The organism is Colwellia psychrerythraea 34H (assembly GCF_000012325.1).
Taxonomy (GTDB): domain Bacteria; phylum Pseudomonadota; class Gammaproteobacteria; order Enterobacterales; family Alteromonadaceae; genus Colwellia; species Colwellia psychrerythraea_A.
Genome location: NC_003910.7, coordinates 2710559 through 3171931, shown reverse-complemented (window position 1 = coordinate 3171931; position 461373 = coordinate 2710559). Strand labels below are relative to the sequence as shown.

383 protein-coding genes, 14 tRNA genes and 1 pseudogene (2 of these 398 only partly in view) are annotated in these 461373 nt (G+C 37.4%); 249 read left to right on the top strand and 149 right to left on the bottom strand.

Translation table 11 applies throughout. The features are described 5' to 3' along the window. Window positions 1-50: the 5' portion of a LysR family transcriptional regulator gene (locus CPS_RS13590; RefSeq protein ID WP_011043821.1), read on the bottom strand. 889 nt of this gene lie to the left of the window's left edge; only the first 50 of its 939 coding nucleotides appear in the window; the start codon lies at window positions 48-50; its stop codon lies beyond the left edge, outside the window. 169 nt (window positions 51-219) lie between these two features. Between CPS_RS13590 and CPS_RS13585 the strand changes: the two genes are divergently transcribed. The 4 genes from CPS_RS13585 (at window position 220) to CPS_RS13570 (ending at window position 4412) form a co-directional block, all read left to right on the top strand. Next, window positions 220-1788 carry an arylsulfatase gene (locus tag CPS_RS13585; RefSeq protein WP_011043820.1) on the top strand — a complete coding sequence of 523 codons (1569 nt, stop codon included), beginning with the start codon at window positions 220-222 and terminating at the stop codon, window positions 1786-1788. A 267-nt stretch (window positions 1789-2055) separates the two neighbouring features. Further along, window positions 2056-2811, top strand: a complete 756-nt coding sequence (locus CPS_RS13580) for a hypothetical protein (protein ID WP_011043819.1) — start codon at window positions 2056-2058, stop codon at window positions 2809-2811. A 102-nt stretch (window positions 2812-2913) separates the two neighbouring features. After that, on the top strand, window positions 2914-3261 hold the full coding sequence (locus tag CPS_RS13575; RefSeq protein WP_011043818.1) for a DUF3302 domain-containing protein: 348 nt from the start codon (window positions 2914-2916) through the stop codon (window positions 3259-3261). A 2-nt stretch (window positions 3262-3263) separates the two neighbouring features. Then, window positions 3264-4412, top strand: coding sequence for an HlyD family secretion protein (locus CPS_RS13570; RefSeq protein ID WP_011043817.1), 1149 nt, complete (start codon window positions 3264-3266; stop codon window positions 4410-4412). Between the two features lie 204 nt (window positions 4413-4616). On the opposite strand, the gene CPS_RS13565 is transcribed toward CPS_RS13570, so the two are convergent. From CPS_RS13565 to CPS_RS13555, 3 genes are all read right to left on the bottom strand, one after another. After that, window positions 4617-4991 carry a hypothetical protein gene (locus CPS_RS13565; protein WP_011043816.1) on the bottom strand — a complete coding sequence of 125 codons (375 nt, stop codon included), beginning with the start codon at window positions 4989-4991 and terminating at the stop codon, window positions 4617-4619. Between the two features lie 283 nt (window positions 4992-5274). After that, a complete protein-coding gene (locus CPS_RS13560) occupies window positions 5275-5502 on the bottom strand; it encodes a hypothetical protein (protein ID WP_011043815.1) in 228 nt (75 codons plus the stop codon). Window positions 5503-5630: 128 nt separating this feature from the next. Continuing rightward, window positions 5631-7745 (bottom strand): S9 family peptidase, encoded by a 2115-nt coding sequence (locus CPS_RS13555; protein WP_011043814.1) that lies wholly within the window; start codon window positions 7743-7745, stop codon window positions 5631-5633. Window positions 7746-7978: 233 nt separating this feature from the next. Here CPS_RS13555 and CPS_RS23915 point away from each other — a divergent pair, with 233 nt between their 5' ends. Beyond that, entirely contained in the window at window positions 7979-8128 is a 150-nt protein-coding gene (locus tag CPS_RS23915; protein WP_011043813.1) for a hypothetical protein, read from the top strand. 30 nt (window positions 8129-8158) lie between these two features. Here the strand turns inward: CPS_RS23915 and CPS_RS13550 are convergent, their stop codons facing one another. After that, entirely contained in the window at window positions 8159-8521 is a 363-nt protein-coding gene (locus CPS_RS13550; protein WP_011043812.1) for an SDR family NAD(P)-dependent oxidoreductase, read from the bottom strand. Window positions 8522-8695: 174 nt separating this feature from the next. Here CPS_RS13550 and CPS_RS13545 point away from each other — a divergent pair, with 174 nt between their 5' ends. From CPS_RS13545 to CPS_RS13515, 7 genes are all read left to right on the top strand, one after another. Continuing rightward, on the top strand, window positions 8696-9376 hold the full coding sequence (locus CPS_RS13545; protein ID WP_011043811.1) for a hypothetical protein: 681 nt from the start codon (window positions 8696-8698) through the stop codon (window positions 9374-9376). A gap of 66 nt (window positions 9377-9442) precedes the next feature. Then, entirely contained in the window at window positions 9443-9955 is a 513-nt protein-coding gene (locus tag CPS_RS13540) for an outer membrane beta-barrel protein (RefSeq protein ID WP_011043810.1), read from the top strand. 145 nt (window positions 9956-10100) lie between these two features. Beyond that, window positions 10101-10583 carry a DUF1993 family protein gene (locus CPS_RS13535; RefSeq protein WP_187148272.1) on the top strand — a complete coding sequence of 161 codons (483 nt, stop codon included), beginning with the start codon at window positions 10101-10103 and terminating at the stop codon, window positions 10581-10583. 230 nt (window positions 10584-10813) lie between these two features. Next, complete coding sequence (locus CPS_RS13530; protein ID WP_011043808.1) at window positions 10814-11464, top strand: YidC/Oxa1 family membrane protein insertase; 651 nt, start codon at window positions 10814-10816, stop codon at window positions 11462-11464. 93 nt (window positions 11465-11557) lie between these two features. Continuing rightward, window positions 11558-12133 carry a hypothetical protein gene (locus tag CPS_RS13525; protein ID WP_011043807.1) on the top strand — a complete coding sequence of 192 codons (576 nt, stop codon included), beginning with the start codon at window positions 11558-11560 and terminating at the stop codon, window positions 12131-12133. A gap of 125 nt (window positions 12134-12258) precedes the next feature. Then, window positions 12259-12780, top strand: coding sequence for a DUF2867 domain-containing protein (locus CPS_RS13520; RefSeq protein ID WP_011043806.1), 522 nt, complete (start codon window positions 12259-12261; stop codon window positions 12778-12780). Further along, window positions 12773-13348, top strand: coding sequence for a YdeI/OmpD-associated family protein (locus tag CPS_RS13515; protein WP_011043805.1), 576 nt, complete (start codon window positions 12773-12775; stop codon window positions 13346-13348). The genes CPS_RS13520 and CPS_RS13515 overlap by 8 nt, the downstream gene beginning before the upstream one ends. Window positions 13349-13416: 68 nt before the next feature. Here the strand turns inward: CPS_RS13515 and CPS_RS13510 are convergent, their stop codons facing one another. Next, complete coding sequence (locus CPS_RS13510) at window positions 13417-13770, bottom strand: acyl-CoA dehydrogenase N-terminal domain-containing protein (RefSeq protein ID WP_041737022.1); 354 nt, start codon at window positions 13768-13770, stop codon at window positions 13417-13419. 348 nt (window positions 13771-14118) lie between these two features. Between CPS_RS13510 and CPS_RS13505 the strand changes: the two genes are divergently transcribed. Then, window positions 14119-14586 (top strand): low molecular weight protein-tyrosine-phosphatase, encoded by a 468-nt coding sequence (locus CPS_RS13505; RefSeq protein WP_011043803.1) that lies wholly within the window; start codon window positions 14119-14121, stop codon window positions 14584-14586. 166 nt (window positions 14587-14752) lie between these two features. Here CPS_RS13505 and CPS_RS13500 read toward each other — a convergent pair whose 3' ends face one another. Together CPS_RS13500 and ppsR are read right to left on the bottom strand one after the other, a co-directional pair. Beyond that, entirely contained in the window at window positions 14753-15805 is a 1053-nt protein-coding gene (locus CPS_RS13500) for a 3-deoxy-7-phosphoheptulonate synthase (protein WP_011043802.1), read from the bottom strand. 213 nt (window positions 15806-16018) lie between these two features. After that, window positions 16019-16828, bottom strand: coding sequence for a posphoenolpyruvate synthetase regulatory kinase/phosphorylase PpsR (gene ppsR / locus CPS_RS13495; protein ID WP_011043801.1), 810 nt, complete (start codon window positions 16826-16828; stop codon window positions 16019-16021). Window positions 16829-17419: 591 nt separating this feature from the next. On the opposite strand from ppsR, the gene ppsA reads away from it, so the two are divergent. After that, on the top strand, window positions 17420-19807 hold the full coding sequence (ppsA, locus tag CPS_RS13490) for a phosphoenolpyruvate synthase (protein WP_011043799.1): 2388 nt from the start codon (window positions 17420-17422) through the stop codon (window positions 19805-19807). Between the two features lie 202 nt (window positions 19808-20009). On the opposite strand, the gene CPS_RS13485 is transcribed toward ppsA, so the two are convergent. The 7 genes from CPS_RS13485 to CPS_RS13455 are packed head-to-tail and all read right to left on the bottom strand — an operon-like array spanning window position 20010 to window position 25187. Beyond that, window positions 20010-20717, bottom strand: coding sequence for an NRDE family protein (locus CPS_RS13485; RefSeq protein WP_011043798.1), 708 nt, complete (start codon window positions 20715-20717; stop codon window positions 20010-20012). Then, window positions 20705-21241 (bottom strand): DinB family protein, encoded by a 537-nt coding sequence (locus CPS_RS13480; RefSeq protein ID WP_011043797.1) that lies wholly within the window; start codon window positions 21239-21241, stop codon window positions 20705-20707. Before CPS_RS13480 ends, CPS_RS13485 begins: the two co-directional genes overlap by 13 nt. Next, complete coding sequence (locus CPS_RS13475; protein WP_011043796.1) at window positions 21234-22433, bottom strand: hypothetical protein; 1200 nt, start codon at window positions 22431-22433, stop codon at window positions 21234-21236. Before CPS_RS13475 ends, CPS_RS13480 begins: the two co-directional genes overlap by 8 nt. Beyond that, a complete protein-coding gene (locus tag CPS_RS13470) occupies window positions 22433-23341 on the bottom strand; it encodes a cyanophycin synthetase (RefSeq protein WP_011043795.1) in 909 nt (302 codons plus the stop codon). Before CPS_RS13470 ends, CPS_RS13475 begins: the two co-directional genes overlap by 1 nt. Further along, window positions 23328-24173, bottom strand: a complete 846-nt coding sequence (locus CPS_RS13465) for a hypothetical protein (protein WP_011043794.1) — start codon at window positions 24171-24173, stop codon at window positions 23328-23330. Before CPS_RS13465 ends, CPS_RS13470 begins: the two co-directional genes overlap by 14 nt. A gap of 25 nt (window positions 24174-24198) precedes the next feature. Continuing rightward, entirely contained in the window at window positions 24199-24702 is a 504-nt protein-coding gene (locus tag CPS_RS13460; protein WP_011043793.1) for a hypothetical protein, read from the bottom strand. Between the two features lie 26 nt (window positions 24703-24728). Next, window positions 24729-25187 carry a YHS domain-containing (seleno)protein gene (locus CPS_RS13455; protein WP_011043792.1) on the bottom strand — a complete coding sequence of 153 codons (459 nt, stop codon included), beginning with the start codon at window positions 25185-25187 and terminating at the stop codon, window positions 24729-24731. Between the two features lie 835 nt (window positions 25188-26022). On the opposite strand from CPS_RS13455, the gene CPS_RS13450 reads away from it, so the two are divergent. The 5 genes from CPS_RS13450 to CPS_RS13430 all read left to right on the top strand — a co-directional run bounded on the left by CPS_RS13450 (window position 26023) and on the right by CPS_RS13430 (window position 33663). After that, complete coding sequence (locus CPS_RS13450) at window positions 26023-29232, top strand: D-2-hydroxyglutarate dehydrogenase YdiJ (RefSeq protein ID WP_011043786.1); 3210 nt, start codon at window positions 26023-26025, stop codon at window positions 29230-29232. Window positions 29233-29346: 114 nt separating this feature from the next. Then, a complete protein-coding gene (locus CPS_RS13445; protein WP_011043785.1) occupies window positions 29347-29580 on the top strand; it encodes a hypothetical protein in 234 nt (77 codons plus the stop codon). A 355-nt stretch (window positions 29581-29935) separates the two neighbouring features. After that, window positions 29936-30931 (top strand): phenylalanine--tRNA ligase subunit alpha, encoded by a 996-nt coding sequence (pheS, locus tag CPS_RS13440; RefSeq protein ID WP_011043784.1) that lies wholly within the window; start codon window positions 29936-29938, stop codon window positions 30929-30931. 11 nt (window positions 30932-30942) lie between these two features. After that, window positions 30943-33366, top strand: coding sequence for a phenylalanine--tRNA ligase subunit beta (gene pheT / locus CPS_RS13435; RefSeq protein WP_011043783.1), 2424 nt, complete (start codon window positions 30943-30945; stop codon window positions 33364-33366). Window positions 33367-33369: 3 nt separating this feature from the next. Beyond that, entirely contained in the window at window positions 33370-33663 is a 294-nt protein-coding gene (locus CPS_RS13430) for an integration host factor subunit alpha (RefSeq protein WP_011043782.1), read from the top strand. Between the two features lie 222 nt (window positions 33664-33885). Here CPS_RS13430 and CPS_RS13425 read toward each other — a convergent pair whose 3' ends face one another. The 12 genes from CPS_RS13425 to CPS_RS13370 all read right to left on the bottom strand — a co-directional run bounded on the left by CPS_RS13425 (window position 33886) and on the right by CPS_RS13370 (window position 49525). Next, window positions 33886-35286 carry a BatD family protein gene (locus CPS_RS13425; RefSeq protein WP_238383538.1) on the bottom strand — a complete coding sequence of 467 codons (1401 nt, stop codon included), beginning with the start codon at window positions 35284-35286 and terminating at the stop codon, window positions 33886-33888. Next, a complete protein-coding gene (locus CPS_RS13420; protein WP_049757877.1) occupies window positions 35276-36055 on the bottom strand; it encodes a hypothetical protein in 780 nt (259 codons plus the stop codon). The genes CPS_RS13425 and CPS_RS13420 overlap by 11 nt, the downstream gene beginning before the upstream one ends. Next, complete coding sequence (locus tag CPS_RS13415) at window positions 36049-37038, bottom strand: vWA domain-containing protein (protein ID WP_041737017.1); 990 nt, start codon at window positions 37036-37038, stop codon at window positions 36049-36051. The genes CPS_RS13420 and CPS_RS13415 overlap by 7 nt, the downstream gene beginning before the upstream one ends. Then, complete coding sequence (locus CPS_RS13410; protein WP_011043780.1) at window positions 37035-38129, bottom strand: VWA domain-containing protein; 1095 nt, start codon at window positions 38127-38129, stop codon at window positions 37035-37037. Before CPS_RS13410 ends, CPS_RS13415 begins: the two co-directional genes overlap by 4 nt. After that, the gene (locus tag CPS_RS13405; protein WP_011043779.1) at window positions 38126-38812 is read right to left on the bottom strand and encodes a DUF4381 domain-containing protein; all 687 of its coding nucleotides are present in this window, start codon (window positions 38810-38812) and stop codon (window positions 38126-38128) included. Before CPS_RS13405 ends, CPS_RS13410 begins: the two co-directional genes overlap by 4 nt. After that, window positions 38809-39846 (bottom strand): DUF58 domain-containing protein, encoded by a 1038-nt coding sequence (locus CPS_RS13400; RefSeq protein ID WP_011043778.1) that lies wholly within the window; start codon window positions 39844-39846, stop codon window positions 38809-38811. Before CPS_RS13400 ends, CPS_RS13405 begins: the two co-directional genes overlap by 4 nt. Window positions 39847-39855: 9 nt before the next feature. Continuing rightward, on the bottom strand, window positions 39856-40842 hold the full coding sequence (locus CPS_RS13395; RefSeq protein WP_041737786.1) for an AAA family ATPase: 987 nt from the start codon (window positions 40840-40842) through the stop codon (window positions 39856-39858). Between the two features lie 99 nt (window positions 40843-40941). After that, the gene (locus CPS_RS13390; protein WP_041737016.1) at window positions 40942-43245 is read right to left on the bottom strand and encodes an ammonia-forming cytochrome c nitrite reductase subunit c552; all 2304 of its coding nucleotides are present in this window, start codon (window positions 43243-43245) and stop codon (window positions 40942-40944) included. A gap of 33 nt (window positions 43246-43278) precedes the next feature. Further along, window positions 43279-44163, bottom strand: coding sequence for a formylglycine-generating enzyme family protein (locus CPS_RS13385; RefSeq protein ID WP_011043775.1), 885 nt, complete (start codon window positions 44161-44163; stop codon window positions 43279-43281). 202 nt (window positions 44164-44365) lie between these two features. Further along, complete coding sequence (locus CPS_RS13380) at window positions 44366-45874, bottom strand: arylsulfatase (protein WP_011043774.1); 1509 nt, start codon at window positions 45872-45874, stop codon at window positions 44366-44368. Window positions 45875-46118: 244 nt separating this feature from the next. Next, complete coding sequence (locus CPS_RS13375; RefSeq protein ID WP_011043773.1) at window positions 46119-47657, bottom strand: arylsulfatase; 1539 nt, start codon at window positions 47655-47657, stop codon at window positions 46119-46121. A 299-nt stretch (window positions 47658-47956) separates the two neighbouring features. After that, entirely contained in the window at window positions 47957-49525 is a 1569-nt protein-coding gene (locus CPS_RS13370; protein ID WP_011043772.1) for an arylsulfatase, read from the bottom strand. Window positions 49526-49887: 362 nt separating this feature from the next. Between CPS_RS13370 and CPS_RS13365 the strand changes: the two genes are divergently transcribed. The 7 genes from CPS_RS13365 to CPS_RS13335 all read left to right on the top strand — a co-directional run bounded on the left by CPS_RS13365 (window position 49888) and on the right by CPS_RS13335 (window position 58507). Next, window positions 49888-50871 (top strand): helix-turn-helix domain-containing protein, encoded by a 984-nt coding sequence (locus CPS_RS13365; RefSeq protein ID WP_011043771.1) that lies wholly within the window; start codon window positions 49888-49890, stop codon window positions 50869-50871. A gap of 289 nt (window positions 50872-51160) precedes the next feature. Continuing rightward, the gene (locus CPS_RS13360) at window positions 51161-52876 is read left to right on the top strand and encodes an alkaline phosphatase family protein (protein ID WP_011043770.1); all 1716 of its coding nucleotides are present in this window, start codon (window positions 51161-51163) and stop codon (window positions 52874-52876) included. 250 nt (window positions 52877-53126) lie between these two features. After that, window positions 53127-54935, top strand: coding sequence for an ABCB family ABC transporter ATP-binding protein/permease (locus CPS_RS13355; protein WP_011043769.1), 1809 nt, complete (start codon window positions 53127-53129; stop codon window positions 54933-54935). Between the two features lie 57 nt (window positions 54936-54992). Continuing rightward, entirely contained in the window at window positions 54993-55580 is a 588-nt protein-coding gene (locus tag CPS_RS13350) for a DUF1415 domain-containing protein (RefSeq protein WP_011043768.1), read from the top strand. A 374-nt stretch (window positions 55581-55954) separates the two neighbouring features. Next, the gene (locus CPS_RS13345) at window positions 55955-56641 is read left to right on the top strand and encodes a LysE family translocator (protein WP_011043766.1); all 687 of its coding nucleotides are present in this window, start codon (window positions 55955-55957) and stop codon (window positions 56639-56641) included. Between the two features lie 132 nt (window positions 56642-56773). Then, window positions 56774-57601: a hypothetical protein gene (locus CPS_RS13340; RefSeq protein ID WP_011043765.1), complete on the top strand. Its 828-nt coding sequence runs from the start codon at window positions 56774-56776 to the stop codon at window positions 57599-57601. A 24-nt stretch (window positions 57602-57625) separates the two neighbouring features. Next, complete coding sequence (locus CPS_RS13335) at window positions 57626-58507, top strand: glucosaminidase domain-containing protein (protein WP_011043764.1); 882 nt, start codon at window positions 57626-57628, stop codon at window positions 58505-58507. A 152-nt stretch (window positions 58508-58659) separates the two neighbouring features. Here the strand turns inward: CPS_RS13335 and ttcA are convergent, their stop codons facing one another. Further along, window positions 58660-59604 carry a tRNA 2-thiocytidine(32) synthetase TtcA gene (gene ttcA / locus CPS_RS13330; RefSeq protein ID WP_011043763.1) on the bottom strand — a complete coding sequence of 315 codons (945 nt, stop codon included), beginning with the start codon at window positions 59602-59604 and terminating at the stop codon, window positions 58660-58662. A gap of 370 nt (window positions 59605-59974) precedes the next feature. On the opposite strand from ttcA, the gene CPS_RS13325 reads away from it, so the two are divergent. Next, complete coding sequence (locus CPS_RS13325) at window positions 59975-60349, top strand: RNA-binding S4 domain-containing protein (protein ID WP_011043762.1); 375 nt, start codon at window positions 59975-59977, stop codon at window positions 60347-60349. Window positions 60350-60856: 507 nt separating this feature from the next. Here the strand turns inward: CPS_RS13325 and CPS_RS13320 are convergent. Further along, window positions 60857-61516 (bottom strand): FMN-dependent NADH-azoreductase, encoded by a 660-nt coding sequence (locus CPS_RS13320; RefSeq protein WP_011043761.1) that lies wholly within the window; start codon window positions 61514-61516, stop codon window positions 60857-60859. A gap of 102 nt (window positions 61517-61618) precedes the next feature. Between CPS_RS13320 and CPS_RS13315 the strand changes: the two genes are divergently transcribed. Then, complete coding sequence (locus tag CPS_RS13315) at window positions 61619-62515, top strand: LysR substrate-binding domain-containing protein (RefSeq protein WP_202944293.1); 897 nt, start codon at window positions 61619-61621, stop codon at window positions 62513-62515. 358 nt (window positions 62516-62873) lie between these two features. Then, window positions 62874-63392, top strand: a complete 519-nt coding sequence (locus tag CPS_RS13310) for a CBS domain-containing protein (protein WP_238383537.1) — start codon at window positions 62874-62876, stop codon at window positions 63390-63392. A gap of 162 nt (window positions 63393-63554) precedes the next feature. Here the strand turns inward: CPS_RS13310 and CPS_RS13305 are convergent, their stop codons facing one another. Next, a complete protein-coding gene (locus CPS_RS13305; RefSeq protein WP_011043758.1) occupies window positions 63555-64877 on the bottom strand; it encodes an MFS transporter in 1323 nt (440 codons plus the stop codon). A 341-nt stretch (window positions 64878-65218) separates the two neighbouring features. Between CPS_RS13305 and CPS_RS13300 the strand changes: the two genes are divergently transcribed. From CPS_RS13300 to CPS_RS13260, 7 genes are all read left to right on the top strand, one after another. Beyond that, window positions 65219-65884: a hypothetical protein gene (locus tag CPS_RS13300; RefSeq protein WP_041737012.1), complete on the top strand. Its 666-nt coding sequence runs from the start codon at window positions 65219-65221 to the stop codon at window positions 65882-65884. A gap of 391 nt (window positions 65885-66275) precedes the next feature. Then, window positions 66276-66797 carry a CHRD domain-containing protein gene (locus tag CPS_RS13295; protein ID WP_011043755.1) on the top strand — a complete coding sequence of 174 codons (522 nt, stop codon included), beginning with the start codon at window positions 66276-66278 and terminating at the stop codon, window positions 66795-66797. A gap of 605 nt (window positions 66798-67402) precedes the next feature. Next, window positions 67403-68002, top strand: a complete 600-nt coding sequence (locus CPS_RS13290; RefSeq protein ID WP_011043753.1) for an RDD family protein — start codon at window positions 67403-67405, stop codon at window positions 68000-68002. A 72-nt stretch (window positions 68003-68074) separates the two neighbouring features. Beyond that, a protein-coding gene (locus CPS_RS23430) for an IS3-like element ISCps9 family transposase (RefSeq protein ID WP_076611770.1) occupies window positions 68075-69267 on the top strand; the annotation gives its coding sequence in 2 pieces (ribosomal slippage) (window positions 68075-68380 and window positions 68383-69267; 1191 coding nt in all). Window positions 69268-69384: 117 nt separating this feature from the next. Further along, window positions 69385-69663, top strand: a complete 279-nt coding sequence (locus CPS_RS13275; protein ID WP_011043752.1) for a hypothetical protein — start codon at window positions 69385-69387, stop codon at window positions 69661-69663. Between the two features lie 129 nt (window positions 69664-69792). After that, a complete protein-coding gene (locus CPS_RS13270; protein ID WP_011043751.1) occupies window positions 69793-70200 on the top strand; it encodes a hypothetical protein in 408 nt (135 codons plus the stop codon). Between the two features lie 86 nt (window positions 70201-70286). Next, window positions 70287-71467, top strand: a protein-coding gene (locus CPS_RS13260) for an IS3-like element ISCps3 family transposase (RefSeq protein ID WP_085961195.1) whose coding sequence is annotated in 2 segments (ribosomal slippage) — window positions 70287-70572 and window positions 70572-71467 — 1182 coding nt in all. Because the reading frame shifts where the segments join, the coding sequence is not laid out codon by codon here. Window positions 71468-72169: 702 nt separating this feature from the next. Here the strand turns inward: CPS_RS13260 and CPS_RS13255 are convergent. Further along, window positions 72170-72841, bottom strand: coding sequence for a hypothetical protein (locus CPS_RS13255; protein WP_011043749.1), 672 nt, complete (start codon window positions 72839-72841; stop codon window positions 72170-72172). 255 nt (window positions 72842-73096) lie between these two features. On the opposite strand from CPS_RS13255, the gene CPS_RS13250 reads away from it, so the two are divergent. From CPS_RS13250 to CPS_RS23745, 4 genes are all read left to right on the top strand, one after another. Next, entirely contained in the window at window positions 73097-74278 is a 1182-nt protein-coding gene (locus tag CPS_RS13250; RefSeq protein WP_138140289.1) for a hypothetical protein, read from the top strand. Between the two features lie 83 nt (window positions 74279-74361). Then, a complete protein-coding gene (locus tag CPS_RS13245; protein WP_011043747.1) occupies window positions 74362-75828 on the top strand; it encodes an ATP-dependent DNA helicase in 1467 nt (488 codons plus the stop codon). A 254-nt stretch (window positions 75829-76082) separates the two neighbouring features. Continuing rightward, window positions 76083-76760, top strand: a complete 678-nt coding sequence (locus CPS_RS13240) for an inovirus Gp2 family protein (RefSeq protein ID WP_011043746.1) — start codon at window positions 76083-76085, stop codon at window positions 76758-76760. Between the two features lie 487 nt (window positions 76761-77247). Then, window positions 77248-77481, top strand: coding sequence for a hypothetical protein (locus CPS_RS23745; protein ID WP_138140288.1), 234 nt, complete (start codon window positions 77248-77250; stop codon window positions 77479-77481). 178 nt (window positions 77482-77659) lie between these two features. Here the strand turns inward: CPS_RS23745 and CPS_RS13235 are convergent, their stop codons facing one another. The 4 genes from CPS_RS13235 to radC form a co-directional block, all read right to left on the bottom strand. Next, window positions 77660-77899 (bottom strand): hypothetical protein, encoded by a 240-nt coding sequence (locus CPS_RS13235; protein ID WP_041737007.1) that lies wholly within the window; start codon window positions 77897-77899, stop codon window positions 77660-77662. A gap of 79 nt (window positions 77900-77978) precedes the next feature. Further along, window positions 77979-78539, bottom strand: coding sequence for a tyrosine-type recombinase/integrase (locus tag CPS_RS13230; RefSeq protein WP_011043745.1), 561 nt, complete (start codon window positions 78537-78539; stop codon window positions 77979-77981). A gap of 50 nt (window positions 78540-78589) precedes the next feature. Continuing rightward, window positions 78590-79024, bottom strand: a complete 435-nt coding sequence (locus CPS_RS13225) for a DUF2787 domain-containing protein (protein ID WP_011043744.1) — start codon at window positions 79022-79024, stop codon at window positions 78590-78592. 182 nt (window positions 79025-79206) lie between these two features. Then, complete coding sequence (gene radC, locus CPS_RS13220) at window positions 79207-79683, bottom strand: RadC family protein (protein ID WP_011043743.1); 477 nt, start codon at window positions 79681-79683, stop codon at window positions 79207-79209. A 166-nt stretch (window positions 79684-79849) separates the two neighbouring features. Here radC and CPS_RS24320 point away from each other — a divergent pair, with 166 nt between their 5' ends. Further along, entirely contained in the window at window positions 79850-80161 is a 312-nt protein-coding gene (locus CPS_RS24320; protein ID WP_011043742.1) for an AlpA family transcriptional regulator, read from the top strand. A gap of 207 nt (window positions 80162-80368) precedes the next feature. Here CPS_RS24320 and CPS_RS13210 read toward each other — a convergent pair whose 3' ends face one another. Beyond that, window positions 80369-80818 carry a DUF2787 domain-containing protein gene (locus CPS_RS13210; protein ID WP_011043741.1) on the bottom strand — a complete coding sequence of 150 codons (450 nt, stop codon included), beginning with the start codon at window positions 80816-80818 and terminating at the stop codon, window positions 80369-80371. Window positions 80819-81044: 226 nt separating this feature from the next. Here CPS_RS13210 and CPS_RS24370 point away from each other — a divergent pair, with 226 nt between their 5' ends. The 11 genes from CPS_RS24370 to CPS_RS13160 all read left to right on the top strand — a co-directional run bounded on the left by CPS_RS24370 (window position 81045) and on the right by CPS_RS13160 (window position 101121). Beyond that, a complete protein-coding gene (locus CPS_RS24370) occupies window positions 81045-81230 on the top strand; it encodes an AlpA family phage regulatory protein (protein ID WP_011043740.1) in 186 nt (61 codons plus the stop codon). A gap of 276 nt (window positions 81231-81506) precedes the next feature. Then, window positions 81507-82187, top strand: coding sequence for a 7-carboxy-7-deazaguanine synthase QueE (gene queE / locus CPS_RS13205; protein WP_011043739.1), 681 nt, complete (start codon window positions 81507-81509; stop codon window positions 82185-82187). A gap of 221 nt (window positions 82188-82408) precedes the next feature. After that, window positions 82409-85483 carry a protein DpdE gene (gene dpdE, locus CPS_RS13200; protein WP_011043738.1) on the top strand — a complete coding sequence of 1025 codons (3075 nt, stop codon included), beginning with the start codon at window positions 82409-82411 and terminating at the stop codon, window positions 85481-85483. Continuing rightward, on the top strand, window positions 85483-88014 hold the full coding sequence (gene dpdF, locus CPS_RS13195) for a protein DpdF (protein ID WP_011043737.1): 2532 nt from the start codon (window positions 85483-85485) through the stop codon (window positions 88012-88014). Before dpdE ends, dpdF begins: the two co-directional genes overlap by 1 nt. After that, complete coding sequence (gene dpdG, locus CPS_RS13190; RefSeq protein ID WP_011043736.1) at window positions 88005-88955, top strand: protein DpdG; 951 nt, start codon at window positions 88005-88007, stop codon at window positions 88953-88955. The genes dpdF and dpdG overlap by 10 nt, the downstream gene beginning before the upstream one ends. Beyond that, window positions 88955-92026 carry a protein DpdH gene (gene dpdH, locus CPS_RS13185; RefSeq protein ID WP_011043735.1) on the top strand — a complete coding sequence of 1024 codons (3072 nt, stop codon included), beginning with the start codon at window positions 88955-88957 and terminating at the stop codon, window positions 92024-92026. Before dpdG ends, dpdH begins: the two co-directional genes overlap by 1 nt. Then, complete coding sequence (locus tag CPS_RS13180) at window positions 92023-92817, top strand: hypothetical protein (RefSeq protein WP_011043734.1); 795 nt, start codon at window positions 92023-92025, stop codon at window positions 92815-92817. Before dpdH ends, CPS_RS13180 begins: the two co-directional genes overlap by 4 nt. Window positions 92818-92843: 26 nt before the next feature. Next, the gene (dpdJ, locus tag CPS_RS13175) at window positions 92844-97271 is read left to right on the top strand and encodes a protein DpdJ (protein ID WP_011043733.1); all 4428 of its coding nucleotides are present in this window, start codon (window positions 92844-92846) and stop codon (window positions 97269-97271) included. Continuing rightward, the gene (gene dpdK / locus CPS_RS13170) at window positions 97268-97870 is read left to right on the top strand and encodes a phospholipase D-like domain-containing protein DpdK (protein WP_011043732.1); all 603 of its coding nucleotides are present in this window, start codon (window positions 97268-97270) and stop codon (window positions 97868-97870) included. The genes dpdJ and dpdK overlap by 4 nt, the downstream gene beginning before the upstream one ends. Beyond that, complete coding sequence (dpdD, locus tag CPS_RS22920) at window positions 97857-100049, top strand: protein DpdD (RefSeq protein WP_049757875.1); 2193 nt, start codon at window positions 97857-97859, stop codon at window positions 100047-100049. Before dpdK ends, dpdD begins: the two co-directional genes overlap by 14 nt. Before the next feature lie 34 nt (window positions 100050-100083). Then, on the top strand, window positions 100084-101121 hold the full coding sequence (locus CPS_RS13160; protein ID WP_011043730.1) for a DUF2971 domain-containing protein: 1038 nt from the start codon (window positions 100084-100086) through the stop codon (window positions 101119-101121). Window positions 101122-101230: 109 nt separating this feature from the next. On the opposite strand, the gene queC (CPS_RS13155) is transcribed toward CPS_RS13160, so the two are convergent. From queC (CPS_RS13155) to queD, 5 genes are read right to left on the bottom strand one after another with little or no spacing between them, the layout of a single operon-like run. After that, window positions 101231-101890 (bottom strand): 7-cyano-7-deazaguanine synthase QueC, encoded by a 660-nt coding sequence (gene queC, locus CPS_RS13155; protein WP_011043729.1) that lies wholly within the window; start codon window positions 101888-101890, stop codon window positions 101231-101233. Between the two features lie 20 nt (window positions 101891-101910). Then, entirely contained in the window at window positions 101911-103110 is a 1200-nt protein-coding gene (locus tag CPS_RS13150) for a DGQHR domain-containing protein (RefSeq protein ID WP_011043728.1), read from the bottom strand. After that, window positions 103110-104522, bottom strand: coding sequence for a tRNA-guanine transglycosylase DpdA (gene dpdA / locus CPS_RS13145; protein WP_011043727.1), 1413 nt, complete (start codon window positions 104520-104522; stop codon window positions 103110-103112). Before dpdA ends, CPS_RS13150 begins: the two co-directional genes overlap by 1 nt. A gap of 34 nt (window positions 104523-104556) precedes the next feature. Continuing rightward, window positions 104557-105477 (bottom strand): hypothetical protein, encoded by a 921-nt coding sequence (locus CPS_RS13140; RefSeq protein ID WP_011043726.1) that lies wholly within the window; start codon window positions 105475-105477, stop codon window positions 104557-104559. A gap of 2 nt (window positions 105478-105479) precedes the next feature. After that, complete coding sequence (queD, locus tag CPS_RS13135) at window positions 105480-105842, bottom strand: 6-carboxytetrahydropterin synthase QueD (protein ID WP_011043725.1); 363 nt, start codon at window positions 105840-105842, stop codon at window positions 105480-105482. Window positions 105843-105985: 143 nt separating this feature from the next. Between queD and CPS_RS13130 the strand changes: the two genes are divergently transcribed. From CPS_RS13130 to CPS_RS13110, 5 genes are all read left to right on the top strand, one after another. Continuing rightward, window positions 105986-106177 (top strand): hypothetical protein, encoded by a 192-nt coding sequence (locus tag CPS_RS13130; protein WP_011043724.1) that lies wholly within the window; start codon window positions 105986-105988, stop codon window positions 106175-106177. Window positions 106178-106191: 14 nt separating this feature from the next. Beyond that, entirely contained in the window at window positions 106192-107166 is a 975-nt protein-coding gene (locus tag CPS_RS13125; RefSeq protein ID WP_011043723.1) for a hypothetical protein, read from the top strand. A 20-nt stretch (window positions 107167-107186) separates the two neighbouring features. Next, the gene (gene folE, locus CPS_RS13120) at window positions 107187-107735 is read left to right on the top strand and encodes a GTP cyclohydrolase I FolE (RefSeq protein ID WP_011043722.1); all 549 of its coding nucleotides are present in this window, start codon (window positions 107187-107189) and stop codon (window positions 107733-107735) included. A 46-nt stretch (window positions 107736-107781) separates the two neighbouring features. Continuing rightward, a complete protein-coding gene (locus CPS_RS13115; protein ID WP_011043721.1) occupies window positions 107782-108183 on the top strand; it encodes a GNAT family N-acetyltransferase in 402 nt (133 codons plus the stop codon). 356 nt (window positions 108184-108539) lie between these two features. After that, the gene (locus CPS_RS13110) at window positions 108540-109214 is read left to right on the top strand and encodes a class I SAM-dependent methyltransferase (RefSeq protein WP_011043720.1); all 675 of its coding nucleotides are present in this window, start codon (window positions 108540-108542) and stop codon (window positions 109212-109214) included. A gap of 164 nt (window positions 109215-109378) precedes the next feature. Here CPS_RS13110 and CPS_RS22915 read toward each other — a convergent pair whose 3' ends face one another. Together CPS_RS22915 and CPS_RS13100 are read right to left on the bottom strand one after the other, a co-directional pair. Further along, on the bottom strand, window positions 109379-110125 hold the full coding sequence (locus CPS_RS22915; protein WP_011043719.1) for a formylglycine-generating enzyme family protein: 747 nt from the start codon (window positions 110123-110125) through the stop codon (window positions 109379-109381). Between the two features lie 3 nt (window positions 110126-110128). Then, a complete protein-coding gene (locus CPS_RS13100; protein WP_011043718.1) occupies window positions 110129-110851 on the bottom strand; it encodes an SAM-dependent methyltransferase in 723 nt (240 codons plus the stop codon). 146 nt (window positions 110852-110997) lie between these two features. Between CPS_RS13100 and CPS_RS13095 the strand changes: the two genes are divergently transcribed. From CPS_RS13095 to CPS_RS13060, 8 genes are all read left to right on the top strand, one after another. After that, window positions 110998-111546, top strand: coding sequence for an LOG family protein (locus CPS_RS13095; protein WP_011043717.1), 549 nt, complete (start codon window positions 110998-111000; stop codon window positions 111544-111546). Further along, on the top strand, window positions 111543-112520 hold the full coding sequence (locus CPS_RS13090) for a hypothetical protein (protein ID WP_011043716.1): 978 nt from the start codon (window positions 111543-111545) through the stop codon (window positions 112518-112520). Before CPS_RS13095 ends, CPS_RS13090 begins: the two co-directional genes overlap by 4 nt. Beyond that, window positions 112501-113301, top strand: coding sequence for a polysaccharide deacetylase family protein (locus tag CPS_RS13085; RefSeq protein ID WP_011043715.1), 801 nt, complete (start codon window positions 112501-112503; stop codon window positions 113299-113301). The genes CPS_RS13090 and CPS_RS13085 overlap by 20 nt, the downstream gene beginning before the upstream one ends. Beyond that, window positions 113294-113974 (top strand): arylamine N-acetyltransferase, encoded by a 681-nt coding sequence (locus CPS_RS13080; protein ID WP_011043714.1) that lies wholly within the window; start codon window positions 113294-113296, stop codon window positions 113972-113974. The genes CPS_RS13085 and CPS_RS13080 overlap by 8 nt, the downstream gene beginning before the upstream one ends. Further along, window positions 113974-115473, top strand: a complete 1500-nt coding sequence (locus CPS_RS13075; protein ID WP_011043713.1) for an asparagine synthase-related protein — start codon at window positions 113974-113976, stop codon at window positions 115471-115473. Before CPS_RS13080 ends, CPS_RS13075 begins: the two co-directional genes overlap by 1 nt. Window positions 115474-115551: 78 nt before the next feature. Beyond that, a complete protein-coding gene (locus tag CPS_RS13070) occupies window positions 115552-116394 on the top strand; it encodes a M20/M25/M40 family metallo-hydrolase (protein WP_041737003.1) in 843 nt (280 codons plus the stop codon). Beyond that, entirely contained in the window at window positions 116384-117616 is a 1233-nt protein-coding gene (locus CPS_RS13065; protein WP_202944292.1) for a hypothetical protein, read from the top strand. The genes CPS_RS13070 and CPS_RS13065 overlap by 11 nt, the downstream gene beginning before the upstream one ends. A gap of 5 nt (window positions 117617-117621) precedes the next feature. Continuing rightward, the gene (locus CPS_RS13060) at window positions 117622-119817 is read left to right on the top strand and encodes a hypothetical protein (RefSeq protein WP_011043710.1); all 2196 of its coding nucleotides are present in this window, start codon (window positions 117622-117624) and stop codon (window positions 119815-119817) included. Between the two features lie 163 nt (window positions 119818-119980). On the opposite strand, the gene CPS_RS13055 is transcribed toward CPS_RS13060, so the two are convergent. The 6 genes from CPS_RS13055 to fdxA all read right to left on the bottom strand — a co-directional run bounded on the left by CPS_RS13055 (window position 119981) and on the right by fdxA (window position 124874). Beyond that, window positions 119981-121228, bottom strand: coding sequence for an integrase domain-containing protein (locus CPS_RS13055; protein WP_011043709.1), 1248 nt, complete (start codon window positions 121226-121228; stop codon window positions 119981-119983). 165 nt (window positions 121229-121393) lie between these two features. Next, window positions 121394-121470 (bottom strand) — tRNA-Val (locus CPS_RS13050). Between the two features lie 126 nt (window positions 121471-121596). Next, entirely contained in the window at window positions 121597-123015 is a 1419-nt protein-coding gene (locus CPS_RS13045) for an MATE family efflux transporter (protein WP_011043708.1), read from the bottom strand. 165 nt (window positions 123016-123180) lie between these two features. Beyond that, the gene (locus tag CPS_RS13040; RefSeq protein WP_011043707.1) at window positions 123181-123387 is read right to left on the bottom strand and encodes a CPXCG motif-containing cysteine-rich protein; all 207 of its coding nucleotides are present in this window, start codon (window positions 123385-123387) and stop codon (window positions 123181-123183) included. 141 nt (window positions 123388-123528) lie between these two features. Further along, a complete protein-coding gene (locus CPS_RS13035; RefSeq protein WP_011043706.1) occupies window positions 123529-124449 on the bottom strand; it encodes a fructosamine kinase family protein in 921 nt (306 codons plus the stop codon). An 89-nt stretch (window positions 124450-124538) separates the two neighbouring features. Continuing rightward, entirely contained in the window at window positions 124539-124874 is a 336-nt protein-coding gene (gene fdxA, locus CPS_RS13030) for a ferredoxin FdxA (RefSeq protein ID WP_011043705.1), read from the bottom strand. 148 nt (window positions 124875-125022) lie between these two features. Here fdxA and CPS_RS13025 point away from each other — a divergent pair, with 148 nt between their 5' ends. Next, the gene (locus CPS_RS13025) at window positions 125023-126708 is read left to right on the top strand and encodes an NAD(P)/FAD-dependent oxidoreductase (protein ID WP_011043704.1); all 1686 of its coding nucleotides are present in this window, start codon (window positions 125023-125025) and stop codon (window positions 126706-126708) included. A gap of 22 nt (window positions 126709-126730) precedes the next feature. Here CPS_RS13025 and CPS_RS13020 read toward each other — a convergent pair whose 3' ends face one another. Beyond that, on the bottom strand, window positions 126731-127456 hold the full coding sequence (locus CPS_RS13020; RefSeq protein ID WP_011043703.1) for a hypothetical protein: 726 nt from the start codon (window positions 127454-127456) through the stop codon (window positions 126731-126733). 386 nt (window positions 127457-127842) lie between these two features. Between CPS_RS13020 and thrS the strand changes: the two genes are divergently transcribed. From thrS to CPS_RS12995, 5 genes are all read left to right on the top strand, one after another. Continuing rightward, window positions 127843-129753, top strand: a complete 1911-nt coding sequence (gene thrS, locus CPS_RS13015) for a threonine--tRNA ligase (RefSeq protein ID WP_011043702.1) — start codon at window positions 127843-127845, stop codon at window positions 129751-129753. Between the two features lie 121 nt (window positions 129754-129874). Beyond that, window positions 129875-130432, top strand: a complete 558-nt coding sequence (gene infC / locus CPS_RS13010; RefSeq protein ID WP_011043701.1) for a translation initiation factor IF-3 — start codon at window positions 129875-129877, stop codon at window positions 130430-130432. A gap of 210 nt (window positions 130433-130642) precedes the next feature. Next, window positions 130643-130837: a 50S ribosomal protein L35 gene (rpmI, locus tag CPS_RS13005; RefSeq protein ID WP_033094689.1), complete on the top strand. Its 195-nt coding sequence runs from the start codon at window positions 130643-130645 to the stop codon at window positions 130835-130837. Between the two features lie 16 nt (window positions 130838-130853). Next, entirely contained in the window at window positions 130854-131213 is a 360-nt protein-coding gene (gene rplT / locus CPS_RS13000; RefSeq protein WP_011043699.1) for a 50S ribosomal protein L20, read from the top strand. Window positions 131214-131452: 239 nt separating this feature from the next. Further along, a complete protein-coding gene (locus tag CPS_RS12995) occupies window positions 131453-132556 on the top strand; it encodes a phosphoribosylaminoimidazolesuccinocarboxamide synthase (RefSeq protein ID WP_011043698.1) in 1104 nt (367 codons plus the stop codon). A gap of 94 nt (window positions 132557-132650) precedes the next feature. Here CPS_RS12995 and CPS_RS12990 read toward each other — a convergent pair whose 3' ends face one another. Beyond that, window positions 132651-133688: a Leu/Phe/Val dehydrogenase gene (locus CPS_RS12990; protein WP_011043697.1), complete on the bottom strand. Its 1038-nt coding sequence runs from the start codon at window positions 133686-133688 to the stop codon at window positions 132651-132653. 229 nt (window positions 133689-133917) lie between these two features. On the opposite strand from CPS_RS12990, the gene CPS_RS12985 reads away from it, so the two are divergent. Then, window positions 133918-134325 (top strand): DUF4826 family protein, encoded by a 408-nt coding sequence (locus CPS_RS12985; protein ID WP_041736999.1) that lies wholly within the window; start codon window positions 133918-133920, stop codon window positions 134323-134325. A gap of 174 nt (window positions 134326-134499) precedes the next feature. On the opposite strand, the gene purB is transcribed toward CPS_RS12985, so the two are convergent. From purB to CPS_RS12960, 5 genes are all read right to left on the bottom strand, one after another. Next, window positions 134500-135870 (bottom strand): adenylosuccinate lyase, encoded by a 1371-nt coding sequence (gene purB / locus CPS_RS12980; RefSeq protein WP_011043695.1) that lies wholly within the window; start codon window positions 135868-135870, stop codon window positions 134500-134502. Window positions 135871-135943: 73 nt separating this feature from the next. After that, window positions 135944-136579, bottom strand: a complete 636-nt coding sequence (gene hflD / locus CPS_RS12975; protein WP_011043694.1) for a high frequency lysogenization protein HflD — start codon at window positions 136577-136579, stop codon at window positions 135944-135946. Between the two features lie 63 nt (window positions 136580-136642). Beyond that, on the bottom strand, window positions 136643-137770 hold the full coding sequence (gene mnmA / locus CPS_RS12970; protein ID WP_011043693.1) for a tRNA 2-thiouridine(34) synthase MnmA: 1128 nt from the start codon (window positions 137768-137770) through the stop codon (window positions 136643-136645). Window positions 137771-137856: 86 nt separating this feature from the next. Continuing rightward, complete coding sequence (locus CPS_RS12965; protein ID WP_011043692.1) at window positions 137857-138369, bottom strand: NUDIX hydrolase; 513 nt, start codon at window positions 138367-138369, stop codon at window positions 137857-137859. Next, the gene (locus CPS_RS12960; protein ID WP_011043691.1) at window positions 138359-138964 is read right to left on the bottom strand and encodes a pseudouridine synthase; all 606 of its coding nucleotides are present in this window, start codon (window positions 138962-138964) and stop codon (window positions 138359-138361) included. Before CPS_RS12960 ends, CPS_RS12965 begins: the two co-directional genes overlap by 11 nt. A gap of 182 nt (window positions 138965-139146) precedes the next feature. Between CPS_RS12960 and CPS_RS12955 the strand changes: the two genes are divergently transcribed. Beyond that, complete coding sequence (locus CPS_RS12955; protein WP_011043690.1) at window positions 139147-141378, top strand: NADP-dependent isocitrate dehydrogenase; 2232 nt, start codon at window positions 139147-139149, stop codon at window positions 141376-141378. A 241-nt stretch (window positions 141379-141619) separates the two neighbouring features. Further along, window positions 141620-142870: an NADP-dependent isocitrate dehydrogenase gene (icd, locus tag CPS_RS12950; protein WP_011043689.1), complete on the top strand. Its 1251-nt coding sequence runs from the start codon at window positions 141620-141622 to the stop codon at window positions 142868-142870. Between the two features lie 91 nt (window positions 142871-142961). Here the strand turns inward: icd and cspD are convergent, their stop codons facing one another. Further along, window positions 142962-143180, bottom strand: a complete 219-nt coding sequence (cspD, locus tag CPS_RS12945; RefSeq protein ID WP_011043688.1) for a cold shock domain-containing protein CspD — start codon at window positions 143178-143180, stop codon at window positions 142962-142964. A gap of 253 nt (window positions 143181-143433) precedes the next feature. On the opposite strand from cspD, the gene clpS reads away from it, so the two are divergent. Next, window positions 143434-143754: an ATP-dependent Clp protease adapter ClpS gene (gene clpS, locus CPS_RS12940; protein ID WP_011043687.1), complete on the top strand. Its 321-nt coding sequence runs from the start codon at window positions 143434-143436 to the stop codon at window positions 143752-143754. Between the two features lie 20 nt (window positions 143755-143774). After that, window positions 143775-146033, top strand: coding sequence for an ATP-dependent Clp protease ATP-binding subunit ClpA (gene clpA / locus CPS_RS12935; RefSeq protein WP_011043686.1), 2259 nt, complete (start codon window positions 143775-143777; stop codon window positions 146031-146033). A 483-nt stretch (window positions 146034-146516) separates the two neighbouring features. On the opposite strand, the gene CPS_RS12930 is transcribed toward clpA, so the two are convergent. From CPS_RS12930 to CPS_RS12915, 4 genes are all read right to left on the bottom strand, one after another. After that, window positions 146517-146592, bottom strand: a tRNA-Asn gene (locus tag CPS_RS12930). A 40-nt stretch (window positions 146593-146632) separates the two neighbouring features. Further along, a tRNA-Asn gene (locus CPS_RS12925) sits at window positions 146633-146708 on the bottom strand. Window positions 146709-146748: 40 nt separating this feature from the next. Further along, window positions 146749-146824, bottom strand: a tRNA-Asn gene (locus tag CPS_RS12920). 40 nt (window positions 146825-146864) lie between these two features. After that, window positions 146865-146940 (bottom strand) — tRNA-Asn (locus tag CPS_RS12915). A gap of 639 nt (window positions 146941-147579) precedes the next feature. Between CPS_RS12915 and CPS_RS12910 the strand changes: the two genes are divergently transcribed. Beyond that, window positions 147580-148968 carry an MATE family efflux transporter gene (locus CPS_RS12910; protein ID WP_011043685.1) on the top strand — a complete coding sequence of 463 codons (1389 nt, stop codon included), beginning with the start codon at window positions 147580-147582 and terminating at the stop codon, window positions 148966-148968. Further along, the gene (gene uvrB, locus CPS_RS12905) at window positions 148965-150986 is read left to right on the top strand and encodes an excinuclease ABC subunit UvrB (protein ID WP_011043684.1); all 2022 of its coding nucleotides are present in this window, start codon (window positions 148965-148967) and stop codon (window positions 150984-150986) included. The genes CPS_RS12910 and uvrB overlap by 4 nt, the downstream gene beginning before the upstream one ends. A 170-nt stretch (window positions 150987-151156) precedes the next feature. Here the strand turns inward: uvrB and CPS_RS12900 are convergent, their stop codons facing one another. Together CPS_RS12900 and queC (CPS_RS12895) are read right to left on the bottom strand one after the other, a co-directional pair. After that, entirely contained in the window at window positions 151157-151369 is a 213-nt protein-coding gene (locus tag CPS_RS12900) for a hypothetical protein (RefSeq protein WP_011043683.1), read from the bottom strand. A gap of 418 nt (window positions 151370-151787) precedes the next feature. Further along, window positions 151788-152444 carry a 7-cyano-7-deazaguanine synthase QueC gene (gene queC, locus CPS_RS12895; RefSeq protein ID WP_011043682.1) on the bottom strand — a complete coding sequence of 219 codons (657 nt, stop codon included), beginning with the start codon at window positions 152442-152444 and terminating at the stop codon, window positions 151788-151790. 135 nt (window positions 152445-152579) lie between these two features. Between queC (CPS_RS12895) and queE (CPS_RS12890) the strand changes: the two genes are divergently transcribed. Continuing rightward, window positions 152580-153248: a 7-carboxy-7-deazaguanine synthase QueE gene (gene queE, locus CPS_RS12890; protein ID WP_011043680.1), complete on the top strand. Its 669-nt coding sequence runs from the start codon at window positions 152580-152582 to the stop codon at window positions 153246-153248. A 19-nt stretch (window positions 153249-153267) separates the two neighbouring features. Here queE (CPS_RS12890) and alr read toward each other — a convergent pair whose 3' ends face one another. Next, a complete protein-coding gene (gene alr, locus CPS_RS12885) occupies window positions 153268-154350 on the bottom strand; it encodes an alanine racemase (RefSeq protein WP_011043679.1) in 1083 nt (360 codons plus the stop codon). A 200-nt stretch (window positions 154351-154550) separates the two neighbouring features. On the opposite strand from alr, the gene murQ reads away from it, so the two are divergent. Further along, on the top strand, window positions 154551-155477 hold the full coding sequence (murQ, locus tag CPS_RS12880; RefSeq protein WP_011043678.1) for an N-acetylmuramic acid 6-phosphate etherase: 927 nt from the start codon (window positions 154551-154553) through the stop codon (window positions 155475-155477). 10 nt (window positions 155478-155487) lie between these two features. Then, window positions 155488-156684 (top strand): exo-beta-N-acetylmuramidase NamZ family protein, encoded by a 1197-nt coding sequence (locus CPS_RS12875; protein WP_011043677.1) that lies wholly within the window; start codon window positions 155488-155490, stop codon window positions 156682-156684. A 45-nt stretch (window positions 156685-156729) separates the two neighbouring features. Here CPS_RS12875 and CPS_RS12870 read toward each other — a convergent pair whose 3' ends face one another. Further along, window positions 156730-157995, bottom strand: a complete 1266-nt coding sequence (locus tag CPS_RS12870; protein ID WP_011043676.1) for a GGDEF domain-containing protein — start codon at window positions 157993-157995, stop codon at window positions 156730-156732. A 1115-nt stretch (window positions 157996-159110) separates the two neighbouring features. Here CPS_RS12870 and CPS_RS12865 point away from each other — a divergent pair. From CPS_RS12865 to CPS_RS12845, 5 genes are read left to right on the top strand one after another with little or no spacing between them, the layout of a single operon-like run. Next, window positions 159111-159419, top strand: a complete 309-nt coding sequence (locus CPS_RS12865; RefSeq protein ID WP_011043674.1) for a PqqD family protein — start codon at window positions 159111-159113, stop codon at window positions 159417-159419. Continuing rightward, window positions 159406-161610 (top strand): ATP-grasp domain-containing protein, encoded by a 2205-nt coding sequence (locus CPS_RS12860; protein ID WP_011043673.1) that lies wholly within the window; start codon window positions 159406-159408, stop codon window positions 161608-161610. Before CPS_RS12865 ends, CPS_RS12860 begins: the two co-directional genes overlap by 14 nt. A 4-nt stretch (window positions 161611-161614) precedes the next feature. Then, the gene (locus tag CPS_RS12855) at window positions 161615-163000 is read left to right on the top strand and encodes an alanine racemase (RefSeq protein WP_011043672.1); all 1386 of its coding nucleotides are present in this window, start codon (window positions 161615-161617) and stop codon (window positions 162998-163000) included. Next, complete coding sequence (locus CPS_RS12850) at window positions 162981-164630, top strand: urea transporter (protein ID WP_041736996.1); 1650 nt, start codon at window positions 162981-162983, stop codon at window positions 164628-164630. The genes CPS_RS12855 and CPS_RS12850 overlap by 20 nt, the downstream gene beginning before the upstream one ends. Then, window positions 164618-165517 (top strand): dienelactone hydrolase family protein, encoded by a 900-nt coding sequence (locus CPS_RS12845; protein ID WP_011043670.1) that lies wholly within the window; start codon window positions 164618-164620, stop codon window positions 165515-165517. Before CPS_RS12850 ends, CPS_RS12845 begins: the two co-directional genes overlap by 13 nt. A gap of 167 nt (window positions 165518-165684) precedes the next feature. Here CPS_RS12845 and CPS_RS12840 read toward each other — a convergent pair whose 3' ends face one another. Beyond that, entirely contained in the window at window positions 165685-166380 is a 696-nt protein-coding gene (locus CPS_RS12840; RefSeq protein ID WP_011043669.1) for a 2OG-Fe(II) oxygenase, read from the bottom strand. A 209-nt stretch (window positions 166381-166589) separates the two neighbouring features. Here CPS_RS12840 and CPS_RS12835 point away from each other — a divergent pair, with 209 nt between their 5' ends. From CPS_RS12835 to CPS_RS12800, 8 genes are all read left to right on the top strand, one after another. Further along, window positions 166590-168959: a S8 family serine peptidase gene (locus CPS_RS12835; RefSeq protein WP_011043668.1), complete on the top strand. Its 2370-nt coding sequence runs from the start codon at window positions 166590-166592 to the stop codon at window positions 168957-168959. A 238-nt stretch (window positions 168960-169197) separates the two neighbouring features. Further along, entirely contained in the window at window positions 169198-169545 is a 348-nt protein-coding gene (locus tag CPS_RS12830) for a DUF2946 domain-containing protein (RefSeq protein ID WP_011043667.1), read from the top strand. A 286-nt stretch (window positions 169546-169831) separates the two neighbouring features. Next, window positions 169832-171070, top strand: a complete 1239-nt coding sequence (locus tag CPS_RS12825) for a TolC family protein (RefSeq protein ID WP_011043666.1) — start codon at window positions 169832-169834, stop codon at window positions 171068-171070. 63 nt (window positions 171071-171133) lie between these two features. Beyond that, complete coding sequence (locus CPS_RS12820) at window positions 171134-172480, top strand: efflux RND transporter periplasmic adaptor subunit (RefSeq protein ID WP_011043665.1); 1347 nt, start codon at window positions 171134-171136, stop codon at window positions 172478-172480. Between the two features lie 14 nt (window positions 172481-172494). Then, a complete protein-coding gene (locus CPS_RS12815) occupies window positions 172495-175695 on the top strand; it encodes an efflux RND transporter permease subunit (protein ID WP_011043664.1) in 3201 nt (1066 codons plus the stop codon). A 393-nt stretch (window positions 175696-176088) separates the two neighbouring features. After that, window positions 176089-176931: a TIR domain-containing protein gene (locus tag CPS_RS12810; protein ID WP_011043663.1), complete on the top strand. Its 843-nt coding sequence runs from the start codon at window positions 176089-176091 to the stop codon at window positions 176929-176931. Window positions 176932-177084: 153 nt separating this feature from the next. Continuing rightward, a complete protein-coding gene (locus CPS_RS12805) occupies window positions 177085-179736 on the top strand; it encodes a TrlF family AAA-like ATPase (protein ID WP_011043662.1) in 2652 nt (883 codons plus the stop codon). A gap of 121 nt (window positions 179737-179857) precedes the next feature. After that, window positions 179858-180145 (top strand): hypothetical protein, encoded by a 288-nt coding sequence (locus CPS_RS12800; RefSeq protein ID WP_011043661.1) that lies wholly within the window; start codon window positions 179858-179860, stop codon window positions 180143-180145. A gap of 240 nt (window positions 180146-180385) precedes the next feature. On the opposite strand, the gene CPS_RS12795 is transcribed toward CPS_RS12800, so the two are convergent. Continuing rightward, the gene (locus tag CPS_RS12795) at window positions 180386-181054 is read right to left on the bottom strand and encodes a glutathione S-transferase family protein (RefSeq protein WP_011043660.1); all 669 of its coding nucleotides are present in this window, start codon (window positions 181052-181054) and stop codon (window positions 180386-180388) included. Between the two features lie 470 nt (window positions 181055-181524). Here CPS_RS12795 and CPS_RS12790 point away from each other — a divergent pair, with 470 nt between their 5' ends. The 3 genes from CPS_RS12790 to CPS_RS12780 all read left to right on the top strand — a co-directional run bounded on the left by CPS_RS12790 (window position 181525) and on the right by CPS_RS12780 (window position 183568). Then, the gene (locus CPS_RS12790) at window positions 181525-181827 is read left to right on the top strand and encodes a hypothetical protein (protein WP_041736995.1); all 303 of its coding nucleotides are present in this window, start codon (window positions 181525-181527) and stop codon (window positions 181825-181827) included. 192 nt (window positions 181828-182019) lie between these two features. Then, entirely contained in the window at window positions 182020-182646 is a 627-nt protein-coding gene (locus tag CPS_RS12785; protein WP_011043658.1) for a methyltransferase family protein, read from the top strand. Window positions 182647-182776: 130 nt separating this feature from the next. Beyond that, window positions 182777-183568, top strand: coding sequence for an EcsC family protein (locus CPS_RS12780; protein ID WP_011043657.1), 792 nt, complete (start codon window positions 182777-182779; stop codon window positions 183566-183568). A gap of 99 nt (window positions 183569-183667) precedes the next feature. Here CPS_RS12780 and CPS_RS12775 read toward each other — a convergent pair whose 3' ends face one another. Then, entirely contained in the window at window positions 183668-184429 is a 762-nt protein-coding gene (locus CPS_RS12775; protein WP_011043656.1) for a spermidine synthase, read from the bottom strand. Between the two features lie 161 nt (window positions 184430-184590). Between CPS_RS12775 and CPS_RS23425 the strand changes: the two genes are divergently transcribed. The 6 genes from CPS_RS23425 to CPS_RS12740 all read left to right on the top strand — a co-directional run bounded on the left by CPS_RS23425 (window position 184591) and on the right by CPS_RS12740 (window position 188960). Further along, a protein-coding gene (locus CPS_RS23425; protein ID WP_076611770.1) for an IS3-like element ISCps9 family transposase occupies window positions 184591-185783 on the top strand; the annotation gives its coding sequence in 2 pieces (ribosomal slippage) (window positions 184591-184896 and window positions 184899-185783; 1191 coding nt in all). A 44-nt stretch (window positions 185784-185827) separates the two neighbouring features. Beyond that, complete coding sequence (locus CPS_RS12760) at window positions 185828-186145, top strand: hypothetical protein (protein ID WP_011043655.1); 318 nt, start codon at window positions 185828-185830, stop codon at window positions 186143-186145. A 185-nt stretch (window positions 186146-186330) separates the two neighbouring features. Next, entirely contained in the window at window positions 186331-187173 is an 843-nt protein-coding gene (locus CPS_RS12755; RefSeq protein WP_011043654.1) for an AraC family transcriptional regulator, read from the top strand. 47 nt (window positions 187174-187220) lie between these two features. Then, entirely contained in the window at window positions 187221-187949 is a 729-nt protein-coding gene (locus tag CPS_RS12750; RefSeq protein ID WP_011043653.1) for an AzlC family ABC transporter permease, read from the top strand. Further along, on the top strand, window positions 187942-188262 hold the full coding sequence (locus tag CPS_RS12745; protein ID WP_011043652.1) for an AzlD domain-containing protein: 321 nt from the start codon (window positions 187942-187944) through the stop codon (window positions 188260-188262). Before CPS_RS12750 ends, CPS_RS12745 begins: the two co-directional genes overlap by 8 nt. A gap of 131 nt (window positions 188263-188393) precedes the next feature. Next, on the top strand, window positions 188394-188960 hold the full coding sequence (locus CPS_RS12740; RefSeq protein ID WP_011043651.1) for a hypothetical protein: 567 nt from the start codon (window positions 188394-188396) through the stop codon (window positions 188958-188960). Window positions 188961-189062: 102 nt separating this feature from the next. Here CPS_RS12740 and CPS_RS12735 read toward each other — a convergent pair whose 3' ends face one another. Beyond that, window positions 189063-190292 (bottom strand): MFS transporter, encoded by a 1230-nt coding sequence (locus CPS_RS12735; protein ID WP_011043650.1) that lies wholly within the window; start codon window positions 190290-190292, stop codon window positions 189063-189065. Window positions 190293-190419: 127 nt separating this feature from the next. Between CPS_RS12735 and CPS_RS12730 the strand changes: the two genes are divergently transcribed. The 8 genes from CPS_RS12730 (at window position 190420) to CPS_RS12695 (ending at window position 199914) form a co-directional block, all read left to right on the top strand. Continuing rightward, window positions 190420-191292, top strand: coding sequence for a LysR family transcriptional regulator (locus CPS_RS12730; protein WP_011043649.1), 873 nt, complete (start codon window positions 190420-190422; stop codon window positions 191290-191292). A 145-nt stretch (window positions 191293-191437) separates the two neighbouring features. After that, entirely contained in the window at window positions 191438-192958 is a 1521-nt protein-coding gene (gene sbcD / locus CPS_RS12725; RefSeq protein ID WP_011043648.1) for an exonuclease subunit SbcD, read from the top strand. Then, window positions 192955-196881, top strand: coding sequence for an AAA family ATPase (locus CPS_RS12720; RefSeq protein WP_011043647.1), 3927 nt, complete (start codon window positions 192955-192957; stop codon window positions 196879-196881). Before sbcD ends, CPS_RS12720 begins: the two co-directional genes overlap by 4 nt. A gap of 48 nt (window positions 196882-196929) precedes the next feature. Next, window positions 196930-197829 (top strand): DMT family transporter, encoded by a 900-nt coding sequence (locus tag CPS_RS12715; protein WP_011043646.1) that lies wholly within the window; start codon window positions 196930-196932, stop codon window positions 197827-197829. Between the two features lie 156 nt (window positions 197830-197985). Continuing rightward, window positions 197986-198489 carry an FKBP-type peptidyl-prolyl cis-trans isomerase gene (locus CPS_RS12710; protein WP_011043645.1) on the top strand — a complete coding sequence of 168 codons (504 nt, stop codon included), beginning with the start codon at window positions 197986-197988 and terminating at the stop codon, window positions 198487-198489. Window positions 198490-198668: 179 nt separating this feature from the next. After that, complete coding sequence (locus CPS_RS23910; protein ID WP_011043644.1) at window positions 198669-198878, top strand: hypothetical protein; 210 nt, start codon at window positions 198669-198671, stop codon at window positions 198876-198878. A 268-nt stretch (window positions 198879-199146) separates the two neighbouring features. After that, window positions 199147-199323: a hypothetical protein gene (locus tag CPS_RS23905; RefSeq protein ID WP_011043643.1), complete on the top strand. Its 177-nt coding sequence runs from the start codon at window positions 199147-199149 to the stop codon at window positions 199321-199323. A gap of 6 nt (window positions 199324-199329) precedes the next feature. Beyond that, on the top strand, window positions 199330-199914 hold the full coding sequence (locus CPS_RS12695; protein ID WP_011043642.1) for a class I SAM-dependent methyltransferase: 585 nt from the start codon (window positions 199330-199332) through the stop codon (window positions 199912-199914). Between the two features lie 66 nt (window positions 199915-199980). On the opposite strand, the gene CPS_RS12690 is transcribed toward CPS_RS12695, so the two are convergent. From CPS_RS12690 to metG, 4 genes are all read right to left on the bottom strand, one after another. Further along, window positions 199981-200628 carry a carbohydrate-binding family 9-like protein gene (locus tag CPS_RS12690; protein ID WP_011043641.1) on the bottom strand — a complete coding sequence of 216 codons (648 nt, stop codon included), beginning with the start codon at window positions 200626-200628 and terminating at the stop codon, window positions 199981-199983. 59 nt (window positions 200629-200687) lie between these two features. Beyond that, the gene (tsaA, locus tag CPS_RS12685) at window positions 200688-201434 is read right to left on the bottom strand and encodes a tRNA (N6-threonylcarbamoyladenosine(37)-N6)-methyltransferase TrmO (RefSeq protein ID WP_011043640.1); all 747 of its coding nucleotides are present in this window, start codon (window positions 201432-201434) and stop codon (window positions 200688-200690) included. Between the two features lies 1 nt (window position 201435). Then, window positions 201436-201858: an Rcs stress response system protein RcsF gene (gene rcsF, locus CPS_RS12680; RefSeq protein WP_011043639.1), complete on the bottom strand. Its 423-nt coding sequence runs from the start codon at window positions 201856-201858 to the stop codon at window positions 201436-201438. Window positions 201859-202021: 163 nt separating this feature from the next. Beyond that, window positions 202022-204163 (bottom strand): methionine--tRNA ligase, encoded by a 2142-nt coding sequence (metG, locus tag CPS_RS12675; protein WP_011043638.1) that lies wholly within the window; start codon window positions 204161-204163, stop codon window positions 202022-202024. 112 nt (window positions 204164-204275) lie between these two features. On the opposite strand from metG, the gene apbC reads away from it, so the two are divergent. Both apbC and dcd read left to right on the top strand, forming a co-directional pair. Next, the gene (gene apbC, locus CPS_RS12670; protein WP_011043637.1) at window positions 204276-205451 is read left to right on the top strand and encodes an iron-sulfur cluster carrier protein ApbC; all 1176 of its coding nucleotides are present in this window, start codon (window positions 204276-204278) and stop codon (window positions 205449-205451) included. Window positions 205452-205478: 27 nt separating this feature from the next. Next, the gene (gene dcd, locus CPS_RS12665; protein ID WP_011043636.1) at window positions 205479-206075 is read left to right on the top strand and encodes a dCTP deaminase; all 597 of its coding nucleotides are present in this window, start codon (window positions 205479-205481) and stop codon (window positions 206073-206075) included. Window positions 206076-206108: 33 nt separating this feature from the next. On the opposite strand, the gene CPS_RS12660 is transcribed toward dcd, so the two are convergent. Continuing rightward, window positions 206109-207041, bottom strand: a complete 933-nt coding sequence (locus CPS_RS12660; protein WP_238383535.1) for a gluconeogenesis factor YvcK family protein — start codon at window positions 207039-207041, stop codon at window positions 206109-206111. 706 nt (window positions 207042-207747) lie between these two features. Here CPS_RS12660 and CPS_RS12655 point away from each other — a divergent pair. The 16 genes from CPS_RS12655 to prpF all read left to right on the top strand — a co-directional run bounded on the left by CPS_RS12655 (window position 207748) and on the right by prpF (window position 219658). Further along, window positions 207748-207823: transfer RNA gene (locus tag CPS_RS12655), tRNA-Ala, on the top strand. A 103-nt stretch (window positions 207824-207926) separates the two neighbouring features. Next, window positions 207927-208002, top strand: a tRNA-Glu gene (locus CPS_RS12650). A 212-nt stretch (window positions 208003-208214) separates the two neighbouring features. Next, window positions 208215-208290: transfer RNA gene (locus CPS_RS12645), tRNA-Glu, on the top strand. 90 nt (window positions 208291-208380) lie between these two features. Beyond that, window positions 208381-208456 (top strand) — tRNA-Glu (locus CPS_RS12640). Between the two features lie 90 nt (window positions 208457-208546). Next, a tRNA-Glu gene (locus CPS_RS12635) sits at window positions 208547-208622 on the top strand. Between the two features lie 91 nt (window positions 208623-208713). After that, window positions 208714-208789, top strand: a tRNA-Glu gene (locus CPS_RS12630). Between the two features lie 212 nt (window positions 208790-209001). After that, window positions 209002-209077, top strand: a tRNA-Glu gene (locus CPS_RS12625). Window positions 209078-209572: 495 nt separating this feature from the next. Then, window positions 209573-209992 carry a GFA family protein gene (locus CPS_RS12620; RefSeq protein ID WP_011043633.1) on the top strand — a complete coding sequence of 140 codons (420 nt, stop codon included), beginning with the start codon at window positions 209573-209575 and terminating at the stop codon, window positions 209990-209992. Between the two features lie 58 nt (window positions 209993-210050). Next, window positions 210051-210938 carry a patatin-like phospholipase family protein gene (locus CPS_RS12615; protein ID WP_011043632.1) on the top strand — a complete coding sequence of 296 codons (888 nt, stop codon included), beginning with the start codon at window positions 210051-210053 and terminating at the stop codon, window positions 210936-210938. Window positions 210939-211021: 83 nt separating this feature from the next. After that, window positions 211022-211408 carry an SMU1112c/YaeR family gloxylase I-like metalloprotein gene (locus CPS_RS12610; RefSeq protein WP_011043631.1) on the top strand — a complete coding sequence of 129 codons (387 nt, stop codon included), beginning with the start codon at window positions 211022-211024 and terminating at the stop codon, window positions 211406-211408. An 85-nt stretch (window positions 211409-211493) separates the two neighbouring features. Beyond that, complete coding sequence (locus tag CPS_RS12605) at window positions 211494-212033, top strand: DUF924 family protein (RefSeq protein ID WP_011043630.1); 540 nt, start codon at window positions 211494-211496, stop codon at window positions 212031-212033. A 485-nt stretch (window positions 212034-212518) separates the two neighbouring features. Beyond that, window positions 212519-213238, top strand: a complete 720-nt coding sequence (locus tag CPS_RS12600; RefSeq protein WP_011043629.1) for a GntR family transcriptional regulator — start codon at window positions 212519-212521, stop codon at window positions 213236-213238. Between the two features lie 13 nt (window positions 213239-213251). Then, complete coding sequence (gene prpB / locus CPS_RS12595) at window positions 213252-214142, top strand: methylisocitrate lyase (RefSeq protein ID WP_011043628.1); 891 nt, start codon at window positions 213252-213254, stop codon at window positions 214140-214142. Between the two features lie 37 nt (window positions 214143-214179). Continuing rightward, the gene (gene prpC, locus CPS_RS12590) at window positions 214180-215304 is read left to right on the top strand and encodes a bifunctional 2-methylcitrate synthase/citrate synthase (protein WP_011043627.1); all 1125 of its coding nucleotides are present in this window, start codon (window positions 214180-214182) and stop codon (window positions 215302-215304) included. Between the two features lie 470 nt (window positions 215305-215774). Next, the gene (acnD, locus tag CPS_RS12585; RefSeq protein WP_011043626.1) at window positions 215775-218381 is read left to right on the top strand and encodes a Fe/S-dependent 2-methylisocitrate dehydratase AcnD; all 2607 of its coding nucleotides are present in this window, start codon (window positions 215775-215777) and stop codon (window positions 218379-218381) included. Between the two features lie 83 nt (window positions 218382-218464). Further along, a complete protein-coding gene (gene prpF / locus CPS_RS12580; RefSeq protein WP_011043625.1) occupies window positions 218465-219658 on the top strand; it encodes a 2-methylaconitate cis-trans isomerase PrpF in 1194 nt (397 codons plus the stop codon). A gap of 167 nt (window positions 219659-219825) precedes the next feature. Here the strand turns inward: prpF and CPS_RS12575 are convergent, their stop codons facing one another. From CPS_RS12575 to CPS_RS12565, 3 genes are all read right to left on the bottom strand, one after another. Next, window positions 219826-222675, bottom strand: coding sequence for a TonB-dependent receptor plug domain-containing protein (locus CPS_RS12575; RefSeq protein ID WP_138140373.1), 2850 nt, complete (start codon window positions 222673-222675; stop codon window positions 219826-219828). A 220-nt stretch (window positions 222676-222895) separates the two neighbouring features. Continuing rightward, window positions 222896-224017, bottom strand: coding sequence for a FecR family protein (locus tag CPS_RS12570; RefSeq protein ID WP_011043623.1), 1122 nt, complete (start codon window positions 224015-224017; stop codon window positions 222896-222898). Window positions 224018-224027: 10 nt separating this feature from the next. Next, a complete protein-coding gene (locus CPS_RS12565) occupies window positions 224028-224555 on the bottom strand; it encodes an RNA polymerase sigma factor (protein WP_232769161.1) in 528 nt (175 codons plus the stop codon). A gap of 209 nt (window positions 224556-224764) precedes the next feature. Here CPS_RS12565 and CPS_RS12560 point away from each other — a divergent pair, with 209 nt between their 5' ends. From CPS_RS12560 to CPS_RS12480, 18 genes are all read left to right on the top strand, one after another. Beyond that, window positions 224765-225430: a YccT family protein gene (locus CPS_RS12560; protein WP_011043621.1), complete on the top strand. Its 666-nt coding sequence runs from the start codon at window positions 224765-224767 to the stop codon at window positions 225428-225430. A gap of 184 nt (window positions 225431-225614) precedes the next feature. Continuing rightward, a complete protein-coding gene (locus CPS_RS12555) occupies window positions 225615-226442 on the top strand; it encodes an SIMPL domain-containing protein (protein WP_011043620.1) in 828 nt (275 codons plus the stop codon). A gap of 116 nt (window positions 226443-226558) precedes the next feature. After that, window positions 226559-227035: a GAF domain-containing protein gene (locus CPS_RS12550; RefSeq protein ID WP_011043619.1), complete on the top strand. Its 477-nt coding sequence runs from the start codon at window positions 226559-226561 to the stop codon at window positions 227033-227035. A 43-nt stretch (window positions 227036-227078) separates the two neighbouring features. Next, complete coding sequence (locus CPS_RS12545) at window positions 227079-227366, top strand: hypothetical protein (protein ID WP_011043618.1); 288 nt, start codon at window positions 227079-227081, stop codon at window positions 227364-227366. Between the two features lie 111 nt (window positions 227367-227477). Further along, on the top strand, window positions 227478-228140 hold the full coding sequence (proQ, locus tag CPS_RS12540; protein ID WP_011043617.1) for an RNA chaperone ProQ: 663 nt from the start codon (window positions 227478-227480) through the stop codon (window positions 228138-228140). An 87-nt stretch (window positions 228141-228227) separates the two neighbouring features. Then, complete coding sequence (gene prc, locus CPS_RS12535; protein WP_011043616.1) at window positions 228228-230279, top strand: carboxy terminal-processing peptidase; 2052 nt, start codon at window positions 228228-228230, stop codon at window positions 230277-230279. Window positions 230280-230374: 95 nt separating this feature from the next. After that, complete coding sequence (nhaC, locus tag CPS_RS12530) at window positions 230375-231853, top strand: Na+/H+ antiporter NhaC (protein ID WP_011043615.1); 1479 nt, start codon at window positions 230375-230377, stop codon at window positions 231851-231853. Window positions 231854-231880: 27 nt separating this feature from the next. Next, a complete protein-coding gene (gene pepN / locus CPS_RS12525) occupies window positions 231881-234499 on the top strand; it encodes an aminopeptidase N (protein ID WP_011043614.1) in 2619 nt (872 codons plus the stop codon). Window positions 234500-234588: 89 nt separating this feature from the next. Continuing rightward, window positions 234589-234804, top strand: a complete 216-nt coding sequence (locus CPS_RS23415) for a DUF2835 family protein (RefSeq protein ID WP_011043613.1) — start codon at window positions 234589-234591, stop codon at window positions 234802-234804. A gap of 377 nt (window positions 234805-235181) precedes the next feature. Next, complete coding sequence (locus CPS_RS12520) at window positions 235182-237272, top strand: DUF1302 domain-containing protein (protein WP_011043612.1); 2091 nt, start codon at window positions 235182-235184, stop codon at window positions 237270-237272. Window positions 237273-237299: 27 nt separating this feature from the next. After that, window positions 237300-238661, top strand: coding sequence for a DUF1329 domain-containing protein (locus tag CPS_RS12515; protein ID WP_011043611.1), 1362 nt, complete (start codon window positions 237300-237302; stop codon window positions 238659-238661). A gap of 129 nt (window positions 238662-238790) precedes the next feature. Continuing rightward, on the top strand, window positions 238791-239825 hold the full coding sequence (locus tag CPS_RS12510; RefSeq protein WP_011043610.1) for a WD40/YVTN/BNR-like repeat-containing protein: 1035 nt from the start codon (window positions 238791-238793) through the stop codon (window positions 239823-239825). A gap of 60 nt (window positions 239826-239885) precedes the next feature. Further along, window positions 239886-242204 (top strand): efflux RND transporter permease subunit, encoded by a 2319-nt coding sequence (locus tag CPS_RS12505; RefSeq protein ID WP_011043609.1) that lies wholly within the window; start codon window positions 239886-239888, stop codon window positions 242202-242204. Between the two features lie 497 nt (window positions 242205-242701). After that, window positions 242702-247567 carry an NAD-glutamate dehydrogenase gene (locus CPS_RS12500; protein ID WP_011043608.1) on the top strand — a complete coding sequence of 1622 codons (4866 nt, stop codon included), beginning with the start codon at window positions 242702-242704 and terminating at the stop codon, window positions 247565-247567. A gap of 134 nt (window positions 247568-247701) precedes the next feature. Next, a complete protein-coding gene (pyrD, locus tag CPS_RS12495) occupies window positions 247702-248712 on the top strand; it encodes a quinone-dependent dihydroorotate dehydrogenase (protein ID WP_011043606.1) in 1011 nt (336 codons plus the stop codon). Window positions 248713-248851: 139 nt separating this feature from the next. Further along, complete coding sequence (locus tag CPS_RS12490) at window positions 248852-249331, top strand: c-type cytochrome (protein WP_011043605.1); 480 nt, start codon at window positions 248852-248854, stop codon at window positions 249329-249331. 251 nt (window positions 249332-249582) lie between these two features. Next, window positions 249583-250062, top strand: coding sequence for a DUF3015 family protein (locus CPS_RS12485; RefSeq protein ID WP_011043604.1), 480 nt, complete (start codon window positions 249583-249585; stop codon window positions 250060-250062). Window positions 250063-250168: 106 nt separating this feature from the next. Next, the gene (locus CPS_RS12480) at window positions 250169-252028 is read left to right on the top strand and encodes an Lnb N-terminal periplasmic domain-containing protein (protein ID WP_011043603.1); all 1860 of its coding nucleotides are present in this window, start codon (window positions 250169-250171) and stop codon (window positions 252026-252028) included. A gap of 165 nt (window positions 252029-252193) precedes the next feature. On the opposite strand, the gene CPS_RS12475 is transcribed toward CPS_RS12480, so the two are convergent. Beyond that, entirely contained in the window at window positions 252194-252880 is a 687-nt protein-coding gene (locus CPS_RS12475; RefSeq protein ID WP_011043602.1) for a cytochrome b/b6 domain-containing protein, read from the bottom strand. A gap of 252 nt (window positions 252881-253132) precedes the next feature. Between CPS_RS12475 and CPS_RS12470 the strand changes: the two genes are divergently transcribed. Further along, window positions 253133-254806 carry an amidohydrolase gene (locus CPS_RS12470; RefSeq protein WP_011043601.1) on the top strand — a complete coding sequence of 558 codons (1674 nt, stop codon included), beginning with the start codon at window positions 253133-253135 and terminating at the stop codon, window positions 254804-254806. 104 nt (window positions 254807-254910) lie between these two features. On the opposite strand, the gene asnB is transcribed toward CPS_RS12470, so the two are convergent. Continuing rightward, window positions 254911-256575, bottom strand: a complete 1665-nt coding sequence (asnB, locus tag CPS_RS12465; RefSeq protein WP_011043600.1) for an asparagine synthase B — start codon at window positions 256573-256575, stop codon at window positions 254911-254913. Between the two features lie 430 nt (window positions 256576-257005). On the opposite strand from asnB, the gene CPS_RS12460 reads away from it, so the two are divergent. Further along, a complete protein-coding gene (locus CPS_RS12460) occupies window positions 257006-257668 on the top strand; it encodes a substrate-binding periplasmic protein (RefSeq protein ID WP_101156306.1) in 663 nt (220 codons plus the stop codon). Between the two features lie 263 nt (window positions 257669-257931). Here CPS_RS12460 and nhaD read toward each other — a convergent pair whose 3' ends face one another. After that, window positions 257932-259176 (bottom strand): sodium:proton antiporter NhaD, encoded by a 1245-nt coding sequence (gene nhaD / locus CPS_RS12455; protein ID WP_011043598.1) that lies wholly within the window; start codon window positions 259174-259176, stop codon window positions 257932-257934. 1015 nt (window positions 259177-260191) lie between these two features. On the opposite strand from nhaD, the gene CPS_RS12445 reads away from it, so the two are divergent. From CPS_RS12445 to CPS_RS12405, 9 genes are all read left to right on the top strand, one after another. Next, complete coding sequence (locus CPS_RS12445; protein WP_011043596.1) at window positions 260192-260746, top strand: TlpA disulfide reductase family protein; 555 nt, start codon at window positions 260192-260194, stop codon at window positions 260744-260746. Then, window positions 260730-261014: a DUF4266 domain-containing protein gene (locus CPS_RS12440; RefSeq protein ID WP_420794795.1), complete on the top strand. Its 285-nt coding sequence runs from the start codon at window positions 260730-260732 to the stop codon at window positions 261012-261014. The genes CPS_RS12445 and CPS_RS12440 overlap by 17 nt, the downstream gene beginning before the upstream one ends. After that, complete coding sequence (locus tag CPS_RS12435; protein ID WP_011043594.1) at window positions 261014-262348, top strand: DUF3570 domain-containing protein; 1335 nt, start codon at window positions 261014-261016, stop codon at window positions 262346-262348. Before CPS_RS12440 ends, CPS_RS12435 begins: the two co-directional genes overlap by 1 nt. Before the next feature lie 39 nt (window positions 262349-262387). After that, on the top strand, window positions 262388-263305 hold the full coding sequence (locus CPS_RS12430; protein WP_011043593.1) for an FAD:protein FMN transferase: 918 nt from the start codon (window positions 262388-262390) through the stop codon (window positions 263303-263305). Between the two features lie 8 nt (window positions 263306-263313). Then, the gene (locus tag CPS_RS12425) at window positions 263314-264045 is read left to right on the top strand and encodes a response regulator (RefSeq protein WP_011043592.1); all 732 of its coding nucleotides are present in this window, start codon (window positions 263314-263316) and stop codon (window positions 264043-264045) included. A 66-nt stretch (window positions 264046-264111) separates the two neighbouring features. Further along, window positions 264112-265650, top strand: a complete 1539-nt coding sequence (locus CPS_RS12420) for a sensor histidine kinase (protein ID WP_011043591.1) — start codon at window positions 264112-264114, stop codon at window positions 265648-265650. A gap of 52 nt (window positions 265651-265702) precedes the next feature. Next, window positions 265703-266053: a cupredoxin domain-containing protein gene (locus tag CPS_RS12415; RefSeq protein WP_085961203.1), complete on the top strand. Its 351-nt coding sequence runs from the start codon at window positions 265703-265705 to the stop codon at window positions 266051-266053. Then, window positions 266043-266960, top strand: coding sequence for a hypothetical protein (locus tag CPS_RS12410; RefSeq protein ID WP_011043589.1), 918 nt, complete (start codon window positions 266043-266045; stop codon window positions 266958-266960). Before CPS_RS12415 ends, CPS_RS12410 begins: the two co-directional genes overlap by 11 nt. Next, window positions 266960-267682: a hypothetical protein gene (locus CPS_RS12405; RefSeq protein ID WP_011043588.1), complete on the top strand. Its 723-nt coding sequence runs from the start codon at window positions 266960-266962 to the stop codon at window positions 267680-267682. The genes CPS_RS12410 and CPS_RS12405 overlap by 1 nt, the downstream gene beginning before the upstream one ends. Window positions 267683-267756: 74 nt before the next feature. On the opposite strand, the gene CPS_RS12400 is transcribed toward CPS_RS12405, so the two are convergent. Next, the gene (locus CPS_RS12400; RefSeq protein WP_011043587.1) at window positions 267757-268872 is read right to left on the bottom strand and encodes a DUF3083 family protein; all 1116 of its coding nucleotides are present in this window, start codon (window positions 268870-268872) and stop codon (window positions 267757-267759) included. 238 nt (window positions 268873-269110) lie between these two features. Between CPS_RS12400 and CPS_RS12395 the strand changes: the two genes are divergently transcribed. The 6 genes from CPS_RS12395 (at window position 269111) to CPS_RS12370 (ending at window position 275984) form a co-directional block, all read left to right on the top strand. After that, window positions 269111-269371, top strand: coding sequence for a DUF5062 family protein (locus CPS_RS12395; RefSeq protein WP_041736989.1), 261 nt, complete (start codon window positions 269111-269113; stop codon window positions 269369-269371). Window positions 269372-269923: 552 nt separating this feature from the next. Further along, window positions 269924-270985 carry a 3-deoxy-7-phosphoheptulonate synthase AroG gene (aroG, locus tag CPS_RS12390; protein WP_041736987.1) on the top strand — a complete coding sequence of 354 codons (1062 nt, stop codon included), beginning with the start codon at window positions 269924-269926 and terminating at the stop codon, window positions 270983-270985. Window positions 270986-271096: 111 nt separating this feature from the next. Continuing rightward, on the top strand, window positions 271097-272149 hold the full coding sequence (locus CPS_RS12385) for an AAA family ATPase (protein WP_011043584.1): 1053 nt from the start codon (window positions 271097-271099) through the stop codon (window positions 272147-272149). An 18-nt stretch (window positions 272150-272167) separates the two neighbouring features. Beyond that, complete coding sequence (locus tag CPS_RS12380; protein ID WP_011043583.1) at window positions 272168-273181, top strand: DUF58 domain-containing protein; 1014 nt, start codon at window positions 272168-272170, stop codon at window positions 273179-273181. Window positions 273182-273192: 11 nt separating this feature from the next. After that, a complete protein-coding gene (locus tag CPS_RS12375) occupies window positions 273193-275415 on the top strand; it encodes a transglutaminase TgpA family protein (RefSeq protein WP_138140372.1) in 2223 nt (740 codons plus the stop codon). Window positions 275416-275624: 209 nt separating this feature from the next. Beyond that, window positions 275625-275984 carry a DUF4870 domain-containing protein gene (locus tag CPS_RS12370; protein ID WP_011043581.1) on the top strand — a complete coding sequence of 120 codons (360 nt, stop codon included), beginning with the start codon at window positions 275625-275627 and terminating at the stop codon, window positions 275982-275984. Between the two features lie 7 nt (window positions 275985-275991). On the opposite strand, the gene msbA is transcribed toward CPS_RS12370, so the two are convergent. From msbA to CPS_RS24130, 5 genes are all read right to left on the bottom strand, one after another. After that, window positions 275992-277746 carry a lipid A export permease/ATP-binding protein MsbA gene (gene msbA / locus CPS_RS12365; protein WP_041737726.1) on the bottom strand — a complete coding sequence of 585 codons (1755 nt, stop codon included), beginning with the start codon at window positions 277744-277746 and terminating at the stop codon, window positions 275992-275994. Between the two features lie 5 nt (window positions 277747-277751). Next, window positions 277752-278672, bottom strand: coding sequence for a lysophospholipid acyltransferase family protein (locus CPS_RS12360; RefSeq protein ID WP_049757869.1), 921 nt, complete (start codon window positions 278670-278672; stop codon window positions 277752-277754). Further along, window positions 278662-278892: a hypothetical protein gene (locus CPS_RS12355; RefSeq protein WP_011043578.1), complete on the bottom strand. Its 231-nt coding sequence runs from the start codon at window positions 278890-278892 to the stop codon at window positions 278662-278664. The genes CPS_RS12360 and CPS_RS12355 overlap by 11 nt, the downstream gene beginning before the upstream one ends. Next, window positions 278886-280679 carry an AMP-binding protein gene (locus CPS_RS12350; RefSeq protein WP_011043577.1) on the bottom strand — a complete coding sequence of 598 codons (1794 nt, stop codon included), beginning with the start codon at window positions 280677-280679 and terminating at the stop codon, window positions 278886-278888. The genes CPS_RS12355 and CPS_RS12350 overlap by 7 nt, the downstream gene beginning before the upstream one ends. A 179-nt stretch (window positions 280680-280858) precedes the next feature. Continuing rightward, window positions 280859-281086, bottom strand: coding sequence for a hypothetical protein (locus tag CPS_RS24130; RefSeq protein ID WP_011043576.1), 228 nt, complete (start codon window positions 281084-281086; stop codon window positions 280859-280861). Window positions 281087-281235: 149 nt separating this feature from the next. Here CPS_RS24130 and recC point away from each other — a divergent pair, with 149 nt between their 5' ends. From recC to CPS_RS12330, 4 genes are all read left to right on the top strand, one after another. Continuing rightward, on the top strand, window positions 281236-284832 hold the full coding sequence (gene recC, locus CPS_RS12345; RefSeq protein WP_011043575.1) for an exodeoxyribonuclease V subunit gamma: 3597 nt from the start codon (window positions 281236-281238) through the stop codon (window positions 284830-284832). Next, entirely contained in the window at window positions 284832-288692 is a 3861-nt protein-coding gene (gene recB, locus CPS_RS12340; protein ID WP_011043574.1) for an exodeoxyribonuclease V subunit beta, read from the top strand. The genes recC and recB overlap by 1 nt, the downstream gene beginning before the upstream one ends. Before the next feature lies 1 nt (window position 288693). Beyond that, entirely contained in the window at window positions 288694-291003 is a 2310-nt protein-coding gene (gene recD / locus CPS_RS12335; RefSeq protein WP_011043573.1) for an exodeoxyribonuclease V subunit alpha, read from the top strand. 103 nt (window positions 291004-291106) lie between these two features. Next, a complete protein-coding gene (locus CPS_RS12330; protein ID WP_011043572.1) occupies window positions 291107-291667 on the top strand; it encodes a DUF3087 family protein in 561 nt (186 codons plus the stop codon). A gap of 180 nt (window positions 291668-291847) precedes the next feature. On the opposite strand, the gene infA is transcribed toward CPS_RS12330, so the two are convergent. From infA to ald, 5 genes are all read right to left on the bottom strand, one after another. Continuing rightward, window positions 291848-292066: a translation initiation factor IF-1 gene (gene infA / locus CPS_RS12325; RefSeq protein WP_011043571.1), complete on the bottom strand. Its 219-nt coding sequence runs from the start codon at window positions 292064-292066 to the stop codon at window positions 291848-291850. A gap of 130 nt (window positions 292067-292196) precedes the next feature. Then, the gene (locus CPS_RS12320) at window positions 292197-292958 is read right to left on the bottom strand and encodes an arginyltransferase (RefSeq protein WP_011043570.1); all 762 of its coding nucleotides are present in this window, start codon (window positions 292956-292958) and stop codon (window positions 292197-292199) included. Window positions 292959-293027: 69 nt separating this feature from the next. Continuing rightward, window positions 293028-293744, bottom strand: a complete 717-nt coding sequence (gene aat, locus CPS_RS12315) for a leucyl/phenylalanyl-tRNA--protein transferase (RefSeq protein WP_187148312.1) — start codon at window positions 293742-293744, stop codon at window positions 293028-293030. Between the two features lie 89 nt (window positions 293745-293833). Then, a complete protein-coding gene (gene trxB / locus CPS_RS12310; RefSeq protein ID WP_011043568.1) occupies window positions 293834-294781 on the bottom strand; it encodes a thioredoxin-disulfide reductase in 948 nt (315 codons plus the stop codon). A 460-nt stretch (window positions 294782-295241) separates the two neighbouring features. Further along, the gene (gene ald, locus CPS_RS12305; protein ID WP_011043567.1) at window positions 295242-296360 is read right to left on the bottom strand and encodes an alanine dehydrogenase; all 1119 of its coding nucleotides are present in this window, start codon (window positions 296358-296360) and stop codon (window positions 295242-295244) included. A 176-nt stretch (window positions 296361-296536) separates the two neighbouring features. Between ald and lrp the strand changes: the two genes are divergently transcribed. The 12 genes from lrp (at window position 296537) to CPS_RS12250 (ending at window position 307853) form a co-directional block, all read left to right on the top strand. Then, the gene (gene lrp, locus CPS_RS12300) at window positions 296537-297013 is read left to right on the top strand and encodes a leucine-responsive transcriptional regulator Lrp (protein WP_011043566.1); all 477 of its coding nucleotides are present in this window, start codon (window positions 296537-296539) and stop codon (window positions 297011-297013) included. A gap of 261 nt (window positions 297014-297274) precedes the next feature. Further along, entirely contained in the window at window positions 297275-299914 is a 2640-nt protein-coding gene (locus CPS_RS12295; RefSeq protein ID WP_011043565.1) for a DNA translocase FtsK, read from the top strand. A gap of 139 nt (window positions 299915-300053) precedes the next feature. Then, window positions 300054-300788, top strand: coding sequence for an outer membrane lipoprotein chaperone LolA (gene lolA, locus CPS_RS12290; protein WP_011043564.1), 735 nt, complete (start codon window positions 300054-300056; stop codon window positions 300786-300788). Between the two features lie 151 nt (window positions 300789-300939). Further along, window positions 300940-302307, top strand: coding sequence for a replication-associated recombination protein A (locus CPS_RS12285; protein ID WP_049758040.1), 1368 nt, complete (start codon window positions 300940-300942; stop codon window positions 302305-302307). Further along, the gene (gene crcB / locus CPS_RS12280) at window positions 302291-302692 is read left to right on the top strand and encodes a fluoride efflux transporter CrcB (RefSeq protein ID WP_011043562.1); all 402 of its coding nucleotides are present in this window, start codon (window positions 302291-302293) and stop codon (window positions 302690-302692) included. The genes CPS_RS12285 and crcB overlap by 17 nt, the downstream gene beginning before the upstream one ends. 77 nt (window positions 302693-302769) lie before the next feature. Continuing rightward, on the top strand, window positions 302770-304050 hold the full coding sequence (serS, locus tag CPS_RS12275; RefSeq protein ID WP_011043561.1) for a serine--tRNA ligase: 1281 nt from the start codon (window positions 302770-302772) through the stop codon (window positions 304048-304050). Window positions 304051-304162: 112 nt separating this feature from the next. Then, window positions 304163-304291, top strand: a complete 129-nt coding sequence (locus CPS_RS24270) for a hypothetical protein (protein WP_011043560.1) — start codon at window positions 304163-304165, stop codon at window positions 304289-304291. A 410-nt stretch (window positions 304292-304701) separates the two neighbouring features. Then, window positions 304702-305103: a DUF4267 domain-containing protein gene (locus CPS_RS12270; protein WP_232769163.1), complete on the top strand. Its 402-nt coding sequence runs from the start codon at window positions 304702-304704 to the stop codon at window positions 305101-305103. Between the two features lie 98 nt (window positions 305104-305201). Beyond that, window positions 305202-305729, top strand: coding sequence for a GNAT family N-acetyltransferase (locus CPS_RS12265; protein WP_011043558.1), 528 nt, complete (start codon window positions 305202-305204; stop codon window positions 305727-305729). Between the two features lie 107 nt (window positions 305730-305836). Beyond that, window positions 305837-306559: a sterol desaturase family protein gene (locus CPS_RS12260; protein ID WP_011043557.1), complete on the top strand. Its 723-nt coding sequence runs from the start codon at window positions 305837-305839 to the stop codon at window positions 306557-306559. A 107-nt stretch (window positions 306560-306666) separates the two neighbouring features. Beyond that, entirely contained in the window at window positions 306667-307107 is a 441-nt protein-coding gene (locus tag CPS_RS12255; protein WP_011043556.1) for a hypothetical protein, read from the top strand. A 107-nt stretch (window positions 307108-307214) separates the two neighbouring features. Further along, complete coding sequence (locus tag CPS_RS12250; protein WP_041736977.1) at window positions 307215-307853, top strand: glutathione S-transferase family protein; 639 nt, start codon at window positions 307215-307217, stop codon at window positions 307851-307853. Between the two features lie 427 nt (window positions 307854-308280). Here the strand turns inward: CPS_RS12250 and CPS_RS12245 are convergent, their stop codons facing one another. Beyond that, window positions 308281-309108 carry an AraC family transcriptional regulator gene (locus tag CPS_RS12245; RefSeq protein ID WP_011043554.1) on the bottom strand — a complete coding sequence of 276 codons (828 nt, stop codon included), beginning with the start codon at window positions 309106-309108 and terminating at the stop codon, window positions 308281-308283. 367 nt (window positions 309109-309475) lie between these two features. On the opposite strand from CPS_RS12245, the gene CPS_RS12240 reads away from it, so the two are divergent. From CPS_RS12240 to CPS_RS12230, 3 genes are all read left to right on the top strand, one after another. After that, a complete protein-coding gene (locus tag CPS_RS12240; RefSeq protein WP_011043553.1) occupies window positions 309476-310435 on the top strand; it encodes an ornithine cyclodeaminase family protein in 960 nt (319 codons plus the stop codon). Between the two features lie 88 nt (window positions 310436-310523). Then, window positions 310524-311801, top strand: a complete 1278-nt coding sequence (locus tag CPS_RS12235) for an NAD(P)/FAD-dependent oxidoreductase (protein WP_138140280.1) — start codon at window positions 310524-310526, stop codon at window positions 311799-311801. Window positions 311802-312546: 745 nt separating this feature from the next. Beyond that, complete coding sequence (locus tag CPS_RS12230; RefSeq protein WP_041736975.1) at window positions 312547-313134, top strand: hypothetical protein; 588 nt, start codon at window positions 312547-312549, stop codon at window positions 313132-313134. Between the two features lie 37 nt (window positions 313135-313171). Here CPS_RS12230 and CPS_RS12225 read toward each other — a convergent pair whose 3' ends face one another. Then, window positions 313172-314125: an IS110-like element ISCps7 family transposase gene (locus tag CPS_RS12225; RefSeq protein ID WP_011043548.1), complete on the bottom strand. Its 954-nt coding sequence runs from the start codon at window positions 314123-314125 to the stop codon at window positions 313172-313174. A gap of 356 nt (window positions 314126-314481) precedes the next feature. Here CPS_RS12225 and CPS_RS12220 point away from each other — a divergent pair, with 356 nt between their 5' ends. The 9 genes from CPS_RS12220 (at window position 314482) to CPS_RS12180 (ending at window position 321718) form a co-directional block, all read left to right on the top strand. After that, entirely contained in the window at window positions 314482-314877 is a 396-nt protein-coding gene (locus tag CPS_RS12220) for a DUF4019 domain-containing protein (protein ID WP_011043547.1), read from the top strand. Between the two features lie 159 nt (window positions 314878-315036). Further along, complete coding sequence (locus CPS_RS12215) at window positions 315037-316380, top strand: S41 family peptidase (protein WP_011043546.1); 1344 nt, start codon at window positions 315037-315039, stop codon at window positions 316378-316380. A gap of 142 nt (window positions 316381-316522) precedes the next feature. Further along, on the top strand, window positions 316523-317125 hold the full coding sequence (locus CPS_RS12210; RefSeq protein WP_011043545.1) for a porin family protein: 603 nt from the start codon (window positions 316523-316525) through the stop codon (window positions 317123-317125). A 116-nt stretch (window positions 317126-317241) separates the two neighbouring features. Then, window positions 317242-317760: a GrpB family protein gene (locus tag CPS_RS12205; protein WP_041737713.1), complete on the top strand. Its 519-nt coding sequence runs from the start codon at window positions 317242-317244 to the stop codon at window positions 317758-317760. A gap of 127 nt (window positions 317761-317887) precedes the next feature. Next, window positions 317888-318082 (top strand): hypothetical protein, encoded by a 195-nt coding sequence (locus CPS_RS12200; protein WP_011043543.1) that lies wholly within the window; start codon window positions 317888-317890, stop codon window positions 318080-318082. A gap of 90 nt (window positions 318083-318172) precedes the next feature. Beyond that, entirely contained in the window at window positions 318173-318607 is a 435-nt protein-coding gene (locus tag CPS_RS12195) for a hypothetical protein (protein ID WP_011043542.1), read from the top strand. 117 nt (window positions 318608-318724) lie between these two features. Further along, entirely contained in the window at window positions 318725-319120 is a 396-nt protein-coding gene (locus tag CPS_RS12190; protein WP_011043541.1) for a DUF302 domain-containing protein, read from the top strand. Window positions 319121-319725: 605 nt separating this feature from the next. Further along, the gene (locus tag CPS_RS12185; protein WP_187148271.1) at window positions 319726-321159 is read left to right on the top strand and encodes a methyl-accepting chemotaxis protein; all 1434 of its coding nucleotides are present in this window, start codon (window positions 319726-319728) and stop codon (window positions 321157-321159) included. Window positions 321160-321328: 169 nt separating this feature from the next. After that, a complete protein-coding gene (locus CPS_RS12180) occupies window positions 321329-321718 on the top strand; it encodes a hypothetical protein (protein ID WP_101155581.1) in 390 nt (129 codons plus the stop codon). 140 nt (window positions 321719-321858) lie between these two features. On the opposite strand, the gene CPS_RS12175 is transcribed toward CPS_RS12180, so the two are convergent. Genes CPS_RS12175 through CPS_RS12165 form a run of 3 tightly spaced genes read right to left on the bottom strand, consistent with a single transcriptional unit; the run spans window position 321859 to window position 324193 of the window. Then, window positions 321859-322449: a Crp/Fnr family transcriptional regulator gene (locus tag CPS_RS12175; RefSeq protein ID WP_138140278.1), complete on the bottom strand. Its 591-nt coding sequence runs from the start codon at window positions 322447-322449 to the stop codon at window positions 321859-321861. 37 nt (window positions 322450-322486) lie between these two features. Continuing rightward, window positions 322487-323362, bottom strand: a complete 876-nt coding sequence (locus CPS_RS12170) for a DMT family transporter (RefSeq protein ID WP_011043536.1) — start codon at window positions 323360-323362, stop codon at window positions 322487-322489. Between the two features lie 9 nt (window positions 323363-323371). Further along, window positions 323372-324193 (bottom strand): arylamine N-acetyltransferase family protein, encoded by an 822-nt coding sequence (locus CPS_RS12165; RefSeq protein WP_011043535.1) that lies wholly within the window; start codon window positions 324191-324193, stop codon window positions 323372-323374. A gap of 234 nt (window positions 324194-324427) precedes the next feature. Between CPS_RS12165 and CPS_RS12160 the strand changes: the two genes are divergently transcribed. After that, the gene (locus CPS_RS12160; protein ID WP_011043534.1) at window positions 324428-325069 is read left to right on the top strand and encodes an NAD(P)-dependent oxidoreductase; all 642 of its coding nucleotides are present in this window, start codon (window positions 324428-324430) and stop codon (window positions 325067-325069) included. A gap of 134 nt (window positions 325070-325203) precedes the next feature. Here the strand turns inward: CPS_RS12160 and CPS_RS12155 are convergent, their stop codons facing one another. Beyond that, entirely contained in the window at window positions 325204-326229 is a 1026-nt protein-coding gene (locus CPS_RS12155) for a hypothetical protein (RefSeq protein WP_011043532.1), read from the bottom strand. Next, window positions 326222-327277 carry a lipase family protein gene (locus tag CPS_RS12150; RefSeq protein WP_041736973.1) on the bottom strand — a complete coding sequence of 352 codons (1056 nt, stop codon included), beginning with the start codon at window positions 327275-327277 and terminating at the stop codon, window positions 326222-326224. The genes CPS_RS12155 and CPS_RS12150 overlap by 8 nt, the downstream gene beginning before the upstream one ends. A gap of 292 nt (window positions 327278-327569) precedes the next feature. On the opposite strand from CPS_RS12150, the gene CPS_RS12145 reads away from it, so the two are divergent. Together CPS_RS12145 and CPS_RS12140 are read left to right on the top strand one after the other, a co-directional pair. Next, window positions 327570-329693 carry a TonB-dependent siderophore receptor gene (locus CPS_RS12145; RefSeq protein WP_011043530.1) on the top strand — a complete coding sequence of 708 codons (2124 nt, stop codon included), beginning with the start codon at window positions 327570-327572 and terminating at the stop codon, window positions 329691-329693. A 54-nt stretch (window positions 329694-329747) separates the two neighbouring features. Continuing rightward, window positions 329748-330866, top strand: coding sequence for a PepSY-associated TM helix domain-containing protein (locus tag CPS_RS12140; protein WP_011043529.1), 1119 nt, complete (start codon window positions 329748-329750; stop codon window positions 330864-330866). Window positions 330867-330971: 105 nt separating this feature from the next. Here CPS_RS12140 and CPS_RS12135 read toward each other — a convergent pair whose 3' ends face one another. The 3 genes from CPS_RS12135 to CPS_RS12125 form a co-directional block, all read right to left on the bottom strand. Next, window positions 330972-332141, bottom strand: coding sequence for a CaiB/BaiF CoA transferase family protein (locus CPS_RS12135; protein ID WP_011043528.1), 1170 nt, complete (start codon window positions 332139-332141; stop codon window positions 330972-330974). Between the two features lie 342 nt (window positions 332142-332483). Then, window positions 332484-333251 carry a 3-hydroxyacyl-CoA dehydrogenase gene (locus CPS_RS12130; protein WP_011043526.1) on the bottom strand — a complete coding sequence of 256 codons (768 nt, stop codon included), beginning with the start codon at window positions 333249-333251 and terminating at the stop codon, window positions 332484-332486. A gap of 14 nt (window positions 333252-333265) precedes the next feature. After that, window positions 333266-334423 (bottom strand): acyl-CoA dehydrogenase family protein, encoded by a 1158-nt coding sequence (locus CPS_RS12125; protein WP_011043525.1) that lies wholly within the window; start codon window positions 334421-334423, stop codon window positions 333266-333268. A 292-nt stretch (window positions 334424-334715) separates the two neighbouring features. Between CPS_RS12125 and CPS_RS12120 the strand changes: the two genes are divergently transcribed. Continuing rightward, complete coding sequence (locus tag CPS_RS12120; RefSeq protein WP_011043524.1) at window positions 334716-335711, top strand: AraC family transcriptional regulator; 996 nt, start codon at window positions 334716-334718, stop codon at window positions 335709-335711. Between the two features lie 38 nt (window positions 335712-335749). Here the strand turns inward: CPS_RS12120 and CPS_RS12115 are convergent, their stop codons facing one another. From CPS_RS12115 to CPS_RS12105, 3 genes are all read right to left on the bottom strand, one after another. Next, entirely contained in the window at window positions 335750-337417 is a 1668-nt protein-coding gene (locus CPS_RS12115; protein ID WP_011043523.1) for a phosphoethanolamine transferase, read from the bottom strand. A 189-nt stretch (window positions 337418-337606) separates the two neighbouring features. Beyond that, window positions 337607-339481 carry an LTA synthase family protein gene (locus CPS_RS12110; protein ID WP_049758038.1) on the bottom strand — a complete coding sequence of 625 codons (1875 nt, stop codon included), beginning with the start codon at window positions 339479-339481 and terminating at the stop codon, window positions 337607-337609. Between the two features lie 95 nt (window positions 339482-339576). Next, window positions 339577-339942 (bottom strand): diacylglycerol kinase, encoded by a 366-nt coding sequence (locus CPS_RS12105; protein ID WP_011043521.1) that lies wholly within the window; start codon window positions 339940-339942, stop codon window positions 339577-339579. Window positions 339943-340179: 237 nt separating this feature from the next. On the opposite strand from CPS_RS12105, the gene CPS_RS12100 reads away from it, so the two are divergent. From CPS_RS12100 to CPS_RS12085, 4 genes are all read left to right on the top strand, one after another. Next, complete coding sequence (locus CPS_RS12100; protein WP_011043520.1) at window positions 340180-340866, top strand: response regulator transcription factor; 687 nt, start codon at window positions 340180-340182, stop codon at window positions 340864-340866. Next, window positions 340854-342293 (top strand): sensor histidine kinase, encoded by a 1440-nt coding sequence (locus CPS_RS12095; RefSeq protein ID WP_011043519.1) that lies wholly within the window; start codon window positions 340854-340856, stop codon window positions 342291-342293. The genes CPS_RS12100 and CPS_RS12095 overlap by 13 nt, the downstream gene beginning before the upstream one ends. Window positions 342294-342643: 350 nt before the next feature. Then, window positions 342644-343078 carry a hypothetical protein gene (locus CPS_RS12090; RefSeq protein ID WP_011043517.1) on the top strand — a complete coding sequence of 145 codons (435 nt, stop codon included), beginning with the start codon at window positions 342644-342646 and terminating at the stop codon, window positions 343076-343078. 143 nt (window positions 343079-343221) lie between these two features. Continuing rightward, on the top strand, window positions 343222-344421 hold the full coding sequence (locus CPS_RS12085) for a putative manganese transporter (RefSeq protein ID WP_011043515.1): 1200 nt from the start codon (window positions 343222-343224) through the stop codon (window positions 344419-344421). Between the two features lie 151 nt (window positions 344422-344572). Here the strand turns inward: CPS_RS12085 and CPS_RS12080 are convergent, their stop codons facing one another. From CPS_RS12080 to CPS_RS12070, 3 genes are all read right to left on the bottom strand, one after another. Beyond that, window positions 344573-346399: a nitrilase-related carbon-nitrogen hydrolase gene (locus CPS_RS12080; RefSeq protein WP_011043514.1), complete on the bottom strand. Its 1827-nt coding sequence runs from the start codon at window positions 346397-346399 to the stop codon at window positions 344573-344575. A 223-nt stretch (window positions 346400-346622) separates the two neighbouring features. Next, window positions 346623-348137, bottom strand: coding sequence for a hypothetical protein (locus tag CPS_RS12075; RefSeq protein ID WP_011043513.1), 1515 nt, complete (start codon window positions 348135-348137; stop codon window positions 346623-346625). Window positions 348138-348604: 467 nt separating this feature from the next. Further along, complete coding sequence (locus CPS_RS12070) at window positions 348605-349183, bottom strand: hypothetical protein (protein ID WP_011043512.1); 579 nt, start codon at window positions 349181-349183, stop codon at window positions 348605-348607. Window positions 349184-349667: 484 nt separating this feature from the next. Here CPS_RS12070 and CPS_RS12065 point away from each other — a divergent pair. The 6 genes from CPS_RS12065 to CPS_RS12040 all read left to right on the top strand — a co-directional run bounded on the left by CPS_RS12065 (window position 349668) and on the right by CPS_RS12040 (window position 355217). Then, window positions 349668-349758: transfer RNA gene (locus CPS_RS12065), tRNA-Ser, on the top strand. Window positions 349759-349891: 133 nt separating this feature from the next. Further along, window positions 349892-351355 carry an acyloxyacyl hydrolase gene (locus CPS_RS12060; protein ID WP_011043511.1) on the top strand — a complete coding sequence of 488 codons (1464 nt, stop codon included), beginning with the start codon at window positions 349892-349894 and terminating at the stop codon, window positions 351353-351355. 136 nt (window positions 351356-351491) lie between these two features. Further along, window positions 351492-352676, top strand: coding sequence for a tetratricopeptide repeat protein (locus CPS_RS12055; protein ID WP_011043510.1), 1185 nt, complete (start codon window positions 351492-351494; stop codon window positions 352674-352676). After that, window positions 352673-353671, top strand: coding sequence for a M20/M25/M40 family metallo-hydrolase (locus CPS_RS12050; RefSeq protein ID WP_238383534.1), 999 nt, complete (start codon window positions 352673-352675; stop codon window positions 353669-353671). Before CPS_RS12055 ends, CPS_RS12050 begins: the two co-directional genes overlap by 4 nt. 128 nt (window positions 353672-353799) lie before the next feature. Next, window positions 353800-354264 (top strand): disulfide bond formation protein B, encoded by a 465-nt coding sequence (locus CPS_RS12045; protein WP_011043508.1) that lies wholly within the window; start codon window positions 353800-353802, stop codon window positions 354262-354264. 311 nt (window positions 354265-354575) lie between these two features. Then, window positions 354576-355217 carry a thioredoxin domain-containing protein gene (locus CPS_RS12040; RefSeq protein ID WP_011043507.1) on the top strand — a complete coding sequence of 214 codons (642 nt, stop codon included), beginning with the start codon at window positions 354576-354578 and terminating at the stop codon, window positions 355215-355217. A 106-nt stretch (window positions 355218-355323) separates the two neighbouring features. Here the strand turns inward: CPS_RS12040 and CPS_RS12035 are convergent, their stop codons facing one another. From CPS_RS12035 to CPS_RS12020, 5 genes are all read right to left on the bottom strand, one after another. Further along, window positions 355324-356214 (bottom strand): LysR family transcriptional regulator, encoded by an 891-nt coding sequence (locus CPS_RS12035; RefSeq protein WP_011043506.1) that lies wholly within the window; start codon window positions 356212-356214, stop codon window positions 355324-355326. A 78-nt stretch (window positions 356215-356292) separates the two neighbouring features. Further along, window positions 356293-356433: a Na+/H+ antiporter NhaC family protein gene (locus CPS_RS24265; protein WP_274377091.1), complete on the bottom strand. Its 141-nt coding sequence runs from the start codon at window positions 356431-356433 to the stop codon at window positions 356293-356295. Then, window positions 356412-358013 (bottom strand): Na+/H+ antiporter NhaC family protein, encoded by a 1602-nt coding sequence (locus tag CPS_RS24260; RefSeq protein ID WP_274377077.1) that lies wholly within the window; start codon window positions 358011-358013, stop codon window positions 356412-356414. The genes CPS_RS24265 and CPS_RS24260 overlap by 22 nt, the downstream gene beginning before the upstream one ends. Window positions 358014-358299: 286 nt before the next feature. Then, on the bottom strand, window positions 358300-359511 hold the full coding sequence (gltS, locus tag CPS_RS12025; RefSeq protein WP_041736970.1) for a sodium/glutamate symporter: 1212 nt from the start codon (window positions 359509-359511) through the stop codon (window positions 358300-358302). A gap of 129 nt (window positions 359512-359640) precedes the next feature. Continuing rightward, a complete protein-coding gene (locus tag CPS_RS12020) occupies window positions 359641-360918 on the bottom strand; it encodes an Orn/DAP/Arg decarboxylase (RefSeq protein WP_011043504.1) in 1278 nt (425 codons plus the stop codon). Between the two features lie 357 nt (window positions 360919-361275). Here CPS_RS12020 and CPS_RS12010 point away from each other — a divergent pair, with 357 nt between their 5' ends. The 4 genes from CPS_RS12010 (at window position 361276) to CPS_RS11995 (ending at window position 372399) form a co-directional block, all read left to right on the top strand. Further along, the gene (locus CPS_RS12010) at window positions 361276-366021 is read left to right on the top strand and encodes an NAD-glutamate dehydrogenase (protein ID WP_041736968.1); all 4746 of its coding nucleotides are present in this window, start codon (window positions 361276-361278) and stop codon (window positions 366019-366021) included. Between the two features lie 382 nt (window positions 366022-366403). Further along, window positions 366404-369439 carry a TonB-dependent receptor domain-containing protein gene (locus tag CPS_RS12005; protein ID WP_238383533.1) on the top strand — a complete coding sequence of 1012 codons (3036 nt, stop codon included), beginning with the start codon at window positions 366404-366406 and terminating at the stop codon, window positions 369437-369439. Window positions 369440-369529: 90 nt separating this feature from the next. Continuing rightward, a complete protein-coding gene (locus tag CPS_RS12000; protein ID WP_011043500.1) occupies window positions 369530-370819 on the top strand; it encodes a M14 family metallopeptidase in 1290 nt (429 codons plus the stop codon). Between the two features lie 8 nt (window positions 370820-370827). Then, entirely contained in the window at window positions 370828-372399 is a 1572-nt protein-coding gene (locus CPS_RS11995; RefSeq protein ID WP_011043499.1) for an N-acyl-D-amino-acid deacylase family protein, read from the top strand. 292 nt (window positions 372400-372691) lie between these two features. On the opposite strand, the gene CPS_RS11990 is transcribed toward CPS_RS11995, so the two are convergent. Next, a complete protein-coding gene (locus CPS_RS11990) occupies window positions 372692-372895 on the bottom strand; it encodes a hypothetical protein (protein ID WP_011043498.1) in 204 nt (67 codons plus the stop codon). A 346-nt stretch (window positions 372896-373241) separates the two neighbouring features. Between CPS_RS11990 and CPS_RS11985 the strand changes: the two genes are divergently transcribed. The 3 genes from CPS_RS11985 (at window position 373242) to CPS_RS11975 (ending at window position 376931) form a co-directional block, all read left to right on the top strand. Beyond that, window positions 373242-375380, top strand: coding sequence for a CapA family protein (locus CPS_RS11985; protein WP_011043496.1), 2139 nt, complete (start codon window positions 373242-373244; stop codon window positions 375378-375380). 175 nt (window positions 375381-375555) lie between these two features. After that, window positions 375556-376377: a zinc-dependent peptidase gene (locus CPS_RS11980; RefSeq protein WP_041736966.1), complete on the top strand. Its 822-nt coding sequence runs from the start codon at window positions 375556-375558 to the stop codon at window positions 376375-376377. A 155-nt stretch (window positions 376378-376532) separates the two neighbouring features. Continuing rightward, complete coding sequence (locus tag CPS_RS11975) at window positions 376533-376931, top strand: STAS/SEC14 domain-containing protein (protein ID WP_011043494.1); 399 nt, start codon at window positions 376533-376535, stop codon at window positions 376929-376931. Window positions 376932-377289: 358 nt separating this feature from the next. On the opposite strand, the gene CPS_RS11970 is transcribed toward CPS_RS11975, so the two are convergent. Then, window positions 377290-378075 carry a slipin family protein gene (locus tag CPS_RS11970; protein WP_011043493.1) on the bottom strand — a complete coding sequence of 262 codons (786 nt, stop codon included), beginning with the start codon at window positions 378073-378075 and terminating at the stop codon, window positions 377290-377292. After that, a complete protein-coding gene (locus CPS_RS11965; RefSeq protein ID WP_011043492.1) occupies window positions 378059-379423 on the bottom strand; it encodes an NfeD family protein in 1365 nt (454 codons plus the stop codon). Before CPS_RS11965 ends, CPS_RS11970 begins: the two co-directional genes overlap by 17 nt. Window positions 379424-379707: 284 nt before the next feature. Between CPS_RS11965 and CPS_RS11960 the strand changes: the two genes are divergently transcribed. The 9 genes from CPS_RS11960 (at window position 379708) to folK (ending at window position 384740) form a co-directional block, all read left to right on the top strand. Further along, on the top strand, window positions 379708-380121 hold the full coding sequence (locus CPS_RS11960; RefSeq protein WP_011043491.1) for a LexA family protein: 414 nt from the start codon (window positions 379708-379710) through the stop codon (window positions 380119-380121). Then, a complete protein-coding gene (locus tag CPS_RS11955) occupies window positions 380109-381365 on the top strand; it encodes a Y-family DNA polymerase (protein ID WP_011043490.1) in 1257 nt (418 codons plus the stop codon). Before CPS_RS11960 ends, CPS_RS11955 begins: the two co-directional genes overlap by 13 nt. A gap of 194 nt (window positions 381366-381559) precedes the next feature. Beyond that, window positions 381560-381931, top strand: a complete 372-nt coding sequence (locus CPS_RS11950) for a hypothetical protein (RefSeq protein WP_041736963.1) — start codon at window positions 381560-381562, stop codon at window positions 381929-381931. 77 nt (window positions 381932-382008) lie between these two features. Next, the gene (locus tag CPS_RS11945; RefSeq protein ID WP_011043488.1) at window positions 382009-382215 is read left to right on the top strand and encodes a hypothetical protein; all 207 of its coding nucleotides are present in this window, start codon (window positions 382009-382011) and stop codon (window positions 382213-382215) included. Window positions 382216-382272: 57 nt separating this feature from the next. Further along, complete coding sequence (locus CPS_RS11940; RefSeq protein WP_011043487.1) at window positions 382273-382644, top strand: VOC family protein; 372 nt, start codon at window positions 382273-382275, stop codon at window positions 382642-382644. A gap of 62 nt (window positions 382645-382706) precedes the next feature. Next, window positions 382707-383249, top strand: coding sequence for a GTP cyclohydrolase I FolE (gene folE, locus CPS_RS11935; RefSeq protein ID WP_011043486.1), 543 nt, complete (start codon window positions 382707-382709; stop codon window positions 383247-383249). Next, window positions 383249-384025, top strand: a complete 777-nt coding sequence (locus CPS_RS11930) for an SDR family NAD(P)-dependent oxidoreductase (RefSeq protein WP_011043485.1) — start codon at window positions 383249-383251, stop codon at window positions 384023-384025. The genes folE (CPS_RS11935) and CPS_RS11930 overlap by 1 nt, the downstream gene beginning before the upstream one ends. Then, complete coding sequence (locus tag CPS_RS11925) at window positions 383998-384348, top strand: dihydroneopterin aldolase (RefSeq protein ID WP_011043484.1); 351 nt, start codon at window positions 383998-384000, stop codon at window positions 384346-384348. Before CPS_RS11930 ends, CPS_RS11925 begins: the two co-directional genes overlap by 28 nt. Continuing rightward, window positions 384348-384740, top strand: a complete 393-nt coding sequence (folK, locus tag CPS_RS11920) for a 2-amino-4-hydroxy-6-hydroxymethyldihydropteridine diphosphokinase (RefSeq protein ID WP_011043483.1) — start codon at window positions 384348-384350, stop codon at window positions 384738-384740. The genes CPS_RS11925 and folK overlap by 1 nt, the downstream gene beginning before the upstream one ends. Before the next feature lie 85 nt (window positions 384741-384825). Here the strand turns inward: folK and CPS_RS11915 are convergent, their stop codons facing one another. Next, window positions 384826-385710, bottom strand: coding sequence for a LysR family transcriptional regulator (locus CPS_RS11915; protein ID WP_011043482.1), 885 nt, complete (start codon window positions 385708-385710; stop codon window positions 384826-384828). A gap of 222 nt (window positions 385711-385932) precedes the next feature. Between CPS_RS11915 and CPS_RS11910 the strand changes: the two genes are divergently transcribed. The 5 genes from CPS_RS11910 to CPS_RS11890 all read left to right on the top strand — a co-directional run bounded on the left by CPS_RS11910 (window position 385933) and on the right by CPS_RS11890 (window position 388415). Next, window positions 385933-386544: a glutathione S-transferase family protein gene (locus CPS_RS11910; RefSeq protein ID WP_011043481.1), complete on the top strand. Its 612-nt coding sequence runs from the start codon at window positions 385933-385935 to the stop codon at window positions 386542-386544. Between the two features lie 78 nt (window positions 386545-386622). Beyond that, window positions 386623-387012, top strand: a complete 390-nt coding sequence (locus CPS_RS11905; RefSeq protein WP_011043480.1) for a nuclear transport factor 2 family protein — start codon at window positions 386623-386625, stop codon at window positions 387010-387012. A gap of 50 nt (window positions 387013-387062) precedes the next feature. Beyond that, window positions 387063-387269, top strand: a complete 207-nt coding sequence (locus CPS_RS11900) for a 2-hydroxymuconate tautomerase family protein (RefSeq protein WP_011043479.1) — start codon at window positions 387063-387065, stop codon at window positions 387267-387269. A gap of 306 nt (window positions 387270-387575) precedes the next feature. Beyond that, window positions 387576-387866, top strand: coding sequence for a DUF3817 domain-containing protein (locus tag CPS_RS11895; protein WP_041736960.1), 291 nt, complete (start codon window positions 387576-387578; stop codon window positions 387864-387866). 42 nt (window positions 387867-387908) lie between these two features. After that, entirely contained in the window at window positions 387909-388415 is a 507-nt protein-coding gene (locus CPS_RS11890) for a regulatory protein RecX (protein WP_011043477.1), read from the top strand. A 45-nt stretch (window positions 388416-388460) separates the two neighbouring features. On the opposite strand, the gene CPS_RS11885 is transcribed toward CPS_RS11890, so the two are convergent. After that, window positions 388461-389165, bottom strand: coding sequence for a tRNA (adenine(22)-N(1))-methyltransferase (locus CPS_RS11885; protein WP_041737687.1), 705 nt, complete (start codon window positions 389163-389165; stop codon window positions 388461-388463). Window positions 389166-389438: 273 nt separating this feature from the next. On the opposite strand from CPS_RS11885, the gene CPS_RS11880 reads away from it, so the two are divergent. The 4 genes from CPS_RS11880 (at window position 389439) to CPS_RS11865 (ending at window position 395737) form a co-directional block, all read left to right on the top strand. Beyond that, a complete protein-coding gene (locus CPS_RS11880) occupies window positions 389439-392546 on the top strand; it encodes an efflux RND transporter permease subunit (RefSeq protein ID WP_011043475.1) in 3108 nt (1035 codons plus the stop codon). Between the two features lie 9 nt (window positions 392547-392555). Continuing rightward, on the top strand, window positions 392556-393719 hold the full coding sequence (locus CPS_RS11875) for an efflux RND transporter periplasmic adaptor subunit (RefSeq protein ID WP_011043474.1): 1164 nt from the start codon (window positions 392556-392558) through the stop codon (window positions 393717-393719). A gap of 342 nt (window positions 393720-394061) precedes the next feature. Further along, the gene (locus tag CPS_RS11870) at window positions 394062-394424 is read left to right on the top strand and encodes a helix-turn-helix domain-containing protein (protein WP_011043473.1); all 363 of its coding nucleotides are present in this window, start codon (window positions 394062-394064) and stop codon (window positions 394422-394424) included. Beyond that, window positions 394418-395737: a type II toxin-antitoxin system HipA family toxin gene (locus CPS_RS11865; protein ID WP_011043472.1), complete on the top strand. Its 1320-nt coding sequence runs from the start codon at window positions 394418-394420 to the stop codon at window positions 395735-395737. The genes CPS_RS11870 and CPS_RS11865 overlap by 7 nt, the downstream gene beginning before the upstream one ends. Before the next feature lie 100 nt (window positions 395738-395837). On the opposite strand, the gene CPS_RS11860 is transcribed toward CPS_RS11865, so the two are convergent. The 5 genes from CPS_RS11860 to CPS_RS11840 all read right to left on the bottom strand — a co-directional run bounded on the left by CPS_RS11860 (window position 395838) and on the right by CPS_RS11840 (window position 401822). Beyond that, window positions 395838-396170, bottom strand: coding sequence for a DUF3135 domain-containing protein (locus CPS_RS11860; RefSeq protein ID WP_011043471.1), 333 nt, complete (start codon window positions 396168-396170; stop codon window positions 395838-395840). A gap of 411 nt (window positions 396171-396581) precedes the next feature. Beyond that, window positions 396582-397868, bottom strand: a complete 1287-nt coding sequence (locus tag CPS_RS11855; RefSeq protein ID WP_011043470.1) for an EAL domain-containing protein — start codon at window positions 397866-397868, stop codon at window positions 396582-396584. A gap of 86 nt (window positions 397869-397954) precedes the next feature. Next, a complete protein-coding gene (locus tag CPS_RS11850; protein WP_011043469.1) occupies window positions 397955-398803 on the bottom strand; it encodes a nitrate- and nitrite sensing domain-containing protein in 849 nt (282 codons plus the stop codon). 41 nt (window positions 398804-398844) lie between these two features. Beyond that, window positions 398845-399975: a methyl-accepting chemotaxis protein gene (locus CPS_RS11845; RefSeq protein ID WP_011043468.1), complete on the bottom strand. Its 1131-nt coding sequence runs from the start codon at window positions 399973-399975 to the stop codon at window positions 398845-398847. Window positions 399976-400622: 647 nt separating this feature from the next. After that, window positions 400623-401822, bottom strand: coding sequence for a DEAD/DEAH box helicase (locus CPS_RS11840; protein ID WP_011043466.1), 1200 nt, complete (start codon window positions 401820-401822; stop codon window positions 400623-400625). Window positions 401823-402555: 733 nt separating this feature from the next. On the opposite strand from CPS_RS11840, the gene CPS_RS11830 reads away from it, so the two are divergent. Further along, the gene (locus tag CPS_RS11830; RefSeq protein WP_138140274.1) at window positions 402556-402924 is read left to right on the top strand and encodes a hypothetical protein; all 369 of its coding nucleotides are present in this window, start codon (window positions 402556-402558) and stop codon (window positions 402922-402924) included. Window positions 402925-403320: 396 nt separating this feature from the next. Here the strand turns inward: CPS_RS11830 and CPS_RS22910 are convergent, their stop codons facing one another. The 5 genes from CPS_RS22910 to CPS_RS11805 form a co-directional block, all read right to left on the bottom strand. Continuing rightward, entirely contained in the window at window positions 403321-404118 is a 798-nt protein-coding gene (locus CPS_RS22910) for a CHAP domain-containing protein (RefSeq protein WP_011043464.1), read from the bottom strand. A 517-nt stretch (window positions 404119-404635) separates the two neighbouring features. Beyond that, complete coding sequence (locus CPS_RS11820; protein WP_011043463.1) at window positions 404636-405538, bottom strand: hypothetical protein; 903 nt, start codon at window positions 405536-405538, stop codon at window positions 404636-404638. A 423-nt stretch (window positions 405539-405961) separates the two neighbouring features. Then, window positions 405962-408034, bottom strand: coding sequence for a basic secretory protein-like protein (locus tag CPS_RS11815; RefSeq protein WP_011043462.1), 2073 nt, complete (start codon window positions 408032-408034; stop codon window positions 405962-405964). An 84-nt stretch (window positions 408035-408118) separates the two neighbouring features. Continuing rightward, window positions 408119-410941: a TonB-dependent receptor domain-containing protein gene (locus CPS_RS11810; RefSeq protein ID WP_011043461.1), complete on the bottom strand. Its 2823-nt coding sequence runs from the start codon at window positions 410939-410941 to the stop codon at window positions 408119-408121. A gap of 363 nt (window positions 410942-411304) precedes the next feature. Further along, window positions 411305-412312, bottom strand: coding sequence for a LacI family DNA-binding transcriptional regulator (locus CPS_RS11805; RefSeq protein WP_011043460.1), 1008 nt, complete (start codon window positions 412310-412312; stop codon window positions 411305-411307). A 122-nt stretch (window positions 412313-412434) separates the two neighbouring features. Here CPS_RS11805 and CPS_RS11800 point away from each other — a divergent pair, with 122 nt between their 5' ends. The 8 genes from CPS_RS11800 to CPS_RS11765 all read left to right on the top strand — a co-directional run bounded on the left by CPS_RS11800 (window position 412435) and on the right by CPS_RS11765 (window position 424385). After that, window positions 412435-414858 carry a GH92 family glycosyl hydrolase gene (locus CPS_RS11800; RefSeq protein WP_011043459.1) on the top strand — a complete coding sequence of 808 codons (2424 nt, stop codon included), beginning with the start codon at window positions 412435-412437 and terminating at the stop codon, window positions 414856-414858. A gap of 63 nt (window positions 414859-414921) precedes the next feature. Beyond that, the gene (locus CPS_RS11795; RefSeq protein WP_011043458.1) at window positions 414922-417462 is read left to right on the top strand and encodes a GH92 family glycosyl hydrolase; all 2541 of its coding nucleotides are present in this window, start codon (window positions 414922-414924) and stop codon (window positions 417460-417462) included. Continuing rightward, window positions 417462-418748 carry a sugar MFS transporter gene (locus tag CPS_RS11790; RefSeq protein WP_011043457.1) on the top strand — a complete coding sequence of 429 codons (1287 nt, stop codon included), beginning with the start codon at window positions 417462-417464 and terminating at the stop codon, window positions 418746-418748. The genes CPS_RS11795 and CPS_RS11790 overlap by 1 nt, the downstream gene beginning before the upstream one ends. Then, window positions 418745-419755, top strand: coding sequence for a carbohydrate kinase family protein (locus CPS_RS11785; RefSeq protein ID WP_011043456.1), 1011 nt, complete (start codon window positions 418745-418747; stop codon window positions 419753-419755). Before CPS_RS11790 ends, CPS_RS11785 begins: the two co-directional genes overlap by 4 nt. Beyond that, window positions 419755-420930: an AGE family epimerase/isomerase gene (locus tag CPS_RS11780; protein ID WP_011043455.1), complete on the top strand. Its 1176-nt coding sequence runs from the start codon at window positions 419755-419757 to the stop codon at window positions 420928-420930. Before CPS_RS11785 ends, CPS_RS11780 begins: the two co-directional genes overlap by 1 nt. A 198-nt stretch (window positions 420931-421128) precedes the next feature. Continuing rightward, complete coding sequence (locus tag CPS_RS11775) at window positions 421129-422751, top strand: basic secretory protein-like protein (RefSeq protein WP_011043454.1); 1623 nt, start codon at window positions 421129-421131, stop codon at window positions 422749-422751. A gap of 225 nt (window positions 422752-422976) precedes the next feature. Beyond that, window positions 422977-423450, top strand: a complete 474-nt coding sequence (locus CPS_RS11770; RefSeq protein ID WP_011043453.1) for a TonB family protein — start codon at window positions 422977-422979, stop codon at window positions 423448-423450. Window positions 423451-423977: 527 nt separating this feature from the next. Next, window positions 423978-424385, top strand: a complete 408-nt coding sequence (locus CPS_RS11765) for a GNAT family N-acetyltransferase (RefSeq protein ID WP_011043451.1) — start codon at window positions 423978-423980, stop codon at window positions 424383-424385. Window positions 424386-424521: 136 nt separating this feature from the next. Here CPS_RS11765 and CPS_RS11760 read toward each other — a convergent pair whose 3' ends face one another. The 4 genes from CPS_RS11760 to CPS_RS11745 all read right to left on the bottom strand — a co-directional run bounded on the left by CPS_RS11760 (window position 424522) and on the right by CPS_RS11745 (window position 429424). After that, entirely contained in the window at window positions 424522-425676 is a 1155-nt protein-coding gene (locus CPS_RS11760) for a lipocalin-like domain-containing protein (RefSeq protein WP_011043450.1), read from the bottom strand. A 7-nt stretch (window positions 425677-425683) separates the two neighbouring features. Continuing rightward, window positions 425684-428095 carry an ABC transporter permease gene (locus CPS_RS11755; protein ID WP_011043449.1) on the bottom strand — a complete coding sequence of 804 codons (2412 nt, stop codon included), beginning with the start codon at window positions 428093-428095 and terminating at the stop codon, window positions 425684-425686. Then, a complete protein-coding gene (locus CPS_RS11750) occupies window positions 428079-428732 on the bottom strand; it encodes an ABC transporter ATP-binding protein (protein WP_011043448.1) in 654 nt (217 codons plus the stop codon). Before CPS_RS11750 ends, CPS_RS11755 begins: the two co-directional genes overlap by 17 nt. 185 nt (window positions 428733-428917) lie before the next feature. After that, the gene (locus CPS_RS11745) at window positions 428918-429424 is read right to left on the bottom strand and encodes a peptide-methionine (S)-S-oxide reductase (RefSeq protein WP_041736954.1); all 507 of its coding nucleotides are present in this window, start codon (window positions 429422-429424) and stop codon (window positions 428918-428920) included. Between the two features lie 357 nt (window positions 429425-429781). Here CPS_RS11745 and CPS_RS11740 point away from each other — a divergent pair, with 357 nt between their 5' ends. The 4 genes from CPS_RS11740 to CPS_RS11725 all read left to right on the top strand — a co-directional run bounded on the left by CPS_RS11740 (window position 429782) and on the right by CPS_RS11725 (window position 437726). Beyond that, window positions 429782-431677: a TonB-dependent receptor plug domain-containing protein gene (locus CPS_RS11740; RefSeq protein WP_011043445.1), complete on the top strand. Its 1896-nt coding sequence runs from the start codon at window positions 429782-429784 to the stop codon at window positions 431675-431677. Between the two features lie 227 nt (window positions 431678-431904). After that, entirely contained in the window at window positions 431905-432765 is an 861-nt protein-coding gene (locus CPS_RS11735; protein WP_011043444.1) for an EamA family transporter, read from the top strand. Between the two features lie 398 nt (window positions 432766-433163). Then, window positions 433164-437096: an ExeM/NucH family extracellular endonuclease gene (locus tag CPS_RS11730; RefSeq protein WP_011043442.1), complete on the top strand. Its 3933-nt coding sequence runs from the start codon at window positions 433164-433166 to the stop codon at window positions 437094-437096. A gap of 30 nt (window positions 437097-437126) precedes the next feature. Beyond that, entirely contained in the window at window positions 437127-437726 is a 600-nt protein-coding gene (locus CPS_RS11725) for a PEP-CTERM sorting domain-containing protein (protein ID WP_011043441.1), read from the top strand. Between the two features lie 477 nt (window positions 437727-438203). Here the strand turns inward: CPS_RS11725 and CPS_RS11720 are convergent, their stop codons facing one another. Next, window positions 438204-439445 (bottom strand): tyrosine-type recombinase/integrase, encoded by a 1242-nt coding sequence (locus CPS_RS11720; protein WP_041736950.1) that lies wholly within the window; start codon window positions 439443-439445, stop codon window positions 438204-438206. A gap of 435 nt (window positions 439446-439880) precedes the next feature. Next, window positions 439881-440093: a hypothetical protein gene (locus tag CPS_RS11715; RefSeq protein ID WP_011043436.1), complete on the bottom strand. Its 213-nt coding sequence runs from the start codon at window positions 440091-440093 to the stop codon at window positions 439881-439883. Window positions 440094-440637: 544 nt separating this feature from the next. Here CPS_RS11715 and CPS_RS23900 point away from each other — a divergent pair. Then, on the top strand, window positions 440638-440775 hold the full coding sequence (locus tag CPS_RS23900) for a hypothetical protein (RefSeq protein ID WP_011043435.1): 138 nt from the start codon (window positions 440638-440640) through the stop codon (window positions 440773-440775). A 61-nt stretch (window positions 440776-440836) separates the two neighbouring features. Here the strand turns inward: CPS_RS23900 and CPS_RS11710 are convergent, their stop codons facing one another. From CPS_RS11710 to yejK, 15 genes and pseudogenes are all read right to left on the bottom strand, one after another. Then, the gene (locus tag CPS_RS11710) at window positions 440837-442045 is read right to left on the bottom strand and encodes an acetyl-CoA C-acetyltransferase (protein WP_011043434.1); all 1209 of its coding nucleotides are present in this window, start codon (window positions 442043-442045) and stop codon (window positions 440837-440839) included. Between the two features lie 44 nt (window positions 442046-442089). Continuing rightward, window positions 442090-442836, bottom strand: a complete 747-nt coding sequence (locus CPS_RS11705; protein ID WP_011043433.1) for an SDR family oxidoreductase — start codon at window positions 442834-442836, stop codon at window positions 442090-442092. A 731-nt stretch (window positions 442837-443567) separates the two neighbouring features. Further along, window positions 443568-443711, bottom strand: a pseudogene (locus CPS_RS24315) (excalibur calcium-binding domain-containing protein); the annotation flags it as partial. A gap of 55 nt (window positions 443712-443766) precedes the next feature. Beyond that, the gene (locus CPS_RS11700) at window positions 443767-445122 is read right to left on the bottom strand and encodes an MBL fold metallo-hydrolase RNA specificity domain-containing protein (protein ID WP_011043431.1); all 1356 of its coding nucleotides are present in this window, start codon (window positions 445120-445122) and stop codon (window positions 443767-443769) included. A gap of 66 nt (window positions 445123-445188) precedes the next feature. Continuing rightward, on the bottom strand, window positions 445189-445626 hold the full coding sequence (locus CPS_RS11695; RefSeq protein ID WP_011043430.1) for a universal stress protein: 438 nt from the start codon (window positions 445624-445626) through the stop codon (window positions 445189-445191). Window positions 445627-445660: 34 nt separating this feature from the next. Next, window positions 445661-446134 (bottom strand): hypothetical protein, encoded by a 474-nt coding sequence (locus CPS_RS11690; protein WP_011043429.1) that lies wholly within the window; start codon window positions 446132-446134, stop codon window positions 445661-445663. A gap of 348 nt (window positions 446135-446482) precedes the next feature. Then, the gene (locus CPS_RS11685) at window positions 446483-446701 is read right to left on the bottom strand and encodes a hypothetical protein (RefSeq protein ID WP_101155439.1); all 219 of its coding nucleotides are present in this window, start codon (window positions 446699-446701) and stop codon (window positions 446483-446485) included. A gap of 236 nt (window positions 446702-446937) precedes the next feature. Next, window positions 446938-447504, bottom strand: coding sequence for a tellurite resistance methyltransferase TehB (tehB, locus tag CPS_RS11680; protein ID WP_011043427.1), 567 nt, complete (start codon window positions 447502-447504; stop codon window positions 446938-446940). 244 nt (window positions 447505-447748) lie between these two features. Then, window positions 447749-449014 carry a hypothetical protein gene (locus CPS_RS11675; protein WP_011043426.1) on the bottom strand — a complete coding sequence of 422 codons (1266 nt, stop codon included), beginning with the start codon at window positions 449012-449014 and terminating at the stop codon, window positions 447749-447751. After that, window positions 449014-449637: a hypothetical protein gene (locus tag CPS_RS11670; RefSeq protein ID WP_011043425.1), complete on the bottom strand. Its 624-nt coding sequence runs from the start codon at window positions 449635-449637 to the stop codon at window positions 449014-449016. Before CPS_RS11670 ends, CPS_RS11675 begins: the two co-directional genes overlap by 1 nt. Next, on the bottom strand, window positions 449630-453361 hold the full coding sequence (locus CPS_RS11665; RefSeq protein WP_011043424.1) for an ATP-binding protein: 3732 nt from the start codon (window positions 453359-453361) through the stop codon (window positions 449630-449632). The genes CPS_RS11670 and CPS_RS11665 overlap by 8 nt, the downstream gene beginning before the upstream one ends. Before the next feature lie 37 nt (window positions 453362-453398). Further along, window positions 453399-454265, bottom strand: a complete 867-nt coding sequence (locus CPS_RS11660) for a M23 family metallopeptidase (protein ID WP_011043423.1) — start codon at window positions 454263-454265, stop codon at window positions 453399-453401. After that, a complete protein-coding gene (locus CPS_RS11655; protein ID WP_011043422.1) occupies window positions 454258-455148 on the bottom strand; it encodes a 6-carboxytetrahydropterin synthase in 891 nt (296 codons plus the stop codon). The genes CPS_RS11660 and CPS_RS11655 overlap by 8 nt, the downstream gene beginning before the upstream one ends. Before the next feature lie 131 nt (window positions 455149-455279). Next, window positions 455280-456347: a dihydroorotase gene (gene pyrC, locus CPS_RS11650; RefSeq protein WP_011043421.1), complete on the bottom strand. Its 1068-nt coding sequence runs from the start codon at window positions 456345-456347 to the stop codon at window positions 455280-455282. 176 nt (window positions 456348-456523) lie between these two features. Beyond that, window positions 456524-457579, bottom strand: coding sequence for a nucleoid-associated protein YejK (yejK, locus tag CPS_RS11645; RefSeq protein WP_011043420.1), 1056 nt, complete (start codon window positions 457577-457579; stop codon window positions 456524-456526). A 134-nt stretch (window positions 457580-457713) separates the two neighbouring features. On the opposite strand from yejK, the gene CPS_RS11640 reads away from it, so the two are divergent. The 4 genes from CPS_RS11640 (at window position 457714) to CPS_RS11625 (ending at window position 460566) form a co-directional block, all read left to right on the top strand. Beyond that, window positions 457714-457920, top strand: coding sequence for a DUF1414 domain-containing protein (locus tag CPS_RS11640; protein ID WP_011043419.1), 207 nt, complete (start codon window positions 457714-457716; stop codon window positions 457918-457920). A gap of 44 nt (window positions 457921-457964) precedes the next feature. Next, the gene (locus CPS_RS11635) at window positions 457965-459725 is read left to right on the top strand and encodes a DUF3413 domain-containing protein (protein ID WP_011043418.1); all 1761 of its coding nucleotides are present in this window, start codon (window positions 457965-457967) and stop codon (window positions 459723-459725) included. 142 nt (window positions 459726-459867) lie between these two features. Then, window positions 459868-459944, top strand: a tRNA-Pro gene (locus tag CPS_RS11630). A gap of 421 nt (window positions 459945-460365) precedes the next feature. Next, window positions 460366-460566 carry a hypothetical protein gene (locus CPS_RS11625; protein ID WP_011043417.1) on the top strand — a complete coding sequence of 67 codons (201 nt, stop codon included), beginning with the start codon at window positions 460366-460368 and terminating at the stop codon, window positions 460564-460566. A gap of 367 nt (window positions 460567-460933) precedes the next feature. Here CPS_RS11625 and CPS_RS11620 read toward each other — a convergent pair whose 3' ends face one another. Then, a protein-coding gene (locus CPS_RS11620) for a two-component regulator propeller domain-containing protein (protein WP_081428727.1) crosses the window boundary here: on the bottom strand, window positions 460934-461373 show its end. It continues 2806 nt past the right edge of the window; the window shows 440 of its 3246 coding nt (coding positions 2807-3246); the start codon falls outside the window, past its right edge; its stop codon occupies window positions 460934-460936.

Sequence of the window (461373 nt, the reverse complement as noted above, 5' to 3'; positions counted from 1 at the left end):
GTAAATATTGACAGTAGATTTAAATCTACGTTCCTTAAATACCTAGCCATCGCAGTTATTCCTTTCTTTTAGGTCAATGTTACCTCTCAATTACAAACTACTATAAGTGATACTTATAGTTCTGTCATTTTGTTTTATTTCTAAATATAAGCATCTTTATTTAAGCTCGCCTCATATTCATTCTTTATCAGATTTGAAGGTTTAACCAAAGGAATACTTATGACAATTAATACTAAATTTACGCAGTTTGCCATTGCATTAGGGATGTTGACTGCATCTGCAACGGCACTAGCAACAACTGATACAAGCAAACCTAATATTTTGGCAATTTGGGGCGATGATATTGGTATATATAATATTAGTGCTTATAACCATGGCATGATGGGTTATCAAACACCTAATATCGACAGGATTGCAAATGAAGGTGCATTATTCACCGATCAATACGCGCAACAAAGCTGTACGGCAGGTCGCTCAGCGTTCATTTTAGGGCAAGAACCTTTTCGTACCGGTTTGTTAACTATCGGTATGCCAGGTTCTACTCATGGCATTCCTGATTGGGCCCCTACGATAGGTGATGTTGCTAAAGATAACGGCTACATGACCGCACAATTTGGTAAGAACCATTTAGGTGACCAAGACAAACATTTACCGACTAAACATGGTTTTGATGAGTTTTTCGGTAACCTTTATCACTTAAATGCTGAAGAAGAGCCGGAAACCTATTACTACCCGAAAGATCCAAGATTTAAGAAAAAGTTTGGTCCTCGCGGTGTTTTACATACCTTTGCTGATGGTCGTATGGAAGATACTGGCGCATTAACAAGAAAGCGCATGGAAACGGCTGATGAAGAGTTTTTAGGTGCCACGTTAAAGTTTATCGACAAAGCTCATAAGGCGGATAAACCTTTCTTTATTTGGTACAACAGTACACGAATGCATGTTCACACACGCTTACAAGAAAAATGGCAAGGTAAGTCAGGCATCAGCATTTATGCAGATGGTATGTTAGAGCACGATGAGCACGTAGGGGTTTTATTAGACAAACTTGATGATTTGAAAATTGCTGACAATACCATTGTTATTTACACCACAGATAATGGTGCAGAAACATTTACTTGGCCTGACGGTGGTAATACTCCATTCCATGGCGAAAAGGGTACAACTTATGAAGGTGGCATGCGTGTACCTCAGTTAGTTAGATGGCCCGGTACTATCAAACCCGGTAGCAAAATGAACTCAATGATGTCTCATATCGATTGGATGCCAACATTAGCTGCAGCGATGGGTAACGATACGTTAGTTGCTGATCTTAAAAAAGGTGGTGAAATAAATAACAAAAAATGGCGAGTACATTTAGATGGTTTTAATTTCAAACCTTACTTTGCTGGTGAAGTTGACAAAGGGCCACGTGAAACGATTATGTACTTTAGCCAATCAGGTCAATTAAATGCGATACGTTGGAATGATTGGAAAGCAAGTTTTGCACTGGTTAAAGGGGATATGGCAAGTGGCACACGTGAAGTACCAGCGTGGCCACAACTAGTAAACTTACGTGCAGACCCTTTTGAAAAAGGACCGATTGAATCGTCTATGTATGTTCGTTGGATGGTTGATAACATGTGGGCATTTGTACCTGTAAGCGGCAAGGTAAAAGAGTTCCTAGGCTCATTAGAAGGTTACCCAATGCAAGTTGGTCAGAGTTTTGGTGCTGCCGATATAAACTACACAACATTGCAAATGAAAGCATTTGTTAAAAAAGTATCAACAGAGATTAAAGCGAAATAACAAATTTTTATGTTGAAACACTAAAAGTCCACTTTGAATCAATTTTAAAGTGGACTTTTTTATTCCTAATTTTGGATAGTCAGTACTAACAAAGTTGTCATCTCTAGTTAGGGTTTTTGTTTAATAGCTTCAAACACTAAATAATGCAATGTGGATTATCAATGGTACTTATAGTGCCATTGCTTTTATTCATTTCTAACCGTGAATAAACACGACTATCATGCACCAGTAAAGTGATTAGCAAACATATTTTTGAAGGGTTTTACAATGAATATCATCGTAAATAATGTATTAACAGTTTGTCTTATCGCCTGTCTTCCCATTGACAGCGTCGCCGATGAATGGAGCTTTCAATTAGAGCCCTATGTCATGGTAACCAGTATCGATGGAGATGCAAGTCTTGGTCGTGTGGATGGGGTAGGAGTTGATGTCGATTTTGACACTATTCTAAATAATTTAGACAGTGCAGCTATGGCTCACTTTGAAGCTCACCATGATTCCGGTTGGGGTATGTCTTTAGATTACGGCTATATGGACTTGAGTGGCAAAAAAACAAATAAAAATGGCAGTGTAGTCACTGCTGGAGTACGCCAAGGAGTTCTTGAAGGATTAGGTATGTATAGAACTCAATTATCGACGGGCACTTTAGATTATTTTGCCGGTGTTCGGTGGTGGGATAATGATATTAGCACGGGTATTGCTTTGTCTCAGTTACCTGGAAATGATCTCAATCGGGATGTTAAAGCTGGTTGGATTGATGCCGTTGTTGGTGTTAGGTGGTTAGCTGATATTAATGAGCAGTGGACGTTTCTTGCACAAGCCGATATTGGTGGTTATGAAGCTAATTTTACTTCATCAATACAAACGGGCGTGCAATACGAAATTAGTGAGCTGATGACCTTAGATATGAAATATAAAGCCACTTGGGTGGATTATGACGAAGGGCATCAAGGGCAAGTGGATTACTTTCAATATGACACCGTCACCCACGGTCTTATTATAGGGCTAATTTTCAAGTTCTAATTTGACTGTGAATGTAAGTATTGAAGTGAATTTTAGCGAAAGTTTTAAATAACGTTGTGAGTTCTTTTTATCAAATTTAAAGGCTTCAATAAGGAGTATAAAATGTTAGATTATTTTGCATTATTTTTAGTGTTTTTTGTTATTTTAGTGCTGTTTTACGGAATCATCGTAGTACACGATATCCCTTATGAAATTGCAGTTCACCGTCAACATCCCCATCAAGATGCAATTCATGTTGCCGGTTGGATCAGTTTATTTACTTTAGGTGCTATTTGGCCGTTTTTATGGATTTGGGCGACCTTGTACAAGCCAGGAATCGGTTGGGGTATGGTTCACCATACCTCTGATAGCGATATCAAAACAAGCAAATTAGAACTAGATATTCTTGAACTACAAAAGCAGGTCGAATTACTAGCTAATAGCCAAATTAAAGAAACCAAAGGGATATAATCATGGATATGCTCATTATTTTAACCTACACCGCTCTATGTGTGGCTATTTTCAAAACGTTTAAGATCCCATTAAACAAATGGTCAGTACCAACCGCTGTTTTAGGCGGCGTAGTTCTACTGTCTTCTATTATGATTATTATGAACTATTTACATCCCTATGCTAAATACGGCAAAGAAGTGTTTGCAACCATCCCCATTACACCATTAGTTGCGGGTAATATTAAGTCTGTAGATGTTATTCCAAATATTGAAGTTAAAAAAGGTGACGTGCTGTTTACCTTGTATAACGAGGAACAAACAATAGCATTAGAAAAAGCTGACGCTGCGGTAGAACAAGCAAAAAATCAAGTACTGCAAAATGACCAAGCATTACTTGCTGCTACAGGACAAGTTGCAAAAGCTGATGCAAATAAAGACAGAACCAAAGCAAGCTATTATCGTTATATGGAAGGGCACTTAAAAGGTGGAGAAAGCTCTCCTTTTACTCAACAAGAACTGGATAACAGAAGAGAGTTTTATGAAGCCGCGCTGGCAAGTCTCGATTCAGCTCAAGCGACTGAAAGAAAAGTCCGCTTATTAACAGAGTCGAATATTTTGGGTGAAAATACTCAAGTTGCTCAGTTAAAGGCTGCTAGAAACAGAGCTCAGTTAGATCTTGAACGTACTTTTGTTCGTGCTCCAGTTGATGGCATGCCGACCCAAGTAGCACTTAGACCCGGAATGCGAGCCGGTATATTAGCTCTTCGTCCGGTGATGAGCTTTATTCCCACCGAGAAACGCCGATTTGCCGCCCGTATATGGCAGAATTCATTACTACGGCTAGAGAAGGGCTTGGACGCGGAAGTTATTTTAGATGCAGTACCTGGACACGTTTTTAAAGGTAAGGTTGTTGAAATTTTACCGGCAATGGCTGAAGGTGAATACCAAGGTAATGGCGTACTAAGAGGTGCAGGCAGCCTAGCAACTCACGGTTTTACTATTGCAATAATAGAACTAGAAGAAAACTTGGATGATTACAATTTACCACGCGGGGTTCAAGGTCAAGCCGTCGCTTTTAACCCTAAAGGAGATTTTTTACATACTTCTATGGTGCGAAAAATATTATTTCGTATGATGAGCTGGATAAAGTACGTTTATCCAATAAAGTAAACCTTCTTGCTCGCAATGATTGAGAACTCTGTTCGTTGGTAATTATTATTACTGACTGTGTCCAAGATATGATAACAGTCGTGCTATTGCACCAATAAACTCCAAAAATTGTAGGCTTTTAATGTAGGGGCTATTGAGATGATATTAGCCCCAATCATTATGCTACAGTTGTCACTGACTTGAGTACTTAACGAGTACGTTTAACTACCTTAACTTTAATCCAGACCAAGCACGCGTCAGCGCCCAAACGGCTAAGATAATAAAGGTGGTATGTACAAAGGTAAAGTAAGTAATAACATAAACCCAAGTCCAAGCGGATTCAAAGCCACCTAAGATTACCATCAACACTGAAACAACACCGAGGGCAATAAAGGCAATAATATTAAGCTTGATACCTAATTTTGCGTGATAATGACTTATGCTGTTTGGTGGCATATTCTTGATTGCTAGTATTAACCAAATAAAGGCAATGCCTGGCAAAAAAGTGAGGTTTAAAATTGAAGCAAGTGCGGCATTAGAGGCCTGTTTAATTTGTTGTTTATCAACCGCAGTTATTGTATCCGTTTGTGGCAATACCATAAGTAATTCCTTTACGTTAATTCGTTTACTTAGCAATAGCAAAAACTAAGAATAAAACCAAGGATAAAATTATTACTTTGGTTGAAAGTTGTTTAAGAACAATAAACATTCTAGTTTTTAGCTAGGTTTACTCAAAGTGTATTCAACTCATTAATTAGCGACACGTTGGAGACAGAGGTCATACAAAGGCAAATATTATCGGCCTTTGTGTACTTGCTGCATTTATCGTGAAAACTCAATATGAGACATTATAACTCCACCACAAAGACTATCGAAGTAAAGACTAAGCTGTTGTGGCAACCCTATTAAAGAAAATATCAAAAAAATCAATGGAGCCTTGCTCTAAATAAATTTCATTTAGCGCTATCGCCATATCAGGAATTGATTCTATAGCACCAGCAATAATATTTTCTGCGACCAATAAATTAACGTTTCTAATGGTCTTGTCGGTAATGCCAGAGCGGATCATCTCACTAAACAAGTTCCTTATTTTACTGGCATTAGTTTCCATTTCTTTTCTTTTGTCAAAAGGTAACGACCATATTGTTTAACACAAAAGGTGCGCTAAAGTATTCTTGTTATCCGCAAGTACACAAAGCACTTTTACGTATAACAAGATCAAACGTTAATACTTCTTCTCTACTTTGGTAATAATGAGATAAAAAAGCTCATCTCCAAGGCTTTTTCTTTTAAACTTTTAAAACGTCCCGAGGCGCCACCATGGCCGGCCTCCATATCTGTTTTAAATAACAACAAGTTGTCATCTGTTTTAAACTCACGCATTTTTGCTACCCATTTCATTGGTTCAAAGTATTGCACTTGTGAGTCGTGCAACCCCGTGGTGACAAGTATATGAGGGTAGTGTTGAGCACTAATATTATCAATGGGCGAATAAGCTAAAATACTTTGATAAGCCTGTGCTTCGTTCGGGTTACCCCATTCGTTATATTCATTGGTGGTTAGCGGTATGCTTTCATCGAGCATAGTCGTTAATACATCTAAAAAGGGCACATGTGCGCCAATACCTAAATATAGTTCAGGTGCTTGATTGACCACAGCTCCCATTAATAAACCGCCGGCACTGCCGCCAGAAGCAAATATTTTATCTTTAGCCCCATAACCTTGTTCAACTAGGGCTTTAGTAACATCAATGAAATCATTAAAGGTATTTTGTTTATGCGCCATTTTACCGGTTTCATACCATTCTCTTCCTAACATTTCTGAGCCACGAACATGGGCGATAACGTAAACAAAACCTCGGTCGAGTAAGCTTAACGTTTGACTGGAAAAGTCAGGGTCTATGGTAATGCCATACGCACCATAACCGTATTGCAATAGTGGGTTAGAGCCATCCTTTTGAAAAGTATCACTGCGATAAACAATGGATACAGGTACTTCTGTGCCATCACGGGCAGTAATAAACAAACGCTCGGATTGATAATCTTCTTTGGTAAAGTCACCTAAGACTTTTTGCTGTTTAAGCAGCTTTCGCTCACCGGTAGCTAAGTCAAACTCAAATAAAGATCCAGGTGTTGTTAAACTTGAATAATATAATCTTGCGGTGGTACTTTTGGGCTCAGGGTTATCACCAAGGCAAGCAAAATAACACGGGTCATCAAAAGACAAAGGGTATTGATGGCCTGCATTTTCACCCTGTGTAGTGTGAACAATAAAACGAATTTGGCCATGTTCACGTTCGGTCACCACAGTAAAGTTTTGGAATAATTCAATACCCTCTAGCAATACATCTTTTCTGTGAGGGATCACTTCTTGCCAGTTATTTATATCATGAACCTGACTGATAGCAGCTTTCATTAACTTAAAGTTTTTAGCTTGAAAATTGGTCACAATATAAAAGTGTTCACCCATTTTATCCGCATGGTATTCGTGTTGTTCTTGATACGGAAAGAGCTCATCAAACTCACCATCAGGCTCATCAGCACTGAGTGCTAAATAATGTGTTGATTCAGTGGCATGTAAACAAATATAAATTTGAGAGTCATCTCTGCTCTTATCTAAACTCATGTAAAAACTGTAATCGTCTTCTTCATAAACAAGAACATCATCAGATTGTGGCGAGCCTAATTTATGACGGTAAACTTGCGTACCTAATAAGGTCTCTAAGTCTTTCTTTACATAAAATACGGTTTTATTGTCATTAGCCCAAACAATTTGTCCTTCAGTTTCAATGAGCGTATCGGGTAAATAAGGGTCGTCAGAGTCAGATGATTTGTTCAGGTCTTTAAAGTAAATGGTGTAAATACGACGACTGTCAATGTCTTCTGATATTGTCATTAATTGATCATTAGGGCTGATGGATAAATCCCCTAAATCATAAAACTCATGGTCTTTGGCTCGGTCATTAACATCTAATAACAGAGTTTTGTTTTCACCAGTAAAGCTGGTTGAACGGTAATAATTTGAATACTCTTGTTCACCATTAATTTCGCTGTGATACCAATATTTACCATCTTTTTCAGGCACGGTATTATCGTCTTTTACGATACGGGCTTTAAGCTCTTCAAATAATGACTCTTGTAACGATTTTTGCTCGGCTAACATAGCATCAGCATAGTTATTTTCATCATTTAGGTGTTTCAATACTGCTTCATCGCTACGCTGGTCATCACGCATCCAATAATAATTATCCACACGATGATGATTATGAATTTCCATTTTATGAGGGATTTTTTTAGCTATTGGTGCGGTAATGTTTTTGTTTGACGTATCTGATGTAACTGAAGATGTTGGCACTAAGTGCTCCTAGGTAAATGATGTGATATCAATGTTGTTAATTAATTGTCTGGTTGTTAATGATCTTAATCAAAGTTTCACCAAAACAGTCTTTTAACGGCAGATAATTATCTTTATAGTATGCCAAAAATATTTAGTAACTATTATATGTATGAAAAACTGGGAAAAAACAGCACTCTAATTGATGCTGATTATAACAGTATTATGTACTCTTATATTAAAGGATTATCTCGATGCAAGTAACCGCTAAAGTGACCGAAACAACAACTATTTCAGCGGCCGAGCTAGCCACTATTGGTAGTTTTTTCTCAGGACTAGGCGCTGTAGTCTTAGCTATTGTCACTATTTACGCAGTATATAGATGGAAAGCACTTAAAAAGTAATTAATCAATTGAGCGTTTAGAACATAGCGTCTAAAACTCACCATAACCACTGTTTGCAATAACACCGCCATCTAGTACTAATGTGTGTCCCGTCATCCAACTTGATGCTTGTGAGGATAAATATATGGCAGCGTCAGCAATATCTTCTGTTTGACCTAAACGCTCTTTTGGCACCATTTTTTTATCAAATTGTGCTTCTTGTTCGTTAACAATATATTTAGTTAACTTACTTAGGAAGAACCCCGGAGCTATCGCATTAATGTTTATATTGTCTTTCACTAAATCAGCAGTAAGGTGATGTGTCATTTGAATAATTGCCGCTTTACTCGCTGCGTATAAATAGTTGTTTGCTTTGGGGGTGTTGATAATATGGATAATTGTATTGGGTTGCATGTTTTATATTACTGAGACTTCTCAGTAATATCCAAGTTTTAACAAAATAAAAATTTTCAGTTTCTAAACTATTGAAATTATGTGATATTAATGTAATGTAAATCAAATATAAACAACGGGCGTTATTACTGAGACGTCTACATAATAAACTGTTATGTACTAAAAGGAGTTAGTATGTTGAATCTACGAGAAGTGGTTTTATTATCGCTATTATTATCGTTTAATGTTTTCTCTGAAGAAATAACAAGTGTTTTTGTTCAGGGAAATGAAATTCATTATGATGGTGGAATACGTAAAGAAGCCAATATTGAATTGTTTTCATTATATAAAGAAAACCACCAAACTACTGATACTGTAGTGATTAAAAGCAAAGGCGGTGACGTTAATAACGGCATGGATTTGGCCGAGTTTATTTTTGAAAACCAATTAAACGTTAAGGTTTTAGATTATTGTCTTTCATCATGCGCTAACTACGTATTTCCCGCAGGTAAAAATAAAATCTTGAGTAACACAGGAATAGTTGGGTTTCATGGTGGTTTAGCTAATATTGCTTCTCAAATATCAACTTTACCTGAAAATCAGCAAAAACAAGTAAAAAAATATATTGAAAAATCAAGTCAAAGAGAAATCCAATTTTATAAAAAAATAAATGTTAACCGTGAAATATCTTCTTTAGGGCAATCAGAATATTATCAAAACCTATATGGCAATAAAGGATATGTAGGTTGGTATTATTCCTTGGATAGTCTCATAGAATTGGGAGTAACTAATATTTCAGTTATTACTCCTCCATGGGTGTTAAAGCAAATCTCTGAGAAAGTGAAGTTTTTTGAAGTTGGTGCTCATCGAACATAACAAGTCATTCAGAGGCGTTAACTTTAAAATCAAACTGTAGTATTTAATTAACTAAAGGAATAATAAATGCAAATAAGGATTATATCTGCCATTTTAGGTACTCTATTCACAACAAGTGTCTTAGCTGATACATCAGGATATTATGCAGGTGCATCAGTTTTAAGTGCTGAAACTGACTTAGCTGGAGAGTCTGAATATAATTCAGGCTATGAGGTTCACTTGGGGTACAAAATAAACTCATCGTTTGCTGTTGAAGCAAGCTATCTAGATCTAGGTGGTTATGACACGACCAAGTCTAATGTGAAATACTCAATCGATAGTGATGCAATTTCACTCTCAGCACTTTATACATATCCTATCGGGAATTTTAATCTTATAGGAAAACTAGGCTATTTTTCCCAAAGTAGTGATGTAACGGCAGTTCCAATTACAAATAACTTTTCAGACGACTCAAGTGGAGGAGTATTATTTGGAGCAGGCCTTTCATATAAGTTCAATAAAATGATTGAGATAAAATCAGAATTTAATGTGGCGTCAGATACAAATTACGGTGCAATAGGATTAAATTTTTATTTCTAATCAAAGCTAAAAGTTGTTAAAGCAGGACAAATAACAGTTGGTTTTTGCTCCTGCGTAGCTTATTTTAACCAACTATTTTTTTCCTGTTAATCAAGCGTTAGTGCTATCGAGAATTGATTTGTATATTAAACATCGAGATATATTTTTGAAGCATTTAGAGCTTCTTCATAAGCTTATCGAAAAAGTTGAAGATAGCTCTTTAAATGAATCAGAGTTGCTTAATGCAAGACTTGTTGATGATATGTTTCCATTCAACGTACAAGCAAAAATCGCAACAAATTTTGCTTTAAGAGCTTGTTGTCCTCTATCTGGTAAAGAATATAAAGAGTTAGAGGGTGATATTGATAGTTTTTGCGGACTTAAAACGTATGTTGTAACCGCAATTGATTATATTAATAAATTATCTGAACCAACATTAGAACAGCTAAACCTCAACGTTCAAGACACTGCTGGGTTTAAAGAAATATCTATGCCAGCTTCAGAATATATGTCTTCATTTGTGCTCCCCAATTTCTTTTTTCATATCAGCATGGTATATGCTATTGCAAAGAACAATGGTGTTTCAGTTACAAAAGGTGATTTCGATGGAATACACCAGTATCCAAAGGGATTTAGCTGGGAGGCATGACAGCACTAAGAGGGTGTCTAAAGTAACAAATAACAGCTGGCTGTTGTTCGTGATTCAAATATTTTAGTAAACAATTTTTAGCCGTTTATTGGGGTGCGTTACATGCTTTTAAAACTGTCGGTTTTATAATTTCAACATGTTTCAGTATCAAAAAGTACCAATAAAAATCACTTGACATAATATGTCTTACTGGTTATTTTTGACATAATATGTCAAAAAAGGAAGTTGAAATGGATATTTGGAATTTTTTTACAAGTTTTATTGTGCAGTCTATAGCGTTTTTGACCCACGAAGTGGGTGTTGGTGAGGCTGTGGCAATCATTTTGTTCACTCTGATAGGTCGCTTGGTTTTAATGCCAATTAATCTTTTAGCTATGGCGAATATGTATAGAAATAAAAAGGCAATATCAGCATTAAAACCAGAATTGGATAAAATAAAAGTTATACATAAAGATAAACCTAATGAAATAGCCAAATCTACAATGGCGTTATATAAAAAGAACAACATTAAAATTCTAGATAAAAAGAGTGTTATTAATATCGCCAGTCAGGGCGTTTTTGGTTTTGGCATGTTCCAAGCTCTTCAACAGATAGTGTTTAATAGTAAGTTTGCTTGGATTGCTAATATTGCAAAGCCAGATGTTGCACTCGCATTATTGGTCGGAGTTATTACCTATTTTTCTATGATCATGATGCCTGGTAGTGCTGAGCAAACAAGCACCTTATTATTTATTATTCCCGCTATTATTTGTATTATTACCTTAATCAGTTTCCCATCAGCTATCGGCTTATATTGGGCAACATCTAGCGTTACAAGTTTACTGCAATCATTGGTGCTTAATAACTATTTTCAAAAACAAGAAATCAATAAAGCGATTTAATCTACAGTTGGCTGTTTTTCGTTCCTCAAACATTATAGCCAACTATATTTCCTGCTTAAGCAAGTGTTAGCAATACATCAGCAAGGAGTAGCAATGCAAGCAAGTAACGAAAGTTCTGAAGCTGAATCTCAAGTTAAATCAAATGAAATGGAATTTTATGTAGTATCCCCAAAAAAATTCTTAATTTTATTCATCGGCACATTTAGTCTATATACCGTTTATTGGTTCTTTAAACATTGGAGCCAATACAAAAAAAGTGCGAATGAAGATATGTGGCCAATTATGAGGGGAATATTTTCTATCTTCTTTACTCATTCTTTGTTTGCTTTATTCGAAATGAAATACACAAACAAAACTGGAGAAAAGCCTAAAAGCATTAATTATTTGGCAACCATATATGTGGTATTTACTATTGGTTGCCAAATTTTTGGTCAATTTTCAGATAATGGCTACGGCAACCCAATAACCTTTTACTTTAGCTTATTAATTCTACCTGTATCGTGTTGGGTTTTGTATCAAGCGCAATCTTTGGCAAACTTTGCTGGTGAAGATGTACATGGCGAATCAAATAGCAATCTAACGGGCTTAAATTATTTTTGGTTAGCATTAGGAGTTGTATTTTGGTTCTTGGCTGTTTTCGGTTTGTATGCAACCCTTGTTGGCATGTAACCGTATTGCTAACCAGCCAATTAAGCGGGACTGCTCACCGTTTGCTCGGTTCCGTTCAGCTTCACTTTTAACATACAATTCTTAGCCCCTTATTGGGCCGTTAGGCATCAACAGAGTATCTGACTATGGCGTTTCCTGTTAAGAAAGTATGTGTCCCAATTAACAGTGAGGTATTTAAAATTCTTAACGGTTCCTATTACTCAGACTCATACTCTTTTTGTTCAAGCAAACCAGGCAGAGTTGCACTTCAAATTTGGATAGACCACGCATCTAAAGTACCTAGTTGGGTTAATTTTTTAATGGCCAGTCGAAATAAAATTGTATCAGTGTTTGGGTTGAATAATATTGGTCATTTAGGTGACTTAGACGCAAATAAACTACTTTGTGAATATCAAGTAGGTGATAGGGTTGGGATCTTTACCTTACTTTTTTTAAGTGATAATGAAATTATTTTAGGTGATTCGGATAAACATTTGGATGTAAATGTTTCCGTGCATACCGAAGTGGGTAAACCCCATGTAGTTTCAATGTCGACTGTGGTGCATGTTCATAATTTTCTTGGTAAATTATATATGTTGTTCGTGAAGCCTATGCATAAATTAATAGTACCTTCATCCATTAAGCGAGCGGAGGGCTCAGATGCCTGAACCAGATCCATTGAGAATCAAGACGTTTACCACACCGAAAGATCTCGGTGAGTGGCTAAAGGTGAATCATGGCTCTGAAAGAGAACTATGGGTGAAGATATACAAAAAAAATACTGGGATTGAGAGTGTGACTTGGAATGATGTCGTGATCGAGGTTCTATGTTGGGGTTGGATTGATGGTATCAAGAAGTCAATCGATGACCAAGCCTATCTTCAGCGCATTACTCCCAGAAAAATGCGAAGCAATTGGTCTAAAAGGAACACAGAGCATGCTGAACGATTGATAAGTGAAGAGCGGATGATGGAATCAGGACTCGTGCATATTCGTGCTGCAAAATCGGACGGTCGTTGGGAAAACGCCTATGTAGTAAGTGAAATGGAAGTACCTGCAGATTTCCTGGCGGCACTGGAGAATAAGTCGAATGCTAAAGCGTTTTTTGAAACGCTCAATAAATCCAGTCGTTATGTTATCGCTTACGGATTGATAAGTGCAAAGAAGCCCGAAACTAGACTAAGGCGGTTTGAAAAATTCATGAATATGCTTGTTCACGAAGAAAAGCCCAAATAAGTATGACTCGGCATAACTAGTGACTAAAGCTGGGCGTTATCGATACAAACTCTAATCCGGATTTAGTCTTAGCCCTTTAGTACTAATGTCTCGAATGTGATATAAGGTAGCATTCTCAGAGCAGATAGACATGTTAGTTTTGGTGTTTTTGCCGCTTGTGCTAATAATTGAGCTTGGGAACATCGTTCCATTGCAATAAACCACCACACGGCTGACTCGACCGTTTCACCGACTGTTAATAGGCCATGATTTTGTAATATTGCCGCTTTATTGTCAGTTATCGATTGAGCGGTGTCTATTGCACCATTGATAGTCGTTCGGTCATGATCTTGGTATTTCTCACGATTAGTTAACGATTCCACGTCAAACATCTCGTCAAGGAAAAACTCAATATCGCAGCGGTTAAGAATAGGTGCTGACATAATATAGTCCAATCAAAAAATCATAATTGGACTGTATAATAATGACGAGTAAAAGGTGTCACCTAGGTGACAGTGCAGGTAACTTTATAATAAGCCAGTCAGACTATGCCAATCTAAAACTAGTCTAATTTCATTTTAATGACTAATAATTTTGTTCGTTGGTTTTAATTAATTACTTTAGTTTGATGTAAAGTAACTATCTACAGAAAATTATCCTTTACCTTTTTATTAAAACAGCTCAAAATAGTTTCATAAAAAATACAAAATAAAACATAAGTCATTGATTTTGTTAGCGTGTAAACACTAAAGAATCACATGTTAAATACATGGAAATTGGTATATAAGTTTATGAATTATAAAGATATAAGTAGTATTTTGTTTGTGTGTATGGGCAATATCTGTCGTTCACCCAGTGCTGAAGCTGTTTTTAGACATAAAATGCAAGCAAAAGGTTTGGCATTAAAAGTTGATTCTGCGGGTACTGTGGGTGCACATGCGAAACAAAAACCTGATCATCGCGCTCAAAAAGCGGGCGTTGCGCGCGGTTATTCTTTTGATGGCATTAAAGCACGTAAAGTGACGGTGCAAGATTTTACCGACTTTGACCTTATTCTAGCAATGGACTATGACAACGTTGAAGAGCTAAAAAAAGTAGCGCCACCAGCGATGCATGACAAAATACAGCTAATGCTAAATTTTGCTAGCGAACATGAAGAAGATCAGGTGCCAGATCCGTATTATGGCGGCGCTAAAGGTTTTGATTATGTGCTAGATCTAGTGGAAGCAGCAAGTGATGGTTTATTAGAAAAAATATAAATCTGTCCGCCTAGCTTTAGCTATTAGTTAATCTTTTCTGTTAACAGCAATAGATGAGTGCGATCTTTTATCACCGCATATCACCATAATAAAGAAACACCACAATAAAAAAACCTTAGCTTTTGGCTAAGGTTTTTTATTTGAATAAAGGTAAACTGATTTACATTTATTCGAAACGTGTTTTCACCGAATCAGCCAATAACGCTAATATAGTGTCACTGACAGTTAAATCAATACAAGCATCAGTAATACTTTTTCCGTAGGTTAACGGCGTACCAGCCTTTACTGCTTGATTACCTTCTTCAATAAAGCTTTCAATCATGACACCAAAAAGGCTGTCTTCACCTTGGCTTATCTGATCAGCAATAGAGCGCGCAACATCAATTTGTTTATTGTGATCTTTATAGCTATTACCATGGCTACAATCAACCATAATACTTTGCGGTAATGATGCTTTTTCAAGTCTCTGGCGAGTATCTTTAATATCAGCAGCATGATAATTAGGTACTTTGCCACCACGTAAAATTACATGAGCAAATGGATTACCATGGGTTTGGTAAATACACATTTGACCACTTTTATCCGGAGAATATAATACGTGTGGAACGCTTGAAGCTTGAATAGCGTCAAGGGCAATTTTAACATTACCGTCAGTACCATTTTTAAAGCCAACTGGGCAAGACAGCGCAGAAGCTAATTCTCGGTGAACTTGGCTTTCAGTTGTACGCGCACCAATAGCGCCCCAGCTGATTAAATCAGAAATATACTGACCGGTAACCATATCTAAAAATTCAGTACCTGCAGGTAGTCCTAAGTCATTAATTTCGACTAATAAGTTACGGGCAAGTTTTAACCCTTTGGCAACATGAAATGACTTGTCTAAATCAGGATCGCTAATTAAACCTTTCCAACCAACGGTAGTACGTGGTTTTTCAAAGTAAACGCGCATAACAATGAGTAATTCATTTTTATACTTGTCACGTAATACGGTGAGTTTTTTAGCGTAATCAATTGCAGCTGTGGTGTCGTGAATAGAGCAAGGGCCGATAATGACTAATAAACGCTTGTCTTCACCACTAATGACCGCTTCAATTTCTTTGCGGCTTTGCATAATAAAATCTGCAGTTGCCGTACTTAAAGGAATTTCTTCAGCAAGCTGTGCAGGGGAGACTAAATTTTCAATTAGCGTGGTGCGTAATTCATCAGTTTTAATGGTCATGAAATTCTAATATATCGTTAGATTAAGTTTGGTTTACTTTGGCTTCTTTAAAGGTTAACAGAAGGCCGCGTATATCGCGCATACATAAAGTAATTTATGCGCGATAACATAGCTAAATTAGTCGCTAATGTGAACTGTTATTACTCATTAGAAGTAATAAAAGCTGAATAACTCATCGATAAATTGATATAAGACTGTTATTCGTTATTTAATTTAATATTTGTAACGCTGTAAGCCTGTTTCAGTCAGTATCTTAGCGGTTATTTCTTCTACGGAAAGCTTGGTGGTATTGATGAAAGGTATCTGCTCATTTTTATAGAGTTTTTCTACTTCTCTCACTTCCATACGACATTGCCTTGCTGAGGAATATTTACTGTTAGCCATTCGGCCATCTCTAATATCAATTAAGCGCTGTGCATCTATGGTTAACCCGAATAACTTTTTATGAAAAGGCTTTAAAAAGGAAGGGATTTTAAGTTCTTCCATATCATCGTCGGTAAACGGATAGTTTGCTGCTTTGATGCCATATTGCAGTGCTAAATAGAGTGAACTTGGTGTTTTACCTGAGCGTGAAACCCCTACCAATATAACATCTGCTTCCTCATAGTTGGTGACGTTTGAACCGTCATCATTAGTTAACGCATAGTTCACCGCTTCAATTCGGTAATCGTAGCTCTTTTCGTGAATGCTGTGGGTTCTATGGGTTGTAGGTTTAGCTTTTATCGCTAACTCTTTTTCAAGTGGGGCAACAAACGGTTCTAAAAAATTATACAGGACGGCATCACAGCTCTCAATAATTTCACGGTTCTCATTATTTACAAAGGTATGAAACACTAACGCAGGTTTACCACCGCGGCTGGTTGCTTTGTTAATCCGCTCTTTTGCAGCGAGCGCTTTCTCAGTGGTTTCGATAAACGAAATGGTATGGTGCTCAAATTCAGTAGGGAAAAGTGATAGTAGTGCGTGACCAAAAACTTCTGAAGTTATGGCGGTACCATCCGAAATGTAAAAAGCTGATCGCATAATTAATTCTTCTTATTGAATCGTTATTTATAAGTATTGGTGTTGTTTTGAACGTTTTAAACCCATCGACGAAACATTTGAGCAACATCACTTCATTGTTGCTGTGATATATACCCGTTCCACTTGAAGATGCAGGATTCAGCTGGAATTATAAACGCCTTTAGGCAAGGCATTGATTGAAGAGAATGGTTGTTCCCTTCTCAAAATCAATAACGTAGCATAAAGCGTTTCTAAACCAGCCCTTTGGGGATGTCTGAGCAAATCATGCGCTTCGTTGCATCTATTTTTAAGGGAACAACCCTTAATAAAAAGATGCGTCTTGATCATGAATCGCTCAGTCACCCTCAAACTCGCATCTTCAAGTGGAGCGGGTATACAATGCAATAACCATTATTTCATCACAGCGCCATAAATTGAAATAGCTCAAGCACTCTGGAACCTACATCTTGATTGGTGAAGGGTATAATGAAAACTTTTAAGTTATATTTTATTTTGTCTTTTAGTTTGTACAACTGGCAGTGTAGAATGTATTCAGCGACAAATAAATAGATAAACAAATAATCAAATTTATTTTTTAATTGGAGAAGTGACGTGCAAGAAAATGTTCTTTGGTATCAAAGCTTAGGCATGAACGATGTAGACCGCGTAGGTGGTAAAAATGCATCGCTTGGTGAAATGATTTCGAACTTAGCTAATGTTGGCGTGCAAGTCCCTACTGGGTTTGCGACTACGTCATTTGCATTTAATGAATTTTTAGAACAAAGCGGTATTAATGAAAAAATTTACCAACTCCTTGATGATTTAGATGTAGACGATATTAGTGCGCTTGGCAAATGTGGTGCTATTATTCGTCAATGGATTATTGATACGCCATTTCTTCCTCAAATGCAGACTGATATTGAAGCGGCTTACGCACAACTTGCCGGTGACTTCTCAGACGATGCTTCTTTTGCGGTACGTTCTTCTGCCACAGCAGAAGATATGCCAGATGCTTCTTTTGCCGGCCAACAAGAAACCTTTTTAAATGTTCGTGGTTTTGATTCAGTGATGGTTGCTATTAAGCATGTATTTGCTTCATTGTTTAATGACCGTGCTATTTCATACCGTGTTCATCAAGGCTATGACCATCGCGGTGTTGCGTTATCTGCTGGTATTCAGCAAATGGTGCGTAGTGATATTTCGGCTTCAGGTGTTATGTTCTCTATTGATACTGAATCTGGTTTTGACCAAGTTGTTTTCATCACCTCAAGTTTTGGCTTAGGTGAAATGGTGGTGCAGGGCGCGGTAAACCCTGATGAGTTTTATGTTCATAAACCAACATTGGCTAAAGGAAAACCTGCAGTAGTACGTCGTAATATTGGTAGCAAAGCTATTAAAATGGTGTACTCAGATAGCCAAGAACATTCTAAGCAAGTTGAAATTGTTGATATTGATGAAGCTGACTCTAACCGTTTTTCATTAACCGATGCTGAAGTTGAAGAACTAGCTAAACAAGCAGTAATTATTGAAAACCATTACGGCCATCCAATGGATATTGAATGGGCCAAAGATGGCTTAGATGGCAAGCTATATATTGTTCAAGCACGTCCTGAAACGGTGAGAAGTCGTGAAAATGCCAATGTAATGGAACAGTTCCAATTAAAAGCTGATAACAACTTAGAAGTGGTTTGTGAAGGACGTTCAATTGGTCATAAAATTGGTAGCGGTGAAGCGAAAGTTTTATCGTCACTGGCTGAAATGGACAAAATCCTACCGGGTGATGTATTAGTTACTGATATGACTGACCCTGATTGGGAGCCTATCATGAAACGCGCCTCAGCGATTGTGACTAATCGCGGCGGAAGAACTTGTCATGCTGCTATCATTGCACGTGAAATGGGTATTCCTGCGGTTGTTGGTTGTGGTAATGCGACTGAGCTTATTAAAGCCGGCGATAACATAACAGTTTCGTGTGCTGAAGGTGATACCGGTTTTATTTACCGTGGCAAACTAGATTACGATGTGAAAACGTCTGAAATTAATGATATGCCAGAGTTACCACTTAAAATCATGATGAATGTTGGTAACCCAGACAGAGCTTTTGCTTTTGCCCGTTTACCTCATGCTGGTATTGGTTTAGCGCGCTTAGAATTTATTATCAATAAAATGATTGGTATTCACCCTAAAGCACTGCTTAATTTCGATACTCAGCCTGCTGAATTACAAGATGAAATTAATGATATTATCGTGGGTTACGAAAGCCCTGTTGAGTTTTATATTGCTAAGCTAACTGAAGGTATTTCTACGTTAGCAGCAGCATACTCACCAGAGAAAGTGATTGTGCGTATGTCTGATTTCAAATCAAATGAGTACGCTAACCTTGTTGGCGGCGAAGCGTTTGAACCACATGAAGAAAATCCTATGATTGGTTATCGTGGTGCTGCGCGTTATATCTCTAAAGATTTTAGAGATTGTTTTGCCCTTGAATGTGAAGCGATAAAACGTGTTCGTAACGACATGGATTTAACGAATGTTGAAGTAATGATCCCGTTTGTTCGTACGTTAGGTGAAGCCGCAGCCGTTATTGATATTTTAGCTGAGCATGGTTTAAAACGTGGCGAGAATGGTTTACGCATTATTATGATGTGTGAATTACCATCAAACGCGCTATTAGCTGATCAGTTCCTTGATTATTTTGATGGATTCTCTATTGGTTCAAACGATTTAACTCAGCTAACGCTTGGTTTAGATAGAGACTCAGGTTTAATCGCGCATTTATTTGATGAGCGTGACCCAGCGATAAAAATATTACTAGCGATGGCGATAAAAGCCTGTAAAGCACGTGGTAAATACGTTGGTATTTGTGGTCAAGGACCTTCAGATCATGAAGACTTTGCTGCTTGGTTAGTAGAGCAGGGCATTGATAGTGTCTCGTTAAACCCAGATACCGTATTACCAACATGGTTATACCTTGCAGAGCAGTTAGCGAAAAAAAGCTAATAAGCCGTAAGTTATCATTTAGTAATAAAAGTCAGAAAAGTATTATGGCTAATACTTTTCTGATGACCTAAAAAGCACGTTAACTTCTTTGGAGTAACGTGTTTTTTTATGTCTATAGATCATGAGTTATGGGATATGAGTTAAGAGATTTGGATTTGGCAGGCAAGTCATGAACACAAACTAATCTTGTACTTTAGCGTTGTTAACGAGCTAGTTCAGAGGTTTCAAATGGTTGGCTAGAGCAGGGTGATGCGTTTTTATAATGAAAAAAACTTTGCTGTTGGCTGACATGAATATGACTAAAACTAACGCTTTTTGCATCGGTGCGGTGCATACAAGCAGACAAATGACTTTTGTCAGGTTGATGGCTTTGATGATAAATTGCTAAGTCAGCAACACTCCTCATGGGCATTCGGTTTGCGAGGGCTAGTCGAGACGTACTGACATGTTCAAATTCAACCGATGAGGAAGTAAAAGGACTGTTTAGTTCTATTTTAGTTAACTGCTCGCCATTCCATTGCCACGTTTGTTGCACAAATTGGCCACTAGCATCGAAACCAAAGGCTAATAAGCTAAATGATGCATAATCATTAAGTGTTGACTGCGACAGTGCTTGATGCGCCTCTTGTAGCGTTTTTTTCGCTGACAAGGTTTTCACTAATAGTCCACGGCTGATCAAAGCGCCTTGAGGTTTAATACCTTGATAATAATTTAACAGGCATAAACTTAAGCCAAACTCATTAGTGCTTATCCAAGTGCCATTTCCATCGGGATCAATCGGCATTAAGGTTGAGGTATTATTTATGCTTAATGGCTTAGGTGCTATGGCCAAGCTGCGACTTCGTTGTTCGTCGCGGTTAAAAAATACATGATAATCATTGTTATCAACCAGCCAACTTACGGTGCACATGTATCACTCTTTTGCTGTTGGCTACGCAAAAAAGTGGCAGTGGTTGGTGCCACGCCAAATTCATTGTTAACGTCATGCCCTAAAAACTTTGCAATAGCTGCCATCAGCGCTAAATGGTGCGTTAAATGACTTGAGGCAAAGCATAATTCACGTCCCATGGATGATGCCATTTGTGCTGATTGCTCACTACACACTGATACTTCACTTTGAACGGTAGTTGGCAAGGTCAGCAAGTCTGCATCGAATGTCATAAGCCACTGGTGTATCACGTTTAATTCAATAAGGCCTTCACTTCGAACAGTCTCAAGCGCTAAGCCTCTGCGGCGGATATCGTAATTAATTTTTTCTAAATTGTCACTGCTCATTAATGCCATATAAACGTCGAGAATATGACGTAAATGTTGGCCAATTGAGCTATTAAATAAAGGCTTAGGCGCCATCATATAGGTTTCATCGCTAAGGCCCGTGATAAAGTCTATCATTTGGTCTAATGATTCGATGCTACCGTTAATTATTTTATTCATTATTCAATTCCGACTGCAAATGTGTTTGATGTCGTAAGGGATACATCCCATACAACACTGCTATTGGCGCTAAACACCAATAAAATAAAGCTAAGGTATTATCCGATTCACCCATTATCATTAAAACCAATGACAACAGCGTAAAAAACACCACAAGCCCTCTTTGAGACAAATAACTTTTCTTTATGATAAATGCTAAGGGTTGCTGTGCATTAGCATCATCAAAAAACTGTTTGTTAAAACTCAACCTAAAAAAAGTGGTTAAAAAGGCAATAACAATAATGCTCGCCAACAAAACATAGTGTTCGGTGAGGCTGGTAACACTGCCTCTAATAACCCAGGATACGGCATATAACACGATGGCTGAGTAGAACACGTAGCGTTGATTTAACTTATCTATGGTATTTTTAATTCCCCAAAAAATGATACTTAATACAACCGTCAATCCAACCACCAACAAACCCAGATCCATTACATTGTTGTCCGTGATGAAAAATAGCGTTAATACCCAGAAATAACTCTCACAAAATAGAAAAACACCATCGATGGTAAAGACTACTTTTTGTCGCCAATCGATTATGGCAGCGTTATCAATTGGCGTTAGTTGACTCTCGTTATATTTAGCCTGTTTACATAAGCCATAATATGCCGCTACTGAGAGTAAGGTACTAATAACCAATAACCACAGTGTTTGTTGCTGTGCGAGAAAATACCCGCCCATTAATATGCCTATTTTTAAAAATATAACGATAACAATCTGAAAGTTACCGAATTGTTTTCCTGTTTTATTTTCTGCTTGGCTGCCGGTTTTAGATTGGGTCATAGCACTAAATAAAGTACGTTGGGTGATCCAATAAAAACAATTGTAAATACCGTTAACCAAAGCTGCTAATACAAATACTGTAACGCTGGATTCTATTAAAAAGATTATTAGGATTAAACTAGCAACTAAAGCTAATTCAGCCACAAAAGAAGCAATTAAAATAGTGCGCCAATGGCGGCGATCATATAGTGCTTTCCAGCCCATAAGGGCTATCATAAAACCAACACCCGTCAGTGCTATAAATGCACTAACTTCAGTTAATCGATAACCTTGTTGCCATAACAAAACGGGAATGAAAAACGGTAACAAACCTATTAATAGTGAATGAATACCAGCAAAGCGATAAAATAACCGAGCAACTCCCGTCATTAGAAAATATCTGCCTGACTAATATCAAGCTGTTCAAGCTGCTTAAAATAGGGTGTTAAATCTTCTTTCTTACCAAAACGAGGGTAATCATGCATTTTTAAATAAGGTCGTGAGTTCACTTCTAAAAATATGCATTTTTGATCGCTATAATCTTTGGTAATGTCGTGTTCAAAAATAACATCAATGCCTAATATATTGGCGTCAAACAAGTCTAGTACTTTTAAAAATAACGCTGTGTTTTTCATCGATATAGTTGTTTTATCAATCGTTTTAACAACACCACCTGGTGCTAATGAAATACGATAAAACAAAGTGATCACTTCACCTTCAGCAGGAATGTCGTCTAACGTTAAGTTTTGTTTCTTCAAAAACTTAACTGTGATGGCATTTTTCTTAAGGTGTGAAATACACGGAAACAGCTTCATTGATTCACGCACTACATTTTCTTGATCAATAAGTTGATGAATTGTCGTTTTTCCGTCGCCCATAACAAAGGGAGCAAAACGTTCAATCACCGACATTACTTGGCCTTTAATGACTACCACACGGTAGTTTTTCCCTTGTAAATACTGCTCAACCACTGTTGTTGGCCACCACAGTTTAGCCAAAAAAATGGCCTTGTATAATTGTCCATAGCTAGTAATAGGAAAATGACTGCCACGAGAGAAACCACTTACATTGGGTTTAATAACTAATGGAAATCCATGTTCTTTAGCAAATTGATGAGCAACCCAAGGGTTAAAGAATATTTTACCCTGGGCATGAGGAATACTGCCTTTTGAAAAGACATCGCGCGCCTGTTCTTTAGAGCGGCAGCCCTTGCGAGTTTCTAATGAATTGTAACTGCTGCATCCACCCATGAATTTTTGACTGATCCACGCGTAAATAAATTTCTTAATGGCTTTCATTGCCAACCTCATTTTCTTTTATGGTATGTTGACGCATCAACCCTAGTTTTCTGAAAAATATTGCCTTATGAGGCTGATTTTTATGGATTTGTTTAGTGACATTTGCCAGTGCGTACATGGCGTTAAAAACAAAACGTATGTTGTCAATCGTTCGGCGCTGCTGACACAATAAAACGAGCGGCATTGGCACGAATAAGTTAATTTCTATTACCTCAAAATCCCCAGCCACTAACGCTGCTATTGAGTTTGCACGAACACCCAGTCGAGAAATTTTAAATTTACCAATGGCGCTCGCGTGTTGAGATATTTTTTCAAGCTGCTCGCGAGACAATTTTGGCGTTATGTCATGGTATTGCGTTGTTTTGTTATAAATCCCATTGATAGGGAATTTATCTGAACTTGTATTATTCACCTGTGTAACCGATAACACCGCGTGTTTGGCTAAATCTTGATGGTTGGCAATGGTGAATATTTCAAATTCAATCGCACCACGCGCTGCCTCTTGAACCAAATAACGCATGTTGCTTGCCTTGCGTTGCAGGCGTAATTGCTGAATTTGCATTAAGTTGTCAGCACGAGATATCCCTCGTGAATTTTGACCCCATTCGGGTTTAACAAATACAGGAAATTCCGTTGGCTCGCGCGTGCCGTCATCCACCCATTGCTCCACGCGCCACTGATTAGGGATCAAACGATCGATATCTAATTTAGAAAATAGTCCCTTACTTTCATTGAAGTAAGGGGCGTTTAATCGAAAGTAATACCAAGGTTTAACGCACAATCGAATGCATGATACGACGTAGCTTAAAATAAGTAATATTCGAATAATCATCTACCTACACAGCCTTAGTTGTTGGTTAATTATATTGACTACGTACAATGGCGCCATTTAGGGCTGCTGAAATAAGCCCTACAATAAATATAGATACTGCCGCATAAAACAGTGAACCACCGTCGCTTACGCCGTTGTGCAATACTTCAATACCTAATGGTGTTACTAAGTGAAAAAACATTGCACCCGCCATGACACCAGCGGACAACAAGCCGCCAAGGGTATGAATCAATGCGCGTGATGGTACATTTTTTACTAAATTGAGTTTTTTTACTGCCCAAAAGGCAATCGGAGATAACAATAATAACGATGCAGTCAGTTCGAATATGCCAACAGCGACAGCGCCATGGCCGACAAACCATTGGCCAAGGCCAGGATTTATTGTTTCTTGCATCCATACACCTATGGTACCGAATATATGTTGGGTATCGGGATGACCAGAAAATTTATATGGCAATGAAGATAAAAATACCTTACAAGTCCATGCGACAACGACCCAACTAAAAATGGGGATAATACGATTTTTCATAATTATTCTCTTTCTCTATTAGGCGGTTATTTTAAAAGTTCAGGCCAGTTATTATCGGCTTCAATAATGAATTTTTCAGCGTCTTTTAACCAATCTTCTTTAACTGCAGCGTTATAGTTTAAGTAAAGTTTATTATCAATTATTGTCCACTGTAGAGGATCACCACTGGCTGTACGGCCATCTGCAGCAGCCCAAGCGCAATAACCACCGTATTGTGGCGCATATTTTTCTGGATTCGCTTTAAAAAGTGCCAAATGGGCTTGAGAGCTAAACTGCCAAGTTGCTTTTTTGTATTCAAAGCTATAGTCGCTATCTCCTTTTACTGGCTTACCTTGTTCGAAATAAGCGACTGAGTCGTAACCCGAAACGGCAAGATCACTGAAATACTCTGTATATATTTCTGATTCAGCATGGGCACTTGCGGTAAATAACAACAAACAACTCATAAAGGTGAATGCGGTAAAATTTTTAATGATCATGTTCATGTTCAATTCTCTTAAATTTTTAATAGTACGATTGGGCATATAGATAGCCTTTCAAGCCTTTTTCTTTCAATGTTTTTATTTTTTTGTGATATTAATTCAATTAATTGAATAGTACTTCAATCAAAATTACTTACCTTTGAGGGGGAAAAACACAGACATTGGTAAAAATAGCGATCGTGTTAACTTAGGCATTTCATCCAAAAATTTATTATTACTCATTAAATTTTACTGAAAACACCTACTTTAAGATCAATTTTTTACAGGAAATGGTGGCTGATATTCAAGATGCGTCAAAAGACTTAGGTAGAGAATTATCTATCTCTTCTACTTATTGCTCAAAGGTTGGTGTAATAATTTTTTGAATCATGATCATTGCTGAATTAACAGAAGTGTTCATTTAGTCTTATATACCCGTCACCATTCAAAGTGTAGGATTTCAGTGGGAATTAAAATCACTTTAGGCAAGGAAGATAATTTAAGCATAGTCATTCTATGGTTTGATTATTTAACGCCGTATAAAATGATTTTAAACCCATCGAAGAGGCGCTTGAGCAACATCACTTAATCGCTACTGTGATTTATAATGGCGCTACATGGATGGTGTTATTAGAGAATGCAGGAGCATATTCTCCTGAACAACCATTATTTCATCACAGCGCCTTGAATTGAAATTGTTCAAGCACTCTGAAACCTGCATCTTGATTGGTAACGGGTATAAATAAATATTCATTTTTCAGTGATATTATTGAATATTTGCCTTTTAATGCAGTAAAAATTCATTTTCAACATGATATACTCGAAGCATTGTCCTGTTTAAAAGAAAAGTTAAGTCGTTATGCTTCCCCATATTAGTCATCAAAATCATCTTCCTCCTTTATATAATGATTTTATTAGTTCATTAAAAAATAAAAACTTTACTGGTGATATTAATGCCAGTTACAGCGCGAGACTATCAGTCGCAACCGACAACAGCATTTACCAGCAGTTGCCACAATTGGTTATTCAACCACGTACTCAATCCGATATTGTTTTACTGGCTACAACAGCAAGTAATGAGCAATATCTGAGTATTAAATTCAGTGCACGTGGTGGCGGTACCGGTACCAACGGGCAAAGTTTAACACCAGGTGTTGTGGTTGATTTATCTAAATACATGAATAAAGTATTAGAGATTAATGTTGAGGAAAAGTGGGTACGTGTCGAAGCGGGTGTGGTTAAAGATCAGCTTAATGATTTTCTACGTCCCCATGGCTTTTTCTTTGCTCCTGATTTATCCACCTCGAATCGAGCCACTGTTGGCGGTATGATCAATACCGATGCTTCTGGGCAAGGCTCGTTAGTTTATGGAAAAACGTCTAATCATGTTTTAGCACTAACGTCGGTACTTGCTAATGGTGAGGTCTTAAATACTGAGCCAATGACATTAGCGCAAGCTCAAAACTTAGCTCAGAAAAGTACTGTTGAGGGCGAAAGTCAAACCCAAACTCATACGATCTCTCATTCAACATCACACGCGACTTCTCATGCAAGGATAATGGCGCAAGTGCTTGACTCATGTATTGAAAATCGCGAATTAGTGTTAAAGACATTTCCACGATTAAATCGTTTTTTAACGGGGTATGATTTAGAGAACGTATTAAAAACAAATGATGATGGTGACATTATTGGCGTTGATTTATCACGCTTGATCACTGGCTCAGAAGGTTCATTGGCATTTGTTTGCGAAGCAAAGCTAAACATTAATCCTATTCGTGTTGCTAAAACACTCATTAATATCAAATACGATAGTTTTGATTCCGCACTTCGTCACTCTCCTTCGCTCGTTGAAGCCAAGGCAACGTCAGTAGAAACGATAGATTCAAGGGTATTAAATCTCGCGAAACAAGATATTGTTTGGCACAGTGTCAGTGACTTAATCACTGATGTGCCAGGAAAAGTGATGGATGGCATTAATGTTGTTGAATATAACGGCGATAGCATTGAAGGCTTAGCCGCTCAGGTTGCACAGCTCACCTCAGGCCTTGATGTTTTAATTAGCAAAGATGGTTCATTAGATAAGTCATCAGAAAGTCGTGGCGTCATTGGTTATCAAGTGACTTCAGACCTTGCCAGTATTAACAAAATTTATGCCATGCGTAAAAAAGCGGTTGGTTTGTTGGGTAAAACTGAAGGCAGTCAAAAACCGTTAGCCTTTGCTGAAGATACCGCCGTACCACCAGAAAATCTTGCTGATTTTATTGGTGAGTTTCGTGCACTACTTGATGGTTACGAGTTAAATTATGGCATGTTTGGCCATGTCGATGCGGGGGTATTACATGTACGCCCAGCCCTTGATATGTGCGATCCTGAGCAAGAAAAGTTATTACGTACCATCTCTGATAAAGTCGTTAAACTAACCGCTAAATATGGTGGTCTAATGTGGGGTGAACACGGTAAGGGCTATCGCAGTGAATATGGCCCTGAATTTTTTGGTGAACACCTGTTTAACGAGCTAAGAAAAATCAAAGCAGCGTTTGACCCGCTTAATAGAATGAACCCAGGTAAAATTTGCACACCATTTGACTCAAGCGAGCAATTGGTGAGCGTTGATGATACCAAGCGCGGTTTTTATGATAGACAAATCCCTGTGACGGTTAAAGAGTCATTTACTGCCGCTATGGATTGTAACGGCAATGGTTTGTGTTTTAACTATGATGCCGATAGCCCAATGTGTCCGTCGAGTAAAATTACTCGAGATAGACGTCACTCTCCTAAAGGACGCGCTGGTTTAATGCGTGAATGGTTGCGTTTATTAGAGAAGCAGGGCGTTGATATTCTAAAACTTGAAGACAACATTAATACATCGAAAAGCATCTGGTCGGTTAAAGAGATACTAACGAATGCTGCTGATAAACTTCGACTTAATTTTATTAGTAAACCACAACAAGATGAAAATGGTAATGGTGACTTCTCTCATGAAGTAATGGAGGCAATGCAAGGTTGTTTAGCGTGTAAAGCGTGTGCAAGCCAATGTCCTATTAAAGTCGATGTACCCGATTTTAGGTCACGGTTTATTAATATATATTACTCTCGTTATGCCAGACCATTAAAAGATCACCTTGTCGCTAACGTGGAGATACTTGCGCCGTTAATGGCTAAAGCACCTAAAATCGTTAATGCGGTACTTAACACTAAGCTCTATGACAAGTTATCAGCCAAAACTATTGGTTATGTTAATACGCCATTATTATCAGTGCCTACCTTAAAAAAACAAGTGAAAAAAGCAGGCTTCTCTGGTTTTGATTTAACTAAATTACAGCGGTTAACCACGCAGCAACGCAAAGGTTATGTACTGATAGTACAAGATCCTTTTACCTCATTTTATGATGCTACTACGGTAGAAAGTATGATGAGCTTGATTAAAAAATTGGGTTTAGAGCCGATTTTATTACCTTTTAAACCAAATGGTAAAGCGCAACATGTTAAAGGGTTTTTAGCGCGATTTGCTAAAACAGCAAAATCAAGCAGTGACTTTTTAAATCAACTAGCGGCACTCGATATTCCAATGTTGGGAATGGATGCTTCGATGGTCTTGTGTTATCGCGATGAATACGCGAAAACCTTGCAAGAAAAACGTGGTGATTTTTCGGTATTACTGGCTCATGAATGGTTATTAACTTTTATTAAAGAAGATACGGCTTTTAAAGGGGCATTTAGCTCAACAGAGCACTCAAAAGCTCAGGCATTTAAACTCTTCTCTCATTGCACCGAGAAAACAGCTTTAGTGAACAGTGAAAATGAATGGCAATCAATTTTTGAACACTTCGGTTTAGCCTTAGAAAAAGTCAGTGTTGGTTGTTGTGGCATGGCAGGCACTTACGGGCATGAAAAAACTAACTTAGATAATTCGAAAGGTTTATTTGAATTAAGCTGGCAGGCGAAGTTAGAAACGCTAGCGAGTGAACAAGTATTAGCAACTGGGTTTTCTTGTCGATCACAAGTGAAACGTTTTAGTGATTTAAAAGCCAGACATCCTGTAGCGGCCATCTTGGATTCTTTAAGCTAAAAGTCAGAAAATTAATGCACTTATTGGACAAGACAATGATCTTGCTCAATAAGTGCTGATGTTTAATGTTGATATATTATATTTATATTATTTTAACGTTTTGCAGAGTGATTTATGTCAGAGCAACGCTTAGTTCTACTATTAAAAATTTCTATTTGCATTGGAATATCTCTGATTCTGCTAGGGATTTATTTACACTCATTTAGTGATTATATGGAGTCACTCGGCGTAACAGGCATTATTATTAGTGCTATGTGTATTGCCTTTGGTTTGGTATTTTCTTTACCGACAAAAATGTATCTAACCTTTCTTTTAGTTAAACGTGAAAGCGAAGCAAAAGAGCAATAAGAGGTAGTAATAGGAAGTAAGCGTTAATTTCACTTCATTTATTCGGTATAAATATATTTATTGTTAAAGCCATACTAAAAGAGCTATGGGTTTGTGTGCCAGTTTTGACCATATCTTCAATCAACTCCTATCTAAAAACGTTTATAATTCCCGTTAAAACCTCCATGCTTATGTAGTTTGACTATATATCATTAAAAAAGCCGTTATTACTGCTACCTAAAGCCAAGTTTTCGTGTAAAATCAATCGCATTTTTATTATTTAAATTAGTCTATTGGTAAATGGCTTAACTAGCTGGCCTTTTTTCATAAGAAAAGCTAATTAAAGTCGTTTATTTACCCCGTTTTAGAGGAAATCATGAACTTAGACACCACCACCATAGATAGCATTGTAGCGCAGGCTGAAGTTGCCATTGCACAAGCATCAGACCCAACAGCACTTGATCAAGTGCGTGTTAACTTTTTAGGGAAAAAAGGTTTATTCACCGAGCAAATGAAAGGTTTAGGTAAATTACCGAAAGAAGAAAAACCTAAAATGGGACAAGTAATCAATATTGCTAAACAAGCAGTACAAAAATTACTAACCGAACGTGGTGAATTATTACGTGCCCAAGAGATTAAAGAAAAATTAGCGGCGGAGTCTATTGATGTCACTCTACCAGGACGCGGCACTCAAATTGGTGGTTTACATCCAGTAACCCGCACTATCGCACGCATTGAAAGTTTCTTCGGTGATTTAGGCTTTGAAGTAAAAGATGGTCCAGAAGTTGAAGATGATTATCATAACTTTGATGCCTTGAATATTCCTGAACATCATCCTGCACGTCAAGACCATGATACTTTCTACTTTAACCCTAAATTAGTATTACGTACGCAAACATCTGGTGTACAAATTCGTACTATGGAAGTTGAACAACCACCATTGCGTATTATCTCTCCAGGTAAAGTATATCGTAACGATTATGATCAAACGCATACGCCGATGTTTCATCAAGTTGAAGGTTTGATGGTAGATAAAGACGTTAGTTTTACTCACCTTAAGGGAATTTTGCATGATTTCTTGCATCATTTCTTTGAAGAAGAAGTAGAAATTCGCTTCCGTCCTTCTTACTTCCCATTCACTGAACCTTCTGCGGAAGTCGATATCATGGGTAAAAATGGTAAGTGGTTAGAAGTATTAGGCTGTGGCATGGTTCACCCAAATGTTTTACGTAGTGTTGGTATAGACCCAGAAGTTTACACTGGTTTTGCTTTTGGTATGGGCGTTGAACGCTTAACTATGCTGCGTTATGGCGTAAATGATTTACGTGCATTCTTTGAAAATGATCTTCGCTTCTTAAAACAGTTCAAGTAGGAAAACTCATAATGAAATTTAGTGAATCTTGGTTACGTGAATGGGTTAATCCTGCACTTTCTTCGGATGATTTAGCGCATCAAATAACAATGGCTGGCTTAGAGGTTGACGGTGTTGATCCGGTAGCAGGCGAATTTAGTGGTGTTGTTATTGGTGAAGTGGTTGAATGTGGCCCACACCCTGATGCAGATAAGTTGCAAGTAACAAAAATTAGTTTAGGCGATTACAGTTCTACTACGGTAGAAAAAGGCGAGTTAGTTACTATCGTTTGTGGTGCTAAAAACTGTCGTCTAGGTTTAAAAGTTGCAGTGGCAACGGTCGGCGCAGTATTACCAGGCGACTTTAAAATTAAGAAAGCAAAATTACGTGGTGTACCTTCTTTTGGTATGTTGTGTAGTGAATCTGAAATTGGTTTAGCTGATGACTCAGATGGCATTATGGAATTAGCAAGTGATGCGCCATTAGGTCAATGTGTCCGTGAATATTTAGACTTGAATGACGTTACTATTGATGTCGATTTAACAGCTAACCGTGGTGACTGTCTAGGCCTTAAAGGTTTAGCTCGTGAAGTAGGTGTGTTGAACTCTTTAGAAGTTAGTGAACCAACAATTACTGCTGTAGCGCCAACAATTGATGATGTTATTACCATTAATATTGAGGCTAATGAAGCATGTCCTCGTTATTTAGGTCGTGTTATTAAGGGTATTAACCCTAACGCAACCACGCCACTTTGGATGGTAGAAAAACTTCGTCGTTGTGGAACACGTTCAATAGACCCTGTTGTTGATGTTACTAATTACATCTTACTTGAATTGGGTCATCCAATGCATGCCTTTGATTTAGCCAAACTAGACGGCGGTATCAATGTACGTTTCGCAAATAAAGACGAAAAATTAACATTATTAGATGAAAACGAAGTCACGTTAAAAGAAGGTACTTTAGTTATTGCTGATGAGAACAAAGCATTAGCCATGGCAGGTATCTTTGGTGGACTTGAATCAGGTGTTACCAATAACACCACTGATCTATTTTTAGAAAGTGCATTTTTTGCACCGTTAGCTATCTTAGGTAAAGCGCGTCAATACGGCTTACATACAGACTCTTCACATCGTTATGAGCGTGGTATAGACCCAACGTTACAGCATGACGCAATAGAACGAGCGACTGAATTATTGCTAAGCATTGTTGGTGGTCAAGCAGGCCCAGTTGTTGAAGCTAAATCTGATGCAGATATTCCACAAACAAAAGACGTAAACTTACGTCGTAAAATGTTAGATAGTCGCATTGGCCATCATATTGAAGATGCACAAGTGAGTGAAATTCTTACGCGTCTTGGTTTTACTGTAACCACTACAGGTGAAGGCGAAGCTAAAGTATGGCAAGTGATTGTGCCAGCATATCGTTTTGATATTAAAATCGAAGTTGATTTAATTGAAGAAGTGGCACGTATTTTTGGCTATAACAATATTCCAAATATTGCGCCAAAAGCTACTTTGAAAATGTGTGAGCAAAAAGAAGCTAACCTTTCTTTATCAAATCTGAAACAAACATTAGTAAATCGTGATTACCAAGAAGCGATCACCTACAGTTTTGTTGATCCGAAAGTACAAGCCTTATTGCACCCAGGACAAGAGGTGATGACGCTACCACATCCAATTTCTTCTGAAATGTCGGTAATGCGTCTAAGTTTATGGACCGGTTTGTTACAGTCGATGGTTTACAATCAAAATCGTCAGCAAGGCCGCATTCGTTTATTTGAAACTGGCTTACGTTTTGTTCCAGATGAAAGTGCAGAAAACGGTGTTCGTCAACAAAACATGATTGCAGGTGTTATTAGTGGTCTTCGTGTTGATGAACATTGGAGCATGGAAAAAGCGGCAACCGACTTTTATGATATTAAAGGTGATGTTGAAGCTTTATTAGCACTGACTTGTGATGCACAAGGTTATGAGTTTTCAAAAGCTGAGGTTGATGCTTTACATCCAGGGCAAACGGCGCAAATTACTAAAAATGGCGTTTTTGTCGGTTGTGTTGGAACCTTACACCCTGAATTAGAAAGAAAATTAGGCTTAAACGGTAGAACATTAATTTTCGAACTATTATTGTCTGAAGTTTTAGTGCAAAAAATCCCTGAAGCCACCGATATATCTCGCTTTCCTGCCAATCGCCGTGACCTAGCAATAGTAGTAAAAGAGGATGTTGATGCAAAAAATGTGTTACAACTTATTGAAAAGGTTGGCGGAAATTATTTAATTGATCTAAACTTATTTGATGTATACAAAGGTCAAGGCATTGATGACGGTTTTAAAAGTCTAGCCATAGCCCTAGTATTACAAGATACCAGTAAAACTCTTGAAGAAAAAGACATCACTGATGTCATTGATAGAGTTGTTGCAACATTAAAAACAGAACTAAATGCATCACTGAGGGACTAAGCAATGGCGCTTACCAAAGCAGAAGTAGCAGAACATTTATTTGAAAAAGTTGGGCTGAGCAAGCGCGACGCAAAAGACATGGTTGAAATCTTCTTTGAAGAAATTCGCGAAACTTTAGAAAGCGGTGATCAAGTAAAGCTTTCAGGTTTTGGCAATTTCGACCTACGTCTTAAAAGCGAACGCCCTGGTCGTAATCCAAAAACGGGTGAAGATATTCCAATTTCTGCCCGTAAAGTGGTTACCTTTAGACCAGGCCAAAAACTGAAAAGCCGTGTAGAAGACGGAAATAGTGACTAATAAATATAGCGACTAAGATAAGGAATGTTAATTTCGCTAATTTAAGCTGAATAATTTAATTATTCATTTTTACTTCCTTATTCTGTAGGTGAACCAGTACTTGCTGAAATAAAATAATAAAACCCGTATTAGTGAAAGCTAATACGGGTTTTTTATGGATAAAATAACACTAAAAGGTGAAGGAGCACTGGTTAATTAATTTAGTATTAGTGATTAATGGTATTAATCACTGTTAAGGTTGATTCGCTCTTTAGGAATAAAATTAGCTACATCCTCTTTTTTAGAGGTACTAGCATCAATTTTACTAATTAATACCTTAGCATCGCTTACAGAAAAGCTTAACGGTATGTTTTCTGCGTTACTTTCTTTGAAAGCCAATTGATTTAATGTAGAAGATTGCACGCAACCAGCTGCGTAAGTTTGCTTATTTTTTAATAAAGCATATTGATAGAGGTATTGCGTTGCTATTAAGTAATTTTTGTCAGCTACTGCATTTAAATATTTACTACGAAGTAATCTTTGCTCGCGTTTAGTGAGCTTGTTATATAAAGCGGATAAATAATGACGCTTTGTGACCCCTAGCGAAATAAGTATTAGTAACACTATTATGACGATTGAATTTATGACTGTTTTAATAGTGAAATTAAATGACTTTAAAGGATTACCGGTACTAACTTTGCTTAAGGCCCCGTCAGAAACTGTCCATTTGGATGATGGAATCAACAAACGCTCCAGTGTGTTGCTTTGGCTATTCCACCAGTAGATAACTTGTTCATCGATTAAATAATGTCCCGGCTTTTCAAAAATATAAGTAAAAGACTCTACCCGAGTACCTAATAACGTACCTCGATTAGACTTATCAAAAACTTGCGCAGGTTTGTGATAAATGCTGATTCCATCTAACGTGGTTTTATTACTCGCCACCTTATTATCCGTCGATTTATCATGCGGTGTTAGATCAGTAGCTCCTAAATTATTCGCTACCAAGTTAATTGGCTTTATCATCATTGCTGGTGTGTCATCGGCGGTAATTGTTATCGTCTGCGTGATGGCTTCTCCTACCGCATAGTTCTTTTCTTCATCGAACTGCCCGTCAACAATTAGCGTTACCTGTGGCGAAACGATGAAATTTTCAATACCCTCAAGCGCTTTCGGCAAATCAATAGTAAAACTACTTTCTTGGGTACTAAGTTCGCCGCTGACTATGCCATCGTGTTCAGTATTAATGGAGATGTCTACATTAATCGGCTCAATTCGATAAGTACCAGATACCGAAGGATATAGGGTGATTTCATGGGTTTGTGTTGCCCACGTTTGACCATTGATGCGTTTGCTACCATTTATTGTTGTCGTATTGTTTGCCTGCATCACGACATTTTTCATGGTGAAATGTTGAATTTGGCTACCTGTTGCAAACCATCGAACTGTCGATACTTCGATCGCAAGTATGAGAGCTTGTCCGACTATTTGTTGTTCTTTTCGATTAACCTTCAAGTTAATCGTTAACTTACCTTGATTAACTAAATCTTCTATATCTTGTGCTGCTGTCGCGACTGGTATTATCGTTAGCTGACAAATCAGAACAAGGAAGGTGAGTAGGGAAATCAATTTTTTATTCATCATTAACTCCTTTATTCTCATCTTTATTATTATCTTTATCAGTGGTTATCTTTTTATGATTAACAGCTTCTTGCTGCATATAAAATTTTTGAGATAAAAAATATGCTGGGTTTTTTTGTACTTGTCTCAACCACATTTCATTTAGATTCGGATCAAGAAGAAGTTGCTCTGCACTGAGCTGTTCTATTTCTTGCTCTTCGGGGGCTACTTCACGTTCAGCCCCATCGCCAGTTTGTGGTTCGTCACCTAACTCTTTTATTGACTCTCCGTCTTCTTGTGCCTGACTAGCAGATAAACGGTTTACTTCATCAATGATGGCCTGAACGATTTTAATGTTAGTGTTTGCGGCACTATTTTGGGGAACAATTGTCAATATTTGTTGATATAAGTTACGAGCACTTAAGTATTCACGTGCATGGGCAAGGGCATTTGCCTTGGCTAATTGACTTTCGATATCCGTAAACTGCCCATATAGAGTTGCTGCATTTTTATATTGCTCAGCGCCATAACTACTATAGGCTTGCCATTGAGTACTTTTAAATGTGTTACTTGCCTGCTGGTAATGTCCCAAGTTAAACAGTAGTTGTCCTTGTTGATCACGGGTAAGCCAAAAATCAGCAAATTGCTGTGGTTTTACATAGGCGAAAAGGCAAGTTGCGATAACTACTATGCTAATTAATGTACTTTTATTAACGTAACGTTTATTAAGGTAGCTTCGCTGATTGGTTCGTACTGAAAAGTTAAACCACAGTGTTGATATTAATTTTACCATTGCAGAGTCCATCCTTTTCTAAACCAGAACAAGAAAATACCCGCCACAACAAATACCATAGGGTAACCCGAGTCATGCCATGGCCTGCTATTGTCATCAACAATAACAAGATTGTGCTTAATGTAGTTATTAACCCGGTTAACATCACTGTTATCATTACTCATTAATATCAGACGACCATTACTCTCACTCGTTAATGCCTTCAATTGCTCAAGTTGTAAAGGAATAATATCAGCAGTTAATGTTGCTGATTTCTCTTCCGATTGTGCTGATTTACCTATGCCCCAAACAAGTAGTTGTGCTCCTTGTTTGTTAAAAAACGTTTTAAAGCTATTTACCGTATTACTGGTTGCTCCATCACCTATTAATAAAACGGTGCCAGGCACGTTAGAAGTTGCTAATAAATTATCGACTAAAGGGATAACCGTTTCTGGTAATTTACCGGCAACAGGCATGACTTTTTCATCTAATGCATCAAGAAAGTGGCGGATCATTTCTCTGTCATTAGTTATTGGCATGACCACATGAGCACTACCAGCAAAGGCAATGAGCGCTGTTTTACTATCGCCCCTGAGTTCAAGTAATTCGATGATTTTTTGTTTTGCGCGTAATAATCTTGATGGTTGCACGTCGCCTTGTTCCATGGTTTTAGATACATCAAGTGCTATGATAAGTGGTGCATTATTCTCACTAAAAGGTGAGGGTTGTTGTTGCCAAGTAGGTCCCATTAGCACGATGCAAAGTGGGACTGCTAAGATTAAGGACATTTTCTGTGGAGACAACCAGTTGTTATTATTACCGCTCACCGTTAAGTGCGACAATACTTGAGCCGACATTAAAGACCGCCACTGCGCTAAACTATCATCGCGTAGTGAAAAGGCGCGAATGATGTAAACAATAATGATGAATGCTAACAACCAATAAGGGCGCAGAAAGTGAAAATGCTGCATGTTATCAAAAAATAGCGATAGGTCATCAATCATGATTTACCTCTCAGCACGTTACGTTGTTGTTTGGCTAATTGTAGGCGGATTCGAATATTAACAATAAATAAAGCCAGCAGATAAATACTGACAAATAATACGATAGGGTAATGATGAATACTGACTCTTGGCCTAAAGGATAGTGAGTCAAATTGCTGTGGCTCAAGTCTATCAATCTCAGCATAAACTTTTAATAATTCTTCACTGTTTAGTGCTTGAAAACTTTTACCTTGGGTAATTTCTGCCATTGCTTGCAGAACCTCAAGATCTACTTTCTCTTCACCAACAGCGCTTGGATCGCCAATGGCGATGGTATATATCTTAATATCTCGTGCAGCAGCAACTTTAGCGGCTTCTACTGGCGGAACTTTTGAAGCAGTATCATTGCCATCAGTTAATACAATTAACACACGATTTTGGGTGTCAGATTGTTGAAAAACGCTGATGGCTAAGCCAATGGCATCACCAAAAGCGGTACTTTGACCTGCCATGCCAATATCGCTTTCGTTCAGTAAAGCTTGCCATGTAGCTATGTCATCAGTAAAAGGGGCCTGCAGATATGGCGCATCACCAAACAGGATAAGACCTAATCTGTCATGTTCGCGACTTTTAACAAAGGCATTGAGCACATGCTTAACAGCGACCAATCGATTAACTTTCTCACCTTTACCTGTGTCGTTTGTACTGCTTTTTGTTGCACTAGAATCAGTGTCATTTTTTGCTCTATTCGTTAGCTCATTGGTGGCGATAGGTAAGGTGAAATCTTCGACTGCCATAGAGCCGGATAAATCGACTGCTATCATTAAGTCACGCGCGGACTTTTCTTGATTAATCGGTGCACCAATCATTTCAGGTTTAGCGATAGCAGTGACAATACACAGCCATGAGAAAGCAACAATTAATCTTTGCAGGTTATTGCGATTAAGTAATACCGCGCCACTTTGTGGTTTTTCACCGGTTACATCAACAAGTCGAGCAAAGTAGGGCACCTTAATGGATGATTTTCGTTCTTTATAAGCAGGTGCAAACAGCGTTACAGCAAAAGGGACTATGAGCAATACAAACGCCCAGGGATAAACGAACTCGATCATGTTGCCACTCCATCATCTGTATCACTACAAGCTGGTGTTACTTCAGTTGCAACGGGCAATTCATGATGCCTAATCCATAGTTCTATTTGTTGGCGCAGTTCTATTAGCCCTGTATTAAACGAAGCATTGTTAAGATCTATTTTGGCCATATAAGGAAGTTGAGTTAATAATTTTTCACAAGAGTAATAATCTGATGAAGACAGTGCTTCTTTTTCATGAAAATGACTTTGACTACACTGTTGGTCAAGCCATTTTACCCAAGGTAATCCCCTTAACTCAGTAATTTCTTGTTTGCATTTTATCGCAAAAGAAGTATTAGGGTTTTCGCCAGTATCATCGTTACTTTTATCTCCACCATTATTCTTGTTAGTAAAAGAGTTACCCTCTTTCAATTGGTGATTATTAGAGAGCATCGCCGTTTTCCTAAGTAATGCGGGTAATTGCCTAATATCTTCTTCATTAGAAAGAGAGCATTGAGCAAGCCAAACAAGGGCTTCGCGTCGGTAAGCGTTAGCCTGATAATTCTTCCATGATAGATAAACTTTTTTGATAATAAGCATTATCAATAAAATAAAAAGTAGTTGCCAAGCAATCGTTTGAGGCCAAAAGCTAATCATGTCTGGTGCTTTTGTTTCGACAATGGCCTCGAGTAAATAATTACCCCAAGGTTTTTCAAAACTCATGATTTAATTCCTGTGGTATGTCCTGTTTTAGCGCCAGTTTGACTTCCTGCTTTGTGACCAAGGGCTTTACGTAGTTGTTGCTCAACAGGAGCAATGGTATCTATTTCGATTAACGGGATACGGTACTTTTTCGCCGCTTTGACATAACTCTCTAACTGACGAGCTATTTCAGCTTCATAATTTTTTTGAACGTGCTTTTTCTCTGAAGAAAACTGGATCTGTTGCACACCATCACTGACAATCATTTGTGACATTTTGGGTAAGGTCTGCTCTAAGGGATCAAAAATGTGACAGGCAATAACTTCATTATGCTGCCTTAATTGCTTAACAAAATCGGTGCTTTTATCGTTAAAACCATGGCCATCACCAATTAAAATGATTAAACCATTATGACTTGAGACTTTATTTAAGGTTGCCAACATTTTGTTATAGGACTCGCTATCGTCAACTTGTTGGTGAGCATTATCTTTGCTCGACAGGTCGATGGATAACTCGTGATTTTTCTTCAATACTTCAGCGAGTAAATTGACAACATGTTGTCTGCCACGCTTAGCGGGTATAACTTTGGTTTGTTGATCATTATAAATAACTGCGCCAATGCGATCACCACTATCACTTATTTGCCAAGCAATTAAAGCGGAAAGCTCAGCGGCAATCACTGATTTCATTTTATTTGAACTACCAAAGAACATCGTCATACGTTGATCTATGGCTAAAAATACATTGCGCTCACGCTCTTCGGTGAACACCTTGATATGGGGTTTTCCGGTTCTTTGCGTGACCTTCCAATCCATAGAGCGAATATCGTCGCCTGGACGATAATGGCGCAGCTCTTCAAAATTGAGTCCGCGACCACGAAGTTTAGAGACGTTCTTACCACTTAAGGCACTGTTTGCTGGCTGATTGGGTGTAAACGAAAAGCCTTTAGCTAAATACTTGAGACGACGTAATTCATTTAAGTCAACGTAAATTGCTGACTTATCTTTAGAGTCATCTGCAGACTTTTTTTTATTAGGAGGTGTGTTGGTGTTCATTTGAACCCCTTAGGCAACAGCCACCTGTTTAAGTATTTCATCTATTACCGCATCAGCAGTAATACCGTCAGCTAAAGCGTCGTAACTGAGTACTAAGCGATGGCGTAGAACAGAATGAGCCACAGATCGAACATCGTCAGGGTCAACGAAGTCTTTTCCGTTTAGCCAGGCTTGCGCGCGGGCACATTTATCAATGGCGATACTCGCTCTTGGACTTGAGCCAACAGTTAACCATTGCTGCAACGGAGAGTCAGGATATCGTTCGGGTTTTCTCGTTGCCATAACGATGGCTACAATGTAATCGATGATGGCTTGACTGGCATGGATGGTATGGATTTCATCTCGGGCAGTGAAAATATGTTCAGGACTAATATTCTCAACAGTTTGTACGCTCTTTTCTTCGCTGCGTACTAATTTTATGATCTCACCTTCAGCAGCATCATCGGGGTAATCAAGATTGATTTTCATGATGAATCGATCCATTTGCGCTTCTGGTAACGGGTAAGTACCTTCTTGCTCAATTGGGTTCTGGGTTGCTAATACCATAAAAAGTTCAGGTAATTTGTAGGTTTTACCGGCAACGGTGATTTGTCTTTCTTCCATCGCTTCTAATAGTGCGGCTTGTACTTTAGCAGGCGATCTATTGATTTCATCGGCAAGTAACAGATTATTAAAAATAGGACCTTGTTGAAAAGTTAGTACGGGTTTGCCGTTAACTTCTTGGTAAACTTCTGTGCCAGTGACATCAGAGGGTAATAAATCGGGCGTGAATTGTACTCGACCAAGATCTACGGCAAGAGAGCGTGCTAAGGTTTTAATTGAACGGGTTTTTGCTGTGCCGGGCAAACCTTCTAATAAAATATTACCATTAGTTAACAGGGCAATAAGTAGCGAGTCTACAACATGTGACTGACCAATAACTGATTGCTCAATTTGTGTTTTTAATAATTGTAACTGCGCTAGCGCATTAGACTTATTACTCTCTTGGTCATTCATTTTGCTACTCATAAAACAATCCTTTTTTATTCCACTTTAATTAGCTCATTTCCTAACAGTTAGCTAACAAGTAGCTAATTGTTTTACATAACGGAAACCTTATTGATTTAACTGTTGCCTAAGCGTTTGCATCACATTACTGGGCACTAACGGGGCAAGTTGTGCTAAACATTGTTTTGCTAAACCGCTTTTATGGCGGACTTGCATGTCACATAGCGCATATAAATGTTGCGGGTTATTACTCAGTTGAAATGCTTGATACAAAGCGCCATAAGCGGCACTAGGTTTCTGCTGCTCTAAACTTAAGCCATAAACATAAAAATAATGACTATTTTGGGGGGCAAGTTGTGTAGCAATGGCTAATGCTTGTGCTGCTTTTACTTTATCTTGAACCCTAATATACGCGAGTCCTAAATTATAGGGCAGGCTGGCATCATCAGGGTTTGCGGATTTTCCTTGCTGCAATATTTCAATACTTTTTTGGTTTTCGCCTCGTTGATAATAAACTTGGCTCAAATTAAGGTAAGTTCGTGCAAAATGTTTCTCTATTGCGATGCCTTGTTTGAAAGCTTTAATGGCTTGATCGTATTGTCCTTGATAGGCGGCAATAATTCCTCGATTAGAATGAGAAAAACTACGATCATTATTAAAATGCTGACTTTCGATATATTCATTCAGGGCGGGTGTTAATTGTTCTTTTTGTGGTACGGATAAGTTTTGCCACAAACTGGTTAAGGTAAAAGCAGCATTGATTCTTACCGATAACACTTTGTCGTTTAATAAAGGTGATAATATGCGCCACTTTTCAGCAGCAGCCATATTTTGAGCCCCTTCGATTGCACCTAATCGTATATTTTCATCAGGGTTTTTAACGGCTCTAGCAATAGCGATAATAGTATTGGTATTAGATACGCTAGCCATTTTAGTTAATGCAGAGGCGCGGATAATGCCAGCATAACTGATAGTCTGAGCAATGCGAGATAACTCTGAGGAAACGCCTTGAAGTTGTTGCTCATTTAACGCTAAGTTAATAGCAGAGAAAACCGCGACAAAGTCTTTTTCAGTTTCAACCGTTGATTTAGGATACCAAGCATTAACCTTGCTAGCACTCCATTGGCTATCTTTATTCTCATGACAACTTAAACAGGTATCAGGTGTGCCTAATTTCTGGGCTAAATTAGGCGTTGGTATATGAAAGCCATGATCACGTCTGGCATCAATTTCCATATATGTCGTCTCAGGCATATGACAATTAACACATTGTGCGCCAGTAGAGCTTTCAGGATGTTTATGATGCTGTGTTGATGCGTAGTTATCACTTTGATGACACTGCAAGCAAAGTGTTTCGATTGGAAGTTTTAATTGTGCAGTGTGCGGGTTATGACAGTCGCTACATACCACGCCATTTTTGTACATTTTTGACTGTAAAAAAGAACCATAAACAAAATCTTCGTTGTAGACTTGTCCGTCAGGGTGATAATTGGTGCTTGAAACTAAATCAAGTAAATAACGCTCACCAAAGGCATTACTTTTTACATGGTCGTTAGTACTTACTTGAGTTCGTCTGCTATGGCATTGCGCGCACACTAATACTTGTTGGCTATGTTCAATACTTTTTGGTGTTAAGGTTTTTTTATTGCCTTTTGCTTGCCAGTTTTGTACTGATTTTGATAAAACACGGCTAAAGCCTTTGCCATCTAATGGCATGTTATTTATTGTGTTTTCAGATTTATCTTTAGATTGCTTAGCCCAAGTTAAATGTTCACTGGCGGCCCCATGGCAGCTCTCACAAGCGACATTAATTTCACTAAAAGTAGTATTGTAGGAATCTGTTTTGATATCAAAGTTCTTATCTACATTGGTTGAATGGCAGTCAGCACACATGTAGTTCCAGTTTTGACCAGTATTGGTCCAAAAGAATTCTTGATGTTTTTCAGTCATATCGGGGTAAAGGTTGAACCATCGTTGTCCCCCTTCTTCTTTGACTCGAGAGTCCCAAGCGAAAGGTATCAGCTGAACTCGGCCATCATCGAACTCAACCATATATTGTTGTAGTGGCTCATAACCAAAAGTATATTTAATTTGATAGTCATGAAACTTACCATCTTCACCTTTGATATTGACCCAGAACTGAGGGCCTTTTTTAAAAAAGGTATTCAGCTTGTCAGACTTTTTATCTTGGGTAGCCAATGTGGCGTTATTAAAGTCACCTAAAACACTTTTGCTATCGGCATGTTTCATTGACATATCATGATGTGACCCTTGCCAGTCTTGATAGGCTTTTTCATGACAACCAATACAGGCTTTTGAACCAACAAAAGTTTGAGCAAAACTTTGACCTATAAAAGTATTAAGTACTAAAAAAAGCAGTCCAAAATAGGCGTTTGTTGGTGATTTTATCATGTGGAAATAATGCTCCAGGAAATTATTTAACATTTAATTTTTGCTCATGACTAATCTGAATCCGATGTCTGCCATACGTACATTATTAGTAGCGCCATCACGCATGAATACTAAGTTTTCTGTTGCGGAAAACTCATAACCGCCACCGCGAATAACTTTCATTGCTTTTTGTTTAAGGTTTTCTTTATCACCCATAAAAGGGTTATGACTCTCTGTGAAGGTATAAGCTTGTCGGCTCATGTCATCAAGACAAAATTCCCATAAATTCCCCGTCATATCGTATAAACCAAGTTCGTTAGGCTTTTTGAGGCCAACAGGGTGGCTTTTATTTTTTGCGTTATCAGCAAACCAAGCAACGTCGTTAATATTGTTTGAACCACTGTATCGATAGTTTTGAGACTTATTGCCACCTTTTGCAGCATATGCCCACTGAGCTTCGGTAGGTAAACTAAATTCTTTACCAGTAGCACTATTTAATCGCTCAATAAATAAAAGCATATTAAACCAACTTATGTTATTTACCGGACACTTATCACAGGCGAAGAAACTATTGTTCCACCCCATAATTTGCTCGAACAGGTCTTGAGTTAATTCATATTTCCCAATGTAAAAAGCATCAAGACTGACTTGCCTGACAGGTTTTTCACGGTTTCTCGCTAAAGGTGAGTCAGAGCCCATCGCAAAGCTACCTGCTTCAACTAGTACCATGTTTTTCATTAACTCATCGAGCATTGGTTTAGGTAACGAAAATACCCGTTGTTTTTTATTTTTATTTTCAACTTTATCAGCAGATGATTCTATTAACGCTTCTACGGATTTTACATGACCTACTAGGCTTACAAATAATAAGCTAGTAATGATGGAGAACTGTAAAATAGCGCGTAGTGAAGGCGATGAAAATATATAAAATTTGTTCATAACAACAGTCGATTCTTACTAAAGTAAAGTGGATATAAGTTGATGGAAATTAAATATTCTAATGAAAAAATTCTTACTTTATAACAGTCAACGAACAGCTATAAAGTAAGAAAGTTAAAGCCATCAAAACAGTTGATGGCTTTGCTTTCTGCAACATTAATATTATTAAGTGGTTATAAAATCACTTAGTTATTAATGAAGTTTATGGCACGAAGCTTCCTGGTTTTTGACGCTGAGGAAACTCTTTAAACGTTGCTTTAAATTGAGCAACTTTCATCATAGCAGGGGCCATTAAAAACATGTGTTCAGCCCACCATTGACCATAACCTTCAGACTCATGATCCATACGTTCATAAGGGTCCATTCTTAAGTTGAATATTTTAGGTGCACGTAATGTTGTCCATGGGTTTTGCCATACTTCTAAACCATGTGCTCGTTGTTCTTTAAAAACGAATTTATAATCTTCGTATCGTAATCCAACAATGTCACCCGTATCTGAAGAATAGATAAACTCTTTACGAGGACCTTCTTTGGTTGTATCTAAGAAGTGCGGTAAAAAGTTATAGCCATCAAGATGCACTTTGAATTTAGTGCCACCAACGTTCGTGCCTTTCTTAAGTTTACTTTTGATGTTTGTATCACCAGCAACAGCTAATATAGTTGGCATCCAATCGATTAATGAAATCATTTCATTAGAGACTTGGTTAGGCTTAATTTTACCCGCCCATTTAACCATCATAGGAACACGGTAGCCGCCTTCCCAGTTGGTGTTTTTCTCACCTCTAAATGGCGTGTAACCACCGTCAGGCCATAAGGCTAATTCAGCGCCATTATCTGTGGTGTACATAATAATAGTGTTTTCAGCTATACCTAGTTTATCAATTTTATCCAGTAATTGACCTACATGACCGTCATGTTCAACCATGCCGTCAGCATATAAACCTTGGCCAGTAACGCCATCAGACTCAGGCTTTAAGCGTGTCCAAACATGCATACGGGTAGAGTTGAACCAGACAAAAAATGGTTTTTTAGCGGCGTGAGCTTTATCGATAAACTTAAGTGCGGCGCCTAAAAACTCTTCATCGATAGTTTCCATACGTTTTTTAGTCACAGGGCCGGTATCGGTAATTTTACCATCGGCAAAGGAATGGATAGCACCACGAGGACCGAAACGCTTTTTAAAGGCTGGGTCTTTAGGGTAATCAGGATGCTCTGGTTCATCTTCTGCATTTAAGTGATAAAGGTTACCAAAAAACTCATCAAAACCATGGTTAGTCGGTAAATGCTCATCTTGGTCACCTAAATGGTTCTTACCAAATTGGCCAGTCATGTAACCATGGGGCTTAAGCAATTCGGCAATGGTAGGATCTTTTTTGTTAAGCCCTTCTTTTGCACCAGGTAAACCTACTTTAGTTAAACCTGTACGCATAGGGTGTTGTCCGGTAATAAAACCAGCGCGACCCGCTGTACAACTTTGATCACCATAGGAATCAGTAAAAATAATGCCTTCATTAGCAATACGGTCAATATTAGGGGTTTTATAACCCATAATGCCGCGGTTATATGCACTGATGTTAAATGGGCCGATATCATCGCCCCAGATGGCGAGAATATTAGGTTTCGCGGTATCGGTTGTTGCCATTGCTGCACTAGAAGCAGCAATTAAACTTAAACCTAAAACCAGTTTCTTTAACTTATTTTGAGTTACCATTTCTTTTCCTTTTCACAATGGATAAGTATATTGTTCAACGGTTAATGAGCAATATGCGAATTAGTATCATTTCTAATATTACACAAATTTTTTGATAAATCTATTGTTAATGAGAGGTCAATTTGTAGCCGTAGTAGTTGTTTTTACTATTGTTTATTACATTTTTTATAAAATTAAACAGTAATGTAAAGTAAACTTAAAAGCCCAATAAACATTGGGCTTTTAAGTATAGGTAAATAGCGTATTATTTACCTTCAGATTTTTTCAAAAAAGTATCATATACCGCTTCAACTGACCAAGAGCCAGTAGGTTGGCTAGGTGGATAGTCTTTAAAGGTTGATAAAAACTTAGCTGTTTCTGATAAACCTAAATAGATATACGGCGCTTTATCAATCATCCAATCGTAGTAAGAATTAGAGTTTTCTTCAGCTTTACTCCACGGGTCACGACGTAAGTTTAAGATTTTAGGCATTCTTAGCATAGTGAAAGGTTCTGTCCAAAGGGCCAAGGTTTTACCACGATTTTCTGCATAAACCATTTTCCAATCACCAATACGAATGGCAACAGGGAAACCTTCATCATTTAAATAATGATAAATGTTGCGTGGGCTTTTCTCTGTTTTACCCGTAAGGTGGGGTAGCATATTATAGCCATCAAGATGAATTTTTGATTGCTTATTACCAAAGCGACGTTTGCCTTTAAGCATGTCTTCTTTGAGTTTAGTATCACCTGCAGCGGCAGCTAAAGTTGGCATCCAATCTAAATGAGCCATCATTTCGTTTGAAACTTCACCGGCTTTAATTTTACCAGGCCAGCGCACCATCATTGGAACACGATAAGCACCTTCTTTTTCACTGTTTTTTTCACCATCAAACGGTGTTATACCGGCATCTGGCCAAGTATTGTAGTGCACGCCATTATCGGTAGAGTACATGACAATTGTACTGTCAGTAACTTTTAACTTATCAAGTTGATCTAACATCATGCCAACATGATTATCGTGAGCGACCATCACATCGTTATAGAACCCTTGACCTGAAAGACCCACATGTTTTGGATTGATGTGTGTTCTAAAGTGCATGCCTGCAGTATTAACCCAAACAAAGAAAGGTTTTTTAGCTTTCACTGCTTTATCAACGAATTTCATGGCTGCAGCGACAAATTCATCATCAGCTGTTTCCATGCGTTTTTTAGTTAAAGGGCCGGTATCTTCAATTTTACCATCGGCATAAGAGTGAATAACACCGCGTGGTCCAAATTTTTTCTTAAAAGCAGGATCTTTAGGGTAATCAGGGTCTTCTGGCTCTTCCTCTGCATTTAAATGGTAAAGGTTACCAAAAAATTCATCAAAACCATGATTAGAGGGTAAATGTTCATCTTTATCACCTAAGTGGTTTTTACCAAATTGACCTGTGGTATAGCCCTTAGCTTTTAACATTTCTGCAATAGTAATATCTCTATCTTGAATGCCTTCTTTAGCGCCAGGTAAGCCAACTTTTGTCATGCCGGTACGTAAACCTGATTGTCCAGTGATAAACGTTGAACGACCAGCGGTACAGCTTTGATCTGCATAATAATCGGTGAACATCATACCTTCTTTAGCTATGCGATCGATGTTAGGTGTTTTAAAACCCATTATACCGTGGCTGTAGGCACTGATATTTGTACGTCCTATATCATCGCCCCAGAAAAATAAAATATTTGGCTTTTCCGCTGCTGTTGCGGATGCAGTCGCTATCAAGCTTGCACCCATCATCAACATTTTTAGTTTATTTTTAATCATTTTTTCTTCCTTCCTTATGCTCACCAAAGAAACAGGTTACTTTTGATCTGCAAAAATAACAATGTCCGTATAAATTACCAAAAATACGTTATTAATATGATGTTATTTAATAATAAATGCAATAATTTAACAGTAACTTATACGTAGTATTTAGTTATTTAGTTCACTTGATTTAATAATAGGTGTAATGTGAATATTTGTTGTTTTTTGATTAATTATCACAAAAGTTAATGAAAATAAAAAAGCCCAATAATTATTGGGCTTTAGCCATTACTGACAGAACGTTAAGAAATCAGCAATTATCGGTTAGGACTTAGTTGTTGTATTTTTTTTAGTGCAGCCTGTGTTCTAATGCTTTTATAACCAATATTACTCGCACTTAAACTACTACCTTCTTGGAAAGGATATTTGTCAATAGTTGACATGAACTGTGCAACTTGTTGTTGTGCCGGGACAAATAACCACATGTTATCCGCATACCAACGTAAGTACATTCCTGACTCTTTTGCAGCCGTTTCAAAGGGATCTGCATGTAAGTTGGTAATGGTAGGCCATGCAGGGACTTTACGGTATGCAGTGCTAATTCCGCCTTCTTCTTCTGCAAAGGCAATTTTCCATTCATTCCAACGTACAGCATTCAAATCACCGGCAGCATTGAAATATAATTTACTCGTGCGCGGAGATGCTTTTTCTTGGCCTTTAAAGAAAGGTAAGAAGTTATGACCATCAGGATGAATTTTCCATTTTTTACCGTTAGCTTTGTAACCTTTTTTAAGCTTGTTAACTATGTTTGGCTCACCCGCTGCCGCTAATAGTGTTGGCATCCAATCTTCATGTGACATCATGTTATTAAATTTACTGCCTGCCTTGATTGTACCAGGCCAGCGAACGAGTTGAGGAACACGCATACCGCCTTCTGTTGTCGTTCCTTTTTCGCCTCTAAATGGTGATGTACCACCATCAGGCCAAGTAAATTTTTCTGCACCATTGTCGGTTGAATAAATAACAATGGTATTATCTGCAATTTTTAAATCGTCTAATTTATCAAGTAATATACCCACTTGATCATCATGTTCTAACATACCATCAGCCGTTAAACTTACGCCTGACTTACCGCGATACTTTTCTTGCAAACGTGTCCATACATGCATACGAGTTGAGCTATGCCAGATAAAGAAAGGCTTTTTGGCTTTATGCGCTTTATCAATAAACTTCAAGGTACCCGCTAAAAACTCTCCATCAGCTGTTTCCATGCGTTTACGCGTCATAGAACCTGTATTTTCTATTTTTCCATCAGCGAATGAATGGATAACACCGCGAGGACCATATTTTTTATGAAATTCTTTATCTTTAGGATAATAATAAGTTTCAGGCTCTTCTTCGGCATTCAAATGATATAAATTACCAAAAAACTCATCAAAACCATGATTAGTCGGTAAGTGTTTATCTTGATCACCTAAATGGTTTTTACCAAATTGCGCAGTCATGTAACCTTTTTCTTTTAGAAGATCAGCAATGGTAGGTGTCCAATCGGGAATACCGTGTGTTGAACCTGGCATACCAATAGTTAATAAACCGGTTCTGAAGGGTTCTTGACCTAAAATGAAAGAAGCACGGCCAGCAGTACAACTTTGTTGTGCATAATGATGGGTAAACAAAGCGCCTTCATCAGCAATACGGTCGATATTTGGTGTTTGATAACCCATCATGCCTTGGTTATAAGCACTGATATTGTAATAACCAATATCATCACCCCAAATAGCTAGTACATTAGGCTTAGCTTTGTTGGTTGTTGCTGCTGCACTGGTGGCGATGGCAAGTACACCTATGCCTAGTGCTAACTTCTTAAGCCGATTATTCATTTCCATAGTATTCCCTTTAGTTACAGTCAAAATTCTAATTATTATGGTGAAAAACTCAGTAACGCATCTTACGTATCCAGTGAAAACGTCGGTTATAGTCTCAAATTTAGCGTCAGCGTAAAAACTTACTTAGGCTAATTATTACTCAGAATGTAGCGTTTATATAATCGACTGAGATTATCTTCAGCTGTGGATTTATCTACGTTGATTGCGTTGTAGCGAGGTTCAAGTAATGCAGTGTCGCTTTGTTATTGCTACATTATATTAACTCGGTTAACATTTAAGTATGCAAATTCCGAAAGGATTTAGTTATAGTTAGTGCGATAAATAAACTAGATGGTTTATAGAAAAAGGACTTTTGATAAGCAATGGATCTTCAAAAAACAATTCACAGCGATAAAAAAATAAGAGGCATGTCGACCTCTGATATTGATGAGCTGGCCCTATTTCAAGAGAATAAGAACCGTCGTTATACCCAGTTATATACTGGGCAATTACAAGGGGATTACCTGGAGATCAATTTAGGGAAATTACAGGTCTTTCGTGAAAATCTTAATGTAGGCGCATTGATAGAGGCGACGCCCGCGAAAAACTTTGTGCCTTTCGCTGCATTGCTTTCAAACAGAAACGATACAACTTTTTGTGGTAAACATATTGAACAAAACGCTATTCTCCAAGCCACCGGTGGTGATTGGGATGTCAACTTTAAAAATCATTTAAATGTGATCGCCGCTGTTTTTGATAGAGATACATTTTCCCATGATATTCACATGCTCACGGGCCAAGAAATTCCAAATGATTGGCTAATTAGTAAAGCCTGCCTGACAGATCCCCTTGCATTAACTCAATATGCGACAGGGGTAAATAATATTATTAATGTAATAAAAGCAAAGCCTGAGGTTATAAAAACCGAAAATTCATTACGTATGATAAATGATACTATTTTAAGACTGGCATATAATGTTCTTAAAGTCACAACACCCTGTACTGAAAAACGAGTAAACCAGTCAAAGCGTTGTGAAGGTGTTCGTCATGTCATGGATTACTTGCACCATTATGGGCAGAACATACCAACAATTCCTGAACTGTGTAAAGTAGCCAAATTAAGTGAACGAAATCTTCAATACGGTTTTAAAGAATACTTAGGGGTAACGCCTATACGTTATTTGAGGTTATTACGATTAAATGGTGTCAGGCGTGATTTATTAGTTAATCGCGGTAAAAAAGATAAAATTGTCGATGTGGCACTTGATTGGGGATTTATAGAATTAGGTCGTTTCGCAAGTGAATACCGTCAACTTTTTCAAGAGTTACCCTCTGCGACACTAAAAAGACTTAAGCTAGAAAATTAAAAGATAAGCTGTTATCTGTTACTCATTAGTAGAGAACGACATACTTTTATTTTGTTCACCATACACACTCTTGCGATTTAATAAGTGCTCGTGAGTCGAAACCTAGTAATGTGAGATATCCTCTTTGTGGTGATTCATTGTAAGTGACTTAAAATATGGAATTTTGTGTGTTACGGAAATTGCATATTATTCAATAGGGTAACATGCTAACTTAGGTTTTCATCTACTCATAATGTTTAGACTAAAATTTTGTAATTGTTAACTGATAGGCGATAAAGGATTATTAAAAATGATAACAGTAAAGACAAAAAATAAAACTCATCTTGGACTTTTATTGTCCACAGCAGCACTTTTAGGCAGTAATGTTGCATTAGCTCAAGCGGATAAACCAAAACTCATTTTACAAATTACCGTTGATCAGCTCCGCGGGGATATGCCAACCGCCTATCTAGATAAAATGGGAAAAGGCGGCTTTAGATATCTGCTCGATGAAGGCATAGTTTATAAAGATGCTCATCACAATCATGCTAATACAGAAACTATCGTTGGTCATGCAACGCTTGCTACCGGAGCACTGCCAGCAGTACATGGCATGATAGGTAATGTCTGGTTTGATGATAAATTACAACGTTTAGTCTATAACGTTGAAGATGCTAATTACCCATTGTTATCAGCAGATGCAGGGGTTAATCAAAAAACAGAAATTGATCCCACACAGCGCACAGCAAAATCGTCAGGTCGTTCCCCAAATAATATTCAAGTTTCTACCTTTAGCGATGAGCTAAAGATTGCCTCAAATGGTAAAGCTAAAGTTTTTGGCGTATCAGTAAAAGACCGAGGGGCTATCTCCATGGCAGGACATATGGGTAAAGCCTTTTGGTTCTCTAAAAAATCAGGAGAATTTGTTACCAGTGAATATTATTATGACAAATATCCTGAGTGGGTAACAAATTGGAATGAAGCAAAACCCACTAAGAAATATCATCAGAAGCCGTGGCAGTTAAGCCAACCTCAAGCTAAATATGTATTTGCAAAACAAGATGATCAAGCATGGGAAACTAAATTCCCCGGTTTTGGCCGAACTTTTCCGCATCAATACGGCGATATGAGTAATGCTTATTTCAATACTTTTCTAACCTTAAGCCCTGCAGGGGACGAGTTGACGTTAGATTTTGCTAAAGCAGTGGTTAATAACGAACAGCTAGGACAGGACGAAGTTACTGACTATTTATCGGTAAGTTTCTCATCAACAGATTATGTTAGTCATATCTTTGGACCTTCAAGTTTAGAAGCTGAAGATAATATGCTGAGATTAGACCGCACGTTAGCCAATTTACTCACCTTTATTGATAAAAAAGTGGGTTTAGAAAATACCCTTATCGTATTATCTGCCGATCATGGCGCTGCTGAAGTACCGGCATATTTATCGTCATTAGGCATGAAAACTGATGTGGTTGCTCCTAAAGAATGGGATAAAGCACCAAGTATGAAAGCCCTTAAGAAACAGTTTGGCTTTGATACTGCGTTAATTAAAAGCTACTTTCATCCTTACATATACCTTGACCGAGATTTAATTGCTGAACGTAAGCTGTCGTTAAAGCAAGTTCAAAAAGCTGTTGCTATGGAAGTTTCAAAATTTGATGGTGTTGCGCTTGCTGTAACGAGCAGCGATATTGAAACTGGTAATACTCCCCAAGATTATCTGCACACTTTAGTAGTTAATAACCACAGTAAAAACCGTTCTGGCGATGTTTATGTTGTACTTGAAGCCCATCGTTTTGTTGCCGATATGGAAGGCTTAACTGTTGCGGCGACCCATGGCTCTCCTTGGGGGTACGATACTTTTGTGCCACTAATTTTTGCAGGGTTTAATATTGATGATGATAAGGTCTATAGACGAGTGAGTACAACCGATATCGCAGTAACGTTATCAGCAGTACTCGGCATTAAAGCACCATCAGGAGCCCAAGGGCAGATTCTTGAAAAAGTACTTGATAAGGATTAGTACCCAATATTATAGTCAGAAATAAGTACCTCAAGTAAGTCTTAATAAAGTATATACCCAATGAATAAGCAGAATAACTTGGCCGTTATTCTGCTTATTTTTATTATAAAAAATAATTTACTTATTATAATTACGAGGTCGTATTGAATTTTAAGGAAAATTAACGCTTTAAAGTAAACTAATTATCTTAATGATTAGGCTAAATTCACTTTCTAATTTAAAATTAAGTTTTTACCGCTAAAGAAATGCCATGCGCCGCTCTAGTTATCCCGACCAAGAAGTCAGTTCCATCAACTGGCAAGCATTCAAACTTATTTTACCTTACCTATTCGAATATAAAAAACGTATTGCGTTTGCTATGTCATGTTTAGTTTTTACTAAAATAGCCAGTGTTTACCTACCTTTCATATTAAAAGATATCGTTGATACATTAGACGCTAATAGTACAGGTACTGATTCCGCTTTAATTATTGTTCCTTTAGGTTTAGTGGCCGCTTATGGTTTAGTGCGGTTATCCATCGTAGTTTTTGCTGAAATCAGAGATACGCTATTTGGCCGAGTTACTGAAAGAGCTATAAGGCGCATTGGTTTAAAAGTTTTTCGTCATTTGCATTCCCTTGATTTAGATTTTCACCTGAATAGACAAACGGGAGGATTATCTCGTGATATAGACCGAGGCACTTCGGGCATCAATTTTTTAATGCGCTTTATGGTCTTTAACATTGTACCCACCTTGCTTGAAATAGTGATGGTGGTGACTATTTTATTTGTGAAATACGGCATATGGTATGCGGTTATAACGCTTTCCTCAATTATTGCCTATATTGCTTATTCAGTTTTTGCCACTGAGTTACGAACTCGCTATGTCCGTGCAGCCAACATAGCAGACTCATCAAGTAATACTCGTGCTATTGATAGTTTACTAAATTACGAAACGGTGAAGTATTTCACCAATGAAGAATTTGAAGCGCAAGCTTATGATCAACAGTTGTCAACGTGGGAACAGGCAAAAATTAAAAACCGTTTATCTTTATTTGCTCTAAACGGTGGCCAAGCACTCATTATAGCCGCAGCTATGACTGCCATGCTGGCGCTTGCAGCTAGTGATGTTGCTGCAGATGTTATGACCCTTGGAGACTTTGTTCTGATAAATGCCTTTATGATGCAGTTATTTATGCCACTTAATTTTTTAGGCTTTGTTTATCGCGAGATAAAGGGCTCGCTGGCAAATATTGAAAACTTATTTGGTTTATTAGCTAAAGCACCTAAGGTACAAGATGTTCCTGACGCTGCAATGTTAAATTTGGCAGAGCAGGGTGATAGTTCGGTTACTGAAGCGAGTATAGTTTTCAATAACATTGCCTTTGCCTATAATGCCAAGCGACCTATCATTAAAGGGATTTCTTTTAAAGTTAATGCAGGTGAAAAAGTTGCTGTTGTTGGTCAAAGTGGCTCAGGTAAGTCAACCTTAGTAAAATTGTTATTTCGTTTTTACGATGTTGACTCTGGCAACATTCAGATTAACGGGCAAGATATCAGTCAAGTGAGTCAACAATCACTACGTAGCCATATTGGTATTGTACCGCAAGATACTGTGCTTTTTAACGACACTTTATTTAATAATGTACAGTACGGTTGTCCAACAGCCAGCGAAGATGAAGTATTAAAAGCCATTGAACTAGCACATTTATCTGAATTTATTAGCAGTTTGCCTGATGGGTTAGAAACAGTAGTGGGAGAGCGAGGATTAAAACTATCAGGTGGTGAAAAACAACGAGTTGCCATTGCCCGTACAATCTTAAAGAATCCACAAGTCTTGGTGTTTGATGAGGCAACCTCCTCACTTGATAGTCATTCAGAACAAGCTATCTTAACCGCAATAAATGAAGTGACTAAAAGTAGAACCAGCCTTGTCATCGCACATCGCCTATCAACCATCATTGATAGTGACAATATTATTGTCATGAATCATGGTGAAATAGTTGAGCAGGGTAATCATCAACAATTACTCGAACTTGAAGGTCAATACAGTAAAATGTGGCAGCTACAGCAATCTTAGCGCTAGCGAGTCATTAAAATGAACTACAACAAATAACAATGTTAGAGTAAGAACGTTATGAATAAAGACGAAGAGCAATTAACAGACCAACAATCATCAGTGGAAGTTGATGCAACCAAACAATGGTTAGATGAAATTATAATAGGATTGAATTTTTGTCCTTTTGCGAAAAAAGAATTTGTTAATAACACTATTTGTTATTTTAAATCGGAAGCTGAGCAAGTTAAACCTGCTTTACAAACAGTGATAGAACAATGCCATTATCTACAAAAACATGAAGAGATTGAGACGACTTTGATCATCTTTGCAGAAGGATTTCGTCGTTTCGACCGCTACCTCGATTTAGTAGATTATGCCAATGACTCGCTGATTGATTCAGGTTTTGAAGGTATATTCCAGTTAGCAACTATGCATCCTGAATACTGTTTTGCGGATGATGATTTTGATGATGCGAGTAACTTTACCAATCGTTCTCCTTATCCAATGCTGCATATTATCCGCGAAGCAAGTATGGCCAGAGTATTAGCTGTGTATAAAGATCCTGAAAAAATACCTGAACAAAATATGGCCTTAGCGGAGCAAAAAGGTAGTAATTATTTTCAAGACGTTTTAAAACGCATACATCAAAATCACCCACAAAAATAGTTTGTATTTCAAAGCTAAACTATAAGCTTTGAAAACAGCTTTGCGGAAAACTATTTAAAGATAACCAATCAATACGCTAAATTACGTTTGGTTAACGCTATTTTTTGGTTGAAACTTATACACTGTTTGTTCGTTATATAACATGTATAGGTTAGCGTATGAAAACTAGTTACCACGGTAAAGAATATCGCTTTAATTGCTTTGAAGATCTTTGGGCGTTTTACCGCGTCATTCTAGTACAGCAATCTATCCAACGTATAACTATCAGTAGCTAATTGCTTACACTGCAGGCATAGCGTATTAGTTGACTAAGGTCGCTTTATTCAAATTCTGAGGTAAAATGAAGCACTTTTCATAAATACTCCTGTTGAAATATGCCCGTTTTAGAACAATTCTTACTTATCGCTATGGTCCACTTTCTAGCTGTGGCAAGCCCAGGTCCTGACTTTGCGCTTATTTTAAAACAAAGTATTCGCTATAACAGACGCATTGCCATTTATACTAGTTTCGGTATTGCCGCGGGCATTATTGTTCATGTTACTTATTCTTTGGTCGGCATAGGCCTTTTAATTGCCAGTGATGAGCGTTTATTTACCGCATTAAAATATATTGCTGCGAGCTATTTTTGTTATATAGCGTGGCACTGTTTTAAGTCTAAAAAACCTGATAGTGAGTCATCAACTTTTGCCAGCGAAGATCCTGATAATAATGCGTTAACGCAGAACGAGATAACAAAAACCGAGACGACAATCGATAACCCATCGGCTAAAAAAGCATTTTTTAGTGGTTTTTTAATCAACGCCTTAAATGTTAAAGCAACATTATTCTTCGTGAGTTTATTCTCCGTAGTAATAGCACCCGAAACACTATTGAGTATCAAAATTGCTTATGGTGCTTATTTAGTTGTAGCTACAGCGGCATGGTTCTGTTTCCTCTCTTATATGTTAACTCAAGAGAGAGTACGTTACGTTTTACAGCGTAAAGGCTATATTTTAGACCGTATTATGGGGTTAATCTTATTGCTATTAGCGATTCAACTTGTGTTAAGTGATCTTAATTAACCGCTATTTATTTTTCAGTTTACCTTTGCTTGTCTCTTCAAATTGCCGTTAAATTGAGCTGTGAGCAATCTGTTATCATTTCCAGTATAATAGGTGACAAATGTAGTATTAATGAATTAAAAAGGGTTAGCTTTGCCAGAAGAAAATATAATTGTGTCCATTGGTGGTAGTGTTGAGCGTGCTGTAAAAGGCGAGTACTCAATTAATGTTAAAGCTATTTTAACCGAAGCGTGGCAGCACACATTACAGTCGAGAATGTCTATCAATATAGGTCTGCTTTTAGTCACTGTGTTCGGTATGATAGTGTCGTTTATTGCGAGTAGTTTTTTTGGTGGTATTGAGCGTGTTATCGAAGACCCTCAGTCGCTGCAACTGATCAATGTCATTGTGACTATTGCTGTATGGCCTTTTATGGCTGGCATAGAAATGATGGGTGTATTCCACGCAGTGAGCAAACCAACAAAAATCAACATGGTACTATCATTCTTACATCGTGGAAGTTGGGTTGCACTTTGTGCGCTATTAACCTCTTTATTGATTAGTCTCGGTTTTCAATTGTTAATTATACCCGGAGTGTTATTAGCCGTACTACTGTCACTAACGATACCTTTAGTGGTAGAAAAGAATCTAACCCCAGTACAAGCTATTGCTTTATCTGTTAAAGCATTACGCTTTAAGATAATGCCACTATTAGCTATTTATTCGGTACTGTTTTTGGCTTTAATTTCGTTAGCTTTTCCTATCGCATTATTGATCGAGTCGAGTTTGGCACCACTTGCCGTTATGGTGTTTTTATTTGGTCTGTCTTATTTAGCACCTTGGTATTACAACATTAAAGGTGTCTTGTATCGTGAAATATTTGGTGTTTATTCCGAGCAGAAGACTACTGATACGGCATTAAGTCATTCCGCCAATAAAGACTCTGATCACAATGGTTCAGATGATACTTTTTCTGCCTAATTTAATCATAAATAAGGAGTTTTTATGAAAATAATGTTATTCGTTCGTTTTATCGCATGTTTTTCGTTAGTCATTGCGGTAGTCGCGCCTTTTACTTTTTTAGTGCCTAAACCTTTAATTACTATCGTAGAGGTCGCTGTTGAACCTGTTACTGATAAGGTTGTTGTTCAAGTTGTTGAAAAAGTAAAAGTAATAGAGAAACCATTACATCAGGTAAATTTACCTGATTTTGCTGCTATTTATGATATTCCAACAAAAAAACGTCAATTCTTTGGTTTTGTTCGTCCAGCAATAGAAGCAAAAAATAATGAATTAGCTGAAGATAGATCGAAACTTGAGCATTGGCATGAGCAGATCTCACTTGGTTTAGGGCTTACTGTAGAAGAACAGACGTCACTGCAAACCCTTATCAAGGCTTATCGTATTAATAAAGAAGCTTCAACTTTACAGCAGATTAATGATTTGTTGATACGTGTTGATATTATCCCTACTTCATTGGTATTGGTTCAGGCTGCTAATGAGTCTGCTTGGGGAACATCACGTTTTGCCCGTATAGGTTTAAACTTCTTCGGTATTTGGTGTTATAGAACGGGCTGTGGCATGGTTCCAGGAGGGCGTAATACTGGAGCCAAACATGAAGTAGCTGCATTTCAAAGTGTTGATGCTGCTGTTTCGGGCTATTTTAATAATATAAATAAGCATAATGCTTATCATGTGTTTAGAACGATTCGTGCTGAATTAAGAGCGCAAGACCAGGCGCTTGATGCTGAAATTTTAGCAACAGGCTTGTTACCTTATTCTGAGCGTGGTGTGCAGTACGTGTTAGATATAACTGACATGTTAAGACATAACCAACGTTACTTTGTTAAGCCTGCTAGTCAGCAACAGACTGCGTCAGCAGATTAATAATTTAAGTTTATTAGCTAAATAATCTTTCAAACGTTTAGTTCAGTTATTTAAAAATTAATAAACAAAAAACGGCCAATGTGATAAACATTGGCCGTTTTTATTTGTGCTGCTTTAGCGAATCAGTTAAAACTTAATCCAACTGCTATTAACTATTTTACTTCAACTACATTGAGCAGCTGATCAGCATTAGGTTGATTTTTCATAGACAAGTCTTGTGGTGCTTCAATCGCTACTTCATCAAAGGCAGTATCACCACCGTTAATAATACCCGAAGTACTGTTAATGCTTTTAAAATCAAACAAGTTACTGTCGCATAAATGTGAAGGAACTACGTTTTGCATTGCAGTAAACATAGATTCAATACGCCCCGGAAATTGATCATGCCAATCGTTTAACATGCGTTTTATATTTTGTCTTTGCATATTGGGCTGAGAGCCACACAAGTTACACGGGATAATAGGGAAATGTTTTAATTCACTGTATTGAATAAGCTCACTTTCTTTACAAAAGGCTAAAGGGCGTATAACCACATGTTCACCATTATCAGAGACAAGCTTTGCTGGCATTGCTTTCATCTTACCGCCATAAAACATGTTCAACATTAGGGTTTCAATCATGTCATCACGATGATGGCCTAGTGCTATCTTAGTGGCACCAATCTTTTTAGCTGCTTTGTATAAAACAGCACGGCGTAATCGAGAGCATAAACTACAAGTCGTTTTACCTTCAGGTACTTTTTCTTTGACAATACCGTAAGTATCTTCTTCAACAATATGATACTCAATACCGAGTTTATCGAGATACTCGGGTAAAATATGCTCAGGAAAACCAGGTTGCTTTTGATCTAAATTAACCGCAATGATGTCGAAATGAATGGGAGCTGATTCTTTTAATAGCATTAAAATGCTTAACATGGCATAGCTGTCCTTACCACCAGACAAGCAAACCATCACTTTATCGCCATCTTCAATCATGTTGTATTGCGCAATGGCTTGACCAACATTACGCCTAAGTTTCTTTTCTAATTTTATAAATTGTGTTTTTTGAGTTGGCGATAGTTTCGTTGTGGGTAAGGTTAGCTGTGCTTCTGTCATGTTTTTTACTTTATTGATGTGAATTAACGGCGGGAATTATAGCAGTTTGATAATACCAATTGCACTAATGAAGTGATCATTTTTCGATGCTCTATATCCAATAATATCGTTTCTTTCAAGCCCAGTAGTCAGCGATTACCCCGCCAAAGATCTTATGTAAGTACATTAATTGACTACTACAGAAATAGCCATAGGAAAGATGCTGCCTTCAATAGAAACCAGTAGCCAGTTTTACTTTAACACTACACACATATTTAGCGCTTATTTTAGCTCAGTATTTTAAAATATCCTTAATATAAGCTTTATTCAATAACCGTTATATATGTTAGAATTTAACAATATTACTATTTAAAATTATTAGGCGTATTTCATGTCTGAACACTCAATTATCGACATTTGTGTTGAACCTATAGAACTTTATAAATTACTCAAAATTTCCAATATAGTTGGCGATGGCGAAGCTAAAACCCTGATCAGCGAAGGTAAAATTTTAGTAAATAAGAAAGTAGAAGTGCAAAAGCGTAAAAAAATTCGCCGTGGCGATGTTATCGATTTTGACGGTAAAACGATTGAAGTTGCTTATACTCCGGATAAAAAAACAGCAGAGTTTATTAGTACCGTTGTTTCAGCGAATAATAAATCAAAAATTAAAAAAAGAGCTAAAAGTAAGGCGCGTGCTATTGCAGCAGTCACTGCCAGTGACTCATCGAAAGAACGCCCGAAAAGAAAGCCTACTTCAGTTTAATTATTTGTTAAAAGTTTAGAGTCATTTAAAATACATAGCAGTTTTTTAATTGGGGTCAACTCAATTCCCGTGAATTTAAAAATAGCATGAGATAGCTTTAGACATAAAAAACCGAAAAGCTTATTTATAAAGGTTTTTCGGTTTTTTTTTGAGGTTATTAACCCCTAATTTGGTGCTGCGACGGGACTCGGTTTCCGCTATGTACACGTTTGTATATGGTTCTTTGTTGTTGTGGGTGCTCGTTGTTACCTCTGGTGTTACATTTGACGAAAGTCATTACTGAACTGACCATAAACTAACTAAGCCTATTCATTAGAAAAAATCATATGAAATCAATGATCATTTTGTGCTCAAAGTGGAAGCTAGAAGTAAGTTAGGTTCCAACTTCCGCTATTGGCTCATGAGTAGTCATTATAGGTTGGATTTACAGAGCTAATTTTTACCTCTTTCTGACCTATTATTAGAGTTAAAAAACAATCTGATAATGGCGAGTTTGTACTTAAAACCTTAAACAAGCTGTTTTACCAACTCTTCAACACCTCTATATGCATTGCTAAGAGACTCCTCATGTCTTGCATCAGCAAATTCTTGGTACTCAGATTTAATCTCGTAAAACTCTTCCACTCCTAAATACTTACTTGCTGTTTCAACATGTGGTGCTAAGTAATTCATCTTTTCTCTAATGCCACCAATTTCAAAGCCAAACTCGCCGCTAGAAGATATAAGAATAAGCTTTTTACCAGACATTATTGGCTCAATAGGAAAGTCACCTCTGGCTAAATCAAAAGTAAATGTTTTATTTATGCGTACCACTTGGTCAAACCAAGCTTTAAGTACAGCTGGCATGCCGTAATTATACATGGGAGAAGAAATGACAATTATGTCAGCTTGATCCACTTCATCAATTAACGTATCAGATAAAGTCAAAAGTGATTTTTGTTCTTCACTTTGTTTTTCATCAGGTGTAAATACAGCAGCAATCCAATCTTGGCTAATAAAATCAGGTGGGTTTAGCCCTAAATCCCTATAGATAACTTTATCTTTACTATTTAAAGTAATCCACTTATCCATAAAATGAGCTGCAAGTGATTTTGAAATCGAATTGTACTCTTTAACATCGTTATCTGTTCTTCTCGCACTTGTATCTATATGTAGTAGTGTAATCATGTTTTCATTAATCTGTTTGAATAATTTGTGGACCTATTTTGGTTGGATTACTTCTTGTTGACAAACGATGAATACTACCTTATAGATGAGTAAAACTTATCTATGAGATTTAAAATGCATTCCCAACTTCCCCCCTTAAATAGCATAAGAGTGTTTGACGCTGCGGCTAGATTAGGAAGCTTTAAAAAAGCTGCTGAAGAACTTCACGTAACACCAACAGCAATTTCACATCAAATTAAAACACTAGAAGAAGCGCTTGGTACTTTATTATTCGTACGAAAAACACGAGTTATCCAGTTAACCCCAGAGGGTAAACTATTAGCCGAAACTGCATATAACATTTTACAACAATTGACTAATACCATTAGTGAGATATCAAATACTAAAAATATAATTACAGTGAGTACGACGTCATCTTTTGCAGCAATGTGGTTGGTGCCAAATTTAAGCAAATTTAATCAATTGTATCCAGACATTGACGTTGCAGTAAAAACAGGTGAACAAGTTGAAGACTTAGAAAAAGATAGAAGGATAGATCTCGCTATTAGATATGGTACTTATGATAATTCATTGAAAAACTCAATATTATTAACTACTGAGGAAATAGGTGTATATGCCACGCCTTACTATATTAAAAGCATAAATTTATTAGGAAGTGCGAATCTATTAGAAACTAAATGGGACAATAAAAATCTTACCGAGATTTCTTGGCATACACTATTTAAAGACAATAATAACCATGAACTAGTGTACAAAACTCGTCAATTCACTCAAGAACACCATATTATTCAAGCAGCATTAGCTGGGCAAGGTATTGCTTTGGTGAGTTCCCTTCTTGTTCAAAATGCAATAGAACAAGGCTGGTTAGTTAAATATCACTTTACTGAGAATAGAAAAAAAATAGACGGGTTTAGTTACTATCTAGTGATTCCTGAGCACAACCTGCGCAGCAAAAGTATCATGGCATTTAAAAACTGGCTCGTAGATGAATTAATGTAGTTTAAAGAGAATTTTTTCCACTATATGGACCTCCCTGATACCTTTTAGATATTAATGTCCGCTTACATATCGTTTAAGTGCCTAATTCTGGGGTATTTCAGCTCCCGCACATGTTTCACCGCATTTTCACAATATGAATGATTTTCTCCCACATGATTCAACAGCCATCAATAGACTGATACGGATTGCTTTACCCTCGCGCATGCACGCCTCGACGGACAGCACCATTTTGGTGCAAAGAAGAACCCTTCAACCCGGTAACCGCTATAGATTACCAGACAATGGTTACTTTTTTTTGTCGTATAAATAATTAACTGTTTGTAATAAAACAGTTAATTATTAAATGGAAATAGATGGCATGGCTGTTGCTATCTATAATTCGACAACAATCAACAATACCCAAACGAGCGACTTACCGCTTCAGGAGCACAACATGCAGACCATCACCGCTGAAACCATCATGGACCGTTCACCGTTATCATTTCGCCCTGATAGCGGGGTGATCGTCGCCCTGCGCCAGCTGCTAACCGCCAGTCTGTCCGGTGCACCAGTGGTTGATGGCGATAACAATCTAATCGGCTTTCTGTCCGAAGCTGACTGTATGCGCGGCGCGCTGATGGGAGGCTACTTCTCGACCATCGGCGAGTTAGTGCGTGACCGGATGACAACCGAAGTTGAATCGATCGGTACCAATACTAACTTGGTCGATGTCGCAGAGAAATTCTTGCACAACAATCGCAGGGTACTGCCAGTGGTTGAGGGAGGCAAAGTGGTGGGGCTAGTGCAGCGCCGCGGCGTACTCGAGCAGCTTCTGGAGCAAATCGACAGCAAGGGCGAGCAGGTTGAGTATAGGAAGAAAAAACGTCATTTCTCCTAAAATCTAAAGTATGAATCTGAGATTATTTAATTAATTTATAATTACTTTGTCTGCTGGTGTTACGGCCATAGATTTCGCATATCTGCCGTCAAAACTTAAATTATCTTTATTGCTTTATATGGTCCAGCAGCGCTAATGTATTCTATGTGGCATTACCCGTCCTTAAATATCTAATCGTTTTGCCGCTTTATATTCTGAGTGCATAAATGCCCAAACGGATATGATCCCAACGGCAGAAATCAAGATTAGCATATTCATAAAGCTAGACCAGCCACCCGAACTATCTGCCAGTCTTCCCCCAATAAAAGCAAATGTTGCACTGGCCGCAAAGCCGAATGCATCAATTAAACACACCAATGTCGCACTATGGGGGCCGCCGAATTCAATAGAAAATATCGACATGGGTAGGTAATAGGCTGGTGAAATTGAAAAAGCGAATAAAAAAATGGCTCCCAGCGCCACTAAATAGTTAATTTCAGCGCTTAAATTAAATAAAGGTAAATACTGTAAGGTAAGCACGCTCAATAAACTTAGTATGAGCGATAGGGTTAATACTGTCCTGATCCCCCGCTTTGAAAAGCGGTCGTAAAATGCAATAGAGGCTAAAAGCCCGGTCAGAGACCCAACTGGAAATACTGTAGATGCCATTGCTGCCTGTGAGGGCGTCAGTCGGTAGCTTTCCATAAGATAAACCGCAACAAAGTCCAAAAAGGCCATCATGCACGTAAGCACCATTAACATTATCACCACTAGCAAAACTCTGGGGCTTTTTGCAAATGCCACTAGTCCATCAATCGTGCCAGTGCCTTGGAGAGGGTGATTATATTTGTTATTCATGGCCTGTTTTGATGCAATGGTCAGCTCAAAATTATCGGCATTGGTTTCGTTCTCTTTGAAGAAATTAGGGTTATCTGGTTTTTCTTTCAGGTAAAAATAGCAGCCGACTAAAATGACGAGTGAAAAAACCGATGCGATAAACGCTACCGTTCGCCAATGCATGAAGCTCAACAGCCAACCGAAAAATAGAGTAGCTAACACTACACTAAGTCGCGAGCTAGTTGATAGGATGCTCCAAGCTCGTCCATAATGTTGAGGGTGATACCACTCTCCGACCAATTTAGCTAAACCGGGCCAACCCGAAGATTTAGTGCAATAAAGCAGAAATGAAAATCCAGTAAAAGCCATGACATTGGGTGACAGCCCAAATGCAATGACAAACACCGCAGTAAGAAAAATGCCGATTAAAAAAGTAAAGCGTCCACCAATCTTATCGGCAAGAGGTCCCCAGATTAGTTTGCCAACCAATGCACCTATGGTGCCATAAGCCGCAAAATCACCAAGGTTTGTTTTTGTTAACCCCAAGGACTCATCGGCAAGCAAGGCAGGGCTGAGAATTGTGACCATTTGACGACAAATCATCATGGCGGCATAACCCAGATACATGGATACTAGAATATTTAATTGCTGTGGCGGTCGGTTAGACATAATTTCTCTTCGACTGTCGTCATTATAGCCGATGGCTATTTCTACAAAACGATGGCTCTGTTAGGGTTAATTGTTAAGCTTTATCTGACACTAAGTTATTCAATTGCTTACGTCAACTTTGCGAATATAGCGTGCATAACCTTTCAAATATTTATGTCCGATTACCTATCGATAACACACCTGATTTTGAGTAACATCGGCTAATAGATTTTGTCTTCAAAGTGGCAAATGAAGTCGTAAAACCCCTAATTTTGCCACTACGTTAAAAGCTTTAATTGGTAGTATTAGTACTTAACTACATTATTAACAGGATTTTATATTATGCCGCAGACTCTAAGCATATGAACATCAGAACCAGAGCTGCTCAAATTCGATCTAGATGGCTAAGAACTGGCTTTCAATGTGAGTTGACACTAGATGAGTTAGAACCACTATTTTCAGTTTATTCTGAAAACCCAAGAGGTAAGCTTGTGATTATTGATAAAGAGCAGGCAATCACCTTAAAAAACCTCCTAAGCTTATTTGCTGATGAATATAAAACTTATAAGTTAGATGCCAAAGCTAGAGAGCAAGCCACAGTGCTTCATGCAACATTAAGCCGTTTTAACCAACCAGTCCTTGTTAATATTGGTGATATTTATCAAATGATTCGAGATAAACTTGATATTAAGAGAAAATATTTCACACTCAAAAATGCCAACTCACCAGTAACCATCGAAAACCTTATTTTATCCCCCATTAAAAGATCTGAATATTATTTAAAACTGAAAAAGAACGCAGAACAAAAAATGATTTATTGGCGAAAAAAAACGCTTGAACCTAAATTTACTCTCACTCAATTAACCGAACAAATGGAATCCGTGGGATATAAAATGATTAGTTCCAAAAAAGGGGTTCCGATACGTGAGCGGATTAGGATTATCGACAACGAAGATGCTTTGACATTAAATAATATAGAAATATTAGTTAGTATTGATGATGAATCTAGAGTCAGGTTAAACGTTTAAGTAGCCATAAAGCAACTATCCCAAGCCGTTTAAATTTTTGGTGTTAACCGTTCCCTTAGTGAACCTTCGATAATAACTTTAACGACCATGATGATGTTCTGCTGCCACGGCCTTCTTGGTGCGCATTATTGACGTTAACTATTAGCTTTTCTTTAAGCAACTAGTCGCTAAAAGAAGATAAAGCTTGATGGTAATTGTCGAGTTTTTTTACAGTTATGCAAGTAAGGCCGTTGCTCTTTTGTTAACTTATTAATATGTATACATTAATAAGTTCGGCATAAAACATGCTTGTTTTTTCACCAGTAATGTTTAACGCCAATTTGGAGGCCCACGGGCTATTTTCCTAATGAAGTAACAATTTTCCCCTAACTTTTATTAAAAGAGAATTATTATGAAAATTACACATCCTCTGCGCCTATTAGTTTGTACATTTATCTTTATGCTAGTCACAATTTCACCGCCTAGCCAAGCTGGTCTTATTACATTCACTGCCAACATTGACGGGTCTCAAGCCAATGCGGGAACGGGAACGGGAAGTCTGGGAATGGGGGTGGCAAACATACTGTTTGATGATCTGAGTAATGAATTTTCCTGGGATATAAGCTGGTCGGGCTTAACTGGTAATGTCACAGCGGCACACTTTCATGGGCCCGCTTTGCTAAACCAGAATGCTGGAGTGCAAGTAGCTATATCAACGTTGTCTAATCCAACGTCAGGCAGTGACACTATCAATACTGCTCAGGCAGCAGATTTGTTAGCTGGATTGTGGTACATCAATATCCATACAGACACTTCGCCTAGTGGTGAAATTCGAGGTCAAGTACAAGTCGCTAGCGTACCTGAACCTGGTACGTTGTCTCTATTATTGCTGTCGATGATTGGCGTATTTTATTCTCGCAGTAAAATTCTATAATCTCTAATAGCAATAATGTTTGAAGGTGGATTTCCTATAGCAGAAATCTAACCTTAATTTTCAGTACATGCTAAACGCTTATTGTCAGTAAACATCCGAAGCAGATTTTAACCTAAAACCTTATGTTGCATAATCCCAGTCAAGATACAGTGCCCCCGTTTCTGGTTTTATAGACAAGTCTCTACCAACGACCGTTTTTAGCCTGAAAGGTAAGCTTTCGTATCAACAGTGAATATAAAACGCGTTCAAAATTTACCGTTGCTAAAGACTCCTCAGTGCGCAGAGCGGAAGTTAGCTTCAAAATATTTGCGATATATTTTCTAATGGATTGACTGTGTCATATTACTGAGAAGTCTCAGTAATAAACCCAAATCAATCTTTCTAAACCCTAACTAATTGATATTGTTTGAAATAGCCTTTAATTCTATGTTGGATATTACTGAGAAGTCTCAGTAATATCCAAAACCTAACAAAAATAAAATATCTTTAGTTTATAAGACACTGAAAATATGGGATATTAATGCACATAAAATTAAATTTATGGGACGGACATTACTGAGAAGTCTCCATAATAAGCGGTTATGTGACAAGGAGTAGTCGTAAGCATGGATTCAAAAATAGATTTTTCATCATATTCTCTAAATGATCTTTATTCTTCCGCAGAATCAATAGATCGAGATGTTTATCCTGAAAGAGCAAAAGAAATAGATGGCTTGATTCGTCAAAAAGAAGCTGAATTTCCTGAAGAAATTGATACAACCAAAGATATCGGAGAAAAAGCTACAAAATCTGATAGGTTAATGGCAGCAATTATAGATGGTGTTATCGGAATCATATCACTAGTGCCAGTTATATTTTATGTAGGCTTTGATTCATTCAAAGAACCATCTTTATCTCTGCTGGGGATTTTGTTTATATATGGTGTTTTCGTTACGATGGTATTACACGGCTATCTTTTATATTACTACGGACAAACAATTGGCAAAAATTATATGTCTATTCGTATTGAAAACTTAGATGGTACAAAAGCAAGTTTAGCTACTATTTATTTTAAACGGATGTTACCAATGCAATTGATCGGTTTAATACCATCTTTTGGACAGTTTATATCAGGCATTGTAAATCCACTGTTTATTTTTGGTAAGCAAAGACGTTGCTTACATGACTACTTGGCTAAAACAAAAGTCAGCTACACAGGCACATAACAAGTCACTTAAAAGGACAATGAAGTTCCCCCGTTTTAGTGGACACCTCCTCATAACATTGAGGAGGCTAAAATGCCTAGATATACCCAACCTAAAAAGACGTGGTTTTACCCTGTTAATTTCAAAATTAAAGCTGTCGAGCTAAGCTTACGAAACGACATGTTATCTAAGGATGTTGCTCAAGCGTTGGATATTCACCCGTTAATGCTAAGCCGTTGGCGTAAAGAATACCGAGAAGGGAAGTTTAAAAAAAACCAACACTATCAGAGCAATAGTGAACTCATGAGTAAAATCCCCACAAAGAAAGAACTAAATAAAATTAAACAGCTGCAAAAAGAAAACGACCGTTTAAAAATGGAAAATGATTTACTAAAAAAGTGGCAACGGTATCTGGCGGAAGTCCATCAGAGCGATTTGGATTCATCGAAAAACACAAAGAAGCCTTAGGTGTTAAATACCTTTGCTCATGGCTTGATGTCTCTCGTAGTGGCTTTTATGCATGGCGACGACGTCCACGTTCAATGCGTGCTATTAATGATGCGGATTTACTTTTAAATATCAAACAAGTCTTTAATAACAATCATCAAACCTACGGCAGCCCACGCGTATTTCATGCATTAAAGCGTGAAGGTATTACAACGAGTGAGAAGCGTGTTGCACGGTTGATGCGAGAAAATGGCTTACGCGCTAGAGCGCTCAAGACTTATAGCAGGCCAGCTAAGGTGAAGTTCTTTTATAAAGCGATCAAAAACAATCGTAAAAACATAAGTAAGCCTGATGCTATCAATCAGCAATGGTCGGGAGATATTACGTACCTGAAAGTAGGATCGCGCTGGTATTACTTAGCCGTTGTATTAGATTTATTTTCACGTCGTATCATTGGTTGGGCTTTTGGTCAGAACAAATCAACAGCGCTGACACTGAAAGCGCTGCAGCTAGCAATAAAGAAGCGTAAACCGACACAACCCTTGTTATTTCATACTGACAGAGGCGCTGAATATCGAGCACATGTAGTGCAGCAGTTCTTAGTTAAACATAACATTACGGCGAGTATGAACCGTCCAGGTTGTTGTACTGATAATGCTGAAGTTGAATCATTTTTTCATTCATTAAAAGCTGATTTAATCAGAGGGAATGTCTTCGCGACTACTGATAAATTACATTCAAAATTAAAAGGTTACATGAACTATTTTTACAATAGACAACGATTGCATTCAAGTTTAGGATATAAAACACCTGCTGAGTTTGAATTGGCGGTGAATTAAAGTGGATGGTGTCCACTTTATCGGGGGAAGATCACAAAAAAAGTTGGCTTTTGCTCCTTCGTCGCTTATTTTAGCCAACAATTTTTTGCCTCTTAGTGAGGCGTTAGGTGAATATCATTGAAATCCTCTTTTGGATCTATCTCAATTAAAGCTACTTTATTATGTGCTGTATTCTTAGTTACTTCTTGTGCAAGTGTTGGTAATGAATCAGCTGATATAAATGAATGCAGAAAAATAGCTTATGGTAATCAGAATGACTCTTTAAGTAATGATGCAGATGCAATATTTTCTCAATGTCAGGCTAAAAAAGATGCTTTGAGAGCCGATGCTAATAAAAAGGAAACTACATTTATTTGGGTTGAATTTCTTTTGGATCTGTTTGTACCTAGTAATTAACCTAACAAGTAAATAAACAAGGACACGTAATGGTTGGCTACGTTTCGCTTCGCTACACAATTTTAGTCAACCATTACTTAGCCTGTTATTTAGGCGTTAGCTGCTTAGTGAAATCAATCAGAGGTCGGCATGAATATTAAATTTAACGATGTTTTAGAGCTATTTGAGTTAGTTAATTTTGGTTCTCCGTTCGATCATGAGGGGTATATTTGTAAAGAGTCAGGAAGAACGTATTTTTATTCTGAATTTGGTGACAATGAAGAGGAACTACCAGACGATATTAATGATGAAAAATATTTGACCATTCCTCATAAAAATGAATTGAATCTTGGCAATAATCTCGCTTTCGATTTTACTCTAGAATACTTACCGACAGAATATGAAAAAGTACGTTCAATGTTCAATCGTAAAGGTGCCTATGCAAGGTTTAAATCTTTACTAGAGAGCGCTGGTAAAATTGAAGAGTGGTATAAATTTGATGCAAAGCACACTGAAGATGCATTACGAGAATGGTGTACAGAGCAAGGTATTATATAATCAGCAGCTAACAAGCGCATTAACAAGGACAATGAAGTTCCCCCGCTTTAACGGACACCAAAATCTAACTAAAGATGAGGTGTCTTATGCCAAAGTACAACAATCCAAGACGAACTTGGAAGTATTCAAACGACTTTAAAGTCAATGCTGTTCAACTGAGTTTTGTTGTCGGCGTCACAATCAAATCTGTCGCTGAAAAACTCGACATACACCCATTTATGCTGTCACGATGGCGAAAAGAATATCGTGAAGGGATCATTGTGGTGGATAAACGAAAAAAAGTGGCAGGGCAATCAAAAGCCAAAAAAGTACTGACCAAAGAACAGCAACTTGAACGTGAAAATAAAGCACTCAAGGAGGAGCTGTATATCCTAAAAAAGTGGCAACGGTTTCTTGCAGAGGAACATCAAGTCGATATCGATTCATCGAAAAACTCAGAGCCGACATAAAAGTTACGCGATTACTGACGTTTTTTGATGTATCTAAAAGTGGTTATTATGACTGGCGTGAGCGCCAACCGAGTGCTATAGCCATAGAAGATGTTGAGCTTAAACATAAAATACAGCAAATTTTCAAAGAGAATATAGGACGATATGGGAGCCCTCGAATATTTAAGGCCTTACAAAAGCAAGGGTACAACATAGGTAAAAAACGTGTCGAACGTTTGTATCGTGCGCTTGGTTTGGTTGCCAGAGTGATGCGCGTGACGACACGTTCAGCCTTTTATAAACGCTTCCTAACGACAGGTAAAAACTTACGACCTGATGGCGAAGTCCCATTGGCTAAAGATAAGGTCTGGGTAGCTGATGTCACATATTTGAAAGTTAAAGGCGTATGGCGTTATTTGTCGGTCATCATGGATTTATATTCACGGCGCATTATTAGCTGGAGTTTGGATAAAAGTAGGACGATGGAAGTGACCAAGCGTACATTGCAAAATGCAGTTAAGAAACGCAAACCATCCGGTGACTTAATGCTCCACACTGATAGAGGCGTAGAATATCGTGGGCACATTTACCAGAAAGCATTGAAACGACATGGGATCACTCATAGTTTGAGTAGAGCTGGAAAATGTACTGATAATGCGCATATGGAGTCATTTTTCCATTCAATGAAGACGGAAGTTATTCGTGGTAATGTGTTTAAAAGTGATAAAGAACTGCGCGGAACACTTGGCAACTACATTAACAAATACTACAATGTTTCGAGGATGCATTCAGGGATAAACTATTGTTCTCCAATAGAATATGAAGCCCTGGCAGCGTAAAATAAAATGTGTCCGTTTTATCGGGGGAAGATCAAAATTTACAGTTGGCTGTTTTCGTGCCTCAAACATTTTAGCCAACAGTAATTTTCCGCTTATTACGGCGTTATCGATACAAAACCTAATCCGAAGTATTGATTGTCTTTAAAAGCTAATGTCTCGAATGTGGCAACTCATGACATTTACTAAGGTGTTTTACTTTGTTTGTATTTGTTAAAGTTTAGCCTCAAATATATTTCGTGTATTTCATTTGAAGGCTAATAAAAACGTCCGTAGTGACAATTACGGACGTCCGTAGTAAATTGGAGATCCTTTGAGAGAATTTTCTTAAGTATTCAGTGATAGGGTATTAGTTATTTAGCTATTTGGGAACAAGGGTTAGTGACTAACATCTTGATATGACAGGCAATAAAAAAGCCGCTTTACAATAAAGTAAAACGGCTTCTTCATATTATATGGTGCCGCTACGGGACTCTGTTATGCATGTTATCTTGTTGTTAAATATGATTTAAATTTATTTGTGTTTTTTGTGTACTACTCGCTGTACTACTAAAGGTTAATTGTCACTGTTAATTTTATGATATTACTCTGGATACTTAATTGAAGGGGTATAGTTTTTTATAACAATGCTTAACGAAATGCTTGTTAGTTATATAGGGTTATCCTCAAACTGAATTGTCATCTGTAAATTAAGTTTTGATTTAATTATTCATCGTATACACAAGTTACACCATATTCATTACAATCAATGGAATACCTTTTAATTTCTTTTGTTTTGTAATCTTCAATTTTAGAGCTGTTATTGTTAGAAGAAAGCTCAATTATATCCATTTCTAACTGGTGCCGTTCAAGCATTTCCAAACTTAATTTATCACATAACTCACTTTTCGAAATGTCCTTTGATTTTATTTGCTTTAAATTTACTGATTGCTGGTATCTTCTTCGCTGTATGGACTGTTGACTCAAACTTAATCTTTTGATTTGTTTATCTTTTAGAGTATTTGATTCTTCGAAATCACAACTATTAATAAGTAATTCTTCGATAGCAAAGCTTATAGGGATATTGTATTTTTTTGCTACTTTAACTACGTTTTTATATACATCCTTTTTGAGCTCTACTGTCGCAGTAACATGGGATGACTTCATTCTATGTCTTCTCTGGTATTGATTCCAAGCGCTTCTTGTTTTTTTAAGAAATAGCTCTAGCCCCTCACCAGATTTAGCTGCTCGAATATCCGCCTCTATCTGCTTCACTGAGAAATCATTAAAGGGAACAGCAAGTGAGTTTAATTGGATTTTGTTTTTTAGATATCCAGTAAGCCATTCTAGTTGAAATGTGTTGTTTTTTATCCAGGTAAAGTTGTATTTACTATTCATCTGTAATTCACTCGTATATAAATCTAAGAAAACCATAAAGTGGAATGACACTCTTTTATGATGAGATATGAAGTTATATCTTACTTTATAAATTTATTCTATATAGTTGTAGTAATTACGAAGTAATACATGTATTAATTAGGATGTAGTACTTGTATTAAGTTTGTAGTTGTTCATGTATTCATACATGTATTACATGCAAGTTTAAGCGGTATATTAATTCACTTATAAAGGACTCTGCTAGCTATGGTGTATATGGGTAATGAAAAACTTATTAAAGATATTTCGTCAGGTGCACGATATTTATTAATGCTTATGTCTCGTCCTCTTGGTCTTGTTGAAAATAAGATTAAGGATAAAAATATTAGAGATTTTGTAAATATTTCATCCCTATCTGAAAGATCAGTAATCAAGTATTTATCTGAATTGAAAGAATCAGGTATTCTGAGTAGTGAAAGGCATGTTATTTTTAAAAAAGGAAGGGGGGAGAACTCCTATACCCTACATGAAAAATTTAACTTAAGTATGAAACACACAGAAATAGTTGACATGGTGCTATTTCTTAATGACCTGAAGCCTATGCAAAAATTCATCTTTATCACACTTTTAAGTTCGTCAGATGATTTTGGGGTAGTAGATGGCCTAGGTTTGGTTGGACTTACCAAATTGACAGGGATGGGACCACAGACTATAAAAGATCACTTGATGAAAATGATTGAATTAGGTTTTGTGTTTGGGTATTCACCAGGAGGTAATATCGAAATATTTCCTAGTAAAGTGAAAGGGATGTTTTACTTAAACCTCGTTAAATATGAATCTTCACAACTCAAAATTGTATTGCTTGAAAAGTCACTACCCTACAATGACATTATTAAATATCACTCTCAAAATAACGAGGTAAACTCAAAGGTTGGACGATATATTAAAAACCTATCGCCAAAAAGTAAGGCGATTTTTTTTAACTCACTTACTTGCAAAGTTGACAAGTTCTCAGGGGGGATGTTAACCAAAATAGTTAAATTAAAGACTGAAATAAACCTGGTTCAAAGCTTTATTGATTCTTTGCAGCAGAATGTGTTTAAGATTGATGGAGGGAGAGTAAAAACTGTTAACTATGCTCAATTTAGAAAGCACCTAAGTAACTTTAATTTCTTTAATTACATTAAAGAGGACATACGAAAAGAGTTTTTACACGAATGGCTTGATAACCCGTCTTTAGAGAAAGAACCAGCTCATAAAATGTTTCCTATAGCCAAAGAGTTATCTGAGGAGGTTATCTATTTAGTTCATTTGTATGCTTTTTGGATGTATTTTGATGTGCTTTTGCCTGATGGAATGAAGTTTGCCGTGATAAGAAAATGTAAAAATGGTTCACCGAATGAAGAGTTGAAAAGCCCGCCTTGTATTTTAGTTGGAAAACCTATTTCTCAAATTTGATGATGCTCTTCATATAAACTACTTAACAGTTAAATTTAATATCAGTTAACTATCTTGTGCATTAATAACACAAGGTAAATAAAATGAATATCTTAGACTGCTTCTCAGGCAAGCAACTTACTCAAGGACAACATGATTTAGTAGAAGAATTAGACCAGTTTTTATTTGATGATACTCGTTCAGTTTTTTTATTAAAAGGCTGGGCAGGTGTGGGCAAAACATTTATTACTGCCGGAATCACTAAGTACTTGAATACAGAGGGGCGGCAATTTGTTCTAATGGCTCCAACAGGTAAAGCAGCAAAAGTTATTGCTAATAAAACAAAGCAAAAAGCACTAACTATTCATCGAGTTATTTACAGTTATTTTGATGTTAACAACAGCAACGAAAATAAAGACAAGTTAGAACCTCCAATAGTAGCCTCAAAAATAAAAGAAAATAAAGATGCGCCTGATACTGTTTATATTATTGATGAATCATCAATGATATCAGACAAGTTTAACAAATCAGAAGCATGCTCGTATGGCTCGGGTTATCTTCTTATTGATTTACTTGAATATATCAACCTAGATAAAAGGCATAAAAAGAAAGTTATCTTTATTGGTGATAATGCTCAGTTGCCACCTGTGCGTGATAATTTCTCTCCAGCTTTGGATAACCAGTACCTTAGAGATAAATATCAATTAAATTGCCAAGCATTTGAGTTAAAAGAGGTAGTGCGGCAAAAAGCGGGTAGCGGCGTTATAGCGATTGCAAAACAGTTAAGGCATACCATAGGCAGTAACACCTTCAGCGAACTGTCTTTTGATGTGAGTGCTGGTGATACTCATGTATTAACAATAAATGAAATGCTAGAAGAATACTTTCGGGTTTGCGAGGAGAGAGTTGAAAAAACGAAAGAAGTTATCATCATTGCTTATTCTAATATACAGGTAAGAAATTACAATAATACTATTAGAGCAAAACTTTTTAGCCCTGATGCTCCATTACAAATTGGAGAAAAAATCATGTGCGTTTCAAACTTTATCCATGATGATAGTTTTATTTCAAATGGTGAGTTTGGCAAAGTAATTAATATTTCGTCGAATATAGAAATTAGGACGGCTGAAGTCTACACCGAAAGGCATGGTAGGCGTGTGCTGAAGTATGTTGATTTAGTCTTTTTAGATGTTGAAATCGAATTTCTAGATGACCACGGTAAACCTTTCATCTTAGCCAGTAAAATACTATCAAATTTATTATATGGGGCCATGCCTCGCTTAAGCCAGCTAGAATATAAAGCGTTATATGCAGATTTTTTTCAAAGAAACCCCAATATCAACTATAACACCTCTCCTGCAGAGTGTAAGGAGCTTATGAATAAAGACCCTTATCTTAATATTATTCAAATAAAATTTGGCTATTCAATCACTTGCCATAAAGCGCAAGGGAGTGAGTGGGCTCATGTGTTTGTTGATAGATACCATAGGCTCCCTAAATCAAATGAATGCCTTAGATGGTTGTATACGGCCGTTACCCGAACATCAAAAAACTTGTATGTGAGCAAGTAATTAATCTTTTAGTTTTACCTTCGTAGATGGATGGGTATTGAGGCCACTTTGCTAGTGGCTTTTTACTTTTAACTCCAGAGTAACACTATAAAAAAACACCTCGGAGGATGGTCCATAAAAATAAAAAGGCCAACTACTAAAGGGAAGTTATCAATTGGTTACAGTTATATTAATAGGACCCTTCATGTGCTTAAGTTTAGTAATAAATAATTGAAATCATAACCTTATGTAAATAATCAACATAAGAGCAAAACATGAAACACAACAACAAATTACTGAAAGATAATAAACCAACACACTCAACGTTACATACAGAGCCTTACTTTAATGGATATCCTATTCAGGATAAATACCAACCTCTCATAGTAAATAACCTGTTAGTCCATGAGAAGGTTTTAATGAAAGCTTTATCTCACCATAAACGTACAAGCGCTTTTAGGTTTGAATTGAAATTCCCTCGAAATAAGCAATATATCGTTAACCATGCTATTTCTAAATTTTTTGATTCGTTAAGAGTAAGAATCAAATCTGACATAGCAAACAAAAATAAACGTTTAGATAAGAAGTATGAGTGTAAGCTTTCATATGTGTGGGTTTGTGAGTATTCAACATCTATTAATTGGCATTTTCACGTGGTTATTTTTCTTAATCGAGATGTATATAATTGTTTTGGGCGATTAAAGGCTAATGAGGGTAATATGTATTCTAGAATTAGAGCTGCATGGGCTAGTGCTATTGGTGTAAGCTTTGATGCTGCATTAGGTCTTGTGCACCTTCCTGATAATGATGTGTATGATGTCAACACCAATGCTGATAATTACGAGCAGCAGCTAGAAGACATTCTTTATCGCTTAAGCTATTTTGCAAAAGTTCAAACGAAGCCTTATGGACAAGGGGGGGATAATCGGTTTTTTGGATATAGTTCCCTTTAAGTGCCAATGGGGTTTTTTACCTAATGCGCTCTTGTAAAGTTAATTGTAGATTAACTTTATCAATGACTTTAACTGTTTAGGGCTGTAATGCCCTCAAAGGCCTTTTTTTTCTGTGAGAAGTACTTTCAGGAATCTAAGTTAAGGTGATGTTGTTAAGTGTTTGTTTTACTGTGTTTTAATTGCGTTTTCAAAGTCACGTTCTACCAAGTTGAGTAGTAGGATATAAGCCATCAACTTAATTGATACGAATCGGTCAAGCTAATCGTCGCCTCTAATTAGATTATACCCCAAGAGTAACCCCGCATCGGTAACATTAAACTAAAAATCAAACCTATGCATAAACGAACAAGCCTGCCTACTATTTTTACTATACATTTGAAATCATCTTGAATTTGATATTGAACGAATAAATTTTTATTGAAGTAAGTAATCCTTTGAATACAACCAATCTAATTAAAATTAACGATTTACATCGAAGGTAAGCTTAATGAATAAATTTTATATGAGAAAAGCACACTTAAAGAGCAACTTAAATAGTACCAGGAAAGCATGGGGAATTAATGAGGATTTGAATTTAACAGGGCTATTTGAAAAAGGATATTGTGTTGATGTCATTTCGAGGTTACACGGAAGAACAAACTCATCTATCGCAGCTCGCCTGGTGAGATTATCCCTAATAGAAAAACGCTCAGATTTCTATAAAAGAAGGCGCGTAAGCTAATAAAGACCATTAATTTAGGTGTCTACAAAGCCGCGGTCCAGCTCAGCACGAGAATTAATATTTTGAATTAGTGGTTGAAAACTATCTTTATAGGAGGGTAGTTATCGGATGTTTTGATTAAAGTAGAATTACACAAAAAAAAGAAGGCTGGCGCTAAGGCTAGCACTTCTTTTAGTGGTTAATCAAACAAACTTGCTACTCCTGCTATTAAGCCACTTGCTACAGCTAAAGGGACAGTTACTGGAGCCGAAACGGCACCAAGGGTTACGGTTGCCGCCCCTGAAGCACAAACGCCTAATATAGCTCCTGAGGTAGTTGCAATAGCCGTTCTGCTTGGGCTTACCTCCGAAGACCCTGTTACTGTTTTTGATATTTCATTACCCGCTAGCCCTAAGGTTGCTGCATTCTTAATATTCATACTTTCTCCTGTGGTTAAATGAAAGGTACGTTAATAGCACCTAGTTAGTGATGTTGTATTAATCCGTAGTTGATAATTATCAAAGCTCTAGTTCTGTAAAGTCCCTATCGACATCCTCCTGGGTTATACCGATATACCTAAGTGTTGTACTCTCGGAACTATGTCTTAGCATTACCATCACACGGGCAATGTCATTAGTTTTCTTATATAGGTGATATCCGCGTGTCTTACGCATACTGTGACTGTTGATATGAATATTTAACTCTTCACTGACTAATTCAAAAGCTTTGGATACAGATCTTCTTGTTAATGGTCTTGCAGGACCATTGATTGCTCTTTGGTTACGATAAGATTGGAATAAATACACATGGTGTGGATGTTGTAATTGAATATCGTTAATTAACATCTGTGTTTTGGGATTAACTTTAATCTCAGCTCGCTTTCCGGTTTTTCCTTCTTTAATAATCAGTCGTCCATCTGTGAAATCAGTAAACTTAATCGATAGCAAGTCAGATACGCGTAATGCTAAATTTATACCCACCTCCCAAACAAACCTCATTTGCTTTGAATATCGCCTTTCTAGTAAGTGACTTATAAGCCTTACTGTGTCTAAATCTTTTACTGCTTGTACTTCAGCCATAATAAATCCTCTTATATTGGGTAGAGTTTTGTTGATGATGTTGCTTACGATTAGTCGAAACTAATGGATACCTCATAAGTGTCCATGGTGTGATATTCAATGAAGTTAGATATGAATAGGCTTAAGAGTGCTTGACCCTGATAATTGCTTAGATTGCCACCGTACAAGCTATACACTCGCTGGTTTACGAAGCAAACGTCAACCTCTTTTACTAGCTCTGGGTAGGGTGCTCCTTGATAGGAAAAGTCGGTTATGTAAACCAGTTGCCAGTAATCGGGTTTGTGATTATTACCTATTCTTTCTACTCTGATTTCCACGGGGTGATAGCCGCCAGAGATGGCGCTGTAATCCGTATCCCTAAAATTAAATGTAAGGGCGTTGTGTGATGCTATAGCTATTGCGGATTTAACTATTTCAGCATTCAGTAACTTAAATAGTTTTACCGGCAGGGTTAAGCCCTGAGGCTTTTTAAAGTTCAGTTTCATGGTATTAAGCTTATTGTTGATGGTGGTTATAAAGTTAATTGAGGCAGTCTAGTTACCTGCCTCAATATGCGGGTTGTTTTATAAGTACTAAAATTTAAATACCCACTAGCCATGGGGATATGACCCTATTTATGGGGCGTGACGCTCTCTAGCTGAACGCCTCGATTTCGTGAGTTTTAAAATTAAAGTAGACCATTTTCAGCAAATGAATAAGTGCCTTCACCAATGATTATATGGTCCAGTACTCTTACATCAATTAACGCTAATGCCTCTTGCAATCTCTTGGTTATATCCTTGTCAGCTATAGAAGGGGAGTTGAGCCCGCTTGGGTGGTTATGCGTTAAAATAACAGCAGCGGCGTTCTCAAGTAATACCGTTTTAACTACTTCTCGTGGGTATACCGCGCTTGCATCTATAGTCCCCCTGAACAATTCAACAAAATCTATCATCTGATGTTGGTTATCTAATAGCATTACAGCAAAAATTTCATGTTCTTTATTGGCTAGTTTAAATCGAAGGAAGTCCTTAGTCGCTTGGCTGCTGGTAAAAGCATCCTTACGTACGTATTTACACGCTAGTATTTCTGCTGCAGCGTCCAGTATCTGATTTTCTGTCATTGGCTTATCACTAATATAAACCTTGTCATTGTTGTCATTCATATTCAGCCCCTTGAATGTATTTATGTAGTAATGCAAAGAGATGATATAGGTCTGTAATATTTTGGAATGACGTTGCTGTGCGAGGTAACAAAGCTAGGTTTTTAATCGGATAATTAATTTTTATTGGCTTTACCCATGTTGTGAATCAATACTGAGGAACAACAAAATGAGATTAATTAGATTAAAAGAAGTCATGAGTATCAGTGGCTTAGGTCGTTCATCTATTTACAAATTTATGGAAGAAGGACGCTTTCCTATGTCTATTTCTTTAGGTGAAAGGGCAATTGCATGGGAAGTAAGTGAGGTTGAAGAATGGGTATTAGATAAAATAGAAGGGCGTAATAAACTTGTTGAGCCAAAACAGCAGGGGAAAGTTTCTGAAATAGATGTAACCAAATACATTAATGATAAGTTTAGCCTGTTAAGTATAAATGAGGCTATTACCTGGTTAATGCAGGTTTATAAGCAAGCTAAGTAAAAAGCATAAGATTTATTGCTAGTTTAAATCATCTAGTAAAATGGTTTTAGTATTAAGCACTATACTCGATAGCGTTTTCCTTTTTGATTCCTTGATGAGTAAACGAGCATCCTGAATATCATCAAACTTAACGGAAAGTAAACATGATATACGAAGAACAAATCGATGTTGTAAGTGGCCAAATTAACTATACCACTACAACATGCACTAATCAGTTGAGATACATGCTTTGTACACACCCATATCAAAGCAATGAATGAAGTTATCGATAAATAGTTTTAACAACGACTTAGCCTCCCGATCATTCAACCACCCACCGTACAGGCTATAAACTTGTATCTTAGCAAAGCAGACGTCAACTTCTTTGACTAACTCAGGGTAGGTATTACCCTGATAAGAAAAATCAGTGATGTAGTTAAAGTGCCATTGTTCAGAGCCATTAGTATCGACTTCTTTTTCAATGCGTATTTCTACGGGGTGATAACCTCCATTACTCGCTGAATAATTTTCATTTCTAAAGTTGAAGGTGATTGCATTGGCGTTAGCTATATGGACTAGGTCTTTATCACTAACAAGTGTGGTTAATGTTATATTCAGCAATGAATAGAGTGTTACGGGTAGGGTAAATCCCTGTGACTTGTTAAAGTTCAGTTTCATAAGTTTCTCGATTTTATTGTGTGAAAGTTAAGCAGAACGATAAACCTAAAATCCCCTTGTATTAGGCGATTCATCTCATTTTAAATTACTCTGAATAGAGCATCTTTGTATTATTTAACGTACATGCAGAGGGGTAATATATATGTGAAATTATTTTCAATGCTGTTTGATGGGTTATTTATAAATACAATTAATACGTTACAAAGTACGCGCGATAATTAATTTATTGGTTTTTAATGAGTCACCTCATATTTTGATTAATTTACAGGAATTCAAAATAAGATTAATTAGACACGTAGAAGTTAAACAATTAACAGGATTATACCGCTCAAAAATTATGGCAGAAGGACGCTTTCCTATTTATATCTTTTTAAGGGAACTGGCAATTGCATATGAAGTACGTGAGGTTTAATAGTGAATGGTAGATAAAATTGAAAAAACATCAAAGATAAATTTAACCGTTTAAGTATGATGGTTGTTATTACCTGGTTAATTAACACTTTGTCGTTTATTTTTTTTGGGGGGATAATAGGTTATTTAGAAGGGCGGTGGATTATATTATAATATTTCTATATGACTACTTAAATTCCTTTAGCCATTTACAGATGATTTTATCGATCTGTAAATGGCTAAATATTTTTAAAAAATAACATCTCAAGCAGGAGTGGTTATCCACTTAGAAGAACTTATGAATTTAGAAACCACTTATAAAATAAACGAAATATTTGAAACCCTCCAAGGTGAAGGCTCTTTTACTGGTCAACCATCGATCTTTATAAGATTACAAGGTTGCCCTGTAGGGTGTTCCTGGTGTGATACTAAACACACTTGGGAAGTATCACTAGAGCAGGAAGTAGCACAAAATAATATAGTTTCCAAAAAATCAGAAAATGATAGTTGGGGCATATTTACAATCGTTCAACTAAAAGAACTATTTCTTTCTGAAGGTTATCAAGCTAAACACATAGTGATAACAGGCGGTGAACCATGTATGTATGACTTGAAACCACTCTGTCAAAATTTTGAAGCTCTAGGTTATAGTTGCCAAGTTGAAACATCGGGTACTTTTGAAATCCAAGTCTCAAAAAAATGTTGGGTAACCGTATCTCCCAAGGTAAACATGAAAGGGGGCTTTAAGGTATTGAAGTCAGCCCTTTTAAGGGCTGATGAAATAAAGCATCCTGTTGCAACGGAGCAACATATAGATGACTTAAAAGCTTTACTAAATGAACATGAAATTGAGAATAAACAGATTTATATCCAACCAATAAGTCAAAAGAAGAGAGCGACAGAACTAGCTATTAGATCATGTATTGAAAACAATTGGAGGTTATCTGTTCAAGTACATAAATATATAGGTATTGAATAGCTTCAATTATTTGATATAGAACAACTTGTTTACAACATGAATATAATATAGTCTGCTTGTACAAATAAAGTGTAATTGTTTGTTATGGAATGGTTTTTTTAGAGCATGGATGTGTCAATAGTACATTTATTTACAATATCTTTGCTTAGTTTTAATTAAAATAATTTCATATATAGGGTATTAGAACCCAGGTCATTTTTGATTATCACAAGGAGTAAATAGTGAAGATAGGTGTAGGTTCTTTAGTTGAAAGTGAGAGCGCTTTCAAAGGCGTCGGTAAAGTAGTCTCTATTTCCAGTGAGAAAAAAAGTGCAATAGTGGGGTTCTTTACTTCTCCGCTATCTCCAATTTCAAATCCAATTGAAGTTGCAGGTTCCGAGCTTATTGGTAAATCAAAATTGTTCGAGCAAACGGTGGTTTATTGTAAAGTTGGGAAGTCAGAGAACTGGCGAGCAGGCTTTTATGATGGGCAAAGGCCTAATGATGAACACTTAATTAAATATAACTATAACGACTCCGATGTAGTTCCTTTGGAGGAAGTTTTTGTACCCAACCTATTAGAAGGCTCTCAATTCTGCCCAGCCAACTTCTTAGCTGGAAGAGCTACAACTTCTCCTATGTACATCAATGATCGTACATCCTTTTTTAACTCCTACTTAAATCAAAGAGCTTCATGTTCCTCAATATCCTCAATCCCTAGTAGTGCTGTTAATTTAGAAATACATCAACTATCCGTAGTTCTACAAGTCTTGAATGATAATGTACAGAAGTACCTTCTTGGTGATGAAGTAGGGTTAGGTAAAACTATTGAAGCTGGATTTCTTGTTCGTGAACATATATTAGAATACACAGACAAGGCTTGTGTTCTCATTTTAACCCCTCCTTCTCTTGTTCAGCAATGGCGAGGTGAAATGAGTCAGAAATTTCATTTAGAAGATGTTATGGATGAGGATCTTGATGAAGAAGATCAAAAAGTCTTTATAGGAAGTTTTCAAGATATTTTGACAAGTAAGTTTATTACTAAAAAACCTACAATGGTTGTTATAGATGAAGGTCACCAGTTGGGTTCGTTTGCTTGGGGTGACGACAATAAAGGTGTATTTTCCCAAATAGCATCAGCTTGCCATAATTCTATTTCGACAATCGTTCTGTCAGGTACACCTATAACAGGGAATACCAAAAACTTCTTGGCTATGCTTCATTGCTTGAATCCCGATTCTTATCAATTAAATGATGATGGAATATCATCATTTAATAACAAGATTGAAGAAAGAGAAAAATATTCAGGAATATATGGTGCACTAGTGCCGGAAAGTGATGATTTCACTCTGGAGGGTATAGTAGAACAGGTTGAGAGTTTTGATTTTAAAGATGATGAATTAAATTTTTTAATCGCTAATCTTAAACCTCATATTGATTACTTTTCTGAAGAAAAAGATGAAAATCAACGTAAGTTGGCTGTAAAGGCATTACAAGATTACTTTGGGGATAAGTATAGATTATTCCAGCGTTTTATAAGAAACAGAAGAGGAAGTAAAAATAGCTATATCGAGCAAATATTCCCAGGGTTAGGGGATTGTAATACATCATCATGGCAGATAGGCGATGAATTTGTTTCTTTAGATGAGCAATTAGATGATTACCGAAATTCTTTAATACACGGAGATCAAAATTTTGCCGGAATTACACGTGAAAACTATTTCCAATGGTTAGATGCTTTACTTATATCTCCCTCTTCACTTGTAGCAAAGGCAGAGGCTGTATTGGCATCTAATAACACTATTACAAATGAAGAAAAACTGATTTTGACAACAATGATTGAAATGGGTCATGTTGAGCAATCCAATAAAGATGAATTATTACTGGAAGAGATTACATCATGGTTGGAAAAAAACACGGATGGTAAAATTGTCGTTTTTTGTGGGGATAAAACTGTAGCAGATAATGTCTATAAGTTTATTGAACAAAACTTGCCTTCAGTTGAAAGACACATTGATGGCAAACTTCCAGGTTTCAATATTTCACCTCAATATAATGTTCTGATATGTGACCAGTCAGGAGAGGATGGTCTAAACCTACAAGGAAAATGCCGTCTAGCTATCCATTATAGTTTACCTAGAACGGTAATGAGAATTGAACAAAGAATCGGTCGTTTAAATAGATACAGTGCAAGTAGTATAGGAGTTCTTCCTGTTGAGAACCTAGTACTTACTCCTTGTCGTGAGGGATTTTATGGTTCTTGGGCTCAGTTACTAAAAACTGATATAGGTGTTTTTAATCAAAATTGCTCAAGTATTCAATTGGTATTGGATGAGAAAATAGAGTCTTATTGTGAAAGTATTATTCATCAGGGGTATACACAATTAGACAAACTCTCAGAAGAAATAGAAGGAGAGTCTGGTTTAGTTGCAAAAGAAAGAAAGAAAGTTGCAGATCAGGAAGTATGGAATGGAATGCAAGTAGATCTTTCTGAAATAAAAACATTCTCAGAAAGATTAAGAATTGTTGATGAAAATGCAGATGATTTAAGTAAAGAGATGCAAGGGTGGATTAACAAGAGTCTTAGATTTGATTATAGGAAGACTGAGGATGACAACTTTGTCTTTCAATACCAATTAGGACGAACCCGCCTAAATGTCGATGACTTCGTGAGTCATTGTATCTTAGGAATGGACTTTGATAGCGGTTTAAAAAACCCTTCAACTAAACCCATGAGCGCATCTAGAGACCAAAGTGCGAAAACTGGTTCATACCCATTTAGGTATGGACAACCTTTTGTTGATACAGTTTATTCATTTTCTCAACAAACCACTTTAGGTATATCAAATGCGATAATCAGAGAGATTAATGTAGCTCTTAAAGAGCCTAAAACGTTCTTTAAATTAAACTGGATTTGTACATTAGAGAGTGGTTGCCATACAAGAGTTAGTCAGAGGAACAACGATCGAAAACTTGCCCCTAAAATTTTAGAACGTTGGGTAGACGAGTTGGGAAATGAAGTAACAAAAGAGGCTTTAGTAAATATACTGAATAAACCCTATGAGAAGTCACGTGATTTAACTAAAGGCCTATACAGGGATTACAATATTAGTGTTGGTTTTGAACAAGATATGTGGGATGCAGTTGATTCATTTTTAAGTAAAGATGAATGGCGAGATTTAGTGTTGAGTATAGCATCAGACTCTACAGAAAAAATAAAATCTGAACTTAATCAACAATATGATTTATCTTCAAGGGAAGAGTTTGGCGTCAATCTATCTACTATGAGGTCTGTTACTTTGATAGGTAAATCGTAATGAATAATCTAATTATTTCTTCATTGTTTTCAGGTACTGAGTTAAGGGATTTACATCATACGGTTGATAGTGTTATTAGCCATTATCCTGATAACCATTTTGCACAGAGATTAAAAAAAGTAGTTGATGGGGATAACACGAGTTTATTGGACTTGCTTTTATCAATTAAAGATTACTTATATTCATCTCAAAAAGAGCTGGATAACCAGCACAATAACTTTCCAATACCTAGACGTTTATCTAGTGAAGAGGGAGTACTCTGCGCCAAAGCTATGCTGAATTATCAAGTTGGTTCAAACTTCCTTACTTTATCAACTCCAGTAGTTAGTCAAAAGCTGATGGATGTTTACGAACAGAAACAAAAACGTAAAGTGAAAAAGGTAGAAATGGATTTAGCCTTAATTTCAAGGTTATCAGACCAAAACTATAGTCAGTATTCTAGTGCTGGGCAAAGGATGGCTGTGAGGGTTGCTTTAACATGCCCTCAAGACTCTACTCTTTTTATTAACTTACCTACTGGGTGCGGTAAAACATTAGTTGCTCATGCCTGTATGTTATTTAGTAAAAGTAAAGCGCTTACAATAGTTATTGTTCCTACTGTCGGTTTGGCTATAGAGCAAGGTAAAAGAGCGAAAGAATTACTTGAAAAAGCGGATAGTGATTCTGTTCAAAATTATGCTTGGCATGGACAGTTGTCGGATGGCGAAAAATCTGAAATTAGGGATAATATTGACAATGATAAGCAAAAAGTAATTTTTACCTCTCCAGAATCAGTTACTGGAAGCCTACTACCTTTATTATTCCGATTAGCTAAGCAAAACTCTATTGCGAATATCATAATTGATGAAGCGCATTTAATTGACACATGGGGGAGCAATTTTCGCTCTGAATTTCAACGTTTTGGCGCTTTGGTTGCGTCTTTAAGGCAAGTAAGCAATTCACCTTTCAAAACGATACTTATGTCGGCAACTTTCACTCAAAGCAATATAGGTTCTTTAACAACTTTGTACTGTGAATCCGATAACAAACCAATTGTTGTTAATGGTAATTTTTTACGTCCAGAAATTAGTTCATCTTATAAGAATGAAGGTGAGAACAACCACCTTCAATCAGTTGTAGGGAGAGTGATTGCTTTACCCAAACCACTGATTTTATATACAACACTTGTTCAGGATTCTATTGACTTAAGTTGTCATTTGAAAGCTATAGGACTGAATCGAATTGCCCTGTTTAACGGTAAAACTGATATACGCTCAAGAGAGAAGATAATTGAGCAGTGGCAAAAAGATGACTTAGATATAATTATTGCCACCTCGGCCTTTGGTGTTGGTATGGATAAGTCGAATGTGAAAAGTGTTATTCATGCTTGTATTCCTGATAATATCGATCGTTATTATCAAGAGATTGGCCGAGCAGGTCGAGACGGTGAAGCAGCAACATCCGAAGTTATTTATTATAATAAACAATTAGCTAAAGCCAAAAAAATTAATAGTGAAAGAATCATATCTACAGAGTTAGGTTTCAAAAAGTGGAAAGGTATGTGGGATAGGCGAGTTGAAGTGTCTTCTCATTCCGTTTTAAAAGGAGATTTATATCTGTTAGATACTTCATATTATCATGAGGGACTCAGCAACCAGAGTGATAGAAATGAAGACTGGAATTGGTTAACACTTTTGTTTATGCAGCGTGCAGGTTTAATCCGAATTTTTTATGATGTGCCAGAAATTGAAGATGACAGTGAATTAAATGATTTTGAAAGGAATAGCCAACGAAAAGAGTATTGGAAGGGCTATAACAGCAAGATTTTAGTTCTAATCCTTAATGAGCAATGTCTCTCTAATTTATATTGGGAAACCAATATTCAAAAACACCGTAATAAAGAAAAGAAGACTCAAGATAATGGCTTTCTAACTTTATCTGAGAATATAACGTCTCTTGAACAACCTATTTGTAAAGAGTTAGTGAAGTATTACACTGTAAATGGTAATAGTCCTCAAAGAGCATGCGGAGGTTGTGTAGCATGCGAAGGGTTTCTGCCGACAGTAGGAGATGATGTCTCTGTTGATAATTATAGTTCGTCACACTTACTGCCGAACACTTTAAATGATTACATCTCTTTTGATAATGTTTGCAGTGTTTATTACGACAAATCTCAGGATCTTACATCTGAGTTAAAATGGTCTGTATTCATTAAATTAATGCTTGATAGAAAGTACATTTTTGCTGTCAAGGGAGATATCGAATTCTTAAAAAGGCTAGCGGGAAAACAGAAAGGACTCAAGTCTTTTAAACCATTTTGGATTTCTCAGAGTTATCTTGATAATAGTAATATTTGGCCATCTTTACATATAAATTCATCTATTGGTTCCGAGGTGTTAATTCCATCATTTGAGGATCAGGCGACATTCTTTTTAGCTGAATATAACCAAAAAACAAAATCAAATAAATACCGATTGTGGTGGCAAGATAATAATAAATCTATTCCATTAACAAACTTCATTAAAATAGTTGAGAAAAACACGTGTCTGTAATTAATAATGCCCATTCCGGTAGTCACATTCCATCTTTAATCTTTGTAGATCGCCTTTTAAACCGCAATATCATTAAATCTTCAGAATTTATTTCTATTAAGTCGATAATTAGTCAAAACTCTCCTGATAGTTTGTTTATAGATGAGATGAAAGATAATGAAGGTAATTTCAAAATAAAAGACAACCCAAAAAAGAAGTTACCAGAAACATTGCAATTTTGGATAAAGCAAGGTCTTTGGGATAGTTCTACTGAAGGGATTAAAGCTTTTTCGGCACTGTCTAATGATTTTAATATACATGCTAGGATTGTACGGTCTGTTTTCAATAAAACATATGATCTTCATACTGGTTCTTCTATAGAACCGCTAATTAGAGGGATGTGCTTATTCTTGGCTATAGAAGAAATTACATTCTCTGGAGGCGTTTTTTTTAAACATACAGAAATTCCCACCATAAGTGCTCGATACATGCCGGAGCGTTCAAAAGATGGAACTCGTTTAAGCATGAACCCTGATGATCGCCGAAGGTTTGCAGAGTTTGGTTTACTTTTGGGCTTTATGGAGAAAATAAATAAGGATAAATACGTAGTCGATCCGACACGGTTAATAAAAATATTTTTATACGATATTTTTTCTGAAACTAGTGGGGACAGTATTAGTATCCATGATTTTATTAAGCGATTGAATAGCCAAGTTCCTATTTTCGATGGAGGCAAGTATAGAGTAGAAATTGAAGCTTTAATGCAATCTAAAAAAATTGATTGGCTTCCTAGTCCCTCTCATACACTCTCTAAGAGTTTAAGTCATGCCTTATATCGCCTGAATTTAGAAAACCACATATATTTAGATAGACTCTCAGATTCTCTAGACGCTGTTTCACTTCCATTGCCTAATGGCGAAACCCGAACCGTAAGCCATATTCGAATTGTTGGAGGTAAGTAATGAATTTACAGAGTTATTGGCCGACTAAAGAAAATATCTTCGATTGCATTAAAACTGAAGCTGAAGAGTTGTATGATCATACATTACTAGCAGTGCATGAACCTATGCACTTGAAAAAATATGATGAAAAGGGAACGAAGGATAATGCAACAGAAAATGATCTACTAAAACACTTTTTAAAAATAGAAAGACCTATTCCAATAGTTGCATCGGCAGGCATGGGAAAGTCTCACCTAATTAGATGGTTACATGCAAAGTTAAGTGTTAACAAAACAGTAATCGATGAGAAGTGGCAAATAGTTCGATTACCTAAAAATGCAAGTTTAAGACAAACTTTAAATAAACTGTTGGACGGGTTAGAAGGTGAGGTGTTTGACCAAGCAAGAAAGAGAATCGATCAAGTTGGTAGCGCATTAAACGAACAGCAAGTGGCTGATTTATTTGTTACTTTTATCTCTCATAGAGTAAAAGATATAGGGCTTGAAACAGCCAAACACCTAAAAATTCTTAATGAACGTCCTGATAATTACGCTGAATTAAGACAGATAATGAGTATGTCTGATTTACTCCCAACCTTGATTACAGATGTACTTTTTAAATCTCAATTATTGAGTGGTGAAAGCTGCGTCTATAGTATCGCCACAAGGTGGATTAAAGGGGCTTCTGACGAAGAAATCAATAATACAGAATATGAACTAACATTAAATGATTTTGAGACAATGCTTGAATCAATAGAAATTGATAATTTAGCATTACCAGCAAGAAAAGCTATAAAACTACTTAGGCTAGATTCTGATAAAGAGCAAAAAATAAAAGCTGTAGCCATGTTAAATGAAGCGATAGGTAAGGCAACCCAAACAGCTTTTCAACAGTTATTTCAGTTTAATAATGGTAATTTTCAAGACTTATTTAAAGAAATTAGAAGGCACTTAAAAAGCTTAGGTAGAACTTTAGTTATTTTAGTGGAAGATTTAGCTGCTATATCTGCAATAGAAGATGTATTGATTGATTGTTTACTAGAGGAACGTCAAGAAGACCTTTGCGTATTAAGGTCTGTCCTAGCGGTGACAACGGGTTACCATGGATATATGCGTAGACAGGCTACCATTAGGTCACGAGCTCTTTTTGAGTGGCATATAGAGCAAGACAGCGATAATCAAGAGAATATTCCCAAACGAATTGTGGACTTTTGTAGTCGTTATATAAATGCAGCAAGGTATGGACAAAAATCACTAGAAAAAAAGGTAAACTTAAACAACCAAAATGACGTATTACCGGTATGGGAATGTGACCTTTCTAAAACAGAATCAGAACAGTTAAATGCCTTTGGAACATCATCTGTTGGAATTCCACTATTTCCCTATAACCAAGAAGCAATTAATACGTTAACTAAATGGTACTGTATAGATCAGGACAAAAATATTGTTTTTAACCCTAGAGATGTAATAAATGGCATTCTTTTAAACTTACTTAGAGATAACAGGGAAGATTATTTAGATAAAACTTTTCCACAAAACTTATCTATTAAAGAATCAGTAACAACGTTAAATAGTGAAATACAAAATTTAGGACTAGTTTCTCCTAGAAGAGCACAGGTTCTTTCTACAATTTGGGGGAATGGTTTGAACCTTAAATCCGTTCAAGAATCCTTGAATGGTAATGTGGCTTTAGCTTTCTCTCTTGAAGATTTTGCACAGAAATTATCATCAGATACTAAAATACATATCCCGGATACACCTGAAGGGCCAACTTCGCCTGTAAAAGAAATATTGCCTCCTAGACAAACTAAAGATGACGGTATTCAGGATGAAATTCAACGTTGGTTTAATGGTGAACAGCCTATATCTTATAGTTCTGCAAATAAAATAAGAATTCAACTTTTTGATATGATTAAAGATTTTCAACTGCCTGAATGGAGTGGGTTTGAAAATATTAGTGTTTTTGCTAATACCAACAATAAAAATGTATATGAAAGTATATTTAAACAAGGGCAGAGATATTTAATTAATTTGCCGCTTGCCGGAAATAATCCTCCTGGTTGCGTATATGACTTTTTTACTGAAGATGATTTAAAAGATACTGAAAGATCAATATTCCTTCAGCGTTCGGCGCTAGCAATTCTTCGATATAATCTCTTTAATAACAAGGAAGAAACTAAAGATTGGAATTACCCTGAAGGTTATGATGATTTTATTTACTATACTCAATTTTCTCAACTTTGGGCCCCTAAAGCGATTGAGTTTATGCTTAAAGAAATTAGAGGCAAGTACTTAGTCGACTCATTAGCAAAGCATATCCTACTAATTAACGGACTTGGTATCAAAATTGAAAGTAATTTACAAAATATACTATTAAAAAAATCTATCCACATTCAAGATACTTTAAAGCCCGCTATAAATGAAAAATATCAAGAGTTTAGAGAAAAATTATTATACCAATGGGATGAAACACAGCAGGTATGGATGAGTTTAATTCAAATTAGTAATGTTGCTTTTGATAATGATATTTTTAACTTTGCTCATAAAAAAGCAAAAAAGCTAAATCAAGAACTCTTAACCTCACCACAGAAGAAACTTAAAAATGAAGCTATTCAAGAGTTAAAACCCAACATTGAATTGATAAATAATTACCTCCATGATTGTGTCAATAAAGAAGAGTTTATTAGATTATTAGATGAGATAAAGACTATTTATAAAAGCATATTAGACATGGGGTTATATCCAAATAGTTTTGTTTCAAGAGAAACGTTAAATAAAGATATTAACGAATTAATCAAAAACTGCAAATGGAACGACGTTCAGAATAGCATCAAATTATTATCTGTTTTGGATGAGAGTAAGCAATTGGAAATTCTTTCATCATTAGATGGTAGCGTTATTAAAAGCGTATGCAAAGTTTTAAAAAACTGGCAGCAATTTAATAGTAACGTACTTTCTAAAATAGAGAAAATTAATGATACAACCAGCACACAGCAGGTAGATAAAATAAATAAAGAAATAAATGAATCGTTTATCTCAATTGAAGCGGTTCTGGAAGAGTTCAGTGAGCACGTAATTGAGGTGGTTTTATGAGCACTTTAAAAGTTCAGGTTGAAAAAATCCAAAGCCAAATAAAGCTATCTTCTAATGCTCAGGAAAATGAAACGATCATAAAAGCAAATTCCAATATATTAAATCGCTTAAATAAATCTTTAGATGAGCTTACCGGTAATAAGACTAAATTCAATGTTATGCCCATTATTAGTGAACTTGATGCGCAGTTAATTCCGCGTCTCGAAAATGATGAAAGTGACGGATTTTTAATTAATGAATCATCAGAATTAATTCTAGGTGATGATGTTAAGGCTTTATTAGAAAATGCTATAGAGTCTACCTCTCTTTTTATTGAAAAATGGAGAGAATTAGAACATAAAGCACAACAGGATGATTCGTTAAATAATTCAATTGTTGCATTGAGACATTTTACAAAAGCAATTAACGATATAAATGACAAGTATTGGGACCAATGGTTAATTCATTTAGAGAATGACTTTGTTGTGGAAGAAGTCGTTTTAGAGCAGCAAAGCAGTCTTGGTAAAAAAGAGACTTATCAAAAATATAACCGTCTGAAAGCCAATTTTGATACAGATAAAACTTCGAAAAATGTTAACTCTGGTTTAGTTTCCTCTCTAAATTCTTTAAAAGAACAGTTGGTTACATTACGAGGGGAAATGGATACCTCTGATCTACCTGAAGGTGTTGCCAAATTTCTAAAAGAACTTGATTCACCTTATACTACTCCAACATTAAAGCTTTTGACGCCTAAGGTTTTTGAGTGGTTAACCAAACAAGATCTACTTTCTAAATTAAAAATTTCACGTTAGTAAACTAATGAGCGGTATAGATAGTTATGATTGAACAAAGCCTAATTTTATCTTGTCTTGATTTAATTGAAGAGAAAGAAATTAAATTATTAACATGGGGTGATACGAGTTTTTATTTTAATAAGAGTGAGATTATAGAACTCATAAAGTTACGAACACCATCTGATTGGGAAGAGATTTTTGAAGAGTTATGTGAGCAAAGCCTAATTGTAGAAGTAAAATCTTCTTATATAGTTGATTGTTATCGATCTAGAATGGCTGAGGCAATTTATCTCTATAGTAATTTGAGACAATGGTTTCATGGACAAGACCTTAGAAGCGCTAAAACATTAGTCTCCGACTTTCGTTTTATTCGTCGACCACGCCAATATCCTAACAGAAACATGCCATCTTCAATGGCTATTAGTCAACTAAAAGAAAAATTGAAACTGTCTAATGAGCACAGTAAGGTATTGCTCTCATTATTAGGTGGAGGTAGTAAATCATTTAACCTTTCTGGTTTTCAAGTAAGAGCTACAGAAAGAGTATTAGATAAGTACTCAAAGCACATGTCTAGTTCAAGGCCTAATCAACCTTCGGGAACCATCGTGTGTTCTGGAACCGGTAGTGGAAAAACCCTCTCCTTTTATTTACCTGCTTTGACACAACTATCACAAAACATTTGCAGTGATCATAGTAATCGAGTTCAAATATTAGCAATCTATCCTCGAAAAGAACTACTTAAAGACCAGTATAATGAAACGTTTAAACAAGCAAGGTTATTGGATGATTACTTGTTAACCAATAATAAACGAAAAATTAAAATAGGTACTTTTTTTGGAGACACATTAGATGGTGATTATTTAAATGATAAGCTTAAGTTTAATGCCATTGATTTTGATTTATTAAAGTGCAAATGCTCTGGAAATTTAAAGTGGTTAGAAGAAGATGTAAAATTAAAGAAAGAAATACTGACTTGTAGTCGCTGTGGGCATAAAATTAATGATGATGAGGTTGCACTAACTCGACAATCTTCAGAACCAGATATTCTTTTTACAACAACTGAGATGTTAAACCAACATCTAGCAAACAGTAAATATAATCATCTTTTCGGCGTTGATACTAACAAGCCAATCCCACTAGTTCTACTTGATGAAGTTCATACATATGAAGGCACAACAGGTGCCCAAACGTCCTATTTACTTAAACGGTGGATGAAGCGTTCAGACAATAAACCCCACTTTGTTGGACTATCAGCAACCCTTAGTGACGCAGCTGGTTTTTTTGGCAGTTTAACCGGAACAGCAAAGCATAATGTTGAGTTAATTGAGCCTCTACCCTCAGAAATAATAGAAGAAGGTGCTGAATATCTATTGGCTTTGCGAGGCGATCCTGTATCTCAATCAGCACTTCTTTCAACAACAATTCAAACAACTATGCTAACTCGACGTATGTTAGATAGTAATAGTAATAAAGAGCCTGCATCAAAAGGCACTTTTGGAACCAAAACATTTGTTTTTACAGATGACTTAGATGTTAACAATCGACTCTTTGAGATGATTGCAGATGCAGAGGGGTGGAGTCACGCATTTAAAAAACTTACTCCTGAAGCTGAGCCGTTAGCATTTCTCAGAAGCGAAAAGCATCCTAACTATCAGACAAATAAAGAACAAATTCAACTACTTGGTCAAGATTGGTCGAATTGTGAATATATCGGACATAGTACAGACGAAGAAGATCGTGCGGAAGTAGGTCGAACTTCAAGCCAAGATTCAGGGGTAAGTGAAACGGCTGAAATTATTGTCGCAACAGCCTCCTTAGAAGTTGGTTACAACGATGCAAAAGTTGGAGCTGTTATTCAACACAAAGCACCAAGGGGCGTAGCATCATATCTTCAACGTAAAGGGCGTGCAGGGCGATCTCGAGGTATGAGACCTTGGATGATTACAGTCCTTTCTGATTATGGGCGTGACAGAGTAGCTTTTCATAGATATGAAAATTTGGTAGATCCAGAAATTAAAGTGAACAAACTACCTGTCGGAAATAACCATATACAAAAGATGCAAGCAAGTTTGGCCACTTTGGAGTGGTTAGGTAGAGAGGTTGGTAAAGGAAGTATTTGGTATTACCTAAGGAATCCCAACCAATATTCAAATAATAAAAAATACCTTTATAAATTAGAGAAAGCTATCAATGCCTTGTTAGATGGTTCAAGTAAGAAGAATTCATTAACAGCCTATTTGACTTCATCTCTTGGGATTAATAGTCAGGAAGTTGAAAAGCTTTGTTGGCAACCTCCGCGCTCTTTATTAATGGACTTCTTACCCAGCTTATTACAAAAGCTACGAACTAATTGGTCTGTAAATGGGCAAGAGTGGTTAGGTGTTCAAAGTAAAGGTTCACCTATGCCTGAGTTTATACCTGCTACATTATTTAGTGAACTAATTCTCCCATCACTTGATATCTCCTTACTTAGGGGGAGTAAAGAGGAGAGAACTCAGGAATGGCAAAGTATGGGGTTCTTTCAGGGATTAAAAGAATATGCTCCGGGAAGAATTTCGAAACGATTTACATTAAATAACCGTTATGAAACTGATTGGCTAGTCCCTGAAGGTTTTGAGCCAGAGGTAGGAGTTGATGGTGAAATAGGCTTCGAAGTTGAAGATGCTTTTGGACTAAATAGAGACTTTATTAAAGAAATAATTTATAAGCCTGGTACTCAGATGAAAATCTATCAACCAAGGCAAATACTAACGAAACGACTTGAACTAAAGAATGTTACAGAAACAAGTAATGCTTTTTTGAACTGGGAGAGCATATTTGAAATTGATGAAGACAAGCATCAACTGTCACTTCCTGCTAATTGTGACTGGAAACGTCATTTAAGTAATGTTTGTTTTTTTGAGCACAAACATATGCAACCAGTTGAGGTTACAAGGTATACAACGGGATCTAATGCTCAGATTAAATTTAAGACTAAAGAAGCATCTAATATTAAATTAAATTGGCAAGAACAAGGTGAATCAGTTGGTATTGGGACTATTCTCTTTGTCGATGGAATGAGGTGGAACTTTACATTCTCAGATGAGCAGTTACTTAGTTTAGGGACAAATGAAAACGTTGAGTCTTCTTTACGCTTTTCTTTTGTTCAAGATTGCTTTGTAAATTCTTCTATTTTTAACAATACATTTCAAGCAAATTGGGTATTTGAGTGTGTTACTACCACAGTGATATTCATTTCAACGCAAAAAAACTTATCTATTCAAGACTCTATTACGTTTTTGAGTTCAAAAGAAGGACGAGAGTTACTAAATACTATCCCTCTAGAATTATTTCAATTGAATGTATTAAGTGAGGACGAAGATGAAGAGCAGGCGTTACAAAGTGAGTTGATTTCCCTTTTATCGAACGATTTAATTATTGGTGAAATTAGTAACTTATTAACCCCTTTATATACTGAATTGTCAGGTGATTCGTATATTTCATGGTTGAGAATATTAATGTCAAATACCCTCTCTGGAGGCATTAATCAATTGGTAAGTACGGTATTACCAGATGTTGGTGATAATGATTTAAATGTAGATCCGGTATGGATGGGTGATGACTTAACTATTTGGTTAACTGAGAATGAATCAGGTGGGGTAGGTATAATTAATAGGTTTGAGAGGGTATACAGTAGTGATCCTCTTAATATTCTAAATCATTTCTCTAGATGTTTTCAGGCAGGTGATTATGAGCAGGTTGATTTTGATATTCATCAATTATTATCAAAATTAGAGTGTGACGAAAATTTAGAATCATCTTTTAAGTCTCATAGAGACTCACAAAAATTTAGTGCACGAGTTAAAGCAAATGTGGCTATTAATGAAAACTTAAGAAAGATGGGAGTCATTTTATCTCATAGCTTCAATAGCATTCTTCATACTCGAGTATTAAAAGCCGGCAGTTCTAAAGAAACAGATAGAGATTTAAAGAGCTGGATGGACAGATGGCGAGAAATTGAAAAAGAGTTAAAAGTAGAGATACCTTTAAACATAGCATCTTTTCTAATAGCTAAAGAAATTACATCGGATACGAATGTAACTATAAACAAGCTTAAAGATAAGGTCATTGGGCAGTTATGGCCTAGAGGCAATGTTATACGTCAGTCCAGTACACAGTTTTATAATCGCTTCATAAGTGGAAATAATAGAACAGAAAGGCTAATTGTCGAACAAATGATATCTGGCAATAGTGAAACAATGAATTATGGAAATAACTGGGAGGGAGAATTACAACAAAGAATTAGTCGTAAAGGGATAGTTAAGCTTGTAATTTCATCTGAACACTTATCTAAATTAAATCAAATTATATTAAAAATAAATACAATTCAGATAGATCAACTAGGTATGTTTTTCCACATTAGGGTTAATAGAATTGATAGACAATTAGGTGAAATAATATTATTTGTCGAGCTGGCGGAGGCTATTCAATGATTAATTCCAATTCTCGTAAAATATTAACAAACACGCCATTAGGTAAGCGACATTTAAAAGAGGTTTTAGGAAGTACTTTTGCAGGGCTAATACTATCACCGCAAGAAATATGGTTAGTAACAGCCTGGTTTACTGATTTTGAGATACTCGATAATCGCTCTGGAAATTGGAGTTACCTTAATGCGAGTTGGGGTAATAGAATGGTTACCTTTATAGAGTTATTAGAAACAGCTGTGCTGAATGGTTGTAAACTCAACCTTGTAGTTAATGAGACTAAAACAAATGATTCTGCACTTAGCCTATTGAAAAACAAGCTTGTCAATGAAGACGGATTTAGGTTTGAAATATCAGATAAAGTGCATATTAAAGGGTTAGTTACAGAGTCGTGTTTTTTTGATGGTTCAATGAACTTTACTTTCTCAGGGGCAAATAGAAATGATGAGTTAGTCACTATTTCAGGTGATACTCATCAGATTTCAACCACTAGGATTGATTTCAGTAATCTTTATTTTAAAAACTATCAACAAAAAACAAAAGCGATAGAAAATCCAGTTGTTGAAATTGAAGAAGATGAGGATGATGAACATGACTTTTTCTAACTATCCATCTTGGTTTGTAGACTTTTTTACTGCCGAGAATGCAATTGAATTAGAGAAACCAGTGGAAGAAATCTCTGACTCTATAAATTTATTATTGTTAAAGTCTATACGCAATTTGGAATCTAAAACTCCATTCTTTTTACCGGCTTATGTAAATGGTCAATTGTACTTCTATGGTATGTGCCCAGACACAAAATCATTAAACGAGTTGAAGAACTGCTTATATTACGGATTAGGATCTTCACATACATCATCTTATGAAATAATAAAGTCACCCGACCTTAAGTTTGAACAGCCATTATTATTTAATCAATCGCACGGCGTAATCAGGTTCACTCAAGTTAATACCGACAACTTTAAGGAAGATACTAGTTATATAGTTAAAACGTTAAATGAAGTCTCTGCCCGATTTGAAGAAAAGCCTAACTTTGCCAGTGTAAGGTTACGTCCAATAGGACGTATTCTACGTGATTTCTTTTTAGCAAGTCGAGAAGGCGATGGAGAAAGTGCGCTAGCTTTTTATAATGAAGCTAAAGGCTCAGGTAAGTTAAGTCATAGAAACTTAGTGGGTCTTGAACTTCAATCCTTGGCTATTAACGCTTCATGGCATGAAATACTTGAACATAAGAGTTTACCTGATTATTTAGCGGGTATAATCCCCACGAGAATATACCATTTATTAATTCGTGCATTGATGCATGTAAACAATTTAGATTTAACTGATTTGTCTAATGTAGATTGGGTTGGTTTAAAGCCTAATTTAGCTGATTATGAATCGTTTTTACTTTCAAAACCTAGACTGAAGGAAGAAGATAAATATAAAGAGGACTGGGAAGCTTGGTCTGCTTTAGCTGTTAGTATAGGGATTGATAAAAGCGATATCGTTTCATTTTCACCTGGCTTTATCACAGAAGAGTGGGTGAGTGAGTTATTTGAAAAAATTGAATCCTTCATTGAAACTCGTAATGCTTTATCAATTGAGTCTTCAAGGCTTCAAGCTTTATTTGATTCCCCTATGAGTCTTGATGTGGTTACTCAAGTTCTGGATTACTCAAAAGCATGTATGCCCTCTGAGGTTAGTGAAATATTCAGTTGGCTAGAAGAGCTTCCTTTTGAAATTCGTCAAAAAACAAAAGCCTCAGCTCCCTTTAGGAAATTATGGAGTTCATTAGAAGATTATATATATGGTAGTAATAATGAACCGGTAATTATTGAAGAAAGTGAGGTTGTTGAACCAACAGCAGAAAACCCCAAGAGTTCAGTTATTAACTCTTGGAATGACTGGTTTAAACACTATGCAAATGGAGAGCTTATTAATTTTGATTTAATAAGTGAATGGCAACCTTGCGAGTTCGATATTAAATCTATTACCGAGGCGATATCAACTTCAGCAGATGCCGAAAGTATTCGAAATATAGCTCCTCATTTACTTAGTTGGTTAGATGATAACAAAGTAGTAACCACTAGCGCTTTTTGGTTAGGGCTGATTGAGTTAATTGCAATGGATGATGAAACGTCATACATAACGCTTGGCCTGATGAGAGACTTAATTCAAGGCTTACTCAATACTCCTCATTCTATAGAACAGTACTCGTCTGCAATAGAGGCTTTTGAGGTTGTAGTTAAGGTAGAAATAAGTCGAAAATCACTACCTATCATTATTGAATTTAGCGAAATGTTATTTGATTATGCAATAAAGTCACCGGAAGTAGTGAGATATCCACTGTGGAATGGCATCTGCCAATATTCAATAACACATTGGTCTGATATTGATTTCGAACTACAAACAGTTCTTACATGGCTAGATAAACACATAGCACCAGAAGATAAGTCTTTTGATCATTTAATGAGTGAGGATGATTCCTCTAATGAAGATACAAAAGTTTCATTAAAAGACAAGTTAATCGGTATATCAACACTTACCGAGAAAGCAGGACAACGGGCTGCTGAAATGTTACAGAGCTTGTTCCCTGGAGTCGTTATTAAACTGAACCATGATAAAGTCGCCACAGACAAATTGAAGAACCTTGCTTCAAGTGCTGATTACTTTATTTTCTGTAATAAAAGTGCTGCTCACCAATCCTATTATGCCGTTAAAGCAATAAATAAAGATATTATCTATTGTGATGGCAAAGGTAGTTCTTCGATTATTAGAGCATTAACAGACTTCATTAACTAATTTATTTGTAAGACTAGAAACGAGAAGTAAAGTTGTGATAGAGAATATATATAAATACTCTCCTTTAAGGGAAGATTTTTTTGATAATCTTTTAGTACGGGGGAGTCAAAAATTTTCACTTAATGACCCTTTTGAACTTACGCCAGCTGGCTCAATGAGAAACAGTGGTGATGAAGATAAATGCATTAATTCTTATTTTGACTATTCAGTTTTTTCCGTTTCTGAAACTCATAATAATTTGTTAATGTGGTCTCATTATGCAGACGAGCATAAAGGTATAGTTATTGAGTTTGACCCAAGCAAACCGATCTTTGAAAGGTACTTCCATAAAGATGTTAAGGCTTATAATTTTCTTAGTCAGATAAAGGATGGAGGCACAGAAACAATAGATGAGGGTGTGATCAGTTGTTTTGATCACGAAATAGCTATTGATGTGAAAGAGTCTAAGAAAAGACGAGACATAAACACAGGGTTTCTCCATAGAGTTAGATACAATCGAAATAGGCCGGTTATTGATCAATATGAAAACATTCTTGAACACTTTTTAATTAAAAGTGATGAATGGATCTATGAAAAGGAGCACAGGGTAATTCTTCCTCTATTTGATGCGGATACTATAGTTGTACATGAATGCCATTTAGATAGACTTTATGATGCCACGATGCAAGGTATGAATATCAAGTTTCAGGAAATGGAAGATGATATGTATTTACTGCATATAGATGATATTTTAATGGAAGATATGCTTCACTTTTTCCCGGAAGCTATGCCTTACAAAGAAAACAAATCGAAAAATGAATTCAAAAGCTTGTCTGATTTTTGGAAAGACTCGACCTATTCTCAAAACTTACGTGAAATATCTAAAGATCCTAGAACAGTTTTTTTATATAAGGTCTCACCAAAAGCGATAAAGTCAGTTTATATTGGTTGCCGGACAGAAAAACAAGATGTAGAAAATTTTATTAAAAAAATAGAAGGTAATGCCAGCCTACAGCATGTGGATATTTATAAGGCTAGTGCTAGTTCAGAACGATTTGAGCTTTCTTTCGAACCTATTTTTAGACTGTCGTGATCTTTCCAATTAGTAGAAAATATTCTTAGCTATTCTCTACTAATCCCCAACCAATATTTTACTTAGTCATTACTATTGATATTAAGGAACTTTGCATAGTATCAATTTTTTAAATGCTGTATTGAACAGGGTCATCAATATTGTTGGCTTGAAAAGCCTCAAGTCTTTCAACACAAGAACCACATGTGCCACATGCTTTTTCTTTTCCTTGATAACACGTCCATGTTTTTGAATAGTCTAGGCCCATTTTGATACCATCTTTAAGAATACCAATTTTATCGGTATTTAAATATGGAGCATGAACATAAACCGGTTCAAAGTTAGCTACTTTTGAAGCCTGGTCCATAACTTTTACAAACTCTGGTCGACAGTCGGGATAAATTAAATGGTCACCCGAATGAGCACCATACCAAACACCTTCAGCTTCAATGTCTACAGCATAACCAATGGCCAATGAAATGAGAATCATATTACGGTTGGGCACTACAGTCGATTTCATGTTATCAGCTTCATAATGGCCATCAGGTACATTAATATCGTCTGAAACAAGTGATGAACTAGTAAACAATGTTGAGATAGATTTTATATCTAAAATTTTGTGTGGAACATTAAGTTCATTACACACATTTTGTGCGTAAATGAGTTCTTTATTATGCTTTTGACCATAATCGAAAGACAGAGCATATACATCAAAACCTTCTTTTACTGCTTTGTTTAAAGCCGTAAAAGAGTCCATTCCACCTGAATATATAACAACAAGTTTTTTCATTTCTTAAATTCCCTTCCTAATTAGCTAAAGTAAACATCGTAATCTGTCTTAAACTCTTTAGCCACTTCATAAATTTTTAATAAGTTTCCGGCAAATAGTTGCTTCTCTGAGGTCGTATTCTGAAAATCATGCCACCTTCGAGAAAACTTTATATCATCACCACCTTCTTCATCACTTCTTATAAGACCCAAATTCCATGATGTTTTACTGAAATGGCATTTATTAGATATAAGTTTTAACTCTTGAGTAAAAAATTCAATAGTGGGGATATTTACTGTGTTCAACGATTTGTCTTCGAGAAATACTCTTATCATATGGCGACATAAAAATGAGAAACCAAATATGCTAGTACCATGAATGATATAAGTATCTTTCATGCTTTTAGAGGTGTTTTTCCATTCACTTTCGAATACAATCGTAACTGCTATCCAAAAGTTATTAATTATTTGAGCAAACAACTGTTTTGACTCTTTTGTTAAGTCTTGATGCACTCTTACGTTAATAGATTTCAAGATCATTCTTTCGACGTTAGAAACAAACTCAGTAATTGATGATTCAGCAATTTTTCCTAAAGGGTTGCCATTCGATTTGATAAGTCCCTTTAAAGGAGGCGTTCCATTTTTATTATCCCCAAACCCTAGTTCCTCTGAAATAGATAGAGGAAAGGCCTTTATAGCTAATGCTGGAGGCTTATAAATGTCATCATTGAGTGCTAAAGCATTTAATTGCACTGATGTTAATGGCTTGCCGAGATTAAGAATCAAAAATTGCTGAATATAGTCATTTTCATCTTCAGAAATGAAAATAGAAACAGGCAAAGGATAACTTTCATGACAACTATTTTTAACTCCCCCTGAACGTTGTTGACCATCTACAATTGATCCCGGTAACTCTTGTGATGGAGATTCAGGAAAGTATGGAACTTCCAAATGTCCAAACTCAGTTTGACCTTCTAAAGGAGTAAAGGTAACTGATTTATTAAAGCCAATAACGAGATTTGCCAAAATAGTAGACTTAGGGGATTCAACGTAATCTTTTATAGACTCAATATGTTTTGGTAGTTCGCTTCTTTGATATCCATGGATGTATTTACCTTCCCTTGTTATATGGACGATTTTAGCGATATCTCTTACTTTTTTTCCTTCTACCCAGCCAGAAAATACAGTGACGTTATTAACAACTTTTTTAATTACTTGGATTTTTAAAATGACTGGTTTCATTATTTATTAGCCTTAATCATCGTGCTTTTCATGTCATCAATAACTTTATCTTTATGTTTTGTCACCATAGCTAAGTTATGTATACCTCTGCGACGGTTGGTTTGGTTAGAGCGAAAAATGATGTTCATTATTCCACTTTCACAAACTCCACATGTACAAGTTTTCCAGGGCCTTTCTAACAAAAACTTTTTAACTCTTAACTTATCTTTGTTTAAGATAGCTTGTTTAACTGGCGTTATTTCAGCTAAATGATCGGCCGTAGTTACTTTTTCATAAGCCATTAGAGCCTTAAATGTAGCGTCAAAGTGTTCGCCGGTTGCATCATATTGTTTTAATTTTTTGATACAATCAGTTTCAAGCCTTTTTACACATTCATTTGTGGATAGTGCATTGTTGGAAAGGTCTATATCCATTTCATTATTGTTTAGCATTTTAACTACTAGGCTTCGAATTTCATGGCGATGTTTATCAATTAATTTCTGAACATTATCATGATCACATTGACGGATTCTTATTGATAAGGATTGAATAAGCTCATGAGCATCATCATTAAATTCAAAGTATTTTCCAGCTTTAATGCCTTGCATTAGTGGAGACGTACTATCTGCACTAGTTACACCATATTTTGCGTATGCAGGAATATTTTCAAATCTACAGATTCCCAGTAAGTGAAATTGTGTTTCTTTCTTTTTAATAGAAGAGAGGGTTTCTAATAAATCTAATAAGTCAGGCGTTTTTGATTTGATCATACCGCCGATTGTAATATGAGTGTATCCGATCTCTTCTAGCTTTTTCACCGAACTAATAAAAGACTCTTTGCTAAAACCATGAGCTACACCATAAGGAATGAAAGACTTACCTTTAGAAGTATTAAGAACCTTAGAACGTTCTAAGAATAGAACGGCATTATCTAGAGTTATTTTTATTCTGCGTTCAGCTTCTCTTATGTCAGCATAATCCATAGCTTTTAATGCTTCATCATCTTTGGCATATGGGAATACGATGTGATCGAGTGATATTCCACAGTCGAATCCTCCCCGGTCATAGAATTCAATTAACTCATCAATTGTGAATGGTGGCTCAGGTTCATTTACATAATCAAATGCGCCACAATCCCCCATCAGTAATACACTCGAATATTTATCTTGGTTTAATCTTAGAAACTTCTTAGCACCGTAATAATAGAAATCTTCAGTGAGTTCTTGGGTGTAGTACTTTCCTTTCTTCTGCATCGTTCCAACACCAGCTAATGAAACAAGCATGCCGTTGTAAGGCAATTCCTTTAATATTTCATGAGGGTAGGCGTCATCGTCATATTTACGATGATGCTTGGTTTTTTCGTTGGTAATACCATTAAATTTAGGGTCGACAAAATCTAAGTTGTCTGGAAAATAATAATTAAAAGTTGTCACGTTAAACCTATGTATTATGGATAGTTATAAAAAATTATTGGAGTTGTATTTTATTCAATAGCTTTGTAAATCGCTTTTGTTCACACGCTAAGTTTATACTTCTTAGTTTTTTCAGTAACATTGTTGCTGAGACTTTAAATCCTTGATTAACTTCTAACTCTTTTATAATAAAGTTGTTAATCTCATCATCAGAAAGCTTTTTACGATTCTTAACTGGTAATTTTACAGATGTTTTTTGAAGGTGATTGTATTTATCAATAATATGGTTAGGGCTAAATTTTTTAACACTATCTTGCTCTAATAAATATCTTGCTAACCTTATATTTAATGATACTCGCCCGCCTTTTAGGGTACTACAAAAATCAGCGCTGGATTCTAAGAAATAGGGCATGAGTATTTTATCTATATTATGCTTACTTGAAATAATAAAAAGGTTCTTATTTGTAAGCTTTTTATCTAAAAGTAATTGTTTTAGTTCCTTCTGTATTACTCTTAAATAATCAGGAGAAGCAGCTATAAAAAATACATCATCTACGTTAATTGAGACCAATGAATGAAGCGATTGACACTTAAAATTCTCGCTATTCCTTACTTGATGTAAACTCTCCCACCATTCATTATTCGATAACCCTGTTTTATTGATTGAATTTTCACTTCCACTTGAAAACGTAGCATCATAAGAGCCAATGTGTGATGAACTATGAATTAATCCATAACCTGCGGATAGTACCCATAAGTCTAAATTTGGAACTACGATGCTTGTAGCAACTTTCCAATGATCACCCGCATAAACTTCATTTGCTGGAACCTTTTGAACAGCATTTTCAAGGTGCTCAAACCAAGCACTAACTATACTTTGAGAGTTATGTTCTCTTATTAAGCTCTCTAATGTCACTTTACCCTGAATATTAGATTTTTTAAGGTTTGTGCAGTTAGTGATTAAGTGGATTTTCAAAGTTACTTACCTTTATAAATAACACCGCAAGTACAAGTTTCCATCAACTCAATAGCTGAAAGTTCTGGAAGATCAGGCTTTAATTTATCCCAGATCCATTTCGAGATAACTTCAGCAGTAGGATTCTCTAGGCCTTCAATATCGTTTAAATAATAATGATCTAATTGGTTATAAATTGGTTTGAAAATTGTTTTTACGTCTGAAAAATCTATAAACCAACCTGAATCTTTGTCTACAGTGCCTTCAAGGTGGATTCTTACTTTATATGAATGCCCATGAAGCCTTGCACATTTATGTCCTGCGGGAACATTGGGTAATTTGTGTGCTGCTTCGAACATAAAGTCCTTATATATGGCTGTATTCATCGTTTTCTAGGTAATCCACTGTCAATAAAAACAGCATTGTACACTAGAATTATGTCTCCAGCCACTACTATCGATTGTTAAATTCCGATGGATTGTTATAGTGTCCGTAGCATTAAGGTTGAAATTTATTTAGTGGTGAAATAATGAATAGTGAACAAAAGAAAGTGCTTGTAAAAGTTATTTTGACTTTACAAAGTGATCATCACGGTTGTAAAGAAGAAGCTATAAATATGGCAAAAGAAGCATTAGGTATTGAAGTTGAACATAACTCAATTCGTGAAATGATTAATGTAGTTTCTGAAGAACAAATCGATAAGTATATGGCATTAATATAAAGGAATAATAAAGCATGGATCTGCTAGATATAGATATACCGTTTGATTGTCGTTTCAAGTGTTGGTTTTGTGGTGAAAACTCTCACACAAATATAGAAGTCAGAGACCAAGAGGTAAAGGGCGGACTAGATATGATATCTATACCTACTTGTGATGAATGCCAGTCATATGGATGTCACCCCTTAGCGAGTTCTTTAGAAGAACTCAAGCAAACTATTAAAGATAAAATTATTATTCGCAGCAGCAAAGAGTTGTCGATAGGTTCAAATTGGACAGAAAAAGAGTTAAATGAATCAGATTTTACTGGTAATGCGTTTGAAGGTTTCAAGAAAAGCGGTTGGGAAATGTTTCTTATCGCAAAAGAAAGAGTCAACTTCAAAGCGTGGGATCTATGTATTGACGGTATACCGGTTAGAGAGATATTGCCTGAAGAAACATTTGAATTTGATGGTCTTGCATTTAGCAACTTTACTGGGATGTTAAATTATTTAAGTAAAACCTTCTTTTTGAATAAAAACTTTTTAAATCGAGTACTCACCTTATATGGCAACGATAGAGCAATTGAAGCTGTAAAATTTTGCAGATTAGTTCCTAATGAGTCTGAAAGTCAAAGAGAACAAGCATTTGATGATTTAGTTGAGTCTTTTAGAGAAAAAGAAGCGCTTGTATTAAGGAACAAGAAACGTGATGCATTAGAATTAAATATAAGTATTGATTCAATAATGCCTGTTAGCATTAGAAAGAACACTATCCCTGTTTTATCTATCCATTGGGCAATGAACAATGGGGTTATTGATTTTGAAACTCTAGATATGTTGGAAGATAAATTTTTTGAAACTTTCTCTTTTGAGGGAGATAAAAAAGTTTTTCAAATGTTTAATGCTTTAGAAATCTATATGGATAAACGGTTGTCTTCCCCTGTATGGAGAGAAACAAAAGATCCAAATGTTACTCTTTGGAAGTATGTTGAATCTCAATTTAACAATTAATTTGAATTAGGAATAAATAAGTGACTATAGAAAATAACTATCGAGAGATTCTTGCAACAATTGGTGAAGATATTAATAGAGGTGGCTTATTAGATACGCCAAAACGTGCTGCAAAGGCAATGGAATTCTTGACTCAAGGATATAAGCAAAATATTGACGATGTGGTAAATGGGGCTTTATTTGAATCTGATGCAGATGAAATGGTAGTAGTGAAAAACATCGAGTTATATTCGATGTGTGAACATCACATGCTTCCTTTTATTGGAAAGTGCCATATTGCTTATATCCCAAACGGTAAAGTTTTAGGATTATCAAAGTTTGCACGGATCGTTGATATGTATGCAAGGCGTTTGCAAATTCAGGAAAATTTGGCTAGAGAAATAGCTTTATCAATACAAGAAATAACTGGATCTATTGGCGTAGGTGTAATTATTGAAGCACAGCATTTATGCATGATGATGCGTGGCGTTGAAAAGCAAAACTCGTCAATGACAACGTCAGTAATGTTAGGGCAGATGAGAGATAATTCTTCTGCGAGACAAGAGATGTTAGCACTCGTTAGGCCATAATCATGATTTATTTAAAGTAGTTTAACCAACTTATTCGAGGCTATAAATGTACTCTAAAGGTAATTATTATATTTATGATGACCGAAATAAAGTTCAATTTGATGAAGTTAAATCACTACTAAAACAATCTTATTGGGCAAGTGATAGAGATGTTGAAACTATTCAAATATCTATTAAAAACAGTATTTGCTTTTCTTTATTTCATAATAAAATACAAGTTGGTTTTGGTCGAGTTGTTACTGACTTTGCTTCAGTAGCTTATATTTCAGACGTAATTATTGATTCGGAACACCGCAGTGAAGGACTTGGGAAGTGGTTGGTGGATACGATAGTTAATGATCCAAGGTGGAAAAGCAAATTCCAGTTGCTTGTAACTGATGATGCGCATTCTTTATATGAGAAGTTTGGTTTTTCTAGTAGTCATAAATTAATGAGTACAAAAGTATAAAATAGGAATTTAGCTAACTTTTAACATTATATTTATTTTAATAAAAGCAATAACTTTATAAGATTTGATAGTAATGTATATATAAAAATTTCTTTTTAAGTGCCTTATTTTTTCTGGATGCCCGGACTTTTACATAAAAATACTTCACCATATTTTGATTAGCATATCGAAATGGCTAAGAGCAGGTTTCATTTGATGGTATTTTATAAAGTTAACAGAAATTAATTGGGGCTACAGTCATAGTTAAACCAAAAGTTCATGTGCAATAGTATAGATACTTAACCAACAAATTAGGTGTGTTATCATGTTTAGATAATATTTATTCATAACAAAACAATATTGGAAGTAGTAACAATATGGATGAATCCTGCGAACGAGTAAAGGCTATTTACAACGAACATGAATACCTAGAGGCATACAGTCGGCATACAGATCTACGTGTGGATGTTGATCCTAAGTTAGCAATTGGAGGTATGTGGGAAGAGATTGGCAAGCTTCAGTTTGAGTACTTAACTAAAAAAGGTCTCCAATGCCATCATGAATTGCTTGATATTGGCTGCGGTACCCTAAGGGGAGGGCGACATTTTATAAAGTATTTAAATAGCTCAAACTATTACGGTGTAGATATTTCATTTAAGGCTATTGAATCGGCTAAGGAATTAGTTGTTGAAGAAAAGCTATCGGATAAAAAGCCTCAGCTACTTTTGGATAAAAATAAGAGCCTTAATTTTAATTGTTATTTAGGTAAAACATTTGACTTTATATTTGCTCAATCAGTATTTACCCATTTGAAACCTGAGCATATATCTGAATGCTTTGAGAATATTGGTCAGATCATGAACGAGGATTCGGCTTTTTATTTTACTTATAATAATAGCGTTGAGTATCGAGAGGTTGGCTTTAAAAATTTCTATTATCCGTTTGATTTTTTTGAAAATTTAGTTGAAAGGAATGGATTTAAGCTAAAAGAATGTAAAAGTGAATACGCTCACCCCAGAGGTCAAATTATGGTTGAGATTGTAAAACGTTAATATCCACTAATTGTAATTAATTTTTGTGATACAAGCTCTGAATAACCTTTGACAGGCCGTTCAATTACAATTCTGAAGCCCAAAAATTCATTTCTTATATTCGGCGGTAAACCAAAACGATGGGTAACTCTGGTTGTTTCCGCTTTATTTAATGCACTGCCACCTCAGATAACATATCTTTTACAGTTGCCATGTGTCGATTTGGGATCTTTTTTATTGGAGTAATCGTAAAATTTTTGGCTATATTTGTCGGCACACCACTCCCATACGTTACCTGTCATATCATATAAGCCCCAATTGTTCGGCGCTAGTTGCTTAACCATTTTTATATTTAACTTTGCGTTATCAAAGAACCATGCATGTTTTGCTACAGGCGATATCTCATTTCCCCAAGAAAAAATGGTATCTGTACCAGCTCTTGCACAATACTCCCATTCAGCCTCAGTAAGCAGTCTCACTTTACAATTGAGCTTACTTGATAGCCAGTGACAGTAATTAATACACGTGAAGTAATCAACACCGACAACAGGTAGGTTACTATTTTCAGCCTTATTAATGTAATTTAGTAGATTTTTTGATTGCCACTCTATTTTATCTTTTAACGATTTTTCTGACTTGTTTTTGAAATAATAGTCAGAGAAGTATGCTTTGTTAGCGATAAAGCTAAATTCCATTTCATTCAAAGATTCTGGCTGAGCTTTTAGGTAATGTTGAAACATTGAATTCGTAACAGGTGTTTCTAACACTGCAATTTCTTGAGTTACCGCAACGGTATGGACTTTTCTTGCTTGAGGTCGTTCAATTAATTTTTTTCCAAATAACGACGTGTATGCACTAGAGTTACCCATCGAAAACTGACCTTTAGGAACTTTAACAAAATGCCCAAGCCATGAGGTATTTAAATAATTCATGTGTTATTTGATAGTCAGAATAGTTGACGGGTATACCAGTATTAATGTTTGATCATTAAATTGGCTGGTTGTTGATTCGGTTTCATTGAGCGTCTTAAGATCAGTCTCAAAAATGCATTCATTACTCCATGATAAAGACTGAGCAAAAATTACTTTTGTGGTAGGAGGATAAAACTCCATCAATAGACTCTTAATATTATCGAATTCTTTCAATGATTGATAAAGAGCAAGTACAGGCTTTGTAGAGAGAATAGACTTTAACTCAGTGTAATTAAAGCATTTCAAATCTCGTAACCGTTCAATACTTGTAATAAATACATTTTGAGTTTTTGAGAAGGGTGTAAGGTCGATACTTTTTTTTGCACATAAAATACTGAGACTACTTAGCCCTGGGATCATCTCATAATTATAATTGTGTTCATTAAACCATTTTATGTGTTCATCTAGACATAAATTCGTATTGAATTGCCCAGAATATAGTGCTGGATCTCCGGATACCATGAGGCAAATGTTTTTATCTCTATTGTTGTGGAAAATGTTTTTTATTTTTTCGGATGTGATATCTCGTCCGGTAAACATCGTTTTATCTTCGAATAGCTCTTTGAGTTCTTCACCAATAAAATTTCCAGGATAAATGCCTATATCTGAATTTTTAAGGGTGTTATAAGCTTTGATGGTTAATTCTTCCACACGGTTTCCTGAGCCTATACCAACAATACTTATCATATTAGACAAACTAGTCCCTCCTTCTGTAATTATATTTTTTGTTCAGTGATAATCTAGAGTTTATATAATATATTGATTAACAATCAATATATTATATATAATCATTTCTTTTAAAAATAAAAATTCTTTTTACATGGAGCCGTAGATTGTCATTTCCTCAAGTTGCTGTAATTGGTAACGCCAGAATTAAATTATCTATTTTGCAGCATATGGCTGAATCAGTTGGCCTAATTATTAATGAGTTAGGGTTTCATTTAGTTTGTGGTGGGCTAGGTGGTGTGATGGAAGCAAGTTGCATCGGACATAAATCGGGTGACATGCCATGTCAGACTATCGGGATTTTACCCTCAATAAAGGCTGATACAGCCAATGAATTCATTGATATTGTCATTCCATCAGGGTTAGATGTTGGGCGAAATCAATTAGTTGTAGCTAGTGGATTTGCTGTTGTCGTTTTAGGTGGTGGTGCAGGAACGTTGAGTGAAGTTGCCTTAGCATCCCAATTTAATAAACCGATACTTTTGATGAAAGGTTCTGGAGGCTGGGCTGATAAGCTAACCGATGAATACCTTGACCAACGATGTAACTCAAGACTTTACCATATACATAGCCTCGATGAGCTACGAAAAACACTGAAAAGTCTATCTACGATTGTTCCTAATAGTGGCTGTATTAATAGTGGCCATAACAGGTGAAGTTATTCATTCCTATCAGTTACTTTTTTGGTGAACCCAAAAGTGAATTATGGCAACTTGATACAGAAACCAAGCACAAACGATTATTAGCTACATTGCCTAGTTCAGGCCGAGATGTTGTTGGTAAAGGTATTACAAGTATTGCTTGGATTAACGATCAACAACTTGTTGGATGTGACTTTAATCGGGTTTTTATCTTCGACCTTGCTCTATGTGAGTTAACACAGATAAGACAAGATGAACAATATAATGATTTGCATCATATAAGTGTAGAAGGACAGGGAGTTTACCTCGCAAATACCGGCCGTGATTGCATTGATATATTAGATCATCAATTTCATCCTGTTAGCCGATTAGATTTTCTGTCAGATGCGGAAGTAGCTGTGCGTGTTAAAGGGCAATATAGTACTAAAGGTGACTATTACGATAATGAAACTTCAGCAATTGAATTTCACCTTCGAAAAGTACCTGATACTTGGCACATCAATCATGTCATTAAGGCTGGAGAACGCTTAGATAACAGGATTATAGCAACCAGTTTCAAGAAGAAGCATTTACTCGATGCCAGAACAATGCAGCCACTAAGTAATGACTTACCTACCCAACCACATGATGGCTATGTAGATCAAAGCTATATCTGGATAACCACCGTTTCAGGGCAAATATATCGTTCTTCATTATCATTACCTCTACAGTTCGAATTGTTTTTTGATTTATTTCAAACGACTAAATCTGAGGGATGGTGCCGGGGCTTATTAGTAACAGATGATTCAATTTATGTTGGCATTACTGCGATTCATAAGGAGTGTAGTCGTACAAATTGGTTGAAAAGACCGATAGAAGATACGCGCACTGGGGTTTATCGTATTGATTTAGCTTCATTAGCTATTGCCGATTTTTACGATTTTAGCCACTCAAATGGTTCTCGTATATTCTCGATTATTGGAGACCATAATGATGAAACAACAGCCTAGAATTTATATGCTTCATCGGGTTATTGAGCATTATGATGAAGATGATTATTACTTTCAGCGAAAAACCGCTATTAGCTGGAATAAGTTCATAGAGCTGCTCGACCTAATTGAAATGAATAGTTGGAAAACTAAACCTATTTCTAACATAACGATGGGGTTTACAGACCAAGATGTATTTATTACTTTTGATGATGGTTATGAAGATAACTGTAATGCGTTAGATGAATTGATTAGACGTGGTATGACAGCAACGGTATTCCCAGTAAAAGATTTTTCTTTAACGGGTTTTTCACCTATTGATGATATGGCTCAACATGTAATGGCAAGCAATGATATTACCCCAAGCCTCCTTCAATCATTGCTAGGGGGGCGAATAAAAAAACTACTACGAGGCATGTCAGCATTAAGGTACCGGTATTATAGAAAGCATTGGTTTAGCATAACTATTGATGCCGATAATAGTGATTTGTTTATGTCGGAACAACAGCTAAAGCGCTATTGTGCGCAAGGTATTGAGCTTGGTATTCATGGGCGTAGTCATAGAGCATTCATTAACCTTACTTCATCTGAACTTTATTCTGAATTAATAGGTAGTTTGAATTGGCTAAAATCACTTGGGAGTATGTCTGCTGTTTCTATTTGTTTTCCTCATGGCAAACATAATGAGCAAGTCATAAAACTGAGTCAATCAGTTGGTCAAATTCTACTTGGAGTGGATTGTGATACCTTAGATTCAGCTGTATTAAGAAGGGTACATGTGACGGAAGATTATAATGTTTGAGTTAAACCACGAACTTTTAACCTTACTAAGGAACCAATTACAAAGCTTTCCATTTCATAATTTAGCGCAATTACTAAATAAAGAAACTCTTAATGGTGGTACATGTTTTGACCATGCACTAAAGCTTCGATCTGAGCTGGTAGGAAGAGGTTTTGAAGCTACATTACATGAAGCAGAGGTTTGCCTAACAGGTGATAAATCGCACCGTTTAGTAAGGGTAGTGCTTCCAAATGAAGTGGCTTTTCTAGATACAGGGTCTGGGTGGCCAACGTTATACCAGGCTAACCTGAAAGACGTTGAGTATGAAAATACAACGGCTGGAATACACTTCAGAATTATTAGAGAGCAAGATTATTTACTAATTAAGAGGTATGAGGGATTGAAGTGGCGTGACATGAACCGTATTTCAGTCGCAAAGCAAAATGAAGAGTCAATATTAGCTAAATTTCCCAACCGATATCTCAAACCGTTGCCTTACAGTAATGAACTTAGGCTTAGTTGGTTGCAAAACGAACAATTTCATAGGATTTCAGGCTTCAATTTAGCTTTGTACGAATCAGGTAAACCCTGTCAGGAATGTAGTTTAACACCATCTGAGTTAATCAGTTATGTTCATGCTCACTTTCCGGAGTTAACGCCTGATCTAACTATGTATTTGAAGAGTATTAATTAATGTGTGGCTTTGTTGTTAGCGTTACTAAAAATCTAGTTGATTTTAATGAAAAAGTTGGACCTGACACGTTGTTGCGTGGTTTAGACTCTTACAATTCAGACGTTTTTTATTCAAATGGTTCATGTTTATATTTTGAGTTTTCGCATCTCTATATAACTGAACCAGAGGTAAACCAACCGTTACAAAGTAATTCTCAGGTTTTGGTATTGAATGGTGAGATATATAACTACCAAGAGCTAGCAGCACGGTTGAATATTGATCCGACTAAATTTAACGATGTAAGTACTTTTTTTAAACATATCGAATGCTACGGATTACTTGATACCTTGATGCGGTCAAATGGAATGTACTCAGGTTTCCTATTTAATAAAATAACGGGCCAATGTGAAATTTTTACAGATCATGTTGGTAAAAAACCACTGTTAGTATGGAATAGTAGAATTGGTTGGCATGTAGGTACAGGAATAGATTTTAACTATGTTGATGAAAAAACAACTGAAATAAAGGTAGTGCCACCAGGGATTTCGGCGTTTGATATAAAAACGGGCAATACCTTTAAAGAATATAGTCACTTGCCAATAAAAGGTAATGAATCAAACCTTATTGATACTCTAGAGGACGCGATATCGCTTCGTGTTCCAAAAAACAGGCCTTTTGCTGTTGCACTTAGTGGCGGTTTAGATAGCTCTATTATTGCCTATATCTTAGAGGCTAGGTTAAGTGAAAATGCACATTATTATGTCGTTGGCGAAAGATACCCTGATTCAGTATTAGCATTATTAGAACATTTGAATATTTGCCTCAGCCGTGTTCATTTAATTAAGCCGCCTCCAGCAGATGAATTACTTAAGTTAATTACAAAAACGTGCCATATCACTAAGAGTTATAACCCATCAATTATATCTAATGGATTAGCTACACTACTTTTATGCAAAGCGGTTCATCAAGATGGTATTCGAGTCATGCTATCTGGTGAAGGTGCAGACGAGTTTTTCTGTGGTTATCAGGGCATGTACAATGGGCGCAATGATCCGACTGAGATGAGAGCCAATTTAATTAAAGACTTGCACTTCACTGAGTTAAGGCGTTTAGATTTAATAAGTGCAAGTTTTAGTGTTGAGGCTCGTTGCCCATTTCTAGACCAACGAGTTACTCAAATCGCAATGATGCTGGATGTAAAAAACCTTTGCGATATACCGATGAATATTGGTAAGACACTACTAAGAGACACTTTCAAACACTTACTGCCACATTCAATAATTAATGCGCCAAAAGAGTCCTTTGATATAACTTCTGGTTTGCAAAAATTGGTAATAGATGAATTACAGAAAGAGTTTAAGTCAGAAAGAGTTGCTTTAAGGACTATTTTTGAAAAAACATTGGCTAACTATCCCATAGTTAATCATCATTATTTTTCTCATTACCCAGCCTTTGATAAGATGATCGATCGGCGCGACTTAAAATATCGAAAGATCGAATTTTCAATAAATACCCAATAGTTGAAATAGGTGGGCAGACGAATAATACATGAACACACCATTTTTCCTTACTTCCATACAAAACAGTGATTTACCGAGATGAGTTTAGAATTACCAATTTATAAAGAGTTTATTGCGATGCCTTCAGTTGTAGGACATCCTCAAGGCAATATTGAAGCAATAGCGTTTGTAATAAAATTTCTAGAGGGTTTAGGTTTTGATATTCGTATTACCGATATAGAGAAAACCGAACAGCCGACAATTATTGCACATTACCCTGGGCGACTAAGTGACAATAAAATTGTGATTTATGGGCATTATGATGTTGCTCCAGTCAAAGAATTGAATAGTTGGGTCAGTGAAGAAGCATTTACCTTAGAAAATATTAACGGCCGCCTTTACGGAAGAGGTATTGCTGATAACAAAGGGCCTTTAATGGCCCGTATGATCGCATTAAAATCCCTAATATTATCAGATAAAGCAATCCCTGAAATTCTGTGGTTAATTCAAGGTGAAGAGGAGATTACACAGGGGGATAGGGTTGCTCATGATATTTTTAAGGATGAAATACCCGCATTTGGTGCCCCGGTGTATATTGAAGAAACAGGATTTAATGATTTAGACAGTAATACGCAAATTGCGTTTTTATGGTCTCCGGATAAGTCTGATTCGGAGTTAATACCATGGCATAGTTTACTTGAAAGCAGCCTAGACAGCCCCCGAATAGAATATAGACATTTAAATAAATTGAATGGTATAAAAGCTTGTCCATTGCTATATAACTTACCGAAAAACGCTGTTTACATGGGATTTGGACCTAATGACCGTTTACACTTTATTCATCGGGATAATGAATCGTTGAATGAGAATAAATTGTTAAAACATCAGCAACAGTTTGAAAAATTCTTAGCTAATTATGCGTTATATAACGATGAATCTTAGTAAAAATATACATGTGGTATTAGCTACAGCTCATCCAGAGGTAGCCAATCGCTTATTAATAAGCATGCAACAGGCATTACCAAGTTTTGATGTTCAAGCGTCTGTGCTCCTATTTGGTATGGCACAACCAATAAAACCGTGTAAGTTCTCTATACCTGTAGATTTGATTGAATGCTTCGTTAATTACCCACCGATTGTTGATAACCGCAACATTTGCCAATTGCACCTTAAGCAAAAAATGAATGAAAGAGGAGGAATTGGTTTTATACTTGATGACGATTTATTGTGGAGCCTTCCTGAGCTGAGTTTTATTAATATTATTAACCAATTAAACGAATTGGGTTGTGATATGGCTTTCAGCACATTATCAGGGGATTCACCAATTCCAAAAGAATATACTAGAACGAGTCCTTTACTTGATGTTTTGCTGGCAATTCGTGATGACGGGGTGGGGGGAGATATATTTCAGATAAATGAGTACCTTAGTCCTGTAGAATCGGTAGTTACAAGCACTGATTCAATCAATGCACATCATGACTTCTATTCTTTCAACCCTCGTGATTTTAACCGTTATAACGTGAATGTCGCTACCTTAAAATGGGATGATTTTATTGACTGTCTTGTAAAGGGTAAGGCTACAACTCGGAACATAAAACTACCGTCAAAGATAACGCCTGCAAACGGACGAGAGCGTGGTGGAGCAACAATTGTACTGAATTCTGAGGTTTTACTGTGTAAAAATGATTCTTTACGCTATTCAAATTTTATTAGTCGTCGTAGTGATATGGTCATGGCTTCAGATGCTTTCACTTGTAACTTTAAACTCTTCAACACACCTCCACTACTGGAGCATCGAAGAGATGAAACGTTTGATACTCATGATAGTAAAAAGTTAATTGGCGACATTCTTGGTTATGCACTTGTAGAATCAAGAGATGTAACAACTTTTTGTCAAAAAAAGTTTGCATTAAATTTGTCTAAAAGAATCGAACAAACTACTTTATTGCTAATAGAGTCATCAAAAATGATGAGACTATTAGGGAAATGGTTAATTAAGAACAATCATATAGGAGCCGAACAAATTAGCTCTCTAAACTCAATGGCCTCAGAAAATGAACAAGTAGTATTAGATATTAAGTTGATAGATTTGGATGAAGTAATCAAGGCTTTTAAAATATTTGCTACAAATCGAAATAATACAGAAAGCTTAATGGCAGGGTAAAGACTATGAATTACTTTGAGCAGAAATATTCATCCTTACTAGAAAGAGGTTGCAGTTGTGACGAAGCATCATTGGAAATCATAGATGCATACCTTGCAGGTAAACCAATTAGATTAAAAAAACAGAAAAAAGTTAATAAAGACAATCTGTTTTGGTCTTCCAAAGTCATTTGGGACTTCAGTACAGAAGTTTTAAGTTCTAATGCTTTTGTTCTAGCTTTGTCTCGTTATTTCGCCCAAGGAAATACAACTAATTTTGACTTGTTAAAGTACATAGCAAAAAACTCTCCATCGTCAGTTGGCAAGGGGGTCCGGCATTCTGAAGTTGTATTAAGGCCAGAAAGTGACAAATGGGCTGAGATAAAGAAATTAGGTGAAACTGTGCCTGGTTCGTTGACTAAGTTAATTAAAGTCTGTGAATGTTTCCAACTGGCACATAAACAAAGACTAGATTTACTTGCTCAATGTCAAAAGCCTTTTGAAAAATTATCTATTTTTGAGGTGTTAAGTTATTCAAGCTTATATGCATTTCAAGGTTTTGTAGAGCCGGAGTTATCTTTGGATAGAGAAGTAATATCTACAACGGCTAAGTTTATTGCATTAACGAAAATAGTAGAGTGGAAAATCAGTACTTCTGAACCAGTATCATTTAAATTAACTGAAATGAAGATCGCCGAATCACTGAAAGTTCACCTATCACCAATTATCTTCCCATCTAATGAAGATTCTGTTATTCCAGAAACGCTTCTCTTTCAATTTTCTGAATTAATCCAGGCTCAAGTTGAACTCAATGAATTTTTATCACGGAGTGTTGTGCCCTTTTGTTTTGATGATGAAGAAAGTTACTTTTTAAACGGAAATCAATTAGAGCGTACCATTTTAGATAATGTGGTAAATCAAGCATGGGACCTAAACGGGAGAAAGCTTAATCTACTCGATGGTTATTGGTTTTATCGTGGGCTAAATGAGTTTATAAACTCAGGAATGGCAGAGCAACAAATTGGCTCAAAATATTATCACCAGTGGAACCAAACAGCTTATATCAAAGCTCTTGGATCAGCTTTACTGCTGAGTGAAATATACGGTGTCGATAAAACTGTATCAACTGATAATGGTATGAACGTTGAAGTTTTCCAAGCTTTGTTATCACTTGAGTTGATGCTTGCTTTTTACAATAAAGATTATATCGAAGTGTTTTTTAGAGAGTACGAAAATACAGGGCAATGGCAAGGAGCTTTGAGTATGTTGGCAATGGGTGGATTGCTTGATACTACTAATAATGAATTTCAAAACCGATTCCCAATTACCTGGCTCAATTGGAAACAAAAAGCTAAAAACATAGTTGGCTGGACAGTGTCTGATGTTTTTCCAAAGGGTAACTTAAAGGCGGCAGAGGCTATATTAGATTTTTGGTCACTTGATTTTAAAAAATGGGGCAGCGAACTACAAAATAGTAACAGACAAAAACTTCCAGTATTGACCGAACGTCCAATTTTTAAATTGGGTAACTATAGCGTGCAGCTTCCATGGATGATGGCATGTCAATTAACGAACGTTAATGCTATTAATAATCTTCGACGTTTTGCAAATAGCAGACCTGAATTAAAGGATGAAACCTCCAGAATTGAAGAGCGGCTTGGTGAGTCCTTCAGAAAACGAGGTTTTACAGTTCTTGATAGTTATATGCCTTCTAGTTGTGATTCTATAAACCCCGGTGAAATCGACTTGATATGTAAGTTAGATGACTTTGTATTGGTGATTGAAGTGAAATCTACTTATAGAAGAAGTAGTCAAAGGGAGGCTATAGGTTATAAAAACCATGCATTAAGGAAAGCAGGGTTACAAATAAAGCGCAAAACTGATGCGGTTAAGCATCTTTTATTAACTGACAATCAGTTTAAATCATCACTTGGAATTGGTGAAAGTTCACATTGCACGGCTATTGGTTGGATTGCTGATACGTGTATGGAGTTTGATCATGAATATTTTAATGATTTTTTAAAAGTTTCTGTTGAAGAGCTACATATAGCATTAAACGATGATGCTAACCTTTTAATGGATATGACTGAGTTATATGGTGATGACGAAAATGACAGAGAGGCTGATTCGTTGTATCAAAATGGCTTTAGTTCAGAGTCGTTTGTTGATGTTATTGAAAACTCGAAAATCTGGGAGTCTTTATTAGAAAATGGTACGGAATAATCTTTTGTGTACCCCAAAGCGTACACAAATCAATAACGCTTGACTCTAGCCCTTTAGATAAAGAAGGGTTTCATAATCGTGCCATTGTTTAGGTTAAATGAGGCCGAGTAGGTAAGTCTTAAATCAAATACGAATGAGATGTGTTACGTACGCAGCTTTTATATCATTCGTTGCAGATTATCTTTTGCTCTTTTAACGTTGAGACAGGTAAGTTGCCACTTACTGCCTGCTCTATATGCTCACTCCACCAGCACATTAGTTCACGCCTGCTATCAAGGTATTCTGCACGATTGTAGGCACGTCTAACTTCATTTTTATCGACATGAGATAGTGCAGACTCGATAACATCAGCATTAAACTCTTGTTCGTTTAAAGTAGTGCTAGCTAAAGCACGTAAGCCATGAGCGACTAATCTGTTTTTATAGCCCATACGTATTAATGCTTTGTTTGCTGTTTCAACGTTGCAGTGTTTATGGTGATTAATGTGGGAAGGGAATAGGTGTGTTCGATGGCCTGTAATTGGCTTTAATCGTTCAAGTATTTCAATGGATTGTTTGGTCAGTGGTACTTTATGCTCTAATCTCATTTTCATACGTTCAGCAGGAATAACCCATAATCTATTCTCTAAATCTATTTCTGACCACTCAGCTTTAGCGCTTTCGCTGGGCCTGGTCATTGTGTGAAGTTGCCACTCAATTAAACATCTGGTGACTAGCTTAATGCTGGCGTAACTGATGACCTTCATTAGCTTACCTAATTCATTAGGCTTAATGGTGGGCATATTAGTTACTTTAGGGGCTGAGAATGCGCTACGAATCCCTGATAACGGATTGTGATGTAATATCCCCGTATTTACGGCATGGGTCATTATGTTGTTTAAATGGCCAATGATTTTACCTGTTGTTTCTAGGTTACCTTTAGCAGCTAAAGGCTTAAGTGCTTCAATAGCCTCTGGTGCTAATATTTTGTCTATTGGCCTGTGGCCTAGCTTTGGAAAAACGTGGTTTTCAAACTTACGCCATAGGCTTTTAGCAGTAACTTCTGTAATCGTGGTCTTTTTGATGGCAAACCAATCTTCAGCAACACTCTTTAAAGTGTGGCTAGCGATAAGCAATTGTTCACGGTGGTGGTCTTCTTTATGTTCTTTGGGGTCGATGTCTTGAGCTAAAAGTTCTCTTGAAGATGCACGCTTGGCTCTTGCATTGGCTAATGTAACATCAGGGTATGATCCTAAGCTGAATGAGGTACGTTTTTTTGTGTAAGGTTTGAAGTAGTCTAACAGCCATTGTTTAGAGCCATTTGGCATTATGCGCAATTGTAAGCCATCGCCGTCAGATAACTTGTAAATCTTATCTTTAGGCTTTGCCTGCTTAACTTCAGTATTGGTAAGAGGTTTTACTTTTCTAGCCATTTTAGTAGTACAACTTTTGTTAGATAAATGCTGTACTACTAAATGTACTACTAAAAAGTGCAGATGTCACGGGACAGGAATGGAAGGTAATGGACATAAAAAAACCCGTAAAGCTTGTTTTATAAGGCTTTACGGGTCTTTAATGGTTCTTAATGAACCTGTATTTGGTGCTCGCTACGGGACTCGAACCTGTGACACCTTGCATGTCATGCAAGTACTCTAACCAACTGAGCTAAGCGAGCACATGTTGATAACTCAACGAGCGCTATGTTAGCTTTTGGTTAATCGCCTTGCAAGTAGTTTTGTTTAATTCATTTGAAAAAAAGATTCGTTTGCTGGTTTTACCAGCAATATGTCCGAAAGTTGTGCTAGTCATCTATTTTACCTGAAGAAATATGTATCAAGGTGTCAGTTTCTTCCGGCACAAAAGTATTATTTTTAATTCGCTCTTGAATTATTCGTAAGCGCCAAGCGAGCAATATTGCTGCTGTGGTCAAACCAACAATAAAACCAATCCAAAAGCCATAAGGTCCTATTCTTGGAACAATCCAATCGGTGACACCTAAAATTAAGCCTACAGATAAACCCACAAGCCAATATGATACAAAGGTTATATATAATATAGATTTAGTGTCTTTATAGCCGCGTAATGCGCCTGCAGAGACAACTTGAATAGTATCTGAAAATTGATAAATGGTAGCAAGTAACATTAAACTGGCTGCTAATTCAATAACGGGAGCTTCTGTACTGTAAATACCAGCAATTTGTGTTCTAAAAAGTACGGTTATTAGCGCCGTGATACAAGCGAGGGCTAAGCCCAGAACAATAGAGTACATGGTGTAATCTCTTGCTTGTTTGAAGTCTTTATTACCAATAGCAAAGCCGACTTTAATGGTGGTAGCCATGGCTATGCTTAACGGCACCATGAATACTAGACCAGTAAAGTTTAATGCTACTTGATGACTTGCGACCACTTGCGCGCCAAAGGGCACTAAAATAATAGCAACAATAGCAAAAAGACTCACTTCAAAAAGAAGTGATAAAGCGATTGGAATACCTAAGCCTAATATTGCTTTGATTTCTGCTAATACGGGCCAATAAAACGCACTAAATAAGTTTGCTTGTTTTAGTACCTTTGAATAAAAGCAATAAATAAGCATACTGATAAACATAGACCAGTAAACGAGTGCTGTGGCTACTCCACACCCAGCACCGCCTAGAGCAGGCATGCCAAATTTGCCATAGATGAAAATATAATTAGCAGGGATGTTGACCAGTAAACCGATGATACTAATAATCATCGTTGGCTTAGTGTATGAAAGGCCTTCGGAATAATTTCTTAGTACAAGGTATAAACAAAAGCCAGGAGCACCCCAAACAATAAAACCTAAGTAATCGAACATCAACTCTTCAAGGTTGCTCTCTAAAGTGACGAGTGGTGACACTATAGGAATGAGTAGGTAGTAGAGAAGTATCAGTGATAAGCCTAACACTAAAGATATCCAAGCGGTTTGATAGGTTTGTTCTACTATTTTGCTATAGTTTTTGGCACCGGCCAGCTGAGAAACAATAGCAGAAAGTGCCATTATTAAGCCATAAATGGTCAATATAAGTGGTAACCAAATACTATTCGCTACGGCAACCGCGGCCAAATCAGTAGCGCTGACGCGTCCGGCCATAACAATATCGACAAAGCCCATTAAGTTTTGAATTAATTGCGCGATTAAAATGGGATAAGTGAGTTTTAATAAGCTTTTACTATGGGTGAAGAAATCAGCTAAATTCATGTCATTGGTTACTTTAGTAAAGAAGAAGGGGAGCGATTATCGGTATTGCCAAATTTCAAGCATCATAGATGAGATAGCCTGAGCAAACAAGGCAAACAGTCTCTTTAAAAGTAAAGTAATCCAGGTTTTTATTAGTACAATTTACAGAGTCTTGAATGAGGATGTCTAGAAGACTTGCTCATCATCACTATCTACGGTTAATTGAATCTTTTTTCTGTATTCATCAACATGCAAATTGTAGTGAATCTCCATACAACAAGAAGGGCACTCATCGTAATAATCTTGATCACCAGCAGAGGCATCTAGGGTCGCGTGCAAATGATGACCACAGTGAGGACAAGTAATGCGTTTTTCACTTAGTTTAATGGTCATATAGCCTCCGTAAGTAAGGGGTATTCGATTTCATATAATCGAGTTTATTCAGTATAACTATTTTTAATTAAATGACTAAAAAACAGTCGAAATTTTTTCTGGAAAACGAGTATTTGTATATCTACTTATTATCTTAAATTATTAGTGTAATGGTAATGACATAATTCTAGATAAGGTTGCTTTGGCTTGATCAATATAAATGCCGCCGAAAATATTAGCGTGATTTAAAATATGGTAAAAATTATAGACTAGTTTTCTTTGTTCGTAACCATCATCTAAGGGATATTCTGCTTGGTAGCCATGATAAAAATCATCAGGAAAGTGACCAAATAGTTCGGTCATGGCAATATCCACTTCTCGGTCGCCATAATAGCAAGCAGGGTCAAATATCATAGCTTTTTCACCAGAAAAACCAGTATTACCTTGCCACAAGTCACCATGAACCAGACAAGGAGACACTTGATGGTGCAGTAATGCGTCGTGACAAACTTGGGTAATATGCTCAATATTACCTAGCATAATGGAACGCTCAGACAGCAATTGTAATTGCCAAGCAATTCGTTGATCAGAAAAAAAGGTTGTCCAGTTACTGCTCCAATGATTGGGCTGAATTGTACTGCCAATGAAATTATCATGTTGCCAACCGAATTGACCGTGGCGATTTTCGTAATGCATTTGAGCGAGCTGTTGACCAAGTTGATACCAAAGCATAGGTTTTGCTTTACTAAAGTCAATATAATCGAGTACTAAGAAGCTCTTGTCTAAACTAGTGCCTATAGCTGTTACGTTAGGACTGGCAATATTCGCTAAGCTATTAAGTTGTTTTAATGAGTATGCTTCCGCTTGGAAGTTTTCTAGATAGTCTTTGTTGTTGATTTTTAGAAAATAACTGCGGTGTCCGTCAGTTATTTTGAATGATAAATTTGGAGGTGGCTCTTTATTATCATATGAACAAGTGAATGAGGAACTGCTGGCCGGTCTTGTCGATATTTCTTTTTTTTCTGAAATATAAAATGACTTCCCAGTTTCAACGCTAATGGCTTGTTCAATGCTATGCCACATAGTTATCTCCAAGAGTAATTATATGTTCTTTAGTATAGCTGCTTTCCTACAGAGTGTTGTCTTGGAAAAAAATATTTATTTAATACGTTTTAGTCATCTGACTGAGTCTCTAAATATTGGATTTTATCTGCAACGCCATCCCATTTTTCAGCCTGTTCTAATGGCGGTTTTACTTCGGTAATTCTGGGCCAGTGTTTTGCAAGTTCGGCATTCAGTTCAATGAATTCTTGCTGGTCTGCGGGTACTTCATCTTCTTGGTAAATAGCACCTGCAGGGCATTCAACAGGACATAAGTCACAATCAATACAATCATCAGGGCTAATCACGAGAAAATTAGGTCCTTCATAAAACGCATCAGCAGGGCAGACTGCCACACAGTCAGTGTATTTACATAATATACAGTTATCGGTTACTACAAATGCCATGGCTTTATCTAAATTTGTTAATTTTTATCTTAATAATGGTGTGGATCATACCTTTGTTGGGAGCAAATTCAATCTCTTGTTTATAAAATGATGGCGTACAGGTAAAATAGTGAAAAATATTACTCTTCCTATGCTGGATCTCAACAGAATGATTCGTTTAACCAATATTAAACTTCCGCTTGATCATCAAGAGCACGAACTTGAACAAGCAATTTTAACTAAATTATCAATAAAAGCCGTTCAGTTAATAAAATTCACCGTGTTTAAACGTGGTTATGATGCACGTAAGAAAAATAGTATTTTCTTGATTTATACCCTTGATGTTGAAACGAATGTTGACGAAGCGCTTCTTGCAACATTTATTGCTGATACCCAAGTAAAAGAAACGCCAGATATGGCTTACAAATTTGTTAGCCAAGCACCCAAGAACCTTAAAAATCGCCCAGTTGTTATTGGTATGGGACCTTGTGGTTTATTTGTAGGTTTAGTGTTGGCACAAATGGGCTTTAATCCTATTGTGTTAGAGCGTGGTCAAGAAGTTAGACAACGCACCAAAGACACTTTCGGTTTTTGGCGTAAAAAAATATTAAATACTGAATCCAATGTGCAATTTGGTGAAGGGGGAGCAGGTACATTCTCAGACGGTAAGCTTTATAGTCAAGTTAAAGACCCTAAGCATTATAGTCGTAAAGTGCTTCATGAATTTGTGGCAGCGGGTGCACCTGAAGAGATACTTTACGTAAGCAAACCCCATATTGGTACGTTCAAATTAGTAACTATGGTTGAAAAAATGCGCGCCAAAATTTTTGAACTTGGCGGTGAAGTTCGATTTAACCAGCGAGTAGATAAAATTCACTTTACTGATGTTGAAGGTAATGAATGTACCGCGCAGGGCATTGAAGGTTACCAAAACAAAAAAGTGACAGGGTTAACTCTCTCTAATGGTGATCATATAGAGACTAACTATATTGCTTTAGCTATCGGACATAGTGCTCGTGATACCTTTAGTATGTTATTTGATGAAGATGTTTACATGAAAGCAAAACCCTTCTCTGTTGGCTTTCGTATTGAACATGAACAAGCGGTCATAGATGAAGCACGCTTTGGCAATAATGCCGGTAATGAAATTTTAGGCTCGGCAGATTACAAGTTAGTTCACCATTGTAGTAATGGCCGTTCAGTTTACAGCTTTTGTATGTGTCCAGGGGGAACTGTTGTTGCCGCTGCCTCGGAAGAGGGCCGTTTAGTGACTAATGGTATGAGCCAATACTCTCGTCTTGAGCGTAATGCGAATAGTGCTATTGTTGTGGGTATTGAACCGGAAGATTTCATCACCAGTGAGTTTGCTTCAGATAGAGATTATGTACTTGCGGGTATGGAATTTCAACGTAACTTAGAAGCAAAAGCGTTTAAACTTGGCGGCGAAAGTTATGATGCGCCAGTACAGCTTGTAGGTGATTTTCTTGCAGGACGTAAAAGTGGCGAACACGGCTCAGTAGCCCCGTCTTATAAACCAGGTGTAACTTATTGCGATTTAAGTGAAACCTTACCCGATTATGCGATAGCTGCAATTAGAGAAGCACTGCCTGCTTTTGATAAAAAAATTAAGGGTTTTTCAATGGCAGAAGCAACATTAACCGCAGTAGAAACTCGAACTTCATCACCTATTCAAATTACGAGAGATAAAGAGACCTTACAAAGCCTTAACGCGCAAGGTCTTTACCCTGCTGGTGAAGGTGCGGGTTATGCGGGTGGAATTTTGTCTGCCGGTATTGATGGTATTAAAATTGCCGAAGCAATGGCATTAGCCATTACAGCAGAGCAAGAGCATTAATTTGATGTTCTTGATCAATTAATTAAGGTTTTTTAGTTAAAGGTATTACTGATAATTCAGTAATACCTTTTATTGTTTGTTGTTGCCATTTTTCTTTTGGTAATTGTCGCCTAATATTTCGCATACTTTTCCAAATAGATTTAAGCGCTAGATGATCAGCCAACCACTTTGGTGTCTCTCCCCGACCATCAGCAATAAAAATATATTCAATAGCAATTTCACTACCTTCCTCTTCTGACTGCTTAGGCATTATTTTCCAATGAGCACTGTGGGTTTTAACTTGTAAGTAATCCTTTAAATTGCTCACAGCCAAAAGCATATAGTCTTCAACGTTTACGGCATCTGTTAATTTTATCTCAACACTTAAGTCATCGTTTTGCCAATAAAGAGAATTGAGTATTAAAATTCTTGCCTGTAATGGCCAGATTTTAGTCAGTTTTATATAGAAGCTATTTTCTGTCGCTGAATATTGCTTAATTATTTTGCTTTCACTGGCATTAACTAACCAATGTTGGGTGTTATCGACATTTTGTAAAAAAAATAAAAACCCAGAGATACTTGATTTGACTGTCGCCGTAGCCTTAATTTCAATTAGCTTGTCGTCAGTTTGATCATTTATTATAGCGGGACGGTAACTAACGCTTTGTGCGCTGGTTTTTTTCCATAACTTCCATGGTATTTCTGAGGCATTGGCGAAGGATAGACAGATATAAAAAAGTAGCGTTGTACAAAGGGTAAATATTTTCACTAAATTCAGCTAGTTATTAAGTACTTTATCAATAGTATTACTGATTTTTCGGTAAAGTGCTATGTAGATTCGGCGCTGATAGTTTTGTCATTTATTCCACAAACATAACTTTGTTATAGGATAGTTTTGACAGCAGTCGAATTTAAAGCAGGTATAAACAGTATTAATTGTTCAAACCTTGTTGAAAACCCTTGTTTAAAAAGGGTAAGGCTTTTACAATAATCGGGTAAAAAACCTAATTTAAAAAAAGAGCTATAGGCTCTTTTTTATGTTCAGGATGAACATAAAAAAGCTATTGCAGGACGCAGCGGCTAATACCATTTATTTTTTAACTATTAAAACTCAAGCGACGCTTAGTATGCGCCGCCACTGAATAAGGAAAAAACATGCCTGTAATTACTCTCCCTGATGGTTCCCAACGTTCTTTTGAACAAGCTGTATCTGTAATGGATGTTGCTCTAGATATTGGCCCTGGACTTGCTAAAGCAACCATTGCTGGTCGTATCGACGGAAACCTTGTTGATGCTTGTGAATTAATTACTCAAGATGCCTCTTTACAACTTATCACCAGTAAAGATAGCGAAGGTCTTGAGATCATTCGTCACTCATGTGCACATTTATTAGGGCATGCAATAAAGCAGTTATATCCAAATGTTAAAATGGCTATCGGTCCAACGATCGAAAATGGCTTTTATTATGACATTGATCTTGATGAATCAATTAGTGAAGATGATTTAGTTAAGCTTGAAAAACGCATGACTGAACTAGCACGTACCGGTTATGAAGTTGTTAAAAAGACAGGTTCTTGGCAAGATGCTTACGACGCCTTTACTGAACGTGGCGAAACATACAAATTAGCCATTCTTGATGAGAACATTGAGAAAACAGATACACCGGCTTTATATCATCACCAAGAATACATTGATATGTGTCGTGGTCCTCATGTACCAAGCATGCGTCATTGTCATCACTTTAAATTAATGAAAGTTGCTGGTGCCTACTGGCGTGGCGATTCAGACAACAAAATGTTGCAACGTATCTATGGCACAGCATGGGCTGATAAAAAGCAACTTAAAGCTTATATAGTACGTTTAGCGGAAGCTGAAAAACGCGACCATCGTAAAATTGGTAAAACATTAGATTTATTCCATTGGCAAGAAGAAGCACCAGGCATGGTGTTTTGGCATAACGATGGTTGGACTATTTATACTGAGTTAGAGAAATTTATTCGTGAAAAGTTACACGAATATGATTACGACGAAGTTAAAGCACCAATGATGATGGATAGAAGTCTTTGGGAAAAATCAGGTCACTGGGACAAATATGCTGATGGCATGTTTACTACTACCTCAGAAAAGCGTGAATACGCAATTAAACCAATGAACTGTCCTGGTCATGTTCAAATTTTTAATCAAGGTTTGAAATCTTACCGTGATTTACCATTGCGTATTGCTGAATTTGGCTGTTGTCATCGTAATGAGCCTTCGGGGTCTTTACATGGTTTAATGCGGGTTCGTGGTTTTACTCAAGATGATGCTCATATTTTCTGTATGGAATCACAAGTTCAAGCTGAAGTTAAAAAATGTATTGAAATGGTATATGACGTCTACGGCTCGTTTGGCTTTGAAGATGTTGTTGTGAAGCTTTCTACACGTCCAGACAACCGTATTGGTAGTGATGAAATCTGGGATAAAGCAGAAGCAGGTTTAGCACAAGCATTAACAGACAGTAATATTGCCTTTGAATACTTACCGGGTGAAGGTGCTTTTTACGGCCCTAAAATAGAATTCACCTTAATGGATTGTTTAGGTCGTGCTTGGCAATGTGGCACAGTACAACTTGATTTTGCATTACCAGAGCGTTTAGGTGCAACTTATGTTGGTGAAGATAACGAAAGATATACTCCGGTAATGATTCACCGAGCAATTTTAGGTTCATTAGAACGTTTTATTGGTATTTTAATCGAAGAGTTCACCGGCAAGTTTCCAACATGGTTATCGCCTATTCAGACAACAATTATGAATATTACCGATAAACAAGCACCATATTGTGAGAAAGTTGTTAAAAAACTAAAAGAAAATGGCTTTAGAGCAAAAATAGACTTGAGAAATGAGAAGATAGGCTTTAAAATCCGCGAGCACACTTTGAAGCGAGTTCCTTATTTATTAGTTGTTGGTGATAAAGAAATGGAATCCGGTGAAATATCCGTTCGAACTCGAAGTGGTGAAGATTTAGGAAAAATGTCGGTTGATGACTTTATTGCTAAGTTATCTGATGAAGTTAAATCTCGTCAGTAAAACTATAATAACGATAAAGTTATAAACGGATAACATAATAAAAGCAAAATAGTCTGTCTTTTCTATAATTCTATAGAATAAAGGCAGAGATTAAATAAATTAAAGAGTTCTTTGGAGGAACATGGCTATTAAAGGTGGACAACGAGGCGGGCGTAAAGAGCCAGCTCATCGTTTGAATGAGTTAATTACAGATATCCTAGACAACGAAATTCGTTTGATTAAGTTTGACGGAGAACCTGGTGGCATCGTTACATTAGATGAAGCAATGGACCAAGCGGATGACGCTGGTGTTGATCTTGTTGAAATTAGCCCTACTGCTAAACCACCCGTTTGTCGTGTGATGGATTACGGCAAGTTTATCTATGAAAAAGCTAAAGAACAGAAAGAACAACGTAAAAACCAGAAACAAATACAGGTTAAGGAAATTAAATTCCGTCCTGGTACAGATGAAGGCGATTATCAGGTGAAATTACGTAACCTGAAACGCTTTTTAGAAGGCGGCGACAAGGTCAAGGTAACATTACGTTTCCGTGGCCGTGAAATGGCCCACCAAGAGTTAGGTTTACAACTTTTAACGCGTGTTAAAAACGATTTAGAAGAGTTAACCGTACTTGAGTTCTTCCCGCGTCGTGCGGAAGGACGTCAAATGGTGATGGTCTTAGCCCCTAAAAATAGATAATCCTTGGTTTGACAAGTAATTAAACTTTTACTTTTTATTAAATAGAAGTTTAATTCACCAATTTTATCTTTACGCTGGTAGTACAGGCTTGCAAGTAAATTGATTGTTTTCACGTTATATTGTGATAAACGTCAGTTTCGCCCTCGCTACTTAATATTTGGCATATACCTTTTTTTTATTAGAAACGGTATAAATTTGAGAATTATTCACATGCCTAAAATGAAAACCAATAAAGGTGCTGCAAAGCGCTTTAAAAAAACAGCCTCTGGCTACAAGTTCAAACAAGCTGGCCTTCGTCATATCTTGACTAAGCGTCGTACTAAAGTTAAGCGTCATCTTCGTGCTAAATGCATGATCGCCGCATCTGACATTAAGTCAGTTAAAAAACTTTTACGTCACGGTTAATTAGGAGAGATAGAAAATGGCTAGAGTAAAACGTGGTGTACAAGCTCGTGCACGTCACAAAAAGGTTCTAAAGCAAGCTAAAGGTTATTACGGAGCACGTAGTCGTGTTTACCGTGTTGCTTATCAAGCAGTAACTAAAGCAGGTCAATACGCTTACCGCGATCGTCGTCAACGTAAACGTCAATTCCGTCAGCTTTGGATCGCTCGTATTAACGCAGCAGCTCGTCAAAATGGTTTATCTTACAGCAAATTCATTAATGGTCTTAAAAAGGCTTCTATTGAAATTGATCGTAAGATCCTAGCTGACATCGCAGTATACGACAAAGCAGCATTCACTTTCTTAGTTGAAAAAGCGCAAGCTTCTTTAGCTGCTTAAGTAAAGTAATGTAAGCTTAGCTAAAATTTAGTTAAGCTTAAAAAAAAGGACGCTTTATAGCGTCCTTTTTATTTTTAAAAGATAGTGTTTAACTAAAATTACTTCATTACAGTCCGTTTCTACATAATAATTTTTACCATTGTAAAAGAAACCTTAAGTAACGTTAGTTAAGCAGCAATTTTTATACGTGCTGAAAATATTTAATCTTTAACCAAAATAAATAATCAAGAGAACTAATTATGAACTTAGCTGATAAAGTTTTAGCCGTTAATAACGATCTTCCTATCCGTACGGATTCGCCTGTACACAGCGGTAAAGTACGTTCTGTTTATTGGTTAACAGCAACAGATAGCAAACGTCTTATCGAAGAAAAAGGCTATGATGTTCCCAGTGATACTTCGTTAGCTATTATGGTGATAAGTGACCGTATTTCTGCTTTTGATTGTATTTGGTCAGGTGAGAATGATATGCGCGGTGTTCCTGGTAAGGGCGCAGCACTTAATGCAATATCAAACCATTGGTTTAAAATGTTCAAAGAACAAGGTCTTGCCGATAGCCATATTCTAGACATTCCACACCCGTTTGTATGGATTGTACAAAAAGCTAAGCCGGTAATGATTGAAGCCATTTGTCGTCAATACATTACAGGTTCAATGTGGCGTTCATATACTAAGGGTGAAAGAGACTTTTGTGGTATTGAATTACCTGAAGGACTAGCGAAAGATAGTAAGTTAACTTCACTATTACAAACACCTTCTACTAAAGGTATATTAGAAGGTATTCCCGGTGTACCAGCGGTTGATGATGTAAATATTACCCGTAAAAACATTGAAGATAATTTTGAAGCGTTTAACTTTAAATCAGTCGATGATATTGCACGGTATGAAAAACTGCTTACTGAAGGTTTTGATGTTATCTCTACCGCTTTATCAAAAATAGACCAAGTGTTTGTTGATACAAAGTTTGAGTTTGGCTATGTCAAAGATGTTAATGGCGATGACAAACTGATTTATATGGATGAAGTAGGTACGCCTGATTCTTCACGAATATGGGATGGCGAGCAATACCGAGCAGGTAAGGTTGTTGAAAACTCCAAAGAAGGTTTCCGACAGTTACTATTAAACCATTTTCCGGATGCTGATATTTTATTAAACAAAGATCGTATGAGTGAGCGTGAAGCATTAGCACGTGACAATAAACTTCCGCTATCAGTGCTGATGGATGTATCAAAAACTTATACCGATATAGCAGAAAAAATTACCGGTAATAAAATTGTTTTATCTGATAATCCTAAAGCTGAAATTATTGCCATTTTGCGTGAGCAGTATCAGTTAATTGATTAGTTTTTAGCTAATTTAATTAATAAAAAAACCAGCTTAGTGCTGGTTTTTTTATATCCATTTTTACATCAAAGATAATAAGCCTTAATAATGCGACCTAATCCTTGCCACCTTTTTCAATTATTTCTCGCGCCATTTCATCAGCAATGATACCAGTAGGTCTTGCTTGAGCGTCAGCTTTAGCGTAAATATCTAATAAAGTGTGATAAATATCGCCAACCTTTTCGGTCGCTTTTTCATGATCATAATTATTTTCAAACGAAATATTAATGATACCTCCGGCATTAATCACATAATCGGGTGCGTATAATATACCGCGCTCTAACAAAGCTTGATCATGGCGAGGCTCGGCTAATTGGTTATTCGCACAACCTGCGATAATTACTGCCTTTAAACGGCTAAGCGTATCATCATTAATAGTGGCACCAAGAGCGCATGGGGCATAGATATCGACGTCTTGATCGTATATTTCATCTAAGCCAACTATGGTGGCATTAAATTCAGTAGCAGCCATATCTAAAGCTGTTTGATTGATGTCAGTGATAACAAGTTCTGCCCCAGCTTTGTGCAGGTGCTCACATAATTGATAACCTACGCTACCTAAGCCTTGAATGGCGACTTTGAGACCGGTTAGATCATCACGATTAAGTTTATGTTTTACTGACGCTTTGATACCGAGGAAAGTTCCAAGCGCGGTAAAAGGTGCGGGGTTACCACTTTTGCCTTCTGTGCCTGTTACAAACGGGGTAACACTGTTTGTGATGTCAATATCACTGGTAGTAATATTGACATCTTCTGCACTTAAATAACGTCCATTTAGTCTATTTAATGCTTCACCAAAGGCTTTGAATAACGCTTTAGATTTTAGTTTTTTAGCATCACCAATAATGACAGACTTTCCTCCACCCATGCTAAGACCAGCCATAGCATTTTTATACGTCATACCTTTAGATAATCGTAAAACATCAACCAGGGCTTCATCATCGTCAGCGTAATCCCACATTCTACAGCCACCTACAGCTGCTCCAAGCTTGGTACTATGTACGGCAATTATAGCCTTAAGACCACTTGCTTCATCGCTGCAATAAACCACTTGCTCGTGGTCGTCAAAATCGGGTAAATCAAATAAAGCCATTGTTTTTCTCCATTCTTTCTTGCTAGAAAAGGCAATTTAAATGTGTTGTAATGTTGTTAAGGAACGATAGCACCTAGAAAATACTCAAGCTAGTTACTGATAAAATTAACAATTTACACTTAGGACGCAAGCTGTAAGCGAAAAGCTACAACATGCAAATTTATCGTGACAAACAGCGTTATGCTATAAATAACTAATCTAAGATAAATTCGAATAACTGAGAATTAAAATGACCGAAGCAGTACAAATGACAGAAGCGCAGCAACAGCAATGGATAAAAACGCAATATCAAGTTGCTACTAAATACCTAGCCGAGAAAGGTGTTGTTACACAGAGTGTTCAGGTTGATGAGAGTCGTTATTTAGTACCGATATTAGCATTGTGGAAGTTAACATCAATAGACGGTAATAAGTTTTGGGTTTTATGTGGAGACTTACCTAGCGATCACAGCGGTGTTGATGTTGCTCCTAATGCTCGTGAAGCATTAAGACATTTTTCCTTAAAGTGGCAAATGCAAGCTGAAAACTTATTACAAGCGAAGAATGAAGAACAAAATAAATTTGCTCATTTATTAATTGGTCGTGCTGATGGTTTGTATAAGTTATTTAATGATGAGTCATTGTGGCAATCAAAATAAATCACATTAAGTGGTTTTAGATAGACTTATCTTTATTCGTATAGCATATGTTGCTTTAGCATGAATTTTTTACATCTATGCATAGAAACAACTCTATAACTTTATAAGGAAGTCTAGAAATAAAAAAAGAAGGCAGAGCCTTCTTTTTTTATAGTCAAAACATGAAAGAAAAGATTATTTTAGTTCATCAATGAAAGCAACTGCACGGCCAATGTAGCTAGCAGGTGTCATTTCACATAACTGAGCTTTAGCATGTTCAGGTAATTCAAGCGTCATGATAAAAGCACGCATAGAGTCGCCATTAACACGTTTGCCACGAGTTAATTCTTTTAGTTTTTCATAAGGTTTTTCAATACCGTAACGACGCATAACCGTTTGTACTGGCTCTGCTAATACTTCCCAATTACTGTCTAATTCAGCTGCTAAGTTAGCTTCATTTACTTCTAACTTACTAATGCCTTTTAATGTAGCACCATAAGCAATCATTGTATGAGCAAAACCAACACCTAAGTTACGTAGCACTGTTGAGTCAGTTAAGTCACGCTGCCAGCGAGAGATAGGCAATTTCTGCGATAAGTGAGTGAATAATGCGTTTGCAATGCCTAAGTTACCTTCTGAGTTTTCGAAATCAATAGGGTTAACTTTATGTGGCATAGTTGATGAACCAATTTCACCAGCGATAGTTTTCTGCTTGAAATGACCCATAGCAATATAACCCCAAATATCACGATCAAAATCGATTAAAATGGTATTAAAACGTGCGATTGCGTCAAATAACTCAGCAATATAGTCATGCGGTTCAATTTGTGTGGTAAATGCGTTGAATGATAAACCTAATGAAGTAACAAACTCATTAGCGTATTCATGCCAATCAACTTCAGGATAAGCGCTAAGGTGAGCATTATAGTTACCTACAGCGCCGTTAATTTTACCTAACATTTCAACGTTAGCAATTTGCTCACGTTGACGTTGTAGACGCACATAAACGTTAGCCATCTCTTTTCCTAACGTGCTAGGTGAGGCTGGCTGGCCATGAGTACGACACATCATTGGAATCGTTTTGTATTCAATCGCTAAGGCTTTCATCGCCGCTAAAATGTTATCCATTTCTGGTAATAATACATTTTCACGACAATCAGTTAACATTAATGCGTGTGATAAGTTGTTGATGTCTTCTGAAGTACAGGCAAAGTGAATGAATTCAGTCACAGCGTTTAATTCAGCGTTATCAGCAATTTTATCTTTTAAGAAGTATTCAACTGCTTTTACATCATGGTTAGTTGTCGCTTCAATTTTTTTGATCGTTAAAGCATCTTCTTCACTAAAGTTAGCAACAATATTATTTAATACATCATTTGCTTGTTCAGAAAATGCAGGAACCTCTGCTATTGCGCTAGTAGCTGCAAGTTTTTGTAACCAACGTACTTCAACAGTAACACGGTATTTAATTAGGCCAAATTCACTAAAAATAGAGCGTAATGATTTTACCTTGCTACCATAACGACCATCTACAGGTGATATTGCACTTAATGCTGAAAGTTCCATAATTTTTCCTAGGTTATATTAATATTCTCTTTAATTAATCGGCTTAATTTAAGAGTTAAATAGTGTTTAAATTTTATCGAATAGATTTAAGTAATTCTTTTGCGGAGTCGACTATTTTCTTACGACTGAGTAATATGTGGCGTCTTTTACCGCCGACTTGTCGCCATAATACGGCTGCACGTATACCCGCTAATAGTAAGGCTCTAATTTTATATTGGTTTACATTTTGCTTTAAAATGCTTGGCTCGCCAGTGACCTGGATTTTATGACCTAGCGGGCTAATAATATCGCTATAAATACTAGCAAAGCTCGCCGTTAAAGTGTCACTGGTCAGTGTGTAGTGCTCAAGTTGCCGCTCGATTGCGTTGATACGCTCACCGAGAGCATTAAGCTGTTTAGGCTGTTTAGCAAGACGTCTTTCTAGATTTATTAAGCTAATGATATAGCGAGTTAATTCGGGATCTTTGTGCTTTTTTGCACTACTTGTACCATTATCATTGCCTAAGTGGTTGATTAAGAGCTCAAGTCCTGTCTTGATATTATCGATCTCACCACCATAAACCGCTAAGGTATTTACTGGCGAAGTTTCAATGATACTTTGTAATAAAACACTGAATTCTTCATCAGTGATTTGACCTGTACGGGATACTTGTTGTACTTGATAAGCTACTTGGCAAATAGCGGCAAAGGTAATTGTTTGATCTTTCATTTTTTCTCTAGTATTTAGTTTATCTAGTCATTAGATGGGCTTGGCTTAGGCAATGCCTATAAGTTAGCGAATAAGGGTATCAATAATACCACCGCCTAAACAGACATCATCTTTATAAAATACAACGGACTGTCCAGGAGTCACTGAACTTTGTTGCTCAGTAAAGTCTATTTGATATTCTTCGGTAGCAGAGTCGGTTATAGGAGTAACAGTGCAGGAAACATCTTCTTGACGATAACGAGTTTTCACTGTGCATTGAATGCTAGATGTTAGTGCTTTTCTATCAACCCAATGTAATTGATTGGCAATTAGGCCTTTAGAAAATAGGCGAGGGTGGTTATGCCCTTGTCCAACAATCAGTACGTTGCGTAATAAATCCTTTTCAACAACATACCAAGGCTCTTCACCTGCATCAGCTAAACCGCCAATGCGTAGACCCTTGCGTTGCCCTAAAGTATGATACATAAGCCCATCATGATGACCGACAGCAACACCTTCTGCTGATTCAATAATACCGGGCTGAGCAGGTAAATATTGACCTAAAAAGTCTTTAAACTTACGTTCACCGATAAAGCAAATGCCAGTACTGTCTTTTTTGTTATGGGTGATTAATCCAGCTTTTTCTGCAATAGCACGTACTTCAGGCTTTTCAATATGGCCGACAGGAAATAAAGTGTGCGCTAACTGTGCTTCGTCGAGTGTGTAGAGAAAATAACTTTGGTCTTTGTTATTATCAAGACCTCGTATCATTTTCCATGAATTATCGCGTAGCTCACGCTGAACATAATGTCCTGTGGCTATGTAATCTGCACCTAAATCTTCACAAGCAAACTCTAAAAATGCTTTGAACTTTATTTCTTTATTACACATGATGTCAGGGTTGGGTGTACGTCCAGCTTTATACTCAGCAAGGAAGTATTCGAAAACATTGTCCCAATATTCAGTAGCAAAGTTGATAGTATGTAATTTGATATCTAATTTGTCACAAATAGCCTGCGCATCTTCTAAATCTTGGGATGCAGCACAATACTCATCAGTATCATCCTCTTCCCAATTTTTCATAAACAAACCCTCTACTTGATAACCTTGCTCTTTAAGCAAATAAGCAGAGACAGAAGAGTCGACACCTCCAGACATACCAACAATGACTTTGGTTTGTTCTGGGGCTTTAGTATTTGAGGCTGTTAACATGTGTTTTGACCAATAGATTTATTAAAAGTAAGTGTACTGAAATAAGAGGCGAAAAATTATAACATGCACAACTAGTAGGATATAGATTAAAGATTAGATTTTAGCTGCGATAACGGAATTTTATTGCCAGCTAAGTAATCTTCGACGCACTCTAACACCATAGGACTACGTAATTGAGCACTCTTTTCTTTTATTTGTTCAAGAGTAAGCCAATGAGTGTCAATGATTTCATCGTCTTGTGGTTGGCCTTTTAGCCATTGCTCTAACTCAACAACAAAACAAAAACGTAAAAAATATAGCTTAAGATCAGGTCGGTGAAAATAATAAATACCGCATAAAAAATCGGGTTCTACTCGTAATCCTGTTTCTTCTAGTACTTCTCGCTTTATGGCTGCAGTAAGACTTTCATTTTCTTCTAAATGCCCAGCAGGTTGATTAAAAACGACTCGACACTTTTCATGTTCTTCAACAAACAAAAATTTACCACCGTAATGGATAACGGCAGCAACAGTTGTATTGGGTTTAAATTGATTTATACCATGGTCGTTTTCATTAGATATATTAGGATCAGATGTGAGGGCGCTGTTGTTACTGCTCAACTTTATATTCCCCATTATTAATATTGTCTAATGTCCAGTTACCAATACGATATCTAATGAGTCGCAGGGTAGGGAAGCCTATATTTGCTGTCATCCGTCTAACTTGTCTATTACGACCTTCTGTTATGGTAATTTCTAGCCAAGTCGTTGGGATACTGGCACGCTCTCTTATAGGAGGGTTACGTGGCCAAACGTTAGGTTCGAGCATAATGGCAACTTTAGCCGGTTTAGTCATACCATCCTTTAATTCGACACCTTGACGTAATTTTGCTAAATCTTGTTCTGAAGGCGCCCCTTCAATTTGTACCCAGTACGTTTTTTCTGTTTTCTTAACTGGATTGGCAATCTGATGTTGTAATTTTCCATCATTGGTAAGTAACAATAAGCCTTCACTATCTCTATCTAATCTTCCTGCGGCATATATACCTGGTATGGTAATGAAATCTTTTAATGTACGACGGTTGTTCTCATCGGTAAATTGACAAAGCACGTCAAACGGTTTGTTAAAAAGCACGACTATCTGCTTTTCATCAAGTGGTCGTACCTTTCGCTGCTTTTTAGCGGTATGTCTTGTATAGCCTTTGCTTTGATTCATTTGTAGACTAATTTTCCTTTAAAATATGTGATGCCTTTCTGCCTGGCTATATTAATACGCTTTGAATTACTATACTATGTGCGCGCAAAAAATAAATTTTAGCTTGGGTGAATATGCATTAAATTCTAATAGATATTTATGTGTTCACCGGAGCTTTTTGGCTAATTAAAGTAGGAATCTCAATGAGCACTGATAACTCAAAAATCATTTATACTATTACCGATGAAGCGCCTGCCTTAGCGACGTATTCTTTATTACCAATTATTCAAGCTTATACTGCTTCTTCAGGCATTAACGTTGAAACACGTGATATTTCTTTAGCCGCTCGTATCTTAGCGAATTTTCCAAAATACTTAACTAAAGAGCAGCGCGTTGATGATGCATTATCTGAGTTAGGTAAGTTAGCTAAAACTCCAGAAGCTAATATTATCAAGTTACCAAATATTTCAGCGTCTATTCCACAATTAGAATTGGCTATTAAAGAATTACAAGCAAAGGGTTATGACTTACCTCATTATCCTGCAGAACCACAAAATGAAGCGGAAGAATCAATTAAACTAACTTACGCTAAAGTTTTAGGTTCAGCGGTTAACCCGGTATTGCGTGAAGGTAACTCTGATCGCCGTGCACCTGGTTCTGTTAAGCAATACGCACGTAACAACCCACATTCAATGGGAGCATGGTCTCCTGAATCGAAATCACATGTTGCTCACATGGAGTCTGGTGATTTTTACGGTAGTGAAAAATCAGTAACTATTGATGGCGCAACGAGTATAAATATTGAGTTTGTTGCTCAAAATGGTGACGTGACATTATTAAAATCAAAATTACCATTACTTGATAAAGAAATTATCGATGCTTCAGTAATGAGCAAGTCAGCATTAATCGAATTCTATGAAACTGAGATTAATAAAGCTAAAGAAGAAGATGTTTTACTTTCGTTGCACTTAAAAGCAACCATGATGAAAGTTTCAGATCCAATTATGTTTGGCCATGCAGTTAAAGTATTTTATAAAGATGTATTTACTAAACATGAGGCTACCTTTGATCAGTTAGGTGTCGACGCTGATAACGGTATCGGTGATGTTTACGCTAAAATCGCACGTTTACCTGCTGCTCAAAAAGCAGAAATAGAAGCCGATTTACAAGCTGTTTATGCAACTCGTCCTGAAATGGCTATGGTTGATTCTGATAAGGGTATTACTAATTTACACGTGCCTAGTGATGTCATCATTGATGCATCAATGCCTGCTGCTCTTCGTGCCTCTGGTATGATGTGGGCACCGGATGGAAGTCAAAAAGATACTAAGTTTATGATCCCAGATCGTAACTATGCTGGTGTTTTCTCGGCTGTAGTAGATTTTTGTCGTGAAAATGGTGCTTTCAATCCAACGACAATGGGTACAGTTCCTAATGTTGGCTTAATGGCGCAAAAAGCTGAAGAATATGGTTCACATGATAAAACTTTTACCATGTCAGCTACCGGTGTTGTTCGTGTTGTGAATGATAACGGTGATATCTTGATTGAGCAGAATGTTGCACAAGGTGATATTTTCAGAATGTGTCAGGTTAAAGACGCACCAATTCAAGATTGGGTTAAATTAGCGGTAACTCGTGCTAAAGCAACGGGTACTCCAACTGTATTTTGGTTAGATGAAAATCGTGGCCATGATGCAGAAATGATCAAGAAAGTTAATACTTATTTAGCTGACCATGATACTAACGGTTTAGACATTCAAATTCTTGAACCTGTTAAGGCTTGCGAATATACGCTTGCACGTGTTGCTAAAGGTGAAGATGCAATCTCAGTTACGGGTAATGTATTACGTGATTACTTAACTGATTTATTTCCAATTTTAGAACTTGGAACAAGTGCTAAAATGCTTTCTATTGTGCCATTAATGAATGGTGGTGGTTTATTCGAAACTGGTGCTGGTGGCTCTGCGCCTAAGCACGTTCAACAATTCGAAAAAGAAAATCACTTACGTTGGGATTCTTTAGGTGAGTTTTTAGCACTTGCAGCATCACTTGAACATGTTGCAATATCGACAGGCAATGCGAAAGCACAAGTATTAGCTGATACATTAGATTCGGCAACGGGTAAATTCTTAGATACCAATAAATCACCATCTCGTCGAGTTGGAGAGTTAGATAACCGTGGTAGCCATTTCTATCTTGCTATGTATTGGGCACAAGCCATTGCAGAGCAAACTACAGATACTGATCTTAAAGAAAGCTTCACAGGTGTTGCTCAAGCACTGACTAAGCAAGAAGAGAAAATTGTAGCTGAATTAAATGCAGCTCAAGGTCCAGCTATCGATGTTAATGGCTATTATTTTGCGGATACGCAACTTACAGAAAAAGCAATGCGCCCAAGTGAAACATTGAATACAATTTTATCTGCATTGCTCTAAGTCAATTTATTGCTTTAAAATAAATATGTAGTTAAGGTGCTAGTAAATAGCACTATATTAATCAAAAGCTAAAATATAATGTTTAGTTTTTGATTATCTTTATTATTATATTTAAGTCTAATTTATGTTTATTCATTGTAATGATAATAGGTATCACTAAATAGTGATTAGTGCCTTATCCTTTTTTGAATTATTTTAGTAAAATAACCTTTTTATACTTGTTTAATGTGGAGCTCGCCCTATGACTAATCAAATCATCATCCCCACTACCGGAGATAAAATTACCTTTGTTGATGGTAAGTTATCAGTACCAAATAATCCGATAATCCCTTTTATTGAAGGTGATGGCATTGGTGTTGATGTAACACCCCCAATGCTAAAAGTTGTGAATGCAGCAGTTGCTAAAGCGTATGCCGGCGAAAGAGAAATTGCGTGGATGGAAGTCTATGCGGGTGAAAAAGCGACTAAAATGTATGATAGTGAAACGTGGCTTCCTGAAGAAACACTTGCCATATTACAAGAATATAAAGTTTCTATTAAAGGACCTCTAACTACACCCGTAGGTGGTGGCATGAGTTCTTTAAATGTTGCAATAAGACAAATGCTTGATCTTTACGTCTGTCAACGTCCTGTTCAATGGTTTACTGGTGTTCCAAGTCCAGTAAAAAGACCTTCTGAAGTTGATATGGTCATCTTTCGTGAAAATACCGAAGATATCTATGCTGGCATAGAATATAAAGCGGGTAGTGATAAAGCGAAAGCGGTGATTGAATTCTTAACTGAAGAAATGGGTGCTAGTAATATCCGTTTTACTGATAACTGTGGTATCGGTATAAAGCCAGTATCAAAAGAAGGAAGTCAACGTTTAGTAAGACAAGCGATTCAATACGCAATTGATAATGATAAAGACTCGGTAACTCTGGTTCATAAAGGTAATATTATGAAATTCACAGAGGGCGCTTTTAAAGATTGGGGTTATGAGCTTGCTCGTGATGAATTTGGCGCAAGTTTGATTGATGGCGGACCTTGGAGTACGCTTACAAACCCAAATACAGGTAATGAGATTATCATCAAGGATGTTATTGCTGATGCCATGTTACAGCAAATCTTGTTACGTCCTGCTGAATATAGTGTTATCGCCACTTTAAACTTAAATGGTGATTACCTATCTGATGCTCTTGCTGCTCAAGTTGGTGGTATTGGTATTGCTCCTGGAGCTAATTTAGGCGACGAAGTTGCTGTATTTGAAGCAACTCATGGAACAGCTCCTAAATATGCCGGTAAAAATAAAGTAAATCCTGGTTCTGTAATTCTTTCTGCAGAAATGATGTTAAGACATATGGGCTGGCTTGAAGCGGCTGATTTATTGCTTAAAGGGATGTCAGGAGCAATCAAAGCGAAAACAGTAACCTATGATTTTGAGCGCCTTATGGATGATGCGACGTTAGTCTCTTGTTCAGCGTTTGGAGATTGTATTATTGATCATATGTAAATATTGATCACATATACTATCGAAAATCATCCAATAAAAAACACAGCTTAATAGCTGTGTTTTTTTATCTTATTAGCGTAACATTTTATATTTATTCTAGTTCGCCATCAGCTAATTTGATACTTGCTGCATGATGACCTTTAGGGCCATCATTTAGTTCGTAATCGACATCCTGTCCTGCTTTTAATGTTCGATATCCATCCATCTCAATAGTTGAATAGTGTGCGAAAATATCTTCTCCGCCACTATCCGGGCGAATAAAGCCAAAACCTTTCGCATTATTAAACCATTTAACTGTACCGTGTGCCATACTTCAACTTCCTTCTATATCCTTTAGTATTCAATTATGTTTTACTTATATTTTGGTACCATGCTTTAAAAGAGTAGGTAAATATAAGTAAGTGCATAGACAACAGACTAAGCGACTAAAAATTAGCCACCTATAGAATCGTAGATAAATTAATAAATTTGTCAAGTTTAAAAGCTGTTTTTTTTTAATTATTTTAAGCTTAATTGCACGAAAAGTTACAGCAAAAGTAAAAAGTAGAGACTAAGATAAATATATGAGCAACTGGAAAGAGTTATTTGACACCGAAGGCATTGTAGAAGAGTCAGTTAAAGAGCAAATAGAAGAGCCGGCTAAATACTATGTTTTTTTACTTAATGATGACTACACCCCAATGGATTTTGTTGTAGACGTCTTGTGTAACTTTTTTAATAAAAGTGAAGAGCAAGCAACAGATATAATGTTAACCATTCATTATAAAGGAAAAGCCCTTTGTGGCACATATACTGCTGAAATAGCAGAAACAAAAGTAGAACAGGTTGTCCAGTACGCTTTTGAAAATCAGCACCCTCTTAAGTGTGTGATGACAAAAGCCTAAAGTTATAAATTGGAGTAGTTATGCTAAACAAAGACTTAGAAGTATCACTTAATTTAGCCTTTCGCCAAGCTAAAGAATCTCGCCATGAATTTATGACTGTTGAACATTTATTGTTGGCCCTATTAGATAATCCCTCAGCGATCGAAGCACTTGGTGCTTGCGGAGCGGATTTAACAAAACTTCGCAAAAGTTTATTAGACTTTATCAGCGAAACAACACCTACGATTCCTGTAAGTGAACATGAGCGTGAAACTCAACCTACGTTAGGCTTTCAACGGGTATTACAACGCGCTGTATTTCATGTGCAATCATCAGGTAAAAATGAAGTCAGCGGCTCAAATGTATTAGTGGCAATTTTTAGCGAACAAGAATCACAAGCCGCTTATATCTTGAAAAAATCTGATATTAGTCGTTTAGATATTGTTAATTATATTTCTCACGGTATTGCAAAAATTGATGATGAACATTCCCCACATACTTTGGATGGGGAACAGCAAAGCGAAGAAGAACCGCGTACCATTGATAACTTTTCGGTAAACCTTAATGAAGAAGCGATAAAAGGTAATATTGATCCTTTAATTGGTCGTGACGATGAACTTGAACGTACTTTACAGGTGTTGAGTCGACGTAGAAAAAACAATCCGCTGTTTGTTGGTGAGGCTGGTGTGGGTAAAACGGCTATTGCTGAAGGTTTAGCTAATTTAATTGTCAATAAAGAAGTGCCTGAGTTTTTAGCTGATGCGACCATTTATTCTCTAGATATGGGGGCATTACTCGCAGGTACTAAATATAGAGGCGATTTTGAAAAACGTTTTAAATCATTATTAAAAGAGCTAGAAGCAGATAAGAATGCTGTGTTATTTATTGATGAAATTCATACTATTATAGGTGCCGGTGCGGCTTCTGGCGGTATGATGGATGCTTCTAACCTGCTTAAACCGTTATTGTCAGCTGGGAAAATTCGCTGCTTAGGTTCGACGACATACCAAGAGTATCAAAGTGTTTTTGAAAAAGACCGAGCCTTAGCCCGTCGTTTTCAAAAAATTGATATTGCGGAGCCGAGTGTTGCTGATACCACTAAAATACTGCAAGGTTTAAAAGAGAAATATGAAAGCCATCATGGCATTCGTTATACTAATAAAGCCTTACATGCAGCAGCTCAGTTGTCAGCTAAATATATTAATGAAAGATTTCTTCCTGATAAAGCCATTGATGTCATTGATGAAGCGGGTGCTAAGCAACAACTTGTTGCACCTAATAAACGTAAGAAAGTTATTAATAATACCGATATCGAAAGCATTGTTGCAAAAATGGCGAGGATTCCTGAAAAGTCAGTATCACTTACTGAAAAAGATGGACTTAAAAATCTAGACCGAAACTTGAAACTTGTTGTGTTTGGTCAAGATCAAGCTGTTGATGAGCTTTCGTCTGTTATTCGGTTATCTCGAGCAGGGCTAGGTAGTGAAGAAAAACCAGTAGGCTCTTTCTTATTTGCCGGTCCTACAGGTGTTGGTAAAACAGAGATAACACAACAGTTAGCTAAAATATTGGGCATAGAGTTGTTACGTTTTGATATGTCAGAATATATGGAGAAACATGCTGTTAGTCGTCTTATTGGTGCTCCCCCTGGATATGTAGGTTATGAGCAGGGTGGTTTACTAACTGATGGGGTTATAAAGCATCCTCATGCGGTCGTCTTATTAGATGAAATAGAAAAAGCTCATGAAGATGTTTATAACATTCTATTGCAAGTGATGGATCACGGTACACTAACCGATAATAATGGTCGAAAAGCCGACTTTAGAAACATTATTCTGGTGTTAACAACTAATGCAGGGGTACAAGAAACGGTACGCCAATCTATCGGCTTTAAACAGCAAGATCATAGCCTCGATGCATTAAGTGAAATAAATAAAGTCTTTTCACCTGAGTTTAGAAACCGTTTAGACAACATTGTTTGGTTTAATCATTTAGACAACATTGTTATTCATCAAGTAGTAGATAAATTTATTGTCGAATTGCAGGCTCAGCTTGATGATAAAGGCGTTTCACTTGAATTAACCAAGCAAGCTAAACAATGGTTAGCTGAAAATGGTTATGATAAAGCCATGGGAGCAAGACCGATGGCTCGCTTAATACAAGAGCACTTGAAGAAAACACTAGCAAATGAGTTGCTCTTTGGTGAATTGACCCATGGCGGTACTGCTAAGGTCGATGTTAAAAAAGATAAATTAGTCTTTAATTTTGAAAATAAGCAAGAATTGATTACTGCGAAATAATAATTCAAAGGTAACCGATTAAAAACCTAACGAGTTCGTTAGGTTTTTTTATGTCTGTCATTTAGTCTGTTATCGATAGGGGAGTGGCTATTGATTGATGAATGGTGTCATTACACTTTAATGTGGCTCCCAGCTCATTATATAGAATGACTCGAACCAGTGACACATGCCGAGTTAAAGAGAGTACAGTCCATCGCTTTGCCGATAATACTACTAAAGAATCAAGTAGCTCTACTATAGAGATAACTTTTCTTCAGACGAAAAAAAACCTGCATATAGCAGGTTTCGTTTCACATTTTAATGTGGCTCCCAGCTCATTATATAGAATGACTCGAACCAGTGACACATGCCGAGTTAAAGAGAGTACAGTCCATCGCTTTGCCGATAATACTACTAAAGAATCAAGTAGCTCTACTATAGAGATAACTTTTCTTCAGACGAAAAAAAACCTGCATATAGCAGGTTTCGTTTCACATTTTAATGTGGCTCCCCAAACTGGGCTCGAACCAGTGACACATGGATTAACAGTCCATCGCTCTACCAACTGAGCTATTGGGGAATAAACTTTTTTAACTTCTGTTTATTAATGAAGTTGAATGTGGCTCCCCAAACTGGGCTCGAACCAGTGACACATGGATTAACAGTCCATCGCTCTACCAACTGAGCTATTGGGGAATAAACTTTTTTAACTTCTGTTTATTAATGAAGTTGAATGTGGCTCCCCAAACTGGGCTCGAACCAGTGACACATGGATTAACAGTCCATCGCTCTACCAACTGAGCTATTGGGGAATAAACTTTTTTAACTTCTGTTTATTAATGAAGTTGAATGTGGCTCCCCAAACTGGGCTCGAACCAGTGACACATGGATTAACAGTCCATCGCTCTACCAACTGAGCTATTGGGGAATCGCGTTAACCTCAGTGGCTAACGGGGCAGAATAATAAAGACCTGTGGCCTATGTGTCAACACAAAAATAATAAATTATTGAAATAAATATTGTTTGTTGAAGATGTGTTCAGAATAGGTTCTTTTACACCACTATTAGACGGTTTTTTGTACTCCTTGATAACTTGGTAATTTTTTAGCCTGATAATAGTGTAAATACTTAGTTATCCACGATTCCTGTGGATAACTATGTGGACTAAAGTGTAAGTTTACGTTGCTAAGACGGTTTGATTGGCTTGGCTACAAGTCAATAAAAAACTACAATGTTTTTAATCTATTTAATTTCAATAACTTATGGTGGTTGTGTACTTTATTTAATAATTAGATTGATTTTTAACCACCTCATTTTTTAACTATATTACTTGTGTTTTATTATTCCTTGATATCCCAATTGTATAAGTTTGAGGTTCTTTTAGTTATGACACCTCAATACAGGAATATGTTACGTATTTATTATTATGGCATTAAGCAAACAACGTTTTTGATAAAGGGGGGGGGATAGGATAAATCTACACTAGGTAAAAGTTAGTTAATCTTTTACAATGTACTGCTACATATTATTTACCCTGACAGACTCATAGAATCACTGAAAATATTAAATGACCAAAACTAATACTGTTACACCTAATAAAAAACGAGTTAATCTACTCGAAGATCCTGTTGCTAATACTTTAAAGCGTATGACCATTCCAATGATATATGGCATGGTGCTTTTGATGACATTCAACTTAATAGATACATTTTTTGTTGGACTTCTCGGGACACAACCCCTCGCAGCTATCAGTTTCACATTCCCTGTTACCTTCACTGTAATTAGTTTAACTATTGGTTTAGGTATAGGAACCTCTGCAGTTATCGCTAAGTATTTAGGGAAAAAAGATACAAAGTCTGCAAAAAATGCGGCAACAGCTGCATTGTATTTAGCCGCAATTATAGTTGCGTGTTTATCCACAGTGGGTTATTTCATTACCGATCCATTATTTACTTTACTTGGTGCCCAGCCATCTTTATTGCCTTTAATTCATGAATATATGGATATTTGGTATATCGGAAGTGTGTGTCTAATTGGTCCTATGATAGGCAATGCAGTATTACGTGCATCAGGAGATACTAAAACACCCAGTATGATAATGGGGAGTGCCGGACTGATTAACGCCATACTTGACCCTATTTTTATTTTTGGATTCGGGCCAATCCCAGCGATGGGTATACAAGGTGCAGCAATTGCCACATTAATTTCGTGGATTTTTGGTTTAGGTTTCGTATTGTACATTTTAACTAAAAAGCACGATCTTATTCATACAACTATGCTGCCTATAAAAGAGCTGATTGTTGCCTGTAAAGATATCTTAAAAATAGGTCTGCCTGCTGCAAGCGCAAATATGTTAACCCCCTTAGCTGCCGCAATTATGACTGCAATAGTGGCTTCTTATGGTGAAGCAGCTGTAGCAGCCTTTGGTGTTGGCTCAAGACTTGAATCAATAGCTTGTTTGATAGTACTAGCCTTATCGATGACTTTACCTCCATTTATTAGCCAAAATTTTGGAGCGGGTCAATTACATCGCGTCGAAACGGCTTACAAAGTTGCAATAAAGTTTATCCTAGTCTGGCAAATAGTCATTTATATTATATTAGCTCTATGCGCAAATTGGATCGCAAGTGTTTTTACCAAAGAGACTGAAGTTGCCGATTTAATTAAACTCTTTATTTGGATACTCCCACTAGGGTATGGTTTACAAGGCATTATCATATTAACTAACTCATCATTTAATGCTTTGCATAAGCCAATGATTGCTTTGGGGTTAAGTGTCATACGATTATTTGTTTGTTATTTACCATTAGCCTATGTAGGTAGTTTGTTTTACGGCTTAGCGGGTTTATTTGCCGGTGCTTTGCTTGGCAATGTATTAATGGCCATGATTTCTTACCGATTATTTAGCAAAGAGTTTATTCATAATGAGTCAGCTTCACCGGAGCAAGTGGTATGAAAAAATTAACTATTTGCTCTGAATATACTCCTAGTGGTGATCAACCAACAGCGATAAAGCAACTGTTAGAAGGTATTGAGTCGGGTTTAGCCCATCAAACGCTTTTAGGTGTAACCGGCTCAGGTAAAACTTATACCATTGCCAATGTGATTGAAAAGCTTAATCGACCTACCATGATGTTAGCGCCCAACAAAACGTTGGCGGCGCAATTGTATGGTGAAATGAAGGAATTTTTCCCAGATAATGCCGTTGAATACTTTGTTTCATATTATGATTATTATCAGCCTGAAGCTTACGTGCCAACGACAGATACTTTCATAGAGAAAGATGCTTCAGTTAATGAACATATCGAGCAAATGCGGCTATCGGCTACTAAGGCACTTTTAGAGCGCCGAGACGTGATTATTATTGCTTCTGTGTCGGCTATTTATGGTTTAGGTGATCCTGACTCCTATTTAAAAATGATGTTACATATCAGTCGAGGTGACATTATAAATCAACGCGATATTTTACGTCGTCTCGCTGAACTACAATATACTCGTAATGATGTTGCTTTTGCGCGTGCCACTTATCGAGTGCGCGGTGATGTTATTGATATTTTTCCTGCTGAATCTGACCGCCTGGCTTTACGTGTAGAGCTATTTGATGAAGAAATAGAGCGGATAAGTCAATTTGATCCGCTAACAGGACAAGTTGAAAGAACACTGGATCGGGTAACAGTATACCCAAAGACACACTACGCTACGCCTAAAGAGAAAATCATAGCAGCAGTAGATAAAATTAAAATAGAGCTGAAGCATAGGTCACAACAACTCAAAGATAATAATAAATTAGTCGAGGAACAGCGCCTTACTCAACGAACCCAGTTTGATATTGAAATGATGACTGAACTTGGTTATTGCTCTGGTATCGAGAACTATTCTCGCTATTTATCAGGGAGAGAAGAGGGAGGAGCACCACCAACCTTATTCGATTATTTACCTGATGATGGTTTACTTATTATTGATGAATCTCATGTTACCGTGCCACAAATTGGCGCTATGTATAAAGGAGATAGATCGCGTAAAGAAAACTTGGTGGAATATGGCTTTAGACTACCGTCCGCTTTAGATAATAGGCCAATGAAGTTTGAAGAGTTTGAAGCGATCTCTCCACAAACAATTTATGTCTCGGCCACACCAAGCAAATTTGAATTAGAGAAATGTGGTAGCGATATTGCGGAACAAGTGGTTAGACCGACAGGTTTACTTGACCCAGAAATCGAAGTTAGACCGGTTGAAACACAAGTTGATGATTTATTATCAGAGATAAATAAACGACTACCGCTTGACGAAAGGGTCTTAGCCACAACATTAACTAAACGTATGGCCGAAGATTTAACGGATTACTTGTATGACCATGGCATTAAAGCGCGCTATTTGCATTCAGATGTTGATACGGTTGAACGGGTAGAAATTATAAGAGACTTTAGACTAGGTAAATTTGATGTTTTAGTGGGTATAAATTTACTTCGTGAAGGTTTAGATATGCCAGAAGTATCTTTAGTGGCAATTTTAGATGCGGATAAAGAGGGCTTTTTACGTTCCGATCGTTCTTTGATTCAAACGATTGGCCGAGCTGCGCGTAATCTCAATGGTCGAGCAATACTGTATGGAGATAGAATTACGGGCTCTATGCGACGTGCTATTGATGAAACAGAACGACGTAGAGTGAAGCAACACCAGTACAATTTAGACAACAATATTACCCCCCAAGGCGTTGTTAGAAGAATTACCGATGTTATGGGCGTGGGAAGTTATAGTGATGCTAAGTCACTTGATAAAGTTGCAGAAGCTAATACAAATTATCATATTAACCAGCAGGCGGAAGAACCTCTATTAACCACGTCACAAATTGACACTAAAATAGTTGAGCTTGAAAAGCTAATGCAGGGGCATGCGCAGAATTTAGAATTTGAACAAGCTGCTGCTATGCGCGATAAGATAGCAAAATTACGAATACAGCAACTATCTACTTAACTTGAACTAGCTAAATATCCAATCAAGGTTTCATTTTATTTGATTCTCAAGGCAAAGCGTTAATGAATAGCTGGCTATTTATCGATGTTTTAACGATGAGAATCGCATAAAGAGGAATGTTGAGTAAGTACCGTTTCTCCAAAGTTCAGGTTATTTAAATAGAATTCAGATTATTTCAGCTCTTGTATTGAATAATGACCGAGAATATTAGCAATCGCGTCACTACTACAGTGTGGAAGGTGGCTTATCTCTTCTATTATTTGATCTTGAATATCGACAGGAAACAATAATAGCCGTTCCATATAAAGGTGGGCCTGAGTTTCATTATTTGAGTCAATCATCTGCTTTAAAAGTCGTGCTTGATACTTCCAAGTCGCACTCATAAGACATCCTCAATTATTCATTGAACACCTTCTAAGTTTAGAGCTAAAGCGACCTAACGGTTATAAAATTTTTGTCTTAAAAGTAAATAATGGAAAGATAATAATCTATAGTTAGATATGCTATTTAAAACATTATGTTAAATGGTTCACAAAATAGAATAAAAGAGGATTTTGTCCGAATTGCCGCTGTGGAGGAACCTCTCGTGATGATTTCCTCGTCTGAATCGTGTAAAACTTCGATGACACGTCTCTTCATCAATTGCTAACTTATCAGCAAAGTTCTACTAAATATAGCTGATAAAATAGCTGATGTAGTTTGACTCTGATTCAAAGATAGTCGCAATATGTGCACCTAACTTTGTTTCAGGCAGAGTTTCATTTTTGTAATTTACTCTACCTGAAATTAGTTCAACGTTCTTTATTCGTATGGGATTGGGTCAGTGGCATTGTTTTCTTCAAAAGCTTCTAAGCGCTCTTGGCACGAACCGCATTTCCCACATGCTTTCTCTCGACCGTTATAACAGGTCCAAGTATTACTATAATCTAGCCCCATTTTTATACCATCAGCAAGGATCGCTGTTTTATCGACGCTTAAATAAGGACTAAATATTTCAACACTTTCATAATTTGCAATTTTACAAACATCATTCATTTTTTCAACGAATTCAGGACGACAGTCTGGGTAAATAGCATGATCGCCCGAATGAGCACCATAATAAACCTGCTCTGCTCCAACCGATACAGCATAAGCTACGGCTAACGAAAGTAAAATCATGTTACGGTTAGGCACCACAGTTGACTTCATACTTTCTGCTTCGTAATGACCTTCAGGAATATCAATGTCATCTGTTAATGAAGAGCCAGCAAGTAATTGATTGATTGCTGAAATGTCGATTACCTTATGGTTAACCGCTAACTCTTTACAAACAATGCTAGCGCACTCCAACTCTTTTACGTGGCGTTGGCCATAATCAAAGGACAAAGCAAAGACTTCTTTTCCGTCTTTTTTAGCACGGTTTAATACAGTAAAGGAATCCATGCCACCAGAATAAATAACAACAACTTTTTCAGCCATTTGAAAGCTCTCTTAATTGATCTAAGGTATAATAATAAACAACTGTTATTTTACTTGAAATAAGTAACAGGCTAAAGCAGAAAGTGAATACCACATAAAATAAACCACATTGCAGAAGAGAAAACCATAACACCCATGAACTATAAAATTAATGAGCTTTTTGAAACCATTCAAGGGGAGGGCTCCTTCACGGGCCAGCCGTCAATTTTCATTCGACTACAAGGTTGTCCTGTCGGATGTTCGTGGTGTGATACTAAACATACTTGGGATATAGAACTAGACGACCAAGTCAGCCCTGACATTATGTTAGCTAAAAAAGCTGAGACTTCTCAGTGGGCTAATTTTTCGGCTGAAGATATTCTAGCGTTAGTGAAGGAAAAGCATTTTAAAGCAAAGCATATTGTTATCACTGGCGGTGAACCTTGTATGGTTGACCTAACGCCACTTTGTGAAACCTTTGAAGACCTAGGTTATAGCACGCAAATTGAAACATCTGGTACCTTTGAAATTATTACCACAGAAAAATGCTGGGTAACCGTATCTCCTAAAATCAAGATGCGCGGTGGTTATGATATTTTAGCAAGCGCTATGTCACGTGCTAATGAAATAAAGCACCCCGTTGCTACAGAGCAAAATGTAGATGATTTAAAAGAGCTATTGGCAATGCATCAGGTTGAAAATACCCCGGTATATCTACAACCAATTAGCCAAAAGAAGCGCGCAACCGAGTTAGCAATAGCAACATGTATAGCTAACAATTGGCGCTTATCGGTGCAAGTTCACAAATATATTGGTATCGAATAAAGGAAACTGGGTCGCTTAGTTAACCGGTAAAAACTCTGGGTACGCGTTTAGACACTCGAGTTAATAATTCATAATTAATGGTATCGCTGTTTTGTGCAACGATATCAATACTTAAATTTTTGCCCCATAACTCAACAGTATCTCCGATTGCAGTATGCTTTAAATCTGTAATATCTACAGTGATCATATCCATTGAAACACGGCCAACGAGAGGTGCCTGAGCGCCATTAATAAATACAGGTGTACCTGATTTAGCGTTGCGAGGATAACCATCAGCATAACCAATAGCTACTGTTGCTAGTTTCGTTTCTCGTTCAGCTTGCCAATTGTTGCCATAACCTACTGATTCACCAACGTTCACTGTATGTATTGCAATAATATTAGCTTGTAATGTCATAGCGGGGATGAGTGGTTGGCTTTTGGGACTATCACCTATAGGGGATGCACCATAAAGTGCTAAGCCTAATCGATTGTAATGACCATGACTTTCGGGCCAGTTCAAAATACCTGCAGAGTTGGCCATACTATATTTACAACCATGTTTTGCAACTAATGCCTTTAATTTAGCGAGTTGCTTGGCAGGTCTAGCACAATCAATTTGGTCAGCTGTGGCAAAATGTGAACATAATACCAAGTTATTTATTTGTTGAGCTGATAATTGCGACATAACGTTGTCAATTTGCTCAACTTGGAATCCTAAACGGTTCATTCCCGTATCGACTTTTAGCCAAAGTTCACCAGAAAATTCAGGGGTTATTGATTTTAGCCACTCTAGTTGATAATTACTGTGCAGCATTAAAGCAAAATTATTTTCTAACGCTATCTCAAAGTCACTTTCGTTAAAAGGACCTTCAAGAATGAGTACCGTGTTTTTAATGCCAGCATCACGAAGCGCTAGCGCTTCATCAATAAAAGCAACCGCAAATACTTTAACTTCTGAACTTAAAGCGTGAGCTACTTTACTGGCATCATGGCCATAAGCATCAGCTTTGAGAACGGCAATGGTATTGCTGTTACTTGCAAGATTATCAAGATATTGATAATTTTTAACGAGAGCGTCTAAGTTGATAATGGCTTGTGTCAGTCTGGAAGTATAACTCATGTGATAATTCTAATGTTTTACTGATGAATAGTGGAGGAAAGTAAAATTAAGGCAACGAAATAAATGTCGTTAATTTTTCTATTTATTATAAGTTATCCGTGTACCATGATCAATATTGCGGGCCTTAGCTTAATCCTTGATTTTATGGTCAAGCGATTATATTTAAAACAAGATCCTAGTAACCATAACGAGAGAATTTCATGAACACGCAAGCAAAGTTAGTTAATGAGCTTAAAAATATAACAACAGAAGGACAAAACCCTAACACGCTAGATATAGACTTGCTTGATTCACTTGGCGTACTTAAAAAAATAAACACAGAAGATCAAAAGGTTGCTTCAATTGTTGGGCTGTTACTACCTGAAATATCCCAAGGGGTTGATCTTATTGTTGACGCTTTTGCTTGTGGTGGTCGATTAATTTATATCGGTGCGGGGACTAGTGGACGGTTAGGCGTACTTGATGCGGTTGAGTGCCCACCTACATTCAGTGTATCGAGTGAGCAAGTTATAGGTATTCTTGCGGGCGGTGCTGGCGCTATGTATAAGGCAGTTGAAGGTGCTGAAGACAATAGACAACTGGCAATTGATGATTTGAAAGCGATTAACTTATCGAGTAAAGATATTGTAGTGGGTATAGCTGCCAGTGGTCGAACGCCGTATGTGATATCAGGAATGGCTTTTGCCAGAGAACAAGGCGCTAAAGTGATAGGTGTTAGTTGTAGCGCTAATAGCAGTTATGCACAAAACTGTGATATTAATATTTGTGCTGTCGTTGGCGCAGAAGTATTAACTGGATCCACCCGAATGAAGTCAGGCACGGCACAAAAACTCATTTTGAATATGCTTAGTACTGCCAGCATGATCCGCAGTGGCAAAAGTTATCAAAATCTTATGATTGATGTGAATGCCAGTAATAAGAAGCTTTATGCACGTGCTGTCCGTATTGTGATGCAGGCGACAGAATGTGATTTTGATACAGCAGAAATGGCACTAGCCCAAGCAAATAATCAAACAAAATTAGCCAGCTTAATGGTCTTAACGGGCTTAGATAGCACTCAAGCAAAAGCTGCGTTAGCTTCTAATAAAGGCTTTTTACGTAAAGCGGTAGAGCAACAAGGCTGTTAATGTAACGTCTATGAAATTAGTTAATCCTATCAAAGTAATTATCTTATTCCTTAGCTTTTATGCATGTTCTTTTATCTTGCCTGTTAGTGCTAATACTAGCAAACCGGTAGAACACAATATAATTGTTGGCGCGGAGCAAGTTGAGCAGTATCTTCCCCAGCTAAAGGGAAAAAATGTCGCGTTAGTAGTCAATCAAACATCTAAAGTCTTTGACGAACATTTAGTGGATGTATTGTTGAAGAACGATATAGATATTAAGATGATCTTTGCACCCGAACATGGCTTTCGTGGAAATCGTGATGCGGGTGAAAAATTTGATTCAAGTATTGATACTAAAACGGGCATACCGCTTGTTTCTCTCTATGGTAAAAACCGTAAGCCATCGTTAAGTACGATGAAAAATCTTGATGTTATCATTTTTGATATTCAAGACGTTGGAGTCCGTTTTTACACTTACATCAGTACTATGCATTATATGATGGAAGCCGCGGCTGATGCGGGAGTTGAATTCATGGTGTTAGATAGGCCTAACCCTAATGGCGCCTTTGTTGATGGCCCGATACTTGAAGAAGAGTTTCGTTCATTCGTAGGCATGCATCCAATCCCTTTATTACACGGAATGACTGTGGCTGAGCTTGCGCTTATGATTAAAGGAGAAGGGTGGTTAACAAGTGAAAAAGAGCTTTCTCTTACCGTTCATAAAGTACAATATTATCAAAGAAATTACCCTTATAGTTTACCAATAAAACCAAGTCCTAACTTGCCAAATGCGCATTCAATTGCTTTATACCCCTCATTAGCCTTTTTTGAAGCAACACCTGTTAGCATTGGCCGAGGAACGCCTTTTCCATTTCAGGTGATCGGTCATGAAAATATACATATTGGCGGCTTTAATTTTACCCCCGTTTCAATGCCAGGAACGGCGAGTAAACCTAAATTCATGAATATAAGGGTACAAGGAGAGGACCTTCGCCAGGTTGTTAGTCATGGTTTAAATTTGCGTTATATTTTGAGCTGGTATAAAGCCTTTGCAGAGAGAGAGGTTACTTTCTTTAATAGTCCAAAATTTATGGATAAATTGGCGGGTACGGATAAATTAAGGAAAGCCATTATGGCAGGAAAAAGTGCAGAGCAGATTAGATTAAGTTGGCGAGCGGGAATTATCGATTTTAAGCAAAAACGCAAACCTTACCTGTTGTACCACTAATACTTACAACGGTAGGTATTAGTGGTTACTCCCATAAGAAATGATTTAAGCTGCTGTTTTGTTACTGCCGGTATTTTTTGCCTTATACAGCGCTTTATTTGCACGGGTAATTAAATCATTAAGATCTTCATCATACATTTGTGCGACAGCGGAACTACAGGTTATTTTAATATCATTTGGCCAGGTGGCTTTCTGTATTCTTGCTCTTATTTTATCCGCAACATCAATCGCTTGAGATAATTCAGTGTCTGGGCATACTAATAAAAACTCTTCTGAATTCCATCGAGCTACCGTATCACTAGAGCGACAGGTATTATCAACTTCATTGACAAACTGCTGTAGAATTTTATCTGCTGTTTTATGACCATAATTTGGATAAAGGTCCTCAAAATAATCGATATTGAGGAAGATAATGCTTAATTTTTGTAGATCAGTAGGCGCCAATTGATCAAAACATTTTCGTAATCCAATGCGATTTAGTGCACCTGTTAGCGGGCAACTCATGGCACCAAATTCAATGGTATGACTCGCTTGTTCAGGTATTTCAACCTCTAGTTTTTTAGCTGGCACTAAGCGTCGAATAACATAGCCCAACGCTATGCTCCATAACATAATTAGAACGGCAACAAGTGTTGTTGTGCCAATATACTTGCCTTTTAATTCAATGCGTTCAACGGTTAACTCATATTTCCCTGGCTGAACTTGCAAGGTGGGTGTTATGGCAATGGAATAAATATTTGAAAAATCAGTACCACCATTATTTAGCGTTAAATTATGGCTGTTATTCCACCATCGGGGGATAGAAAAATCAGATGATTTTAACCAAATAGGGTTAGTAACGTATGCTTCTAAATACTCTACGCTATTGGGTTTTAATATTGTTTCGTTTCCTTTTACAGAATAATTAGTATTAAAGTTACGTAACTCAATACGAGTACCCGGTTGTGTAGGGTGATTATGTTTAATCCATAAGCCGATTTGCTCATAATTAGATAAGTCTAAACCAGTAAAGGGGGATTGTTTGCTTAAATCTTGTAGATTTATGATTAATTCACAATAAGGCTGAGCTAGATGAGATTTTGTTATTTGGCAGGTAAATTCAAGACCATGATTGGTTTTTACTACTTTTGCAACCGATGCACCCAGCACTTCACGGTCATCCACAACCTTAATATCTGCAGCATTTAAATTGATTACCTTATGCTTATCAATGTTGAGAAATAGTAGTACTAAGATGAGTAAAGATAAAAATATCAGTGAAATAGCGGCATAAAGTTCTTTGCTTTTCTGAGGATTTTTTGCTGTTTGCATAGAAAAACTATTCCTTAAACTAGGTGAGTGTGTTCAATAGTTTTTATCTCAAAAAGGTAAAATTAAAATAAATTTTATTTGAGGATAATTGAACATAAAAGCGTTACTACTTTAAAAGTAATACAGCATTAGTAATATTACCAATATCATTCGCTTATAGCTAATTTAGTAATGATCAATTGATTTACATCAAAAGGGTTAAAGTATTTAAAGTCATAACATGTTTATAGCTATTACCATTATTTTATTGGAATCCTTTGAATTGAAATAATTCAAAGGATTCTGCACCATGTATCTCAATTGGTAAGGGATATAAAACCACAGAAAAAGGCATTGAATAAAGGCTGTTCCGGTAACCTGTTTTCACTAAAAAGAGGTATACCACTCAATAGATAGTTAAATTATCTAAATAATTCTTGGCTTGAATTATGCGTTTAATTGTACGATTTACAGCTAATGAAAATTAAAAAAGCTTTTGTTTATATTGAATATATTAAAAATAATATTAATCAGAACATTGTGAATATCCTTTAAAATATACCCTTAACTGACTAATTCAATCAATTGCAAAAATGCTCTTATAGGCTAAACTTTTTGTAAATTAGTAAAAAATATTTACTTTGCCAATGTATATCGCTGTTTGAGGGGTAAATATGGATTAATTTTCATACTTCGGGGGTATCATTATGAGTCAATATTTTCTCACCACCTGTTATCAATCAGCATTATCAGTGGCGCAATTTATGCCACAGAGAAAAACCAACCTTTTAATCGTTTTTTATCATTTCCTATGCCTTCAATTCAATATGCCGTCGCCAATTGGTTTATATCTTCATAAATCAGGCAATTCTTCATTAGCAAATTTTAAAATGTACTTATCCTTTTTAGATTGTTATCGATCCTTTTGCCTCTGGTTTGTTATCTCACTTTCATCGTTTAAATGTGTAAGTGCCCTCATAAAGCTATCAATACCTCGAGATATTTACCCAGAGATAGACCATTATCTCGTTGATTATGGCTAATCCTTAGTGGGTGACTAAACAAGGACAAAACAACAGTTACATTTTGAATAAAAATAAATAGTTATACATTTCAGGTACAAAAGGGAAAGTATTATGAATAGTTTTACCAATAGAGAGCAGATTACCATTCCTCAACAATTTGCGCTTCGTTCTTGGGTTTCTCTAGAACCCGGTCTAGAGGAAAATGAGTGGGTATTGATAGACAACCGCAGCGGAGCTATTTGTACCTGTAATGACAGTGCAGGGGTATTGTTGGTCGCTTTACAAAATGGCACCACTTGCGACCAACTAGCTGATGCATTGACCAGTCGATTCGATGTGTCGGTTATAGAAGCCAGACAAGATGCACTACTTTTCATTCAACAACTCAGTGGCACAGGATTTGTTTATGAAAACTTCTAATACTCGAGTCGCCATTTCTGGTTTTGGTGGTCTTGATATTCCACATGCAGGAGCCAGTGTTGCTCGTGCATTACGTGCAGGTTGGCAGGGACCACTTATTATTGATGCTCTGGTTGATGATTCCGCTATGACCGGAGCTTGGCAACCCGGAATAGTTGATACAGTGACACGAATCCAAAGCCCTCTTAAAGGAGATGAAGCGTTTTATTTAAGCTTAATCAATGCACAAAACAAACTAGGATTTAATGCTTTTATCCCGTGTTTAGAACAAGATATTGCTGCCACGGCAAGACTAGCAGATCGACTACATAAAAATGGCATAAACACACTGGTACCCAATGCCGATAAAATGGCTCAGTTGAGTCCACTTACCTTAGCTTCTTATCTACACCAAAATCATATCGCATACCCTCACAGTTTAATTGCCCACCATTTGCATGAAGTCGCACATTATGCCGATCATCTTGGTTATCCTGTGCTAGTCAAAGGGGCAGAGTTGGAATTAATTGCCCATAACGCCGAACAGGTATTACGTTTTTCATCTGCGGTGCTTGAGCGAGATAGACGCTCAGGAGTACTACTACAGGCGCGTATTGCCGGTGAAGCTTATTCGCTGGTTTGCCTCATTAATCAAGATGGTGAGCGCATTGAAAACCTCTCATGTAGAAAACTGGCTATAAATAGTAATGGTCATTCGGTTTGCAGCAGCATCATAGATAGCCCAGATTTAGAGGCGCAAGGACTGGAAATCATCAAAAAGCTAGGTGCTCAGGGACCTATAACTTTAGATTTAATCCACCCAACTGGTGGTTCAATTTACTTTTTAGAAGGCGTCAAATCCTGTCTCCCTGATTGGTGTATGCTGGCTCATTGGGCCAATAAAAACTTAGCCGTAGAACTACTGAAACTATTAACTGAACCTGAGGTTGATGAAACGATAGTCCCATTAAATCGTTCAAATGAGGCCCCGTTGTTAGTTCGTAGTATCACAGAAGACGTAGTGCGACTCGATGACATGCAACATCTGGATCGTCATGGCCACATAAATATGACAGAAATGAATAACTGTCAATTACCAAGTAATAACAACAATAAACCAATAACTAATGGAGGCGGACTGCGTGTCGCGGTTACCGGAACCAGTAGTTTTGATCTTGTTAATTCGGGTATTGGCGTTGCCAGAGCGTTGCGCAGTGCTTCTGACGACTTGCATTTAATTGGTCTATGTTATGGCACCTTTGATTCTGGGGCTTATAACAAAGAGTTGTTTGATGTTTGTTTTCAGTTACCTATAACAGAAAATGAAAATACCTTATTCGAGCGTTTTAAAAAAATTATTCAAATGCAGCCCATCGATGTGTTGATTCCTTGTTTAGATGGCGAAATACCCTTTTTTATTAAATTTGCCGATGAGCTAAAAAGAATGGGCGTTCATACTTTATTACCCAACCTCGATAGTTTTGAAAAACGCAGTAAAACACAACTATTTAGTGGCATTTATGAGGCGGATCAACAGGGCTTTATAATACCTGAAACTATTAGTGCCCGTAATGAAGATGAAGTATTAGCAGCCGTTAAAAAAGTCGGCTTACCTGCCGTGGTAAAAGGACCTATCTCATTTTGTGTGTCAGTCATTGATGAAAGTCAGGCAAAAGCTGCATGGCACACACTCTATTATGATGGAATGAAAGAAGTCTTGATTCAGCCAATGATCAGCGGGCCAAGTTTTGCAGTGGCTACCGTATGTAACCATCGGCACGAACCGCTAACGATGCTAACGGTAAAAAAATTGAGTTTATGCCCCAAGGGCAGCACCTGGCGAGCCATGCGTTTGCCACAAGTAGAATTAGAAGCAGCCTTTGCCCGCTTCTTAAAAGAGATCAAATGGGTTGGGCCGGTAGAGGGCGAATTCATTAGAGACGAGATCCTAGACCGTTTTTATCTTATCGAGATCAATCCACGTTTTACTGGCTGGATCTATTACTCAGCAACACTAGGATCGAACCATCCCCAACAGGCTGTCCATACCGCACTAGGTGAAGAAATCATCCCTGAACCAGACAAAACAAATCTGGTATTTGTAAGAAGTTCTACTGAACTACGTTTACAGCCTTATCAGTTAGCCTCTTTTTCGACCAAGGGATATCTACATCATAATCGAATTGCTTCAGACCAAATTAAGGAAAATTGATATCATGACAATTGCACTTAAACCCTATCATCGGCCAATTATAGAGGTTTTGCCATTTTTGGCTTTGGAGAAACACCAACTCCATAATATAACGGTAGCAGCAGATGAACCCTTAACTCTGGATACTGTTGGGTTATTGCAAAAGTTTGGCTCTCCACTTTATGTAGTTTCAGAACAAAGATTACGTCAAGATTTTAAAAACTTCAAACGCAGTTTTAGTGATGAACACGTTAAAACCAAAGTGGCATATTCCATAAAAACTAATTACTTACCAGCAGTTTGCGCCATTCTTCGTCAAGAAGGTGCCCAAGCTGAAGTAGTTTCTGGCATGGAATATGAGTTAGCACGCACCTTGGGTATCCCGGGCAAAGATATTATATTTAACGGGCCCCATAAAACTCAGTCAGAACTGAAATTGGCACTTAGCGAGGGGGCGTTAGTAAACATTGATAATTTCAATGAACTAGAACACATAGACAGAATTTCTGAGGAGCTCATTACCCCTGCTAGAGTGGCTATTCGAGTGAATTTTCGTTATGGCACCAACCCATGGACCAAGTTTGGCTTTAACAATGAAAATGGAGAAAGTTTAAATGCGCTGAAAAAAATCGCTCGCAATAAAAAACTACAATTTGAAGGCTTCCACTGTCATGTGGGTACCTTTGTTTTGGTCCATGAACTTTATGCCAATGCCGTCGAAAAGCTCATAGAATTAGCAAAACAAGCACGAGAAATAGGGCTCAACCCGACGAGTATAGATATTGGTGGGGGCTTTCCTTCGGCCAATACGCTTAGACCTGAGTATGACTTACCCGGAGGCAGTCAACGTGCAAATAATGATTACTTGCTACCTTATGCGGAACATATTTTCGGGCAATTACGTAAACATAGTGAGTTGTTTGGAAATAACCCAACATTGATACTAGAGCCTGGACGAGCGATAGTCGATGCCTCGACACAACTCTTAAGCACCGTCATTGCAAAGAAAGAAATAGTTGGAGGTCGAAACGCGGTTATTATTGATGCAGGGGTTAATCTGGTTCCTACCGTTTGTTACTACAATCATCAAATAAAGACAGTTGCCGCAACGAAAAGCGAAGAAAGAGGGTTATTAAAGCCAGTCGATATCTTTGGTCCTTTGTGTATGCAAAGTGATAGATTGCGTGAGCAAATATTGATGCCTGCATTAAATGTCGGCGATCATCTCAGTATCGGTAATGTTGGTGCATATTGCCATACTCAGTCGAATCAGTTTATTCAACCCAGACCCGCGACCATATTATTAGGTGAGCATGGGCCAGAACTTATAAGACGTGCCGAGACTTACAAAGATATATTTGCGCTTGATCTATTACCAGGCCGACTGCGTGATGATAAATGTCAATTTTAACAATCATTTTACCGTTCAATGCAGGTCATTCGCCCAACTTGCCTTTTTAGACCGAAAAACGTCTGGTCTATTAATTTTTTTAGCCATTGCCATGGTTGCTGTATGGTCGGCTGTTGCGGCTCTGCTAGGTGTATTAATTAACAATAGCTTAAGCCTCGTCATTAAAGATTACACTGTGCAAGAATGGAGGCTTGGCATCGCAGGTTATAACGGCGCAATAGTCGGTATGTATTGGGGCGACTCTATATTTAGCATCATGGGATTGTGCTTGTTTCTTGTTACATTGCTAATTTGCCTGTTGATTGAATTTCGATTACGCGCTTTGCTCATTCCAAAGCAACTGCCAATATTGTCTCTTCCCGCTATGGTTAGTATTTTGGTCATGGTATTCACCATTTCATTGTTTTCCTTCGATACAAACCATCTTTTATTTACAGGGGCGGCTGAGCCTGTCTTGCAAACATATAGCAGAGAAGTTGCGATAATTCTCGTGGTGTCTGCTATGGCGTATCAATATCCGCTAGCCACGTTACAAACCCTTGGGATCAGCTTAACAGGTGGCCTCGTAGCTCAATGGTTAACGGGATTAAATTTATATGCTTTGGTCGACTTATGGGCAATTAACTTAGTGCTGGCTTACTTCTCGATAAAAACGCTATTTTTAAAACATGCTAGGTTAGCTAGCTTAGCGGCAACATTTAATGCGCTGTTAGCATGGATTATTTGGTATTTCTGGTTTATCACTGGATTAGAGCAGTTAAGTGCGCCTCTGTTAATCCCCTTTATCATGAGCAGCTTGATAACACTAAGTTTGTACAGACAATATATAAATCATAACTTACTACAAAGCGAGCTTTGGAGAACATTTAAGCTAATGCTAATCAATCGCTTAAGGGCTAAACAATGTGTGGCTATTACGGGCTCAGGAATACGTAAAGGAACACTACCAGATTATCCCTCCGGGCAATGGTTAGATCCCAAAGTCCCAATCACTAGTTATACTTTGGCTGAATTTAAAGCATCGAAACGTTGCCGTTATCTCTACTGGAAAGCATCCTATGACTATTATCAGCAAGCGTTGACAATTAACAAAAATAACATTGATGAACAACTCGATTATTTGTTGAACCATTATTTATCGGGGTTATTTACTGAAACAGTTGATAGCCTTTTTAATACCGAACAGCATCCGGTTTACGAATGTTATGGTTCAATAAAAAGGTTATATTGCCTTGATTGCGCGAAGCAGCAAGCGTGGCCTCCTATACCTCTGTGGTCACAACGCGATCTTCATTGTCAACATTGTTCGGGGTTATTAAAGCCACAAATTCTGGCTGCAGATGAAAATATTGACTCAGAATGTTACCAAGCCTTGCAAAAAAATATGATGGAATGTGGCTGTTTGTTGGTGATTGGTGTACCTACAATAACCCCCGTAGTGTCGATGATTATCGAAAACGCCAACGCTAATAAAATACCCATTATTTTTATCGGTACAATACCCTTTGGTTATTTCGTAGAAGAAAAAGATGTACAGCTCACAGGTGACATCGCGCACTGGCTAGCAGAGATTAATGGGTTCATAAATCTACTCCATCCGTTGAAGTGGGGCTGTAAATGGAAAAAATGACAACTATCCTGACCAAGTTAAAACTAATCGTGTTTCTCGCTATCTGTATGGCGGTTATAGCGCTGATATTATTGCAGTTGCCTGAAAATCAGCAGGGAAAAGTTATCTTGTTGTCGAACACTGACTCGGAAGATAAATATTCGATGTCAGCTACCTTAATGCACGCTAAAGGAGTTGGACCCCATCCTGCTGCTGTTTTACTACATGGCTGTTATGGAGTTTCAAATAAACACCATCAGTGGAGCAAAACCCTGAATGAATGGGGTTATACAACATTGATTGTAGATAGCTTTAGTTACTTAGGTATCAAAGATATTTGTACAGCCGATGACAAAATATGGCAACAGTTTAACCAACGAAGACCTAAAGATGCTTTGGTAGCACTAAATTATTTACAATCACTTAGTGAAGTAAATCCAGACAACATTGTTTTATTCGGCTGGTCTTATGGCGGTGCCATAACATTAAAAGTATTAGAGCAGAATTTTGCTACAAAAAAGCAAGGTTACAGTGCTGGCATCGCATTTTATCCGAGCTGTTGGCAGTACCAACAGTACCTAATGTCGGGTAAACAATATAAAGCTAATGTACCTGTACGCATTTTGATGGGTCAAGACGATGAATGGACTCAACCAATTCATTGTCAGCAACTATTAAATAACAGTAAAGCTGATTCACAACAGCAATTATGGACGTTTACTGGGGCGTATCATAATTTTGATGATCAACAACAGCGCTACCAGTTATTAAATAATGTTCGGCGAGAATCAAAGCAACAGCCCTGGGGAAGTGTCCGTGTTGGTTATAACAAACAAGCACACCTTGATGCACAAGCAGCTGTACGAGAGTTTTTAAATAACAACTTAAGTGAGCAAAACAAAGATTGAATATTTTATTGAGAATATTTAATCTGATGATTGAAACTCTACTGGAGTGTAGACCCGCTCTATGGTTAGCTTTCCTCTGACAAAGCAAATAACCGACTAATAGTTAAGTTAAGCGAATTATTGCTTTTAGGTAACCTAAGCGGAGCAACTATACGCGCTAGACAATATTACTTCTTACCGTAGAGCTGTTCAGCTTTGTTATACATTAACCATGAAGTGACTACATATTTCTCGTCAGAAAGTGGAATATGACCTTTATGTGTATGAGTAAAACCCGCAGGAAAAATAACTAAAGAACCTTTTTTAGGTTTAACTTTTATTCCTTGATAATGAAATTCAGTTTCGCCACCTTCTTCGACATCATTTAAGTAATACAAAAAGGCTAAGACTCTGTGTAGTGGTTTATTGTGCGGCAGTTGCGGAAAAATTTCTGAATGCCAGTAATGATAACCACCAACCCCTTGCTCATATTGTTGAACAGTAAAGTTGTCGTAGCAAAAAACGTACTGGATCAGTTGGTCTAGATAAGCGGTGCCTAAACGGTCAAAGTTCTCTTTAGTCACTGAAGCAGGCATGCCTGTTTCTGGATCTGTCACCGTTGGATTCAGTGCTGAAATTAATGCCATATAATGCTCAGTTAAATAAGCTTTTACATGGGGATAGCTGGCATTTACAAGTTCAAGTTGCAGTGCTTGCCACTCTTTATCAACCATAGTGACATCATGACTATCTTTTAGGTCTGTATTCACACCGCTACCAACTCGACCACTAACGACTTTATTACTTTTTTGATGGCCTTGCATGAGTTTGTCGCAGAGTTCATCGGATAGGGCATTGTTAAACACACCAATAAATTGGCTCATAAGAGATCCTTTAAAATATTATCCAGAGGGATAATGACATGTTGCTTTCACTTTTTCATTAATTATTTAACATCAAAATAAAGATCTGTTAACACTATTGCAACAATTGTAGGGTTGGTGTTATATTTTTATGGCTTTGATGAAAATCATTGTGTACTGAATTTGTATAAAAAAATCAATAATCATAATTAACGTACTAGGAAACAAACATGTCAAATAATAAAAAATGGCTTAAATTAGCAACAAATAAAACGGTAGTACTCACTACAATAAGTGTTCTGTCACTATCAATATCGTCGGCGCTTCATGCAGCACAACCCGTCGGAGTACAAACCACAGATAATTTATTATCTGCAGTCGCTAGCTCACCTTTACCAAAGCGTTTTATTATCAAATATAAGCAATCGGGTGATTCTCAATCAGGTAACCAAAGTGTTATGAATAACGCTGCAGGTGTTAGCGATATGGCAAGCCCTACAGCTTTTGCTCGTCTAGCGGCAGTTAAGACAAAATTAAATAAAATGGGCGCTAAAGTTAAAGGCGAATACCCAGACATCAATATGATCAGCGCTGAACTAACTACATCAGATGTAATGAGCTTAGCGGTCGATGATAATGTTGAATACATAGAAGAAGATTTACAACGTCGTTTTATGGCTCAAACCGTACCTTATGGTATTGGTATGGTTCAAGCTGACCAAGTAGATGATACTGTTGCATCAGCTAACTCTGGTGGTAAAAAAATCTGCGTTATTGACTCAGGTTTAAACTTACCTCATGAAGATATGGGCGCACAAGGCGGCACCATTACCGGTACTAGTGATAGCGGAACAGGCAATTGGTTTGATCACGGTGGGCCGCACGGCACTCACGTAGCAGGAACTATTGCAGCACTGAATAATGGTATTGGTGTTCGAGGTGTTATCGGAACCGATCCTAATTTACATATTATCAAAGTCTTTAATGAAGCAGGTTGGGGTTATTCTTCTGACTTAGTTAGCGCGATTAATAAATGTGTAACTGCTGGCTCAGATGTTATTAACATGAGTTTAGGTGGAACGGGTTCAAGTGTTAGTGAGAAAAATGGCATTCAGGCCGCTTATGATGCAGGTGTATTGCTTATCGCAGCAGCGGGTAATGATGGTGTTGCAACTAGTCCTACCGATGTAGAAAGCTATCCAGCATCGTACGACTCAGTAATGTCAGTAGCCGCTATAGATAGCGCTAAAGTATTAGCTGATTTTTCTCAGAAAAACAGCCAAGTTGAAATATCAGGTCCAGGTGTTGATGTTTATTCAACTTACCCAGAAGGATTAGGATCAGTGGTTGAAGTGTCAGTTTCAGGCTCGGCTTATTCGGCCAATGCCATGGAAAACCAAGGCAATGCTACAGGCTCTTTATATGACTTTGCTACGGGTGAAGCAATTGATTCAGGCGCTAGCGGTAGTGTTTGTTTAATTCAACGAGGTAATATTTCTTTTCACGATAAAGTTAAAGCCTGTCAAGACAGCGGTGGTGTAGGTGCAATTTTATATAACAATGCAGCTGGCAGCTTCGGTGGCACTTTAGGCGATACAAACGCAACGAGTATTCCTAGTGTTACCGTATCTGATACCGATGGCGCAGCAATGTTAGCGAACATTGGTTTAAGCACTACAGTAAATATTGGCGCTGGTAACTACGGTAAAATGAGTGGTACTTCAATGGCGTCTCCACATGTTGCAGGTGTTGCTGCGCTAGTTTGGAGTCATCATCCAACCTGTACTAACGTTGAAATACGTAGTGTACTTAACGCTACTGCACAAGATCTTGGCGCGACAGGACGTGATGTTAAATTTGGTTACGGTTTAGCCCAAACTAAAGATGCTATTGACTATATTGCTGCTAATGGTTGTGATGGAAGTGGATCAGGTGGTGGCGGTACAACACCAGATGATACTGTCCTTGAAAATGGTGTTGTTAAAAACGGTTTAGCTGCTTCTACAGGTAACGAATTAGTCTTCACTATGCAAGTACCTGCTGGCGCAACTGATATCAACTTTGCTACTTCTGGTGGTACAGGTGATTCAGATTTATATGTGAAGTTTGGTGCAGAGCCAACAGACAGTGTTTACGACTGTCGTCCATACAAATCAGGTAATGTTGAATCATGTGCAAGCACGCAAGAAGGTGGCACATATTATGTGAAACTTAAAGCATATAGTGACTTTGCCGATGTTACTTTAACAGGTAGTTTTACTGAGCCTAGCACTGGTGGCGGTGACACTGTTAATCCAATTGATAGCACAGTGAACGATGTTACTGTTGCTAGAAGATCATGGACGCGTTACACCCTAGACTTAGCAGAAGGTTATGCTGATTTAGCGGTAACACTGTCAGGTGGTTCAGGTGATGCAGATTTATATGTAACGCAAGGTAAGCAATCAACAACGTCTACTTACGATTGTCGTCCTTATAAAAATGGCAATGATGAAAGTTGTAACTTTACCGCACCTGCGAGTGGCACTTGGTACATTGATATCTACGGCTATTCAGCAGCATCGGGTTTAACGCTTAACTTACAAGCGACACCAGAATAATTTGATAAGATAATTTCAGTTAATAGAATGATTTAATAACTGATCTAATAAATGATTTAAAACTGTTGATTTAAATCATTGGTAATCAAAATATTAAAAAAGGGTAACGCAAGTTACCCTTTTTTTGCTTGTTATAAAGTGTAACGATAGCGATCAACTTTATTGACGGGCTTAACTTTATTGATTAGCATAAGCGTCGAATATTCTTACATTTTTAATAGTAGAGCATACGTTACAGATGAAAAACACTTGGATTGGCTTAGTACTAGTATTATTGATTGCATTGCAATCATATGCTGCTGTGGCTGATTCAAATGAAAGTCATGTAGTCGATTCTCAACATATTCAAACAGAACATTCCCATGATAGTGATGATGTCGAACTTCTCGATGAATCATCTGACACCGAGCATAATATTAAAGATTGCCATCATTGTGGTCACTGTCAAGGCGCTCACACTCAGTGGGTTGCCACTAATAAATCGACACTACCCACTCCTGAATTTATCATCACCAATCAATATTTTTATACTGATCATTTAGATAAAGTCTTCACAGAAGAACCTGTACGCCCCCCAATCGTTTAATTTAATTTTAAAACTAACTCCGTAACAAATTTATTCTTAACTAGCACTTAGCTTAATTTAATTTAAGTCAGCCTAGTGGGTTTATCTTGGTTTAGTTACGGCATTTTATTATTAAATTACATGCCTATGTAGATCAATCAGGAAAGAGACAATACCGTCATTCCCGAGATGTCTTGTCGGGAATCCAAAACGCCAGACAATGGATCTTCGACTAGACACTTCGAAGATGACGAAATTAATGAACTCCTGAGCCAACTACATATGCATGTTAAATTAAGAGATTATTATGAAATATTTCTCAGCAAAATCTGCTGGAGTCGCATTAATTATAGGCTTCTCAGCAAGTTTATCTGTTAGTTGCTTTGCTTTTGCCAAGTCAACGTTATCAAGTGAATGGCTTGATCAACAAATCAATAAACACCCTGATATTGTCTCAGCACGTGAGCTCATGAATGCTGAATTTTCCAAAGCACAGGGCAGTAAGTTACCACTTTACAACCCCGAACTATCTACAGGTTATGAGCGCGAAGGTGACGGCAATAATTACAATATTGGTATTAGCCAAACAATTGATTTGTGGGATAAGCAGGCTGTTAATGCTGCCATTGGCGATAAAATATTAACGGCGGCCAGTAAACAATTCACTTATGCGATAGCGCAAAAAAAAGCACAAGCCTTAACAGCACTTATTAATTGGCAACTTGCCATGGATAAGTCATCACTTGCGTTTGAACAAGAACAACAATTAGAGATCTTACTTAAAATTGTGACTAAGAGGCAGAAAGCGGGTGATCTTGGTCAAGTTGAAGCTGAGTTAACCTTCTTAAATTTGTCGCAATTACTCAATAAAACGGCCCAAATACAAGCACAATTAACCCAAGCGCAAGCTCAAGTTAATGAGTTATTGCCTGATTGGCGTCCTGATACGCAAGTATATCCAGAGCAGGGCTTGGGCGTTACAAACTTTCAAGTAGCTGAGCAGTGGTTAACGCAGCACCCGCAAGTATTAGCTTCTCAAGCACTATGGCAGATGCAAAAAAGTAAAGCTCAATACGCCATGCTTGAAACCAAAGCCGACCCTACCATTGGAATAAGTGCCGGAAAAAATGATGTCGATAATGTCATCGGAGTCACTTTTTCCATGCCACTCAATATTCGTAATGATTACCAAGCCAATGCCAAAGCTGAAAACCAACAAGCTAACGCTGCCGAGGCAAGTTTTCGTTCAGTAATGCGCAAACAAAAGTATTTAATACAGGCAAGTACCGCCTCTCTAATCTCTAATAAAAAATACCTTGGCCGTTGGCAGCAGTTAATGAAAGGGCGCGGCGAACACAGCGCACAGTTATTGCAAAAACAATGGCAAGTAGGTGATTTAAATACCTCGGATTATTTATTGGCATTGCAACAAAGAGCGGAAGGTTTATACGCGGGTATTGAATTACAAGCCCAGTTCAAAATAAGCGAAGTGCAATGGCTACTCGATGTAGGTCAATTAAGTGTGGCAACCAAGCTATTAAACTAAACCTATTATCTCACTTTACGCTGCTCGATAAGCGTAAGTTGTTACAGAATTTGGAATTAAAAAATGAAAAATATAATGACGAATATTACCAGCAATAAAGTTTCTAAAAAAATGAAACTCATTACTTTAAGCAGTTTATTTATCGGCTTAGCTATCGCTTCAACCACTGCATTATCATACAAGGATGCCGCGCTAGTAAATGCGGCGTCGGTAGAGCAATCAATCGAAATAAAAACTGACCATGATCATGACGCTGAAAGTGAAAACGTACTTGATAAAAGTGGTCATGAACACGGTAGTGATGACAGCAAAGACGATCATGCGACTGAGGAAAAATCTGATCACGGTCATGACCATGGTAGTGAAACAGCAACTAAAGCAACGACTGAAGCAGAGCATGAAGAAGGCATAAGTTTTAGTCCTGAAAAAATGGCACTCGCCAATATCAAAGTGACTAGCTTAAAGCCGGCAATATTCGCTAAAAGTGTCTATGCACCAGGAGAAATAAAAGCGAACGGTTATACCAGCTATATTGTCTCCCCACGTACTGAATCGGTAGTGATCAGTCGTCATGCCATTTTGGGTGAACATGTTACTAAGGGTCAGGCTTTGGTTACATTATTTAGTGAATCAATGGCTGAAGCACAAGCACAATATCGTGTTGCATACAGTGATTGGCAGCGCACTAAAAAGTTGGGTCTTGGCACGGTTAGCGAAAGCCGTCTGTTAGCCAGTGAAACAGATTATATCTCTGCTTATGGTCGATTAACTGCCTTTGGTTTAACCAAAGCAGCCATTAAAGATATTGTAAAAAACAACTCTTCAAACCTCGGCGAATATACCTTAGTGGCTCAGCGTTCTGGTGTGGTCTTAAGTGATGATTTTTCTCAAGGGCAGCGCGTTCCTGCAGGTGAAAAAATCATGGTATTGGCAGATGAAAAAGACTTGTGGGTTGAAGCGCGTGTTTCGCCAAATAAAAAGTTAAGTCTTCCTATTGGCACCATAGCAAAAGTTGAGTTTGCCGGGCAAATACACGTGGCTAAGGTCATTCAAGAAGCCCATACCATTGACCCAAGTACCCGTACCCGAATTGTAAGATTGTCTGTTGAAAATACTGACGACAGTTTGCATTCAGGCATGTTTGTTAATGTTAATTTTCAGTTTGATACCAAAAGTCCGGTAATAGCAGTGCCAGAAACGGCATTAATGCGCGGTGCAGATGGTGATTGGACAGTATTTGTTGAAGACCACCCAGGTGAATTTAAAGCGGTTGAAGTTGAATTAGGCCAGCCATTAGGTAATTACCGTCAAATTATCGGTATCGCGCCTAATACCCGCGTGGTGACAAAAGGTGCATTTTTTGTTGCGTCAGAAATAGCAAAAGGCGGATTTGATCCGCATGGCCATTAGGGAGGAATAAGATTATGTTTAATAAAATGATTGATTGGTCGATCAATAATCGACTCTTAGTAATTATCGCCCTGATTGCCACGATGGCAGCTTCTATTATGGTGATCCCAAAACTAAATTTAGATGCTTTTCCTGATGTAACAAATGTTCAAGTAGCGGTAAACACAGAAGCACCGGGCTTGGCAGCAGAAGAAGTAGAGCAGTTAATAACCTATCCCATTGAAGCGGTAATGTATGCGTTGCCTGATGTAGAGCAAGTACGCTCTATTTCAAAAACGGGTTTATCGGGTGTTACTGTTGTCTTTAAAGAAGGTACAGATATCTACTTTGCTCGCCAGTTAGTATTTGAGCGTTTACAAGCGGCAAAAGAGTTAATTCCTCAAGGCGTGGGCACACCAGCAATGGGACCAAACACCTCAGGTTTGGGTCAAGTTTTTCAGTATTTGTTAATTGCAGATAAAGATTCTGGTTATGATTCTATGACCTTAAGAAGTTTGAACGATTGGATAGTAAAGTTATTGGTTATGCCAGTAGATGGTGTTACCGACGTCTTATCTTTTGGCGGCAATGTCAGACAGTATCAGGTCAACATTGAACCCAGTAAATTATTGTCATATGAATTAACGCAAGACGATATTGTTACCGCACTCGATAACAATAATGCCAATGTTGGCGGTTGGTACATGAACCGTGGGCAAGAGCAGTTAGTTATTCGTGGCACAGGTTGGTTTAATAGTGGCGAAGCAGGTTTAGCTGATATCAGACAAGTACCGGTTAAAACGGTTGATGGTACTGTGGTGACTATCGATGATGTGGCTAACGTTGCATTAGGTAGTGAAATACGCCAAGGCGCGGTTACTATGACGCGCAGAGATGCACAAGGTAACATTGAAAACTTAGGTGAAGTGGTTTCAGGCATAGTATTGAAACGAATGGGCGCAAATACTAAAGCAACAATTGACGGTATCAATGCACGTATTCCTATGATCAACCAAGCACTACCTGAAGGGGTACGTTTTGAACCTTTCTACGACCAAGCAGATTTAATTACTAAAGCGGTTGATACCGTAGTAGAAGCATTAGCGCTCGCATTTATATTTATCGCTATCGTACTTGCACTGTTTTTAATGAACTTGCGCGCAACCTTTTTAGTGTTAATTTCAATTCCTATTTCAATCGCTATTGCCTTAATGGTGATGTCTTGGATGGGTTTATCGGCAAACTTAATGTCATTAGGTGGTATCGCCGTTGCTATTGGTATGTTGGTTGATGGCTCTGTTGTGATGGTTGAAAACATGTTCAAACATCTAAATAGACCAGATTCAACACATTATAAAAATGCTCAAGCGAGAACGTTAGGCACAGATGCTGATCCCCATGATGTTGAACACGATGAAGAGGGTATTCCTCTACGATTAAAAGAAGCAGGGAAAGAAGTCGCACGTCCGGTATTTTTTGCTGCCTCTATTATTTTAGTGGTCTTTACCCCGTTATTTAGCTTTGAAGGGGTGGAAGCTAAACTGTTCCAGCCGATGGCTATCAGTATTATTTTAGCGGTTATTTCAGCTATTTTAGTGGCACTGTTCGTGGTACCAGCCTTAGCAACTTTTATGTTCAAAAAAGGTGTTAAAGAAAAAGAAAGTTTTGTCTTAAAACCATTAGATAAGCTGTATCGCAAAGGCCTCAAAGCCGCGATGAAACACACGAAAGTAGTCATTATTGCTTCATTGTTGTTACTCGTAGGAGCAGCATCTTTAATACCACAAATAGGGACTGAATTTGTACCAGAATTAGAAGAGGGCACTATTAACTTAAGAGCAACATTAGCGCCATCAGCAAGTTTAGAAACAGCTTTATCGGTTGCACCTATCCTTGAACAAAAGTTAATGGAGTTCCCAGAAGTAGAATATACCCTAAGTCGAATTGGTCGTGCTGAAATTGGCGGTGATCCTGAGCCAGTCAATAACATCGAAATATACATTGGTTTAAAACCTGTTTCACAATGGTCTAGTGCCGAAAACCGTGTTGAGTTACAAGGTTTAATGGAAGAGGAACTTGAACAATTCCCAGGGTTATTACTTAACTTTTCACAACCCATAGCGACACGCGTTGATGAATTACTGTCAGGTGTTAAAGCGCAACTTGCCATTAAATTGTTTGGACCAGAATTGGATATGCTGGCGAGCAAAGGTCAAGAAATTGAAGCGGCAATCAAACAAATTGATGGCGCGCGAGATGTGGCTTTAGAGCAAATCGCTGGTGAAGCACAGTTAGTGATTAAACCGAAAAGACAGCAATTGTCACGTTTTGGTTTGTCGGTTGGTGATGTCATGGAAGTGGTTAAAAATGGTATTGGTGGCGTTAGCGCTGGCCAAATAATCAATGGTAATGAACGTTACGATATTTATGTTCGCATTGAAGAAAAATACCGTGATAACCAAGAAGCTATTGCAGACCTTAGAATACAATCACCTACAGGTGCTTGGGTACGTTTAGGCGATATTGCTACCGTCAGTTTTGAATCCGGCCCACCACAAGTGCGCCGTGATGATGTACAGCGACGCGTGGTAATTCAAGCCAATGTTCAAGGTCGAGACATGGGGAGTGTTGTTAGCGATATTCGCGCAGTTATTGATAGCAAAGTAGACTTACCTGCAGGTTATTCTGTAGTGATCGGAGGTCAGTTTGAAAACCAACAACGCGCCCAGCAGCGACTAGCAGTAGTGGTGCCTCTATCATTAGCGTTAATTGCCTTACTACTTTACTTTGCCTTTGGCTCTGTTGGTCAAGCGATGCTTATTTTAGTGAATGTACCGTTAGCTGTTATTGGTGGTATTTTCTCACTGTATATTTCAGGTCAATACTTGTCAGTACCAAGTTCAGTCGGCTTTATCACCCTATTTGGTGTCGCCGTGCTTAATGGTGTAGTAATGGTAGAAAGCATTAACCAGCTGGTAAAAGATGGTTTAGATACCTCAAAAGCTGTTTTTGACGGGGCAGTATCTCGTTTACGTCCAGTATTAATGACCGCCATTACTTCTGCGTTAGGTTTGATCCCAATGCTGATGTCCAATGGTGTTGGCGCTGAAATTCAACGACCTCTGGCGAGTGTGATTGTTGGCGGTTTGGTTACCGCGACATTACTTACCTTATTTGTATTACCGGTTTTATATGCTTGGTTCTCAAAAGCCAAAATCAAAGATCTTAGAGGATAATTTATTAAGCTAAAGGGTAACGCAAGTTACCCTTTTTTATAATGATAAAAAATTAAATAACAAGAGTGAGGTAGAGTACAAAATAGAGTTGGTTTAGGTAAATTAATTAGTCTATTTCGTTTTAAAAAAATAATTTTTAATATCAAAACAGTCTTATTTCTAGTTTAAATTAAACCGTTTATTGATACAGTTTCTTCTTTCTACAAAAAAGCAGGGAAATCACCTTTTTTCATACATCAACCACTTAGCCCATGATTTTTAACTCGTTGATCTATCTATAACAATCAAGTAACCTCTTGCTAATATAAATTATGGACGATTTATCCCATCTTCTAGAAAGAAGGTAGTTTCCTCATAATAAACTGTTAGCTGTACATGGAGATTTGGTCACAAATGAGTAAACCGAGAATATTCATAGGCTCCTCAGTAGAGAGTTTACCTATAGCTGACGCAATAGCTGAAAATTTAGAGTTTGATGCTGAAGTTACTATATGGCGTAGTGGTACATTTAACTTATCAAGTAATACGTTAGATGATCTTATTTTAAAGTCTAAATCAGTAGATTTTTCAGCTTTTATATTTTCTCCTGATGACTTGGCTATTATGCGGTCAAGGGAACAGTATGTTGTACGAGATAATGTACTCTTTGAGCTTGGTTTGTTTATTGGTTCTATCGGTAAAGAAAGATGCTTTATTATAAAGCCTCGTGATGTAGAGCTACATTTCCCAAGTGATTTACTCGGTATAACGCCAACAGATTATGATCCCAATCGTTCCGATGATAACTTAACATCATCATTAACCTATGCTTCAACGCAAATAAAAAGGGAAATGAATAATAAAGGTGTGTTCAAAGAGATTAGTACACCTAAAGTTCAAAAGCTTGATGTTAATAATGTATTAAGTGACGTATCAGAAAATGATCTTATAATCTTGGGTTCATTGCTAGAAAGTTACAATAACGATGTCGAAGGCTGTATAAGCTGGGACTTACCTAATAAAATTCAACAGCATATTCCGACACCAACCCTAAATCTTGCTGTAGTTAAACTGCAAAGAATTGGCTTAATTCAGAAAGAGAATGGAAGCGACTTTAATGGCAATGAATATTTTACTTATCGTTTAACTGATTATGGCGTCGATATTTGCTTAAAATATGAAGACACCATTGCTAAATTGTTTGCTCCAATACCTCAACAAAGCTATGGGTATGTACAACAAGCACCAAAAAAATAGCTCGGTGTAAAGTACAGCTAACAAGGCAATCAAACGGAAAATTTACAGTTGGCTGTTTTTCGTGCCTCAAACATTGTAGCCAACAGTAATATTCCGCTTATCGCGGCGTTATTAAGCCCTGCTAGCTTCGGTGTTAAATTTAAGGATGAATATATGAATATTGCTGTTGAGCATACTAGGGCAAAATTCTGGAAGTGCGCATTACAAGTAAACCCTGCAAGTTATATACAGTACCGAGGGAAAAATCAGGATATTTCAGAAGATGACTACAATCAGAGACTATTAGAAGTCTGCCTTGAGGAATCAATAAAAGTTGTAGGAATAGCCGATCATGGTAATGTTGATTCTGTTGTGAAAATCAAAGAAACCTTTAATGCTCAAGGAGTCATCGTCTTTCCAGGGTTTGAAATTGCATCTAGCGAGAAAATACATTTAGTTTGTTTATACCCAGAAGATACAAGTCTTCAAACTTTAAATAATTATTTATATGAGTTTGACATAGATACTTCTAACGGCACAAATCCATCAACTAAAAGTGCAGACTTTATTCTGTCAACCGTTATAGATAAAGGTGGCTTTGTGTACGCTGCACATTGCACAGATGACAGCGGGGTTTTAAAACAAAAATTAAACAACATTTGGAAAAACCCGAATTTACATGCTGCACAAATACCTACTTCATTAGAAGCCCTTAAAGAGCAAGGTGATCAAGCAAATCACCAGATCCTTCTAAATAAAAATCCTGATTATATGCGTGAAAAAAATATTGCGATTATAAATGCTAAAGATATCGAAGATCCTGAAACATTAAGAAAAGAAAATGCGACTTGCTTGGTGAAAATGACAAAACCTTGTTTTTCCTCATTTAAACTAGCGTTTTCAGATTCTGAATCTCGTGTTCGCCTCAACTCTGATATTAAAGAGAAATATTACTCTAGAATAGAGGCTGTTAGGTTTGTTGGTGGGTTTCTCGATGGAATTCATATCAACTATTCCGAGCATTTAAATGCTTTAATAGGCGGTAGAGGAACAGGTAAATCGACTTTAATAGAGTCAATTCGTTATGTGTTAAATATTGAACCTATTAGTAAAGAAACAAAAGCACAGCACCTTAAAGTTATAAAGCAGAATCTTGGTTCAGGGTTCGCTGAATTGACTGTCAAATCAGCAGTAAAACATGGAAAATTATATAAAATATCAAGACGCTATGGTGAATCCCCGATAGTAAAAGATGAAAGCGGATCTGTTTCTACTTTTTCTCCTAGAGACTTATTACCTGATATTGAAATCTTTGGTCAAAATGAAATTCATGAAATCGCCAAAGAATCAAGTGAACAACTAAAAGTAGTAGAGCGATTTCTAAATACAGATAAAATTGAGCAAGAGTCAGGTATTTCAACAGTTAAAGAGTCGTTAGTTACAACAAGAAATAATATATCTGATTTAACATCTAGTGTCTCTAGCATGGAATCTGATGTGGAAGACTTGAAGGCTCACGAGGAAGATGAAAATAGGTATAAAGAGCTTGGAATAGACCAGCAATTGAAACTATTACCAATCGTTGAGTCGGAAAGAAGTACCTTCAAAACTGTTTCAGGAAAGATGGAAACGTTAAAGGAAGCACTAAAAGAGTTTTCTGAATCTATCCCATGCGCTGACTTTATTACCGAAGAGTCGATTAAGGAATTTCCCGATAAAACAATATTTGAAAATGCTAAATTAGCCTTAGTTGAATTAAAAGATAACATCAATCTATCTATTGAAAAAATGGAACTTGATTCAGACAGTTCTCAGCAGAAGATAGAACTACTTGATAAAGAACTTCAAGAAAGCATAGAGAAACAAGAAGACTCTATCACTAAAGAGTTTAAAAAATTGGCTCCTGTTGAAGGTTTAACTGGAAAACAAATTGGTGAACAATATCGGGATCTAATTAAAAATATCGAGAGATTAAAACCCAAACGTGCGGAACTTGTAAATGAACAAGGTAAACTGGACAAAGAAATAGCTACAAGAAAGGCACTGCTGGCTGAGTTGTCCGAGAAAAAAACCAACCGAGCTACCGCCTTTGAAAAGGGCGTAAAAAGGCTGAATAGAAAATTAAAGGGCAATATAAAGGTAAATTACTCAGCAGAAAAAAACAGACTTGGATTAATAAAACTCATCGTAAGCTATCGTTTATCTGATGTCGCTGAGGGAAGACTTTCTTGGATGAAAGGAGTAGAGGAGTTCTCGGCCCCTCTATTAGCAGAGACTATCAAGAAAGGACAGGCTGCTTTATTAGAGAAAGATTGGGGGATGACTTCCACTACCGCTGATAGATTATCAAAAATCAGCAATAAACAAATAATGGAAATTGAAGAGTTTAAGATCGATGATTTGGTTAGCATTGAGTTGAATGTTTCGAGTAATGATGAGCCTTTATATAAAAAACTTGATTCATTATCAACAGGTCAACAGTGTACAGCATTATTGCACATGCTCTTACTTGATAACCAAGATCCTCTACTTTTAGATCAACCTGAAGATAATCTCGACAACGCATTTATAGCAGAGCGAATTGTTACTCAGGTGCGAGATGCCAAACTAACTAGACAGTTTATTTTTGCTACTCATAACGCAAACATACCTGTTTTTGGTGACGCTGAGTGGATTGGAGTTTTGGAGTCAACGAATGAAAATGCAACTTTGCCTATTCAGAATCAAGGCTCAATAGATCAGCCAAATATTCAAAATCTTGCTGCCAAAATTCTTGAGGGTGGCGAGGACGCATTTAATAGAAGAAAAGAAAAATATGGCTTTTAGTAAGGGCTAAATAAGGCATTCAAACGGACAAACAACAGTTGGCTACGTTTCGCTATACAATTTTAGACAACCATTACTTAGCCTGTTATTTAGGCGTTATAACCCAAAATGGAGATTGAGCGTGAAGTTCAAACAGAAAGTATTCATAGCAAGTATTCTAGCTTTAACTATTTCAATGCCTGTCCTATCGGATATGTTTACTCCAAGCCATTCATGCTCCAAGCCTATTAAACCTTATCAGTTTAATTCTCAATGGGAATTAGATAACTTTAATAATGATGTAGATATGTTTAAAAGTTGTATTCAAGATTTCATAGATGAACAAAATAGAGCGGCTAAAAAACATGCTCAAGCAGCAGATGATGCTATAGAAGAATGGAATAACTTTGTTAATTATGAGCTCAATTGAGGTATAAGCTAATTAATAAGGACAAATAACAGTTGGCTGATTCCGCTTCGTTTCAAATATTAGCCAACAATCATTTGCCCGTTAATTAGTGCCATTTTTCTAATCTAGCAAATTGAGTTCATGTCGAATGACATAAATCCTATCACTTAAACCATTAACATTTTGTTCACCATTATCATGGAGTTTATAATCAACGGTTATTTAGAGGCAGTTTCTTGCGGCATGTAAACAATGAATATGTTATGTCTCACCGCAATACATTTGATTGATTTTTAGAAACCATTTTTCAACATGCTCACTGAAATGTGACACTTGGAATACTTGGCTAGTTTCAATAAGCCATTTTAACGTTCCGAAAACTATAAAATCAGCATATAAGGGAGTAGAGCCACTGATAAACTCTGACTTAGTTAAGTAAGTATCTAAAATACTGAGCTTGCTTAGTAGATTTACTTTAGCCGTTTCATGATTTTCCGACTGTATTGATTCCAAGTTGTTACCGAAAAACTTCTCACGTGATGTTTTAAAGTAACCTTTATCTTTTTCCTGCAAACAATCATGAATATCTGCAATGGCCATTTTCGCTATATCGCCATGTAAGGTGTTTGCCCAAGTTTCAATAAACTTAGCTAAGGCTTTACCTTCATTGGAATTAAATAATGAGGGTTTTAATGGATATTTTTCTTCTAAATATTCAACAATGTCAAAAGATTCATTAAGCGCGAAGTTTCCATCATGTAACACCGGCACAGCTTTAAATTCACCATTAGAGATGTTTTGTATCTCTGTAAACGCAGTATCAACGCCGGAGAACTCTACTTGCTTGTGCAATAATGCTAGGCGTACACGCCAACAATAAGGGCTAAATACTAGATTGTTTTTGCCTGCTAATTCATAAAGCTTGATCATTTTTAAGTCTCATTGATTAATGTCGTTAAGGTTACGTGATTACATAGCAAATTAGATGACTGCTCATGTGTTACATGGCTATGCTTTATAGTTTTAAGCCATGTTAGGTTATTCAAGCTACAGTAAAAGTTGATAATTTTCAATTTGCTTTAGAGAACTTTGCTAGTGTTCCTTTATTTTCTCCGGTGTACTTTAATTGCCGTTTTACTGATACATCTCAGTAATATCCAAGTTAAGAGATAAATTAATCTTTTTCAGTTTATAAAGCTTTGAAATTGTGTGATATTAATGCCTATTGAATTATTTTTATGAGATAGACATTACTGAGAAATCTCTATAATAAGCTGTTTTGTTTTTCTCAGGGTAGGTGGTTAATTAAACTATGGATAGTAACGAGTTAATCATTCAATTGGATGTAACTATAATTTGCCCATCATTAGGGAGTTACACGTACAAAAAAGGGTTCGAACATGAATTTAAAATTTAAGTTAATATTCTCAGCAGCTATTCTTATTTTGATAAATGGGTGTAGCACTTATAGCGCAGAAGATTATGGGGATTCTGATGTCAGTAATAAAGAATCTTTATGTATAAATATGGAGCCGTCTCAAGAGATGAAATGTAAGGAAAGAGAAAATAGCTTACTAATCGGATTAGGTGCGGACAAAAATTGTAATCACCCATATGAGTATGAAAAAAACAGATGTAAAAGAGAACAAGAAAATCAACAAAAGGCACTTGACGAATCGCTTAAAAAACACATAAATAAATAGTACGTATAACCAGCGCTTGAAACGGAAAAAAAACAATTGGCTTTGTTTCCCTTCACAATATATAGCCAACCATTTCGCGCCACTTATTACTGCGCTTATTACTGCGCTTATTACGGTGTTATGTACAAATACGTCATACGCAGAATGTATTACTGAATATATTGGTACTCAGGTATTACGAAGAAGAGAATTATGGTTTTAGGTTTTAATGCGTCAGAAATTATCGAGTTTACTAAGATATACTTAGCTGTTTTCTATTCAATCGTCGCAACATTTTATACTTTTAGATTGATTAACAAGAAACGACAGAATGGTAAATCATTGGTGTTTTCAGGAAAACCGTTTTGCAAGACTTGGTGGAACCATATTGCCTTTCGTTTTTTCCGTATCTCTATATGGATGGTATGTTTATTTAGACTGTTTTACCCTAATATTGATAATTATTTGGGTATGATCAATATCCTGGAGTTACCATCAGTTATAACACTAGGGTTAATATTATTAACGGTTGGCTTCCTCTCAACTGCATTAATTCATTATAGTTTAGGAAAAGAATGGCGTTCTGGTATTGATCCTTCTGGACCAGCCAGAGTTATTACAAGTGGGGCTTATCAATTTTCACGTAACCCAATGTTTGTTTGTATAGCAGTTGCGCAACTAGGTTTTTTCTTCGCTATGCCTTCTATTTTTTCATTGGTATGTTTAACTATTGGTTTATACACGCTAAACAGTCAGACCTTAGAAGAAGAGATACATTTATCTAAAAAATTTCCTATAGAGTATGCTGCTTATGCATCAAAGGTGCGACGTTGGGTATAAGTTGATAAATAGCACACAACAGGGCGCTCAAGAGGGTAAATTTACAGTTGGCTTTGTTGTTCACTCCGTTCACCTATTATAGCCAACTCTATTTTGCCCCTTAAATGGGCGTAACCATTAAGGGGGTTACTTGAAAATTTCTGAGTTACATGAAAAAGAGCTTTTAGTTGCAAAATCTTTATTAGAGAACCCAGGACTTGCTGCAAAAATAACTAACCTTATAGGTACTCCTATTGAAAAAGGTTTAGATTTACTTCCTGATGATTGGAGTAAAAATATAGCTAAAGTGACAGAGAAATCTCTAATTAAGGCATCTGATGCTGCGATATTTACGATGAAAGATATTCCTGGAGAAGGATCGTCTAATATTTGGCATAAGTTGGGAGTTGCAGTTAGTGGTGGTGTCGGTGGTTTCTTTGGCTTGGCGGCAATAGCTGTTGAACTACCGATTTCAACATCAATAATGTTGCGTTCTATAGCTGATATTGCTCGTAGCGAAGGTGAATCGATTACAACACCTGAAACTCAAATGGCTTGTTTAGAGGTGTTTGCATTGGGAGGGCCAAGTGATCTAGATGATGGGAGTGAGTCAGGGTATTTTGCGATAAGAGCAGCACTAGCAAAGTCAGTTGCTGAAGCAGCAGAATTTATTCTAAAAAAAGGTATTACCGATGAAGCAGCTCCTATTTTAATTAAATTAATTGCTAAAATCGCTGAAAAGTTTGGTGTTCAAGTTACTCAAAAAGCAGCTGCACAAGCCGTTCCTGCTATTGGTGCAGCTGGCGGCGCAATCATAAATACTTTATTTATTGATCACTTTCAAGACATGGCTAGAGGTCATTTTATTGTTAGAAAATTAGAACGTGTATATGGATATGAAGTAGTCAAAGACGCATATGATGCATTACCTAAAAATGGCTAACAAGTCTTAAAGCAGGACTAAAAACAACTGCCTGTTTCACTCCTCTCCATTTTAGCCCAGAATTTTAGCCTCTTAATGAGGCCTTAACTATGAACATCCTCATGAACTTTGTGTATCCCACAGTAATTCGGCATAACGTTCTATCGGAATGTTCATTTGCTCTTGCAAGCATTGACCTCTAGTAAGTAGTTCTTCTCTATTTATCGAAGGGATGTCGTTTTTGAATGCGAGTACGATCGTGTTTCCACTGTCTACTTCGAAACAGAGTAGTTGATTTTCAAATTCGAACGCGAGTAATTCATCTAACTCTTCTCGTAAGTTAAGTGTCGTATGGCAGATATTGAGCACGAGGACACCGTGTTTGTTGAGTGCATTTTTACAATCACGCAAATAGGATAATTGTATTTGTTTCGGTTCCATGCCTTGTGAGTTGTATAGATCTGAAAATATAATGTCGCTTTTAATAACGGTATTTTTCATGTAGTTCACAGCATTGTCTATATGAATAAAGAGGCGGTCAGTGTCGGGCAAGTAAAAATATTCTTTTGCGGTTTTAGCGACTGCTTCACGGTACTCAATCGCGTGTACGTTCAGTTTTGAGAAACTACTGAGCAGGTTCTTTGCCATAGAGCCTGCACCTAATCCTATGACGGTGGCTGTTTTTACTGTGGGGATAAATAATAAACCCGCCATCATTGCTTGGGTGTAGCCGAGATGTAATCCATTAATGTTATTGAGTTTCATGCAACTTTGATATATTTTCCCATCAAAGCTGAGAATTCGGCTGGTCTTTGTTTGGTACACATAAATCGGGCCGTGCTCATCTGCTGTTGATAAGATACATTTTCCATTGATATCCATGGTATTTTTAAGACCTTTTAAATCCGTGTATTTAGCTGGTAGGGTATTATAATGAAAAATAGCAATGTCGAGTGAGTCTGCTCTATAACAAGCGTTTTAACAAGGACAATGAAGTTCCCCCGTTTTAGTGGACACCTCCTCATAACATTGAGGAGGCTAAAATGCCTAGATATACCCAACCTAAAAAGACGTGGTTTTACCCTGTTAATTTCAAAATTAAAGCTGTCGAGCTAAGCTTACGAAACGACATGTTATCTAAGGATGTTGCTCAAGCGTTGGATATTCACCCGTTAATGCTAAGCCGTTGGCGTAAAGAATACCGAGAAGGGAAGTTTAAAAAAAACCAACACTATCAGAGCAATAGTGAACTCATGAGTAAAATCCCCACAAAGAAAGAACTAAATAAAATTAAACAGCTGCAAAAAGAAAACGACCGTTTAAAAATGGAAAATGATTTACTAAAAAAGTGGCAACGGTATCTGGCGGAAGTCCATCAGAGCGATTTGGATTCATCGAAAAACACAAAGAAGCCTTAGGTGTTAAATACCTTTGCTCATGGCTTGATGTCTCTCGTAGTGGCTTTTATGCATGGCGACGACGTCCACGTTCAATGCGTGCTATTAATGATGCGGATTTACTTTTAAATATCAAACAAGTCTTTAATAACAATCATCAAACCTACGGCAGCCCACGCGTATTTCATGCATTAAAGCGTGAAGGTATTACAACGAGTGAGAAGCGTGTTGCACGGTTGATGCGAGAAAATGGCTTACGCGCTAGAGCGCTCAAGACTTATAGCAGGCCAGCTAAGGTGAAGTTCTTTTATAAAGCGATCAAAAACAATCGTAAAAACATAAGTAAGCCTGATGCTATCAATCAGCAATGGTCGGGAGATATTACGTACCTGAAAGTAGGATCGCGCTGGTATTACTTAGCCGTTGTATTAGATTTATTTTCACGTCGTATCATTGGTTGGGCTTTTGGTCAGAACAAATCAACAGCGCTGACACTGAAAGCGCTGCAGCTAGCAATAAAGAAGCGTAAACCGACACAACCCTTGTTATTTCATACTGACAGAGGCGCTGAATATCGAGCACATGTAGTGCAGCAGTTCTTAGTTAAACATAACATTACGGCGAGTATGAACCGTCCAGGTTGTTGTACTGATAATGCTGAAGTTGAATCATTTTTTCATTCATTAAAAGCTGATTTAATCAGAGGGAATGTCTTCGCGACTACTGATAAATTACATTCAAAATTAAAAGGTTACATGAACTATTTTTACAATAGACAACGATTGCATTCAAGTTTAGGATATAAAACACCTGCTGAGTTTGAATTGGCGGTGAATTAAAGTGGATGGTGTCCACTTTATCGGGGGAAGATCACAAAAAATAGATGGCATTAAAAGTAGATTTTAAACAGTTTCTTGACGAAAAGGGCGAGGTACTAGCGCTTACGGAACAGGCAAAAACGGTATTCAACTTTCTGACTAAGATAGTGTTATCGGTTTCTGAGAATATCGAACAGCCACTCATTGACGTTGATTTAAATTGTAATACCCGAGGGACTGAACTGTCATGTGAGGGAAGTATTGAAGCATCATGTAGCTCAATAAATATAATTGAATGGCATTGCGACACCTGTGAAGCGTCTGGCACTATTTCTAATTGGAAAGGAAGTATATGGGATATTCAAAAAAGGACAATTCATTAGTCCGTGAGTTAGCTTCGTAAATCAGTTTCGTAAGTCAGCTTCGTCGTTCAAGTTTTAAATTCAGCTTCGACTCTCAGCTTCAAGGAAATTAGAGGGTTCATTAAACTTGATAAAAGGTGCAAATAGCTGTGATCAACAACAGCAATATTGTACTATTTTTTTAGAATGAAATTTAATTGCTAGCTATGGATAATAAAACACAGGAAAAAGCCGACTTTACCCTTGCCAATGCCTATGGTGGCGTTGAAATGGTTCGCGCCGATTATAAAGGTCAAGCGTTCTCTAAACATGTGCACGAAGGTTACACGATTGGTGTGATTGAAAAGGGCGCACAACGCTTTTACCGTAGTGGTGAAATTCATACCGCTGATACAAACTCTATTATTTTGGTTAATGCCGACGATGTACACACGGGTGAATCTGCTTCATCGGGTGGCTGGCAATATCGTGCCATGTATCCTTTGCCTGAACATTTTGAAAATATCAGTAACGACCTCTATGACAAGGGAAAATTTGCGCCATATTTTGGTTCTTCTGTGATTAACGATCCGCTATTAACAGATCAATTAAGACTGTTATTTAATCAAGTAGATAACAATGCTTCGCAGCTACTAACAGAAACTATCATGTATAGCTTGATGTTAAGGTTAACCTTAAGGCATTCATCACTTCGCCATGTGCCAAAAGATATTTCAGGCAGCAAAGCAAAACTGCTACGGGTAAAAGAGTATTTAGATAGTTATCCCGCTGAAGATATATCGTTGAAACAATTGGCGATAATTGCGGGTTTAAGTCAATACCACTTTATTAGACAATTCAAAAAAATGTTCGATCTTGCCCCGCATAGCTACCAGATACAGGCCAGATTAAAGAAAGCAAAAACGTTACTAAAAGCGGGGGTTAAACCCGTTATGGTGGCGAGTGATTGTGGCTTTCATGATCAAAGCCATTTCAATAGACACTTTAAAAAAGCCTTAGGTACTTCCCCTAGTAAGTTTCAAAAACAAGCAGTTTTGTACAAGAACTAAAAACGATTCCCCTGTAAACTCTTTCAAAATATTGAAGGAGAGCGTTAATGCCAAGTAGAACAGCTATTGCTGAGGGATCTACCCCTAGTGATTTTAAAATTATGTATCAAGCCATCGTTGATATATTCCCGCTTTCACTCGCTGTGGTGCCTTGGGGAATTCTGTGTGGCTCATTAGCAATCACTGTCGGTTTAACCCCGTTACAAGCGCAACTTATGTCATTGTTAATTTTTGCGGGCGCAGCTCAACTTGCCGCATTAACTATGATGGGCGCAGTTGGTTCTTTATCTTCGATGTTTTCCTCAACCTTTGTTATAAGTTCCAGACATTTGCTTTATTCCGCTGTTTTTCGAGAGCATGTCAGAAAAAGCTCATTAGGTCTTCGTTGCAGTATTGCCTTTTTTCTTACCGATGAAATGTTTGCGGTAACCTGTGCTTATATGGCGAAGCATAAAAAATTTAGTGCTGTTTACGCACTCAGCTCTGGTATTACTTTTTATGTATTTTGGAACGTTGCAACTTTTACAGGCATTGTTGCTGGCCAACATATCCCAAACCTTGAACATTTAGGGTTGGAATTTGCGATAGCGGCAACCTTCATTGCGATAGTTATTCCGACAATCAAGAATAGATCGACCTTGATATCCGTTATCAGTAGTGGTGTAAGTGCGATTGTACTTTCAATATTTATGAAGGAATATGCGCTCATCGCAGCCACCTTTATAGGTATGTTTTGTGGCTATTTAACAAAAGAAAAGAGTGTTATTAATGAATGATTTTTGGTTAGCCTTACTCGGCATGACATGTATTACTTTTACCTGTCGATACTTCTTTTTCTCAACCTCAGTACCGTTTGAACTTGGACCAAAAGTAAAACGCTTACTTAGTTATACCGCGCCTTCTGTATTAACAGCGATGTGGGTCCCGATTGTTTTTCTTGGACATCAAGAATCTAATGGTGATTTTATTACCAGCCCTTTTTTAATCGCCGGAGTTACCACGGTAATCTTTAGCCTGAAAATAAAAAATACGCTGGCCATCGTAATTTTTGGTATGGGAATTTTTGGCGCATTAAAGCTGTTTTTCTAACTTAGTTAGGGAGATGAAGCGGGATAGGAAATCTCTTACAGTGAGCAAAAACCCTACTTAAGTGTCATGGACTTAATTTCTCTAATAGGTAAGCTTAGTTAAGCAATATAATGCCAACTAGGAGTATTTAGATGTTCACAATAATTAGAACTTTTGTCACGAGTGTATTGATACTGGCTACGTTCGTTTCACCCGTCAGTTATAGTGCCTCGACCTTAAGTGGCACCAAAACAATAAATTTAATCGCTAAAGATGGTCAGCGTATAGCTATTGGCAATATCGAGTTTTTACCTTCATCAGATAAAATTAAGTATCAATTACATATTGATCATACTCGTTTTAAAGATTATTTTTTATCGATGAAAGAGATGAAATGTTTAGAAGGACCTGAACTCTGGTGTCATATCCGATATCCCTATGCGCAGCCTCGTACTGTAACACGGGACGATTTACGTTGGTTAGAGCACGACTTACTCTTTATGTTCAAGAAAAACAATGAGTTTGGGGCTAACTTCTGGAATGGTGTTTATTATTCGATGACGATAAAAGAAGGCGTTATTTTGGGTGAAGCACAAGCGATAGACCTTAACTTACTTTCAGCACCGCCTGAAGATTTAGAGACGCCTTTTTATTCTGAAGACTTACGAGATGAAATAGAACGGGTACAACGTTGGTTACCTGATTTAGAAATTCGTTAATTAATTGCTGTGTCATGAAGTGAACTAAAAAAGAGAATAACAGTTTAATGTTATTCTCTTTTTTTATGATGAAATTAGTTAAGCAACTAGTTAAACCATGAGTTAAACGACAGGATTTGTTTCTTTTAACGCTAATATTTCATCTTCTTTACGTTGAGACACTGTACAGCGCTGTAAAAGCCAACAAAGCAGATAAATCAAACCATAAATCACCATGCCACCAGCGAGAACGCCATTCCATGTGCCATATTGCCAACAGGCAATTAAGTAAAAGCCACCCAGACTACCGCCAACGTAATAGTGCACAAGATATAACGCAGTTGCTGTTGCTTTAGCGGTTTCTGCTTTTTGACTCACCCATGCATACGCAAGTGAGTGGGTGAAAAAAGAGCCAGAGCTAATAAGTAATAGACCGATCAGCATAGTGTATAGTGAATCATATGCGGCAACCCACATACCTAACGCACTGACGGTTGTCCCTAAAAGCATGCCTTTGATCGGACTGTATACTTGGCTCCAACGACCACTGATCTTTGCTGTAATAGTACCGCTGAGATAACACAAAAATATCATCGACGTTAAGCTGATTGACAATGAATAGGGTGCTGCGACAAGACGAAATCCCATGACTGTGTAGAGGTTAACGAATATTGCAAAATTCAATCCACCTATCAGCATAGCCAACCATAATTTTTTTTGTTTTAAGTGACAGACCACTTGTCTGTTATGGCTACGGAATTGTCCTTTCTTTTGCGTAAAATATAGTTGCTCAGGCAACAGTCTGTTCACTAAAACTGCACCCAATAAGCTGGCAACAGCCATACCAATCACCGCAATTTCCCATCCCCAATATTCAGTGATAAAACCGCCGTACAACCGACCCGTGATCCCGCCTAAAGAGTTGGCACTAATATAACTGCCAACGGCAAGCATTAGTGCTTTCGGGGTAAACTCTTCAGCCATGTAGGCCACAGCAACCGCTGCAAAGCCAGCAATAGAGATGCCCATTACCCCGCGAACTAGGGTTAACATCAACAATGAATCTGTTAGCAACATTGCCAAGCCAGCAAAGGGCAATAAGAAAAGGCTTAGCATCATCACGTTACGACGACCAAATATTTCTGAGCCGATAGCCCATGGCACCAACGTCAGCGCTAAGGTGAAGGTACATGACGCTAGTAGCCAGTTTATTTCAATGGCACTGGCGTTAAATTTTTCAGCCATCAGGGGCAACATAGGCTGGAACATGTATAAATTACAAAATACGAGGAAAGATCCTAACGCTAACGCAAAACTTGCACGGCGGTAGGCGGAGGTTTTTATTTCAATCATGGTGACGAGCTCGGAAAGTACTGTTTAATAACATGCACTATTAGATGAATTAATAAAACAGTAGCAATATTAATTTAATAATTAAAGTATATAATAACTATGACTACGATAACTAAAGGTTATAGCTATGAATACACGGTTACTGACGTACTTTGTCAAACTTGTAGAAACAAAAAACTTTACTCGCGCTGCTGAACAGTTACATATTGCGCAGCCGGCATTGAGTGTTGCTATCAAAAAATTAGAACAGCAACTAGACCTGCCGTTATTTCATCGCAATGAACGCAAAGTAACACTGACTCATGAAGGTGAAGTATTACTTGTGCATGCTCGTCTAATTCTTCAGCAAATAAGTGATGCTAATATCGCGATGGCTGAATTAAAGGGTTTTGAAAAAGGCGAAGTAAAACTCGGCGTTCCTAGCATGTTAGGGTCATACTTTTTCCCTGAAATATTAATGGCATTCAAACGAAAGTACCCCAATCTTAAGCTCACCATCATTGAAGCAGGAACACAATCCATTCGCCAAATGCTGTTAGATGGTGAATTAGACTTAGGTGTTATACATAACGAAGATGTGCCTCAGCGACTTGAAACCGAGCATTTGGTTACCTCGCAAATGGTCGCAGTAGTGAGTGAACGGCACCCTCTGGCTTCACAACCCTACATAAAATTTGAAGACTTCTTTAAAGAAGATTTGGTGATGTTTAAAGCGGGATATTTCCATCGGGAATTTATTGACGAAATTTGTGAAAAATATCATTTCAAGCCGAAGATATCCTTCGAAACAAATTTGTTGCCAATGATGTTAAACATAGTGCGACATGATTTTTCGATATCAGCCTTGCTTGAACTAGTTACTGAGCATGAAAACGGCGTCGTTGCTATTCCATTCGAAGAGCCTGTACATCTAAATATTGCTATGGCTTGGCGGAAAAATGGCTATTTGTCGTTAGCAGATAGAGCATTTCTAGAGTTCGTTAACGCATACAGCAAATAATGATGCTTAAAACTATTTAACCTAATTACTTGTGCGTTGAAATTAATCTAACAAAAAACAGATAACATATCCGTTACTACACTTAGTTTACCTGTTCAGGTAAACTAACGGATAATTCTCCATTGCACAGTCTCTTACCGTTTTTATGCGCATTATTCATACCTCAGATTGGCATCTTGGCCAATATTTTTACGGCAAAAGCCGCGCCAATGAACATCAACAATTTCTTACCTGGTTATTAGCTCAAGTTACTCTGCATAACATTGATGCGATTATTGTAGCGGGTGATATTTTTGATACCTCAACACCGCCAAGTTATGCCCGTGAAATGTACTTTGATTTTATTGCCAAGCTCCATGTGACCCAATGCCAGCTCATTATTTTGGCCGGAAATCATGATTCTGTCGCTATGTTGTCTGAGTCACAAGCCGTATTGGCAAGCTTGTCTACCCGTGTTATTACGCAGGTAATACCTGCGTCATTGAGTGAAGATGAGCTTGAAGAGAAGGCACTTTCAAAACAGGTTTTTCCATTACATGATGCTGATGGGAAAACCACAGCCATTATTTGCGCCATTCCTTTTGTTCGTCCGCGTGATGTGATCAGAAGTCGAGCAGGGCAGTCGGCAAGTGATAAGCAGCAAAGTTTACAACAAGCGATTAGCGATCATTATCAGTATTTATATCAACAGGCACGCAAGCAAGCTGACGCGTTTGAAAAAACGGAGGGCATTGCCTTACCCATTATAGCAACCGGGCATTTAACGGCGCTTGGCGTATCAATAAATGACAGTAAAAGTGATTCCGTAAGAGATATTTATATTGGCTCGTTAGAAGCTTTTCCAGCCAGTGCCTTTCCCCCAGCCGACTATATTGCTCTTGGCCATATTCACAGAGCACAACAGGTGGCGAAATCAGAACATATTCGTTATTGCGGCTCGCCTATTGCGTTAAGTTTTGATGAAGCCAAGCAAGATAAACGAGTGCTGATGGTTGAGTTTACGTCAGGGAAACTTAATCAAGTTGAAGCGCTTATTGTGCCGTGTTTCCAACCACTATACATGGTGAAAACATCGGTAGATGAGCTTGAAACTTCACTTCAAGAAACACTGGTCGCATTTGAAGAACGCCAAGTAGCGGAAAAGTTTCCTGCGAGTGTTAAGGCTTGGCTTGATATTGAAATTGATAATGGTGATCACTTAAGTGATTTATCGCAGCGAGTCACTGAACTAGCCGTTGATATGCCTTTTGAAGTGTTATTGGTTCGTCGATGTAAAAAGGCGCGTCAACGACGACAAGCGCAATTATCGCAGCAAGATAACAGCACCTTGAGTGAGTTATCGTTAACAGAAGTCTTCGATTCACGCTTATCTCAACTTGAATGGCAAACGGATGAAGAAGTCGCACGTAAAACACGGTTAACACAATTATTTACAGAACTGTCGGTGGAAATGAAACAAGCCGCTTCTATTGCGAATCAAAAAAGTGATGCGGATAAAGCGCTAATTACTAGTTCATCAGCCCAGGCAGAGTCGACATCGCAAAGTGCTTTATCAGAAGAAGAGAGCACAGAAGCTGAAAAAGACAGTGTTATCACCGAAAAAGACAGTGCTATCGCTGAAAAAGACAGTATGACGCCTGAATCACTAGAGCAACACAATTCATGAGAATATTAAGTTTACGCTTTGAGAACATCAATTCACTCAAAGGCAGTTGGAAAATAGATTTTAGTGAAGCTCCTTTTGATAACAATGGTTTATTTGCTATTACCGGTCCTACTGGCGCAGGTAAAACCACTATACTCGATGCCATTTGTTTAGCGCTTTATCATCAAACACCGCGTTTAACTGTGTCTAAAAAACAGAATCAGTTAATGACTCGCCACACCAGCCATTGTATGGCTGAAGTTGAGTTTGAAGTGAGAGGTCAAGGTTATAGAGCTTTTTGGAGTCAAAAACGCGCCCGTAATAAACTTGATGGTAACTTATTAGAGCCTGTTGCAGAGTTAGCTAAACTCGATGGCACCATAGTGTCTGATAAGCTTAAAATGGTGCGTAGTGATATTAGTGAGTTAACAGGGCTTAACTTCTCACGTTTTACCAAATCTATGATGCTATCTCAGGGAGAGTTTGCTGCCTTTTTAACATCACAACCGAATGACCGTGCGCAATTATTAGAGCAGCTTACCGGTACTGAAATATATGGCGACATATCTAAGCAAGTTTTTGATAATCATCGCAGTGCCAGTGAAGCGCTAAAACTTTTACAAGCGCAAAGCCAAGGTGTTTCTTTGCTTGATGATGAGCAAGTAAAGGCGCTTGAGCAACAATTAACAGAAATTACCGAACAAGAGAAAACGGTAAACGCGCAATTACAACAAGCGCAACAAGTTAAAGCCTGGTGCACTAATTTTTCGGTCAATGAACAAAACCAGCATGCAGCGAAAACACAACTACTTGAAATAGAAAAGAAAGAGTTAGCCGCAAAACAAGATCTTGATTTACTGACGCTGTCGTCTTTAGCTGAGCCGATTAAAGCACCGTACGAAAAGATGGTACATTATCGTGAGCAATACCAGCAAACCTTACAACAAGTAACTAGTCAAACAGAACAATTGGCGATACTTGACCAAGATATTGTTGTGAGTGATGAAGCGTTAACGCTACTAAAAAATCGTCATGTTGAGGCTGAAGCACAACGCAAAGTAATTGAGCAAGTATTGCATGATAAAATTCAACCACTTGACCATAACATTACCCACCAACAAAATGCATTAACCGAAACAAAAAACACCATAGCCGAACAAAGCGAAACACTTGGTGTGAATGCTAATGCGTTGACTGCCTTAGAAGCAGAGCATCAAAAAGCACAAGAGACTGTTCAACAGCAACAAGCGTATTTATCGCAAGGGCAGGCGTTAGCAAAATTGCCAGAAAAATTGCCTTTATGGCAAAACCAATATCAGCAGTTAAGTCAACTACAAGCTAATGTTGTGGCGTTAGTTAACGAGCAAGACAATACCGAAAAAGCGTTATTAACCTTGCAAACTCGACAACAAGAGCAACAACTTCAGATCACGCAAAGTGAAGATGAGTTAAAGCAACTGAATAGCCGTAAACAGCTGATGGGTGAAAAAACACAGCAGCTAATTCAGCATAGCCAAGCAGCTCAGGCGATCCTATCAAGTAGGGTTACTAGTACTTCCACTAGTACTGGAAATAATGATAAAGGTGAAGGTGTCGTTAACGAGTTAACCGGTGGCATGCTCAATCAAGCGATTCTAGACCGTCAAAATCAGCAACTTGCTTTAAAACAAGCACAACAGTTGGCGCAGCGTTTTCATGTCCTTACACAAGAGCAACAGGGGTTATCTGCGCAGCAGAGTCAAGACAAGCAACAGCTGGTTATCACTGAGCAAGCGCTGGTAAAACTTCGTCAACGTTATAGCGCTACTCAACAGCAGAAAAAAGATGTAGAAACCTTACTTGCTCAGCAGCAAACTATTATGGCGCTGAGTGAACATAGAGCAAAACTTCAGCCTGAAGAGTCTTGCCCATTGTGTGGTTCAACAGATCACCCTGCGATTAATGAATATCGATCCCTTGACAGTGACGAACATCAACAGCGTTTAAGCCAATTAACACTTGAGCGAGCGCAACTTGAAAAGCAAGGTAAAGAGCTAAATGGCGTTCAAGCAAATTTAACTGCGCAACTTGAAATGCAGACAAATCGTTTGCAAGGCATAACAAGCGAACAAAGCAATTTAGCGCAAAACTGGCAATCGCTAAATATTAATCAGTACGTTTTATTAAGCCAAAATGAACAGTCATTTTCATTACAAAATGTTGATGTTGAACAGTCAATTAATCATCAGCTAACGATGGTGTTTGGGCAGCTTGAAGAGTTACTTTTATTGCAAACGTCACTGCAAGAAAATAGCCAGAACCAGCAACAAAACAGTGAGCAAATTAGCCATTGTGAAAAGCAGTTGTCGACGCTATTTAATCAGCTACAACTATTGGAAGAACAAGGTAAGAATCAACAAGGTTCAAAACAAAAGTTTACTGAAGAATTACGCTTGAAACAACAGGCGTTTTTGGAGCTGAATGCTCAGTTGTTAGCTGACATTAAAACGACTGAAATAACACTGCCTCTTGGTGGCGTAAATGAGAAAATAAAGGAGCAAGACCAGGAACAAAATCTGGAACAAGAACAAGCGCGGAAGCTAGTCATTTGTATTGATGAAAAGTGGCTTGAATCATTGAGTAAGCAGGGCGCTGATTATCAGCAAACCGTGACGACTCACCAAGCGGCTAAAACTCAGCTTGATAGTCTTGTAAATGACCTCGGGTTGTTAAAGCAGCAAGTTGTTCATCAACAAAATCAAGTTACCCAGATAAAAAGCCAATTAACGCAACAAGAGAACGATTTAATACAAGATTATTCGTTACGCGTTACTCACTTTGTTGAACTGGGTATTACAGGTGAAGATATGCAAGACTCTGTTTTATTAAGAGAAAGTATTAATAGTCAACGAGAGTTGAGTGAAGCTGAGTTTACTGTAGCTGATCAACGCCATAATGAGAAAAAAGCAGCTCAACAGCTTAACAGAGGACAGTTAACCACCTCGAAATCTTTATTGGATAATCTATTTCCTAAAAATGACAATGCAAAAAAGGACTGGTTAGCATTACTTACTGACAGTAAGTTTACTGATGAGGAAGAGTTCTTATTAGCGCTACTTAGCGCCGAGAGAAAGCATGATTTAACTAAGCTCGCAAACGACATTGACGATAGTAAAAAACAAGCAAAAATCTTGCTGTCACAAAGTGAAAAAATAACCCTTGAATTGAATGTTCAAAAAGATACGTTGAGTGAAAAAGGGGCTGTTGATTTTGTTGAAAGTTCAGTATCAGAATCATTGGTAAATTTGTCAGATTTGTTGAAACAATGTCAGCAAAATATCGGGCAGTTTAGCCAACAAATAGAACAAGACAATAGTAACAAAATTCAACAGAAAACCTTGCTAGAACAAATTAAATTAGCACAAGATGCTTTGGATGATCTTAGTCACCTTAATGCACTTATTGGTTCAGCTGATGGTGCTAAATTTAGAAAGTTTGCACAAGGCTTAACACTCGCTAATTTAGTCCATCTTGCCAACGCACAATTAGAACGTCTCTTTGGTCGCTATCAACTTCAATGCCAACAAAATGATACCTTAGAATTAGAGGTACTCGATACCTGGCAAGGGGATACTGCGCGTGATATTAAAACTTTATCTGGCGGTGAAAGCTTCTTAATAAGTTTAGCGCTCGCTTTAGCACTATCTGATTTAGTCAGTAATAAAACCAGTATCGACTCTCTCTTCCTCGATGAAGGTTTTGGCACCTTAGATAATAACACCCTTGAAGTAGCACTTGATGCGCTCGATAACTTAAATGCTAGTGGCAAAATGATTGGTGTGATCAGCCATGTTGATGCCTTAAAAGAACGCATTGGCGTGCAGATTAAAGTTAAAAAACTCAGTGGCCTGGGAGTCAGCAGTTTGGATAAACAGTATGAGTTTCATGCTGAAACTGTTAGCTAACGATTATTGATTAATTATTATTGATCATAAATAGGAAAGGGTACATTTTTGGAAATTTGGATTTATTTCACTTTATTAGCCGCAACAATGCAGGCTGTAAGGACCGCAGGACAAAAGCAATTATCGGGTAAGCTCAATTCCATGGCCACCACAGGTGTACGCTATGTATTTGCCTTACCTTTTGCATGGGCCTACCTATGGTGGATGCTTGATTTTAGACAAGTAGCAGTACCAGCACTCAATAACGATTTTTTACAATACGCATTAATTGCTTGTGTGATGCAAATAGTGGGCACCGTGTGTTTAGTCGCCGCCTTTCGTTACCGTAACTTTGCTGTGGCAACGAGTTTAGCTAAAACTGAAGCAATACAAGTGGCGATTGTCGGCGCTTTAGTATTCGGGGCTACACTGTCTGGCTTAGGTTGGTTTAGTGTCATTGTCGGTGTGGTTGGCGTGTTTTTAGTGTCTAAAGTGCGGTTTAACTTAAGAGATATCTTGGCTGATTCGCAAGGTCTGATTGGTATGGGATATGGTTTAGCGGCCGGTCTTGGTTTAGCTATCACCACGTTGCTTATTCGTGAATCAAGTTTGGCACTTAATACTGATTTGATGGTAAGCGCTGCGGTTACCTTGGTGTTTATGATCACGGTGCAATCGGTTATTTCACTTATCTACGTATACATTCAAGATAAATCACAATTACCGCTGATGATGAAGCACTGGCGGTTATGCTTATTTGTTGGCGTTACCAGTGTATTAGGCTCAATAGGCTGGTTTACTGGCGCGAGTTATCAAAACGCTGCCTATGTAAAAGCATTGGGACAAGTTGAGTTTTTTATTACCTTGGCATTAACTTATCGGGTATTTAAAGAAACGGTCACCCTAAAAGAATATCTAGGCATGTTCCTTATTGTTTTAAGTGTAGTTATCTTACTACTGTGGTCGTAGAGTCTAGTCATCAAATTAGGTCATAAGCAAAGGGTATCAAATTGACTTGATTACTCAGTAAAGCAAGGTACACTGCTCACCATAACATTGAAGATTATTTTTACTCACACGAGTATTTACATAAATATTAACAAAAGCATTAAAGAAGAGATTACTATGAAAATTGCTGAAAAAACCGTTGCTCACTTTCACTACACCCTTAAAAATGAAGCGGGTGAAGAAATAGAATCATCAGACGGTCATGAGCCTTTAACCTATTTACATGGCGCTAACAATACTTTACCAGGCTTAGAGAAAGCATTAACAGGTAAAGAAAGAGGTGAAAAGTTTTCGGTAACTTTACAACCAGAAGACGCTTACGGTCCGTATCAAGAAGGATTAGAGCAACGTGTACCAGTTAAACATTTACACGGTTTAGTCAGCAAAAATGCTAAATGGAAAAAAGGCATGACTGCTGCTGTACAAACTGATGCAGGTCAACGCCAAGTTACCGTACTAAAAGTGGGTAAATTTATGGTTACTGTTGATATCAATCCACCATTAGCGGGCAAAGTACTGACTTTTGATATTGATATCGTTGACGTACGTGAAGCGACTGAAGAAGAAATTCAACATGGACATGTTCACAGTGCTGATAGCAGTTGTGGTCATGATCATTAGAGTCCATTAGATATTAATTAGCCGTTGTTACGGCTGAATAAAGACTAAATAAAAAGCGCTAAGTAGTTAAACTACCTAGTGCTTTTTTTATTTGAAAATTTAACACAACTTGACCTTTAATCAATTTATAATGAGTTATTGTTCAATTTGAAATCTTTTATTTAAAGTGTGAAGTTCTTTTGTCTATTATTCCTAACTTTATCGGTAAACGTTGGTTAAAAATATCATTACGCACAACTCACCTAGTTGGTTTTGCTGGTGTTTTTGCTTCGATTTTGACCGGAACAGAACAAGATGTTTACTGGGGCATTACTATTGTAAGTGGCTTAGGTTTAATATACCCGCTCCACTTGAAGATGCTCGTTTCAGGAAATCTGAGCGATTCATAATCAAGGCGAATTTTTTTATTAAGGGTTATTCCCTTAAAAAGAAATGTAACGCAGAGTATGATTTGCTCAGTCTTCCCCAAGGGGCTGGTTTATAAACGCTTTATGCTGCGTTATTGATTTCGATAAGGGAACAACCATTCTCTTCAATCAATGCCTTGCCTAAAGGCGTTTCTAATTCCAGCTGAATCCTGCATCTTCAAGTGGAACGGGTATAAGCCTCGAAGCGTTATCTAACTTTGTCTGGTTTGTACAAATCAGGGCGCTTGCTATGTACGTTAAATTGACCCTGCTTACCTGTGTTTTCTTTTTTGATGAATATGCTTGGCATTGTTTAGTTGCGATAATTATTATCTCAGGCATGATCTCCCATGCACCCAGTTCGGTGCGTTATTATTCATTTGTTCATGGTAAAAAAATCACCTCATTAAACGACACCAAAGGATAGTTTCAATTGAGTCACTCCCCGTTATTAGAAAAAACTGTTAAGTTATTACATGAAGCAAATATGCAAGCGCCAGTGCTTGATCTTGCCTGTGGTAGTGGCAGAAATGGGCTTTACCTTCTAAATCAAAACATCCCTGTAGTCTTTGCCGATATAAAAGAGTCGGCTCTAGAGCAGGTTGAGAGTACAGTAAATTGTCATAATGGCGAGGAAAAATCAACGGCGAGCTTTTGGCAAGTTGATTTTGAGCAAGACAGTTTTGAACAAGAGGAGTTAAAGCCTTTAGCGGGTAAGTCGTTTTCAGCGATTATTGTTTTTCGTTATTTGCATCGACCTCTATTTGAACAAATCAAACAAGCTGTTATCCCTGGTGGTTATGTTGTGTATGAAACCTTTACCGTAGAGCAGCCACAATTTGGCCGACCTAAAAACCCTAATTTTTTATTAAACCATGGTGAGTTGGCTAAACTCTTTTCTGATTGGGATATTATCTATAGCTTTGAAGGCGTCATTGATGCAAAAAACGCTGATGCTAATAATGAATCAGGAAAACAAGCTATTGCTCAGATTATTGCAAGGAAGCCATTGTTGTAACAAAGCTATTGCGTAAGGAACCCATATCAATTTTTGCTTTTTTACATATAATTTGTAGCAGAGGCGTTAGATAAACACTAACTCGCCGAAGTATTCAGGTCTATGATAATCAGGCTCAGATACATCAATATTGTTCCATACCGCGTACTGTGGCTCTGTTCTACCGCCACAGCGATAGAAGTTGGCAAACCACTTAGCTTTATTCACGCTTTCGCCAGTTAGTTGCTCAATTGCTGCAAAGGGTAGAGCTATTTCAACACACCACTCATGATCATGTTCACTTTCTATTTTAACCGGTGAGCTAATACTACTTTTACGTTGGATTAAACTCGCGGCTTCAAGGCTGATAAATTGACGATTATCGCGTCCTTCACCATAAGCGAGGTGAAGTGTGCCACAACAATTCACTTCTAAGTTAACGTAGCTACTGCCAAGAATTCCGGAAGGACTAAAGAAGAACTCCACACAAGAATCTTCACAGACAAGCATATTATTTAATTCGGTTTGTTTGGCGAAGCTGTATTTGTCTTGTGCAATTATCTGGATGAACAAAGTTTCGTTATTTGCAGTCAGCTTTACTTGTGTGTTTTGCTTTCTGCCAGCTTGATACCATGGGAAATGATTAATTTCTATGGCATCTATTGTTTGCCAATCAGGGCTGAAGCTGGCCGATTGGTTAGTCGATACTGTTTTGTTAATAATATACTGGCTCATTGTTTATCTCTACTTATCGAGTGTTTAGCAGAATATGGCTCAGCCACTTGTTTGCTTTATCACTTGGTGACTTGAGTAATGTTTAGCACTAATACGGTATCTAAGGTGATCAATTGCCATTGGATATTTAAGTCATATAAACTCATGCCATAAACTTTATCATCAGTTTTACCGCGTTTATAGGCTGGTCGAGGATCTTGTTTTAATACTTGCTCTATTAATAATCCTAATTCACTATCACGTTGTTGATATTTTATCAGGTCAGCTTGCATTTGCTCACTAAATACAACGGATAAAGCGGCATCAGGTTGCTCTTGTGCAAAACCTGCATCGGCATCAATAATCGCGTCAGAATAGGGCACATAAGGCTTTATATCGATAATAGGTGTGCCATTTAATAAATCTAAACCAGAGATATGTAAAATAGTTTGCTTTTTTTCTGTCGTAACCTTATCGAGTTTCACTACGGACATGCCAATTGGGTTTGGCCGAAAAGTTGAACGGGTTGCCAGTACACCTGTTTTTACATTACCGCCAAGTCGAGGCGGGCGTACCAAAGGCTTCCATCCTTGTTCTTGCGTGCCATGAAAGACAAAGAGTAACCATAGGTGACTAAATTGTTCAATATCACGAACTAACTCATGATTGTTAGCGTCACCAAGTAGCACTACCTTACCTTTTGCCGCACTGACTAAATTTGGCTGACGAGGTATGGCAAACTTCTCTTGATAGGGCGACTCAATGACGCCAATGGCATCAAATTTAAAGCTTTGTGCATCATGAGTGGTTTCGCATGTGTTTGACATTTTATTGTTCTACTTGCTCGTCAGGGACAGCTAATCGATAAGCTTTACCGTAACAAACAACTTGTGCGACACAATGTTTGGTTTCTATATCAATACAGCTAGTAAAAATAATGGCGTTGGCTTTTTTCAAATAAGCAGCTTGTCTCGCTTGTGTACGCGCATTAATTGCATCGGGTGCGGCAAGATGTGGCTCTTTTTGGCAATCTTCACCTTCAACCAAACCTACATATTGATAATTTACGTTAAAATCTTGTTCGTCATTAAATATTTTAACTTTACTAGCGCTAAAATATTCCTCGGCATTATCAGCCTTAACGTTGCTTTCAAAGGTATAGTTACCAGTACATCCCCCAAGCATAGTTGTTAAGAGAACGACCGTTAGTGCTAATTTTAAAGGTCTTTTTGGGATAGAAATAAAGCTCATACAATTTCCTGAATTAAAAAGCATTAGATATTAAAAAAGGTATAGTGAAACTCGTATCTTGAAGTATCATGGGTATATATATTAAAAAAGGTATAGTGAAACACCATACCTTTTTTGTTAAATATTTTTACTTAAAATATTACTTCAAGCATTACTTGAGGTATTACTTAACACGCATACCGGCTTTAGCGCCATCATCTGGATTTAATATCCATAAGTCTTTATCACCAGGACCAGCAGCAAGTACCATTCCTTCTGACATACCAAAACGCATTTTACGTGGCGCTAAGTTAGCAACCATGACCGTATGCTTGCCGATTAAATCTTCAGGGTTGTAAGCTGACTTAATACCCGCGAAAACTTGACGAGTTTCTGTGCCTTCTTCATTAAGCGCTAAAGTTAGCTGTATTAATTTATCAGCCTTTTCAACATGTTCAGCATTAATGATTTTAACGATTCGTAAATCAATTTTGGCAAAATCATCAAACTCAATTTCTTCAGAAATTGGGTCTGCAGCTAAAGGATCAGCAAGAGCAGCTGAATTATCAACTACTTTAGCGGCTTTCTTTTTCTTAGCTGGCTTTTTCTCTTCTTCTACTGGTGCGCCTAAGCTATCTTTTGAAGCATCAGTCATCGCATTAACTTTATCCATATCAACACGTTGTAATAACGCTTTGAACTTATTGATTTTATGGTCAGTTAATAAGGTTTTGTGTCCTTCCCAAACAAGCTCGTCATTTAAGAAAGCAGCGGTGCTATCTGCAAGTACAGGTAGTACAGGTTTCAAATAAATCATTAGCGTGCGGAACATGTTGATACCTAATGAACAAATGTCTTGCACTTCTTGTTGCTTAGTTTCGTCTTTAACAAGCTGCCATGGTTCTTTTATAGCAATATATTCATTTACTTTATCAGCAAGCGCCATTATTTCGCGCATACCACGGCCGAAATCACGTGATTCATAATGAGCAGCAATACTATCACCCGCAGCCATTACTTCATCCGCTAGTGCTTGATCATCAATGTTCGTTGATAACATGCCATCAAAACGTTTGGTGATAAAACTGGCACAGCGAGAAGCGATATTAACCACTTTACCCACTAAATCAGAATTAACACGTTGTACGAAGTCTTCAAGATTTAAATCTAAGTCATCAATTTTGTGTGTTAATTTAGTCGCGTAGTAATAACGTAAATATTCTGGGTTTAAATGATCTAAGTAAGTACGACCTTTGATGAAAGTCCCTTTAGATTTAGACATTTTTTCTCCGTTCACGGTAACAAAACCATGAGCGAAAACAGCCGTAGGCTTGCGGAAATCAGCGCCTTCTAACATGGCTGGCCAAAAAAGGCTGTGAAAGTTAATAATGTCTTTACCGATAAAGTGATATAGCTCGGCGTCTGAATTTTTATTCCAAAAGCTGTCAAAATCGATAGTAGAGTCTTTATCACATAGGTTTTTAAAACTGCCCATATAACCAATAGGCGCATCTAACCAAACATAGAAAAATTTACCTGGAGCATTAGGTATTTCAAAACCAAAGTAAGGCGCGTCACGGCTAATATCCCACTGCTTTAAACCTTGTTCGAACCATTCAGTCAGTTTATTCGCTACTTCTTCTTGCAATGCACCACTGCGTATCCAGTCTGATAACATGGTTTCAAAAGCAGGCAAGTCAAAGAAGTAATGTTCAGAATCTTTTAATATCGGTGTAGCACCTGAAATAGCTGAACGTGGGTTAAGCACTTCTGTTGGTGAATAAGTCGCACCACAGTTGTCACAGCTATCGCCATTTTCATCTTCACTTTTACATTTCGGACAAGTACCTTTAACAAATCGATCAGCTAAGAACATGCCTTTTTCAGGATCATATAACTGAGAAATAATGCGGGTTTTAATATGACCTTTCGCATGTAAAGCGTTGTAAATTTTTTCAGAGTATTCTTTGTTTTCATCGCTATGCGTTGTGTGGTAATTATCAAAGCTAATATGGAAGTCACTAAATTCTTTAATACGCTCTTCACGTACACCATTGATCATTTCTTCTGGTGTTATGCCAAGCTCTTGCGCTTTAAGCATAATTGGCGTGCCATGAGCATCATCAGCACAGACAAAATACGTTTCATGTCCACGCATTCGTTGAAAACGTACCCAAATATCGGTTTGAATATGCTCTAGCATATGGCCTAAATGGATAGAACCATTGGCATAAGGAAGGGCACAAGTAACTAGAATTTTGCGCTTTTCTGCTAAAGAATGCGATGCAGTGTTTGATGTAGCTTCAGATAAAGTAGTGTCAGACATGAAAAATAGTTGTTTTTGATGGTAATAATGTCGGCAATAGTACAGAATTTAGCGATGATTTTCATTAGTTGAATGCAACTAATTTCGCTATTTCTCTTATAAAGGTCTCCAAATGACTATGTTTGGTAAAATTTTTTCAAAAAAAACGCCTAAAACTGACATTAAATCAAACGGTGAAGCACTTAACGCATCCGAAATTGAACAGTTTATTAAAGACACATTATCGCATTATATTTCAGACAATTTTCCACAAGGTGTTCTAGCCGTTTGTCAGCAATTGAGCATCACCCAAAAGAAAAAAATCACTATCAAGCTACTTATGCCATTTGTCTGTCAAGGTGAATTAGATTTGTTGGCACAAACGTTAAGTGAAAATTTAGCGCGCACTGTTAATTTTGAAATCGACTTAGCAATAAAACCAGTGCGCCAATTCTCGCTGGGTAATGATAAAAATAAAGCAGGGCAAGAGGGGATGCTACAAGGTAAAGTAGCTAATATTATAGCCATCGCCTCAGGTAAAGGTGGCGTAGGTAAGTCAACCACTACGGTTAATTTAGCGTATGCCTTAATGTGCGAAGGTGCCCGGGTAGGGATTTTGGATGCGGATATATACGGCCCATCAATTCCTTCCATGCTTGGTCTTAAAAATGAGAAACCAAGCTCTAGTGATGGCAAACTTATGACGCCTGTAGATGCCAAAGGTTTGAGTGCCATGTCGATTGGCTTTTTAGTTGATGAAGCAGATGCGACTGTTTGGCGAGGTCCTATGGCCAGCTCTGCATTCAATCAATTATTAAATGAAACCGATTGGCCAGAGCTTGATTATTTACTCATTGATATGCCACCTGGTACGGGAGACATTCAATTAACCTTAGCGCAGAAGGTACCTGTTGCAGCTGCTGTGATCGTAACCACACCACAAGATATCGCTTTAATAGATGCTGTTAAAGGTATTGCTATGTTCGATAAGGTTAAAGTGCCAGTATTAGGTATTGTCGAGAATATGAGTTATCACCTTTGCGAAAACTGTGGCCATAAAAGTCATATTTTTGGTGAAGCAGGCGGTGAGCATATGGCAGAAGATCATGAAACAAAACTGTTGGGACAATTGCCGTTAGATATTACTATTCGCCAAGATGCTGATTTTGGTGAATCTGACATAATTGAAAATAGCGCTGGTGAAATAGCCAATCATTACCGTAAAATAGCCCGAAATGTTTCGGCACAATTATTTTTACAGTGTGACACTGCCAGCCCATTAACCGCGACTGTAGCCCATAAGGCTTAAGCGCAACTAAGGTAAAGACAAGCCATTATGAGATTATGTGATAAAGATATAGAACAATACCTTGATGATGAGAAGATAATTATCGAGCCAAAACCTGACAGTTCAATGATCTCAGGCGTCAGTGTTGATATTCGTTTGGGCAATGAATTTAGAGTTTTTCAAGATCATACCGCTCCGTATATTGATTTAAGTGCTCCTAAAGGTGAAGTCCAAGAAGCGATGAACTCAATTATGAGTGATGAAATATTCATTGCTGATGGCGACGCCTTCTTTTTACACCCTGGAGAGCTAGCATTGGCTGTGACTTATGAATCAGTGACATTGCCAGATAATATTGTCGGTTGGTTAGACGGGCGCTCTTCACTTGCCCGTTTAGGCTTAATGGTTCATGTAACCGCGCATCGTATTGACCCCGGCTGGTCTGGTCAAATAGTCTTAGAATTTTATAACAGCGGTAAATTACCCTTAGCGCTACGTCCAAAAATGAAGATAGCCGCGTTAAACTTTGAAACTATGTCATCAAGCGCCGCACGCCCTTACAATAAACGCGAAGACGCAAAATATAGAGATCAAAAAGGCGCTGTTGCTAGTCGTATCAGTCAAGACGAGAAAGTTAACAAGTAAAGAATCATAGAGTTAGTCTGTCAAATAGCGAGCTTAGCTCGCTATTTCTATTTTAGCAGGACTAGAAATTTGATTTACGCAGGTTTCCAGGGCATGAATAAGTTTTTCATTATCATGATGGTGTGGCACTTTGTTATGAGTTAAATCTTGGCAAATGACATTAACTTTATCTGAGCTAATTCTCTCATCTTGGCAAATAACGCTGTCAACTGGCATGCAACCGATATTTCTTTCAATCCAGTTAAGCTTCTCATCTAATGTTAATTTAGCGGCAGGGCTCTGCTCAGCAACAATATTGTCGATAAAAACACAATGTCCTTTACGTTTATCTATTGCTTTGGCGATATCTCTCACTAAAAGTGGTGGTACAACACTGGTTAAAAAGCTGCCTGGACCTAGAATGATAAGGTCAGCATTCTCAATCGCATCAAGACAGGGCTTAACCGACTTAACTAATGGCGCCAACATTAAATCGGTTGGCATTATTGGCATTTCATCTACAGAGAGTTCACCGAGGCGACAACGTCCTTCAGGATAAAAAGCCATTAAGTCTGTTGGCGTTTCAGACATAGGTAATACTTGTGTTTTAACACGTAATATACGGCGCACGAGTTTAATTGAATCCATAGGGCTAGATTGCACTTTGCCCAGACCATATAGAATCAAGTTACCCAGGTTATGTCCACCAAGCTCATCATTACCTTCAAAGCGAAAATTGAATAGCTGACTACCAATGGAATTTTGATCCACTAACTGAGTTAAGCAATTACGTAAATCACCCCATGCAATAGTACTACTTCTTTTTCTTAGTCTGCCTGTTGAACCACCGTTGTCGGTAGTCGTTACAATCCCGGTGAGTTTGTTACCCATAAAAGATAGGGTACAAAGCACACGGCCTAAACCGTGTCCGCCGCCAATGGCGACAATGTTAAGTTTTTTGAGCTGCATACGGTTTGCTGCTTTCATTATGTATGGCTAAGTAAGACAAACCATACCGTTAAATAGCAAAAAGATAAAGTAACTAAGCGTAAGGAAAGCAATATACCTATACCCGTCACCAATCAATATGCAGGTTTCGGAGTGTTTAAGCAATTTCAATTCAAGGCGCTATGATGAAATAACCTTGGTTTAAAATGAATGCCTTGGCTAAAGCACTTTTAACTCCCACTAAAATCTTTCACTTTGAATGGTAACGGGTATGTACTCGTTACCATTCAAAACTGATGGTATAAGGTTGTGAGGCATCCAATTTTGATGTTGCAGTAAAGAAATAGGGGATTACCCCTATTTCTTTACTGCGCTAAAACTGTAATGACTCACAAACGCTGCGAAATAAATCTTGAAGTAATTTGGTGACCTACATTTCGGATGTTGAAATAGAGTGAACAATGATTTGTATGTTGAGGACAGATAACGAGCTATTTTTAGCTGTTCAATAATTACACTATCATTACAGGAAGTTAGTTAAAATTAGATAAGAAATAACCACCTTGGTTATTATGCGATCAGTTAATGCAATTCTTTATAAATAAATGCCTTTTTTTATAAATAAGTGTTGACAGTTTCTTAGCTGCTGCTTAGAATGCGCCTCGTTTTCAGCAAGTGTTAGGTCCACTGGTTGAGAGCATGTTTGATAGCTATTAGGCCAGTTATTGAACGACTCGAATATTTCGGGGCTATAGCTCAGCTGGGAGAGCGCTTCGCTGGCAGCGAAGAGGTCTGCGGTTCGATCCCGCATAGCTCCACCATATTAGGTTTTTTGTTAACGTTAAACTCTTGAGTTTTCATTAACAAAAAATAGATAGTTTAATTGGTTTGTTAATATTATTTATAATGTAAACGCTAATTTGTGTCCCTATCGTCTAGAGGCCTAGGACACCGCCCTTTCACGGCGGTAACAGGGGTTCGAATCCCCTTAGGGATGCCACTATTTTCTTTATCTCTTCTATTTATAGGTGAGGTAAAGGCAATTAAGTTTGCTTAAACTTATAAAAAACTAAGCAATGTTTTGAAATAGTATTGATCAAAGTTTACTTTGAAAAATCTAGTTCTGTATTGGGTAAAGTCGTTCGGTCTCACAGACTCAACACTCACCTAACACAAAACTAACGAAGTATACTTCGAAAAAGCTAGTTCTGTGTCCCTATCGTCTAGAGGCCTAGGACACCGCCCTTTCACGGCGGTAACAGGGGTTCGAATCCCCTTAGGGATGCCAATTCTCTTTTGAGAATGAGCATTAAGTAAAAAAGTTGCTTAAACTTTTAAAAAATTAAGCTGTTCTGAAATAGCATTATGCTAGTTCTGTGTCCCTATCGTCTAGAGGCCTAGGACACCGCCCTTTCACGGCGGTAACAGGGGTTCGAATCCCCTTAGGGATGCCAATTCTCTTTTGAGAATGAGCATTAAGTAAAAAAGTTGCTTAAACTTTTAAAAAATTAAGCTGTTCTGAAATAGCATTACGCTAGTTCTGTGTCCCTATCGTCTAGAGGCCTAGGACACCGCCCTTTCACGGCGGTAACAGGGGTTCGAATCCCCTTAGGGATGCCAATTCTCTTTTGAGAATGAGCATTAAGTAAAAAAAGTTGTTTAAACTTTTAAAAAATTAAGCGGTTCTGAAATAGCACTATGCTAGTTCTGTGTCCCTATCGTCTAGAGGCCTAGGACACCGCCCTTTCACGGCGGTAACAGGGGTTCGAATCCCCTTAGGGATGCCACTTTTATCTATACCTGTAAAGGAATGATGAAAGAGAGCATGCAGTTATCTTATTACTGTTAAGTCCTGTATTTTAAATACAGTATTTAAAATAAGAAATTAGAGTTTTAGTTTTTCAATGTCTTTAATTATTGACCTTGATGAAATTAAATCAGCAGAGTGATCTGCTAGATAGTTTGAAATGATTTAGTGTTACTAGTTAAATCAATCAGTGTCCCTATCGTCTAGAGGCCTAGGACACCGCCCTTTCACGGCGGTAACAGGGGTTCGAATCCCCTTAGGGATGCCACTTTCTTTCTTGAATGAATGAGTAAGCGAGTAACTACACAAGAAAACCCACGTAATATGTAAATATTACGTGGGTTTTTTTTTGCCAAATTTTTAGTGCTTATTATTTTATACCAAGTCCATTAAGTTATTTCCCACTCAGCGAGAATTAAAAGGCTTAAAGGCAAGGCATTGATTGAAGAGAATGGTTATTCAGGAGAATAAGCTGCATCCATGCAGCGTCCTTGTCAAAATCAATAACACAGCATGTAAGCCTTTTAAATTCGCCCTAGGGAGCTTGTCAGAAAAGCAATAACTGCACAAATTTGTGAGATATAGAATGACTATACCAGCAAAAATTATGTTTGTTATAACTCTTCTGACATAGCTCTGAGGTGGGAATAAATTTAATGGAATTGGTATTATTGTGAGTTTATCGTTGGCAGCGTTTTATTTTCACTTTATAGTATTATTAAATATGAATTTTCATCTGATTGAATTGTAATGAGGAAGTAATATGCTCAAAATTAACTATCCTATAAAAGGCGCGTGTCAATGTGGACAGGTGACCTATCAATTATTAGCTGCACCACTTATGGTCGCTGCGTGTCATTGCCGTGAATGTCAAAAGCTATCAACAAGTGCTTTTAGTATTACAGCCGTAGTTAATGCTACCGATGTTGTTTTTTCTGGAGAAATGTCAGATTGGAGTCGCTTGGCTGATAATGGCAATACTAACGGGGCAAAATTTTGTCCATGTTGTGGTAATCGTATCTACCATTTTAATCCAAATTTTCCTGATAAAATAAAATTAAAACCGAGTACGTTAGAAGATACTAGAGTCATACAGCCCACTATGCATATTTGGACCAGTGAAAAACAAGCATGGTTTAAATTGCCATTAGACTTACCCTCTCATGAAAAGCAACCGTTCTAATTTTCTTAATTGAATATTCGTCATAAGTATTACTAGAGCGTAATGAAAAGGATAATGGATGTCAGAAAATAAGAAAACCTCTATCTCTCTTGTGTTAGGTAGTGGTGGCGCAAGAGGGTTAGCGCATATCGGTGTTATACATTGGCTAGAAGAGCAGGGGTTTGAAATTGCTTCTATTTCTGGTTGCTCAATGGGCGCACTCATTGGTGGTATTTATGCAGCGGGTAAACTTGATGTATTTGAGCACTGGGTAAGAGACATAAGCAAAGTTGATATATTTACCTTACTGGATTTATCGTGGCAAAAAAATGGCTTGGTTAAAGGTGACAAAATAATTGCGACTCTTACCGAGTTAGTAGGAGACATCAACATTGAAGAACTTCCCATTAAATATACAGCGGTTGCCGCTGATATCGCTAATGAAAAAGAAGTCTGGTTAAGCTCGGGTAGTTTATTTAGTGCTATTAGGGCTTCTATTTCATTACCACTATTTTTTACGCCCTTTCATTACAATGGTGTGGACCTAATTGATGGGGGTGTACTTAACCCGGTGCCAATTGCCCCAACGTTTAGTGATAACACTGATTTCTCAGTCGCGGTGAATCTAGGTGGAAGTATTAAAACACTAAACGATGCAGAGACTCAGGTAAGCCTTATCGAAAATAAGCCTTCGAGTAAATTGGATAGTTTCTTAGCGCGATTTAAGAGTAAAGCTGTGTTACACAATGCGAATGAGTGGGGCGCTTATGACGTTGTCAATCAGGCGTTCGATGCTATGCAGAGTACTATTGCTCGACAAAAGTTAGCGACATATCCAGCGGATTATTTTGTTGAAATAGCGCGTAATGCGTGTGGTACGTTAGAGTTTCATCGTGCAGATGAAATGATAAAGCTGGGTTATGATACCGCACAAGCTTCGTTAACTACGCTAAAAAATAATGAGTGAACAGTTTAACTTTCTAAGAATTAACGGTTTAAGAAGTACTGTTCATCTTTTTCATTAAGTGCCTACACTATAAGGAATATAACGTGCTAAATGGTATTCATCATGTGGCAATTATCTGTTCTGATTATGAAAAATCTAAAGATTTTTATACTCGAATTTTAGGATTTAAAATCATTGCAGAAAACTATAGAGCAGATCGAGATTCTTTTAAATTAGATTTAGCATTAGCTGATGGTACTCAAATCGAGCTGTTTTCATTTCCTGATGCACCTAAAAGACCGAGCTTCCCAGAAGCTCAAGGACTTAGACATTTGGCTTTTAATGTCGAAAACGTTGAAGCGGTTAGTCAGTATTTGACGAACCTGGGTGTTGATGTTGAATCAATTCGAGTGGATGAGTATACGGGTAAACAGTTTACATTTTTCAGTGATCCTGATGGCTTGCCTTTAGAGTTATATCAGCAATCTTAATTCAAAAATATAAATATAAATATAAATGTGAATACGTCGTTTTATAATAAAACGTATGCATTATGCATGATACAAGGGAAATGAAATGAACTATCAAGACGTTATCGATTTTTGGTTTAAAGAAATAGAGCCGGCTCGCTGGTGGGTTAAAGAGTTAAGCTTTGATCAGGAGATATTAGCAAGATTTTCTGACCTTCATCAGTCGGCAATACAATGTGAATTAGTGCATTGGCGTAAAACAGCCTCTGGTCGCCTTGCCGAGATTATTGTCTTGGATCAATTTTCACGGAATATGTATCGAGATACCCCACAAGCCTTTGCTTACGATGGAATGGCCTTAGCTCTAGCACAAGAAGCAATTGCTTTTGGCGCAGATAAAACACTGGAGCCGATAGAGAATAGTTTTTTATACATGCCTTTTATGCACAGTGAATCATTAGTTATTCATGAAAAAGCCATAGCGCTTTATCAGGCTAATGGCATAGCGAGCAATGTTGAATTTGAAGGCAAACATAAAGATATTATTGAGCGTTTTGGTCGTTATCCACATCGAAATATTATCTTAAATAGAGAATCTACCGACGAAGAAGTTGAATTTTTATCGCAACCTAACTCCTCGTTCTAATTTATATTGTTAACCCGATGACTAAAAGCAGGGCGCTCGGGTAACATATTTTGGTACCTCATGTTAAAAGTCATTTGGTTAAGCTTAATAAATAAACTAACTAATGAACAAATCAAGAACAATAATCTTCAGAGAGTTTAGAGATTAACTTTGTTTGCTGGTTAAGGCGAAGGTTATACAACCCATAAGCGACTCCCGTGACTACTTCTAGTAGCTGGGGAGTGCGTTATCATACTTCAATAATTAATAGTCCTACTATCTACGGGCTTTACTTAACCATCAATGTTTCCTGATCAAATTATTTTATTGTTAAAATTTTAACTAAATTTTACTGTAACTTTAAAATTGTCGACAATTATACTTAAGTCTACTTGATTAATTCAAGATTTCAGATATTATTGATTCATATTATTTTGTTTGTCGACAATGTTATGTGATTCGACAACATTACCTTAAAGTTAATATTTAGGTTCATAAGGCACATTATGCTCTTACAAAATCCAACCAAACAAGCCGCAGTGACTACTGCTGATAAAGTTTTTGAGCAGCTTCAATTTGCCATTGTTGAAGGTGAGATGGCTGCGGGTAGTAAAATAAGTGAGCCTGAGCTTGCTAAGCGTTACCAAATAAGTCGTTCCACATTGCGTGAAGCGTTAAATCGTCTTGAAAAATGTCATTTAATAGAGCGCAAAGCAAATGTTGGCTCACGTGTAGTTGATTGCACCATAGAAGGTTTACTTGAGTTATATATAACGAGAGAAGCACTTGAAGGTATGGCATGTCGCCAAGCGGCATTAAATATGACCGATGAAGAGATAGAACATATGCAAGATATGCTCACTCAACATGCAGGTGATAAAGCGTTGCAAGATGGCGTAGCTTACTACCAAGAAAAAGGTGATCTTGATTTTCATTATAAGGTTATTTTAGGTAGCCATAATAAACAATTAATCGAATTGATTTGTGGCCAGCTATATCACTTAATTCGTATGTATCGTTGTCAATTTGGTATGAATAGCCCTAGAGCGAGTCGTGCTTTTGATGAACATTCACGCATAATCCAAGCAATTGCAGATCGAGATGGAGAATTGGCAGAAATGCTAATGCGACGTCACATTGCTGCATCACGTAAAAATATCGAAAACAAAATATCAAAAGAAATCGCTCAAAAAGAGCAAAACAAAATACAACTCATCAAGTCTTAAGAGGAAATATATCATGACTAGTCAATTATCTGCAGGCGCAAAATTTCGCCAAGCGTTAGTAAATAACAAACCACTACAAGTTGTAGGCACAATCAATGCTTACAGCGCTATGATGGCTGAGCAAATAGGTCATCAAGCCATATATTTATCAGGTGGCGGTGTAGCCAATGCCTCTTATGGTTTACCAGATCTTGGTATGACGTCATTGAATGATGTTGTTGCTGACGTACAAAGAATTACCGGTGCTTCAAGTTTACCTTTACTTGTTGATATCGATACGGGTTGGGGCGGTGCGTTTAATATAGCTAAAACTATTCGTGATATGGAAAAAGCAGGCGCAGCAGCTGTTCATATTGAAGATCAAGTAGCGCAAAAGCGTTGTGGTCATCGTCCAAATAAAGAAATTGTTTCAACAGAAGAAATGGCTGACCGTATTCGCGCCGCTGTAGATGCACGTATTGACCCTGATTTTTTCATTATGGCCCGTACAGACGCTTTTGCTCAAGAAGGTCTAGAAGCGGCTATTGAACGTGCTAAAGCATACGTTGCAGCAGGTGCTGACGGTATTTTTGCAGAAGCGATTCAAACAGAAGAGCATTATCGTGCTTTCACTGAAGCTTTAGATGTTCCTGTTCTTGCCAATATCACTGAATTTGGTCAAACAGAACTTTGGAATAAAGAACAATTAGGTGAGTGGGGTTGTGCGATGGTGCTTTATCCATTATCAGCATTTCGTGCCATGAACAAAGCCGCTGAGTCTGTTTACAGAACATTATTAAATGATGGTGATCAAAAAGCTGAAATTGACAACATGCAAACACGCATGGATTTATATGACTACCTTGGTTACCACGATTATGAGCAAAAACTAGATTCGTTATTTGCTGATGGAAAAAATAAGTAATTTACCTATAAAAATATTAAAGAATGAGGAAAGAATTATGTCAGATAAAAAAATTAGTGGTGCAGGTTTACGTGGTCAAAGCGCAGGTGATACGGCTCTTTGTACTGTTGGTCAATCAGGCAGTGGTTTAACCTATTGTGGTTATGATATTTCTGATTTAGCTGATAATGCTACCTTTGAAGAAGTAGCTTATTTATTATTCAACGGTGAATTACCTACCAGTGGTGAATTAGCTGAGTACAAAGCTGAATTACTAGCGATGCGTGATATTCCGCAAGCATTAAAAGAAGTATTAAAACTAATCCCTAAAGAAACACATCCTATGGATGTTATGCGTACCGGTTGTTCTTTTTTAGGTAATGTTGAACCAGAAGTTGATTTTTCTGAGCAAAATAAAGCAGCTAACCGTTTATTAGCGGCATTCCCTGCAATCATGTGTTACTGGTATAAATTTTCTCATGACGGTGTTGAAATTGATTGTACTACTGAAGAAGCGTCACTTGGTGGTCACTTCTTACGTCTGCTTAATGGTGAAAGCCCATCTGCACAGCATGAACGTGTTATGGATGTTTCGTTAATTTTATATGCTGAGCATGAATTTAACGCGTCAACATTTACTGCCCGTGTTTGTGCATCAACCTTATCTGATATGTTCTCTTGTATTACTGGTGCAATCGGTACTTTACGTGGACCACTTCACGGTGGCGCTAACGAAGCGGCTATGGATATGATCCAAAAGTTCACTTCTCCTGCGGATGCTAAAGTTCAGATGGCTGGAATGCTAGAGCGTAAAGAAAAAATTATGGGCTTTGGTCATGCAATCTACCGCACGTCAGATCCACGTAATGTCATTATCAAAGCATGGTCTGAAAAACTAGCAGCAGAAAATGGAGATACATCACTTTATGATATCTCAGTTGCTTGTGAAGAGTTCATGTGGGACACGAAAAAATTATTCTGTAACGCTGATTTTTTCCATGCTTCGACTTATAACTATATGGGTATTCCAACTAAACTGTTTACTCCTATTTTTGTTTGTTCACGTCTAACTGGCTGGGCTGCACACGTAATGGAGCAACGCTCTAATAACCGTATAATCCGTCCAAGTGCTGATTATACTGGTGCTGAACCACGTACAGTTAAGCCTATCTCTGAGAGATAGTAGAGACTTGTTATTTGCCACAACTTCATCGTTATTGAATGAGTGGCAAATACCATTACTTATACCAATTGCACTAATAAATTGATCAACTTAGAGTTATATTAGCGAGCTTAAAACAATCAAAATTACTTAAACATAGTCGTTCTATATTTCTTTAATTTTGAGCGGTTATTAGTTTGCTAATGAACTCCCAAAGGGCGAGTTTAAAAGGCCTACACGCGGCGTTATTGATTTTGAGAAGGGAATAACCATTCGCTTCAATCAATGCCTTGCCTCTAAGCCTTTTAATTCTCGCTAAGTGGTCAATTAATTAATGTACTTGGTTTTAATTGAGCTTTTAAAGATTTAAGCAATGTATACCCGTTACCATTCAAAGGGCAGGTTAAGGCCCTTGTAGTTAAACACCTTGATTGGTAACGGGTATATGTTATTTGACAATTCTTTTATTTGATATTTTCCTGGATTAACTTATGAATTATGATTACCGCAAACCGCTTCCTGGTGCGAATATAGATTTTTTTGATACGCGTGAAGCAGTTGAAGCCATTACTCCTGGTAGCTACGCCAAACTACCTTATACCTCTCGTGTTTTAGCTGAGCAATTAGTCCGTAAATGTGATCCAGCGGCACTTACCGATTCTTTAAAACAACTTATTGACGTTAAGCAAGAGCTTGATTTTCCATGGTATCCTGCACGTGTTGTTTGTCACGATATCTTAGGTCAAACAGCTTTAGTTGATCTTGCCGGTCTTCGTGATGCAATCGCTGATCAAGGTGGTGATCCGTCTAAAGTTAACCCTGTTGTGCCAACACAGTTAATTGTTGATCACTCTCTTGCAGTGGAAGCGCCGGGTTTTGACCCTGACGCGTTTGAGAAAAACCGTTCGATTGAAGATCGTCGTAACAAAGACCGCTTTAAATTTATTGAGTGGAGCAAAACAGCGTTTAAAAATGTTGATGTAATTCCTGCTGGTAACGGCATTATGCACCAAATCAACTTAGAGAAAATGTCGCCTGTTATTCAAGCACGTGATGGTGTTGCTTTCCCTGATACTTGTGTCGGTACCGATTCACATACACCACACGTTGACGCTTTAGGTGTTATCGCGATTGGTGTTGGTGGTTTAGAAGCTGAAACAGTAATGCTAGGTCGCCCATCAATGATGCGCTTACCTGATATTATTGGTGTTAAGTTAACGGGTAAACGTGCGCCAGGTATCACAGCAACCGATATGGTGCTTGCGATCACTGAATTTTTACGTAACCAAAAAGTTGTTTCAAGCTACTTAGAGTTTTTCGGTGAAGGGACTAAAGATTTAACCATTGGTGACCGTGCAACTATCTCAAATATGACACCAGAATACGGTGCATCTGCAGGTATGTTCTACATCGATCAACAAACGATTGATTACTTGAAGCTTACTGGCCGCGAGCCAGAGCAAGTTAAATTAGTTGAAACATACGCAAAACACACTGGTTTATGGGCTGACGATTTAGTTGATGCACAATATCCACGTGTTATTGAATTTGATTTATCAACGGTATGTCGTAACTTAGCGGGTCCATCTAACCCACATCGTCGTTTAGCGACAGCTGATCTTGTATCAAAAGATATCGCTAAAAATCTAGATGCTTGTAAAGCACAAGAAGCTGAAGGGTTAATGCCTGACGGTGCAGTAATTATTGCAGCAATCACTTCTTGTACTAATACTTCTAACCCACGTAACGTTGTTGCTGCTGGTTTAGTTGCAAAACGTGCGAACGAGTTAGGTTTAGTACGTAAACCTTGGGTTAAATCATCATTCGCACCGGGTTCAAAAGTAGCAAAACTTTACCTAGAAGAAGCTGGTTTATTATCTGAAATGGAAAAACTAGGTTTTGGTATTGTTGGTTACGCATGTACTACTTGTAACGGTATGTCAGGTGCCTTAGATCCGAAAATCCAAGAAGAAATAATCGACCGTGATTTATACTCAACAGCAGTATTATCAGGTAACCGTAACTTTGATGGTCGTATTCATCCTCACGCCAAACAAGCTTTCTTAGCGTCGCCACCATTAGTTGTTGCTTATGCGCTTGCTGGTACCATGCGTTTTGATATTGAAAAAGATGTACTTGGTCAAGACCAAAATGGTAATGACATTACTTTGAAAGATATCTGGCCATCAGATGAAGAGATTGATTCAATTGTTGCATCATGTGTTAAACCTGAGCAATTCAAAAAAATCTACACGCCAATGTTTGATTTAGGCGCTTTTGAGCCTGCTGAAAGTCCATTATACGACTGGGATCTTACCAGTACTTATATTCGTCGTCCTCCTTATTGGGAAGGTGCCTTAGCGGGTGAACGTACAATGAAGGGTATGCGACCTTTAGCGGTACTTGGTGACAACATCACAACGGATCATTTATCACCGTCTAATGCTATTCAGTTAAACAGTGCTTCAGGTGCTTACCTTGATAAAATGGGCGTTCCACACGAAGACTTTAACTCATACGCAACGCATCGTGGTGATCATGAAACAACACAACGTGCAACATTCGCTAACCCGAAATTGTTCAATGAAATGTGTCGTGATGATAAAGGCGAAGTTAAGCAAGGTTCACTTGCACGTATTGAGCCTGAAGGTACTGAATCTCGCATGTGGGAAGCGATCGAAACTTACATGGAACGCAAACAGCCATTAATCATTATCGCTGGTGCTGATTACGGTCAAGGTTCATCACGTGACTGGGCAGCAAAAGGTGTTCGTTTAGCGGGTGTTGAAGTTATCGTTTCAGAAGGCTTTGAGCGTATTCACCGTACTAACTTGATTGGTATGGGCGTGTTACCACTCGAATTTACCAAGGGTGACACACGTAATACTTATAGCATTGATGGTACTGAAACTTATGATGTTGAAGGTACTACCGCTCCAGGTGGTGCTATGACTGTGATTATGACGCGTACAAATGGCGAAATAATTAAAATTCCAGTGAAATGTCGTTTAGATACAGCCGAAGAAGTTACCGTGTACAACGGCGGCGGGGTGTTACAAAAGTTCGCCACCGATTTTCTTCAATCAAATGCTAGCTAAGTCTCGCTAAAATAATCATTTAAGCGGCACTTAACAGTTATGTTAGTGCCGCTTTTTTATTAATTAAATAAAAGGAAAACGTGATGTCTCACGATTCTCAAGTGCATAAACCTCAAGTGAAAATTCCTGCTACATACATTCGTGGAGGTACCTCTAAGGGCGTATTTTTTAATTTAACCGATTTGCCAGCAAGCTGTCAGGTTCCAGGTAAACCTCGCGATAACATGTTATTGCGCGTCATTGGTAGCCCAGATCCATACGGTAAACAAACCGATGGTATGGGCGGAGCAACGTCTAGTACTAGTAAAACGGTAATCTTAGCTAAATCAGAACAAGTGGATCACGATGTCGACTATCTCTTTGGCCAAGTGGCCATTGATAAAGCGTTTGTTGATTGGAGTGGCAATTGCGGCAACCTTACTGCAGCTGTTGGTTCTTTTGCTATTAGTTCAGGATTAGTGAGTGCAGACAGAATACCTGCGAACGGTATTTGTGAAGTGCGAATTTGGCAAAAGAATATCAGCAAAACGATTATTGCCCATGTACCAATCACTAACGGTGAGGTACAAGAAACTGGTGACTTTGAACTCGATGGCGTAACTTTCCCTGCAGCTGAAGTGAAAGTTGATTTTGTTGCACCGGTAGACCCGAGTGAGGCAATGTTCCCTACAGGTAATTTGGTTGATGATCTTGTTGTACCTGATATTGGCACATTTAAAGCGACTATGATCATGGCAGGTATTCCAACCATTTTCTTAAATGCAGACGAAATAGGTTATACAGGTACCGAGCTTCAAGACGCTATAAATAATGATGATGAAGCCCTTGCACGTTTTGAAACCATTCGTGCGTATGGTGCGATAAAAATGGGTTTAATTAGCGATATCGAAGAAGCGAAAGCCCGTCAACATACCCCAAAAGTTGCTTTTGTTTCACATGCACAGGATTATACAACGTCTAGTGGTAAAAATATTACTGCCGGTGAGATTGATTTACACGTACGTGCACTCTCTATGGGTAAGTTACACCATGCCATGATGGGAACTGCTGCCGTAGCTATTGGTACTGCAGCAGCCATTCCTGGTACTTTGGTCAATATTGCTGCTGGCTCGGGAGAAAGAAGCGAGGTAACTTTTGGTCACCCATCAGGCACGCTAAAGGTTGGCGCACAAGCTGAATGTGTTAATGATAACTGGACGGTGAAAAAAGTAAGTATGAGCCGAAGTGCTCGCGTACTTATGGAAGGTCAGGTAAGAGTACCTGCATTGTTTGAATAGATTCGAAACGGTTTAATGATTAACGTAAAGATTTTTTTCGTAGGGTTTGACCATCTTTTTATTGATAACGCTTATATGAATATCTTTTAGCATTGATGAACCGTTATAAAATAAAAAGCGCAGATTACTCTGCGCTTTTTTTTATCTAGTATTCGCTAGAATTAGTATTAGAATTTAAATTCAGCACCTGCATAGTAAAATGCGCCATTAAATCCAAAAGGAGCCGAACGACGTGAATAAGTAAATACGCCAGGGCTACTTACTACAACATCGCCACTTGCATCCACTATTGTTCCTGAACGTGAGTTACCTATAGTGTTTTCATCAGGGTAAACATCAAACAAGTTATTACCACCAATGTTAAATGATAAGCTCTCAGTTACTTGATAGTTAACACGTAAGTCAGTTAATACTTCAGCACCGTAAGTTTGTGTGCCTCCGTCAGTAACTGTATATTCACCATAGCGGTTAAAGGCTAAATTAATACTTACATCACCAATAGTATACAAACCACTTAAGCTAATACGATCTTGTGGTTGCCATTCTTCAATAATAGAAACGGCTTGCTCTGAAAATACATCACTTGGATCGATACCACCCAATGCACTGTCTGGTGGTGTATAGATATTTACCACATCAGTTTCAGTAAAGTTTGCGGCAGCAGTTAAATTAAAGTCACCACCGAGTAGTTCAGTATTCCATGTAGCAATGATATCAATGCCTGTCGTTTCAGTATCAGCACCATTTAGGAAAAACTGACCTGCACCAGCGCCGGATGCAATAAGTGCCGCATCTAAAGCAGGTGATAAACCTTGACCTAGGGAGTTACTTAATACGATTCGATCATCAATATCAATTGAGTACCAGTCGATGGTTAAGTTAATATCATCGGTAATATTAATGACGGTCCCTAAACTAAAGTTAGTGGCTTCTTCTTCTTTTAATTCAGGTATACCTATCGCTTTAGCTAGGTTTGAGTCATTACGAAAAGTACCCACTTGTACGGCAATTTGATCGCCGCCAGGATTAGCAGGATCTGTTTGGAACTGAGTACTTATGTTGTCAGTGTAAAGTTGTTGCATTGATGGTGCTCTAAAACCTGTACTCATCGCACCACGTATAGCAATATCCTCAGTGATAGACCAGTTAGCGGCTAATTTGAAGTTGGTACTGTCGCCAAAGCCTTCATAATCATCGTAACGTACAGCGCCGCTGACGATTAAGTCTTCAGTAACTTCAGTTTCAGCATCAATATAAAATGAGATGACATCACGGGTTTCATCTACAGCTTGCATTGGCGCTGTACCACCAAATCCTTGAGTGCCGGCAGAGCGGTCATCAGGGAATAAACTATTACCTAATTCATCGGTATCATAGTCACGATAAGAATATTCATCACCGGCAGTTACTTTAAATTCATCCGTTCTAATTTCTGCGCCCATGGCTAATGAAAAGTATTCATAGTCTTGGGTATAATCAAGGTTTAATGTTTGCAGTGATAACTCTAATCCGTATGCTGACGCTTGGCGCGGAATCGAGGCTCTAATTTCATCTGCGCTTAAACTTGAGCTGTAACGTAATGAGTTAGCAAAAGAAGAGTTAATGGTGTTACTGGTAACATAATCAATATTGTTCTGCCCATAGGTATAAGAAAAATCTAAAGACGAGCCATCTGAAAATTCTGTTTGATAACCAAAATTATAAGAAATGTCTTTTATTTCAGTATTAATTTTAGGTAAAAATCCGGCTGGAATAGTCGCATCGCCATCTTGTAGTGGGGCATTACCGCCATTATTATTGTTGTGGCGGAAAAATGCGGCTGATTCATTATCGCGATTTGAATAAGTAAGGAAACCATACAATTCACCATCACCTAATTCATAACCGCTATTAATGGTTAAACCAAACTGACTGGCATCCGCATCACCAATTCTAAAGGTGGAACGAGTTGCTGTTGCTTCTCTAGGGTCGCCTAATAATAAATCACCATTAGCCTGCTCAATACATCCTGAGAATTGACATGAGCCATGCAAGCCTGCACGATTAGTAAAGCCACGATCTCTAAAGTTAAGGGTTGTATTAAGGTAACCATTATCTCCTAAGCTAAAGCCCTTAGAGATGTCTACATTGGTTGTTTCACCATCACCCTCTGAATATTCACCATAAGATACCGCTACTTTACCGCCTTCATCGGCATCGTTAAGTACGATATTGATAACACCTGCTATGGCATCAGAGCCATATTGTGCAGCAGCACCATCACGTAATACTTCAATACGTTTGATTGAAGCTGCAGGGATAGCATTCATATCAGTACCCGCTGTGCCTCGGCCAACAGAAGTGTTGATATGAATTAAACTGGCTTGGTGACGACGACGACCATTAATCAGTACTAGGGTTTGATCCGGACCTAGGCCTCGTAATGTTGCTGGGCGTAAAGCATCGGTACCATCACTAATAGATGAGCTAGAGAAGTTAAATGATGGGGCAATGGCTTGGAGCATTCGGCCAACTTCTGTCTGACCAGTATTTGCTAACGCTTCCGCTGATAAAATATCAACAGGCACAGGTAAGTCTTCGACAGATCGGCCAGCCACTCGGCTACCGACTATGGATATTTTCTCTACTTCTTCTTCTTGTGCTTGTGCTGGTTCTTGAGCTAATGCTGTTTGGCTGGCTGCACCGAGTAAAATCGGTATTAGCGCGGCATGTATGTTTTTATTTCTCATTGTTATATCTCTCTTGTTATGTGAATCAACTTGAATGCTCAGTTGACCAGAGTTATTAACAACAGCGATTAGACCAGAGCCATTTAATAATTTTTTTAGGCCCGGGTTAACAGGATAATAACCTTTCAAAGTATTTGCTTGATATTGCTTGGCTAGATCAAAGGAAAAAATTATCGTTTGATTGGCCTTTTGGGCAAATGCAATTAAAGCTTTATCAGCTCGTTGTTTATTAATATCAAAGCGAATTAGTTCCTCTGCCTGGACATGACTTATTGTTGATAACATCATCACTAAGGAGATATTAAGCAACAAGGCATGCCTAAACGAGGCTTGATTCAGACGAAGTTTATTTCGCCAACTGTGCAATAGTAATAAACAGTTAAGCAGGGGGAATCCTCTAATTTATTTTTTGTTTTTTTTTATATTGTTCTATCTGTAGTTAAATAGCCAGTAAAAAATACCAGCTATTAATCAAGTAAATAAGAGAGGATTTTCGAGATGATGGTGATTATTCTGCGGAGGACAGTAAAATAGTGCCGCTGGAGTTTTTGCGATAAATAATGCCAAAGTTACTTTGTAATGAGGTTAATAGACCATCAATATCCCCGGCTTTGAAGTAACCCGCGACAGTTAACTCAGATAGTTTACTGTCAACAATCTCAAAGTTACTGGAGGTATAGCGGCTAATCTCAGCCAGTGCCATTGATAAAGGCTCTCCTTCAAAAATAAGCATACCTTGCTGCCAAGCTAGGTCACGGTTAATTTGATCTAAAGAGACTTTCTCGACTGGTGTTTTAGTAATCGGTGCTGAATTTTCTGCTATCACCGCTTTTTCACCAGAGATGACTAATGTGGCTTCAAGTATATCGGGCATAAATGCCGTACTCACTGAAAGTAAGGTGTCTTTAATATCAGTGATTGAAGTTGTTGCTTTGGTAATTAATACTTTTCCTTCGGTAACAACTAATTCCATTGCTTGATTATTGTTTCTTTGGACATTAAATATTGTACCCAGTGCAGTAAAAGACTTTTCACCAACGGTCACGGTAAAAGGACGATTTTTATCTTTAGCGACATCAAAACGGGCTTCGCCTTGCACGAGTGTGAGTAGGCGTTGTGTGGGGCTATAGTCTACTATGATAAGACTGTTAGTATTTAACTGAATTTGAGAACCATCTTGCAAAGTAAAACTTGTCTGTTCACCCACTTGAGTTTTCAAGGTTTGAGTTTGGGTTAATGTCTGTTCATGATAAGACGGTAAATAAGGTAAAAATGATTCATTGACGAAGGTATTGAGACCTATGATAGAAATAATGGCGACACTTGCCGCTAGGGCGATAGCAGAGAATTTGTTTCGTTGATTGCCAACTTTGGGTTGTATTAACGGAAATAAATCACTTAATTCATTCAAAACACTTAAATCATCCCAGTAAGAAGCCATCTCAAGTAGCGCATTATGATGTTGAGTCTTTTGCTTACACCACTCAACGAGCTCTTGTTGTTCAGATGCACTTAATCCACGATCCATACGACTAATCCAAAGACAAGCAAGGTCTTGGATACTATCTTCTTGAATACTGTAATCTTGTTGTTTGTTATCTTTACCGAATAGTTGGCTTACATTACCCATTCTTATTACTCTATTTCAAAACTGTTTTTTTTACTTGGAGGCTATGAACTTGGTGGTTTTGTTTAGCACCTTTAACACTATGACCGTGATTCATTCGTTTTATATACTTTGTACTTTTAAGGAGACCCTGTGCTATGTGTTTTTCGACTGTGCTCTCACTCAAATTTAAATAGCTAGCAATTTCTTTTTGGCTTAATCCGTAAACTTTTTTTAAAATAAAACATTTACGCACTGAACCTGATAGTTGATCCGTTGCTCGACAAAAAAATAAGAACTGTTCTTTGCTTTCATAATCGTCTTCAACTTTTCCGCTAGTTAATTGAACAGGTGGCTGAGAAAAATCCTCTAGAGAATCATTATATTTATTATCCCATCGAGCTACATGGTTCAACGCAAGGTTTTTTGCCGTTTTGAGCATATAGCTGCGAACGTACTTAATTTCTTGCTTTAAGTCGGCTTCATAAGTCTTAATAAAGGTTTCTTGGACGATATCATCGATATCGTCAGCTTTGACGATATGACTAATCAAACGGCCCATATTTCTTTTAGTACTTAGAAAAAGGTTTGTTAATGTCGAGTTTCTTGCCATCCATGTTTGCTCACTACATTTTAACTTGCATGGATAATACGCATGGGGTTGAATGAATGTCTAACCTTTATCACATCTTTTTTCTTTTATTTATTCGCTAGGCAGTTTATAAAGAGTAATTACATATCACCCCTATAAAGGATTCAAGCTTGACTACAATGACCACTCGCGCAAAATTTTTGAACAATTCACTACTAAGTTATCTTTGTGCCAGCCTCCTGCTAGGCAGTTTTATTGCTGTTAAGGCTAACGCTGCGACATTAACGGTTTCTGATAATCTAATATTACGTGACGTTGATGACAAAGCCGTTGAACATGGTTTTTTATCAAAAAAACGAACGATTGATTTAACTCAAGGGAAACATACTTTAGTCATTAAATATAAAGATGTTTTTGAAGATTTAGATATGGGTGAGGATAGACTGGTAAAGTCTGATTATTTCGTCGTTAAACTGGTAGTAGAAAATCAGCAGGAATTATTTTTATCGACAAGTAAAATTAGTGATTTAGCTTCGGCCGAGCGCTTTGTTCAATCACCAGAAGTTATCTTGCTCGATGAAAACAAACAAGAATTGGTGTTAGAATTAGAGACACTTAGTGATTATAAATTGGGTAAACAGGTAACTAAAGTAGTTACCACATTATCAGCCCCAGTAGTTATCTCTCAAAGCAATAGTCCAACCATAACTACTGCTGTAGATAGCCAGGCCTTTAATAACAAAGTTATCAACAAGGTAGACACGGTTCCTATGCTCAAATACTGGTGGCAGAAAGCTAGCAAAGATGAGAAAGAAGACTTTCTTAAGTTTATCAATAAAAAATAAAGCAGTTAAGTGGGAAACGTCCTCCTTTTTACAACGATTCACCCGTTATCATTTAATATACATTTTCAGAATTTGCTGGTCTACTTGGTTTTAGGCGCAGCAATGAATGGATTACAACCTCCAAAGGCTAGTATTTTTTAGGTAACGGGTTCAGTACATTCACCACTTAATTTAAGGCGCTAACATGAATTTGTTATCTTTTCGTTCACCTATAAATACGTTGTTAAACTTAAAGCGCATAACATCGTACTCGACACTTTTGATTTGCTCATTGTTACCAAGCTACGCTTTTTCTTTTGATGATACAGGGATTGAAGTTTCAGGTCAGGGCAGTGTGGTGGTTATACCTGATCAATTTTCATTAACGTTAACAATTACTGAACGTGGTCGCGTACCGAATAAGTTAAAAGCATTAGTAGATAAAAAGAGTAATTCAGTCGTTAATGCAGCTAAAAGCCTTGCAGTAAAGGACAGAAATATAACTTCTGCACGGGTTAATTTACGTATAGTGGAAGAAAAACCCTCAATTCAAGTGCAGGGCCTTGAACTTAATAACGCTAGGCAAGGCAGTGTTTATATTGATGGCCAAAGTATTAATCAACAAACAAATACTGTTAATGGACAAAAAAGACCATTATTTGAATTAAGTCGTCAAATTACTGTTAATTTTAATAAAATTGATGACTACGATAGTTTTTTAACGAAAATTATTAAAATAAATGTCAGTCATATTTCCTCACTATCTATGAGTGTCGAGGGAAGAGACGAGTATTACCAACAAGCTTTATTAAAAGCTATTAGCCATGCAAGGAAAAAAGCTCAGCGTATGGCTGAACAGGCAGGGCGAAAAATAGAAAAATTACAATTAATTAGAGAGCAGTCAAGTAATCATTATCGTCCTATGTATGCAGAGGCAATGATGAAAGACTCAAGTCCAAGAGCGCATTCATCATTAATCGGTAGTCAAAGCATTACCGCCCGTGTTTTAGTGAAATTTAGCCTTCAAGATTGATAAATGAACTAATAACTCGGAATAGTTGGCCATTTGTTCGAGAAAAGCTTTAATTATCGTGTGTTTTTAGGTATGTTAGCGCTTTTTATCATAGCTTTCTTCAATGGTGCCTTTAAATGAGTAATCAAGCTGAATTTTATCATGAACTATTAGGGCAAACTAAAGCGCTAATAAACGATGAATCTGATATTATTGCAAACATGGCAAATATCAGTGCTTTGCTGTTTGAGCGATTAGCTGATGTAAATTGGGTTGGCTTTTATCGTCTTATTGATGGTGAATTGGTGCTTGGCCCTTTTCAAGGTAAAGTCGCTTGTATTCGAATTCCTGTCGGTAAAGGCGTTTGTGGTACTTGTTCTTTTACAGGAGAAGTTCAGCGTATTTCAGATGTTCATCAGTTTGATGGTCATATTGCTTGTGATGCAAGTAGTAATGCTGAACTAGTTGTTCCTGTTAAAATCGCTGGTAAAGTGATTGCTATTTTAGACATTGATAGCACAGTGTTTGATCGATTCAACCTAGAAGACGAACAAGGCATTGTGTCGATAGTACAGGCTTTCGAGCAAAATATTACTGCTATGGACAATGCGTAAGTTTACCCTGTAGTCTAAAATTTATAGAGAAAGTGAAAGTTTAATGAAAGAATTTGTAGTCATTCATGACTATCTAGTAACCCAAGAAATTGTTGGGGACTGGGATGGTCAGGAAGAAGAAGTTGCTGAGCGTATGAATGAAATTTATCATACTATGTACGACTTAGCGGATGAAAATATCGATACGGAAGTGTTAGAGCAGTTGTTGGCACTCATTTGGGATACCTGGATAGGCCAAGAAGCGATTGCTGAGATAGAAACAGATGATATATATGATTGGTGTAAGCATGTGCTCGATAATCCTGAGCAACATCTTCAATCTGAAGAATAAAGAAAGATAAACATTGGCGCTATTTTCTTGCTAGAGTCGTTCTTGATAGAGTGATTCTTGTTTAAAAATAAAATCAGCTTAATTTAATTAAAATTGTAAAAAAGTGTAGCTATGGAAACTGAAATTAAACGTACAAGTACGAAAGACATCATTGCTTATTTAACTGAAAAATTCCCAGAGTGTTTTTCAATTAAAGGTCCTGTTAAACCCCTTAAAATTGGTATATTCCAAGATCTAGCTGAAAAGCTTGATGATGATGAAACGGTGAGCAAAACACGTTTACGTCAAGCATTAAGACATTATACAAGCAGCTGGCGTTATCTAAAAGTTATCAAGGTTGGTAATTCACGTGTAGACGTTGATGGCAAAGACGTTGCTGAAATTGATGAAGATCAAGCAGCTTATGCCAGCAAAACGCTTAAAGAAAGCCAAGAAAAATTTGGTAACAAAAAAGCGACAGACAACGATGCTAAAAAGCCTTATAAAGGTAAACAAGGCTCAACAGAAGCAGCTAATAATAAGCCAGCTGATAAAAAACGTGAATCAACTAAATTTAAAACAGTTAAGTCAACACCGAAAAAAACTGTGAAAAAAGAAGTAGAGCCACTTAAATCTGTTGAATCAACTACAATTAACGTAGGTAGTAAAGTTAGAGTGCAATTGGGTAATTCACCAATGAAAGCGACTATCACTGAAATTTCAGGTAAAGATATCAGTGTACAACTTGATTCTGGCATGGTTATCAAAACTCAACTACAAAACATCTACTTGTAAGCAGTCAAAAGTCGCCATAATTAGGTTTGGCGGCTAGGCCTAGCAGAAACCGTTAGGTCACTTAGAAATTGAATAGGAAGTTAATGCATGCAAAAATTTTGTCGTATCGCTCTCGCCGTATCTTTATCGTTAGGTTTATCTGTAAGCGCTATTGCGTTTGAAAAACCAATCACTCCAGAAGAACTCCCTGTACTCATGCCTGAATCTCAGCATGCTACAGCAAGCAAGCGCATTACGGCACGATTCACTCGTGCGCATTATAAGAAAGTCATCATTGATGATGCTCTATCAGGTGAAGTTTTTGATCGTTTTATTAAACAACTCGATTATGCGAGAAATATTTTCTTAGCAACTGATATTGATGATTTTCAGAAATATCGTCTTGAATTCGACACTGTATTGACACGTGGTAAGTTGGCAACCGCTTACGATATTTATAACCTAAATATGCAAAGACGTTTAGAACGTTATGAATATGCAGTCAGTTTATTAAATAGTAAAGGCGATAAAAACCCTTTCAATTTCACCAAAGAAGAAATTTATTCTTTTGATCGTGAAGAAGCACCTTGGCCTGTTAGTGAAGCTGAGTTGAATGAATTATGGCGGTTAAAGGTTAAATCAGATGTTTTAAACCTGACATTAACCAAGAAAGAATGGCCAAAAATTAAAGAAGTATTAACTAAACGCTATGAGTACGCGATTAAACGTTTAAAGCAAAGTGAAAGTGAAGATGCTTTCCAACTTGTAATGAATAGCTTTGCTCGTGTTGTTGAGCCACATACTTCATATTTATCGCCGCGAAATGCAGAACGATTCCAAGTTGATATGAACTTGTCACTTGAGGGTATTGGTGCAGAGTTACGTTCAATTGAAGATTATACTGTTATTCACCGTGTTGTTACGGGTGGACCGGCAGATAAGTCTAAACAATTAAAATCAAAAGACCGTATTGTGGGCGTTGCCCAAGGCGATAAAGATTTTGAAGATGTTATCGGTTGGCGCTTAGATGATGTGGTCGAATTAATTAAAGGTGCTAAAGGCACTACAGTTCGCTTACAAATATTATCAGGTGATAGTGACGATGAAGCCAATATTAAAGTGGTTTCTATCGTTAGAGATATTATCAAATTAGAAGATAGAGCCGCAAAGTCAGAGGTTTATCTTGAAAATCCAGATGTGGCAGACAGTAAAAAATTAGGTGTTATTACTATACCTAGCTTTTACAACAACCTATCTAAAGATGTAAAAAAAGAAATAGCCAAACTTAAAGAGCAGGAAGTTGAGGGCATCATTGTTGACCTTCGCGGTAACGGCGGCGGCTCATTGAGCGAAGCGACTTTATTAACAGGTTTGTTTATCGATAAAGGTCCTGTTGTTCAAATTAGAGATGGCGCAAATCGTATTCAAGTAAATAGTGATCGCGATGGTGTTAGCTTTTTTGATGGTCCCCTAACTGTAATGGTTGATCGCTACAGTGCTTCAGCCTCTGAAATATTCTCTGCTGCCATTCAAGATTATGGTCGTGGTGTCATTATTGGTGAACATACTTTTGGTAAAGGTACAGTGCAACAACACCGAGGTTTAGGTCGCGTATATGACTTATATGAAAAGCCTTTAGGAAGCATTCAATATACTATTGCTAAATTTTATCGTATAAATGGCGGTAGTACACAGCATAGAGGTGTACTACCTGACATCTCTTTCCCTGCTGCGGTAAACCCAGAAGATTGGGGCGAAAGTAAAGAAGAAAACGCACTACCTTGGGATCAAATTCAAAAAGCCAAATATTCGCCGTTGAATGAACTCAATACAGATATTGAATACCTGAGTTCTCTTTATCAGCAACGTATTAAAGAAAATCCAGAGTTTAATTACTTATTGGAAGATATTAGTATTTATCAAGCGGAAAAAGATGATAAAACTATTTCATTAAACCTTGCAACACGTAAATCTGAGCGTGAAGAACGTAAAAGTAAACGTTTAGTACGTGTTAATGAACAACTTGTGCTTTTAGGTAAAGAGAAAGTAACCGATTTAGATGATTTATCTGATGAACTTGATGATTTAGACCCATTTTTAGATGAGGCAGCTCGGATAACATTTGATTTTGTATCTTTAGGTAAAATCGCAAAAAAATAATCAGTATTTGCATAATTAAGCCGCCCATCGAGGCGGCTTTATTTTTATATAAAGCCTACCGTTAAATAACTACAATAATAAAAGGTTTACATTACATGTCTGAGTTAAATCTCCCAAAACAACCAAGTATGCTCGATGCAAGCATTCCAGTGATCACTTTAATTTGTTTACTTACCCTCGCCGTATTTTATTTTGGTGACAACTCGTCTTATGGCCCGAATCAAATAGCACTACTTATATCCATGGGCGTTGCTATTATTGTCGGCGTAAAAAATGGGCACAACTGGCACTCTATTGAAAAAGCCATTGTAAATGGCATTTCTCTTTCCCTTGGTGCGGTTTTAATCTTATTAGCCGTAGGCTCGCTGATTGGTACTTGGTTATTATCGGGTACCGTACCAACAATGATTTATTATGGATTACAGTTATTAAATCCATCATGGTTTTATGCTGCGGCCTGTGTAATGTGTGCGATCGTCTCTATGAGTATTGGTAGTTCATGGACTACTGCAGCTACAATCGGTGTTGCTTTAATTGGTATAGCTCAGGGATTAGATTTATCTCCGGCTGTTACTGCAGGTGCTGTTATTTCTGGTGCTTACTTTGGTGATAAAATTTCTCCACTTTCAGAGACAACAAATTTAGCTCCGGCTATCGCAGGTAGTGAACTTTTTGCTCATATCCGTTATATGTTTTGGACAACCGCGCCTTCTATTGTTACGGCGCTAGTCTTGTTCATCATTATTGGGCTTAATGAAACTATCACAGTAAATAATGACAGTATTGATTTGTTAAGCCAGCAGTTAGCAGAACAATTTAATATTTCGGTCTTTAATTTAGTGCCACTCTTGGTTTTATTAACGCTGGCCATTAAAAAAGTACCTGCCTTTCCCGCAGTTGCAATTGGTGCTTTGATTGGTGGCGTTTGGGCATTGGTATTTCAACAAGAGTTAATCGTACGTTTAGGCGGAAATACCGATTTGATTACAGCAAATGTAAAAGTGATCTGGACGGCGTTTTTTGACGGGGTAGTGATTGAAACAGGCAACAGCCAGCTAGACTCATTACTCAGTGGAGGTGGTATGTCTTCTATGTTAAATACTGTTTGGCTTATCATGTGTGCGTTAAGTTTTGGTGCGGTATTAGAGCACTTAGGTATGTTGAAAAAGTTTGTTGAGGTTATTTTAGCTTCAGCTAAATCAACCGGTAGTCTTATCGCGAGTACTGTGGCTACGTGTATCGGCACTAACATTTTAACCGCGGATCAATATATGGCTATTGTAATGCCTGGTCGTATGTATAAAGAAGAATACGAGCGAAGAGGTTTAGATCCCTTGGTGTTAAGCCGTACTCTGGAAGATGCAGGTACCATTACTTCACCACTAATCCCATGGAATACTTGTGCCGTTTATATGTCAGGGGTGTTATTAGTTAACCCACTTGATTATATGTTTTATTGTTTCTTTAACTGGATTAATCCCATCCTTGCTGTTATTTATGGCTTTATTGGTTTTAATATTAAGACATTAACTAATAAAACGACTAAAGAAACAACTCATAAAGCAACAGCTTAATTTTCATCTCCAAAGTAAGGCTCTATTATGTCATCTATTTTATCAGACACAGCACCACGGTTTTTAGCGGACTACCGCCCAGCTGACTTTACTATTAATACAGTAAATTTAACTATCCATTTAGATGATACTTGTAGTCAAGTGGTCAGTGAATTGACCATAGAGCGAAAAGGTGACGTTCAACAAGCATTACAACTAAATGGTGAGCACTTAACATTAGTTTCATTAGTGCTTGATAATCAGGCGCTCAGTAAAGATCAATATCAAATTAATGAGACGTTATTAATTATCCCAGCAAGTAGCTTGCCAGATAGAAGCCATTTTACGCTCATTATTACTACCGAGATAAACCCACAAGAAAACACGGCGCTAGAAGGGTTATTTAAATCAGGTGATGCTTTTTGTACTCAATGTGAAGCTGAAGGCTTTCGACGCATCAGCTATTATCTAGATAGACCTGATGTGATGGCAACATTTACCACTAAGGTTATCGCTGATAAAAACCTATATCCCTACTTATTATCTAATGGTAATAAAGTGGCGAGTGGTGAGTTGTCGGACAATAAACACTTTGTTACTTGGCATGACCCCTTTCCAAAACCTTGTTACCTTTTTGCCTTAGTCGCAGGTAATTTTGACTTACTTGAGGATAACTTTACGACGGCGTCGGGCCGGGAAGTTGCCCTTGAGATATTTGTTGATGAAGGCAACTTGGCGAAAGCTGAACATGCCATGACGTCACTGCAAAAATCAATGGCATGGGATGAAGAGACATTTGGTCTTGAATATGACTTAGATATCTACATGATTGTCGCGGTAGACTTTTTTAATATGGGTGCGATGGAAAACAAAGGCTTAAATGTTTTTAATTCTAAATACGTACTTGCAGATAGTCATTGCGCAACAGATAGTGACTATTTTAATATTGAAGCGGTTATTGCCCATGAGTATTTTCATAACTGGACCGGAAATCGCGTCACCTGTCGTGATTGGTTTCAACTAAGCTTAAAAGAAGGCTTAACCGTGTTTCGAGATCAGCAATTTAGTGCCCAAATGCATTCAAGTGCGGTGACTCGTATTCAAAACGTACGCGTATTACGTTCTCAGCAGTTTGCTGAGGATGCAGGTCCAATGGCGCATCCAATACGACCTGAAAAAGTACTTGAAATGAATAACTTTTACACGCTAACAGTCTATGAAAAAGGCTCTGAAGTTATTCGTATGTTGCATACATTGATTGGTGTAGATAAATTTAGACAAGGCATGGACTTATATTTCTCTCGTTTTGATGGGATGGCTGTCACTTGTGATGATTTTATCAATGCTATGAGTGATGCCAGCGGTAAAGATTTAGCTCAATTTAAGTTATGGTATAGCCAGTCCGGAACACCTGTGATTAAAGCACAAGAAATGTTTGACTCACAAACTAACATTTATACATTAACTTTATTACAGCAATCACCAATAACTAAAAATCAACAGAATCCACAAGCTTTACATATTCCAATCAAAGTTGAATTAATCAGTGACAATAATAACGAGGCTTCGCAAAGTGAGTTATTAGAATTGACCCAAACCGAGCAAAGTTGGCAGTTTAGTGGTTTTACCAGCAAACCAACGTTAGCAATGCTTGCTGATTTTAGTGCGCCAGTTAAGTTGATTTTTGATCAAAATAATACCAGCCTATTAACCATTATGCAGCAAGCTGATAATAGCTTCTGTCGCTGGGATGCAGGTCAGAAATTGTTAATGTCATACTTACATCAATTAACGTTTGATATTGATTACACTATCCCTAATGAATTAATCAATGCAATCAATGATATGTTAAATAGTGGTGGCGATCGCGCCTTCATTGCGGAGCAATTATCATTACCGAGTTTCGATGAAGCTGCTAGTTTGATGGTTGATATTGACCCAATAGCATTGACTAATGCGATAACCACACTTGCTACTTTTATTGCGCGAGGTACTCAGCAACAATTACTTGTTAGCTATAAAGCTTGTCAGCACGAAGATTTAAAAGATAATGCTGTGGCGAATAGAGCATTGAAAAATGTTTGTTTGTCCTATTTAAGCCTTTTACCTGAATACCAGTACTTGGTTACGCAACAATACCAGCAAGCGACGAATAATGATGACATATTAAAAGAGAACATGACTGATAGTTTGGCTGCTTTAACCTGTAGCTCTAAAAATAATTTAGACGATTTAAATGAACAATTAGAACATTTCGAAAATAAGTGGCAACAAACTACATTAGTTATGGATAAATGGTTTGCCCTGAATGCTAGCGTGGTCAGTGAAGATGTTTTTACACAACTTGCCAACCTTTTAGAACATCCACAATTTAGCTTAAAAAATCCGAATAGAGCACGCTCGTTAATTGGTGCTTTTGCAATGAATAATCCTAAGTATTTTCATTGTCCGACAGGGCGAGGTTATCAATTCTTAGCTGATCAAATTGCTAAATTAAATGAAATTAATCCACAAGTGGCCTCAAGACTAATAACACCGTTAATTCAATTTAAAAGCTTTGCCCCTGCACATCAAAAGTTAATGAAAGCAGAATTAGTTAAATTACAGGCATTAACCAACTTGTCTAATGACTTAAAAGAAAAGCTTGATGCTGCACTCAATGACTAATTCAACTTATAATATCATTTGGTAGTAACGTGCTTTGATTTCAAATTAGCACGTTACTAGTATTTATATCCGTAAATGTATTTAATAACATGAAATATTACTTCTCTCTTAAAATAACGACTAATGAATTTCTCCCTTACTACCAAGGCACAGTTCAAAATGTTGTCGTCACAACGACCCAAGGTGTTAAAGTGCAATTTCCTGCTATGCACCTACGAAAGTACCTTACCGTTAATGGTATTCAAGGAGATTTTTGTTTACAAACTCAACAAAATAAATTTTTATCCTTATCTAAACTGAATTAATTTCGCTTCAGTGTTATTAAATAGAGTAATCACTTGAAACAGTGGTCCGACCATTCGCCTTGTGTATTTACAATCCTAAGTTAAACAAATAATCGTTATTTCATGAGCTTATAAAACAAACCTAGTATTGTAATATTTAAATTTCAAACGCACGTTTAAAACAATGCATTAAAGCGGGCATTTAGTTGAATGCAAGTCATTAAAATATAGCGCTTTAACTCCAATGTTTACGCTTGCTACCTAAGTCAAATGATGTAATTATTGCTGTCGTTAGATAAATAATATAACAAGAACTAACTTTTGATTACATTAATGTAGATGAACTTTCGGTGATATTTTATCTTTTAGCATCATGTTCTGAACAGGGGAGAGAATAGATGAAAAACAAGCCTCAACATGGCTTTGCCAAAAAACCTTTAGCTGTAGGTATTGCTGCCGCGCTTTCAATGTCGTTGTTAACTTCAATGGTTAATACTGCTCAAGCAGCAAGATGGGAGCTCGGTGATGTAGAGATCAGTTTTGATTCTACTTTTAGTCTCGGCTCAAGCTGGCGAACAGAAGATAGAAACTGGAATGACAATATAGGTAAGTCTAACAATGCCAATAGCGCCTTAGGCTTTGATAATACTTACAGACCTTACTCTCCACTCAATGTGCCTGTTAAAGAAGATGTTTGGAAAGGTGCTGGTGGTTATTCTACCAATGGTGATAACGGCAATTTAAATTATAATGCCGGTGAAAGTTTCTCCAAAATATTTAAAGGTGTTCATGAATTAGATATTCACTATCAAAATGTTGGTGTTTTTGTTCGTGGTATGTATTTTTATGATTATGCCATGATGGATGATGATAGAGCATCCTCTAATGCGCTTACCGGTAATGTTTTCGATCCCTGTCGTGATAGCGAAGCGAAAAAACAAGTCTGTCAAGATATCCGCCTACTCGATGCTTATGTTTATGGTGATTTTGAAATCGGTGAAATGCCATTCTCAGTTCGTCTTGGTGATCAAGTCATTAGCTGGGGTGAAAGTACGTTAATTTCACATGGTATCAGTGAGATCAATGCTGTTGATATTGCACGTTTACGTGCACCGGGTGCTGAATTAAAAGAAGCATTTATTCCGGTTGGTTCCTTATGGGGCTCATTGGGCGTTACAGATAACTTCAACATTGAAGCCTTTTATCAATACGCTTGGGAGAAAACTATTTTACCACCACCAGGTAGTTATTTTTCGACCAACGACTTTGCCGGTGACGGTGGTCAATACAATAATGTTCAACTTGGTTTTGGTGGCAATCCTGACATGAACTTAGATTACCTAATGGCTGGTCTAAATGAAATTGGTGAAGGAGTTCGAACAGGGAAAATATCACCCACGCAAGCTGCTGGAATGTATGGTGCTTATGCTACTAATCTTACCTTAAGAGCACCAGGCTCTAAAGCTGAAAATGATCCTGATGATGGCGGCCAATATGGTTTGCGTTTATCTTGGTTCTTACCTGAATTAAATGATACTGAAATAAGTTTGTATCATGTCAATTATCATAGTCGTCGACCAATATTCTCAGGCGTTACCGCAGATTATAGTGCTGCATCAATAGGCGGAGATATTGGATATCTTGTAGAAAATGAAATTAACGAAGGTAACTATACTGATTTAAATAGTTTCTCTCGTGTTGAGTTAGATTATGTAGAAGACATTAAAATGTACGCAATGAGTTTTAACACAACCTTGGGTACAACAGCCTTTGCCGGTGAAGTAAGTTATCGTCAAGATGAGCCGCTGCAAATTGATGATGTTGAACTACTATTTGCTGCAGTTCCTCAGCAAGTTTATAATTCAGGAAACCCTGCCGGCGCTGCGCTAAATGGTGTTTCGCAAATGGTTAATGCTGATGGTAATCCTTTCGGTCCGGGCGAAACAGCTAACGGTTATATTTTATCTGATACTATGCAAGCGCAGATGACATTAACACATCTATTCGGGCCAACGTTTGGCGCGAGTCAATTAGTAGGACTCATTGAGGTCGGTGGTATCAATATTAATGATATGCCCGAGCAAAGTGAATTACGTTTAAATGGCCCAGGCACCGCACGCAGTGGTGGTGTTAGTAATGGTGCTCCAGGTTTAAACAAAGCGTTACAAGATGGTGTTGAGACTAACCCATTCCCAACAGAATTTGCTTGGGGTTATCGTGCAATAGCTAAATTTGAATATACTAACGTTATCGCTGGTATCAATATAGCGCCACGTGTTGTATTTTCCCACGATGTTAAAGGTATTACACCTGATCCATTGTTTATGTTTATTGAAGGCAGAAAGTCAATGGCGCTGGGAGTAACCTTTGATTATCAAAGTCGTTGGTCAGCAGATTTGAACTATAACAGCTTCTTCGGTGGTGTTGGCACCACTAATAAGATGGAAGATCACGACTATGTTTCTTTCAGCGTAAAATATTCAATCTAATTTAAGGCAGAAATCATGAGAAATAACATGAATAGAGTCAAACTATTATCATTGACCATCTCAATGGTCTTATCGGCAGGTGCTTTAGCAAAAATACCAGCCGATCAAGCGGCAATGCTGTCGTCAGAATTAACCCCTTTAGGTGCTACACGTGCTGCTAATGAAGATGGTTCGATTCCAGAGTGGACAGGTGGTATTACTAAACCACCTGCAGGATATACTGCTGGTGATCATCATATTGATCCTTATCCAACAGACAAAATTGAATATACTATTACAGCGAGTAATCTTGCAGATTACAAATCGTTGTTAACACCAGGACAAATAAAGTTATTTGAGACTTATCCTGAAACCTATAAAATGAATGTTTATCAAACACGTCGTAGTGCTTCATATCCAGAACATGTTTATCAGGCTGTTAAAGATAATGCGACACGTTCAGAATTAGTTAAAGAAGGTAATGGTATTAAGCAAGCTGCTGTTGGTATTCCTTTTCCAGTGCCAGCAAATGGTCTTGAAGCAATTTGGAACCACACATTACGCTATCGTGGTGAAAGTGTTACTCGTCAAGCGGGTCAGGCTGCACCGACAGCATCAGGTAGTTTTACCTACGTTGGTTTAAATGAAACATTACTTTTACCATATAGTGTTCAAGGTGCCTCACCAGAGGAGCTTGAAAAAACAAATATTTTGTTTAAGTTCAAACAAAAATTAACTGAGCCTGCTCGTCTAGCTGGTACCGCTTTATTAGTTCATGAAACTATGGATCAAATTAAAACACCTAGACAAGCATGGACCTATAATACGGGTCAACGTCGTGTACGCCGTGCACCGAATGTGGCTTATGATGCACCAGGTACAGCGTCAGATGGTTTAAGAACCACCGATGATTTTGATATGTATAATGGCGCACCAAACCGTTATAACTGGACTTTAAAAGGCAAGCAAGAATTATTGATTCCTTATAATGACTATCGACTTCATAGTGATAAAGTTAAGTATGAAGATATTCTACAGGCAGGGCACATTAATCCAGACTTAGTACGTTATGAAAAGCATCGTGTTTGGGTAGTTGAAGCTAACCTTAAAGAAAATACTCGTCATATATACAAGAAGCGTGTTTTTTATATCGATGAAGATAGCTGGCAAGTAGCTGTCACTGATATTTATGATAATCGCGATGAGCTTTATCGTGTAGGTGTAGCACATGCTATCAATTATTATGATGTACCAACACTTTGGTCAACGCTTGATGTGTTTCATGATATTCAATCACGTCGTTATATAGCGATAGGGTTAGATAATGAAGCTAAAATGTATGACTTTTCTAAAAAGCTTAACGAGCGAGATTTTACTCCCGCTGCGCTAAGACGAGAAGGTCGTAGATAATCAGTAATATGAAAACGGCTGACAGATGTTAGCCGTTTTTTTTAGTGTTAATTTTGCACTTATCGTAAATTTAACTTAATTTAGTTCTATATTTATTTTTATCATTAGAAAAGTCAAAAGAGTGTTGTTATGCGTTTATTAGTTGCTTTTGCAGTTATATATTTTATCTCGATTTCTCCTGTTTGTGCTGAAAATACAGCGTCAACTATCAATATCCCAACTCCAGCAATAGAGTCTCCATTAGCAAGTAAGTCATTATTATTAGACATTTCACTTATTGGTCAAGAAAAGCTAGTAACGGTCGGACAGCATGGCCATATATTACTTTCTAACGACGGTAAAAAATGGCAACAAGCCAATGTACCTGTACAAGTTACATTAACCAATGTGTTCTTTTTAAATGAACAGTTAGGTTGGGCTGTTGGTCATGACGCAACGATATTGCACAGCCAAGATGGTGGGCTCAATTGGCAAGTTCAACAATATTTACCTTTACTAGAAAAACCCCTTTTTGATATTTATTTTAAAAACCCTCAGCAGGGAATTGCTGTTGGTGCTTATGGCCAGGTATTTCGCACCAATGATGGTGGTAGCACTTGGCAAAACGAATTTCATCAAGAGATTTTGTTAGCTGATGATGTTGAATACCTTAATGAATTAAAGGCTGAAGATGAAGCCGCTTATCTAGACGAGATTACCTTCATTTTGCCGCACTTTAATCGTTTGGTTCAAGACGGTGGCAGTTTATTTCTATTAGGTGAAACAGGGTTATTGGCAAAAAGTGATGACTTTGGCCTGACCTGGCAACAATTTGATAACTTTTATCAAGGTTCTTTTTTCTCATTGGCGCGAACGAAAACGGGTAATGTTTTAGTCGCAGGCCTTCGTGGCCATGTTTTTCGTAGCCTCAATCATGGTTCGCAGTGGGATGAAGTTCCCACCAATACCACTGCATTATTAAATGATATTGTTTTTGCTAATGATGAGCGAATTTTCATTCTAGGAAACAATGGTATGTTGCTTATTAGCACCGACGATGGTGAAAGTTTTAGCAAAATACCTCAGCAAGATGGAAAAACGTTAATCGCGGGTGTGTGGTTTAAAGGTCAGTTAATTGCAGTCTCTGATGTTGGTATTAAGGTAGTTGATTTATCTCAAGAATAATTACAGCTACGTAAAACACACAAAACATAATAAATTTAATAAAGTTCGGAATGTATTAATATGAAAATTTCTCTGGCTAACCGTATTGAAGTAGGCCTATTTCGTCATAAACTCCTGGTGTTAATGTTATTCATTATCACCAGTGCTTTTTTTCTCTTCCAAGCGACTCAAATTAGACTCGATGCTTCGTTTACTAAAAATATACCGCTAAACCACAGTTACATGAAAACCTATTTGAAACATAGGACAAACTTTGGTGGTGCTAATAATATTCTAATCTCTGTCTGTGATAGTAATGGCGATATATTCAACGCTGATTTCTTTAACGCCTTAAAAGGTGTACACGACAAGTTGTTTTTCATTCCTGGTGTTGATCGGATCCAAGTAAAATCACTGTTCTCGCCTAGTACTCGTTTTGTCGAGGTCGTTGAGGATGGATTTGCCGGCGGTCCAGTTATCCCCGCAGATTTTCAACCATCAGAAAAAGGCCTTGGCGTAGTTAAGGGCAATATAGAGAAAGCAGGTATTGTCGGTAGTATTGTTGCTGACGATTACAGTTGTGCCATGGTTAAAGCGGCTTTATTAGAATTTAATCCTGATACTGGTGAAAAATTAGATACGCTTGAAATAGCAGAAAAACTAGAACAAGAAGTTCGTCAAGAATTTGAACGCGATAATATCAGTGTACATATCATTGGTTTTGCCAAAATGGTCGGCGATGTTGCTGAGGGTGCTAAGGGTGTAGTATTATTTTTTGCCCTAGCAATAGCCATTACCGCAGTGATGGTCTACATTTTTTGTCATTCAATTCGTTTAACGGTTTTACCTATTCTTTGTTCTTTAGTTGCCGTTGTTTGGCAAATGGGCATGTTATCAAGCCTTGGCTTTGGTCTTGATCCTATGTCGATATTGATTCCCTTTTTAGTTTTTGCCATTGGTGTGAGCCATGGCGTACAAATGATAAATTCGGTCGTTAAAAAAGTTGCAACTGGTTTAACGCCTGCTTCAGCAGCTCAAGCAAGTTTTCGAGCATTGTTGATTCCTGGTGGTGTAGCATTACTCTCCGATACGGTTGGTTTTTTAACGCTACTCTCTATTGATATTGGTATTATCAAAGAACTTGCTATCACCGCTTCGATAGGTGTGGCGATGATTATTTTAACTAACCTTATTTTATTGCCAGTATTACTTTCATTTACCAAAATAAAAGTGAGTGCGAAAGTTGGTCAATTAAGTGAACAAAGTGCTGTGTGGTCATTTATGGCTAGTTTCGCCAGTAAAGGTCCTGCAAGAATAATACTGTTCTTTACGGCTATTTTATTCGTTGTTGGCTTTTATCAAGGCCAAGGTTTGAAAATTGGTGAATTACATGCGGGTGCTCCGGCGTTACATGAATCTTCACGTTACAACCAAGATACTTTCTTAATTACTGATAGGTATGCAATTAGTGTTGATTATATGTCGGTAATTATTGAGACAAGCGCTGATGCATGTACTTATTACGATACCATGTCAACGATAGACCGCTTTCAATGGCAGATGGAAAATGTTGCGGGTGTGCAATCGGCGGTCAGCTTATCTTCTATCTCTAAAATTGTTAATGCCGGTTATAACGAAGGTAATCCAAAATGGCGAGTTATTCCACGTAATCAGCAAACGTTAGTACAGTCAATTGCCCGAGTTCCATCGTCTAGCGGTCTTCTTAATAGTGATTGTAGTGTTATGCCAGTGATTTTATTCTTAGAAGATCATAAAGCAGATACGATTAACACTGTCATTGAAGCAGTTAAAGTTACCGCTAAAGAGTTGGGTAGTGAACACGTTCAATTCAAATTAGCCTCTGGGCCAGTCGGTGTTATGGCCGCAACGAATGAAGCGGTTGCAGAAGCTCAGTTACCTATGATGCTTTATGTTTACGGTGCTGTCATTGCATTGTGCCTAATTAGCTTTAGAAGCGTCAGAGCAACTTTAGTCGTTGTTTTACCTTTATATGTAGTTTCTACGCTAGCTCAGTGGTTAATGACGGCACTTGATATCGGATTAACCGTCTCTACCTTACCTGTTATTGCATTGGGCGTTGGTATTGGTGTCGATTATGGTATCTATATACTATCTACCATGAGTACTAAGCTAAAAGAGGGCATGAATGTCCATGATGCATACCTTGAAGCATTAAAAGAGCGTGGTAGCGCTGTACTTATTACCGGCTTAACTTTGGCCATTGGTGTGTCGACTTGGTTTTTCTCAGATTTGAAATTTCAAGTAGATATGGGAATATTACTAACCTTTATGTTTTTGGTTAATATGTTGGCCGCTATTATTATTTTACCTGCACTCTCAGCCTTTTTATGGCCAGAGAAAAGGAATGATAAAAAATAAGAATCGTGACTGAATAGTTTTCGCTGAGGACATCAATGCTAATATAAAATGTTGCCACTAAGTTGTTATATAGCAGCGTTCAACATTTACAATTTTACTTTACATGACAAAAAGCACTTAATTAAATACTTAACCGTATAATTAAGTGTTTTTTTTTTGCTAAAATTAAATAAAAAAAATTTGGCTATATTGCATAAATAAACAATAAAAAAGCTGTTTAACCAGTATCTATTTATGATAACTGCATAAACATAATTAACTGTAAAATAAACGGTTCGTTTACTGCTACATCCCTTAAGAATTAACTCACTAAAATACAAAATAACACTCGCAAAAGCCTAAATTTATTCATAAAATCCGATGGATAGTCTATTCTGATAGACATTATATAAAAATATAAAGTATAAAGGTTATTCTTACGACTGCTTTGGTCGAAAGCATAAACTTTATCAAAACCAAAAATCAATTATTTAAGCTTTTTTTAAAAGGGAACATCCATGGCGTTAGTAAACGGTTCACCCTCGGTTATACTTAGCAATGTTGCACAACTTATCCAGCAAAAAGTAAACGACAAAACAGCTCCCTTAGTAGAGCAGTTTGCTAATTTATTGTACGGAAACTTGTCATCTTTAGATCTCGACCATCGTAATGAAAGTGATATGTATGGTGCGGTGCTTAGTTTATGGAGTTCACTTAATGAGCATAAAGATGATGCTCCTGTTATTCATGTTTTTAATCCTTCAGTAAGTAGAAATGGTTGGAAATCTAGCCATACGATTATTGAAGTGATAATTCAGGATATGCCTTTTTTAGTCGATTCTATCCGCATAGCCTTAAATCGCTTAGGCGTGTCGCCGCATTTAATGTTAAATGCTCCCCTTAAAATTACTCGTGATAAAAAGCACGAAGTAATTGAATTAGCACCTATTGTTGACAGTAAAGTCAAAGCAAGTTCAGAAGAGACTGTGTTTTTAATCGAAATTGACCGTCAATCAAGTCAAGACGAGTTAGACGCGATCAAAACTGCCTTACTCTCTGTTGTAGAAGACATTCGTTTAACAGTCAGTGATTGGAAACCAATGTTAACTTGTTTAAACAAGGTTATTGCTGATGTTAAGAAAGGTAAATATCCAGGACTCAAAACGGATAAAGAAGATACTTTAAGTTTCTTAAATTGGATTTCAGAGAATAACTTTACCTTGATGGGTTATCGTTCATACGACGTTAAAGCCGTTAAGGGAGATATTTCATTAGAAGCGAATGTTGAATCAAGCCTTGGTTTGATGAAAAACTCGCAAGGTTCTAAATCTCGCTTAGTATCTAGCTTAAGTGAGACTGGGCGTAAAGTAGCTCTAGATCAAAATCATCTTATTTTGACTAAAACTAACTCTAGTTCACGTGTTCATCGTCCCGCCCAGTTAGATTATATTGGTGTTAAACGTTTTGATGATAAAGGCAATGTTGTTGGTGAAGAACGCTTTATCGGGCTTTTCGGCTCTGCTTATTACACTAATAGTGCGTTAGATTTGCCCTTTATCAACTCTAAAGTAATGTCTGTTTGTAAAGCGTCTCCTTTTGCAAAAGGAACTCATAATTATAAAGCGTTGATTAATATATTAGAAACGTATCCAAGAGATGAGATATTACAGTCTTCTGTAGATGAGTTACTTCATAATGTAACGGGTATCTTGCAGATGCAGGAACGTGATTATACCGGGTTGTTTGTTCGTCGCGATACCTTTGATCGTTTCTACTCGTGCATGGTGTATGTTCCAAGAGAGCGTTATAACACCCAGCTACGTATGGATACGCAAAAATTATTGCAAGAAGTGTTTAATAGCAATGAAGAAGTCGAATTCACTACCTTCTTCTCAGAATCGGTTCATGCAAGAACCCATTATATTGTTCGAGTGAACTCAACGAAAGCAGATATAGACGTGAAAGAAATTGAAAAGAATTTAAATGAAGCGGCTCGTAACTGGGATGATAAGTTAGTCAGTGCTTTAGGGGCTAATCGTGGTGAAGCTGCAGCGAAAGCATTAAGCCGTAAGTACGTTAAATTTCCACAAGCGTATAAAGATGAAGTATTACCAGGCTCAGCTATTGTAGATATTGAGAAGCTTGAAAATATCAATGCTGACAATGAGCTAGAAATGCTTTTCTATCAACCGCTTGAAGAAAAACCGGATAGCCGTTTTGTTAAGTTAAAATTATTCCATAAAGGCGAACCTATTCACTTAAGTGATGTGTTACCTATGTTGGAAAACTTTGGTTTACGTGTTATCGGTGAAAGACCTTATGCGATTAAAACAACAGAAGATGAAGCGAGTTGGATTTTAGATTTTTCAATGTACCTAACAGGTGAAGGGAAATTTGATGTCTATAAAGTTAGAACGCTGTTCCAAGATGCTTTTGCCAAAGTTTGGCATGGTGACTTAGAAGACGATGGTTTTAACCGTCTTATTTTAGGTGCTGGTATTGAAGGACGTGCAGTCTCTATTTTACGAGCCTTTGCTAAGTATGACCGCCAAATTGCGGGTCGCTTTAGCCAAAGCTACATTGAAAATACTTTCTCACGTTACCCTGAAATTGCTGAACAGTTGATTAAACTATTTACTTTGCGTTTTGATCCAAAGAGTAAAGCAACAGCCATTGCGAAAGAGAAAACAACGAATAAATTATTAGCTGAAATTGAAAGTTCACTTGATAACGTCGCTAACTTAGATGATGACCGCATAATTCGACGTTTTGTTGAAATGATTAATGCCACTATCCGTACTAACTATTTTCAAGCAGATCCTGTTAAAGGTGATAAATCATATATTTCATTTAAAATATTGCCTGAGCAAATAAGTGAAATGCCACAGCCTGTGCCAAAATTTGAAATTTTTGTCTATTCTCCACAAATTGAAGGTGTACATTTACGCGGTGGTAAAGTTGCTCGTGGTGGTTTACGTTGGTCAGACAGAAGTGAAGATTTCCGTACTGAAGTACTTGGTTTAGTTAAAGCGCAACAAGTTAAAAACAGCGTTATTGTTCCTGTTGGCGCTAAAGGTGGTTTTGTATGTAAGCAACTACCTAATGGCTCTCGTCAAGAAATCTTTGAAGCAGGTAAAGAGTGTTACCGCACCTTTATTCGCGCCTTACTCGATATTACTGACAATATTGTTGGCGGTGAAATAGTTCCACCAAAAGATGTCGTACGTTTAGATGAAGATGATGCTTACTTAGTTGTTGCCGCTGATAAAGGCACAGCAACGTTCTCAGATGTTGCTAATGCTATATCTGATGAATATAACTTCTGGTTGGGCGATGCCTTTGCCTCAGGTGGCAGTGTTGGTTATGACCATAAAGCTATGGGTATTACAGCCAAAGGTGCATGGGAGTCTGTGAAACGTCATTTCAGAGAAATGGACATTGATTGTCAAAGTTCTGATTTTACCTGTATTGCTATTGGCGACATGGCGGGAGATGTATTTGGCAATGGTATGTTGTTATCAAAACATATTCGTTTACAAGCTGCATTTAACCATATGCATATTTTCATTGACCCAAGCCCTGAAGCCGCAAGTTCGTATGTAGAACGTGAACGCTTATTCAATTTAGCCGGTTGTACTTGGGAAGATTACAATAAAGAGCTAATTTCTAAAGGCGGTGGCATTTTCAGTCGTCATGTTAAATCTATCAAGCTTACCCCTGAAATTAAGAAAATGATTGGTACGCAAAAACAGAGCATGGCGCCTACTGATTTAATGCAAGCGTTACTAACAATGAAAGTTGATTTACTTTGGAACGGTGGTATCGGTACTTACGTTAAAAGTAGCAAAGAATCACACTTAGAAGTGGGTGACAGAGCTAATGATAATTTACGAATCAACGGTACTGACTTGCAAGCCAAAGTTGTCGGTGAGGGTGGTAACTTAGGTTTAACTCAATTAGGACGCATTGAGTATGCTGCCAATGGCGGTCGTATTAACACTGACGCCGTTGATAATGCTGGTGGAGTTGATTGCTCAGATAACGAAGTAAACATTAAAATATTGCTAAATAGTTTGGTACAAAATGGTGACTTAACTATTAAGCAACGTAATAAACTTCTTGCTGATATGACTGATGAAGTCGGTGATATTGTTATTGAAGATTGTTATCGCCAAACACATTCATTATCTATTACAGCAATGCGTGGCGTGAATCAGTTAAAAGAACAAGTTCGCTTTATCCATGAACTTGAAAGAGCAGGTAAATTAAACCGTGGTTTAGAGTTTATTCCTGATGATGAAGAAATTGCTGATAGGTTAGCACAAGGTCATGGGTTAACACGTCCAGAACTCTCTGTATTACTTGCTTATAGTAAAATGGTTCTCAAAGATGATTTCGTCCATGTTGAAATTACAGATAACCCTTATCATAATAGTTTACTTATTGAAGCGTTTCCTAAACAGTTACGCGAAAAATATCAAAATGAAATGCAACAGCATCCATTACGTGCAGAAATTATAGCCACTAAACTTGCCAATAAAATTGGTAACGATATGGGCTTTAATTTTGTTAACCGCATGCAAGAAGAAACGGGAGCAAGTATTGCTGAAATAGCTAATGCTTATACTATTGCCAGTGCCGTATTTGAGCTAGGAGAGTTTTGGAATCAAATTGAAGTATTAGATAATCAAATATCTACTGCTATTCAAACCGAAATGTTGTACCAGTATCGTAGAACAGTTCGACGAGTAACTCGATGGTTCTTGCGTCATCGTAATAAATCGTTGTCGATTGCAGAGTCAATTACTTTGTATCAACCAACGTTTGCTATCATATCTGAGCAGTTAGCAAGCTTTATGATCAGTGAAGAAATTGAAGCTTTAGAGCGAGTAGCGAGTGACTTAGTTGAGTCAGGCGTACCTAAAGTTATTGCAAAACGAGTTTCTCAATTAAGTACTTTATTTTCGACTATGGATATTGCAGAAATAGCCCATGAAAATAATTGTACTGTAGAACAAGCTGCCAGTTTGTACTTTAAGCTTGGTGCTCGTTTAGAGTTACATTGGTTCTTAGATCAAATTACTCGCCAACCCGTTGCAAACCATTGGCAAGCACTTGCTCGTGCATCCTTTAGAGAAGAGTTAGATTGGCAACAGCGTTCTTTAACTTCGGTTGTATTGCGCTGTCAATGTGATGCTCAATTTGCGGATTTAGAACAGTTGCTTACCGTGTGGATTGATACTAATGAACAACCACTAGAGCGCTGGAAGCATATTTTAGCTGACTTTAAAATAGGCCAGTCTCATGATTTTGCTAAATTCTCAGTAGCCTTACGTGAATTAATGTTATTAAGCTTAAATTGCCAGCCTGTATCACCAAAATAAACGTCAGAAAAACATTGACGTAAATTTATTTTGGCCAATCAAAGCTAGCATATTGTAATGTTAGAGTTAACTGATAAAATCCTCGCTTAGCGGGGATTTTTTATTTTTATTATTCGTAAACAAGCCGAGGCATTATGTTTTATCCAGCCATTCGTAAAGTACTTTTTCAGTTTGATGCTGAAACCATCCATGAATTAACCATAAAGGGTTTAAAGAGTACGGGGAAGTCACCGTTTAATGCCTTTTATAAGCAAACTGTGCAAGACAAACCATTAACGGTTATGGGCATCAACTTCCCAAATCCTGTTGGCCTAGCGGCAGGACTTGATAAAAATGGTGAGTGTATTAATGCCTTTGATGCGATGGGTTTTGGTTTCGTCGAAGTGGGCACAGTAACACCACGACCGCAACCAGGTAATGATAAGCCGCGTATTTTTCGTTTGCCAGAGGCTAATGCTGTAATAAATCGCATGGGCTTTAATAATAAGGGCGTGGATTACTTAGTATCGCAAGTACAAGCGGCAAACTTTAAAGGCATCTTGGGTATTAATATTGGTAAGAACAAAGATACCCCTGAAGAAAATGCTAAAGATGATTACCTTCACTGTATGCGAAAAGTCTACGACTTAGCGACTTATATCACGGTGAATATATCGTCTCCAAACACGCCTGGCTTACGTTCACTGCAATATGGAGATGCATTAAATGAACTATTGGCCGCGTTAAAAGCAGAGCAGACCATACTTACTGAAAAATACGGTAAGTATATACCACTCGCCGTAAAAATTGCGCCTGATTTAACGGGTGATGAAGTGAAGTCGATCGCAAAATCTTTAATTGATAATGGTATAGATGGCGTTATTGCGACGAATACTACTTTAAGTCGTGAAGGTGTTGAAGGTCTACAATTTGGCACTGAGCAGGGTGGACTAAGTGGTCAACCGGTTAAAGAAAAAAGTACTCTAGTCATTAAATTACTCAGTGAAGCGCTTAATAATAAATTACCTATTATCGGGGTGGGCGGCATAGCATCAAGTGATGATGCCAATGAAAAACTTGAAGCGGGCGCAAGTTTGGTGCAAGTCTACACTGGCTTTATTTATCAAGGACCACCTTTAGTTAAAGAAATTGTGAATGGTCTATAACAGGTTTTAACGGCAAGTCTTTATGTATTATGTCGAATATTATCCTTTTGTTACAAGTTCTTACTTGCTGTAGTGTACCAGTAGGCTAGACTAGCCGGACAAAAGGAATAAACAATAATTATTAACAGAGAGTATATCAATGAGTTTCCTGAAAAAAAGTGTTTTAGCGTTAACAATTTCTACCAGTTTAGTGGTTGCTACGGCAAGTTTGGCGCAGCCAGCAAGTTCTGAAAAACATGCTGTTTATGCAACTGAGTTACGTCAATCAGTGTTTAAATTATTAGGTGGAAACATGGGGCCATTAGGCGCGATGGCGAAAGGAAAAATTCCACTTGATGCTAAAGTTGTCGAAAAAAATGCCATACGCATAAATCAATTATCTTTAATGATTGCTGATTATACTCGTACTGATACCTCTAAGTTTGATGTAAAAACAGAAGCTTTAGCTAAAATTTGGCAAGAACCTGAACATTTCAGTAAAAATATCGACCTATTAACAGTCGCTTCTTCTAAATTAATTATTGCTGCTAAATCTAATAATGAAAGTGAAATTAAAAAAGCTATTGGTGGCGTTGGTAAAACCTGTGGTGGTTGTCATGATGACTTTAAAGAAGAATAATTACACGCGTAGTTATTAAATAAAAGTTACTATTTTAAAAGCCTTTAACACAGTTAAAGGCTTTTTTATTATGGCTAATTTACGATTAAAAAATATATATGAAATAGCTAAATGGGCTATTATTTTAAGAGAGAAATAGCTTAAGGAAATTTGCAGTTTTACTCTAGAATTATGTAAATATATGTATTAGACTGGAATAGCTTCTATTTTTTAAATAAGTATTATTTAACATAACTTTATAGGGATTTATTATGAAAAAACTTTTAATAGCATCAACATTATTAATATCTACTTCTGCACTAGCAGATGCACCTGGTAGTCAATCTTGTGGTTGGGGTAATATGCTTTTTGCTGGTCAATCGGGTACTCCAAGCCATGTTCTTGCTGCTACAACTAACACGTCAACTGGTAACAATACTTTTGGTATGTCATTCGGTTCTAATGGTTGTTCAACTAAAGGCACATTGACTTACGGCGGTAAGGAAATGATTGATGTTAGTATGATTATGGACGAATTCAGTGAAGATGTTGCTCGCGGTGATGGTGAAGCAATAACTGCTGTTGCCGTTTCTTTAGGTGTTGCAGAAGCAGATCGGGCTTTATTCAAATCAACGTTACATAATAACTTTAATACATTATTCCCTTCAGAAGAAGCAACAACAGAACATGTAGTTAGCTCAATGTTTTCTTTAATGAAAAATGATGAAAAGTTAGCTAAATATACTGTTTAGTATTAATTGTTATCGATGATAAAAGGCTGCTTTAAGTAGCCTTTTTTAATTCTATTGTTTCCATTACGATCACTCATTGCAATTTTATTGCTAATAAATATAACCTATGAAATTTAAAGCAGTTCTTCTATCTATAGCGCTCATTTTTTTTACCTCCCCAAAAGCTAATTCGCAACCACATAAAAATATTACTCAGTTGGCTAAAACAGAGCAATGGCGTGCATTGTTACATATAAATTTACAAACTGAAGCTGATGAACTTGAAAGCTACGTTGATGATGTAAATTTCTTTTTAGCGATAGATGGTGCAAAAAATCCAGAAAATGAATTATTAGCGACAATAGCGTCACTAAAAAAGCGGGATGAAATACAATGTAAATTCCCAGCAAGAACATTATTTTTATTTAATAATGTCAAAGGTCTTCGTGAAGAAGTTAAACCTTATGTTTGTCAGGAGTATCTGGACTGGCGTAGCACTCTAAAGACGACGAATGTAGTTTTAGTGTTTGCTTCAGCGCAATTAAATAGCCCTTCATCTATGTATGGTCATACTTTTCTACGTTTTGACCCCGATAATGTTGAACAAAACTCAACCTATCTTTCTTATGCATTAAACTTTGGCGCCACAGTACCTGAAGGTGAGGGCGGTTTTTTATATGCAGCAAGAGGCTTAACCGGTGGTTATCCTGGATACTTTGCGGCTAACCCCTATTTCGAAAAAATTAAAGAATATAGTCGCTTAGAAAACCGTGACCTTTGGGAATATAAATTAGATTTAACCCAAGAAGAAATAAATACCATGTTGGCTCATATTTGGGAGCTACAAGGCATTAGTTTTGAATATTACTTTTTTGATGAAAACTGTTCGTTTCGGTTGTTAGAGCTGCTTGATGTTGCGAGACCAGGCTTATACCTAGCCAAAAATTTTCCGGTGACAGCAATGCCATTAGATACAGTAAGGGTAGTGCAAGAAGCTGATTTAATAAGAGAAACAAATTATAGACCATCAATATTGACGGAGCTAAAAGCACAATTAGCGATGTTAAGCGCTGAAGAAAATGAATTAGCACTGGCTTTATCTCAGGATATTGAAGTATTAAATAGCGACGAATTCCTTAAGCTTAGTAAAGTACAGCAGCAAGGTATTGTCGATAGCGCTTATCGTTACTTACGTTATCAAAATACATTCAATGGTCGACCAAAAGAAACTACGCGTCGAAGTTTTTTATTACTTAGACGACTGAATGAAAACCGAACTAAATTAGTCATACCAATTGAACAGCCAGACAGACCAGACTTAGGTCATAAAACGGCTATGCTAGGATTTAGTGTAGGACAAAACCTTGATAAATCCTTTGCAGAAATCAAATATAGAGGTAGTTATCACGATTTGTTAGATCCCATCTCAGGCTATTATACGGGTATGTCATTAAATATGGTGAATGCAATGGTGAGGGTTTACGAAGGCGGCGATGTGAAACTTGAAAAAGCTGAGCTACTTGATATCGTTTCTTTATCCGCAAGGAATGACTATTTTTCGCCATGGTCTTGGAAAGCAAATATTAGCGTTGAACAACAATGGACAAAGGATAAAGAAGTGCTGGTTACTCAAGGCTCCGGCGGTGGCGGAGTCAGTTATCAACCTTTAGAAAATAGTTATGTGTTTTTATTAGCTACCGGTCGTCTTGAATTTAATCGAAAGCTTGATACTTACGCGGCAGTTGCACCCGGTTTACAGGTAGGTTTTCTATATTATTGGCCGAAAACTACGTTGTTAGTTGATGCAGAACATTATCAATTTTTGTTTGACCAAACACAGCGAAGTCGAGTGAGCGTTGAGCAAAGTGTAGGACTTGGACAAAATGACAGCGTACGCTTTTCAGCTAATTTTCATCGTGTTGAAAGCAATACTCATGATAATAAAAGCTTTCAAGAGTTTAAGCTTGAGTACCGTCACTACTTCTAAATTGAAATGACCCATAATTATATTAAGGTTTAAGCAAACTGCTCAGTGGTTATTGTTTAATGGCCGTGAACTAGCGTCGTTAAACGAGACCACTGAGCAGTTTTACCTCTGTAATATAAACAATCTTAGTCACTAAATATTTGTCTGCTCAAGCTTACCTCAATACTAATAATAAAATTCTTCAATTACAGGTGCATTGACTACGACTAACCAATAAACAAAAATGACACAGCAAACGGCAACAATACAACCAAGAATAATCTTTGAATGTGGGATAGCATCAGAAGATTTAACTTGCGCTGTTGTCTTTTTACCCGTGATCATGGGCAGCACTAAATTCTCTTTTTTTACTCGCCAATAAAAAGTGATAGCGGCGATATGTAAAACAATCGCGGCAATCATAAAATCAAAAGTATTATGATGCAAAAATTTCATTACCTTTTCTAATTCATTACTGATTCTGCCGTAATAAGGGCCTGACGAAAACACATCATCATTAATGAATAAGCCGCTGATTGCTTGTGCTGATATCAGTAATATCATTAAAATTACCATCAAAGCACCCAGTGGGTTATGACCCGCTGTGCTCTTAGCGGTATTTGGACTTCGTAAATATGAAAGTAGTGATTTTGGAGAGGGGACAAACTGTGAGAATCGCGCATGTTTAGGACCAATTAATCCCCATAAAATCCGAAATGCAATTAAAGCTAAGGCAACAAAACCTAATTGCATGTGAATTTCAACCAGATCAGCACCTTGCTCAGCGGTATACCAGGCCGCTAAAATAGTAGCGGCAAAACCCCAATGAAAAATGCGTAAGGGTAAGTCCCAAATTAAATGTTTTTCAGTCACACGATAACCTTTAAATGTTTCAGTAGAATATAAACAAGAGGTTTATTTTACCCTAACTAACTCTATGACGTTAAGGTAATAAATGTACAAAGAGAGATTTATTTTTGCTTTCATGTGCAAACATTAACGTAAATAATAAAGTATTGGGTATTCAACATTTAATTTTTTTGTTTGATTTTAACGTCATGCTAAGATGAGGTAAAAAATATCAATAAAACACAAACAATACAATATGATAACAAGAGCAATATTATGAAAAAACCTCAATTTATTAGTGCTATTTCTTTGCTACTTATTAGCTCACAACTGATGGCTCAAACCACGTTGATAAAGAACGTTAACGGCTATACTTTCACCGACAATTCGCTCACACAATTTTCTGCAATTTCGTTTACTGATGACATCATCAATAAAGTATATCCGATTGGAGCAGTACTTCCTGCATCTAAAGGTGTAATTGTTATAGATGGACAAGGTCAAACGATGCTACCGGGACTAATTGATGCACATGGGCATGTTATTGGCTATGGACACAGTTTATTACGTGTGGATCTGGTTAATGCTACTTCAGAGCTTGATGCCGTTAATCGCACGATATCTTATGCCAAGGATAATCCCTCTATGAGTTGGATCCTTGGTCGTGGTTGGAATCAGGTGCAATGGTCAAATAACAGCTATCCAAATGCGAAAAGTTTAGATGAAGCATTTCCTAATAAACCAGTGTGGCTCAGACGAGTTGATGGTCATGCTGGCTGGGCGAATTCAAAAGCGATGGCGTTGGCGGGTATAACATCAGCAAGTAAAGCCCCGGTAGGAGGGGATATCATAAAAGATAAAAATGGTCTGCCTACTGGCATTTTTATTGATAATGCAATGACGTTGATAACTGCTAGTATTACTCCGCCATCGCCTATGGAAGATAAAATCGCTTTGAAAAGAGCAATGCACTCATTGGCAAGTTTAGGATTAACCAGTGTACATGACGCTGGTATTGAGCAAAAAGATATTGCGTTATATAAGACGCTTGCTAGTGAAGGAAATATGACTATTCGTATTAATGGTATGTTGTATCTACCTAGTACAAATTGGCAGCAACAACTAGAACAAGGACCTTATAGGACTGAAGATGAAATGTTTGCTGTTAACAGTGTCAAAATTCAAGCAGATGGCGCATTAGGCAGTCGAGGTGCATCATTAATTAATGATTACAGCGATCACTCAGGTCACAAAGGTTTGTTGTTACACGATAAAAAATCATTACAGCACTATATTGATTTTGCGATGAATGCTGGTTTTCAAGTTAATACTCATGCGATTGGTGATAATGCTAATAAATTGATATTAGATCTTTACCAACAGGCTATACAAAAGAGCCAAACTAAAGCATTACGCCATAGAATAGAACATGCTCAAGTATTACGTTTAGAAGATATCTCTCGATTTTCCTCACTTAATGTTATTGCTTCGATGCAAGCGACACATGCCACGAGTGATAAAAATATGGCCGTTACTCGACTGGGGGGAAAACGAATATTAGGTGCCTATGCGTGGCGAAAGCTTCTTGATAGTAATACTATCATTGCCGCAGGCTCAGATTTCCCAGTAGAATCACCCAATCCATTCTTTGGTTTACATGCCTCAATTACCAGACAAGATCATAAAGATTTACCTATCGGAGGCTGGTATGCGGACCAGAAAATGACGCGTACTGAAGCATTAAGAAGCTTTACCATTGATGCGGCATATGCGGGGCATCAAGAAAAGCTTATAGGCAGCTTAGAAGCCGGTAAAAAAGCTGATTTCATTTTACTTGCGGATGACTTACTGACTATGCCTGAAAGCACAATTTGGCAAAGTCAGGTATCACAAACTTGGGTAGCAGGTAAAAAGGTTTTCTCTGCTATTGATGTTCCATCAGTTGAATAAAGCAATGGCGTAAACAAAAGCTAATTTTAGCCATTAAAAAAGCCGATAATAATAATTATCGGCTTTTTATTTTTACTGTAAAACAATCTTCTTACTAAAGAGTATTAATAACTCTCGTTATGTACACTGAGTACCGCACGACCCGATGGATCTGCGTTATTTTGAAAGCTTTCATCCCAAGCTAAGGCTTCTTCTGTGCTACAAGCAACAGATTTTCCGCCAATAACACAATCAGCAGCTGTAGCTAATGGGTATTTGTCTTCAAAAACAGTACGGTAGTAATAACCTTCTTTGTTATCAGGTGTATTTACCGGGAATCTAATGTGAGCATTTTCAAGCTGTTGTTCAGTAACAAGTGACTCAACATGGGCTTTTAAACCATCAATCCAAGAATAACCTACACCGTCTGAGAATTGCTCTTTTTGACGCCATAAGATTTCTTTTGGTAAGTAACCTTCAAAAGATTCACGTAAAATAGCTTTTTCCATTTTACCATTGCCACACAACTTATCTTCAGGGTTGATGCGCATTGCAACATCCATAAAGTTTTTGTCTAAAAATGGTACGCGCGCTTCAATGCCCCAAGCCGACATTGATTTGTTTGCCCGTAAGCAATCAAATTTATGAAGTCGATCAAGCTTACGGTTAAGCTCTTCATGGAACTCTTGTGCGTTTGGTGCTTTATGGAAGTACAAGTATCCGCCAAATATTTCATCAGCACCTTCACCAGAAAGTACCATTTTAATACCCATTGCTTTGATTTTACGCGCCATTAAGTACATTGGCGTAGAAGCACGGATAGTTGTTACATCATAGGTTTCTAAGTGATAAATAACTTCTTTAAGTGCATCAATACCTTCTTGCTCGGTAAACACTACACTGTGGTGAATAGTACCAATACTATCTGCGACGGTTTGTGCTGCAATTAAATCAGGAGAACCTGCAAGGCCACAGGCAAATGAATGTACTTTTGGCCACCAAGCTTCAGCTAAATCGTTGTCTTCAATACGACGAGCTGCAAATTTTTGCGTAATCGCAGAAATGAGTGAAGAATCTAAACCACCTGATAACAATACGCCATAAGGTACATCAGTCATTAAATGACTTTTAACTGACTCTTCTAATGCTTCACGAATTTTAGTCGTACTAGTGGTATTATCTTTTATCGCGGCATATTCTTGCCAGTTACGTTTGTAATATTGTTGTAATTTCCCAACACGGCTATCAAGAATATGTCCAGGAGGAAATTCTTCAACGGTTTTACAAATCGGCATTAACGCTTTCATTTCTGAGGCAACATAGAAGTTACCTTCACTATCATAACCCGTGTACAAAGGAATAATACCAATGTGATCACGTGCTATTAAATAAGAGTTATCTTTTTCGTTGTACACAATAAAGGCAAACATACCTTGTAGTTTGTCAACAAATTCAACACCAAATTCTTCATATAGAGGGAGAATAACTTCACAATCTGAGGCTGTTTGAAATTCATAATCAACGTTTAAAGCACTGGCTAATGCTTTGTGGTTATAAATCTCACCGTTAACAGCAAGTACATTGCTTTTATCACCATTGTATAAAGGTTGAGCACCATGCTCAGTATCAACAATAGATAAACGCTCATGCACTAATATGGCATTGTCGCTGTGATAAATTCCAGACCAATCGGGACCGCGGTGACGTAAAAGACGAGAACATTCTAACGCTGTAGGACGAAGTGCATCTGCACCTGTTTTTATATCTAATATACCAAAGATTGAACACATTGAAGCGCTACTCCTTTAATTATTGTTTGAATCGAATTGTGGACTGAATACATATTCAGCCTGTACACAGTGCCACGTTGGTCAAATAAATCAAGCCAAAAAGTGAAGTTTTTACACTAAACTGTATGAGTGCTCGATAAATAAGCAATAAATTATATAATATTCTTGCGAATAGAGTATTTTCAGTAAAGAGCAGTCTTGATTTGAGTTATTTGAATAGTTAGGTGAGATTGTATTTGTGCCTTTGTCATAGGATACATAATTCAATTGCACATTAGCTGATGGGGTTTGATCATTAGCAATATACTGCTATATACTGCTTATAGGTATCATGTGATAAATTTTTGGAATAATAATTAAATTACTCAAATACTGTTTTCTTTTTATCAGTGGATTAATGTGCAGTAAAGCTAGCGCTCACGAAGTCTTAATGGCGTTTAGCCAAGAGATCCCTCCTTATATTATTGAAACAAGTAATTCTGGGATTGAAATTGATATCATATCTGCTGCTTTGGCATATAAGGGACATACACTAAAACCTTTGTACTTTCCTTTAGGTCGAGTTCCTATCGCTTTTCGTCAGAATCAGGTCGATGCTGCGATGGGCGATATGGGCGTTCATTTAAAGGATGGTTTTTATGCGAATCCGGCCGTTATTTATGACAATATTTTTATTACCCTTAAAAGTAGAAATATTACAATAAATAAACCGAGTGACTTAGACTCCCTTCACGTTGCTTCCTTTCAAGGCGCGGAAAAACGATATCCCGACTGGTTAAACAATGTCGTTAAAGAAAACCGATTTTTTGGCGTCAGTGATCAATTAAAACAAGTTGAATTATTACAACTAGGGCGATTCGATGTGGTGCTCTGTGACCGTTATATTTTCAAATACTTTGTTAATAAAATTGAGTTAATGAAAGAATTAGAAATTAGTGATGTTGATGAGCATAATTTTATCACAGTAGACCCAATGAATTACCGTCCAGTATTTAGAGACAAACAAATACGAGACGACTTTAATTTAGGACTGAGGTATTTAAAAGAAAGTGGAGAGTTCCAAAAAATATACGATAAGTATTTAGCCTCGTAGTTATTCACGGAGAACTTTTTCGGTTATTTACGTTCAGTTAAAAAAACTGAGTTTTCCTTCAATAAAGTATAAGCGGCGACTCCCACTAAACAGAGCCTTTTCGTTATGCACTTGTCCTATCGATTTATTGTTAAAACCATGTTTGACTGTTCGGTCGATATGAACCTTAAATAAGTAACAACCACTAAAACACCTCAATTTTACAAAAGCTTTGATATCCATTTATAACCGCGAGGATAACGATAATTTAGTGGCTGTAATTGTTAAGCGAGCGCCCAATTCGCTGCGAAATAAACACCAATATAACCTACGGTATATGCAATAATTAAATAAATAGCATTTCGTAAGTAACTAATGAAATTCAACCCTTTAACTTTACTCATCGCGATAATCCCAGCGGCTGAGCCAATAACTAGGATTGAACCGCCAACGCCAGTTGCATAAGTTAACATTAACCACTCGGTGATTTTCATATCAACACCTGATTTTAATAACGCAGCCGTTAAGGGCACGTTGTCGATTACAGAGGACATGAAACCAACTAAATAGTTTACGGTAATGGCAGGTAAATATTGATATAGCTGAGTAAAACCATTAAGTACGCCAATTTCTTTTAAAATACCTACCAGTAATAGCACGCCTAAAAAGAAGAGTAGGGCATCATATTCAACTTCCCTTATATAATTTAAAGCATCTTGATTATTTTTATTAGGTAATAGGTTTGCAACTAAAAACATAATAGATAAACCAAACAAGAAAGTTAATACAGGTGGAATATGAAATAGTACATTGGCGAGTAGCGTACCTGAAATAGTTAATACAAATATGAGTGCAATGACGATATCGGATTTTGCAATCTTAATACGTGTTTGTGCTAATTTCACTTCTCCGGATAGTTTCATTGATAATAAACTTGCTAACGTTAATACGCCTAAAAAAGAAGGTAAAATTAGAATGAGTAGATTCGAAATAGTCACTTTATTTTCTAGAAATATCATCAAGGTAGTTACATCACCAGTAATAAGTGAAACACCACCGCTGTTAACCGAAAATATAATTAACGTGGCATATTTTAATCGTTTTTTTACCTCTAATTGTAAATTCATCACCACCGCAATAGACACTAAGGTTGCAGTAACATTATCGGCAAAGGAGGAAAAGACAAATGCAAAAATGGCAATGACAAACATTAACCCACGCTCAGATATCCTTTCAGGTAATATTCTTTGTACTAGTGCAGAAATAAAACCTTTGCTGTTTAAGTAAGCAACAAAAGTCATTGCCGACATTAGGAACAACCATAAGGTGGCAATTTCAAGTAGATTTTCGTTAAGTTGGTGGGTCGTTTCACTTGCTAGGTTATTGTTTATTGGAAAAATAAAAGCAAGAATCCAACAAAGGGTACCAAAAAAAAGTGTGGTTTTAGCTTTGTTGATGTGAATTAGGTCTTCAGTAATGATCATCAAAAAGCTGATGATAACTAAGATGAGAATAACAGTATTAATCATGATAAGGGCTACTAATGCGTTAAGAGGCTTCGATACTCGTTAACATTCACGCGAATTTCAGTGGGAGTTAAATCAGTCCATCGTTACTGTGATTCATAATGATGCTACATGAGCGTAGCTTATTAGAGAATGAGTAGCATATTCTCCTGAAAAACCATTATGAATCATAGCGCTTTGAATTGAAGTTGCTCAACCACTCTGAAACTTGCATCTTAATTGTTAACGGGTATTTAACAAGTTAATTGTTAATGAAATACCTGCTTAATAAAAAAAGAAAATACTAAGCCTTTGTGCTACTAATTTAGTGCTAGGGCTAATACCAAAATCACATGAAGATGCCCGTTTCAGGTCGAATTAGAAACACATATGTCTAAGTGGTTTAGGTAGCTAGTATTGGTTGCTGTTTAATAAGGGTATTCGAAGGGGGACCACGATTACAGCAAGGCAAGGTATGATTTATATGGTTTTCTACTGGTTTGACTTTAAAAAGCTGAGTCGCGTGGTCAAACGGTTTTATATAGGAATTACTGTTTAAAAGGGCGGTTTCTTCAAGGGATTCTTCCAATGAAAATTGGTAATTATATTCGTTAGTTAAGTCAGTTTCTGCTAAACAAGGCTGAGCATAACTTGTACTTAAAAAGCAAAAGCATAATAAAAAATACAATAAAGCAAAAGCCTTATGAGTAGTCATTATCTAATCGAATCATTAATTATCACCATGGCGGCTCAGTATATACAAAAGTAATTTTTAAGGGAATGTTAATTTACTTCTAAGGTATATAACCGCTTCACTTGAAGATGCAGGATTCAGCTGGAATTATAAACGCCTTTAGGCAAGACGAATATTTTAAGCATAGCCATTATTTGGCTTGATTAGTTAACGCTTCATTTGAAAATTAATTTTCTTAAGTTTTAGTTAAGTTTACTATCTTAAGCTACTGGCACTAAGTAGTTTTAAGGTTTTTTATTAAAACTGTTAAAAATAATTATATGAATAGCATCTAGGGATATGTCGATGAAAAAAACACTCGCTTTGGTTTTATTTTTAATAGCTTTTACTGCTTCTGCCACTGCAGCAGAACAAGTGGATAGTCCTCAACAGTCCCTAGAACAGGCGTTGCTAAAGCAAGAAGGTAAGGTGGTATATATTGATTTTTGGGCATCATGGTGTGGCCCTTGTGTTAAATCATTTCCTTGGATGAATAAAATTCAGCAGCAATTCAAGGAACAAGGTTTCACTGTAATCAGTATAAATTTGGATGCCGATGAAACGAACGCCCAACAATTTCTACAAGATAATCCAGCGTCATTTGCTGTTATTTATGATCCTAAAGGCACTATAGCTAAACATTTTTCTATTCAAGGCATGCCAACAAGCATGTTAATAAACCGTGATGGCGTGATTAAATATCGTCACAGTGGTTTTTTTACCGGTAAAATAAATCAATATGAAGATGAGATTAAACGGTTACTCAACTCATCATCACCCACTCTTTCTAAAGATATTCCTAACAAGACTCATAACATGGCTCATAACAAGACAAAGCGAGACAATCATGAAAGCGAATAAACCTGTATTTAAAACGTTATCGCAAGGTAATACTTCAAAATTGAACGTGTCAAAATTTAAACTTGCTTTATTAACTGCTGTCACTGTCAGTCTTAGTGCCTGCAGTAGTTTAGGGGTAGAGCCTTGGGAACGTGATTTGTTAGCAAAAAAAGAAATGGCGCTAACATCAAGCCCGATTGATGCCGCTTTAGATGATCATATCTATTTTTCTAAAGAAGCATCGAGTGGCGGAAAAAGTTTTGGCGGCGGTGGGTGCGGGTGTAACTAATGAATAAACTAAATGAGACAAGTAAGAAAACCAATAAAAAACCTAATATAAAAGCAGCGTTATCGTTAGCGACAAGTGCTTTACTTGGAACGGGTGTTTTATCGGCTGGCGTGGCGCAAGCAACAGAAGCTGACGAATGGCAATTTGATAGTGCATTTTTGATTTACTCGGAAGCAGACAGAGTGAGTGCAACTGAAGCGATTATTGCGGGCACAAAAACCTTTGCTAATGATGAAATTCTAAGTCTGAAATTAACGATTGATGCACTAACTGGTGCATCAGCAAACGGCGCGGTTGCACAACCTAATGCGCAAACATTCACTCGTCCTTCAGGTAATGGTCAGTATGTTACACCCGCAGGAGAAACACCGCTGGATGATACATTCCATGATACCCGTGTTCAACTTAATGCCCAATGGACACAACCATTATCGGATAATATTACCGGTAGTGTCGGTGGACATTTTTCTAAAGAATATGATTATTTGTCTTTAGGTGTTAATGGAAATTTAGCTTATGACTTTAATAAAAAAAATACCACTGTTTCAATGGGTTTAAGCTACTTTCAAGATACATTTACCCCAGAAGGAGGTATTCCAAAGCCGCACTCATCAATGTTAGTTGGGGACTCTAGTTCACCCGAGTGGGACGCTGAATTCGCTAAAACCAGGATAGGGGATAGTGATGATAAGAGTACAGCTGATATTCTTGTTGGTGTTACCCAAGTGATAAACCGTCGTATGATCACCGCATTTAATTATTCATATTCAATGGTTGACGGTTATTTAACAGACCCCTTTAAAGTAGTTAGTGTGTTAAATACTGACGGGTTAGCACAAGATTATATATATGAAAGTCGCCCAGATTCCAGGGTAAAGCAGAGTACCTTTATGCAAGCTAAATATAATTTTGATGATAGCTTACTTAATACGGTTGCAGACGTCTCTTATCGCTATATGTGGGATGACTGGGGAATTAATTCTCATACTATTGATACTCGCTTTACTATTCCTGTTGGCGCAACAAGTTATATTGAACCGCATATTCGATTTTACCAACAAAGTGAAGCTGATTTTTACCAGCCATATGTTATTGATGAGCAAGCACCTATAGGTTTTGTTAGCGCCGATTATCGTATTGGCGAAATGACAGCAATTACTGTCGGCGCAAAATATGGTGTGGTACTTAATGGGGGAAATGAACTTTCTTTCAGGCTTGAATATTATCGTCAAACGCCAACTAATGCAGGATTTACTGATCCGAATGCGTTAAGCGGACAAGATATTTATCCAGTAGTTGAGGCTATTATTGCACAAGTGAGTTATTCATTTTAAACTGTTATCACTACATATTTAATTATTGTTTTCAATAATATGAAAAAAAAAAGAACACTTAAATACAGCAACCAACAAGACAGCCATAGCATTAGTTTTAATGCTATGGCTAGTCCGTGTGAGGTGATAGTCCAATCTCAAAATAAGCGGTTAGCAGAGCAAGTTGCTCAATGTGTTAGCCGTGAGGTTTGGCGTATTGAAGACAAATACAGTCGATATGATAGCAAAAGTGTTTGCAGTCAAATAAATAGCAATGCCGGTAACAGAATTGCCATTGATGAAGAAACTTTCTTATTACTCAATTTTGCTGAGCAATGTTATCAATTAAGCGATGGCCTTTTTGATATTAGTTCAGGTGTGCTGAGGAAAGTGTGGTCTTTTGATAGCTTAAGTGGGGAATGTCAACATTTTCCAAGCGCAACCGAGGTAAACAAATTGCTTAGTTTTGTTGGTTGGAATAAAGTCGATTATGATCAACAAAGCATTACTTTACCACAAAATATGGAACTAGATTTTGGTGGTATAGGTAAAGAATACGCGGTGGATCGCTCTATATTATTAGCTAAAAAAATAACGGATGAACCTATTTTAGTCAATTTAGGGGGCGATTTGGCTGTTACAGGTCCAAGACTTAATGATCAAGCATGGCAAGTAGCGATTGAACACCCTGACAGTGATGTACTTGGCCAGCCACAAGATATGATTGTGGCACTTAACAAAGGGGCGTTAGCCACTAGTGGAGATGCCCGACGATACTTGATTAAAGAAGGTATTCGTTACGGACACGTGTTAAATGCTACAACCGGATGGCCGATAATCAATGCGCCACGCTCAATTACAACCGTTGCACCTCAATGTATTCAAGCAGGAATATTAGCAACGTTGGCGTTGTTGCAGGGTGAACATGCAGAACACTTTTTAACGGAACAAGACATTACTTTTTGGGCGAGAAGGTAACTAATCTCATGAGAATTTTATTAGTAGAAGATGACCAAGGGCTTGCTGAAGCACTGCAGCAATCCTTAGTTAGAGAAGGCTTTGTTGTCGATCATTTATCCAGAGGAAAGCTCGCTTTAACCGCTTTAGCCGTGCCTAGCCATGATATGGTTATCCTTGATTTAGGCTTGCCAGATATTGATGGTTTACTGGTCTTGAAAGAAATTAGAGCTAAAAAGAATGACTTGCCGGTTATTATTTTAACCGCTAGAGATAGCATTGACAGTAAAGTGAAAGGCTTAGATTATGGCGCAGACGATTACTTAGCAAAACCGTTTGATATGCAAGAGTTATTGGCAAGGTTAAGAGTCATAGAGCGCCGCTTAGGCACCGCTTCTAGTTCAATGATTACGATTGACCGAGTGAGCTTGGATACTAAGTCTCATAAAGTATATTTACTACAATGTAACCAAGTAAATAACGAACAAAATCACGAACAAGAAGGTGAGATAAACGCGCAGAATGGTGCAAGTGAAGTGCACTTTTCTAAAAAAGAGTTTATGGTATTAAAGGCGTTGATGGAAAATGCCGGACGTATTCAATCACGAGAGCAAATTGAATCTAAACTCTATCAATGGGGTGAAGAAGTGCTGAGTAACGCTGTCGAAGTGCATATTCATAAATTAAGAAAGAACCTGCCCAATAAATTCATACAAAATGTCCGTGGTGTAGGTTACATCATTAATCACCCTCAAGACTAACTGTCTTGAAATGAGCTGTCTTTAAATTAAGTGTCTTCACATTAACTCACACATAGAAACAAATTTATGAGCATTCGCCGTTTTCTGGTATTAACTTTAGTTGCCGTATTAACGCTAATTACCTTTATTGCGGCTATTCAAGGCTACAAAGCGAGTATGACACGTGCTGAAAAGCTATTTGAACAGCAATTAGTCGACTTTGCACAAATAGTAAAAGGCCTTCATCAAACCTTTGATACCAAGCAACGGCAGTTTGTTACGATCAAGCAACAAACTAGTTTTGCCTTTCAAGTGTGGCAAGGCGATACCTTAGTTATCCAAAGTGCTAATTCCCCGGTAAAACCGATAATGAGCTTGAATAAGTCACCGACACACTTTGGTGAAGTGAATTTCGCCGGACAACGTTGGCGTACCATCTATTTAGCCAGTAGCCCGGATCATTCCTCCGATTATTTCACAAGTAACGGCCCTGATAATGCCCTTGAAGCTAACGACAATGAATTGGTGATAATCGTAGCTCAACCGTTAAAGAAGCAGTTTCTTCTTGCTCAAGAGGTAATCCTTGCGGCAGTTACCCCGATGATAATTGCCATTGTTTTATTGTCATTTCTTATTTATGGCATTATTACTCAAGGTTTAAAACCGCTACATAAACTAACGACTGCGCTAGCCAATAAACGCAGTAATGATTTTACGCCATTAGCATTACACGTTGATAACAGTGAATTAAGCCGGGTAGTTATTACCTTAAACGACTTGCTTGGTCGTTTAAACTTAGCTTTTGAACGAGAACGACATTTTGCTGCTGATGCAGCTCATGAGTTGAAAACACCGTTAAGTGTGCTAAAAATAAATGTTCATAATCTATCGCAAGAGTTAAATGAGCAGGGACAACAATATCCAATAAATTTAATTAAACCACTTAAGGTTAGTGTTGAGCGAATGGGGCATGTGATTGATCAAATACTGCATTTAAATCGTACCAATCCCGACCAAATAAATCAGAGTCAACAACAGGTGAAATTAAAAACACTGTTGCAAGCTGTTATCGGAGATCTCTATCAAAATATTGCAAATAAACAGCAAACAATTACCTTATCCAGTGATGAGCTAACCTTTAAGGGTGATGAAATTTCTTTGCAGTTAATGTTAACGAATTTAATATCAAATGCTAATAAATATACACCACAACAGGGTGAGATAAAGGTAAGTACTAAGTACATTCAAAACGACAATCATCAAAGAAAATCACAAAATAAAATTGCTATTATCATTGAAGATTCAGGCGAAGGGATCCCTGCAGATGAATACCATCGAGTTTTTGACCGATTCTATCGAGTGGGTGGCGATCAACATGACTCAAGCGTACTCGGTTGTGGTTTAGGCTTAACCATAGTTAAACATATTGTTGATATGCATCGCGGAAAAATTACATTGTCGCAATCAAAATTATTAGGTGGATTACGCGTTGAAGTCTTATTTGATCACGTGCTTGAGCAAAAGCTTGAAAAGAACCTTGAGCAAAGCCTAGCGCAAAAAGAATCACAGGCGAACGCAGTTGTACGTTGCGCTGGACAATTAGATAACAAGGATGAACGTAGCTAACATGCTTAAAAGATCAGTAATGCAGCATAAAGTAAAGCGTGTTATCAGTTATATGTTACTGGTAATGACAAGCTATAGCGCCTTAGCCCAGCGAGAAGAGTTCAATATTATTTTGAAAAGTCACCTTTTTTATCCTGCTGAAATGACCATACCTTCAAATAAAAAAATTAAACTGATTATTGATAACCAAGACGCCAGTGTTGAAGAGTTTGATAGTTTTTCACTTAACCGAGAAAAAGTGCTTTTTCCTAAGCAAAAATCGATTATTTATATTGGTCCATTGTCCCCTGGGCACTATGACTTTTTTGGTGAATATCACCCAAGCAGTGCCAGAGGTACTATTATTGTTACCGATCCAGAGTTAGGGACAGCTGTTGATGGGGGGACTGATAATGTTAATTAATACCGTATTAGTTTTTTTACAAAACATCCTGCCAATTTTTGTAGTGTTTAGTTTATTGTTTGCTCAGCAAGATGCTAGGTATAAATCAAGAACGATGGAAGCTTCGCAATTAAATAAGCAATCAAATAAGAATGAAAAGAATAACCTTGATTACTTACCGATTACTTACTTACTCACCACAACAGGTATTGGTTTAATCATCGTCTTTTTATTAAGTTACTATATGCCAAGGTTAAGTCAGTTATTATCAGGCACAGGTCTAGAAATTCTTTTTTCAATACTATTTAGCTTAATTTATTGCTTCATTGTCATTTCATTTTTACTTCACAAAACTTCAAGCCTTAAACAGTGGCAAGATAAAACGTTTTTTGATCAGCAAACGTTAACTCAGCAGAAAGCATTGCTAAGTCTTGCCATCTTATTATTGGTTTTTTGTGTTCATGGTAGTTATTTTAGTCTTTATGTCATGAGTTTAACTATTCAAAATACGGCCCTTGATACCTTGTATTCTGGCATTGTAGTTGGCGTGATAATCGGTACTGGGATTTGTTTGAGTATTGCCATTTTATTGTATTTTATCTTAATTACCTTGGCTAAAAAGTTAAGACGTCAAATTGTTTGTTATTTTTTACTGTTATTTGGTATTGGTCAGTTAATTCAAGGACTACAGCTGCTTGAGCAGGTTGATATTATTTCTAGTAATGCACACTTATGGAATACTAATTATCTTATTGCTGAAGACTCCGAGCTAGGCTATTTTCTTACTATTTTATTTGGTTATGAAGCAACACCGTCGGCTATGGAGTTAATTGTCTATTTAAGTGCGATTATCGTACCAATATTCATTGTCAAAATAATCACCTATAAACAAAACTCTACCGCTTCTTTTATGAAAGGGACTTCTTAATGTTTACTTCTCTTCGCCAGCGCCTTTTCAACTTTACTCCGCTTATTATGAGTTTGGTTTTATCAAATGCGGTCTTAGCTGATGGCGTCGTAGTTGATAAGGTCTATCATCCTTATGTTTTACCTAACGAGCGAGAAGTTGAATGGCGTATGCTCGCTCAACGAGAAAATGGCGTCAGTAATGATTTAGCACAACGTTTTGCGTATGGTCAATCGGTAACTGACAACCTTATGTTGGAATTTTACCTTGTGGGTGAACGTGATAGTAATGATGATTTCTCCTTAAGTGCCTATGAGATAGAAGCACGATGGATGATTACAGAGCAAGGTCAATATTGGGCTGATTGGGGATTATTATTCGAGATTGAAAAAGAGCGTGAAGATAATAACTGGGAAGTGACTTCAGGCGTTATTGTCGAAAAAGAATTTGGCCGTACCAGCTTAACCTTAAATGCCTTTTTAATTTATGAGTGGGGCGACACCCTTGAAGATGAAATGGAAACGGAATTTAGGATGCAATATCGCTATCGTTATCTTGAACAATTCCAACCCGCCATTGAGGTATATTCGGGAGAAGATTATCTTGGTATAGGCCCTGCATTTATGGGCGTTCAACGTTTTAGTGGGCAGAAGCAATTGAAATGGGAAGCGGCTTTTATTACTGGCATAAACAGTGAAAGCCAAGGACATATATTACGGGTTGCTATCGAATATGAATTTTAATCTGGTTGTTGTTGTTGTTGTAAAGTACCCAACCGTATGATAGGTACTTTACATTACTGATATTATTACTGAAATTATTTTAAATAAAAGCCAACATGCTGATGTAATCTAACCATCATCTCTTCTTGCTCACCAATAATATCTAGTTTTTTAGCAAAGGTGTGTAACGCTTGTTCAATTTCATTAACAAACTTACCGTAACCATGGCTGGTTTTATCTTGTTCACTGGCAACAAAAACTAGCTGAACACTGTCTACCAATTTAGCCGAATTCCATTTACAGGTATAACCGCAACTTGTATGTAATGGGTTGTAGCTAAGCATTAATAACTCACCAGAAGTAACAACGTTTTCATCTTCGCCAGAACGTATTATAGGTACTAATCCATTAGCGATTACCGCACCGTTGTTTAAGTTTTGCTTTTTAGCTGCACCGATAAAAGCATCAGCGATCAGGTTATAAAGCGGGTTGTAACGCTCTTGAGGATTTTCGTCATTGCTCACTAGGGCACGAACTCGTCGGTTAATAGGAAAATCGACTACGGCATAAGTTAATGCTCTGGCTTGTGCAGATAAGGTGTGCTGATCTGCCATGTATCTGTCTGCAATAGGTCTAAACTTATGCGCTTGGCTACCTTCAATCCCTTTACTTTTAGCAAATAAATCGTAAGTTAAATGTTGATGATCACTAACTCGGATGTGTTCTGGTGCAATTTCAGTTTCACTTGCGAAATCCATTAACGCCTTAGTTACTATCTGATGAAACTTTGCAGACTGCCCACGAATATCATCGCCGTTTGCTAAGAATATCAAGGTGATTTTCTTTGCTTTGTTCGCGCCATTGAAGAAAGTATTTCGACTAGTGTGGTATTTGGGGTTATATAAAAACAGTACTTGTTGTTTAGTTTGTGCGGTAAATTTTTCTGGACTAAAACGTACTCGAGCGAACTTATCGTTGGCGATAAACTGTGCACTCTCAAGAGAAAACTTATCATTAATAGCAAAGAACTTATTTGCAAGGTGCTGATATAGTTTTTCGTATGGCGTTTCACTACTGTTATCGATAAGAGGTTGATACTGCGCTATTAATTCATCGGTTAACGGAATTTTAGCCATCAAATATTGATTTTCTCTGGCAGATGAAGGGATATAAGCTTTGTGTTGTAAGTTTTTTGTACGTGAAATAGGCATAGTCACACCTGTAAAGTTGAGTGAAATTAAATTTATTGATGCAATTATACGAGATCTATCGTACTACTGTATGATGTAAATCAAAAGAAGAGCTAGCAAAATGTTAAAAGTTGTAATTGTTTGTTTATTGGTCACTTATTGCTTTCATACAAGGGTGTACGTCGGTGTTTACCCTTGTGTTTTTGCGCATTATAAAGCATGGTTATAACAATCAAGATTGCTACAAGGTCGATATTCTATGAAAAAATTAAAAAATGAAGCTGAATTACTTAAAAAAGCATTAACCATTGGTGAAAAGTATGCAGTTAACCGTGGTTATAATAGTTTTTCTGCCACAAACTCTGCCAAAGATAAGATAGAAAGTCTTTATCGCTTATTAGTCAATGATAAGCTAATTCAAGCATTAGCGGTTGAGAACGAAGATCAACCTAATATGAAACATAAGTTAGCACTTTGGATTGCAAAACAGTTACCAGAGGGCCATGAATTACTGAAATAATACCAAGTCCATTAAGTTTGTTCCTACTCAGAGCTTACCAGCGTTTTGAGAACAAATAGAATTTTTTTGCATATAGTTACTCTATATGAAAGAAATTCTGTGCGGTTATCGAATCGCTGGAAAGCTCCCAAAGGGCGAGTTTAAAAGGCTTATATGCTGCGTGATTAATTTTAAGAAGGGAATAACCATTCTCTATAATCAATGCCTTGCCTCTAAGCCTTTTAACTCTCGCTGAGTGAGAAGAAACTTATTGGAATTGGTATAATGAATCGCTGCAAGCATAAATGAAGCAAAGTCTTATTAAGCTTTGCATCATTTACCGATTATTACCCCATTAGACTAAATATTCTAAAAACTAGCCAGTAAGCGTAATTTTCCATGGCATTCAACCATCAACACTGCTAGATTAATATTGGGATTCTAATTAGGAATTAACAATAAGGTACTTGAGGTTAATTTGCTTAGGCAAATTGATAGTCAGAGTATCGTTAACATTCATGCTAATAATATAATAGTAATGAAATAAGCAACGAAATAGCAGTAGAGAGCGAAATTATGTATCAAACTGACGATGTACGCATCAATAAAATTAAAGATCTTTTACCTCCAATTGCTTTATTGGAACGATTTCCTGCGTCAGAGCAAGCAACTAAATCAGTCGTTGCTGGCAGAACTGCTATTCACAATATTCTCAAAGGTAAAGATGATCGCTTATTAGTGGTTATTGGACCTTGTTCTATACATGATCCTGAAGCGGCACTTGAATACGGGCAACGCTTAGTAAAGCTTCGTGAAGAGTACAAAGATAGTCTTGAGATTGTCATGCGTGTTTATTTTGAAAAACCACGTACTACCGTTGGTTGGAAGGGCTTAATTAATGACCCTTATATGGATAACAGCTTTAAATTGAATGATGGTTTACGTTTAGGTCGTAAGTTACTAGTAGAACTAAATGACCTTGGTTTACCTACGGCGGGCGAGTTCTTAGATATGATCACACCGCAATATATGGCAGATCTTATGTGTTGGGGAGCCATTGGCGCTCGTACTACTGAATCACAAGTTCACCGTGAATTAGCATCAGGACTTTCATGTCCAGTTGGATTTAAAAACGGAACTGACGGTACCATTAAAATTGCGATTGATGCCATAGGCTCAGCTTCTGCATCACATCACTTTTTATCAGTTACAAAATTTGGCCATGCTGCCATTGTTGAAACGACAGGTAATAGTGATTGTCATATCATTTTACGTGGTGGGAGAACGACTAATTTTGATGCTGATAGTGTTAAAGCGGTAACCGAGCAATTAACTACCTCTGATTTAAACACTAAGGTAATGATTGATTTTAGCCATGCTAACTCGAGCAAAAAATTTGAAAATCAAATGATAGTCTCTACTGATGTCAGTGAGCAAATTAGCCAAGGCAATGAAAATATCTTTGGTGTTATGGTTGAAAGTCATTTAGTTGAAGGTAATCAAAGTCTAGTTAAAGGTAGAGCAGCCGTGTATGGACAAAGTATTACTGATGCTTGTATTGGCTGGGATGATACTGAAAAATTATTAAGCCAGTTAAATGGAGCCGTTGTTAGTCGCCGAAGCGTTATAGACTAAGCGACGCTAACTTAAGTCCCACTAATTTAAGCTAATAAGGGCTAACAATTCCCTTTATTCTTCATTCATGATAAAACGTCTAATTAACTCTTTATAATTAGACGTTTTTTTATGCTTCAAACGCCGCCCGTTATCGATCAAATCCAAGCTAGCCAGCAGTCCATTAATGCCATTTTACATAAAATTGAAACCGTAGTATTAGGTAAACCCAAAGAGTGTCGTTTAGCGCTTGCCTGTTTACTTGCCCAAGGGCATTTATTAATAGAGGATTTACCCGGTATGGGTAAAACCACACTGGCTCATGTATTAGCAACCACACTGGGTTTAAGTTATCAGCGCACCCAATTTACCAATGATTTATTACCGGCTGATGTTGTCGGTTTTTCAATTTTTGATAAAGAGACTAATCGCTTCGAACTTCACAAAGGTCCGATATTTAATCAAGTGGTACTTGCTGATGAAATAAACCGAGCGAGTCCAAAAACACAGAGCGCACTGCTTGAAGCCATGGCCGAACAACAAGTCAGTATCGATGGTATTACCCATGAATTACCTACGCCATTTTTTGTGATTGCTACTCAAAACCCACTCTTTCATGCTGGAACTTATCCCTTACCTGAGTCGCAACTAGATCGATTTATGATGCGATTATCTTTGGGTTTCCCAGACTTAAAAGCTGAAAAGCAGATTTTATTGAATATGAGTCAGCGAACAAATCAAACATCAAAAAATGTGAAGGTAGATAACGAGGCGATGATCGAACAAGAAGAGCTTATTGCCATACAAGAAGCAGTAACTCAGGTTAACGTATCAAATGATGTGCTTGATTATGTTATTGCCTTAAGTCATGTCAGTAGACGTGCTTATAGTGGTCAAGCTAATGTTGCAAACACCGCATGGGATAATTCGCCTGAAATTAACTGTAAACCGTTATCACCAAGAGCATCAAAAGCATTATTACAAGCGGCTAAAGCAATGGCTTTTATTGATAATCGTGATTATGTTTTACCTGATGATGTGCAAGCAGTATTTTATGTTGTCTGTCAGCACAGATTAGAAATGCAACCGAACCAAAAAATAGGGTCGAATCAGGTTGATAGCGCTAGTGTGGCGAATCAAATACTTAACTGTGTTGATGTGTTAAACCCCCTTGGTTATTCATAAGGTCTACTTATGGGAGTAATGACAATATTTTCATTGCCAAAATCAATCAAAAAACTGGTTGATAAAACCTTTGAGCATTGGCTTTCTCGCAGGATCCCTAATAGGAAAGAACATCAACTAAACAGCCGTAATATCATGATATATCCAACACGCTTTGGTTTGTCGTATCTAGGATTTGTTGTGCTGGTTTTTTTATTGGGAACCAACTATCAAAATAATATCATTTTATTATTTAGTTACTTACTGGCGAGTTTATTTATTAGTGTGATGTTACATAGCTTTTATAATTTTTCACAATTGCGCTTTTATAGTATGGCCAAACAACTGGGTTATGCAGGCGACGAGTTAAAATTTCCTATTCAAATAAGCTCGGTAAAAACGCATTATGATATAAATGTTCATTTTACCGATCGCACACTAAATAGCCAAGTTGAAAAGATCGGCCAATGTCCGCAGGGCAGTCAAGAAATTAACTTATCATATAAATCATCTAAACGTGGCAAGCACAACTTGGGTAGAGTCACCGTATTTAGTGAGTATTCTTTAGGTTTCTTTAAAAGTAAGACACTTTTAGATTTTGGCCACTTCGCCATTATTTACCCTAAACCAGCCAACTTAATTGTCGGTCAATATCAGTTGTCTGCTCATTCAGACGAACCGAGTATAGAAAGTTATCAAACGTCTAATTTAGTGGGTACCGATGATTTTTCAGAACTTAAAAGCTTTGTCATAGGAGAATCGAGAGCCAGAACCGCTTGGAAGCAGTTAGCCAAAGGGCAAGGTCACTATTCTAAACATTATCAAGCAAGCCAAGGTCAATTAACGTGGTTAAAACTTGATGACATGCCAAGTAATGATGTAGAAACGCAATTGTCTTATTTGTGTTATCTAGTCAATGAATTAACCGCAACCAATCAACATTTTGGGTTAGCGCTTTCTACCGATATCAATAATAAGTCAATGAATATCTCACCTAACGCTGGCTATAATCACCAACAAGCTTGTTTAACAGCACTGGCATTATATTCATGAATTTCTTCAAGATGAAAAATACTCAGCCATCCTCGGGCTATCTGGGTAAAGGCAAGAATAAAACGACAATAAACTTTAGCTTAAGCAGAAAAAATGCTTGGTTACTCTGGTTATGCCAATGTTTAAACATTGCAGTTATCGCCTTAGAATTAAGTACTTGGATGCTAGCGATTATTTCATTGTCACTTGTATGGCAGGCACTTTTATTACATCAAAACCGACACCGAGTTAAAGCGAGTAATAACAAAAGTACTGGTAAATATCCTAATCGTCGCCACAATAATGACCTAAACACGCATCATAATAGGCAACGGGCCTTCAATGTTGCACCTATATTACTCGGAATTTTTGCCTTATTGGGCTGCTTAGCCATTGCGATTACGGCAAAAGAAGTAGGCATACTTACAAGTATGCTGCATTTACTTTGTTTTTCTTATGTACTCAAAGCCTTTGAATTAAAAGCCCGAAGTGATTTTTATCAACTATTACTTTTGGGATTATTTGTGCTGGCCTCTTCGCTTATTTTTAGGCAAGATTTAGCTTTTACCCTTATAACTTTCATCTTATTGGTTATCAATTTAGCGGTGTTGTTACAACTTTTCTCATGGGAGAAAACTTTCGCAACGAATATAAAAGTTGTGGCTATTTTATTGGGGCAGAGCACTTTATTGGCTGTTGTACTCTTTTTAGTGTTTCCTCGGTTATCACCTTTTTGGCAAGTCCCAATGGCAAAGTCAGCTGAAACTGGTTTGTCTGACACTGTTAAACCTGGTGATATCGCCAATTTAACGCGTTCTACTAAATTGGCCTTTCGCGCTGATTTTGGCCGCCAAAAAGTGCCTGCTTATTCACAGTTATATTGGCGTGCAATGGTGTTAGAAGATTACGACGGTAAACAGTGGAGTAGACAAAAGGCGTCGAGAACAACACCATCAAATAAAGCGGTGAGTTCAGATAACAACTCAAGTGATAAACCTTTAACGTTTGATGCGAGCACAACATATGTTTTGCCCTTAAATTATCAAGTTATTGTAGAGCCGAGTTATCAGAAATATCTATTTGCATTAACGCCGGCAGTTGTCGCAGGTGACAAAAGTGGCATCAATGCTCAAGCTGGCTTCACCTTTCGCAGCACAAGAATTATTAGCCAAGCTAAATCTTATCAATTAACTAGCTATTTAACTGCGCCATTAGCCCTTGAGCTATCACAAAAAAGTAAGCAGGTTAACTTGCGTTTTCCTGCGGGGAGTAATCCAAGGCTAGAGCAGTTTGCTCTGCAATTACAGCACAACTACGCTGATGTGCAAGCCAGGGCACAAGCAGTATTAACATTTATCAACAAGGAAAAATATTCATATACCTTACAACCACCACTCCTTGAAAATAACAGCTTGGACCAATTCTTTTTTGACACCCAATCAGGATTTTGTGTTCATTATGCTAGTGCTTTTACCTTTTTAATGCGCGCTTCAGGTGTTCCTTCACGTATGGTTACGGGCTATTTAGGCGGCGAATATAATGGTGAGGATGCACAACAATCAAACTCAATAGGGCACTTGAGCGTATACCAATATGATGCGCATGCTTGGTCTGAAATTTGGGTAGCAGATAAGGGCTGGCTTCGTATTGACCCAACGAGTGCAGTAGATCCCCAGCGCGTTAATTCTGGTTGGTCGTCTGAACTTCTACAGCAGCAATCAGCACTTAATAATAATTTAATCAGTTTATATCAATTAAAGAATAGTGCGCTGTTGAACGCTTTACGTTTACAATTTGATGCCCTTGATTACCAATGGACCCGTTGGGTTATTGGTTTTACCACCAAACAACAATATAACTTATTTAAAAACCTATTTGGCAAGATGGCTTCGTGGAAATTTGCACTAATTATTGGTGTTTCATTGATTATCAGTATGGCTACGCTTATGTTGTTTTTGCATCTGTTAAATCGCACTAAGAAAAAACAGCAAGTATTATCTAAGTGGCAGCTAGTTTATCAAAAAGCGTTGGCTCAATTAGCAAAGCAGGGCATGGAAAAACCGGCAGGAATGACAGTTAATGATTTTGCAAAACAGGTAAGAGCTCAGTATCCAGAGTTAGCCATTGCCTTTACTCGATTGAGCACCAGTTATAATACCCTGTGTTATCAAACGCTATCGACCAATGACCAAGATAAATTAGCATTAACTATGCAGCAACATTATCAACAGTTCCTCCAAATTTTGAAAAATTAATCATAAAATATTTTTCATTACCTTTATTCATATAATTGAAACATTTAACCAGTAGTCTAGGGATCAGGGAAGATATTTACCTTGTCGAGTGGCGTTATATCTTCTAAGTTTAAAGTAAGCCTAAGTTAAACTTTATCTTTATTTTATGTAGGAATAGCACTCATTACTTAGGCGGATTTTTACGTAACATTATAAATGGAGAACCTGTTATGCCAAATATCCCAAGTGATTATGACAATATTTTTGAGCGAAAACTGAGTCTAGCTGAGCGTTATAGAATGGCTGTTTTGGTGGCTGTGATAAGCTACTTTACTCTAATTGGCTGGATAGTTGCGCTGATTATTTATGATAAGCACCAATCATCATTAGCAAGCTTTCATTTACGTCAATCGTTAGGTCTCATTATCACCGGCGCAATCCTTTCATTGATCCCTTTAGTGGGATGGGTACTAAACATAGGTGTCTTTTTAGGCTGGATAGTAGGTATTTATGCTGCTATTCAAGGAAAAGAATACAAAGTACCCTTGTTAGGTGATTTTTATCAACGGCACTTAGATTTTATTCAATAAACCTAATTTATTGACTTTGATATAGCGATTGATAATAACCTGCTTTAGCCTGTAAGGTTTTATGATTTCCTTGTTCTATCAATCTACCCTTATTGATGACGATAATTTCATCAACATGTTGAATGCTTGATAATTTATGGGCAATGATCAGCACTGTTTTATGCTGAGTTAAGCGCGTTAAGGCCTGTTGGATATGTTTTTCACTGTGATTATCTAATGCTGATGTCGCTTCATCTAATACGATAATGCTCGCATCGCGCAACATAGCACGAGCAATGGCTATACGCTGTCTTTGTCCACCAGATAAATTTCGACCATTTTCACCTATTTCGCTATTTAAGCCTAAGGGCAACTCTTTAGCAAAAGCCATCACATTAGCATTTATTGCTGCTTGTTCAATCTCTGAGTCTGTTACATCGCGATTACAACCAAAGCTAATATTGTTTGCCAGCGTATCATCTATTAAAACAATATCTTGTGAAACAAAGGCAAACTGTGCTCTAAGGGAGCTTAAGCTATAGTCTTCAATGGCAATATCATTAATTAAAATACTTTGCTTTGGCGATTGATATAAACGCAATAATAAGCGGGCTAAAGTGCTTTTACCGCTGCCTGATTCACCAACAAAGGCAACACTCGTTCCGCCTTTAATCTGCAATGAAAAATTAGAGAGTGCGGGCTGTGTTTTCCCCTGATAGGTGAAAGAAAAATTGTTAAAGCGTATGTTTGAGCACGTTTTTGATAATTGTTTTGTGCCGATATCATGTTCTTCTTGTTGATCTAAAAAACTAAATAAACTCTTGGCAGCTATTAAGCCTTTTTGTAATTGTTGATTGATATTACTGAGTTGTTTTAGTGGCTTAAGTAGTGAGCCCATGGCAATTAATATTAAGGTAAAACTGCCTGGGGTGAGTTGATTTAATACTTGGTCAATACTGGCAAGTAATAACACAGCAGCAATAGCGAAAGAAGCAATAAGCTGAATAACAGGATTACTAATGGCACTTGTCGCCTGAAGTTTCATATTTTGTTGGCGATTATTATTATTTGTTTTTTCAAACTGTGCGCTTATCTGTGTTCTAGTATCGAGTAAAACAATTTCTTGTTGATTCAAAATGGCTTGCTCTGTTTTGTTACTTACTTGTCCCATACTGTTTTGAAGTTTATGGCTAATATTTTTGAATCGTTTCGAAACCTTATTAATAATTAGCGCGATAATGGGGACTATCACTAAAAATATTGCCGTTAATTGCCAACTGTTGTAAACCATCATAGAAAATAATACCAGAATGATGACCGACTCTCTGATGGCAATAACCACTGCACTTGAAAAAGATTGTGATAATTGCTCGGTATCATAAATTATTTTTGAAATAAGGCTGCCGCGACTATTTAGATCAAAATATGTGCGAGGTAAATACAATAGTTTGTCAAAAGCTTGTTGCCGAATACGATAAGTAACTTTACTGCTGATGTACGCAATAGCATAACTTGAAGTAAAACTTGCGATACCACGCAAGAAAAATATAGCTACAACTAATAAAGCGCCTAATTGTAGGGTGTGGCTATCGGCTTTACTTAAACCCTGATCAATCAGTGGTTTAACAAAATAAATCATACCGGCATCAACGAAACTGAAAAGGCATAGACCAGCTAATGCAATAAAGATAAGTTTTTTATATACTCGATAATAAGAGAATAGCCGAGAGTATAGGTTAGCGTTACCGCTTGGTTTTGCTATTGTTTTACTGACTTGTGTCATGAGTTTTAATTTTTCCAACGGTTATATGACCAATACCATTGATTTGGGTATTGTTTGATTATTTGCTCAAACCGTCGGTAAATTTTTGCCATTATTTGCTCAACAGTTGGTTCAGTTTCTTGCTCTTCTGATGCTTGACTAGTTAGGTTTGGATTTAGGTATAAGGTTTCAAAAAACACTTGTACTTGTCCGTCTCCTTGATAAACCGCGTAAGCTAACAGGAGAGGTTTATTGGTCATCTTTGCTAATAACGCTATACCTGCGGGCGCCTTAGTTTCTTGACCAAAGAAGGTTACGTCTGTTTGGTTTGCATAAAGATCACAATGCAAAGAAAGATAAGCATTACCACCTGACATTTTTAATAGCTCACTAAATGCACTGCTTGAATTTTTATTGATAGCGGTAATATTAACGGCAGAATAAAAGTCCATTGAGTCTGCTAAGAAGCGCGGAATATTGGTTAAGGTAACAGATTCTTTAGCAAACTTGGCTACTGCTAATGGCACTGCTTCATAACAACCCAAATGCATAGTTGCAATACACGCCCCTTGACCTGATTGTAAAATACGTAAAGTATCCTCGTCACAGAAAATGTCAGGTTCAACCTCACAAAGCCAAAAAGATTCAGCCACGCCGAAGGCGCAATTACCATAAGCATCGAACGCTAAATTGGTGGCTTCTTTCATACTCAGTTCGGGCATTGCCTTAGTAATGTTCTTTATCGCTCTCACTCGTGTTTTTTTAGCAAAATATAATAGGGTTTTGCCGATATGTTTGATCAGCGTTTTACGCTTATTTCTTGTTAGCTTGGTTAAACCTGCAAGCAGTAATCTCAATAACTTACTGAGTGACTTTTGTTTAAATGACATTAGCGGCACACTTTCCATAACACTAGACTCTAATTTCTCTGAATTGTTAACTGTCATGGTGACGTTCAACCCAGCTAATGAACTGATCTATTTGTTTTAAGTTGGCTGATAACGCTTGTTCAAAAGGCAACTTCAAATTGAATTTTTGCTCAAGTTCAAGTATTAACATCATAAAATCAAATGACTTTATCGTGCCGAGTAAATGATCGGTTAAATCAGTTAAGGGGCAATGAGACTTTTCTTCGATAAAATGAATAATGCTTTGCTGTATTAACATGGTGTAGCCTCTTTGGGAGATAATTGATTACTGGTCTTGTTAGTGGCAGATGCTTGTTCGTCATTATTAAGCAGCGCCTTGATATCTACTTTTCCGCTGATATTGCGGGGCAAGCAGGCGTAGAGGTTAAATTCATCAGGCACCATGTAAGCAGGTAAATGCTGTAAGCAATGTTTTCTTAATTGACTAATCATTTGCTGATTTGAATCGTCTGAGTGCTGAGCAGGGTTTGATATCAGTGCTGTCTCGATAAAAGCCATGATTTTTGTGTTACCCGCGATTTCGGTTTGTGTTGAAACTACGCACCAAGTTATGTCGTTTGAAAAGTTAACAATAGCGTCTTCAATTTCTGCCGCTTCAACCCTGTGTCCAGATATTTTGAATTGATGATCATTACGGCCGTGAAAAACGATGTTTTGCTGTTCGTCGTAATAGACAATGTCACCCGTTCGGTAATAGCGTATAGATGCTTCTGCTACGTTGGAATTTAAGGTAGTTAAGGTAATAAAAGCTTGTTGTGTTTTCTCGGCATCTTGAAAGTAACCGTCAACAAGCTGATCGCCAGCTAAGTACAATTCGGCTAAGGTATTGGCTGAGGTGATTTTTTTATTATCGGTGACTAATATCGCAGATAAGCCAGGTAGGGCTTTACCAATAGGCACTGAGGCGGATTTGATGGTTTGGCTATCGCTCAATTCATAATAGGTAACTGTAATGGTGCACTCAGTTGGACCATAAATATTTATCACGCGGCTATTATGAGCACATCGTTGCCATTTAAGGGCTTGGTTGGTTAATAACTTTTCACCACCAAAGCAACTAACTCTTAGATGGGGCAGTTGTTGTAATTTGAGTAAGCTGAGTCTATCCATAAATGAAAGCACGGAAGCAACGCCTGAAAACACGGTTAATTGGTGTTGTTTTATAAATGCTATCGGACACATGAGCTGTTCACTCGGGATAACATAAAGAGCAGCACCTTTGCTCCAGCAACTGAACATGTCATGTACAGAGAGATCAAAAGATAATTCAAAAAATTGACTCACTTTGTCCGTTGCTGTTAAGTGTAATAATTCATCGAGTCTACCAAGGTGACTGACAATGTTTTCATGGCTAACGGCAATACCTTTAGGGGCTCCACTACTACCAGACGTAAATAAAATATAGGCATATTGGTTCGTTGTATTTAGCTTGAAATCAGCGTCGTTCAATTGCTCTGATAATAGGGTAGAACTATTTGCTAGTGTAGATAATGGTATTGGAGTCGAAGAAGAGCACATTGTCGCAGCCACTGCGACATCAATTTCGTCAATGTTAAAACATTGGTGATGCCAGTTTTTTGTTAACCATAAGGGAGTATCAGCGCCTAAGTAAATGACGAGTAAAGAAGATTCAGTTAATTGTAATAATTCAGACGGGTCTTCATTTTCAGCAACAAGCAGCACTTGGCTATCGATTTGTGACAATACTTTGCTTATACGATTGGCGGGCTGTTTATTATTAAGCGGAACATAGGCGTTATTGGTGCTTAAAATCGCTAATATGCCAGCATACATCTGCCATTGTCTCCCACCATAAATGGCAACGGGTTGCTGTTCTTTGTTATGTTTATTAGTGAGGTGAGCAATATAATTTCCCCAACGCTGGCTTAATTCAAATAACATTCGATAAGTAAATTTTTTTACTTGTGCACTATTGGCTTTACCGTTGCTATCTTCGGTATACAATGCGGTATTATCAGGGAACTGACGTACAGCGTTTAAAAAGCTTGCTTGGTATAAATTCATAATGATAATTCAGGAGCTGATTCGATGAATATAAATTTAACCAAAGTCTGAATTTAGTTCAGTATGAGTAATGTCGACAAACTGTCGAAACAATGTATATCTTTGTTAAAAAGTGTAAATTATAGCTAAAAATTAATAGAAGACTTTCTTCGATATATTATTAATTTTACTCGTATTCTTTATATCCTTATGGTTAAATTTATCCTAGGGTCTGTTGAACTTTCGAGATTGTTTTTGCAGCGGTTTGTTGGGTATTTATACAAGGCAGAGCCTTTGTCATGTGGTTGTTCCACATAAAAAGGTGATAACGCCGTAAAAATGTCCAACAAACGCTGTCCGAAGGATTCGGCTAAAAGCGCCTTACTCATTGTTGAGTAGAATTTGCTTAGAGTGACTAGGCTACACACTACTCGCCGCGATTAAAACGCTTTTATCTCGAACAAAATTTAACCGCGAAAGATCAACAGACCCTAGTTTTATTACTCAATTTATAACGTATTTTAATTACCCTGTTTTAGGGAGTTTTCTCCTTTTACCAAACCATTAAGGCATTATCTTGATCCATCTTTATCCTGCCAACAAAATGGAAAACTTGTTGCTCTTGCTCAACAAAATTTCCCAGCTTTCCCCTCTAGGTGTATTTAATCAAGAAGTCATTGTGGTACAAAATGCAGGTATGCAGCATTGGCTTAATTTAGCCATTGCACAAGAACGCGGTATTAGCATGAATATGCGTTACGCGTTACCAGCTCAGTTTCTATGGAAGCTAATAAGGTCGCTGGCTAGTGATGAGAAGGTGCCTGAACAGTCACCTTATTCAAGGGAGGTGCTTTGTTGGCGTATACATGCACTGTTAGCGCTAGATTCTGTAGTAGAAGATGATGATTTTAGTCAAGCTACGCACTATTGGCGTGGCGAAAATACGACAGACGAAGAGGATAATAATACAGTTAATGATAGCAAACATGCACAGCTAAAACGGTATCAGTTAGCCACACAATTGGCCGATTTATATGAGCAGTATTTGATTTTCAGACCGCAGTGGTTAGACAATTGGCAACAAGGAAATTTTGAACTAGACGGCTTAGAAAAAATATCAGCCAGTGAGCATAAATGGCAAGGCAAGCTGTGGCGATTATTAATTGCCCAATTACCTTATAATCCTGTTGAATTAATGCATGATGCTATTGCTAACATTCAGGACAAAAAAGAGCTTATTCCACCGCGTATTAGTTTTTTTGGTCTTAATACCATGGCACCAATGTGGTTGAATTTTATTAATGCCCTAAGTGAGCATGTTGAAGTACATTTCTTTCATCTTAACCCGTGTTTCTCGTATTGGGGCGATGTCGTTACTGAAAAATACGCCTTAAATAAGTTATCACAATGGTCTGATGGCGTTTTACCCGAGGAATTGGATGTACATAGCTATGTCGGTAATCCGTTATTAGCCAACTTGGGCCAGCAGGGGCGCGAGTTTATCTCAATGTTACAAGATTACAGTACCATCGATGTTGAGTTATTTGAGCAAGCTAAAAGTGCCCAAGCAATAAGTAATAATAACGACGTAACGAGTGTTTTACATCAGCTGCAAAACGATATTCTTGAACTGTCTGATGCAAGATCTCCCGATGATGAAGCCATCACTCCCAAAGCAGTACAACATGATGATTCAATTGTGATCACCAGTTGTCATAGCGCATTACGGGAAGTCCAAGCACTACATGACTATTTATTGCATCAATTTAATCAAGACAAAAGCTTAACACCTAAAGATATCTTGGTTATGTGTCCACAAATAGAACAATATGCCCCCTATGTAAATGCCGTATTTACCCGTGGTTGGCAAGACATAGCAGGTGAAGTGCCGCCACTACCTTGTTCTATTGCTGATCGCAGTGCTAAAGATAGTGACCCGCTAGTAGCCGCTTTTACTGAATTACTGACATTGCCGGATAGCCGCTTTGGTGTCTCACAATTGTTATCTTTTTTACGTTTACCTGCCATGGCTAATAACTTTTCGATTAACGGCGAAGACTTAGCTAAAATTTCTGCTTGGCTTGAACAAGCCACGGTACACTGGGGATTAGACTTAACCCACAAACAATCATTGTTAGGGCAACAAGCAAACGCTTCATTTACTTGGCAACAAGGCTTGTCACGTTTACTTCGTGGTTTTGCTTATGCCGACAGCGAACAAATTTATCAACAACAACTGTTATTGAGTAATGTTGAAGGTAGTGACAGCATCTTACTCGGTCAGTTAATGTTATTTATCGAACAATTACATTACTTTAGTGAAAATCTGCAAAGATCTCGCACCGCGATACAATGGCAAACTTTTTTACTTGAACAATTAAGCCATTTATTTAGCCGAGTCGATGCCGACAACGTCAGTAATGAAAATAGCCTGATGGTGATTGAGCAAGCAATTGCAGGCCTGGTCGAACATTGTCACCACGCTCATTTTGAAGATGATATATCACTATTAATTGTGGTTGATTATTTAAGCCAACATTTTAGCCAAGGTGATGCCAGTAAGCAGTTTATGGTCGGGCAGGTAACCTTTTGCTCTATGTTACCTATGCGTAGTATTCCGTTTAAGGTAATCGCGGTTTTGGGGTTGAATGATGGAGAATTCCCTAGACAACGACAAGCCTTAGGTTTTGATCTTATGTCGTTGTCAAAAGCTAAATTAGGCGATAGATCACGACGTGGGGATGACCGATACTTATTTCTTGAAGCTATAATCTCGTCAAGAAACTCGTTATACCTGAGTTATCAAGGCCGAAACATCAAAAACAATAATGAAAAACAACCGTCATTAGTTGTAAAAGAACTAATGGAATATCTAGCACAAGGTTACGGTTGGCAGTTTTCAGAAGAGCAGCTCACTTCTGATAATAACAATGATGATACCAATGCCGAAAGCAATCAATCAGGTATCTATCAATTAGCCATGCAAGCCTTTAGTCCTAATAACTATCGAGGAACTTGGCCAAGTTTTGATGCTAATTGGTTAGCGCTAGGACAAAGTTCCAATAGCGATAATGACGAGAGCATGGGAGAAGGTTCTACGCTTGCTATTGAAAGTCTGGCTGTAACACCAGAGCAAACGGTTGAGGTCAGTTTATCTTGCCAGCAGTTGATACGTTTTTATCAGCATCCTGCAAAAATGTTTGCCCAGCAGCAACTTAATTTATATTTTGAGAATCACGATGTCTTACTTGAAGATGTCGAACCCTTTAGCGTTAATCACTTACAAAGCTATTTATTACGACAAGATTTACTCAGTGCCGCATTAACTGGAACAATAGAGTCTCCATCAAATAAAGATGGGTCTGAACAGGTGATAACCCGCGCGCACTTATCAGGTAAGTTCCCTGATTTACCGACTACAACTAATCTATTTAAAGATTATCAGCTGGATGTTCAACAATTTAGCGAAGAAATTAGCAAAGTTAACTGTGAGAATCCTGAGCTTATCGATTGCAATCTAGTGCTAGATATTGACGGTACTGAAGTTGATGGACCTAGCGCCCAAAAAATTAGGGTTTCACTAAATACGAAATTAGCAGTGAAGAATAATTTGTTAGTGCACTATCGTAGCTCAAGTGCCAAAGCCAAAGATAAGTTTGTTATGTATTTCCAGCAACTTGTCGTACAGGTATGGCAAGATCAAGCTATTGCCAATGAAACTAATATTACTGATGACAATCAAAGGTTACAGCAAGTGACTGAAACTATTGGTTTATATTTTAACACCAAAGCCCAGAAAGTAGAGCAGTTCAATGTGGCAAACATTGCTGATGCAAAATCAAAATTGATTAATCTTGTTAAGATGTTTTTCAAAGGTCAACAACAGGTATTGTTATTAAATGGTGAATTGGCAGATCAGGTATTTACTAAAAAACGAGGGCAACTCGTCGAGATGACACAAGCACGTTTTGAAGGTTTATGGATAGGTGATATGAGCACGCGTGGTTTGAGTGATGATGATTACCTTAGCTATTTTTGGCCAGAATGTCCGCAGTATCATAATCACCAAGCTGACATTGAGTTTATCTATCAAGACTTATATCAAGTAGTCGCCAAACAAGCCGCTAAGAAAGCGAGTAAAACGACTGCTAAGCCAAGCAAGGAGGCTAAATAATGACTCAATTTGATACTTCAGACTCTCAACAAACAGCGACTAAAGATAATCATCAAGAAGTAACACTACAAAATCTTGATGCAGCGACCATTGAGTTAACGGGTAAACATCTTATTGAAGCCAGTGCTGGTACAGGTAAAACCTATAATATTACGCGTATTTATCTACGCTTATTACTTGAACGTGAGTTAACGGTTGAACAAATATTGTTAATGACGTTTACCAAAGATGCGACTCAAGAATTACGAGGGCGAATTGATGCTTTTATTCGTTTAGCCCTCAGTGACTGGGATAGTTTGTGTTTAAAAGACGCTTACTTTGCCACACTTGCTCAACGTATTGAAAAAAAACAGCGAGAATTTTTACTCAAACGCGCACTACTGTTTTTAGATGAAGCAGCTATTTTTACTATTCATGGTTTTTGTCAGCGGGTATTAAATCAATATGCGTTTACCAGTGGTTTACCGTTCAATGCCAATATGGCAGCCAATTCGTCTGAAATAACTCTACAAGTTTGCCAAGATTGGTATCGCAGTTTAGCTAAGTCTGATCATGAGTGTTTTATGTTGCTAGCAAGTTATTGGGCAACACCAGATAGCTTTTTATCCAGTTTTAGTAAAGCCATAGGTCACACCAGCACTTTATCCGTTGTGGATGTCGAAAGTATTGAGGCTGAATTTATTGTCTTAGTACGTCTGGCAGCGCAAACATTAACGGCCAACAGTGATTTATTTGAAAATGGCTTAATACTGGTTAAAAAGGGCGCAGACCAAGAAAAAAGACGCGATGAGTTGTCTCAATTAAAAATCTGGCTTGAGAGCATTATCAGCAAAGAGTTATCACTGCTTGATGTTGGCGAGGGTAAGGTAAAAATGCCAGATGGTTTTTTTGATGGCAAACGTTATGCAAGATCGACCTATAAAGCTGAGTTACTAGAAGCTTTTGCGCCGGTAAAAGAAGTTAAAGAACAAGTTAAGAAAATAGCGAACAATATCAACAAAGCTAGAGCGTACGGCATTGTTAAGTCTGGTATTTACATTATTAGACAGCAAGTCATTGAGCAGAAAAAAGCACTTAATTTATTAGACTTTGACGATCTTATTAATACATTAGCTAATTGTCTTCAGTCGGATAGCTCAGGTGATGAACATTCTCAGTTACTCGCTAAACAGCTACTCGCACAATACCCTGTAGCCTTAATAGATGAGTTTCAAGATACTGACCCTAAGCAATTCGGCATATTACAATCGATCTATTACGGCGACAATGCTAAAAAAGCTAATGCCGGTTTATTCCTTATTGGCGATCCAAAGCAGGCTATTTATGGTTTTCGTGGTGGTGATATTTTTGCCTATCTCAATGCACGTAGCGGCTGCGACCACCACTGGCTGATGGATACTAATTGGCGTTCAACGCCACAAATGATTGAAGGTTATAACCAGTTTTTTACCTACAAACGTAATGGGTCTTCATCTGAAGAAACGGTGTCTAACGAAGTAAATAAGCAACAAAGTGAGAGTGTCTTTGGTTTTGGCATACCTTATTTACCAGTACTAGCAGGAAAGAAATCGGCCCAAGCCCAACAAGTTATCTTAGACAGTGATAAAGCACTGCAATTTATTCATTTTACTAATGATGAAACATCCAATGATACTAACCCGCAAGGTGACAAAGTTAGTCAAGGTAGTCGTCCTATGTTGGCTAACTGGTGTGCGAATGAAATAGTGACTCTGTTGGCCTCGAAAGAGCAAACAGGTAAAGTAAATCCAAAAGACATCGCCATACTTGTCAGAGATGGTGCTGAAGCGCGAGATATTAAACATGCCCTGCAACAAGCGGGGCTTGATAGCGTTTTCTTATCAGATAGAGCTAATTTATTTCATTCTCAGCAAGCTAAGCAATTATTAGGTTTACTCAAAGGGGTATTATTACCTGAAAATGAACGATTGTTTGTTGCCGCACTGTCATGTGGATTATTAGGTTTTGATGCTAAAAAGCTACACCAATTACAGCAAGACGAAATGGCTTATCAAACGTTGAAGTTTGCTTTTGTTGATTATAGAACGCAATGGCAACGACAAGGTTTTATCACCATGGCGATAAACTTGATGCACAACTTGCTTGATGTTCCTCAAAACAATAAAGATCGTTGTTTAACCAATGTGCTGCATTTATTTGAGATATTACAAGCGGCTAGTGTTCGATTAAGTCAAGGACAAGAGCTTCTGCATTGGTTTGAACAGCAGTGTCACCTTGAAACCAATGATGTTGAAGCCGAGCTACGTTTAGAGAGTGATGGTGATCTTATTCGTTTAATTACTCAACATGGCTCTAAAGGACTTGAATATCCTTATGTCTTTATTCCATTTGCTTGTCGTCATAAAGATCCGTTGAAGTTTGGCAACAAGTCAGTGAGTTATCTTGAATACCACGATGCAAACGGTAAGCTGTGTTTAAGTCTTGATGGCTCAAAAGAAGCCAAGAAAGCTATGAGTAATGAAGCTTATGCCGAAAGTATCCGTTTGCTTTATGTGGCGATAACCAGAGCCGAACGAAGATGTTACGTACTGTGTTGCGCCTTTGATGCATATCATCTATCACCTTTAGGCAAAACACTGCAGTTTCAAGAACAAGAGAGCATCATTAAACCGTTGCAAGTACTTAAGGCAAGTGCTGAGCACGCTATTGGTATTCGTGAAGTATCACTTGATTGTTCTATTGACCTTTACCTTGAAAAAAATGATGAAGCCGCGCTACATCAACCGAAAAATAGCCCACAAGAGTTTGCCAATACCGAAGTCAGTAAATTCATTGGTAAGATAGAGCGAGATTGGTGGTTGAGTTCATTTACCGCCTTAAGCCGTAATATCCGCCATGCAGGTGTTTCTAATCCAGATAGAGATACTACTGACATAGCGAACAGGCAATTAGATACTGATTCCGAACATACTGATATCGAACTACTTAGCGCTGAGCAAATTTGCTTTAAATTATCCAAAGGTGCTCATACGGGTAACTTATTACACGATATTTTAGAGCAAACTGATTTTTCTGAACCAGATTGGCAAGAGAGTCTGGAAAAACCTTTATTAGCCTATGGTGAGTTAAACGCGAGTAACGCTAACAGTATAAGTACTTCATTTACCTCAGATGATTTAATTCAGTGGTTAGAACAAGTGATTAGCGCACCTTTCATTTCGAGTCACCACAGTGCACTCACTACCGATAGTGAAAATGCTGGCTGTCTAGCCGATATTGCTTTCAATAGAACGCTACGTGAAAGTGAGTTTTATTTTCCTATGCAAGGCGAGGGTACTAACGCTTTAGCTAATTTGCTAACCGATCACCGAAATAGGGCAGAGCGTACTGATACTGGCAATAGTATTAGTACTGGTCGGAATAGTGGGATAAGCAAGACATTAAACAACACCTTAAAATATCCAGTAATGTTACCTAGCTATAAAAAGCTCTCAGGCATGATGCATGGTTTTATCGATTTGATCTTTGAATACCAAGGGAAATATTATCTGTGTGATTATAAATCTAGTCACTTAGGTGATAGCTTTCAAGATTATCAGTTTGATGCATTGCTCGATAATGTTGAGAAAAATTATTATGACTTACAATACTTAATTTACTCATTAGCATTACATCGTTATTTAAAACAAACTTTGGTAGATTATGATGTTAATCAGCATTTTGGTGGTGTGTATTATTTATATCTACGTGGTATGACAACTGAGCCTGAACATAAAGGTGCAGGGGTTTATTATCGAAAAATTACAGAGCAAGAAATCAATAATTTAGATGCGCTCTTCTCTAATAAAGAAAGTAATGAAAAATGCAATGAGGAAGCGTAGCATGGTTGATAATAGTATGAATAAGCCAGTATACAGCCGTTTTAGCCAAGTAAAAGACACTATCCAAGGTGTTGAAGCGATTGATTATTTCTTTGCTAAAGAAATGCTCAGTCCGTTAACAGCTCTAACAAATAATCAATCACTCACAGAAGATACAGCGGGATCAGGATCTGATACAACGGCTAATATAAGTTGCCAACATAACTTATACCATTTGTTCTTAGCCTTAAGTGCCAGCCTACGCGCAGGGCACAGTTGTTTACCTTTGAGTGAGGTTGCAGATCAACATTGGGGCAAAGGTTTTACCTCCACCAAGAAAAAAAATAATGTAAATAAAGATAATCAGCAAGATAGTGAAGGACTTACTGAGGAACACACTCAAGAGCTCAGTCACGCTGGTTTTGTTTTTGCGCCGTTAACGCAACTGCAAGTGATGTTAAGCGAGCTAAATATTTTAGCATCTGATCAACAATTATTGGTTCTTCAACATGATAAATTATATTTGCGCCGTTATTTTCAGTTTGAAAGTGATTTGGGCGAAGCCATTCATGCGCGGTTACTGCAGCAGTGCCAGTATGATAATGACAGCATTGGTCAGTGTATAGGCAAGTTATTCCCTAATGATTTAGCTCAAGTAGAAGCGCAAGACGTCGAATCATTAGAAATTGATTGGCAAAAAGTCGCGGTAGCGAATGCCATTAATAAAAACTTTAGTGTTATTGCTGGCGGCCCAGGTACAGGTAAAACCTATACCGTTACTAAATTATTAGCCGCTTTGGTTATGTTAGAACAAATGGGGTTAGCAAAAACAGGAAAACAGCAGGCAGAAGTAGCACAGCAAAAACAGCAGGGCACAGCTGTTCTTAATATTGCATTGGTTGCGCCTACGGGGAAAGCAGCACAACGCTTGTCAGAGTCTATTGTGAATGCAATCTCTGGTTTTAAAAATTTGATTGATGACAAAGTGCTCGCTGAAATTCCCACGCAGGCACAAACACTTCATCGCTTATTAGGAGTATTGCCAAACTCACCAAACTTTAGGCACCACCAAGATAATCGCTTACCCTATGATATTGTGCTTATTGACGAAGTGTCTATGGTCGATTTACCTTTAATGACCCGAGTTTTTCGTGCGTTAAAAGACACGGCTAAAGTCATCTTATTAGGTGATGCTGACCAACTACCCTCGGTAGCTGCCGGTAGCGTGTTAGCCGACATAGCGCCTCGTCCACATGGTGGATTTAGTCTTGAGAATGAACAATATTTAGCTCAAGTTTGTCAACTTTTGCCAGCTCAAGTTAGCGATTATTTTTCAGCGCATAGACTACCTAGTCAAAGCGCTGAACAAAGCAGCTTCGATTACTTAACCTTCTTAGTTAAATCAAGACGGTTTGACGGGAAAGGTGGCATTGGTCTGATTGCTAATAGCGTTATAAAAGGGGATGTTAAACGTAGTTGGCGACTGCTTAACGATTCTCTTAGTCAGAGCACTCAAGAAGGTTTCATTCAAGGAGACTATCTTCAAGCAGGCTATCTTCAAGGAGATAAAAGCCAAAAGCAGCAACCGAGCCAGTTAACACTTGCCCAAGGGGATCTTACTACTTGGTTAGCACCGCTAGTGAAGCAATATTATCAACCGATTGAGCATTGTTCTACTGTGAGCGATGCTTTTGTATTATTATCACAATTTAGAGTCTTATGTGCTACTAGACAAGGTGATTATGGGGTTGAGCGACTTAATGAAGTGATCAAAAGCTATTTAGGTAAAAACAACGCACCTTATCAGCAGCATCAGCAAACGCTTTATCATGGTCAGCCTATTATGATAAATGAGAATGACTACCGCTTAGGTTTATATAATGGTGATATAGGTATTATCTGGAAAGTGATCGACCAAGCAGGTAAAACACATCTTATGGCGTGTTTTGAAGATACCACTCTTGAAAGTAAGAGTGCAGAAAGTAAAGTGGATGAGAGTACAGAAACATCACAGCTAACAATCAGACAGATATTACCTTCACGTTTGCCTCAATTTGAAAGTGTTTATGCCATGACCATCCACAAAACCCAAGGTAGTGAGTTCTCTCATGTTGCTATGGTTATTTCAGCTACACAATCTGAGCAGCAGACCTTACAACAAGGTAAGCAACAAGGTGGTAGTAGGTTATTATCTAGAGAATTACTTTATACCGGTATTACTCGGGCGAAAAAGCAGTTAACCATTGCTGCTAATCAACGGGTCTGGCAACAAGGGGTTACGGCACAAGTTAAACGCCATTCAGGTTTATATTTAGATTTTGATAAAGTCTAATATCGCACGCCTAAGTGATAAAACTGATAAGATAGAGCTTTAGCTCAACTTCATTATTTTTTTACCTTCTTTTTTTAGAACAATATAGGATTTTAGTCAGCTCATGCAATTGATTGATATAGATAAAGTACGTTATAGAAAACATTTAAATATTGTTATTGTCGCTTTCATTAGCTCGTTATTAGTGTTGTCTCTGCTTTTTGGCACTGTGCTCATTAGTTTGTTTGCTAATGTAGGAGATGTTAATGATTTTCTACAAACGGCTAATGACGCCGTACAAGCTGAGCCCGACAATAATTTTAGATTTAACCTAGTAGGCGTTGTGCTGGCGCTATTCGTTAATGGTGCAATTTTATATAAAGTTAAAAACAGCGCGTTCTTTACTGAAATTTATTATGTTTGGCAGGTAAAACAAATACAAAACTTAGTGTATCGTAAACTTAAAAAAATCAAACTTGCGGCTAAAAATGGTGAAGAGACAGCAATGATCATCTTATCTTTTTATTATCAAAGCCAATTACAAATCTATAAGCTTGATGATAATACGATTACTTTATCAACGATTGAAAATCATCAACAGCAACTTAATGACCTCATCGCAGAAAGTGGCTTAACTATCAGTGCTGATCAGTTTGATAAAAGCCTAATAGCTACTTATAAGTAGCTGGATATATTCTTCAAACCTTGTATCGAAGTAGGTACAAGGTGTGAGGGACGCGTTTTGAATTGCTATAAGTCAAATTCCAGACAATAAAAAACCAGCATTCTAAAAAGAGTTGCTGGTTTTTTTAATTATTCCGACTTCAGCAATTAATTAAAAAGGAAGTCTAAGTCAGTTACTGGCTTATCTAGCGCGGAAAATAATGCGACCTTTTGATAAGTCGTATGGCGTCAATTCAACAGTTACTTTATCGCCTGTTAAAATACGAATGTAGTTTTTACGCATTTTACCAGAAATATGTGCAGTTACGACGTGACCATTCTCAAGTTCAACTCGGAACATAGTGTTAGGTAAAGTATCTAAAACTGTACCTTGCATTTCAATATTTTCTTCTTTCGCCATGGGGCGCTAAACCTCTAATGTTGTGCAAATTAGCCATTGAATATCTCTGTATTAGGGATATTGTTGGGCGGATAAAAAAGCTGCGCGAATGATGCCTAATTGCTTGGCTAATGTAAAGGCTTGTGGCTATTTATTTAGCAATTTTAGCTTTATTAACACTAGGTTTGGTATTTATAAGCCATTGACCGTCAATAAAGCGCTCAAAGGGGAAATATCGGTCTTTATAATTCATCTTTTGACATTCATCAATCTGATAACCAAGATACAAATAAGGTAAAGACATTTGTTGGGATAAGCTAAGTTGGGTAAGAATTGAGAATACCCCTAATCCATTCGCTTTATAGTCAGGATGATAAAAAGTATAAACGGCAGATAAACCGTTGCTCAAAACATCAGTTACAGCAACGCAGACGAGTTTATCTTCCTTAGGGCCATTTTCCTCATTTGCAGGCGCCCAAGTCTCTATGAAGAGTTGTTGGGTCAAATTACAGCTTAAAAAGCTTTCAAACTGCTGAAAAGAGGCGGGGTACATACTGCCATCTTGATGTAAGGTATTAATATAGTTTTCAAACAGAGGGTAATAGCTATCTTTTAACTGTGAAGATTGTTTAATAATAAAATGACTATTACGTTTCTTCGATCTTTTTTGGCTTTTAGAGGGGAGAAAGTCACTAGTTAATACGCGAATAGACTGACAAGCATTGCAATTAGGGCAGCTTGGTCGGTAACTTTGATCACCACTACGACGAAAACCTTGTGTCATTAACCAGCCATAACTTTCACTGTTATGAAGGCGCTCATCAACAGCAATCAGTAATCGCTCTTGTTGATCGGGTAAATAATTACAGGGAAATGTTTTAGTTATGCCTAATTTATAGGAAGTATCACTCATTGATAATTTGCCAATTGCCTACAACGCCTAATGTTAATTATAACTAATATTACCGAATTAGACCTAAATCTAAATAACCGTTAATGTTCGTGGTTGCCAAAAATCATCTGGCATTGTTTTAGTTAAGGCATGTTGTTGTTTGTGAATAAAAATGTCACGACTAGTTTCTTTCGCGCCCATATCTTCGAGAAAAGGATTAAGTAATTGACAATCAATAAAGTTAATATCAACTGACTTAAGTAATTGTCCTAAAGCAATAAGTGCAAATTTTGACGCATTGCTTTGTTTATAAAACATTGACTCACCAGAAAAGAAACCATTAACGGCGACCCCATATAAACCGCCAACGAGTGCTTTATTATCATGCTCATCGGTATACCATACTTCTATAGAATGGGCATAACCTTGTTGATGTAATGTCAGGTAAGCAGCTTCCATTTCAGGCAAAATCCAGGTGCCATCTGTTCGAAACGGCGCATTGGCGCATAATTGAGTTACTTGGCTAAAATCTTGATTCAACGTGATTTGATAAGGTGATTTGTTGATGGCTTTACGTAAAGTACGATTTATACGTAGTTGATCAATATCTATGATCGCTCTGGGGTTGGGTGACCACCACATTAAGGGGTCGTTATCGCTGTACCATGGAAAAATACCCTGACTGTACGCCGCTATTAATCGCTCTGGTGATAAATCACCACCAAGCGCTAATAAGCCATTGGGTTCAGTTAGGGCACATTCTATCAAGGGAAAGGTCAAACTATTATCATCAAGTTGATATAAAATTTGACCCATTAACATTCCTATCGATAGTATTTAAAGTGAAGCTAATCTCAATGAATACTTATATTCACTGTAAGCTTTACTGCAAAAAATTATAAGGCGTCTAAGTAACGCTCTGAATCTAATGCAGCCATACAACCAGCACCAGCAGAAGTAATTGCTTGACGATAAATATGGTCAGCAACATCACCCGCGGCAAAAACACCTTCAACACTGGTTTGTGTTGCGTTACCTTGCGTGCCACTTTGAATGGTTAAGTAACCGTCTTTCATATCAAGTTGGTCTTTAAATATATCAGTATTTGGCTTATGACCAATGGCAATAAATACACCTGATACTTCAAGTTCTTCAGTGGCATCTGAACCCATTTCTTTTAAACGTAGGCCAGTAACACCCATGTTATCGCCCAAAACTTCGTCTAACGTACGATCAGTGTGTAAAACGATATTACCGTTAGCAACTTTCTCATATAGGCGATCAGTTAAAATCTTTTCACTACGGAAAGTATCACGACGGTGAATTAAATGAACTTCACTCGCAATGTTTGATAAATAAAGTGCTTCTTCAACAGCAGTATTACCACCACCAACAACGGCAACTTTTTGGTTTTTGTAAAAGAAACCATCACAAGTAGCACAAGCTGAAACACCACGTCCCATAAAGGCTTCTTCTGAAGGTAAACCAAGGTATTGTGCTGAAGCACCGGTACAAATAATTAGTGCATCACAGGTGTATTCACTGCTGCCAGTTAATTTATAAGGCTTAGAAGAAAAATCTACTGATTCGATATGATCGAAAATAATTTCAGTATCAAATTTTTCAGCGTGTTTCTGCATACGCTCCATTAATGCTGGACCAGTAAGGTCATCTGCATCGCCTGGCCAGTTTTCGACATCAGTTGTAGTGGTTAATTGACCACCTTGTTGCATACCTGTGATCATTACTGGTTTTAAGTTGGCGCGGGCAGCATAAACTGCAGCAGTATAACCAGCAGGGCCTGAGCCTAAAATTAGTAGGGGACAGTGTCTTACGTCGCTCATGATTTCTCCAAGAAATAGATTACTTTGAAATTGTTACTTATCGTTATTAGTTGGGATGATAAGGAATTAAAACAAGGGGGTAAATAATTACTTCGTTATAAGATACATAAAAAAAAACGCACTTTTGCTAAAGTGTAAGCAAAAGTGCGCTATTTATACCCGTGACCATTCAAAGTGCAGGATTTCAGTGGGAATTAAAATGACTTTAGGCAAGGAAAATAATTTAAGCATAGTCATTCTATGCTTTGATTATTTAACGCAGTATAAAGTTATTTTAAACCCATCGAAGAAGCGCTTGAGCAACATCACTTCATCGTTGCTGTGATTTATAAGGGACAAACCATTATTTCATCACAGCGCCTTGAATTGAAATAGCTCAAGTACTCTGAAACCAGCATCTTGATTAGTTACGGGTATACTATAAAAATTACTTTTACAGTACTCAATATTTATTAAACCCTTACGCGTTTAAAGCAACACTTGGCTCAACATATTCGTAACCTAGTACGTCTGCAACTGGCTTGTAAGTGATTTTACCCGCAGCAACGTTTAAGCCGGCTAGTAAATGCTCATCATCTAACAATGCTTGCTTAGCACCTTTGTTTGCAATAGTAACAGCAAATGGCATTGTTGCATTTGTTAACGCCATAGTTGAAGTACGTGCAACACCACCTGGCATGTTTGCAACACAGTAATGTACAACACCGTCAACTACATAAGTTGGTTCTTGATGCGTAGTAGCTTTTGACGTTTCAAAACAACCACCTTGGTCGATAGCAACATCAACAACAACAGCGCCTTGCTTCATCATTTTGATGTGAGCTCTTGTTACTAATTTAGGTGCAGCAGCACCTGGAATTAATACAGCACCGATAACTAAATCAGCTTCAACAATTAACTGGTCCATTGCATCAGCAGTAGAATAAACAGTTTTTAAACGACCATCGAATTCAGTATCTAATTGACGTAAACGCGGTAAAGAACGGTCTAAAATAGTAACGTCTGCGCCCATACCTACTGCCATACGTGCAGCTTGAGTACCAACAACACCGCCACCAATAACTAATACTTTAGCTGGAGCAACACCTGGAACGCCGCCTAATAAAGCACCTAAACCGCCTTGTGCTTTTTCTAGTGCATGAGCACCAGCTTGAATAGACATACGACCTGCAACTTCAGACATAGGTGCTAATAAAGGTAAACCACCTGAAGCAGCTGTAACTGTTTCATAAGCAATACAGATTGCGCCAGAAGCAACTAATAATTCAGTTTGCTTAGGATCTGGTGCTAAATGTAAGTAAGTAAATAAGATTTGACCTGGACGAAGCATGTTACATTCAACAGGCTGTGGCTCTTTTACTTTAATGATCATATCTGCTGTTGCGAATATTTCCGCAGCGCTATCAATTATTTTTGCACCGGCAGCGATATATTGTTCATTATCAAAGCCAATAGATGCACCACCATTATGTTCAACAATCACTTCGTGACCATTTACTGATAATTCTTTAACACCTGCAGGTGTAAGGCCGATACGGTACTCGTGGTTTTTAATTTCTTTAGGTACACCGATAATCATAATTTTCTCTCTTATATTTACTTATTGTATTTAGTGCAGCTTCATAGTGGAACTTTTTGAAGTGCTTTTGTTTTAGATACGACTAGTATATGAGTAAACTAATAGAATAACCTGTCGTTATTCTGCGGGATGCGATATATAATGCTAAAAAATAGACTTTAGTCAGAGTTATATATATGAGCCTTGTTAAAACCATTGATCGCATTGATAAAAACATTCTTGTTGAACTACAAAAAAATGGTCGTTTATCTAATGTTGAGTTATCTAAACGGGTAGGGTTAAGTCCAACCCCTTGTTTAGAAAGAGTTAAGCGTTTAGAAAAAGAGAAGTACATTAGTGGTTATAAAGCTATTTTGAACCCACATAAACTTGATGCTGCTTTATTAGTGTTTGTTGAGATCACGCTTACTAAAACCAGCCCAGACGTTTTTAATGACTTTGCTGCAGCCGTAGATGGACTTGATGTGATTCAAGAATGTCATCTGGTTTCGGGCGATTTTGATTTTTTACTTAAAACCCGAGTTAAAGATATGCTTGCCTATCGAGAATTGCTCGGTGATACCTTATTAAGGTTGCCAGCGGTAAGTGAGAGTAGAACGTATGTTGTTATGGATGAAATTAAATCAACCAATCTACTTGCCATCAAACGTTAGCACCAAATAATCCAAGCTTTAATCACCACAGCAGTGCTTTACGCTAAATAGAGTAAGTGGTTTTTGTATAGAACTCTGCGTTCTCTGTGGTACTTATTATTACTATCTTGGGTTTAAATGACTCTCGCCGTGGTAAATTTCCCTAGTTGATTGAAATAACATGCGGTAATACTAATTTGTTGCTGCCAACTAAGCGCTAATTTGATACTTTAGCTCTGCTATACGTAATTTTTACGTATTATTTTCCTATGGTACTTATAATTGTCTTCAGATCTTATAAAAAATTCCGATGTTTCGCTTGAAGCATTGACCAATAAACAGCTTACAGGCGTGCAACGTCTACTGGAAGCTGGGTTATTGTTTTTCACTGTTTTTGCCATGTTTATGATGTTGGCCTTATTTAGTTTTGATCCCGCTGATCCAGGTTGGGCGCAAACAGGTTATCAAACACAAGTGCGTAACTTAGGTGGCGCGGTTGGTGCTTACCTTTCTGATTTATTGTTAAACCTTTTTGGTCTTATTGCTTATAGCCTACCTTTTGTTATTGCCATTGTAGGTTGGCTGTTGTTTCAACGTTTTCATGAATTGATGAAACTTGACTATTTGACCTTAGGGCTCAAGCTCATTGGTTTTTTCATGTTCTATCTTGGTGTAACGTCTTTAGCCAGCATGAACTTTGATGATATTTTTTACTTCTCTGCGGGTGGTATTTTAGGTGATGTGCTGAGTAAAACTTTATTGCCATACTTCTCATTTGTTGGCTCTACCTTATTATTCTTACTTTTTACCTGCGCGGGTTTTGTACTATTAACCGGATTTTCATGGCTTAAATTTATAGATAGTGTTGGTCGATACACCATTGAGAGTGCACTTTGGTTAGCGAATTCACCTAAATTGATTAAAATGCACTTTGGTACCAGTGACAACAGCGATGATGATGAACTGGGTATTGCTAAAAGTCGCTTAGGTAAGAATCGTTCAGGCAAAAACAAAGCGAATGTTAAAGATGAACCTTTAACATCTGATGAGTCTCATTCAAAAAAATCACCAGCTGCAAAAGAAGCGACCGATTCTTTACCTTCTGGTATGCATGCTCAAACAGCGATAATTGAATTACCTGAACCTTTCAATGCTGAAAACGAGCAGATAGCGCCGCGCAATATGACTGAAAAAAGCGAACCTTTTATTGATATTGCCGAGCTAATGACTGAATTGTCTGCTGGCAATGTTCAACAGCATGTAAGTGAAAAAGAAATTACCGCTGCTTTTGCTGAAGTTGATAAACCTGACGTTGCTGATGATTTCCAATCTCCAATTCCGGCGCAGTTAGCACCCATTGAACAAAGTATTTCTAATAAAAATGGCCAGGTTAATCTTGTGCCTGTTGAAGAAAAACCTTCTCAAGAAATGCCGTCTATCGATTTACTCGATCGTCCAGATAAAGCAAAAAACCCGATTAACCAAGATGAATTAGACATGGTTAGCCGTTTAGTTGAAGCAAAATTACTCGACTTTGGTGTACAAGCACAAGTAGTTGCTGTTTACCCTGGGCCTGTTATTACACGCTTTGAATTAGATTTAGCACCCGGTATTAAGGTAAATAAAATAACCAGTTTGTCGAAAGATTTAGCCCGAGCTTTATCTGCTATCAGTGTGCGCGTGGTTGAAGTTATCCCGGGTAAATCAGTGATTGGTTTAGAACTACCCAATAAACACCGTGAAATTGTCTACTTAAGTGAAGTTATTGGCTGTGCAGCTTTTGAAGAGTCTCCATCACCACTTGCTATGGTTTTAGGTACAGATATTGCCGGTGATCCTGTAGTGGTCGATTTGGGTAAAATGCCACATTTACTGGTTGCTGGTACTACCGGCTCTGGTAAATCGGTTGGTGTAAACACCATGATTGTCAGTTTGTTATATAAATCAACGCCTGAAGATGTGCGTATGATTATGATTGACCCGAAAATGCTTGAGCTTTCGGTTTATGAAGGTATTCCACATTTATTGGCTGAAGTAGTCACGGATATGAAAGATGCTGCTAATGCCCTGCGCTGGTGTGTTGGTGAAATGGAGCGTCGCTACAAAGTAATGTCAGCGGTAGGTGTACGTAACTTAAAAGGTTACAACAAGAAAGTACTTGAAGCTATTGCTGCCGGTGAGCCATTAATTGACCCAACTTGGCAACCTAATGATGGTATGGACCAAACGCCACCGATGTTAGAGAAATTACCAAGCATTGTTGTAATCGTTGATGAATTTGCCGATATGATGATGATTGTTGGTAAAAAGGTTGAAGAGCTTATTGCCCGTATCGCGCAAAAGGCTCGTGCTGCAGGAATTCACTTAATTCTTGCGACACAGCGTCCTTCTGTAGATGTTATTACCGGCTTGATTAAAGCGAACATACCTACGCGTATGGCGTTTCAGGTATCATCAGGTTTGAACTCTCGTACCATTTTAGATCAACAAGGGGCAGAGCAGTTACTCGGTATGGGTGATATGCTTTATTTACCGCCGGGTACTGGTGTACCAACGCGTGTTCATGGTGCGTTTGTTGATGATCATGAGGTTCATGCGGTCGTAAAAGATTGGAAATCTCGTGGCGAGCCTAACTACGTAGAAGAAATTTTATCGGGTGAACACGACCAAGATATTTTACTACCTGGTGAACAACCAGAAGGTAGTGAAGCTGAAGAAGTTGACGCACTTTATGATGAAGCGGTTAATTTTGTTACTGAAAAACGCCGTGTTTCAATTTCGAGTGTGCAAAGACAATTTAGAATAGGTTATAACCGCTCAGCGCGAATAGTTGAACAAATGGAACTGCAAGGTGTCGTATCTACACCGGGCAATAATGGCGCACGTGAAGTACTCGCGCCGCCACCTGTTCGTGATTTTTAAGTTAGACTTTGAACCTATTCACAGCGTTTAATTTATCCTTAGAATTAGTTCAAGGTAACGTTATCGCTTATTATTTTCCTTGTGTCAGCTAAACGCTGACACAATTTATTTTTTAAAAGTAAATATTAGAAGTAAAACTATGCAAACCAATTTTATAAATCAGTCATTTTTTCGTAAATTCGCTTTGACCAGTATATTACTGCCCGTACTGAGTCTATCTCACTCAATGGCTTATGCTGTCGAAACACCGGTGAACACTGATAATGCAACAGCTACTTTATTGTCACCATCAAACGAAGCAAAAGAACACTTAATGACTAAGCTAGGTAAATTAGCTTTTTTTAGTGCAGATTTCAGCCAAAAAATTCTTGATAGCCAAGGTGAATTATTACAACAAGGTTCGGGAACACTTGCGATTAGCAAGCCCAATCTGGTCAATTGGAAAAACATAACACCGGATGAAACCTTAATTATCAGCGATGGCAATACCTTGTGGTTTTATGACCCGTTCATTGAACAAGCCAGTGCTTATAGTTTAGCTAAATCAATTCACAATACGCCTATTTTGTTGCTAACCAGTGATGAACCTCAACTATGGCAGCAGTATAATGTTATCCAACAGAACGACGTTGCTGCAAGTGGCTTACGTTTTGTCGTGATGCCAAAAGATGAAAGCAGTCAGATTAAAAAGCTCACGCTTACTTTCAGTGAAACTGATAACAATGCTGTGCAGTTAAGTGAATTTTCTTTTCAAGATGCTACAGGGCAAATCAGTCAAATCAGTTTAAGTAAATTTAACAGTAAGACTGAGCCTGCTGCCACGTTATTTAGCTTTAGCTTGCCTGAAGGTGTAAGACTTGAAGACAAACGATAATCCAACGGGTAAGTCACCTTCAGGGCTAGGTCATAATCAAGGGAATAGTGAAGGACAACAAGACTCACTGTTTGACCTTACTCCTGACAATGACGAGGTAACCTCTACCGATAATACTTCAACGCAAGGTAACGCTGCCGCAAGTAGCTTTATGCCGCTTGCTGCAAAAATGCGCCCGAAAACGTTAGCCGATTATGTTGGGCAACAACATATTTTAGGTGGAGACTCTCCTTTAGCTCAATCCATTGAACAAGGTCATTGTCATTCGCTTATCTTTTGGGGGCCGCCAGGTAGTGGTAAAACCACACTCGCTGAAATTATTGCACAACATGCTAATGCCGAAATAGAGCGTGTATCTGCTGTAACTTCAGGTATTAAAGAAATTCGAAGTGCTATTGAGAAAGCAAAATTACGCGCACAAGGCGAGGGCGCTAATAAACGTAGAACCGTGCTATTTGTTGATGAAGTACATCGCTTTAATAAGTCACAGCAAGATGCGTTTTTACCGCACATTGAAGATGGCACCATTATTTTTATTGGTGCAACTACCGAAAATCCGGCATTTGAGTTAAACCAAGCGTTATTGTCACGTGCACGTTTATATACCCTGAAAAAATTAACCCGTGATGATTTAGCCCAAGTATTACAACGCGCAATCTCATTATGTGAAGCTGAACAACAGCTGAGTATCAAGTTAAGTGTTGATGCCAAACAAAGTCTACTTAATCGCAGTGACGGTGATGCGAGACGGTTGCTGAATTTATTAGAAAACTGTCTCGATAGTTCCGTTACAACACATGAAAACAAGCAAGATGATCAGCACGGTGAACAGGGTGTAAGCGGTGATATTAAAACGGTCACCGTTGAACTAATCGCCCAAGTTGCCGGTAGCAAAATTGCCCTTTACGATAAAGGCGGCGATGCCTTTTATGATTTAATTAGTGCTTTTCATAAATCGGTGCGTGGCTCTAGCCCTGATGCCGCGCTTTATTGGTATGCAAGAATTTTAACCGCGGGTGGCGATGCACTTTATGTCGCAAGACGTTTACTTGCCATTGCCAGTGAAGATATAGGTAATGCAGATCCGCGCGCTATGCAACTTGCCATTAACGCTTGGGATACTTTTCATAGAGTTGGTCCAAGCGAAGGTGAACGTGCTATTGCGCAAGCAACGGTATACATGGCACTAGCACCTAAAAGCAATGCGGTTTATCAAGCGTTTAATAAAGCAAAAATATTAGCTCAACAAACGTGTGATTTAGATGTTCCACTTCATTTAAAAAATGCCACCAGCAGTATTACCAAAGACCTTGGTCATGGTAGTGAATATCGCTATGCCCATGATGAAGTTAATGCGTTTGCCGCAGGTGAGAACTATTTTCCAGAAGCGTTAGCTAAAGGTGATAGTTCGCATACTCGTTTGTATCAGCCAACTGAACGTGGCTTAGAGAAAAAATTAAAAGAAAAGCTCGATTACTTAAACCAGCTTGACAGGAATAGCCATGACCAACGCTATTAGTAACTTTACAATATACGCCTTTGTAGCCCTTGGTGGCGCTTGTGGGGCAAGTTTGCGCTTCTATATTTCGCAATTAGTGCTAAATTGGCTCGGAAAAGGTTTCCCTTTTGCCACATTGATGGTTAATATCATCGGCTCATTTACTATGGGTTTGTTATATCAACTAATAGAGCATGAAATCCTCAATGTTAGTGTGCATAGAACCTTAATAGGAATAGGATTTTTAGGTGCATTTACCACCTTTTCTACATTTTCATTAGACTCCTTGTTACTATTACAACAAGGCGACGTGTTAAAGGCGGCGATAAATATTTTACTGAATGTTTCACTGTGTATTGCTGCTGCAGCATTGGGAATGTTTATGGTAACCACTTTAACAAAATAACCGCTGATTATTTAATCGCGGCGTAGAATATACGTAAAATAATTTTAATAACTTCATTAACAAGAATGTGAACAATTATGCTTGATGCAAAACTACTTAGAACTGATTTAGATAATATCGCTCAACAACTTACCAAACGTAACTTTGTATTAGATACAGAGGCGTTAAGTGCATTAGAAGAGCTACGTAAAGCTATCCAAGTGAAAACTCAAGAGCTGCAAAATGAACGAAATACTCGTTCAAAGTCTATTGGCCAAGCTAAAGCACGTGGCGAAGACATTGCACCATTACTTGCTCATGTAAGCCAGCTAGGTAATGACCTTGATGCTGCTAAAACAGAGCAAGACGAAGTTTTAGCTAAAATTGATGCCATTGCTAGTGCTATTCCTAACCTTCTTGATGACTCTGTTCCAGAAGGTAAAGATGAAGATGACAACGTTGAAGTAAAACGTTGGGGCACGCCACGTGAATTCGATTTTGAAGTAAAAGATCACGTAGACTTAGGTTTTTCAGTAGATAAAGGCCTAGACTTTGAAAGTGGCGCTAAACTAGCTGGCACTCGTTTTGTCGTTATGCGTGGCAAAATAGCGCGATTACATCGTGCTATTGCTCAGTTCATGCTTGATACCCATACCGAAGAACATGGTTACCAAGAAATGTACGTACCATACTTAGTTAATGCAGCGTCATTATACGGTACAGGCCAATTACCAAAATTTGGTGAAGACTTATTTCACACGGACTTATCAAATAAAAAATTCTCATTGATCCCAACATCAGAAGTACCGTTAACTAACTTAGTACGTGATGAAATTGTCGATGAAGATGACTTGCCAATCAAAATGACAGCACATACACCGTGTTTCAGAAGTGAAGCTGGCTCTGGTGGTCGTGATATTCGTGGGCTTATTCGCCAACATCAATTCGATAAAGTTGAAATGGTACAAATTGTTAAGCCTGAAACCTCAATGACTGCGCTTGATGAATTAACTCGTCACGCTGAAATCATTCTTGAGAAACTTGAATTACCTTACCGTACTGTACAATTATGTAGTGGTGATGTTGGTTTTAGTGCCGCCAAAACCTTTGATTTAGAAGTATGGTTGCCTGCACAAGATACTTATCGTGAAATTTCATCGTGTTCAAATATGGGTGCTTTCCAAGCTCGCCGTATGCAAGCACGCTTTAGAAATAATGAAACGAACAAACCAGAATTGTTACACACACTTAATGGCTCTGGTTTAGCGGTAGGGCGTACCTTGGTTGCTATTTTAGAAAACTACCAGCAAGCAGATGGAAGCATTAATGTTCCAACGGTATTGCAACCTTACATGGGTGGTTTAACTAACATAGGTTAATCACCTTGTAGTTAAGATGTATTAGTATTTTGATAAACGCGACTTAGGCAACTAAGCCGCGTTTTTTGATCTAGACAAAGGGCGTGAACTCGGACGATTATGCGCCAAGTTCATGGATAAGAAAGATAGTGTGTTAGAGCAAGCTCGATTTGCTGCCGATAATAGTGATTGGCAAGGTTACACGCTCGCTGGTAAAGCTGTTGTAACTCGTCATTACCAATGGAAAATAGAAAAAGCATAATAGTCTTAGGCTAAAGCTCAAAGTCACCCAAAATTAGGCTTTAGTCTCATTTAGGTGTAAACCTGCAAACATGAACAACTCAAGAAAACCTCAACAGAGCCTTTAGCTAGAAAACAGGATTTAGCGCAAATCAAAAACACTCAAATAGTAATTTTTAGGCTTTAGTTAGTCGACTGCCAGAATGGCAAAGATGCTTTTACTTGGAGTTCTGTATGATTTTTCGAGGTGTGTTACTGATACGTTTTAGTAACACGCTTTAATATACATGTGATTTAACATTACTAGTTTCTAATGCTTTGAAAGTATGGGATATTAATGTAAATTAAATGTTGTTTATGGTGCGTGTGTTACTAATACGTATACATAATAAGCTGTTAGGCTTTTCTATAATTCAGGTGAATATGGATATTATGACGAATAAAAGTACTAAATTAGAAAAAGTAGGGTTTGTGTTAGTAGCACTCATAGTTTTGTTACAGGGTTTCTATGGTACTTTTGCTTTCATTGACCCAACCATATTTTCTGCCATCAGAGGCACTGAACTTTTTTCGAGTATGGACGCTGATTGGGTGAAAATATATGGATCGCGTACAATCTTCATTACCTTAATTTTTGGTTATCTTTTATATACTCGAAATTATATTGTTTTAATGTGGGGCGCATTATTTGCAGTTGTTATGCCAATTACCGATGGTTTACTTGCATATGAAGCTCAAGCACCACTTAAGGTTGTGGCTAAGCATGTTGTGACAATTGTGTACTTATTAATTATATTCTTTGTATTAAAAAAGGTTATTGCCCAAAAAGCCTAACAAGGCAATAAAGCAGGACAAAAAACAGTTGGTTTTTGCTCCTTTGTTGCTTATTTTACCAACTATTTTTTGCCTCTTATTAAGCCTAAGGAAGTATCGTGCAACTGGCCGATGGAAGAATTAAGTTATTACCATTTGATAAATCAGATTTTGAGCTATTTTTAGAAATATCTACTTGCCCAAATATTATGAGGCACGTTTCTAGGCCTTTTACTTATGAAGAAGCAAAATCAGCTTTCGAAGTTAGGTCTCGACCTTGGAGTATTGAAAGTGAAGAATGGCTTTCACTATGCATAACTGAAATAGAAAGTGGTGAAAAACTTGGTAGTATTGCGCTTAAAATAGTGAACCATGAGGCAAAGATTGCTGAAGTCGGCTTCATCATAAGGAAAAGTGCCCAAGGAAGAGGCATTGCTAATAGTGCATTAAAGCTCCTCAAAGAGTATTCGTTCAGCGAATTAACACTTAATAAGTTAGTCGCATTTTGTTCCGTTCATAATGCTGGTTCATATAAGTTACTCGAAAAGCAGGACTTTGTCCGTGAAGGTTGCTTTAAAGAAAATACCTTTATGAATAATCAATATATAGATGATTATGCATATGGTTTGTGCAAGTCAGCTTTATAACAAGCTAATTAATAAGGATAAAAAACAGTTGGCTGTTTTCGTCCCTCAACACTTTAGCCAACAATTTTTGCCCGTAATTAGGGCGTTATATTTTTAGGAGAGTATGGATGCTTCCAACTATCATGATCATATTTTGTGGTTGTTTTATCCTTGAAAGGATAATTCCCGGTTGGCCTTTACCAAATATTAAAACATGGCCTATTCGTGTATTATTAATTAATGCAGTTCAAATAGGGATTGTATTATTGGCAGGGATTTCATGGGAACTATGGCTTTCATCTTGGTCAGTTTTTAACTTATCAGAACTGATTTCTCCTACTTTAGGTGGGTTTATAGCTTATTTTATTGCTACTTTTCTTTTTTATTGGTGGCATAGATGGCGTCATGAGTTTGATTCATTATGGATCGGCTTCCACCAAATTCACCATAGTCCAAGAAGATTAGAAGTTATTACGTCATTCTATAAGCACCCTGGTGAAATGATTGTTAATTCACTTCTAGGTAGCTTATTAGTTTATACATTACTTGGGCTTTCATTAGAAGCTGCAGCAATTTACACTTTTTGTACTGCGATTGGTGAGTTCTTTTATCATACCAATGTCAAAACACCTCGCTGGGTTGGTTATATCTTTCAACGTCCAGAAATGCATCGAATACACCACCAATCTGGACGCCATAAAAATAACTATGGCGATATTGTTTGGTGGGATATGCTTTTTGGTACTTATGAAAACCCCAAAGAGTGGATACATTCCTGTGGCTTTACACCAGAAAGAGAAGAGCGCTTAGTTGATATGCTTGCATATAAAGATGTGCATAAAAAAATATAACAAGTTACTCAAATGGTTGCTAAACAGTTGGCTAGCACTCGTTACTCAAACATTTAGCCAACTATAATTTCCGCTTATTGCGGCGTTATATCGCGCAAGGAGGTTCGGTGAATATCATCAATAATATTGAAAATTCCTTTTATCCAGAAATCTATTCTCAAATACTTCCTAGGAGTGATAATTTGAGTTTAAGTCTATTCAAAAAGGATGGTTTAGCTAGATACGTTTTAGCTGTTAAAAATTTTGACTCAAACTTAGATATTAAAACTCAAATTGCAAACGCTCGTAAATCTATTAGGCAACAAACTTCAGCTATGTGGTTGTTTAAGGAAGTTGGCGCATATATTGTTTTTGTTTGCGATGAAGTTCCTGATTTAACAAAGTCTCAATTGGAAATAGATCGTTTTGGATTTCATGCGGTTATTGTTCAAGGTGTTCATTTAGTTTCAAAGTCAGGTGCTCATTTATTCAATCATAGTAAATGGTTAAATAAATCATTTGGTGGCACTGAGAGTATTGCTTCGATGTTAGTTAATAGTGCAATATAACAAGCAGTTAAAGCAGAACCTTTTACTGTTATCGCTACACAATTTAAGCAAACTAATTAAAAGCCTCTTAACCTTGGCGTTATAAGCAACATCAAATGGAGAGTTCGTTGTACCAATTATATTATTATCCTTTAAATGCCAGTATGGCTCCTCACTTTATTCTGGAAGAACTAAATGTAGATTTTGAATTAATCATTGTAGATAGAAAAAGCAATGCTCAAAAGTCGCCTAATTATTTAGCTCTGAATCCAGCAGGAAGAATTCCAACTTTAGTTGATGATGGTCTGGCTATTTTTGAAAGCCCAGCGATCTGTATCCATCTAGCAGAAAATCACCCTTCTTCAAATTTAATACCTAAAGTAGGTGAGAAAAATAGAGCATTGTTTTTCCAATGGCTGATGTATTTAACAAATACGGTTCAAGCAGAATTGATGGTATGTTTTTACCCTCAAAAACATACCACAAATGTTAAAACTGTTGATAATATTATTGAAGCACAAGAGGTCCGAATAACAGAAATGTTTAATCTTCTAGACCGCGAACTTGAAAATAAAGACTTTCTCGTTGGCAACTCTATTAGTGTCTGTGATTATTTTTTATTCATGTTAGCTGTTTGGGCAGATGAATTTAAGAAACCACCTTTAGGATTTAGTAATTTATCAAGATACCTTCGTAAATTAGCGAAGCGTGATGCAATAATTAATGTTTGTAAAAAAGAAAATTTGAGTCTATCAGACTATCAGTAGGTTGCTTATAACAAGCCATTAAGCAGGGAATATGAAGTTCCCCCGTTTTAGTGGCACCTGGTACTAAAGCAGCCTTCACATCCATTTATTATTGGAAGCAAAGTTCTTCTAGGTATCTAACAGTTAAGTCACTCGTTTGATATAACACTATTCAAATTTAATCAGTGGTGACACTCTTCAGGAAAAGAAGGAATAGGCAATTACAAAAATAAAAATTCCTCAGCCAGTTACATAACTGATGCATATAAATTTTCTTTATAGATTACACATAACCCAATGTCAACTCGACTAATTTAGTATCAATTAGTTATGTCCATATAATGAAATAACTCCCAATCTTCAATTCATAATTTCTAGTCATAAAATAAGTTTGGTAAAATCCCCAAAGATTGAACAGCATCATGAACTTTACTCATTAATAGCTGCTCTATTTCCTAATTGAAGCGTGATTAGCATTCAAACCCAGCTGAAATAATGTCCGTGTTTGGCCTGGAGGCTGCTGGTAATACTTTTTATAAGCGCGGGAAAAGCTCGATACATCGGAAAAACCCAGTTCAGAAGCTAATGCTGATAAAGGAATCTTGCTATTAAGTAGCAAAAATTTGGCTCGCTGCATTCGTCGTCTCATTACATATTTTTGAGGAGACACCCCAAATTGTTGCTGACAAATACAGTAAAAATGACTTTCACTTAAATGTAAAAGATTGGCTAACTCAGTGTTGTTCGGGGGTCTAGCTAACCGCTGGTCTATAATATCATTTAGCCGAGTTGCTTCTATTCTCTGGTTGATAGCAGAGCTTTTTATCTCAGGTGAGTACATTTGAGATAACTGAGTCATGAATAGTGAGACTAACTGGCAATTTAGCTGGGGCGTAGCAGTTTTTTTGTCTAATAATAATTGATTTGCTGAATATTCTAATAGTGGTAGCATTTCAGGTGCTAAGGAAACAAAGTGAGGTTGTTTAAATAAGGTTTCACTGAAAGAAAGGTTGCAGGCTTGCTCCATAGCTTGGATATAGGGATCTTCCAGTACTACATCAATGACTAATAATTCACTGTTATTATTTAACCCTCTGAACAAGTGCTCAGCGGCATTGGGCACTATGCCGACAAGACCATTATTAAGTCTGCCTGAACCCTTACTAAATTCACACTCAATTTCACCACGCCAACCAATTAGAATCTGAGGAAAATCATGTCTATGCTCACCGCTATCTTGGGCTATCAAGTTACGACGAGCTCGGCTATTTATCATGGCAGTCTCTATTCATATCAGAGATTAGGGAAAATTTAACAGTCTGGCGCAAATAGTTTGAGCCACAGGCGCTTATTTCATTACATTCATATCATATTATCAATAAGTGAGTCGACTGTGCAACCAAAGCTCAGAAAGTACTGAATTAAAAGGCCTGATCGGGATCATTCATTTTATAGTTAAACTAATTTGAACATTCAAGTGGTGTTTATACCAAAGGGATTAAGTTATTGGTATGAGCATCGCTTAGCTAGTTAAAGCTAGAAAAGATTAATAGTTTGGGTATAAAACTTCATAGCCTGAGTCATAGAAGCAATTTTTATTGCTGTTAATATTATGCCAATACTATTTATTAAGAGAACCTCTTATGCAACTCAATGCAACCCAACTTCAAGCTGCTTTACCTTGGGATTCCCTAATTGAAGCTTTAAAAGACATATTTGTTCGTGAAGTATGTTCGCCAGTTCGCCACCATCACAGCATAAATGTACCAGATAAGTTAAGTGCAACCTTGCTTTTAATGCCCGCATGGCTAGAAGGGGAATACCTTGGAATAAAGCAAGTTAATGTTTTCCCCAGTAATAACGTCAGTAATATACCTGCTCTTAGTAGCCATTACATGTTGAGTTGTGGCAAAACAGGTCAACCATTGATGCAACTCGATGGAAATGAACTGACGGCGCGACGGACTGCTGCAGCTTCAGCACTGGCCTCAGCTTATTTATCTCGTGAAGATGCTCGTGTAATGCTCATGGTAGGATCAGGGCGAATGGCGCGGCGTTTAATCACTGCCCACATGAGCGTGCGACCTATTAAAATCGTACAAGTGTGGGATCGTAAGGAGGAAAAAGCACAGACATTAGTAACTGAGCTCAAAGAAAGTGGTATAAATGCTGAAGTGTGTAAACCAGATAACCTGCAAGCAGCAGCCCAGCAGGCAGACATTATTAGCTGCGCTACTATGGCAACCAGTCCATTAATTTTAGGTAAGTGGCTAAAACCAGGAGCACACCTCGACTTAGTGGGTAGCTTCACTCCAACAATGAGAGAAACAGATAATGCGGCTATGCAACTGTGTTCGGTGTTTGTTGATACTCGTGCAGGCGCATTATCTGAAACGGGTGATTTAATTATCCCAATTCGAGATGGGGCGATTACTCAAGAGAAAATTATCGCAGAATTTACTCAACTGTGCAGCGGAGAGCATCGAGGTAGAGCCGATTTAGCCAATCCTGATAATAGCATTACCTTATTTAAATCTGTCGGCGATTCCCGTGAAGATTTAGCAGCAGCAATACTCGCATTTGAACAGTGTAATCAACGCTAAGCGAGTGGTTTAAGGTGTTTGTGATTAAGGTAAATTTGTTATGCGAGCTAACGGCTACGTTATGCGCAAAAAAGGGAGGAGATTTTGAATGGTGTTAGTAGACTCTAACAATAAAATGGCTCCATGCTCGCAAACTGTCGCGGTTGTTGGCGCTGGGGTAGTAGGACTTTGTACCGCCCTTGAAGCACAACGAAATGGCTTTCAAGTAACTCTAATCGACAGGGATGAGCCAGGATTAGGCGCATCATTTGGTAATGCAGGGTATTTAGCAACTGAATTGATTGATCCCTTATCAACCTCAAAAACTCTTTATTCAGCACTCTCTATGTGGATTAACCCGCATGGACCATTATCAATACCATTTGGCTATATTCATAGAATCATGCCCTGGTTAAGTCGCTTTATTGTCGCAGCGCATCCAAAAACGGTTTCTTATGGACGTACGGCATTACAGCAACTTAATCAAGCGGCGATCCCCGCATGGAAGCGTTGTTTGGCGAATATAGGTGCTACTGATCAACTAGTACAGTCGGGTTATTTGCTGGTATGGGAATCCGAAGATAAGCTAGAAGATGCTAAGGCACATGCAGCTCATATGGGCCAATGGGGAATTAAAACAGAACTAGTACAAGGCAAGCGACTAAAGCAACTTGAGCCGGAGATCGCTGAAAATATCAATCATGCATTGTACTTTCCCCAAGCCTATCGGGTAAAAGAACCTTATGAGTTAACAAACATTTTATTTTCAGCTTTTGAGGCTAATGGCGGTACTTTTATTCAGAAAGCAGTTGATGGCATTGTGCCTAATACCAATAAAGTTCTTATTCAAACGAAAATGGCGACAATTGAATTTGATTACGCCATCATCTGTACTGGCGCTTGGAGCAAAAAGTTGTTACAGCTGGTAGGATTAGAAGTACCGTTGGAAGCTGAGCGTGGATATCATCTCACTATAGATGCAAAAGATATTAAACTTAATCATCCCATAGGGTCTGCTGAGCGTCGCTTTGTTATGTGCCCACTCGATTCAGGGTTACGAGTCGTTGGTATGACCGAACTCGGCGGTTTACAACGTAAACCTGTTAAACGGCGCTTTGATTCCCTACGACATCATAGTCGTCAGCTGTTATCAAGGCTTAATGATCCGGCTTTAGTGGTGAGTGAATGGGCAGGTTATCGATCTACTCTACCTGATTCGTTGCCAATAATTGACAAACATCCACACTATGACCGCCTGCTTTTTGCCTTTGGCAATCAACATCTAGGACTTACTCAGGCAGCGGTCAGTGCAGAACTGGTGGTGAGCTTGATGACGAGTAGTTCTCAATTTGTCAATCTGGAACCGTTTCGAGTCGATAGATTTTAAATCTAACAGCGAAGCAAAGATGTCTTAAGCACCTCATTTCCTCCAGAGTAAGGCGTAACAATAGGAAGAGCTAAAACAACAATAACAAGACCATCAGAAAACGATCTATCAACTGAAGTAAGCACTAAAATGATGGAAAATATTCATCAACACGAAGAGTAAGTCAACTTGGTTTTGCTTGCTATGATTGGAATAAGAGCTACCACAATGGAGGTGGAGCAGCCACGTTGATAATAGTAGAAGTACAATGATGGTAGCTTCAGAAAAAGCTAACGAAAGTCAAGATAGAGTCGTTTTGTACTAGTTAAGATCTTCCATAATTCAGTGAGTTGACTTATGTCTCTGGTTTTTATTTTATATAAAGTTATTAATTATCAATATCTTAAAATATACTGAAGCTCCTGTTTTTAATTGAAATAGGTAACCTTTAGCTAATTTAAAAATAATCTTTCTATGGCGATCAGGGGGCGTTAGCGAGATAGAAAAATACTACTAATGTCAGCTATCCTTGAAGATAGTGGACATGAAAATGGAGGTAATTGTTCAAATGATTTAGACCGCTTAGTGGCAAATAGTGACGTTTTAGTGATATTACTTAAGCAATAAATGTGTAAGTAAAGATGCTAGACATGCGCTACAAATAAGGCCGTAACGCTGGCTACTTATTATCCAAGTAATTGGTTTAATGGTTTTTATTCGGTTGTCAAAAGTCATTGTTAGGGCGTTATGCTACAAGGAAAGTTCAGTGTTTAAAATAATAATAATAGTAATGGTATTCGGGTTTTTTACTACTTCGTGCGTAACTGTCGCACCAATTGTGAATCCTCATAGTGAAATTAGTATCTACGGAGTCGAGTCATTACCTCCCCAAAATGGAGATTGGATCGTTATGGCAGCATCAGGTTATCAGATGTCACTTGTGAGTCACGCCACTAATAAAAATGAATCACTTGTTGCAAACATATCTATTCATCAATTACCTGAATTTTCTTCAAATGAAGAGTTTCTTGAATATATTATTAACTATCGAGCCTCGGAACCGAATATTGGAAGGTTTGAAATTCAAAAAAACACAGCAGATATATCATCACACAACGGTGCTATTTGTATCAAATATCACTCCATTTCAAAAGATATGAAAGCAAAAATTCAGGGTGGAAATACAGCCGTTATGTTATTGGAAAATATTGGTTATAACTGCATACACCCAGAAAAGAGCACAGTTGGTGTAAACATGGAATATTCACTTCGTCATTTTGCAGAAACAAATTATTCATCATTTGAAAAAAATGGTAATGCGTTTTTTTACAATGTAAATTTCACCCCGTTTTAGTAGTATAACAAGTGACTATGGTGTCAAACCCTAAGAGTTAATTCATTTTCGGATCCCAATAAACACCATCTCTCACCATAGAATTTAGCGTGATAACGAGCTTCCTAATGCACGCTATTATCGCTACTTTCTTGGGTTTACCTACCGCAACTAATCGTTGATATAGTGTTTTAAATGTTGGATTACATTGAATCGCTGACATCATAGCCATATACATTGCGGTTCTAATTTGTGAACGGCCACCACGTATCATTCGCTTGCCTTTATACGATCCACTTTCTCGGTTAAACGGAGCGACTCCAACTAAGGATGCTGCTTCTTTATTGTTGATGTAACCAAGCTCTGGCATCTCACTAATTAAGTTAAATGCAACTACTTTTCCGACACCAGGTGCGCTCTGTATTATGTCATTTTTGATTTTATATTCGTCACAACTTTCAATTAGTTTATGTATTTTATTATCAATTTTCTCTAACTGATTTTTCAGCACCGTTAGCACTGGTTTAATGGATGACGTAATTTCCTTTGGCATTATTTGCAGACGATTCTTCTCCATCGTTTGCATGTCCATGAGTTGTCGTCGACGAGATAATAAGTCGCTCATCAGCCTTATCTGCTCTGGTTTTAGTTGCGACAACGTAGGCTTGATAGCCTCCGCATAATGGGCAATTAATTGTGCATCAAGTTTGTCTGTTTTGGCCTTTTGATTTATCGCTCCAGCAAATCGTTTAATATTGACAGGGTTGGCAATAACAAAGGGGATTTTAGCTTTTGCACAGGCCATGATAAAGGCTTGCTCTAATCGTCCTGTTGCTTCAATAACAACACGAGTTACCTTGTGCTTTTTTATTTCAGTCATGGCTGTTTTGATGCCATCTTCATCATTAGTCACGGTGAAATAGATACCTAAGGGACGTATGTAAATGTCGAGTTGAGTTTTACCGGTATCGACACCGACGTTAATTTCATTTTGATTAATTTGTGTATTCATAATAAGCTGACTCTGCCTTGCTATTCGGGCTCGAGGCCCAGTTGACTATCCGAGTTTAGTGCTTGGAGTTTTATACGGCGTTCCATCTTGTTATCGGTCTCTCAATAGAGGAGCCTTTGCTCAATCGAACTGCCGTACAAAAAGGCTTTAGTTGCTGCTAAAGCTTGGGCCTCACTTTACCTAAACTGGTTTGAAAAGAATAAAAAAGATGGATGTATTATCCATACAAGCTGTTTACAGTTGCCTGTTTCACTCCGTTCAACATTTTAGTCATCTATAAATTTTCCCTTAACGTGGCCTTTGTTGTACTTTAATGTTCAGCAATTACAATCAACTCAAGTATAAAAGGAATTATCATGAAAAAACTAATACTAATTTTATCTCTATGCATCTCATCTGTTGCTTGGGCGAACCCAATGTCAGGTTCAAGTGCTGCTCAAGAATGGCTTAACATTATAGATGCAGGGCAATATGGTGAAAGTTGGCAAAAAGCAGGCTCATTTTTTAAGTCACAACTATCACAAAATAAATGGGAGAGTATCCTCAAGGGGATTCGTATTCCATTAGGTAAAGTTACTTCACGAGCAGAGTTAAGTGCTAAAAAATATTCAACACTCCCTGGTGTTCCAGATGGTAAATACCTGGTTATTCAATTTAAAACAGAGTTTCAAAACAAAAAATCGTCTACAGAAACTTTAACCCTAAGTAAAAATAGTGGCCAATGGCTACCTGTTGGTTATTTCATAAATTGAGTTGGGTGTCTGCATGCAGCTAACAAAAATTTAAAGCAATACTGCTAATATTTTGTTCGGTTCCGCTTCACCATTTTAGCAAACAATTATCAACCCCTTAAATGGGCGTTGGATTGTTCGTGATTACATCAGCGTTTCAAACTACTAAGGATAGTTTAAATGATTAAAAAGGCATTATTAGCATCTTTGTTAATTGTATCTATTTCTGTTTCTGCCAAAGAGGTTGTAAATCCACCATATAATTTATCAAACGAAGATAAATTATATGGTTTGTCATTATTTTGGAAAGAAGCGAGTTACAACTTTGCGTATTTTGATCAAGTACCGGACTTAGATTTTGATAGCGCATATAGAGAATATATTCCTAAAGTTTTAGCTACTGAAACAACTTATGAGTATTATCGTGAGCTTATGAAGTTCAATGCTTTATTGCACGATGGACATACTAATATTTACCTACCAAAAGGACTTTCTTCTAACTATGTAGATTGGCCAGCCTTAAGTTTAACCGAGGCTAATCAGCAAGCTGTAGTTACTAAAGTAAAAAGGGAACTTCAAGCTGAAATTCCCTTAGGCTCTACCATTATTTCTGTTGAAGGTGTCAAATTAGAAACTCATTTAAAAGCTAATGTTATGCCTTATATTGCTAGCTCAACCGAGCATATTTTGTGGAACGACGGTGTAAGAAATTTATTAGGTGGAGCACCTGATAGCAAAGTTAATTTTACAATAAAAACTCCTTTAGGGGAGCTCAAAGACTTAACTCTTACTAGAAATTCACGACATCAAAAAATAGATAAAGTGTCGTTAAAACTACCCAAATCCAATGGAGAGTTATTTGAGTTTAAGTGGTTGGATCATAAGATAGCCTACATCGCTCTTAATGGGTTTCATGATAAAAAAATCCTGCAAGACTTCAATGATGTTTATGATGAAATTAAACAATCTAGGGGACTAATTATTGATCTAAGGTTTAATGGTGGCGGTAATTCAAGTATTGCAGCTGAAATATTATCCCACTTTACTAATAAAGGGTTAGAGGGCTCGATTTGGAAAAACAGAAAACATATTGCTGCGTTTAAAGCATGGGGAAACTATAGTGGAAAATATAAAATTTATGCCCAAGATAATGCGTGGGAGTCAGGAGCTATGGAATCGCTCAAAGCGAAAGAAAATAGTCATATTGTACCTACCTACGTGTTGATTGGGAGGAATACAGCCTCAGCAGCAGAGGATTTTTTAATCTATGCTGATAAGCTAAAACACTTTACTACCCTTGGTGAAAACACATATGGCAGTACGGGACAGCCAATTTTCTTTGATTTACCCGGGGGCGGATCTTTCAGAATTTGTACTAAAAGAGATACATACCCAGACGGGAGGGAATTTGTAGGCTATGGAATTACTCCACAAGTTATTATTGATCGTATGCCTGAACATCTGAGATCAGAAAAAGATATTGTTCTTTATAGCGCTATTAAAAAGTTGAAAGAAAAAATCTAACAAGTCGTTTACAAGAACAGATAACTGTTGGCTTTTGCTCCTTCAACGCTTATTCTAGACAATGACATCTAAATTGTTAACAGGACGTTAAATTTAATCAATTATTCGGTAATATTATCGAGTAAAACTAAAAGGACTTAACATGAAAAAAGCATTATCTTTTACTATGTGCATTTTGGCATCAACTTATGCTTCAACCGCACTCGCTGAAGAAAGAAATGGTTGGTACATAGGCGCGTTATATAATTCTCAAACAATTTCGATATATCAAAGTAGAGAATTTAAATCAGCAGGTGCAATTGCTGGATATAAGATTAACGACATATTTTCTATTGAGACTAGACTTCATAAAGGTACATCAGGCTATTCATTTAACTTACTCGAACCTGGATTTGAAGATAAAAAATACAAACAAGATTTAGATTACCAAGGGCACATACTCGCAAAGGCATCATATTCTATAACTGAAGCGTTTAATGTTTATGCACTAGCCGGATATACTAAAACAAAAACTGAAATAACCACTTTAGAGTTCCATACTGATTTAAGTGGAAACACAAGTGTAACTTATCCTCATCAGTATTCTGAAAACACAGATGGTTTTAGTTATGGCGTGGGTCTTAATTATCAAATATATAACCAATTTAGTGTTTTTGTTGATTATCAAGTGCTACCTGATTTCGATAAATATCAAAAATCAGGAAGCTGGGATAGTTTGAATTTAGGCGTTAATTACTCATTTTAATAAATTTTAATATAACGTGTTGCTTAAACTGAAAATAACAGTGGGTCATCGTTTCGCGATTATAGCCAACCATTATTTTCCGCTTAGCAAGGCGTTAGTTTCCAATGGAGAACCATTTGAGTAATAGAGTTATTGAAGTAGTTGATTACGATCCAAATTGGAAGAATATTTTTGAAATTGAAAAAGTAGCTCTAACCCAAGCGATCGGTAATAATGCTGTAAAAATCGATCATATCGGCAGTACTTCCGTAATTGGTTTATCAGCAAAACCAATCGTTGATATTCTAATTGAAGTTTCAAACCTTGAAGGGCTCGATGCAGCAGATAAAAATATTGCTGCACTTGGTTATACAATCAAAGGTGAAAATGGTATTTCAGGTAGGCGCTACTTTCAAAAAGGTGGCAATCAACGTAGCCACCATGTGCATGCGTTCCAGAGTAGTGATTTGAACTTACATCGGCATAAGGTATTTAAAGCGTACTTAATTGCACACCCTATAATAGCTTCAGAGTATGGTTCTCTTAAAAGTGAGGCTGTTTCTAAAAGCGATAACGATATCAATGTCTATATGACACTGAAAACCTCTTTTATAAACAAACATGAAAAATTAGCGCTTGAGTGGTTTGACAACTAACAAGGAAATTATTAGTTCTAAAAACAACAGGCTCTTGCTACTGTGTCGCTTATTTTAACTCAATATTATTTGCCTCTTGGTGAGGTGCTAGCAGCATAAGAAGATCATCAACATTAGGAATTGAATTATGGATGATAACAAATCAAGAATGAAAGAAATGCCTAGCTCATTTACTATAAAAGAGGCATTGGAATTTGAATGGTGGTTTGCACTCATAGGCTCAATGTCACAATCTAAAACTCTTACGGCTATAGTTGTTGTTGTTGGTTGTATATCACTTGGTGCCTTTGCATTTTTTATGTTTAATATGGCTGGTACGTAGTAAGTAATAATGAACTTCTATCAAGAAATCACAAGGGCTAAAAGCTGCTACGGTGTTTAGCAATATCATGTATTTAATAAGGAAATTAATATGAATATGTTCATTAAATCTACGCTAATTGTACTTACCGCAATGACTTCAAACTTTAGCCTGGCTAATAATATTTCACCTGACTTTTTACTCAATGAAATAGATATTTCTTATAAAAAATATGTAAATAGCTCACCTGAAGTAGGCATTTATGCCATGGAATCTGTAATCAGACTGCAAGAATCAGATCGCTCTAGTGAACTATTGCATAAAACAGGCCCAGCTAGCCTTGCATTATCATACCTTCGTTTAGGGCTTTTATATGAAAAATTAGATTTTACTAAAAAAGCTGATAACGTTTTTTATAAAGCAGTAAATAGCTATAAATCACAAGTTACTGACAGTGAAAATGTATCATTAATAGAATTAAAAAAATTTGTTGTTGGTCTAGATGCAAGTATCGCTGCAAACAAGAAAACTAACAAAGCCAGGTAACAATTTGCTAGGCTTCGAGTCTTAATGTTATAGCCAACTTATTACTGAGTCCTTTATTTGGGCATTAGACGTTTATTGATTAATCTCAGCAGCATCAAATAATAAATAGGGAAAATTATGATTAGAGTTATGTCTTTTGCAATTTTTATCTTAGTCGCTTCTTCTTATGTTAGTGCGGAAGAAAGCTTGATTACACTTGAAAGTGAATACTCAGCTAAAGAAACTGCTGATAGGTTTGAGTCCATAATAAAGGATAAAGGGTTAACACTATTTGCCAGAATTGATCATAAAAAAAATGCCTCTAATGTGAATTTGGAACTAAGGGCAACGGAAGTTATTATTTTTGGTAACCCTAAGATTGGTACCCCATTAATGCTGTGTGCTCAAAATGCAGCAATTGATCTCCCGCAAAAAGTTCTAATTACAGAAGATTCAGAAAAAAAAGTTTGGCTTTCATATAATAACCCTGCATACATTAAAGCACGTCATGACATCCAAGTAGTCAGCGTCTAACAAGTCTTTTAACAAGGACAAAAGCAGTTGCTCATGTCCAGTGTTGCTTATTATATCCAACAATTTAAATGGACATTATCACTCTAAAGTCTACTCCGAGCTGTCCCGTTGGCTGTTAAATCTAATATCTCCTCAGGGGTAGAAATCATATTAGATGACTTAATTTTAGCTCTTATTCCAATAACCTCTTAAACCTTCCTCACCGGAAGTACTAGCACTAAAGCCCTAATTCTTTTGGATTAATACTAATTGTCGATTGTTAGTCGTTACTTTATTAGTGATATTTGACATACAAACATAATACTTATGAGTACCTATGTGACTTCTGATTCAGCCGGTTTTACTAGCACGATCGATGCTCTAGTTTCTATTAAAGCCACTAAAACACTTAGCAATGCAATTCACTATGTTTAATGTCTATTAACACACGGTCGTGTACAACTGAGTTATTAGCATTTAAATATTAAAATAATGACGGTAAATTTATCTATGACCTTAATAACATGGTCATAAACTAAGCTTTGGAGTAATAACTTATCAAGATTTTGTCTAACTTGAGTATTAAATTTCGATTGATTGTAATGTCGACCATTCTGGTCAGTATTGTGTTAATTACGAAAGGAGCTTATGACTATAAAGTTGTAAAGTCCTCTTTATTAGTTGAAGCCAATAGAAGTATTACTTTAGTGTCAGAAAGATTAAAACTGAATTTACCCGCGGCTATATGGATGGATTTATCTGATCAGATAGTCAAAATAGCGTCATCTGAATTAGAAACACCTTATGTTTACGGTATTGAAATAAAAACAGTAGACGGTGAAGTTAAATATACCAAGCATAATCAAGGTATAAAGGGAGCAGAGATAAAGCAACCTCTGGTTCATGATGAATATGACGAAAAAACTATTGTGGGTGATATTGTGATTAGTATTGATCAACAAGCGATCAATACTAAAATTAATGCTGCATTAATACAAATCATCATCGGTGTGGTATTAGTGGACGTTTTACTCGTGCTTATTTTATTTATTCTTACGCGTATAATTGTCACTGACCCGTTAAAAAAAGTGATTATCGCTGTGACAGATATTGCACATGGTGATGGTGACTTAACTAAACGATTAGAAATAAATACTCAAGATGAAATGGGTGAATTAGCGGGACAAATCAATCATTTTTTTAACAAAACTCAAGCAATGATTAATACTATAATCACCACAACCCAAGTCATCAGTGATACATCAAGCGCAGTAAAATCAGATGTCAGTGAGGCTAACGTATTATTTGAAAAACAATATATTGAAATAGACATGTTAGCGACAGCTATCACCGAAATGGCAGCCAGTACCAAAGATATTTCATTAACATCTCAGCAATCATCACAGTCAGCATTTGACGCAAAAGAGCAAGCTAATGAAGTTGGTCTAGTTGTTAATAAATCGATGTTATCAGTGAATGAACTTTCTTCTGACTTGGATAATGCCAGCCAAGTGATAAGTGTACTTGCCACAACGGTTGATCAAATGGTTGGTGTTATCGATGTCATTAAAGCCATTGCAGAGCAAACTAATTTGTTAGCGCTTAACGCGGCTATTGAAGCAGCGCGTGCCGGAGAGCAAGGACGTGGTTTTGCAGTCGTTGCCGATGAAGTAAGAGCTTTAGCTAGCCGAACTCAACAAAGCACCGAAGAGATCAGCCAAATGATTGCTGAATTACAACAAGGAACGAGCTCAGCGGTAGTGGTTGTACAAAACAGTAAAACCAAAGGAGAAGAAACAACTGAAATGATGCTGCATTCGGTTGAATATATTACAAAAATAATTTCAGCAAGTGATGATATCAGTGATACGTCATTACAAATTTCCACCAGTGTTCAAGAACAAAGTAATGTGACGTCTTCTTTAGATGTTAATATCAATGGCATTGTCAGTAGTGGTCAAGAAAGTAATGGTCTTATCAATCAAATCGAAGTGAAAGCCAATGAGCTAGACGACCATGTTAATAATTTACAAACATTAACAAGCCAATTTAAAGTTTAACCGTGATACATTGACGTAATGCATGATAGGTAAGGGTGATGGTGATGGTATTAAGTGTTATCTCAGGACGATAAAAATGGTGCTTTTTTGAAGTTAACCACCTTCGCATTATTGACCTGAATAGACTGAAAATATTCAGGACATCTTGGATCAAATTATAGGTTATTTAATGATTTTCATGGAACATGGTTTATTTGAGGTCAAAATTGAAGGCAAGTTATTGCTAGTAGATGCAACAGGGCCTTTTAATGAAGAATTGCTAATACAATACGAAAAGGCTTTAGAGACTTGCATCCACACTTTGGAAGTATCAAAGTGGAATCAAGTGATCACACTGCATCAATTAAGCTTATTTACTCCTGAAGCAGAACAAGCACTCATTAACTCGTTGATAAATAGAAGATCAAGAGGGCTAATAGCCTGTGCGATAGTATTGATGAATGTTGAAGGTGAATCGTTAATAAAAACTCAAATGAGCCGCTGCTATGACAGAGCAGGGGTAAAACACAATTTCACTACCTCAATTGATGATGCCAATAAATGGCTTACCTCTTTATAAACATAGCATTGTAATGAAGATACATCCGTTGCCAATCAATACGTATGTTTAAAAAGTACTTAAACAATTTCAATTCAAGGCGTTGCAAACTCATCCGTAATCAACCTAGCTTTGACTGTAATGGATAAAGCTAGGTTCATCTATTTGAGTTTATTTCGAATACGACTTAGTGCTATTGGGGTAATACCAATATGTGAGGCGATCATTTTAAGTGATATTTTGTCACGTAGTTGTGGATTCATATCTAAAAAAGTTAAATATCGCTGCTCAGCACTTTGTTGTACAAAAGCGAATTCACGTTCTTCTTTTTTTATAAACATGTTTTCAAGTAAACGATTGTACGCGGCCAAAAATCCGGGTTGTGATTGCATTTGATCAAAAAACACATGCCATTCAAATTCCAAACAAATCACATCATCTAAAGCTTCAATACTAAACAGGGCGTTTGCGTTTCTGGTCATCGCTCGGGTAGAACCACTAATACCGGGTGCAAAAGCGAAAGACTGAGTGAATTCTTTGCCTGTAGCAGACACACTCATGTAACGAACCATGCCTTTGATTAGAAAAAACAGCTTAGGCGCGGGTTGTCCTTGAGTAATTAACAGCTGACCTTTTTGATAGTGTTTGATTTTAGCCTTAAGACCAAACTGATCAAAATTAGCTTTATCAATACTCAGGTTGCTACCTGAAAAAAATTGGATAAAGTCTTCCATATGCATTTGTAGGCTCATGTATTTACGTTATCCATTTATTGTGTTCCAAAGATAATTACTGATGTTTAGGGGAGATCAAATAAAGTGCTAGAAAGGTTAACATTATTCCTGGTACCACGCTGTATAGTTGAGACATATTTGCTAGCCCTTGCGGTATAAGTACAATACTTGGTATAAGATAAGTGAAACCTAAGAGGCGATTAGGGCCCACTTTTTTTAATAAATGTTGCTGTAAGAAAAAAGTTGCGATTGTGGTAAATAACGTTAAATATAATAATACTTTCCAGAACTCATCTTCATGCCAAGCTATATTATTTAAGTCTCCAAAAAAAATTAAAAAAGGTAATAAAATTAAGCTACCTAGTAGCATTATATAAAATGCTCCCAACATTGGCGGAACGTCAGTTGCCCACTTTTTAATTAAAATCACGTGTAAAGCTAAACAACAGCAAGCGACTAAAAATATGCTATCGCCTAGTCGCCATTCTATCAATACTAGTTTTCCTTGTGTAAACGCTACTAGTACCCAAATGGCACCTAGTGTGCCAATCAAAAAACCAGCAATTTGCTTGTTAGGTGTTACGAACTTCAGACCGATATAAGTTAGTACCACGCTGATTAAAGGCAGCAGGGTGTAAATCACCGAAGTACGCATTGCATTGGTGGTTTTTAGTGCCTCAAATAACCCAATAAAGAATAAAACTAAAAATAAACTGATGACGCTATAACGCAGTAATATTTTGTAGTTCAATTGTTTAATGGATGCTCGCCCAATAAAAGGCATCATCAATATCGTTGCTAATATAAATCTTAATGCTGTACTTGCAATCGGATTAGCATAAGGGAGTAATTGCTCTGAAACGACAAATGAAGAAGCCATTAAACTAGCCCAAAGCAGTAAAGTAAAATTATCAATTAGTGTAGATTTCATCTGTTGTTATCAAACTTTATTCTGAAAGGGTGTAACAAACTTATTGAATAAAAACTCAGAGATAGCAATATCAATATCGAGTTGATAAACATCAATTAATAATTGATGTAATTGCTTAATACTGGTTATTTTAGTTGTTTGTGTAATACCATTTATAACATGATGAAATTCATTATTTCGCAATGATTGAATATCATTGAAGAACTTACGACAAATGACTAAATTATTCACAAAAGCTGCATTAGGATGTTTATGTGAGTAGAAATGACCTAATAAACAATCTGCTTCGGTATAGTGATGTAAATCAAAGGTATATAGCGTAAAGAAATCGCCATCTTTAAATACTTGATAACAGTAATCGCCATTAACATTTTGGGTAATACGATACTGAGCATCTCCTTGTTCTTGTATCAAGCCAGGCACTATTTTTACCGGAAAACGAGCGCCTAAATGCCCAAAGCCAGCATCAACAATATAATCTTCGCCTGCTAACGTAAGTAGTGTCACCCTATGTGTTCTGGCAACGTCAACATCTTGGTTATAAATCACTTTAGCCAGCAACAAACGTACATCAAAACCAAGTTCAGATAACACGGTAAATACAAGCTTATTATGTTCAAAACAATAACCGCCACGTCGTTTTTCAACAATTTTATTAAATAGCGTCTCAGGGTCTAAAGGTAGCTCTTGTCCCAATATTACAGCAAGATTATTAAAACTATATAGTGCAATATGTTTACTTTGCAGTTCATTTAAAAAGTCGATATCTAACGAACTTTCGTTAAGAGTTAAGTCGGCTAGATAGGATTGGGCTATTTGGGTATTGTTCACGTTGTCATTCCTTTAATTAATACGTTTGGTATAAATTGATAAGTGAAGTTTAACCGAGAAAATCTCGTAGGTAATTAACCTAGGTTTAGTCAAAAAGTAATTTAGTTGTGAGTATATTGCCAATGATTAATATTATTCAAACACTAAACCTAGGTTAATGCTGTTATCAAAACTTGTTTGTAGACTGGCGTTATCAAATCGATAACAAGCTAAACTTAATAAAAGGTATTACAAATGAAAATTACAGTTTTTGGTGCAACGGGTAATGTGGGTAATAGGGTTATAACTGAAGCGTTATTGCGAGGTCATGAGATAACTGCCGTGTTGCGAAATAATGCTCGGGCTAATGAATTTGATTCGTCGGTGAAGGTAGTTATTGGTCATGCTGATAATGTCGATGACGTTGTGAAGTGGAGCGATGGACAAGACCTTATCATTAGTGCTACACGGCCACCGCAAGGGTTAGAGAGTCAACTAGTCGACACAGCAAAAGCGTTATTATCAGGGCTTGCACAAACCAAAGTACGCTTGTTATTGGTGGGAGGCGCAGCCAGTTTAACTGTGCCGAACAGCAATGGAATGTTAGTGGTTGATGATACTGACTTAGTGCCTACAGCTTGGCGTGATATCGCTTTGGCGTGTCTAGCACAGCACAAACTTTGCCAAGAAAATGAGTCTGTTGATTGGAGTTATATAAGTCCGCCGGCTGTCATTGTGCCAGGAGAGCGTACGGGAATATTTCGAACGGGATCTGATGAGTTATTAGTTGATGAACAAGGACAATCAACTATTTCACTGGAAGATTTTGCCATTGCTTTATTAGATGAAGCTGAGGTAGTTAAACATAAAAGAAAACGTTTTACCGTTGCTTATTGATATCGGTAATATCAAGAACTAACCTGATTATAGTCAGTTAAGGTCTGTCGTTTTAATATGTTACTGAAGTATATCAGTAACATACGTGATATGAGTTAATCTGTGAAAAGGTCAATACTGCTTAAGCAACAACCTTAATTCAAATACTCCTTAATTTTTGATACCTGTCTTTTATAATTACTTTGCTTATCTTCAAATAGTTTAAGTAAATCAACGGTAATGAATATGCCTGCTTCATCATCATGTTTTGTCACACCAATAGAATAGTTGTTATCAACATGGAACATCAAACCATGACCAACATCATCAACCGATGCTCTATCTGAATAGAGTGTAACCAAAGAGACACCTAACGGCAGTGAAGAATCCCAATTATTGTAGCCAAACCATTCAACAACTAACGCCTCTTTAAACTGTTCTCCGTCTGTTGCGCCATCAACATACTCCAAGACAATAGAAGGATGCAATGCAAACCATTGTTCACTTGGTGGCGATACAGGTTGACCTTTTTGATAGTCTTTTCGGTTAAGGTAGCTATTCAACAGAATATCAATGAAAGTCTGTGAGCGCGCCTTGGTGTAATAGTTTTGCCATTGTTTAGAATAGAGATTTAACTGCTTTAATGCATTACCACTTTGTATCGTTTTAATTGGCTCAGCGGGTAAATTAGCAACAGAGGTATAGTTGCTGATTATTTCTCTACAATTCATATTGTTACCAAAGCTATTCCCACATGCACTTCTATCACTAAAGACTGACCTTATGACAGTATTCTCATTTTTTATTGATAATTGATCACTGCCTTTACTTGTTACTGTCGTAACTGGATAATCGTTAATAAATGAATTGTTTAATATACTAGGATAGGTTGCTAAGTTAGGGACTAACTGTATCAGAGCTGCACTTTCTAATAGTAACTGTGCTTGCCAAACATTTGATAGTCTGGTTAATTCTTCGAAAGTTGGGCTTTGTTCATGACCAGTATAAAATTGACAAAGCGCTTCACCATATATTTTACCACTTGAGTAGGACCCTTTAAAAATTGTTGTTTCGCTTGTGTTAAACGATGAGCAATCATTATTTTTTTCAGTAGACTCTTCAGCGGTGACATTAAAACTAATCAACACTCCGAGTATCAATAGCATTAATATCTTACTCATCCTTGAGCTCCTTAATATAGTCGGTAAAGGATTTCATCATGCCTATAAATTCTGTAATTCCTTCAAGATCCAATTGTTCTAACTTTTCAACATACTCTTTAATTTTCAGGTAATCTCCTTGAATATTTTTAAACTGATTATCTCCGGCCTTTTTTATCTCTTCAGGAGGGTAAAAATCAAAAAAGGTATTGAAGAAGTCATGGCAAACATCAGGATCTTCAATATAACCAGCAATGTCATGCGTATTTTTTCGGCTGACTTTAGTTGTCACAATCGGCTTGTAATCATATTTAAATGTATCTGGCGTTAGCCAATTCTTTTTACCATTTGGATCGAATCGCTTAAATGGCTTTAATGTGAAGGGATCAAGTACATGCCTAATGTTGTAAAACATCGAAATAAAGCCTTGGTGTCCAGGTTTGACCACAGAATCAAATGGTGAGGGTAGTCCTGTAAATGACGTTACAAGTCGGCTTACGTTAGCGAATGCCCAATAGCTAGTAATAGGGAAAGATAGGGTATGTAACTGAGCGGGTAATGGAGAATTATCATTGGTATAAATTTGATTAAACGCATCATGTGCAACGGCTGTACCTAATGAATGACATAATACGTGAATAGGTCGGTGATGGTTGTTATGTATCACTTTTACAATTTCTTCACTGACTTGTGCCCGTACATATTGACCAACTTCAGTCATATATAACACAACATCTAGGATATGGGTATAAGCAAACTTATCATCACCTAGTGAGCTCTCCAAATCGAGTAAATCTTGGATAATGCTCGGATCACTAACACCAGGTAACTTTGCTTTAAGCACATCTGTGATACCGCTTGCGTTATCTGCTAGCTGCTGTCTTATTTGTTCAAAGTGTTTGTCATAACCAATAGAGACAATATCTACTTTGTCTTCAAATTTAATGTTGCCATATCCTTCATATCGCCCGAGAGCATTATTCGCAGCACTAACAACCTCTTTTTTAAATGAATCTGCGGTATGAACGCCCATACCATGAAATAGAATTAAAATTGGCTTTTCACTCATATTAATCAGTCCTTTGTTGAAATAAAAAATGGAGAAATATCTAGGCAGGTAAGCACAAAAAATTATTCCCTTGCTCAGTCGATAAATATAGTTACCAGATTCAGTGTTGTCCAATGACAATACCTATTAAAAGCGGAGGTAATGCAGCAAAAATGTAATTTAATTAAGAACTACCTTCCTATTTAGTACTGTACAAGTAAGTAGTGGTAACGATAATGATTAGTATTTGCATTTGGTGTGAGTTTATGTATTATGTGCGCAATTACAACATGATACTTATTAGGCTAACGCAGTGAAAAACCTCCCTTTAAATTTGATTACCCTCACAATTTTAACGACAACTAATGCATTTGCCGAAGGCAGCAAAAATTCAGATGTTGAAAAAATTGAAGTTCAAGGCACCTATATCGAAGGATACGGTGCTCATGAAGTGAGTGGGGCATCTCGTTTAGATTTATCTATTATCGAAATACCGCAATCTGTGTCCGTAATTACTAGTGCACAAATGAGAGACTTTCAATTATCTGACATCAATGCCGCATTAGATTCTGCAACAGGTATCAATGTTGAACGCATTGAAACAGATAGAACTTATTACACCGCACGCGGCTTTGACGTAACAAACTTTCAAATTGATGGTGTTGGTTTACCTTTAACGTCTGGTAACAACCATGCAGATGAAGATACTGCCATTTATGAACGTATAGAGGTTATTCGCGGTGCAAACGGTTTGATGACGGGTGTTGGTAATCCATCAGCAACGATTAATTTTATTCGTAAACGTCCAACAGAAGAAACGGAAGTAAGTGTTAGAGGAACCGTAGGCTCTTGGGATAAAACGCGTTTAGAGGTAGATGCGTCAACACCACTTACTGATAAAGTGAGTGCTCGTGTTGTGTTAGTTAAACAAGACAATGAATCTTATTTGGATCGATACGAACAAGATAAAAGCGTCGCCTATGCTTTTATTGGTGCAGAATTGACAGACAGTACCTATCTTTCAATAAGTCACAGTTACAACCAAAGTGATGCGATAGGTAATAACTGGGGAGCTAATCCTCTTTATTATACTGATGGTAGCGCCACTGATTATGATGCTTCAACTAATACTTCAGCAAACTGGTCAAATTGGCAAGTTGTTAAAAATAATACCGTGGTTGAATTAGCTCATTATTTTAATTCTCAATGGAGTTTACGCGCCACTTACTCACATAAAACAACAGATGAAGATACTGAGTTATTTTATGTCTACGGTACACCAGATAAAAATACTGAGTTAGGTCTACTGGGATATGCGAGTGAATATGACCTAGATGATAAACATAACTTATTTGATGCGTACATCAATGGTGAGTTTTCATTATTCGGCCGTGAGCATCAAATTGTCGCGGGTATCAATTACGCCAAGATGAGTTATGTTGATAAATCACTCTATGATTACACAACAGGAAATGGTTTCCCTGTTATGCCACCATTACCTGAATGGGACGGAAATACCCCAAAGCCGATATTTACTGACGGCTTAACAGGCAGTGATGTTACTAATGAACAAAAAGCAGCCTACTTTACTGCACGTTTTGAAGTGTTAGATAACTTACATGTAATCGCTGGTGGCCGTTATAACGATTGGAATGTAGAGGGCAATTCATACAACGTTGTTCAAGATGCTTCGGATAAAGAATTTATTCCCTATTTAGGTGCTGTTTATCAAATTACCCCAGAATTAGTGGCCTATACCAGTTACACCGAAACATTTGTGTCACAGACTAAATTAGATATTAATGATAAAATCCTCGCGCCCATAACGGGTGAAAGTAAAGAGATAGGGATCAAAAGTGAATTTTTTGATGGTTTACTTATCGGCTCAATTGCTTACTTTGATGTACAACAAACGAATGTTGCCAAGCTCGATGTTCGCACGACAGATTTACCTATTAACTTACAACGTTACATTGGGGCTGAAGGAATTAGCAGTAATGGGTTTGAATTGGAAGTTGCAGGGCAAATTTATGACAATTTACAGCTGAGTTTTGGCTTCACTGACTTTGACATTTCGGGTGATGACGTTGTTGCTGATTATACCCCTTCTACACTTATTAAACTTGCCGCCACATACACCGTGCCTGCCATTGAAGGTTTATCGATAGGTGTCAACATGAATTGGCAAGATGATATTTCACGTAAACAAGGTGTTGTGGGTGATGGCTTTGCTAACGCAGGTGAAGAGATAGTCACCAAACAAGGTGCCTACGCAGTTGTGAACGTAATGATGGCTTATGCCATTACCGATAATGTTAGCTTATCACTTAATGCCAATAACATAACCGATGAAAAATATATCAATAGCTTATATTGGGCTCAAGGATATTACGGTGCACCCGCTAATTATTCAGCCACATTAAGCTGGTCACTTTAGGGAAAAGTGCAGTGGTATTACGTTAGGTAATACCACCTGTCACTGTAAAATATTATGAGAAAAAAATTATATAAATGGCATTCCGTTGGTGCACTTTTTGCCATGTTACCCTTGTTAATAATTTCCCTTACAGGGAGTATATTAGTCTTTAAGGTTGAGTTAGATACTTTATTGATGCCTGATAAAATGCAAGTGAGTAACACTAGTCCTAGTGAGAGATTGTCGTTAGATGTATTGATAGCGAACGTGAAATCAAAATACCCAGCTCATGAAATAGGCAGTTGGGAATTATTTGATGATAAAAGTAGAACAGATACCGCTTATCTCATTAAGCAGCAGACAACAAATTGGTCGAAATTATATGTAAACCAATATAGCGGAGAATTACTTTCTACACCGGTAGGTACATCAGATGATTTAACGGATTGGTTACTAGATTTACATTATAAATTGTTACTAGAAACCAACGGTATGTTTCTAGGTGCTATTGTGTCGTTATTACTTTTATTATTAGGGATAAGTGGCATCATTTTATACCGTAAGTTTTGGATCAATTTTTTCACTTTACGCTTAACACTTGCCCGCAGAATATTTTTTAGTGATCTCCATAAAATGATTGGTATATCAAGCTCACCCGTTATCCTTATTCTCGCGTTTACAGGAGCTTATTGGAACATTTCACTGGTGATACATGAGGTATCAGAACATATTGTTGAAGAGCCTTATTTAATTGAACATCAACTGCATAATCAAGAGCTTTCAATACAAACATTGTTAGACAGCAATCAAGAGACAATTAAAAACTTTGAAGCAACCTACCTATTAATGCCATTTGAACCCGCCATGGATATCATGTTTTACGGTACAGTGAACTCAGCAAACCCGCTTAATAGTAACTATTCAAGTACGATATCTTATGATAAAAGCTCAGGGGAAATGATTCACTCAGAAGATGTGAGATCGGCGAATGCATTACATGTAACCATTGATAGTTTTAGAAAATTACACTTTGGTCATTTTGGTGGTTTAACCAGTAAGTTAATTTGGTGTGTTTTAGGACTAAGTCCATTAATATTGGCGTTTACCGGTTTATATCTATATTTGTATAAAAACAGAAATAGAAAGATATTGTCTGTTTCTCGCATTAAAAAGCCGGTAAAACAGCTAAGTTAGCAGAATAACAATAAAGTCTACTTAGCTATTTTTTACTGGAGCATAAAGTAGACTTTTTAATTTTAATTAAACGATTCTGCGAGGGAGCTTTTTAGCTGAGGTTTTCTAAAAGGTTACTACGCCATTTTTTTCAAGCGCCGTTATTCTGCTATTACTTAAACCCAGTTCAGATAGTACTTGCTTGCCATCTACACCTAGCTCAACACCTGCTTGTTGATATTCAGCTTGGTAAGCTGAAAATTTAATGGGACAAGCTAGTTGTTTTTGCATGCCTGTTTTCGGATGCGGCACATCGACAATCAACTCTCTGGCAACTATCTGAGGATGCTCACTAGCTTCTTTTAGGTTAAGTACTGGCTCAACACATAAATCAAGCTTGATAAATATTGCCTGCCATTGCTGATAAGTTTTTTGCTTAAAAGCGTGAGTAAAACTGTCTTTAATTTGTTGTTGTGCTGAGGACTTGCTTGCTAGTGGCAGAAGGTGCTCTAAGTCGAGTAGTTGGCACAAACCAGTAAAGAATTTTGGCTCTAAGCTACCAACGGACAGGTAACGACCATCGCTGGTCTGATAATAATCATAAAAAGTCCCACCATTCAGCAGTTGAGATTCAGCTGTTGGTATTTCATCACCAGCGAGCGTACCTGCACCACTCATTGCATTCAATGCAAAAGCACAGTCGGTCATACTGATATCAATCATTTGACCTTCTCCTGTACGTTGACGGTGATGTAGTGCGGTTAATATACCAATAACACCATGCAGCGAACCGCCGGCAACATCGGCTATTTGAATGCCCTGAGGAATAGGCGATTGTTCTTTTCTTTTGGAATAACTGCTAATGCCAGCAATGGCTAGGTAATTTAAATCATGTCCTGCGCGATTTTTGTAAGGCCCTGTTTGACCATAACCAGTGATCGCACAATAGATTATTTTAGGGTTAACTGCTTTTAGCGCTTCATAACCAATGCCGAGCCTGTCCATGACGCCAGGCCTAAACTGCTCAAGCACCACATCATACTCTTTGATCAGTGTTTTAATAATTTCAATAGCTTCTGGTTGTTTTAAATCGAGTGCGATTGATTCTTTAGAACGATTCAAATATTGATGAGCAGCGGATGATGCGCCTACTTGGGGTGACATTTCTCTGACTAAATCAACGCGAGTTGGTGATTCAACTCGTAAAACCTTTGCGCCGAGATCGGCAAGCATCATTGAGGCGTATGGGCCAGGAAGTAGGGTGGAAAGATCTAAAATTTTAATATCGCTTAACATGGACTACTCCAACAGAAAAATTAAAATTAACAGAAAAAAAAGGGAGGCTAGCAATCGGCCCCCCAAAACGCAAACTTTATACCAAGTTGATTAAGTTCTTTCCCACTCAGCGAGAATTAAAAGGCTTAGAGGCAAGACATTGATTGAAGAGAATGGTTATTCCCTTGTCAAAATCAATAACGCAGCATATAAGCCTTTTAAACTCGCCCTTTGGGAACTTGTTCTATGCCCATTAACATCATTAAATTTATTTGATTTAGAATGCTAGACCTAAACAAATTCACCTTGTTATTGAACATTTAACATAGCTCTGAGTTGGGAAGAAATTTAATCAAATTGGTATTACTTAGGCTCCATTCGAATAGCGCCGTCAAGACGAATCACTTCGCCATTAAGGTAGCTATTGGTAATTATATGAGCTGCTAAATCAGCATACTCAACGGGGTCGCCAAAACGTTTAGGACTTTGCACCATTTTGATCAGTGGATCGCGAACTTCGTCACTAAATCCTTTCATCATGGCGGTATCGAAGATACCCGGTGCTATGGTCATAATACGAATACCCAGTGGGGCTAAATCGCGAGCAATAGGTAGAGTCATCGACACAATGCCACCTTTACTAGCGCTATAGGCTGATTGACCCACTTGGCCATCATAGGCGGCAACTGAGGCAGTATTGATAATTACGCCACGTTCGCCTTTAGCATCGGGTTCGTTTTTCGCCATTTGCTCAGCAGCTAAACGTAATACATTAAAGGTACCAATCAGGTTGATATTGATAACCTGTGAAAATTTTTCTAAAGCCAATGCGCCATTGCGACCAACGGTTTTACCACCAGGAGCAATGCCTGCACAATTAATACAAGCGTGTATGGTGCCAAAAGCATCAACAGCTGCTTTTATACCGGCAACAACTGAAGTTTCGTCTGTAACATTTACTGTAGCGAAAATTGATGTTTCGCCTAACGTTGCAACAAGTGAATTTCCTGCATCTTCGTTCAAGTCAAAGGCAACAATTTTTGCACCTTGTTTGGCTAATTCTTGGCAAGTAACTAAACCTAAGCCTGAAGCGGCGCCAGTGACGACAACGACTTTGTTATTTAAATCCATGGTAAATTCCTAAATTAGTTTATTTCTTGTAACAAATCACGTGCGATAATAACGCGTTGAATTTCGCTTGTGCCTTCATAAATAGAGGCTACACGAACATCTCGTGCGTAACGTTCTAGTGGGTAGTCTTTGATGTAACCTGCGCCGCCCATGAGTTGCAAAGCGGTATAACAAACTTGATTGGCTTTTTCTGAAGCAAATAGCTTGGCCATTGAAGCTTCTTTACCAAAAGGTTGCCCTTTGTCTTTTTTATCCGCTGCGTTCATAAGTAATAAACGTGCTGCTTCTAGATCGGTATAAGCATCAGCTAGCATCCATTGAATGCCTTGAAACTTAGCTATTTTTTGACCAAATTGTTGACGCTCATTAACATAATCACGGGCAAAATCGATGGCAGCTAAACCTATGCCTAAAGATAGTGAACCAATGCCGATACGACCACCAGCGAGTTCAGATACAGCGACTTTAAAACCTTGATTGAGTGTGCCCATTAAGGCATCTTTCGGTAGTCGACAATTATCAAAAACGACTTCATTGGTAGCAGAAGCGTGTTGGCCCATTTTTTTCTCGGCTGGTGATATAATTAAACCGGGAGCATCGGCTTCAACTAAGAAACACGAAATACCTTTACCTCTTGGTGCACTAGGGTCCGTTACCGCCCATAATACAAATACACCTGCATATTCACCGCTAGTAATATATTGCTTAGCGCCATTAATGACCCACTCATCGCCTTCTAAAATGGCTTTAGTTTTCATGCCTGATGGATCTGAACCCGCACCTGACTCAGTCAAACAGAAGCCACCTGCGGCATATTCACCACTACAAAGTTTAGGTAGATACTTTTCTTTTTGTGCTTCACTCGCCACAGACTCAATAACTTCACCCACCATATTAGTGACTGACATGGTGACGGCTGTTGATGCACAGGCACGTGAAATTTCAGTCATTGCGAGGCTAAAAACTACCGTGCCAGCTTCAGCGCCACCGTATTGTGCACCGACATTGAGTCCCATAAAACCGAGCTCAGCGAGTTTTTTCAAATTACTTAAGAACAGTTCGCGGTCACCATATTGATCGAGTTTTTCAGCCACAGGCGCAAGTTCAGTTTGTGCAAACTTAGCCGCCATGTCTTTTATCATCGCTTGGTCTTCAGTTAGTGAAAGGTCCATAATAGTTCTCTTTTAAATTTTCTTAGTAAAATTAGGTGCTTATTGCTAGTACTTGTTTAGGGAAGTGCAAACACGTTATTTATTATCTCATCTATCGATAGTTGATAATCGACACTTGGGTATCGATGCATGAGAATCAAAAGATAAGATTTAATAATAGATGCCATTACTATAGGGAGTATTAAAGTTAATTAAAATGACAAAATGTAACGATATAACTCACTAAACATTACAGGTAGGATGTAATTAAGATATAGTTGGTTATAAATATAGAGCAGTAGAAACGGTAATCATGGCCAAAGTTGATATTCATTATTTTAACCAAGCGCTCGCTTGTGCTGTGCGTAAAGGCTTTGATGGTGACAAAATCTTATTATCATTAGATATTACGATTACGCCCAACCAGCAACGAGTTGATGGTGAGCAAATGACTCGTTTAGTGCAATATGTGTGGGCAAAGCTCAATGATGAATTTCTTGGCTGTACTAAGCATCCTTGTAAGACGGGAATATTTCCTTTTATGGCTCATCATGTGTTTCACTATAAAAGCCTGGATAAAATGCTCGAACAGGGCATTTCGTTTTACAATTTAGTCACTGATGATGTGCAAATGAAGCTTGTCAGGGTAGGAGAGGTTGCTGAATTAGAATTCGTTTTTAGTCATCCTGAACTTGATCCTAAACATTTCTTTCTCGAATTCTGGTTAATTATTTGGCATCGCTTTTCCAGTTGGTTAATTGACGTGAAAATTCCGTTGAGCCAAGTTTGTTTTACTCATCCTAAACCACAGCATTCTCAGGAAGCAAAGTTACTCTTTACATGTCGGCACAGTTTTAACCGCCCCACAGTAAAGTTATGCTTTCATGCGAAATACTTAGATCTACCTTGCGTTAGAACTAGAACAGAACTCACTCGTTTTTTGCGAGATTCACCAGCAGATTTAATAACTATTCCAGGCAGTGGTCAAAGTTTTAAAGCCAAAATTAGAGCAATATTGATACATGATGAGAGTGATATTCTTTTTTGTCCAAGTTTTGAAATACTTGCCCTGAGTTTAAATATGAGTGCCCAAACGTTACGCCGTCGCCTTAAAGTTGAAGGGACAAGCTATCCAATGATTAAGGATGAAATTCGACGTGACTTGGCGATTGATTATTTAGTGATGACTAACCGCAACATTACCGATATTTCCACTGCATTGGGTTTTAGCGAACCCCGCTCATTTACTCGCGCTTTTAAACAGTGGACCGGCGTATCGCCCTCAAAATACAACCGGGCTAAGGTGTAACCTAACTAGCTGTGATAGTGTCGGCTTAGTTTTACTTATTATTGCTCATCAGTCGTATTATTAACCAATAAATCACGGGTATTACATTGATGAAATATATCAAAATTTGGCTTGTATGTTTTTGATTTAACTTTCATTAATCCTAAAATACTGTGAAAGACATTATCATGTGTAAATGTATTGTCAGCTAAATTATTTAAACAATTCTGATCAGTTTTGTTTTGATTATTGCTCCAAAAGAGCATGGGTATGTGCGTTTGTTGTGTTGGTGCAAAGGCGTAAGGAAAACCATGTAAATAAAGCCCGTTCTCCCCAAGTGATTCACCATGGTCAGACACATAAAGCATAGCGGTATCTATATTGTTTTTTTCTTCTAACAAGGATAATTCTTCAATCATTTTGGATAAAACATAGTCGCTGTATGCAATAGTATTATCGTAAGTATTGACGATTTGTTCTTGAGTACAGTTTTGTATATCACTACGTTGACAATCAGGTAAGAATTTAGGGAAATTTTCAGGGTATCGACGGTAATAGGTTGGCCCATGTGAACCAATAAGGTGTAAAACAATCAAGGTAGTTTGGTGGGTTAAATGGCTCAGTTTATTTTTTAACGGCGATAACAGAACTTCATCAAAACAATAATCACCATCGCATAAGTTATGTATTTTGCTCTTATCCATATTTATGGTGGTAACTCGGTTGCAGGCACCTTTACAACCTTCATTATTATCTAGCCAAAGTACATCAACATTGGCAAGTTTTACGATATCCAACAGGTTCTGTTGATTGTTGGCTACTTGCTTTTGGTAGTCACTTCTACCTAGAGCAGAAAACATGCAAGGTACAGATACCGCCGTTGCTGTGCCACACGATGACATGTTTTTAAACGAAATAGGGTGATGAACACGGGTAAATTGATTGGTTGGTTTATCATAACCATTGAGAGAAAAGCTTTCTGCACGCGCTGTTTCGCCAACTACCATCAATATTACCCGTTTACCTGCTTCATTATCAGTTAATAATATGGGCGAATTATCTAATACAGTGAACGTTGCCGGTTCATTAAAGTAATTATTTCGAATAAACTTATAACCACTGACAACACTTTTTAAAGGGGTGATATAAGACGTTAACGTTCTATTATTTCGACCAACGGATGCGTAATCACCATAAAAGAAAAAAGCGATGATAAAGAATGATAATGTCGATAAAGAGAGCAGTTTTAATCGTTGTGTGAGCTCTGTTTTAAGTGGGGAAAAAGTTAGCTTAACCTTGTATAAATACATTATGGGTAATACTGATAATGCTGCAACAATTAGAAAAGCATTAACATTTAGGTAAGTAAAGGCTTCCGAACTGCTGGTTTTAACCGTATTTTCAATCATGCCATAATCAAAAACGATGCCATAAGAAAAGGTTGCATATGTCATAAGTGCTGAGATAAAGGTAAAAACTATTAGCGCTGGTTTTAATAAATATTTAACTGAAAAAACAGAAAAGAAAATCAACAATATATTGAGTAATAAAATGGGAACACTCAACAGGAATAGGAGGTTGTATTTATCTAATAACAAAACCGCATTATAGGTTTTAAGTAAGAATGTTAAGTTAAAAACGACAACAAAATAACAACTCAGGATAAGTATTAATTTATTCGCGGTTACGCTTTGAAAAAAATTAGATTTAAGATACAAATGTGGCATAAAAAACTCACTATAAGACAGATGTTTATAGTGTGCTATTTCATACTTAAGAACGGCTTAATATAGACTTAAAGTCCACTTAACTAATTAATATAAAATGATTTTAGTTATTGTTATTTTAATGAAAAAGGTTCAATACACCTAAAGTATATTGAACCTTTTCTTTATATTTAACCACAGTTTTAATTGTTACTTATACAACCCGTTTTTGTATAAATAACTGCCTAACAGGGCATGAGCTTTAGCGCGTTTACTTAACGCCTGCGTACTTACCTTATTGTCATTATTTCGAATAATTAAAGCCGGCTTTTCAGGCTGTAAAAACGTTTTATCATCGAGAGTCATAAACAGGAAGTTTTTATCATATTGCATCATTGCTCGCTGCTTTTTCTTTGGGATATTTTGGGTTAAATCATGACCTATCATTGGGTGATAACCACTGATTCCCGCTAAAGATAATAAGGTAGGCGCAATATCAATTTGACTCGCTAGTCGTGCATCTTGTTTAGCTGGAATATCTTGACCAATAATTAGCGCCGGAATATGAAAATGCTCAATTGGAACAAGTTCAGCACCACCAACTCGTGAATCATGGTCGGCAATAATAACAAAAATGGTGTTGTTCCAGTAATCTGCCTTTTTTGCTTTTTTGAAAAATTGACCTAAGGCATAGTCAGCATACTTAGCGGCATTATTTCGTGAGCTTTTTTGTTCATCATAAAGGCTGATTTTATTATCTGGATAATCGTAAGGAGAATGATTTGAGCTAGTAAACACCAAACTAAAAAAAGGCTCTTCATTTTGATTAAGTAATTCAAATTCTCGATGAGCTTGATCATATAAGTCCTCATCTGATGCGCCCCACGAACCTTCAAATTCAACGTTATCGAATTTAGGTAAATCAACAATATCGGTAAAGCCGTTGCCTAAGAAAAAGCTTTTCATATTATCAAAGTGACTTTCACCACCATAAATAAACTGAGTATTGTAGTTTTGTGGTTTTAAAAACTGCGCTATGGTAAAAAAGTCATGTTGTGATTTATCCAGTTTCACAATAGAGCGAGATGTTGTTGGTGTGAACCCCGTTATTACGGCTTCAATACCACGTACTGAGCGAGTTCCTGTTGCGTAAAGGTTAGTGAGATTCCAGCCTTGAGTCATTAATTTATCTAGCTCAGGTGAAAGGGGTAATCCGCCAAGGGTTTTTACATAGCGCGCACCTAAACTTTCTTGTAGTAAGATAACTATATTTTTAGGTTTACCTCGATAACTTGCTTGATGATAACTTTGTGTGGGGATTTCACTATTTTTATAGAGATCAAGTGCTGTTAAGCTCGCTGACTTTATTTCGTTCAGAATTTCTTGTGCAGCCATTTTGCCATAATAGTTATCACTCCCTTTTTCTAGCTGCATCTGTTTGAGTGCAAAAGCCGTGGAATATAATGAATTTACACTTAAATCATTAAGTAAATGATCTGTTGAAAAAGACATCATTGCAGGGTTAATAGGTCGATGCTCTAAGGTGCCTCTAGCGCCCAGTAAACATAATAAAAATAGCGTCATACAAATAAATGATAAATATTTCTTGGGTATGGATACAGAGTCACTCCATGATTTATCAAACAAAAATACTGATAGTTTATAACTGATAAATAAAGCCAGTAAACTACACAGTATTTCTAGTTTATAACCAGATAAAAGCATAGAAATAACTTCTTTAGGATAAATTAGATATTCAATAAATAGTCGGTTAGGTCTTAAGTCATATTCTAAAATAAACGTTGGCGTTATTACTTCAAAGAAAATAGTACTTAGGAGTATTAACGTCAACCAAGCAAATACAATTGGTTTTAATATTTTCATACCTTTAGCTGTTATTAATGAGATAGCAGTGAGCAGTAAAGGTAATATCATTAAATAGGACATTGTAGAAATATCAATTCGAAAGCCATTAATCATGATCTGTAGCCAAGCATCGTTTATTAATGTTCTTTCAGCTTGCCATAAAATTAACGATAAACGGCTAAAAGACAGTATAGATAACATGACTATGTAAAAGATCATTAAGGTCCATATTGAACCTAATGATCCTTTTATAAGTAGAATAAAACTTGTGTTGTTATCCTCTTTAGTTTGCTGATCTAAAGAGGGCTGTAACGCTATATGTTCCATAAGACAACGGACCAAGCAGCCAAAGCAACAAACAAACTGAATAATACGGCTAGAGAGCCTAAGTCTTTTGCTAAACCTGATAATGGATGATGTTCTAATCCAATACGATCAATCGCTACTTCAATAGCGGTATTTACTATTTCTATAACTAATACAAAGCCAAGTACACTGACTAACAGTAATTGTACTAATGCATCAATACTCAGGTAAAAGCTAAAAAGTGTGAGCATTGCACTGATAATGAACTCTTGTTTAAATGCCGATTCATTGTTGATTAACCAAACGAAACCTCTAAAACTATTTAATAATGCGAAATAAACTCGCTTAAGGCCTGTATATTTTTGTATTTTCATTGAGCTATTACTGACTGTGTATAGAAATATAGAGGAGTAAAGTAGCAAGGGGAACTTAAGTATTACTTAGACAAAACTTAAGCTTTATTGAGTACTAACTGAATAAATACTGAAGAGTAAAACGACGAACGATTAAATTTATAAAAATCATCCAACACTTAAGTAAACCTTAAGTAAACCTTAAGTGTTGGATGATAAATTAATAAAAAATTGCCCCTTTTTATTGTTGTTGATGATATGAATATTTTATTAGTTGAAGATTCGGTTAAATTAAGACGTAGTTTGCGCATAGGTTTATCCGGCGTTGGATTCACGGTAGATGAAACAGGTGATGGCGCTGAAGCGTTATCAATGGCCATCGCAGAAGATTACGACATTATTATTTTAGACTTAATGCTACCAAGCGTTGATGGCATTGAAATATTGAAAACGCTACGTAGATTGAAAAAACAAAGCAAAGTATTAATTTTGTCAGCTAAAGATCTGGTAGGTGATCGTATCGAAGGATTATTAAGCGGTGCGGATGATTATATGACTAAGCCATTTTCATTTGATGAATTACATGCCAGATTGCTTACGCTGACACGCAGAGGAGGTTTGCTTGTCGATAATGATTGCATCATGCTTCATGGTTATCGAATTGATTTACAACTGAAAAGTCTTTTATTTAAAACAGAAGAGATTGAGTTAACCCCCACAGAATATAAAATTATTGAATGTTTGTTCTTAAATAAAAACAAAGTAGTCAGTATAGAAAAAATGAGTGAGTTTATTGTCGGACGATATGATGCTATTGCTAAAAATTCACTGGAAGCACACTTATCTTCGATTCGTAAAAAAGTTAAACATTTAGAAGAACAACTTCCGATTAAAAATAAACGAGGTTTTGGCTATATCGCAACGGAAAGCCTATGTCATCAATAAAGTCCTCGTTAGTTAAACAGCTCACCTTAATTATTTCCGTTATTTTATTTTTGGTACTACTTTTTTTAGATATTAGTGTTGATACTTATGTAGAGCGACAGTTTGAAAGTGCCTTAGTTCAAGAAGGAAAAAGACTGATTAATCATATTGATGTAGAAAATGGAAAAATTTCATTAAGCTTACGTGCTGATCTAATGGAAGAGTTTTCCGCTAAAAAGTTAGGGAAATACTTTAAAATTTGGGCAGATAACAAGGTAATTATAAAATCAGCTTCACTCTCTAATTATCCTAATTTTAATGTCCCAGAGGTTAAGCTTAAAAGTAATGAGTACTTAATTAAAAGCATCGAGTTACCTGATGGAAGATCAGGTCGAATTTTTATCTATAATGTTGGCAATGCTAAAAAATATAATACGAATTATCAAAGTGATATCTATCTTGGTTTAACCAATGTAAGCGAAAGTTTAGAAAGTATTCAAATTTTAATAGATATTGTCTTTTTATTAACTGCTATCGCCACCGCATTTTTTATTCGATACTTAGTGAATAAAATTGTTAGTCAAGGTTTAAAGCCTATTGAAAAGCTTAATCAACAAATCAGAGACATCAATTTCAATGATGAAAATGCCTGTTTTGATATTATTTCTCCGCCCAAAGAAATTAAAACGATTATTGATGAACTGAACCAATTTTTAATGGTGAATCGTTCGTTGTTACAGTCAGAACAACGCTTAACGTCTGATATAGCCCATGAGCTAAAAACACCCATTTCAGAACTGATGAGCGTGACAGAAATCGCCATCAAATATCCTCAAAATAAGGAGGTATTAGCAACCTTTAAAGATGATGTTATTTCAATTTCAATGCGAATGAATAATATTGTTAAATCACTACTTATGTTTAATAAAACCAACAGCAAGCACTTCGTTTTATCTACAACAGAAATAGACCTAGTATCAGAACTTCATGGTTTGATAGAAAGGTTTCATAGTACGAGCAATGAAAGTCAAAGCCGTATCAATATAGAAAGCCCCGCATCATTATTAATTCAAAGTGACTACTTTTGCATTGAAGCTATACTCACTAATTTAATTAACAATGCACTGTATTACAGTCCTCAAAACACTATTGTCGATATAGATATTCACACGAGTGAAGGGACAACGGCATTATTAATTAGTAATCAATTATCTGTAGCGATGAATGATAATGATCTTAACAATATGTTTGAGCCCTTGTGGCAAAAAGATCAATCAAGAACTTCTGAGGATCATTTTGGTTTAGGCTTATCGATTGTGAAACGTTTATGCCGTCAGATGGATATGGAAATTTCGGTGCATTTAAAATCAGAAAAAGTCATTGAGTTTATGCTTGTTTTTGATCAAGAAAGTGAATGTGTCCAACACGAAGTCACTAACGGTAGATAGTTGAACACTACCGCTAGTTTTATTTTCCAACGTTAACACCTTATCTACAAACCAATCATGGCAACTGCCAACAGATAATATATCTCCGTATATGGTTTCCTGAAATATAGCGTCAAGTTTCATCAATTACTAAATAGAAGCCTTGCAATTACATTTGGTAATGATTATCATTTGTATTAGTTGTTTTTAATAAGAATAACGATGAAGAATATAACGATTACTTCGATAGTTGCTTTGATTATGACCAATACGACAATTTATACCAAGCTTTATGACGTTAAGTTACTAACACGTGATGAACAAAAACCGTGTTAGTACTTATTTATTCCAAGTGAATTAGGAGGGAGGTTATGGAACATTCTCACTGGCAATCATTGTTGAAAAACGGCAACGATTGTTTTGATAATCAACAGTTGGATCAAGCTGAGACTTTCTATTTGCAGGCTTACGATTTACTTAGTGCCGCTCGTGGTGTTAATCCACTATCGTCCGACTTATTAATGGCCTGGATATGCACATGTCATAACTTGACGTCATTGTATGAAGTGTTTGGTTATTTAGATTTGTCGCTGGAATATCTAATGATTCCCCATGACTATTTAATGAAGGCATCAGAGGCTAACTATTTAAATGACGATATTAAATTAACAGCCTTTAAGGGGATGAGCATAACGCTACCAGCAATTTTATCATTCACTAAGAATTACGCAAATTGTGATGGTTGTCGTTTGCAGCTCCCATCGTTACAAAAAATCATGGGACAAGAGACATCTTCTATTCATTAACAACGTTATAAAACTTTGCTCAAGAAAGGCATGATCATAATTGACTCTAAATTGAAGAGATTTAAACAGATGAATAACAACAAAGTCTTAAGAAAAATCATGATGTCAATAAAGTGGGAAGCCGTAAGTCAATGAACCTATCGATGAAATTTTTGTTTGCTAAACCGCATATAATTAAGCTGCATTCAATAAGGCTTCGGGCATTAGTACCACATTATCAGCGTATGCTTTTGCCGATTGTTATCTGTATTTTACTTATCCAGACTCAAACTCGTGATCTTACTTTAAGAGTGCTCTCTGATGCATTTTGGCAAGTCGCGGTATTTGTTGCCATGACATTGACGCTTTATCATTTATTTGCAGATAAAATTAGTCATCTGTATACCAATCATAAAGGTGAAGTAAAACCTTTTCGAGAAATAGTTACGGCAAGTTTTATGGGGGTTTTACCTGGGTGTGGTGGCGCAATTGTGGTTATTACACAATACGTCAGTGGACGAATGAGCTTTGGTGCTGTTACCGCTGTATTGACTTCAACAATGGGAGATGCGGCGTTTTTATTATTAGCGGCAGAGCCCACTACTGGTATATTTTTACTTATGCTGTCTTTTGCCGTTGGGATTATCTCTGGTAGTGTTGTAAACCGTATTCATGGGCCTGAATTTTTGCGTAATACTGTCGTCTCACGTGAGATTGAATCAAGCATATCAGCAAGTAAAGTAACTATTCCAAAACGTTTAAAATATCAGGGGCTTTTATGGCAGTGGCTTGTGGTTCCTGGCGCGATTGTTGGCTTGCTTATGGCTGGACAAATAGATGTTGTGTCGTTATTTCATATCAATGAAACAACCGTAATTTTAGTTGGCGCTGTCATCACGTTAGGTTTTATATTTCTTTGGGCAGCAACATGTGAAGTAACAAATTACGAATCCATAATTTCAGAAGATAAAAAAGCACAACAAAATAAAGTCTTCCAAAAAGTAGCACTTGATACAAACTTTGTAATTAGCTGGGTTGTGGTGGCATTTCTGCTGTTCGAGTTAGCTATGTTATATGGCGACTTTCAACTTGAAAATGTATTTAATCAGTTTAGCGCCTTTGCGCCGGTAGCAGGCGTTATTATTGGTATGATCCCGGGCTGTGGACCACAAATTATTACTACGTCTTTATATTTATCGGGTGCAATACCGCTCTCTGCGCAAATAGGTAATGCAATAAGTAATGATGGAGATGCATTGTTTCCTGCAATAGCTTTGTCACCTAAAGTCGCATTTGTAGCGACTATATATTCATCCATCCCCGCATTATTAACTGCCTACGGTTACTATTGGTTATTTGAGTAACGCTATAATTGTTAAACTAGAGGCTGTTGAACTTTCGCGGTTAAGTTTTGTTCGAGATAAAAGCGCTGTTAGCCTAATCCTTCGGACAGTATTTAATCCTGATTCAAAAGCTTAAAATAAGGTCTTATTGTATGGAATGATTATGATCTACTTAAACTTTGCTACAGGCCGCAATAGGGTGAACAACCGCTTTGGTGATTTTACCGTACTGAAGTTTAACGAGAGGTTGGTTGATATAGCCAGTAAATTGTCTTGTTCTCCACTGAGGTAATAAAGCTGGGTCGGTCGTTAAATTAGCAATTAACCCTGTTGATTTCTGTTCTTTTACTTTGTTTTTACCATAGATATTGTCACTCGTGTTATCGGCTGCTAATTGGTGAGCGAAGCTTTTTTCACGACTTGCTGCCACAATGCAAATTCGATTTTCAGCAGCGCGGGATAACAAACTATATGCAACCTCGCTTGGCTCTTGAATATCAAACGGGACCAGTAATACGTGGATGCCATGTAGCGTCGCAACCTTGACTACTTCAGGGATGTTAGCGTCATCGGCTGTTAGCATGGCAATAATAATATTGCCTTGCTCTAAGGGTAATTCGATAATAGTTAATTCATCACCGAGTGGAGTCCATTGATACCTTTGGCAAAAATGTAACTGCTGCTGTGTTGCCAATAAACCATGCTCATTGATAAGCACCGCCTGATGGACTCCTTCAATAATCAAACTAGTGCATACGTATTGAAAAGGTCTTAGCACGGCACTGACTTGTTCAATCAGCTGCTTGCTCAAGCTTTCAATCTGAGCTCTTTGCTCAACCTCATGGGTGATTGTTTTATCTGCAATAAAGAATAATTCAGGTAATTGAATAATGTCAGTAACATTATTCTCAATATACTGACAAACATCTTCAATGGCTTGCTCGTTAGACTTATATGTTGCAAATATTGCAACATTAGCCGTTAATGGCACCTTATCAGTACTCTCATACTGTGGCGCTCCTTTCGTATTCTCTGTTTGCCTTATAGCTTCTGTTAGCGCTTGATAAAGCTCAGGGCGCAACTGTTTTGAAAACTGTGTGCCATCAGGGCGGGATTTGTGATTTAGCCCGACATTTGATTGAATTTCTGTTTCAGTCATCACTTCATTTAAATCTATATCAGCAAAAATAAAACCTTCTTCATTATGAGTGAGCTTCGCTAGTATTTTGCCATCAGGAGCAATTATTTGGCTTTGACCAGCACCAAGGTTAGTAAGATTAAGATCTTCTTCCATTTGTTCTGATGGTATTAATACGGCCACTTTATTTGCCGTAGCTACAAATACATTGTTTTCAAAAGCTCGAGCTGGGTCATGTAAACTGCTTTGATCTATTGCGAAGGTATTAATTGAATTACACAGTAATTGCGCACCATTTAAGGCTAACTCCCGTGATGCTTCAAAGCTCATGCTATCGTTACCAGTAAGCAGTCCGAATTTACCAATAGGGGTTATTACAACTTCAGGCTCTTTACTCACGCTAGTGAAAAAATCACTTTCATAACCAATCAACGTTTGTTTATCCGTTTGATTGATGAGATCTCCAAGTGGGGAAAATAAGCATGAAGTGACACTAATGTTAGATTTAAACGAACTGTCTTGCTGAGTATCCGGGATATTGCGGGACTGGTCACGTCGTAACGTGACGTTGAGCACAATATAACAAGCATGTTTTATCGCTTGCTGCGCTATGGCTTGTAAAAATTCACCCTCAATCGATAAAGCTTCATTCCAGGCCTGATTATGGTCGACGTAACAAGATTGACTCTTACCTAAAGACGCATTACCAACCTGAGCATTAGAAAAAAGTGTATTACAATATTCAGGAAGAACAATCACTGACGGTTTACAGGTTGCCGCCTTATTTATCATACGAACGCAGCTTGCTAGATTTTCTTGGGAATTCGAAGAGGTGGCGAACTGAGAAACGGCTACTCGCATGATTTATATTTTCCAGATAACTAATGATGGTTTGAATTTAGCAATGTGAAAGCATGATGCTTTATCGATGGGATTTTACATGAAAAAGTATGGTTGAGGCTATTTTAATGGATTATTTATGAGGTAAGTACAGGCTGTCTATTTTTCATCCAAAATGGATAATCGACAACCTTTTACTGAATACACAGGATGTGAGTTTATTCTCACCTCCTGTGTTTAATCATTAGCCTTCACAGGTAACCCAAACCACCCCATCTACACTGCATTCAAAGAGGATAGTGTTGTCTTCTTGTTTAATTGATTTGACCCAGTTATTTTGATTATCTTTGTCAATAATAATGTTGTCGTATTCTAGGCGTTTACGCCAGTAATCGGTATCAACAAGCACATCTTGCTCCCAACCAATGGCAAAGGAAGACATGTGGCTGATTATCTCAGTAGCAGCTAACATGTCGCTTTTGTCTTTTATGTTGATCCAATCAGGTAGAGCCGTGAACTCTGCGTTTTGTTCTCTAAAGTAAAAGTCAGTAGAGTAAGTTGAATTTCCTTCGGTGAAGCGGTATGAGTAGCTACGTTCATAAGGATTTTCTAGATTATCATTTGAGCATTCTTCTATTGTTGCAAATGATACTGTGGGTACGATATTACTTAGTTCATACAGCACGCTGTTTTCTTCGAAACTGACACGTTCTACATTGCCACAACGATAAGAGTTATCATCGTTACGATAGATATCTTGACGAACACGTAACCATCCTCCAACGTTTTGATCGCCCCAAGGTTGTCCGCTTTCATGAAACTTAGATAGGATTATATCAACCTTAGAGAGTGATTGATCGTCAGCAAGTTTTACAAATTCTGAAAAATCTTCTGTTTCAAGGAAAATAATTTCATCGCGATACCACGCATCTGTGAATCCCAGCTCTTCATCTCTGACTGCATCTTGGTACACAGTGACGCGTATTTCAGCTGCGTCAGGGTAAATTTTTTCAAGCTTTTTCTTGTGTTTATATGCTGCTTTTAGACCTTTGACGATTGATTGAGCATGGTCATACGTTTCACTATCTTTAGAGGCGATAAAGTCGGAATATATTTGCTCTTCTGATAGGTTGTAGTGCTGCACCAAGTTAAGCATCACATTTTCAACTTCATTTTTTATTTCGTTGCGAAGGGCACTATCTTGTTTAAGTTGGTCACAAGTTAAATTGCCTTTACCGCTAGCTTTTAGTTGGCGTTTTAGCTGTCCCCAAATAACCGTGGTGAGTGGTGAAATGTTGCGGATATCATTATCAGATATTGCTTCGATGGATGGTGGGAATGACATTTGGTAAGCTTCAGTAACTTCACCGAGGTCAAGATCCATCGCGCCTACGGGAACGTCGACATAAGTGGTTGAATACGGGACACATGCTGCTTGATCTTCAGAGAATTCAAAACTGTAATCACCGGACTCACCTGATACGGTAGAGGGTTCTGTTTGTTGGTCATATTTTCCATCCCCATCAAAATCTAACCAAACGGTTGCGCCGACGACATAGCCATCAATAACTTTTCCACTTGATCTAATAGTAGTCTCAGAGGGGAGTGGCGCGGGTTCTGCTATAGGCACTGGTACTGGTTTTTCTACGGTATCCGGTGTTAGTAGTACCTCTGGGGTGTCAGAGCCACCACCGCCGCACGCGGTAAGTGAGAGTGCGAACACTGATGAGATGATTAGTTTGTTATTGTTATTAATCATGAATGATTGTCCCTGTTAAAATAAATTCCATAAAGCAGTTTGTTGTTTGAAACCTTGTCTTGCGCTATGAGCACATTTTATTCGCTGCAGCTGTGTCCTTTAATAAAGGAGCAATTGGCTTAAAATTATTAATTATCGCCTTTTAATAAGCGATAAATTTGTAAAGTATAATTTCAGCTGAACGTTATAAGAAGACATTAATCTTTTTAGATACTTAGGTCAACTATGTCTCAAATATGGTCCGAAATATGATCTGATTTCTCTGTGAATTTTAAAAATTTATTTCAAGGTTGATACAAGAACAGACATCATTAGATTTAAGCGTGGGGAGGGGGAGGAAGATAAATTAGTTGGTGTTGGAGGAAAAACAGTGAATGACATTAATTTCATTCACTGTATACACTAGCTAAGCTACCTAATGCCTTTAGTTACTTTTCATCAAGGCAATAGGCATAAGGTTGCTAGTTTTACTCAGCATTTTGCACTACATCATCGGTAAAATCAGTTGGCCAAAATTTATAACCTTGCACTGTCGCTTGAGCTGCTGCACCCCATAATGCTGATTGATAGATTCTTACCCCATCAACATCATAAGAAGTATTCGCTGCGGCTTGTCCACCTTCCTCTTCGTGCTTTGCACTCGCTTCAGCTCGAGCACCGGCATCCCAACCTTCTTCTTTAAAACGTCTTAACGCTTCAGCACTACTATAAGCATAAACAAAAGCTACTGATTTAAAACCAATGCCAACACCAACACCTAACGATGCAAAGCGATAAAACTCTGACTGTCCATTCTCTTTAAGCACACAAACACCACCACCAGTAGATGCGGCAAATAAATAACTATCACTACCGGTACAAACCAAATAACCTAAGCTTTTACTTAATACACCTTTAGCTGTTGGATGATCTTCATAGATTTGTTGTAGCGCTTCAGACGTTTCTTTAACGGCATTTTTCTTTTTATCAGCAGGGGTATTACCCGTAGCACAACCCAATAATAAACTGGTGGTTACGCCGGCCAAAATAAGATTTTTTACTGTCATTTGTTATACCTCAAGAGTTATTTGTAAATCAGTTTTTTATTATTTATCTTTTTTAGTAAATCAATAAATTAATATAGGATTAATTTATTGATAAAGATATGTTTTTACTTAATTTAAAAAATTCATAGACTGACAAATCACTTAGTAATAAGGAAATGGCATGATGGAGCACAACATATTATTAAAGGTTGGGGGGAGTGCCTGCATTACTTCTCCGTGATAAAACTATTAATATAATAACGGATGCTTTATTTACGTTTTAGCTTGCTAAACGATTGGCATGAATAAACCTGTTAACACTCCTGTGTAACAATAACACCGTGAAGTGATGATTTTTAAGACAACTTGTTATTAAAATACGCTATTTATGTGTTTATATAACTTTATTTAACAATTTTTAGATTTAACGCTTTACAAATAGAACACCAGTATTTAGAATGCGCCCACTTTTGAGGAATAGCAAAATCTTTCTTTAAAGTAACTTGGTGAGATGGCTGAGTGGTCGAAAGCACCGGTCTTGAAAACCGGCAAGGGTTTGTAGCCCTTCTAGAGTTCAAATCTCTATCTCACCGCCACATTCAAAAAAGCCGCTAACTGAAAAGTTAGCGGCTTTTTGCTTTTATGATTTTATAAAAGTGATATAAAAAGCTATTGCTGATTATAAAGAGATTGAACATTGTTAATACTTAAGGACTGCGCGTGATCATTATGGATACGAATAAAACTTCCAGTAAGGCTAATACACAACATATTAAACGTATTGCTTTAGCCGTATCACTCGTAACATCCTCTTTATTACCTTTTCACTCATTTGCTCAAGCAGAAGCCAGCCAAGACATTGAATCGCAAGTACCTGTTAGCTCACAGCAAGCAGAAACTGATGTAGCGCTGAGTCCCGCAATTACCGTTGAAAATCTTGATGAAATTTATCGAGAAATGGCGACTAATACCCGTTTTGAAAATTTATCACCCGCAGATGATTTTTTCGAATCCCCTTATCAAGTGTCTATTTTTTCGAATCCAAATGGTGAGGATAGTGACAGGCTTTGGTCTCAAACTAACTCAATTTTTGCCTACGGTTTTGGTGTTATCGGTTTAATTGCTTTATTACCAGAAGATATCTCAAATTGGGATAAAGAAGAAGGCGTTTTTAATAAGTGGACTGAGAACGTGAAATCTGGCCCTGTATGGGACAGAGACACGGGCATGTTAAACCTGATCGGTCATCCTTATTTTGGTGGTGTGTATTATCAAGTAGCCCGTAAGTCAGGCTATCGTCAGTGGGATTCATTCGTATACGCAACGATTATGTCGACCTTCTACTGGGAATACGGCATTGAAGCCTTTGCTGAAGTACCTTCAATTCAAGATTTAGTCATTACCCCTGTACTTGGTTGGGCCTATGGTGAGTGGGCATTTAATACCGAAATGGATATTAGAGAAGACGGCGGTGATGTTTGGGGCTCAAGTATTTTGGGTAGCACTGCATTATTCTTTCTCGATCCAGTTGATAGTATGAGTGTTGGTATTAACAACATGTTCGGTAAAGAAATTATCAGAGCTGGTACTGGTTATGTAAGTTTTAACGAAATCCCTTACGGTGATGCAGGTCAAACAGATAGTCAAGTTAGCTTCAATATTTCCTTACAAATGGGTGATGGCGGTCATTACTCGCCAAGTACTGCCAAACGTTCATCAAGAGCTAGAGATCCTATTGATACTGGTATTATTGGTGTTAGTTATGGTGTGGGTCAGACAGAGCTGGATGATTTATGGGAAGTTGAGGGTGACACTACGACTGAATACAGTTTAGGTTTATATTTTACCCGTCAATTTTCAAGCAGAGTGACTTACTCCAAAGGTAAATTTACCGACGGTTTCAGCCCTGCAGAAATTAATTATGAAAACTATAGCTTAGACAGTCAATTCTATTTTAATAGTGAAAGCGACTTCAGACCTTACCTAACGACAGGTTTTGGTGAAACGTTGTGGAAAAAAGACATAGAAACGAAAAGGTTTCAAGTTAATGCGGGTGTGGGTGCACATTATAAGCTTAATAGTAACTTTGCTTTACAACTAGATTGGCGTTTTTACCACAGTACAAATGCTAATACCTCGGATCATAATACTACGTTACGTTTTGTCTATTTCTTAGGTAAGGGCGAAAGATAATCGCTCAAACTTCGTTGTAAATTAAGTATTAGTTAGTGCATAAATTGTAATTAAATATGAATAGTTAGTTACTCAAGTAGCAACTTATTATTTTTTATAATAGGCTTTGATCATTCCTCGTGTTAATGGAGTGGTTATGAAAAGCAATTTATGTAGTCTTTTATTATGTATTCCACTTTTACTTGCTTGTCAAAGTAATCAAAACCTCCATGTTAACCAAGCTAGCTCGCCAACAGACTTATACTTAGATTATCAATACCTCTCTTTAAAACCCATTCATATCGAAACAGAACAAGAGATATTTCAGCTCGACGATGGCATGCGTGCCATGGTTCAGGATAAATTAGGTAATAACCTAACCACCCAGCAAAAAGCGCGAGTATTACTTAATCACCTGTTTAATGAAGAGAGTATCGCGTTAAGTTACGACGGTAATGCCAATGTTACCGCACGGCAGGCCTACCATAATAAATTAGCTAATTGTATGTCACTCACCATCTTAGCATATGCTTTAGCTGATGAAGCGGGCATGAACATTAGCTTTCAAGATGTTGATGTTCCTGAATATTGGGTACGGAATGGCCAATATAGTTTATTAACAGGTCATGTGAATTTACTGGTAGAAGAAAGTGATGAAGTTAATAAGCGCGTCGTTTGGGGAGCAAGAAAAATTCGAATCGATTTTGACCCTTTTGTTGCAAAGAAAAGCTTTCCCTCTCACACTATTGAAAAGCATACATTACTTGCTATGTTTTATAATAATAAAGGGGCAGAGGAGATGCTAAATAAAAACTACCCGCTGGCCTACCAATATCTTAAAAAAGCGACCATTACCGATAGTGATTTTTCTTCCGCTTGGGGAAATTTAGGGGTTTTATATAAACTCTCTGGTCATTACGATATGGCGGAAAGTGCTTATAGTCATGCTATTAGCCTACAAGGTGATAATCTTACCTCACTCGGTAATCTAGCTTTGTTGTTTACCATACAAGGACGACCTGAGGAAGCACAAAAAATAGACGCATTTATACACAAAGCACGTGTTAAAAACCCTTACTATCATGCATTACTTGGTAATGAAGCTTTTTTTAAGCAGTCCTATCACCAAGCGATAAAGCATTACAAGAAAGCTATTCAACTTGATGATGAACAACATGAATTTTACTTTGGCTTAGCTAAAGCTTATTACAAGCAAGATAAATTAGCGTTATCTAAATATGCTATGAAAAAAGCGGTGGCGCTAACAAAAACGAAAGATACGCAGAAGCAATATATCGCGAAACTTAATTTCCTTAAATACCATGAGACAACTAATCATTGAATAGAAGTATAATATCTTTGCTATTCCTAAGCCTGCTGTATGTATCAATAGCTTGGAGTAGTCCTTGGCGAAGCTCAGTACAACTATCACCAGTTATATCTGACAAAGACAATTTATCAGTGCTTGAGCACTTAAAAAATTTATCATCAGATCAATTTTTAGGTCGTAAATTTGCTAGCCCAGGCAGTATTGAAAGTCAGGATTACCTTGTTTCTGCGCTTAAGGCTCTCTCAATACCCGCATTTAACAACCAATATCGCCACCACTTCAAACAATCAACTCTATTTCAGTCCAAGCAGGGCACTAATGTCATTGCTTGTATACCGGGTACTCATCAAAAAGACGAATACATTGTATTAACTGCTCATTATGATCACCTTGGTACTAAACGTAATAAAATCTACAACGGCGCAGATGATAATGCTTCAGGGGTAGCAGCTTTATTGCTCTATGCTGAATTACTTAAGAATAGTCCATTGAAATACAGTGTTATTTTGTTATTTACTGATGGCGAAGAAGTTGATTTGTTAGGGGCTAAAGCTTTCATTGCTGAGCAGAAAAATATACTCAGTAAGATTAAAGTAAACATAAATCTAGATATGATTGCAGGGAGCAAGAAAACTAAAAAATTACGTTTTTTAAAAAAGGATCTTGCACAACTACTTTCAAGTCAGCAACTTGATGAATTAACTCAACTTCAACATCACTTTAAGACTAACTCAGTTATTCACTTAACGCCTGGTTTCAGACGTGTTAAAAGCGTAGGCTCTAATGTCAATCGAGCAAATTGGCTCATGGCAAGTGATCATGGTGTGTTCAGTAAAGCAGGGATCCCTTTTATATATTTTGGTGTAGGTACTCATAAAAACTATCATAGTGAATTTGATGATTATGCCAATATTAATCAAAATTTCTATTTAGCCGCCATTAATATCATTTTTCAACAACTCGTCTATATAGATAATGCTATGTATGAGGGAGTAATACCTGATTGATTTGGTCAATTATCTGACTTAAAACAAAGTTAACGATAATTTATTGTAAAGCTACAAAAATGATACAGATGACAACCACTAAAATTAGTTACACTTAGCGCTCATTTATATTGAACAGATAAAAGCAAATGAATAATTTACAAACAGCTGGCGCTGAGAATAATAAACCATGGAATTTACTTTTCTTCGCATGGATATTAGCTACAAGTGGCACCTTAATCAGTCTATTTTTTAGCGAAATAGTGCAGTTACCCGTTTGTGTGTTGTGCTGGTATCAAAGAATTGCGCTTTACCCTTTAGTGATTATGCTGCCTTTGGCACTTTTTCCTTTTGATGTAAGCATTATTCGCTACGCAAGCCCATTGGTTATCTTTGGCTGGTTTGTTGCACTATTTCATGTGTTAGTTGTTGCAGGCATTATCCCAGAAGCGGCACAACCCTGCGTTCTTGGAATTCCTTGCTCTGAAACCCACTTTAATTTACTTGGCTTTATCAACATCCCGGTGATGTCATTGATTACATTTTCACTGTTAGGGCTGTTGTTATTTCTTGCTAAAAAATCATTCATTCAAACTAATAACAAAAACACTTAACAGAACATATACCCAAGCTACCTGAAGATGCAGGTTTCAGCTGGAATTAGAAATGCCTTTAGGCAAGGCATTGATTGAAGAGAATAGTTATTCTATTGTCGAAATCAATAACGTAGCATAAAGCGTTTCTAAACCAGCCCTGCGGGGACGTCTGAGCAAACCATGTTATTCATTGCCTCCTTTTTTAAGGGAATAACCCTTAATAAAATGAGGCGCCTTGATCATGAATTGCTCAAGCGTCCTGAAACACGCATCTTCAAGTGGCTTGGGTATAAACTATAAATTCACTAGGATCTTTACTCGGAATAATCATGAATAATAAAACTATTTTTATCAGCGTTGCCGCATTTATCGGCGTCATATTTATTGCAGCAGTTGGGGTTTACAAAAGCCAACAGCCATCAACGGTAGCTAGCGAACAATTACCGGCATTAGAACGTATTGGTGCTCCCTCTAAAGGTGGTAAACAAGCGAAAGTGACTATTGTTGAATTCTTTGATCCCGCTTGCGGTACTTGTAGTCAATTCTATCCATTAATTAATAACTTAGTTAAGAAATATCAGGGGAAAGTTAACGTGGTTATGCGTTATGCGCCATTACACAAAGGCTCAGATAATGTCGTAAAAATGTTAGAAGCTGCGCATCTACAAGGAGAGTTTTGGCCGGCGCTTGAATTGTTATTTGCTAACCAACAGCGCTGGGTTGAACATCACGTATCAAACCCTACCCGTGCATTAGCGGGTATAAAAACGCTAAATGTAGACCATGACCAACTTGATACCGATTGGCAGAGCAGCAACATAGCAAAAATTATTGCACAAGATATTAAGGATGGACAAACATTAAAAGTACGAGCGACACCGCAGTTTTTTGTTAATGGAAAACCTTTAGTGGTGTTTGGTTATGAGGAGCTTGTTTACTTAGTAGAAGAGGCGGTTGCCGAGGCCTATTAGTTAATATTCATTAGCAGATAATTTAAACACAGTATCAATACAAGCATTTAATGTACTGTGTTTTTTGTCTCATGATTTACATTATAATTATATGTTTTCTTCGTTATTATTTTGAATCGTCAGAAAACTCTGTAGTTAAATAAGATAAAAACTCTTGGCTTACCTTAGACAAACTTTTGTTTTCTAGATACAAAGCTTTAACAGGAAATGTTAATGGTGGATTAAAAGATGCAATAGCCGTATTGTCCGATAAATTACCTTCAGCGGTAAAACGATCTACCACGCAAATTCCAACACCTTGAGCGACAAGCCTAGCGGCAATAAAATAGGTTTGTACTTTTATTAACGCCTCTAGACTGATGTTGTCTTTCATCATTCTGGTCCATAATAAATCTGCCAACGGCCCACTGTCACCAATATCGATATATTCAAACTCTTTTAGTTGGTTTAAGGTCAACTCTTTAGGACAATCTGGGAAGCTTACTTTTGGATAAACAATGACTAATTCTGACTGAGCCAACTCAATTGAAGTTACGCCAGGCATGACATTGGGTGCAAATAATATTGCTAGGTCACATTTATGTTCTAATAAGGTTTGCATTACCGCATCGTTATGCACGGTTTGTACGTTGAAGTTCACCTGATGATGTTTATGGTGGTATTTTGCTATTGCACTAGGAATAACATCAAAACCTAATGCAGGACTACCGGCAATATTTATTTGGCCGTACTCTGATTTTTTTATGTTCTCTGCCGTATTTTTTATCGAACGCATCTGTTGGTATATCTTATCAACTTCATCAAAAAGCATTTCGGCTTCATCGGTTGGAGTCAAACGGCCTTTGACCCGTTCAAATAAGTCAAAACCGAGTTGCATTTCAGCATGAGATAGCACTTTACTAACAGAGGGCTGCGAAACGTGTAATATTTTTGCTGCATTAGTAATTGAGCCAGTGGTGTAAATTGCATGAAAAATCTCAATATGTCTTAAGCGCATTTTTATATCCTAAGTTGGTTAGGGGTAATTTATTATATATACCCATGAAACTCGCACCTTGAGTATCATGGGTATAGCTTAGGCAAACAGGTAAACGGTTAATGTCCATAAACAAGCCGCACATGTTGCGGCAAACGTTGCAGGAACTAACTGCGATTTCACATGATCCATTAAATCACAACCTGTGGTCATCGCACTCAGTATAGTGGTATCTGAAATTGGCGAGCATTGATCACCAAATACACTGCCGTTAAGTACCGTAGCAAAACAACCATCATAAAAAGTTCGGGGTTAGCAAGTCCTTGAGACTGACAAATAGCCCAGGCTAAAGGCATGGCTAACGGAAATGCGATGGCATAAGTTCCCCAACTTGTACCTGTAGAAAAGGCAATAACCATAGTAATTAATTGTAATATCAGTGGTAAAGTCCAAAAAGGTAATTGCTCGCCAAGTTGTGAAACCAAATATAAACCACCGCCTATTTCTTTACTAATACTGCCTATAATAACGGCTAACATTAATATCACCGAAGCAAGCACCACACCTTTTAAACCATTACCAAAACCATCAATTACGTGTGTTAATGACATGCCTTTTGCTAATGCGATACCTGCTGATAGTAATAAAGCAGTCCCAAAAGCCCAATTAATTTTAGGTGAGCCTAAAAATATAAAAGTGAATACAGCAATCGATATTAAGGTGACTAACGGTAAAATAAATTCTAAAACATGAGGGGTATATCCTGAAGGTACATCACAGCTGTGTAACTCTTTAGCACTTAATGGTCTTGCACCTATAGCATCTAGCTTACCTGTTGTTAGAGCTCTTTGATGGGCGTCTCGAATTCTCTTACCTGAAAAGGTGGTGATATTTAAGCTTAATAGTAAGGTACCTAGTACGGCAAAGATGGCATAAAAACTAAAGGGGATACTACTAAAAAAGAAATTTAATCTATCCGATTCAGTCGCTAAAAATGATACCCCAGGAACAAATATCAATGCTTGCACATAGGCTGGCCAAGCATTAAAAGCAATAATAGTGGCTATAGGGGAGGCAGTAGAGTCGACAATATAACTCATCTCTTCATGGCTTACATTGGCTTTATCCGCTAAAGGTCGAACAGTTGTACCCACTAATACGGTGCTCATAGTGCCACCCTGAAAGAATAAGATGCCAAGTAACCAAGAAATCACTTTCGCTGAACGCGGCCCTCTAACAAAGTGAAGTGTCATATAGTTAGCAAAGGCTTGTGCTGCACCTGTTTTAGACCAAATACCTAATAACCCGCCCAATAACCATAAATAGAGTAACAGTAACGCTGCGGTGCCTTCTTTGGCCAAGTTAGGAATGATAACGGCATCAGTTAAATCATATTGACCTAACATTAATGAACCAACCACTATACCACTAAACAGTGAGGTAAGTGGCTCGCGGGTAAGTAAGCATAAAACAATCGTGATAAAAGCGGGTAACAAAGACCAAATGCCAAAATGAAAAGCAGGCTTTAGCAGCTTTAATTTATGTGCTTTATCTTCAACCCACTGTTCTTTTAGTAGAGGTTCTTCGTTTAGCTTATTTAAGTTTTCTTGTTTAAGTGGTGATTGTTGATAAGGAACAATACCTGAAATAACAACTTCTTTACCCTTGTATATATATGCAGGATTACCTGAGTCTGTTTGGTAGGTATCAAAAACATAAGACTGCTCTAGCCAGGTTTTATTAACAGAATTACCGACAAATATTGCAGAAAAAATCCCTAAAATAATAATTATTAAGGCAAGAGTATTATTTTTACTCATTAATGAAAGCCTCTAAGATAAGGATTCTGTTATGTATAATCATTTGAATACCTTGTTGGATCTCTAATCCATAAATAAAAATTCAGTGGGCAAATAATATAAATTTTATTATTTTAGTTCTATCCTATAACCTAAGGTTATAGGATAGACTTGAGTAGATAAAGGAAGTAATGATTTTTATTTTATTAATTTTTAAATAATGGTAATTGATATTTGGTTTTTACAGCAGTAATAAGTAGCTCTAAAAACCACTGACTTAGTGAAATGATGGCTGTTCATTAGTAATTTATGGACTGACAAAAGGAAGGCTTAAGTAGAGTTGAATAACCAAAGCATTGGTAATATCAATAAAGAATGCACCAACTAACGGAACGACTAAAAAAGCTTGTGGTGACGGCCCATGCCTTGCGACAAGAGATTCCATATTGGCTACTGCTGTAGGCGTTGCACCTAAGCCAAAACCGCAATGACCACCGGCGATAATAGCAGCATTATAATTCTTGCCCATTATTCTAAAGGTAACAAAATAAGCAAACATCATTAACATGACTGTTTGGATTAAAATGATCACTACCATAGGACCTGCTAAGCTCGCTAATTGCCAGACTTTTAATGACATTAATGCTAAGGCTAGGAAAATAGAAAGCGCCATCGTTCCCCATAAATCTATACAAGCTCTACTGATGGTGTAACGCTTAGATACTTCACATAAATTGGTGGCGACTACGCCAAATAACAATGGCATTAAAAAAGCGGGCAGTACAATATCAGCAGCTTTTAAATTAAGATAAACGATATGGCCAACCGTCATACATAATAAAATGATAAATAAGGTTTCCATCATTTTTTTGGGGGTAACTAAATCATGATCCTCTGGATTGAATGTTATCGTGTCATCAAGTTCCTCATGATATTCATCTGCTTTAAGATTATAACGAGTAATGAGCCTTTTACTCACTGGACCGCCAACTAAGCCGCCTAAAACCAAGCCCATTGTCGCTGCAGCCATGGCCAATTCAAAGATGTTAGCAGGCATATTATATTCTGTAATGAATAAATCAGCGTAAGTTGCGCCATTACCGTGACCACCTGATAACGTCACTGAACCACCAATTAAACCCATTAAAGGGTTCATTCCAGTGCCGATTGCGATTGAAACACCGATAGCATTTTGTACGAGTAAGTACACGGTTGCCACACCTAGAAATAAGACAACTTTTGGGCCGCCTTTTAATAATAGTGAATAACTAGCACCTAAACCTACGGTGGTAAAAAATACCGTCATCAGTGGATTTTTAAAACTCATATCAAAATTAAAATGAATGTCAAAAATAGAGTGGGCGATTGCTGCCAATATTGAAAAAATAATGCCGCCAACAACGGGCTCTGGAATGTTGTTATTTCGTAAGAATGAAACTTTACTATTACAATAATACCCTGAAAAAAGAATGATGAGTGCTACCACGAGCGTTTCAAGAATACTGATATTTATTTCCATAGCTAAGCTCACTTTATTATTAGTAACTCAAAAATTAGGCTCTGCTTTGCTGTAAATTAAAACAAAGTGAACCTGATTGAGTATTTTTAATTGAGGTTTTATTTTTATGCTTTTATCGAATAAGAATCGTTACATTTTGTTTAGCACATCCTCTAGAGATTCACCTTGGCGGATACATTCGATTGTTAGATCATCATCGTGACCAGCTACGGTATAGATCGCCACTCTAGGTAGGCTGTTATAATCAAAATGATTAGTAAAGTAATAGCCGCCGGTATCGTGCACCATGACATAATCATTGCTCTCTAGTTTTGGCAAAGGTTGATTACTACAAATAAGATCACCGGCAAAACAACACGGACCTGCCACATCGGTTGTGACCACTTCTGATGTTTGCGCGGTTCTTTCTTCACCCTTTGTGGTATAGCCAGTCACTCTTATAGGCCATGATTTAGGTAAAAAAGCAGTGCGAGTAATGATTTGTGCACCCGCATGCGTTGTTGCAATATGGCGTCCACCAGAATTTTTTGTATATTCAACTCGAGTGATAATAACGCCATTTTTAGCAACAATAGCACGTCCAAATTCAGTTTTTACTTGGTACTTATCGGTAAATAATAACGGGACTTCGGCTTTTAAAATATCAGCATAATCTTTGAAACTTGGCTTAATTATTTCCGAACTAAAATTAACTGGTAAGCCGCCGCCAATATCTAATCGTGTTATTTGTTGGAGGCCGACCAGAGAATTGATTTCCTCTGCAAGTTCAGTAATTATTTTAATCCCCTTTGCCATTAAAGATAATTCACAGCCCTGAGAGCCAGAGTGCGTATGAATGCTCTTTAACCATGGACGTTTTTTATAAATACTGATGAGTTCATTACGATTGTCACCATCTACTAAGGCGTAACCAAATTTAGAGGTTGCTGTGGCTGTGCTCGTTGACCCTATTTTTCCGCCCCCAATTTGAGGATTAACACGAAAACCTATTATTGATGTACTTTCAGGAAATTCAAGCATTAGTGCATCAATACGCTCAAGTTCCTGCAAGTTATCTATATTTAACGCGATTCCTTTTTTTATACAGGTTCGTAAATCCTGCAGTGTTTTTGCTGGAGAATCGAAGATAATATTTTCAGCTGTAAAACCCGCGGTGACAGCTATTAATAGCTCTCCAGGACTTGCTACTTCAGCTCCCATGCCATATTCACGTAAAGGCTCTAGAACTTTAACTAATGCATTAGCTTTGACCGCAAAGGTATGAAAAAAATTAGCAGGAAAAGCGGCATAGGCGTCATTCACAGTTTTTTTCAAACCATCTAAATCCATTACGCCAATAGCCGTTAAATTGTGATCAATAACGTGTTCATTAATAGCCGTTTTAATTATGTTTTGCTTTCTGTTCATATTGGTATCTTTTAAATTAAGGAAACATGCAACTGTTGTGGTAACAGGTGATTCTTTGTCGATACCTTTAAGATAAGGTAGCAAGGTGTAAATGGATAATAGTTAATCTTTGCTAGGTAATAACTTTGGGTTATGTGCTTAAGTCGCAGGTGATTAAGTACCATAAGTTGCTGCTAAGGCATAAAAATTTTGCTACAACATTTGGTTATACCCTCAACAAAGAAATGAATTTGCCAGTAAAAGCGGCAATAGCTACGCTTTTACTTACACCAACTGGATTCATTAATAAACCATTTGGTGTTAGCACCTTCTCCCTTATGAGAATGGCTCTTATTATACCAATTAAGGCAATTTATTGTGACTGTCACTACTGATTTAGAATTATGTCGTTTTATAAATGAAAGCTACCAGGAAGCAGATATTATTGCTTTTGAACGATTCTCTCAGCAAATGTTTAACAGCGCGCTCAGTGCTGATTTAAAAACGCTTTCAATGGTACAGCGTTATCAAATGGCCTTGTTATTATGGCAATCTTTTTGTTGTCGTAGTACAAATGAAAATAAAGTTGTTATTGAAAATAGAACACAACAAGATGCGTTAACTGATGGGGCAGTTATATATATTATTACTGATGACAAGGCTTTTATTGTTGATTCAATCTCAGCGTTATTAATGGCACATGGCTATAAAATTAATATGTTTTTGCATCCAGTCGTCAATCGAAGTCAAATTTTACAAGGCAAAGAACAAACGGATAATGTTTCTCCAGACGAGTCAATTTTATATATAGAGCTTACTAACCAACTAGGACCAAAGGTGATAGGTGAGCTTGTCGAAACAATTCAACAATTGTTGGCTGATATCGCTAAAGTGACTCGAGATTGGCCGTTAATGATGGCCAAAAGTAGAGGGATAAATCATCAGTCGATGGAATTTAATGATATTGATGCCGAAAACTTTTTAACATGGCTTTGTCAGGAACATTTTGTTTTCCTTAGTTATAATTCAATAACTGTAAATGCTTTTGGTAACGCGATACCTGGAAAAGATTCTCTAGGTATATTTAATGATGATGCTGAAGTAAGTAAACCTGCGTTAACACTTACTAGTGCAGAATTTAAACAATTAATTGCCATGAAAAGTTCACTGAAAGTCAGTAAGTCATTAGTAAAATCAACTATTCATCGGCATGACTACCTTGATTTGGTCAGTGTTAAGGAATTTTCAAATGATGGAAACCTAACGGTTATTCATCAGTTTTCAGGTTTGTTTACTCAAGTTGCTAATAACCTCCACCCTAATAAAATCCCTTTTCTAAATGCTAAGTTAGCACGAGTCTTACAACAGCTTAACCTGAAATTGGATAGCCATGATTATCGGAATTTCATCCATATTCTTGCGGTTTTACCTAAAAGAGAATTATATGAAAGTAGCGTTGAACAACTACTTGTTTTAGCGAAGGGCATACATAACCTTAACGTAGGAAGTAATTCTGGTGTTTTTATCAGAGAAAATGACTTTAATGAACAAATTTCCGTGCTGGTCTTTGTTTCTAAAGATGCATTTTGTACCGATTTACGTGATGAAATTGAGGACGAATTATCCAAAGCCTATCAAGGTGAAATCTTATCTCGTCGTTCAATGCTTAATGATAATTATCTAGCGCAATGGCATTTTATTGTTAAAAAAGGTGCAAGTCTTACTCATGAAATAGGCACCGCAGCGCTGATTGCTAGTATTGAAACTAAAACGCAAAGTTGGAATGAAAATTTAACCGCGATGATTTCGCAATTATGGCGGGGCCACCAAGCAAGCTTGTTATTGAAGAAATATAGTAGTGCTTTTTCAAAAAGCTATCGAGAGCACTTTTCTCCTAAACAAGCTATCGAAGCGATAAATAACATCGAGTGTTTACATGGTGATAATACTCATCAGTTTCAAATTTATCGTTCAACACAAAATAAAAGTGAGCTTACCTTAAATATATATACCGTAGAGAAAAGCATTGCGTTAAGTGACTCTATTCCTATTCTAGAGAAGTTTGGTTTTAGACCTGTGGATGAATTTAGCTTTAAAGTCAGTTGTTCAAATAGCGATACTCGTCGCAAAGTTTATAGTTATACCCTTGAGTACCCCAATGAAGATACAAATATTGACGTTATAAAAATAAATCTTGAGCACGCATTGGCGCAAGTTTGGACGGGCAATATTGAAAGTGATGGTTACAACAAGTTATTACTTGGTGCCAATCTTAACATCAGACAAATTGTCGTTATCCGTGCATACGGTAAATATTTACGTCAATTAGGTCTTGGTTACTCTGAAGAGTACTTCCAGCAAGCCTTGATTAGTTACCCTAGTATCGTTCATGGCTTAGTCAACTTATTTGAAGCACGTTTTGCACTAAGTGACCAAGGTATTGAACAACGAAAAGCAGTAACTGAGCTCATTAAAGCTGATCTACTGCAAAGCTTAACTACCGTCTCAAAAATAGATCATGACAGAATTTTACGTAATTTTATCGCCGCTATCTCAGCAACAGTAAGAACTAACTTTTATCAAACATCGTCTACTGGTGAAGCAAAAACTTATTGCTCCTTTAAAATACGCAGCGGCGAAATAGATGATGCACCACAACCGAGACCTTATGTAGAAACCTTTGTTTATTCTCCTCAAGTTGAAGGGGTTCATTTAAGGTTTGCTCCCGTTTCTCGGGGTGGTTTACGCTGGTCTGATAGGCAAGAAGACTTTAGAACTGAAGTATTAGGATTAGTAAAAGCGCAGCAAGTTAAAAATGTTGTTATCGTGCCACAAGGCGCTAAAGGTGGCTTTGTACCTAAGCAACTACCCGTTAACGGCTCGCGTGAAAGTATTACTAACGAAGCGATTAGTTGTTATAAGCTTTTTATCTCTGCATTATTAGACATCACTGATAATAATACTGCTAACGGAATAGTTAAGCCTCAAAATGTTGTTTGTTTTGATGATGATGATAGTTACCTCGTTGTCGCTGCAGATAAAGGTACGGCTACTTTTTCTGATATTGCTAACAAAATAGCTAATGATTATGGATTTTGGCTGGGTGATGCGTTTGCCTCAGGAGGTAGTGTTGGCTACGACCATAAAAAGATGGGTATCACTGCCAAAGGAGCTTGGGTATCAGTACAACGGCATTTTAGTGAGATGGATATTGATGTCCAACAAGATGAAATCAGTGTGATTGGTATTGGTGATATGTCTGGAGATGTCTTCGGCAATGGCATGTTATCTTCAAAAACGATAAAACTGGTGGCTGCTTTTGATCATCGCGATATATTTATCGATCCAAATCCTGATAGTGCCTTGAGTTATGTTGAACGAAACAGGCTTTACCACCTTGAGCGTTCATCGTGGCAGGATTACGACAAAGCATTAATTTCTTACGGAGGGGGTGTTTTTAGTCGCTCGGTCAAACATATTGAATTAACGACAGAAATAAAACAATTACTTAATATTGATAACCAGATAAAACAGGTGTCGCCAGATGAATTAATTCGCCAAATTTTACGGTGTCAGGCCGATTTACTTTGGTTTGGTGGCATTGGAACTTACGTCAAAGCCAGTACTGAAATTAACACCGAAGTAGGGGACAAGGCTAATGATCTATTACGCATCAATGGCAACGAATTACAGTGTAAAGTCATTGGTGAAGGAGGGAATTTAGGTTGTAGCCAGCTTGCCCGAGTAGAGTTTTCAAAAGGCGGTGGTAAAATTAATACCGATGCAGTTGATAACTCAGCAGGCGTTAATTGTTCAGACAGTGAAGTGAATATCAAAATATTGCTTAATGGTTTAGTTGACAATAAAAGCATGACAAAAGCTGAACGTGATCACTTGTTAGAGACAATGACAGACGAAGTTGGCGCTATGGTACTGCGTAATAATTATTATCAAGCGCAAGCGTTAAGTATTGATGAGGCGAACAGTCAGTCTCACTTTGATAGCTTTACCCGTTTGAGCCAATACTTGGTTAATAGTGTCGGGCTAAACCGTGAATTAGAATACTTGCCCGATGATGAAGAGCTACAATCGAGAAATTTAGCACAACAAGGGTTAACTAGACCTGAGTTAGCGGTGTTGATGGCGTATTCAAAAATGGATGTGCATGATGCTTTATTAGAAGAAAAAAAATTATTAACGGATGATTATTTCCAAAAGTACTTATTATCAGCGTTTCCTGATGTGTTAGCTAATAAATATACTCAATATATTCTCAGCCATCCTTTAGCACAACAAATTATCGCTACTAGTGTCGCTAATGAAATATTTAATCGTGGTGGAATACATGCAGTAAGAGAGCAGACAGGTGCGACTATAGCCGAAATTGTTAAAGCTTTTATTATTGCGAAAGAAGTTTTTTCACTTGATAATATTTGGTCTGAAATTGAGTCATCACATGGGAACGTCTCGGCACAAGTACAAATTAAGATGATGATAGAGGTGCAACGATTTTATCGTTTGATGGCTATCTGGTTTATCAACCATTCCAGCTCAGGTGATAGTATTGCTACTATAGTGCAGCGTTATTCACCTGGAATAAACACCCTACAACAACTCAATGGTGACGAAATTACTTTACCTTTTTCGCCTGTTGATGAATCACTGTATCAACTTAAGAGTGAAGTGGGCGGTCTAGTGTTAGTGGATACTATTCATCAATTAAAAGTATCGAGTGTGGTTTTTTGCGACATTGTTAAAACGGCTTCAGAGCTTAATTTATCGGTGACAGAAATTCTTCCTTGTTACTGTCAAGTAAGTAAAATCCTTGGTCTTGCTTGGTTAATTGAGCAAACGGAAAAAGTGCAGGCAAAAGATCATTGGTCAAGGTTAGCGCGTTTTAGTTTGTTACTTGATTTGTTAGAGTTTAGGGAAAAACTAGTCCATAGGGTGCTCAAGAATAACCGAGAGTCAACGACTGATATTGCTATTGAACTATGGGCAACAAGTAAGAAAATAGAATTAAATAGAGTGCACAGAGTATTGGATGATTTAAAGGTTTCCGGTACGGTACACATTGATAAACTCTATTTCGCCAATCGCCAACTAAAGGCTTTAATCGCTTAACTCTTAACTTTTAACAACTGCAGCATCATTAATTATCTATCATTTGCTTGTTACAGGCAGTGATAGGTAATGATCACCCTACAATGATTTTATCTGTCACCTTTAATTCTTCGCTTTCTTAGTTAAATCAATAACTCATTCTACTATTTTATAATAGTTTTCTATAATTTAGCTGAATAAGGTTAATTTTTCCGCTAAAGATAGCTTTAATATACTTAGATAAAATTCAGCCTATAACCCTAGGTTATAGATAAGCAATAAAGGGTCAATTGTTAAAGCTGTAATTTAAGTTCATGGTTAAGGTGAATGAAACGTAACTAAATGATCAGGTAGCTAATAACCTGACAATTATAAAACAAGCTAAATTACAATGGTGGATGTCATGAAAGATAGATCAATGCTTAAGTCTAAATTATCACATTTGAGTTTATGCGTGCTAACAGCACTTACTTCTCAAGTTGTCTTTGCTGCGGAGCAAACAGAAGTAAAAGAGGAAGAAGTTGAAAGGATTTCTATCGTAGGTTCGAATATCAAGGGCAGCACTATGACAAGTGTGTTACCTGTTACTGAGCTTAGTGCAGAAGATATTATCGCAACTGGCGCTCTAGATGGAGATGAACTTTTACGCTCAATTCCTCAAATAGGTGCCGTTGGCTTTACTGGCACTCGTGGTGGTAATACCGGAACAAATGCAGCACGTGGTGATGTTGGCTCGGTTAACTTACGTAGTATAGGTGAAGGTAATACCTTAGTTTTACTTAATGGTCGCCGTATGGTGAACCATCCTATTACTCAAACAAATTTCGGCGTACCAGTAACCTCAGTTAACTCTAATACTTTACCTATTTCAGGGCTTGCTCGTGTTGAAGTGTTACGTGATGGTGCTGGCGCATTGTATGGCTCTGATGCTGTTGCGGGTGTAGTGAATTACGTGACCAAAGAAGATTTTGAAGGAGGTAATTTCAAAGTACGTTATGGCGCAGAGCAAGGTACTGACCGCAATGATTTTACCTTATCTGGCAACAAAGGTTTTGAGTTTAACAACAGCCAAACGTTTTTCATGATCAGTGCAAACTACGCTAAGAAAACGGGTTTACAAGCATCAGAAAATGGCTTTTCGAGTAATCAAGATTTACGTTCACGAGCACCTGAAGAATTTGCTGGCGATACCGACTTTGATAACCGTTCAACTCTAGAACCTTATGCAGACTTACATTACATTGGTTTACCGAGCAAAATTGATGATTACATCATTCGCCCAACTTCATATATTAACAATGCCGGCGAACAGCAATCTGCTGGCAGTTGTGGTGGTGGTGCTTTAGCTTCCGGTGGCGGAGTTATGGGGGATGTTTGTCTTGACGCCGCAGGTAGTCACGATAGAGCATTACGTCCTAACCGTAATGAAGAACGTACTTTAGTACCTGATATTGATCGATTGAATCTTTTTACTAACTTAAGTCATGAGTTTAATAATGGCGTTGAATTTTATAACGAATCTACTTATTACCGATCTAAAACTAAGCGTCAATGGGAACAATCAGCTATTTTAAGTAATGGTACTTTCGATGTACCAGCACACAGTTATTACAACCCATTTGGACCGGTAAATTTTGCCGATGGCCGTGTAAACCCCAATCGTATTGCAGGTTTAGATCCTGCTGTAGTACCCGTTGAAGGACTTGCTTATAATTTACGTATTCGCCCAACTGATGTCGGTCCACGTCAAGTTGAAGTTGAAAGTACTAGTTACCGTTTCTTAAATGGTTTGCGTGGTACTTACGATGATTGGGATTGGGACACGGGGGTATTATATAGTGAGGCAAAAACTGACGATAACATGAGTAATCGTATCAGCTCTCCTTTATTACTAGCCCAGCTTAGTTTAGATACCGCTGACGCTTATAACCCTTTTACAGGGGTTAATCCAAATAATCCAGCGAGTATTATCGATTCAACGCCTAATCCACAATCGAGCATTGACCCGTTTTTAACTACCGCTCAACGTAGTGCAAAAACGTCATTAACCATGGTAGATTTTAAAGCATCAAATCCATTTATGTTTGAATTACCTGGTGGTGAAGCCGGTTTAGCTTTCGGTTTAGAATATCGTAAAGAAACCTTAGATGAAGACAATAGTTCAAACTTTGATGGCTCAGAACCCTTTGTTGAAGGTAATGCAGATCCGGTTAATCTAAGTAGTTTACAAGGTAGTAGTGTTCGCCTTGATGTCTCTGGTGAGCGTAAAGTGCTTTCTGCTTACGTAGAGCTTGCTTTACCCTTATTAGCGGATCTACCTGCTATTCATAGTCTAGATGTACAATTAGCCGCTCGTTATGAAGATTTTAGTGATATCGGCAATATAACCCGACCTAAAATGGCAGTTTCATGGTTCCCGGTTGAAATGCTGCAATTTAGAGGTGCAGTATCTAAAGGTTTTAGAGCGCCTAACCTTATACAGCTAAATTCTCCAGGCGCTACCCTGACTACAGGTGTAGATGATTATGCTGAAAACTCCCTTGATGCCAATGGTAACGTTGTTGTTAATTCAGATACTTTAGCCGATGGTGGCTCTGGTAATGGCAATTATAATTTATCAACATCTGGTAACAAAGATTTAGAGGCTGAAGAAAGTGAAAACATCAGTGTCGGTTTAACATTACAGCTTATGGATAATTTAACCTTTACCTATGATTGGTGGGAAATTGAGACAACAGGTACTGTTGGCGTCCTTTCAGATGAAAATATCTCACGTTTAGATTTGATAGCAAGAGGAGAAGGTTCATCAAATCCTGACGTTATTCGAGGCGCTATTGATGCTGATAATCCATTAGGAGAAATTGTTCAAATTAATCGCCGCTATGAAAACCTCAACACCCGTACCATTACGGGTTACGATATAGCGATCAATTATGATTTGAATACGTCAGTTGGTGATTTTGGCTTATCATTAAATGGTGCTAGAACATTAAAATTTGACCAAGAAGCTGGTGGTGATGCCTCATTAATCGTCGATGCTGGTGCTGATCCTGCAGTATTAGGTACTGCAGTGGGTGATATCGTTGGGACCAGCAGTATTCCAGAATGGCAAGCAACTGCATCATTAAAATGGAAATCAAATGATGCGCTATGGGGCGCAGGTTTATTTGTTAAATACGTTGGTGAAGTTGATAATACCAGTGTGTCCAAAACCGTTGATAGCGTAACAACATTCTATACTTCTAAAGCGCAAACTCGAGCAAATACTTACGTTACTCGTAATGACTTTATGGGATATGAAGGTGTGAGTCTAAGTTTTGGTATTAATAATATCTTTGATCAAGAACCACCATTGGCTGATACCACCTTTGGTTATGACGGTTCATTACATTCAAGCCGTGGAAGATACTTCTATACCAGTGCTAATTTTAGTTTTTAACGCTTAATTAGTCACAAACCTTATGGCTTGGCTGACTCAAAGTAGTCAGGCCATATTTTCTTACCCATGCAAGTTTATAAAGAACCAATTATGAAAAATTCCCTTAATTCATTAACTTTGCTATTGCCCTTATTCTTTTTATTTTCCTGTTCAGCCCCTCAAACTGCAGTTGAAGAGACTCCGCCAACCGTTTCTAAAAACACGGGGACTGATATTTCAGCAACAGCAGCTCTTTCTTTAAAAGAGGAATTTCAACCTACAGCAGATAAGGATACCAACGCTAATAGTCAGTCCTGTAACAATGAGCAAGTAAAGTTAACCAGTGATTTTGCTGCTGGTCGGATGGATGAATGTAAAAGGACGGGTGAATATGAATATTCAATTACTTTAGTCCCTGAAAATACGCCTATTAATTCAAGTCCTTGGTATGCTTTTAAAATACAGGCAAAACAAGTTACGGATATCACTATTACCATGCAGGTACAGGGTGATAAACATCGTTACCCCCCTAAAATTAGTCGTGATGGTAATAAGTCGTGGCAGTTACAAGATTATCAGCTAAAAGGTGAGCGCTTAATCATGAAAGTGAAAGCATCTCCTCAGTCAGTCACAATTGCCGCACAAGAAATTATCAATAATCAATATTATGTTGATTGGGCAGAAGAACTAACGGTACAGAGTGCTTTTACCCAAAGTATTTTAGGATTGTCTACTCAAGGTCGTCCTATTTACAAAATTGAAAGTCGAGATGAAAATAGTAATGAGTGGGTGGTGATTCTAGGTCGGCAACATCCGCCAGAAGTTACCGGTGCTCTGGCCTTATTTCCGTTTGTTGAAACCTTGTTATCAGAGAGCGAACTTAGTAAGTATTTTCTTAGAAAATATAATGTTCTCGTTATTCCCAATATAAACCCAGATGGTGTACATGCTGGTAATTGGCGTAGTAATGCTAATGGCATGGATTTAAACCGTGATTGGAATGACTTTTCTCAGATTGAAACTCAGTTAATAAATGACTATTTAAAGGGCTTAGTAGCGCAAGGGCAAAAAATTAAGTTTGCAGTAGATTTTCACTCTACTAAAAATGATATTTTCTATACCATGCCAGTAGACTATGGCGTTGAAAGCTCTTATTTTGTTCGGCATTGGTTAGGTGAATTGGACAGACAAATGCCTAACTTTAATGTGGTATTAAGACCAGGGAATAACCCAAACTTAGGTGTGTCAAAGCAGTACTTCTCTGATCAGTTCGGGGTTCATGCCATTACCTATGAAATGGGTGATAATACCGATCGTACTAAGATAAAACGTATTGCCTTTAAATCCGCTAATATATTGATGATTAACATGTTATCAGAAACTGATCATGATAAAGAATAGGAAAAGCTATGAATGTATTTAATAAAAAAGTAATCACTTTGGCGATAAGTGTGGCACTACTAAGTGCTTGCACGACTGAAGAGCAACAGCCTAAAACTCAACAGATTGACTTATTAATCACTAATGGCACTGTTTACACGGGCGAAAGTGGTCAAGCCCAACAACTCGATGTGGCGATTTGTCAGCAAGTTATTTGTGGTTTATATCTTAGTGGTGAACACAGTATTAAAGCCGAAAGAATCATTAATGCTAAGAATAAAATCGTAAGTCCGGGTTTTATTGACCCCCACACTCACTCTTTAGCCGAGCTGCTAAGTAAAGATAAAAACCATAACTTAAATTACTTAACTCAAGGGGTAACTACCGTTGTTAATGGTAACGATGGCGGTGGTCCAGTAGATATAACAGCTATGGCTAAAAAGCTAAAAGCTAATGGTATTGGGACTAACACTGCATTATTAGTGGGTCATGGCAGTTTACGTGAACAAGTCATGGGCAGAGCAGAGCGTTACGCTACGCCTGAAGAACTCAATGAAATGTCTGCGCTATTAACAACAGCGATGGAAGCCGGCGGCATTGGTCTATCAACAGGGTTGTATTATGTGCCTGGTAGTTATGCTAATACAGATGAAGTTATCACCTTAGCGAAAATTGCTAGTCAATATGGCGGGATTTATGACACACATCTGCGTGATGAAAGTACCTTTAACATAGGTTTTACTGCCGCCTTAGACGAAGCAATTAATATTGCCGACAAAGCTGATATACATTTACATTTAGCACATATAAAGGCATTAGGTGTTGATGTTTGGGGGCAAAGTAAGCAAGCGATTGAAATGATTACCCAAGCACAAGAAAATGGCACATCAATATCTGCCGATCAATACCCTTGGTTAGCATCAGGTACTAAGCTGCGCAGTGCGGTAATGCCTAAATGGGTAATGGCTGATTCAAAAGAAGCTTTTCATCAACGTTTAAAGCAAGCTGATTTATCAGCAATATTAGCGGAAGAAATCACCGAGAATGTTCGCCGAAGAGGAGGGCCAGATTCTCTTTATATTACTGAGTTTAATGATAAAACGCTGGTAAGTTTGAATTTACTGCAGGTGTCAGAGCTGAAAAACTTATCTGTCGTTGATACGGCTATTTGGATGGTACTTCAAGGCGACGTTAGAGTAGCTTCTTTTAATATGTCACCTGAGGATGTTGAACGTTTTATGGTGCAACCTTGGGTAGTCACTTCATCGGATGGTACGAACGGTCATCCAAGGAAATATGCAAGTTTTCCGCAAAAATATCAAAAATATGTAGTCGATAAAAAATTGCTCACTATGGCCGAATTTATCAATCGAAGTTCTTCCCAAACAGCCAAAGTCCTTGGTCTTACTGAACGAGGTATTTTAAAAGTAGGTTATAAGGCCGACGTGATTGTTTTTGATGAACAAAATTTTGCACCTATGGCAAACTTTAACCAGTGGAATAATTACTCAGTAGGCGTAGAGCAGGTGATTGTCAACGGTACACTGGTGATAGAAAATGAAAAGTTTGGCGGTATCTTAGCCGGAAAATTTATTCAATAAGACGTCATATAGTAAAAGATAGTCGAGAAGAGGCTTTCATCTAATATTACTTTTAGGTGAAAGCTATTTAAGCAACCCAAGCTCCAGTTAAAAAACACTTCACTAAATCACTCATAATAGTCCGTACATATTTTGTACTTGTCTGTAGACGAAGCACAACTATTGATAACACACAGTCAACTTGTTTGGATTATAGCTATAACGACTAACAGAGCTGACTTAACTTACTCATTCGATTTTCTCAGTCGTTGAGTCATGAACTGTCAATTGTTTCGCGAAATAGCCGTTCTAATTAGTTATAGCCCAGTACATAGCTATAGTTAGCTTCTTCAACTAAATCAAAACATCTCATTAGAGCGGAGGTTTTCTGAATCACCTTATTATTTATTGGGGTGCTATCTTTTACTTGGCTAGTTGCTGAACTAGTCACGAGGTTATCTGCAGGGCTATTGTTGCTTTTTGTTATTTGCACTTGGGTATTGTTAGTATCAGCCATTTTCATCACCTTGTTAAAACAGTTATTAATTATCTTGAATTAACATAATGTAATTTTATTTTGAAAAATGATAAGACTTAAGTTTTGCTTAGCCATAAAGGCAGGTTATACCAACTAAATTAAGTCAATGAGCAATGTTAAGTGAGGATAAATTTTCAAGAGCAGGGCGCTTCAACGAGTAATAGCTGACTATTAGGATTGAAAGCTATCTTGTAAAGATATTATCAACCCATGCCCTTAGGTTATATATCAGCTATGGATAAGAATGAATTTATTATTTTTGTTTGTATATACTTGATTGATAACTTATTAATAGCCTTGTAGAGGCAACAAACTTGGAACAAATATGCGACAGTTTATAACGATAATAATTTTAATAACTGCTTTTGGTTTTCAGCTTAATGTTAATGCAAATCAAACGGTCAACATTACAGGCCGTTTGCTTGATGAATCACAACAGCCTCTTAGTATGGTAAATATCACCTTAAACAGTAAATCAGTTATCAGCGATAAACAGGGACGTTTCGTTATACCTACTGCCGCTAATGATACTTATCAGCTCAACTTTGTTAAAAAAGGCTACTTTAAAAGCATTCAAACATTTAGTCATTATGAACTTTTCTCTCAGAATCAAGAAAAAACTCATGCTGCTATTGCAGACATCACTTTAGTTACCAAACAAGCTAAGCGAGTCATGTTAGCTTTTGGTGGTGATGTCATGATGGATCGTCGTTATTATAAACCTTACTTTGGCGATTCTATTTTGATTCATCCTGAGACTAAGCTCAGTGATAGTAAGGCGATAGTTGAAAACATAAAACCTTATATGAGTATCGCGGATTACGCAGCAGTTAATTTAGAAACACAAATTGCCAATAAAACACCTGGAGATCGTGCGCCTAAGTCAGTTACATTTTATTCTAGACCTGAAATACTCGACGCTTTAGTGTGGGCAGGTGTTGATTACGTAAGTTTGGGCAATAACCATACCTATGATTATTTAGAGCCAGGAATGGAGTCAACTTTAGCCTTTTTACAGCAAAGTCCTTTAGGGTTTTCTGGTGCTGGTATGAATGCAAAACAAGCGCTAAAGGCTCATCACGATACCATTAACAATACCGAATTCTCTATGCTAGGTTATGTCGGCTGGGAAGGAAGTTCAGAGCCTACGCAAACAGCTAATCACGAACACGGCGGCGCTGCTTATGGTTCAATGACTAATATTATTAACTCTGTTCAGCAAGAAGTGGGGCAAAATAGAGTCACCATAGTGCAATATCATGGTAGTCAAGAGTACGCTAACAGCCCAACAGGTGTTACCGAGCAACGATTAAAATCAGCATTAGATAATGGCGCAGCACTCGCCATTGCCCATCATCCTCATGTAACTCAGGGTCTAGAGTTGTATGACAACAAGCTCATTGCGTACTCAATGGGCAATTTTATCTTTGATCAAAACTTCAGCGCCACACAACATAGTTTCATTTTGTATGTTTGGTTAGATGAAGGTGAATTTCATCGCGCGGAAATAGTTCCTTTATACGTTAAGGGTTATAAGCCAACGCCTGCAACAGGTACTAATCGTTATACTGTGATGAAGCGTTTAACCGAACTTTCTAAGGTTAGAAATACCCTTATTACCCAATCGGGTGGTCACGGTATAATTACCGCCAAAAGACCATCAGTGACCGTTAAATCAGTTAACAATACACAGGTTAAAGTTAAAGCCGGTGTTAACACACCCGTTAAACATGAATTAACTTTTTCAAAAGGCAGCAAGATAGCGAGTTTGTATCACCTACCATGGCATAAACAGCTGAGTGAAATATGGATAGAAGACGAAAATGTAAAATATCGTCTGGGTAAAAATTTAGTTAATGGCAGTAACTTTGAGAGCTTTTCAACGTTTGATAGCCCAGAACGTGGTTTGTTTTTTGATAGAAGTATCATGAGTTTAAATAATTATGGCGCGAGTGGTAATACAAGTATTGCTTTAGCACTTAATAACCAACAATCTACGTCTTTTGGTGTAAAAAGTTTTTGGCGTGTTTATTCTGCCAGTAGACAAGTTACCATTAAAGCAAATTATCAAAGTAAAAAAGCCGTTAAATTACACTATTACTGGCAAGGAAGAAAAAAGAAACAAAAGTTATTTGATGCCTTTGAAAATAGTCCTAAAAACTTAATTAAAACTGTTGAATTAAGCGGTTCAGATACATGGAAAAATGTAGAAGTTGACTATAACTCCCCAAGAGTCGGTTACAAAAGTTATCGTGTATTGGTCGAAGCTGAGTTGGTAGATGGCACCACAACCCAGTTAGATATTGACGACTTTGCTGTCATTGAATGGCATAGCGCTTTTACAGATAATCCTGTACCACAGTTTTTTTCCCTTGATAGCCGACAACCCGCTTACTTGGGCTTATCTAATATAAGTGAAACGATTAGAACCAAGTCAAACGCGGTTGTTATTATCACCAAATAACAAACGCCATCTAGCGTTATATCTACGGTCAGTATCCCTTGAATATACTTAAGGGGTACTGACCGTTATTTCTTATTATTACGATTGAAAGTACTAATCGCTTGAAATTGTCTTCATTCATACCAAGATATGAGTAAGGTTCACTATTTTAATACATTGGTATCATTAAGGTTTTATTTTGATTATTCTTTTACCCCTATTTATTGGTATGGCGATTATTGGCTATTTAATGGCAAAGCCGTATTGGCGGGAACATAAGCGCGATAAAATAAGAAGCCTACCTTTCAAAAAGGAATGGCGTAAAATAATCCAGCAACGCATGCCTTACTTCAAGCAAATGCCAACAGATTTACAGCTACAGCTTAAACAACATATTCAAGTATTTATTTCAGAGAAAGATTTTATCGGTTGCAACGGTATTAAAATAACGGAAGAAATAAAAATTACCATTGCTGCTCAAGCTTGTTTATTACTGCTGAATAGAAAAACGGATTATTACCCTAAATTAAAAACGATTTTAATCTACCCAAGCGCTTTTCTTAAAGAGCAAAACCAGCGTAATGCTGATGGTGTTCAATTTACCAAAAAAGTCGCTTTAGCAGGTGAATCATGGGACTTTGGCAAAATAGTCTTATCTTGGCAAGACAGTCTACACGGTGCAGAACTACCCAATGATGGCCACAATGTGGTAATCCATGAATTTGCTCATCAACTAGATCAAGAAAATGGTAAAGCCAATGGCGCGCCCATTTTGGGTAAAGATCAAAGTTATCAATGTTGGTCTACAATCTTTTCACAACAGTTTAAAATATTACAAAAGCAAGCCGCTGCGGGTACACCATCAATATTTGATTATTATGGTGCCACTGAGCCAGCAGAGTTTTTTGCCGTAGTGAGTGAAGTGTTTTTTGAGAAATCTAAGCAACTCTCTATAGAGCATCCTGCACTTTATCGTCAACTGACTAATTATTACAAAGTTGACCCCATTCATTGGTAAATATTTAGTATAGGTGTGCATTGAGCACCGTTAGATGCCAGTATAAAAAGTTAAAGTTATCAATATTATAAAACACATGACAATAATCCATATGTTTAGCTATACTAATATTTGTTAGGGAATAACAACATCAGTAATAGGGATTTAGTTAACATATGGAAATACACCAAATATCATTTGCCAAAGTCGGCATACTTAGTCATGATCTCGCAGAAATTACGGTTGATAATGGCGCAGATATTACCCTTAGCATGGTAAATGAACTTCATCAATTATTACTCTCACTGTTTAGTGAATCATTTTCATTACTTATTAATAAAACCAATTCCTATTCTACGCAACTTGATGCGCTAATCCATTTTGGTACTTTGCCCGCCATAGATAAAATAGCAGTATTTGCACCCAATAAATTAGCTAAGATGAGTGCTGATTTTTCAGCGACTATTCCAAGTTCTAACGCGTTAAATATTGAAGTGTTCACCGAACGTGATGATGCACTTGTTTGGTTGATAGACAAAAAAAGTTCTGCTGCCGGTCATAATTATCTATGGTAATCGGAGGGATGCTTTAAGTGGATAAGATAAGTCACATTTTGACGTTATATCACGAAAAATTAAAACGTTTACTCTCAAATATCCAGTAACATTCGCTCAAAATGTTCCTAAAAAGTAAATTTAAGTCATTTACTTCAAACAGTATAAAACCCAACTGTAATCACCAAACTAATTGTTATATATGGGGTTTATATTTAATTCTTGGTAACGCGTTATTTTTTGTTGTGGAAATAACATATAACATTAGATGAGACTCTATTTAGAGTGCTGTTATGACTTGATGCTCGTATTCAATTTCACTCTTGGTCCAGTTGAATGGTGTGGGCTGGTCCAATTAACGGTGTAGTGAAATTTACAGTCATTGTTTATTATCATGATTTTTTGGAGAAAATAATCCTTTCAGTAACTCCATAGGCAGAGGAAATAATATAGTAGAGTTTTTCTCTCCCGCAATTTCTGTCAATGTTTGTAAATAACGTAACATTATTGCATTAGGCTCTGTGCTCAGTTTATTGGCCGCCTCACTCAACTTTTCTGCCGCTTCCATTTCTCCCAGTGCATGAATCACTTTGGCTCGACGGGTCCTTTCAGCTTCGGCTTGTTTTGCTATCGCTCTGATCATGGTTTCATTAAGATCGATATGTTTTATTTCAACATTAGATACTTTTATCCCCCAGCCATCAGTTCTTGCGTCTAATATTTCTTGAATGTCGATGTTAAGCATTTCTCTGCTTGCCAACATTTCATCTAATTCGTGTTGACCTAATACCGAACGCAAGGTGGTTTGAGCTAATTGTGATGTGGCTTGTAAGTAATTTTCGACATTGATTATCGCTTTTTGTGAGTCGATAACTCGGAAATAAATAACAGCATTTACTCTTACTGATACGTTATCTCGACTGATGACATCTTGGCTTGGTACATCCATTACTACGGTTCGTAAATCAACACGAACAATCTGTTGAATTAATGGAATAATAATCACTAAACCAGGCCCTTTGACTTTGTCAAAACGTCCAAGAAAAAATACTACACCACGTTCATATTCACGCAAAATCCTAAATGCACTTAGCAGTAATGCAATTAATAGAATAATGACCACAACGGTGAATATTTGTTGGGTATTATTAAACACAACGTCCATGATTGTTCTCCTCTTCTCTACAAGGGATGGTAATTAAGGTTAAACCATCAATGGCTTTAATCTTAACGGCTTGGTTTTGTTTAACGGGCTGTGTAAATTCTGCCGCCCAACGCTCACCATTAATTGTCACAAAACCTTGATGAGTAAAACTTGCTTCGGCAAAAGCAATAGCGCCAATCAATTCTTCTTGTCCGCTTACGATTTTGTTCTTTCTTTTTCGCCACATTAATCCCAAGGAAAGCACAAAAAATAGTATTGATACAAAGGCAAAAGCAGCAATAAGAGGGAGTGAAATTTGATATTGCGGTTGCTCAGTATCGATTAAAAAAATAGATCCGAGTACAAAAGCAATAGTGCCCCCAATACCAAACACGCCAAAACTAGGCATGATAGATTCAATGATTAGCAAACTTATCCCTACGAGTAACAAGGCAAAACCTGAGTAATTTAAAGGTAAAAGTTGAAAAGCATATAGCGCAATCAAAAGCGAAATTACCCCAGTAATTCCTGCTACCCCTACGCCGGGACTATAAAACTCCAACACTAAACCATAGATCCCTATAAGCATTAAAATATAGGCGATATTTGGATTGGTGATCGTGGCAATAAAGTCATTACGCCAATTGGGGGGGACCGCTTTTAGTTGTGTGTTGTCTGTTGTCACCTCAGCAAAATGATGTTCTGAATGCTTTTGCTTTATGATAGTGGCAAATAACGCTTCGGCTGTTGGTACAATAAAGTTAATAACATTTTCAGCGAGCGCCTCTTCTGCAGTAAGGGTTGCCGCTTCAGAGACGGCTAATTCAGCCCATTGTTCATTCCTGTTGCGTAGTTGTGCTAACGAACGGATATAGGCAATGGCATCATTTAATACTTTTTTTTCCATAGCTGAAGGTGATTTGTTTTTTTTATCTTCACCTTGATTTGACGCTGGTGGGGCTATACTGACTGGCGTAGCGGCACCTAGGGTAGTTGCTGGCGCCATAGCGGCATAATGACATGCGTATAGCATATAAGTGCCCGCGCTTGCCGCACGTGCACCTTGAGGATAAACCAAACAAGCAATGGGTATTGTAGAATTTAATATCTGTTGATTTATCTCTCGTAGACTTGAACTCAGACCACCGGGTGTATCTAGCTTTATGATCACTAACGGAATGCTTGAATCATTATTAGCTTTGGTTATTTCTGTGACGAGGTACTCACTTACCGCTGGTCCGATCGCACCATCGATTGAAAGCACAGGTACTGTCCACTTACTTTGGTTAAGCGGGGGGCTTAACTGTGCATTGCCATATTGTTGAATAAGCAAAATAAAAGTTATAAGAAACAAAATCTTTTTGAGCATCTGTATTTCCAACCTTCATCCTTATGTTCAGTATAGTTCTAAATCTGAGTTTTTTGATCACATTTAACAACAAATGAAAGAGTAAAGTAGGGTGCTACAAAGTTAAAATAATTACGCTTGTCACATGATAGTCACTGCATGTAAGTCGATGGCTTAATAATATTTAGGGTTTGCTGTCTGAATTTAATAAATCATGAGAAAAACTCGAATTATAGACTCAGTACTTCATAAATTAAGTAAATCGCACTATACTGTATATAATTACAGTATAGTGCGGTTTTCATATGAAAGTTATTCCAATATATGCCGAAGCTGGTATTTCAGGCTTTGAATCTCCAGCAGCAGAATATAAAGAATTAGGCTTATCGCTTGATCAATTAATCATAAAACATCCCAATGCTACCTTCATTGGGCAGGCTTCTGGCCAATCAATGAAAGGGGTAGGAATATTTGATGGCGATATTCTTATTGTCGACAGATCATTAACCGCTAGAAATGGTGATGTTATTGTGGCTAATTACAACGGTTGTTTCGTCTGTAAATTGATCGACAAGGTGCAAGCTAGGCTATTATCAGCCTCTGCTGATTTTGCGCCTGTCTCAATTACCCCTGAAGATGAATTTTCACTAGAGGGCGTTGTTACTCGCTCTATTCGTCTACATCATAAATCTCCAGAGTTAGCGGCATGTATGCTTTAGTTGATGCAGTATCATTCTACGCAAGTGCTGAAAAAGTTTTTGACCCCAGCATACGTAATAAACCCGTTGTTGTTTTAACTAATAATGATGGTTGTATCTGCGCTGTCTGTCCGATTGCAAGACGCCTTGGTATTCCAAAATTTATACCGTACTTTCAAGTTAAATCATTGCTTGAAAAGCATGGCGTGGTTGTTCGTTCTTCAAATTATGAGTTGTATGCGGATTTGAGCGAACGAATGATGAATGTCATCGGCCGCTTTTGTGATAACCAGTATATATACAGCATTGATGAGTCATTTTTATATTTTGATCATTATGAAAGCTGCATAAATGATTGGCACGAATATGGACATAAAATAAGAAAAGCCATTTGGAAAGAAACGAGACTTCCCGTCGGTGTTGGTTTTGGTGAAACAGCAACACTGTCAAAAGCGGCAAACCATGCAGCCAAAAAACTCTCTGGTTTTAATGGTGTAGCCGTTATTAATAGCGCAGTAAGCAGAGACAAAATACTCAAGCGCATGGCGGTAGATGAGGTATGGGGCATCGGGCGAAAAATATCGAAACGATTAGGGCTTGAGGGTATTAACAACGCCGCGCAGTTAGCAGAGCAAGATCCTAAACATATACGAAAACAATTTAGCGTAGTAACTGAAAGAACCGTGAATGAATTAAACGGCATCAGTTGTTTGTCTTGGGATGAGGTGAAATCACCCAAAAAAGAGATTTTCTCAACACGAAGTTTTGGACAGCGCATTACCACAAAAAATGAATTACGCTCTGCGTTGGTAACACATGCAGCCATTGTAGGAAGGAAAGTGAGAAGACAAAATTCACTCATTAAAAAGTTAATGATATTTGCCTCTAACTCGCCGCATGATGACTTGTATTACAAGCAATCCATGGTTTTTCCATTTATCATAGCGACTGAAAATACCTGTGAAATGGCGCGCGCGGTAAACCAAGTTATTGATTCTATATACAAAGCAGGAATAAAATTTTACCGTTGTGGTGTAGGTGCAATCGAATTAAATAGTAAAACGTTTATACAACCAGACTTATTTATGCCCGATCACACTAATAGTAACGTAATGAAATGCTTAGATAATGTGAACCACAGATACGGAGATAGCACCTTAAAGCTGGCCGCTGAAGGGCATCATGAAAAATGGCAAATGCGACGAGCGTTTTTAAGCCCTCAATACACCAGTCAGTGGCGAGACATTCCTAAAATACAGTGCTAGTCGTTATGACCAGAGCATTTTATAGCGTTTAGATAAATATCTATTGCTTAATATTTTTCTCAATTTAATTAAAACACACCATTTAATACGATTGGTATAACCTATGATTTAGTGTAAGTTATTTAATATTCTAGGAAATAAGGTTTCTGATACATCAACATAATAAGCGATTGTGTTTTTTAATAAGGCTGAATATGAATCAAGTTAAGGGTTTTACTTTATCAATTGTGATAGTCATTATTTCATTTGTCATTTCCGCGTTTTCTGCGGGACTACTTGCTGATTTAGCTGGTGTTTGGAAAAAACCGATTATAGGGGCGGTTGCTGCTTTTTGTGTGGTTATTGTTGGTTATGCTACAGCACCTAGCCATAAGCGACTGGCATCAGCTATTTGGTTAATTGTAGGCGCTATTTCAGCGTGGTTTTTAGCGGGTGATTCATATTACCCAGAAGATTATGAACACGCATATCAGCTTACGATAATTCCTTTACTCGCAACCTATCTTAGTGGACTACTTGCCTTATTACTCTGTATAATGTGGCACAAAAATAGAACAAGAACATAAGCTTGGACACGCAACCCTTGGCTATGGTCTACTTCATTTCATCATTTAGTCGACTAGTATCAATAAGAGGATTCTAAATGGATAGTGCATCAATAATGCTTTGGAGTGTTTTGTTTGGTGGTATAGGTATTGGCTATTTCATGTATGGTAGGAAGCAAAGAGCTATTGTTCCTTTCTGTATCGGTTTATCACTTTTTGTCTTCCCATATTTTATGTCTAGTGTAACTATGTTGCTTATTGTAGGTGTTATTTTAGTGGCGATACCTTATTTTATTAAAGTCTAAGCGTCACTACGATTAACCTTGTAACCAAGCTTTAGTCATAAAACTGAGGAGTATAAGATGAAATTAGGTGCATTTTCGGTAAGTTTGGCGGTAAGTAACATTGAAGCATCAAAAGTGTTTTATCAAAAGGTCGGCTTCGAAGTCATTGGTGGTGATCAAACTCAACACTGGTTAATACTTAAAAACGGTGAGCATACTATAGGTTTATTTCAGGGCATGTTTGAAGGTAATATAATGACTTTCAATCCTGGTTGGGATAAAGACGGCAAAACGCTAGAATCCTTTACTGACATTAGAGAACTCTTAAAAGAATTTGAGGCTCAAGATGTTGAAATAATACAACAATCTATTAGTGGTGAAAGCGGTCCTTCAAGTTTTTCTATTAAAGACCCTGATGGTAATGCAATCCTAATAGATCAGCATGTGTAAGCAACCATCACAAACCATAATGCATTAATATAAAGAATTAACATAAATAAGCAGGTAACCAAGTGGAACAAAATTTTAAATCGATTATTGAACAAATAGGGGAAGATTCGAGCCGTGAAGGTTTGGTAGATACGCCAAAACGAGCAGCTAAAGCAATGAAATTTCTCACTCAGGGTTATGAGCAAGATTTAGACACTGTTATTAACGGAGCTTTATTCAGCTCAGATTGTAATTCAATGGTAGTGGTAAACAACATTGAACTCTATTCATTGTGCGAACACCACATGTTACCTTTTACTGGTCGTTGCCACATTGGTTATATCCCAAACGGCAAAGTATTAGGTTTATCTAAACTCGCTCGTATCGTTGATATGTTCGCACGTCGTTTGCAAATTCAAGAGAATTTAACGCAAGAAATTGCCAATGCCATTATGGATGTTACCGGTGCAAAAGGGGTTGGTGTGGTTATGTCTGCATCGCATTTATGTATGCGTATGCGTGGTGTTGAAAAACAAAACTCTGAAATGAAAACCTCATGTATGCTCGGTTCGTTCATGAAATGTAAAGATACCCGTGCTGAATTTTTGCAGTTGATTAGAGATTGATGAATAGCGCTGCTTGGGTGTTAGTCACTGGAGGAGCAAAGCGCATCGGCGCGTTCCTCAATCAAGAGTTTGCCAAAAGTGGTAAGAATATTGTGCTGCATTACAATCATTCTGAAACGGCTGCCATTGCATTAAAAGCGCAATTAGAAGCACTTAATATCAAAGTGGTCTTATGGCAGGCAAATTTAGATGATCCAGCGACAATTGAGCAACGATTTGAAATATTGCTGGCGCAAGTACCTCATATTGAATTACTGATAAACAGTGCTTCCGTCTTTGGTCAAGGCTCATTACTTGAATCGTCTTTAGCGCAAATACAAAGCAATCTAAATATTCATCTTACGAGTCCTTGGCTGTTAATTCAGGCACTAGTAAAACAAAACAAGCCGTGCCAAATTATAAATATTTCAGATGCCAATTTATCGCACCTATATACCAATAAGTCGGCGTATTTCATCTCAAAAAAAGCGCAGGAAACATTAACTGAATTGGCAGCAATAGAATGTGCACCCAATGTACGAGTTAATGCGATAGCGCCGGGCTTTGTTTTAGATGCGATGGATCCAACGAGTACCATGGAAAGTAAACAGAATTCTAGCCAAGTAGCTACTCAGATAGATAGCAAAGATATGAACCTTTTACAGCGTAAAGTACCGTTATCTGATTTATATTCAGCGATTGAATTTTTAGCAAAAAACAATTCCATCACGGGACAAACATTACAGATAGACGGAGGGAGTCACTTACAATGTCCAGCATATATGTTGAAAAATTAGAGATTTACGCCATTCTCGGTATTACCGAAGAAGAACGTAAGAACAAGCAAAAACTCATTATTGATTATTGGATTGAAGCAGACATATCTAAAGCGATGTTATCTGATGACATCGAAGATTGCGTTAATTACCGCACCATCAATAAAGAAATTTTAGAGGTTGTGCTCAATTCCAGTTACAAAACTATTGAACGGTTATTGGGCGTGCTATTAGACTTAATTATCTCGTTTGATGGTGTACTCCACGCTAAATTGCAAGTGGCTAAACCTGGCGCTTTACGCTACGCAAAAAATGTTTCTATTACTGCGGAACGTTCAGCTTAATGCCATTTTACATTGTCGCTGTCGGCTCAAACATTAATGCACAAGTAAATATACACCAAGCGTTTGAGCTGATTGAAAAAATCGATTCCCAGGCAAGTATGGCAACATTGCTAAGTACTGAGCCTGTGGGATTTACCGAGCAGGCAGATTTTACTAATACCGCCTTTTCATTTGATTGTGTGCTTAATGCAACTGACTTAAAAGCTCACTTAAAGATTATAGAAAATCAATTGGGGCGAGTACGCACTAGCAATAAAAATGGTCCGCGACCTATTGATTTAGATATTGTTAAAATAGACAACGACATTGTTGATGACGATTACCATCAATACGATTTTGTTAAAAAATCAGTCGATGAACTGGTTTCTAAACGTGCTATGAAAAATAAGTAACATCTGCGATGGAGAGGTTACACTAAGCAATATTGACGCTAAACGAGATCTCGTACAAAAGTTGAGTATTTCACGGCATTTAGCGTCAAGGTTTATCTTTATCAGCGAACCATTGCTCTAAATATTCAATACATTGCACTAGTTTTGGCGGGACAAAATTCCGCACCGGATATAAAGCATATAAGGTTAACATAGACTTTTTAGAATCCGCCAATACTTCAACAACTTGACCACTGTTTATTGCCTGCTGACAAACAAAGTCGGGAATAAAACCAATACCTAATCCTTGTTTAATCGACTCCATCATAAACATTGTATTATTAACACGTAAGCTACCCTTTACCTCTATACCACCTTCAATTGGCCATACATTTTTTCCCTGAAAGTAGCTGTAAATAAAACAATTATGTTCTTTAAGGTCTCTAGGGTGAGTAATGGTAGAGTGCATTTTAAGATAGTCTGGTGACACGCAAACCTTATAAGTAAAACGAGTCAGTGGCCTACCAACGTAATTTGAATCTATCGGCTGACTTGATGCTCTAAAGCCTAAATCAAAACCTTGTTCTACCAAATCAACGCTTTCATCGCCTAAATGAATATCAAGCTCAATTTCAGGGTTAGCCTTCATAAAGTCAGCAAACAAATGTGACAAATCGGTAATACCGAGAGCCATAGGGGCATTTATTTTCAGTTTACCACGAAGGTTCTGTTGTAAATCTTGCACAAAATTATCGGCATCATCCAATTTTGACAGTATCTCTCTTGCTCGCTGTAAATAACCTTCACCAACATGGGTTAGCTGGACGCTACGGGTTGAACGGTGCAACAAACGGGTGCCTAAATCGGCTTCAAGTCGACTTATTTCTTTACTAATCATTGATTTGGATGAGTTAACTTGTTCAGCTACCCGAGTAAAGCTACCTAAATCTGCTAAGCGTACAAATAGCTGAATTGCACGTAATTTATCCATTAACTCGTCCTTTAAATTTCAATATTACATTTAACTTTCTCTGCTCCATACGTTAACAGATAAGCAGTTGTTCTCAATATGAGAACAGTATATATCCATTGTTGGTGTATATGGAAACAACTTGTCTCTGTATTATTAATTCATCACCGCGAGGTAACCATTAGCCAACTAATGTGCCAACGAAGATATGAACTAACTAATTTAACTTTTGGAGAAAATACCATGTATACACTTTATTACTCAAAAGGCGCTTGCTCAGTAGCCACTCAAGTTGTCTTACGCGAATTGGGTCAAGAGGTTACGATTATTGATGTGCAACAGCTGAGTAATTTTAAAACCATCAACCCAGTTGGTGCTGTGCCAGTATTGGTTGATGGTGACAAGACACTAACTGAAGGTGCTGCCATTATGCTTCATATTCTTAACAAACATAACAGCGCACTTTTCCCCGATACTGAAAATGATCGTCAACAGGCAATTCAAGACATTATGTTTGCTAATGCCAGCATGCATCCTGCCTACAGTAAGTTATTCTTTCTAGCAGAGCATATTAACGATGAAAAAGTAAAACAAGAGACACTCAACTCAGCGGCCAAAACTATCAATCAGTTGTGGCAAATTGTTGAAAACCAGCTATCCAACAATAAGTTTTTAGGTGGGAGTGCACCTTCAGCGGCAGATATTATGTTGACGGTATATTCTCGTTGGGGGGCTTACTTCCCAGTAGATATTATCATAGGTGAAAAAACAATAATGATGTTAAATGCGGTACAAGCCATGCCAAGCTTCATTAAAACAGATCAAGCCGAACAGGCGATGTCATCCACAGAGTAGTCTAAAAATAAAAGTTAACGAAATTAACGTTTGGCGCTGTAAGGGCGTCACTTTTCCCTTATAAATTTTGGAGTAAACATGAAACATATTCAAACAGCACCGGGAGAGGCAAAAAGTGATTTTAATGCAATTGAGGACATTTTATATAGTTATTTTGATGGCCTTTATCATGGCGATGTCGCGAAGCTAGATTCAATATTCCACACAGATGCTTGGTTAAAAGCGCCAGGAACTCGGCGTTCATTAATCCAGTGGCTGAAAGATGTGGCAGAGCGAACAACACCAGCTGAACTTAATGAGCCAATTGCTTTTAAAATATTAGCCATCGATGTAGTGCAAGACCAAGCTATGGCGAAAATTCATTGCCCGTTGTTTGACTTTAACTATATCGATTTTCTTGGGTTACTCAAAGAAGAAGGAAAGTGGCAAATCGTTAACAAAATGTATAGCGATATAAGAGTTAAATAGTCACAACCAAGGATTAACTCACCAATGTAGCCCAGCAAAAAGGAAAAAACATGCCATATATCAATGTAAAAATTACTGAAGAAGGTGTAACAAACGAACAAAAGCAAACCATTATCAAAGGCTGTACGCAGTTAATGGTTGAGGTATTAAATAAAGACCCTTCAACTACTTTTGTTGTAATAGATGAAGTAAGCACTGATAACTGGGGTATTGGTTTTGAGCAAGTAACTGAGTTGCGTAAACAACAAAAAAGATAATAACGCGATGAACCTTTAGTCTCAGTATGTTGACTTGTCGACACCATTAGAAGGTAACGTGTTACCTGGCTATGTTATGTAAATCAGTTGATTACATGTATTAGGCGATATCTAGTGAATATTATCGCATTCCTCCAAAACACCTAAGAATAAGGATGAAATCAAAGTAAGTATCCTTGATCTCATCCTTATCGCACGGCAAGATTTTAATAAAAACAGTTTATCTAGAGCTTAACTATCATTATAAATTTGACCCCGTGCGCCTACCACAGGATAATACCGTTTTTCGTTTTACAGGTAATATTAATGCTCAAGTATTTTCGTGCCATCAGCATTTTAGAAGGCTTATCTTTCTTAGCAATTTTAAGCATTTCGTTTGGTTTGGTCAGTCGAGATTTTGTTTTTCAACTGGGTATGACTCATGGTGTATTATTCATGCTTTACTTATTTCTATCGCTAATAGTTTCTAATAAGCAGCAATGGTCATTACTCATTTGGTTGTCTTTATTTATTGCCTCAGTTGTTCCTTTTGCTTTTATTGGCGTAGAAATATTTCTGAGTCGAACTTCAAATTATCAAAAAACAGCTGAAGCATAGCGGCGAATTAATGGATACTGAGCGATAGGATTTCACATTACCATGTATAAAAGAAAGCAAGATGCCAAGCCACAAGTTATTTCTTATGACCGCGTAAAATCATATATGCAGTGGATGATCGAAAGATATGGTGATTACTCAGCTAAAACCTTGCTACAAAAAGCAAACTTACTCTTTAAAGACGATAAACAATTCAATGAACCGGCGCTCGATTATCTAATAGAGCGAGGAATTGTTGATGATCGTCGTTATGCTGAACGCTTAACGATGAGTTTTTCAGAGAAAAACATAGGTCCTAACAAAATAAAAGAGAAGCTCTATGCCAAAGGTTTTTCATCCCAAGTTATCAATGAGTGCGTTAGTGCGATAGAAACCTCCGACGAAGATTACTTTGATAAAGCACTGACGCTAAAAATCAGAAAGTTTGGTGAAGATCCCATTGAAGATATTAAATTAAAGCAAAAAGCCTTACGGCATTTAATATCAAAAGGATTTTCCTATTCAATCGCTAATAAAGTGGTTAGCTATTCAGATGACAAAGAGTATTAGGTCACAGTTTTAACAGCTAACAGGCCTATGACCTGAGAAAAGCCTTTACCGTGCCACAGCATGATAAGCATCAATGATGTATTGAACGTCGTTTGTCTTACCTTGATGAAAACCTTGTTGAATACGTTGGTAATGATTAAGGGTTTTATTCAAGTATTTACTAGTAATTTCAGATTGTTGACTTGATTGTGATTGCCAAATATTATCGCCAACCGGATGGATTTTGTTATTTTCGTCACTTGTCGTTGAAACTAATATTATCTCATAGAAACGTCGGTTCTCTTCAATCAGCACCTCGTGTTTCAAACTAAAATCTAGCGCAATTAATGTCTGTCGCAGTGGAAATTGATGATGAACTGGACACAGTAGAAAATCAATATTCAACTCTTTGTGTTGCTTATATATTGCTTCGATAAACTCAATCATCAAATCACCGCCAATACCGGCAATAATAATGAGGTGTTTGCCCTCATATTGCGCTAAAGGCAATTGTTCGACATCAAGACAGTGAGTTTTCCAAGTTGAACTTGGATAAAAGCGGTGGAGCTTGCTTTCCAGTTCAGCCATTAGCTGGGGAACAATATCAACAAAATGAACCGTGGTAGCTTCTGGACGCGATAATAAAGCGCAACCAAGCAAGCCATGATCACAACAGCAATCCCAAATATGATCATATTGTGATGTCACCATTTGTTGAATATTCTGCAATCGTTTACTTATTTTAACGTTGATTTTTAAGTTGGGTTTCACGCTGGCATTACAGTTAGGCTTCAAGAAATATACTTAATAGACGATTAAAAACCTCGGTATTGTATAGCGAAGTAACTTAACCATACAAGCAGTTCAAGCGATACTAAAGCAGAGCGTAATTAAGGTGATGAAGAGTAGGGAGGTTCTTATTGATTAATAAACACTTAATGAATTACTTATAGACACATTTATTTACATCAATTTACTTAAATACGGATATTTTTAACAAACACTATAATACAATGTTTGCTGCTTTTATTATGGATTGGTTAAATGAACTACACACGAGCTGCACTGAAAAACCCTGCAGCAATTATTGTTATTGTCGTTTTAGTTATGGTTTTTGGCCTGTTAAGTGTCGCTAAATTACCTATTCAATTAACCCCTGATATAGAACAGCCTCAAATAACTATCTTTACCGGTTGGCGAAGTGCAGCACCGTCTGAGTTAGAGTCGGTGATCATTGAACCCATCGAAAATGTAGTAAAAAATACGCAAGGTGTTATTCGTGTTGATACCTCGATAAACCAAGGGTTTGGGCGAATTAACCTCACCTTTGATGTCGGCGCTGATATGCAAAAAGCCATGCTCGATGTCATTAATAACTTGAACCAAGTTCCGCCTTTACCCATTGACGCTATTGAGCCAATAGTTTCAGCTAATGGTGGTGGTAATACCGCAACCATGATGATTAAAACCTTGCCGGATAATCCGGTTGAAGATTTTGGTCAATATCAAAAACTCATTGAAGATGTAGTTGAGCCAAGATTCGCACGAATTCCAGGTATAGGAGAAGTAAACCTTGCTAGCCATAGGCAAAGAGAAATTAGAGTCACCTTTGACCCAGTTAAAACCGCCTCTTTAGGTTTATCTATTGCTGAAATAAGCTCAGTCATTACCAATTCAAATGATACCTCGGCAGGTACCGTTAATGTTGGCCGTCGCCAATATGTGGTACGTTTTTCTGGTCAGTATAGCCTAGATAACCTCACACAAATGATTATTGGTTATAGTGATGAAAGACCAATTTATTTGCAAGATATAGCAACAGTAGATAACACGTTAGCCGATCGACAAGGTTTCAACTTACGAAACGGACAACCGTCATATTACCTCACCTTGAGGCGTCAAAATGGTGAAAACATAGTCGCGTTACTTGATAAAATTAACATCGCGATTAAAGAGCTGAACGAGGGTCCATTAAAAGCAGAAGGATTAACAGTAGACTTAAGTTTTGACTCTTCCGTACATATTCGAAATGCGTTATCTCTGGTGCAAAATAACCTAGGTCTAGGCGTATTACTTTCGTTAGTGATCTTATGGTTATTTCTGAGAGGTATGCGGAATATTTTGATTATCGCGATCACCATTCCCGTGTCTTTATTAGTCGCTTTTGTTGCCTTAAGTCTTTTTGACCGAACACTGAATGTTATTTCCCTTGCAGGTTTAGCTTTTTCTGTTGGTTTAGTGCTTGATGCCGCCATCATAGTGCAAGAAAATATTGTCCGACTCAAAAGTAAAGGCATGGATAATCATAAAGCGGTGCTCAAGGGGACTACCGAAGTCACCGGCGCTTTATTTGCCTCAACCGCGACCAGTGTTGCGATATTTCTGCCGATATTATTTATGAAGGGTATTGAAGGGCAGCTTTTTTCAGATTTAGCGCTAACACTCTCTATTGCTGTTATTGCTTCACTACTTTCTGCGATTACCGTATTGCCTATTGCCAGCAAATACTTGTTAAAAGACGTCAGTGATATTGACCCATTCGCGCATTATTGGGAACGCCTCACTGTACTTGTAATGAAGTTAACTAACAGTAAGTTCAAACGAGTAACTTGGATCAGCCTTTTACTTGCTGGCTCATTAATCATTAGTTTTACCTTATTACCAAAAACAGATTTCATGCCTAGAGCACCAACCGATGGTTTCTTTTTCAGCCTAGATATGCCGCCAGGAGGCAATGTTGACTTTATTGAACATGAAATGGCGAGTCTGGTTAAAAAACGATTAGCACCGTACTTAACGGGAGAGAAATCACCAAAAATAAAAAGTTATAATTTTTACTCGTTTGGCTCTAATGCAACGGGAGGTTTTATCTATTCTGATGATCCGAGCCGGGTTGAAGAGCTAATGAAAGTGGTTAAAGCGGATGTATTTTCAGGTTTGCCAGATACCGAAGTATTCATGTTTCGTGGCTCTATGATTAATATCTCTGGCAATGGTAATGGCCGTACCATTGATATAGATATTCATGGTACCGATATCGAAGGGTTAATGGAGGTAGCGAAAACAGGCATTGCAGCGATTAACGAAAATATGCCAGACACCACCGCATTTCCTATTCCAAGCCTTAACTTAGCTGAGCCAGAACTAAATTTACTACCCAATGATCAACGTATTACTCAAGCTGGATTGAATCGTAGTGACGTCGCTAGAGCTATTAGTGCTTACACCAGTGGTTTATTCATTGGCGAGTATTTTGATGGTAACCATAGATCTAATATCATATTGCGTGGCGAGCAGTGGGAAACCCCTGACGAACTCGCCATGATGCCCATGCATACTCCGTTAGCTGGCATCCAGACCTTAGGAGAGTTAACTCATATTACCAGATCAGCAGGTCCTACTGAGTTAAAAAGAATCAATGGTAAGCGCACCGTCAGCATTCAAGTATCACCACCAGCGACGATGTCACTTGAAGAAGCAACAGCGCTTATTAATGAAAAAGTCATTCCAAAAATGCAGTTAGATCTGCCCGAGAACTCGGCTATTTCTCTTAGTGGTAATGCTAATCAGATGGCTTCTGCTATAAGCGATATGATCAGCAACTTTATCTTAGCGTTACTTATATTATTTTTACTGATGACAGCACTTTTCAAGTCAGCCAAAGATAGTCTAATGGTATTATTAGTGATGCCATTAGCGACTGCGGGTGGTGTTATCGGACTAAGTATCTTAAATATTTTCACTTATCAATCATTAGATTTATTAACGATGATCGGCTTTATTATTTTACTTGGCTTGGTTGTTAATAATGCCATTTTACTGGTAGATCAAACCAACCAAGGTGGCTTAGAGGGCTTGTCTCGTTGTGATGCAGTTGCTCAAGCTATTCGTATTCGTGCTCGACCTGTCTACATGAGTACATTAACCAGTTTATTCGGCATGTTGCCTTTAATGTTGATGCCAGGTGTTGGCAGCGAAATATACCGCGGACTAGCCGCTGTAATCGTAGGCGGTATGACGGTCAGTGCTATTTTCACCTTAGTATTGTTCCCAAGTTTACTGAGAATGACACAAGGTAAACATGCTTCACCTACAACCAATATCGTGTCCATCTCAGCAACAGAACAAGAATTACGTATTAGTAATCGTTAAGAGAAATTTATGCTAAAAATAAATCAAGTAAAGCTAACACAAGTAAACTTAGCTCAAATAAATACTGCAAAAGTAAATACGATACCAGCAAAAGTAGTACATAAAATGATGAAAAAAGTAGTAATAACTACCCTAATTGCAATGAACTTAATGCAAGTAAGCTTTGCTGCAGATGTTGTTGAAAAAAACGAAACAAAAGTCGTCGCAAAACCAGTAAAAGTAGCACCTGTGCTCAATATGCCCATGGCAGCAAAAACTGAACTCAACGCGACCTTATATAGTAGATCACACATCCCAATAACGGCTTCACTAAACGCGAGAGTAGATTACTTAGTTGAACCCGGGGACTTTGTCGCACAAGGAGATAAACTTGCGGGAATGGATTTATTACCTATTCAACTACGACAAGCAGAACAAAAGGCGCAGATAAGTCGAGCAAGAATCAATGTCGCTTATATAAAAAATGAATTGTCACGTTTACAAGCACTGAGTAAAACTCAAGCTGTCTCGCAATTTAAGTTAGATCAAATGCGTTCTGAGCATGATTTAGCAGCGGCTGATTTAGAAATTGCCCAATTAAAATTGGCACAAATTAATGAACAATTATCACGTGCCATCATTACCGCACCATTTGCCGGAATCATCACCGAGCGCTTGATAAGAGTGGGTAGTGAAGTAAATCGTGGTGATATTTTACTTAGATTACTTGATACCGAGCATTTAGAAGCGCGATTATACATCCCGATTAAATACCTAGCTTTCATCAATAAAGGTGACAAATTGAGTATGTCAGCAAGCGATCAAAAAACCTTGGCTGCTGTTACGGCTAAAATCCCAAGAGCTGATCCAAGATCGCAAACCTTTGAAGTTAGACTTAATATACCCAAAGCATTTAATAAACACTGGGCTGCAGGCCAACTTGTTAGTGTTAGCGTGCCGACTCAAAAAGCAACAGCAAGCTTAACTGTGCCGCGCGATGCACTTATTTTGCGCAAAAGTGGCAGTTACGTAATTAAAGTGAATGCAGACAATACCGTATCTCGTTTAGCCGTTGTTGTGGGTAAAGGAAATAAAGAACGCGTTGCGATAACCGGTTCACTAAAACATGGTGATAATGTTGCGATAAGAGGTGCAGAAAGACTAGCCGATGGCGATAAAGTTGTAATTCAATAATTTACTTACCTATGCTCTTACCTCTGTACTTTACTCAAGCGTGCATTAATACCTTGTAAAAATCTGACGTCATCTTCGACGTTTTATATTGAAGACCCATTGTATTTTTCCTTGAATTTCAGCCTCAACAGTGAAAACGAGTAGGGCACATTAGACTCTTTCACTGTATTTATCTAGGTTACCTAACAATCCCTTTAGGGAGGTTTGTTGCTATTTTTAGCAGTTAATCATCCTATAAAGGGTAGTTTTCATTATTGTTGAATATTTATGCTTGTCGTGTAATACTCCCTTTAAGGGTTATACTCGAGTATATCCCATATAAAACATCTTTTAGGGCATATTATGAATATTGATCAATTAACAGCGCATGCTATTGCGGGTGAACTGGGCGATAGAATTAAAACCGCCCGACTCAATGCGAACCTCACCCAGAAAGCTTTAGCTAACAAAGCAGGATTATCCCTCAAAGCGGTGACTAATGGTGAAAAAGGTAAATCAACGCTTGAATCCATGATAGCTATTCTTATCGCACTTGATCTAACAGAGCAACTTAATTCGTTTATCCCAAAACAAGAGATATCTCCGGTTCAATTAATTGAACTTCAGGGTAAAGAACGTAAAAGAGCAACTAGCGCACGTAAAAGTACCAGTAAAATAATAAATAGCAAAAATAGCAGCCAAAGTAAGGATACTCCCACATGGTAATGGAAGTCATAAAGGTTAAGTACAAAGCGTTTGACGTAGGCGCAGTTAGCTACAACACCGATACCCAAATGGGATCGTTTGAATACTTCCCCAGTTTTATCAAAACAGGCATTGAGTTATCGCCAATCAAAATGCCGCTGGCTAAAAATATTTATTCATTTCCCCAGCTAGACCAGAATACTTTTAAAGGACTACCAGGACTTATCGCCGACTCACTACCGGATGATTTTGGTAATGCTGTTATGAATGCTTGGATAGCCAGCCAAGGTAAATCAACCAGTGATATCACGCCTTTACAACGACTACAATACACAGGTATGCGCGGCATGGGGGCTTTAACTTACTCACCTGCCACAAAAAGAAAAAACCTTAATGCTTCACAGCCAATACACATTGAATCGCTCGTTTCTATCGCACAAGACGTATTAGATAAACGACAACAATTTAGCGTTGACCTTGAAAATAATGGCCAAGAAGACAAAGAAGCAATGATGTCTCTTATGTCCGTTGGTATGAGCGCTGGTGGTGCAAGGCCAAAAGCTGTGCTTGCTTTCAATAACGACTTAACCCAAGTTCGCTCAGGCCAAACTGATGCGCCTGAAGGTTTTACCCACTACTTGATGAAATTTGACGGCGTCAGTGAACATAATAAAAATCAAGAGACCTTTGGCGATCCTATGGGTTATGGCGCGATGGAATATACCTACCACATATTAGCGAAAGAATGTGGTATCGATATGATGCCATGCCATTTACTTAATGAAGGTAAACGCAGACATTTTATCACCGAAAGATTTGATCGAAACGGTAATGACAAAATACACGTACAAACACTCAATGGACTTGAGCATGTAAGCTACAAACAAATAGGCTCATACTCTTATGCTGAACTATTTAACACAGCAAGAAAATTAAAACTGAGTCCAGACGATGCAATGCAGCTATTTAAACGCATGGTATTTAACGTAATATCTCGAAATCATGATGATCACGCCAAAAACTTTGGATTTATGTTAGATAAAGACCATAAATGGCAACTAGCTCCAGCTTACGATTTAGCCTATAGCTACAAACCCGATAGTCATTGGGTAAGTAAACATTGGATGACACTTAACGGGAAACAAGATAATTTCACCAGAGATGATTTCTACAGCTTTGAAAAGTTGAGCCCAATCTTTAGCAAACGAAAAATAGATGATGTGTTAAATCAAACAATCGAAGCGGTATCTCAATGGGATAAGTACGCTGCAGAGCACGCCGTGCCGAACTCACTAATAAAAGAAATAAGCCAAAATCTAAGGCTTTTTTTGTAGTTGTTTTTAGTTTAGTTTAGTTAGCATAAAAAATAGGGCATCATTATTTCTTCAGCATTACTACGTGATGCACTCATTTTTCGTCAAAGTGGTGGTTATGTCATCCTATATCTGTTAAGTAGATGATATCAAAATCCTTTTTTTTGTCCAAAATTGGCTGGTTTTTAGTTAAATTATTTAATGCTCTATTCAATTCAATAAAAGAATCCTGCATCATTCGCGATATTCGTATACAGGAATCGACAGGATTTTTTGCCAGCTTCCTTTGTACATCTATCTGAAATTGCAATCCTTGTAAACGTCGTCGGTGGATTCCTGATGTTTTATCGATGATTGCGGCAATATTTTCCCTAAGAATGAGTTCAAGTTTGTCGGGTGAGTTTTCAGCTAATTCCCTTAGCGTTTTATGGTCGGGGAGGAGATTATTATTCATAATGAATACCTCATAGGGTCGTATCTTATTAGCTACTTCTATTCATCATCCGTAAAATACTTACAATATTAATTGTGCTTCCTTGCAATAAATATAGGTTAATTATTACCTTTACCTGTCTTTCCGTACCTCATAAACAACTCAAAAACACATCAAAATAGGCTTTAGATCAAAGTAAAATAACACCATATCGAATTTCTATTTTAGTTAGTCGAGTATTAGAATGGCAACGATGATTTTACTTGGGATTCTGTAAGTAACTGTATTTAATATTATAAAGTCAACAAAGGCGCAAAGCGGAAGTTAACCATAATATTTATATTATTCCGTTTGTCACCAATAGCAGCCATTTATGGCTGAAAAGACTAACTACTGCCAATGGCCTAGTTTATAGAAACTAGAAAATCAAGATTAGTGTCCAGCTAAAATATCCATGCATAATATTTTTTGTCCTTCATCAGTATCAAAGCACATTGAGGTGGTAATACAGAGCCCATCTCCTGTAATAGATTGGTAAGGTGGTGAAATATGCATTTGATTAGGCTGTCTAAGGGCATTACGTATATAATGTTTGCGATACCAATTAGCGTCTTTACCCAGTTGTAATTGATAAAATTGCCCTGCAGGGTTTAGTTTTCCTTGGTCGACTATATAAGACTCACCCAGTTGTTGTCCTTGATTATCTACCAGAAAGCAACGAATTACTTTTTTCAAATTCATCAGCGGCTTTATAACACTATTTATGATTTCACCTGTTTTTATTGTCATTACAGCCTGTAAAAATGTCTTACGGTAAGTGGATGACCAATGTAAATCTTGATGTAATTGATATTGTTCTATAGCGATATTTTGTTTCACTAAGTGAGCAAACAATGGTTTTGTTTCAGTTTGGATGTAGCTAGCAGCTTGGGGGCGAGAAAAATAAAATCCTTGAACAAAATCAGCATTACTGTCGATGGCAATTAATGCCTGCTCCTCAGTTTCTATCCCTTCTATTACAACTAAACAACCAGATTGGTGTAAAATTTGGACAATACTGGTTAACATCTTTTGGGTATGATTCGACTTTATTGCTCTTAAAAGTATTGAGCGGTCTAACTTAACTATATCGGGTCGAAGGTTCCAGATACGCTCAAAATTTGAGTGCCCGGCACCGAAATCATCGATAGCAATGAGGCAGCCCATAGATTTATAATAATTACATGTTTCCAATAATTGAGCATTGTTGTTACAGTGATCCTCTATGATTTCAACCACGACCCTTTCAGCGGGAATATTGAAATAACTTAATAAATCGGAAAAAAAAGTTCCATAATTTCGACCTTTTTCACAGGCTAGACTGGAAACATTGATAAACAACCATTTATCTTGATCCTCTAATTTTTGAGAATTGGCAACGTGGGTATAACGACATAAACGGTCAAGATAAACACTACTCCTTTCATCACACGGTGTGTCGAATATTACGTCTGGGGTGATGTTATTTCCATCATTATCTTTCCCCCTAATGAGTGCCTCATAACCAATTATTTTCTGATGATCAATACTGTATATAGGCTGAAAGTGACTCGTTAGTGTTATATTTTCAAAGGTACTTAGAACACCTTTTTCCACTTGATGAGTCGAGCCTTTGATTTCTTCCAATGTGAGTAGAGATAATGCAGTTTTAGCTACAGAAGCTACTGATGTTATTGTCATTGATTATTTCCAGTAATTAAAATAGCTAGATAAGGTATTGATGAGTTTTTTTAAATAAGACGATATTGATAGCTAGCATGGACCCTTCAATTTACATCCAAAGAGTTACTGATTTGCATTAACTGATGTTTAAATACATCATCGATAGACTGAATAAGCAAACTGGCTTGTTCAAAATATACTTGTTGATCTAACGTGATTTTGTCGGCACTAAGAAAAGCTTGGTCAACGGTGGATAAGAACATTTCGGTTTGCTCTTGTGTGATTTTAATTAACCTATTATGTTCATCTAAATATTGTGGTAAGCAATAAAGTTGATGTAATACAGTTTTGATCACTTCACTAATTTGTTGTTGTAAGTAACTTAGTCGAATACTGTCGGTACTAGAGCAAGTTTTTTGTGTTGCAACGCCCACGCCAATGGCTCTTGCCTGACCAACAACTTCTGTTACACCGATCACTTCACGCCATACATAGCCCGCTTGAGGAAACTGAGGTAAAAATTGAGAAAACAACAAGCCTTTTTCGGCTTCGTCCTCAAGTAGATATAAGAGATTTCTAATCAATTGAGTATGTTGATCAAAACTATTATCCGCACTTGCTCCCACACTAGCTGTGCCAAGTCTTTGCCAATGATCCAGAAAACTTTGCCAACGTTCATTATCATTAGAAAAAGTTAGCTTATTTTTATTAATGTTTTCTTGAATGCATTGTCTGATGATAGTTATTTTAGGTAATATTTCTTTTTTACCATTTAAATAAGCCGCCGTCATTCCTCTGTGTTGTTGAATTAAATAAATAAGCTGCTTCAAACCTTTTATATTAAGCAAGCCTTGACGCTGAGTTTTAATGCGATCTTTTTTAGAGTTATTTAATTTTAAATAAAAGCTAACTAGGATAAATAGTAACAGTACAATTATTTGATAATGATTCATTTGTTAGTAACCCTCTTTTTATAAGTCAATTACCGGAACAGCTAAGAGGTAAGTTTTCTCAAGTGTTCAGCCACAAGTTCAGTTTGTTTCGCAATGTCAGCATTGGCTTCAGAGCTTTGAACAATTTGCTCAACATGCCGTGATATTTCCTCAGTAGCCAAGACTTGTTGCTCAGCATTAACTGAAACGACTTCTGTTTCCTGCTGTACAGAGTTTGTTGCTAAAGCAATATCTTTCAGCATTTTATTAACACTTTTTGCTTTTTCACCACAAGCATTTGTTTTTTCAACGACAAGTTTCATACTTTCAACAGTATCACTGCTCTGGCTTAATACCTGATTGATTTTATTGGCTATATGCTCGCTAGAACTATGGGTGCTTATGGCTAGATTTCTAACTTCTTCTGCCACAACGGCAAATCCTCGACCAACACTACCTGCGCGAGCAGCTTCAATAGATGCATTCAATCCTAATAAATTGATTTGTGATGATATTTTTCGGATAGATTCAGTGATCAACGTGACTTCCTGTGCCAACTCGTCTAACTCTTGCATACCTTGTTGTGTTTGGGATACTTCCTTGCTTACCTCTAATATTGCACCCGTTAAGGAGATGATATGGATTTGCCCGCTTTGTACTATTTCATCAGCATGCATAGCGGAGTTGTGTACTGCGGAAATTTTACTGCTAACTTCACTGATTGATTGGCTCATCTCTGTAATTGCAGCCGCGGTCGACGATGTTGCATTAAATTGCTTTTCCACATTGTTCGATAAACACGTCGTTGATGCTATTACTTGGCTTGCAGAGTGATTTACTTCCTTTAATTTATTTTTTTGCTGTTGATTAATACGCGATAACTCTCGAAAAGAGTTTAATAATGAAATCGTCGTGTTTTTGGATAATAACGTATCGAACTTCAAGCTTCGGTAGTCAAAACTTATGGGGTCAAGACTATTTATTATAGAATTGAACTGATGTTCTTGGTGTGAAACGGTTAATGTTAGTCCAACAAAAAAATAAATAATAACAGCTGAAAATAGGACCGAACTTGTAGTGCCATCCAAAGGAACAAAATTAATTAAGGTCAGCATTAATGTAATTAAACAGATTAAAGTAAGCTTAAGGCCAAATAATTTTATTGAATATTCTACGGGTAGAAAAATAACCATAATGAGTCCTATAAACTCAATTTAATTGAACTACCACCAAAGCAAGATACATACCAAAAAACAAATCATTGATTTTAAAGGTTAATTGATGAACTCATGTGTATTGGGACAGTTTATGGTAAATTAAATGGTGCAATTGCACTAAAATAAAGTGGGTCAAAATTGAATTGTACAGCTTATGTCAACGGTGAAGTTGAGCTGCTGCCATTAGTAGAATAATCCGTTAATATCAAAAAACCTTCACGATGCGATACAAAATAGGCTTAAAGGTTCTATTGAGCTTCGTGCCTAGAGCGCCATAAAAATAATGTCAGTTCTATGATCCTAAAGCTTAACTTCTCATACGAGAGTGATTTATGGTTTCAATGCGAACAGACAAGTTATAGTAAGTAGTTAGTGAAACGTACGCTCTCGTATCAAAGTGGTTATTACATTAGATGATTTTAACCTATGAATTAGGTCGGCTTTGTGGAAAAAGTGCGCAATATACCTAAGCCTGACCGTTCGAATAAGCTCTAAATTTAATATAAACTAGATGTGGCAGTGTTAAATGCAATTAAGTGCACAAGGTAAATGCTATCGAGTGGCACTGATGGTAGATATTTTCCACTATATTGCTCGTTTCAAAGGACAATTCATGTCTGTCCTTATTTTCTCTTTGTTTTTTTAACCTGTTTCTTTTTCTTGTCTTGTATAGGCGCTTTTGAAAACTCTTTATGGAAAGGCTGTTCTGTAACAACAGGAATGACTTGCCCTATGCTATTTTCAATATTAGTTAATTGCCTTATATCATTTTCTACAGCAAATGAAATAGCCATACCACTTTTCCCGGCACGAGCAGTTCGTCCTATACGGTGTATGTAGTTTCTTGGATCTTCAGGAAGGTTATAGTTAATGACTAACGTAATATTATCAACATCAATTCCACGAGCAGCAACATCAGTTGCAACTAATACTCTTAAAGTAGAGTCTTTAAAGTTTTGTAACGCTTCCTCCCTAACTGCTTGTGTTTTACCACTGTGCAGGCTAGCGGCAGTTATTGATGCCTTTTCTAGTGCTTTAACAATGATGTCAGCGCCATACTTTGTTTTACAAAAGATGAGCACTTTTTCATAGTCAGCTTTTGTCAGGATATTAAATAGCAAGGGTACTTTATTCGATTTATCAAGGTGGTACACACTTTGATTAACCAAGTCGATAGTAACCGTTTCAGCAGTAATTTGAATTTTTGTTGGGTCCGTTAATATGGCTTCTGCAAGTATCTCTATTTCCGCAGGCATAGTAGCTGAAAATAATAGTGTTTGTCGGCTCTTTGGCAGTTTCGATATGATACTTTGAACATCCTTAAAGAATCCCATATCAAGCATTGTATCTGCTTCATCTAACACAAATACTTCTAACGCCTTGAAATTTATATCGCCCGTTTCAATTAAATCCAATAACCTTCCAGGGGTGGCCACTAAAATATCAAGTCCAAGTTCGATAGAGTCAACTTGAGCTTGTCTTCCTACACCACCATAAACAACCTTAGTTTTAAGCCCCAAGCCATCAGAGTAGTCATCAATGTTTTGCATTATTTGCGAGGCAAGCTCTCTTGTGGGCGTTAGTATGAGCGAGCGCGTGCTCTTAGCTTTAATATCAATTTTATTTCGCCCAAATTTATTGATAATAGGCAATGAAAAGGCCGCAGTTTTTCCTGTTCCCGTTTGCGCTATACCAAGAAGATCATTGCCATTTATAAGCGCTGGGATACATTCTTTTTGGATCGGTGTTGGCTGTTTGTAGCCTTTAAGATTAACGCGGTCAATAATTGACTCTAAAAGTGAAAATGCTTTAAATTCTGACATGTTGTCTCGGTGCTCATTAATCAATAGCTTAGTATTCTAACAGAATGCTTTAATATATTTAAGACGTATTCAAGTGTTCTGACCCCTTGATTGTCGCCTTGATTTTTTTACAGGTGTTTTGTAAGGGATTAGATAATTAAAAATTGGATGTATTGACAGCAAGCCTTATAGAGCAAAGCATGTAGATTTCATTTACTTTCGGCCTTAGGTCAGCCCAGACTGACGAAGCCTATCGTTACAGCCTGTTCTAATTTGCTTTTCAGGCACCTTATTTATAGAAAAACTAATCCTAATTAATTCAAATCAGTGAGTACTAGGTCTTCGATGTGGCAATTAGCTACGTTTTAGAGATATTGTTTATGCAATAGAAGTCCCAACCAAATTGCTACACATGTGCTACAAATGAAACTATACTTTAGTTGCTATTTATCTAACTTATTGATTTTACTGTGTTGAATACATTTAGTACCCCTGTTTTATGGAGTAATTTATAATAAATGAACTATTCTATAAGTTCGTTATATGCAAATTGGTATTTAGCAATTAGAAGGAGAGCCAGCCATGTCATGTAATTGGTGTAAGAAACCTATCGAGGATGGGGCGAGAGTCTGCAGCGAATGCGGTCGACGCCAAGGGGCAATGGGGCTGATTGCGTCGGTCAGCACGTTGATTGGAGTGGTGGTCGCGCTGCTCGGCGCCATGCTCTCATCTTATCAAGCAGCCCAAACCACTATTGACAGCAAAGACGTCACTGTCGCTGCATACAATGACGCTGTTCGATCGTTATGATGCAGTCATGGCTAATCGGCAACAATGTCCGCCAGAAAATAGCTGTCCAGAACTGGAGCAGCTGGTCCGTCAGCTAGGCCGCTACTATAAATACGTAATTAGCCAGAACCAACCGTATCTTTCGGACGAAGAAAAAACGACGCTAGATAACCTGTGGTGTGGCAATGTCGCACGGATCTTTTACTATTATAAGCCACGTAGCTCCTTCGACGCACTAGCAGATGAATTTATTGCCCATTGCGAAGGTTCTCATTCTAAAAGCGTTACCGACGTAAAAATAATGATGGGATACTCGGAAAGTAGTGGAAATTAACTAGGATTGAGTTAAATGAAGACACATAATAAAGCCATAAACAGGGAACCTTTAAGGTGCATTTCCGCTTCTTACAGCACACTTTAAAATTCTGATTATGGCAAGAATTACCGATACAAAAACTTAATCCGAACCCAATGCTAACAAGTGAGTGCTAATGTCTTGAATGTGGCCAGCCTGTGTAAAAACTCATTTTTCTAGGTTACCACCGAAGAATACATGTAGTTTTAGAACTTTAGTAATGCCGTTATCTTCGATTTCCCTATGCCCAAACCATTTTCGTTATTGCTTAGCGTCTTTAGGGTGATTACAAGTACCATCAAAGCAAACCATAATATTTTTTGTTGCCATCTTAAACCCTTCACAATTGGTGCTTATGTTATTTGCTAATTCAAGTTATCTCGTTGTATTGTCAATAGTACTGTTTACATCAAAGGCCATACGCTCAAAGTCGAGAGTTTGATTATCTTGTAGGCAGTCAATGAAATGTAATTCAGAATTATTGGAACGCTTACCTATTTTTAATCTATTACCACAATTCCCTTCGCATGTGTATATTGTTTCCCCATCTTCGGTGACCGCTACAACAAATCCCGTGTGACCTTTACCCCCTGCAAATAGCTGGACAAATATGTCTCCAGGTTTAGGGATTTCTGTTGTCATGTTTAGTCGTTTAGCAGTTCGCCACATCCTCTGAACACCTAAATGGTGTGTGCTTGCTATTGGATAGGAGTCAGTGACCTCTTTTAAAACCCATGAGACAAAGGCACAACACCAGGCTAATCCGATAACACCAGTATTGCCCCAATAACCGTCTATATCTGGGCTGCGGTTAGAGCCGTCAGGCACTTCAAATACGGGCTTACTGTGCTCTTCAATAATTAATTCTATGAGCTGGTGGCGTTTTGTGGTTAACCCTGCAGGGATGCTAGCTGATAAGTGATTACGCTGTTTTTCGCCTGAAGGGTTTTTTAAAGCCCACCAAGTTTTCGCACCAATAACTCCGTCTGGTTTTAATGGATCACCATCTTTATAGATGTGTTGAAGCTGGAATAGAACGGCATTATCAAACGTAATACCATCAAATAGACCATGAGAAGGTTTAATCTCTTCGAAATAGCCGTTTGAGCTCAGCAATTGTTGAAGCTTAATGACCTCAGGATCAGGAATAAGTCGTTTAAGAGTGTTTGGCATGAATTACTCCTTGCGGTGTCATGTCATGGGCAAGCCAAACAAAGCGTAGATCCTATATTTGAATTCATCAAGCTAGAACGAATATTTATTGGTCAGTATGCGATTTAATGGTTCAGGGGTGTTGTAATTTTCTTATTTTAAAACAGTCGCTTGAGTCAATTTATTATGAGCATCTAAACCGATAACTATTATTCTATGGTTATCCAAGCTAGCTTCTGCTTTTAGTTAATTCCCAAATTAATTATCGCTCTGGCTTATAGCTAACAGTAGTGGTTGAGTCATATTGGCCATAAGTCTATGGGCTTACAATTACTATGGAAAGCTTGAAAACTAGCTTTATATCTCTCTCAGGGGCACATTTCGCGATAGAATTTATGATCACTTTGTGGGCTTTATAGTCCTTTTAGACTCAACTTATTTGACCTATATTTTCTAATACATTATTTTTATCGTTTAATTGGTAACAGGAAAATTTGGCTTTTTCACTTGCGTAAGCGACTATAAAAATAATCGGTTTTTATTGTGTCATTGACAGACAAACTTTTTTATAAGACTTATTAGAATCAAGAAGAAAGCCATCTCCCACTAAAGAAATCATTCTTTTTTGTGATACTTGGGGGTTATCGATTTTAAACCGCAGTCTTTCAGACATATTAGCCTTTAAAATATCTGAACAATACTTTTGAAAGAAAAATCGATCAAACTCACCATTTTCTATCAATCGAAGTAACCCAAGCCTTATACGGTCTGCTATCTCGGGGAATGATGGTGAAACATAAAAATAAGTAGCTAACGGAATTTCCAATAAAATATGGTTATCAACTACAAAGTCAGGATATAAAGCTAAATGGCTTTCTACCTCTCTGTAGGCTTCGTTAATGCCTCGGCCAAAAGTAGTAAAACGCTGCTTTGACAACATAGCGAATAACGACTCATAACCATTTGCCGTCACGACAGCAAAACCAGCCTGTTCCATCGCAAGTCTTATTGACCATTCATTTCCAGAACCTGTATGTAAAGCTTTTAGAGACTTTAAACGACCGACTTGGACAAGCTTTTTACGGTTTTTATCTTTAACGATAAATATCCTAAAACCTTGAAGACCTTTTCTAATTGGAATAGGTACAACAATTAAATTACTATCCCATTCCTTTTGAGGAGCTTCCGCGACAACATTAAGTAATTTACCTTTCTTCAACTCATGAAATATTCGGCTTCTAGTCATATTCATTTCTGTTGTTTTAACTTGAGCATTAGTATATTCAGGCGTCGCTTTAAAAATTAATTCCATTAGCTCGTACGTATATGTATATCGAGGGTCAAAAGATGAAAGAGGCTTGTTAAAAATAACATCTTGACTGGCATTAGTAAAAATTGGTAAACATATCAAAAGCAACCATAAACCCAACATCTTAACCATATTTATCCCTTGATTTTATAAAATTAATTTCTGAACTTAGGTAAAGTGCGTGTTACTTTACCTTATATTTTAGATGTTTACTTCTTTGATCAAAATCCCTTTAATCTTTTGCTTTAATGTATATATCTTGTGTCATAGAAGGTAATAGTTCCCGAATCTATTTAGGTCTCGGATTAATAAAGCCTGACAGGATAGGATTAATATAAACTCTAAAATGTTCATCGCACCACCATTAAACTGTAAATTTATTAAGGTCGCTTTGAGCACGAGACTAATTATTATGCTTTTATTTTACAACGTGATACCAGCAGGGAAGCTCTAAAGCGATGTAAATTTATCAGGAACTCATTAAGGTATAAATACAGAAAAAATAGAGACCCCTTTCAAGAGAAAGGGGTCTCATATAAATATATAGGACTAATTTTACTCTTCTGTTAGTAGTGCAATTTCGCCAATTTGAACCAAGCGACCATTATCACCACCAATACTATCACCCGCTGGTTGAGTATTTTCAAAAACAAACTGATAATACTTATAAGCCGTCACTGCATCATCAATGTCATAATGGAAAGTGATTAATCGTTCTGGATCAGAAGGATAATTATCGCTATCTAATTGAGTCCAAACTTCACCATCCACAGAGCCTGATATAGTCCATAACGTTGGATCACGCTGTGGGTTATCATTACCTGTTGTTACACTGTATTTATGTAAAACAATGGCATCGGGTAATTCAAAAGTAACTTCCACATTGGTAATATCATTGATAGGAAATAAGTGAGATGCATGTTCCTCTAGCCACCATGTACCTTCAATAAACGCGTTAAATTTTTTGGTAACGTTATTATCAATTAATTTATCTTCCCCTTCATATGCATCCCAATCAGGAATAATAACGGTAGTAGCATTAGTTGAAATGCTCACACCTTCATCAACCGCAAAGTTTCTATAGCCATCTACTGGTGTTGGATAAGGAGGTTCAATACCCTGTGCATCATGATACTCTTGCCAAAATATTGATACGCCCTTGTCTTCACCAAAAATAGATTTAAAGGCGGCCTCAAAACTCCATTCTTTTAGGTCACCTGCGGCTTTATTAAATAAATAGATAAAGTCAACGCTACGATGGCTATTTGCTACCCACTCTAAGAAAAATGATGTTTGCTCATAGGCATCAACATTCCAGTTATCAACCCATTTAATACCAACACGTCTACTTTCATGAAAGCCGGCTTTAATACGCATGTAGTTAGCTAAACTCTCTAAATATGAATGGTATTCATCACCCGTTGCGTATTCACCTGAGTTTGGCGAATTATTATAACCATGGGTTAATTCATGCCATAACATACCTATCACTTCATCGCGCAAGGCATCATCACCTTCAGCTGCTTTATTAGCAAGATGAGCAACATCCATCATTAAGATCATGTCTTCATCTGTACCACTCTTAGCAGCAGGGAAGTCATATTCATCAGTTTCAAAGGTTACCGTTTTAAATAATGGTGCTTCAGCAACATCTTTATACAGTACTTTAACTATCTGTAATGAGATGTCATGAATGACGGCCTCGATATCAGGCATAACTCGACTAAATGCTATTTGCCCTTCATGCTCTGGTTTATGAGCAACAAGCGTAACGGTAGGTTTTACATAACCTGCCCATGGGTTTTGAGAATCCCAAATATGTACAACTTGCTCTTGTACCTTTTCATTAGAACCTTTATCGTTAGACGCAACCAGTGTTACTGATTTAGCACCAAGTGAAGTGAAAGTAACCGCAGGATTTCTGTTCGTGCTCGTTGCCGGTTCTCCATCTTCAAATGTCCACTGCCAACCCGTTGGGTTAGCTAAAGATCTATCCCAAAACTGTACGTTTTCACCTATTTCAGCACGCGAGATATTACTTGCAAAATCAACCAAAGGCGCATCTGCCACAACAGTCAATTCTATTTCAGCTAATTGGAATATGCCTGCAGCGGTCGCTGGGTTGTTTGCAAAACTAAAACGATAATGTTGATATTCAACTTCATTAGTCAGCATTTCAAAGGTACGCTTTTCACCACGACTACCAAAAGTCTGGCCAGAACGGCTATCAATCTCAACCCATATTGTGCCATCGCCTGAACCTTCTACTGTCCACTCGGCCGGATCTCGTTCGGGGGCATCATTACCTGATATCAAAGCATATCCTTTTAAGGCATAAGGTTTTGCTGCACTAAATTCAACAGATACACTGTCACTAAATGATAAAAACTTAGAGCCATCGTTGCCGTCAATTAAGTTATTTATGCCTTCTCCTCCGGGTACATTGACACCGTCTGGTGAGGAGATAGTGTTGCCTGAATCTATAGCCATATTACGTAGTGCAGAACTAGCCGTTACACTTTCTGCTTTTTTTGGGGTAATCTCTAGTGATTTATCTGAACCATTACATCCTGCTAAAGTAGTTGACAATACAACTATAGCGATTAGCGATAATTTAAAGTTTTTCATAATTTTCTCATCTTTATTTTTGAAACGAAGTATGTATGGGAGTTACTCTTTACTTATTACTCATGAGTAACTCATTCGATCATCTTAAAATTTTACGACCGTACCTACATAAAACATGCGACCAATACGACTATAAGGACTAGCGGTAGCTGTTTGTGCTTGACCATTTTTATACCCTTCAGGTAAGAACGGTGGATCTTGATCAAAAACATTATCAATACCAGCATAAACTTCTATTGGTGTTTCATTGCCAAAGGTATAACGAGCTTGTGCATTGTGGATAACAACGGCATCTATATCATTGTTAAAGTAGCTAGCATCTTTATCGTCAAAAATGCTGCCTTGGAATACCGTGGTCCAATTAACAGTCAGGTTTTCATAACTGTAGGTGGTACTAAAGTTTGCTCGTTGTTCGAAGTAAGGTAATTCATTTAAATTATCTTCCCAGTCCGAGTCAGGCAACGCTTTCGTTTGATGTTTAGTAACGTAGTTATAAAGCAGATTAAAATTTAAATCACCATATTCACCTAAAGAATACATATAGTTTGCTTCTAAATCGTAACCTTCTACTTCACGGCCCGCTAAGTTAAAAACATAGTTATAAGTCGTTTGAATTACACCTGTAGAACTATCTCTCTCAATAGCACGACAAAATTCAGGTAAACCTTCTAAACAACGCTCAGCTTTGTAGTCATCGCTTACACCAGTAATGATATTGTCGATAGAGATACTGTAATAATCTAAAGACACCGTTAAATCCTCAAGATAAGACGGTGTATAAATAAAACCGATAGTCGTTGTTTCTGCAGTTTCAACTTCTAAATCCGGTGACGGTCCAAAAAATGAATAACGTTCTTTTTCATCATCAGGAGCACCATTAAAAGTACCACCATCTTGAATCGCATTAGCAATTGCCGGAATAGCTCGACAAGCTGCAGCATGCTCTGCACTAACACCATCATCTGCTGAGCTGAGCGAAACACCATCACATGGATCAATGCCGGCAAGACTGAGACCTTGACGAGTGCCACCATTAAACATATCTGCAATGGTAGGTGCTCTAAACGCTTCTGAATATTGTGCTCTAAAAGTAATATCATCATTAACTTCCCAACGTGAAGCAACCTGCCAACTTTCATTGCGGCCAACGTGGCTATAGTCTGATGTTCTTCCCGCTATATTGACGCCAAGTGACTTAACAAAGGCAATATCAGCTAAAATGGGAATGTTAACTTCCATGAAGAATTCATCAACATCGTATGAACCTTCTAAACTGTCAATTTGAACACCGCCTGTTAAGCCCGATTTTGTCGCTGAATCAGGATGTTCTTCAGCATACTCACTGCGTCTTTCATAACCAGCAGCAAAACCAACATCACCAGCAGGTAAACTAAATAGACTGCTATTAGAAATGGATGCTACGAATGTTTCTTGTTTTAATGTGCCATCAAGCGTAGTTAAGTTAGTCCAAAAATTTTGCATCTCTTGAGTAAAAGGTTCAAACACATTGGTTGGCACACAGCCTATAGCAGCATAAGCTTCATCACGACAAACGTTTTCACCGGTATCAGGGTCAACAATGACATCAGTCGCTTTTTTATAGGCAACTTCGTTAACGTCATTACCTTCCTGGTCATTGCTAACATGCCCATAGTTATAACTTAATTCCCAATCCCAATCTTCTGCAAATGTACCATCAAGGCCTAGCACAAAACGTGTGACAACACGCTCTGCGTCAAAACCTCCTTGTCCAAATTCGTTAAGGCGTCCACGGTATTGAATAAACTGACTATCATTTTCTGCGAGAGCTATGTTTCGCAATTCATCAGGTACAAAAGGGTTATCAATGCTAATTTCAGCGCCACGATAGGCGGAGCCAATAGCATATAAATCTGAAGGGTTAGAAGTTTCTGTTTTGGCGTAAGTAAATTCAGCGAAAGCACGTAGGTCATCGTTCAAGTAATAGTTCGCTAGTGCATTGAAAATTGTACGGTCAATAGGCGTTGAGATGGTTCGGCTATCTGCATGTCGATATCCATCATCTTCTACATTCCAATCACCAACAGCACCATTTTGCCAAGAGACTTCTTCATTGCCAATATCATAGCGCCACTTTGGTGCATAAGTACTTAAGTCCGCGGGATTTAATACTTTTTCCCCGTCAACAGTTCTTAATCTAACACCTGTAACACCACGATCACGAGATGCTAAGCCTTCAGCCGTTGAACGTTCAAAATTGACAACAACATTACCTTTATCTTCGGCGAAGTTACCCCCAATAGTGGCACGAATCATGTCACTTTTATTATCGCTTTCTCCAGATTGACTAAGGCGGGCTTCAACTTCAACCCCCTCAAAATTATCTTTTAAAATAAAGTTAACCACTCCAGCAATAGCGCCAGAGCCATAACTAGCAGAGCCACCGCCCGTGGTAATATCAATACGTTCTACTAAAGACGTTGGAATAGAGTTTATATCAGCCAATATTTCACCAACATCACTTGATACATACCGGCGACCATTAACTAAAACAAGCGTTCTTTCATGTCCTAGGTTACGTAAATCAACGGTATTCATGCCGGTATTGGCATAATTAAATCCAGCAGATTCATTGGTTAAACCGCCAGCAACACTAGGTAAGTCAAGCAATGCATCCATAACATTGATGTGACCCGTTAAAGCAAGGTCTTCCGCACTAATTGAAGTAATTTGGCTTGGAGCAAGTGCATTAACTGAACGGATACGCGAACCAGTTATCGCGATTCGTTCAATAGTTTCTTCGCTATCAAGCTGCTCAACTTCTTCTAATGCAGACACTGTAAATGTTGGTAGTGACAATGCAGCACCAATCAATATCGCTAATCTTGATAAAGAAGGTTTCTGCTTTTCTTTGAAATTTTTGTTCATGTATTTCCCCTGACGATTATATCGTATTAAATTTTTTATTATATTAAGTGGAACGTTCCGTTATGACAGGTTAACTATTAATCCTCGTTATTTCAGGTAAAAGGGAGTAAACCAGCTAAAATAAACAAAGGATAATTGGAACGTTCCAATGCGTAAGGTACCCTTATTTTGTAAATAGTCAAAGATTATTTGTGATTTTTTGTGTGAATTTCACTCAAAAAAGTGAGAGGAAAACACTTATTTGTAGTATTTACAGTCAGTAAGAATAAAAAATAGGCTTTAGTATGACGCTATACTTTTGATAGCGAGACACAGGATAAATTTGGGATTAGCTTCAATATGGCAAATATAAAAATGAACTTGTTAACTTGAATCTCGTTCGATTAAGTCAACGCCAACCAATATTTTGTTTCGATTACCATTATTAATATTCGTTAGTATTTGGCAAACAGCAATTGCAATTTGATTGGCATCAACATGGATAGTGGTTAATGCAGGTGACATTAAGCGAGAGTCTTCTAAATCATCGAAACCAACAATCGCGATGTCTTTTCCTGGCTGTCTTCCTGATGCTCGAATTTGTTCTATTGCGCCATAAGCAATGACATCACTAAAGCAAACAACCGCTTCAATATCTGAGGTAAGAGTCAATACTTCTTTCATAGCACTACGACCACCATTACGAGTCGTATTAGATTGAACGCAAAGCTTCTTAGAAAAAGGTACTTTAGCCAGAGTCATAGCCTCGATATAACCCGATAAACGTTGATGGTAATCTGAAATACTTTCGTTTCCACCAATAAAAGCAATCTTTTTATACCCCTTCATTATCAAGTGCTGGGTTGCCAACTTTGTACCAGTGAAATTATCAGGAAGTACAGTTGCTACTTTTGCACCTGCAATTTCTCGCATTATATGTACAACAGGAAAGCCTTGTTCAACAAGAGAGTTAACCCAATCAGCAGAGGTATTAGGTGCTGGACAAATAATAAAAGCAGCCACATTATATTCTTTTAGATTACGTACTAAAGATGTTTGGGTATCTACATTTTCAGCACTGTTTACTAACATGGAAAATAAGCCCATCTGACGAATTTGTTGCTCTAATCCAACGGCCAGTTGAGCAGAGTATGGGTTCTTTAAGTCGTTAATTACAATAGCAATAAGATTAGACTTTCTACTCCGTAGTGAAGCCGCATCCCTATTATAAACGTAACCTAATTCATCTATCGCTTTTTCTACCTTTTGTTTAGCTTTACTACTTACCTTGCTACTCCCGGTTAATACTAATGAAACGGTGGACTTTGATACCCCTGCTTTTTCAGCTACATCAATAACAGTGACACTTTTTGGCTTTTCGCTACGACTCATTATACCTATTCCCTGTTGAATAATTTTCTATTATAACTTTAAAGTTATTGAATTGTAGCTAATCTAACGTTATATTGATACGTAATTGGAACGTTCCAAAAATATAAGAGGACAGTCGTAACATGAAATACTTATCCAACGACATGAGTACATTAAAAAAAACTTCTCGTGATTGGGCATTAAATACAGTTGCTGTTATTAGCCTATTGACGGCAATGCCAATGTTAACCCATGCAGAAGAAAGTTCAGCCATTCAAGTTAACGATGTAACCCAATGGGTAGACCCTTTTATTGGTACTGGAGGAGATGGACACACATTTCCCGGCGCTGTTGTTCCTTTTGGCATGGTGCAATTAAGCCCTGATACTGCCGCAGTAAGTCGAGGTAGTGACCCACAAAGTGAAATATACAAGCACAGTGCAGGTTATCATTATGATGATAAAACTATCACGGGCTTTTCTCATACTCATTTTAGTGGCACCGGTCATTCTGATTTGGGTGATTTACTTATTATGCCAATGACAGGAAAAGCTCATGTGGAGGCGGGTAGTGAGACTGACCCAGATTCAGGTTACCGCTCTCGCTTTAATCATAATGCAGAAAAGGCTTCGCCAGGTTACTACTCCGTTGAATTAAGTGATTATAAAATTAAAGCTGAATTAACCACGACAGCTCGAACGGGCATGCACCGCTATACCTTTAAAGAAAATGAGCAAGCACATGTCCTACTTGATTTAACGGCTTCTATCTATAACTTTAAAAATAAGGTTATCTGGAGTGATGTGCGAGTTATTGATAATCAAACCCTATTGGCATACCGTTCTACCAATGGCTGGGCAAAACAAAGAGATATGTATTTTGCGATCAAGTTCTCTCGCCCATTTGACAGTATTGAATTAATTAACCAAGACAATTCACGTTATCGCTGTAATGGCTGCCTGACAAAAAAAGGCAGTAAACCTTCGACTATTGTTAACTCTGCTATTCAATATACTGCTGGTAAAGCAATTAAAGTGCTAACACATTTTAAAGATGCTAATACAGAGCCATTAATGGTTAAAGTCGGTTTGTCAGCCGTTAGCCGTAAAAATGCACTGGAAAATTTAATCACTGAAAACCCTGGCTGGGATTTTGATGACGTTAAACTTCAAGCGAAAAAGCAGTGGCAAGAACAATTATCTGTTGTGCAAGCAAAAGGTAAAAAATCTGAAAAACGCCAGTTATATACCGCGCTTTATCATGCTTTACAGGCACCTTCTATTTATCAAGATGTTAATGGTCAATATCGCGGTGTTGATGGTGAAATCCATCAAGCAGACGGTTTTGAAAATTACACCTTGTTTTCTTTATGGGATACCTATCGCGCACTACACCCACTACTAACTTACATTGCACCTGATAAAGTCCCTAACATGATTAACTCAATGTTGGCGCATTATCAACAGAGCTATGACAATATGTTACCTATTTGGTCTTTTCAGGCTCACGAAACCTGGACTATGATTGGTTATCACGCTGTATCAGTAATCGCTGATGCCTACTTAAAAGGCATTCGAGACTTTGATAGTGAACTTGCCTTAAAAGCAATGACAGATACCGCTAATAATCCTAAATATGATGCTATTCCAGAATACATTAAACGTGGCTATGTTCCTATGGACAAGCTTAGCGAATCAGTATCTATTACCTTAGAATACGCTTACAACGACTACACGATCGCACGTATGGCAGAAGCAATGGGCAAAAAATATATTGCAAAAACCTTTTACCAACGCGCACAATCTTATAAAAACCTATTCGATCCTAGTGTTGGCTTTATGCGAGGAAAGAACAGTGAAGGCGTATGGAACCCTGATTTTGATGCAGAAGACGCTAAGTTAATGGGGCCCTTTACCGAAGGTAATAGCTTCCAATATACTTTTTACGTACCTCATGACGTAAACACGTTAATCGATTTGATTGGTGGAGACAAAGCCTTTGAAGAGCGTTTGGATTTATTATTTAATAAAGAATTAAGTCATGAAAAAATTAAAGAGCATGAAGATATTGCGGGCTTAATTGGACAATACGCACACGGTAATGAGCCAAGCCATCATATTGCTTACCTTTATAATTACGCAGGTAAACCTTGGCGTACACAAGAACGTATTCGTCAAATAATGGATACCTTATCATCTGATCAGCCCGATGGTCTTGCGGGTAATGATGATGTTGGACAAATGTCAGCATGGTATGTGTTTTCAGCCATGGGTTTCTACCCAGTAGCCCCAGGTGATTTAAGTTACGCCATAGGCGCGCCGCAATTACCCGAAATATCGTTGAATCTTGCTAATGGTAAAACGTTCACCGTAAAAGCCAATAAGCTTTCAAAGAAAAATAAGTTTATTAAAAGCGCACGATTAAATGGAAAACCGTTAAACCGTAGTTTTATTACTCATGATGACATCATTAACGGCGGCACCTTAACATTTGTAATGTCAAACATACCAAATAAACATTGGGGAATTGAGACTAAAAATCGCCCAACCTCAATGAGCACTCATTAAAAAACACTTTGCTTGAACCTATTGAATAAATAACCCAGCTTTTAGCTGGGTTAAGGATAAAATATGCACACTTTTAAAGTTACAGCGACGTGTTTACTAACACTTGGCTTATCAATCTCAGGCTGTAATAGCCAAAACAACAATGCTGACAATGAAAATAAAACCAGCTCAGCGCCAGAAGAGTGGGTTAGTAACCCTGTTGATTACGTTAATCCTTTTATTGGCACTGAAGGGGTATATAACCACCGTCAAGCCGCTAATGTTGTGCCTGGCGCTGTGGTGCCTCATGGTATGTTTAACTTTGGCCCTGAGCATGCTTATACCAAAGATTTACTCAAAGAAAGCGAGCGCATGACCAAGCAAGTGCTCGGCGAAAAAGGTCGAATTCCTGTGGGGCCAGGAGGTTACAATTATGGCGCAAGTCGAATTAAAGGATTCTCATTTACGCGCTTATCGGGTACCGGCTGTTTAGGTGCCTCGGGTGATATTCCTGTATTACCTTTTACTTCTGCTATCAAACATTCGCCAGATACCGATATGCTAGATGCTTATTACAGTGCAGGCTTTACTCACCAAAACGAAACAGCAACACCAGGTTATTATCAGGTAAAAATGGATAATGGCGTTGATGTTGAATTAAGCGCAACAACCCGAACGGGCATTGCACGTTTTACCTTTGATAATCCAGAACAGGCAAAATTACTGTTTAGAAGCTCATATTCTCAATTAGGCAGCGGTGATGCCTATACCAAAATTGATCAAGAAAAAGGCGAAATAACAGGTCACGTTACTAGCGGTAATTTTTGTGGTTATTTAGGCGAATTCAACCGTCGCGATTATTACACTTTACATTTTGTCGCCAAATTAGACGTGCCAATTTCAGGCACCGGTGGTTGGCAAGACGACACAGTTACTAAAAATAGTGACAGTGCTAAAGGTGGCATGGGATATGGTGAAAAAGGTATTCCTAAATTAGGTAAAGGCTCTGGTGCTTGGGTTGATTTAGATCTCTCACAGCAAAAAACAGTAACCATGACAGTCGGTATTTCTTATGTCAGCTTAGCCAACGCACGTGAAAATTTAGCTAAAGAGCAAACAGAAACCTTAGTTAACAGCTCACAAACTAAAGAAAAATATTTTGAAGAAGTAAGAAAAGAAGCTTACCAAACGTGGAATAAAACTTTGGAGAAAGTTAAAGTTGTTTCTACTAATAAAGATAAGTTAACCACGTTTTATACCGCGCTATTTCATTCACAATTCCACCCTAATGTATTTAGTGATGTTAACGGCGAATATTTAGGTTTTGATCAAAAAGTTCATAAAATTAATAATAAACAAAAGGCGCAATACGCAAATTTTTCTGGTTGGGATGTTTATCGATCGCAATTGCAACTGGTAACGTTGCTTGATGCTACCCGTGGTAGTGATATTGCTCAATCGTTATATAACCAAGCTCAACAATATAATGGTGTTTGGGACCGTTGGACCCATAACTCTGGTGCTACAGGTGTAATGAGTGGTGATCCATCTACCATTGCTATCGCTAACTTTGCTGCCTTTGGTGCAACCGGTTTTGATATCAAAGGCGCATACCAGTCTTTACTCAAAGCGGCTAATGAACCAACATCATTTGATTTAAGTGATGAAGGTTGTCCTGTATTTTGTCGAGGACAACATCCATCACTCGATCAATGGCAATCCATTAATTATATTTCGGATCAATCAAATAGCTGGGAAGGTGCATCAGAAACACTTGAACAAGCGTCTGCTGACTTTGCCTTATCGCAATTAGCCAGCAAGCTAGGCGATAACGCATCATCACAAGCACTATTAACACGCTCAGGCTACTGGAAAAACCTGTTCAACCCACAGGCAACTAAAGAAGCAGGTTATATTCAAGGACGTAATAAAGACGGTACTTGGAAAGCTGATTTTGATGCAAACAGTGAACATCTATTTGTTGAAGGTAGCCCTGCACAGTATTTATGGATGATACCTTTTGATGGTAATGGCCTGAAAGAGATGGTCGGCGGTGATAAAGTGATGGCAAACCGCCTTGATAACCATTTTCATAAACCTGATGGTAGCTGGGTTTTATTTAGAGATAGCGCCACCTATTCTGACGTGTCTAACCAGCCATCAATTGCATCACCTTGGATGTACTTATTCACCGGACAAGCATATAAAACTCAAGACACTGTGCGGGCAACCATTGACTTATTATGGAATAACACCACTAAAGGCATCCCTGGCCAAGATGATTTAGGTCAAATGTCTTCTTGGTATGTTTTTTCAGCGTTAGGCATATACCCATTATTACCAGGTCGTGCTGACATGGTGCTAGCAAGTCCTATTTTCTCAAAAACAAAAATAGGAAATTTAACAATTAATGCGCCAAATACGTCAAGTGAAAACCGTTATATTACAAGTTTAAAAGTAAATAATATTGATAGCAGCAAGAGCTGGATTGACGATAGCTATATTTCAGCTCCCGTTAAACTAGACTTTGAGCTTTCATCTGTGCCAAACACCCAATGGGGGGCTAAGACTGCTGATAGACCTCTATCATTTTCAACGGATAATTCGGCAGTAGGAGATAAATAATGGCGGGCAATATTCCAACAGCATCAGTAAGTCATCAAACAGGAGCCGATGAAAGTTATCATTTTGCTTTTGCTTCGATGACAACACTCTTTTTCATTTGGGGTTTTATTACCGCCTTAAATGATATTTTAATACCACACCTTAAGGCAGCATTTGACCTTAATTACGTGCAAGCAATGTTAGTACAGTTTTGCTTTTTTGGCGCCTATTTTATTATGTCGCCGATTGCGGGAAAAATAATCAGTAAAATTGGTTACTTAAAAGGCATTATTACGGGACTGTTAACTATCGCCGCAGGTTGTAGTTTGTTTTATCCTGCCGCAGAAATTGGTGTGTATTGGGTGTTTTTAGCGGGACTATTTGTACTTGCTTCAGGCATTACTATTTTACAAGTTTCTGCTAACCCTTATGTGGCATCACTAGGTAAAGAAAAAACGGCGGCCAGTCGTCTTAACTTAGCACAAGCGATTAATTCATTAGGTCATACCCTTGGGCCAATATTTGGTAGTGCGTTAATTTTTGGTGCGGTAGCCCATACAGAGGTGATTGATGCAAAAAGCGTACAATTACCTTATTTATTACTGGCTGGAGCAACAATATTAGTTGCGATAGGTTTTAAGTTTTTACATTTACCCGTGATACAGTCTATTGCCGAAACGCCTGACGATAACGCGAGTGACGGTAAATCAATTTGGCAACAAAAACCACTGCTTTTAGGTGCGCTTGGTATCTTTGTATATGTTGGCGCTGAAGTATCTATTGGCAGTTTTTTAGTCAATTATTTTACCCAAAAAGATATTGCTGGTCTCACAGAAAAACAAGCCGGTGATATGGTTTCATATTATTGGGGCGCTGCAATGATTGGCCGTTTTGTTGGTGCTTACTTAACGCGTATTATCAAGCCAAGTTATGTACTTGCCTGTAACTCCATTCTTTCTATGACATTGCTTATTGTCACTATGTCGAGTAGTGGTCACTTCGCCATGTGGGCCGTGATTTCGGTTGGTTTCTTCAATTCTATTATGTTCCCAACTATTTTTACCTTAGCCATTCGTGGCTTAGGACCGTTAACGTCTAAAGGTTCAGGTTTGTTATGCCAAGCCATTGTTGGTGGAGCTATTCTACCGTTAATTCAAGGATATGTTGCAGACATTAGCTCAGTTCAAGCAAGTTTTATTGTGCCTGCATGCGCTTATATCTATATCTTTGGCTATGCACTTTACACGGCAAAGTATCGTGCAAATCAAAAAAATGAAATCACCACTCCAGTAGAGGCTAATCTATGAAACCCGTTATTTGTTTTGGTGAAGCCTTAATAGATTTTCTTAATACTGGCTCTCAAGAAGATGGATGTTTAACCTTAAATAATTACCGCCAATATCCAGGCGGAGCACCTGCAAATGCTGCTGTTGCTGTTTCAAGGTTAGGCGGGAAAGCGTTTTTTGCCGGTCAAGTTGGTGACGATGCATTTGGTGATTTTTTAATTAATGCACTGCACACGTATCAAGTGGATACTCAATTTGTCAGTAAGCATCCACATGCAAAAACAGCTTTAGCTTTTGTTTTATTGGATGAAATGGGGGAGAGAAGCTTTTCGTTTCACCGTCACCAAACTGCGGATCTATTATTTGAAAAGTCACAAGTAGATGAAATTTGGTTTTGTGAATCACCTATTTTTCATTTTTGCAGTAATACCTTAACGGAGAAGGATATCGCTGATTGTACAGAGTATGCGGTAGAGCGAGCGTTAGTGCATGGAGCAATTATTAGTTTTGATGTTAATCTTCGTCACAATTTATGGGCAACCGGAAAAGTGTCTATAAGTGTCGTTAATAAACTGGTTAAGCAAGCACATGTTTTAAAATTCTCTTCAGAAGAACTAACCTACTTGGCACAAGGAAATATTGAGAGTTATATACAAAGTTGTTTCGATGCAAATTGTCAATTATTGATAATAACTGATGGCGAAAATGTTCTCACTTACTATACTGCAGCCATTTTAGATGCTATTTCCCCTCCTAAAGTTATAACCGTAGATACAACAGCGGGTGGCGATGCTTTTATTGGCGCTTTGTTATTTGCTTTGAGTCATTTTGAACAACTGACTGAATTACTTGATGACAATGAATTGTTGAAGCAAATCATAAACTTTTCTGCGAGTTGTGGTGCACTTACCGTTACCAAAGCTGGGGCATTTCCAGCGTTGCCTAATTTTGAGCAAGCAGTTGCTTTTGTTAAAGAGCTAGGCTTGAAACAAACGCAATTATTAGATATTTTTTCCCGGAGCCGTTGATGAATTTTTATGATCATTCTTTTTTAGTCGAGCACTGCAAGAGTATTCTCGATTTTTATGACCATGGTGTATTAGATGAACATGGAGGCTATTTTCAAAATTTTTATGATGATGGCACAACCTTTAATAAAGGTTTTAAACAATTAGTCAGTAGCACCCGGATTATAGTGAATTACGCTACGGCTGCCAGCATACTCAATAAGCCGAAATATTTAGAAACCGCACAGCATGGTTTAGATTATTTAGAACAAGTACATTGGCAAAGTGATAGTCAAAATTATGCTTGGACTTTACAAGATAATAAGCCACTAGATATGACACAACAAGCCTATGGTTATGCCTTTGTATTACTGGCCTATGCGGCAGCGCGTAAAGCGGGCATGATAAAAAAAGATGACAAGTTAAATGATGTCTATCAATTGCTTGAAGAGCGTTTTTGGCAGGCTGAATATGGTTTATATGCAGATACTCTTAGTATTGATGGAGTCTTATCTGACTACCGTGGCCAAAATGCGAATATGCATATTTGTGAAGCGATGATTTCGGCCTATGAAGCAACGAATAACTCAGTATTTTTAAAGCGAGCAGAAGTTATTGCAGAAAATATTAGTTGTAAACAAGCTGCGCTTACCAATAATTTAATTTGGGAGCACTACACTAAAGATTTCCAACCTGATTGGTTATATAACAAAGACGACCCTAAAAACCTTTATCGTCCTTGGGGGTTTCAACCAGGACACCAAACCGAGTGGACAAAACTATTATTACAATTAAACAGTCATGCGCCGCAAGACTGGTTAGTAGTAAAGGCTCAGCAGCTATTTGATGGCAGTTTTGATAAGTCTTGGGATGATAGTCATGGAGGCCTAATCTACGGTTTTGATCCTGAAGGCAACTGGTGTGACGATGATAAATACTTTTGGGTGCAAGCTGAAAGCTTTGCTGCCGCGGCTTTATTATATAAGGCAACAGACAACTCAAAATATTTAAAACATTATCAATCACTGTGGAAATATAGTTGGCAACACTTTGTTGATCATCAGCATGGAGCATGGTTTAGGGTTTTGCATCGTGATAATTCGAAATACTCTAACGAAAAAAGTGCAGCTGGGGCTAAATGTGATTATCACACATTGGGATCTTGTTTTGAGGTTATTAAATCATTACAGCAGTAATGGTTTAACTTCCATTTACTCAAAATAATATAAACCCATTAATAAGGGGAGGCCAAATGAATACCGTCAGTATTATCAGTATTTTATGTTGTGATGCTTGATTTGGTTGTAGGTATTTATGGAGCGTTATTTATTCTTATAGTTAAAGTGAATCGCAATAAACCTTAAAACAACTTAACCAGAGACAAGAGAAATAAGATGAAACTGATAAAAATGCTTACCATGGCTGTTATGTCCGGGGGGCTAGTTGCTTGTGTTACAGCAGATAAACTAGAAAGAGAAGCAACGCAGGAGGCGGTATCTGCTGCGTCGGTTAACTTTCTTGATTTACCTTTTTCAACGACAACAGAGCATAAAGATTCACCTACGACAGAAGGCGTTAATAATCTGTTCGATGGAGACAAAGGCTCTAAATTTTTAGCAATGCATAAATCGGCCTGGGTTATTTTTAATACTCAAAAACCTAAAGTTCTTTCCAGTTATCAGGTTACCTCTGCTGGTGACGCGCCAGGTAGAGATCCTAAAGAATGGATACTTGAAGCTTCTAATGATGATACACATTGGACAACCATTGATACTCGAGGCGAGCAGAAATTTAATGGTCGAGGAGTCACGAACGAATACCAGATTGCGGGTAACACAACAAAGTATTCTCAGTACCGATATCACTTTACTCAGACAAAACCGACGACCTGGGGTGATACCTACTTACAAATTGCAGAGCTGGAGCTACGAGGTATTACTAAAGAGCCAGTTGCGCAGTTCTCGGCATCGGCAACCAAAGTTAAGTTTGATCAAGAAATTTCTTTTAAGGATGAGTCACCTAACTCACCAACAGAATGGCATTGGACTTTTGAAAATGCTACGCCTGCCACCAGTAATGAAAGAAACCCTAAGGTGGTCTTTAACAAACCAGGTGGCCATGATGTTAGCTTAACTGTTAAAAATAAATTTGGTGCACACACCAAGCTTAATAAGCGTTTTGTTGTTTCTTACGATCCAGCTAACCCTTGGCAAGGTTTTCACTATCCAAAAGTAATACTGGCACATCAAGATACTAATTCGGAAGGTTTTAAGCGAGTCAATCGAATTGTTCCTGACTTAATTGGAGCAATTAATGAGGTCTCTCTGGAGGTGTGTAAAAATCTTTACCGCAATATTACTGAAGTGCCTGAATTTGATACCGTGACTTTTCAGTATAACTGGAGTGACGTGTTAGCTGCACGTGGTGGCTCAGGTAAAAATATGCAGCTTTATTTTAGTACTCGATATCTGCAATATGCCCTAGCTGATCAGCCTGACGATGCTGTAAAATATGAGATTTACGGTGTATTCTGGCATGAACTTGTACATGGTTATCAATCACAGCCAGAAACTATTAAAGATCTATATGCGTCTGGTCATGATTATTATGCGTTTCTTGAAGGGGTTGCTGATCTGGTGCGTATCAGAGGCAGGCATCATCTAACTCGTTCACCGGATACAGGAAGCATTAATCGACAAACTCAAGTCAATGATCGTTATCTTTCGGGTTATACAACAACGGGATTTTTCTTAAATTGGATTGCTGATAATTATGATTCAGAGTTTACTTACAAATTTAATCAGTCACCACTAAAAATTAAACCTTGGAGTTTTAAAGTAGCAATTAAAGATATTCTTAATGAAGATGTTGATGACTTATGGAGTAAATACACGGTTTATGTGGAGCAATATAATAAAAAACATCCGAACAAAAGGTTAAAATTACCTGAATGGAAAGGGAAGTCAAAGGTGTTAACTAACCATAGAAATATGAAGGATGAAAACAGGGCTCGTTAAAATAAAAATTAAAAAATGTTCTTTACGCGATCTGAGCTAGATAAACATTTAGCATCTGAAAAAATAAGCGACGATGAGATTTTATTTTAATCTTATTAAACAGTGCTACTAACAAGCAAATGAACTAGGACTATAAATAGTTGGCCACTGATCGTGCCTCGCTGATTTTAGCTAACAATTTTTAGCCTGTTATTCTGGCGTTATAAATGCAAGGAAGTTTCAGCTATGAAAAGTAATATTAGTATTCTAATCACTATTCTTATTATGAGTGGGTGTTCATCAACAAAAGTGGAGAATGAGTATTCGGATTTATCAATCACTCATAACGAAATTCAATCTTCGAAATGGAGTCAACTAGATCGATTTCCTGCTAGATATCCAAAAAAAGCGGTGATGAAGTCTATTGAGGGCTGCGCAACTATTGAATATGTAATAACACCACAAAATGAAGTTAAAGACATAAATGTAGTAGCTTCAACAAGCAAGTACTTTGCTAAAGCAGCTGAAAATGTAATTCAAAACTGGAAATGGTCAGAATTACCTAAAAGCATTCTCACTCAGCCAGTAAAAACGCAAACTCGATTTGATTTCTGTTTTGACAAGCCAAATCAGTCTTGCTCATCTATCACACCAAAATATTCATGTCCAAGCGAAGATATCATCTATTCCACTGGTATGCGTATAAAGGTAAGTGGGTAATGTATTTATAACACATATGAGCCTAACTCTAGAGTCGTATGCCGATGTTAGAGAGCTTTTAAAAGAATTTGAAGCTCAAGGTGTTAACATAATACAAAATCTATTACTGGTGCAAGTGGTCCTTCTAGTGTTTCTATTCAAGACCCAGATGGTAATTCGATTCTAATTGATCAGCACGTGTAAACAACCCTAGTATCAAGTTTGAAGTGCGATAAAAGTAGTTGTAACTCTATGGCGCTTCGGTGGCGAAAGCGAGATAGAAAAATACTGCTAATGTCAGCTATCCTTGAAGAAAGTGGACATAATATTGGTGATAATTGACATGAAAATTAGGACCGTTTTGTGGCATTAGCGATATTGTTTATGTAATAGAAGTCCAAACCATATTGCTACACATGTGCTACAAATTAAATAAAAATCTCAGGCTGTATTTAATTAAGTTATTGATTTTAATAAGATAAATGCATAATTGATAAGTCAGTGTTAGGATGTTATATTTTTGTACTTAGTAAATTGGGAAGCGAAAAATGACATTAGTATATCGAAGAGCATTGGATTCTGATTTAGATATATGCGCAGAAATTCGAGGTGCTACACGAGACAACTCAATCGATAAGGATACATTAATCGCAATCGGTGTAACTACTGAAATCTGGTCACCCAAATTGGAAAATGATACTTATATTGGGATGGTGGCATTAGATAAAGGTGAAGTCATTGCTTATTGTTATGGAAATACTCAAACTGGCGAAGTACTCGTATTAGCAGTATTACCCGAATATGAGGGGCACGGTGTTGGAAAAAAATTACTATTTCTGGTTGTTGATTGCCTTTTCTCTCAAGGCTTAGCTGAGCTTTGGCTAGCAGCGGGTGTAAATTCAAATATTAGGGCTTACGGTTTTTATAGGCATGTTGGCTGGTTACCAACAGGATAACTTGATGATAGTGGCGATGAGATTTTACGATACAAAACAAAATCCTAAGTACTATTCGCGCTAGTTGCCTAATGTCTTCAGTGTAGCATTGAGCAACAATAAGAAACCCCGAAAGAGCAGTTGTAATGTCTGGGGTTTAGTACCCCGTTATCTCGGCATAACCATTACCATTAAAGCCTCCTGTTGCTTTAACTCGGCCTTCCCAATAGGGAATAGTTAATTTATTGCGCGAATCTTTGGTGATACTTTCAATAATAATGTCAGGGGTATTAGGTAATTCAACTTGCCACTTGCTTGGATAGTCGTGGTTATCTATCGTCACGGTTTCAACGACTGACAGCTTAATACCTTCTTTTGAAATATCCGTTGCTTCACCGTCGGGCGCTATGCGCGTACCGCGGCAATAATCATAACTGTTTCCGTTACTGAGCCCATTATTGTCTCTGTTACTTTGTTCTTCTTGTTCGGCTCTTTTCTCGACTTTTAGTTCGCGCCCACGTATGCAAAAAAGCATTAGCCCTTTTTGATCTGACTCTTCTGATTGAGAGTCGACAAGACTGAACCAGTCCCAACCAAGTTGACTCTTGTCAAGCAAACTGGCGGACCATTCTCTGTCATACCAGGCATTACCAGTTACTTTATAGGTTTTTCCGGCAAACGTTAGACTGCCTTTTACCTTTAAAAATGGATAACTAAAATAATAAGACGCATGACCACTTTGAGTTTTTTGGCTGTAACCGTTGTCGCCATGTAATGTCATTGGACTGTCACTTAGTGTTAACGCTATTTCATAATTTTCATGTACTGCAGCTAGCTTCAGTGGTAAAAAATCTTCATTTATACTGCTCAATTGCCAATTATCAATGGTGGCCTTAAACGGAGAGCTAGTTACCATGGCTTGACCCGATCGTGAAAAACGTTCGAACGCAACATGCTGTTGTTTATGCTGCATTGCAAAGTGGGCGAAGTATAGGTTGTTATCCCACCATTTCGATTCAATGTTACTCGGCATTAAGGTACGAAATAGTGTCCATTGAACACCAAAGGTTTCACCTGTGTCACTTTGCAAATTAGCCGTTAAATACCACCATTCAATGCCTTGTTCTGCATGAATACCATGATCTTTTGGAAAAACTAATTCAGTTCCTCTTGTTACCGGCTTACCACTGGCCATTTGTAACGCAGAGGGGGTCGACTTTTGCTCCACAGGCTGACAAGCAGCCAGTAAAAAAACAAAGCAAACAAAAACAAAACTGGTGAGTAATAACTTGTTCACTATTTGCTTTATCATCACGAGATTATGACTCCTTCGCTTCTAAGTTGGTTAGTTTGCGTATCGGTAAATAAGCACATAACACAGAGACACCAACCAGGGTTAAACACATGATGAATAAACTGGTTAAATCTAAACTAAAGTGAATGGTCCAGCCAAATGCTATAGGCATTACAAACTTTAATAAGGCAAAGCCAAGGGCAAAACCCAGAGGAATAGCAAATAATGCGGTAAATAACACTATGCCTCCGGTTTGTAGCAGCTTCATGGTTAATAATTGCTGCTGTGTTACCCCTAAGTTTCGTAATATGGTTAATTGCTTTAATTGATTAACACTTAAACTTAATAGGCTGGTACACAGACTTAATAGGGCAATAGCGAGAATAAAACCATTAAGCGCTTTGGTAACGACGAAGGTATCGTCAAATAAAGCATTGGCTATTTGTTTAAATCGTTTGTTGGGTAAAATTAGCGTGCTGTCTTGTTTGAATTCGTTCACTAAACGCTCGCTAAATGCAGCAACGGTGGAACTACTGTTTAAGCGAATTGAATAACCAACAAATTCTGTATTTAGTGCTGCAGCTCTTTGTCGTTTTTCCAAGGTAAGTAGCGACATACTTGGGTTGCCATAATCATAAAAAAAGCCCGTTATACGGCAGTTGAAGTGCATTGAGTTTTGTTCAAAAACAGCCACATCACCTATAGATGAACCAAATTTAATTTTACTTTGCTCATTAGCCAAACAGCCTTTATCCATGAAGTTTTTATCGCTGATGGGTGAACCAGATGTTAGCGATATTTGCAGATAGTGTTCAAAGTTTTCACCAAAGCTTGAAAGCTTTGCAGGTACATTATTTACCTTGCCTTCGCTTTTCATATATATGCTTAGCTGTGCAACTTCAGGCAAGTGACTGAGTGTTTGTCTTAGGTTGTGGTCGATTTTATCTGAACGCAAATAAATATCAGCACTTAGTTGTTTTTCAAGGTGTGCATTTAACGTGGTACTAAAGCTTTTCACCATAATTTGCATGCCTATGGCACTACCAAGGGCAACTAAAATGGCAATAATGGCAATATGTAGATCTTTTATGTGGAATCGCGTATCGGCATGTAGCCATTGGGCTAACGGATTAGATAGTGTAAAAGGTAATGCGACCAAACCCGATAGCGCTTTAGGCACCAGTAATATGAACAAGACCAATAGGGTAAAACACAGCAATAACGCTTGGTATTCGTTGGTCGCGTAATTAAGTAGCCAAATTAAGCCTACCGATGTACTCGCCAATAAGGCGTAAAATATCAATTGGACTTTACTGGCAACTTGTTTGGCTTGTGTTAACAATATTACCGCTAAGGCAGATATATTCAGTGCAAAACCCAATAAAACATTAGTCCACTGCCAATGGATAACAAGCGCTTTATCAAGTTGATACAAACCCACCAAAGTACGATTTACATCAAGCACTAATCCATTAGCAATGAAGTAGCCGCCTAAAGTGCCTATAAGCGCGGTACAAAGACTAACAATAATAAGTTCGATACTAAGGCTAAGTTGAATACTTAGCTTGGTGCAGCCTAACAGCTGCATTTGCTTAATCAATTTTTGTCGAGCCGTTAGTGTGAGTTTTATCGCGTTAAAGCTCAAAAAGACCGCAACAATATAACCAAGCATGGCAAGGGCGGTAAGGTTAAAAAAGAACGCTTGTGACAGTACATCAAAGGACTGTTGTTCGGCATCAATTAGCTGTGCTTTCCCTGCAATCAACTGTTTTATTTGAACTACTTGCAGCTCGGTAACATGCGACAGCTCAATAAAGCTTAATTGTCCTTTAGCTTCTAGTAAATAATCTGCATGAGCAATATCAGTAATGGCCCAAAGCCCTACATTATCCATTAAACGGATGTCTGGTTGAACTTGTCCATTTTTCAAGACAAATTGTGCTTGGCTACCTGTTTTAGTTTGAAGTCGACCAGCAAATTGTGAATCTACTAACAAGGTAGACAGGGAAAAGTGCGAAGGTGTTTTATTGTCGTTTTCATTAGGTTGTTTGTATTGCGGGTTATTTAACCACAACAAGGTATCTACACCTTGAATTGCCAGCGTTTTGTCGTCATTGGTTTTTAATCTACCGCGTAAAACAGGCTGTGCATTAATAAAGCCCTGTTGCCGTAAGTTTATCCAAAGATTACCATCAATAGTCTGTTTTCCCGTGAGCGGTTTAATTAAATGCGTGACGGGGTTATTGATTAATGCAGAGGAATGTTGATAACGTGTTTTGGCTTCTTGATTAAGCCCCGAAATGGCGGTTAATAGAGCGCTGCCTAAACTAAATCCTAAAATAAACAAGGCCATCAACCAAGGATGTCGTCGATAAAACGCGATATGGGTGGTTAATATAATTTTGATTTCATTAGTAAAACTAGTCAAAACGACCATCTCTTAACACTTTAACTTGATCAAAATAATCAGTTAATTGATGACTATGAGTCACCATGACTAGGTTAATTTGTCGTGCATGGCATAACTCGGTAAGTAGTTTAACCACTTGGTGCGAACGCTTTTGATCTAAGTTGCCAGTAGGCTCATCGGCAAAAATAATTTGAGGTTTGTTAAGTAAGGCTCTGGCGATACCCACTCTTTGTTGTTCACCACCTGACAGTTGATGAGGCAGGGCATTAAGCTTATTTTGTAGCCCTAACTCATTGACGAGATGGTCAAACTCACTCGCGGCTTCACCTGGAAAGTTTAGCTTGTGCTGGAATAAAATATTTTGTTTTACGGTGAGGCAATCAAGCAATTGGTAATGCTGAAATATAAGACCAATTTTACGGCGATAAAGCGCGAGTTCTCGCTCATTAAGCAATGATAACTCTTGGTTGTTAACACTGACTGAGCCGCTATCTGCTTGCAGCAGGCCCGCCAAAATGTGCAAAAAGGTGGTTTTACCTGAGCCACTATCACCAAGTAATGCAAGATGCTGTGCTTCGGGTATAGACAAATCTAGCTTATTTAAAATACTTTGTTTGTTATCGCCATCATTACGAATGAAACATAAATCTTTTACTTCAATCACGGTAACTCCTTGTTAGCCTATGGCATTTTAGCGGTTTTCATTGGCAAAGGAAATAAAGAACACGTTATAATAACCGGCTTATTTAAATCCTTTGGCCAACCTTGTGATCAATACTGTGAAAGTGTCGCTATAAGAGGAACAGGCTGAACAGGGAGAAGGAGCAGGGCGCATTAGTCACTTTTAACTTACTTGTATTTATGTAATATCTTCTTAGGAATATGACAATAGTCATTGGGGAACCGAGTTAATCTTTCTTGGTGTTCCTCATCGCTTTTCACATAGTTTAGCAATGGTAAAATTTCCACTACAACCTTATCTGCATCATCGCGACGTGTAATATACCCAATAGCCACTTTGAGGTGGCTGCTTTGTTTGCTGTATATTCCAGTTCGGTATTTCTTTCCAACATCCTCGCCTTGCTTATTGATGCTGTAAGGGTCAATTATTTCGAAAAAGTAACCTATAAGTTCAATAACATTGACCGTGTTTGGGATGAAGATTACTTCTACACATTCAGCATAACCATCATAACTGCTCTTGGTTGTATTGGTTAAGCCATTAGCTCGACCTGCTGCTGTTGCAATAACGCCAGGTAGGTGCTTAATAAATTCCTGTACGCCCCAAAGGCAGCCCCCAGCAAAATAAATAGTTTCTGGTTCGTGGACATCATTCTTAGTTTGTTGTGTTTTCATATTTGGTCTTAACAAAACCTATTGATTATTGTAATAGCGGATAAATCGTCATCACTCTGGTTGTTATGTGTTCAATTGTAAATCATTATTAAGTGAGAATGGCTATCATGTATAAAATTGTACTTCGCTAAGATATAATCTTAATTAACATACCATTACTACCTTTCAGCTGAACCCTACCCATATTACGATATTTTCGTGAAGTTGTTCCAATATTTTAAACCCGACGGTATAACACAAAGATTAGTAATAACTCTTTCTGTAAGCTAGTCATGTGGTTTCTTGAGCAAGTGAGTGATTGAGTGAAAAACAATCGTTTTTAAGATAGATAAAACAGTGTAAATAGAGAACATTAACATGATTCGAGTTGTACAAGTTGCTTTGCCCGCTTTGTTATTTAGCCTATCGACTGTTTCATCGGCATCCGATGAAATTCATGCAGTAAGTGATGAAGTAAGCACTATAGTAAATGAAGATGTCAGTAATGATATTGAGAAAATCACGGTTGAAAGCTCAACCACGGCTAATACTAAGCCTGTGGGAACTTTTGGTTCGCCAGTTTCTAATTTAGAATATGACCCACGCGTTGATCTACAGTCACGCAATATGGCAGAAGCTCAAGCTGATGTAACTATTCGTGGTGGTATTTTCGAAAATACTGGCTTTAGGGTTGGCAGCGCGACATTACTTGATCCGCAAACTGGACATTACTTTGCAGAAATTCCTATTGCTCAGGAAATGTTAAGTAATGCTAATGTACTGACTGGTGCAGATAATGCGCTGCACGGTGTTAATAGCTCGGTAGGGACCGTTTCCCGCAACTGGACACCAATAAAAACGGCAGGCAGTGCTTCAATTGGCGCAGGTAATAACAACTTTAATTTACAACGAATACACAGTGGTGTGAGTATGGCACTGGGTGATTCTACTGATTGGACTCTTGGTTTAGAAGGTGAATTCTCTCGCTCTGAAAGTGATGGCACGATAGAAAATGGCGATCATGATTTTCAACGTGCCTCTGCTCGTATTCAGTTAGTTGGGCCTTCATCACAGACCGATCTGTTTTTTGGTTCTCAAGACAAATTTTTTGGCTGGCCAAATATGTACACGCCATTTAATGTTAATGAAACTGAAGATCTTGAAACACAACTATTAATACTTAATCATAAACAGGAATATGCGCAAGACAGCACATTTGAAATTTCCACTTACTATCGTAATAACAAAGACCATTATGTTTTTTCCCGTGAAAACCCTGATATCTTTGAAGCTTTTCACGAAACTGATGTTAAATCGATAGCGTTATCCGGTCGCCATGCCCAAACAGCATCATTTGCACTGAATTATTCAACGCAGTTTATAGCAGACAGTATTAAATCAACCACGTTAGAAAATAACTTTACTTCTCGTCATTATTACAAGCTCAGTGTATTACCTGAATACCGAATGGATCTACATAATGACCAAGCATTAACTGTCCGTCTCGGCGCGGCTTTTGATGATACTAATCGAGACGATTCTCAAGTATCAATGATTGGTGATATAACGTGGGATACAATTAATGCTGATGATACTTCTCAAACGATTTATCTCTCTTATGCAGAAGCCAGTCAAGTAGCTGGTTATACCGCTATCGGTGGTAGTGATAGTGGTGGATTGTTTAGAAGTAATTATAATCTTGAGCGAGAAACCACTAAAAACATAGAATTAGGCTTGGTATTAGATCGCGAAACTTGGCGCCTTGATTCTGCTATTTTTTATCGACAAGACAATGATTTAACCGATTGGACCTATAGCTTGAGTTCAACTTCTGCTCGTTCAGCAAACCCGGTTGATATTGATACCTTAGGTTTAGAACTACTTGCGGTAAAGCGTTTTGAAAACGCAGAAATAATCACTAGTTACACCTTCCTTGAAAAATCAGAAGATTATGGTGCTGCGGATATAGATGCTAGCTTTTATGCATTGAACTTCCCAGATCATCGGGTAACATTAGGTGTTATTTGGCATCCTAGCGACATCGTAGAAGTACGTGTTGATAATGAGTGGCGCAAACAAGAAGAAAACATTCTACGCAACGGTGACGACGATGCTCTATTCACACACCTTTCATTAAAGGTTTCTCCTTCACAGATTAAAGGTTTAGATATTGTGCTTGCAGCAGACAATCTTTGGGATGAATCTTTTGAAGAGATACCTGGTACACCGGGTCGTGGTGAACAATACACCATCAGTGCTACTTACAACTGGTAAAATACTTAACATAGACCCCAGCTTATTGGCTGGGGTCATTTTAATACTAATTTGATTAAGTTAGTTCCCAAAGTTCAGTGAGGATAAAAATTCAAGAACAAGGCGCTTGATTGAGTAATAGCAGGCTATTGCGATTGAAAGCAACGCAGTTATTGGGTTTTTAGACCACTCGAAAATGGGAAGTTGTTTGATCAGATTGGTATAACACTAATTATTCGAGATTTTTAATGATTTATCTAGCGATCACTACGCTAATTTGGGCTTTTTCCTTTGGTCTAATTGGTAACGCACTCAAAGGTCTTGACCCACTTCAAATAGCAGATACTCGCCTGTTACTTGCGCTAATTGCTTTTATTCCCTTTATGAAATTCGGTAATACCAACGGGAAGGAAAAACGGCAGTTGATATTGCTTGGCGCACTTCAATACGGTGTAATGTATACCTGTTATCTTTCCGCTTTTCGCTATCTACCATCACACCTTGTCGCGCTATTTAGCGTACTTACGCCACTTTATATCGTTATTATTAACGATCTTAGACAACGTAGTTTTACCCCTTGGTATTTAGTGGCCACTGTTCTGTCTGTTTTTGGTGCCGCAATTATAAAAATGGGCAATATAGATTCAAACGAAATTTGGTTAGGATTTGGTTTGATGCAAGTAGCTAATCTGGCCTTTGCTTTTGGGCAAGTTTATTATCGCGATTGGAAAAGAAGTAGAGCACATATTACTGACAGCTCTATTTTTGGTTTTTTATACCTAGGTGCAGCCATTTTTACTACCATTGCTACGCTATTAATTTCTCATCAACCACCTATTCCATTGAACGCAACACCAACACAGTGGTTTGTTTTAGTGTATATGGGGATAATTGCCTCAGGGCTTTGTTTCTTCCTTTGGAATAAAGGCGGAACTCAAACAAGTGTTGGTGTATTAGCAACATTCAATAATGCGGTAGTACCACTGGCTATGTTTGCTTCCTTGTTTATTTTTGGTGAAGCTAAAGGGGGAACACCAGAAGAATTAGTCAGACTTACCATTGGATCACTGTTGATAGTGTCAGCGCTGTTGATTGCAAAACGAAAATAATGAGCTAGTCTCCGTTGATTGTTATTCATGTAGTATCGCACCCACAACTAAAAGTTTAATAGATTACTCCTAGTAAATTGCCATACTGGCTCCAGTATGGCTTAACCAATCGTTCCTTTCTCATCTAATACCATCGAGCCATCGATTTTTAGTCTTTTTTATTCGGGCTGTACAAAATAAAATCAACCTCAAACCCTTACTCTAACTGACCAGATAGAGTGTTTTATTAAATATGTTTATTTTATATACACTTAGTAGTTGACTATTTGGTCAATAATAACAACAATCTTACCGTTAAATAACAAAACTGTAACATTTATCGTTCAGAATCAAGTTGAAGTTTTAACCAATAGAAGTACTTTTTTAACGTAAATTCATTGAAAATTTGGAGAAATGAAATGAAGACTCGTAAGGTAGTGCCAAGTCTATTTTTTGGCAAAAATAAATTAAAATTAAACTCGATTGCACTTTGTGTTGCTTCAAGCTTTGTTAGCTACAGTGCTTTAAGTGCTGAAACACTGTGGTCTGAAGACTTTTCTGACCCAGCATTAACCAATAAAGGAGCAGTTTATGAAACCATCGATATGGACGGTGTTACTCGCTGGTCTATTGATGTTACTAATGCACAATTAACAGCAAACAGTGATTGGTTTAAAGTCACGAATAATAAAGTCGAAGCAAGAGATGTAGATGGCAGTGTAGATTGGCTATCGGAGAAAATTGATATTCAAGGCAAGCAGAATATTAACATTTCTGTGTTAGCAGAAGAAAGTGGCACCCTTGAATCAGCTGATTTTTTTGATCTTTCCTATTCAATAGATGATGCGCCTTTTGTTAAGGTAGAAAACTGGCAAGGTAAAGGCAGCAGTAGTCACACATTGATTGATGACTTTACGTCTGCAGCCATAACACAAAGCATTGCAGAAGGAAGTACGCTTCAAATTAAAGCTTCTATGGCAAACAACTCTGGCTCTGAATATATTCGTTTGGATAACGTACTCGTTACTTCTGGTGTTGAAGATGGAGGAGGTGATAGTAGTCAAGGTCCAGTCACAGATGCTTGTTATAATTGCCCAGACTTAAGCACGATAGAAAGTGCAGAAGACTTTGTTGATGCTACCTATTATGCCGCTGTGTTTAACGCCATTGATTCTGTACAAAGTACCGAGGTTATTCGAACCAACATCAATGAAGTCATCTCAGCAAATCATAAGCAGTTAACCTATTCAGAAGCATGGACAGCATTAACTGTTACTGATGAAGACCCGATGAACCCTGATAATGTTATCTTATTTTATCGTGGTATTTCTAAAGCAAAAAATTCCAATGGTAGTGGTTCACAATCGACCAACCCTGATAACTGGAACCGTGAACATGTTTGGGCAAAAAGCCACGGCTTCCCAAGTTCAAGTGCTATGGCTTATTCAGATATTCACCACTTAAGACCGACGGATATATCCGTTAACTCTTCAAGAGGTAACTTAGATTTTGATAATAGTGATGCACCTTTACCAGAAGCTCCAGATAATCGCGTAGACGGAAATTCATTTGAACCAAGAGATGCTGTAAAAGGCGATGTTGCTCGTATCGTTTTATATATGGATACTCGTTATGCCGGATTAGATTCTGTAACACCCGACCTACAAGTTGTCGATACCTTAACCTCTGGTGGTGAAGCCAAATTAGGTAAGTTATGTACTTTGTTAGCGTGGAGTGAAGAAGATCCGGTTGATGAGTTTGAAATTAATCGAAATAATAAAATTTATGAGTTTCAAGGAAATCGTAATCCATTTATTGATCACCCAGAATGGATTTCAACGCTATATAGCGCATCATGTTCAGAGGTTGATCCGGTCGACCCCGTTGATCCAGTAGATCCTCCTGCAACGGGAGTTGATTTGTTTTTCTCTGAATATGTTGAAGGTTCTAGCTTTAATAAAGCAATAGAGATTTATAACCCAACAAACAGTGCAATATCATTGGCGGATTATCAATTCAAGCTTTATTCAAATGGAAGTCTTACCGCTACTGGTACCTATACATTAACGGGTGAGATACTTGCTAATGATGTGGTGGTACTTGGCTCTAGTCAAATTGCAGATGATAGTTTATTAGTACCATTTATCGACCATTTTGTAAGTGCTGTTAATTTTAATGGTGATGATTATGTAGAGCTCGTACATGGCGATACGATTATCGATAATATTGGTACTTATGGTGTGAGAGAAAATTGGGGTAAAGATACTTCATTACTACGTTTATCTTCAATAACATCAGGTGATACCGACCGAATGGATGAATTTATTAAAGCAGATCAGTGGCAGTCAAATCCTAAAGATACTTTTGAAAATTTGGGCTCACATCTCGCTGATACTTCTCCGACAGATCCTGGTACAGGTGAAGATCCTGTTATTGGAATGTGTGGTGATGAAGCTGACAAAATTAATGTAATTCAAGGCAGTAGCAATGACTCAACCGTTATTGGTGAAGTTAAAGTTATTGAAGGCTCTGTTACGTCAGCCGTGCCAAGCTTAAAAGGGTATTTTGTACAAGAAGAAGCAGACGATACTGATGCTGATTTGATGACCTCTGAAGCAATATTTGTTTACTTTAATAACATTGCTAACTTCCCCACAGAGGGCAATAAAATAAGAATACTTGGTACCATCAAAGAGAGTTTTGGCCGTACCCAATTGACGGCGACAACAGACTTTATTGATTGTGGTGTTGGTGAATCAATTGAGCCTACAATGGTGTCTTTACCGGTTTCAAGTATCGATTACTGGGAAACTATCGAAGGCATGTCAGTGAGCTTTAACGATACTTTGAAAGTTAGTGATACTTATAATCTGGCTCGTTATGGTCAGCTAACGCTGTCTAATGGACGCTTGATATTGCCTACCAATATTTATAACGCAGGTAGCGAGCAAGCTATTGATTTAGCGGATAAAAACAGCCGAAATAGAATCACATTAGATGATATGAACAACGCGCAAAACCCTGACAATGTACCATTTCCAGCACCTGGATTGAGTCATGAAAATACTTTACGTTTGGGCGATTCTGTTACGGGTTTAACTGGTGTCATTGATTATAGTTTCAATCAATATCGTGTGTTGCCAACAACGACACCACTATTTAGTACGACAAATGTGAGAACAACACAACCTGATCTCAATGAAAGTGGCTCCTTAAAAGTAGCAAGCTTTAACGTTTTAAATTACTTCAATGGAGACGGTGCTGGTCAAGGTTTCCCTACTGCGCGCGGTGCAGATACGCTTGAAGAATTTACCCGTCAAAGCAGTAAAATTGTGTCTGCACTAAAAGAAATTAATGCAGATATTGTTGGACTGATGGAGTTAGAAAACGATGGTTTTGACAGCAATTCTGCCATAGCAGATCTTGTTAAACAGCTAAATAGTCAAGTAGGAGAAGGGACATATAACTACGTTAGTCTCGACCAAACAGGTGTTGGTGGCGATGCCATTGCAGTAGGAATTATTTATAAACCCGCTACTGTCGGAATAGTGGGTAATGCTGTTACTACTAATCAAAGCCCATTTGATTTTGGTAACCGTCAACCGCTGGTTCAAACCTTCAAAGAAATAGCGTCGAATGAAGAGCTAACCATTGCGGTTAATCACTTTAAGTCGAAAGGAAGTTGTGGCAGTGCCTCTGGCAATAATCTTGATCAAGGAGACGGTCAAGGATGTTGGAATGAGTTGAGAACACAAGCAGCCAATGGCTTAACGGCTTGGTTAAACACAAAACCTACGGGCACTAGCGATGATGATTTCTTAATTATTGGTGATTTGAATGCTTACGGTAAAGAAGATCCAATTAATGCGATTACCAACAGTAATTATCATAATTTAGTTGCTGACTATATGGGAAGTACTGGTTATTCGTATAGTTTTGGTGGTGAAATTGGTTATTTAGACCATGCCCTTGCAAGCGATAAGTTAGCTAGTCAAGTAGTAGATACTACCGTATGGCATATCAATGCTGATGAGCCTCGTATATTTGATTACAACACCGAATATAAATCATCAGAACAACTTTCAACTTACTTTGCTGAAGATGCGTATCGAGCATCAGACCATGATCCTGTCATTGTTGTGCTGAATCTACTCAGTGAAGCAGAACTTATCGGTGATTTTGATGGCGATGCAGACATAGATCGCAATGATGTGACTCAATTTTCTATGATGGTTCGCCGTGGTGAAACAGGTGATATTCAACATGACTTTAATAACGATAGTGTCGTTAACAGTCTAGATGTTAGAGCATTAATGTCTTTATGTACTCGTTCGCGTTGTGCGACAGAATAATTCATTCAATAAATTTAAAAGGAAATTATCATGAAAAAAATAATAATGTTATTAACAATGCTTTTAGTATCATTCAATAGTCAGGCAACATTACTTTCGGTAGAACTAAACCAAGATAGTTATCAAGTTGGTGACGTGCTCACAGCAGATTTTATCATTAGCGATATTGAAGAAGATGGTTTGGGTTTTCAAAAGTTATTAGCGAGTTTTGATTTTACTCTGTCGTGGGACAATTCAATAATAGATTATGTCTCTAACAGTTTTGGTAATAAACTCAATGTAGGTGTTGCTGGTAGCGATCAAAGTGTTTTTGATATTATGACTGACAGTATGAGTTTATCTGAAATTAGTTATGCTTGGTGGGATGAACTTTTACCAGTGCAAGATGGATTGAGCCAATTTGTGTTAGCGAGTGTAAATTTTAACGTTACCAGTATTGGAACGGATACATTGAATTTAACGAATGTGATTTTTGGTAATGAGTTTGGTGCCTCTTTCGCCGAAGTTAGCAGCAATAATGCTTATTTTGCCGTTAACTCTGCAGGTCCTGTTGATGTACCTGAGCCAATGACAGTGGTCTTAATGTTAATTGCGTTAACGGTGTTAGCTCGAAAAAGAATAATAAAATAATTAGTTTTTAACAATCAACACTAATTTGAAAGGTTGAATTAGTGTTGAATTATCTACTTAATGCAGGCCCTAACATAACTGTTAGGGCTTTTTTATTACGTGCCAACAGTAAAAAACAGACAAAACATTTAAGTGAACACCATTAATAGTGCACAAGTAAAAAGTTTAACAGCAGGGCGCTTATCACCATTTTCCGGGCTAAATAGTATTGTTATTGTTGCTTATCTAATCAATTATGATGAAATTTAACGATAATGACAAAGGGTTCAAATCAAGTGCACTATCGCTACAAGCCTTTATTAATGGTACCTTTAGGCTACTTAGCCTAAAATACAACCTGTCTCTACGTGAATTCTACTAAAGTTTGCTTGTCATTACGGGTGATTAATTACGTAGCACGCTGTTTTATTTAACACTCTCAGTAATAAAAAAGCAAAACAATTAAAGTATAATTCTGAGTAGCTACATTGTGTTTAGCTAGTCTACCTTTCTGCGTTTACCGCTTTCTGCACGTTTCTTGTTTTCACTCTGAACATAAACAGTATCCGTTGTTGCCATACTGGCATGACCAAGATCTTCAGAAATATCTTTAAGAGGGCGCCCACGTTCAATTTCCATACTAGCTCCGGTGTGCCTTAACCAATGGGCAGAAGCTTCTTTGAGTTTTAGTGCTTTGTTTTCACCTTCTGATCTGCGCATATTTTCGTGTGCTTGGTCGAAAACACTTTGTACTAAACGTCGTAAATGTCGAGATGTCATGCCGCCTTGACCACGGACTTTTTCAACAAGAATAGAATTTTCATTGCTTGAGGGTAAACCTAATAAACCACGAGAAGCACGATAACGTTCTAAAAAGGGTAAAAAGTCGATAGGAACCGTAATATCACGTAATTTTCGGCTTTTGCCAAAGATTTTAAGCCACCAGTTTTCATCGTCATCTTGCCAAAAATGCCCCATAGTTGGTGACCAGTTAGGACGCTCGGATAGCTCTGAAATCCTTAAGAATAGGGTTTTTAAGGACGCTATTACAAATAAGTTTCGTTCAAACATTGCATTTTCATCAGCCATTTCAACAGCAGTATCTAAGACGAATTGCCATTGGCTACCGGTTAAACGTTTGATTTCTTTAACTTGAGAGTCGATGATAAAGTGGCGACAATCTTTTTTAGCTATTTGTGCAGGGTTACCAATACAAAAATCTTCAGCCATCAGGTAATTATAAAAAACGATAATGGCGGTAAACATTGATGAAAGCGTTTGTTGTGATGGACGATACTTTTTCTTATCAATGACGAATTGTGACTTTAAGCTCTTAGGTGCTTGAATCTTGTATGGAAACCAAAGTTCATTAGCAGCTGAATATCCATTGGTTATTTTAAAACGTTCTTGATTAGATGTGCCAATCCAATCAACTGGTGGCTGCCAACAAAAGTCAGCATATTCTAATAAGTCTGATTTACGTAATTGGTCGATTGGTTTTTTCTTTACAATGAATGACCATAAAAGAAAACGTTCAACGTCATTTCTAAAGCGCTCATAAGTATGTGCAGATTTATTTCTGCCAATGTAGGTAAGGAAAATCTTTCCCCAGTTAAATTGTTCAAGCCACCAGGGTTCATTAGATGAGAATATTTTATCTAACTGAGGATAGTCATCAAAGTCGAAATCACACAAATCAATGTATGGTGGATATAAAGGAACGGGTTTAGTTAATAACATTATTTGTAAAACCAAGCAGATAAGGCAGTTGAAGCTAGTTTAAATCATTATACTCACTATGTCCAATACTGAAGAGTATCGGACATAGTGAGTATGTTTTATTAAAGAGTGGTTGTCCCTGTCATTATTCAGATTAAGAAAAGTTTAATAATGGCACCCGATCTTCATTTAGAGATATCAATTTACTACTTTTAACCGATGGCTAAAATATTATAGCTAATACTTTTTCTTAATCCCTATTTCAAAAAATTATATCCTTATGGTTAGAACTTCCTATATAACTACTTTGAGTATAATCAAAATGTTTTAGAAATCATTTAACATTTAACATTTTACTCAGCTTCAGCATTACCAATAAGTTAGCTTTGTATTGATACAAAACAGCCCGTATGGAAGTGTTTTATTCAAAATGCCATTTAAAACTAAACAAACTTATTATTCATGCTTTCGATATTTTGGATCCGTCCAACACTTTGGTAGCTCTTCTCCTGAAAGAAAGATTAAATCCATTTTATTAAATTCTTGCGGATCTTGTAATTCTTCACCTACTTGATAAGTTCCTAAAACTTTATCGTGAAATAAATTAGTTAAATCACAAAGGTTTTCTACATCTACTATATCGCCGTTATTTCTATTTTTTAAGAACATACCAGTCTCCTATAGAACAAAATGTTTCGAGCTTTTCAATACCATTAAAGTATATGCCAAATGGTTGTATCTGTGGCTAGATGAATACCTATTTACTATAGTCTGAGCGTTTATGTATTCACCTCAGACAAGTAAACCATTAACTGAAATCACTATCCTCATTTTATAGTGTTTCATAAAGAAGTTTAGTTTGATTTAGGATATTTTTCCTATGCGTATACCTTTGTCTTTTACATGTTAACTCTTAGGACAATAAGCTTAACAACAATTCTAACCACTAAATGAACTCTACTCCCTTTATTACGTGTATTAAAAAGCCTCAATAAAGAGGCTTAGATAAAAATATAATAATTTTTCAGCTGGTTTATTTATCCGACTGACTTAATACAGAATCTGCTCATGCTTTAGTATCTGAATTATATTTATCACTTTTTAGTACTTCGTTTTGCCAAATTTTTATCAAGTTGGCTCAAGGATTAGTTATAACCTCGGATATAATTACAAGTGACAAAATCGTTAAAAAGTGTCTCGTAAGAGCCTTTAAATGGCAATGCCTCAACCTTTAACTTCTCATTATTTGTTAGTCCGTTATGCTGATCCTTTGTTGTTGTCTGCACTATTTCCTGCAGCAATAGACCCTTATCCATTCGTTCCTCCATTTTCGTTAATTTTCTTACCATAGCGTTGATTATATTCAGTTTATTATGCACCATCAAAAAATAATTCGATGATGCATCGGGTGATTAGTCAAGCAGTCTTACAATCACAGCAGTACCCATACCACCGCCGATGCAAAGTGATGCCAGTCCTAACTTGTTACCCCGTTTTCTCATTTCATGGAGCAAAGTGACTATGATCCGGTTACCAGAGGCACCTAATGGATGTCCTAACGCAATAGCACCACCATTAACATTAGTGCGTTGTTTGAGGTTATCCAAATCTTCATCGTGCTCAACACATAACTGCTTCATCACACCTAATGCCTGAGCAGCAAAGGCTTCATTGAGTTCCAGCAATTCGATATCAGAAAATTTAAGATTGGCTTTAGCTAGTGCCTCTTTAATTGCCGGCACAGGACCCAGTCCCATCACGGTTGGATCGACGCCCACTTGAGCATAACTCACCAACTCGGCGACAGGCTTAAGCTGATGCTGATCAACAGCGCCCTGCGAGGCAACTAAAATTGCAGCCCCGCCATCATTAACACCTGAGGAATTTCCTGCGGTCACTGTGCCATCTTTTTTAAAGGCGGCACGCATCTTAGCTAAAGATTCCTGCGAGGCATCCTGGCGCGGATATTCATCGGTATCCACGACAGCAGTCTTACGACGCACCATTACTTCAACTGGTACGATTTCATCGCTAAACTTACCGGCTTCTATGGCGCTAACGGCACGGCGCTGGCTTTCTAAGGCAAATGCATCTTGCTCTTCACGACTAACACCGACTTGTTCCGCAATATTTTCGGCGGTAATGCCCATGTGGTAGTTATTAAAGACATCGGTCAGGCCATCGGTGATCAGCGAATCAGATAACTCCAGATTGCCCATTTTGCTGCCAAAACGAATATCTGACGTCACGATATAAGGGAACCGTGACATATTTTCACCACCACAGGCCATCACAAGGTCGGCATCACCAGCCTTGATGCGCGACGCTGCATCCATGACAACTTTCATGCCACTGCCACAGATCATGTTAACTGTATAAGCTGGTATTGTCTCGGGAGCACCTGCAGCAATGGCGGCTTGACGTCCAGGCCCCATGCCCTGCCCGGCAGATATGACGTTACCCATGATCAATTCATCTAATTGATCCGGATTGACATTGGCCTCAGCCAAGGCGCCTTTAACGGCCGCTGCGGCCAGATTAGCGGCAGGCACCGATTTTAATGCCCCGCCAAAACTTCCAATTGCTGTACGCTTTGCTGATACTAAATATACTTTATTCATCAATAATTCCTTTATTAAGTCTGTAAGTTTGTGGTGCACTGGGATTAGTGCATGTATTGGCCGCCATTAATATTAAGCGTTTCGCCTGTGATATAAGCCGCATCATCGCTGGCCAGGTAGCTGACTGCCTTGGCAATTTCTTGCGGCGTAGCCAGACGGCGCAGTGGAATTTGCGCCTTAATAGAATCGAGAATTTCATCTTTAAGTACATTAACCATTGGCGTGGCCGTATAACCTGGGGCAATCACGTTGACTGTCACGCCACTACGGGCAGACTCTAGCGCCAATGATTTTGAAAAACCGATCATTCCAGCTTTAGCTGCGGCATAGTTTGCCTGGCCAAATTGGCCCTTCAGGCCATTGATAGAGGAGATATTGATAATGCGCCCGCTTCCTTTCTCACACATCGGGTTAAAGACAGGCTGGGTAACATTGAACAGGCTGTTAAGATTGGTGTTGATAACATCGTTCCATTTATCAAAAGTCATGCGTTTAAAAGCAGAATCTCGAGTAATGCCGGCATTGTTAACCAAGACATCGATAGTGCCATAGTCCTGCATTACTTGCTTTAATGTCTCACCGCAACTTATTGAATCTGTAACATCTAGGGACAACAGATTTAGCTTAATTGAGTCAAATGATTCATCTTCAAGCCATTGCTTTGCGACGTCTTCTTTGCCCGGCCGATGAGTAGCCAATACTTTATAACCATCTTTTACCAACTGACGACATATCTCCGTGCCAATTCCACCGATAGCACCAGTAACTAAAGCAATCTTCATATTTTCCATAACGAGCCTCCATAGCTTCTTAAAGTAATATATTATTCTCATTATCAGCGCTTAAATTAATTGCCGACATAGCAATTAGCCCCGATGGTTTATCTAAACGTTAATTTACAGTACACCCGACAACTTCTAATATCACTTTCTTCCAGGCTTGCTACTACTTTTCTCCAAACCCAAGCACGTTTCCTGTGTTTTAAATACAATTCCAGTGCGTCTTTCTTACAACCTTTGTATAACTTAACAATGGTCTGTGACGATATTATGACACTAATTTTTATTTGATAATTTCAGTGCCAGAAGGTCAGGCTAATCAGTTCAAGTGGTCTTATTAACGCATTAAACAGCATGTTCTTACCGCGCTCACTACCCCACGACTAACAGTATTACAATTATCACGCCATAATTTAACCTACTGTTTTATAATGAGTATTTTTTTGTTTGTTATTATTTAATAATGAAACTGGGAGTATATAGTGCGTAATATCCAGCCGATGCACTAATTTAGCGCCTGTTAAATTGATGCCTGTACGGTGGGACCATAGGGTAAGCTGCTATCGTTATTTTTAATTAAAAACAATAAGAAATTGCTCAGACTGGTCTTAATTCAGTTGAGCGAAATTGAATTGCGCTAGTTACAGCGGTGATCTGGCTGATGGTGCTTTAACCTGATTTTTTTTACAAAGAGGGAGTGAAATACTTTGATGTAACGTTTAGGACTGAGTTTATTGAAAAGACTAAATACCTGAATATTTTTCACAAGGAATACCATCGCTATCACCATCCATTTTTGTGTTCGGACAGTAATTAATAAAGTACTCTGATTCTTCGCGTGATGTCATTTGGCTACAATGTTGTCTGCAGTCACAGGTAAATTGTGTTTTGCTACAAAACGAAGTGAAACTTCATACTTAGCCACCCTGCTTCTATGCCATTTTATAACCTTAATATTTCATGATATTTGGCTACATCAACATCGAACTGAGTATGTTGCATTAAATGATCACGCATCGACTCACTAGCCTCGGGCTCACCGTGGACTAATAGAACTTTAGTTTTAGGATGTAATTTTGAAATCTGTAACCACTGGGTTATATCTTCATAATCACCATGTCCCGATAATCCATTTAATACTTCAACTCTTGCTTTAACTGGCAACCACTTTCCATGTATTTTTACATTATCCTTTCCAGCCAACATTTTGGCTCCTCGGGTACCACCAGAAAGGTAACCTGTGAATAATACAGTGGTACGATAATCACCTAATAAGCGTTTTAGATGATGCAAAATTCGTCCACCAGTCGCCATGCCGCTGCCTGCTATAATAATATGAGGCATAATCAATTCAGATAATGCTTTTGATTCATCTACTGTTCTAGTGAACGTTGCAACATTGCACATTTCAAGGCATTCTTCGTTGCTCAGCCGATTCAAATCAAAATGTTCACAATAAATATTGAAAACATTGATCGCCATGGGACTATCAAGATAAACAGGTAACTTAGGAATAAGTTCTTTTTTCATCAACGAAGCCAGCATATGTTGCACTGCTTCGGTTCTACCTACGGCAAAACTCGGTATTAGAAGTGCGCCTCCTTTTTTAGCTGTTGAATTTACAATTTCAGCAAGCTGTTCAAAAGCATCTTCTTTATCATGTAGTCGATTACCATAAGTTGATTCAAGTAGTAACAAATCTACTGGAGGAAGTGGTTTCGGTGGATACATTATAATATCATCGGGACGGCCAACATCACCTGAAAATCCCACACGTTTCCCATCAGCTTTTAGGATCACACTCGCGGCTCCTAATATGTGCCCAGCACTTTGCAGTTCTATTTCTATATCGCCAATTTTAAATTCTTCATTAAAATCCACTGCTTTAAACAAGGATAGACATGCCTCAGCTGTTGCTTTGTCATATAAAGGTTCCGGATTTTCATGTCTACTTATTTTGTGTTTCCCATAAAATTTTGCATCGTCTTCTTGGATATGACCACTATCGGGTAGCAAAATAGAACATAAACTAATCGTAGCTTGATGAGCATAAACATGGCCACGGAAGCCTTGTTTATAAAGAGCGGGAATGAATCCTGAATGATCTAGATGTGCATGGGTAAGTACTATGGCGTCTAAGCTTTTTAAATCTAGGGGTAATGGCTCTCGGTTGCGAGCTCGGAGCCATTTATAACCTTGATATAATCCGCAATCAACCAAAATTTTGGTGGTACTTGTTTCTACAAAATATTTTGAACCTGTGACTGTTCCAGTACCACCCAAGAATGTAATATTCATCAATAATCCTCACTAATTGTTAGATAACCGGTTCTCTATGATCGAAATTAACAACAGGAAATTAAATCATGGAACCAATACAATAGGTACGCTGACACTATGAGCAAGTTTATTCGCGACACTACCAAATAAGGTATCAACAACAGAAGATCTTCCCTGGCGACCAACAAATATCATATCGGCATTTGTAACCTCAACTTGTTCTTTCAATATAACTGCAGGATCTCCCCAAAGTAATTCAGTGGTAATATTCAGCGATAAAGTGTTATATTTTTCAACCAATGGCGTGATTACTTTAGCTTTAACGGTCATTTCTTCTGCTTCTTTATCTAATAAAGGAGCAGCAGCACCTTCGATGATCATAGGGTGTATATATGGCCAATCTATCACAGTAACTAACTTTACTTTAGCATGAGTTTTTTCCGCTAAATGAATAGCTCGATCAGCTGCACGTTCTCCCCACTCACCTCCATCAACGGCAACGAGATATAATAATTTACTCATTTTAATTCTCCTTATAATTAGTTGTGAATATGATTTATTTAACCCCCTCGTTATAGCCATAATACGGATAATCACTTCTTCTAAAAGGAGTTAATTCATAATTAGACTGTAAAAAAGTCACTAAGTTTACTAATTCAGTGACTGTCATCACATCGTTATAAACTGTCATTTTAGAAACTCCATCAGTTTGAATACTATTGAGTTTATAGCCTCTTGCAAACTTATGAGATGGATTTATAACTGAGGTAAGTAAATCAGCGTAAGTTTTCACTTTTGTTGTTGTACCACCAAGGTACACCGAGAATTCGGGGTTATCATTTTGCTCAGATAACGGCTCTAATCCATCTATACTATGACATGCTAAACATTGGTATTTTACAAAGACAACCTTGCCTTCTTCACTATTGCCTTCAGGTAAACTAAAGCCCTTAGGCGATTCAGGTCCTAAATCACAGCTGAATAAACCAACTGCAACGAATGCAAATATAGATAATGTTGAATATTTCATATTCCCTCCTAGGTATAAATATTTAAGGAATACTAATATCTTAGTTTGCTGTTTGTTTTTTAGACAGTAACTACTTTTCATTATCTTGAGGTAGATCAATATTTTTTCTGTTAACTTGAAAAATCGCAGAAAAGTAAAATTTCCGTTGGTTGGTCGTTTCGAGTAACGTTACAGAGATATTATGCTCACGTATGTGCTCTTGTTGGCAACCTAGCAGGTGTAGCTATGACTAAAAATGAAGATAGACTAGCGAATAATTTTCGATAAATTGTACATGTCATAAGTTATTGGTACAGGTAGAGCTGTAACGCATCGATTGTCACTTGGTGATCTGAGTTTCCTACCTTACTATAATGTGTATATATCCGCGTTAGAGTGTTTATGAATTTCACCCCGGGCAACTAAACCATTAATTGCAGTTTGTACTTGATCAATATTATGAGAGTACCTTTCATTAGCAAGCCATTGATTACAAATACGCTGTGCTGAAGCTGACGCTGTTGGGTGAATTGAAAGGTAATTTATAATACCTGTTTGAATTTCACTGTGGATGTCTAACATTTTCATAATCACTATCCTCATGTTATAACGTTTCATAAATAAGTTTAGTTTGATTTGTGGTATTTTTCCTGTGCTTATATTTTTGCCTTTTACATATTAACTACTTTGATTTGTAATTAGCTAAACACCAATATATTCACTAAATAGAAATTATAAAAAAGCCTCAATGAAGAGGCTTGGAAAAGAGTTGATGCTTAAGTTAAGTACTATTGGACTGACTTAAAACAAGTTTTACAAAAACTTTAGAAAGGTTTACGCGCCAATATAGTCGCAAACTGCAATTTTGCGCCATTGTGCATAGTACCAACATCTTCATTGTACTTAATCAGCTCCCATCCTTCATAAGTTTCACGTAACTGATCTGTTTTTAGGGTAAATGGGAAACCAACAGGGCATGGGTGTTCTTCAGTACTCATGGCGCAAACAATTAAGTTATAACCACCTGCCAGAGTACGCTTTTGCATATCGGCAAGAATGTTATCAACACGAGTTGGGTCCATAAACATTAACGTTACGGTACAGCTAATAAAACCATAGTCCTCGCCAAGGTTCGCATTGTTAATGTCGTATGCTTGCGCCTTAATATTGTTCATTTTCTCTTCATCAATAATGCTTTGTAGCATATTAATGGCACCAGGATTAGCATCTATGGCGGTTACATTAAATCCAAGTTGGCCTAGGTGAACAGCATTTCGCCCATTTGAACAACCCATATCTAAGGCATCGCACGGCTCAATAATTTTACACGCTTCTACCACTTCACTGTGTGTAGGGCTTAAACCGTAACGGCTATTTAGATCAACTACCATGATAACTCTTAATTTATTTGAAATGAGGATGATTATCTTACTACTAATCTTGCCTAATTAACCTTGAATGGTCACGTTTTGATGAGGCAGATCAATATTTATTTTTCACTTAAAGCGGTATTAATTACAACTGTTAGGTAAGTTCAATCAAAGCTAAAGCGACATTGTGTTTTAGCATATGTTCTTGTAAAAACAGATTGAATCGCCCAGCTTATTCAACTGTTGTTTACGCTAGGTAATGGCCTTATGCGCTAGCTTTCAACTTACCTCTCAATTCAATAACTACATCACTATAACCGTAGTTATCTGTGGTGCCAATTACCGCAACGCCTTTCATTTTTATAGTCAGTGCATTTTGTTGAGCGCTGGTTAATTTACAATAACAACTAAAGACTAATTCAATCCAAGCTTTAGGTGTAATGGTTTGCGATTGTTCTAACCAACTGTTTTGCAGCTCTTGGTAAAAACTTAACGCTGAAATAGCACTGTTATTAATGATCACACGTTCAAATAATAATTCAGTTTGTTGCTCAAAAAAGTCTTCTTCAGCGGCAATTCTTTCAATCGGTTTAACGCTGACTTCGCTAGTTTCTCTTGCTTTAATCGGTGTAACAATACTTTGTTTACGCAGAGACTGAACCAATTCAAGTAAAGGTTGTTCAATACCAGTTTGCTTGGTATCCACATAACTTTTAAGTGGCATGTGTGGTGCGTATTTTAATGTTTCAGGTAAATTTGGTAGCTCGAACAGGTTTTCATCCAAGGTAAATTCTGGATGTTTACGTAAAAATCGCGCCATGTTACGTAATTGGCTCGCTTGTTTTTCATCACGACGTAAGCGAAACAAGCTAATGCGCATGTTATCAATGATCAAACGCAACTTAGGCAATATTTGGTTATACCAATAAACAAAACTCGTGATTTTCCGAGCAAACTCATTCGGGCACGCTAGCCAATCAAGCCATTCATAACAGTCGTGCGGGTCAATCTGTTGCAGCTCATTTAGCAGTTTTTGCGCATGAGATAAGTAACGTTCATTTTGGCGAATTTTATTAGACAAGCTACTCACGAAACCAAACTGACTGACAATAGCAAAATGCATAGTATCTAAGTTATTGTTTAAGCTGTCCTTTGTTTCATAAAGTAAATCATCGAGTTGATCTAAATAATACTCGGCATCTTCTTGTTCTTTAGACGTAATGGCAAGTTGATAATCGATGACGACTTCATCAATAGCATCAATCACTTTACCCATATCGGTCAGTTGACGATAACTTGATTGTTTACGCATTAGTCGATTTAACATGCGTTTAAGATCGGTTGTTACTCGATACTCACCAGGAGAATCGTCAGGTCTGATCAAGCCAGATTTATGTAACAAACTAAGGGTGTTCGCATCTTGATCGTCACTGGCTATCGAGCCATAAACATAGGCATTAGCCAATAGTTCATTGTATGCACCAATTTGTCTGAGTAAGCTTGCTACCTGATTAGAGTCAAAACCAGCCATTAGAAAAGCAGCTCATCTTGTTGGCTTTTTTCTTGCTCAGGTAAACTGATCAGTTCAGCATCATTTAAAAATTCAATCAGTAAATAAATTAAGTCAAATCGTGCGGTGGCATAATATCTGCTGCTACCGGTATTTTTACGGACAAAATAATGCATCTCTTCAAGCTTTTGAAAAACCATCACTAATTGCTCTCGCGTTTCAGTTTTATTAGTTTTAAAAGGCTTTATTGATGTCAGTCGGCGTAATTGCTCACTCAACGTTTGATCATGTTCAAAGGGTTCGAATAATTCATTAATATTCAAAACAGACTTAGCGCGAATAGGTAAATCAGCTTGCGTTGCCGTTAACAGTAAATCTAAAAATTCGACTAAAGGTCTAAAGGTGCTGCGCATTTCAGTAAATAAAATACTGAGCTCGTGATAGTTATTTTCATCGACCTGATTAAAAGTACAGTAATAGGCATCAGCGCTATCAAGATAGGTTAGTTTTCTATCTAAATTAGCTAAAAAGTCATTCACCTTGTCGTTATGACTTTCGGCTTTTAAGTATAGATATTCAGCTTCATGTGCTGTTTGACAAATAACTGCGCCACAAAGTAGCTTTTGAATACTTTGTTTAAACATTAGTTGGCTCCCCTGCTTTATCTTCTTGTGCATTTGTTACTGTTTGATTACGTTGCGCGAGTAATTCATCTAAACGAGATTGTGGAATATCAGCATGATAAATTTTGTTATCTTTTAACTTATAATGACGGTGATACAAGGACAATATATGGCGGTCTGTAGATGGAGATGCAGATAACATACTGATATGGTTGTCATTAAACATTTGTAATAACAGATCAATATTTTCTGCTGCTAGTTCACCAAGCTCATCTACCGGTAAAATTATTTGGCTAGCATGTTTGCTGTCACCACGTAACATCGCTAATAAACCCGCAAATAAAGACAACATAGCTAGGTAAGATAATCCTGTTGAACTCACTTTTTTAAGCTGCTTAGCATTACGTGCGTGTTTTACTTGGCCTTTTTCGACAATAGTAAATTCTAAATCAAACAAATTATTGTGTGCTAAAACAAACCCTTCGTTGGGCAAGTAACTCGCCAATTTTTGCATAGCAAACACTAAGTCATCAGGTACATCACCTAAACCATCTCGTAATTGGTCTTTATATAACTCAAACACTTCAGCAAATTTTTGCAAAGGACCCCAGTAATCTAACTCTTCTTGCTTCATTACTGTGGTAACACTGATATCAGCTAAGGCTTCAAAATGCGCTAATGCCGTCACTTTTGTTGATAAACGTTTACCAATTTGCTTGATACGTCGACCAAAGTTTTCTATGTGCTGATAAAACTCGTTAATCATGGTGGCATTAACAGTAACCAGTTGATAGGTACTTTGTTGCTTCTGCTCGGCACTATTTAATAACTCGCTAATGGGCTCGCGATACTTGAATAATGCTTTTGCACCTGAATAACTATCGTTATCAAGCAGTAGTTTTTGCCAGTTATCAAATAGCTCACTACCAGAATGGTCCTTCCTAAAGCGTTCACTAAAGGTATTTAGTTGCGTTGCTAAGCGTTTTTCAATAGTTTTAAATTGCTGATAAAAGTCATGACAAAAACTTACGGTTAAATCAGCTTGGTTTGCCGGCTCTTGCTCAGATAGCTCACTCTCAATCGCTGACATTTCACATAAACGTTTATTGTCATTGAGCTGAACGAGTAAATCATCAGTAGCTTGTTTTTCTTGATTATTTTTTCTGATTAACAGTTTTAAGTCATTAATTTTTGTTGTCAGCTCAATATTACTGTCTTCAAAATTAGACTCTAGGTTACGCTTGATAATTTTTCTGTTTTGGTTTTCTTCAACTAAGGCATCACGGTGACAATAACGTTCATTAATAAAACTTTGATAGTCGCGTGCTTTTTGGGCAAACACAGAACATTGCTGTAGGTTTTTCTCTAACTGCACTCGTTTGGCAATGCTTTTATCTACTTCACCCTCAGGATCAAGGTGCTTAATATCACTGGTTTGTTGTTTTTTAAGTTCAGCGGTACGTTGTTTAGCACTGGTTATTAATGCGACGAGCTGCTCAGATAATAGCGTTAACTGATTATCTCTATCACTTTCAACTACCATGCACTTTTCTAATTTATCATTAGTCAATTCATGTAATTGTTCAGCTTTATTTTCTTCAAAACTATGCTGCTTTTTTTCTAGTGCTTTCAATTGTTGATTAAAAATTTGTAATTGTGTCTCAATCGTTTGGCGATGCGCTTTAATGGCTAGCTGTTTTTTAACTACCAGGCTTTCTTGTTGCGTTTGCAATTGGCCCATTGTTAATTTTTTCTGGTTTACACTTTGTGCATGCTCAGAAGCACTTACTTTTAGCTGGTTAATTTCTTTAGCTAAAGACTTTAACTGCTCATCAAGCTGAGTAATTTTATCTGTTTGTGTTTGTAACTTAGTCTCTATTACTTGGCGCTTTTCTCGTAGCTGCGCTTCGTCTAAAAATAAAGAATCGTCACAAGGCAGTTGTTGTAAGTCTATCGATAAGCCATAAAGACTTGCTGGAGCATTGATACTCTCTAACCACTGCGGGTTTAAATCGGTACGTGAAAGTTGTTCAGTCGTAAGTAAACGACCAATAGTCTTTTGCCAATCAGCGGCTTGAGGTTCGTTGATCAAGTAATGATGTAAAGAGTCAGCTTGCGGCAATAGTTGCAATTCAACTTGATGATAATCTTGTCGTAATTGTTCAAGATAACGATTCGCTTCACTGCGAAGAGTTAATTGCTTATCTTGTTGTTTGTCTAATTGATATTGTTGTTTTTGCAACGCTGATTCTTGCTGCAGTAATTGATTATAACTTTGTTGTGCCTGCGAGAATGCTATAACATTTTCTTCAATATCGGTTGTTAATTCTAGTGGTATTGTAGGCTGTGTTAACTGTTGTTGAGCACTGCTTAATTGATGCTGAAAATGTTGCTGATCTTTTTGTAACTTCAACTCTTCTTTATGGAGTTGAGCATTAAGAGATTGTTCTTGTTGATGAAAAACTTCATTGATATGCGCTAGTTGACCATTTGATTCGCTAGTAATCTGAGCCGATCTTTCTTTATTTGTACTAAGAGCTTTAAGTTTTTCTACTTCAATTTTTTGAATCAGCTTATCAAACTTTTGCCCTATTTTAGTGATGTTACCTTCAAAGGCATCAATAACGGCAATAACTTCAGTCAGCTCTGCTTGAATTTGTGGTGCTTGATCTGCCTTAATTTGATAACTACTGGCGTCATCGTCATCATAGTTAAATTTGTCATCATCGAGTAATTCAATTTTACTTAAATCTGCTTCAATTTTGGCATTAAGATCGGATATTGCTTTTTGATATTTTTCAATGGTATTAGCTAATTCAGACTCAAGAGAACTGCGGTTTGCGATACTACTTCTTTTAAGCTCATCTCGTTGTTGCTGCTTTACTTCAAGGCGCTCTTGATGCGCTAAAGTTTCAGCATGAAGATGTTGTAACTTATTGACTAAACTAGCAAAGGCACTGAAATCATTTTGCCAAACTGAAATTTTATCGGCCACTTTTTTAATAGCACGACTTGCCTGAATATCAGCAAGCCAGTTAGTAATATCGGCTTTATTTAAACTGAGTTGCTCTTTTTCATCGCTGGTATTTCGGGCAAGATGATCACTAGCAATCGCCACTAACATACGTTTAACGGCTTCAAAATCAAGATTCTTTTCTATTGTGCCGTTGATCACTTTATCAATATGCGGGCATGCTTGTTCACTAAAAGAAAAGCGATTTTGTAGTACTCTTATTTCTTTGTGTTTACGGCCGCTGCGCAAATTTTGTATAACTTGACGGTATTTATCTATGCCTAAAAACTTTGAACTTTCTTTACCAATATTACGGTAATTTTTTTCTATTTCACTAATAGTAAATGGCTTAGCCTTACTACCTTGAGTACTTGAAATAAAAAGCTGACTATCGTATGCACCATCAATAAATTTAAAATGCACACCTCTACCATCGCTGGTCGCTAATACTTGGCACTTCTGACCAAATGGTCTTGCATATTCGTACACTAAAATACTGGATTCGCGTGGTAAGTAAAAATCAGCAAAGTTTTTTGCCTGATCAACTTTACTGACAATATCACTCGGTCGCATACCGTAAAAAAGCGGCAACAAACGCATTAATGAAGTTTTACCTGCGCCGTTAGTGCCTTCAAGTTGAGTGTGGCCAGTTAAATCAAGTTCGTTGACTTGCCCTTGCCAAAAACTGTCAATAATAATAATGCGTAGCAGCGAATAGCCATGTTCTGCCATAGTGTAACCTTAGAGAAAATTTAGAGTGGAGAAAATGTTAATGAAGAGGTTTTACTTTTAAGACCAGCGCAGGATCAATTTTTACATTGAACCAGTTTATACGCCAATCTAAATGAGGCCCGGTTGCCCTACCACTTTTACCAACTGCAGCGACTACTTGACCTTGTTTAATAGTATCACCTTGTTTTACATAAGAATTACTTAAGTGTAAAAAGGTAGAACTTACGCCATGGCCGTGGTCAATAATCATGGTTCCACCTGAATAAAACATGTCAGGTACCCAAAGTAATACTGTGCCTGAAGCCGGAGCTTTAACTGGATCGCCAGTGTTACCCGCATAATCTAAACCAAAGTGTGGGTTTTTAGGTACGCCGTTATAAACACGTTGGCTACCGTAAACGCCTGTTATTGTGCCTTCAATAGGAGGAATAAAACCTTGGGCAAAATAGTTGAGTGAACTGGCAATTTTTCGAGCAGTTTTGACCTGCTTGCTGTCTTGTCTTGCTCTGGCTACCGATTTCGGGTTAGGTTGCATGATGCTTTTTTTAATACCTTCGATACGCTGAATATTATAACTGCGTTTTTCGGGCGTTAATGTTTTCTCTACCCGATCACCATTAACCGAGGTGATCACTAATTGATAGCTTTCTTTATCGTCACGGGAAAAGCCAAAGGTGTAATCACCAGACTTTGAAACGGTGATCGCTTTACCATTTAAGGTTACTGTATTTTCCGCTAACGTTTTACCAACCAGCAAACCGCCCTGCTTAACTTCACCGGTTAATGCTATCTGTTCTTGCGTTGGCAATACTTGAGAGCTGACACTAAAACTAGTGATAAGCGCTAAGGAAATTAAGGTTTTGTTTAATTTTTTTGCGAAGATATTGTTTGTCGGGTTAACCATGAACAATTGCTCCTTTAGCGACGCCTTCATAAGCAATAACTTTTACATCATTATTTGCCAGTTCGTTATGTTGTGCTTTTATTTGTCTTAAAATAAAGTCTGCTAATAATTCGACAGTCGAATCACAATCAACCACATCAAGTACTTTGCTATCAACGGCAATATCAAATCGACCTTGAGGTGCATGGTAACTAAAATATTGGTGATCGGGTGTTAAATTGTTTATTGCATGAGCAGATAGCTGAATATCGTTGACAGAAATTCTGTCGGCTTCACTGGCAATATAAATATCTTCCCAGCGCTGACACCAAGCAGCTTCTAATTTAGTGCTTCTTTCGCCATCCACTAGAATTTGTATTTTTGAACGGTGACCATGCGCAATACGCTGGCAATTTCCATCATGTAACTTTAAGCCATGAGTATAATGATAATAATCCGTTGGAATATTTTCAGGACGCAAGACGAGTGTTAAACCTTGTACGTTATCTGGCAAGTGCGCCAAAATAATAGCCGTTAAGTGGTTAGTCACTTCAGGTATGGTGATGGTTAAACAATCAATTGAGGCAAAAGCACAGGCTGGAGACTGTAAATAGTAACTTGCTGCATCACTGATAAAGTCGACCGTTTGATGACCCTCATTATACGGCGATTCTGCTAAGGTTAATGCTTGCTCTTGAATAGGCAATAACAGTTTATGATCAACAGCATCATCAATAATTGCTTTGATTTGTTTTTTTACCACAGCAAAATCTAGCACCATACTCATTTCATTTAACGACCCATCGAGAAGTACGTCAACAATCCAGCTCTCACCAACAATACCGCGCTGTTTACACAGGTATGAAAAATCAATAACGGTAAGATCGTCTACAAATAATTGCATTTTTTTCCTTAAATTAAACTCAGTTATACTTTTGCTTTCTACTTTATTTATACGGGGTATACTTAGTCCAAACTTTAGCTTTTATTTAGTCTTTACTATAATAAAAGCCTAAAGCTTAGTGGCAGTAATTATTAACCCTCTACTTGCCACAAAATCTCTTCATCGGCACGAACAGGCACAACAACATCATCGCCAAAGCTCATTGTTGCTGGTACTTTCCATGCTTTTTTAACTAGCGTTATTTTATCTGTGCTTATCGGTAATTGATAGAAGTTTGCACCATTAAGGCTGGCAAATGCTTCTAATTTGTCCAATGCATTCTCTTGTTCGAATACTTCAGCATATAACTCAATCGCTGCGTGGGCAGAATAAACACCAGCGCAACCACAAGCTGACTCTTTAGCATGTTGAGCATGTGGCGCAGAATCAGTACCTAAGAAGAATTTTTTGTCGCCGCTTGTTGCTGCTTCTATTAATGCTTGTTGATGAGTATTACGTTTTAAAATAGGTAAACAGAAGAAATGCGGACGAATACCGCCAACTAACATGTGGTTACGGTTAAACAATAAGTGGTGTACGGTAATAGTAGCGCCAACATTATCACCAGCAGTTTTAACAAAATCAACCGCATTTTTAGTGGTTATATGCTCTAAAACTACTTTAAGATCAGGAAAATTAGCGACCAATGGTTTTAAAATAGTATCAACAAAAACCTGCTCTCTATCAAAAATATCAATATCAGCAGCAGTTACTTCACCGTGAACTAATAATGGCATTTCAACCGATTGCATTGCTGCAAATACGTCAGTTAAATTGGCAACATCAGTTACACCCGATGAAGAGTTTGTTGTTGCACCGGCTGGATATAATTTTGCCGCATAAACTAAACCTGATTCTTTCGCTTCAATAATATCTTGTGCGCTGGTGTTATCTGTTAAATATAAAACCATTAATGGCTTAAAGTGAGCACTTGGGGCTGCTGCCATAATTCGCTGATAGTAACTTTCTGCTAAAGCTGCATCGGTTACTGGAGGCACTAAATTTGGCATAACAATAGCTCTACCAAAATAACGACTAATATCAGCCACCGTATTTTTTAAAACGGCGCCATCACGTAAATGTACGTGCCAATCATCAGGTCGAGCGATAGTTAAGGTGTTACTTAAGGTATCATTTGAGGTATTGCTTTCATTTGTCATGTTCGTAATTCCAATTTTGTATGATTACAGCAGAGTAAATATTTAATTAACCTACACTACTGTTTTATATGTATTTATTCTACTTTATAGGAGTTATCATAAAAGGTAACGCGATACCATAAGGTAACACGTTACTGTAAAAGTATGCTATTTATACCCGATTACTCTTCGTCTTTCTAATCAGTCTCAACTTTTTCACTATCAAGAAGCGCCATTAACTGCTCTTTTAAATTTGGTGGCACTTTATAGATGATGAGTGAGTCGTTATGTGGATTATAAACGACATCTTCACCAAAGTGGCTACGCTCAAAACTTAAACTTATGCCATTACCGTAACCTGAGTATTTAGTGATTTTGTTAACCACTGCTTGCTCATGCGGAAACGATTCTTCAATTGGGTATGATTGAGTTTGACAGAACTGATAGAAATCTTGTTCTGTTCCTGCGCTTTCAATTACTTTACCTACCTCTTGAAGTGATACATCTTGAGAACTCGCTTTTTGCTCTTTACAGTAACTGAGCAAATCTTTACGTGTTTTTTGCTTTTCTGCTGGGTCTAATTGATTAACTGAAACATAATCTTCAACCGCTTGTACTAATGTTTGTGTTTGCTCTTTCGAGTTTAAACCTTCTTCACAGCCTAAAAAGTCTAGAAAGAAGTCAGACACTTTACGACCTGCTCTGCCTTTAACAAAAGAGATATAACGGTTGCCTTGGCTATTGTCTTTATAATCGAATAAATCAATACGAGCAGCGAGTTGTAATTTATTTGTATCTAGGTGTTGCGCGGCTGAAATATTTAACTCGCCATCAACGCTGTAATGCTCTGACACTGGGATAACTGCAACAAATAAGTAACGACCACCCATGTATTCGTAATGGCATATAACAAAGTAACCTGTCTCTTCTATGTCATATTTTTCGATTTCATTTTTTAATACATTGCCCGCTTGCACACTAAAATCATAAAAATTTTGTTGTTCAGTTAAATAACTTTCCATTAAATCAACAAAACGCGCTGAATCACCTTCACTAGGCATAGATGAAAAACTGCCGTAAGCCTTACTGCCTTTTGCATTATAAATGGCATGTAAACCATCAACAAAGTTGGTTACTTTCGCATTTTCTTGTGCGAATTCAGCATTCTCTGGACCTAGGCGTAATACTACTTCACCTGTTTCTTCTTTTTTAGACAAAAAATGTAGTGCAATGTTATTAATTATTAAGCTCATATGATTCTTATGTTCAGTGACTGATGTTAGTTAAAGTTGCAACGACTTTTATTTTTATACTAGGTATATATTAAAGTGTGCAGGCATTTGATAAACTAGAGAAATTAAATTTATCATTAACGAAAACTATTATTATGCCTATTGTATCTAAATATTCGAACGAACGTGTAGAAAAAATTATCCAAGATTTGTTAGATGTTCTTGTGAAAGAAGAAGTAACTCCCGATTTAGCCCTAATGTGCTTAGGTAATGCTGTTACAAACATTATTGCCCAAGTACCTGAAAGCAAACGTGTTGCTGTTGTAGACAATTTTACTAAAGCCTTAAAACAATCGGTTTAAACCCTTTTATTTAATTTTACCTGCAACAAGAAGAATTATTATCAATGGTTTCATTTGATACAAAAAGCTACAGTAAAAAACTATTACATTTGATCAGTTGGAGCCATTGGTTCACATTTTTCAATATTTTAGCAGCAATTGCACTCTCCTCTTACTATTTATTTAGTGAATCTGCACCAACGACACTCTTTGGTCAGGCTTATTTAGTAACTACCTGGGTGAGTCATATTGCGTTTCTAACCTTTATGAGTTTTGTCTTAGTGTTATTTCCATTAACGCTGATTCTGCCACACACAAAGTTTATTAGAACCAGTGGCTCTATCATTTTTACCATTGGTTTATTGCTTCTAGTATTAGATGGCTTTATTTATAGTCGCTTGGGTTATCACTTAAATGCCTCTTCTAGTGCACAAATTATAAGCTTAATACAAGACTTAGCTAAAGAAAACAGTCTGTTGTATACCTTCATTGGTGCACTGGCTATCATTATCTTGAGTTTTGAATTCATTGTAAGTAATTACGCATGGAAACATTTGAAGCAATTACAAAAAACAATATTTGCCCGATTTGTTATTTTTGCTTTAGTTGTGTCATTTTTCTTTAGTCATGTAAGCCATATATGGGCTGATGCTAACCTTGATTATGATATTTTACGTCAAGACACAGTGTTACCTTTGTCTTATCCTGCAACAGCCAAAACCCTATTAACTAAATATGGTTTGTTTAACATTGAAGATTATATAGAGCGTAAAAATAGCCCACTATCATTTAGTCATGCTATTCCTACTTACCCTACGCTTGATTCAGGTCTTTGCCTCAATGAAAATGCTGATAAAGCCCCGACTAATTCGACCTTTTTGATCCTAACAGAGCAACAAGTATCAATTCCTCAGCTTAATCAATTTATTCGAAGAGCAAGTGCGACTACTTTACATTTAACCAATAATATTGATACCGGTCTTAATGATGATGCTTGGTTTAATCTGCTGTATTCCTTACCGAGTATTTATCAAGACGATATTTTAAAGCAAGGTATTAAGCCGCTTTTATTTCAGCGTCTAGATCAACAAGCTCTTACCACGAGCTTAACGGTTATCTCTGATGAGTTTTCAGCTACTGCTCTGCAAGATGACACTGTTGCGGATGTTGCTGTTAAAGAGCCTCGTTGGTTTGAAGCATTATTCAATGAAAAAACTGAATTAGAAAATGTCTCTAGCTTATTGTTCGCTGAAAAGTTAAATAATAAAGCCCCTGGCTTACATATTATCTATTTTAAAAATAGCCTTGCTATTGATGCTAAGAAAGCAGAAAAAAATAACAACCAATATCAATTTGAATTATTTGTTGATGCTTTACTATTGGCTCAAAAACAAAAAAGTCAAAAAGATATTATTTGGATCAGCTCTATAGGTAATCAAAGTAGTGAAACGCGTTTAAATACTAAACCTGCGCTATTTATTTACCCGCAGCCTGCTAATAAGGTAACTCATAAAGATGTTACGTTTAATACCAGTAATATGGACTTACAACCAACCTTGATGAGCCAATGGTTAGCTTGTAACGTTACCGGTAATAATAATGGTAGTGATTTACCAACATTGAATAAAGATAGAGTTATTGCCAATACCACCGATAAAGGCATTATTATCTTTGATAAAGATAAATCTGTTTTTGTTGATCAAAATGGCAACTTTCAAAGTTACTCGCGTCAATTTTCTTCGCCAATAACTGTGAATGCGGACTTTCCGTTAATGATTGACGGCGTACACTTTATTAAGTTATTTACCCAGCAAGAAAAGCTGTAAACGACTTAAAATAAATCATATAGAAGAATAGTTAGCCGTTTAGCTCATCTAGACTAACTATTCTCTTAATTGTCATTGCAATACGTTGATAAATCATTAATATACAAGCGGTAAACTTGTTAAACCCTAGAGTTTACATTGTCGGGGTATAGCGCAGCTTGGTAGCGCGCGCGCCTGGGGGGCGTGAGGTCGACAGTTCGAATCTGTCTACTCCGACCATATGAGTAAAACATAAAGCCACTTAGCAGTTGTCGTAATGACAATTTAAGTGGCTTTTTTGTGTCTGACTAACCAGAATATACTTATTTTTAAATTATCTTTTACTCAGGAATTTATGCGCAGGTTAGTTTGTTTATGTTAGAAATCCTAATCGCCTGTACAAATTTTCTACTACATCTACATTGCCCCGAAAAACCTTTTTCATAATAAAGTATTGTTTCTGCATATTGGCAGTATTCAGTGCTCAGGTCTAAAATATATAAAGGGAGAATGATATTTCCAATCAGGATGTATGAGTGGCTGTCTATGACAATATTTTCTCCTTTCGGGATCTTTATAAGAGGCCTTTCAAAACCGTTTACACGTCTCACGAGATCGATTGTAGCTGATATAATATATTTGCCAAACAGGAGAAGTTGTCATGTACAAGACTATTACAGCAACATATACAGATAAATTTGCCCTTGAAAATGTGGCTGATGAACTGGTGAATAAGGATATCCCAAGGGAAAACTTTTTCATCGACGAAAAAACGTCACAGGTCAAAGTAATGATGCCAGAGAGTGCAGAATCAGAAATAATAGATATTCTCAATCGTCATGGACCGACAGAGGTTCACTAATAAGCGGTTATGATTCTGTGCGAAGTAACAGAGTATAACGAGAAAAACGTCCATTGTTGTAATGTCTAAATAAGCATACTTTAACTTTTAGATATGTACTTCCTCTTCATGCCCTTGTAATAAAGATTTATTACAAGGGCATTTCTGTTGATTTCAACTGAAGAGCGATCAACTTGCTTAATAGAAGCAAAGAAATATGTAACGCGTTATGTTTAAGTATTTGTTTTACAGTGTTTATTTCATTTAAGTCGAGTCTGATTTTTTTTGAGTGTCTGACTAACCCATGATTAAGTTTATCGTGATACTACGCTATTCTGGCGATAAAAAGGGTAATACACCTTGTTGAAATGTGATGTTGTTAGGTTTATTAACATAGCTGATCACGGCCATTATTCTTCGCTTGATACAATGCATCATCGGCATACTTAAGCAGTCGAGCTGGCGCTACTTCGATTGATGGAACCATAGTTCCTAGGCCTATACTGACAGACACTATGCCTTTATCCGATGTAAGGTGAACTAAGGCTAATTCATCAAGCTTTTTCAGAATAAGTTTAGCAATATGCTTTGCACCCTCAGCATCGTTGTAGGTAATGACGACAAACTCTTCTCCACCATATCGACATAGATTATCTGTTGGACGATTTATGACTGATTGAATCTCTTTTGCTATTTTTTGCAAACACTCATCACCTTGTTGGTGTCCGTAATAATCGTTGTATTTTTTAAAGTAATCAATATCTATCATTAAAATAGATAAGGGTAAATTATTACGAGATTGTATTGCCCAATCACTTGAAAGTTGTT

Bases quoted from the DNA above. Each gene is read 5' to 3' on its own strand.
- CPS_RS11820 (WP_011043463.1), bottom strand. From the start codon at position 405,538: ATGGTTAAGATGTTGGGTTTATGGTTGCTTTTGATATGTTTACCAATT.
- CPS_RS12385 (WP_011043584.1), top strand. From the start codon at position 271,097: ATGCTTCAAACGCCGCCCGTTATCGATCAAATCCAAGCTAGCCAGCAG.
- rplT (WP_011043699.1), top strand. From the start codon at position 130,854: ATGGCTAGAGTAAAACGTGGTGTACAAGCTCGTGCACGTCACAAAAAG.
- CPS_RS13180 (WP_011043734.1), top strand. From the start codon at position 92,023: ATGAGCACTTTAAAAGTTCAGGTTGAAAAAATCCAAAGCCAAATAAAG.
- CPS_RS11715 (WP_011043436.1), bottom strand. From the start codon at position 440,093: ATGTTCTTAAAAAATAGAAATAACGGCGATATAGTAGATGTAGAAAAC.
- CPS_RS13450 (WP_011043786.1), top strand. From the start codon at position 26,023: ATGCTTCCCCATATTAGTCATCAAAATCATCTTCCTCCTTTATATAAT.
- CPS_RS13445 (WP_011043785.1), top strand. From the start codon at position 29,347: ATGTCAGAGCAACGCTTAGTTCTACTATTAAAAATTTCTATTTGCATT.
- CPS_RS11815 (WP_011043462.1), bottom strand. From the start codon at position 408,034: ATGAAAAACTTTAAATTATCGCTAATCGCTATAGTTGTATTGTCAACT.
- CPS_RS13400 (WP_011043778.1), bottom strand. From the start codon at position 39,846: ATGAACACCAACACACCTCCTAATAAAAAAAAGTCTGCAGATGACTCT.
- CPS_RS12960 (WP_011043691.1), bottom strand. From the start codon at position 138,964: ATGAATCAAAGCAAAGGCTATACAAGACATACCGCTAAAAAGCAGCGA.
- CPS_RS12195 (WP_011043542.1), top strand. From the start codon at position 318,173: ATGAATATGTTCATTAAATCTACGCTAATTGTACTTACCGCAATGACT.
- CPS_RS13230 (WP_011043745.1), bottom strand. From the start codon at position 78,539: ATGGCTGAAGTACAAGCAGTAAAAGATTTAGACACAGTAAGGCTTATA.
- ttcA (WP_011043763.1), bottom strand. From the start codon at position 59,604: ATGACAGAAGCACAGCTAACCTTACCCACAACGAAACTATCGCCAACT.
- hflD (WP_011043694.1), bottom strand. From the start codon at position 136,579: ATGAAAGATCAAACAATTACCTTTGCCGCTATTTGCCAAGTAGCTTAT.
- CPS_RS12200 (WP_011043543.1), top strand. From the start codon at position 317,888: ATGGATGATAACAAATCAAGAATGAAAGAAATGCCTAGCTCATTTACT.
- rpmI (WP_033094689.1), top strand. From the start codon at position 130,643: ATGCCTAAAATGAAAACCAATAAAGGTGCTGCAAAGCGCTTTAAAAAA.
- CPS_RS12115 (WP_011043523.1), bottom strand. From the start codon at position 337,417: ATGCCACATTTGTATCTTAAATCTAATTTTTTTCAAAGCGTAACCGCG.
- CPS_RS12415 (WP_085961203.1), top strand. From the start codon at position 265,703: ATGTTACTGGTAATGACAAGCTATAGCGCCTTAGCCCAGCGAGAAGAG.
- CPS_RS11725 (WP_011043441.1), top strand. From the start codon at position 437,127: ATGAAAAAAATAATAATGTTATTAACAATGCTTTTAGTATCATTCAAT.
- purB (WP_011043695.1), bottom strand. From the start codon at position 135,870: ATGGAACTTTCAGCATTAAGTGCAATATCACCTGTAGATGGTCGTTAT.
- tsaA (WP_011043640.1), bottom strand. From the start codon at position 201,434: ATGTCAAACACATGCGAAACCACTCATGATGCACAAAGCTTTAAATTT.
- CPS_RS13315 (WP_202944293.1), top strand. From the start codon at position 61,619: ATGAGATTTAAAATGCATTCCCAACTTCCCCCCTTAAATAGCATAAGA.
- CPS_RS13085 (WP_011043715.1), top strand. From the start codon at position 112,501: ATGATGAAACAACAGCCTAGAATTTATATGCTTCATCGGGTTATTGAG.
- CPS_RS12710 (WP_011043645.1), top strand. From the start codon at position 197,986: ATGAAAATTGCTGAAAAAACCGTTGCTCACTTTCACTACACCCTTAAA.
- infA (WP_011043571.1), bottom strand. From the start codon at position 292,066: ATGGCGAAAGAAGAAAATATTGAAATGCAAGGTACAGTTTTAGATACT.
- CPS_RS13110 (WP_011043720.1), top strand. From the start codon at position 108,540: ATGGATGAATCCTGCGAACGAGTAAAGGCTATTTACAACGAACATGAA.
- murQ (WP_011043678.1), top strand. From the start codon at position 154,551: ATGAACACGCAAGCAAAGTTAGTTAATGAGCTTAAAAATATAACAACA.
- CPS_RS12520 (WP_011043612.1), top strand. From the start codon at position 235,182: ATGAAAAACAAGCCTCAACATGGCTTTGCCAAAAAACCTTTAGCTGTA.
- yejK (WP_011043420.1), bottom strand. From the start codon at position 457,579: ATGAGCTTAATAATTAATAACATTGCACTACATTTTTTGTCTAAAAAA.
- CPS_RS11755 (WP_011043449.1), bottom strand. From the start codon at position 428,095: ATGGTCGTTTTGACTAGTTTTACTAATGAAATCAAAATTATATTAACC.
- CPS_RS11670 (WP_011043425.1), bottom strand. From the start codon at position 449,637: ATGTTTAAACAAAGTATTCAAAAGCTACTTTGTGGCGCAGTTATTTGT.
- CPS_RS11870 (WP_011043473.1), top strand. From the start codon at position 394,062: ATGAATATTGATCAATTAACAGCGCATGCTATTGCGGGTGAACTGGGC.
- CPS_RS11760 (WP_011043450.1), bottom strand. From the start codon at position 425,676: ATGATAAAGCAAATAGTGAACAAGTTATTACTCACCAGTTTTGTTTTT.
- CPS_RS12285 (WP_049758040.1), top strand. From the start codon at position 300,940: ATGCCGCTTGCTGCAAAAATGCGCCCGAAAACGTTAGCCGATTATGTT.
- CPS_RS12865 (WP_011043674.1), top strand. From the start codon at position 159,111: ATGAATAGTTTTACCAATAGAGAGCAGATTACCATTCCTCAACAATTT.
- CPS_RS13255 (WP_011043749.1), bottom strand. From the start codon at position 72,841: ATGAATAGTAAATACAACTTTACCTGGATAAAAAACAACACATTTCAA.
- CPS_RS12795 (WP_011043660.1), bottom strand. From the start codon at position 181,054: ATGATCAAGCTTTATGAATTAGCAGGCAAAAACAATCTAGTATTTAGC.
- CPS_RS12835 (WP_011043668.1), top strand. From the start codon at position 166,590: ATGTCAAATAATAAAAAATGGCTTAAATTAGCAACAAATAAAACGGTA.
- CPS_RS13240 (WP_011043746.1), top strand. From the start codon at position 76,083: ATGAAACACAACAACAAATTACTGAAAGATAATAAACCAACACACTCA.
- CPS_RS13150 (WP_011043728.1), bottom strand. From the start codon at position 103,110: ATGAAACCAGTCATTTTAAAAATCCAAGTAATTAAAAAAGTTGTTAAT.
- CPS_RS11900 (WP_011043479.1), top strand. From the start codon at position 387,063: ATGCCATATATCAATGTAAAAATTACTGAAGAAGGTGTAACAAACGAA.
- CPS_RS13060 (WP_011043710.1), top strand. From the start codon at position 117,622: ATGAATTACTTTGAGCAGAAATATTCATCCTTACTAGAAAGAGGTTGC.
- CPS_RS11915 (WP_011043482.1), bottom strand. From the start codon at position 385,710: ATGGATAAATTACGTGCAATTCAGCTATTTGTACGCTTAGCAGATTTA.
- CPS_RS12270 (WP_232769163.1), top strand. From the start codon at position 304,702: ATGACGAATAAAAGTACTAAATTAGAAAAAGTAGGGTTTGTGTTAGTA.
- CPS_RS12260 (WP_011043557.1), top strand. From the start codon at position 305,837: ATGCTTCCAACTATCATGATCATATTTTGTGGTTGTTTTATCCTTGAA.
- CPS_RS12100 (WP_011043520.1), top strand. From the start codon at position 340,180: ATGAATATTTTATTAGTTGAAGATTCGGTTAAATTAAGACGTAGTTTG.
- alr (WP_011043679.1), bottom strand. From the start codon at position 154,350: ATGAGTTATACTTCCAGACTGACACAAGCCATTATCAACTTAGACGCT.
- CPS_RS12805 (WP_011043662.1), top strand. From the start codon at position 177,085: ATGAATATTGCTGTTGAGCATACTAGGGCAAAATTCTGGAAGTGCGCA.
- CPS_RS12330 (WP_011043572.1), top strand. From the start codon at position 291,107: ATGCAATTGATTGATATAGATAAAGTACGTTATAGAAAACATTTAAAT.
- CPS_RS13290 (WP_011043753.1), top strand. From the start codon at position 67,403: ATGGATTCAAAAATAGATTTTTCATCATATTCTCTAAATGATCTTTAT.
- CPS_RS12560 (WP_011043621.1), top strand. From the start codon at position 224,765: ATGACCACTCGCGCAAAATTTTTGAACAATTCACTACTAAGTTATCTT.
- CPS_RS11800 (WP_011043459.1), top strand. From the start codon at position 412,435: ATGAAATACTTATCCAACGACATGAGTACATTAAAAAAAACTTCTCGT.
- CPS_RS12955 (WP_011043690.1), top strand. From the start codon at position 139,147: ATGAGCACTGATAACTCAAAAATCATTTATACTATTACCGATGAAGCG.
- CPS_RS12620 (WP_011043633.1), top strand. From the start codon at position 209,573: ATGCTCAAAATTAACTATCCTATAAAAGGCGCGTGTCAATGTGGACAG.
- CPS_RS12720 (WP_011043647.1), top strand. From the start codon at position 192,955: ATGAGAATATTAAGTTTACGCTTTGAGAACATCAATTCACTCAAAGGC.
- CPS_RS13485 (WP_011043798.1), bottom strand. From the start codon at position 20,717: ATGTGCACCGTAAGTTGGCTGGTTGATAACAATGATTATCATGTATTT.
- CPS_RS12240 (WP_011043553.1), top strand. From the start codon at position 309,476: ATGCAACTCAATGCAACCCAACTTCAAGCTGCTTTACCTTGGGATTCC.
- CPS_RS13245 (WP_011043747.1), top strand. From the start codon at position 74,362: ATGAATATCTTAGACTGCTTCTCAGGCAAGCAACTTACTCAAGGACAA.
- CPS_RS12170 (WP_011043536.1), bottom strand. From the start codon at position 323,362: ATGAAATCTACACTAATTGATAATTTTACTTTACTGCTTTGGGCTAGT.
- CPS_RS13540 (WP_011043810.1), top strand. From the start codon at position 9,443: ATGCAAATAAGGATTATATCTGCCATTTTAGGTACTCTATTCACAACA.
- metG (WP_011043638.1), bottom strand. From the start codon at position 204,163: ATGTCTGACACTACTTTATCTGAAGCTACATCAAACACTGCATCGCAT.
- CPS_RS13410 (WP_011043780.1), bottom strand. From the start codon at position 38,129: ATGATCGAGTTCGTTTATCCCTGGGCGTTTGTATTGCTCATAGTCCCT.
- CPS_RS12515 (WP_011043611.1), top strand. From the start codon at position 237,300: ATGAATAGAGTCAAACTATTATCATTGACCATCTCAATGGTCTTATCG.
- queC (WP_011043729.1), bottom strand. From the start codon at position 101,890: ATGAAAAAACTTGTTGTTATATATTCAGGTGGAATGGACTCTTTTACG.
- CPS_RS13080 (WP_011043714.1), top strand. From the start codon at position 113,294: ATGTTTGAGTTAAACCACGAACTTTTAACCTTACTAAGGAACCAATTA.
- CPS_RS12360 (WP_049757869.1), bottom strand. From the start codon at position 278,672: ATGACAGTTAACAATTCAGAGAAATTAGAGTCTAGTGTTATGGAAAGT.
- CPS_RS12810 (WP_011043663.1), top strand. From the start codon at position 176,089: ATGAGTAAACCGAGAATATTCATAGGCTCCTCAGTAGAGAGTTTACCT.
- CPS_RS12690 (WP_011043641.1), bottom strand. From the start codon at position 200,628: ATGAGCCAGTATATTATTAACAAAACAGTATCGACTAACCAATCGGCC.
- CPS_RS12870 (WP_011043676.1), bottom strand. From the start codon at position 157,995: ATGCAAACAGCAAAAAATCCTCAGAAAAGCAAAGAACTTTATGCCGCT.
- CPS_RS13250 (WP_138140289.1), top strand. From the start codon at position 73,097: ATGGGTAATGAAAAACTTATTAAAGATATTTCGTCAGGTGCACGATAT.
- CPS_RS12210 (WP_011043545.1), top strand. From the start codon at position 316,523: ATGAAAAAAGCATTATCTTTTACTATGTGCATTTTGGCATCAACTTAT.
- lolA (WP_011043564.1), top strand. From the start codon at position 300,054: ATGCAAACCAATTTTATAAATCAGTCATTTTTTCGTAAATTCGCTTTG.
- CPS_RS13310 (WP_238383537.1), top strand. From the start codon at position 62,874: ATGGCTGTTGCTATCTATAATTCGACAACAATCAACAATACCCAAACG.
- thrS (WP_011043702.1), top strand. From the start codon at position 127,843: ATGCCTGTAATTACTCTCCCTGATGGTTCCCAACGTTCTTTTGAACAA.
- CPS_RS11960 (WP_011043491.1), top strand. From the start codon at position 379,708: ATGAAAGTTATTCCAATATATGCCGAAGCTGGTATTTCAGGCTTTGAA.
- CPS_RS11745 (WP_041736954.1), bottom strand. From the start codon at position 429,424: ATGAAAACACAACAAACTAAGAATGATGTCCACGAACCAGAAACTATT.
- CPS_RS12490 (WP_011043605.1), top strand. From the start codon at position 248,852: ATGAGTTTCCTGAAAAAAAGTGTTTTAGCGTTAACAATTTCTACCAGT.
- prpB (WP_011043628.1), top strand. From the start codon at position 213,252: ATGACTAGTCAATTATCTGCAGGCGCAAAATTTCGCCAAGCGTTAGTA.
- infC (WP_011043701.1), top strand. From the start codon at position 129,875: ATGGCTATTAAAGGTGGACAACGAGGCGGGCGTAAAGAGCCAGCTCAT.
- ppsR (WP_011043801.1), bottom strand. From the start codon at position 16,828: ATGCGATCAGCTTTTTACATTTCGGATGGTACCGCCATAACTTCAGAA.
- CPS_RS11805 (WP_011043460.1), bottom strand. From the start codon at position 412,312: ATGAGTCGTAGCGAAAAGCCAAAAAGTGTCACTGTTATTGATGTAGCT.
- CPS_RS12430 (WP_011043593.1), top strand. From the start codon at position 262,388: ATGAAAAAAAAAAGAACACTTAAATACAGCAACCAACAAGACAGCCAT.
- CPS_RS11990 (WP_011043498.1), bottom strand. From the start codon at position 372,895: ATGGCTGATACTAACAATACCCAAGTGCAAATAACAAAAAGCAACAAT.
- nhaD (WP_011043598.1), bottom strand. From the start codon at position 259,176: ATGATTAATACTGTTATTCTCATCTTAGTTATCATCAGCTTTTTGATG.
- CPS_RS11720 (WP_041736950.1), bottom strand. From the start codon at position 439,445: ATGTTATTAACTAAACCCGTTCCTTTATATCCACCATACATTGATTTG.
- CPS_RS12860 (WP_011043673.1), top strand. From the start codon at position 159,406: ATGAAAACTTCTAATACTCGAGTCGCCATTTCTGGTTTTGGTGGTCTT.
- CPS_RS13225 (WP_011043744.1), bottom strand. From the start codon at position 79,024: ATGAAACTGAACTTTAAAAAGCCTCAGGGCTTAACCCTGCCGGTAAAA.
- dpdD (WP_049757875.1), top strand. From the start codon at position 97,857: ATGACTTTTTCTAACTATCCATCTTGGTTTGTAGACTTTTTTACTGCC.
- CPS_RS22910 (WP_011043464.1), bottom strand. From the start codon at position 404,118: ATGCCAAACACTCTTAAACGACTTATTCCTGATCCTGAGGTCATTAAG.
- CPS_RS12460 (WP_101156306.1), top strand. From the start codon at position 257,006: ATGGCGTTTAGCCAAGAGATCCCTCCTTATATTATTGAAACAAGTAAT.
- CPS_RS12420 (WP_011043591.1), top strand. From the start codon at position 264,112: ATGAGCATTCGCCGTTTTCTGGTATTAACTTTAGTTGCCGTATTAACG.
- CPS_RS24270 (WP_011043560.1), top strand. From the start codon at position 304,163: ATGGATAAGAAAGATAGTGTGTTAGAGCAAGCTCGATTTGCTGCCGAT.
- CPS_RS13395 (WP_041737786.1), bottom strand. From the start codon at position 40,842: ATGAATGACCAAGAGAGTAATAAGTCTAATGCGCTAGCGCAGTTACAA.
- CPS_RS12985 (WP_041736999.1), top strand. From the start codon at position 133,918: ATGACCGAAGCAGTACAAATGACAGAAGCGCAGCAACAGCAATGGATA.
- CPS_RS13530 (WP_011043808.1), top strand. From the start codon at position 10,814: ATGGATATTTGGAATTTTTTTACAAGTTTTATTGTGCAGTCTATAGCG.
- CPS_RS13130 (WP_011043724.1), top strand. From the start codon at position 105,986: ATGAATAGTGAACAAAAGAAAGTGCTTGTAAAAGTTATTTTGACTTTA.
- CPS_RS12190 (WP_011043541.1), top strand. From the start codon at position 318,725: ATGATTAGAGTTATGTCTTTTGCAATTTTTATCTTAGTCGCTTCTTCT.
- dpdK (WP_011043732.1), top strand. From the start codon at position 97,268: ATGATTAATTCCAATTCTCGTAAAATATTAACAAACACGCCATTAGGT.
- clpA (WP_011043686.1), top strand. From the start codon at position 143,775: ATGCTAAACAAAGACTTAGAAGTATCACTTAATTTAGCCTTTCGCCAA.
- CPS_RS23900 (WP_011043435.1), top strand. From the start codon at position 440,638: ATGGCAATGCCTCAACCTTTAACTTCTCATTATTTGTTAGTCCGTTAT.
- CPS_RS12435 (WP_011043594.1), top strand. From the start codon at position 261,014: ATGAATAAACTAAATGAGACAAGTAAGAAAACCAATAAAAAACCTAAT.
- CPS_RS11925 (WP_011043484.1), top strand. From the start codon at position 383,998: ATGTCCAGCATATATGTTGAAAAATTAGAGATTTACGCCATTCTCGGT.
- CPS_RS11845 (WP_011043468.1), bottom strand. From the start codon at position 399,975: ATGGTTATTTTTCTACCCGTAGAATATTCAATAAAATTATTTGGCCTT.
- CPS_RS12175 (WP_138140278.1), bottom strand. From the start codon at position 322,449: ATGAGCCTACAAATGCATATGGAAGACTTTATCCAATTTTTTTCAGGT.
- CPS_RS12140 (WP_011043529.1), top strand. From the start codon at position 329,748: ATGAGAAAAAAATTATATAAATGGCATTCCGTTGGTGCACTTTTTGCC.
- CPS_RS13295 (WP_011043755.1), top strand. From the start codon at position 66,276: ATGAAAATTACACATCCTCTGCGCCTATTAGTTTGTACATTTATCTTT.
- CPS_RS11740 (WP_011043445.1), top strand. From the start codon at position 429,782: ATGATTCGAGTTGTACAAGTTGCTTTGCCCGCTTTGTTATTTAGCCTA.
- CPS_RS11930 (WP_011043485.1), top strand. From the start codon at position 383,249: ATGAATAGCGCTGCTTGGGTGTTAGTCACTGGAGGAGCAAAGCGCATC.
- CPS_RS12070 (WP_011043512.1), bottom strand. From the start codon at position 349,183: ATGACAGTAAAAAATCTTATTTTGGCCGGCGTAACCACCAGTTTATTA.
- CPS_RS12125 (WP_011043525.1), bottom strand. From the start codon at position 334,423: ATGGACCTTTCACTAACTGAAGACCAAGCGATGATAAAAGACATGGCG.
- pheT (WP_011043783.1), top strand. From the start codon at position 30,943: ATGAAATTTAGTGAATCTTGGTTACGTGAATGGGTTAATCCTGCACTT.
- CPS_RS12245 (WP_011043554.1), bottom strand. From the start codon at position 309,108: ATGATAAATAGCCGAGCTCGTCGTAACTTGATAGCCCAAGATAGCGGT.
- folK (WP_011043483.1), top strand. From the start codon at position 384,348: ATGCCATTTTACATTGTCGCTGTCGGCTCAAACATTAATGCACAAGTA.
- CPS_RS12370 (WP_011043581.1), top strand. From the start codon at position 275,625: ATGCCAAATATCCCAAGTGATTATGACAATATTTTTGAGCGAAAACTG.
- CPS_RS12320 (WP_011043570.1), bottom strand. From the start codon at position 292,958: ATGAGTGATACTTCCTATAAATTAGGCATAACTAAAACATTTCCCTGT.
- CPS_RS12850 (WP_041736996.1), top strand. From the start codon at position 162,981: ATGATAAATGTCAATTTTAACAATCATTTTACCGTTCAATGCAGGTCA.
- CPS_RS11705 (WP_011043433.1), bottom strand. From the start codon at position 442,836: ATGGAAAATATGAAGATTGCTTTAGTTACTGGTGCTATCGGTGGAATT.
- CPS_RS11690 (WP_011043429.1), bottom strand. From the start codon at position 446,134: ATGAAATATTCAACATTATCTATATTTGCATTCGTTGCAGTTGGTTTA.
- CPS_RS12355 (WP_011043578.1), bottom strand. From the start codon at position 278,892: ATGTTAATACAGCAAAGCATTATTCATTTTATCGAAGAAAAGTCTCAT.
- CPS_RS13365 (WP_011043771.1), top strand. From the start codon at position 49,888: ATGGATCTTCAAAAAACAATTCACAGCGATAAAAAAATAAGAGGCATG.
- CPS_RS13345 (WP_011043766.1), top strand. From the start codon at position 55,955: ATGCCCGTTTTAGAACAATTCTTACTTATCGCTATGGTCCACTTTCTA.
- CPS_RS12095 (WP_011043519.1), top strand. From the start codon at position 340,854: ATGTCATCAATAAAGTCCTCGTTAGTTAAACAGCTCACCTTAATTATT.
- dcd (WP_011043636.1), top strand. From the start codon at position 205,479: ATGAGATTATGTGATAAAGATATAGAACAATACCTTGATGATGAGAAG.
- icd (WP_011043689.1), top strand. From the start codon at position 141,620: ATGACTAATCAAATCATCATCCCCACTACCGGAGATAAAATTACCTTT.
- CPS_RS12505 (WP_011043609.1), top strand. From the start codon at position 239,886: ATGAAAATTTCTCTGGCTAACCGTATTGAAGTAGGCCTATTTCGTCAT.
- CPS_RS11730 (WP_011043442.1), top strand. From the start codon at position 433,164: ATGAAGACTCGTAAGGTAGTGCCAAGTCTATTTTTTGGCAAAAATAAA.
- prpC (WP_011043627.1), top strand. From the start codon at position 214,180: ATGTCAGATAAAAAAATTAGTGGTGCAGGTTTACGTGGTCAAAGCGCA.
- CPS_RS12755 (WP_011043654.1), top strand. From the start codon at position 186,331: ATGGATAATAAAACACAGGAAAAAGCCGACTTTACCCTTGCCAATGCC.
- CPS_RS11790 (WP_011043457.1), top strand. From the start codon at position 417,462: ATGGCGGGCAATATTCCAACAGCATCAGTAAGTCATCAAACAGGAGCC.
- CPS_RS23915 (WP_011043813.1), top strand. From the start codon at position 7,979: ATGCAAGTAACCGCTAAAGTGACCGAAACAACAACTATTTCAGCGGCC.
- queD (WP_011043725.1), bottom strand. From the start codon at position 105,842: ATGAATACAGCCATATATAAGGACTTTATGTTCGAAGCAGCACACAAA.
- pyrC (WP_011043421.1), bottom strand. From the start codon at position 456,347: ATGACAAATGAAAGCAATACCTCAAATGATACCTTAAGTAACACCTTA.
- CPS_RS23745 (WP_138140288.1), top strand. From the start codon at position 77,248: ATGAATAAATTTTATATGAGAAAAGCACACTTAAAGAGCAACTTAAAT.
- CPS_RS13325 (WP_011043762.1), top strand. From the start codon at position 59,975: ATGTCTGAACACTCAATTATCGACATTTGTGTTGAACCTATAGAACTT.
- CPS_RS13500 (WP_011043802.1), bottom strand. From the start codon at position 15,805: ATGACCATTAAAACTGATGAATTACGCACCACGCTAATTGAAAATTTA.
- CPS_RS12135 (WP_011043528.1), bottom strand. From the start codon at position 332,141: ATGTTAAGCGATATTAAAATTTTAGATCTTTCCACCCTACTTCCTGGC.
- CPS_RS12405 (WP_011043588.1), top strand. From the start codon at position 266,960: ATGTTTACTTCTCTTCGCCAGCGCCTTTTCAACTTTACTCCGCTTATT.
- pyrD (WP_011043606.1), top strand. From the start codon at position 247,702: ATGTTTTATCCAGCCATTCGTAAAGTACTTTTTCAGTTTGATGCTGAA.
- CPS_RS12550 (WP_011043619.1), top strand. From the start codon at position 226,559: ATGAGTAATCAAGCTGAATTTTATCATGAACTATTAGGGCAAACTAAA.
- acnD (WP_011043626.1), top strand. From the start codon at position 215,775: ATGAATTATGATTACCGCAAACCGCTTCCTGGTGCGAATATAGATTTT.
- tehB (WP_011043427.1), bottom strand. From the start codon at position 447,504: ATGGTAGTTGATCTAAATAGCCGTTACGGTTTAAGCCCTACACACAGT.
- CPS_RS13510 (WP_041737022.1), bottom strand. From the start codon at position 13,770: ATGTCAGCACCTATTCTTAACCGCTGCGATATTGAGTTTTTCCTTGAC.
- fdxA (WP_011043705.1), bottom strand. From the start codon at position 124,874: ATGGCATTTGTAGTAACCGATAACTGTATATTATGTAAATACACTGAC.
- clpS (WP_011043687.1), top strand. From the start codon at position 143,434: ATGAGCAACTGGAAAGAGTTATTTGACACCGAAGGCATTGTAGAAGAG.
- CPS_RS13430 (WP_011043782.1), top strand. From the start codon at position 33,370: ATGGCGCTTACCAAAGCAGAAGTAGCAGAACATTTATTTGAAAAAGTT.
- CPS_RS11795 (WP_011043458.1), top strand. From the start codon at position 414,922: ATGCACACTTTTAAAGTTACAGCGACGTGTTTACTAACACTTGGCTTA.
- serS (WP_011043561.1), top strand. From the start codon at position 302,770: ATGCTTGATGCAAAACTACTTAGAACTGATTTAGATAATATCGCTCAA.
- CPS_RS12990 (WP_011043697.1), bottom strand. From the start codon at position 133,688: ATGGCTTTATTTGATTTACCCGATTTTGACGACCACGAGCAAGTGGTT.
- CPS_RS11875 (WP_011043474.1), top strand. From the start codon at position 392,556: ATGCTAAAAATAAATCAAGTAAAGCTAACACAAGTAAACTTAGCTCAA.
- CPS_RS12090 (WP_011043517.1), top strand. From the start codon at position 342,644: ATGGAACATTCTCACTGGCAATCATTGTTGAAAAACGGCAACGATTGT.
- CPS_RS12545 (WP_011043618.1), top strand. From the start codon at position 227,079: ATGAAAGAATTTGTAGTCATTCATGACTATCTAGTAACCCAAGAAATT.
- CPS_RS11775 (WP_011043454.1), top strand. From the start codon at position 421,129: ATGAAACTGATAAAAATGCTTACCATGGCTGTTATGTCCGGGGGGCTA.
- CPS_RS12350 (WP_011043577.1), bottom strand. From the start codon at position 280,679: ATGAATTTATACCAAGCAAGCTTTTTAAACGCTGTACGTCAGTTCCCT.
- CPS_RS13075 (WP_011043713.1), top strand. From the start codon at position 113,974: ATGTGTGGCTTTGTTGTTAGCGTTACTAAAAATCTAGTTGATTTTAAT.
- CPS_RS12470 (WP_011043601.1), top strand. From the start codon at position 253,133: ATGAAAAAACCTCAATTTATTAGTGCTATTTCTTTGCTACTTATTAGC.
- CPS_RS13040 (WP_011043707.1), bottom strand. From the start codon at position 123,387: ATGACCATTAAACTAAGTGAAAAACGCATTACTTGTCCTCACTGTGGT.
- CPS_RS13585 (WP_011043820.1), top strand. From the start codon at position 220: ATGACAATTAATACTAAATTTACGCAGTTTGCCATTGCATTAGGGATG.
- CPS_RS24260 (WP_274377077.1), bottom strand. From the start codon at position 358,013: ATGAGTAAAAATAATACTCTTGCCTTAATAATTATTATTTTAGGGATT.
- CPS_RS12485 (WP_011043604.1), top strand. From the start codon at position 249,583: ATGAAAAAACTTTTAATAGCATCAACATTATTAATATCTACTTCTGCA.
- CPS_RS11850 (WP_011043469.1), bottom strand. From the start codon at position 398,803: ATGAATCATTATCAAATAATTGTACTGTTACTATTTATCCTAGTTAGC.
- CPS_RS12660 (WP_238383535.1), bottom strand. From the start codon at position 207,041: ATGAAAGCAGCAAACCGTATGCAGCTCAAAAAACTTAACATTGTCGCC.
- CPS_RS12555 (WP_011043620.1), top strand. From the start codon at position 225,615: ATGAATTTGTTATCTTTTCGTTCACCTATAAATACGTTGTTAAACTTA.
- CPS_RS13480 (WP_011043797.1), bottom strand. From the start codon at position 21,241: ATGAATAAAATAATTAACGGTAGCATCGAATCATTAGACCAAATGATA.
- CPS_RS13350 (WP_011043768.1), top strand. From the start codon at position 54,993: ATGAATAAAGACGAAGAGCAATTAACAGACCAACAATCATCAGTGGAA.
- CPS_RS11735 (WP_011043444.1), top strand. From the start codon at position 431,905: ATGATTTATCTAGCGATCACTACGCTAATTTGGGCTTTTTCCTTTGGT.
- CPS_RS11625 (WP_011043417.1), top strand. From the start codon at position 460,366: ATGTACAAGACTATTACAGCAACATATACAGATAAATTTGCCCTTGAA.
- ald (WP_011043567.1), bottom strand. From the start codon at position 296,360: ATGATTATCGGTGTACCTAAAGAAATTAAAAACCACGAGTACCGTATC.
- CPS_RS12215 (WP_011043546.1), top strand. From the start codon at position 315,037: ATGATTAAAAAGGCATTATTAGCATCTTTGTTAATTGTATCTATTTCT.
- uvrB (WP_011043684.1), top strand. From the start codon at position 148,965: ATGAAAAAATTAACTATTTGCTCTGAATATACTCCTAGTGGTGATCAA.
- CPS_RS11655 (WP_011043422.1), bottom strand. From the start codon at position 455,148: ATGCAATTATTTGTAGACGATCTTACCGTTATTGATTTTTCATACCTG.
- CPS_RS12000 (WP_011043500.1), top strand. From the start codon at position 369,530: ATGAAAAATTCCCTTAATTCATTAACTTTGCTATTGCCCTTATTCTTT.
- CPS_RS11985 (WP_011043496.1), top strand. From the start codon at position 373,242: ATGCGACAGTTTATAACGATAATAATTTTAATAACTGCTTTTGGTTTT.
- CPS_RS12910 (WP_011043685.1), top strand. From the start codon at position 147,580: ATGACCAAAACTAATACTGTTACACCTAATAAAAAACGAGTTAATCTA.
- CPS_RS12075 (WP_011043513.1), bottom strand. From the start codon at position 348,137: ATGATTAATAACAATAACAAACTAATCATCTCATCAGTGTTCGCACTC.
- CPS_RS11910 (WP_011043481.1), top strand. From the start codon at position 385,933: ATGTATACACTTTATTACTCAAAAGGCGCTTGCTCAGTAGCCACTCAA.
- CPS_RS12790 (WP_041736995.1), top strand. From the start codon at position 181,525: ATGAATTTAAAATTTAAGTTAATATTCTCAGCAGCTATTCTTATTTTG.
- CPS_RS12570 (WP_011043623.1), bottom strand. From the start codon at position 224,017: ATGGGTAATGTAAGCCAACTATTCGGTAAAGATAACAAACAACAAGAT.
- CPS_RS13420 (WP_049757877.1), bottom strand. From the start codon at position 36,055: ATGGTAAAATTAATATCAACACTGTGGTTTAACTTTTCAGTACGAACC.
- dpdH (WP_011043735.1), top strand. From the start codon at position 88,955: ATGAATTTACAGAGTTATTGGCCGACTAAAGAAAATATCTTCGATTGC.
- CPS_RS12160 (WP_011043534.1), top strand. From the start codon at position 324,428: ATGAAAATTACAGTTTTTGGTGCAACGGGTAATGTGGGTAATAGGGTT.
- CPS_RS12220 (WP_011043547.1), top strand. From the start codon at position 314,482: ATGAAAAAACTAATACTAATTTTATCTCTATGCATCTCATCTGTTGCT.
- CPS_RS13545 (WP_011043811.1), top strand. From the start codon at position 8,696: ATGTTGAATCTACGAGAAGTGGTTTTATTATCGCTATTATTATCGTTT.
- CPS_RS12410 (WP_011043589.1), top strand. From the start codon at position 266,043: ATGTTAATTAATACCGTATTAGTTTTTTTACAAAACATCCTGCCAATT.
- CPS_RS11890 (WP_011043477.1), top strand. From the start codon at position 387,909: ATGTATAAAAGAAAGCAAGATGCCAAGCCACAAGTTATTTCTTATGAC.
- CPS_RS12510 (WP_011043610.1), top strand. From the start codon at position 238,791: ATGCGTTTATTAGTTGCTTTTGCAGTTATATATTTTATCTCGATTTCT.
- CPS_RS12120 (WP_011043524.1), top strand. From the start codon at position 334,716: ATGGCCAAAGTTGATATTCATTATTTTAACCAAGCGCTCGCTTGTGCT.
- CPS_RS12730 (WP_011043649.1), top strand. From the start codon at position 190,420: ATGAATACACGGTTACTGACGTACTTTGTCAAACTTGTAGAAACAAAA.
- CPS_RS11780 (WP_011043455.1), top strand. From the start codon at position 419,755: ATGAATTTTTATGATCATTCTTTTTTAGTCGAGCACTGCAAGAGTATT.
- CPS_RS13305 (WP_011043758.1), bottom strand. From the start codon at position 64,877: ATGTCTAACCGACCGCCACAGCAATTAAATATTCTAGTATCCATGTAT.
- CPS_RS12605 (WP_011043630.1), top strand. From the start codon at position 211,494: ATGAACTATCAAGACGTTATCGATTTTTGGTTTAAAGAAATAGAGCCG.
- CPS_RS11770 (WP_011043453.1), top strand. From the start codon at position 422,977: ATGAAAAGTAATATTAGTATTCTAATCACTATTCTTATTATGAGTGGG.
- CPS_RS12080 (WP_011043514.1), bottom strand. From the start codon at position 346,399: ATGCGAGTAGCCGTTTCTCAGTTCGCCACCTCTTCGAATTCCCAAGAA.
- CPS_RS13055 (WP_011043709.1), bottom strand. From the start codon at position 121,228: ATGGCTAGAAAAGTAAAACCTCTTACCAATACTGAAGTTAAGCAGGCA.
- radC (WP_011043743.1), bottom strand. From the start codon at position 79,683: ATGAATGACAACAATGACAAGGTTTATATTAGTGATAAGCCAATGACA.
- CPS_RS12745 (WP_011043652.1), top strand. From the start codon at position 187,942: ATGAATGATTTTTGGTTAGCCTTACTCGGCATGACATGTATTACTTTT.
- CPS_RS12775 (WP_011043656.1), bottom strand. From the start codon at position 184,429: ATGGATATCAATGGAAAATGTATCTTATCAACAGCAGATGAGCACGGC.
- CPS_RS11810 (WP_011043461.1), bottom strand. From the start codon at position 410,941: ATGAACAAAAATTTCAAAGAAAAGCAGAAACCTTCTTTATCAAGATTA.
- CPS_RS13425 (WP_238383538.1), bottom strand. From the start codon at position 35,286: ATGATGAATAAAAAATTGATTTCCCTACTCACCTTCCTTGTTCTGATT.
- CPS_RS11660 (WP_011043423.1), bottom strand. From the start codon at position 454,265: ATGGTTAACCCGACAAACAATATCTTCGCAAAAAAATTAAACAAAACC.
- CPS_RS12855 (WP_011043672.1), top strand. From the start codon at position 161,615: ATGACAATTGCACTTAAACCCTATCATCGGCCAATTATAGAGGTTTTG.
- CPS_RS22915 (WP_011043719.1), bottom strand. From the start codon at position 110,125: ATGAATTATTTAAATACCTCATGGCTTGGGCATTTTGTTAAAGTTCCT.
- rcsF (WP_011043639.1), bottom strand. From the start codon at position 201,858: ATGAGCTTTATTTCTATCCCAAAAAGACCTTTAAAATTAGCACTAACG.
- CPS_RS11710 (WP_011043434.1), bottom strand. From the start codon at position 442,045: ATGAATAAAGTATATTTAGTATCAGCAAAGCGTACAGCAATTGGAAGT.
- CPS_RS13405 (WP_011043779.1), bottom strand. From the start codon at position 38,812: ATGAGTTTTGAAAAACCTTGGGGTAATTATTTACTCGAGGCCATTGTC.
- CPS_RS11880 (WP_011043475.1), top strand. From the start codon at position 389,439: ATGAACTACACACGAGCTGCACTGAAAAACCCTGCAGCAATTATTGTT.
- CPS_RS12005 (WP_238383533.1), top strand. From the start codon at position 366,404: ATGAAAGATAGATCAATGCTTAAGTCTAAATTATCACATTTGAGTTTA.
- CPS_RS12225 (WP_011043548.1), bottom strand. From the start codon at position 314,125: ATGAATACACAAATTAATCAAAATGAAATTAACGTCGGTGTCGATACC.
- CPS_RS13550 (WP_011043812.1), bottom strand. From the start codon at position 8,521: ATGCAACCCAATACAATTATCCATATTATCAACACCCCCAAAGCAAAC.
- CPS_RS13065 (WP_202944292.1), top strand. From the start codon at position 116,384: ATGAATCTTAGTAAAAATATACATGTGGTATTAGCTACAGCTCATCCA.
- CPS_RS12060 (WP_011043511.1), top strand. From the start codon at position 349,892: ATGGATACGAATAAAACTTCCAGTAAGGCTAATACACAACATATTAAA.
- CPS_RS12820 (WP_011043665.1), top strand. From the start codon at position 171,134: ATGAAAAATATAATGACGAATATTACCAGCAATAAAGTTTCTAAAAAA.
- CPS_RS12600 (WP_011043629.1), top strand. From the start codon at position 212,519: ATGCTCTTACAAAATCCAACCAAACAAGCCGCAGTGACTACTGCTGAT.
- queE (WP_011043739.1), top strand. From the start codon at position 81,507: ATGAATTTAGAAACCACTTATAAAATAAACGAAATATTTGAAACCCTC.
- CPS_RS13570 (WP_011043817.1), top strand. From the start codon at position 3,264: ATGGATATGCTCATTATTTTAACCTACACCGCTCTATGTGTGGCTATT.
- CPS_RS11895 (WP_041736960.1), top strand. From the start codon at position 387,576: ATGCTCAAGTATTTTCGTGCCATCAGCATTTTAGAAGGCTTATCTTTC.
- CPS_RS12400 (WP_011043587.1), bottom strand. From the start codon at position 268,872: ATGCCTATTTCACGTACAAAAAACTTACAACACAAAGCTTATATCCCT.
- CPS_RS13380 (WP_011043774.1), bottom strand. From the start codon at position 45,874: ATGGTAACTCAAAATAAGTTAAAGAAACTGGTTTTAGGTTTAAGTTTA.
- pheS (WP_011043784.1), top strand. From the start codon at position 29,936: ATGAACTTAGACACCACCACCATAGATAGCATTGTAGCGCAGGCTGAA.
- nhaC (WP_011043615.1), top strand. From the start codon at position 230,375: ATGTCTGAGTTAAATCTCCCAAAACAACCAAGTATGCTCGATGCAAGC.
- CPS_RS11965 (WP_011043492.1), bottom strand. From the start codon at position 379,423: ATGCTCAAAAAGATTTTGTTTCTTATAACTTTTATTTTGCTTATTCAA.
- CPS_RS13210 (WP_011043741.1), bottom strand. From the start codon at position 80,818: ATGAAACTGAACTTTAACAAGTCACAGGGATTTACCCTACCCGTAACA.
- CPS_RS13320 (WP_011043761.1), bottom strand. From the start codon at position 61,516: ATGATTACACTACTACATATAGATACAAGTGCGAGAAGAACAGATAAC.
- CPS_RS12105 (WP_011043521.1), bottom strand. From the start codon at position 339,942: ATGAAAATACAAAAATATACAGGCCTTAAGCGAGTTTATTTCGCATTA.
- CPS_RS13460 (WP_011043793.1), bottom strand. From the start codon at position 24,702: ATGAAAAATCGTATTATCCCCATTTTTAGTTGGGTCGTTGTCGCATGG.
- CPS_RS13465 (WP_011043794.1), bottom strand. From the start codon at position 24,173: ATGATTATTCGAATATTACTTATTTTAAGCTACGTCGTATCATGCATT.
- mnmA (WP_011043693.1), bottom strand. From the start codon at position 137,770: ATGTTAACAGCCTCAAATACTAAAGCCCCAGAACAAACCAAAGTCATT.
- prc (WP_011043616.1), top strand. From the start codon at position 228,228: ATGCAAAAATTTTGTCGTATCGCTCTCGCCGTATCTTTATCGTTAGGT.
- CPS_RS12500 (WP_011043608.1), top strand. From the start codon at position 242,702: ATGGCGTTAGTAAACGGTTCACCCTCGGTTATACTTAGCAATGTTGCA.
- CPS_RS12875 (WP_011043677.1), top strand. From the start codon at position 155,488: ATGAAATTAGTTAATCCTATCAAAGTAATTATCTTATTCCTTAGCTTT.
- CPS_RS12845 (WP_011043670.1), top strand. From the start codon at position 164,618: ATGGAAAAAATGACAACTATCCTGACCAAGTTAAAACTAATCGTGTTT.
- CPS_RS11765 (WP_011043451.1), top strand. From the start codon at position 423,978: ATGACATTAGTATATCGAAGAGCATTGGATTCTGATTTAGATATATGC.
- apbC (WP_011043637.1), top strand. From the start codon at position 204,276: ATGACTATGTTTGGTAAAATTTTTTCAAAAAAAACGCCTAAAACTGAC.
- CPS_RS13115 (WP_011043721.1), top strand. From the start codon at position 107,782: ATGTACTCTAAAGGTAATTATTATATTTATGATGACCGAAATAAAGTT.
- CPS_RS13505 (WP_011043803.1), top strand. From the start codon at position 14,119: ATGAATTATAAAGATATAAGTAGTATTTTGTTTGTGTGTATGGGCAAT.
- CPS_RS13375 (WP_011043773.1), bottom strand. From the start codon at position 47,657: ATGATTAAAAATAAACTAAAAATGTTGATGATGGGTGCAAGCTTGATA.
- CPS_RS11865 (WP_011043472.1), top strand. From the start codon at position 394,418: ATGGTAATGGAAGTCATAAAGGTTAAGTACAAAGCGTTTGACGTAGGC.
- cspD (WP_011043688.1), bottom strand. From the start codon at position 143,180: ATGGCACACGGTACAGTTAAATGGTTTAATAATGCGAAAGGTTTTGGC.
- CPS_RS12020 (WP_011043504.1), bottom strand. From the start codon at position 360,918: ATGAACAGAAAGCAAAACATAATTAAAACGGCTATTAATGAACACGTT.
- CPS_RS11635 (WP_011043418.1), top strand. From the start codon at position 457,965: ATGGTTTCATTTGATACAAAAAGCTACAGTAAAAAACTATTACATTTG.
- queC (WP_011043682.1), bottom strand. From the start codon at position 152,444: ATGGCTGAAAAAGTTGTTGTTATTTATTCTGGTGGCATGGATTCCTTT.
- CPS_RS12760 (WP_011043655.1), top strand. From the start codon at position 185,828: ATGGCATTAAAAGTAGATTTTAAACAGTTTCTTGACGAAAAGGGCGAG.
- CPS_RS12575 (WP_138140373.1), bottom strand. From the start codon at position 222,675: ATGATGTTATCAACAATAAGTCATGTCCAGGCAGAGGAACTAATTCGC.
- CPS_RS13370 (WP_011043772.1), bottom strand. From the start codon at position 49,525: ATGGAAATGAATAATCGGCTTAAGAAGTTAGCACTAGGCATAGGTGTA.
- CPS_RS11955 (WP_011043490.1), top strand. From the start codon at position 380,109: ATGTATGCTTTAGTTGATGCAGTATCATTCTACGCAAGTGCTGAAAAA.
- recB (WP_011043574.1), top strand. From the start codon at position 284,832: ATGACTCAATTTGATACTTCAGACTCTCAACAAACAGCGACTAAAGAT.
- CPS_RS12045 (WP_011043508.1), top strand. From the start codon at position 353,800: ATGAATAATTTACAAACAGCTGGCGCTGAGAATAATAAACCATGGAAT.
- CPS_RS13565 (WP_011043816.1), bottom strand. From the start codon at position 4,991: ATGGTATTGCCACAAACGGATACAATAACTGCGGTTGATAAACAACAA.
- CPS_RS11700 (WP_011043431.1), bottom strand. From the start codon at position 445,122: ATGAATATTACATTCTTGGGTGGTACTGGAACAGTCACAGGTTCAAAA.
- queE (WP_011043680.1), top strand. From the start codon at position 152,580: ATGAACTATAAAATTAATGAGCTTTTTGAAACCATTCAAGGGGAGGGC.
- CPS_RS13100 (WP_011043718.1), bottom strand. From the start codon at position 110,851: ATGATAAGTATTGTTGGTATAGGCTCAGGAAACCGTGTGGAAGAATTA.
- CPS_RS13575 (WP_011043818.1), top strand. From the start codon at position 2,914: ATGTTAGATTATTTTGCATTATTTTTAGTGTTTTTTGTTATTTTAGTG.
- CPS_RS12380 (WP_011043583.1), top strand. From the start codon at position 272,168: ATGACAATATTTTCATTGCCAAAATCAATCAAAAAACTGGTTGATAAA.
- CPS_RS12480 (WP_011043603.1), top strand. From the start codon at position 250,169: ATGAAATTTAAAGCAGTTCTTCTATCTATAGCGCTCATTTTTTTTACC.
- pepN (WP_011043614.1), top strand. From the start codon at position 231,881: ATGTCATCTATTTTATCAGACACAGCACCACGGTTTTTAGCGGACTAC.
- CPS_RS13470 (WP_011043795.1), bottom strand. From the start codon at position 23,341: ATGAAAGCCATTAAGAAATTTATTTACGCGTGGATCAGTCAAAAATTC.
- CPS_RS13070 (WP_041737003.1), top strand. From the start codon at position 115,552: ATGAGTTTAGAATTACCAATTTATAAAGAGTTTATTGCGATGCCTTCA.
- CPS_RS13355 (WP_011043769.1), top strand. From the start codon at position 53,127: ATGCGCCGCTCTAGTTATCCCGACCAAGAAGTCAGTTCCATCAACTGG.
- CPS_RS11945 (WP_011043488.1), top strand. From the start codon at position 382,009: ATGGATAGTGCATCAATAATGCTTTGGAGTGTTTTGTTTGGTGGTATA.
- CPS_RS12235 (WP_138140280.1), top strand. From the start codon at position 310,524: ATGGTGTTAGTAGACTCTAACAATAAAATGGCTCCATGCTCGCAAACT.
- CPS_RS12040 (WP_011043507.1), top strand. From the start codon at position 354,576: ATGAATAATAAAACTATTTTTATCAGCGTTGCCGCATTTATCGGCGTC.
- CPS_RS12375 (WP_138140372.1), top strand. From the start codon at position 273,193: ATGAAAAATACTCAGCCATCCTCGGGCTATCTGGGTAAAGGCAAGAAT.
- CPS_RS13390 (WP_041737016.1), bottom strand. From the start codon at position 43,245: ATGATAAAATCACCAACAAACGCCTATTTTGGACTGCTTTTTTTAGTA.
- CPS_RS11840 (WP_011043466.1), bottom strand. From the start codon at position 401,822: ATGTCAGAATTTAAAGCATTTTCACTTTTAGAGTCAATTATTGACCGC.
- CPS_RS13300 (WP_041737012.1), top strand. From the start codon at position 65,219: ATGAACATCAGAACCAGAGCTGCTCAAATTCGATCTAGATGGCTAAGA.
- CPS_RS13515 (WP_011043805.1), top strand. From the start codon at position 12,773: ATGCCTGAACCAGATCCATTGAGAATCAAGACGTTTACCACACCGAAA.
- CPS_RS13025 (WP_011043704.1), top strand. From the start codon at position 125,023: ATGATTCGTTTAACCAATATTAAACTTCCGCTTGATCATCAAGAGCAC.
- CPS_RS12615 (WP_011043632.1), top strand. From the start codon at position 210,051: ATGTCAGAAAATAAGAAAACCTCTATCTCTCTTGTGTTAGGTAGTGGT.
- CPS_RS13385 (WP_011043775.1), bottom strand. From the start codon at position 44,163: ATGAACAAATTTTATATATTTTCATCGCCTTCACTACGCGCTATTTTA.
- CPS_RS11855 (WP_011043470.1), bottom strand. From the start codon at position 397,868: ATGACAATAACATCAGTAGCTTCTGTAGCTAAAACTGCATTATCTCTA.
- crcB (WP_011043562.1), top strand. From the start codon at position 302,291: ATGACCAACGCTATTAGTAACTTTACAATATACGCCTTTGTAGCCCTT.
- CPS_RS12900 (WP_011043683.1), bottom strand. From the start codon at position 151,369: ATGAGTGCGACTTGGAAGTATCAAGCACGACTTTTAAAGCAGATGATT.
- CPS_RS13475 (WP_011043796.1), bottom strand. From the start codon at position 22,433: ATGACGGGAGTTGCTCGGTTATTTTATCGCTTTGCTGGTATTCATTCA.
- CPS_RS11685 (WP_101155439.1), bottom strand. From the start codon at position 446,701: ATGAAAATGTTAGACATCCACAGTGAAATTCAAACAGGTATTATAAAT.
- prpF (WP_011043625.1), top strand. From the start codon at position 218,465: ATGTCTCACGATTCTCAAGTGCATAAACCTCAAGTGAAAATTCCTGCT.
- CPS_RS11695 (WP_011043430.1), bottom strand. From the start codon at position 445,626: ATGAGTAAATTATTATATCTCGTTGCCGTTGATGGAGGTGAGTGGGGA.
- CPS_RS13415 (WP_041737017.1), bottom strand. From the start codon at position 37,038: ATGATTGATGACCTATCGCTATTTTTTGATAACATGCAGCATTTTCAC.
- CPS_RS23905 (WP_011043643.1), top strand. From the start codon at position 199,147: ATGTACGTTAAATTGACCCTGCTTACCTGTGTTTTCTTTTTTGATGAA.
- CPS_RS12445 (WP_011043596.1), top strand. From the start codon at position 260,192: ATGAAAAAAACACTCGCTTTGGTTTTATTTTTAATAGCTTTTACTGCT.
- CPS_RS13455 (WP_011043792.1), bottom strand. From the start codon at position 25,187: ATGAACATGATCATTAAAAATTTTACCGCATTCACCTTTATGAGTTGT.
- CPS_RS12180 (WP_101155581.1), top strand. From the start codon at position 321,329: ATGATTTTCATGGAACATGGTTTATTTGAGGTCAAAATTGAAGGCAAG.
- dpdF (WP_011043737.1), top strand. From the start codon at position 85,483: ATGAATAATCTAATTATTTCTTCATTGTTTTCAGGTACTGAGTTAAGG.
- CPS_RS24320 (WP_011043742.1), top strand. From the start codon at position 79,850: ATGAGATTAATTAGATTAAAAGAAGTCATGAGTATCAGTGGCTTAGGT.
- CPS_RS11905 (WP_011043480.1), top strand. From the start codon at position 386,623: ATGAAACATATTCAAACAGCACCGGGAGAGGCAAAAAGTGATTTTAAT.
- CPS_RS12035 (WP_011043506.1), bottom strand. From the start codon at position 356,214: ATGCGCTTAAGACATATTGAGATTTTTCATGCAATTTACACCACTGGC.
- CPS_RS12830 (WP_011043667.1), top strand. From the start codon at position 169,198: ATGAAAAACACTTGGATTGGCTTAGTACTAGTATTATTGATTGCATTG.
- CPS_RS11860 (WP_011043471.1), bottom strand. From the start codon at position 396,170: ATGAATAATAATCTCCTCCCCGACCATAAAACGCTAAGGGAATTAGCT.
- CPS_RS12840 (WP_011043669.1), bottom strand. From the start codon at position 166,380: ATGAGCCAATTTATTGGTGTGTTTAACAATGCCCTATCCGATGAACTC.
- CPS_RS12995 (WP_011043698.1), top strand. From the start codon at position 131,453: ATGAACTTAGCTGATAAAGTTTTAGCCGTTAATAACGATCTTCCTATC.
- CPS_RS12735 (WP_011043650.1), bottom strand. From the start codon at position 190,292: ATGATTGAAATAAAAACCTCCGCCTACCGCCGTGCAAGTTTTGCGTTA.
- CPS_RS13360 (WP_011043770.1), top strand. From the start codon at position 51,161: ATGATAACAGTAAAGACAAAAAATAAAACTCATCTTGGACTTTTATTG.
- CPS_RS13270 (WP_011043751.1), top strand. From the start codon at position 69,793: ATGAATATTAAATTTAACGATGTTTTAGAGCTATTTGAGTTAGTTAAT.
- CPS_RS13045 (WP_011043708.1), bottom strand. From the start codon at position 123,015: ATGAATTTAGCTGATTTCTTCACCCATAGTAAAAGCTTATTAAAACTC.
- CPS_RS13525 (WP_011043807.1), top strand. From the start codon at position 11,558: ATGCAAGCAAGTAACGAAAGTTCTGAAGCTGAATCTCAAGTTAAATCA.
- CPS_RS12130 (WP_011043526.1), bottom strand. From the start codon at position 333,251: ATGGATTTAAATAACAAAGTCGTTGTCGTCACTGGCGCCGCTTCAGGC.
- CPS_RS12155 (WP_011043532.1), bottom strand. From the start codon at position 326,229: ATGAGTAAGATATTAATGCTATTGATACTCGGAGTGTTGATTAGTTTT.
- CPS_RS12425 (WP_011043592.1), top strand. From the start codon at position 263,314: ATGAGAATTTTATTAGTAGAAGATGACCAAGGGCTTGCTGAAGCACTG.
- dpdJ (WP_011043733.1), top strand. From the start codon at position 92,844: ATGATTGAACAAAGCCTAATTTTATCTTGTCTTGATTTAATTGAAGAG.
- trxB (WP_011043568.1), bottom strand. From the start codon at position 294,781: ATGAGCGACGTAAGACACTGTCCCCTACTAATTTTAGGCTCAGGCCCT.
- CPS_RS12150 (WP_041736973.1), bottom strand. From the start codon at position 327,277: ATGAGTGAAAAGCCAATTTTAATTCTATTTCATGGTATGGGCGTTCAT.
- CPS_RS11995 (WP_011043499.1), top strand. From the start codon at position 370,828: ATGAATGTATTTAATAAAAAAGTAATCACTTTGGCGATAAGTGTGGCA.
- CPS_RS11675 (WP_011043426.1), bottom strand. From the start codon at position 449,014: ATGGCTGGTTTTGACTCTAATCAGGTAGCAAGCTTACTCAGACAAATT.
- CPS_RS12785 (WP_011043658.1), top strand. From the start codon at position 182,020: ATGGTTTTAGGTTTTAATGCGTCAGAAATTATCGAGTTTACTAAGATA.
- CPS_RS11665 (WP_011043424.1), bottom strand. From the start codon at position 453,361: ATGGCAGAACATGGCTATTCGCTGCTACGCATTATTATTATTGACAGT.
- CPS_RS23415 (WP_011043613.1), top strand. From the start codon at position 234,589: ATGAAATATTACTTCTCTCTTAAAATAACGACTAATGAATTTCTCCCT.
- CPS_RS12110 (WP_049758038.1), bottom strand. From the start codon at position 339,481: ATGATCTTTTACATAGTCATGTTATCTATACTGTCTTTTAGCCGTTTA.
- gltS (WP_041736970.1), bottom strand. From the start codon at position 359,511: ATGGAAATAAATATCAGTATTCTTGAAACGCTCGTGGTAGCACTCATC.
- CPS_RS11940 (WP_011043487.1), top strand. From the start codon at position 382,273: ATGAAATTAGGTGCATTTTCGGTAAGTTTGGCGGTAAGTAACATTGAA.
- CPS_RS13125 (WP_011043723.1), top strand. From the start codon at position 106,192: ATGGATCTGCTAGATATAGATATACCGTTTGATTGTCGTTTCAAGTGT.
- CPS_RS11970 (WP_011043493.1), bottom strand. From the start codon at position 378,075: ATGGACGTTGTGTTTAATAATACCCAACAAATATTCACCGTTGTGGTC.
- CPS_RS12740 (WP_011043651.1), top strand. From the start codon at position 188,394: ATGTTCACAATAATTAGAACTTTTGTCACGAGTGTATTGATACTGGCT.
- CPS_RS12085 (WP_011043515.1), top strand. From the start codon at position 343,222: ATGAAATTTTTGTTTGCTAAACCGCATATAATTAAGCTGCATTCAATA.
- asnB (WP_011043600.1), bottom strand. From the start codon at position 256,575: ATGTGTTCAATCTTTGGTATATTAGATATAAAAACAGGTGCAGATGCA.
- CPS_RS12750 (WP_011043653.1), top strand. From the start codon at position 187,221: ATGCCAAGTAGAACAGCTATTGCTGAGGGATCTACCCCTAGTGATTTT.
- CPS_RS13335 (WP_011043764.1), top strand. From the start codon at position 57,626: ATGAAAATAATGTTATTCGTTCGTTTTATCGCATGTTTTTCGTTAGTC.
- recD (WP_011043573.1), top strand. From the start codon at position 288,694: ATGGTTGATAATAGTATGAATAAGCCAGTATACAGCCGTTTTAGCCAA.
- msbA (WP_041737726.1), bottom strand. From the start codon at position 277,746: ATGACACAAGTCAGTAAAACAATAGCAAAACCAAGCGGTAACGCTAAC.
- CPS_RS11640 (WP_011043419.1), top strand. From the start codon at position 457,714: ATGCCTATTGTATCTAAATATTCGAACGAACGTGTAGAAAAAATTATC.
- proQ (WP_011043617.1), top strand. From the start codon at position 227,478: ATGGAAACTGAAATTAAACGTACAAGTACGAAAGACATCATTGCTTAT.
- CPS_RS13520 (WP_011043806.1), top strand. From the start codon at position 12,259: ATGGCGTTTCCTGTTAAGAAAGTATGTGTCCCAATTAACAGTGAGGTA.
- CPS_RS13580 (WP_011043819.1), top strand. From the start codon at position 2,056: ATGAATATCATCGTAAATAATGTATTAACAGTTTGTCTTATCGCCTGT.
- lrp (WP_011043566.1), top strand. From the start codon at position 296,537: ATGAGCCTTGTTAAAACCATTGATCGCATTGATAAAAACATTCTTGTT.
- CPS_RS13035 (WP_011043706.1), bottom strand. From the start codon at position 124,449: ATGTGGCATAGCATTGAACAAGCCATTAGCGTTGAAACTGGGAAGTCA.
- CPS_RS13560 (WP_011043815.1), bottom strand. From the start codon at position 5,502: ATGGAAACTAATGCCAGTAAAATAAGGAACTTGTTTAGTGAGATGATC.
- CPS_RS11785 (WP_011043456.1), top strand. From the start codon at position 418,745: ATGAAACCCGTTATTTGTTTTGGTGAAGCCTTAATAGATTTTCTTAAT.
- CPS_RS13235 (WP_041737007.1), bottom strand. From the start codon at position 77,899: ATGAATATTAAGAATGCAGCAACCTTAGGGCTAGCGGGTAATGAAATA.
- CPS_RS12565 (WP_232769161.1), bottom strand. From the start codon at position 224,555: ATGGGCCGTTTGATTAGTCATATCGTCAAAGCTGACGATATCGATGAT.
- CPS_RS11975 (WP_011043494.1), top strand. From the start codon at position 376,533: ATGGAAATACACCAAATATCATTTGCCAAAGTCGGCATACTTAGTCAT.
- CPS_RS12055 (WP_011043510.1), top strand. From the start codon at position 351,492: ATGAAAAGCAATTTATGTAGTCTTTTATTATGTATTCCACTTTTACTT.
- sbcD (WP_011043648.1), top strand. From the start codon at position 191,438: ATGCGCATTATTCATACCTCAGATTGGCATCTTGGCCAATATTTTTAC.
- CPS_RS12825 (WP_011043666.1), top strand. From the start codon at position 169,832: ATGAAATATTTCTCAGCAAAATCTGCTGGAGTCGCATTAATTATAGGC.
- CPS_RS11950 (WP_041736963.1), top strand. From the start codon at position 381,560: ATGAATCAAGTTAAGGGTTTTACTTTATCAATTGTGATAGTCATTATT.
- CPS_RS12815 (WP_011043664.1), top strand. From the start codon at position 172,495: ATGTTTAATAAAATGATTGATTGGTCGATCAATAATCGACTCTTAGTA.
- CPS_RS12395 (WP_041736989.1), top strand. From the start codon at position 269,111: ATGAAAAAATTAAAAAATGAAGCTGAATTACTTAAAAAAGCATTAACC.